This is a genomic window from Ferrimonas sp. YFM (genome assembly GCF_030296015.1).
Taxonomy (GTDB): Bacteria; Pseudomonadota; Gammaproteobacteria; order Enterobacterales; family Shewanellaceae; genus Ferrimonas.
Window position 1 is genome coordinate 2,053,170 of sequence record NZ_AP027368.1, and the last position, 461,373, is coordinate 2,514,542.

Genomic DNA, 461,373 nt, shown 5'->3' on the forward strand with positions numbered 1-461,373 from the left:
CAGGAGGCGGCGTTTAAGGCGTTCTCCATCGAAGATAAGGACAAACACCGGGAATTCAAGCTGGCGGCCTGGCTGCATGACTGCGGTAAGATCAGCACTCCGGAACATGTGGTGGATAAGGGCAGCAAGCTGGAATCCAGCTACAACCGCATCCATGAAATCCGCACGCGTTTCGAAGTACTGTGGCGCGATGAAGAGATTCACTACCTCAAGGCGGTGATGGCCGCCCCGGAAGATGAAGCTCAGCTCAGGGCAAAACGGGATCAGGCGCAACAACTGCTGGTGGAGCAGTTCGAATTTGTCGCCAGGTGCAACGTGGGCGGTGAGTTTATGGCCGATGAGAGCATCGAGCGCCTGCGCGGCATCGCCAAGCGCACCTGGCTGCGTCACTTTGATGATTGCCTGGGGCTGGGGCCGCTGGAAGAGCGGCGCCGCGGCGAGTCTCAGGTACAGTTGCCTGTCACCGAGAATCTGCTGTCGGACAAGCCGGAACATCGCATCGCTTGGGAGCGGAAACAGAGCTACGACCCCAGCCTGGGCATCAAGCTTGAGCCCACGGAGCTGCAAAACAACCAGGGCGAACTCTACAACCTGTGCATACGCAAAGGCACCCTGAATGACGAGGAGCGCTTCCGCATCAATGAGCACACGGTCAGCACCATCAAGATTCTCGAAAGCCTGCCCTTCCCACCGGAGCTGGCCAATGTCCCCAGGTATGCCTCGACCCACCATGAAACTTTAAAGGGCACTGGCTACCCCAGGCGACTGACCGGCGACCAGCTCTCCGTGGGAGAGCGTATTCTGGTGCTGGCGGACATTTTTGAAGCCCTGACCGCCGATGACAGGCCCTATAAGAAGGCCAAGTCCCTGAGCAGTGCCATCAATATCCTCCATAAGATGGTGAAAGACGATCACGTGGATGAGGAGGTGTTCCGCCTGTTCCTCACCACTGGTGTCTACATGGAGTACGCCGAGCGCTTCCTGAAACCCTCGCAGATGGATGAGGTGGATTTGAGCAAGTATCTTGCAGAGGAGACGGTCGCAGATACGGAGTTGGCTTAGTGTTGGACGGGCTGATGACTTTGCCGGGGCATTAGGGAATGAATCAGGCATTGCTTTACATCTATTGTCCTTTGCCAAACTCACCAAAGAGCTAACTAAGATTGAAATCAAGGTCGTGTTCGATCTGCATGCCTGATTCTCGTTTCTCCTGTTCCCAGAACAGTGGGGGGTAGCGCAAACAGAGATGCAGTGAAGCTGAGTGATTCAGCTTAGACATTGCGTTCGACAACAAAGAATAAAGTAATCGTTCTAAATAAACGGGGCCGGGAATGTTCTGAAAGAATATTTCCGGCCTTTTACTTTTCGGCTAATTCAGAGCATTGATCCCAGCTTTAGTTAAGGGTTCATCAACTCTTTTTCTTTTGCTTCGTTAGCTTGTGATCACAGCACAGTTATTAAGATTGAAATATACTGCGCTCAATTATCATCGTTCAGTCCTACAGGATATTTGGGGTGCGAAGAACTCGAGGTTTTACTCTAATTGAACTGACGGTTGTCATCGCCATTTTGGCGGTGATGGCAGTAACGGCGACTTCGAAGTTTGTAGACTTATCCTCTGAGGCGAGAATTGCCGGATTGGAGGGGATGAAAGCCACGCTGGAGAGCGGCACATCGCTTATTCACCTAAGAGCCCAAATAGACGGTCAGACCTCCGGGAGTGGGAGCGTGACCCAGGATGGCACCACCATCACTCTCCACAGTGGCTATCCCACAGGCTATTGGCAAAACAGCATGAGATACATTGCCGGGCTGGATACGGTCGACTGGTCGGCAACCAATGACACTGTGTGTACGGGCGACTGGTGTGGTAAGGGGAATCAGACCTATCTGTCCAGTGGAATCACCACCACTTCGCCGGTTGTCATCGGCAAGGTATTTCCGGAGGGTTACAGCTATAACGACGAGTGCGGTGTTTACTATATCAATTATCTAAATGGCGCCAGGCCAGTGGTAGGGCTGGAAACCGCTGACTGTGACTGATTGTATTGGCTTAGTGCTTAGATAATACTAAAGAGCCCCGTAGAACGGGGCTCAATCCGGTGAGTTACAGCTCGCTGAACAGGGAGAGTCAGCGCTCGAAGTCCGCCTCTTTTTGGCGTAATTCGCGCTCCATCTGCTTCAGTTTCTTTTTGGTATGACGTTCATACGCCAGTTCTTCCTTACAAGCGGCCAGCTCTTTGGCGTACATCTCTTTGCTGTACTCTTTTTCCGATACGGTCTTATTGAGCTGCTGCTCTTCAGGGTGGGTGCTGCCGGGCGCGGCGGCCAGAGCAACTGAGGGTAGGGCGGCGGAGAAAGTCAGTGCTGCGGTCAGCAAAAGCGATCCATATTTCATTGCTTGCTCCCTTTGGCTATGTATCTCATTAACTATGGTGCAGTTTCTCGATAACGCCAATCGACTCTGTGAATCCAGTTAATCGAAGAAGATACACTGCGGCTTTGATAGACTGGGTTGCAAATGATATTGATTTACAGGAGCGGCAATGGATGCGCTGACCCTTCTTACTCAACGACACTCCTCCCCCAGGCTCACCGAACCGGGTCCGGCCCCGCAGCAGCTGGAGACCATATTGGCGGCGGCGGTCAAGGCGCCGGATCATGCGGCGCTCACCCCCTGGAAATTTGTTATCGCTCAGGGAGAGGGGCTGCTGAAGCTCGGCGAGATCTTCTTCGAAGCAGCCAAGGCCAAGGGGGAGAGCGGCGAGGCACTGGCCCGAGCCAGGCTGCTGCCGACCCGGGCACCCATGGTCATTACGGTCATCGCCAAGGTGCAGGAGCACCCTAAGGTGCCGGCCATCGAACAGCACCTGAGCGCCGGATGTGCTGCAATGGCGATGCAGATGGCGGCTCAGGCACAAGGGCTCGGCGGCATCTGGCGCACCGGCAGTTATGCCTTTGACCCCATAGTGCGGGAGTCTCTGGGCGCTCGGGGTGAGGACCAGATTGTCGGTTTTCTTTATCTGGGTACGCCGCTCTCTAAGGCTCCCAACAAGAAATCGCCTAACCCTGACGACTACGTTGCTTTCCTGTAGCCTGGTTAAGGCAGCGAAGGGGGAGAAGATCCCCCTGTTTTTGGCTACTGCAAACTGTAAACTCGCGCGGATACGGGTTATCCTCCTGTTTTCAAAGAAGCCTTTTCTGTTTAGCCGATGCGCATTCTTCACACCTCTGATTGGCACCTTGGCCAGCACTTCTACAACAAGAGCCGAGCCCGGGAGCACGCCGAATTCTTTGCCTGGCTTCTGGCCCAGGTCGACACCCACAAGATTGACGCGGTGATCGTCGCCGGTGATGTGTTCGATACCGGAACCCCACCCAGTTACGCCAGGGCGCTGCTCAACAGTCTGGTGGTCTCTTTCCAGAAACTGGGCTGCCAGCTGGTGGTGTTGGCAGGGAACCATGATTCGGTGTCTACTCTCAACGAGAGTCGCCAGTTGATGGAATACCTCAATACCACGGTGATCGCCGGCGGGGACGAGGGCGAACAGTTGCTCGAGTTGACCAATGCTCAGGGTGAACTGCAGGCACTGCTGTGCGCCGTACCTTACCTTCGCCCCCGGGATCTGCTTCGCAGCCAGGCCGGTGAGAGTGCCGCAGACAAGCGTCAGAGCCTGCAACAGGCCATTGCCGATCATTACCGGGCGCTGTACGAGCGTGCTGCCATATTGCGCGCCGAAAGGGAACTGAACATCCCCATCATCGCCACCGGGCATTTGACCACTCTGGGCGCCACCACCTCGGAGTCGGTGCGCGACCTTTATGTGGGTACCCTGGATGCCTTCCCGTCGGATCACTTCCCACCAGCTGAATACATCGCCCTTGGCCATATCCATCGCCCACAGCGGGTGGGGGGCCAGGAGCACATTCGCTATTGCGGCTCTCCCATCCCCCTGAGTTTCGATGAGCTGGGCAGCGACAAGTCGGTACTGATGGTGGAGTTTGATGGCCAGCTGTTGACCAGCATTACCGCGCTGCCGGTTCCCAGATTCCAACCCATGGCGATGATCAAGGGCAATCTGTCTGAGATTGAGCAGCAGTTAAAGGGCTTTGCCGATGCCTCTGCTGAGCGTCCGGTCTGGCTGGACATCGAAGTGGAGAGTGAAGAGTACCTCAATGATCTGCAGCAGCGCATCGAAGCGTTGGCAGAGGCGCTGCCGGTGGAGGTGCTGCTTTTGCGCCGGGCCAGGAAACTGCGCGCCCAGGCTCTGGAGCAGCAGCAAAATGAAACCCTGGCAGAGCTCAGCGTGCAGGAGGTGTTTGCCCGGCGCCTGCAGGAGGAGGTTTTTGAAGGGGAGCAGGGCACCGAGCGACAGAGCCGGTTGCAGGGCATGTTTGACCTGGTGTTGGCTCAGCTTGAAGACCCGGAGCAGGATCAGGAGGAGGCACCTCGGACCGAAACCCAGCCTGATCATCCCGCTGATGAAGTCGAGTTGCCCAATCAGCCTGAGGAGGCGCAATCATGAAGATTTTGTCTCTCAGATTTAAGAACCTGAACTCCCTGAAGGGAGAGTGGAAGGTGGATTTCAGCGCCGAGCCCTTTGCCGGAAATGGCCTGTTTGCCATCACCGGCCCCACCGGAGCGGGCAAGACCACCCTGCTGGACGCCATCTGTCTGGCGCTCTATCACCAGACCCCGAGATTGTCGGTGTCCCCGACCCAGAATGAGCTGATGACCCGAGGCACAGGCGAAGCCCTGGCTGAGGTGGAGTTCGAAGTGAAGGGGCAGGGGTATCGTGCTTTCTGGAGCCAACGCCGAGCGCGGCTGGCTGCGGATGGCAAGCTGCAACCCCCGGTAGTGGAGCTGGTTCGCATCGACGATGGCGTCATCCTGGCTGAGAAGATCAAAGAGAAGCTGGAGCTGGTGGCGTCGCTGACAGGGCTGGACTTTGGTCGTTTCACCAAGTCCATGCTGCTCTCCCAGGGCCAGTTTGCCGCCTTTCTAAACGCCAGTGCCAACGAACGGGCCGAACTGCTGGAGGAGTTGACCGGTACCGAGATCTACGGCCGTATATCTCGTCAGGTGTTTGATAATCACAAGCAGGCCAAGAGCCACCTAGAGACCTTGACGGCTCGTGCCGAAGGTGTGGATCTGCTTTCCGATGAGCAAAGGGAGAGCCTTCAGGGGAAGCGTGGTGCCGACCGCATTCAGGAGCAGTCATTGCAGTCTCGCCTCAGCGACCTTAAGTCCCTGCAGGGCTGGTTGCAGAAAGAGGCGGAATTGGCCAAAGGGGTCGATGATGCCAAGCAGAAGCAGGCCCAGGTAGCCGAGGAGTCTGAGCGGCAGCAACAGAAGCTGGTGAGGCTGACTCGCAGTGAACCGGCGGAACGTTTGCGCCCGCGGCTGACAGAAGTGCAGGATGCCGAGAAGCAACTGGCGCGGTGTCGCAATCAGTTGGCTGAGCTGGCTGAGACTCAGTCGCAGTGCGCCGAGCGTCATCAGCAGGCACAGCTGCAATATGCCCAGGCCAGTGCCGACATTGAGAAAGCTCAGCAGGCCAAAACTGAAGGGGAGGCCCTGTTTACCCAGGTGATCCCCCTGGATACCCAGTTGGAACAGCTGGCGAAAGGGCTGACTTCAGCAGAAGAGGCGATGCGTAGCCGCGCCCAGACCTGGGATGAGGCCAAGGCGCAACTTGAGCAGCGCAAGGCGGCGCTGACCGACGCCCAGGCAAAGTTGGCAGAGGCGCAGGCCTATATTGAGAACAACGCCAGCCATGGTCAGCTTAGTCAGAAGCTTTCGGGCTGGCAGAGCCGTCTTGAGCAGCTGGCGGGTCTGGAACAGGGTATGGCTCGCCTGGCGCCGGAGTTGGCCCAAGGGCAGGAGAGGCTGAGCCAACTGTCTCAGACTCGCGAACCACTGGTTAAAGAGCTCAAACAGGCCGAAGCGGAGCTGGCGTCGGCCAGTCAGGCCTTATCCCAAGCCGAGTCTGCATTGAGCGCTCTGGCGCAACAACCGGCGGAGGCACTAAAGGCCAAGCTGGCCAGCCTGGATGCCGGCCAGGAGGGGCGCAGTAAGCTCAAATCCTTGAGTGAGCGTTACGCCGAACTTCAGCAACAGCTCGATGAGCGTCAGCGCCTGTCCGATAAGCTGTCACAAGAGCTTGAGCGCATCGGTAAGGAGCTGACCGACAAGCGTCAGCAGTATAAAACCGAACATCTTCAGCTCAGAGACGTGGAAAAGCTGCTGGAACAGGAGCGCAAGATTCACTCTCTGGAAGCGGAGCGCGCCAAATTGGTGGCCGGCGAGGCGTGTCCCTTGTGCGGCTCCACCGAGCATCCGGCGGTGACCACCTATCAGGGCATCGTTCTGAGTGAGACCGAACAGCGCCTGACGGCACTGAAGGATAAGGTGGAGTCCCTGAAAGAGCAGGGCACCCGCCTGGGCGAACAACAAAAGCTGGCCAAAGAGCAATTAGAGGTTAAAGCGGGCGAACTCAAGCAACTGGAAGAGAAATGCCGCGAACTCACCCGTTTGTGGGGTGAGCAATGCGTGGCGCTGAAGATCACCACGGCGCCTGACATCTCTGATGCTCAGAGGCTGGAGAACTATCTGGAGAGTTGCCGCAGTCGCCGGGCCGATCTGGAAGCCAAGGTTGGGCAACTGGAACAGGCCAGTGGCGCGCGTCAGCAGGCCAGTGAACAACTGGCCAAGGTTAAGGAGCACCATCATCAGCTGCAGCTTAAGAGTAGCAAGATGAGCGCCGAGGAGGAGGCGGTTCAGCAGGGGCTTGCGAATGCTCAGGCGCGCAACCAGGAGCTCAGTCAGAATCGTGATGCCCTGATTCAGGCGATAAGCCCAGAACTGGATGCCCTGTCTCTGACTCTTCCCGAATCGGGGGAGGTGGACAACTGGCTTGACGGGCTCAAAACACAGGCTCAGCAGTGGGAACAAGCCCAGCAGACCCTGGCTCAGCACAGTCAGGTAGAGGTTCAGCTCAAGGAGCAGCATCAGAGCGCCATTGAGCGAGAGCATCAGACCGGGCTTGAGCACCAGGGTGCTCACAGCGCCTGGACCGAACTCAAGGAGCAATGCGCCCAGCTTAGTTCACGACGTCAGGAGCTGTTTGGCACTCGTGTCGTCAACGATGAGCGTCAGAGGCTTGAGCAGGCATTGGCTCAAGCGACTCAGATGATGGAATCTGCCCGAACCCTTCAAGGGGAGGCGGAGAAAGAGAGCGCGGCACTTCAGGGGCAACTGGCCCAGCTTGAGGAGAGTAAACGGGAGCTGACCGAGCGCTGGACCCACTGCAGCAAGCAGCTTCAGAACGAGATGGCCCACTCGGTGTTTGCTAGTCAGACTCAGCTTGAAGAGGCACTGCTCAGTGATGAGGAGAAGCAGGAGCTCACTGAGCTCAAGGCTGAGCTGGAGCGTCAACAGGCAGGTGCACAGGCTCTGGTTGCTCAGGCGGTGGTCACTCTGGAGCATCATCGACACGACAGGCCGCAGGCATTGGCAGAAGACGCCACCCTGGAGAGCCTGACCGAGCAAGTGGACGCCACCAACGAGTCCATTCGCGAGCTCATCGCTGCCATGGCGGCCATCAAGAGCCAGCTCGACAGTGACAACGAGCGACGGGCTGGACTTCAGGGACTGCTGGAGGAGATCAACACGGCTCGTGTTCAGTATGATGACTGGGCCTATTTGAGTGGCCTTATCGGCTCCAGAGAGGGGGATAAATTCCGCAAGTTCGCCCAAGGCCTGACCCTGGATCATCTGGTGCATCTGGCGAATGGCCAGTTGGACAAACTCCATGGCCGCTATCAGCTGCAACGCAAGGCAGGTGATGAACTGGCACTGCAGATCCTCGATACCTGGCAGGGGGACGCTGTTCGCGATACCCGCACTCTCTCCGGTGGCGAAAGCTTCCTGGTCAGCTTGGCTCTGGCTCTGGCACTGTCGGATCTGGTCAGCCATAAGACCAACATTGATTCCCTGTTCCTGGATGAGGGCTTCGGTACCCTGGATGGGGAAACTTTGGATACCGCACTGGATGCCCTGGATACCCTCAACGCCAGTGGCAAGATGATTGGTGTCATCAGTCACGTAGAGGCGATGAAAGAGCGTATTCCGGTGCAGCTCAAGGTCAACAAGGTCAATGGCCTGGGCTACAGCCGACTGGCCTCTCGTTTCCGGGTGACTCGGGAAGACGCCACAGAGCTTCAGGACTAAGCTGAATTTAGAATGATAATTGAGAAGGTTAGGCGATATGGATGAGAACATTCTCAGTCAGGAATTGGCTCAGATGGAGATGGTGTACCAGCTGATCACCGAGTTTGTGGTGACCTACAGTTTCCAGATCCTTGGTGCCCTGGTGATCTTCTTTATCGGCATCTGGCTGGGCGGCAGGATCTCCAAAGCGCTGTTGGCGCTGATGACCCGTCACGAGATAGACATCACCCTGTCTACCTTTGTCGCCAATATCGTCAAGATTCTGGTGATCATACTGGTGGGGATCATTGCCCTGGGTAAGCTGGGGATCAGCGTTACTCCAATAGTGGCCACCATTGGTGCCGCCGGCCTGGGTGCTGGACTGGCCCTGCAAGGGATGCTCTCCAACTACGCTGCCGGGGTGACCATCATCGTCACCCGGCCCTTCGTGGTGGGCAACACCATTACCGTCCAGGGGGTGTTTGGTGTGGTGAAAGAGATCCAGCTTGGGATGACCATACTCACCAACGAAGAGGGGCAGGAGATCTCTGTGCCTAACAAGCACATTGTTGGCGAAGTACTGCATAACTCCTTCGAAACCTTGCTGGTGGAAACGGAAATTGGCATCGCCTACGGTGCGGATCCCGAGCAGGCAATCGGCGCCCTGCTGGAGGTACTGGCGGCTAGTCCTCACGTGGATCAGTCTCAGACACCCCAAGTGGGCATCGAAGGCTTTGGTGACAGCGCCATTACCATCGGCGTACGGTACTGGGTGCCCAGCGAACAGTTCTATCAGGCCAAATTCGAAACCAACCTGTCGTTGTTCAAGGCGCTTAAAGCCAATGACATTGAGATTCCCTTCCCTCAGCGCCATGTCACCTTGCTCAACAAGGACAAATAGCGCCGCTGGGGTAAGGGCAAGAGAATCGCAAGGGAGGTGTTACCTCCCTTTTCTTTTACCAGCTGAAAAACTTTTGCAATACGACTTTGATAGAAGTCTAAATGATTTGCATATGAATTCAGTTCAGTTAAGGTGGTCCCAGGGTTTATACATCGAAAGGGGTAGTGATGAGCAGAATACTGATCTTCTTGTTGACGCTTCCATGGTTGGCCATTGCCAATGACAACTCTGATTGTGCGCGGGTACTGGTTACCTCCGACTATGGAAAGTACTCCCTGTCTCTTAAGCCCGGTGAGCCGGAAATACTGACGCTGGGTGGCGGATACAGCCTGGCACTGTTGGCAGACCCTGTCGGGGACTCTGGACACGTAAGAATCACCGCCGACACCCATTACAACCGCAGCCGGTTTTCCACCAATGTGACGGTTGGCCCTGATAACCCCACCTCTGTGGTCGTGGCGGGATTGTCCGTCGAACTCAGCGTCGAACCCTTCTGATTCCATTCCCACATAAAAAATGAGGAATCTTCGCGACTTCTGTTCAGGTTTCCGTTACTCTGTGCCGCAAACATGATCAAGGGGCCATACTCTATGGGTATTGGCCTTGCGGAGTACACACAGGGAGTGTGAATGGACAAGTTGGAATTGAAGCTGCCGCCAGTTGCCGTGGCCTTTGTGATTGGCCTGCTGATGTGGTTGGTAGCCAAAATCCATATGGGAGAGCAGTTCTTACCACAGAGTATTCGGTTGGAACTGACAGCGTTGTTTTTGCTGCTTGGTGCCGTTGTCGGTTTAAGCGGCGTGTGCGCCTTTAAGCGCCATAAGACCACTGTCGATCCTACCCGTCCTGAAAATGCCTCCACCCTGGTGACCACAGGCATCTACCAGATCAGTCGTAATCCCATGTACCTGGGTCTGTTTCTCTGGCTGACCGCCTGGTCCTGTTACCTGTCCCACCTGATAGCGATGCTGCTGCTCATCCCTTTTGTGCTTTACATGAACCGATTCCAGATTCGCCCGGAAGAGCGGGTGATGGAGGGGCTGTTCGGACCCCAGTTTGAGATCTACCGCCGCAACGTAAGGCGCTGGCTTTAAACGGGCTTGGGTAGAGGCCACCATTGGAACACGACTTCTCAATTGTGACCATGCTCATGTAAAGCAACCGCAAGAGTGTGTAACTTAATGGTCAATTAAATCAGTCGGATATAACTGGATGATGAGCTTTTTGTTCAGCAAATGGCGGAGCTTGGGTGTTGGACTGGGCGAGCTTGAATAAATGTCTTAAATATCAGGTGGATATGTGTTTGCAGTTACTAACTTGAACTGCTGACATCTACAAGAGATCTCTGGAGTTGTGTTGTTGAAGCACGTCCAGTCATTAGACCACCTTTCAGGATTTAATACTTACCGAACAGTGTTTCTGCATCTCTGCAAAACTGACAGGAAACTCATTTAGTATTTGAGGAATGCTCGCGGTTGAACAGCATTAAGAAAATGATAAACCTTGACGAAGGTCATTCGCTTATGGTGTGCAGAGAGGCATAGTTTAAAATTTAAATATCGTAATATTCACACGTTAAGTCATAGTGAAAATTTTAGTGCCAAGGTGTTTACTAATAACAGTTTCACTAATCCGGACATATACTCTTGTCTAGTTATTCTGTCAAAGTTCATAATGACTGGTCTGGGAGACAGATTAAGACTACAAAAAATTGACGTTTTAAGGGAATCATAATGTTATTTCATGCTTCATTGTTGGCGTTTATTGTATCGGGAACCTATATACCTGATAACGGTACTCTCAGTATTCCAAAAGGTAGTGAAATTCTATCATTGAGCCATAAAGGTGAGGATGGTCTATGGCACCATTTGCAGCTTGAGGATGGAAAGGCACCTCAGCACCAACTGACTCCTGGAGCATACAGGTTTGCTGCATCAAATTCGGTTTCATACGGAACATTCAAGGGGGAGTTTAAGGTAGAGGCAGGAAAGGTCTACTATCTCCATCAGGGCTTATCAGGTGATCGCAAAAGGGTGTTTTCATGGGTTTCTGATTCCCGTCCTCGAAGTGAAAAGGTAAAAACAGAAAAGCTCCAATATGATTGTCAATCTTTGGGAAACTTGGTCTTTAATGAAGGCCAGTTGGATGCTTGCCGAGAATTAGCAAGGAACAAGGATGGCATCGGCTTGGATGGCCTTGGTAGAGCTTACAAGGAGGGATTGGGTGTCGAGGTTGATGAGAACAAAGCTGCCAGTTATTTTAAGCAGGCGTTCGATAGTGGAAGAATAGAAAGCTCTGTCAGTTATTACTACATTGACACATCAGTTGTTGATGCTCAAATGGCGATCAAGTCCGCTGCAGAAAGTGGCTACATTTGGGCTGAAGGCGCATACGCCAATGAGTTAGCTTTTGGTAAAAGCCGAAACCGCGATCTGGCTAAAGAGTACGCCATTAAGACTGCTCAGCAGGGGAATCTTGATGGACTGATGATTATGTCAAGAATTCATGCAGTATTTTCTGACCAAGGAGAGGATATTCTTGGGGCGGCTGCTTGGTATCGACTCAACCGATTTAATTCTGGAGGTGAAGATTATTTTGATAATCAGCTCAAGGTTCATATTGAAGGAGCGATTTACGAAGAGGATGAAGGAAAAATTACCCCTTTGGTGAAAAAACTTGAACAAGAGCATTTTTCACGTTCTTTGAAGTTGATAATAGCGACTAAGTCTCTGCTCTCTGTCACAGGGTCGGCTAAGACACTAGTAGGCTTTAACAATGATTATGAGTTGTTGCTCTCATCTGATGTGCCTGCATACGAAGTGACTTTTATTGACCCATATAAAGAACAAAACATCGACGTGACCTCAAACGGAGACCTTGTTTCTTATATAAAATTTCAGCCATATAGCGTGGGCGACAGTTTGATGTGCTTGTTTTATAACAAGGAGTCTGACGAAGTTGAGATAGTTCCTGCAAAAGAGCAACCCGTTTGCAAACCGGATGAGGCAGTCTCTGTTTGGAGTGAATTGAAGGAAGTGAGTTTTTGATCTTACTCTAAGGTTGCAATAGCTTCGATTTCATCTTTTCGTCATAGCTATAGCGCCGCGATTGCGGCGCTTTCTGTTTTACCTGCCCATCCCTCTTGGCATTTTTGATTGGCCGCGACTGACTGGTCGACTCAGACTGCCCTGAGCTTATCTTTATGACTTAGAAAACGCCGTTGCCATTCTGGATGTCGCCGCCGCTGACGAGAGAGTAGAACCTCATGAAGGTGTCCAGGGCTTGAATGGAGTCCCAATGCTCTACGATTCGCCCATCCTCAAGGCGCCAGGTGTCGATGATGTTCATGCCCTTTTCATCGTTGCCTCTGTCTTCCCTGTCCAGGGTGGCGTGGGAGTGGAAGATGACGTAGTTGCCATCAACGTAGATGTGCTTCACGTCGTAGGAGTAGTCCGGATAGTCCTCGACAAACTCTTTGAGGAAGCCCACCAGCCCGGTAACTTTGTCAGGCAGGTTGCGGTTGTGCTGGACGTACGCACTGTCGTTGTAGTGTTTCAGTACGTAGTCAAAGTTGTGGTCGTTCATCAGGTTCTGAACAAAGTCCGTAATCACTGTGGCATTGGACAGCTCCTGCTCAGTCCAATGGGGCTTTTGCAGGGTTTCCAGGTCAATCACTACCTTGTCGGCAGTTTGTGCGAATGAGATTGAGCTGGTCAGTATCAGCAGTGCAGATGCGATGGTTTTCCACATGGTGTCTTCCTCTCGGTGTTATATTCTGTATGCAAGTACCATTTGTGCCTCATAGTATTTAATAGTAACCTGCATAACAAGAAGGCACTTTTGCGTTCGCAAGGCACATTTAGGTAACTCACCGGTGGTGATAGGCGCGAGGAATAGGACGTGGCGGATACGAACAGAGGCGATGTAAAGGCCAAAGGCAAGGCTGAGAGGCGGGTATTTCACAACACCGAGGCGTGCCCCATCCGCAATGTGGTGGCGCAGATTGGTGACAAGTGGTCGCCACTGATTCTGTTTGCCTTGGTGGACGGCCCAGACAGATTTAACTCGCTGAAATCCCGGGTGGTAGGCATATCACAGAGAATGCTGACCCAAACTCTGCGTGATTTGGAGCGGGAGGGGTATGTTGAGAGAACCGTCTACCCTGAAGTGCCAGTCAGGGTGGAGTACGAGCTCACGGCCATGGGGCAGGGGTTGGTTAAGCCCCTGTATCAGTTGGTGCAGTGGGCAGAAACGAATCATGATGACATCCGGCGTGCGCGTAAGGCCTATGACGAGCGATAGGCTGCCACGTAATCATAGAAAAGCGCCGCTGTTGCGGCGCTTTTTGTGCTGTTGACCCCCGCTTGCTCTAGGCGCGATTAGGCTCGATAGCCTGGCTTGTCGGCCACCATGTGTACCGTGCTGATCACCCGCTCGTAGAAGGCGCCTTCGCAGTATCCCAGGTAGAACTGCCACATGCGGATAAAGTCTTCGCCATAACCCTGCTGGCGAACCTGAGGCAGGGCCTGATTGAAGCGTTGGGTCCAGTGGGCGAGGGTGCGTCCATAGTCGATGCCGATGTCGTGCAGCGCGGTGATCACCATGTCGGTGTCTCGGGCCACATGGTGAGCCAGGCGCTCCACCGAGGGCAGGCAACCGCCGGGGAAGATGTACTTTTGGATGAAATCCACACCGCGGCGATAGGCATCGTACCTTTGGTCTGCGATGGTGATCCCCTGGATCAGCATACGCCCGTCAGGCTTTAGGCGGTCGCGACAGGTCTGGAAGAAGGTGCGCATGTATTCATGGCCCACCGCCTCGATCATCTCGATGGAGACCAGTTTGTCGTAGCTGCCAGACAGATCCCGATAATCCAGTTTCAGCAGGGTGATCCGGTCAGACAACCCCTCATTGGTTATCCTTTGCGCGGCGTAGGCATGCTGCTCCTCCGAAATGGTGGTGGTGGTCACCCGAACCCCATAATGCTTGGCGGCGTGGATGGCCAGCGCCCCCCAGCCTGTACCGATCTCAAGCAGTGTTTCTCCCTGTTTCAGCTCCAGCCGCTGACAGATAAGGTCCAGCTTATGGTTCTGTGCTTCTTCCAAGGTGGCATCGGCCGCAGGGAAGATGGCGCTGGAGTAGACCAGCTGTTTGTCCAGAAACAGTTCGTAGAGGTCATTGCCAAGGTCGTAGTGGGCGACGATGTTCCGTTTGGAACCGCCTTTGCTGTTGCGGTTGCGTCGGTGTCGCCACAGGTCGGTAATGCGCCCCACCCAGGCCAGCTTCTTCTCCAGCTGTTGCAGTACCGTCAGGTTTTTCGACATCAACTGCACCAGGGGCACCAGGTTCGGCGTGCTCCAGTCCCCCTGGATGAAGGCCTCTCCGGCGCCGATGGAGCCCCCCATCAGGATGCGGCGGTAGGCTCTGGGGTGATGAATGCGAATTTCTGCCGAGAGTGCACCGGCCTCCCCAAACCTGTGTTGTTCCTCATCCTGAATGACCAGGGTACCGCCCTTGAGGTTGGGCAGCAGGGAAAACAGGGTTCGTTTAGCCAGGGTATCCAGCCAGGCCGGGGCAGGGCGTGTCAGAGTGTTATCCATGGTGCTTCTCCGTGTCTTGCCCCGGGTGGGGGATAAAGGGAATACGTTTGAGTACCAGTTTCAGTGCTTGCCAATAGATAGACAGCAGTATCTTTAACGTCATCAGCGGCATGGACAGCACCAGCCGTCGCGCAGTGGCGTCATTGATGGGCTTGTGAGCCATGGCCAGGGTGACGTCAAATGCCTTGTGGTCGCTGTGGTTCTCCATGTGCAGTTTTAAGTGATGGTCGGGGGTATCCAGCTTCCAGTGGTAGCGCATTTCCATGGGCATAAAGGGGGAGACATGGAACGCCTTGTCGGTCACCTTGGCACCATCGGCGGGCACCAGGTAGTAATGACGCTGGTTCCAGGGGGTGTTACTCACCTCGGCCAGAAGATAGGCCAGGCTGCGATCCGGGCGGAAACAGTAGTAGAAATTGGCCGGGCTGAAGTAGAGGCCCAGGCAGCGGCCCTGACCGACGAACAGCACCGGCCCCTGGTCACCGTCGCCGCCGAGGCTGCTGACCTTCTGCCACACGGTTTCCCGGTTGAAGCCCCTGCCTTCCAAGTAGTCACTGTCCCGAACACTCAGCAGGGCGCTGCGGTTGTGCCCCAGCCACCGGCCTCGGTTCAACTCATCAAGATGGTCCAGATCCAACGCCAGGCTGTACATTCTGTAGGAGAACCTGTGCTCCTTGGGGGTGAAGCGCCGATGGCGCACTGACCCCAGGTAGTAGCCGCAACCGCCAATCATAAGGTGGCTCCAAAACGGCTGCACACCTCCAGGGCACTGCGTACACCATCCTCGTGGAAGCCGTTATGCCAGTAGGCTCCGGCAAAATGGGTGTGGTTATGGCCGCAGATGCTGTCGCGCTGCTGGCAGGCCGCCAGGCTCTCCTTGTTGAACACCGGATGGGCGTAGTTGAAGGTGCGGATGACTTTTTTCGGGTCGATGTCGTCTCCCTGGTTCAGGGTGACGCAGAAGGTTGGGGCATCGTCGGGCAGGCCCTGCAGTATGTTCATGTTGTAGGTGACCCGGGCGGGCAGGGTAGGGTCTCTGTCCAACCGATAGTTCCAGGATGCCCAGGCGCGGCGATTGTCCGGCAACAGGCTGGTGTCGTTGTGCAGGATCACCTGGTTGTTCTTGTAGGGGATGGCACCCAGGACCTGTTTTTCCTGGTCGGTGGCATCGGCAAGCAGTGCCAGGGCCTGGTCGCTGTGGCAGGCCAGCACCACCTCATCGAAACTCTCCTTGGTGCCGTCAGCCAACTCCAGGTGTACCTTGTCGCCCAGCCGGCGAACGGCTTTGACTGGGGTGCTCAGGCGAATGCGATCCTCAATGCCACGGATCATGGGGGCGATGTATTCGCGGGAGCCCCCTGTGATCACGTACCACTGGGGACGATTGCTGATGTTGAGCAGGCCGTGATGATTGAAAAAGCGCACGAAGAACAGCAGGGGAAACGCCTGCATCCCCTGAATGCTGGATGACCAGATGGCGGTGCCCATGGGCAGGATGTAGTGGCGAGCGAAGTAATCACTGAAATGGTGTCTGCGCAGGAAGTCGCCCAGGGTATGGTCGGCGCCAATCAATCCCTTGTTCAGATGCTGTTTGCACAGCCTGTTAAATTTGAGCACCTCGTTGAGAAAGCTCAGGAACTGAATACTCAGTAGGTTCTTTCTCTGGGCAAACAGGGTATCCAGATTGTGGCCGTTATACTCCAGGCCGGATGCCGGGTTGTGGACGCTGAAGCTCATCTCGGTGGGATGACTGCGCACCCTGAGCTGGGCCATCAATCGCTTGAAGTTGGGGTAGGTGCGGTCATTAAACACGATGAAGCCTGTGTCTATGGCCCAGGTGCGTCCCGCCATCTCCACATCGATGGTGGCGGTGTGTCCTCCCAGGGTATCCCCCGCTTCAAACAGGGTTATGTCGTTGTTTCTGGACAGCAGGTGGGCACAGGTCAGCCCTGAGATCCCGCTGCCAATGATGGCAATGCGTTTGTTCATCGTTTCAGTCCCTTGAGTGCAATCTGCTGCCAGGCTTTGTCCGGCAGACCTCCCAGAAGTTTGAGCAGTCGGGTGAATCCCTTGGGAAAGTGAATCTCCTCGACCCCTCTGGCCAGCTCTTGTCGGATGATCCGACTGGCTTCGGACACCTCTACGCGCATGGGCATGGCAAAATCGTTTTTATCGGTGAGCGGTGTACGGACAAAGCCGGGGCGGATCAGGCTGACGCCAATGCCGTGAGGACGCAGATCTATCGCCAGAGTTTTGGCCAGGTATTCGATGGCGGCTTTAGAGGCGCCGTAGGCTTCGGCGCGGGGCAGGGGGAGCTCATTGGCAATGCTGCCCATCAGAGCCACTCGGCTGCCGGTGTCCATTCTCGGCAACAAGGCCTCGAGGCAATAGCCCACGCCGATGACGTTGGTTTGCATCACCCGCTCCAGAAGCTGTCCGTCGAACTGACGAGGCTGGTTGACGTACTCGCAGGTGCCAGCATTGAGAATCACCAGATCGAGATCGTCCAGGCTGCCGAGGGAAGCAAGTACCTGATCCCGGTCGCCTGCGTCAAAGCCCAGAGACTGCACGCCCAGTGCCGCCAGCTCTTCCAGGGCTTCCTGGTTGCGACCGCACCCTATGACGCTGTGGCCTTCGGCGATGTAATCCAGGGCCAGCTGTTTGCCTATGCCTGAGGTGGCGCCAGTGATAAGTATCTTCATGGCGCCGCCTTTTTCTTCACCGCTTTCACCAGGGTACCGAGCAGGGGCAGCTGTTCATACAGCATCTGCCCGGCGTCGAAGTAGTCTCTGTGGTAGTGGATCAAGCTGCCAAATTTCAGATGGCTGTGGCCATCGAGCCGCACGCAACGGCCGCCATTGAGTCTGGAATGCTCAATCTCCATGGTCCAATAGAGGGCGGCCTGATTTTCCGTGAGGATCTGATCGTGAACAGTGATCCTGCACTGCTTCAGGTTGCGATAGAGGCCCTCGAAGTAGAGGGTAAGATTATCCAGGCCCTCGACCCTGTGCAGAGGGTCGATGAAACAGGCCTGCGGGTGATACAGCTCCCCCAGCCGGTACAGCCGACGGTGATCCAGTTCCTCATATAGGGCCACAAATCGCTCGACCAGCTCGCCGGCGAGGTTCTCCTGGGCAGGGGTGGGGGATGAGCCAATCATCAGAATTCCTCTCTTTTCATTACCGCGAAGCGCTCCAGTGCCCTTCGCCTGCTGTCAGGCAGGTCGACTATGGGAGCCGGGTAGTTTTCAGGCCTGGCCGACTCCGAAGGCAGGTGGATCTCTTTGTCTGATAAGTCATTCAGTTCAGGAAGATAACTACGGATAAAGGCGCCATCCGGATCGAATTTTTTGCTCTGACTCACCGGGTTAAAGATGCGGAAGTAGGGCTGGGCATCGCACCCTGTACTGGCACTCCATTGCCATCCACCGTTATTGGCGGCGAGGTCGCCGTCGACCAGGTGCTGGCTGAACCAGCGCTCGCCATGGCGCCAGTCGATGAGAAGATTTTTGGTGAGAAAACTGGCGGTGACCATCCTTAGTCTGTTGTGCATCCATCCTGTCTGTATTAGCTGCCGCATGGCGGCATCCACCAGGGGAAATCCGGTTCGACCCTGGCACCAAGCCTCGAAGGCGGCTGAGTTCTGTTCCCACTGGACCTTGTCTGCCAATCGATTGAAATTCCGGCCTTTACTTAGTTTAGGCCAGCTCACCAACAGGTGCCGGTAAAAATCGCGCCAGGCCAATTCGTTGACCCAGGTGAAGGGGCCGCCCGGTTGCTCCTGTGTGGCGTGCGGTGCCCGGCTGAGCACCGCGTGCAAACAGCTGTTGGGGGAGATCATCCCAAGGGCCAGGTAGGGTGAGAGTGCGCTGGTGGCTTCTTTGTCAGGCCGGTCTCTGTCCAGGTGGTAAGCGTCCATACGCTGGCCGATAAACCGGTCGAGTACCCTTTGGGCGGTGCCTGGGCCCACGGGCCAGAGTGCGCTGCTCTCTTTGGCTGTTTCAAACTCGATCCGTGTCGGGGGCGCCACCGCCGGCCAGCCTGATGGCGGCGGCAGTGGCGTGCGATCCTGTCCTCGCAGCCTGGACATCCAGGCTCGGCGAAATGGGGTAAACACCCGGTATGAAGTGCCATCCTCTTTTAGCACCGACCCAGGTGGCAAAATACAGTGACCTTGATGCAGGTGCAGCGTCAGCCCGGCGTCGATGACCTGCTGGTCCCGCTGCTGCTCGTTAAACTCCGGCTCGGCGCTGGCGTGGATTTGAGTGACGCCGTGCTCCTGGCAAAACTGTTTCAGTGCCAGCGGAACCTGGTCAAATCGAGCCAGGGCCAGGTGGTGCAAGGTGATGCCAAGCTGCGCCAGTTGCGTTGCCAGGGTGTTCACCGCTCGCTCCATCAGATCGATCTGAATGGGCGCCATATTGTGCTCCCGCCACTGCTCCGGTGTGCTGATAAACAGCGCCACGGGGGCGGAATCACCCTCACAGGCAGCGGACAAGGCCGGATGATCCTCGATACGCAGGTCCTTGCGAAACCAGATAAGGTCAGTCATTGGTGAGCTCCATAAACAGCGGGTCGTCTTTGTGCAGCACGGCGAAGGGGCCAACGGCGACAAGAGGAACGCCCCGCTCCTGCAGCTGGGTCAGTATTTGGCGCTCACTGCTGTCGAGCTTTGCGGGCAGGCACAACAACAAGGTGTGGGGGGACAGCAGCTGGCATCCGCTCAGGCTGTCTGTAGGCAGCTGAGAGAACTTCACCCCTTGTTGGGTGAGGGAGACTGCCGTGAAGGCCGCCTCCAATGGGGAGGTTCTTAGCATCAGCAACAGTGAACTCTTGCCGGGCAGCCGGGACTGCCCTCTGCTGCAGTGGCCGTGCAGGAAACTGTGCAGCTGATGCTCAGCCCACTTCAGCATCAGTGCGCCATCGACCCGTTCCTGGACCCGATGCTGCAGAGATTCAAGCCAGGGGCGCAGTGCCCGGGCAAGGGTCAGTTCGAAGGTGTAGAGTGAGGTCAGCTGATCCAGTTCGTGCATCAGCTTGTCCAGGTTCAGGTCAAACACTGCCTGTGTCAGCTGTTCCTGATGAGCCAGCCAGGGATCATCAGGGGCGTCGGCACTGGGGTCTTCCAACAAAGACCGCACCCGGCTTATGGCCACCCCTTTATCCAGCCAGGAGAGGATCTGACGGATCCTGTCTATGTCGACATCGCTGTAGAGGCGGTGGCCCTTAGGCGTGCGCCCTGGCTTCAGCAGCCCGAACCGGCGCTGCCAGGCGCGCAGGGTGACCGGATTCACGCCGGTGATGGCGGCAACCTCACCTATGGGGTGGCGGGGTGTGGTATCAGTGCTCATAACGCAGTTGCATCTCTTCAGGGTGCGGGTTCAGGTAGACCTGGCCAGCGATGTACTCATTGGGATAGATGGTCAGGTAGTGACGCAGCAGGGTAATGGGTGCAAGCAGGGGCAGCAGTCCGGTACGGTACTTGTCGATGCTCTCTGCCAGGGCCTGACGTTCGGTGCTGCCCAGTTGCTTCTTGAAGTAGCCCTGGATGTGCTGCAGCACATTGGTGTGGTTCTTCCGGCTGGCATGACGTTTGAGTGCCTTCATCAGCTCAGATTCGTAATGGGCCTGAAACTCCGGGGTGACCTTTTCAATCTGGCCCAGAGCCTGGCCCAGGGTGCGGTAGATCTCCGGGTTGTGGGCCATCAGCAGGTATTTGTACCTGGCGTGGAATTTGTACAACACATCCAGAGTCAACCCCTCGGCACATTTGGAACGCCAGTCATGATAGGCAAACACCCGGGTGACGAAATTCTCTCTCAGGTTGGGATCGTTCAGTCGGCCATTCTCTTCAACGGGCAGGTTGGGGTGGTCCTTCATCACCCGGTCGGCGAACACGCCAACGCCGTCTCGCGAAGCGTTGTTCTTCTCCGGTAGGTAGACACTGACCCGTTCCATGCCACAGGTCGGGGATTTGGCACAGAACACATAGCCGCTTAGGCCAGCCAGGCCAGGGGAGGTCTCTTTGGCAAAGTTGGTGAGTTTGTCGGTGACGTCGAAGCTGTTGTCTGACGCCTTCACCCGGATGATCTCCTCCTGAACCAAACGAATGGTCGGCCGGGGCACGCCCATGCCGATGGCCACTTCCGGACAGATGGGCCGGAAGCTGACGTACTTGCCAAGATCGTCTACACAGAAGCGACTCTGCTTGTGGCCGCCATCGAAACGAACTTGCTGGCCGATGAGGCAGGCACTGATGCCCACCTGGATGGTGTCCTGATCAAACTTGTACATACATTGTCTCCTTGTACAACCCTGAATTCAGCATAGGACAGAGTTGTACAAATAAACAAGTCATGTACAAGAATTAAAAAGTGATCCAAAAAAAGCCCGCTGCGTAGCGGGCTTAGAAGATGTAATACCTTGTAGTCTGGTACCAAGCCCCGTCCATCGCCGGGGCGCTGCAAGACGGCCTCAGATGTTGTCGAAGGCAAACTCGGTCACGTGGTGGTAGGTCTCTCCCGGGTGGAGAATGCCTTTGGTGTGACCAGGCTGATTAGGCGCATCGGGCCAGAGGCCGGGCTCCAGGGCAATCCCCTGATGGTGTTTGTAGCACTTGCCGTCGTAGGCCGGCGTGCCCCCAAGATGGTTGCCTGTGTAGATCTGCATGCCGGGCTGGTCGCTGTTGATGGTCAGCTGGATGCCGGTGTCTTTGGCCTTGAGTACGCAGCGGGTCTTCACCGCGCCGTCGTCGTCGGGCCACAGGTAGCAATGATCGATGCCACCGACTTGGCGCAGGGCTTCCAGGGGCTGATCCATCATCTCGCCAATGGTTCGCTCCTCGGTCAGGCACAGGGGGTGTTTGCCGGTCTCTTCCAGCGTGACCGGAATGCCGTCCTTGTCGGTCATCACTATGTAGGGGGCATTGCTCTGCAACTGATAGCTGGTCAGATGGCTGCCCAGGTTGAAGTAGCTGTGCTGAGTCAGATTGACCGGGCAGGCCTTGTCGACCTCGGCGCTCATCTCCACCACCCAGCTTTGGCCTTTGAGCCGGTAGTACACATCCAGATGCAGGTTACCGGGGAACCCGGCTTCACCGTGAGCACTCCACAGGCTGAGTTTGAGGCCATCGTCCACAGGGGTCAGCTGGAACACCTTATGGTGGAATCCTGCCAGTCCGCCGTGGAGGTGGTGGGGATAGAGGTTGGCGTCCAGCTCCAGCTCATAGCCATCGACCAGGCAACGGGCATTGGCGATACGGTTGGCCCAGCGGCCGACCACTGAGCCCAGGCAGGCTTTCTGTGACAGGTAGTCGCCGGCGCTGTCACAGCCCAGGACCAGGTTTTGCCATTGACCGTCGGGGCGCTTGAGCTCCAGCTTTCTGACTATGCCTCCAAGGGCCAGCACTTCCAGCCTCAGATGGTCGTTTTCCATCTGAAACCTGGGGAGTTCGCCAACGCGGTAGTGTTCCCAGGAGGAGAGGGGGGTGATCTTAACGGACACTATGTGCTCCTGATACGGCATTGATGTTGAAGAAGGTAGCATAAACCCCGAATCGTTGGGCATATTCTTGTGTGACTTGCTCTACGATTGAAGTTTTTCTGGCCTTTGGAATCAATGCGATAACCTCTCCAGAACTGAGTAGCCTGGCTCCACCCTGCTCCTTAACCTGATTGTTGAGGCTGGCAACCATAAGATCGGCCCCCCGCGAGTCAATGCCAAACTCACGCTTCAGGGAGAGATGGGCGCTCTGCATCAGCGGCCCGATTTCGTGGAGGCGGCCCTCAACCAGGGCGTCGGCCAGGTTCAGGGCCCTTTGTTGTTCGCTGAGCAGGTGACGGGCGCAGCCAAACAGCTCATTGGTTAATGCGCCCCGAGCGCGGTTCAGTTGGTCCATGGTGAGATCGCGAAGGCTGGATAAGGAAAAGAAATTGGCTACCTGCCTCGCCTGTTGATGTTTCTTCTGTCGCAGGGCGGAGAATTGTTCAATGCGGGTATCCAGATCCACCCTGTACAGCGCCAGTTCCTTGGGCAGAGGTACACCCTGCCAACCAAATCGACTGTAATCCACCAGGGAGAGATGAGCCCTGGTGGCCGCCAGTGCGGCAATCTGGCCGCTTCCGTCTACTTCGCTCCAGCCTGGCGGGTAGGCTTGAGTGCACAGTTTGACCAGCCCTGAGGCCGACAACCCAAGATCAAGGTAGTTGTTGAGGCCATAAGCCAGGGCCATGACGGCGGCCTCCATTGCCTGAGCCGGACGGGCGGCGTCGGGCAGGGTACAGAGAAGGTGCAGCCCACCCAGGCGATATCCCCGCTGCTGCAGCGCAGCCACCAGGCTGTTCAGCAATCTCGTTACGTCGACAGGGTGGGTAGAGGGGAGCGGCGTACCACTGTGGTCACACACCTCGATGCGGACGTGATTGTCACCTCTGGAGCCCACGGCAATGCCGGTGTACCTGTCCTCGCCACAACAAAGCACCATACCCGGAGACAGCGCACAGATCTCGCCCATAAGATTCAATTGCAAAGGGGAGAGGAAGCACTGGGTTGGCTCAAGACCAAAGTGACGGAGAAATGCCTGCTGAAGAATGGAGCGTCCCTTCACTATTACATCCTTTATCCATGAAGAGGGGCTGGCCCGGCCTTGGGCACTGTCGGGAGATCGAGATCATGAACCTTGCCGTTGACAGGTCGCGATGTCGATTCAGTTGTTCCAAGGCATCAGGCCGCTGAGAGGTGGCCGTCCCCTGGGCACCTCTGTAGTCATGCTCAACCAGCATGTTAATACAATGTTATGTTCGCTTTGGCGGATATTTCAAGTAAGACATTCGTTTATCCACGGCCCCGATAAACACTATTGCTGCCGGTATTGATTCAGTTTGCGGATGAAGTGGGGCAGAGAGGAGGTTGCGTAGCAGGCGTTGTGCTCTTTGACGTCCGGTCGGTTGACCAGCACGGTGCGAATCCCCAGGCTTCTTGCGGTGTCCAGGTTTGCCGGTTGATCGTCGAACATCACCGCCTGATCGCCACTAAATCCATACTTATTGCAGATCCTTTCGTAGGCGAAGGGGTCCGGCTTCATCTTAAAGTCGGTCTCTTCTACAGAGAACATGCCGTCGAAGCAGTGATCCAATCCCATCTTGTTGAGCAGGCGCTCAGCATAGGGGCGGGCTGCATTGGTAAAAATGTAACATTTTTGTGGTAGAGCAAGCAGTTGCTCTGCCAGTTCGTCCTGACGGGTCAGCCTGCTGGTGTCCACATCGTGGGCGTAGACACTGAAATCATCGATATCCACTTCCGGATGGTGCTGCTGAAGTCCCCGCAGGGTACCGCCATACCTGTGGTAGTAGCCGAAGCAGAGTTCGGTGGCCTGCTCTGGGCTGAGGGCCAGTTTGTCGGCCACGTAATGCTTCATTCGGGCGCCCACCTGATCCAGGATGCCGGCATCTGGGTGGTAGAGGGTGTTGTCCAGATCGAACAGAAAAATTTCGCGTTCTAGAAGAGGATTCAATGTGATGTCACTCCGTACTGCGGGGCGCACAGGATAAGGCTTTGCCGCCGGACACTCAAGTATAGGGGGTGTCGCGCAGCCCCGCGGTCAAATGTCTCCCGGTGTTGGTTTGAGGTCAGGCTGCTCTTGTTTCCTGTAATTTTCCTACCTATACTGGCCCGGTCTTGTCGGAGTGCCTTAGGGCTGAGACCGCATTGCGGAATCCGTGGAACCTGAACAGGTTAGAACCTGCGTAGGAAAACAAGCAACAACCTGAAGGGCGTGATCCCCCTTACAAGTGATCCTGGATCGCCCCGCTCAGGTTGCCTTATTTTCAGGAACCCGTCCGACAAGCAATTTCCCCTTTATTCAACAGGAGATTGCTGATGTCGACCAGACGCCACAACAGAGAACAGGCCCAGGCCTACCTAGATGCCCTTAAGGGCCACCCCTTCCCAAATTCAGAAAAGCTCTATCTTTCCGGCAGCCGCGACGATCTGCGTGTGGGCATGCGCCAGATCCACCTGACGCCCTCGGTGATTGGTGGTGACCGTGACAACCCCGTCACCCGGGACAATGATTCCATCCCCGTGTATGACACCGCCGGCGCCTACAGCGACCCGGAGTCCGAGCTGGATGTGCGAAGGGGACTGACGCCACTGCGCCGCCAGTGGATCCTGGAGCGCGGTGACACCGAGGAGCTGGCCGGTGCCAGTTCCGATTACACCCAGCAGCGGCTGGCGGATGAGGGGTTTGATCATCTGAGGTTTGAGCACCTGCCCAAGCCCCGTCGTGCCCGCGACGGTAAAAATGTCTCCCAGCTGCACTATGCCCGTCAGGGAATCGTCACCCCTGAGATGGAGTATGTGGCCATCCGGGAGAACCTGGGCCGTGAACGAATTCGCAATGAGATCCTGACTCGTGCCCACCCGGGCCAGAGTTTCGGCGCCAACCTGCCTGAATCCATCACCCCGGAGTTTGTCCGCAGTGAAGTAGCCGCCGGCCGGGCCATCATCCCCGCCAACATCAATCACCCGGAAGCGGAGCCAATGATCATTGGCCGCAACTTCCTGGTGAAGGTCAATGCCAACATAGGCAACTCCTCGGTAAGCTCCTCCATCGAAGAGGAGGTGGAGAAGCTGGTGTGGAGCTGTCGCTGGGGCGCCGACACCGTGATGGACCTCTCTACCGGACGCCATATTCATGAAACCCGCGAGTGGATCATCCGCAACAGTCCGGTGCCCATTGGTACCGTGCCCATCTATCAGGCCCTGGAGAAGGTCAACGGCATCGCCGAGGATCTCACCTGGCCCATCTTCCGTGACACCCTGATTGAACAAGCTGAGCAGGGGGTGGATTACTTCACCATCCATGCCGGCGTGCTGCTGCGTTACGTGCCCATGACCGCCGAACGGGTGACCGGCATCGTCAGCCGGGGCGGCTCCATCATGGCCAAGTGGTGTCTGGCCCACCACAAGGAGAGTTTCCTCTACACCCATTTCGAGGAGATCTGCGCCATCTGCGCCCGTTATGACGTCGCCCTCTCCTTGGGGGACGGCATGCGGCCGGGATCCATCGCCGACGCCAACGATCGGGCCCAGTTTGCCGAGCTGGAGACTCTGGGCGAGCTGACCAAGGTGGCCTGGAAGCACGATGTACAAACCATCATCGAGGGCCCCGGCCATGTGCCCATGCACCTGGTGAAGGTGAATATGGAGAAGCAGCTGGAGGAGTGTTTCGAAGCGCCGTTCTACACCCTGGGTCCCCAGATCACCGACATCGCCCCTGGCTATGATCACTTCACCTCTGGCATCGGCGCGGCGATGATCGGCTGGTACGGCTGCGCCATGCTCTGCTACGTCACCCCCAAGGAGCATCTGGGCCTGCCGGACAAAGAGGATGTGAAACAGGGCCTGATTGCCTACAAGATTGCGGCCCACGCCGCCGACATCGCCAAGGGACACCCGGGTGCCCAAATTCGTGACAACGCCCTGTCTCTGGCAAGGTTTGAGTTCCGCTGGGAAGATCAGTTCAACCTCTCCCTGGACCCGGACACTGCCCGGGCCTATCACGATGCCTCACTGCCTCAGGAGTCGGCCAAGGTGGCCCACTTCTGCTCCATGTGCGGCCCCAAATTCTGTTCCATGAAGATCACCCAGGAGGTACGGGAGTACGCCGCTGCCCACCCTGAGTCCGTATCCGGAGACACTCAGGTGGTCCAGGTGCAGCAGAGCATCGAAGCGGGGATGGCCGCCCAGTCTAAAGCGTTTCGCGACCAGGGCGGCGAGCTCTACCATGCCGTAGAAGGGGAGAGCCCGTGATGACCAAGCCCATCGTCTGGACCATCGCCGGCTCAGACTCCGGCGGCGGCGCGGGCCTGCAGGCGGATCTTCACACCTTCGCCGATCTCGGCTGTCACGGCTGCTCCGTGGTGACCAGCGTCACCGCCCAGAGCTCGGTGGAGGTAACCGCCGTGGAGCGGGTGAGCGACTCGGTATTTCAAGCTCAGCTCGATACCCTGTGGCGGGATCTTCCCGCTGTGGCCATTAAGGTGGGTCTGCTGGCGGATGATGCGCAGATTGAACTGCTGGCCCGCTGGCTTAAGGCGCGTCAGATAAGGGTTCCGGTGATTCTGGACCCGGTGCTGGTGGCGTCCTCCGGAGCCCGTCTCTCAGGAAAAGAGGGGGCGGAGCCCAGGTTCGACCCTCTGTTGCCCCTGGTGGCACTGGTCACCCCAAATGGCGATGAGCTGGCGGCGCTGACCGGCCAGCCCATTCATCGGGCAACCGACGTGACCCAGGCGTCGAGAAACCTGCTGGCTCGCGGAGCCAAGGCGGTCCTGGCCAAAGGGGGTCACTTCGACCAGTTCGAGGGTCGCTGCGTCGATCTCTATCTGAGTGAGCAGCAGTACTTTTTGCTCGACGGCCCCAGAATTGAGACGGACAACACCCATGGCAGCGGTTGTACCCTGTCATCAGCGTTAGCCGCCTTCCTGGCCCGGGGCTATGAGATGCATGATGCCCTGGTGCTGACCCGGGCCTATCTGCACTCTGGCCTGGTACAGAGCCAACAACTGGGGCAGGGGCCGGGACCGCTGGCCAGAACCGGCTGGCCTAACAGCTTTGAGGCGTTTCCCAGTGTGCCTCTGCCTGGCAGTGCCATGGAGAAGGAATTCGGTTTCGAGGGGCCTTATGCAGAGCCCATCGTCCCCTTCGCACCCTGTGATACCCAGGAGCTGGGGCTCTACCCTGTGGTGGACTCCCTGGAGTGGCTGGAAAGGTTGCTGGCCCAGGGCGTCAGGACCCTGCAACTGAGGATCAAGGACCTGTCTCAGGATGAGGCAGACCCCCTGGTGGCCAAAGCGGCGGCCATGGGGCGTCGCTGCGGCGCCAGGCTGTTCATCAATGATTACTGGCAGCTGGCGGTGAAGCATGGCGCCTATGGGGTTCACCTTGGCCAGGAGGACATGGTGGAGGCGGACCTTGCTGCCATCACCGGCGCCGGCCTGCGCCTGGGGCTCTCCACCCATGGTTACTTTGAGATCCTGCGGGCAGCTGCCCTGCATCCCAGCTACATCGCCTTGGGGCACATCTTCCCCACCACCACCAAGGAGATGCCTTCTCAGCCTCAGGGGCTGGAGCGACTTCAGCGCTACCATCAACTGCTGGCCGGTCGTTGGCCCACGGTGGCCATCGGCGGCATCGATCATCAGCGTGCGCCTCAGGTGGCCGCCACCGGAGTTGGCAGCATCGCCGTGGTGCGCGCCGTGACTCAGGCACCGGACCTGACCCGCTCTCTGGAGCAGCTCTGGTCCGCATACGAGTCCGGCCAGCAGGCCAGGGAGGCCAGTTATGCTGTCTGACAACCAGTTTCTTCGCTATGGCCGGCAGATGCTGATGCCTGGCTGGGGGGAGGGCGGTCAGCGTCAATTGGCCCAAAAGAGCGTCGCGATCATCGGTCTAGGTGGATTAGGCGTACCCGCTCTGGCCAACCTGGCAGGCAGTGGCATTGGCCGCCTGCTGCTGGTGGATGGGGACAGCCTATCCCTGAGCAATCTGCATCGGCAGTGGATCTATCGCGCCTCTGACGTGGGCCAACCCAAGGTGCAATTGGCCCGGCGCTGGGCTTTGAGCCTGAACCCAGATATTCGGGTTGAAGCCTTCGCCCAGATGGCCGACGAGCTGGTGTTGGAGACTCTGCTGCCTGAGGTGGACCTGGTGCTCGATTGCACCGACAACCTGGCCAGCCGTCACCTGATCAACGCCGCCTGCGTTCGCCGCCGAAAAGCGCTGATCAGCGCTGCTGCCATTGGCTGGCAGGGCCAGCTTCAAGCGATTCTGCCCCAAGGCCCCTGTTTTGCCTGTTTCTGTCCGACTGATCAGGGGGCAACCCCTCAGGGCTGCAGTGAGGCCGGCGTTGCAGCGCCTGTGGTATCGGCTATCGGCAGTCTTCAGTCAGCCCTAGCGCTTAAGCACCTGCTTGGAGAGACACTCGAAACAGACCAGCTCTACCGCTTTGACGGACAGAGCTTTCATTGGAGCCAGTTCACCCTGGCACCCAACCCGGATTGTTCCCTGTGTGGAGGACATCATGAATCTGACCATTAATGGCGAGTCGCGCCAGGTGACCAGCACAACCCTGGCTCAGCTGATTACAGAGCTGGGGCAGAAGGGGGGCGCGCTGGCGCTGGCCCTCAACGGCACCATAGTGCCTAAGGGCCAATGGCCCCAAACCCCCCTGAACAACGGGGATAGCGTGGATCTGTTCAGTGTCATTGCAGGAGGGTAACCATGCTGACCATTGCCGATAAAACCTTTGACTCTCGTCTGTTCAGTGGAACAGGTAAGTTTGCCTCTAATGACCTGATGATTCAGGCCCTTGAAGCCAGCGGATCCCAGCTGGTGACCCTGGCCCTGAAACGGGTGGATCTTTCCGGCAACCAGGGGGACATCTATGCCCCCATTCGTCAATTGGGGGTGAACCTGCTGCCCAACACCTCCGGGGCCAAGAGCGCCGAGGAAGCGGTATACGCCGCTCATCTGGCTCGCGAGGCCCTGGGTACGCACTGGCTGAAACTGGAGATCCATCCCGATCCCCGCTATCTGCTGCCCGATCCCATTGAAACCCTCAAAGCGGCTGAACAGTTGTGTGCCGAGGGCTTCGTGGTGCTGCCTTACTGCCATGCGGATCCTGTGCTGTGCAAACGTCTGGAGGAGGCGGGCTGTGCGGCGGTCATGCCCCTGGGGGCGCCCATCGGCTCCAACCAGGGTCTCAAGACCCGGGAGTTTTTGCAGATCATCATCGAGCAGGCGTCGGTGCCCGTGGTGGTGGATGCGGGGATCGGTGCGCCGTCTCATGCCTGTGAGGCGATGGAGCTTGGCGCCGATGCGGTTCTGGTGAACACCGCCATCGCCGTGGCCGGCGATCCTGTGGCCATGGCCAGGGCGTTTCGCCAGGCGGTGGCCTGCGGCCGCAGTGCCTATGAAGCGGGACTGGGGCAGATCTCTACCCAGGCCAACGCGTCGAGCCCTTTAACCGGCTTCCTGGGGTAGGTGATGAGCTTCTATGACCTTTGGCGTCAGCAGGACTGGGATCACCTGGCGCTGACCATCAACGCCATGACCGACTCGCAAGTGCAGCGGGCCCTGGCGGCCCCCAAGCTGGACTGGCCGGGTTTTCTGGCACTGATTTCGCCGGCGGCGGCCCCCTACCTGGAGCAGATGGCCAGGCGGTCCCAGAGGCTGACCCGGCAGCGGTTTGGCAACACCATGGGGCTGTATGTGCCCCTGTATCTCTCCAACCTGTGTGCCAACGAGTGTGACTATTGTGGCTTCGCCATGAGCAACCGCATCAAGCGTCATACCCTGACCGAACAGGAGCTGGACAGGGAGCTGGACGCCATCAAGGCGCTGGGGTTTGACGCGATTTTGCTGGTCACCGGCGAGCATGAAAACAAGGTGGGCATGGACTACTTTCGTCAGGTGCTGCCCAGGATCAAAGCGCGGTTTTCCACGGTGATGATGGAGGTGCAGCCCCTGGAAGCAGGGCACTATGGCGAGCTGCGCGCCCTGGGTCTGGATGCGGTGATGGTCTATCAGGAAAGCTACCACCGGCCCACCTATGGCCAGCATCATCTGCGCGGTAACAAGCGGGACTTTCGCTACCGCCTGGAAACGCCGGATCGCTTAGGCGAGGCGGGCATCGACAAGATAGGCATTGGCGCCCTGTATGGGCTGGCAAACTGGCGGGTGGAAGCGGCCATGGTGGCGCTCCATCTGGACTATCTGCAGCGCCGTTACTGGCGCAGCCGCTACTCGGTCTCCTTTCCCAGGCTCAGGCCCTGCACCGGAGGGGTGGAGCCGGTCAGCCCCATGGGCGAGCGGGAGCTGCTGCAACTCATCTGTGCTCTTCGATTGTTTGGGCCGGAATTGGAGCTGTCCCTGTCGACCCGTGAGTCTGAACATTTCAGAGACAATGCGATGACTCTGGGGCCCACCAACATGAGCGCAGGTTCCAGCACCCGCCCCGGGGGGTACGCCGACCCCAGCGAGGATCTGGCCCAGTTCTCCATTGATGATGTCCGGTCACCAGATGTCGTGGCTCAGGCTGTGGAGAGGGCTGGATTGACGCCGGTGTGGAAGGACTGGGACAGGGCTTTGACCGGACATTGAAAAAAGGCGCCAATGGCGCCTTTCTTTATGCCGAGTTGATGGAGGTTAACCCTCAAACCCCTCGAGCACTATCTTGCCCTTGGCGGTGCCGGACTCCAGCAGGGTATGGGCCCGGTGCAGGTTGGCCACCGAGATGGTACCGAAGTGGGCATCGGCGGTGGTGATCACCGCGCCGGACTCCACCAAACCGGCCACGGTGTTGAGCAGTTGCTGCTGCTTGACCTTGTCCTGGGTGTTGAACAGGGAACGGGTGAACATAAACTCCCAGTGCAGAGAGATGCTCTTCTGCTTAAAGGGCATGATGTCCAGGCTGGGGGCATCGTCGATCAGCGCCAGTTGACCCTGAGGCTCGATCAATTTGGCGATCTCCGGCCAGTGATGCTCACTCTGGTTCAGGCTGATGACGTCGGTGATGCCGTCGATACCGGCGTCGGCCAGCCCCTCAGACAGCGGCTGACGGTGATCGATAACCGCATCCGCGCCCAGGCGCTTAACCCAGTCTGCAGTTTCAGGGCGTGACGCGGTTGCCACAATCTGGATGTCGGTCAGGTGGCTGGCCAGTTGCAACAGGATGGATCCCACACCGCCGGCGGCGCCAATCACCAGCAGTTTGCGCTGGCTGAGATCGGCCTTGGGATCCAGCTTCAGGCGGTCAAACAGCAGCTCCCAGGCGGTGATGGTGGTCAGCGGCAGGGCGGCGGCCTGGGCAAAGCTGAGGTTGGCAGGCTTGCGGCCAACGATCTTCTGATCCACCAACTGGTACTCGGCGTTGCTGCCCGCCCGGGTCAGATCACCGGCATACCACACCTGATCGCCCACCTTAAAGTCGGTCACCTTATCTCCGATGGCGACCACTTCCCCTGCGGCATCCCACCCGAGGATCTTATAGCCGTCATTGACACCCTCAGTGCCGCCGGCCCGCTGGCGAACCTTGGTGTCCACCGGGTTGACGGAGATGGCGTGAACTTTGACCAGCAGGTCTTCGCCTGTGGCGCTGGGCACCGGCAGTTCGATGCTCTCCAGCTGGGTGGTGCTGCTCAGTTGATGGGGCTGACGGTATCCAATGGCCTTCATAGTTGCTCCGGGTGACTTGGGGTTGCGTTGAGTGATGCTGCTACGATAATTTGTAGATGAAAGTTTAAAAACAGCCAGTCCCTTACATCACTTTAAAAAATTATTTGAATATGAAGTCGCTTCAGGATCTGCACCTTTTCATCCACACCGCTCGACTTGGCTCTCTGTCCGCCTGCGCCCGGCAGATGGATCTGACGCCGGCGGCGGTCAGTGCCGCCATCAAGCGGCTGGAAGCCGAACTGGGCTACCGGCTGTTCATCCGCTCCACCCGCAGTATCCGGCTGACGCCGGAGGGGGAGAGGTTCCTTGAAGGGGCCAGTGAAGGGATCAATCTGATTGAGCAGGCGGCCCGGCCCAAAGCCGAGGATGACAGCGGCTACAGCGGCACCCTGCAGCTGTCGGTGCCCTCCGCCCTTGGCAGAGAGCGGCTGTTGGCGGTGATCGACCGCTTCCTGGAAACACACCCCGGACTGGAGCTGAATCTGTCTTTGACCGACAGGCTGAGTGATGGCTTCAGCCAGCCGGTGGACTTGGCGCTGCGATATGGGGCGTCGGCAGCCAGTGGCCTCATCGCCTTGCCTCTGGTGCCGGACAACCGACGCATTCTGGTGGCCTCGCCGGAGTATCTGGAGCAGTTTGGGTCGCCTGACACGCCAGAAGCCCTGGTGGAACACCAGTGCCTCTGTTTTGTGTTGGGGGAGCGTCAGTACGATCTGTGGCGCTTCTGGGTGGAGGGTCGGCTGCACCAGGTCCGGGTTTCCGGACGCCGCCGTGGTGATGACGGGGCTCTGGTGCAGCAGTGGGCCAGAGAGGGGCGGGGGATCGCCTATAAATCCAGGCTGGATCTGGAGCCGGATCTGGCCTCTGGTGCCCTGGTGCAACTCGCGCCCTGCTGGTTGGGTGAGCCTGCGCCCCTAAACTTGCTGGTGACCGACAGGCAGAGTCTGAATCCTGCAGTACGTGCATTGTATCAGCAGCTCAAAGAGGCGCTTTCATAATCAACGGCTGCTGGCACCACTAGGTGCAATAAGCCTAGGAGCCCCTGTGTTGCTAATCAGCGTCGTCCGCCTGCTGATTAGCGGGTTCAGAGGGAACACAGGCGATGTCACCTCCCATGGGGCTGCTGGCGCGAATCAGCTCGGCGAAGCGTTTGCCCGCCGGACCCAGGTTATCTTCGTCCGGGATGATCAGGTTGATGGGGATCAGGTGCTTGTAGACGGTGGATTTCAGTTCTATCAGCTCCCCATTATCCAGGTACGGTCGGGCTTCATGTTCCGGTATCCAGCAAAAGCCCACGCCTCGCCTGAGTATGTCGATAGCGTCCCGGAACAGGCTCACGGTCCAGCGCTCCTTGGCTTTAAGCCAGCCGATGTCTTTGTCCGGATCCGCCGCCAGAGGCCCGGTATCGCGGATGACAATCTGCAGTTCCCGCTCCAGCCTGGCAGGCTCCACCACGCTCTCCTGGGTGAGTGGGTGATCAGGATGGCAGCACAGCACCATGCGGATCATCGCCAGGGGCACCCCCAGGTGACCCGGAGGCACATGCCCTGAGATGGCCAGGTCCACCCTGCGGTTGGTGATGGCGTCTGTGGAGCCGCTGATGATGTTGTCGATGACCGTGACCCGGGTTCCCCGACTCTCAGGGTAGAAACGGGAGAGGGCGTCAAACAGGTAGCTTGAGGGGTAGATCGCTTCTCGGGAGATCAGCAGTTCGTGCTCCCAGCCCTGCTCCATGTTGGCGGCCAGCTGCTCCAACTGCTCAATCTGCTGGGTGAGCTGCCTGGAACGCCTGAGCAGCACCTTGCCCTCATCGGTCAGCTCCGCCTTGCGGCCTTTCACCTCGAGCAGTTGCACACCCAATTGGGCCTGCAGCTTGGCGACCGCGTGGTTGAGTGAACTCTGGCTCTTGTTGAGCGCCTCCGCGGCGTGGGCGTAACCACCGTAGTCGACCACAGCCTGCAGAATACGCCACTGTTCCAGTGTGGAGTGGGGTCGGTACATCATTCGATTCCTTAGAATGGTTTAGCCGATATTATGCAGTTTTTTTTCCATTCTGTGCAATTAATATTGGGGTCAACGAGAACGAACTGATTCAAAAGGACACCGAAATGAAAACTCTGTTGATTGTTGATGCCAGCCCAAACAACCAAGGCTCCAACACCCGCAGCCTGACCGCCGCCTACGCCGAGAAGTGGCAGAGCGCCAACCCAGAGGGCCGGGTGATTGTCCGCGACGTGTCCGGTGACGCCGTTCGCCCGCTGAGCCAGGCAACCATCGGGGCATTCTACACACCACCAGAGCAGCGCAGCGATGAGCAAAAAGCGCTGGTGGCTCAGTCAGACCAACTGGTGGATGAGCTGTTCGAAGCAGATGAGGTGGTACTGGGTTCCCCGATGCACAACTTCTCCGTCAGCGGTGGCATGAAGGCCTGGATTGACCAGATCTGCCGGGTGGGGCGCACCTTCAATTACACAGAAGAGGGCCCTAAGGGTGCTCTGGGCGGACGTAAGGCGGTGATTGTGGCTTCCAGCGGTGGCGATTATAGCGAAGGTACTCCGATGGCCGCCCTGAATCATAACGACACCTACCTGCAGACCGTTCTGGGCTTCGTCGGCATCACCGATGTCCAGGTGGTCAGTGCCGCGGGCGTGGCCATGAACGATAAGTCCGTAGAGCAGGCCAAGGCAAAGCTGCTGGAACTGGCTTAATTTCCCGATTGGGTAAGGCGTGCCAGGGAAGGTGAGTACGCTTGATGATTGCTGTTAACGAACATCTCCTCCCATAACTGGGGACCCGAGATGCGATCAGACCGCCATAGATCCACGAGATCCATGGCGGTTTTTTTTGCCAGTAAATGGCCGTAGAGCATGGGGCCCTGTTCCACCAGCTTGGGGTAGGCGCTTAAGGGACGCCAACCCTTAGGAGCGTCGACGCCGTAGTAGCGGCGGAACAGTTGCTGCTGTTGCCTGGCAAGCTCTTGTGGTTGATGGTTCGACTGATGCCAGAACGCCAGGGACAACCGGGTGCGCAGCAGTTCACCTGGGCCAAAGCCCAGGGGCTCGGCTTCCGGAGCCTTGCCCAGTGCGCTGGTAAAGGCGGGAGTGGCCCCCAGGGCCAGACCGATGGCCCGGGGCAGGCTGACCAGATCCGGCTCCTGGCGCTGCCCCAGGTAATTCTCCAGCTGATGACCGGCCAGGTGATAGAAGGCGGTGGTGATGCTGCCAGCCAGCTCAGACAGGTGCTCACCGCGCCAGCGCACCTTGTTGCGATAATGAACCTGGCCGATGCCCGGGTAGTAGTTCACCAGGTTCCGCTGCAGACCCAGGTAGCCGCTGCGCTCCGCCGGGGCCAGGGAAAGGGTGCCCAGATAGCGACGGCCGTCCCAGAGTTGCCAATGATCACCTGGCAAGGGGGCCAGGCTAAGACCAAATAACTGTGCCAGCTGTTCAAGGGTGGCCAGGGCCAGTTGATGTGGGTCGACGTAGCTGTATCTTGGGGTATTGGGCCGTTTCCAGGGCAGTTTTGCCGACTCAGGGTTCAGCCCACTGAGAAAGCGGTCCACCTGCTGATAGCTGCCGAGGAAGGCGCCGTCCAGTTTCCATGCCATGACGTCGTCGTAACCGCGCTCTCTGGCCTGGTGGTGAGACAGGGCCAATATGGTGTCCAGGTGCCTGTCTGCCTGCTGGCCGCCGCGGTTTTGCCAGGCCAGCCAGACGGAGCGGGCGCAGCCGGAGTCTGCCGCCTGAAACAGATAGCGGCCTACTGAGCGTTTGGACAGGGTCAAAGTTCGCGCCTGTTCACCCTCAACATCTTGTCTCAGGCAGGCTTTCCGGTTGATCTGAATGGTGCGCCTGTTGTCCTGGGTCATCGTCAGGTAGGCGGCTTCGGCGGAGATCAGCGGCAATGGCCTTTCCACCTTACCGCTGTATCTGGCCAGGGCCCGGCTCACCTTGTGGTGGCAGTTGGCCAGGAGTTCATCGGGGTAGGGGATGGCCCTCAGCTGGTCCTGTAGCTGGACCAGTTGTGCCTTGTAGCGGCCGAGGGAGAGGGCGCTGGCACCCTGGGGCGGAGCCAGAAGCTGTTCGCACAGTTCGAGGGTCTGACCCTGAGCGGTGGTGCCGGCCAGGGTCAGGATCAGCAGGCCATCAGACCATCTGAGTGTCACGGCCAAACCACTCCTTGGAACGGGCGACCCGGGTCTCCACGTCCACCGGATGAGCGGGGAGGGCCTCCACCTGCCGCAGCCGTGGCAGAAGTCCCTCACCATTGGCTATCTGAATCGCCAGCCCTGGGCGGGCGTTGAGCTCCAGCAAAAGCGGCCCTCGCTCCGTGTCCAGCACCATGTCTGTGCCCAGGTAGCCCAGGCCAGACATCTCGTAGCAGCCCGCCGCCAGAGTCATCAGTCGATCCCAATGGGGCACCTGCATCTTGGACAGTTCCTTATTGGTGTCCGGATGGTGGGTGACCGGCTCATCGAACTGCACCGCACGCAGAGCCCGCCCGGTGGCAATGTCGATGCCCACCCCTACGGCGCCCTGGTGCAGGTTGGCTTTACCGTCCGAAGCGGCGGTGGAGAGGCGCAGCATTCCCATCACCGGGTACCCTTTGAAGACGATCAGGCGAATGTCCGGCACCCCTTCGAAGGAGTAGCCCTCAAACACAGGATCGAACTGGATCAGCGCTTCGATCACCGCCACATCGTTCTTGCCGCCCAGGCTGAACAGCCCGGCCAGGATGTTGGAGACGTGGCGCTCCATCTCCAGCAGGGTGACCTCGCTGCCAGAGGGCTTGAAGAAGCGGCCGTCGGCAACCTTGGTGATCACCAGGATGCCCTTGCCGCCGGAGCCCTGGGCCGGCTTGATGCAGAAACCGCCGAAGCCGCGGATTCGGTTGGTCAGGTCCGCCACCTCATGTTGCTGGCCTATCACAGAGATAAGATCGGGCACCGCAATCTCGCCCTTGAGGGCGATCTGCTTGGTTTTCAGCTTGTCGTCCACCAGCTTGTACAACGAACGGGGATTGTAGCGGCCGATGTAGGAGATGTTCCTCTGATTCATCCCCATGATCCCCTTGGATTTGAGTTTGGAGGGGTGACAGAACAACATCAGCTATCCCCCGCCAGAGGCCGGAAGCGGCGCAGTTCCAGCAGTCGGTAACCCGTGTACTGACCCAGCATCAGCACCAGGGCCAGTATCACCAGATGGACGCCGAGGAAGTTGAATACCCAGTGCTGAACCAGGGGGTTTACCATGCACAGGTAGGTGATCACCGCCACCAACAGGCTGCCACCACCTTGCACTGCCACCTCTTTCGGACCCTCCTCCTCCCAGAGGATGGACATCCGTTCGATGGTCCAGGCCAGGATGATCATCGGGAAGAAGGTGATGGTCAGTCCTTCGGTCAGGCCCAGGTTGTAGGCCAGCAGGGTGAAGGCGGTGATGATCCCCAGCACGGTGATCACCACCGCGCTGATTCTCGAGATCAGCAATAGATTCAAATTCGACAGATAGCCGCGGATGTACAGACCCACTGCCACAATCAGCAGGAAACCCACCAGGCCGGTCAGCAGTGTGGTCTGAATGAAGGCCAGGGCGATCAGCACCGGCATGAAGGTGCCCGAGGTTTTCAGTCCCACAATTACGCGCAGAAACACCACCACCAATACGCCGATGGGCACCAGCAGCAGGCCACGGATCAGGCTCTGCTCCTCCAGTGGCAGGGAGTAGAGTGAGAAGGAGGCCAGGCCCTTGGCGGTCATCATATCCACCGCGGTGGCCAGGGCAGGTCGGGTGTCCTTGATGATGGAGAAGGTTACCCTGGAGTCGGTGGCGCCGGTGATGTCCAGCACAGAGGCGCTGGCCCGCTGCCACAACAGCATGTTGTCGGGTCGACCACTTTGACCGGTCGCCGGGTCAAACAGGTGCCACTGGCCGTTGTCGTAGACCTCAACCACGGACACCAGGTTCTGACGGCGGCGGCCATCTTCCAGCATCAATGCATGGCTGACCCGGGCGGGAATGGCGGCGGCGCGCATCAGCTGTACCATGAGTTCGGCAGGCTGATAGTGGCCCAGCAGCAGCTCCACGTTCTGCCCCTGCTCCTTGTCGAAGATCATCGTTGCCACCTGCTGGGCGTAGGAGAGGTTGCCGGCGCTGCGATCCCAGGCCAGATCCACCAGGGTCTGGGCGGCGGTGTCCACCCCTTCAGCCCAGACGACGGGCTCCGGCGGTGCGGGTTCGTTGGGCTCCTCCAGGGGAGCGGCGTTTTTCTGCACCAGATTGGCGGTGAAGTAGAGCTCCTGCGAGCCTGCGGCTTCACGCTTGGTCCACACCGCCTTGCGGGCGCCGTCCTGTCTGGCCAGGGTCAGACCATAGCCTGGAGAGGCGGCACTTTCTGACAGGGTGGCAAAGCCTGGATCCTCAGGCAGGGTCAGGGCCGCTTCGATGGGCTGGCCCTGGGCCTGGAAGGTGACCCGGGCCTCTACGGTCCAGTTGACGGTCTGAGTGCCGGGAACCAGGGGAATACCGTCGACGGTGTGACGGTAGACGGCGGAGCCGATGCCAATACTCAGCAGTACTGCAATGACAAAGTAGAAGGCTTTCTTGGACGCCATGATCACTTGGTTCCTTTGGGTTCAGTGGGGGTTTGCACGTGCTTGCGGCTGACATCGACTACGGCGATGTCCTTGATGAACTTGCGCCCCAGCAACAGTGGATAATCCAGGTGGCTGCGATCATTGAGGTTGAGTTCGGTTTCCGCCACATAGTTGCCCAGTTTGAGGCGAGCCATGATCACCGGACGCTCCTGCATGCCGTCGGCGGCACCCTTCTTGATCTGGGCGATGCGCGCCACGCGGGCTTCCACGGTCTTGGGCTCAGGCTTGTCACCCTCGCGGTTGGAGACGTCGAAACGTACCCACTGTTTGCCGTCACGCTCGAACAGGGTGATGTTCTGGGCATCGATGGAGGAGGACTCGGCACCGGTGTCTACCCGGGTTTCGAAGGCCATGCCGGTCTCCTGGACGAAGACCCGCTCCACTTCTCCGAGAATCATCTTGTCGCCGATGGGGGAGGCCGGGTTGACCTTAGGGCACTCCACCTTGGCCGGCTGAGGCTTGGCATGCACGCCTTGAATTTGCCCCTGAAGCTCTTCGACCTGAGCGGAAAGCGCGGTGATGGCCTGAGTCTGATCCTCGTACCCCTGGCAATGCTGCTCCAGCACGGCGGTGAGTGCCTGGGTCTGATTGCTCAGCAGCTGCTCCACATCTGGCCCCGGCTCTTGGGGCTTGCCCTGAAGGTTGGCACAACCGGCCATCAGCGACAGAGTCGCAATGGCCACTGCAGATCGGATCATCTTCATCTCTTTTCCTTAGCCTTGGAAAGGTCGAACTTTGGGTTATTTGGTGGCAACCAGTATGGCGCGTCTTGGCGCAGGGTGCCCCTCCACTGTCAGGGTGGGGTCCGTTGGATCGAGGTAGTCCTCCAGTGACTGGTGGGTCATCCATTCGGTGCGCCGCTGTTCACCTAGCTCGGTGTCGCTTTCATCCACGATGCGTACGTCCCTAAAATCGCACTTTTCCAGCCACAATTTCAAGGCCTTGGAGGAGGGGATGAACCAGCAGTTGTTCATCTTGCCATAGCGGCCGGGAGGAACCAGGACAGTATTTTCGTCCCCCTCTACGACCAGGGTTTCCAAAATCAGTTCCCCGCCTTTATTCAACTGGTTACGCAGTTGAATCAGATGGTCGATGGGGGAGGTGCGGTGATAGAGCACCCCCATGGAAAACACGGTATCAAAAGCACGCAGCGGGGGAAGCTGCTGGATCCCCAGGGGCAACAGGTGAATGTTGTCCGGATCGCCGGCGATGCGTTTGACCGCGGAGAACTGCGCCAGGAACAGGTCTGAAGGGTCGATGCCCACCACCAGTTCGGCGTCTTCACCCAGCATGCGCCACATGTGATAGCCACTGCCACAGCCAACGTCCAGTACGGTGCGCCCTTTCAGCGGGCTGATGTGAGGCAGCAGCCGATCCCACTTCCAGTCACTGCGCCATTCGGTGTCGATGTGAATGCCGTGCAGAAAGTAGGGGCCTTTACGCCAGGGGTGGAGGAACTTGAGCAGGTTGCCTATCTTGGCCTTCTGGCCCTCATCCAGCTGGTCACCACTGCCGAATTTCACCTGGTTTTTGATGTCACTGACGTCCAGCTCGACGCTGGGCATCTTCGCCACCACCTTTTCCCACTTGGGAAAATCGCCGTGGGCGTGCAGCTTGCGCCACTGGCTCAGTTGGGTGGGGCAGGACTCCAGCCAGTGGCTGAGTTTGGAGTCGGCGATGCGCTGATAAAACTGTTTGAACTCGATCATTTGATGGCCATCAGGGAAGCAAAGTTAAGGTGTTGGAACCAGCTGCTGTACTCACTGAAACCGGCGTCACTGAAGCGCTGGTAGTGCTGCAGCTTGCTGTCCGGTTTCATGACGTTCTCCAGTGCGGTGCGCTTCTGACTGATCTCCAGTTCGCTGTAGCCGTTGGCCCGTTTGAAGTCCAGGTGCATCTCATCCAGCAACTGATGCACCCTGTCACCCTCGAATCGCAGCTTTTCCGACACCACCACCACACCGCCGGGTACCAGGCCCCGGTAGATCTTAGCCATCAGATCGGCCCTGTCCTGGGGGGGCAGGAACTGCAGGGTAAAGTTAAGCACCACCATTGAGGCATTCTCAATGTCGATGTCGCGAATGTCGGCGCACACCAGCTCCACCGGCGTGGGGCTGACAAAGGCGTTCAGGTGCTCTGCGGCGCGCTTGATCATCGCCTCTGAGTTGTCTACGGCCACCAGGGTGCAGCCGCGGTCGTCCAACTGGCGCCGCATGGAGAGGGTGGCGGCGCCCAGGGAGCAGCCCAGGTCATAGATGCGGGTGCCGGGCTGGGCAACACGGGCACAGAGGTTGCCGATGCCATCGACTATTTGGGCGTAGCCGGGGACCGAGCGGGAGATCATGTCAGGAAAGACCGACGCCACCTGCTCGTTAAAACTGAAATCCGGTATATTTTGCTGAGGTTTGGCAAAAATTTTATCGTGATGTGTCATAGTGACAGGGCTCATTGGGTATAACCCGCCGATTGTAGTGCCGAGGCCTTTCTGCGGCAAGTTCAGTGGCTTTGAGGTGACGGGCTTGTCCAGTTTCTGTTCAGGTGACGCAGAACTGACCAACCGGAGGGCAGCTTCTCGCTGTCAGCCTTCTTATGACGGCAACTTTTCTTTATAATCCCGGTTTTGCCGAATCAACCTTGTGACGGCCCGCCCCAGAGGCAAAGGCGCCGCACAACCAGCAACTTAGATAGGATCTGTCGATGCGCAGCCATTATAGTGGACTCGTTACTGAAGCCCTGGTGGGCCAAGAAGTTACCCTGGTCGGTTGGGTTAACCGCCGCCGTGACCTGGGTGGGGTGATTTTCCTCGACCTTCGCGACCGCGAAGGCATTGTCCAGGTGGTGTACGATCCGGATCTGCCTGAGGTGTTCGAAACCGCTTCCAGCCTGCGTGGTGAGTTCTGTGTTCAGGTGAAAGGCCTGGTGCGTGCCCGTCCCGAGAGCCAGGTGAATGCCAACATGACCACGGGTGCCATCGAGGTACTGGGCAAAGAGCTGACTATCCTGAACAAGGCCGCGCCTCTGCCAATCGACTTCAACACCGACGTCAGCGAAGAGCAGCGTCTGAAGTACCGTTACCTGGACCTGCGTCGTCCCGAGATGACCGAACGCATGCTGTTCCGCTCCAAGGTGACCTCCGAAGTGCGTCGCTTCATGGATGATGCCGGTTTCCTGGATATCGAAACCCCCATCCTGACCAAGGCCACCCCTGAGGGTGCCCGCGACTACCTGGTGCCCAGCCGTACCCACAAGGGTGAGTTCTTCGCACTGCCTCAGTCTCCGCAGATCTTCAAGCAGCTGCTGATGATGTCCGGCATGGACAAGTACTACCAGATCGTTAAGTGCTTCCGCGACGAGGATCTGCGTGCCGACCGTCAGCCTGAGTTCACTCAGATCGATATCGAAACCTCCTTCATGAGCGCCGAGCAGGTGATGGCGACCACAGAGTCGATGATCCGCACCCTGTTCAAGAAGATGATGGACGTGGACCTGCCTGAGTTCCCACACATGAGCTACGCCGAGGCGATGCAGCGTTACGGCTCCGACAAGCCTGACCTGCGTAACCCGCTGGAGCTGGTTGACGTGGCGGACCTGCTCAGCGAAGTGGAGTTCAAGGTATTCAACGGCCCGGCCAATGATCCCGAAGGCCGTGTGGCCACTCTGCGCATCCCTGGTGGCGCCTCCCTGTCCCGTAAGCAGATCGACGACTACACCAAGTTCGTTGGCATTTACGGCGCCAAGGGTCTGGCCTGGGTCAAGGTCAACGAAGCAGGCAAGGGCATCGAGGGCGTTCAATCCCCGGTAGCCAAGTTCCTCACCGACGAGATCATCAACGCCATCGTTGAGCGCAACGGTGCCGAAGCCGGCGACATCATCCTGTTTGGTGCCGACAGCTACTCCGTGGTCACCGACGCCATGGGCGCCCTGCGTCTGAAGGCCGGTGAAGATTTCGGCCTGACCAGCGATGACTGGAAACCGCTGTGGGTGGTGGACTTCCCCATGTTCGAGAAGGTGGATGGCCGCTTCCACGCGCTGCACCACCCCTTCACCGCGCCTCGTGACATGACCCCACAAGAGCTGGAAGCCAACCCCGCCACCGCACTGTCTGATGCTTATGACATGGTGCTGAACGGTGTCGAGCTCGGCGGTGGTTCCGTGCGTATCCACGATCAGGAGATGCAGGCGACTGCCTTCCGCATCCTGGGGATCAGCGATGAAGAGGCGGAGCAGAAGTTCGGCTTCCTGCTCGAAGCCCTGCGCTACGGTGCGCCACCACACGCCGGTCTGGCCTTCGGCCTGGACCGCCTGGTGATGCTGATGACCGGCGCGGCGTCCATCCGTGACGTGATGGCCTTCCCTAAGACCACCACCGCGGCCTGTCCGCTGACCAACGCCCCCAGCCCGGCCAACCCGGATGTGCTGGAGGAACTGGCCATCGACCTGGTGAAGCAGGAGAAAGGCGAAGACGACAACGCCTAATCGCCAAGATTGTCAAAGCTGCCTGCGGGCAGCTTTATTGTTTTAAGACCCGTTAGAGCGCGGGTCTGAAGGAGAAAGAGTTATGGCAGGTCACAGTAAGTGGTCCAACATCAAACACCGCAAGGCGGCTCAGGATGCCAAACGCGGCAAGATCTTCACCAAGCTGATTCGGGAGCTGACCGTTGCCTCCCGTGAAGGTGGATCCGATCCTGGTTCCAACCCTCGCCTGCGTGCTGCCATCGACAAGGCCCTGTCCAACAACATGACCCGCGATACCGTGGATCGCGCCGTGAAGCGTGGCTCCGGCGAGCTGGACGGTCAGGTGCTGGAAACCATCATCTACGAAGGTTACGGCCCAGGTGGTACGGCGGTGATGGTGGAAACCATGACCGACAACCGTAACCGCACCGTGTCCGGTGTGCGCAGCGCCTTTACCAAGGCGGGCGGTAACCTGGGCACCGACGGCTCTGTTTCCTACCTGTTTGAGAAGAAAGGGGTGATCTCCTACGCCGAGGGCACCGACGAAGAGCAGGTGATGGATGTGGCTCTGGAGTCCGGCGCCGACGACGTGGAGACCAATGAGGACGGCAGCATCGATGTCTACACCACCCCGGAAGAGTTCGGTGCGGTGAAAGACGCCCTGGATGCGGCGGGTCTGGAATCGGTCAACGCCGAAGTGACTCAGATCCCCTCCACCAAGGCGGAGCTGGATGCCGCCACCGCGCCCAAGTTCATGCGCCTGATTGATACCCTGGAGGATCACGACGACGTTCAGGAGGTGTACCACAACGCCGACATCGCCGACGAGATCATGGAGCAGTTGGGCTGATATGACCATTATCCTGGGCATCGACCCGGGCTCCCGCCTGACCGGTTACGGAGTGATCCGTAAAGTGGGTCGACAGCACACCTACCTGGGGAGCGGCTGCATCCGCACCCCGGACGGGGAGTTGCCGGCGCGACTCAAGGTGGTGTACGACGGCGTCAGCGAATTGATTCGTCAGTTTCAGCCGGATGAGTTCGCCATCGAGCGGGTGTTTATGGCCCGTAACGCCGATTCGGCCCTGAAACTGGGCCAGGCGCGGGGCGTAGCAGTGGTGGCCGCCGCCAATGCCGGCTTGCCGGTGTTTGAATACAGCCCCACAGAGATCAAGAAGGCGGTGGTGGGCACCGGCGGCGCCGACAAGAGTCAGGTGCAGCATATGGTCAAGAGCATCCTCAAGCTGCCGGCCACGCCACAGGCGGACGCGGCGGATGCGTTGGCCATTGCCCTTTGCCACAGCCATACCCGTGAGAGTATGGTAGCCATGGCAGGCAAGGTGACTGCGCGGGTGCGCGGTCGATTACGATGAGAACGAGAACGTGATTGGACGATTACAGGGAACCCTGATAGAGAAGCAGGCACCAGAGGTGCTGATCGACTGTGGTGGCGTGGGCTATGAAGTCCAGCTGCCCATGACCAGTTTTTACCAGCTGCCCGACGTAGGCCAGCCCTGCACCCTGGTGACCCACTTTGTGGTGAGAGAAGACGCCCAACTGCTGTATGGCTTTGCCTCTCGCTCGGAGCGGGCTCTGTTCCGCGAGCTGATAAAGACCAACGGCATCGGTCCCAAGATGGCCCTGGCGATCCTCTCCGGCATGTCCGCCGAGCAGTTCGTGGCCGCAGTGCAGCGGGAAGACATCACCGGCATCACCAAGGTCCCCGGCGTGGGTAAGAAGACCGCCGAGCGCCTGGTGGTGGAGATGCGTGATCGCATGAAAGGGTTTGCCGCCAGCCTGGCCACCCCCAATGCGGATGCCTTCGCCCTGGACAACCAGATTGAGAACACCTTCATCACCGCGCCGGATGCGGCGGAGGACGCCATCGCGGCTCTGGAAGCCCTGGGATACAAGGCGACCGTGGCCAAGAAGGCGGTGGAGAAGGTGCGCTCACCGGGCGCCAGCTCTGAGCAGCTGATCAAAGACGCCCTCAAGGCGATGATGTAGGAGTAACGGATGATTGAAGCGGATCGCCTGATAGCCCCTCAGGAGCAGTCCAGTGAGGAGTCGGTCATCGACCGGGCCATGCGCCCCAAGAAGCTGACCGACTACACCGGTCAGAAAGAGGCGTGCAGCCAGCTGGAGATCTTCATTGCGGCCGCCCGTAACCGGGGGGAGGCACTGGATCACACCCTGATCTTCGGCCCTCCCGGTCTGGGGAAGACCACCCTGGCCAACATCATCGCCAACGAGATGGATGCGGACATCAAATCCACCTCTGGGCCTGTGCTGGAGAAAGCCGGCGATCTGGCGGCGATGCTCACCAATCTGGAAGCCAACGATGTGCTGTTCATCGATGAGATCCATCGCCTGAGCCCTGCGGTGGAGGAGATCCTCTACTCTGCCATGGAGGACTACCAGCTGGACATCATGATTGGTGAAGGTCCGGCGGCCCGCTCCATCAAGCTGGATCTGCCTCCCTTTACCCTGATTGGCGCCACCACCCGGGCCGGGGCATTGACCTCGCCGCTGCGGGCCCGATTCGGCATTCCGCTGCGCCTGGAGTTCTACAACACCGCGGATCTCACCAGCATCGTCAGCCGCAGTGCCCAGGTGCTGAATCTGGAGATCGATGGTGAAGGGGCGGTCGAAGTGGCGCGCCGAAGCCGCGGTACCCCACGTATCGCCAACCGCCTGCTGCGCCGGGTGCGTGACTTTGCCGAGGTGAAGTTTGATGGTCGCATCGACAAGAGCGTGGCCGGAGAAGCCCTGGGGGTGCTGGATGTGGACAGTGAAGGCTTCGATTTCCTCGACCGCAAACTGCTGCTGACCATCATCGAGAAGTTCGGTGGTGGCCCCGTGGGCCTGGACAACCTGGCTGCCGCAATCGGCGAGGAGAAGGAGACCATCGAGGATGTGATTGAGCCCTTCCTGATTCAGCAGGGCTACATTCAGCGCACCCACCGGGGCCGGGTGGCCACGGACAAGACCTTCCTGCATTTTGGCCTGGCCAAAGAGGGCTGAACCGAAACAAAGTTGGAAATAAAACGGTCTGTTCTAGCAGACCGTTTTTTTAGGGATACAAAATGAAGTGGATCAAACAGGGCGCGCAGCTGGTCGTGGTGTTGCTGGCGGCCCTCTGGCTCGGTGGCTGGGTACGGGGCATGATGATGAGCCCGGCCCACGGCAGCGTGCCCGGTGCCCCCTTGCCGGTGCTGACTCAGGTGCACAGCGACTGGTTTTTAAGTGGTGACTTTGCCCCCCCGGTTGGCGCTGGCAACCGCCTGGTTTATCTGTTCGCCCCCTGGTGTACCATATGTAAGCTGACCTTTCCCCACCTAGAGCAGTGGCAGCAGCAGGGCAGGGCGGTCACTCCTGTGGCCCTGAGTTATCAGAGTACCCAGGAGGTGACCGACTTCCTAGAGAGCTTTAGCGGAACCCCTGAGCAGGTATTGATGGGCAATCGCGCCCTTGCCCAGCAGCTGGATGTGCTGGCCTTTCCCACCTATCTGATCGTCGACGAACAGGGACAGATCCTCTCCAGCCGGGTGGGGTACCTGCCCGAATGGATGCTGGGGCTCTATCTGGATTACTACGGCATCTGAGTTTCCTTCTCCCTGCTATACTAGGTTTGCAGTTACAAAACAGGATGTTGTGACGTTAATCGTCGAACCAGTGCTCTTAGGGAAAGGATCTGGTATGGCAAGAGTACAAGGAGACGCCCCCAGGCCCGAGTGGCTTAGGGCCTTGCTGTCCAAGGTAGGAGAGGAGGAGCACTCCCCCTTCTGGAAGACCCAGTACAATGGTGTTGTCAAAACCCGGGCCAGGGATCGGGCCATCAAGGTGCTGATGGCCGTGGGTCTGCTGACCTTTATTCCCCTTGGGCTGATGAACCTGAGCGGAGATGCGCCGGTTCTCGGGAGCCTGTTGCTGCTATATGGTGTTTTACTCACCATTGAGTGCAAAACGGTGCTGGTTCATGGCAAAGGGGTGTTCGGCTATCTGGTTATGGGGCTGCTTCTGGCCTGTGTTGCCATCAGCTCTGTGTGGGTGAAGGGGGCGCTGGCTTCCTATTGGATGTTTCCCGTTGTCACGGCTTTGGTGTTTTTTGCTCCGCCGAAGGTGTCTGCTGCCAGTAATCTGCTGATCATTGTTGGGGTGCTGTTCGCTTCTTTGCAAAGTATGGAGCCAAAGCTGGCGGTGAGGATGGTGGCGGCATTGTTCATTGTCGCTGGTGTCGCGCATTTTGTTATGACCGCCATACTCAGGTTGCACGCCCAATTGGTGCAGTTGTCCACCCACGACTCTTTGACCCAGGCACTGAATCGCAGTCAACTGGACGATCACCTGACGCACAGCCTTAGACGAGACACTGAGCGTCCCGCCTCCATTGCGCTTCTGGATATTGATAACTTCAAAAACATCAATGACACCTATGGTCACGACGTGGGTGACAAGGTGATCACCCAGGTGGTCGAGTGCATCAACACCCACACCAGGAAGCATGACCTGCTGTTCCGCGTCGGCGGAGATGAGTTCCTGATTCTGTTTAATGACACCCAGCCCACTGAGGCGGTGAGGGTGGCCGACAAGCTTCGGCTGGCCATTCAGTCTTTGACCTTGGGGCCGGGGCTGTCCGTCTCGGTCAGCATTGGCCTGAAGGGGGCCAAGGGGGCCCTCGAGCCGCGGCAGTGGATCAGGCAGGCCGACCGGGCCCTGTATCGAGCCAAGAAGGCTGGCAGAAACCAGGCGGTGTTGGCGGATTCTTAAAGGGGAGGGCGCCGGTTAGAACTCGTAGTGGAGCATCAGCGACGGGCCCTCGTAATTGAACTGCACATCGATGTCAGAGAAGCGTCTCTTCTCCTCCACGTCCAGTTCGTAGTTCTGCCAGGCCAGCCCGAGGGCCAGATTGGGCAACAGGTACCAGGCGGCCTGCAACCGCCAGTCCAGAAGCCGGCCATCCACGTCATCCAGGGACACTTTGAGGTATTGGGTGTGGAAGGAGATCAGCCAGTTCTCCGCCGGTTGCCAGCCGAAAATGAGGCCGATGTCCGGAAGAGGGGCGGTGATGTCCCCAATAGCCCGCTCAGTTACCTCCATCTCATTGCCCCCTTCACCCACCAGGGTCAGGTCGCCAGACAGCACTGCGTGGACATCCATGATGTGTACCCCCAGGGTGCTGAGCAGGGCGTAGTTGTCGCCCAGTATCAGGGTGCGGCCATACACCAGTTGATAGATGTCCACATCCAGTTCCGATCTTAAGTTGGCGCCTGCCTCAACCTGATAGCTATTCCCTTCCCAGTCGAATTCGAAGCTTTTCGTCAGAGAGCGGCTTTGGGCATTGCGGTGCAGCGTCAGGTAGTTTAACGACAGCATATTCTTTTCATCGAAGCGGTAGGTCAGCTCCACAAAGGGGCTGAACTTGGACTCATCCAGTGCCAGATCAGACTCGAAATCGATCCGTATGGGGTTGTCCCCTATGACGGTTCTGGCGCCGAAACTGGAGTCTACATCGGCCCAGAACCCGCCGACGCGCAGACTGAATCCGCTGTCGAAAGGGCGGGCAAAGACCGACGGGGTAAGCAAGAGCAGCAATGGAAGGTATCTCATTTTATTCCCAAAACTCAGTAGGTTGGTTTGAGCTTAGAACAGCGGCTAGGTTTCTGCGACCCTCAGACGGTGTGGCAGACCCGGTTGCGACCTCCGGCTTTGGCCTGGTAAAGGGCCCGGTCGGCTTTGCTGGTCAGAGAGCTGACGCTGTCGCTGTCGGTAAAGGAGGCCACGCCGAAACTGATGCTCAGTTTGCGGCCTGTTTCGAACTGGTGGGACTCCACCTCTTGTCGTATCCGTTCGGCCAGTTTGGTGGCTTGATTGAGCTCGGTTTGAGGGCAGATGATCAGGAACTCCTCGCCGCCCCAGCGCCCGGCGTAATCTGAGCTTCGCAGGCTGGACTGGATCAGCTCGGCGATGGTGATCAGCACCCGGTCGCCCACCTGGTGCCCAAATTGATCATTGACCTCTTTAAACAGGTCGACGTCACCCAACAAGATGCACAGCGGTGTTTGATAGCGGCGGGCCCGGTCAATTTCAGTCTGGAAGGTGGCGTCCAGCTTCAGCCGGTTGGCAATGCCGGTGAGCGGGTCGATGTTGGCCTGCATCTCCAGGGCTTTCTTCAGTCGCCAAAGCTCGGTGACGTCGGTGGAGATGCCAACCAGCTCATTGATCTGGCCATTGTCCTCTCTCAGCGGATGCTTGGTCTCCAGGTAAACCGTCGGCTTGCCAAACTCCCGTTCGACGATCACCTCCTCCTGATTAGCCTCCCCCCCAAGGACCTTCCTGTCTATCGCCTTGAGCTGTTGCTGGGTCTCTATGGGAAAGTAGTGGCTGTCGCTGAAGTCGGGAATCTGGCTTTCGTCGATCTGAAACAGGTCGAGGCAGGGTTTGTTGGCGTAGGTGTAATGCTGATTGCGGTCTTTGGTGTAGATGTGGGCGCCGGCGTGGTCGAGGATCTGAGCAAGCCGCTTGCTGTGCAGACGGGCTTTATCGATCCGCTGTTGATAACGGAGCAGCTGAATCGCCAAAAGGGCGATGGCCAGGGTAAGGAAAAGAACGAGGCCCGCCATCCAAGACTCCTGAGTGAAGACTTAGGATGATTGTCACTGAGTTATAAGGAAATGTCCAATGTGTTATCGGAATGAAAAAGGCGGCTGTTGCCGCCTTCTGTCAGAATACGCAGTGCTTAGCGTAATCGGTCGCCTCGTTGGCGGTCCAGTCGCCCTTGGGCTTCTCTTCCATCTTCTTACACCAGGCTTCACTGCCCACTTCAGGGGAGCAGGCGGTCATCAGAGAAAGCAGCGCCAGGGCGGCAAAGATTTTTTTCATGGTCAGTCCCAAACAGTTAACAATCGACAGGGCTACAGGTTAACCCGAAACGGCGGCACTCCGTTACCTTAAATGCCCGGGCTACAGGCAATTGAACAAAAAAGCGGCCCGAAGGCCGCTTTGCACACTACTTACAGGGAAACTCAGTTACTGCACTGATGTGGGAAGGGTTGATTGTCTACAAACTCTGCAGGGCAGCTGGCGTCACAGGGGCTGCACAGGTTTCGCTCAGGGCGCTGTACGTCGTGACAGAAGTAGCAACCAATGCCGGAGCCCTTGCTGACGTGACCGTGCATCTTCTCGTGGGTGCGAGGCAGATTCTTGGTGCCGTCGTGACACTGAGCACACACCTGCTCCTTGGGCCCTTTCAGCTTGAAGCCCATGGCGTCCAGTTTGGAATCGGTGGTCAGATCCAGATCGGTAGAGTGACACTGGGTACAATCCGCCACTTCGCTGGCTGGGTTCACCCCATGGTTGATCATCTGGAAGGTGTCAGTCTCGATCCACTCATAGGGCTCGTTGGTGGGGTACCCCATGTTGGACAGGCCATTCTCAATCGCCTTCACCGCGTCACCGGAACCCTTGAGGTACTCAAAGGTGTCCAGGGCGATCATGCGGCTGTCGGCACTGGTCATAGGCTGAAGGGCAGTCTTGTACTTGAACGGTGTCAGCTTACCGTCATTGACGTCACCCAGAGGACGGGAGGTGGGGTAGAGCCCGGTTTCGGGATCCACTTTGGCCAGATCGCCCAACAGGTAGTTGTCGCTCTTACGGTTCCAGAAGCGAACCTCAGGCACCTGGTTGGCCAGCTTGTCGGTGTGCGGGTGGCCTGGGCCCGATACGCCGTCGGCAGGCGTGCCGTCGTGGTGGAACTGCCAGTCACGATGCATCTCTGTAGGCATGTGGTTGGCCGCGCCCAGATCTTTGGCGTAGGTGGGGATGTGGCAAGACTGACAGGCTACGCGAGGAACGTGGCGATCGGGCTCGTCACGACGGCCGGAGCTGGCGTGACCGGTGCCTGAGTCCATGCCCACGTGGCAGGAGCTGTTGGCGCAGGTGATCTCGGCGCCACGAACAATGTCGTCGGTGGGACGCAGGTCGGAGCCTTTACCGATCACTCGGTGGCTTTCAAACTTGTGGCAATCCTGGCACTGGAGGTTGGCGCCGGTCACGTTCATGTGCACATCGAAGTGCGCATCGCCGTTGGCCATCAGGGCAGAGGAGAGGTCGCCACGCTTCACGCCATCACCGCCACCGGCATAAGCGTGACACTTCAGGCAGTTGGTGCGCTCTGGAGCGGCAATGTTCTGGACATAGCCGTCCAAGTCAGCTTGGGCTGTGCCGTCCGCAGGACCCAGGGAGCCGTCAGACTTGCGTACCCGGTTCAGGGCGTAGTCTTTGTTGTGGCACATCAGGCAGTCGACGTTGGCAACGGTGTCGCCTTCGCCGGGCTTGGTGCCGCGGCCGGCGTGGCAGGAGCCGCACACAGGCCAGTCGCCTTCAATGTTGATGCAGTAGCTGTTTACCGCGTTGGTCAGCTTACCCTGCAGGGTACCACCCTGGTTGGTCATATCCGGGGTTTCGCCAGTCCACTGATAGTGAGTGGAGCCGAACATCTCCTGGTATTGGCTACCGCCTTCACCGCCGTCGTGGCAGTTGATACAGGCGCTGGGGTAGTCAGTCCAGGCGAGGCCGTCATGGGGGCTGACGGCACAGCCGTTGACGGGCTCAACTTCGCACACGCCGCATGAGTTGAGTTGCCAGACACTGGCATCGTTATCGTTACAATCTTGGGCGGCTTTTACACCGTCTCCATCCAAGTCAATGGGCTTGGCCGCATAACTCGGTAGGGCGAGCGCAACAGCGAATAGGCCCGCCAAAGATATTAGCGTTTTAGAGTTCATCATATTCTCCAGTAATTTTTATTTTTCCCGAAGCGAATAACTTTCCATTTATTTGTTCAGTTTTTTGATTCTGTACGCACTGACTCCTATGTGCGTGTTTCGCCTCGTTGTTGTGTCTGTTGCTTATTAGTTTTTTCTGTGTGATTGGCTCCTTTTAATCAGTTTATCTGAACAACCTAATTTAGCTATATCTAACATAGCAGCAAATAAAGGGTGTTCAGTGACTCTGGTCACAAACGCAAATGTTGAAAGAATGTTTTCTGATATCTAAAAAACCTTTTGTCACAAGGGTTTTGGGGCATTTAAGTTGTTAATTTTGGGTTGGGCTGATGGTGGGGAGTGGCGATTGGTTCTGAACGAAGAACACGTTTATGTGAATAATTTAGGTGAATAATTCGCGGTAATACCTATTACTGACGACTATCTTGGTGGTCTAAATGACATTTTTTTTGAGGCGTCAAATTAATTGCGCGTTGTCAGAGGAATGTCACTTCGTAAGATCGCCACGTGACTTTTAAAGGTGAAAGTAATTACTTAAACAAGAAGTGAGGTTGGTATTTTAGGGGAGAAGGTGGCTGTTTTGAGGGTATATTAAATACACCAGTGGAAAAGCATCGCTGCCGCCAGGCAGTGGAAACGGCGACAGCGATGAAACTTTATTGGGAGATAAAACGAAGCAGCTCTGTACCTGCGTCATCCAATAGGCTCAGAGTATTGCCCCTAATCTCATAGCGCGTGGTCTGAGACAGGTGCGCCAGGTATTCCCGTTCCAGGTCCATTCCTTGCGGGCAGGCCATCATGGTGGCGGCCATGGGCCCGGCTGCGATCTTGCCGCTGTCGTCCAGATATCGGCCGTGGTAGCGGTTGCATCCGGAGAAGCCCGCAGCGATGCCTTCCTGATTGACCACCAGGTTGGCGGCCTTATCCTGCATTCCGAGCGGAGCGGGCTCTCCCTGTATATGGGACAGAATCCAATGGGTGTCTTTCAGGGGCAGGTCTGGTGCCTGCTCGTGGGCCACCATCTGCAGCATCATGTTATTACCATCACCGTCGAAGGCATTTTCAACCGAGGTATTGATGAACATCAGCCGGCCATGGGGGCCTTCGATGCGGGCACTGAGGGTGTAGCTGTGCCCCGGCTTGAGTCGATCAGGGTCATAGGTCAGCTCAAACGGATAGGGCGGCGCACCATTGATGGTGTAGGTCTGCTCGGCCAGCGTTTCGGCGGCCACGTCCTGTTTGGAGGTGTCCTGCAGGGCAACTTTGACTACAGCTCCTGGCGGCAGGGCGATTCGCTCGCGATAGCTGACGCTGCCGGATACATTCTCTGATTGAGGTTGGTTGGCGCAGCCTGTGACCAGAAGGGCACTGGCGACCAGGGCCAAACCGAAGTGATTCATGGATGCTTACCCCGATTAAATGCAATGACGACAATAATAGTCTCCGAATGGCTTAACCGGGGCTGTATGGTGGGCGGATGTGTGTCTTACTGGCTGCGCAGGAAAGTAACAATTTGCGTCAGCGCCGGTGTCACCCTGTCGGGTTGACCGGCCCTGAGCAGCGCGCGAATCCCCTGAATCTGCAACACCAGCCAGTGGGTCAACAGATCGGTGTCGGTATTGGCGCCGAGTTCCTGCTTTGTCTTGGCCCCCTCCAGGGCGTGCTTCAGCGCCGTAAACAGACCGTCGAATATCTGATCTGAAAGGGCCGCGACCTGTTCATCCAGTTGCCTGCGCTCCAGCAGGGCACTTTGCAAAAAACAGCCATAGCCGGGTTCCACCTCCTGACACATCTGGCTGAGCAGGGTTTCAATCTGATTCAGCCCGGCGTCGTCCTGCAGCAGAGGCTGCAACCTGGGCCTGGCGTATTTCTGCTGATAATGCTCAAGACAAAGGTGATAGAGCTGGTGCTTGTCACCAAAGCTGTTGTAGAGACTGAAGCGATTGATCCCCAGATGCTCCACCAGATTGGCCACAGAAGTGGCTTCGAAACCACGTTGCCAGAACAGCCCCATAGCCCGCTCCAGCACCTCCTCTCTGTCGAAGCAACACTGCCTTGCCATAGCCCCTCCAAAATTCTTGACCGTTCGTTCTGATACAGATAGATTCTAATCTAAACGATCGTTCCGGAAAAGGAGTGTCAATGAAGATCCATCAAACTGCCCCCACCCCAAACTGCCTGAGAGTGTCCCTGTATCTGGCAGAAGCCGGCCTGGAGGTCCCCCGCCAGGAGGTGAACATTCGCGACGGCGAAAACCTCTCCGACGAGTTTCGCCGCCTCAGTGCCAACGGTCATGTGCCGGTTCTGGAGCTGGATGACGGCGACACCATCTGCGAAAGTCTGGCCATCTGCCGATACTTCGAAGCATTGAATCCCACAGGCCTGTTCGGTACCTCGCCGCTGGAGCAGGCAAAGGTAGAGATGTGGACCCGTATCATCGAGCATCAGGGTCTCATTCCGGCCTTCCAGGCGTTTCGGAATCTCAGTGGTGTCTACGCGGACCGCGAGCGCTGCGTCGAAGCCTGGGGGGAGGAGTCCAGAAAGAGACTGGATGAATTTCTCCCCAAACTGGAAGCGCGCCTGGGTGAGAGCCCTTATCTGGCCGGTGACCGCTTCACCCTGGCCGACATCACCGCCTGGGCGCTCTTTGCCTTTATGGATAGGGTGAAGTTCTCCATGGCCCAGACCTTCCCAAACATTGAGCGCTGGCGCGCCGCAGTGGCCGCCCGTCCCGCATTCAGAGAGTAAGGAGTTTTCATGATTGACCTGTATACCGCCGCGACCCCCAATGGCCACAAGGTGTCCATTGCCCTGGAGGAGATGGGGCTGGAGTATCGTGTGCATCCGTTGGATCTGATGACTCTGGAGCAGAAGCAGCCTGAGTTTGTGGCCATCAACCCCAATGGGCGCATTCCTGCCATCGTGGATGGGGACAACGACGATTTTGCGGTGTTTGAGTCCGGCGCCATCCTGCTTTACCTGGCGGAGAAGACCGGCAAGTTTCTGCCCAAGGACCCCAAGGCGCGCTCCAGGGCCATTCAGTGGCTGATGTTCCAGATGGGGGGCGTGGGCCCCATGATGGGTCAGGCCAATGTGTTCTATCGATACTTCCCTGAGAAGATCCCCGCTGCCATTGAACGCTACCAGAAAGAGGGCCGGCGCCTGTTTGAGGTGATGGACAGCCAACTGGCCAAGACACGATATCTGACCGAAGAGTACTCCATTGCCGACATGGCCACCTGGCCCTGGGTGCGCATCCATGAATGGAGTGGTATCTCCATCGAAGGTCTGCCAAACCTCAAGCGCTGGCTGGATGAACTGGCGGAGCGCCCCGCTTGTCAGAAGGGCATTCTGGTGCCTCCTCCGTCGGAGATGAGTGATGAGGAGCGGGCGGAGGCGATCGCCAAGATGGTCACCAAGTAGATCGATTTATGGGGTTTCTACGTATTGGGTAGACTGGCTCAGGATCAGGAGGCCCCATGCACATTCACGCATACTGGCTCGGCGCCGCCGGGCTGATTCCCTTTATCGCCCTGCCAGTGATGATGGTGCTCGGTGCCATCTCTGCGGACACCGCCGTGATGGGATTTGCCCAGTACAGTGCCATCATTCTCTCTTTTTTGGGGGGCATTCACTGGTATCAGAGTGTCATCGCCCAGGCCCGGCCCTGGCAGACCTATCTGGCCATGGTGCCAAGCATTCTGGCTTGGGTAACCCTGGTGGGTCTGGGCCCGGTAAGTGCCTTACCCTGGCTGGCGGTGGGGTATTTGCTGATGCTGGTAAGCGACCGCTGGATTGAAGGCAAGCCCCAGGGATATGGCGGGTTGAGGCAGGGATTGACCGCCGTCGCCCTGATCATGCACCTGGCGTTCTGGCTGGCCTAATCAACCATTTGCTTCGGCATCGGTGCCCGGTCTGTGCTACCCTTCGCGCTCCCTGATTTGGGGTAGCGACATAGGAGATTGTCTGTGAAGGAGCACATTGCCCTGAGCCAGACCCGAGCCTGGGTAGAGCGGGTCATCATGAAGTACAACCTGTGCCCCTTTGCCCGTCGGGAGGTGGAGGCGGACAGCATACGTTACGCTGGGATCGACGCGGCGGAGTTGCCCAGGGCACTGGAAGCGCTGTTTCTTGAGTGCCAATACCTGGATGGGCACCCGGAGGTGGCCACCACCCTCTGTGTTCTGACCGGTGGCTTCAGCGAGTTTGACCACTACCTCGAATTGGTGGAACTGGCCACCTCTTTGCTGCAGATGCAGGGTTATGACGGCGTTTATCAGTTGGCGAGTTTTCATCCGGATTACTGCTTTGCCGGAGAGCCGGAAGACGACCCGGCAAACTTCACCAACCGTTCTCCCTGGCCGACGATCCATCTGATTCGGGAAGAGAGTATGGCCAGGGCATTGGCTGAGTATGAGGACCCTGAGGGGATTCCGGAGCGCAACGTGGCCTTTGCCCGTAAGCGCGGGTCGGAATTTTTCCTGTCTCTGCTGGCGGGAATCAAGAAGCAGTAAAGAGAAGGGCGCCAGCAGGCGCCCTTGTTGATCGCGCTAAAGTGCTACTGCCAGTCCCAGGCGCGGCGGGGTTTCTCATTGGCAACCGAGGTGGCGCTGAAGTGGCCATGGGCCTGGTTGGCCATCAGGGCCTGCATGCCGTTGCGGCTGATGCGGATCAGGTGTTCATGATCGCCCGCTTCGAGATAGATGTGATCCTCTTTACACAGGTCATCCTCGTAAACGGCCATCAGGTTGTAGGGCTTGCCCACGGGGGGCACGGCGCCCAACTCGCAGTCGCTGAACTGACCCTTTAGTTTGGATTCGGGGATCAGATGCAGCTCCCGCTTGAGCTGATCACTGAGCTTTTGAATCACCACCCGATTGGCTGCTGGCACCACCGCCAGGATTCGCCGCCCTTCGTTGTCCTCGAGAACTACGGACTTGGCGGTTTGTCTGGCCGGGACGCCGGCGTTGGTGGCGGACTGGATGGAAGACTGGCTGTGTGCGTGGGGAACCAACTGGTACTGCACCCCAAGGGAATCAAGATAGTCAATGACTTTGATGGCGGCACCCATAGGAACCTCCTTGGTATTGGGTCTCCCCTAAAGTGTATACCAGAGGTTGCCGATGGGTGGATAAAGCTGATTAGACTTTATCCCTCTTTCAGTTAAGCGGGTTGGGGGTGGCCTCTTCCGACGGGGCGACTTTGCAGACATAGACATCGAAGATGACGGTCTTTCCCGCCAGGGGGTGGTTGGCGTCCAGGGTCAGGGTGTCGCCATCGATCTCGGTCAGCGTCAGCTCCATGGGACCGTGATCGGTTTCGGCGTGAATTTGCATGCCTACTTTGAGCTGCTCGGCGCCCTTGATGATGGAGGCGTCCACCTGCTTGACCATCTCGGGGTCGTGGTCACCAAAGGCCAGATCCGGGGTCAGGGTGACGGTAAGGTGGTCGCCGGCCTTGTGGCCCAACAGCACCTCTTCCAGGCCCTCTGCCAGATCGCCCTTGCCATGGACATACACCAGGGGATCGTTGCGTGAGACCACGTCCACCTTCTCTCCGGTGACCAGTCTAAGTGTGTAAGCGATGGATACTACGCAGTTGTTTTCAATATTCACTTTCTGCTCCCGTGGAGGCTAGGGCTCCAGCATACTGCATCCCATCGGTTCGCGCATAGAAAAAGGGTACCCATGGGCACCCTTTATTGTTATCAGATCAGTGAAGCAGACTTTTGACCAGATACTGGATAATTGGATCTTCGTTTCCTTCCGGGTGCAACGCCACCAGTGAGGTTGGCGCCGTGATCCAGTTTCGTTGGCAAAGCTCCTCAAGCAGGTCAAGGTTATCCACTGACGCCTTGCCCGCAAGCAAGGGCTCCAGAGCGCGGTTGCCGGAGAGCGTCAGAATATTCAGGAACCCCGTTAGGTACTGATAATCTTTGGTCAGACCGCCTGAACGGTACACCCTGACCGCGACGTCAAAGGCGCTGTCAGTGCTCAATCTGGCTTCTTCAATCAGCCTTTGCATGGTCAGATCGAAGTTATCGTCGACCAGCATCGAATCGACGGCGAGTACCCTGCTGGCCAGCATCTTAAGCCTGTCCAGAGTCAGGGTACCTCCGCAGTACTCGGCCATGATCGCCAAGCCCTCCTGAGTGTGGTTGCTGCCTGGGAGGCCCAGGTTCAGCACCTGTAAGGGCTGCCGGCGTCCGTTCAGGGTGGTCGCGACGTGGATGCCCAGCTCATGTAGCTCCAGTGCCGATAACTCCTGATCGGTATAGCTGCGATTCTTGTTGATCAGAAGTCTTGGTTTGCCCCGGCCCGATACCACCATCGCTTTGGCTGCCATGCGGCCGCTCAGTTGTACTTGACACTTCAATCCCCAGCTGTCGGCGCATAACTGAAGGCGATGCACCGCCTGTTCGGCATTGATCGCCGACTGTGGTTGCTCCTCCTTCAGGGGGGCAGCCTGGAGGAGAAATCGAGCCTTTTGCACCGCTTCAACATCCGGTCTGCCGTAATAGCGCAGACTGGCGTAGCGAAACTCCTCCTTGCCCACGTTGGTCAGCATATCCACCCTGCGGGACAGGTTGTCCGCAATCCCCTGATACAGGGTGCGAATCGCTGGGTCCGATATCCTGTCGAAGGGAAGCTGGTAGAGCTTCTCTTTAAACAGGAAAGGGTCGACGGCCAGAGGCTTGTACTTAAACCTGGGGCTGAAGCGACGGCAACCACCGCGAAAACGGCGCCGTTCCTGTTCGATATTCAGCGGAGTCAGGTAGGGCAGGGTTTCCAGTCCCTTTCCTATGGAAGCCAACTGCCTGTCCAACTCCAGCACATCTTGATCAATGACCTGGCTCAGCATCTGGTGCTTGCTTGCCTTGGACCTTTTGTTGTGGCGCCTTGCGAAGTAGGCCGCAGTCTGGGCGAAGGCTTCTTTCATACCCAGGCTCAGGTCCTGAACCACGAGCGGAAACATGGTGCCACTCTCTTCGTCCATATAGACCTTTTTAACCTCAGTGGGCAGCACCAGTGTGCGATCAAACCGAGCATTGGTGTGTGCTATCAGATATCCACGTCCCTGGAACACGTCATCAAGCTTTGATTCCACTTTGACATCGGACAGCTTAATCCGGTTGAGCTCACGGTTGAAACGCTCGACGACAGTCCCCCATCGCTCCATATCGATCTGGGCAGTACCCACATTGAACAGCGGCACCTGACGCTCAATGCGTTTGTGGTTGTAGCTGTGAATGTCAAATACCAGCACATTAGGGAACAGTGCCTCCAGCTTGGTCAACAAGGCATCGTATAATTTGTAGAAGCACTGGTGTTTCAGGTGACTCCGTTCCCTCTGCCTGCCGCTTAACGGCCTTTGCCACACCTGCCGGCTCCAGGCCGAGCGGTAGTAGGTGCTCAGGGCCCTGGGGCGGTTCAGGTCATACTCGAACCTCGAGTCTCGGCCCACCAGCGTGATGGGCTGAGACGAGATGAACTGGTCAGTAGCCGGATCTTCCTCGTAGAATCTGTCTTTGTTGGACAGCAGACAGTTGTCCAGAAGATCCTGTCTCAATTGTCCTCCTGCGTGAATGGCTGCGGCCACCACGGGCATGTAGGCATCAATTTTGACTTCCAGGCATTCCTCCACCACTGCGGTGAAGGGCGTGGCGGCCTCGATTAAATCGATCGCTTCAGTCAGGGATAATGTTTGCATCGAGGATCGCCTGACGGTAATCGGATTTGCGTTGCAGCAGCAGTTCGCGGCTGTTGATGATGTTTTCCACCCAGTCGATCACCTGCCTCTGCAGCCGGGTGCGGTTGAGTTTGTTGATCCGGGTGATGCCACCGGGACTCAGGACATTGACTTCCAGGAGCTTGTCACCGATCACATCCAGGCCAACGAAGTAGAGGCCGTCACGAACCAGTTTGGGGCCCACAGTGGCGCACAGCTGTTTCTCCTGGCGTGTCAGGGTATGCTTGACCTCCTTGCCCCCGGCATGGATGTTTGAGCGTACATCCCCTTTGGCAGGAACCCTGCGCATGGCACCGATAGGTTCGCCATTAAGCATCAGGATCCGCTTATCGCCCTCTTCAGCGCCCTCAATGTAATCTTGCAGGATCACATAGTTACTCTTGTCGCCGCTTCCGATGTAGTAGTCCAACAGAGAGCTAACACTTTGTTGTGCGCTCTTCTCGATTACGATGACACCGTGTCCGCCATAGCCGTTCAGCGGCTTCAGGATCATCTTGCCTGCGTCGTTCTCTTCCAATACCTGCATCAGGTACTCCTTGTTCTTGGAGACATGGGTATTGGGAATGAACTGACTGGCAGGCCCGGACCAGCCAGCGGTGTACAGCTTGTTGTTGGCAATGCGCAGGCCCTCCAGATCATTAATGATCAGAGTGTCCTGCTTAATGGAGTCCAGGAAGTTCAGTGCAAGGGTGTCCAGAGGCGGATTGGCTCGCATGAAGATGCAGTCAAATCCCGCCATCGGCAGTTTTACCCGGCGCATCTCAGCGGTTGCGTAGAAACGCTCCGCTTTATCAGAGACCGCACGGCTTTTGATGATGACATCGCAAAAGCCATACACGGTAGAATCGCGCATGGTCAGGCTGTTGGGCGTGGTTATTGCTACGGTATGTCCCCGAATGGCGCACTCGTGGATGAGGCGCAGTGTGGAGTCAAAGGCAGGGTCGATACGCTGCCATGGGTACATGAGGAAACAGATGTTCATTAAGCCTGTCCAAAATTAATCGTCATCAATTGGGCTGTTCAGATCGACGCTGACGTTACTGTCGTGCAGCGTATAGATCTTTGGTTTGCCATTGGCCAACCTCTGGTATTTCAGCCATACACGTTCCAGAGGTGTTTCGGGATCTGCCTTGGCCTGACACACCTGCTGAAAATGGTGCTCTGTGTCAGATTGAGGCTCAAGAAGACCAGTTGCTAACCCCTGCATGGTGGTACCAAAACTGGTGAGCAGATGGCTCTCTCCAATGGTGAAGTCACCGGAGCGATTAAATCCTCTGGCATATCTGTTGTTGTCCACAAACAGCTTGCTACCGAATCGAAAATCGACATCAGACATAACAAATCCCGATAAAGATTAAATATTTCAATGTATTGATGGTGTCTGCTCAAGGCATGAGATCGCGCGAAAGATAGATCTGAAACCCGATAAAGAAAAACGATAAATTTCTATCGTCTCCACAAAAATTCGTTGTTAACATCGGCGCAGAAACCCGTTGGAGTCGCCATGGACGTCAAAGTCTTTAAAACCTTTCTGGAAGTGGCCAAAGAGCGTCACTTTGGCCGGGCCGCAAACAGCCTGAATATTACCCAGGCGGCTGTCAGTGCCCGAATAAAACAGCTGGAGGAGTTCTTCGATGCGACTCTGTTTGTGCGCCAGCGCAACAACATCCGCCTCACCTCCACCGGTGAGCGGTTGGTGCGTTATGCCGAGGTGATGGTCAATACCCTGCAGCAGGCCAAGGATGATCTGAAGCTGGCTAAGGGGGAGCAGGCCCAGTTGACGTTAGCGGGCACCCCCAACATCTGGGATGCCTATCTTCAGCACTGCCTGGGGTTGATCACAGAGTCGATGAGCGGTTACGCCTTCAGTGCCGATACCCTGAGTCAGGAGCAGGTGAACCGGGCGTTGCTGCAGCGCACCCTGGATATGGGGATCCTGTTTGAGCCGGTGAAGTCTGAGCTGCTGGAGTGCAAGGCGGTGGCCAGGCTGGAGTTGGTCCTGGTGAGTTCCCGTCAGGAGGCTGCGGAGCTGGCGCTCAGTGGGGAGTACATCTTTGTGGATTGGGGCGTGCAGTTTGCTCAGGCCCATGCTGAGGCGCATGCGGGTTCTGTGCCCCCGGCGATGCGGACCAGCAGTGCCCGCATCGCCCTGGACATACTATTGAAAAGGGGCGGCGCCGCCTATCTGCCACTCTCCATGGTGGAGCCTTTCCTGGAGAATGAGCAGCTGTTCAGGCTGAGTGAGGGCAGCCTGATTGAGCGGGAGATATACCTGGCCTACCGAAAGGACTCGCCATTGCTGGATGGCATCCTCAGAGTGCAGGCCAGGCTGTCTGCTACCTCGCCGGCAGGGGGCTATACCCTGCAGGCCGCCGCCGACAACCTTCAGTCGTGAGCCTCGTGGCAGCTCAGACAGCTCATGCCTTCGGTGTCCATGTGTTCAGACTCGGCCATATCCTCTGAGGTATGGCAGCTCTGACACTCGGCATCATTGCCGAAGGCGGGCGGAACAGCGATAAGCGCCGCCAGCAGCAGGGGTATCGACAGGACCACGGCCCAGGGGATAGGGCGGGGCATGTATCTGAGCTTACTCATGAGTACTCCTTGGCTTGGTGACGAAATCGGGACTGGCTTCAGCATAACCAGCGGAACCCTGATGGACTCTGAACGAGCCGACGGTGTATTTATCGGTTATATCTTCAGCAGAACTCGCTGTAACTCCTTTCTATTCCTACTTTTTCTTTACATTTTCCCCTGGAGGATCCGGCGGTGAACATCAGTTCATTAACGCACAAATTTTCAACGGTGCGGGCAGCTCAGGATCCTCTGCTGCCAAATGGATGTTTATTTGGGAAATACCGCTGTTTATGACAGAAAGCCGCCGCCTTGAGCCCTGTGGAGGCTTGTTGCTAGTGTAGGGAGGACAAAACATACCGGGCCTGGAAACGGCCCCGAACAATAATAAGGAAATCGTTTTGCAGGCAATCAACAACTTCCTCCTGACCTTGGATGGGTTCCTCGGTTCCGCAGCCTGGTTCCCCTGGGTGCTGTTGGGTGTGGGTTTGTTCTTCACCCTCTATCTTGGCTTCCCCCAGATCCGTTACTTCAACCGAGCCTGGAGTATCGTTCGGGGTAAGCACGACCACTCCAAAATGGCCGGTGATACCAGCCACTTCCAGGCACTGGCCACCGCACTGTCCGGGACCGTGGGTACGGGCAACATCGGTGGTGTGGGTCTGGCCATCTTCCTTGGCGGTCCGGCCGCCCTGTTCTGGATGTGGATGACCGCATTTCTGGGTATGACCACCAAGTTCGTGGAAGTGACCCTGTCCCACAAGTACCGGGAGAAGACCGACGACGGCACCATGGCCGGTGGTCCCATGTACTTTATGGACAAGGCGCTGAACATGAAGTGGCTGGCGGTGATCTTTGCCCTGGCCACCATCGTCAGCTCCTTCGGTACCGGCAACATGCCCCAGGTGAACAACATCGCCGTCTCCATGGAAGCCACCTTCGGCATCGCCCCCGTGGTTACAGGTGGTGTGCTCTCCATCCTGCTGGCGCTGGTGATCCTGGGCGGCATCAGCCGCATCGCCAAGGTGACCTCCACCCTGGTGCCCTTCATGTCCGTGGTGTACGTCATCGGCGCGCTGGCGGTGATCTTCTACAACCTGGACAACCTGGTACCTTCATTTGTGTCCGTGTTCAAAGACGCCTTCACCGGCTCTGCGGCCACCGGCGGCTTCCTGGGTGCCACCTTTGCCTACGCCTTTAACCGCGGTGTGAACCGGGGCCTGTTCTCCAACGAAGCGGGGCAGGGTAGTGCGCCCATCGCGCACGCTGCCGCCCGTGCCGACGAGCCGGTGTCCGAAGGCATGGTGTCCATCCTCGAGCCTTTCATCGATACCATCATCGTCTGTACCCTGACCGGCATGGTGATCCTCTCCTCCGGGGTGTGGACCGAGAAGCACCACAACAGCTTCCAGACCGCGGACATCGAGTATGTTCAGGGCCACTACAGCGACAGCGTCGACAGCGATAAGAGTGAGCTGTTCCATTATCTGACCGGGCAGGACTCCAAGGTCAGCGCCTACAACGGCGTCATTGTCATTCGTGACGGCGAGGCGGTGAATCAGGACTTTACCCTGATTGCGGCCCGCTCTGTGGCCGAGGATGTGCGTTACACGGTGAAAGGCTTCCCCTTCAGCGGTAACCTGGAGATCGCCAAGGGGAAACCCATGGATCTGGACGTGACCATCGAGGGTCGCTCGCTGATCCACTCGGCGGAGCTCACCACCAAGGCCTTTACCCGGGGTTACTTCGGCGAGTATGGCCAGTACGTGGTCTCCATCGGCCTGCTGCTGTTCGCCTTCTCTACAGCCATCGCCTGGTCCTACTACGGTGACCGTGCGGTGACCTACCTGTTTGGTAGCCGCTGGATCCTCACCTACAGGGTGTTCTACGTGGCCGGCTTTATGATTGCCGCGGTGGCCGACACCACCATCGTCTGGAACCTGGCGGCGGTCTCCATTGTGCTGATGACCCTGCCCAACCTGTTCGGCATCTTGCTGCTCTCCAGGGAGATGAAGCAGACGGTGGCCAGCTACTGGTCAACCTCACCCGATGTGAAGGGTAAAAGCCAGGAGCAGACCTCCTCCGAGTAAGCTGATTTGCTCTTAACCCAACCGCGCCGCCCCTGTGGGCGGCGTTTTTGCGTGCCCCGAACACCAAGTTTGCCCTTTACCTTGGCGGTGGCCTCTGTAATAGTGGGCGGCGCAAGACAGCCCGGACCTTCGCCGGTCGGGGCACAGACGACAAGGAGTGGAAATGGCGTTAATCGATTGCCCCGCCTGTGGCAAACGCATCTCGGACAAGGCGAAGACCTGCAGCCACTGTAAGGTGGTGCTGGATGGCGACAGCGATAAGATTGAATCTGCCCAGCGCATCGCGTCCATCAACAAGAAAACCCAATTGATGAACCACAGTTTCCTGGCCTTGCTGGCGTTTGTCGGCGGCTTTGCCCTTTGGTTCTGGGGCGGCGAGCAGGCGGAGAACTGGCGAAAGCCCGCGGGCATCGGCATGATGGCCGTCGGTTTTGTGGGCTACCTGGTGACCCGGGTGCGAATTGCGCTGAACAAAAGGGGATAGGCATGGAATGGCAAAAACTGGCAGCGAACATGGACGCAGAACTGGCGCAGAAGCTTCAGACTGCGGTTGAGATTGGCAAATGGCCCGATGGCACCCTGGTGACCGATGAGCAGAGAGAGTCCGCCATGCAGGCGCTGATTGTCTGGCAGTCCAATCACAACAACGAGAATCAGCACCTGACCGTGGGCAAAGATGGCGAGATCAATCATCTGTCCAAGGATGTGCTGAAACATCAGTTCGACGAGAATCAGATCACCCGTCTTAAGCCGGAGTAACTCATGAGAGCCTGGATTCTGGCCCTGGCGGCCCTGGCCCTGTCGGGCTGCGACAACAACGAAGTGGGGGATGTCTCCCTGGGATTGTTCACCACCAAGGACATCAAGGTCGAGGTGTTGCAGGACCCCATAGTGACCGGCGTGACCTGTCACATCTCCAACATCGAAGCGGACCTGGATTTTGCCGATCCCAGTGACATGGGGATCGCTTGTCGCCAGACCGGTGAGATCACCCCGGCGATGATCGCCGCCATCGACACCGGCAAGTCCGGTGAGGTGGTGTTCAAAAAGTCCAAGAGCGTATTGTTCAAAAGCCTGAAGATCAGACGAATCCTGGATCAGAAGACCCAGACTCTGCTCTACATCGCTTACAGCACCAAGGAGACCAAGGGCAGCTACAAGCATTCGCTCTCCACTGTGCCTCTGTGGGGCACTCAGGCGTTTACATCCAGGCCAAGCCAGGATTGATGTTACAAGGGGCCACAAGGGGCCCTTTTTAATGGATGCCCGACAGACTGAATCTGAACCCTGTTTGTGCCCTTCGGTGGGTAATAATGGGGAATATTATCCACTTGGCGACTTTTTATATTAGTTTGGGCTAAAACTGAGATCTCCGTACTTTCGATTGCAGAATTCAGAAATTAGAGTTTCACCAGTGCCCAGCAGAGCAGCCAGCAACTCATTGAAGTTGTGAAGGATAAGTAACAAAAGTTTGCGCTCTTAGGGACCGATGCCAGGGATATTGGGCATAGCAACAAGATTCGTTCTGTTTTCTTTGTCACCAACAATCGGACATCTCTATGAGCGCCAGGGCAACAACAAGACGGGATCTGGAAAGCGCACTGCACAGGCGTGAATTTGAGTTCTTCTATCAGCCTAAAGTCTCCATGGTCACCGGAGAGATCTGCGGCGCCGAAGCGCTGATTCGTTGGATTAAGGCGGACGGTACCGTCATTCTTCCCGGCGCCTTCATTCCCCAGGCCGAGTCCAATGGCTTCATCAATCGTTTGACCCTGTGCATGGTCAAGCGCCTCATCGCAGACATTGGTCAGATCAACAAGGAAAACCAACCGCTCCCCATCTCTTTCAATGTGTCTGCCCATGACTTCCAGAACCGGAAATTGGTCAAGGTATTGCTGGAGGGGATCGAGCGGGGAGAGATCATCCCGGATCAACTGGAGATTGAGCTGACCGAGACCGTGGTACTCAATGAGTGCCCGGTGGTGATCGAAAATCTGAACAAGCTCAAGAGCATGGGCATTCGCCTGGTGATGGACGACTACTGCCGCGGATTCTCCAACCTGGGCACCCTGGCGCGCTGGCCGTTCAGCACCATTAAGATAGACAAGTCGATCATCAGCCAGGTGGAAGCGTCGGAAAAGGAGTTGTCCATCGTCCAGTCCAGCATTCAGATGGCCCATAACATGGACCTGGAGATCGTTGCAGAAGGGGTGGAAACGGAGTCTTGCTATCGCCTCCTGCAAAACACCGGCTGCAGTGTGGCCCAGGGTTATTGGATCAGTCCGCCGCTGCCCCTGAACAACTTTCTTAAATTCTTGCAGGAGGGTCGGAGCTGGCCCTCTCAACTGCTGGGCATGTTGCACATGGCTCAGCTCGATCACATCCAGTGGCGTAAGGCGGTCATCGACAGCGTCTACAACCTGGACTTTATCAGCGACGCCAATGCGCTGGGCTGGCCCGAAGCCCATCACTCCCAGTGCCGCCTGGGTAAGTGGCTCTATGGGCCGGGTCGTTGCTTCTCAAACACCATCTGGTTCAGCAAGCTTCATCAGAGTCACAAAGAGTTGCATCAGATACTGGGCGAGCTGATGGTGGCCGTGGACGCCGGACAAACCGGCAAGCCGCTGGTTGAATTGATGAGGAAGCTCTCGCGCCAGTCGGATCTGGTGATGCAGATGCTGCATGAGCTTGAGCACTACCTGGTGGAGCAGAGGTTATTCAGAGGGGAGCAATGCAGTACCCGAGAGGATAAGGCCGTGGGGGAGTAGCGCAGCGGCCAGTCAGTGAACCGCGGCGACCCGGCGTGTACGCAGGCGGCTCAGGTTGTGAGCAGCCGTCGCTGCCCCTCTTTTCCTGGTGATTAATACTCCTTACAATCAATCGGTAATGCATTGATTATTAGGAAGCAAAATGAGCGCAGTCTGGTTTCAGAGCCTAAAGCGGGTGAAGAGCGATGCCACTTTCCTGGATCTGGTGGAGACCTTAGAGGCCGAGTTGGAGCAGGGGACCGGGGTGGATGCCACCGATCCTCAGGGACGCACTGCCCTGGAGCTGCTGATGGCCAAACCGGCTCCCAGCGCTCTGGCGGTCCGCTGGTTGCTGGACCGTGGCGCGGACCCGTCCTCCTGTGCCGATGTCAGGTGGCAGATCGGCGATCTTTACCCTGAGGCTACCGACAGCAGCGCGGAGCTGCTGAATAAGCAGTACCGTGCCGCCCCCTACCTGATGCTGCTGGCGGCCGACGAGGCGCGCCATGGGGTGGAGGAGGGGGTTGCCGACAGTGGCCACTATGCCGACAAGTTCGCCGCGGCCCTGGCGACGCGTCGCCGCATCGATGCCCTGAAAAGCGGCTGCCACGATCTCTGCTGCGGGTTCCGCGCCCACTCCCAGCCGCTGCTGCACCCCTGGCAGAGCCACTGGGGTGGTCTTCCGTGGCTGCCGCAGGCCTCACTGCCGGCGCCATTGGCGGCGGATCCCAGGTTGGTTCTGGCGGTGCAGATCAATTTCGATGAGCTTATCCAGGGCGAACTGCCTCATCCGCTGCCAAGCCATGGCTTGTTGCAGATTTACGTGACCCAACCCGACGAGGATTTAGGAGAGGAACCCGGCGGCGAGCCGGTGGCCCTGTTCTGGCCCGAGGTCCCGGCCGATGCGGCGGCGTGGCGAGTGTTGCCAGAGAGGCGGCTGACGGCGCTGAGTCTGAAGGTTACCGATCAGGGGCGTGCCCTGTCCTGGCGTCCCTACCGCAAACTGCCTGAGGCGGAAGAGCAGCTGGCCAAGGCGATGGAGCGGTTGCCGACTGAGCTACGGCCAAGGCAGAGGGATCTGGAGCAGGAGAGGGCGAGCTACGACTTTGGCCTGCTGCCACGGCTGTACGGTTACGAGCGGGAGATGTTGCCCGAGGGGCACCAGCCGCTGTTGCACATGATGCACACCGAGCACGGTGGTAGCCTGTTCAGCCTGCCGACCTCGGCCCTGGCGGGTAACGCGACCGATTGGCAGCAACTGACCCATACCTATTACTACGACTGACGCGTTGCCACCGACTCAGACTCGTAAGGGATCAAAAAAGCTGAGGCGGAGGCCGCGCACCCTGGGTGCCCACTTGAAGGTAACGGCAAAGTTCCAGGTCCAGTGGTTGCCTCAAACAGGTTGCAGTGTAAAGGTAGAGTCTGAATTTCCCACTGTCGTAAAGCACAATAATTTTGCCGCAAGGCTGCGAGTGTCAAACCACTCGAGAATCAGGTTCAGGTGGCATTGGCGTTCAAATCAGGCGCGACCTCAGCGGTTCTGAAAATGGAATGAACACTGACCTGAAAACCCCTTACCAGACAGGACGTCGATATGAGTCAATATTCTCCTTTGCTGGGTCCGCTCCTGGCCCTGATCCTCTGGTCTTTGGTGATGTGGCTGTGGATGTACGCCACCCGAATTCCCGCCATTCTTAAGTCCGGCATGTCACTGGACCCCAATGCGCTCCGGGGCGAGCAGATGGACCAACTGCCTGCGAAGGTGCGTTGGAAAGCCGACAACTTCAATCACCTGATGGAGCAGCCTACGCTGTTTTACCCGCTGCTCATCGTCCTGGTTCTGTTGGAGGAGCAGGGCAGTGCTGTCCAGGTTCTCGCCTGGAGCTACGTGCTGCTGAGGGTGGCCCACAGCCTGGTGCAGGCCCTGATCAACAAGATTGAACTCAGGTTTGCGGTCTATCTGCTGTCCAACATTCCCCTGTTTGCCCTGACGGCCATTGCCACCCTGTCGTTCATGCGTCAAATGCACTGATTTAATTAGATAAACTGAGAACACGCCCCTTTATCTCACTAGTGGATGCAGGTAGATTAGGGCGCAGAATTTTTTGTCTCCGCCTATTGGAGAAGGGATACGAGAGGACAGATGGAACCTAACTACGAGAACTACAGCCTGACAGAGCTGGTGGATGCCCTGGCCCAGGTGGATGAACGCGCGTTTCCAGAGCGCGCTGCCCGCCTCAAACAGCTGATTGCCGAGAAACATCAGCAGGAGGCTCAGGTAACGGCGGAGAGGGAGGCCATTTTCAGTAAGGAGGCCAGGAAGGCCCCCTTCGAGTTCACCGGCAGCGGCGGCGACTACTTCAAACTGTGGATCGTCAACCTGCTGCTGAGCATCGTCACTCTCGGCATCTACAGTGCCTGGGCCAAGGTGCGCAACAATCAGTATCTGCTGGGCCACACCAAACTGGAAGGCCACAGCTTCCGTTACCTGGCTAAGCCGATGCAGATTCTCAAAGGGCGGATAATTGCCGTCGCCGTGTTGATTGGCTTCACGGTGCTGTCTCAGCTGTCACCCCTTGCCGGCATGCTCTTCAGTTTAGGCCTGCTGGTCGCGACCCCCTGGCTGATTCTCCAGGGAATGCGCTTCTCCATGCGGATGACCGCCTATAAGAACGTGCGTTTCTCCTTCGAAGGCAGCTACTTCGGTCTGCTAGCGACCTTTGTGCTGCTGCCTATTGTCGGCGCCTTCACCCTGTATCTGGCGATGCCCTGGGTGTTTAAGAAGATGGATCAATACCTCTACAGCCACACCACCTATGGTGGCAAGCGCTTCGAAGTGAACACCTCGAGCGGCAGCTACTACAAAGCCTCCTTCGCCGGTCTGGGGTTGGGCTTCGTGCTGTTTATTGCCCTGTTTACCGTGCTGGGAGTGGGCGAGGGTATTGCAAGCTTCAACGCCGAAGGCGAGCCAGACTTCCAACTGATACCCATTCTGATGTTTTACGCCGGCGCCTTCCTGGTCAGCTTTATGGTGCGTGCCCTGTATCAGAGCATTGTGCTGAACCACCTGATTGGCGAGACTCAGATTGAGGGTGTGTTCTCCTTTAAGCCCGAGATCAAAACCGGCAGCTTCATGAGAATGATGACCATCAATGCAGTGATGCTGGCCTGCACCCTGGGGCTGGCCTATCCGGTTACCCAGGTGCGCAAACTCAAGTACATGACCAACGCCATCGGCGTCATGCTGCTGCCCGGTGCCGATGCCCTTACCAACACCGTTGGCGAAGGGGACTCCGCCTTCGGTGAAGAGGCGGCGGGTCTGTTCGATCTTGATCTGTCCATCACCTGATAGGCTTGGTCAATGAGTCTTCAGATAGAGGGGGTCTACCTGGCCCCCGGAAGCAGTCAAAGCCAGAAGGGGCGGGTCGAACTGGTTCAGGAAGAGCTGAGCCTCTACCTGGAGGGCAGCAATGCCCCACACAGGTGCTGCGACTTCGGTGATTGTGAGCAGGGGGAGGTGCTGGCCGGGCTGGCGGTGGAGTTGCGCTTTGGCGACGGTGGCCTGTTTACCCCGGACGACGTCCGTTTTCGCTGGCCACAAACCTCCGGCGGTCAGCGAGCCTTGCATTGGCTGGAGGGACACTGGAGCGCGGTGTTGGCCGGGGTACTGGTGGTGCCCCTGTTTTTGTGGGTGATGGTCACCAAGGCTCTTCCGGCCGCGGCCGATGCCTCGGTGTCGCTGTTGCCCGATGCGGTGCCGCGCCAGCTTGGCGAGCAGACGCTCTATCTGCTGGACAAGACCCTGATGGATCCCAGTGAGCTCAGTGAGACCCAACAAGAACGGGTACGAGGTCAGTGGCAACACTCGCTGCAGCACCTGTCGCTGGACAGCAACCACTATCAGCTGTTATTTCGCAGCAGCAAAATGGGCGCCAACGCCTTTGCCTTGCCCGACGGCACAGTGGTGCTCACCGATGAGATAGTCACTCTGATGGAGAATGAACCCAATGCCCTGACGGCGGTGCTGCTCCATGAGATAGGCCATGTCGAGCATCAACACGGCCTGAAACAATTGGCCCGGGCCACCGCCAACAGTGTGCTGTTTGCCATGCTGCTGGGGGACATCGAGGGGGCCGGTGAGGTGATCATCGGCGCCGGCAGCAGCCTTATCAACAGCGTGTTTTCCAGAGAGATGGAGTCCGAAGCGGACCACTTTGCTCACCAGCAGCTAAAGCGGCTGGGGTTGTCACCGATTCATTTTGCCACCGCCATGCGCCTGTTGGCCGAGTCCAGTCACCAGTCACTGGATGAGGAGAGCTCGGGGCACTGGACTCAGTACCTGAGCACTCACCCCGAGACTCGGGAACGCATTCATGCGGCAGAGGATGCCGTCAATCCTGAAGAGGGCGAGCAGTAAGAGTTCGCCCAACTCATCACAAACCAAGGAGAGGTATTGATATGGCACAGACTGTTTTTGTTGCCAGCGAATTTCGTGTTGAGAATAGAAGTCGCAGAGCGACGCCGGAGGATGCTGATGCCCTATGGAGCGGCAGACACATTCCCAAAAGCCAGGTCAGGCATGAGACCAAAGAGGAGCGCTCGGACTGCCGTATAGACGGTGACGCCCTGGCGCAGCGGGTCAACGAAGCCATCGAATCCCTGTTGGCCAAGGGGTTGACCATAGTCTCGGTCACGCCGGTGATCTCAGGCCGACACGATGTTCAGACAAGTCTGCTGCCTACCGACGTCGCCGGCTACGGATTCAGCTACACCGAAGGCATGTTGATAGTGGCGGTCTGAGCCTCATGCCAAACACACCAGAATTATTGGAGATATGATGTCCCGTGCCTTGTTCACCAGCCTGTTGGCTGTCGTCTTGCTGACAGCCTTGCCGGTCTGGGCCAACTCCCACCTGCAGGTGGCCTATGAGATGCTGGAAGCCATGGGAGCGGAGCGCCTCACCAATGAAAGCCTGGAGGTGGTTCTGGATCACCAGGTCCGAGCCAATTCTGAGATGGAGCCCTTCAGGCAGACGCTCAAGGTGTTCTACTTCAAGCACGCCGGCTGGGACAGCGTCAAAGAGGATTACGCTGCCCTGTATCAGGAAGCTTTTAGCGAAGAGGAACTTAGGCAACTGACCGAGTTCTACCGTACCCAGGTCGGCCAGAAGATGTTGCGATTGCAACCTCAACTGATGGAGGAGGCGATGATGATCGGCGAGCGGCGACTGGATGAGAACATCCAGGAGCTGCAGCAGATGGTTCGCGAAAGAGAAGAGTTTTTGAGCCGGTCCCATTGAGTAAGACACCCCAATCAGCCGCTTTTTACGTATAAACGCCAGACTGTCCAATTTGATGTGGATAATTACGCAGAGGCTGAAAAAAGATGTTTTACTTATAGTTAGCGTAATGGGGCAGTCACGCTGACCGAGTCACGCCTGAAGAGATAGAGGGAGGGTGCTATGGATAAACAGACCGCACGTCAGATGGTTCACAGTGCGATGTTGGCGCCCTCCAGCCACAACAGCCAGCCCTGGCGGTTTCGGCTTCAGGATCACAGTATCGAACTGCTGGCGGATAGCTCCCGTGCTCTGCCTGTCAATGATCCCAATGATCGTGAGCTTCACATCAGTTGCGGTTGTGCCCTGATGAACATGAGGCTGGCCGCCGCCAAGGCACAGCTCGGCATTGAGGTACAACTGCTGCCGGATGCGGACAATCCGGAGCTGCTGGCCAGAGTGGTGGAGTGCCCGCAAGCGGCCGAACAGCCGGCCCTGGCTCAATTGGCCGACCTTATCCCCAATCGCCATACGGTACGCAGCGAGTATGAAGCCGGGTTTGACGACGGCGATCTCATCAGTGAGCTGCGTCAGTGGACCAAGCTGGAGAGCGTACAGCTGGCGGCGGTCTCCAGCGAAGCCCAGCGCAGCCGCATCGCCGATCTGATTGCCCGCGGGGACAAAGCACTTTGGGCAGACCGTGCCTGGCGCCGGGAGTTGGCCCGATGGATGTTGCCTGCGAACCGGGGTGAGGGGCTGGCGGTGTCCGCCCTGTGGTCGCCATTTATCCGGGCGATGATTCGCTGGTTTAACCTGGGCACCATGATGGCGCGCAAAAACACCCGGCTGGCGGAGAAGGCCCCCCTGTTGCTGGTGCTGTCCAGTTGTGGTGACGGACCCAGGCAGTGGCTGGAAACCGGTCAGGCTTTGCAGAGGGTACTACTTGGGTGCTGTCAGCGGGGATATCAGGGCTCCTTCCTCAACCAGCCCATACAGGTGAGCCGTTTGAGGACCCGGCTGGCTAAGGTCACCGGACTGGCTCACCCTCAGGTGCTGCTCAGGGTCGGCCGACCCATAGAACAGGCGGTGGCATCTGCCAGGCGTCCACTCTCGGGTATGTTGGACCCGGTTTAACAAAAACAGCCCTCGATTGAGGGCTGTCCTTTACTCTATCAACACGTCCTATCGACTGAGTTCACCGCGCAGGCTTTGCTCCATGGCATCCAGCCGTTCATCGAAGGTCATGGGCTGACTCAGCAGGAAGTGCAGCTTGGCCAGAGCCGCTTCTGTCGTCATGTCAAAGCCGCTGATCACCCCCGCCTGAGACAGGGCATTGCCTGTGGCATAGCCGCTCATGTTCACCTTGCCCTGAAGACACTGGGTCAGATTGACGATGATTACCTCCCGCTTACGGGCATCTTTGAACAGATCCAGCAGTTCCGGACGCTGAGGGGCATTGCCCACGCCAAAGGAGAGCAGGATGAGCGCCTTGACCGGCTGCAGCAGGATGTTGCGAATCACCTCTGAGGAGATCCCCGGGTAGAGGGTGACCACCCCAATGGGCTGCGGGGTGATGGGATGCACCTTAAGGGGCCCTTCGGACTCAAGCAGGGTCACGCCCGGCCCAGACTGGATGTGGATGCCCGCTTCCAGCAAGGGCGGCAGGTTGGGGCTGGCAAAGGCATCGAAACCGTCGGCGTGCACCTTGGTGGTGCGGTTACCGCGGAACAGCTTGTTGTTGAAGAACAGACACACTTCGCCCACCGGGTGGCTGGCCGCCAGGAACAGGGCGTTCAGCAGGTTGTGCTGACCGTCGGAGCGCAGCTCGGCAAAGGGGATCTGGGAGCCGGTCACCACCACGGGCTTGGTCAGCCCCTCCAGCATGAAGGAGAGGGCGGAGGCGGTAAACGCCATGGTGTCGGTGCCGTGGAGGATGACGAAGCCGTCAAACTCGTCGTAGCGGGCCTGAATATCGTCGGCGATGTGCTGCCAGTCTTCCGGGGTCATGTTGGCGGAGTCCATCAGATCGGCGTATTCGTAGATCTCAAACTCCGGCATCTCCGCCCGCTGGAACTCGGGATTGGCCTTGACCCGCTCGGTGAGAAAGCCGGCGGTGGGGGCGTAGCCCTGATCGGTTTTCTGCATACCGATGGTGCCGCCGGTGTAGGCGATGTAGATCCGTTTTTTTGTCATTGTGCTCAAAGGGGTAGGCCAGGATGGCCGGATTATAGGATGTGGGGCGGTTGAGTGCAAAAAGGCCTCCCGAAGGAGGCCTTATCGTCTGCGTTTAGAAAGCAGTGGAGCGGGCTTACAGTTCGCTGCACTCCAGGCACAGCATGTAGGCGTTCTGTGGATCAGACAGCTTCAGCTGCTGTTCCAGCGGCCCCAGCAGAGTCTGTTTCACCATGCCCATCAGCTTGCTGCTTTCGGACTGAGGCAGTTCAACAGAGGCGTTTTTCAGGATTTCCTGAATGATCTGCTGCTCCGGGCTGAGCTCTTTCTCGATCAGCACGGTGTCGTAGTCGGTGATGCCGGCAATTTCGGCGGCACCGGCGACGGCGTCATCCAGGCTGCCCAGCTCGTCCACCAGACCCAGCTCTTTGGCGGCGGCGCCACTCCAGACACGACCTTGAGCCATTTCGTCCACCTTCTCGACCGGGATGTCACGGGCGGTGGCCACCAGGTTGATGAAGTCGGCGTAGCCCTTGTTGAGGTTCATCTGCATGATGCGCTTGAAGGAGTCGGGCAGGGGCTTGAATACATTCAGGCCGGCCATCTCAGTGGTGCCCACACCGTCCATGTTCACGCCCACGGTCTTGGCAGTCTCTTCAAAGGTTTGAATCATGCCGATGATGCCGATGGAACCGGTAATGGTGTTGGGCTGAGCGTAGATGCGGTCGGCGTTGGCGGAGATCCAGTAGCCGCCGGAGGCCGCCAAAGAGCTCATGGAGGAGACCACGGTTTTACCCGCGTCCTTCAGTGCCAGAATCTCCTGACGGATCTGCTCGGAGGCGTACACACTGCCGCCGGGGCTGTCGACGCGGATCACCACGGCTTTCACCTGGTCATCTTCGCGGGCCTGACGCAGCAGCTTGGACATGGAGTAGCCACCAATGGTGCCGGCAGGCTGGTCGCCGGGGACGATGGGGCCCTGGGCAACAATCACCGCCACTTGGTCGCGACCGGGCAGATTGATCTCAGGGGTCATCTGGGCAGCATAGTCCTGCCAAGAGACACCGTTGAATTTGCTCTTGTCATCGGCTTTGGCACCGAAGCGCTCAAACATCTGGTCGCGCATCTCCACCGAGGTCAGCACGCTGTCCACCAGGCCGTTGTCCAGGGCGTACTGGCTGAAGTCGCCATCCACCTGCTCCAGGCCGGCTTCCAGCTGGTCCAGGTTGCGGTCCAGCAGACCCTCGGTCAGGGTGCGGTTGCTGGTCACCGTTGTTTTGTACTGGCCCCAGATGTCGTCAAGCAGAGACTGATTGGCCTCCTTGGCAGGCTCGGACATCTCGTTGAGGTAGTAGCTTTCGGCGAAGGACTTGTACTTGCCGACACGGAACAGGTGGGTCTTCACCCCAACCTTATCCAGCAGATCTTTGTAGAACAGGCGATACATGCCCATGCCTTCAATGGCAACGGTACCGGACGCATTCAACTGAATCTCATCGGCGTAAGTGGCCAGCAGGTAGGGACCCTGGGTGTACCAGCCGGACTGGGCGATCACAGGCTTGCCGCTGTCGCGGAATCGGCTCAGCGCCTGGCCCACCAGCTCCAGCTTGGCGGTGCCGCCATAGACGCCACCCGGGCGCAGCACGATGCCTGAGATGCGGTCATCCAGGGCGGCGCTCTCGATCACCTCGATCAGATCTTCCAGAACGATCTCCTGTTCCTTGTCGCCGCTGCCGGCAATCATCTCGAAGGGATCCATCTCCCTGGGCTGCTCAACCAGCTTGCCTTCCAGGTTCAACACCAGGGCGGCGCCTTGGGGAACCTGAGGGATCTGGTCCTGACTGAGTCCCACCAGCAGGAGGGCGAGGAAGCCGAAGAACACCAGGTTCAGTATCAGCCGTCTGAAGACGTTAATTACTTTCCAAGTAAAGCCGACAAATCGAATCGGCCATGCGCGTTTCTCAGACATGCGTATCTCTATCCTTAAACTATTGACCTACTTATATTACAGATGCGCTGCATCCATGTCAGACTGCAATTGTAAGGCTTTTTAATTCGCCTCCCACAACGTGGTTGTGATCTTGATCACTCCGGGGTAATCTGAACACCAGTTTTAAATGGATGTTTAAGGTTTCTGTCATGAGTTACCCCCACATGCTTGCGCCCCTGGATCTGGGCTTTACCACACTGAAAAATCGAGTGCTTATGGGCTCCATGCATACCGGCCTGGAGGAGGAGAAGGGCGGTTTCGATAAGCTGGCCGCCTTCTATGCCGAGCGCGCCCGTGGGGGAGTGGGCCTGATCGTTACCGGGGGGATCTCACCCAACTTCCGCGGCCGTCTGGCGCCTCATGCCAGCCAGTTGAGCTTTCCCTGGCAGGTCTCCAAGCACCGTCGAATCACAGATGCGGTGCACGCGGAGGATGGCAAGATCTGCATGCAGCTTCTGCACGCAGGTCGCTACGGTTACCACCCGTTCAGCCTCTCTGCCAGCGCCATCAAGGCCCCTATTACACCCTTCAAGCCACGCCAGATGAGCCTGAGACAGATCCGCGGCACCGTAAAGGATTACGCAGCGTCGGCTAAATTGGCTCAGAAAGCCGGTTACGACGGCGTCGAAGTGATGGGTTCCGAAGGTTACCTGCTGAACCAGTTCCTGTGCAGCCGCACCAACAAGCGCAAGGATGAGTACGGCGGCGACATACAGGCCAGGGCCAAGTTCCCCCTTGAAGTGGTCCGCGCCATCCGCAAAGAGGTGGGGGAGAACTTCATCATCATCTTCCGCCTCTCCATGCTGGATCTGGTCGAGGGCGGTAACGACTGGGAAGAGGTGGTGCAATTGGCCAAGTGGCTGGAACAGGCGGGCGTGTCCATCATCAACACCGGCATCGGCTGGCACGAGGCGCGCATTCCCACCATTGCCACCAGTGTGCCCAGGGCGGCGTTCACCTTCATCACAGAACGCCTCAAGGGTGAAGTGTCTGTGCCCCTGGTGGCCACCAACCGCATCAACACCCCGGAAGTGGCGGAAACCATCCTCGCCAGCGGTCAGGCGGACATGGTGTCCATGGCCCGGCCCTTGCTGGCGGACGCCGAGTTCGTCAACAAGGCGGCCCGAGATGAAGGGGAAGACATCAACATCTGCATCGGCTGCAACCAGGGCTGCCTGGACCACACCTTCTCACTCAAGCGTGCCACCTGCCTGGTGAACCCCTTCGCCTGTTACGAAACCGAGCTCAAGCTCGAGCCTGCCAGCTCGGGCAAGAGCGTGGCGGTGATTGGCGGCGGCCCGGCCGGGATGGCCAGTGCCTGTTACGCTGCCGAGCGCGGCTTTAAGGTGACTCTGTTTGAACGGGACGCCGAACTGGGCGGGCAGTTCAAACTAGCCAGCAAGATCCCCGGCAAGGAGGAGTTCAAGGCGTCTCTGGATTACTTTAAGCAGCGCCTCAATCGTCTTGGGGTGGAGCTGTGTCTGGGTGAAGACGCGGATGCGGATAAGCTCAAGTCTTTCGATCATGTGCTGCTGGCCACCGGGGTAACCCCCAGGGTGCCCAAGCTTGAGGGCGTGGACAACGCCAAGGTCGTGACCTACCAGCAGGTGCTCAAGGGTGAAGCCGAGGTTGGTAAGCGGGTAGCTCTGATGGGCGCCGGCGGCATCGGATTCGACATGGGGGAGTTCCTCTCTGAAGCCCACGAGTCTGCCACCCTGCACCCTCAGGTGTGGCTGAAGCAGTGGGGCGTGGATCCGGATTATGTCTCCGGTGGCGGCCTGACCGACAGGGACAGCACCGCGTTTGAGTCGGCCCGGGAGATCACCCTGCTGCAGCGCAAAGCCAGCAAACCGGGCAAGGGCCTGGGCAAGACCACCGGCTGGATCCACCGCACCGTGCTCAAGGATCGCGGCGTCAAGATGCTGGCCGGGGTGGAGTACCTCAAGGTGTCCGACCAAGGGCTGCATATCCGCCATGAGGATCAGGAGAAGCTGATTGAGGTGGATACCGTGGTGCTCTGTACCGGTCAGGAGTCCAATCGTGGCCTGGTGCCTGAGCTGGAGTCCCGCCAGATCCCCTATGTGCTCATCGGCGGGGCCGATGTGGCGGCAGAGCTGGACGCCAAGCGGGCGATACGTCAGGCCGCCGAAGTGGTGGGCAGTCTGGCATAACCTGAGTTAGAAGTAGGCGCGCACCTGCAGGCGCCACTCGAGGTTGTCCACCCCTTGCTGATCGGTGATGGGGTGGGACAGGTCCATATGGATGACGTTGTTGCTGGAGTGTGAGGCGTACAGGCGCAGGCCCAAGCCCACACTCTGCAGCAACTCGTCATTGTCTTCCTGATAGGGCGTCTCTCCGTAGGTTTTGCCCAGATCCCAGAACGCCACGCCCCCCACTTCCAGAATTTGATACCAGGTGAGCCCCGGGTAGTAGCGCAGCTCATTGCTCATCAGCAGGCTGTGCTCGCCGTGCTGAAACTGCACCGGATAGCCGCGCATGTCGGTGTCGCCCCCCAGGGCCACGGGCTGGTCCAGATACTGGTTGTGGCTCGCCACCGCGTCCACCTTGTTGTACCAGCGCCAGCGTCCGTTGATGTCGACGAACAGTTCATTGCGGATATTCAGCAGGTAGCGGTAGCTGTCCTCGTCCACCGGTTCACTGTCGAGCACCATGCGGTAGAACCAGCGAGAGTGATCGGTCAGATGGTGCCCCTGGGTAAAGGCACCGGCGAGCACCAGCCCCTGATTTTCAAAGTCCCAGCCGGCGCGCAGCCAGGCGGCGGCACCGAAGTTAACGTCCTCCACCTTGTTGATCAGATAGAGGTTGAACACCTCGGAGTAGTGATCCTCGAGGTACTCCACCTGAAACCAGCCCTGTTGGTGCTTGCGATTCTCCGGCAGCAGGGTGGTTTCGGGGATGGCACTGAACTGGCGATCTTCATAGGTGAGGCCCACCCGGTATCTCAGCACTTTTTCCCCCTGCAGCCCGTTGGACCAGCCCCAGGAGGCGAGGAAGGCTTGCAGATCTACGCCGAACTCGTTGATGTCTTCGCCCCCCTGTTTCACCGTGTCTTCCCGGGTCTCGTTGTCCCAGTCCATGTAGGTGGCCCAGCGGGTATTGAGGGAGTAGAAGGGACGTTCGATGCGCAGCCGGGTGCGTTCACCGTCGTCGGAGTCCACCAGGGTGATGCGCCCGGTCAGGTGCTTGCCCTGAAACAGGCCGGTTTCCAGGTCGAACACATAGCCGGTTCGGTCGGTCTCGTTGAAATAGGCCAGTTCGGTGTGGGCACCGTAGCCCAGCAGGTTGCCCTCGATGATGCCGATGCCGAACTTGGATTCGCCCCCCTGACGGCTGAAGTCGAACTTGGGCAACAGGGTCCAGGTGTCCCAGGTCTCCACCTGCACCACCCGCTCTTCGCTGTCGGCGGTTTCATCCTTGACGCTCACCCGGGCGCTGCGGATGTAGGGCAGCTCTCTCAGGTGACGCTCCACCTCGTAGAGGCCATAGGGGTCGCCGCACAGATCAAAACCCTGAATCTGATCCTCAATGGTTACCGGTTTGGTGATGATGTGGAACTTGTTGGCCCACTCGTGCAGCCAGGTGAAGCCGGGCTCATCGGGGGAGAAGACGTTGTACTGAATGGTTTCGACCCGGGCCGGGTGGCACTGGTGCTCGCGCGCTGGCTCCGCCTTCTGATTTTCTGATGGCGCGGCAACGGCCCCCTGGCCAAGGAGGGCCAGAAACAACAGGTGGGTGGGCACAGGGCGCAGCGTCAAAGGCGTGTTCTCCTTGGAGAGTCATGGAATAACTATCGGCTTAAATCGCAGAAATTGCCAAATTTCAGTAGCTTTGTTGGACGCTTTAGCGCATCTTCACAGGCATGCCCCATCAGCCTTGGATGGCAGTGCCAATGCCTGCTGCAGCGCTGAATGGGCAGAATTTGCACTGACAGAGTCGCTGGATTTCGATACCCTTGAAGGGTTATAACGCCAATCGGATTTTTTGGGACCGGATTTGAAAACCCTCTTTTGTGTGAAAGGGCAAGATAGCCCCCTACGCTTTGCTGCCATTCTCGGCATGTCGCTGGCCGGCAGTGCCGCCGTCACCAGCCTGTTCCTCGGGGCGCCTGTGGTGGCCCGCTACCTGGCCCTGGTGCTGGCCCTGCTGCTCTATCCGGTGATTCGCGCCGCCACGGTGCGCCGGGCGCAGGAGAGTGGCGCCAAAGGCTGGCCGCTGGTGCTGCCTGTGGCCATGACTCTGGTGTTCATCGCGGCCATTCCCTATCTCACCAGTGGCGCGGCCATGTTGTTGCTGGTGTTGTGGGCCGGCGCCGTGGCACAGTTGGCGCTCAGGCCCGCCAGTCGTGCCCTGGACAGCGTTCAGGTCAATGGCTATCGCGGCCCCATGGTGCATTCGGTGACCACTTCGGTAAACCGTAATCGGGTTGAGCCTTCTCTGGCCGGCGATGCGGCCCCCGCCGCCCAGGAGCCGGCAGCGGCGGAGGAGAGCGAGGACCTGCCGGACAGCGTCAGCCTCTACCTGGCTCTGTGGCGTGACAGTGTGAACCTCTCATCCATGCCGGTGGCGGCCAAGGGCGCCCTGGTGCTGGTGTTTGTCTCCGCCCTGGTGGCACCGGTTGCCCCAGACCTGATCGATGGCCTGATGGCCCCAGAGCCTCAAGTGGTGGAAGCCGAGAAACCTGCTCAGGTGGCGCCGGAACGCCCCCGCGCCGAAGCGATTCTGAAGATGCCCGACAGCTACTGGCTGTGGATGACCAAGGGGGCCCTGACCATTCGCTGGCAGGGGGATGAAACCGCCGCCGGTCAGGTATGGGATTTCGCCAAGGCCGAAGGCGACGCCAGCTGCGCCGAGCTGGTGTTCAACGATGACAGTGCCTATCGCCCCTACAGCGTCGAGGTGGAGGCAGACAGCTACTTCATGGCCAACTTCTCGCCCCTGGACACCGAGATCATCATCAAGCAGCTGGCCCGTCGCGGTAGCTTCACCCTGTGTGGCTATGACTTTAGCCTCAAGGGGTCGACCAAGGCCCTGAAGAGCCAGAGCTACTTCGAGTGGTACCTGAACCAGTAACCCAGCGAAGATGCAGAAAAAGGCGCCGATTGGCGCCTTTTTTGTCGGCAAAATCGTCCGACCTTTGCCTTTGACTGAGATCACGGAAATCCTGCCCTGATAAAAATAGAGTATATACTCTAATTAATGCTGGGGGCACGGAAGATGACTGAGGTAGTTAAGGTAAACGAGATAGAGGTGCATCTGGAAGGGGAGGGCGATGAAACCATAGTGATGATTCACGGCTGGCCCGACACCCACAGGCTCTGGGATGGTCAGGTGGCGGCGCTCAAACATCAGTTTCGTTGCGCCCGCTTTACCCTGCCGGGCTACGACCCGGCCCACACCCGCAAGCTCTATACCCTGGAAGACCTGGTGGCCCAGATTGCCGCCATCGTCGACAAGGTAAGCCCGAACAAGCCGGTGACCCTGATGATCCACGACTGGGGCTGCATCTGGGGCTATCAGTACTACCTGCGCCATCAGCACCGGGTGCGGCGCATCGTATCGGTGGACATTGGGGATGCAGGCTCCAAGGACCATCAGTTGCCCACCAAAGCCAAGTTGTTCGCCTTTGGCTATCAGATCTTCCTGGCCATGGCCTGGCTCATTGGCGGCACCACAGGGGATGCCATGACCCGTAAGATGGCTCATTGGCTGAAGGCGCCCGGCGACCCAAAGTCGATTCATAGCGGCATGACTTATTCATACTGGTGGAAGTGGGGCCGCACCTTTCGCAACATCCCTCTGGGGAACCTTCCGCTCAAAATAGAGTGTCCGCTGCTGTTTCTCTATGGCGCCAACAAATCGGTGAGCTTCCACTCCGAGAGTTGGGAAAAGCAGATGGCCGCCAGACCGGAAAACCGCATCGAGGCGTTGCCCACGGGACACTGGGTGATGACCGAACAGCCTGAGCGCTTTAACAAGACAGTGGTGGAGTGGCTGTCTGAGGACAGGCCGGTGAGCGAAAAAAGCGCGGCCTGATTGAAAACAGCACAGGGGCACTTCAGTGCCCTTGAGTTCGATGTGAGCTCTGTCACAATAGTGGTCCAATCAGAACAGGCTGAAAAAGAGCTGAAAGACAGAGTATGGAAACAATAATCGGCAAGGATGGCATGGAGTTGCACCTGGAGGGTCATGGCGACCAGACCCTGGTGATGATCCATGGTTGGCCCGACAACTATCGGCTGTGGGACGCCCAGGTGTCTGCGTTTAAGACTCACTATCGCTGTGCACGATTTTCGCTGCCCGGCTTCGAACGTGGTCAGCAGAGTCAGCTGCTTAACATGGAGCAGATGATGCAGGCGCTGGATACCGCCATCAATCTGGCGTCGCCCAAAGCACCGGTGACCCTGCTGCTGCACGATTGGGGTTGCTTCTACGGCTATCAGTACGCCATGCGTCACCTGGAACGGGTCAGTCGCATCATTGCCGTAGATGTGGGCGACTCAGGCTCGAAAGACCACAAGCTGACCACAGGCGCCAAACTGATGGCGGCCAGCTATCAGCTTTATCTGGCCCTGTGCTGGAAACTGGGACGTTTTCTGGGCAACCCAATGACCCGGTTTATCGCCAAGGCGATGGGCGCGCCGGCGCCTCGGGGCGACATTCACAGCGGCATGAACTTTCCCTATTACTGGCTGTGGAAGGGGCTTCTGACCAAGCAAAGGCTGGGGATCAAGCCGGTGGTCATCGACCACCCCATGTTATTCATCTACGGCAGCAACAAACCCTTCAACTTCCACTCCCAGGCCTGGATAGACAAGCTTAACAGTACCGACAGCAGCGCCGCCCGCTCCCTGGAGACCGGCCACTGGGTGATGGTGGAGCAAGCCGAGGCTTTCAATCAGATGGTGCTAGAGTGGCTGGACGCAAAGAGGAGCGACAAGGTCGCTTAGTCCCAATGACGCCGTGAGGTCTCCGGCGGCGGCTGTTGCCACAGATCGCCGATGGCGTCGTCCTCTTCCTCCTGGACCCGTTCGTAGTCGTACACCTTACGCCTGGGCAAGGGGTCCCAGTTTCGGAACATGAAGGCGCTGACCAATCCGGCGGCGCCGCCGAACAGGTGATACTCGAAGGAGATCTGCGGATCTCTGGGGAAGATGCCCATCAGCATGCCGCCGTACATGAAGAAGGCGATCATCATCAGGGCGATGGAGCGCTTGTCCCGCCTGAGCAGGCTGATAAAGAACAGATAGAAGAACAGGCCATGGGTGATGCCACTGGCGCCGATGTGGAAACTGGCGCGGCCAAACAGCCAGACCCCGGCCCCGGAGGCCAGCCAGATGATGATCAGCACCGGCCAGCGGGAGCGGGGATAGCCGTACAGCAGGGCTGAGCCCAGAATCAGCAGGGCCAGGCTGTTGGCGGCCAGGTGTTCGGCGGAGCCATGAAGAAAGGGGGCGAACAGTATGCCCAGGGCGCCAAAGCTCTCTCTGGGGTAGATGCCGAAGTGAAACAGGTTCCAGCCGGTAAAGGCTTCAAACACCATCACCATCCACAAAAAGGCGACAAATAAGGCACTGAGTTTCAGGCTCTGCCAGATGGAATAGTCTTTACCCATGTCACCTCCCTTACGACGTCGGCCTACTTATGAGACCGGAAATCGATTGCGCCTATTTCAGACAAGCCTGTCACCTTAAGTGTAGACTTGGGGGTTATACTTAGTTAAATCAATGCTTTTATACGCAACTTCCATGAATTCGATCATTTCGGCTTCGCGCAGGCCCGCCCCATGAACCAGGTGGTGGACATTCCCTGGTGGCAACTGACGCTGTTTCTTAGCGTTTTGGCTGTGCCTCTCTACATCAATCACAAGTTTAAATTGGGCCTGGGCAAAGAGGGCGGGCTGGCCGTTGGCCGCATGCTGCTGCAACTGACCCTGGTGGGGGTCTACCTCAATTCCCTGTTTGCCCTGGACAGCCTGTGGCTCAACCTTGGCTGGATACTGCTGATGGTGGTGGTGGGCGCCCATTCTGTAACCGGCAAGAGCCAGATGCCGCTTAAGCGGGTGATGCTGCCGGTGGCCACCGGCTTGGCGCTGGTGGTGGTGCCGCTATTGGCATTAATGCTGATGGCGCTGATTCGCCCTGAGCCCATATTGGGCGCTCGATACATGATCCCACTGGCTGGCATGCTGCTGGGTAACAGCCTGGGGGCCAACGTCATCGCCCTGCAGCGACTGGGCGCGTCGTTTAAGGAGCGGGCAGGGGAGTATGAGGGTGCGCTGGCCTTGGGCGCCAGGCCCACCACAGCGGCGGCGGACTTTGTCAGAGAGTCTCTGGCGGCGGCCCAGGGGCCCATTTTGGCCACAACCGCCACCACAGGTTTAGTAACCCTGCCGGGGATGATGACCGGTCAGATCCTCGGCGGCGCCGACCCCATAGTGGCCATCAAGTATCAGATGGTGATCATGGTGGCGGTACTGGTGATGACCAGCGTTTCTGCCGCGGTCACCCTCAGCCTGGCGCTGCCGAGACTGGTGACCGCCACCGGTCGGGTTAACCTTTGTTCTTAGCGTCCATCATCGCCTTGAGGTTGGCGAAGGGGTTGCTGGTGGCCAGATCCTGCTTGAGATCTTCACCGGCTTCCACCGTGGTGCCGTATTGCGCTGCCTGAGTGTACTTTTCGTGCTCATTGTCGTGGCAGTAGAGACACAGCAGTTCCCAGTTGGAGCCGTCGTTGGGGTTGTTGGTGTGGTCGTGGTCGATGTGGTGAACCGTCAGTTCACGCAGGTTGGAGTATTGGAACTCGCGGGCGCAGCGGCCACAGACCCAGGGGAACAGCTTCAGCGCCTTGTCACGGTAGCCTTGCTCAAGCTGTGAATAGTTCTTTGGAATGATCGCCATCTTAACTCTCTCCGGGTATGGCTTGTCATGGTGCTAAGCCCGGATAGTAGCACCCAGCCCCCCCTCAAAGAAGAGATACCGCCGACAAAGCGCATCTTGTCGGCGACATTTTAATCCGCGTCAACACCGGCTCATCGCAGATGTTGGCTGCATTGATTCTGGCGCCAGAACACCATTAGGTGGCAGCAAAGGGCAATGTCCCTAGAGATTGCGCGAGAATCGCTATTGAGGGTGAAAGCGTCTGCCTCTAGCTTGGTGTATCGACCTTCAACATCACTAAAAGGACTTAGAGATGAAAACGATCACCACTGCACTGCTGTGCGCCATGAGCTTTGGCGCATTTGCCGCCGACCCGTTTACCAGCGTGTATCAACAGAGCACCAAGGACACCTCTGCATTTGATAAGAGCCTAGCCGGCTCTGACATCGCCCAGGGACGCTGGGCATTCTTTGAATTTGCTGAGACCGATTCCTTGTTCGGTAGCCTGTCTGCCGGGCAGGCCGGAGACAGCCAACAGCTAAAATTCAATGCCATCAACTATTACCTGTGGTTTGGCGGCAGACACAAACTGCCTTTCCAGCTCTACTACAGCGACGTGGTGTCCGATGACTCCAACAAGGACGCCAACACCGTTAAGCTGCTCGACCCCGAGTCAGGCTTGGCCATCAAGTTTCCCCTGCTTTGGACCTATCAGAGTGCGGGCGATGAGTTCTGCGCCTTCTTAAGTGACACCAACTCCATTGGTCACTGTTCATTGGGCGGTGACATCACCTTGAGCTTTAAAGACCTTAAAGAGGTGGATGGCAACTCGGAAACGGCCTTTGGTGCCACCGTGAGGCTAGGGGCCGCGGTGTTGTTCCCGGTATTGGCCGCAGACACCGGAGAGGCCAGCGGCTATCTGTCGACGTCAGTGAAACTGGTGTTTGCCCATACCGACGTCGACGATTCCACTCAGCTGTTCGCCCCGGTTCTGGACGAGAACGGCGACCCGGTGGCTTTCGATAACGACATCTTCTCCGCCGAAGCGGAGATCAAATGGGCCTTTACCAACAGATTGGCCATATCCGCACGCTGGCTGGCGCCTCTGGATGATCATGACTACATCGATGACATCTTCAAGCTGTCGTTAGAGACGCAGTTTTAGCAGGGAAATGGGCCTGCACTTAGGCAGGCCCTCATAATGCTTTACGTGCCAACGGTTTCTCTGTCGAGAACTGGGCTAGATTGACCAGCGCAAGGAAGTCTCTTTCTCGGAGAGCGCCCACAGTTTTGTCAGCACCTCTTTATCTAAGACGAAGGGTTCAAGCCGGCATTCGCCCACCGGGCCGCCAAAGTTCATTCGCCCGGTCGGGCCATAATATGCACGCTGTTTCAGGTTATCTTCGGTTGCACACATGACCTCTGGGTAGGCGCCTCTTTCAGCGGTCTGAGCCAGTCCCATTTTCACCATCAACGACCAGGTAAGCCGTGTAGCTAAGCTGGCGTTGTCGCGGATTAGCGAGGTGTTGGACGCGCCCGGGTGGCATACGTAAACCTCTACCTCCGAGTTTGCCTGCTGAATTTTGTCCTGCAGTTCATAGGCAAACATCATCTGCGCTAGTTTGCTGTGGCAGTAGGTCTTGTTGGGGTCGTAGTTCCTATCCCAGTTCATGTCGTCAAACTGGATGGTTTTCAGGCCCATCTTGTAGCCTTCGCTGGCGACAACCACGATGCGGCCCTTTGATTGTTCGAGTCTCTCAAACAGCAAGCCACATAGCAGGAAGTGGCCGTAGTGGTTTACTCCCAGGTGGCTTTCGAAACCATCTGCCGTGAAGGCCTGTTTGGCTAATTGAGCGATGGCGCCGTTGCATATGAGCGCATCGATGTGGGAAACCTGATGCAGCAGCTCTGCTGCCCCGTATCGAACGGAGTCGAGCTCTGCCAAATCCATGCGCACAAAGCTCACTTTGGCGTTGCTGCCAAACTCCTGCTTCAGTGCCGCAATGGCGACGGCGGACTTATCCGGGTTTCGGTTAAGCATCACCACCTTTGCGCCTTTGGACAGCAGCACACGTGCGGCTTCGAAGCCTGTGCCTGTATTGGCACCGGTAATGACATAGGTTTTGCCGGTCAGATTGCCGAGACGCTCGGGAGTCCAGCCTCCGGGGCCAAACTGTGTTTCTAGGTTCATATTCCAAATTCCTGATGTCGAATCATTGTTTCTCGAGCAGCCGGAAGCGATCTGCTTTTCACACTGTCGTTTAGCCCTGCGCAAATCGGTTGCCAGGGCGACCGTTGTTACCAGTGGATAAGACTATATGTCTCAGGAATGGGGCTCACTAGACGATATGGTCGCGAAAGAGTGCCTATTCGTATCATTGGGGTTGGGGCGGGCGTTTCATGGTGTTAGTTTGAAGGCATGAGCAGAGACTTAATCAAAAAGATCATCGAAGACAGTGTCAGTGAAGACGGCCTGGTGGACTTCGGTATAAAGGGGGTGCAACTCTTCCGGGTGACCGAGCCGATTCGCTGCGCGCCTGCGGTGTATGAGCCTTGCGTCATTGCCATAGTCAGTGGTGCCAAGAAAGCCATATTGGATGGCAATGCCTTTGAGTACGATAGCAACCACTATCTGTGTTGCACCATGTCCATGCCTGTGGAGGCAGGGAGCCACCAGGCGTCCCCTGACGAGCCTCTCCTGGGGGTGTACATCTCTCTGGATACGCGCGTATTAACCGAGTTGGCCATTGAGATGGAAAGTGCCACCGGGGCATTCCGACCACCCAAAGGGGACTCACAACCCAAGGGCCTGTCACTGGCAGGGTGGGATGATGCCTTTACCGACGCCTTGTTACGACTGCTGCAACTCGGGGACAGCCCCTTGGATATCGCGGTGCTTGGCAGGAGTCGGCTTCGGGAAATCTACTACGCGATACTGAAAGGGGAGGCTGGCGACTCAGCCAGACGTGCATTTGGTGTTGGCAATGCCATTGCGCGGGCCATTGAATACGTCTCTTCACGCTTAACCGAGTCCGTCACCACTGAGGAGATGGCGTCCCAGGTGGGGATGAGCCGCGCCGTGTTCCACCGCAAGTTTAAGTCAGCGACCACCATGTCGCCCATTCAGTACGTGAAGTCGATGCGCCTGAACAGCGCCGCAATGAAGATAGCCGGTGGCATGAACGTCAACCAGGCAGCGCTGGAAGTAGGGTACCTGAGCACCTCACAATTCAGCCGGGAGTTTAAAAGACTTTACGGGCAGTCTCCAAAGCAGTGGACTACATCTCAGAGATCATTGGGCGAGAAATGAGCCGTGTTTGCTGTGCCGTCAATAGCGGTGTTTGAAGTAATCGTTCATTGTGTTGCTGGTTCAACATACCCGGGTTCATCATTTCAATGGGCTCAACAAAGCACATCCCTAGGTTGATGGCCCTACAGAGCGATGCCTGTGTCTGGGTCCAGAAAACGGTCGTTTGTTAGACCCAGGCTTTTGGCGCTATGTTTTTTCTACTAATGCATACGCTTGGAAATCATGTTCATCAAATGTTGATTCTTGGGTTCATCAAATATGGATTAGCATTTATAAGTAGAAGCGTCGGGCTATTCTTAATTACCCTTTAAAAACCGATAATTACGTGTATGATGGCCGATTGAAGATAACTGGTATGGCGAGACGATATGACGGCGGAACAGACAAAGCCCTGTATAGCATGTGGACACATTATCAGCACGAAGGATTTGGTATGTACGCATGATGGTTGTGGAGCGGCACAGCTTCAACCACATTCGTGTCCGATGACAATTTGTTCTGCAATTGCTGGCGCTTTAACCAAGGAAAGATCAGCTTCCTTTAGTTGTCGAGTCGGTGATGAATGGCCTGTCAGCCAGTCAGATGCTTCAAGCAGATTCGTTGTTGAGGTCGAGCAAAAATTTAGTCGAAAGAATAAATTCCATAGCCACTTTGCTGATGATTGCGGTGAAGCAAACTCATTTCCTCGTATATTGAAAAGATATCTTCAGGGTGATCTTGACGTCCAACAACTTACCTCACAGTTAATGTTCAAACTGCGGTCTGCGGCTCTTGATACATCAGGCTCTAAGCCTACGGGTGGCAACGTAGTGGTAACGCACTACAAAAAGTCAAATGATATAGATGATGCTGGCAGATTACTTATTGTAATGGTTACCCAGACTGATGGCTTTAAGCTTGACCCTACAACCATTATCCCTCAAGAAATAGATCATATTGACCTGAAGGCTCTTAGACAGGCTGCAATGATTGATCTTACACAGTTTGATGCTGTATACCCAGAAAAGCCGGCGGATGAAACTTATTTGCACTTCATTCAAGGGCATTCTAGTGCTGAATTTTTTAAGGCTGCTCTAGGCTGTGATGTGGATGCAAACAATAAAACATCGATTAAAAATTTCTTTGAAGCTCTTCATGATTTTTGTAAGTCCGCTGACTTGGAAACAGACCTGACCGATCAACTTTTTGATTGCGTCGAACACGCTATGGTAAATTTGCCTAAAGATCGAGACTTTATCACAAAGGATGAGCTTGTAAGGGTTGTAGAGAGTGAACTTAGAGAAGGTGGTTATAGCGCAGAAGGAGCTTTTTCATCTTACCTTGAAGTTGGAGATTATAAGGTCAATGACTACATCGAACCGACAAATTTAGGTGTAAAGAAAGGGCAGGAGATCAACATTAAGGGAGTTAATGGAATCGGTGTTCAGATAAAGATGAATTTGATTGGAGGAAAGGACTCTGATAAGGCTTTCTGCTTTAACCCCGATACAAAAGAAGCAACCCTTACTTTTACTGTCGATGAAGCTGATGTTGAGCAATTAAATGAGTTGATTTAGGAATGATTCAACTAAACCACAAACTCGTCGAGCTATTAGAAAGTTCTAAATCAGTGAGTAGAACTGATTCAGGAAGGATTGAGTTTTCAATCGCTAAAGGTGATAGAGAGGTAGTTTCGGATTTATTGAGTCGAAGTGGCTACTCAGCTAATCTGCGCACCTACAGGGAGCATGGGGATACTATCACTGTCTCGATCAATGAGGCACAATGGGATTGGGCAGTTGGAAAGGTATTTTGGTCTATACAATCATTTATAAATGATGTCAGAAATATAAAATGTATACCTGATTGCTTTTACATAAATGACCGAAGAGAAAACTTAATATGTACCAATAGTTGCGATCCGAATGGAGAAGTGCTGTCAATTTCGTGCGCTTTAACTTTGTGGGATATCTTATCTAGTGTTTCTGAGCATAACTACCCAGAGTCAGGGGCGGCTGCGGGAAAAGATGGAATGGTCTTCTTTATCAAAAATAAAGAAGGAGATTCAAAGAAGTTTAAATTAGAGCCTGTATTTACTGCGTCTTCAATTAAAGAAATAGATGGTCAAGATGAAATTAAGTCAGCCTTAGATAAGCTTAAGCGAAAGGTTTTGGTTGGTGACGCTCAGGATGATGAAAGAAAAAAGGTTTTGTTATCCGCATTGCAAGATATTTTGCAAGAGACAATATGTGATAAGAACCTATTTATAAAGGTTCTCAATAAATCAAAAGCTTTACTTGAGAAATACGAAGACCACCATGATGTTTTTGTAAAGCGATTTTCTGTTAATAAAACGTTGAGTGAAATAAACTCCCAAAACCTTGATTATGTCGAAAAAATTAATGGAATTGTAGTTTCCGGTCAATTAAGAATATATGCAGTCCCTACATTTGCTATGGTCTTGGCGGCTTTGAGGTTCAAATTTGGTGTTGAGAACTTGTTACTTGTGTTGTTTGGATTGGCTTGCATAGTTTTTCTTGCGTGGGAGGGTTTACGTGTGCATGATCGCCATTTTGAATACATAGAAAGGCGAATAGAACATGATTTTAAACCGTATAATACTATTGCCGAAAAATCATCAGTTAGGGAGCAGGCAAAGTTAACTATAGGCGAGCTTAAAGGTTTAGTTGATTCGGCGAGAAAATCAATTAGTAAAGCTAGAAAGGTACTAATTGTCGTAACAGTAGCCATCGTAAGCTTTTTGATATATGGAACTGTTCTTGCTAAAAAAGCGCACCCTATAGCGTTCAACATCGAATCTATTATGACAACTTGTCGATGTGTTAGTTAATTTCAGGGTTAGGATATCTCTCATGGACTCGAGCAAGGCAGGTGAAGTTGATTGGGATAGTGCAGACACTACTAACGATACGTAATCTAACTATTACGGTGTGATATCAGTTATGCCAGGATTTACTACTTTGTGTGATGGAGTATAATCAATGACTGAGAGAACTGAAAAGGAATATGGAGCGGTTTTAGTCGACACATCAATCTTTGATGGTAATGGTTTACGATTAGAGAAAGGCCTAATAAGCAAATTATCTCAATTCAAAAATAGTCCAATAGAATATCTGTTTCCGGATGTAATAAAAAATGAAGTTGAAAAACATCTGAAAAACAAAATGAAGATTTCGATGGCTTCATTAGAAAAGGCACTCAATGATGCCGGAGATCACTTATTTTTGGAAGGTGGAGAGTTTACGGACGCTAGGCAGCTTCTTATTGAAAATAGGGAGGTCGAAGGACTTGCAGAACGCAGAATCCAAAGATTTATTGAATCTACAGGTGCCCTTGTTCTAAGTAGTGGAGATTACGTATCAGTCTCAGGGCTTTTAACTAGCTATTTCTCTAATCATCCTCCATTTGCAGAAACCGGCAAAAAGAAAAATGAATTTCCCGATGCAATCGTTCTAATGGCTGCTGAAGCTTGGGCTAAACAAAATGGAATTAGTGTATTAGCTATTGCTAAAGATGGAGATTGGAAAAACTATTGCCACTCAAGTGAATACATTGATTATGAGGAAGATTTGTCACAGGGCTTAGCCAGTTTCAACAGGGAAAATGCGCCATATGCGATGCTGTCAAAATTACAAAAGGCGTTAGCTGAAGATACCGCAGATAATTTCTTAGCAGCGATCGAGTCTGAATTAGAGTTTGTTTTTGATGGCTTTACCCCAGATCAAGAGGCTGATTCTTTTCTCTATTGGGAACCAGATGGCTGCCATGGATGGTTCAAGAGTTTTGAGTTGGTAAGTAATGAATTAAGAATAATTGATAAAAATGGTGATTGGATAGTTCTTGAGGCCCTCGCCAATATCACTGTAGAGGCAGAAGGTGATTTCTCGCTTTCAGTATATGACTCAATTGATCGAGACCATGTATATATGGGTGGAGTAACGGTTACGGCTGTTGAAGAGTTTGAGTCTGAAATCTTGATCACTGTCTCCGGTGACTTTGATGGCTCTATAGATGAGCTAGAGGTAGAGGAAGTGGAGGTTGTAAACCCGATCGGAATAGTTGATTTTGGTACGATTGAGCCTGATTATGGTGAGCATGACTAAAAGTCATAATAGGATGCTGCTCGTAAAGTCAAAGGGGGTAACAACTATCGACATCAATGCTAAGAGTGGCGTCATCTTTTTTATAGGGCATGATAAGCATTAGGATAATATGGCAAAAACTGACGAGACTTGGGGGCTGATTCGTTTGAAAATCTGTTTTCGATTAGTGTTTGGTCGGCAATAGGCACATTTGATTGGACGAGCTACGTGTGGTCAACAGGTGGCGTGGGTTTGCTTTATTGGCGTCAGTCTAGAATTTCTTGGCATTAGTTGACCCTCGTATTCGGCTGTGTCTATTAGCCTTTTGGCACTAGGCATGTTGCGTACTGTGCTTGTTAGGTTATGGAATTGATCACTGCAACTGTCTTCCTTGTTGGCTTTTTGGGTGTTAAATTCGTTTAGTCGGTATATAGCAATTGATGTCTCTCAATCGTTGATTGTACCGTTTTACTTACTAGTCCACTCAGTGCGATTTGCAGCTTTCCATACCTTCATGCACTTCTAGAACTTAAAAACGACAAGTGACAGCGTTGCCAGTGAATAGCCGATGCAGTGTATTGAAGTCGCAACACAAAGTTAAGAGTAATTTGTTTAACTTACTGAAAAGCATGGTAATATGTGTGAAGTTACGTTGTGTTTAGTCAAGGTCGCTTCATGGATTTACTACTCTCAGCCCTAGAAAACCCTCAGAGTGATTGGTGTATAAAACCGGACAAGTTAATACATAATATGCCAAACAGTCTGAAGGAGGAGATTAAAAGCCTTCTACAGGGAAATGAAATTACTCCAGACGATTTCTTAACGATCCAGGAACATCTTAAGTTAAGCTTTTATTCTGGTAATGCAGGTATTGTTGACGCTAAGCGAGTAATTGAATGCATCAGTTACATTGGCCTACATCGTAGTTCACTCACTAATTCTCCAAGTCGCTGGTTACAAGCAAGGCCTTTGTTACGTCAAGTGTCCGGTTGGGAACACCGTTTACAGTCTGAACAAGATATTCATATGAACGGTAGATGTCGAGCCTTAAGTAAGGCAAGGGAGTTCCTAGCTAAGAAGGGCTTCGAGTCACAGTTGGTACGCGGGCGAATCAACTGGTCAGATGAAGTGGCTCAGCGCCTAAACGCTGCTATTGACTGCAGACTCAATTCGTCAGTGGCTATTCATGTGTTGCAAAATCAGCTGGCTAATATCCGTTCAGATACCGATGGTCGGTACCGCTTCCGATCTGCGCCAAATATAGATTGGTATGATGAACCTCCCGTCCCTTGGGGGTATCTTTTTTCACTGACTCTTAAACACACCTCACCCCAAAAAGTCTCTGGTGCTGCCAAGCGCAAGGCTATTCGCCGGGTCGGAGAGGCTATAGAACTGGCCAGAAATTACTGCTGCACATTTAACCTGCTTCCAGAGAAGTACGCAATGTTGGGGTCAACTTCCCAACGGAATCTGGAGTCAATTCAAGAAGATATCCTAGCTGACCAGATCTATGGATTAGATCAATTCGACCCACATCATTTATATCAGCTTACATCAGATACTTTCACAAACCCAAAACTTAAGATTAGCTCAGAGAAGGTTGAAATTTATTTAGCCTTGATGCAATTTTGCTTTAGCCAAGTCTCGCCCAAAAATGGTTTGCTTTTTCAAGTAGAGGATGCCTATACATATTTCACTGGGCGTTTTTCCCGTCAAGCGATACAGCAAGCGCTATGTGAACTTTCGTTTTCTCCTAAAGAAATCAACTCTCAATTCATGAGTCCGTTTTGCAAACGGAATGCTCATGAAAAGCCCCTTATTAAGCATAAAGAAGGATACTTATTCGTTAATCAGCAGTTGAGTAGCTTTGGATTTTATCATCAACTTTATTTGGCGACCGAAAACAAGCCAGAAGTTGGCTTTGCATCTGAGCGGGTACTTACAAACGCTTGTCAGACTTCGGGTATGAAGATCATGGCCAGTAAAAGTTATAAACTCGAATCCTCAACACGACAGGCTTTCAAGATTAAGGAAAAAAAGGCTCGTTATGAATGTGATTTTATAGTGGAAACAAACGATAAAATCTACTTTATTGAGTTGAAAAGGAAAACACTATCAAGCCCATCCCGTCAAGGTGTTTTGGTTGATGGGCTTAGTGATTTAGCCGACTCGGTCTTCCATGCCTTAAAACAAACAGGGTTTCATGAAGCAGTCCTTCGTCATCAGAAGATTATCTCATTTTTGGATGGTACACAATTAGATCTAAATGGCCGTGATATTGAACGAATTGCGGTTAGCGTATTCGATTTTAATTCAATGCAAGATTCAATTAGCACATCAACAAGGTTGAGATACTTTTTAGGACGAGAATTCAATACGGAAGATCCTGATCAACAATACAAATTGTCAAAATTAAACTCTTTACTCCAGGATCTCAATGACCAGTATATGAAGCTGGGTTTACATGATACATATCAACACCCAAACTTAGGCATCGCCCTAAACAATTGCCGTTTTTTCAGTGTGATGCAACTTCTTAAATTGCTGCAAGATGTAACTGGTAATGAAGACTTTGGCAGACGAATAGATTTAACTCGTAACATTACGACTGGCTCAAAGGATTGGTATGCCGAATATGACTGGGCGGTAAGAAATTTCTTAAAGTTAAAGAGGTAAATAGCCCTTTGAAATCCCTTTTTCTGATATTCAAGTCCACTTATTGTAACTTTCAGTACTTATAAAGATTTTCGATTTACCGATGGTTACAGGGGAGTGCCCCAAGGGACTTGGATGTATTCAGGTGGCGGCATGTCGGCATTTGAGTTAATACGTATGCTCCTGCTTGGTAGTTTCTTTGTGATGCAGTTTCAGCTATCTCTAATGTACGATGTGATGTTTGATAGTCACCTTAACCCGATGATAGCTGCAGACAATCTACTGGTCCTAATTGTTGCCCAATGTCTGTCTTTAGCAGTGATCATTTGGCACGTGCTGCGGTCGCCAGGGTAAGTCGGCTGATGACGAGAGTAGGGAAGCGGAAACAACGTGTTGATTATCCCCATGTTTTCCTATTTTTTCGTTCAAAATCGCGAGTATCTGATTTAAGTCGTTGTATATAATGACTAAATATAGGATTTAAAAGCACCTTGCTCAGTAGGCTTTCCTATCAGCTTTTTGTTGTACAAATGGAGGGCTAGTTCTGCCCTCCGAGCCTTTACTTGCCTTTAGCCGGGGCGTTTCCCCTTCCTCCTCTGGACGGTCTTCCGGTTGAACTAGGCCAGTTACCTCCTGGCCTTGATGGGCTGACTGGACCACGACTAGATTTTCCCATGCTCGTGTCCTCTAGAATGCTAAGCAACAATGCCTAGCCTAGTTAGTGTAGTGCCCACATTGAAGCGATCTAGTCGTTTGCTCGCCTGTAGTGTAAGACTTTCTACAGTCACATCGTGGCGATCGATAACCGCAGGAATATGCAGGTTCTTTTCTAGCTCAAAGTATGAATAAGGTGACAGCCTTAATTACTCTGATGTCTCTGCACTCGATTGCTCAAGAGATTGCTCTGTGCAAGTGCCGTGTTAGAAGGAGAGGTGGGGACAGTTACGGGGACAGTGGTGGTCGCTTGTGTCTTCAAAATTGATTCGTTGAGTTCTGGCTCCTTGCATCGCTGGGCTTACTACGGATATACATGAAGGGGATATCACTGTGCCACGACTGTCTACCTAACATATTGATTGTATGTGAGTTAGGCTCGGACTGCCTTTGCGAAAGAGTGGCTCCTTAGCCAAATGAAAGGTTGGCACTGTTCTCTAAATTCGTGACGATTTCCTTGTCTAAATTCTGGGCCGTCGACAGTAAACTTTTTCAAAAACTCAAACTGATTTCAGCAAAAAGTGGCCTATAAGGTGATCCTAAATCGGTTTCCTGGCCAATACCCCCAAAGGGGTATGCCTGCAGTTTTCCCACCTCCCTATGATTTCTCCCGAGAGATAAGAAAAACCTCGGAGAGGATGATATGAAACACCTAAACAAACTCGCTGTAGCCGTTGCCATTGCCGTGATCAGCGGCTCTGCTTTGGCGAAGAACGCGCCAGAAGACGCCAACAACATCACCTGGAAAGACAAGTACCCTGAGCAGTACGCTTCCTGGGCCTCCACCATTGAGTCCACTGAGCAGGGCGACATTCTGGAGCACGATCCTATGATCGTGATTCTGTATGGCGGCTATGGTTTTGCCAAAGACTACAACAAGCCTCGCGGTCACCAGTTCGCGGTTGCTGATTTGACTCGCAGCCTGCGTACCGGCGGTCCAATGACCGATTCCGAAGGCCCAATGCCGGCCTCTTGCTGGGGTTGTAAGACTCCGGACCTGGGTCGCATGTACGACAAGATTGGCGAGGCCAACTTCTCCGACAAGAAGTGGGGCGCCACCGGTCATGAGATTGGCAACAACGTAGGCTGTGCCGACTGTCACGACGCCGAAACCGGCAAGCCCACTCCGGCCCGTCCTTTCGCCATGCGTGGTTTTGCTGCCGCCGGTCAGAAGTTTGAAGACCAGGAAGCGAACATTCAAGCTGCCATGACCTGTGCCCAGTGCCACGTGGAATACTACTTCGACGGTACCGACCACAAGAAAGTGAAGTTCCCCTGGAACGGCGGTCAGAACCCAGATGCCATGCTGGCCTACTACGACGCCCTGAACTTCAAAGACTGGACTCACAAGATCTCCAAGGCCCCCATGCTGAAAGCTCAGCACCCAGAGTGGGAAACCTGGCAGCCTACAGTACACGCCGAGATGGACGTGACCTGTATCGATTGTCACATGCCTAAGGTTGAAAGCGCGTCCGGCAAAGAGTTCACCAAGCACAACGTTGGCAACGCCATCGACAACTTCGACCAGACCTGCTCCAACTGCCACGACACCAAGGCCGAGCTGGTTGACACTATCGCCATGAACAAGAAAGCGATTCACAAGGCTCAGCTGGCTGCTGAAGATGTCATCGTGAAGGCGCACTTCGAAGCGGGTGAAGCCTGGAAAGCCGGTGCCACCGAAGCGGAAATGAAGGATGCGCTCAAGCTTATCCGTCACGCTCAGTGGTACTGGGATTACGCCATTGCCTCTCACGGCATCCACGCTCACAACCCAGAGCTTGCCCTGGAAGAGCTGGCCAAAGCCAAGAAGATTGGTAAAGACGCCCGCGCCAAGCTGAAGACCATCCTGTCCAAGCACGGCGTAGCCAAAGTGAGCTTCCCTGACTACTCCACCAAGGCCAAAGCCCAGGTTCTGGTTGGCCTGGACAAAGCCAAGCTGGACGCGCAGAAGAAGAAATTCCTGGAAGAGCGCGTACAGAAAGAGTGGCCCATCAAGGTTCAGTTTTAATCTTTCCCTCTGAAAGCACGTAACGCCCTTTAAGGGCAGTGAGCCAAAGGACGACCCCATCGGGTCGTCCTTTTTTGTTTAGGTTGCCAGCATGCCTCTGATGAGTTCGCCCAAGATCTTGATGGCGTTCATCCTGGCGGCGGTGAGCTCGAACGACACATTCAGGCGAAAACAGTGATTGTGAAAATCGCCCGCAGAGAACATTTCGCCGGGAGTAATGCAGATGTTTTCTTGCAGAGCCCGCCGGTAGAGCTCGGTGGCATCGAGGCCCCTAGGCAGCTCCAGCCATAAGAAGTAGCCGCCTTCAGTGCAGTTGATGCTGACCTCGGCGGGCAGGTGATTGCGCAGCGCCTGCCAAGTGGCGAATTTTCTCTGTTCCAGAGTTCTGCGCAGTTGGCGCAGGTGGCGCTCGTAGTTGCGGGTAGACAGGTAGGAGGCCAGGGTCATCTGGATGGGGGCACTGGTGGAGAGGGTGCTCATCATCTGCAGCTTCTGAATGGGTACCGCCATCTTTCCCGCCGCCACCCAGCCAATACGAAACCCCGCCACCAAGGACTTGGAAAACGACGAGCAGTGCAGCGCCTTGCCGTGACTGTCAAAGGCCTTGGCGGGCAGTGGCTTGTCACTGCCAAAATAGAGCTCGTTGTAGACATCGTCCTCAATCAGGTAGACATCGTACTTGGCCAGCAGCGCCATCAAGCGTTTCTTCTTCTCCACCGACAGGGTAAAGCCCATGGGATTCTGGTGGTTGGTCATCAGCCAGCACGCTTTCACCTGATGGGTCTGCAGGGCGTCTTCCAGGGACTCCAGATCGATGCCGTCGGAGGGGTGGGTTCTGATGGACAGTGCCCTTAGGTTTAGCCGTTGCAATGACTGAAGCGCGCCGTAGAAGGTGGGGGACTCGATCACCACCCAGTCACCCGGTTGGGTGACCGACTGCAGGCTCAGGTTCAGCGCCTCAAGGGCGCCTGTGGTGATCACAATCTCATCCGGGTGCACCGCCAGGCCCTGGGCGGCATAGCGCTTGGCGATGTGCTGCCTCAGTTCCAGGTTACCCGGGGGCAGGTTATCCATGGCGCTGGAGGTCGACAGGGTACGGGCGGTATTGATCAGCGACTTGTTGACGTGCTGGCGAGGGTAGAGGGTCGGGTCCGGGTACACCTTGCCAAAATCGATGATGTTGGGGCTGCGACTGGCTTGCAGCACCTCGAAAACAAAGTCGTTGATGTCCACCGACTCGGTCTTCTGTACCGGCTCATGGGAAGGCGCCGACTCGCTGCTTTCAATCTTGGGGGCAACCACATAGCCTGATCGCGCCCGGGACACGATCCACCCCTGACTCTCCAGCACCTGATAGGCGTGCACCACCGTCATCAGGCTCACCCCTGACAGCTCGGCCTGCTTCCTCAGGGAAGGGAGTTTCTCTCCGGTTTGCCAGATCTCATTTTGGATCTGAGTGCGGATCTGCTCTATGAGCTCCTCGTACTTTTTCACTGACGCCGGTCTCTCATCATCACTCTCAAGCGGGTAGTCGGAATCATACCAGTTCAGACGTCATCTGTTATGCATAAACGCGCCACTTTTGTATCTATTATGGTTTCTGTTATGCCCCTAGAATCCAAACTGTTTCCTCTCCAGGCCGGGTGTAGCTCTTGCATTGGGTGCACGTTCATCAGGTCTAGGAGACGGAAGGCTCGCACATCCGCCGGCGTTGGTACCCTGAGTGGCGATGTCTGGGTGTTGCGAGCGTATGACGAGTGAAAAAACCGATCTGATTTCATGCGTGATGAGTCAGGGGGACGACAAGGTGATGATGTCAAAGAAGGTCAAAGGCGGGTCTCAGTTTCCCTCTATCGAACTGCCTAAATTGGGCGGCGGTAGAATCAATCTAGGTGTACCGGAAAAGAGGACCAACTGGAAAATGGTGGTGGTGTATCGCGGTGGTCATTGCCCGATGTGCACCCGCTATTTGAAGAAGTTGGGCGAGGCTAAGCCAGATTTCGCCAAGCTGGGCGTGGACATTGTGGCGGCCTCTGCCGACAACGAGTCGCAGGCGCTGGAGCACTTCATGGAGCTTAAGGTGAACTACCCGGTGACCTACGGCTTAACCGTCGACATGATGCGTGAGCTGGGCCTGTACATCTCCCGGCCCCTCTCCACGGGGGAGACCAACCACTTCTATTCCGAGCCCGGTGTGTTCGTGATTAACGATCGCAACGAGGTTCAGATACTCGACATCTCCAATGGTCCCTTCGCCCGGCCTGAGATTGATGTGCTGCTAAGTGGCATCGATTTTATCCGCGATAAAAACTACCCGGTTCGGGGCACCTTCGACTGACATCAGGTCGGCTCACTGGGCACTTAATGTTGTGCCCGAGACTGACAGGCCGCAGCTAGAGCTGCGGCCCCCCTCAACCAGACATTCACACTAAAGTGCCTTAGCGCAATGACTCCAGCACCTGCACCATGGACGGCATTACTCTGTGGCCCAGGGCTCGCACTTCATCGTCGGGCTGCACCAGGTCGGGGATCTGGTAGGTGATCATATTGGCCGCCACCGCAGAACGCACACCGTTGTTGGAGTCTTCGAAGGCCAGACAGCTGGCCGGGTTCACCGCCAGGCGGTCAGCGGCCAGCAGGAAGATCTCCGGGTCGGGTTTGCCGTTCTTCACTTCACAGCCGGTGGCCAGCGCGTCGAAATACTTGTCCAGCCCGGCCAACTCCAGCTTGCGCCTGGCTACGTCGTTCACCGTTGAGGTGGCCACGGCGGTGGGGATGTCGTTGGATTTGAGCCAGCTCAGCAACTCCACCACGCCCTCCTTGATGGGGATGGGTTCATTTCTGACCACGCCGTGGTATCGCACCCGCCACTCTGCATCCAGTCTGTCCAGGTCATCGCCATAGGCTTTGCGAAAGATGCGCTCAATGCCTACGGAGTTGCGCCCAATGATGGACAGGTATACATCTTCAAAAAAGGGCAGGTTTTGGACGGCACAGGCTTCCTTAAAGATGCGCATACACAGGCGCTCGGTATCCAGAAGCAGACCATCCATATCAAATATGGCGGCTTGAAAAGTCATGGTGGGGTACAGCACAGATTGTTCGAAGGGCGGCACTATGCCACAGCTTATGGCATCGACCCCGCGCCGTTTTTGAAAAGCTTGCAGTGAGGCGGGCTTTATTTGGGTTGAAGCCTTTGTTTGCCAGTGTCGCCTTTTTTGACCTGGGCAAAGCTTTTTCGCAGGCGACTGGATTATGGTGAGTCCATCCGCCGCGCACTGTCCTATGCCAGCCTGCGTGGCTACCCTTACTCAGTACCTCTATTTCCAAGGATTGGAGCCAGACTATGTCCAGACAATACCCCATTCTCAATGCCATCGCCGATGCACCGGATCTGCGCGATCGCTACTACGAACCCAGCCTGCAACCCATCAAACCCGTGATGCCGCCACCTAAGGAGCTGACCATCCTGGCTCAAGGGGAGGAGGGCGCCTGCACCGGTTACGGCCTGGCGTCCACCATCAATCTGCTCTATCGCCAGCAGCAGAAAAGCGACAGGGTCAGCCCCGCCATGCTCTATCACCTGGCCCGGCGCTTCGACCGCTGGCCCGGCGAGGATTACCTGGGCTCAAGCTGCCGAGGGGCCATCAAGGGCTGGAAGAACTCCGGGGTCTGCCTTGAAGAGTTGGACATTAACATGACGGGCGCACAGGGCCCGGATTTTGACCGCTATGAGTTTGATGCACCTATGCTGGAAGATGCCCGCAAACGTACCCTGGGCGCTTATTACCGGCTGAGGCCGGTGATCAGTGATTTCCATGCGGCATTGAACGAGATTGGGGTGATCTTCGCCTCTGCTCGGGTCCACCCGGGCTGGCTCGCTCCGGTGCGGGACGAAGACGACGAGATGGTGATACCCGACACCAATCTCACGCAATCCGGCGGTCACGCCTTTGCCATCGTCGGGTATAACGCCAAGGGGTTCTGGATTCAGAACTCCTGGGGCGAGACGGGCTGGGGGCAGGGCGGCCTTGCCCTGTGGAAGTATGAGGATTGGGCCCAGAATCTGATGGATGCCTGGGTGGTGCAGCTTGCCTTGCCGACTCCTCAGCTGTTTGGCCTGCGCAACCAGACCGGCACCAGTTCTCGGGCGGATCGCCGTGCCACCCTGGGCAGTGTGGCCAGGCAGGAGATTGAAAATCACTTCATCCACTTCGACGATGGCAGCTACGACCAGGAGGGCCGCTACTGGAGCAACGCCAACCATGTTGAGCTTATCGGCCAGTCGCTGCGCCGCAGCCAGCAGCCGCATCTGCTGTTGTACGCCCACGGTGGCCTGAACAGCACCAAGGCCTCTGCCCGGCGGGTGGCGGCGATGCAGCACACCTGGATGGCTAACGGCATCTATCCCATCCACTTCATGTACGACACCGGTCTGATGGAGGAGATCAAGGATGTGGTGCTGGGCAAGCAGGAGCGCACAGACAAGGTGGCCTCAGGGTTCAGCGACTGGCTGGATAAGCGCATCGAACGGCTGACGCGGCGTCCGGGGCGGGCGCTGTGGCGGGAGATGAAAGCCGGTGCGTTCGCTCCCTTCATTGACGATGAGGCCGATGGCAGCGGCGCACTTGAGACGCTGCTGCATCACATCAACCAACTGCCGGTGCGCCCCAAGATTCATGTCATCGGCCACTCCACCGGGGCGATACTCCACAGCCATCTGCTGCCGCGGCTGTGTCAGCTGTCTGACGAGCTGGAGATCGCCAGCTGCAGCCTGATGGCGCCGGCGGCGACCCAGGCGTTGTTTAAGCAGAACCTGATGCCCCTGGTGAACCGGGACAAGGTTCGGGAGCTGACGGTGTACAACCTCAGCGAGCAACTGGAGCTGGATGACAACGTGGCCCTGGTGTATCGAAAGTCCTTGCTGTACTTGGTGTCCCGCGCCTTCGAACCTGTGCAGTGCGCCAAACTGCTCGGCATGACCCGTTATCAAAGCGAACTTGAGCTTGAGAGCGACAGGGTTGAGTTTGTCATCAGCCAGGGACAATCCGCGGGGCGCAGCGCCAGCACCAGCCACGGCGGCTTCGATAACGATCCCAACACCATGAACGACATACTGCAGAGGATTCTGGGCCAGGCCCCCGAGCCCCCCTTCACCAAAGAGAGCCTGGATTACTGAAGGGCTCTTGTGGCCGCCGGGCGGACCGGCGGCTGATACAACCTGAGTCTGCTAACGGGCTGTCAGAGCTTCTCCAGGGCGCCGGTTGAGGTCAGTTGAGCCACCGGAGTGGTAAAACCGCGACGAATGTTCAGCAGGTTAATGCCGGCGAACACCACCATCACCAGTGACAGGTGCCAGGCCTGACTGAGGCCCATCTGCACCAGCGTCAGGCTGACGATGGAGGAGACCACCATCTGACCGCCTCCGGACAGGGCGGCGGCGGTGCCGGCCTGGTGGCGGTAGGGCTGCATCACCATCGCCTGGGCACAGGGGAAGGAGATGCCGTTCCCCAGGATCATCAGAAACTGCCCCAGCATCAGGTACAGCGGCTCCACCGGGCAGAAGAACAGCCAGATGGCCGAGACCCCGTGCAGGGCCGGGCCCCACATCAGCATTCTGCGGGTGCCGATGACCGGACGCAGCCGGTTGCACAGGCTGGTGCCCGCCAGCATCCCTAATGCCGGGATCAGCGCCCACATGGCGTACTCATCCGAGTGCATGCCAATCTGGTTCTGCATGATGAAGGGCATGATGGATACCGTGGTGATCATCATGCTGAAGTTCAGCCAGCCGATGCTGGCAAAGCTCATGAAGTATCGGGAACCCAGCAGCTCACGGTATTGCTTCACCATGGTCCTGGCAGAGGGGACCGCCGAGCGCTGCTCTACCGTTTCGGTGAACCTCAGGGCGACAACTGCCCAGGCCAGGGACACGTAGCCGAGCAGGGAGATGAACACCATGCTCCAGCCGAAATGAACATTGATGAAGCCGCCCAGTACCGGCGCAATCAATGGGGTAATGGACGCCACCATGGCGATGTAGGACAGGGCCACAGGCAACTGGTCGGCATCGAAGCGGTCGGTGGTGGTGGCTCGGGCCAGCACCGCGCAACAGCCGGTGCCCAGGCCCTGAAGCAGGCGCCCCGCCAGCATGGCGCTGAAGGAGTGGCCGAAAAAGACGATGATCAGCAGGCCGAGTATGGCGATAAACAGCCCGGTGAGCAGCACCTTCTTGCGCCCCAGGGCGTCGGAGATGGGGCCGTAGAGGAACTGTGACGGGCCAAAGCCCAGCAGGTAGAAGCTGACCAGCAGTTGGGCCTGTTCCAGGGAGACGTCGAAGTCTTTGGCTATCCAGGGCAGGGAGGGGAACACCAGGCCCATGCTGAGTTGGCCCACGCTGATGATCAGGCAGGCAAGGAGAATGGTTCGGAACTTAAAGGGTTGTCTCAATATCGGTCTCCGGTTTATTGGGGAGATTTACCACGCCGTCTCAGGCCGCCGTCATCGTCTATGTCACTCAGTTTGGCTTTTACCCGCTTGACGGTCGACAGGCTGACATCGCACTGCTTTGCCACGCTCTGCAGGGTGTGGCCTTCCAGCAGCAGGGCCGCGATGGCCTGATGCTTCGCCTTGTCGGCGGGACGGCCGCGAAACTTCTGTTGCCACAGCTCGGGCTCCTCCTTGATGGCGGTGCGCGCCTGTTCGGCGGCAAACAGCCTGTGCTGGGTCTGCACCTGGTCATAGCCGGTCAACAACGCCAGCAGGGTCTGAGTTTGCTGGCTGCCGGGCTCGAAGCGCAGGGGCTGACAATGCAGCTCCAGGGTGACCCCTTTCTCCAGCAACCGGTTGACTGTGCTCAGTACCTGGCAGAAGTCACGGCCAAATACGGTCAGCCACCAGATGGCCAGGGTGTCGCCGCTGTTAAGCCTGTTAAACAGCTCACTGAACTGTGTCCGCTCAAAGGGGGGCACGAAGCCTTTGACTTCATCGGCCCGATGTTCGGCGCCAGGGTGGGCCGCGGTCAGGGCGTCCAGGTGTTCCTGATAGGCGCGGTTTTTGGGAGAGAAGCGGGTGTAGAGATAGACGGTCATGGTCTCTCAGGGTTGGCTCATAAAGTGTATTGGGTCATAAATATACGCCGGTTCATTAATCTTTTCAACACCAAATGAGCCATTGAGTTAACGCTGAAGTGTAACGGTTTGAATTATTGGGCAATCAGATTTTCGGGTTAGGAGTACTCGGTGCAGGGCAGGTCATTGGCCCGCAAGGTTCGGTGGGATAAGAGGCCCTATTATTCCAACAGGGAAACAGTCATTTGCTTATTGGCCGGATTATCAAATGCATTGGTGGCAATACACTGTGCTCCTTTCGAGGATTGAAGGGGTCAAAGAGATGCACTGGCTGTTTTTGTTTTTGGGGGTGGCCGCAGAGGCGCTGTCCCATGTGGCGCTGAAAGCCACCGATGGTTTCAGCAAACCGAGCGCCATTGCCCTGGTGGGGTTAGGTCACCTGTGCGCTTTTGTGGCGCTCTCGTTCGCTATGAAAGGGGTGCCAGTAGGGATTGTCCATGGCCTGTGGGCGGCGCTGGCGATCCTTGGGGTTAACCTGCTCTCCATGCTGGTGTATCAGGAGCACCTGGATTTGACCACCTGGATTGGGATGGGGTTGATCGTCGCCGGTGTCTTGGTGGTCAACCTGGGGCAGGGCCATGCTCACTAGGGGCAGGGCAGCGAGGGTCGTCCGGGCGGTGATCCCCCCGTGCCGCTATCAACCGGGTTGACGTTTAAGCCAAACGCCCACTATGTTGGCTTTTGGCAGCTGCCTAGGGTTTGAGGCGGCGACTTTCCTTGGAGCCGACATGGATTCGTTACTTTTTCTGATGTTGATGTTGCCCTTCGCCGAACCGAAGAGCTCTTTGATACTGGCCGCTGTGGGCATGGTGTCGGGCGCCCTGGTCGGGGCCTTCATCAAGACGCGAATCGCCTATCTGGTTGCCATGGGCGCCTCATGTGCGCTGTTCATGTTCAATCTGCTGGTTTTGACCGAACCGGATGTGCTCAATGGCATCGCGCTGCTATGGATTCCCTATCTCTGCCTGATGAGTGCCCTGGGCACCGCCTTGGCCCACCATAACTATGGATTCGGGAAAGCGAGGAAGGTGTAGCTTAAGGTGACGAAGCGCTTATCTGCGAGTGGGGGGCCAGATAGTCATTGCCCAGATAGTCGATAAAGGCGCGGGCCACGATGGAGGTGTTTCTGTGTTGTGGCCAGACGAAGTGCCAGTGGGTGACTATGGGCAGCTCGTTGACCGGCAGGATCTTTAGCCTGTCGTCGCTCCCCAGTTTGAGCGCATGCTCAGACAGTATGGACACCCCCAGCCCGGCTGCCACACACTCCCGGATCGCTTCATTGCTCTCTATCACCATCCTTATGTTGAGCTGGACACCCAGTTCCTTGAGGGTCTTCTCCAACGCCAGGCGTGTACCTGACCCAGGCTCCCGCAGGATAAAGGGCTCGTTGGCGATGTCCTTGAGTTTCAAGTTGGGATGAGCCATCAAGGGGTGATGGGCTTCGGCCACCAGATAGAGCGGGTTTTCTAAAAATTCCTGGCTGTGAATGGGTGGAGACTCGGGCAGGTGACTGACCACATAGATGTCGTCTAGCCCCCGGTTGAGACGCTCAAGAATCTGCTGGCGGTTCACCACGGTCAACTGCATATCCACGAAGGGGTGTTGCTGCAGAAAGGGCCCGACTATGTGGGGAATGAAATATTGGGCTGTGGTAACCACGGCAATTTTCAGTGTGCCGGATTTCAGCTCCCTCAGGTTGGCCAGCTCCATCTCCAGCAATTCAGCATTTCGCAGCATTTCACCGGCATAATTGGCGAGGATGGCCGCACTTTCGGTGAACACCATCTTCTTGTGATGTACCTGATACAGAGGGGTCCTCAGCTGTTCGCTGAGCTTCTTCAGCTGAATGGAGACCGTCGGCTGGGTCAGATGCAGGCGCTTGGCGGCCTCGGTGATGGAGTGGTGCTGGTACACCGCCAAAAACACCTGCAGTTGACGCAGGCTGACGCCGCGGATCATCAACTGTTGACTCAGTTCCAGTTTTGGCATTGATAAACGCCTATGTTCGGCATGTAAAACATTTAGTTTAGTTAATGTTTGAGCCGGTGCATAGTGACCTCCAGTTAGGCGCAACCTGGAGAGAACCATGGCACGAACCAATATTCTTATCCCCATCGCCCCTGGCCAGACCCCCAGCCCAGCGCTGGATGAACTGGTGTCCTTTGCCGACAAGACAGGCGAAACAGTCCGGCTGCTGTCGGTGGTTGAACAGTTCCAGATGCTGGGTGTGGGCAACATCTCACTGCTGGATCTGCTCAAGCGCTCCATTGAGGAGCAGCGCAAACAGCTGATCGATATCGCCAGTTCCCTGACCGCCAAGCACCCCAAGCTTCGGGTCCACATTGAGGTGCTCAGTGGCAAGCCCTTCATCGAAATCATCAAGTATGCGTCCAGCATCAACGCCAGTGTTATCGGTCTGGATGCCTCTCGCAGTCACAAAGCGTCGACCTGCCAGTACGGCAGTACCACCCGGCACCTGATGCGTAAATCGGATGTGCCTGTGTGGGTGGCTAGGCCCTGCCTGTGTCAGGGGGTCAGGCGCATTGCCGCGGCAGTGGATGTGGTCAGCAGCGATCTTGAGGTGGTGCATCTGAATGAGCGCATCATCTCCAAGGCCAAGGAGCTGGCGGAACACTATGACGCCGAACTTCGTATTTGCCACGCCTGGAAGCTGGATGCGGAGGGTTACCTGAGAAGCTGGGCCAGGTACAACGACACGGAGATCGCCAAGGTGGCTCAGGAGGAGGAGTACCAGAGACGGCTGAGGCTGGAGGCGCTGACCGAGCGACTGGGCCTGAGCCTCAACAAGGTAAGCCTGGCGCTGCCCGAGGGGGATGCCCAAAGCCAGATCCCCAGCCTGGTGGAGCGGGAGAAGGTGGAACTTCTGGTGATGGGCACCCTGTGCCGCAGCAATCTCTCCGGTTTCATCATGGGCAACACCGCCGAACGGATGCTGGACAACGTTCGTTGCTCGGTGCTCACCATCAAGCCTGAGGGGTTCCACTCTCCGGTGTTGGAGTAACAGGAGATGCAGATGCAGATCGATCCCCAGGACAGGATGCAGTTTGAACTGCAACGGATCATCCACTGGTCGGTACGAGCCCTGTCGATTCTGATGGTGTTTGTGATTGTCATGGGGGTGATCGACGTTGGCTGGACTCTGTATGAGAAGCTGATGGCGCCGCCATACTTCATCCTGACCATCTCAGACATGCTGGCCACCTTCGGTGCCTTTATGGCGGTGCTGATTGCCATAGAGATCTTCATCAACATCACCATCTACCTGAGGGAGAACGTGATACACGTGAAGATTGTCATGGCCACGGCGCTGATGGCCATCGCCCGTAAGGTAATCATCATCGATATGGAGCAGACCGACGTCATGTACGTGTTTGCCATCGGTGTGGTGGTGCTGGGCATGAGCGTCGCCTACTGGCTGATTCATCAACTGCCCCGCAAGCAGCATCTGGAGGAGTAGGGGGCGCCGAACTCTATACTTATCGGGTCAGCCGTTGGCAACAACAGAGGTGTTATGGCAACGACAGAGCCGACCCGACCCGGTGCACAGCATCAGCCATGGCGGCTCGGGGTATTGGCCGCCGTGATGCTGGTCCCCCTTGTGCTGTTGGTGGCACTGGCGCCGATTCAGCAGGACCGGGCTTATCACAACTTTGCCGATACCCGAGTGATGCTCGGGGTGCCCCATGGCCTCGACGTTCTGTCCAGCCTGGCGTTTTCCCTGGTTGGCGTCCTCGGCCTGGCTCACTGCATCCGAGCCCGGTTGGGGGCAAGCCATGCAGCCTGGTCCATCATGTTTGCGGCCTTGGTGCTGGTGGGTTTAGGGTCGGGCTATTACCACTGGCAGCCCACCAATGATTCTCTGGTGTGGGATCGTCTGCCCATGGCTGTGGGGTTTATGGGGCTGTTTACCACCCTGATGACGGAGCACCTGCATGGGCGTTTGAGCGCCCTTCTGGTCCCGGCAATATTGCTGGGGGTGGTGTCGGTTGGCTACTGGCACTGGTGGGGGGATCTCTGGCTCTATATCTGGATTCAGCTGCTGCCCCTGCTCATCATTCCTGTGCTGGTGGCACTGTTTCCCAGCGGCCACTCCCATCAGTGGCTGCTGCTGGCCGCACTCGGCTGTTACCTGGCAGCCAAGGTGACTGAACTCTATGACCTGGAGATCTTCCGGGTCACAGCAGGCGGGATCAGCGGCCACACGCTGAAGCACCTGCTGGCGGCCTTGGGCGGGTACTTCATTTTGCTGATGCTCAGGCTCAGGCGGTCCAGACAGGCATAAAAAAACGCCGCTGAACAGCGGCGTTGTCTTGTGCAGAGGGCGAGCGGCTTAGTTGCCGGTACGCAGCTTCTGCCAGTACTTGTCGTAGATGCGCACCGCTTCGCCTACATCAGATTGGAACTCACCGGCTTTAATGACCTCCTCTGGTGGGTAGACGATGGGGTTGTTGGCAAACTCTGGGTCCAGCATCCCTTTGGCGGTCTTGTTGGGGGTGGGGTAGCCCACCTCTTCACACACCTTGGCGGCCACGTCGGGGCGCAGCAGGAAGTTGATCAGCTTGTGGGCCGCGTCCACGTTCTCGGCGCCGGCAGGAATGGACAGGTTATCCATCCAGAAGATGGCGCCTTCCTTGGGGTAGATCATGGTGATGGCCGGGTCGTTCTTGTTGGCCTCGAACGCAGAGCCGTTCCAGATCATCCCCAGGGACACTTCACCGGCCATGTAGGGCAGGGAAGGGGTGTCGGAGTTGAACACCAGGGCGTTGGGCATCAGTTTCTTCAGGTACTGGTAGGCTTCCTCCAGCTCCTTGGGATCGGTGGAGTTGGCGGAGTAACCCAGGATGCGCAGGGCCATGTGGAACACTTCACGCTGGTCGTTCATCAGCATCAGCTGACCTTTCCACTTGGGATCCCACAGATCTTTCCAGCCGGTGATGGTGGCAGGATCGACGAAGTCGGTGTTGATGCCGATGCCGGTGGCGCCCCACACGTAGGGGATGGAGTACTGGTTGCCGGGATCGTATGCCTTGTCCAGCATCACCGGGTCCAGATGCTTGAAGTTGCTCAGCTTGGTCTGGTCGATGGGCTGCAGCAGGCCTTCATCGCGCATCTTGGCCACGAAGTAGGTGGAGGGCACCACGATGTCGTAGCCCTTGGCGCCGGTCAGCTTCAACTTGGCGTGCATCGCTTCGTTGGAGTCGTAGGTGGTGTAGATCACCTTGATGCCGGTTTCTTTCTCGAATTCGGTCAGCAGACCCTCTGGAATGTATTCGGACCAGTTGTAGAAGTAGACAACGTCGTTGGCCGCCTGGGAGGCGAAGCTGCACAGGGCGATAAGCGCAGCAGACGCGGATTTAGCCAGGGTGCGGATCATTGTTTTTGTTTCCTCAAATCAACGGTGTTGGTAAATATTACGCAAGCGAAGCTTACGCCGTTTTTCTTTTCAGTATCAACTGCGCCACCGCAACCAGCAGCAGCGACAGGATGAGCATCAGGGTGGCCAGGGCATTCACCTCGGGGGAGACGCCCACCTTCACCATGGAGTAGATCTTCAGCGGCAGAATTTCGTAGGCCGGGCCGGTCACGAAGGAGCTGATGATCACGTCATCCAGGGAGAGGGTGAAGCTTAGCAGCCAACCGGCGAAGATGGCCGGGGCCGCCAGGGGCAGAATGATCTTGCGGAAGATGCGCCACTCGCTGGCGCCCAGATCCCGGGCCGCCTCGAGGATGGCGTTGTCGAACCCCTTGAGCCGGGCAAACACGGTCACCACCACGAAGGGCAGGCAGAAGGTGATGTGGGCCATCAACAGGGACCAGAACCCCAGGGCAACGCCGAAGCTGACGAACAGCGCCAGCAGGGAGACCGCCATGACGATGTCCGGGGAGGTCATCACCACAAACAGCATGCCATTGAGGGCCATCTTGCCGCGAAAGCGGTAGCGGAACAGGGCTACCGCGGCCAGGGTGCCGATGGCGGTGGCCAAGGTGGCGGAGAACACGGCGATGGTCAGGGAGTGACGGGCCGCTTCCATCAGGCCGGCATTGTCGATCAGCGCCTGATACCACTTGCCGGTCAGCCCCATCCACTTGATGCCGTACTTGTGGGCATTAAAGGAGTTGGCCACCAGCACCGCGATGGGCGCATACAGGTAGGTGAACAGCAGGCCGAGGAAGCCCCATTTCAGAAACTTAGACATCGAGTTCCTCCTTGCGGCGCAGCATCTGACCCACCTTATGGTAGACAAACAGCATCACCGCCATCATCGCCAGCAGGGCCACACTCAAAGAGGCGCCGAAGGGCCAGTTCTGGGCCACCAGGATCTGGTCTTTAATCAGGTTGCCGATCAGCGGGTTCTTCGCCCCCTCCAGCAGATCCGAGATGTAGAACATCCCCATGGCGGGCAGGAACACCATCAGGCTGCCGGCAATCATCCCAGGCAGGGTCAGGGGCAGCACTATGGTGCGGAAGATGCGCAGCTTGCCGGCACCGAGATCCCGCGCCGCCTCAATGTAGCTGCCGGGCAGCTTCTCGATGCTGGAGAACAGCGGCAGAATCATAAAGGGCAGCAGGATGTAGACCATGCCAATGAGCACCGCCGTCTGGGTGTACATCAGACGCATCGGTGTGTCGATGATCCCCAGCTCCAGCAGACCCCAGTTGAGGACGCCGCGGGTGCCCAGGATGATCTTGATGGCGTAGGTGCGGATCAGTGAGTTGGTCCAGAAGGGCACAATCACCATAAACAGTAGAATGCCACGCACCCTGGGACTGAACTGGGCGATAAACCAGGCCGCCGGGTAGCCGATCAGCAGGCACAAAAGGGTGGTGATGCCCGCAAGATAGACGGAGTAGCCCACCACTTTGGCGTAGATGGGGTCAATCAGCTGGGCGTAGTTCTCCCAGGTGAACTGGAAGATCACCAGTTCGTGAATGTCGGACGTAAGGAAACTGGCGACCAGCACCATCAGGTTGGGGACCAATACGAAGCTCACCAGCCACAGGCTGATGAGTCCGATGGAGAACCACTTGAACTTGTTACTGGCCGTCATAGGGCAGGACCACCTCCCAGCTGGGTACCCAGGTCACGGCGACCCGCTGGCCCAGGCTATGGTCGACGTCGGGGTCGTCCTCATTGAAGAATTCGGACACCTGAATCTGCTGGCCATTCTCCAGGGCGATCACCGAATCCAGAGTCATGCCTTTATAGGTACGCTCGGTGACGGTGCCGGTGAGGTACTGGCTGTCGCCGCCGGCCGGGATCTCCTCCAGGCGCAGATCTTCCGGGCGCAGCAGCACGTTGATCATGCTGCCCACATCCAGGGGCTGTTCACTGTAGACAGGGTAGATCTTGCCGCTGATGTCGCAGCGGTAGTGGCGCTCATCCATGGGCTCCAGCACCTTGGCCGGAAACAGGTTGGACTCGCCGATGAACTCCGCCACGAAGCGGTTGGCCGGGGTCTCGTAGATCTCCTTCGGGGTGCCGGTTTGCACCACTTCTCCTTCACGCATCACCAGGATGCGGTCTGACATGGAGAGCGCCTCTTCCTGATCGTGGGTGACGAAGATAAAGGTGATCCCCAGCTTGCGCTGCAGCTGCTTGAGCTCGATCTGCATCTGCTTGCGCAGTTTGTAGTCCAGGGCACTGAGACTTTCGTCCAGCAGCAATACTTTGGGGCGATTGACCACGGCGCGGGCGATGGCGATGCGCTGCTGCTGACCGCCGGAGAGCTGATCCGGCTTGCGCGGTGCCATGGCATCGAGCTGCACCATCTTCAGGGCGTCGATGACCCGCTCTTTGATCTCCGCTTCCGCCACCTTGGCGGTGCGCAGGCCAAAGGCGACGTTGTCGAATACCGTCATATGGGGGAAGAGGGCGTAGCTCTGGAATACGGTATTGACGTTGCGCTGTTCCGGGCCCAGATGGGTAATCTCCTGACCACCGAGCAGAATGCGGCCAATGCTGCACTCTTCCAGGCCAGCGATCAGTCTCAGCACTGTGGTTTTGCCGCAGCCGGAGGGGCCCAGCAGAGTAACGAACTCGCCGTCAAAAATGTCCAGGGACAGGTTATCTATGATGGTTCTGTTGCCGTCGTAGGACTTGGTAACAGAGTCCAGGCGGACCAGGGTCTCTTGAGTGGAGTGACTCATGGGCGATTCCAGTTCAAGGCGCCAGTGCGGCTTGGGTTAAAAAAGCAAATTAAGGCGGCGAATTCTAGTGGTTCAAAGGCAAAACGCCAAGTAATGTTTTCACTGTAAAACCAAGGTATTTTACGTGTATTGTCACGATGTGCGTCAGATCACACTGTGCAATAAACCCCTCTGGAAACAGCCCGGTTGCCGGGGAGATCTGAGGATGGTTACTGAACCTTGGCTTACAGGGATTGCAACTTTGCTGTAACAGGGATTACGCCGGCGGGTATTCCCGGGTATAATGTTGGTTTAACCTGTTGTTTTTAGCGAGCTACGCCCGTTTTTAATGCAATCTTTGAATTTAGTTTCCGTCCTGCGTGAGACCTTTTCCCTGGTCCGGCAAGACATTCGCCCCCTTCTGTACGCCACCGTCGCCAGTGGCATCGCAATGGCCCTGGTGTTCTTCATGTTCCGCTGGATCATCGAAAACCTCATGGGCATGCCGGTGACCATCAGTGTGGAGGACGCGTCCGCCTCTGAAGGCTTTATGATGCTGCAACTGGTAATGGTGGTGATCACCGCGCCGGTTGAAGCTGGCTTGGCTTTTATCGGTCTGCAGCGCGCCCTGGGCCGCCCCTCCAGTGCGTCTGATCTGCTCCGGGTTTTGCCCCTGACTGCACCGCTGCTGCTGATCAGCTTGCTGACCGGCATGGTGAGCCAGCTGGGCTTTGCCCTGTTCTTTATGCTGGGACTGGGTCTGATGGTGCTGCTCAGCCAGTCAAACCTCTACTATGTAATGAATCGAAGCAACCCGATACGCGCCATCATCGACAGTGGCAGAGTGATGCTCAAACATCTGCTGCCTGCCTTCGGTGCCTACTCCCTGGCGGTGCTGGGACTGGTAACCGCCTTCTGGCCTTTGGCCATGGTGATGGGCGGTCAGGCGCAGGGTGAAGCCGTCGATGGGATGACTCAACTGCTGGCCGCCGTGGTGACTCTGGTGGCGCTGTGTTGGATGATCCCCTTCTTCTTCCAGCTCAAGGGTGTGCTCTACAAACACCTGTTTGTCCCCGATGGTGAGTCTGAGGTTAAATCCGATACCACCACCGACGGTGACGGCAAGGGCCACTTCGAGGCCTAAGGAGATTTCCTATGAGACCCTTAGCTGGTGTCATTATCGCATTGGGACTGGTTGCCCTCACCATGCTGTGGATTGAAACCCAGGTGGAGGAGGAGCGGCCTCAGGTTGCCAGTTTGCCCGTTCAGGCCAACAAGCCGGTGAGCGATCTGCCGGACTTTGCCGAGATCAGTGACGTGAAACAGAAGAAGCGTGCCTTCTTCAGTTATCTGCGTCCGACTGTGGAGCAGGTGAATCGTGAAATTAATGGTCAGCGACAATTTCTGCTGCAGCTGAAGCAGCGGCTGGATAAGGACCTGACCGTCAGCGGTGCCCAGGCGGCCAAGGCGGAGCGCATTGCCCAGCAGTATGGCTATGAGCTGCGCCAGATCTCTTCAGAGACCCTGGAGCCCCTGCTGGCCCGGGTCGATACGGTTCCCGTTGAGATGGTGCTGGTTCAGGCCGCCAACGAAACCGGCTGGGGCAGCTCCCGCTTTGCCCGCGAGGGACTGAACTTCTTTGGCCAGTGGTGTTTCCGCGCCGGTTGTGGCCTGGTGCCTCTGGGACGGGACGATGGCCGCAACCACGAGGTGGCCAAATTTGACTCCGTGGAGGAGTCGGTCAGCTCCTACCTGAATAACCTCAACACCAACCCGGCTTACCTGGAGCTGCGTCAAATCCGCTCTCAGCTGCGCGACGCTGAGATGGAGGTCACCGCGGCCAGTCTGATCCCCGGACTGATTCGCTACTCCGAGCGCAAAGAAGCCTATGTGGATGAGCTGTTGAGCATGCTGGAAACCAATAAAAGGTATATGTAATGAAACCGATTACAGGGATGTTGTTGGCCGCCACCCTGGCGCTGCCATTCTCTGCCGGGGCGCTGACCCTGGACTACAAGGGCTTTTTCGACCGGATGGATAAGCTGTACCAGCCGGAGATCAACAAGCTCAAGCTGGTGTTTTACTTCAACAACCGCGAGCAGGGCACCCCCTGCAAGGTGCTGGACGGTCGCATCCTTCGCCATGAGAAGGCGCTGCCTCTGCTGGTGGGCCCGGATCAGCAGCTGTTGCTGCCCTTTGACCGGGATCTTCGCGAGAAAGCCGCCCTGATCCAGCTGGAGCTGGAGAATGAGCAGCAGTGTGATTTCGCCATGCAGATTCAGGCGGAAGTGTTGGAGCAGACCCAATTCACTGCCGCTGAGCTGGCGGAGATCCGCGATCAGATGAACGCCCTGATGCGCGCCTACGCCGGCGTGGGCTTTGGCTGGCTGCAGCCTGAAGTCAAGGGGGTCACCCTGACGTTGGATGAGGGCACAGAGGCTTCGGTGAAAGGCAAGGGCACCCTGCCACAAATTGTGGACGGCAAACTGATGTTGACGCCGGAGCAGCTGGGGGAGGCCACATTGGTGCTCAGCCAGGCTCCCCACAGCGTCTCTCCGCTGATGTAAGTTCCTCTACTGTTCCAGCAGGCACTTGGCGATGATCTCGTTCATGATCTCCCGGGTGCCTCCTCCTATGGAGAGCAGTCTGCCGTCCCGGGCCAGCCTCTCCATCCCCGCTTCCCGCATGTAACCCAGTCCACCCAGTATCTGTACTCCCTGATGGGTGATGAAGTCACAGCTGTCAGTGGCCATGTTCTTGGCCATGGCACTCTCCATGGCGCAGTTGTCGCCGGATTCCAGCTTGCGGGCGGCTTTCTCGGTCAGACAGATGCTGGCTTCCAGCCGGGTGGCCATCTCCGCTAGCTTGTGGCGGATCACCGCTTTGTCGATAAGCGGCGAGCCGAAGGTGTTGCGGATGCTGGCGTAGGCCGCGGCTTTCTCCAGCGCCAGCTCCGAGGTGGTGTTGGCCATCACCGCCAGGTTTAGTCGTTCCCGGACGAAGTTGGCCATCAGCAGGGCAAACCCCTGGCCCTCTTCCCCCACCAGCCGGTTGGCGGGCACCTTGATGTGGTCTAAATAGATCTCGGCGGTGTCACTGGCGTGCCAGCCCATCTTCTGCAGCGGACTGCTGCGGGAGAGCCCAGGGGTATCGGCGTCCACCATCAGCAGGGATACCCCGCCGGCCCCTTCGCCCCCGGTGCGCACCGCCAGGGTGAAGAGATCTGCCTGGCAGCCACTGGTGATGAAGGTCTTGGCGCCGGTGACCACGTAGTGATCGCTGCACAGCTCTGCCCGGGTGGTGATGGCGGCGACGTCGCTGCCCCCGCCGGGTTCGGTGACCGCCAGGGCGGCGATGCGCTCTCCGCGCAGTACCGGTGGGATCAGTTCACCCTTGAGCTCCTCCGAGCCGCCCGACACCAGCGGGGGCAGGGCGATGCTGTGACTCATCAGGCCGGCCACCAGACCACCGGACCCGGTACGCATCAGCTCCCGGGTCAGGGCCAGGGGCTCCTCCACCGAGGCGGGCGTGCCGCCAAACTCTTCCGGATAGCCCAGGCCCAGCAGGCCGGCTTCGGCTGCCAGCTGATACAGCTCTCTGGGCAACTGTCCCTGTTGCTCCCACTTCTCCAGGTTGGGGCTGATGTGGCGATCGACGAAACGGAACACGCTTTGGGCTATCTGTTCTTTGCTCATGACTCATCCAGAAACAGGTCGGTGAAAAATTCGGTGGCGCCCTCCTGATAGGCGTAGTGGTCAAACTGGGTCTGGCCAAAACGCCGCAGCAGATCCTCGTCCACCAGCAGCTCACCGGTGAGCTCCTGGGGTGGCTGACTCAAAATGGTGTAGGCGGCGTCCGCCATGATCTGCGGGGTGCGGCTGACGGGAAACAGCTGCTCACCACCGGCCTCATACTTCACCGCGTCGGTTGCGATGGTGGTTCTGGGCCACAGGGAGTTCACGGCGATTGTGTCCGGGCGAAACTCTTCGGCCATGCCCAGGGTCAGCATCGACATGCCGTACTTGGTGGTGGTGTAGGGGCCGTAATCCTTGAACCACTTGGGATCCAGGTTGATCGGCGGAGAGAGGTTGAGGATATGACCGCCGCCGCTCTTGCGCATCAGGGGGACCAGGTACTGGGCGCAAAGCAGTACCGCGCGGTTGTTGACCTGGAACATCAGATCGTATTTGCGAGCCGGGGTGCGCTCCACATTGGTCAGGCGGATGGCGCCGGCGTTGTTGATCAGTCCATCGAGCCGACCAAACTCTGCCTCGACCCGTTCGGCCAACTGCTGCACCGAGGCTTCCTGGCGAACATCCAGTTGCACGGCAATGGCCTTCTGGTCCATGGCCAGAATCTCATCGCAGACGCTGTGGATGGTGCCGGGGAGCTTAGGATGGGGTTTGTCCGACTTGGCGGCCACCACGATGGTGGCGCCATGGGAGGCGAGTTTGAGGGCCATGGCCCGGCCAATGCCTCGGCTGGCGCCGGTGATCACATAGACTTTTCCTTGCAGGTTTAACATGGTTTCTCCCTAATCCTCGATGGTGATCAATAACTGGTTGGTTTTTACCTGGTCGCCGGTCTCTACCGTCAACTGAGTGACTCTGCCTGCGCGGCCTGCGGTTAGAGGCAGCTCCATCTTCATCGCCTCCAGGGTCAGCAGGGGCTGCTCCGCTTCGACCCGGTCTCCCTGTTTCACCAACACCGACTGGATGCAGCCATCCATCAGGGCGCGAACCTGACCGTCGTGGCTCTCGTTGGCGTTGTCCGGTGCCGCCAGGGTCTGGTCGTGGAACCGGTAGTTTTGCCCGCGCCACCCCAGGGTGACCCCATGAGTGTGGCGGCTGAACGCCAGGGTACGGCGATGCTCATCTATCTGGCAGATCAGGGTATGGGGGTGACCATGTTCAACCCTGACGGCGTAGTCTTCCTCGGACAGTTGGACCCTGGTGCCCTGGCCCTCCGGACGCAGAGATAAGCTGTTGCTCTCCTTACCATAGTCCAGTCTCAGAGAGAGGGGGCGACAAGCTGGGCTGTTGCCGCACAGCACCACAGATGCCAGGGCCCAAAGCCAGGGGGGCGGCGCCGGAATGGCGCAGGGGTGGGGGTGGCGATCCAGCCAGGTGGTGTCCGCTTCCCCAGACTGGATTACCGGCTCTGCCAGCAGTCGTGTCAGGTAGCCCTGATTGGTGGTGATGCCCATCAGCCGGGTTTGCTCCAGGGCACGCTTCAGCCGGCGAAGGGCGGTGGGCCGGTCCGGGCCCCAGGCGATGAGTTTGGCCAGCATGGGATCGTAATGGCGGCTGACGCTGATGCCCTCGGCCAAGGCGTGATCCACTCTGATACCGTCACCCTGAGGGGGCTGCCAGTGCTCTATGGTGCCGGTGGCCGGCAAAAAGCTTTGGCTGGGGTCTTCCGCGTAGAGGCGCGCTTCCACGGCGCAGCCTGACAGCGTTACCTGCTCCTGAGTGAGGGGCAGGGGGGCGCCCGCCGCCACGGCAATTTGCCAGGCCACCAGATCCTGGCCGGTGATCATCTCGGTGACCGGGTGTTCCACCTGAAGCCTGGTGTTCATCTCCAGGAAGTAGAAGGTACCGTCCTCAGCCAACAGGAACTCCACGGTCCCCGCGCCCTGGTAGCCACAATGGCGTGCCAGGGCGACGGCGGCCTGGCCCATGCGCTGGCGCAACGCCTGACTGAGACCGGGGGCTGGCGCCTCCTCTATCACCTTCTGATGGCGCCGCTGCAATGAGCAGTCCCGCTCTCCCAGGAAGATATGCTGGCCATGGCTGTCGCTGAACACCTGAACTTCGATGTGACGGGCGCCGGTGAGGGCAGCCTCCAGAATCAGCTGTTCGCTGCCAAATGCCTTGGCCGACTCCGAGCGGGCCAGCTCAATCAAGCCGGGCAGTTCTGCCTCAGTGCGGGCCAGCCTCATCCCTTTGCCCCCTCCACCTGCGGCGGCCTTGATCATCACCGGCAGGCCTATGGACAGGGCTTCGTCGGTCAGCCTGGTGACACTCTGATCTTGCCCCTGATAGCCGGGAATGCAGGGGACGCCGGCCTCCTTGGCCGCCGCCTTGGCCCTGGCCTTGTCGCCCATCAGGTCGATGACCTCAGCCGAGGGGCCGATAAAGGTGATCCCCTCCTGACGGCATCGGCGGGCAAACTCCCCTTGCTCCGACAGGAAGCCATAACCGGGGTGGATGGCATCGGCGCCAGTGCTGTGGGCTGCCCTGATGATGGCGTCCACATTGAGGTAGGAGTCGGCGGCGGGGTCCTCGCCCAGGCAGTAGGCTTCATCGGCCAGGTCCAACACCGGCGAGTCGGCATCGGCCTCGGAGTAGACCGCCACGGTGCGGTACCCCAGGCTCCTGGCGCTGGAGAGGATTCGCGCCGCAATCTCGCCCCGATTGGCCACCAGCAGTGTATGGAATCCCATGGCGTTACCTTTGCGCTCTGGGCAGGGTGCCCATGGCTTTGCAGATGATCCCCAGCATCACTTCGTCGGCGCCGCCGCCGATGGAGCACAGCCTCTGGTCACGATAGGCGCGGGAGACCGGGTTGTCCCACATAAAACCCATGCCGCCCCAGTACTGCAGGCAGGCGTCGGTGACTTCACGGCAGAGCCGTCCCCCCTTGAGCTTGGCCATGGAGGCCAGGGTGGTGACCTCTTCGCCGGCGACGTGGGCGGCAGTGGCCCGGTAGACCAGGGCCCGCAGGCACTCGACCTCGGTCTGCAGCTCGGCAAGGCGGAAGTGCACCGATTGATTATCCAGGATGCTCTGACCAAAGGCGGTTCTTTGACCGGCGTACTCTATGGTCTGATTGATGCAGTTCTCCAACATGCGGATGCACATGGCGCCGCCAAACAGGCGCTCCTCCTGAAACTGCATCATCTGCAGGGTGAAGCCGGCCCCTTCGTCGCCGATGCGATTGGACTTTGGCACCCGCACCTCATCGAAAAAGATCTGGGCGGTGTCCGAGCTTCGCATCCCCAGTTTATCTAGCTTGGGGGAGAGGGTGATCCCCGGCGTGTTCGTGGGAACGATGATCAGCGACTTGTTCTTGTGGGCCGGGCCGTCAGAGGTGTTGGCCAGCAGGCAGAGGAAGTCCGCCTGGGTGGCGTTGGTGATCCACATCTTGGTGCCGTTGATTACATAGTGGTCGCCGTCGCTGCGCGCCTTGGTCTTGATGGCGGAGACGTCGGAGCCGGCATGGGGTTCGCTGACCGCAATGGCGGCCACCATCTCGCCGGCGATGGCCGGCGCCAGGTAGCGTGCCCGCAGCTCATCCGAGCCAAACCTGGCCAGGGCCGGGGTGGCCATATCGGTCTGCACGCCAATGGACAGCGGCACGCCGCCGCAGAGCGCCGCACCTATCTCCTCGGCAAACACCACCTGATAGCTGTAATCCAGTCCCAGCCCCCCGAAGGCGGTGGGCTTGGTGATCCCCAGCAGCCCCAGTTCCCCCAACTTGCCCATCAGCTCCCGGGCCGGGTAGATTCCGTCTCGCTCCCACTGATCCACATGGGGGTTGATCTCCTGGGCCACAAACTGGCGGACCGTTTGTCTGAGTTGCTCGTGTTCCTGGGTAAACATCCTCTGTTCTCCTTAATGATTGGGCTCTGGGGTCAAAAGCGGCTGACGCCGAAACTGTTGCTGCCGCCCTCGCGCTCCTTGGCGGTGAGGCACAGGTGCAGCAACATCGCCAGGTGACGGCGTGTGTCTCTGGGTTCGATGATGGCGTCATCCCACAAGCGGGCGCTGCAGGCCAGCGGGGTGGAGGCGGCCTCCATCATGGCTTCGGTCTGTTGTTGCAGCGCATCGAGCTTGGCCTCGTCCACCGCCCCGGCTTTGGCCATGCGCGCCTGGGTGACGCTGCGCAGCACCTGGCCGGCCTGGGCGGGGCCCATGACGGCGGTGCGGCTGTTGGGCCAGGCCAGGATAAAGCGCGGATCCAAACCACGGCCGCACATGGCGTAGTTGCCGGCGCCATAGGAGCCGCCCACCATCAGGCTGAGTTTGGGCACGGTGGCGTTGGCCACCGCCTGAATCAGTTTGGACCCGTGCTTGATGATGCCGCTTTGTTCGGCGTCGGTGCCCACCATGAATCCTGTGGTGTTGTGGACAAACAGCAGGGGCAGTCCTGCCTGCTGGCACAGCTGAATGAACTGAGCCGCTTTGCAGGCGCCCTTGGCGGTGATAGGACCGTTGTTGCCGATGACGCCCAGCTTCTGTCCTTCGATGGCCATGTGACCGCACAGAGTCTGGGTGTCAAACTGGGCCTTGAACTCCAACAGCTCCGAGCCGTCGGCGAGGCGGGCCAACAGCTCCCTGACGTCATAGGGCCGTTTGGGATCATCGGGCACTATCGCCATCAGATCCTCAGCGGGGTAGCAGGGGGGCATGCCGGACGGGACAGTCCCCAGTTCGAAGCGCTGACACAGGGTGGGCAGCAGCGCCCGGGCCTGGCGAATGGCATCCCGGTCATCCAGGGCCAGGTATTCACCACTGCCGGCCTGGCCCAGATGCATCTCTGCGCCCCCCAGGGTTTCGTCGTCGGCCTGTTCGCCGGTGGCGGCTTTTAATAGGTGGGGACCCGCCAGATACATGGTGGCCTGCTGCTTCACCATGATCACATAGTCGGACAGCCCGGGCTGATAGGCACCCCCAGCGGTGGCCGAACCATGGACCAGGGTGATTTGCGGGATGCCAGCGGCGGAGAGCCGCGCCTGATTGGCAAAGGCGCGGCCGCCCTCGATGAAGGTGTCGGTGGCATAGTTGAGGTTGGCGCCGCCGCTTTGGGCCAGGGTTACCAGGGGCAGCCGGTTCTCCAGGGCGATCTGCTGCATTCTGAGCTTCTTCTTCAGCCCCATTGGCGAGACCGTGCCCCCTTTGACCGCGTAGTTGTCCGCCACCACCACACAGGGGATCCCCTGGATCCTTCCCAGGCCGGCGATGCAGCCGCCGCCGGCGCCGCGACCATCGCTGTCGTCGTCCATCAGATGACCGGCAAGGGCACCCAGTTCCAGGAAGGGGGCGTCCCTGTCCAGCAGCAGGGCCAGCCTGTCCCTGGGCAGGAGCATGCCCCTGGCCTGATATCGCTCACGAGCGGACTCCGCCGCGTCCTCCACCTTGGCCAATACCCGCTGCACCCGCTCCCATGCCAGGGTCATGGCCTGTCGATTGGCATCGGCCTGCTGGTCACACAAACGAAGGCGGCTGTTAATCTTCGCCATCGCGGCCTCCCTGAAGCACCTTGGGCGCCTGGGCTCTGTGGAAGCCGTCGAATCCCTGGTTATTGTGTGCCTGTTCCCGGCCTATGGGCCAGGTGGCGGACCCCAGAGAGGCGCCGCCGTCCACCTTGATGGTGGCCCCGTTGATGAAGGCCGCGCCCGGGGAGAGCAGGAAGGTGACCGCCGCCGAGACCTCAGCCTCGGTGGCCATCCGTTTGAGGGGGACCTGGGCCTGCAACTTGGGGATCAGGGAGCGCATCGGCTCCTCATAGGTGTCCATGCCGCTGGAAGCAACCCAGCCCGGGGCCACGGAGTTTACCCGTACTCCGCTGTGACCCCATTCCCAGGCGGCGGTTTTACTGAAGTTCTCCATGCCGGCCCGGGCTGCGCCGGAGTGGCCCATACCGGGCATGCCGTTGTGAAAGTCCGCGGTGATGTTGACCACAGAGCCGCCATTTTGCTTCATCCACTGCCGGTAGCACTCCCTGGCCATCAGGAAGCCCCCGACCAGGTTGGTGTAGACCACGGCGCTGAACCCCTTGAGGCTGATCTGCTCAAGGGGGGAGGGGAACTGACCGCCGGCGTTATTGACCAGAGCATCGATTTGGCCGTGTTGTTCAAGGAGGCTGGCTATGGCCTGGACCACGCCGGGTTCATCGCGAATATCCAGGGTGTACAGGCTGGCCTGGCCACCGTCATCTCGGATCTCGCCGCATACTTTCTCCAGCTTATGGGTGGAACGGCCAATGAGGACCACCTGAGCGCCCAGGGAGGCCAGTTCGTGGGCGATGCAGCGGCCAATGCCGCTGCCGCCGCCGGTGACCAGTATCACCTGTTCTTGGAACAGGCCTGGGCGGTAGATGCTCTGATAATGCATGGGGACTCCTTGTCCTTCGGCTGTCTGAGTTGCTGCATTTTTAACCTAGCCTAGCAAGCGCTTGGTTTGCAACTCCGCAGGGGCAGGGTTACTCTCTGAACCATAAAGTGTTGCCCCTCGGGACGGTGCAACAGCGAGATCTGCGGAGAAAAGATGAGCCAGAGCGTGGAACAAACACTGATTGAGCAGGGGGTGTTGGTGGACCCAAACAGTGCAAGGGGCCGGTTGTTGACCCAGGCGGCCAGGCTATTTCGGCAAAAAGGGTACCAAAGCACGACAGTCCGGGATCTGGCCAGTGCCGTGGGCATTCTCTCGGGCAGCCTGTTTCATCACTACAAAAACAAGGAGGCCATTCTCAAGGCGGTGATGGTGGAGGGGATCCATCACACCATGGCGAGGATGCGTTCAGAGCTGGCGGCGCAGAGCAGCACCGAGGGCCGGTTGCGGGCGCTCATCGCCTGCGAGCTGGATGCCCTCAACGGCGATTGGGGGGATGCCATGGCGGTGGTGATCAATGAGTGGCGCTTTCTGTCCGATGGGGGGCAGCAGGATATCCTGGCGCTCAGGGAGGAGTATGAGCAGATGTGGCTGGATCTCCTTTATCAGGCCAGGAAAGAGAGGCTGATCACAGCATCCCCCAAAGTTCTGCGTAAACTGCTCTACGGTGCCATCACCTGGACCGACAAATGGTTCGACAGCTCCGGTGAGCTCAGTTATCAGGAGCTGACCGACGCCATTTTGCAGCTGGCGATCAAACCTGCCTCAGATCCCTGAGGGGTAACGGAGAAATCATTTTGCTCCGCGGCCCCGAATTACCTTGATCTCCCCGTCATTATCTCTGAAACTAAACGGGTGTTTTAAATTTGTGTTTAATACCCAGTCAGGAAGAAGAGATGCAATATAACGCCCCCCTTACCGAGATGCAGTTTCTGCTCAAGGATGTGTTCAAGGCGTCTGAGGTGTGGCAATCCGTGCCCGCCTTGAGCGATGCCATCGATATGGATACCGCTGCCGCCATCCTGGAGGAGGGGGCAAAGATCACTCAAACCCTGATTGCGCCGCTCAACCGAGAGGGTGACGAAGAGGGCGTGCGCTTCGAGCAGGGCATGGTCTACACCCCAAAAGGCTATAAAGAGGCCTATCAGACCTACGCCGAGTCCGGCTGGGTGGGTCTGTCCGGTGAGCCAGAGTATGGCGGCATGGGCATGCCCAAGATGCTGGGTGTGCTGTTCGACGAGATGGTCTACTCCGCCTCGAACGCCTTCGCCCTCTATGGTTCTCTGACTGCTGGTGCCGCCCTGTGTATCGCGGCCCACGGAGATGAGACTCTGAAGCAGACCTACCTGCCCAAACTCTACTCCGGCGAGTGGAGCGGTGCCATGGACATGACCGAACCCCAGTCCGGTTCGGATCTCAGCCAGTTGCGCACCAAGGCGGTATCCCAGGAGGATGGCAGCTACCTGCTGACCGGCTCCAAGATCTTCATCACCGGCGGCGACCACGATCTGACCGAGAACGTGGTGCACCTGGTGCTGGCCAAACTGCCCGATGCCCCCGGGGGCAGCCGTGGCATCTCCCTGTTCCTGGTGCCTAAGTTCAAGGTGAATGAGGACGGCAGCGTGGGTGAGGCTAATGGGGTCACCTGTGGTGCGGTGGAGCACAAGATGGGCATCAAGGCCTCGGCCACCTGCGTGATCAATTTCGACAACGCCCAGGGCTATCTGGTGGGCCGGGTAAACCGTGGCCTGATCGCCATGTTCACCATGATGAACTATGAGCGCCTCTCCATCGGCATCCAGGGCCTGGGCTGTGGTGAAGCGGCCTATCAGCTGGCGGCCGATTACGCCCGTGAGCGTAAGCAGGGCAAGGGCAGTGGCCGCGGCCTGGGTGGCGAAGCCGATCCCATCGTGGTTCACGGTGACGTACGCCGTATGCTGCTGGACATCGCCTCGGTCACCGAAGCGGGGCGCGCCCTGTCTGTGTACACCGGCATGCAGCTGGATCTGGCCAAACATGGTGAGGGCGAGGTTCAGAAGCGGGCCTCCACCCAGGTGGCACTGCTGACCCCGCTGGCCAAAGCCTTTTTCAGCGACAAGGGGCTGGAGTGCACCATCGCCGCCCAGCAGGTGTTTGGCGGCCACGGCTACATCCGTGAATGGGGAGTAGAGCAGCTGGTACGCGATGCCCGCATCGCTCAAATCTACGAAGGCACCAACGGCATTCAGGCGCTGGATCTGCTCGGTCGCAAAGTGCTGGGTGACAAGGGCCAAGCCCTGTCGGAACTTAAGCGTCAGGCGGAGCAGGAGCTGGAAGGCCTGAGCGCCCAGTGGTTTGGTTATCGCACTCAGTTGCTGGGACTGTTCGATGCCCTGCTGGAGAAGGCCGCCGAACTGGTCAACAGCAGCACCCGCAATGATGCGGTCAACAGCGCCGCCACCGATTATCTGCACGCTGCAGGCTACGCCATCTATGGCTGGATGTGGCTGAAGATGGTCAAGGCGGCGGAAGAGGGTGAGATGGAGGAGTCCTTCGTTGCCCGCAAGGGGATGCTGGCTCGCTACTTCTTCGAGCGTCAGCTGCCTCGTGCCGACTATCACCTTAAGGTGATCCATCAGGATCCCGAGGTGATCATGTCCATGCCCAACGACTGGTTCTGATTCAGTTTCTTGTAAAAACGGCGCCCAGGTGGCGCCGTTTTTTGTTGGGGAGCCCGAAACGACGAGCCTATGATCCCAGCTGCAGGGGGCCGGAGACCGCCTGAGGCTGCCACAATGTGGCGTGACTGGCATCGAGCACTTCATCGATGTCACTGTCCCAGCTGGTGATGAGGCGGATGCGCAGATTGTGGCTGATGGGCAGGGCCTCAAGGGGAGGGTTGTGTTTCAGCCGGGCGTCCACCTTGGCGGCGATGGCGGTCAGTTGGTTACGCGGGACCTCCCCGTGGTGGTCGAAGCAGGCGGTCAGCACCACCAGTTGGTCTCCCAGGCGGCTGACAAAGTCCTCTTTGCGCACCACGTTGCGAAGCTGCTCGGCGCCCCAGCTTAATAACCTGGACAGGTGCTCCTCACCAATGGGGTCTTCGCCCAGGCTGACGAAATCCACAAACAGCAGGGCGGCCACCTCCTCTTTACGCTGCAGCCTGGCCAGCTCCTGCTCCAGGCGGCCAGCCAACTGCTGGGGTTGCTCCTCCTGGGCGAACAGCGCTTCGGGTGGTGGCGGCGCAACGTTAAGCAGAAACCCTTCGGCCAGACCGTGGATGGAGATCATCAGAGCTTCCCTCTGGCCGTTTGCCAGGGTGCAGATCTGCTGAAGGTGGACGGGCTGTTGGCGACTGATGGCCAGGTTGGCGCCGCTGACCTGGGGAAACAGCCGGTTGATGGGCTGATGGGTCATGGCATTGAGTGGGCTGCCCAACAGGTGACTGAGTCCGGGCGACGCCCACTCCAGGCGCTGATGCTCATCGACAAAGGCCAGGGCAAGGGAAGGGTGTTGGGTGATCTTCTGCAGCCTGGCCAGTTCCCGATGCTGCGCATTTTGCCGGATCTCTGCGGCCAGCCGCCGTGCGGAGGTGGCCATCAGCGTCTTGGGCAGGCTGTTCTCCTCCAGCAGGTTGTTGTGCAGGGCAATCAGGTGGTACTGACGATGATCCTGAGTGTCGCTCAACCTCTGGGCCAGGTAGCTCCTGACCGGCAGTTGCTGCAACAGCCCCCAGTGGGCAAATCGCCTCATGTTGTTGCTGAACACCATGAAGTCGGCGTGTTCACCAGAGGGGTAGAGCAGCCGGCAGGGGGCATCTTCCAATGGGTAGCTGAATCCGGCCTTGGGGCTGCCGGCTTCACTGATGGCAAGCAGGTGAACCTGACCCTCAACGGTTTCGGCCAATGCCACCCAGGGCCACCCCTGGAGCCGGTACAGGCTCAGACCTATATGATGAAGCAGCGCTTCGCCTTCGGCAGGCTGAGCCAACCGACGCCAGGCTTCAATCTCTTTCACCTTGTCGTGCAGCAGCTGATTGTCCATCTGCACCCCCGTCCCGATGATGCCTGGGTATAGTCCTGTTAAGGTTATTTAACCTCTTGATACCGCTAGCATAGTATAAAAACCCACCACCACATAGTGCTATCTCCTTGATCAGATTCCCCTCCTTTGCCAATAATGACATTGAGCTCATGAACAAAAAGGAGAGAGACCATGAGTCAGGAGATGAAGTTTGCTCTAATCAGCTCGGCGGCTATTTTGGGGGGAATTCTAGCCCTTGGATTGGTGGCCATTACCTACGCCTGAATCGGATGCCGGGTGACGTCTCACACACAAGTGGGTCCTGGCATAGCTCAAAATCCGTTTTTTCTGTTCAGTAAATCAACATTTAGGCTTCTGTTGAAACCTCGCCTCTTGCCCGTCAATCAAGGGTTTGCTTTACTACTTGGCTAAATCGGACCTGCGTTTATCCCGGTCGGCACCCGGTCATCAACCGAGTGCACGTCAATCAGGGAAACGCCTATGACCCATGCTATGGAGTACCGTCATTACCATGAAGATGGCGCCCTCACAGACCCCCGCCTGGCTTCTCGAGTTGCCTGGCACGGCGATCAGTGCTGACAATCTCGAGATCCTGCTGGATACCGCCAGTTTTAAGAGTCGACTGCTGGAGGGGATACGATCTGCCAAGACACGCATCTATCTGGCTGCCCTCTATCTTCAGAACGACGAAGCGGGCAGGGAGGTACTCAATGCGCTGTATGAGGCCAAACAAGCGAATCCTGAGCTGGATGTTCACGTGCTGGTGGACTTCCACCGTTCCCGCCGTGGCCTGATCGGCAAGGGGCCCCAGGTAGGCAATGACCAGTTCTATCGTGATACCGCGGCTCGTTACACTCACCAGATTGAGATTCACGGTGTGCCGGTGAAAAACCGTGAGTGGATGGGGGTGTTGCACCTTAAGGGGTTCGTCATTGACGACACCGTCTACTACAGCGGTGCCAGCATCAACAACGTCTACCTGCACCAGCAGGAGAAATACCGCTACGACCGATATCACCTGATCCACAGTCAGCCCCTGGCCGACAGCATGGTGAACTACATCAGAGACAACCTGATCGCCAGCAGTGCGGTGATCTCCCTGTTGTCGCCGCCCCTGCCGACCCTCAAGCAGATGAAGAGCTCGGTGCGTCAGCTGCGCCTGAGGTTGGTGCGTGCCCGTTACCAGGTGGATGGTCAGCCAGGCGACGGCGCCATGATTTTCCCTCTATCCGGCCTGGGCCGCACGGAAAATCTGCTGAACAAAACCATTGAGCGTCTGCTGGGCGAAGCCCGGGAGCGGGTGTTTATCTGTACGCCCTATTTCAACTTGCCAAGACCACTGATGGCGGCCATCTCCAAGCTGATGAAGCGTGGCATCAAGGTGGATCTGGTGGTTGGCGACAAGACGGCCAACGATTTCTATATCCCGCCGGGCCAGCCTTTTAGCCCAGTGGGTGCCTTGCCCTATCTGTATGAGCAGAATCTGCGCCGGTTTGCCAAGCGCCACCGCAGGGCCATCGATGCCGGATTGCTGAACCTGCGCCTGTGGCTGGATGAGGGTCACAGTTACCACCTGAAGGGGATGCAGATTGACGATGATTACTATCTGCTCACCGGTAATAACCTGAACCCCAGGGCCTGGGCCCTGGATCTGGAAAATGGCCTGCTGATCCAGGATCCCAAGGAGGAGCTTAGGGATGCCTTTACCCGTGAGCGGGAGGCGATCCTGACCCACACCACGCGGGTGAACAGCTATGATGCCCTCGAGAGCCTGGACAGTTACCCGGATCCGGTGAAAAAGTTGTTGAAACGGCTTCGACGGGTGCGGGCAGACCTGCTGCTCAAGCGCATTCTCTGATCTTCGGCCTCCGTTGGAGTCGGCTGCATAAATAGTCAGTGTTGCTCGATAGAGGCTGATCTCCTCCGACCAGAGATGGTTAGGATTTCAAAAAGTTATAGATAACCCATCAAATCCGTTTGATGGGTTGTTTTTTTGGCCCTTCGGGGGTGACGGCGGTGCCAAAAATGCGGGTAAGGTGATATAACTTAGGCCACCACTTACCCTCGAAGAAGCTGCATAATGTTTGAGAACATCCCCCAAGCCCCTGCCGACCCCATTCTTGGCCTGAACGAGGCCTTTAAAACCGATCCCCGTCCCAACAAGGTGAACCTTGGTGTCGGTGTGTATAAGGACGCCGAAGGTCAGACCCCTGTGCTGAAGTGCGTCAAGAAAGCGGAAGCCAGGCTGCTTGAGCAGCAGAAGACCAAGAGTTACCTCTCCATCGACGGGTTGCCAGAATATGCCGCCGCCGTTCAGGCACTGCTGTTTGGTGCCCAGAGCGCCATCATCAGTGGTCAGAGAGCGCGTACCGCCCAGGCTCCGGGAGGCACCGGCGCACTGAGGGTGGCGGCGGACTTTGCCAAGAACAACCTGGAAGCCCGCAAGGTGTGGATCAGCAACCCCAGCTGGGCCAACCACGCTCAGATCTTTGAAGCCGTGGGTTTCGAAGTGGCTTACTACCGCTACTATGATGCCGAGTCCAAGAGCCTGGACTTCGACGGCATGAAGGCGGATCTGCAGGGGATCGAGGCGGGGGATCTGGTGATCCTGCACGGCTGCTGTCACAACCCCAGTGGTATCGACCCAACTGAAGCCCAGTGGACCGAGCTGGCGGACGTGGCCAAGGCGCGCGGCTGGCTGCCCCTGTTCGATTTCGCCTACCAGGGTTTTGCCACCGACGTGGAAGAGGACGCGACCGGTCTGCGCCTGTTCGCCGAGCGTCTGCCAGAGCTGCTGGTGGCCAGCAGTTTCTCCAAGAACTTCGGCCTCTACAATGAGCGCACCGGCGCCTTTACCCTGGTGGCCAGCGACAGCGATGAAGCCAATCGTGCCTTTTCCCAGGTCAAGAAGGTGATCCGCGCCAACTACTCCAACCCACCGGCCCATGGTGCCATGGTGGTGGCCACCATCCTGGCGGATGAGGAGCTCAAAGCTCTGTGGTTGGAAGAGTTGGCCAGCATGCGTCAGCGCATCAAAGAGATGCGCACCGACTTCGTGGCTCGCCTCAAGCAAGCGGGTGTGGCCGGCGACTTCAGCTTCATCGAGCAGCAGAACGGCATGTTCAGCTTCTCCGGCCTGAATCCGGACCAGGTGGCGGCCCTAAAGGAAGAGTACGCCATCTACATCGTCCGTTCAGGCCGCATCAACGTTGCCGGCATGACAGAGGCCAACATCCAGTATCTGGTGGATGCCATCGCCGCCGTGCTCTAACGCCCTGTTAGAGACACCTGTTATCAGGGCCGACTGCTGACCATCTGGATCATCAGTCGGCCCGCTCGTTTTACCCCCCTGTTGTCGTAGCGGTTCCACAACGCCTTGAGCTGGAACACCAGCGCCCGACCAAACTCCCTCTGCTCCTGATACCACTCCGCGTACCCCAGGTTGATCCTGGCCAGGGCGCTGTGGATCGCGGCCGGGTGCTTATGAAAATCAGGCTGATGGCGGTTGAGGATCTCGGTCATGGCATTGAGCCTTTTCAGCCTGGCCATGGAGATGGATCCCGGCCGCATCAGGTAATCGCACTGGCAATCGGGCAGGGCGATGGTTGGGTAAGCTTTGGCAATCTTCAGCCACAGCTCCCAGTCGGACGCCGATGCCAGTCGTGTATCGAAGCCGCCCGCTTCCTCTATGGCCTGGCGCCGGGCCATCACAGTGGAGGTGCCGATGACGTTCTCTGCCAGGAGCTGCTGCGGGGCAACATAGTTGGGCAGGAGAGGCAGGTAACGCTGGAACTCCGGCCAGAAGCTGAAGCAGTCGATGATCTGCTCTCCCTCCGGGTTGATGTGCATGTAGTTGGTGAAGCACAGCGCCGCGTCGGGCCGGTTGACCAGCACCTGCCACTGGCTACGCAACTTGTCGGGGTGCCAGGTGTCGTCTGCGTCAAGAAAGGCGATCCAGTCGCACTGAGTCAGGGCGATGGCGGCATTGCGCGCCGCCGAGCAGCCCACCCCCTCCAGACGCAAACTGTTCAGCTTGGGGTGGATCATCTTCTGGGTTTGCAGCCATTCGGTGGTGCCGTCGTCTGAGCCGTCGTCTATGACCCAGATCTCCCGGGCTGGCAGAGACTGTTTCCAGACTGAGTTGAGGGCACGGGGCAGGTAGTCCAGGCAGTTGTGGCTGGGTATTACGACACAGATACTGGGTTCCATTTGGCAACTCCTGTGGTTGATAGTGTCAACGACTCTGCAGGATGAATGCCAGTGCACGTAACCTTATGAACTAAAACAGTAAAAATCCTGTTTTCCCGTCGGGTTGTCGCGAATCTGCCTTTGGCCGGCAAGGGTTTTGCAGAATGCAAAGATACCGGAGTCGTCCGGATAAACATCTTTTAAAACAATGATATAAAAATTGGCCCGCTTCTTGTTTGTGTCAGGCTACTGTCCACACACTTTCGGAGCGGACCATGAAGAGCATCGCCTACGTCATTCCCAGTTTTCCTGTGTTGTCCGAGACCTTCGTGGTCAACGAGATGACCGCCATGGCCGAGCTGGGGCACAAAATACTGCCCATCGCCCTGGAGACCCGCCCCGAGGTGGATAACGAGCTCCATCGCCACTGGGTGCGGCATATGGTGACTCCCTGGAACGTCAGCAAGCTGTCTCTGGCTAAGATGCTGATGCGGGCGCCATTCAACCCGGAGCTGTGGCGCTTTCTGGCCAGCCAGAGTGGCTTCAGTGCCCGCGGTTTGCTGCTGCTTGGCGTCAGGATCGCGGTTCAGGCCAAAGGGTGCGACCACATTCACGCTCACTTCGCCCAGCACAGCGCCGCCGCCGCCATTGTGGCCGCACGTTTGCTGGGCATTACCGTCTCCTTTGTTGGCCATGGTGCGGACGTTTATCGGGCGCCGGCGGATCTGGAGCTGAAACTGCGCCACAGCGATCTGTCCATCGCCGTGTGCCGTGAGATGAGAGAGATGTTCTCCCCCCACTGCAAGGGGATCACCGCCCTGGTGCCTTGCGGCATCGACACCAACAAGTTCAGCCGCCAGGCACCCTCTGAAGGGGACAAACGCCTGTTGTTTGTAGGGCGTTTGGTGGAGAAAAAGGGGCTGGATACCCTGCTGATGGCGATGGCGCTGTTGGGGGATCCTGAACTGGAGCTGGATATCGTTGGCGATGGCCCCTTGAAACAGCAGTGGCAAACCCTGGCCAAGGCCATGGGGCTCACCGGTGTTCGGTTTCTCGGCGCCCGGCCCCAGAGCTGGCTGGCCAGTGAAGGCAGCCACTATCTGGCCATGGTGGCCCCATACCGGGTGGCCAAAGATGGGGACCGCGATACCGGTCCGCTGATCTGTAAAGAGGCGATGGCCATGGGCCTGCCGGTCATCGCGTCCAGCCTGATGGGGCTGAAGGAACTGGTGTCATCCCGCACCGGCTTTCGTGTGCGCCCGGACGATCCTCAGTCCCTCAAGCGGGCGATCCGCGCGCTGTTGGCCATGCCGGAGGCAGAGAGACAAAAGCTGGGACTGAAGGGGCGTGAACGGGTACGCCGTCACTACGAGCTGAAGCTTCAGGCACGTCGGCTCTCCTCCCTGGTGGAGGCGCTGTGATGTTGGGACGCACCTTTGGCCACTATGCCATCGCCGGCATCAGCCAGAAGGCCGTCGGCCTGATCCTGATTCCGGTGACAGCGCATTTTCTCGGTGCCCAGGGCTATGGTCAGTTGGCCCTGCTGGTGGCGGTGGCCAATCTGGGCAGCATAGTGGCGGCGCTGGGCCTGCCTGAGTATATGCAGCGTTACGCCTATCGCCGCGCCAAGTGTCTTCAGGCTGCCGTCCTGGGTGTCCGCTGGGCCGCTGTCCTGCTGCTGTTCTCGCCGCTCCTGGCCTGGAGCCTGGCGTCGCTGTTGCCCGGCGATCTTCACTGGAGCTGGCTGCAGTGGCTGATGGTCAACCTATCCCTGGGCTCCCTGATGGGTCTGCGCCTGGTGCTGCTCAGAGTGGCCCATCGCTCTGGCCGTTATCTGGGGCTGGTTGCGCTCCATTCGGCCTGTCATCTGAGCTTTACCCTGGTGGCCTTGATGGCAGACCTGGGCGCGGGCGGCATGATGGCCGCCGGCGCCATCGCCACCATAGTGGCCCTGACTCTGGAGGCGGGGCGATTCTGGATGAAGCTGGTCCTGCGCCCTTTGACCCGGGTTAAGTCTGTTCTGGTGTACAGCCTGCCATTGACGCTGTCTCTGGCGGCGACCTTTTCGATGAATGGCTATGAGCGCCCCTGGCTGTCTCAGGCGCTGTCCCTGGAGCAACTGGGGGCTTACACCCTGGTGGCCCAGTTGTGCTTGTTGCCGGCCTATGTGATGGAGCCCTTTATGCTGTGGTGGGGCCCCAAGCGCCATGTCCTGGCCAGCCGCGCCCGTTTTGATGAGATTGCTCGTTGGGTGACCCTGGCCGCCATCGGTCTGGCGTTGGCGATCGCCCTGGCAGCCCTGACCCTGCCCGTTATGGTGACCGCTATGTTTGATGCGGCCTTCCATCCGGCGCTGACCTTCTTGCCGGGATTGCTGGCGGCGACACTGTTCCGGCAGCTGGCTGCGATGATGAACCTGGGGTTGTATCACCGGCAAACCGGTAACCTGCCGCTTGTGCTGAATCTGGTGCTGGTGTTGCCGGCCCTGATTCTGATCCCTCTGGTCATCCAGTCCTGGGGTGCCCAGGGCCTGGTTTGGCTACTGGTGGGGTTGATGGCAGTCAAGTTTGTCCTGTCCCTGGTGGTGAGCCAGTACCTGCTGCCGCTTCCCTACGACTATCCGGTGTTGCTGGCGGTGTTGCTGACACTGATGCTTGGGCTGTTTGTCTCACCCCTGTGGCTGATTGTTGCGACCCTGATGAGCCTGACCGCTCTGATCAGACACTCTCGCAAGCAGGCTGGCGGCGCAGTGCTGGAGGGGGCCAAATGAACCGATTGCCGTTGGCCATTGCCTGTGCATTGCCCCTCTCCCTGTTGGCGGCAGCAGAGCCGCTTGTGCTGGCTTTGGGCTGGGCTGCCGCCTTCGGCATGCTGCTGATGGCGCGCCTTCCCATTGTGTTGTGTCTGGCCTTCGTCCTGTTCTCCACCTTCCGACTTCACGAGCTGGATCCTCGCCTGCTGTCACTGAGATTGCCCCAGTTACTGGCCATGGCGTCCCTGGCGGTGCTGCTGTGGCAACTGGTGGTGGTGAAATCGGCCAGGACCACCCTGTACCGAGAAGGCTGGCTGCTCCTCGGTCTGTTCGGCGTCACCACGGTGGGCATGGTGTTGGCCACCAACTCCGGACTGGCCTTCGGTTATTGGAGTGGCAACTGGATCAAGGTGGTGATCATGTGTCTGGCCATCTCCTGGCTGCTGAAGGATCGCAGTCAGATGGCCTTGGCCGGTTGGCTGATCATCCTGTCCGGCGCCCTGGTGGCCGCGGTTGCCCTGTACAACAGCGCCAATGGCCTGCAGGTGGTTGAGGGGACCCGGGTCACCATAGGTCGCAGCTGGGGCTCCATGCTGGGGGATCCCAATGATCTGGCGTTGGTGTTGCTGCTGCCGGTGAGCTTTGCCCTCAATCGCGCCCTGACGCCGCTGCCGGGCAGGGCGGTGGCGATGGTTGTCCTGGTTGCCCTGATCCTGGCGCTGCTGGCGACCCAAAGCCGAGGCGGATTGCTGGGGCTGTGCGCCATCAGCGGCTGCAGTGTGCTGCTGCGCTATCGCTTGCCCAAATGGGTGTGGCTGCTGGCGCCCGTCGCCTTGTTGCTGCTGATGAGCCTGGCGGGGATCAACGAGCGCCAGAGCGGTGGTGCGGCCGAGAGCGGCATCGACGAGTCCGCCATGGGCCGGCTGTACGCCTGGCAGGCGGCGATCTCCATGGGGTTGTCTCACCCTCTGTTCGGGGTGGGGCTGGACAACTTCTACTCCAATTACTTTTTCCACTCGCCTCACTGGGATGGCCGCAATCATGCGGTGCACAGCAGCTGGTTTCAGGTATTGGCCGAAGCAGGCGTTCTCGGGCTGTTGCTGTTTGTCGGCTTTGTGGCGGGGTTGATACAGCGCGCCCGCCGTCTGCGCCGGTTACTGGCAGAGGGCGGGGATGCGGATGCGCTCAGTTGGGCATCCGCTCTCTACTCCGGCCTGATTGGTTTTGCGGTCAGTGCCACCTTCCTGACCCAGGCCTTCACCTGGCCTCTGTACGTCATGGCGTCCCTGGTCTGGGCCGGTTGGCGAATCTATTTGAGTGTTCCTGAACTGTCAAAAGGGGAAAACCATGTTTCTTACTCCTGCGCTTAAACAGAAACTGCGGCCCTGGTACCTCAGGGCCCGTGGCCTGCAGATGCCGCCGGTGGCGGTGATCTACCGCCCCCTGAGCTGGCTGCTGACCTCACTGAAGACGGTGTGTAGCGAAATGGGGCGCATCATGCTCTGGACCCCCATATTCCGAAGCCAGATTCAGGGTGGCGATGGCGTTTACCTCTACTCCGGAGTGCCACAGATACTGGGCCCGGTGCAGGTGAGCCTGGGTAAGGGGTGTCGTGTTAGCGGCATCTCCACCCTGTGCGGCCGGCCAGGGTCCACCCTCAACGTGGGAGACAATGTGGACATCGGTTGGCAGAACACCATCGCCTGCGGCACCCATGTGGTGTTGGGCGACAACGTCCGCCTGGCACCCAGGGTGCTGCTTGCTGGCTACCCCGGGCACCCTTTGGATCCCCAGGCCCGGGCTGCCGGTGAGCCGGAACGCCCGGAGCAGGCTCGGGCGATCATCCTGGAGCGGGACGTCTGGCTGGGTACCGGGTCCATGGTGATGGCCGGTGTGACCATAGGCGCAGGCACCGTGGTGGCGGCGGGTTCAGTGGTCACCCGAGACCTGCCTCCTGGGGTGTTGGCCGGGGGCAATCCTGCCCGAGTGATTCGTCGTTTGGAGGAGAGATCATGAAACCAAAGATGCTGATATTCGGTGAAGACTGGGGCCGTCATCCCTCCAGCAGCCAGCACCTGGCGCTGGCCATCCTGGATGAGGTGGAGATCACCTGGGTGAACTCCATCGGTCTGCGACAGCCGGGATGGCGCGACCTTGGCCGGTTGTTGAGCAAAGGGGTGGCCATCGGTGCCTCCAAAGGTCAGAAAGCGCCCTTTACCGTCGTTGCGCCAAAGCTGTGGCCCATGGCCAGCCAACCCTGGGTGCGGTCACTGAACCGCGCCATGCTCAGGTCCCAATTAGCTGAACACGGCCCCTTTGATTACGTTTGGTGCGCTCTGCCCAGCGCCGTGGAGTATCTGGATCTCTTTCCCCAGAGTCAGGTGATCTACTACTGTGGCGACGATTTCAACGCCCTGTCCGGGGTCGACCATCAAAAAGTTGCGCCCCTGGAGCTGCGCTTACTGGAGAAGGCGCACCTAGTGTGCTGCGCGTCTGAATCGCTGCGACAGAAACTGGGCCTGGAGACCAGCCATCTGTTGCCCCATGGCGTGGATCTGACTCAGTTCTCGCGGCCCCAGGAGCGACCGGCCGATCTGCCTCCGGGTCCGGTTCTTGGTTTTTACGGGGCGTTGGCGCCCTGGCTGGACTACGACCTGCTGGCCCAGCTGGCGGACCTGATGCCAGAGTGCAACCTGGTGCTCATCGGCCCCAACCTGGCGTGTCCGACGACCCTGCTGCAAAGAAGTAACGTCCACTGGCTGGGCCCCAGGCCCCACGCCAGTCTGGCGGCCTATGCCCAACACTTCGATGTCGCCCTGCTGCCGTTCAGGGATTGCCCCCAGATCCAGGCCTGTAACCCACTCAAGATGAGAGAGTACCTGGCCGCCGGGTGCAGCGTGGTATCCACCCGCTTCGAGGCCGCCCAGGACCAGGCCGGTGTCGATGTCACCGAAGACACAGAGCAGTTCTTGGCTCAGGTGTTGCTGCGGCTGTTAAGTCCGGCGTCCCGGGTAGAACAGCGCATGTCGGTGGTCGGTCAGGGGTGGCAAGAGCGTGGCAATGAGCTTTTGCGACTGTTGCAGTTTGCAAGCGCCTAGAGGTGCATCAAGGTAAATTATTGAAATAATTAGACAATAAATAATGGCACGAGGTGTGCACTTGATTGGTATCAAGCCCAGTGGGAGAGACCGATGAAGTGGATACCTTTAATGCTGTTGTTGCTCCTCGGCGGGTGTGCCTCCACCTCCTCAGACCAAGAGCAATCTCAGCAGTCCAATGCGCCCATGGTCACCTTGACCTGGCCCGAGGATGGTCGCGTGCTGCTGTGGCTGCAGGGACAACTGCCGTCGGATCTGTTTCGGAGCCAGAAGATGACCGTGGAACTCGGTCCTCTGCCTGAGGCGCCGGCCTGGTACTCCGCCTTCGTGGCCGAGCAAAGGCTGGCAGAGCTGGAGAATGCTCTGAGATCCATGGGCTACCAGGGCAGGGTGGAGGGCAGTTATCTGCCCTCGGCGACGCCGGATCAGGTCCGGTTGGGAGCCGCCTATGCCTATTGAACAGGCACTGGTGTTTGCCTATCGCCTGCTGTGCCAGTTGTGGCAAAAGCGCTATCTGGTGGTGATTCCCGCTGTGGTGACCGGTCTGGTGCTGGCTCTGCATGCGTTTTCGGGAAAGGCCAAGTATCAGAGCCAGACCTCACTGCTGCTCCAGGAGTCGGCGCTCTCCAACCCCTTCCTGAAAGATTTGTCGGTGTCGGTCCGCCTCAAGGAGCGCCTCGATGGCCTGCGGGCCCTGTTGCACAGCCGCTATGTCATGGCTGAAGTGGCCGGCGCCGCCGGACTGACGTCGGACGATATGGCGGAAGGGCAGAAGGAGGCGGTCTACCGCAGGCTGGCAGGCGCCACCCACCTGCACCTCAGTGGCGACTCTCTGGTCACCATCGGACTGTTGTGGGACACCCCGGAGCAGGCCCGGCATCTGCTGACCCTGATCAGTGCCAGCTTTCAACAGCGGCTGATGGACCCGGGTCAGCGGGCCGTAGACAACTCCGAACGCTTCCTCTCTGAGCAGCTTGCGCTTCAGGAGACCAGCCTGGCGGATGTGGAGGGGGAGCTGGCCCGCTTCAAGCAGGAGCACGCCAATCTGCTGCCCAACCTGTTGGGGGCCAATAACATGGCGCTGCTGGAGGCGGAAGCGCAAATCCGCAGCAAGCTGGTTGAACTGGAGGGGGCACGCGCCCAACTCGTTCAGCTCAAGGGCCAGTTGAAGATGGCCAACCCCATAGTCAGTGAGATCGAGAAACAGATTGTCTCAACCCGGGCACAACTGGCGCTGCTCAAAAGTCGCTACACAGACCGCCACTCCCAGGTGAAAGGGGTCAAGGCTAGGCTGGCCCAGTTGCAGCAAGAGAAACAGCGTCTGTTGCAGGAGACGGCTGCTGAGGAGGACCGCCATCTTGAGGAGCTGTGGCAACTGGCGACCACCTTTAAGCCGGAGGAGGGCGACAGTCAGGCGCCTCTGCTGGTGTCCCAGCTGCAGTCACTGCAGGAGTCCAGCAACCTGGTGGTGACCCTGGAGGGGGAGCTGAAGGTTCTGGAAGCCCACAAGGCCTCCATTCTGGAGCGTATGGGCCGCAGTGCCGAAGTGGAGCAGCAGTTGGCTGAGCTCGAGCGCCTGGCCGAGGGCAAACGATCTCTCTACAGCGAGCTGTTGGAGCGATACGAGAAAGCCCGTGTCACAGGCCAGCTGGGACGTTTTGAGGCTCCAGAGAAGGTCAGGGTCATCGACAGGCCAAATTTGCCTTCAGGCGCCATTGGGGCGCCCTGGTGGCTGATGGGTGTGCTGGGCCTCTTCGGCGGAGCCGGCCTGGGCGTCGCCCTGGCGGTGCTGGGGCTGTTGCTGGACAGAAAAATCTATCGTCAGGAGCAAATCGAACGCCTGAGCGGCGCACCGGTGCTCGCCGAATACACTATCGAGGGAGAAGGCTGATGAAACCCGTATTGGTACAACTGGTGCAAAGAATGTCCGTCGGTGGCCTGGAGACCATGGCCCTGACCCTGGGGGCCCGCCTGGAGGCGCAATTTGAGGTGCATTACCTCTCGCTTGAGGGAGAGACCGGCGCTCTGATAGACGCCTGGCCCAGGTTGGCCAATCTGGGTCACTTCAAGGCCCTGAACAAGGGCAGTGGCGTGGACGCTCGGCTGATACAGCGTCTTCGCCGCTACTTCAAACAGCACAAGGTCACTCATCTGCACAGCCACCATATTGGCCCCCTTATCTACGGTGGGGCGGCGGCATTTGGCCTGGGAGTGACCCATGTCCACACCCATCACGACGGCTGGAGTCTCACCCTGGGTCGTCAGAAACAGCTGACCCGTGCCGCGGAAACCCTGTTTCGACCCGCCATGGTGGCCGATGCCGATACGGTGGCCGACGCCTATCAGGGCCAGGGGTGCAGAATTGAAAAGGTGATTCCCAATGGGGTGGCTGCGTCGACCTTTTTGCCCGCGGACCAGCAAGCGGCCCGGCGCCGTTTTGGCCTGCCCGCCAGGGCACTGCTGCTGGGCACCGCCTGTCGCCTCGAACCGGTGAAAGGGGTTGACCGGTTGCTCTCCCTGCTGACGCACCTGCCGGAAGAGGTGCATCTGGTGATTGCCGGGGAGGGGGGAGAGAAGCCGCAACTGCAAGCCATGGCGCAACACCTGAAGGTTGCCCAGCGCTGCCATTTTCTTGGTCAGGTTGAGCGGATGGAGCAGTGGTACCCCGCCCTGGATCTTTTTTGTCTGGCCAGCCACAGCGAAGGGGCCCCCATGTCTTTGCTGGAGGCGCAGGCCTGCGAAGTCCCGGTGATGGTGCCGGATGTCGGTAACTGTCGCAATATGGTGTGTACCGAAATGGGCCATGTGCTCGACGTGGCGGAGGTGGAGTCCTGGGTCAGACCGGTTCGCCGCCTGATGGCTCTGAGCCGCCAGAGGCGAGGGGCACTGCGACGTTTCGTGCTCAGTAGCGGCAGCGATGACGCCATGGCCCAACAGTACCTGTCACTGATGGAGGAGAGATCATGATGGTGTTTATCGTCTGGAGTTTGATCACCACACTGCTGATCATCAACCTGATTGTGTACCCGAGGTGGATGGGGTGGCTGGGAACGCGTCAGCGAAACGCTCCGACCCCTTTGCAGCAACAGAGAGTGGATAAAATCACCCTGGTGATCCCCTGCTACAACGAAGGGCGGGAGCTGAATTTCAAGTTGAACAACCTGCTCAGGTTGACCCGACCCCTGTGCCCGGTGACGGTTGAAGTCCTGCTCGATGGCTGTCGGGATGACAGCGCCGACGTGGTCCGGCGCTGGCAATCCAGGTTTGAGGCCAGGGGTATGGCGCTGCAGGCGCGCGAATTTGGCGACAACCGGGGCAAAGTACACCGCCTGAATCAGGCGTTGGGTCGGCTCAAGGGCCGTGTGGGTGAATTGGTTCTGCTCAGTGACTGCAGTGCCCTGTTGGGGCGGGATACCCTGACCCTGGCGGAGCAGAGGTTCAGTGACCCCCATCTTGGGGCGCTGGCGGGCAGATACACCCACGGCACAGACAGTCGCCTTGCCCGTCACTGGGCCGGGCTCAGCCGCTGCCGCGCCGGCGAGGCCAGCCTAGGGGCCGTCATGGGCGGGCCGGGGGCGTTGTTGCTGCTGCGCAGTGAGTGCATCACCGAACTGGCCCCGGACTGCATCAACGATGATTTCGAGCTGGTGATGGCGGTGCTGAGGCAGGGTTATCGGACCGGCTATGAAGCCAAGATGCGGGCGGTGGATGTGGCGCCCCGCTCATCGGAGCGTTTGTTTGGCCAAAGGATGCGAATCGCGGCCGGCAATCTCCAGCAGCTGTCCTCGCTGGGCCGGACTCTGGCTATTCTGTCATGGCCTGCGCGGATTGCCGCTTTGCTGGGTAAGGGGCTTCGCGCCCTGGTTCCCATGCTGCTGCCCGCCTGGGCCGGGCTGACCCTGATGCTGCCGGCGCAGCACCCTGTGACCCAGCCCCTGGTGCTGCCTCTGATTGGAGCGGTGTGCGCCTTGGTGCTCTATGCCCTGGTCAGGCCCAAGAGCAAGGTGGGCATCATACTGACGGCGCTATGTGGGGCCTTGCTGGGGTGTTGGTGCCGCCTGACCGGCACCCGGGTGGGTTGGTCCAGGCTTGAAGGAGGGTTTCAGCCCCTGCTTGTTCGGGTGTTCAAGCGGGGTGTCGATCTTCTGGTGGGGGGATCCCTGTTGTTGCTGACTCTGCCTCTGTTTCCCCTGGTGGCGCTGATGATCAAACTGGACTCCCCGGGCCCGGTTTTCTATCGCCAACTCAGGATAGGGGCCCGATACGACGACAGGACCGAGCTTTGCTACGTCACCAAGTTTCGTTCCATGGTGCAGGATGCGGAGAAAGCCGGCGCCAGGTGGGCAACCAAGGGCGACAGCAGGGTGACCCGGGTAGGGCGGTTTGTCCGCGCCACCAGGCTGGATGAGTTACCCCAGTTGTTTCAGGTGATCAGCGGTGAGTTGTCTTTGGTTGGCCCCAGGCCTGAGCGTCCGCAGATTTGTGGCGAACTGGAAGCCCAATTGCCCTTCTACCTGGAACGCACCTTTGAGCTTCAGCCGGGGATCACTGGATTGGCTCAGGTGCATCAGGCGGGGGACACCAGTCTGGAGGATGTAAAGCAGAAGCTGTTGTATGACCATGCCTATGGTGCCGCGTTGTCGACGCCAGCCACCTATTTTGCCATGGAGTGGCAGGTTTTGAGGAAAACCATCATGGTGGTCCTGGGGGCAAAGGGCCACTAGCACCCGGCCGGTATCGGGCATCAACAGTCCCGGTACCGGCCAAAAATCCCAGGCTTAGGCGCGTCTGCGCTTCCTTCCATTTTGCAAATCGACCATTGCAAAACGCATTCTCTCTCTGACAAGTGCCATTAAGTTATTGTATTTATTGGGTTTGTTTTGTTGGCACTCTCTTTGCTCAAGGTTAAGGGTCGGAACTGTTCCGGCCCTTTACGAATATTGGGAGAGTGATCATGGCTATTCAACTGGATCAGACATTGGCACCCACCAAGGTGGCTGCACCCCAGCAGTTCGATATCGACCACATAGGCCCCATCAAGGAGAGTTTTGAAGACCTGCTGATGGACAGCGGCCAGTTGGTGGTGGTTGATCTGTCCCAGACCGATTTCATCGACTCCTCCGGCATCGGCGCCATCATCTATCTGTTCAAGCGCCTCAAGAGTCAACAACGTGTCCTTCAGCTTCAGGGCGTCCATGGCCAGCCCAAGCGCATCCTGACCATGCTCCGGGTCGACAGGGCCATCCCCTTTGTTGGCGGAGAGGTGGCGGCATGAGAGCATTGTTAGCCGTTGTCATGCTCAGTGGTTGTGCCCAGTGGCCCGAAGAGGGCCAGGGGGGCATGGCGGATGAGAAGACCCCCTGGGAAAGTTACTTGAATACACCGGCTTTCCAGCAAGAGCAGCAACAGTTGCGTCAGCGCACAGTGGAGGCGCAGATGGGGCTGGATCTGTTGCGATTGCGCGGCTCTATGGCTTGCCTGCCCGCCCGCCAGATGCAAGCCGAGCTGTTATTGGCCCGGGTCCGGGGGGAACTGGCGGAAGGGCTGTTTGCCGATGCGTCGGAAAACATGCTGATCCTAGAGGACCAGGTTCACCGCCTGGGTGTTCGCCTTAACTATGTCACCGCCAAGCTGGGGTGCAGCGCGACTTATCGCACGTCGGGCTCCGACACTGCTGGCGGCCAGGGTGATGCGGACAAGGTGATGGGTTTGCTCCATTCCGAGCAGTTTGCCGACGACCGCTCGGAACTGCTGCCGGAGTTTCGTCAGAGGTTGGCACGTCTGGCCACCGAGATGAAGGCCCATCCTCACTGGCACCTGAAGATTGCGGGTCATGCGGACCAGAGGGGCAGTGAGCAGTACAACCTGGCACTGGCCGGCCGGCGTGCTCAGTCTGTAGCCACCTATCTGCAAGAGCATGGCGTCAGCCCAACCCAGATCTCCGTTGAGGCCAAAGGCGAATCGCAGCCTGTGGGTGATAACAGCACCCGCACCGGTCGCCTGGCAAACCGGCGGGTCACCCTGCAACTGCTGCAAGGGGAATCGCAGTCCTCACAGGTGGCGCTGCGCCACTGGGATGATGAGTCGAGGAGAGAGTGATGAGATACCTCTGTCTGCTTGTGATGATGCTGGTGTTCTTTCCTGTTCAGGCCGAAGAGGAGCGGCGCCTGAAGCCCGGCGACAGCCTGATGGTCCTGCTGCCTGGTGAGCCTGACTTCGACCAGCCGTTTCAGCTGGACAACCAGGGAAAGATCCGGCTGCCGGAAGCGGGCAGGGTGGCGCTGCGCGGCAAAACCCTGGAGCAGGCAAAGGTGACCATCAAACTGGCCCTGTCCAGTGTCTACCTCAACCTGGACCAGTTTGATCTTGAGCTCGAAGCCCCTCAACTGCTGATTCGGGTGCTGGGTTATGTGGATGCACCGGGGGAGGTGCTGCTGCCCGCCGACGGCAATGTGCAGATGGCCATCGAAGCCGCCGGGGGCCTGCGTCCCGGTGCCCAGCTGGACCGCCTCCAGGTTCAGCGAGGTGACGAGATCATCCCCTTCGATTACAAGGCGTACCTGGACAGCGGTAACGACCGTCTGCTGCCCCCACTGAAAAGTGAGGATCGTCTGTTTGTGCCGGCCTCTCCGTTGACTGGAAACGTTGAAGTGAATTTTGATGCCCGGTCATTGATCGCCGGTGGGGATGGGGCGGGTAAGCGCGAGGCCATTACCCTGTTTGGCGAGGTGCGTAATCCCGGCACCTTCTCCATCAAGGGGGAGATGACCCTGGTGGATGCGCTGATGCGGGCGGAAGGGGTGACCCGCTATGGCGACGTCAGCCACATCCGGGTGATCACCGAAAACGTTCCCTACCTGTTCGATCTGAAAAGTTATCTGGACGAAGGGGAGTCCAAAACCCTGCCGCCGGTGGGGCCTGGTACCCTGGTGTATGTGCCCATTCAGGTGGACGTGGTGTCCAACACCCAGAGGACGGTGTATGTGATGGGTGAGGTTCAGCAGCCGGGCGCCTATGAGACCGGCGATCAGGTGACCTTCCTGGATCTGCTGGCCAATGCCGGGGGCCCGACCCGCTTCGCCGAAACCCGTAACATCCGCCTGCTGCGCCAGAACCAGAGTGTGGTGGAGGTGGATCTGCTCTCTTACACCGAAAGCCGTCAGAGTGCGCCTCTGCCCGCCATCGAGCCCGGTGACGTCATCTTCGTGCCAGAGAAAACCGACGTTAACGAAAAATCCTGGCTGAAGATCCCCTCGGATCGGGCGATCAAGATCGTCGGCGCCATGAACAAACCCGGCCGCTATGAGTGGGACGACGCCATGTCCTTCCTGGACCTGTTTGCCCATGCGGAGGGGCCCAAACAACACGCCAACCTGGCGGAGATTGAAATCCTCAAGGAGAGTGGCGACAAGTACGTGTTCGACCTGGACAAGTTCATCAAGCAGGGGGGCAGCTATGCCGCGCTGCCGGACCTGGAAGCGGGGGACACCGTCATCGTCAACGAACTGCCTTGGGATCCCACGGACAACAAGTCTTCCTGGATTCGACAAGGGCCGGAAAGTTCCATCTATGTGTTCGGTCAGGTGGAGTCCCCCGGTCGTTACGCCTTTACCTCGCAGCTGAGCTTCCTGGACATCCTGGCCGCGGCGGATGGCCCCACAGATGAGGCGGATCTGGGGCAGATACGCATCACCCACAGAGATGGCAGCCAGGCCAGGGTGACTCAGCTGAATCTCGCCCGCTATTTCGAAACCGGTGATGAGAGTGTGCTGCCCAAGGTGTTGCCTGGGGACACCATCTTCCTGCCCCAGAGAGACAGGCAGTGGCTGGAGAAACCCGCAGAGCAGGTGGTGCGCCTGATGGGGGCGGTGAACAAACCGGGCCGCTACAGTTTCGACGACACCATGAACCTGCTGGATCTGCTGGCTGAAGCCGGTGGCCCTAAGGAGAACGCCTACATCGAAAAGATCATCGTGGTTCAGCACAGCTGTTGTGAGCCTCAGGCCAGGGTGTTTGATCTCAAGGAGTTTGTCCTTCGGCCTAACTATGCGCAGATCCCTGTGCTGCGCCCCGGAGATACCGTGTACGTTCCGGATGAGGAGCAGTCCAACTGGCACGTCTTTATCAATGGCGTTCGTGATGCCCTGAGCATCGTTGCCCTGGTTGCCCTGGGAGGTGCCATATGACCCTGAGACAGGATCCCTTCAGCGGCCTGACCACCCTGGTTCAGAGCAAGGGGGTGGCCAGTCTGGCCATCGCCGATCTTGGCGGAGGCAGTGCTGCCTGGGTCAGTCAGGCCCTGGCCCAGAGGCTTCAATCCCTCGGCGATGCCACCCTGATGCTGGAGTTGGCGGAACAATCGCATGCAAGCTGGAGTCTGGACGACATCAGCGCTCATACGGCCATCAGCAATCAGGGTGGCCTGGCCTACCTGGGGGCGCCTGAGCAGCATAGGCCCCTTCAGTTGAACAGCCTGGTGCAGGCTTTGCTCAGGTGGCAACAGGAGTTTTGCACCGTAGTGGTCCATGCCGGATCGGCACTTGAGGAGAGGGGCATCTTGGCCATCTCTGGCTGTCAGGGTGTATTGCTGGTGGTGGATGGCGGGCGCGACGATGAAGAGAAGCTTGAACGCCTCAAGGTTCGCCTGAAGCATCAGGGGGTAATGCTGATGGGGGTGGTACACAATCGCAGCGCACTGCCGACTCTGGGCCGGGAACTGGCCGCATCCCTGACACGACGTCTTGGCTGGTTGTCCCGCCACAACTGGTTTGAACGCCTGCAGGGCTGGCTGCAGCAGAACCGTTTTCTCAATGGCCATTGGAGCTAAGCCACTGTCCAGGGTGGTTTATATAAATTAATCAACTTTTTTAGTCACTTCCTAGCAATTGCGCCCGCTAGTCACCTACAATTTTATCTGTAGAGGCATAGAGGGAGCTTTGCCATGGCGCAGTCGCAACATCGCGTACTACTGATTGAAGACACCGAGTCGCTAGCTCGGGTGTATCAAGCCTATCTGAAAGAGAGCAGTGTCTCGGTGGAACATGTGACCACCTTTGCCCAGGCCAAAGAGAGCCTGGTCAGGCAACTGCCCTCCTTGGTTCTTCTGGACCTTCACCTTCCGGATCAGGATGGCATCGAGCTGCTGAGGATGCTGCACAACAGCGGCTGCACCGTGCCGGTTATTGTGATCACCGCCAACAGCTCTGTGGAAACCGCCGTGGAGGCGATGCGCCTCGGCGCCTACGATTTCGTCACCAAACCGGTGGAGGCCAGGCGCCTTCAGGTCACGGTTCACAACGCCCTGAACTACTACGCGCTCAACCGCCTCGTTGATCAGCTCGAAAACCGTCAGGCCAGAGCCAGTTTCCATCAGTTTGTCGGGGCCAGCACTTCGATGCAGGCGGTCTACCAGATGATTGAGCGCAGTGCCCGTAGCCGGGCGACGGTCTTTGTCCTGGGAGAAAGTGGCACGGGTAAGGAGTTGTGCGCCGAGGCGCTGCATCAGGAGTCGGCCCGCAAGGAGAACCCCTTTATTCCGCTGAATTGTGCGGCCATCCCCAAGGAGCTGGTGGAGAGTGAACTCTTTGGCCATGTGAAGGGGGCCTTTACCGGTGCTCAGAAGGAGCGGCAGGGGGCGGTGATGGCCGCCAACGGTGGTACCCTTTTCCTGGATGAGATCTGCGAGATGGAGCTGGATCTGCAGGCCAAGCTGCTGCGCTTCCTGCAAACCTCAACCATTCAGCCCGTTGGCAGTGACGAGCGAATCAAAGTGGACGTTCGCATCGTCTGCGCCAGCAACCGCGATCCCTGGAAAGAGGTAGAGGAGGGGCGTTTCCGTGAAGATCTCTATTACCGCTTGCATGTCCTGCCCATCCATCTGCCTCCCCTGAGGCAGAGGGGAGACGACATCCTTCTGTTGGCAAAGCGCTTTTTACAGGCCTATGGCGCCGAGGAGGGCAAACGCTTCGTCGGATTCAGCCGCCAGGCCGAGTGGATCATGAGCAAGTTTGGCTGGCCAGGGAATGTTCGTCAGCTGCAGAACCTGATGCGTCAACTGGCGGTGATTCACCCCGGGGGCAAGGTGGCCAGTGAAGATCTTCCGCCGCCGCTGAACAAGGTGGCCTGTGACGAGGGCTCAGAAGGCGCCGCCCAGTTTCAGTGGGCCCGCCCGCCACAGCAGGCGGCCGTTAAGGAGAGGGCAGAGGCGACCGTGGCGGTGCCCGAGCCTCAGTCTTTGGCCGACATCGAAAGGCAGGCCATTGAGGAGGCCATCGAACGGTGCAATGGCAATATCACCCAGGCGGCCAACCTGTTGGAGGTGAGCCCCTCCACCATCTATCGCAAGATGCAGGTGTGGCAACAGGCTTAGGGTTAACCCTGCAGGTCTGCCCTGGCCTCCCTGTCAGGGTCGTCTGCATCTCGAGAACACTGACCGTAGAGTGACAGGCACAGGGCGAGGCTGTCGTCGCCACTCCAGTGGTGAATGATGCGCTCTTTGGCCTTGGCACTCAATTCGGCTAACCGATGAGCAGGATGGCTTGCCATCTGAATCACTGCCTGTGTCATGGCGTCCATGTTACCGGACTCGACCAGAGTACCTACCTGGTTATCCACCAATTGCGACAGGTCACCCACGTCGAAGGCGATAACAGGAACGCCACAGGCCATGGCCTCCAGCGCCACCATGGGCAGGCCTTCGTATCTGGATGTCAGGATGAGGGCGTCCAGTTCCGGCAGGCGGCGGGGCATATCAGCGACCTGACCATGATGCACTATGGCGCTGCCTTTGATGAGACTGACCATCTCGCCATCTCCGAAACTGTGCCAACGGTACTGAGGCAGTGCTCGGGAAAGCGCGACAAAACGGTCGAAGCCCTTGTCCGCGCACAGGCGACCGACGAAACCCAGGGTAAAGGGGCGCCCGAAACGGCTTTTGCAAACCGTTGGCCGGCTGACCCAGTTACGAATCAACCGGCAATCGCCGCCGACTCTGTGCTGAATGGCCCGGGACACGGCCAGATTCAGGCTCAGGGAGGAGCTTTGCAGGTCGGCCCAAAGGTACAGGGCCAGTTTACCCTTACCGGGGTCACCGTTATGAAAGGTGGTGACACAAGGGCGGCCGCTGCCCAGGGTGGCCATGCGGCACAATATGGATGCCTTGTAGCCGTGTGCGTGCAATACCCCTTGCTGATGGTGCCGTTTCAATTGGGACAGCTTATGGTGCCAGCGACCATTTAATTCAATAAAAGCAACTTTTTGCATCTTGAGTTGCAAAATGAAACTAGACTCTGGGTAAGATGAGATAAGGACCACTTCAACCTTACGACCCGACAGCTTCAACCTGTGGTAGAGCTGACAGACATGCGCCTCGATACCGCCGTAGTGACGGCCATCCAGGACCAGTTTGATGGTGGGAAGCATAGGCCATTGTCCTGCAGGAGAGGGATTGTGATTACAACTCTTGCATCGATAGTGCCAGATTGCGTATTTGGAGCAGAATTTGCCTATACAAGGAGAGATGATGGCAGTGATTCTCAATGAAAACTCCATAAGGAACCTGGCCAGTGACGCCGGCGAGGATCTGCTTGGGGAGCTGATTACGGTGTTCATTGATGAGATGGGCTACAGAAAGACTCAGGTGGAAGAGGCTTGTTTGCTTTACCAGTATCAGGAGCTGGCCCACAGTATCAAAGGCTCCGCCCTGACCTTCGGCGCAGAAGCCCTGGCTGAGCTGGCCTCGGTGATCGAACGCCGCGCTAAAGGGGGGGACGATCTGGTGAAGGAGCAACTGCCCGAACTGGTCGACTGCCTGGTTGAGACTCGTGACCGGTATCAGGGCTACCTGGACGGGTTGGAGTCAGCCTGAATGATCTCATGCAGTGCCTGGCCGAGAAGCACAGGGCTGTGATAAGGGGAGTCCAGTGGCGCCAGGGGGCGATACTGGGTGTGACTGTCCTGATCATCTGATTCTCCGTTGCACAGCAACAGATCCACCTTGATGCCCGTCAGAGTATGCAGAAGCTCTCTCTGCTGCTCCGGGGCACACTCACCGACGGCGCCGTGTTCGGGCGCCAGATTCGCGATCATCACCAGGGGAACCTGCCTCTGCAGCAATGCCTGGCGTATCTCCGGCACCAGCAGTGGCGGTGCCAGGCTGGTGATGATGCTGCCGGGGCCAATCACCACCATGTCGGCGCGCTTGAGTTGCTCCAGGGCTTCGTCACAGGCCGGTACCCTGGGATAGAGGCTGAGTTCATTTGGCAGCATGGCGGCGCCATCGATCTCCACTTCGCCCACTCTGATGCTGCCGTCCTGATAGCCGGCTTTCAGCTGGGTTGGCAGTTCAGCCATGGGGATAAGGGCGTGGGGTACTTCCAGAAGGCGGCACAGAAGTTCAACCGCATCGCTGGGGCGCACGCAAAGGCTGTCCAGGGCTTGCAACATAAGGTTGCCCAGGTTGTGACCGTTGAGCTCGGATTGTTCATCGAATCTGAAGTCCAGAAGCAGTCTGCCGAGATGATCCGCGCTCACCAGGCTGCTCAGGCAGTTCCTGATGTCTCCGAAGGCGATGCCGCCAAAGTTTTCCCTCAGGCGCCCGGTTGAGCCGCCGTTGTCTGTGGTGGCGATAATGGCGGACAGATTCATAGGGTAGGGGGAGAGGGCCTGTAAAACCCGGCTGAGACCGTGGCCTCCGCCCATGGCTACAACGTTCATAATGTTGACCGCAGACTAGTCATATATAGTTGAATAATGACGCATATCTGCATGACTTCAAATTAATTACCCTAAAATTTCTTAATTGCCTTGAACCTGGGGTCCGGTTCTGATGTAATGCGCTGCGTTCGACGACAGGTCGAATCTGGCGCGTTGGCAGAGTGGCTATGCAGCGGATTGCAAATCCGTGGACCTCGGTTCGACTCCGGGACGCGCCTCCATATTGAACGAGAAAGCGGTAACCTCAGGGTTGCCGCTTTTTTCGTATTGAGTGCGTTATGGCAACGTGGATTGCAAATCCGTGGACCGTCATTCTGTCAACCCCTCTCGACTCCGGGACGCGCCTCCATATTGAACGAGAAAGCGGTAACCTTCGGGTTGCCGCTTTTTTCGTATTGGCGGGTCGTGATGCAGAGGATTGCAAATCCGTGGACCGTAACTCTGCCAACCCCCCTCGACTCCGGGATGCGCCTCCACTTTCAAACAGAAAAAGCTACCCTCGGGTGGCTTTTTTTGTATCTGGGGCCACGCGTCAGTGAGGATTGCAAATCCGTGGACCGTAATTCTGCCCCCCCCTTCAACTCCGAACACTCCTCTGGTTTCACGCAGACACGCCCAAGTTTGGATTGAGGTGGGTAAACTTCCGCCGCGGACGCCTCCACTGGGACAAACCCTTTGAACAGAATCAACAACGGCCACTAAACAGTGGCCGTTTGGGATGAGGCTGTCGCGAGCGACTTGCACTTTTAGACTTTGGTCTATACTTATGGGCCGGCCTGAGACACGGCCCTCATCATTGTTCAAGCAAGGAGGCTCACGATGAACGCACTGCAGTTTTTCCGCCTGTACCTTTTCTCGTTCGCTTTGATGCTGTTGTTTATTCTTCTTATTCCTACCTTAAAGTAGCTCAGTCAACGATCCGACATCCGCACACGGCGTTAGAGGGTTGAAAGAAGACTGCGGCGTAGCCCTCGTCGTCGTGCCGCTCCAGCAACCTCAGGGTCAGGTTGTGGGCGCCAACATTGGCCAGATTACTCTTGGCGAAGGAGTTCAGGTACTGCATGTGGGGCACCGGCTCGGCGTCCGGCTGATAGTACTCGGTTTGCACCTCGTCGATGGCCATCTCGAAGATGTTGTCCTTCACCGAACCATCGATGATGCGGCCACTCATGGAGATCAGTGAGTTGGCATCACCATCTCGGTCAAAATAGCGGTAGCTGATGCTCGCCTGATCATCCTTAAGAACAAAGTCCGCAATCAGATAGTGTTTGGCGTCTTCGTTGGCGGTGCGGTCATAGAGCTCATTTCGGCAGTTCAGAGTCAAATCGGCACTCATTCCTGCGCCCAGTTTATTGGATACCAGCACCGCAACCAGCAGCAACAGCACGAACAGATTGATCAGTCTGAAATGGGATTTATTCACAAATCGATACCTGCTTTAGCCAACTGGGATTAATGAACTCTGGGGTGGCCCTGAAGTCGCTGATCTTCATGTTTCGAATATCATGGCTCTTGCCCGCGCCAAACATGGTGATGTTGAGCATCTGCTGATCGTGGGACAGCGCCAGCTTTACCTTCTTCCAGGGGGAGTAGACACAACTGGAAAAGTGGTTGGTAAGGAAGTCAGCGTACTTCTGCATCGCCTTGATGTTGGACTGAGAGCTGGTGACGATCTCTACCTCGATCATCTGGCCAAAATCGTTGTGAACCTCCTGAATGGAGGTGGACAGCGGTGGCGTCTGATAATGATGGCTCAGAGTCTGGTAGAGCAGGGGAATGGAGACCACCAGTACGGCGACCACGCTCAGAATCTGCATGCTACGGACAAATTTCGGAGTCAGGCGCTTGCCCTCTCCTTTAACCGGGGCACTCTCGCTCTGCCCCAGGGGCACGAACTGGTAGCCCTCTTTGGGAACGGTGTGGATGCAGCTGGCGGCGGGCTCACCCAGGGTATGCCTGATGGTGAAGATCGCTTTGACCACCGCCGATTCACTGATCAACGGGGCGTCGCTGTCGCCACAGCTGAGCTCATGCTTACTGAGGGTAATACCCGGATTTTCAATCAACTGGGTTAACACCAACAGCTCGCTGCGAGTCAGCAGCTTATTTTCGCCAGACTCCATATGCTGCAGGCAACCCTGCTCCGGAATGAATCTGTACTGTCCTAAATCCATAGGGGATATCTATATCTGTTTAAACAAATGCTTAAGTCATTGTAGGTACCAAGTTTAACAAGGACCGTGATCAGACTCCCTTTCTGTTCCGCTCACTGCTGACTTAGTTCCAAACTGTTAGCGAGCTCAACCTAGTCAACCATAACCAGCTGTGATCAATGTCACATCCATTACTCTTATTCTCCGGGAGGTAATCGCCAATTACCGCTAATAAGTAGTGTATTAATTTGTCATTTGTGGCAATGCCAGTGATTTGCTGTTCTTTAGCGGGTGCTAAAGTTTTGGGAGCCGAAATATTAGTTTGTTCTTAAGTGCCTAGATTACCGGGACCGGGCTCACATTATCAAGGGGCAGGGATTTCTAAAGTTGATACCGAGGCCACTGAAGAGGGCCACACAACTGAAACCTACCAAGAGGTAATGATGATGAGTATGGACCGTAGAAACGCACTGAAAAACATTATTGGTATCACCACCTGCGCCGCTGGTGCGACTCTGGTACCTTCCTTCGCCAACGCTGCTGAAGAAGCATGGAGCCTGACCCCAGCCGATCTGGGCACCCTGGCTTACGCGCCCATCGACCCTATGAAGGTTGCTAAGCTTGCCTACAACCAAGACGTACGTAATAAGGGTTGTATGTATCAGGTGTTCCACGCACTGATCACCGCACTGGCTGAATCTGAAAGCCCTGATGCTGCTAAGTTCGCCGCAATTCCTACCGCCATGTCTGTATATGGCTCCGGTGGTATCTTCGGCCAGGGCACTATCTGTGGTAACAACAATGCCGCTGGTATGTTCTTCAAGCTGATCAATATCAAGGGTGAGTCTGCTTCCGCCCATCTGGCCAGCGTTTCAGCATACTACGAGCAAACTGCTCTGCCTTTGAACAGCGCTGAGTTCCTTGCTGGTGTGAAAGATGACCGTGATACTGACCTTACTCCTGAAGTGTTTGCTACAAAAGTTGGTGAGCCTACTATCGCCAAGAGCCTGCTGTGTCACGCGTCTCTGACCCGTTGGGCTGACGCCAATGACATGGCCATTAAGGACAAGGGTATGCGTTGTCAGCTGCTGTCTGCTTCCATGGCCTATAAGATCGCCGAGATCTTGAACACTGCTTATGAAGCCGGTGATATGTCTGTATTCCCAGGCAAGACTCCAGCGACTACCGGCTGCTCTAGCTGCCACAACACCGCTTCTACCACTGTTCCTTCCGTGATGGCCGGCATGGAGTGCGATACCTGCCACGGTAACGACTAATTGAAGCGATAGGAGAATTATCATGAAACGTACACTCATCGCTTTAATGCTGGCAAATGTAGCCCTTGTGGGTTGTGGTAGTGACGACAACAACAATAATGTAGTCGAACCGCCGGTTGACCCCGAGCCACCAGTAGTAGAGACCGTAGCTATCGCTGATGCTGAAACCATGGCCGTTGCTGACCTTGCTTTCAATGCCGAGTCTGGTGTGGTGACTTTTGCTCTTGCAACCGACGATGGAAAAGCCATCACTGGCCTGCAGGATGAAGCTAACCTGACTGCTTTTAACTTGGCATACGTTGGTCTGCCTGAGCCTAAGAAGCGCAATCACATGACTGAAGGTGATGGTCCTGGCGCGATTAAGGTTACTCTGCCTGCCCACCAGCAGCAGCAGTTCCCTTGCACTGCAGATGATTGCCAAGTTGAGATTACTGAGAGCGAAGCAACTCCTGGTAGTTACACCGTAACTCCGGTTAACTTCAAGTGGGACAGTGTCCCGGTAACCGTGAAAGCAGCACTGACTTTCGCAACTGAAAAGGTGACGATCGCTCCTGAATGGACTGATATCACCCAATAATAATCATCATTGCTGAAAACCTTAGCCGGCCTTCGGGTCGGCTTTTTTGTGAGCAATTGATAACGCCGTAACTCCCACTTTCTGCTCTTTCCCCTTGAATCTGCCTCCGTCAGCGATAAAGATCCTTCACAGGATTATTACATTGGACCCGCAAATGAATCAGACAGGACAACGCATTCTGGTGGTGGAGGATGACCCGGTCACGCAGATGCGCCATGCCGGTTACTTTCAGCAGGCGGGTTACCTGGTGGATACCGCAGACAGTGCGGCGCAGATGCGGGAGCGCATGGCCGCCAACCAGTATGAGTTGCTGCTGCTTGATGTGAATCTGCCCGATGAAGACGGCATGATGCTGACCCGAATCCTACGCTCCGAGTCCAATGTTGGCATCATCCTGGTGACCGGCCGCTCTGATTCGGTGGATAAAATTGTTGGTCTCGAGATGGGCGCCGACGACTATGTCACCAAGCCGGTGGAGATGCGAGAGCTGCTGGTGAGGGTAAAGAACCTGTTGTGGCGCATGAGCCTGGTAAAACAGGATGCGCCCCAACTGGGTGACAACAGCGAATGCCAGTTCGCCGGCTGGCGCTTTTCAACCGCGAGCCGTCAGTTGTGGCGCGGTGAAGAGCAGGTCAAGCTGACCAAGGCGGAGTTTGAGTTGTTGCACGCCTTCGTGTCCCACCCCCAACAGGTGCTGCCCAGAGAACGCCTGCTCAACCTTATCTCCCACCGCGTCGACGCTCCTAACGATCGCACCGTAGATGTGCTGGTGCGAAGACTGCGAGCTAAGATGGAGCAGGGGGAGGGCTATCCAACTTTGTTTGTCACCGTCCACGGTGAAGGTTATCTGTTCGGCTCGGCGGTGACTTCGTAAATCGGCATGAAGCCGGGGCTGGAGAGGCTGTCGTCCACCAGATCAAGATGGTACCCCGGGGTCAGACTGATGATGCTGGGCCCCATCACCTTGGGCAGGATTTCTCCCTGTTGCCAGCGGTGCGCCGCATCGATGGACATCTTGCCCTGCAGCCGCATCTGATCGGAATTTGCCATCAGAATCTTACCCCTGAGCAGGGCCCGGTAGACCCCGTGGGTCAGGTAACTGCTTAATATCCTGGTTTTACCCTCGGCAAGGGGCTGACGAAGTTCATTTACAGCCACCTCCGTCGATACTGCGCCGCCGATGATAAGTTCCGGAACCGGATTGTCCGCCAGGTAGTCTTTGAGCAACTGCCGCTGAACGGCGGCACTGTTGCTTCCATAAAGCTCACCAACCACTTCAAGCCTGTCTGGCTCGACGGCGTCACTCACCCCTTTATTAATAAACTGATTGCCTCCGCGTCCCCGGGGACCATACATGATCAGGGTCTTTACCCGGCTGTTTGGTTTAAAGCGGCTATTGATAAATAAGCCCAGGTTTTTACCCATCTCATACCAGGACACGCCTACGGTGGCTATTACAGAGTCCGGCTCTACCTGGTTGATGACGGCCAGAGTGGGGGTCTTATTGAACTGACTCTTGATTCTTGGATCAATCTGATAGCTGACACTGCCCAGCAGAACCAGATCGGCGCCCCAGGCTTGGCATTTGTAGAACTGCTCAACCTGAGTATCCTGATTGGCGTACCCACCGGCTTCCATCACCTTCAGTGCCATCCCATATTCTTTGGCGCGCTCGGCCATGCCCTGGTTAACGCTTATCCAGTAACTGTCTTTCAGGTGTGGATAGAGGGCACATACCTTAAAGGGAGCTGCATATAGCGGTTTGGAGGCAAGAAACAGAGTGGCAAATAGTGCGGCACGGGATGGGGTTAACACAGGCAATTACCTGATTTGGGGTACACTATAGTTAGTGTATCAGAGATGCTGCTGTCACCTTGAAACTCAATCGATTTTTGCCTAGTCGCTCACTCACTGCCAAGTTGTTGCTGGCCTTTCTGGCGCTGGCTTCTTTGTCCGTGCTCTCCTCCCTCGTAGGCTGGCTTTCCCTGTCGGAGCTGAAAACCGGTCATGATGCCCTGGCCCAGCGTGCGGTTCCTCTGTTTAACCAGAGCCGGACCCTGGCGGAACTGGGGGGACGGATTGTGCTTACCGGCCAGTTCCTGACCCAGGTGGACGATCCCGCCGAACTGATTCGAACCGAGCAGCGCCTGAAAAGTGATATGGCTGCCCTGAATCGCCACATGGCTGAGTTTGGCCAGATTGGCCCAAACAGCCAGGTGAGTGCGCCGCTGCTGGCCACCAGCGAGCGGGTCGAGGCTCTGCTCTCGGAGCAGGTACAACTTGTGGGTGAAAGGCTGGCTCAGGAGCACAATTTTAACCAGGGGTTAGATCGCATCAATCAGGTTGCCCTGGATATGGCCAACCTGGTCGACTCTCAATTGGCCAACGCCGAGACCGCCATTGTGGCCCGCAGTATCGGCCTGTATGACACCGGGGAGGAGAGGGAGCGTCATGCTGACGATCTCATTGAGGTGGATTTGCTTCAACTCAGGCGCATGAGTGAACTCAAATACAACCTGGTGCGTCTTCGTCAGCAGTTGGTGTTGCTGCCTCAGGCTATGGAACAGCAGTCAGTAAACGCCCTGGGCCAGAAGTTTGAGAGCCTGAGTGGTTACCTGCCTCTGATGATTCAGGAGGTGAGGGACCCTGAGCGCCGAAAGGCCATGGAGTCGATGATGACCCGGTTGGCTGAAGGGAGAGAGCTTTATCAACTCAGAAGCCAGCAACTGACCTTTGCGCCCAGGCTGGTGTCGTTGAGCAGCCAGGTGGAGCAGGAGTTTGCCCGGTTGAACAGCCGTATGGATGACTTGTTGCTTCGGGCCAATAACGCCATCAGCGATGCGGGCAAGCAGGCTGATGAAGCGTTTCGCTGGTCTCAAATCACCCTGGTGGTTCTCGGTCTTCTGGCTCTGGGCATCGGCTTACTGCTGGTCTGGCAGGTGGTGCTCAAGGACGTGGTGGTCCGAATCAACTACTACACCAGTGCGTTGCTCTCCCTGTCCGAGGGCGAGGTGAATGTTGAGGTGACCCCCAAGGGAGAAGATGAATTGAGTCGCCTGGCTGGCGCAATTCGCACCTTCAAGGAAAACGTCATCGCCAGGCGCAAGGCGGAAGCCGAACTCAGGCACCAGCATAAGGTGCTTGAGCAGACAGTCTCCGAGCGAACCGTTGAGTTGTCTCTGGTAAACCGCAAGCTGGCGGAGCAACTTAAAGTCTCAGCCAAGGCCACTGAGGAAGCCGAGGACGCCAGCCGGGCCAAGAGCAGCTTCCTGGCCACCATCAGCCATGAGATTCGCACCCCGATGAACGGCATCCTCGGCATGGCCCAGTTGATGGAGTCGGATAATCTGACCTCGAAGCAGAAGGGGCAGTTGGCGGTGATTCAGCGCTCCGGTGAATCTCTGCTGGAGGTGATCAACGATGTGCTGGATTACTCCAAGATTGAAGCCGGAGAACTGGAGTTGGTCGCCGCACCCTGCGATCTGGCCGGTTTGGCCAGGGAGGTGGTGGATACTCTGGGCTCCGTAGCTTCAGGTAAGGGCCTGACGCTTGAGCTGAGCATCGAGAAGGGAGTGGCTGCCGCTTATCTGTGCGATCGCGCCAAGGTCCGCCAGATCATGATGAACCTGGCGTCTAATGGAGTGAAGTTTACCTCCCATGGGCGGGTCGATCTGGCCCTGGGCGTGAGGGGCAATCAGCTGTGCTTTAGTGTCTCGGATACCGGGCCAGGTATTGAGTCCGACCGCCAGGATGCGATTTTTGAACCTTTCCGCCAGGCCGATGCACACCATACCCCGGGGGGGACCGGCCTGGGGCTCTCTATCAGTCGCAGACTGGCTGAGGCCATGGGGGGCACACTGTCCGTTGATAGTCAGCCGGGGCAGGGGGCCACCTTTACCCTGATGGTGGATGTGCCGCCTTGTGATGCTCCGGAGGTGGGGGTGAATCAGATAGAGATGCCGCCGCCAGGCTACTTGCTGGTGGTGGAAGACAACCCCACCAACCAGCTGGTGATAGCGGGATTCCTGGAGAAGTTGGGGCAGCGCTATCTGTTGGCGTCTGACGGCAGAGAGGCCCTGGATGCTCTGGAGCAGGGGCCTTTCGATCTGGCCCTGGTGGACATCAACCTGCCCGATATCAGCGGTGAACTGCTTCGGCCCCAGTTGGTGGAAAATCACCGCCTCGAGTTTGAGCGGCCCCTGCCGTGTCTGGCGATGACCGCCCATGCCTTCACCGAGCAGGTCGAGGCATTTATCGCCAGTGGGTTCGATGGCTTTATCGCCAAACCCCTGAAGCTGGAGGAGCTGGCCCTGGTACTCTGTGGTCAATCCAAAGTCAGCCTGGCCAGGGAGGATCGGGGTAATCATGAGTTGCTGAACCGGCAACAGCTGGAACAGGATCTGTCTGTGCTCGGAGCCGAGACTCTGGCAACCATGTGTCACCGTTTTCAAGCGGACGCTGAGCAGTTGCTCGCCTGTGAAGATGAGCAGTGGAAAGGGGCGATACACCGCCTTAAGGGCGGAGCAGGAGCCGTGGGCATGAGTGCTCTGGCCCAGGCTTGCGCCGAGCTGGAGCTATCCGGTAACTGGGGGGAAACGGCTCGGGAGAAACTGACTTTGCTGAGTGAAGCCAGTGTTGTGGCATTCGATCTATGGCTGAAGCAAAAAGGCTGACCGGGAAACGCACGACCCGGTCAGCAACGACGCACTCTATTGGAAGAGCTGCAGGGAAAGGGGGGAGACATCCAGCTCCTGCTTCAAACCATCAAGCAGGCTAGAGACCAGCAGGGCAATACCCTGGTAATAAGGGGTTTGCGCACCGTCAACCATCAATTCACAGAATCGGCCGCTCCAGGGCAACAGGTGTTCGCGCAGCAGGTCTTCGGCGACCTTTACCGGTACGCCATTCTCCTGTTTGATCTCCTCAGCCAACAGACTGCCCAGGACGGAGAGCATCAAACCAATATGGTCGATGGGCTCTTTGCTTTGGGTCGAGACCTCAATGCCATGGTGTTGGCAAAATGCCGCAAATGCTTCAGTAGAGGGGCCGCACAGCAATCGTTTTTCATGGAGGTAGGGAGAGCCCCAGGGAATGGCGCTCAGTTCACCCGGGCCCAGAAAAAGCTGCGTATAGTCTATTTTAAGCTTTGGCAGCAGGACGTCGTCAGACTCTGTCAGTGCCTGCTCCAACAACGCCAACCCCCGGCTTCGACAGGAATGCTCTCCGGTTTCCGGCCAGCTCTTCGCAACATCATTCTCTCTGAACTGTCCCAAAAGGAACTCGCTGGGTTCAAAATAGAGCGCGTGGTAGAGGACGTTGGCCTGTGCCTGATAGCAGCTCAGTTGTTCCTGATTCAGCATCGCCTTATCTCACTTTGTTTGTAAGGAAAAAAGGGGGAGCCTGAGCTCCCCCTCCTTGGGGTGTAACGTCTTACACTTCCGCTGAATTTAGTACCTCACCCTCACTGCTGCCACTGGGGCGGGTGAGACGGTTAGGCGTGATCAGTAGGTTGGGTGCAGTAACGTCGGCGGACGGCATGGGCGCAAAGTTCGGAGCCAGTGCCCCAGGGTACTTGGCTTTGAGCTCGTCCATTGGGCCGAAGTCCAGGGCACGCATGGGGCAGGACTCCACACAGCTGGGCTGTTTTCCGGCCTTGATGCGGTCGGCACAGCCATCGCACTTGGTCATTACGCCCTTGGCGCTGTCCATCTGCGGGGCGTCGTAAGGGCATGCGCGGGCACAGCTTTCACAACCGATGCAGACGGTGGCGTCCACCATCACCAGACCATCTTCACGGCGCTTATGCATGGCACCGGTTGGGCAGGCTTTAGTACACACCGGCTCGGAGCAGTGGTTACAGCCCAGAGAGGTGTAGTAGGCGAACACATTCTGGCTGACGGTACCGTCAGCGGACTCACTCCAGGTACCACCGCCATATTCATATACCCGGCGCCAGTTCACGCCTACCGGCAGGTCAGAACGGTCTTTACAGGCGATTTGACAGGTTTTGCAACCGGTGCACTTGCTGGTGTCGACGTGAAAGCCGTATTGAACATTAGTACTCATTGTAAACTCCTATCAAGCCTTACGGATTTCAACCAGGTTGGTGTGCTGGGGGTTACCCTTGGTAATTGCGGTAGTACGGTGGGTGGTCAGTACGTTGACACAGCCGCCTTTATCCACGTTTCCGCCCTGGAACCAGGCACCCTGGCCCACAGCTGCCACGCCGACCATGATGCGGGGGGTCACCTTCACCTCTACCTCGATGGTGCCGCGGTCGTTGAATACGTGAACCTTATCGCCGGTTTGCAGCCCCCGCTTATTAGCGTCAATGGGGTTCATCCATACGGCGTCCTGTACCGCTTCGCGCAGCCAGGGTACGTTGTGATAGCTGGAGTGCGCTCGGCCCTTGGTGTGGTAACCGAACAACTGCAGCGGGTAGGTCTTCTTGGTTTCGCTATCCTCATAGCCTTCCCAGGTAGGGACATACTTGGGCAGGGCGGAGATAACGTCTCCCTCTTTGAGCTGCCAGGTCTTGGCTTTTTCGGCCAGACGAGAGGAGTAGATCTCAATCTTGCCGGACGGGGTGCCCAGAGGGTTGGCATCGGGATCCTTACGGAAATCTTCCAGGACAATGTAACTGCCGTTGGGCAGGTACTTACGGTGGATGCCCTGTGTCAGCATCACCTCTTTCTCAGGCAGGTCCGGAGTGGCGGCCTTGGCTTCGGCATAGAACTGGTTCAGCCAGTCTTCCCGTGATTTGCCTTCGGTGAATTCCGCTTCTACGCCCATGCGCTTGGCCAGATCAACACAGACTTCATAGATGGGGCGGGCTTCGAACATGGGGCCAACACTGGAGCTCATCTGTACCAGGGTAGCGGTGTCGCCGGCGGAGTAGCTCTGGTAGATCAGGTCTTCGGACTCCAGCCAGGAAACGTCGGGCAGCAGGATGTCGGCGAACTTGGCGCTCGGGGTCATCCAGTTGTCTACCACCAGGATGAATTCGCACTTGCTCTCATCGGCGATGATCTTGGTGGTCTTGTTGACGTCGGAGTGCTGGTTGATCAGGGCGTTACCGCCGTAGTTGATGATCGCCTTGATGCTGTTGCCCAGCTTGCCATCGCCGTTCTCGTCCAGATCCACACCTTGAACACCGTCGGCCAGTACGGTCATGTTCTCACCGTCTTCGATGGCCTGGGTGAAGGTGAAGAAGGAGATCGCCTTCTTCACAGGGTTGGAGCCGGTGGGCATGAAGGGCGCGGTCAGGTAGGAACCCTTACACAGACCACCACAGTTGGTGCCTGGCAGACCCAGTTGACCCAACAGGATGGGCAGCATGTAGCCGGCACGGGTGTTGTTTTCACCGGCCGCCTGACGGTTCAGAGAGGCAGCAATCTGGATGAAGGGCGCTTTGGCGTCGGCCAGTTCACGGGCCAGTTCCACGATGATGTGCTCTTCGATGCCGGTGATGGCAGAGGCCCAGGCTGGGGTCTTGGCATTGGCACCCGGAGTCAGGTCACCAATGGTGGTGTTGTCCAGGATGTAGGCTTTGTAGCTCTCTTCATAGCCTACGCCTGTGGGCATGGTTTTCTCATCATAGCCGACACAGTACTTGTCCAGGAACGCCTGGTCTACGCGGTTGTTGGTGATCCACTCGAAGGCCAGGGCCTCAAACAGGGCAGCATCAGTACCAGGACGGATGGCGATCCACTGATCTTCTTTACCCACGGCGGAATCGGTGTAGCGCGGGTCGATGATGATGGTCTTGAACTGCTTCTGACGCTTCTGCATCAGGAAGTCGTAGGCCTCACCGGAGCCGCTCATGCGGATCTCGGAGGGGTTGTAGCCCACCATCAGCACCAGATCGGAGTTCTGCATCTCAGAGACGCTGCTGCCTTGCCAGCCAGGACCGGCGGAGCCGTATGTCTGGCCCGCGGCTTCATAAATCTGAGACCAGCTGTAATCGCCATAGGCATTCAGGTAACCGCCTTTGAGGTTCATCAGGCGGTACAGGCATTGCTTACCTGAGAAGTGATAACGGGCACCGGAGTTGTAGGTGAAGTGGATGGACTCGTTGCCATAGTTGTCGATGGTGGCCTGCAGTTTTTCCGCGACCAGATCCAGGGCTTCATCCCAGCTGATGCGTTCGAACTGACCGCTGCCACGGGGGCCGACACGCTTCATGGGGTACTTGAGACGATCCGGAGCATAAACCCGTTTACGCAGGGAACGGCCACGCAGGCAGGCACGGACGTCGTGGTTACCGTACTCGTCTGTGGTGGTGAACTCAGACTCGATGCGGGTGATGATGCCGTCGCGGCTGTATACCTTCACCGGACAGTTGGAGCCACAGTTCACCAGGCAGGCGCTCCAGTTGAGCTTCTCTTCAACGGGCAGTACTGGCGGTGGTGTGGTTTTGGCGGACTCGGAGCTACAGCCGGTAACGGCGGCTGCGGCACTCATTGCGGCGCTCATTTTTAGAAAATTGCGGCGTTCCATAAGTTACCTCTTTTCTTTATCTGGGGGAGGGGAGCGGTCTCCCCTCCCTCCGGTTCGTTCACAAGGAGATGGAGTAGCTCAGCATCAGCTGATGGGCGTTGTAGTTGTGGTCCAGGTCACCCAGGGTGACCAGGCCATCTACCGCGTCCACGGCAACGCTGGCGTAATCTGTGTCGTAATAACGCTCGTAGCGGTAGTCCAGGCGCAGGTGGCTGCGCTCGCTCAGGCGGTACTTGGCAAACAGCCCTACAGAGTGGCTGTACTGGTAGTAGTCGTCGAACTGGCTGTTGGCTGCGCCACTGTTGCTGGAGCTGCTGTCGCTATTGGCAAACAGGTAATCGCCGCCGACGGTCAGCTTGTCCTGAAGCAGGCCGGCATATTCGAAGCCGCCGCCCAGGGAGACAAACTCGTCGTTGATCTCTGCGCTCCAGCCGTCGCCGTTCTGATCCGCATCGATCCACTGCTGGCCGGCAAAGCCGTACAGGGACAGCTGCTTATTGACCAGGTAGCTGATGGCCAGCTGGTAGCCGTAGTCGGTGGCACCGGTCAGGCCCAGCTCGGTGTCGGTGTAATCGTCATCGGCAAACTGCAGGTTCAGGTCCACGGACAGCGATGCCATGGGCTGATGGCGCAGCTTCACCTCGGCTTCGACGCGATCGCGATCCGCCAGGTGGTACTTGCGCAGCAAGGGGTTCTCTTCGCTGGAGCTGAGGTCGTTGGCCTGGTAGCGACTGCCGTCGCGTTGGCTGATGCCGCCTTTGAGTTCCACTTTCCACAGAGCCAGGTCGGTCAACTTCATTCCGGCCCACAGCTGGTGCTCGTCGGTGGTTTCTCGGGCACTGTGGCTGCGCTCTTTGCGGTCGAACTGATAGCCGGCATCCAGGCGGTAGCCCTTGGCCAGGCGGTACTGAACCTTGGCGCTGCCCCGGGTGTCCTCGCGATCCAAGAGCACGTTCTCTGACACCAGGCCGGTGGTGGCATTGAAGTCGTACTGGGGAAACTCGAAGCTGGAGCTTTGGTTATCCCGCTCGCTGTAGCGTCCGGCCAGTTGAACCCGCAGACGGGAGCTGGCCATCAGGGTATAGCGGGCGTCCATGTCCAGGGTGTCCACCTGACCATCCCAGCTTTGAATCGGGCTGGTCTGGGCATTGACCAGGGCGCTGTCCTGAATCATCCGGCCCAGGGACACGCGACCATCAAACACGCCGCCCTGTCCCCGAAGGTTGCCGGACAGGGTGACCTGATGGGCTTCGTTATCAGGCTCAGGCGCCAACAGGCTGCCGTAGGTGTTGTGATACACCTCCTGGGTGTCGTTGTCGTAGGTGCTGCCCAGGTAGGAGAGGGCGGCCAGCCAGTTATCGCCGGCCACACTGGTGGTGGCGGTCAGCTCGTCGGTGCGGCTGTCCACCGGCTTGGCCAGAGTCACCGGGCTGGGGGTGGCCACGGAGACCACCTTGTGCCCCTGCTTCTCCTCGGTGCGGTAACCCAGGTCGCCATCGACGTCGAAGCCGGCCAGTTGGGTGGTGGCACTGATGCCCATTGAGACGCGGTTACGCTCGGTGCCCAGTACCGGCGAGTAGGGCTGGCCGCTGACCAGCTGATCGCCGCTGAAATAGTAGGGGGTGGACGCCTTATCACTGCCCAGCTTGTTGAGCTGGCGGTAGTCGGCGTACAGCTTGACGCTGCCGTTGCCCGTGGAGAGCCCGGCATCACCGTTGTCCATACCCAGGTTATGGGCGGTGGCGGTGGTGCGCCAGCCATTGTCGCTGTTAGCGCTAACCCGGCCATTGAGGGCGCCGAAGGCACCATCCTCTTCCTGGCCCAGGGCGTTACCGGCGTGGACATCATCCAGTTCGGTGTAGCCCGCACCGATGGCGATGGTGCCACTGACGCTGGGTGGTGCGACGCAGCGCTTGCACTGCCACTTTTCGGCGCTGATCTTGTCGGTGTTGACCTTGGACAGGCTAAAGTCGGCGGCCAGTGCCGGCGTGGCGGCGGTCAGTATCGCCAGGGTGATGAGATTGAGTTTCATGAGTCTCTCCCCTTAGCGCTGAAGCGCTTTGCCTTGTGGATGGTTGGAGCCGTGCACCTGGGTGTGGCAGTTCAGGCAACTGCCGCCGGCGGTAAAGGCAGAGTCGCCTTCGGCGCCATAGGGACGGCTGGCGTGAACATTGCCGCTGTGGCACTGCTGACACAGAAGAGGGGCACGGGTCTTGAGCAGGCTGTCGTTCATGCTGCCGTGAGGGGTATGACAGTTGCTGCAGTCATCGATGACCGGCTCGTGTTCCCACAGCTTGGGGCCCCGCTTTTCGGCGTGACAGCTGTAGCAGGTGTCATTGAGGCTGATGCGATTGAGGTCGGCATCGGTCTGGCTGCCATGAGGGTTGTGACAGTCGCTGCACTGCATCTCATCCCACTTCATGGGGTGACTGGAGCGCTGATGCATCTGCATCTTCTGTTCGGTGTGGCACTGGGTACACACGCCGTTCTGAGCGGTCTGCTCCAGGATCGGGTCGGCGGCCACGTGCACCTGGTGACAGCTGGCGCAGGCCACCTCTTCCAGGTTGTGGGTGGAGCCATGCCAGCTTTGGCGCTCGGCGTCTTCATGACAGCTGAGACAGACGCTGTTCTGAGCCTCGGCGGTGGCCATGGCATCGGAGCCGAAATCGATCATCGGTTCCTTGCCCCCACGGTTGTGCTTGCCCTGGGGGCCGTGGCAGGCCTCACACTGGAGCCCGGCCATGGGGCTGTTCCCTGACATGGCGCCATGGACACCATCGAACAGGGCCATCACCTTGTCGTTTTTCTTGTGGCACATGAGGCAACTGTCTGCACCCTTGGTGGAGTAGTTGCCCTGATTGAACTTATCAATCAGTGTCTCCATCACCGCATCCTGGCCCTGGTCGCTCCAGGGAGCGGCGCTGGTACCGAAAGCGGCGGAGACCAACAGTGCGACTAGCAGAGGACGTTTCATCAGTATCACTCTCTTGTCTGCTTGGGGTTGCGGGTGGTCACCTGGGTGCCACCCATCGGTTTTTGATGGCTCCAGAATAGGGAGGCGGTGTGAATAAGTTGGGCAGGGATATGAAAAATGAAGAACGGAATGTGAAAAGATATGAACAGATGCCGGGATAGTGTGAGTTAAGCCAAAGTTTTGACGCCGTGGCTGTTTTTTCCGGGCCGGACAATGTTCAGAAGCGTGAACTACCTCAATAGGAGTATCTGAAGTTTTTCCCAGGAGATGGGACGGATTGTGCTTGAGTGAGAGGCGTTCTCAGTCAGGTGACGGTTGTCATAAATAATATTAAATCAGTGAGTTAAACCGTGGTTGTTCGCGGTAGCCTGCCGGTGGGGTATGATGTCGCTTTTCCAGAGGTACTGAGGTGACTAGGTGAGCATGACTGAGTTGGAGAAGATGCGCGCGGGAGAGGTGTATTCTATGTTTGATGACGAACTGGACCTGCTCAGGGCCAAGGCCGAACGCCTTATCTTCCAGTTCAATCATGAGCCGGACCGGCAAACCCGCCGCCGTCATCTCGAGGAGCTGGGCATTAAGATGCACCCCAGTGCTCATATCCAGCAGCCCTTCACCACCTGTTATGGCTGCCACATCACACTGGGGGCCAACAGCTTCATCAATTGGGATGCGGTGATCCTGGACCACGGCGGTGTCACCATAGGTGATCAGGTGCTCATTGGCCCCAAGGTTCAGATCTACACAGTAAACCACGCCCTGGATGCCGCCGCCCGTGCCGCAGGTGAAGAGCGGGCCCAACCTGTGGTGATCGGCGATCGCGCCTGGATCGGCGGCGGCGTGATCATCCTGCCCGGTGTCACCATTGGGGAGGAGGCCATAGTGGCCGCCGGTGCCGTGGTGACCCGGGACGTGGCCCCAGGCGATCGTGTCGGCGGCAACCCGGCAAAATCATTGGTAAGAAAATAGGAAATGTACAAGCCCGGCGGGGACGGTCGTGCTGAAATGGGCCGACCAATGACGAGCAAGGGGACAAAGTGAATCGGGTTTGTATCAGTCAGAGCAGTATCGAAGGGGTCGGCCTCATCGATGCCAGCTATGGCAATTTTGCCTTTCGTCGCCATTATCATCTGGAGTTCCACATCGGCCTTATCGTCGGCGGGGCTCAGCGCTACCATTGCCGAGGCGCCAGCCATCGAGCGGCGCCGGGCCAGTTGGTGATGATGCCACCGGACCAGCTTCATGATGGTCAGGCTCAGGATGAGGGGGGCTATCGTACCCGGGTCTTTACCCTGGGCACGTCCTGGCTGTCGCGCTCCCTGGGGGAGATGACCGGTGAGAGGGAACTGGCGTTCTCTGAGCATCAGGTGGATGACCCTGCGCTGTATCGGGGACTGGTGATGGCGCACCGGGTGCTGGGTGACAATCAAAACCCCAGTCTGGCGCGAGACTGCCTGCCTCTGGAGATGCTGGAACAATTGCTGAGCCGCCATGGCTCAATGAGGCTGCGCCGAACACCTAAGTTGGGCAGCCGGGATCTGGACGAGATACGTGATTATATGATGGACAACCTGGATCAGCCCATTCGGCTGGCGGACCTGGCCAAGCTGTGCGGCCTGACCGAAGCGGGACTGACACGGGCCTTCAAGTCGACTACCGGCTTGCCTCCTTACGCCTGGCTGTCGCGCTTCCGCCTGGAAAAGGCGATGGCCTGGCTTAAAGGGGGACGCAGTGTCACCGCAGTAGCTCAAGCTGTAGGCTTCTATGACCAGGCCCATTTTTCCAAGGTGTTCAAGCAACAATATGGCCTGACCCCTGGTCAGGTACGAGGCTGGGGAGGCGAGCCATGATCGCATCCGAGTCCAGTTTGCTGCTCACCCTGGCAACGGTGCACGCCATCGCCCTGGCCAGTCCGGGCCCGGATGTGGCTCTGGTGGTGCAAAGTGCCACCCGCTACGGACGACGCACCGGATTTCTGATTGCCCTGGGATTGTCCATGGGGATCCTGCTTCACTCCATCTTCAGCCTTACCGGGGTCAGCCTGCTGATTCAGCAGCACCCGTTGTGGTTTGTGATCATCAAGCTTGCCGGAGGCAGCTACCTGCTGTGGCTGGGCACGGGCGCCCTGGGGTATGTACTCAGGCACAGGGGAGAGGGGCGTAGCCTGGCCAAGGTCGAGGTCGAGCGGGGGCTGGATGCGCCTGTTAAGGCGTTTACCCGTGGTTTTATGACCAATCTGCTGAACCCCAAGGCGCTGGTGTTCTTTGTGTCGCTGTTCTCCACCCTGGTGCCGGCGGATCTTTCTCTTGAAGGCAAGTTGAGTGCGCTGGCGATACTCTGGTCCCTCTCCCTGTTCTGGTTTGCCCTGCTGGCGCAGTTGCTCACCTCCAAGGCACTGCAGGCCAGATTGCAACGGGCGGCGCTGACCCTGGATGGCATCTGCGGTGCGGTGTTTGTGCTGGTGGGCGGCGGCATCCTCTGGAGCACATTGACCTCCTTATAAAAAACGCTCCCTCGGGAGCGTTTTGTTTGTCAGAGCACCAGTTGGGGCGAGACTTCAAGCAAAGGGGCCATCCTGCTCTGGTCCGTCAGGGTAAGGGTGGCCAGCCTGTAAGGGGGCGTCAGCCCTTGTTTGGCCAGCAAATCCGGGACCAGGGGCAGCTGCCAGGCGTGCTGCCCCGGCTCCAGCCACCGCGCAGCCTGAAGCTGATACGCCGGCGCCCAGTTGCCTGAGCTGTCGGTGCCTTCCAGCCACAAAGTGATCTGATAACGGCCCTGGGCCGATGCCTGTACCTTCAGCTCGAGTGACTCCAGTGTGTGCCTCCCCCAGTGGGAGGTGATCTGGGGAGCCAAACTGAGGGTTCGGCTGACCCGTTTGACGGCGGTTTTGACCGTACGCTTGACCTCCTGCCCGTCCACCCTTCGCAGGGAGGTGACCACCAGCTCATCCGGCGCCACTCCCGGCAGGGGCAGCGTCTGTCCGGACACGGCCAGGGTGGGTTGACCCTCAGAGCCGGAAAAGGCGAGCTCGATGTTCTCTCCTGTGCTTAATCTGAGGCTGGCGGTGCGCTCAACGATCTCCGCGTCGTCGCTGCCGGACAGCGTCAGTTCGACGGGAAGACTGGTCTGCTCAGCCGCGACACGAGCCGGGCTTGCCAGGCTCAGTGTCCAGGGGGAGTGCTTCTCCTTGACGTGCACCAGGTACTTGGCATCTGCCATCAGGGACTGGTTGACCTTGAGACGATAGGCGCCGGGTTTAAGGGACGCGGACAGCACCAGGGCACTGGAGCCATCATCAATTCCCGCGGTGGCCAGGGCGTCGGCATCGGCCATGGACTCGACCAGGTTGGGTTGCGCCTGCTTGTCGCCAACAGGGCGCAGTTCAATGGAGGAGGGAACGACGCTTTCCCCTTTAATCGGAGTGCCTGTGTCCAGGTTCCAGCGAGGCGCAACCCGTATCAGGCTGCCGCCCTGGCTCAAAGGCAGGGCAACGCCGCGATTGAGCTCGGCGCCGCTGACCTCTGTCCAATACTCATCTGAGACCTGTTGTTGCACAGTTTGTGTGACAGGGCTGATGCCATCCCACAATTGTGCATAGCTGACGGCGTCCCGGCTCACCGGCAGTGGCTCGGCGGCGCTGTCGCTGAGGCTTTGTTCCGGCAGCTGCAGAGTCGCCGTGGTGCTAGAGTTGTCCTCAGAGCCACAGCCGCTGACGACTAAGGCAATGACGGGGACCAGTATCCAGTGCTTCATAGCAGCTCCTCCACTCGGTTGCGCAACAGGGTGTCCAGATTGAAGCAGGCTCTGCGACTTTGATGGTGACTCAAGGGTTCACTGCCTCGGGTCTTGTCGGTGTCGGTGAACCAGGGGGTGCCGGCCGCCGATTGCGAGCGGCACTCGAGAAAGCCATCGGAGCAATCGTCCAGCCAGTTCTGAGTGACCTCAAGGGCAACCTGATACTGATAGCCGCCGCAATAGCTGTCACTGTCCCAGACGGCGGAGTCCACATCGGAGCCGATGACCGGGTGAAAGGCCGTGGGCAGGGTGGGCCTGCCTGATGTGCCATAAAGCCAGTTCTGGTTGTAATGGCTCATCCAGCTCACTTGTTGCATCTTGACCGCATCGCTGTCGTAGCCGAGGATCCAGCCCAGTGTCGATTCAAATACGGTGCCGTTGTGGACCGCATCTGCCAGCGGAGTGCCGCCACTGGAGGGGGCCAGGGCGATCACCTGGTGGGTGGCATTGATGATGGACGGATAGCGTCCGTCCCAGGTCGGGTTGGAGAGGATCCAACGCACCACGTTGCCGCCGTTGGAGTGGGTCACCAGTATCAGCGAATCATTGCCCTGATTGATAAAACCGGTCAACTGGCTGGCCAGGCAACCCGCTGCCTGGTCATCCCACATGTACTGATCAAAGTCGCAGTTGACCACCAGGTAACGGCTCGGATCGGGCAGCCCCTGGCGGACTGAGTCGACGAACTCCCGGGTCCAGTAATCATCCAGTGCATTGGTCTGTTTTCCGGTTCCGTGAATAAACACCAGGCCGGGGTCGGCCATGGCCAATGGCGCCCAAAGCAACGCCAGCATCAAACTCCTCATTGTCACCTCCTTGTATTGTGTGGGAGGCCCCAACAGCTCGGACCTGTTTGCAACCTAGGGGGTGACGTCGCCCGGCGCAATCCCCCAAAAGGGACAATCACCCAGGCTAAGCCTCTGAATCATCGCCCAAATTTGGTTCGGGCTTGATATGACGCGAGGGCAAGGTCGTCAGGCCGCCACAGAATCAGCCTTGGCTTACAGCGAAAGCAGAAGGAGCAGCCTCCCTTTGGGGCGATTGTCTCCCCCGCTGTGCCAAGCCGTGGTCAGCTTGAACTAACCTCGTCGGGCGCCCTGGAGGTGGGGAGCCATACAGCTGGCAAAAATGTCTAGGCTCCGGTCATACAGGCTGGTGCCGACGGACATCAGCCCCAACACCGAGTGAAACAGGTTGTCGTGAGAAAAGCTGCCATGTCGGGCCAGGCGTTTCAGACACTGATTGTCTAACCCCTTGCTGGCCGCAAAGCTCTGGTTGCTCCAGAACAGCATGGGCACCTGGGTCTGCTCTTTTGGAGCCAATGAATAGGGAAAGCCGTGCAGATAAAGCCCATTTTCGCCCAAAGACTCACCATGGTCAGACAGGTAGAGCAGGGCGGTGTTGTGGCTGCTACCGAACTCGGAGAGGGCATCGATCACCTGACTCAGCACATAATCGGTGTAGTAGAGGGTATTGTCGTATACATTGACCAGCTCCTCTTCGGAGCAGTTTTCGATGCTCGCCTGTTCACAGGCCGGAGTGAAAGGCCCCATCTCTTTGGGGTAGCGTTTGAAATAGGTGGGACCGTGGCTGCCAATCAGGTGCAGTACGATGACGCCATCCTTTTTGGAGTGGCGAAGTTGCCGTTTTAGCGGAGAGAGCATTACCTGGTCGACGCAGACACTGCCGTCACACCACTTAGGATGTTCGGATGGGTCCATCATCAGCATTGGGATGCGGTCGGCCACGCCCTTGCTGCCGCCATCGTTTTCCAACCACAGGGTCTCCAGGCCAGCATAGTCGAGCAGATCCATCAGGTTGGATTGGTTGCGCGCCTGAGTGGCGTCGTAGTTGTCCCGGGTAAAAGGGGAGAACATGCAGGGAACCGATACCGAGGTAGCGGTTCCGCAGGAACTGACATCTTGGAAGGGGATCACCCCTCGCGCTCGGGTAAAGGGGTTGGTGTCTCGCTGATAACCATAGTGGGCCAGGTTCTGAGCCCGGGCGGTTTCGCCCACCACCAGCACCAGCAGATCGGGTTTCTCCTCGTCAGCTGGGGTTGTCCGGTGGGCATCCTGGCCGATCACCTTGAAAGGCTGGGGTGGGGCGAGGTAAGTGTGAGACAGGTACTTGGCGCCGCTGTAGAGAGCGTGAGTAGGGATGATCATGCTCTTGAGATAGTTGTTGTTGCGGCCTACGGAGGCATAGTCCTGGTAGTAGACAAGGGCAATGCTGACTACCGAGGCCAGACAGGCCAATACGACTGCCAGCGAAGCCAATGTCGACCTGATACGACCGGGCGCACTCTGAGGTGCTCGCCAGATCAACACCGAAGGCAGCAGTGCCGTAACCAGAAACCACAGCAGCGCCTGCGGGGTCAGGTAGGCCAGAGCCTCGCCGCTGTGGGTTTCCGCGATGTTCTCTATCATGCCGTAATCGAAGACGACGCCGTAGGTCAGTGATCCGTAGCTGGCCAGGGAGGAGAGGACCACCAGGGTGCAGAGAAGGGGCTTTTTCTGCGGGCCCCAGCACAGCAAGGTAAACAGCAGCGTCAGAACGGAGCAGACAAACAGTGGGATGGACAGCACAAAGCCGGGGTCTACCCGACCCAGCCCGGCGAAGATCTCAGCCAGCTTGCGGTAGAAGGGGTAGTTGAGAAACAGGCCGATGTAGAGGGCGACCAGCAGGGGCAGGTGCCAGGGACGAAAGCGGATGGGTTTGGTAGTGGCTGGGTTGGTCAAAGACTCTCTCCTTACAGGGGCATTGGCGGGGGAGAGCAATTATCCAAAAGGCGTGAGGGAAACGGCGTAAGCACATTGCAGCCTAGGCCGGGCTCAGGGTAAGGGCGGGGTAAGCTAAGGTAACCGGGTGATGGGGATCACCCGGCCACAAATAAAAACCGGGCGGCCGCAGATACTGGTTGGGCGAGGCAAGCGGCCGCCCGAAGAAATCAGAGGGAAAACTGTCGCGTCTGCTGCTCTAGCTGACCGGAGAGCTGAGACAGTTCACCGCTGGAGTCCGCAATGGTGCGGGTGGCCTCCTCGGTTTCGCGGATCCCGGTATCGATCACCTCAATGTTGCGGGCAATCTCCTCGATGGTGGAGGCCTGCTCTTCGGCTGCGGTGGCGATCTGGGTGACCATGTCGTTGATCCCCTTCACCTCGGCGGACACCTGCTCATTGATCTCTGTGGCCATCTGAGCGATCTCCTGCACCTCTGTAGCCTGGCCGACATTGGCATGCATCATCTCGGCGGCGGAGTTGGTGCTGGAGACAATGGACTCGATGATCCCTTCGATCTCTGTGGTCGACTCCTGGGTGGATTGAGCGAGCTTACGCACTTCATCGGCCACCACGGCGAAGCCGCGGCCGTGTTCACCGGCCCGGGCCGCTTCGATGGCCGCATTCAGGGCCAGCAGGTTAATCTGCTCAGATATCTGTTTGATCACCCCGAGGACGTTGACGATCTTGTCGCTGTTCTGTCTCAGCTGCACCATCTCCTCGGCGGTGGAGCGGGTGGTGTCCCCCAGAGAAACCAGGGACTGGTAAGTGTGCTGGATGTGACTGGTGCCCTCCTGGGACTTTTTCATCACTTCGTCACAGACGGAGGAGGCCTGGGCAGTGGTGGCCGCCACTTCGCTGATGGTCGCGGTCATCTGGGTGGTGGCGGTAACCGCCTGGGCGGATTGACTCTGTTGCTCCGCCGCAGACGCACTGGTCTGTTCGGTGACGGCAGCCAACTCCTCGGCGGTCGACGCCTGTTGTCCGGCAACCTGAGTCAGTTCCCCAATCACCAGCTTGAGTCGCTGAGTCATCTCCCCAAGGGCGCGTTGAAGCTGGCCCACCTCATCGAAGCGGGTTACCTCGACCTCACCGGTGAGGTCGCCCTGGGATACGGTCTCGGCGGTTTTGGCGGCGGCAATGATGGGGTTGGCCAAGGCCCGGCTGAACATCAGTCCGAACAGGGCAACCACACTGGACACCAGCGCTAGGGTGACAAGGATGATCCAGCCGGTGCGCTCAAGGCTGGCAAAGGCTTCGTCGGCGTTCATCTCGCTGATCACCGCCCAACGGATGTTGCCGATGTCCAGCGCACCATAGGCGCTGAGCACCTCATGGCCGTTGTATCCATCCACCAGCGCGATGCCACTCTCCCCCCGCAGGGCGGCCCTGACTGAAGGGTTATCGACACCGTTGTCCTCGACGGTTCCGGCGAAACTGGCCACCAGGGAGCGATTTTCCGGGTCCAGAAGGGAATCGGAGCGCATGCGGTAATCCGGCCCCACCAGGAAATTCTCCCCTGTGTCGCCCATGCCGCTGCGGATCGCCATGGTGTCGCGAATCTTATCCGATGAAAGCTGCAGGGCCAGCAAGTGTCCGTTGCTCATGGGCTCGGCAATAAAGGCGGCCGGGGCGTCGTTGCTTGGGGCGTAGGGAGCGAAGTCGGTGATGCCAAACTGGCCGGTGGAGGCCACTTGACGCAACAGCTTGCCCAGTCCGGAGCTGGCATAGGTTCCGGTAAACATGTTGGTTTGATAATCCGCCTCGTGGGTCACCGTGAAATAGACGTAACCGGTTTCATCCACCAGAAACAGGTCGTAGTAGCCATAGTCATTGATGTAGTCCGCAAAAAACTGGGCGTAACTCTGCGGGGGAAGGTGAGGCACCGCCTCGGCGAGGATTTTGATGTCCACCTCCCGTTCATGGAAGTAGGCGGTGAGCTCCTTGCGTTTCATCTCGTTGATGGCGGACAGCTGGTTATATACCTTCTGCTCCACGTCGGCCCTGGACTGAAATGTGGCGATCAGTGTGGTGATCAGAGCGGGAACCAGGCCAATGAGCAGAAAGGCCAGGGTCAGTTTGGTTTTCAGGCCCCACTGTCGGTAGAAGGGCGCGTTGGTGGCTTGAGCATCAGCCATGAATCATCTCCCCTTGGTGACTCAGCCTTAGGCCTTGTCCAAGCGGTTCGCTCCCTGAACTGTTATTAGGTCTCCCATTCCGTGAGATGACTCAATTCTTTGTTTTTTTTGTGTTCAGGCCCATGAATGAGCCTCAGGCAGCATAACCCGTATAGGTTGCAGTTTTGTTAACTTGGTTTTTAAGCGGAATTACTGCACCGTTTAACTTGATATTTGCCGCTTAATAACAATGATATACACCCTTATTTATTTAGCTTTTAAGCAAAAGCGTAACCCTGGCAGCGTTCAGGCTCGCGCAATCCGGCCTTTTGTGAAGGGCCAGTATTGCAATTTGGGGGTGTGGACAGGGTGCGGGATGCATCAAATAATTCACAACTTCCTGAGCTAACGCTGATTTTGGTTACATGGATGTAGGCATGTGCTCACTTAAGGATATTCTTAAGTAGAGACGTTATTGGGGATAGCCTTATGTTTATGACCGTCAAGCAGCACCGACTGGCCAAAGAGGCGGTGGAAGCGAAGCTGCAACAGGAGATTCGGCAGAATCAGCAGCAGTTAGTTGATCTGGAAGCGCGCAACCGGCAGCTGGAAGAGGAGGTCGCCAGGCTCTCCCATCAGAGCAATCTGAGCCGCGATCTGATGGCCACTTACCTGAGCAGTGGAGAGATGCTGCAGCAGATCCGAACCGCGCTGGCCGACAATACCGGCAAGCTCAAAGAGGAGGAGGAGGAGCTGTCCGCCATCGATGCCACTTTCAGTGCCACCCGGGAAGCCATAGGCCGCTTGGACCAGCGCAGTCAGCGAGTGTTACTGGAGTCACAACGCAATGTGGACGCCGTCTCCCAACTAGAGCGCTCCACCTCGGGCATCAATACCCTGGTGTCCACCATTCAGGAGATCGCCGATCAGACCAACTTGCTGGCGTTGAATGCCGCCATCGAAGCCGCCCGGGCCGGTGAGGCGGGAAGGGGGTTTGCCGTGGTCGCCGATGAGGTCAGAAACCTGGCGGCCAAGGCGTCGGACGCCAGCGGCAAGATTGAGGAGCTGTTGCGGGAGGTGCTGGGCCAGAGCCGGCAGCTCAAAGAGAGCGCGGCGGTAAGCCAGGAGTGCATCGAAGAGGTGTCAGCTTCATCGACCCAGATTGGCAGCGTGGTGGATGAGGTGATGAACCAGGCGGCCCATATGAAGCGGGTGATCGGTAATGTCTCTACCACCACCTTCCTGGATACGGTAAAGCTGGATCACGCCGTGTGGAAACATGGCGTCTATGAGCAGGTGGTGAACGACCAGCTGGAGCAAACCCCCTGCAGCCATAAGAACTGCCGATTTGGCCTCTGGTATGCGGATGTGGGTCAGTAAAGCCGGTACCGTAACCTGGCTGCCTTCGACCGGGTGGACCTGCCTCACCAGAGGGTGCACCAAAGCGGTATCGACGCGGTTGAAAAGGCCAGGGCAGGGGATCACCAGGCCTATGTGTCGGCCCTGGCGCAGATGGAGTCGGCCAGCGTTGAAGTGGTCAGCGCCCTGGAGCAGATGGCCGCAGAGCTAACCACCAAAGAAGCATAAAGAAAGAGGACCCAGGGGGTCCTCTTTTCATCTATTTGCGAGACTCTGGTGTCAAGCCTCGTAGAGCTTGGCCAGCTCCATGGCGTCCAGCTCTGGTGCGTCGCCGTCCACGGGCCAATCGCAGCCAACCAGCACATTGTCTTCATTGAGATCGTTGAGCCAGAACTCAAAGAAGTCCTCTAGGGGGATAAAGCTCGCCTGGTACTGGGACCAATCATCCACACAGTGGGCTTTGGCGCCCTCTTCGGTAGACCACAGGGGCAGTACGTCGCTCTCTTCGAACTGGGAAGAGTCGCAGATAACCCACTCATCACCCAGGCTCAGGCCCCAAAATCCGCGATTTTCAAAGGTGGCGGCGACAAAGGCCTTAACGGATTCAGGGGTGGTGTTCATCTTGATCATACTCTCTCCTTAGCCTTCGAAGGGCTCATTGAGCTGACGTTTCAGTACTGGGTTGCGGCGGGCTGCCTTGATGTTCTTCAACATCAGCTTGATGCCGCGGGCCAGCACGCTCTCCAGGTGAGACGCGCGCTGCTCTTCGGAAATGTCGGCGTCCTGGGTCAGGCGCAGAGTCTCTGCGGTGGCACCGAGCAGGTTGTAGGTGACGGAAGCGTGCAGGCGTTCGAAGTTACCCAGGATGCTCTGGGCGCTGGCGGGCAGACGCTCGAAGTCGTGACGAAGGGGTTGCTCAACCGCTTCGTAGATGGAGCGAAGGCCATCGTAGGCTTCGGTTTCCAGGTTGTAGAAATCGGCAATCTGCTGAAGTTCAGGCGCCAGATTTTGGGTATCGGTCATCATCTATTCCTGTATGGGGCAAGCCCCTGAAAAATTTGCCGCTGATGGTACCAGAAAGCGAAATCAAATAGCAGGGTTCAGGCGGAGCCCTGAATCCCCTGAGACAGAATGGCCGCCTCGGCGGACAGTCTGGTGTCGGCGTCGGGATCTCTGAGCCTTTCACTGATGGCACCAGTTTCACCGTCGTAGTGCCACTGACAGTCGAACAGAGTCTGGTAGCGATCGTTGCCGACGATCTCGCCAATCACCACAGCATAGAAGCGATTGCCACGCTCCCTCATGCCGCACATGGCCAGTTCCTGCTCACTGGGAAGGTTGGCCATGACAAAGTCAGACAGGATCACCAGATCCGCCAGTCTGAAGGCCTGCTTCTCCATCAAGTCTAATGCTGAATTCAGGGCGGGCACCACGTCGGTGCCGCCATAGAAAGATTGTCCCAGGAAGCCCAGCAGGGCAGGGAGGGCATCGCCACTGGAGAGGTTCAGGGTAGCCACTTCGGTGGAAAAGTTGATCAGATAGCAGGGTCGCTGGGCCGACTGGGCGGTCAGCGCCAGGTAGAGGCTGACCGCCTTGGCCACCTGTTCTGGCGCGCCTTCCATGGACAGGCTGGTGTCCACGCAAAGGATCATGGGGCCGTTGTTCTCTTCGAAGCGCACCGCATGATGCTCCCACACCTCACAGGTGACGTACTCCCGCTCCCACCCCCGACGGTCGAAACAGGCGAGCTGAGACTCAAGGTAGCGCAGGTTAAACAGGGTATCGGCCATCTCTTCTCCCACCAGAGAGAGCTCGGAGGGCAGGGTCAGAGGGATGTCGCGGCCGCTGCGGATGCCGCTGATGGACTCCGGGGCCGGGGCGTTGTCCATCAGTATTGGCAGCTTACGTTTGACCTTGATGGGCTCCAGCCGCTCGCCGAAGCTGGGCTGACGCATCTTGCCGATGCGGCGACACAGGTCCATCACTTGTGGGTTCTCCCCCAGGTAATCCGCCCAGCGTTTCAATTGCTCAATGTCGGTGTGGCCTTGTTGCACGGCGGAAAAATCCACCAGTCGGCCCGGATCCAGCCCAAGAGGCTCGAAGTGGCGGCTCAGTTCGCTGATCATCTTCAGCCAGGTCTTTAACTGCTCCAGCATATCCTGGCGAAATCCTGAGAGTCGCTGTATCTGCCAGCTGGCTTCCAGCCGCTCCAGTTGCTTGCGCCACTCCATCTGCATCAGCTTGCGGACCAGGGTGATGCCGTCTCGTCTGCCGGCGGCGGAGCTCAGCTGGTTCTGCCAGAAGCGGTGGTTGTCCGGCACGCCCTCCTGATGCAACAGGGCCTGGAACTGCTGCCACTCCTCGAGCATCGCCTGGCGGTTGTCCCCCTGGTGACTGAGGGAGTGAGTCGCCGCATCGAGGTTTGCCCTGTGAATCCGATAGGGGTTTTCCTCTTCGAGGATCCGCTGAGCTCCCAGCTCCAGTTTGTCCAGAGTTTGTTGCAGCCTGGCGTTGAGTGTCGGCGAGGCACTCAAAACGTCGCCGTAGCTTTGATACAGCGACTCGGTCAGCTCGGTTTGCAGGGTCACGCCTGCTCCAGGGCCAGAATCTGGCTGCATTTGAGCGCGTGCAGTTCCATATCCGCGATCTGGGCCAGCCGCCCCTCCATGGCGTTGTTCACTTGTGAAGCCGGGACGAAGGGGAGTCGCAGCAGCCCTGATAGTGCGTCAGCTCCTGCTCGGCGCTGGCGCGGGACTGCTCCAGGCGCTGCAGCGCCTGAGCGACCTTGGCGGTCACCCTGTCCACCTCGGCACGATTGATCTTGTCCCGCCGGTCCCCTCTGTGGTGACGGATGCCCGGTTTGAAGCTGTTGACCACCCAGGCGTTGGAGTCGAAATTGCCGTTGTCGTTGTAACGGATGGACAGGGTGCCGTGCTCGTCAAACTGGCACTGCACCAGCTCCATCTCCTTGCCCAGGGTATCCATGGGGTGGAAGGGGCGGCGGGTATTCATCTGTTCCTGGTGCACGTAGAAGTCCAGATAGACAGGCTCCTTTCGGGACAGGCCATGCTCATAGGTGGCCATTGCCTTAACGTAGAAGAAGCGATTGCGATCCTTCTGACGCCGCTCCTCTTCGCCGCCAAAGAAGTACTGCTGAGGATAAAACTCCACGGTGTCGTAGACAGGCTCCTGATGGAACAACAGGGTCTGCAGCTGCTCATGCCAGAGATCGATGTCCAGATAGAGTGACGCCAGGCCTTCTCCATCGGCGCAGGCCACCTCAAATACCGCTTGCTCCACCAGTTGATACACCTGCTCTCTGTGGTCTGGCTCTGACCACAGACAGTGGCGCAGCAGCAAGGCATCGCTGTGGTTGGTTTCGCTGCGGTCATTGAAGAAGGCGGAGGCTTTAAGCAGCAGAGCGGCGCGTTGCCAACGGCGGTCGGACACATAGAGGTGCAGAGAGTCTGAGCGCTCTTCTATTTGTCGCCTTAGGTGACGGATGACCGCCAAAGTGCCGGGACTCAAGGTGACCAGGGCGAGCTCCTTTTGCCAGCTTTGCCACTGGGACAGGGAGATGCGCCCTTTTACCTCCAGGGGGGCGCTCAGGGGAGGCTGCTGCAACAGGTGCTCAAAGTTATCCCAGCGGCGGGTGGGGCCCACATTCAGGCGGATAAGGAAGCGGTCGTAAAGGGCGTCCAGGCCCTGATCATCCTGAGGGATCTCATTGGACGCCGCCATCAGCGCCATCAGCGGCACAGGCAGAGAGTGTTCGCCATTTCGGAACAGGCGCTCGTTGATCAGGGTCAGCAGGGTATTCAGAATGGCGGGGCTGGATTTCCAAATCTCGTCGAGGAAGGCAAAGCGCGCAGTGGGGAGGTAGCCATCCACCTGGCGCAGATATCTGTCCTCTTTCAGCTCTTTAAGGGACACCGGGCCGAACACCTCGTCCGGGGTGCTGAACCGATTCATCAGACATTCAAAATAGTCCTCACCCTCGAAGGCCTGGGCGATTCGCCTGGCCATCAGGCTCTTGGCGGTGCCAGGGGGGCCGTAAAGGAAGCTGTTTTGTCCGGTCAGTGCGCCCAGCAGGGCCACGGCAAGGGTCTCTTCCCGCTCCTGCAGGCCAACCTGCAACTGATCGATAAGGGCTTGAATCTGGGATTGTCTGGCATTACCCATGGGGCTCTCCGCCTGGTCAACTCTTTTTACCATACTACCTTCCACGGGCTTCGCCACTGAGTGTGGGGGCCCCAAGTTGTGAAAAGGGTCACCCTTAGCCTGACCTGGATTCAATTTTCTCCGAAGATGATGATTCTTTTCTGGACGGCTATGGATTAAGCTTCAGAAAAAGGGAGAGTTTTATGGACTTTGACAAGCTGACCCTATTGGCCGGGGAGCGCAGTGCCACCCGAGGCCTGAACTATTTCAATGAGGGCCGGGTGGGCAGCCTGACCCTAAGCGGTGATCAGGTGGTGGCCCTGGTTGAGGGAAGAGAGCCGTACTCGGTGACCCTGACCATCAATGACACCACCCTCGAGGGAGAGTGCTCCTGCCCGGCGTCGGATCACAGCGAGTTCTGCAAGCATTGCGTCGCCGTCGCCCTGGCGTGGGAGCAGGAGAGGCGTGCCCCCAGTTGGCTGGTCAATCACCTTAAGCGACAGAGGAAAGACCAACTCATTGACCACCTGGTCCGGCAGATCATGGCAGACGAGGTTTTGGCCAACAAATGGCAGCGGCGCGTCGAGTCTGCAAAGCTAAAGAAATAATTACATTCCCTTTTCAGTTTTTATTTAGATCGGTTTTAAATTGTCGCTGAGAGGCGCCTTTAGTAGTGTATGAGCAGAATAATAAGAATGAAGGATGCTCAGTTGCCGAACTCCCACTTTTTTGGGTCGCGCTTCTCCCATGTGATCTCCACAGTCCTCAGTGCTTTGGTTGGTCTGTCCATGCTGAGTGTCTCTCTCTGGGCCGGCGCCGAAGAGGCGGAATCTCTGCAGGCGCAGAAGATGGAAGCGGTGGCCGAGCAGTTGCAACAGCGCATCAACGGCAAGCGCTATCTGCTGGACGCCGTTGGCCAACTGGTCAAATCCAATCCAGAGATTTCCCAACAGCAGTTTGAGCGAACCGCGGCGGACCTGATGGCCAATCACCAGGATGTGATCGCGGTGCAGCTGGCCCGCGCCTCAGTGATCTCCCATGTGTATCCCCTCTACGGCAATGAAGCGACGCTAGGGCACGATCTGCTGGAAGATCCGCAGCGGCGGGGCCCAATTCAACGTGCTCTCAATGCCAATCAGTCCACCCTGGCGGGGCCCTACCTGCTGAGACAGGGGGGCGTGGGGCTGGTTATCCGTTTACCCATCTTCCTGGATCAGGGGCAGACCCAGCTTTGGGGTCTGGCCATTGTGGTGCTGGACTGGAACCTGATTGCGGAGCAGGTGGGGCTGTCCGACGAAGAGGGGGCGATGCATTACGGCCTGCGCAGCCTGCAGAAGGACCCGGCCGCGGTCAGTCTTGGGGACAGCCTGCTGTTCAGTTCGCCTGAGGCGGTGATCAAGGTGCTGCAACTGCCCAACGCCCAGTGGCAACTGGCACTGAAAAAGGAGCAGGCTGGCGAGGTCACCGACGGTCTCACCATTCTCCTGTCGATGTTTGCCGGCTTTGGTCTGCTGTTCAGCTTGCTGGCCATGTTGTGGCGTCACAGACACAGCTGGCATGCGCCCGCCACCCTCTCCGGCGCCTTGATTGCGGTCAGTGTGGCGGCCGTGATTGGCTACCACCAGGTTGAAAATCGCAACAACCGTCTGCAGGCGGTCAGGGCGGCGGATCACGTACGCCAACTCATTTACGAACGGATACAGGACAATCAGAACTACCTGTTTCTGCTCAGCCAGGAGTATCGACGGGGGCAGCTTGACCTGCTGCAGTTCGCGCTCCGCGGCGGCCGTTTCGTTGAGGATCACCCTGAACTGCTGAACCTCAACTGGGTCAGCCGCGATCTGGTGATTCAGGAGGTCACCCCACGAAAAGACAATGCCCAGATCCTGGGGCTGACCATTAGCCTGGATGCGCCTCTGGAGGCCGCTCTCCAGGCCAGGGACAGTCGTAGCCCAGCCCATACCAGGCTGTTTAAGAATATTCAGGGGAAATACTCCTTCGAGACCTGGTACCCGGTCTACAAGGGCAATGAATTCCATGGGCTGATCGCCGCCGTGTACGATGTGGATCGGCTGATTGACGCCGTAGCTCCCGAAGCCCTGACCAGTCGTTACCTCATCGCCATCTCCTACGGTCAGGACAACCCGGTCAATGGCCAAGGGGTAGGGCGTGAACTGGTGGTGCCCGGCCACGGTACCCGGCTCTACCTTCAGCCCAGGGGGAACTCCCTGAGCCGGGAAAGCCTGTTGATGCTGCTCGCCAGCTTCATCCTCGGCGGGGTGCTCTTCTTTGGCATTCGGGTGCTGCAGCGAACCAATCTCAATTTGTCCAAGCGGTTTGATGAGGCAAAAAACGCCCGCGATGCCCTGTTCCGGGAGAAAGAGTATTCCCAGATCACCCTGAGCTCCATTGCCGACGGTGTCATCACCCTGGATCGCAAGGGGCGAATACAGAGTCTCAATGAACCTGCCAGGCGATTGCTGGAGGAGAGCGTCGGCACCGTCGAACAGAAGCCTCTGACCCAGCTGCTGCCCCTTGAGCAGTCGCAACGGGAGCATTCGCTGCAACGCCTGATCACCAAGGTGTTACTGGGTGAACCCGGTGGCCAAATCTATGGCTCCATTCGTCGCCGGGGTGAGAGGCTCTACCTTAACCTCAGTGCCAGCTGCATCCGGGTTAAGGATGAGGTAGAAGGGGCGGTGGTGGTGATTCACGATGTCACCGAACTCAACAGGCTGACGGAAGAGCTGGAGTACCGGGTGTGTCATGACGCCCTGACCGGGCTCATCAACCGCACCGAGTTTGAGAAGCAGTGCCTGGCGGCAACGGGCAATGGCCAGCACTTCCTGATCTACCTGGATCTGGATCAGTTCAAGCTGGTGAACGATACCTGTGGTCACCTGGCCGGCGACAAACTGCTGACTGAGTTGGCGGCGCTGCTGCAAACCGTGATTCACCCCGGGGATACCCTGGCGAGGCTGGGGGGCGATGAGTTTGGGGTGCTGCTGGCCCACTGTGATTCGGCCCAGGCCCAGGCCAGGGCCGAGCGTATCCGGATTACGGTCAAGGAGTTTCGCTTCGTACTTGAGGAGAAGATCTTCGAGCTGGGGTGCAGCATTGGCCTGGCCGAGCTGCACCCGGATCTGGGGGATTATAACGCCACCCTGGCCAAGGCTGACCTGGCCTGTTACATCGCCAAGGATCTGGGGCGTAACCGCATTCACCTGTTCACCAGTGACGATGCCCAGACCACCGCCAGGGAGGGGGAGCTCTCCTGGGCGGCTCAGCTCAATACTGCCCTGGAGCAGGGCCGCTTCCAGCTTTACCATCAGCCTATGGTCGCCATCGGCAGCGAGTCCAATGGTAAGACTAACTTCGAAGTGCTGTTGCGGATGGTGGGCCCAAAAGGGGAGAGTATTCCTCCCGGGGCCTTTATGCCGGCGGCTGAGCGTTTCCATATGGTGACGGCCCTGGACAGGTACGTGGTCGAGCACACCCTGCAGTTCCTCGAGAAGCGGCCCGAGGTGCAACAGGACCTTGGTATCTGCTCCATCAACCTCTCCGGTCAGTCCGTGGGCGACAGCGCCTTCGTGGAGTACCTGTGTCACCGCCTGGCCCACTCACCGATTCAGTCCAGCCACATCTGCTTCGAGATCACCGAGACCGCCGCCATCGCCAACCTGCATAAGGCCAGGGAGTTTATCGAACGCTTGCGATCGAAAGGGGTAAACTTCGCCCTGGACGACTTTGGTTCGGGCATGTCCTCCTTCGGTTACCTCAAGGCGCTGCCGGTGAACTTTTTGAAGATCGATGGCAACTTCGTGCGGGATATCGACCGGGATCCCCAGGACCGGGCGTTTGTGGAAGCGATTCAGAACATCAGTGCCGCCATGGGCATGGCCACGGTTGCCGAGTGCGTAGAGAACCCCCACACCATTGGCCTGCTGGCAGAGATAGGCGTCAATTATGGCCAGGGCTATGGGATTGCCATGCCTCGTCCTCTGTCGGAGCTCAAGCTCAGAAGCGGTGAGACGGTAGCGCCATGACGCGGGTGACCCCCGCCCCATAACTCCAGAAAATGAGATCGCCCTCTCAGAACGGGGGCGGTCTCAGCCTTTACACTTATGGGCCTTTCCGGAATCCGTCGATTCCTGCCAATTGGAACTCCCTGAGTGAAATATCGTCCACACCTCTTCTCCTTGAGATTGGGTCACGCCCTCCGTGCTTCCTGTCTGAATGCCGGCTATGGTCGTCCCCAACTGATGAAGGACATCGCCGCGGGCCTCACCGTCGGCATCATTGCGTTGCCCCTTTCCATGGCACTGGCCATCGCCAGTGGCGTCGCCCCCCAACACGGCCTGTATACGGCGATGATCGCCGGGGTACTGATCGCCCTGACCGGCGGCAGCCGCTTCAGTGTCTCCGGGCCAACGGCGGCGTTTGTGGTGCTGCTGCTGCCCATTGCCCAGCAATACGGCCTGGGAGGGCTGCTGATGGCCACGTTGCTGTCCGGCGTGGTGTTGGTGAGCATGGCGGTGCTCAGACTCGGCCGTCTGGTGCAATATGTGCCCCCGGCGGTGACCCTGGGGTTCACCTCCGGCATCGCCCTGGTGATCGCGGTGATGCAGTTTAAAGATCTGCTGGGCCTGAGTGCCCCAGGTGACCTGCATGGGGCCCTGTCTGAAGCCCTGTGGCTGACCGGTGCCCTGGGCCAGCTTCAGTGGCCGACGGCTCTGCTGGGGTTGGCTACCCTGGGGCTGCTGCTGCTCTGGCCGAGACTGGGCCTGCGTTTTCCACCCCATCTTCCGGTACTGGCTTTGGCGGCGGTAGCGGCCTGGTGGCTGCAGCAGCAGGGGGTGGCGGTCGATACCCTGGGCAGCCGCTTCCACTACCCATTGGCAGAGGGAGGGGTCGGTCATGGGGTGCCCCCCTATCTGCCGAGTTTCGTCTGGCCCTGGCAACAACCTGGCCCGGACGGCACGCCTCTGGGATTGAGCTGGGCTATGCTGGGGGATCTGTTGCCGTCGGCCTTTGCCATCGCCATGCTGGGCGCCATTGAGTCACTGCTGTGTGCCATGGTGGTGGATGGCATGAGTGGCACCCGCCACAGCGCCAACAGCGAGCTGCTGGGGCAGGGGTTGGGCAATCTGGTTGCCCCCTTGTTCGGCGGCATTCCTGCCACTGCCGCCATTGCCCGTTCGGCTGCCAACGTCAAAAGTGGCGCGGTCAGTCCCATTTCGGCGGTAGTGCACTCATTGGTGGTGCTGGCGTCTGTGGTGCTGTTGGCGGATCTGCTGGCCTGGATCCCCATGACCGCCATGGCAGCCCTGCTGCTGACCGTTGCCTGGAACATGAGCGAAGCGCCCAAGGCGGTACGACTGCTCAGGCGCGCGCCCCTGGGCGATCAGTTGGTTCTGCTGCTCTGCCTGGTGATGACCGTCGCCTTTGACATGGTGGTGGCCATCGCTGCAGGCATGGTGATGGCCAGCTTGCTGTTTATGGGGGAGCTGGCGAAGATGACCAGGCTGAAGGATTTGGGAAACCACGCCAGGATATTGCCTGAAGCAGTGCCCCAGGGCTGGCGGGTACTCAAGGTCAACGGCCCGCTGTTTTTTGCCGCCGCGGACCGAATCTTTGCCGAGATTGCGGTGGAAACCGCCGGTGCCCAGGGGGTGATTCTCTATATGAGCAGTGTGCCCGTGCTCGATGCTGGCGGCCTGTCTGCCTTAGAGCGCTGGCTGGAAGTCTGTGAGCAGCTGGGCACCAAGGTGGTGATCAGTGATCTGCAGTTTCAGCCGCTGAAAACCCTGAGTCGGGCTGGCGTCGATCCCATTCCCGGCAGGCTCATCTTTGTGGCCGACCTTACTGCGGCACTTGAGGTTGCGAACAGCGGACGGTGTCACTGACCACCAACAGCTGACTCGCTGGGTCGAAAGCCTGAATCGGCGTGGCGATCTGCAGCCGGCGCAGGTGGTAATCCATCAGGGCCTGACGGCATGTCAGGGTGAGCTGGTCACCATCCATACCGTAGTCGATGGCGATCACCTCTCTCTGGGCATCGCTGAACTGGGGGTTGGGCACCAGTGTCACCTTGACCCATTGATTCCACTGACTGTCCTGTTGTTGACTATGATCGCTGGGGTAGAGCAGTTTGGGCAGCCCCCTGATGCGGCTCAGCACCAGATCCAGATAGCGTTCATGCTGTTCACAATAGCCTCTCAAGTGCCAGCGATAGCCGTCATGCACCAGGGTGTGAGGGACGAATACCCGTTCGCTGATGGCGCCGGTGGCGATGGAGGCATACATCAGCTTTACCCTGGTGGCATTGCGGGCTGCAATCAGCAATTGGCGTACCACCGCCGGGTCAACCTGGCGCTGGGGCGGAACCACCAGTTCGGTATCGGCGCTGCGTATCGTCAGCAGTTCAAATCCGCTCTCCTCGAGCTGTTTCTGCTGCATCAGCAGCTGCAGATACTCGGAGAAGTCTCCCTGGCTGAATCTGGGCTTAAAGTAGGGGCTGGGTTTGTACCCTTTTAGCCTGGTGTCGTATTTCAGTGCGGTGGGGGCCAGGCTCAGGTAATGATTGATGTCCCGGCTGGCTTGCTGTCGGCCAATGCCGAAGGTCTGGCACAGATGGCGGGTAGTCAGTCTTCCTTCCCATAGGGCGACGATCTCGATGTGTCGAAATCTCAGCTGTTGATCCCACTTGATGTTGCTTCTGTCCATTCCAATCTGCCGGGCGAGAGTCGATGATGTGACTATAAAGGCGACAGATGGGCGAAATCAATATTGAGGCAGAGAAAAACCCAGTTTAGTCAGGTGATTGTGCACTAACTGGGCTCGCTCCAGGGCATTGGGGCTGTCCCCGTGCAGGCAGAGGCTGTCCACCTGAATGGGGTGGCTGATGCCATCCTGTCCAAGGATCACCCGGTCCCGGGCCAAGGCTGTTAACTGGGCCCTGACCGCCTCGTCGCCGCAGAGCAGGGCGCCTGGCTCGCTTCTGGGGACCAGGGCGCCAGCATGACGATAGAGTCGGTCTAGAAACCCTTCGCGGATCACTGCCAGCTCAGCCTCGGCAGCCACAGTGAGCATGGGTGAACCCGCCAGTCCCATCAGGGCTGCATGGGGCACCACGCATTTGATCGCCCGGCAGATGAGTTGGGCCAGGGGACGGTCGTTGACCGCCTGATTGTAGAGGGCGCCATGGGGTTTGACGTACGCCAGCCGGGCATCCCGGCTGCGACAGATGCCATCGAGTTGCGCCAGTTGCTCGCAAAGGCTCTCCAGCAACAGGGCCGGATCCATGGCCAGCGGTTGGCGCCCAAAGTTGTCGGGATCCGGATAGCCAGGGTGGGCCCCAATGCGTACGCCTCGTCCTAGGCAGGCATCAACCGTCTCCTCCATTAGGGCGCTGCTGCCCGCATGACCGCCGCAGGCGATGCTGGCTGAGCTGACCCAGTTCAGCAGTTGCCGGTCAAAGGGGAAGCCTTCCCCTATGTCGACGTTAAGATCCAGTTCCATAGAGGCCTCGTTGCAACTGATAACGGTAACCCTGATATTGCCGCTGAACCTGGTTAGCCTGCGTCAGGGTACAGGGCTCCAGGGTGAGCTCGCAGCCGGGTGGGGACTGGACCAGGTGATCGAGGTCTGGCTGTAACAGGTAGCCCAGCACCGGATAGCCCCCTGTGGTTTGACAGCCCCGGCCCAGCACTATGGGGTGGCCGTCGGGCGGCAGCTGTATGGCGCCGGGAAAGACAGGCTTGGTCACCGATTCCAGAGGCAGCTGATAGGGGTGATCGCCATGAAGTCGAATGCCCATACGACTGACTGAGCGCGACACCAAGAGCCTCATGGCCGGTGCCCACTCTTCGTGGGCCGGAAGGTAACGCAGTCGGGTGTTGTGGGGGCGCCTAGCTATCCCTTCAATCTCAGGAAGCGGCGACTGCTGATCACCCAGGGGCAGACGGTCCCCCTTTAACAGGGGCCTGGCTGGCAGTTTGCTGCGCTCCAGGTCAGGATCCGTGCTGCAACTGTCCATCAGCTGGGGCAGGGCGATGCCGCCGCGCACCGCCAGGTAGCCATAAACCCCCTCTCCCGACGGGGTCAGGTTGAGGTGATCGCCGGCCTCGAAGGGGTAACGCCACCCAGGGAACAACCGATACTCCTCCCCCTGACGTATCAGGTGGCCTCGGTGAGCCTGGCCGCAATAGGCGAAATACCCCTCGTCTTCAAAGCTCAGGGTCAGACTGCCTGGGCCCAGTTCCAATGCGGCGCGGGGTGTCGGATTACCACAGAGCCAGTTGGCGGACTCAAAGGCCAGCTGATCCATGGCACCCTGCCAGCTCACGCCAAGGTGCCGATGGCCAAAGCGGCCGCAGTCTTGCAGGGAGATGGGACCCGCCAGGGCGTCTATCACTATGCTCATGACTCCCCCACGGGCTGAAAGCTCACCAGATCACCGGGCTGAAGCAGGCTGGGTGACTTTGAGTAGGGATCAAACAGAGCGAGATCGCAGCGGCCGATCAGGTGCCAACCGCCGGGGGACTCGCTGGGATAGAGTGCGCTCTGACTGCCGGCTATGGCCAGGCTGCCTGCGGGCACCCGGACTCTGGGCGTGTCTCTCCTGGGCAGTCGCAGCGCTTCCGGCAGACCTTCGAGATAGGCAAAGCCCGGAAGGAATCCCAGCCAGGCGACGGTGTATCGGGCGCCGCTGTGCAGGGCAATCACCTGTTCAGGACTGAGACCACAGCTGGAGGCCACTTGCTGCAGGTCGGCGCCGTCATAGTGAACGGGCAGGGTATGCAATCTGGGGGCGGGCTGGCCTTCGGTGGATGCCTGCCATTGGGAGTGCAGTTGTGCCTGCAACTGCTTAAGGTTGGCGTCCAGGGTCAGCCACAGGCTGACGGTGTTGCCGGCGTAGAGGGCGTCGATGACCCCTGGCCAAGGTCGGACCGCGTCGGCGAACGCCGCCAATTGACTGCCGTTTACCGGGGAGGCTGGGGTGCACTCCACCAGTCGTTCACCGGCCTGATGCAGGTGTAGCTTGGGTAGGGACTCTGCTGCCATGGTCACTGCGCCTCATCAAACGCCATTGACCCTAAATTAGCAGGGGGTTTTATGAGTGTCCATGGGGCTGTTTGTTGGCCACCGCATTCAGAAGATGCTGAATCTCCTTGGCAAAAGAGCCGGGGTTGGCTCGGTTTACGCTAAGGTAGACCTGTTCACTGGCCCGGGTCATGGCCCGGTACAGCAGGCGCCTCTCCTCGGCAAAGGGAAAGCGCTCCTGAGCGGGCAACATGGCCTCCAGCGCCGGATGGGTGGCATGGTGACGGGGGAACTGGCCCTCGGCCAGGCCCAGTATTACCACGCAGTGGCATGTCAGGTGCTTGCAGTCGGCGAAGGTCGACAGCTGCAGGGGGGTATCCGGCACCAGCTCCTGTAAAGCGGCCAGCTCCTGTTCGCCGGGCAGCTGATGTTGTTCTGAGCCAATCAGGGCCAGGGACCAGCCGGGTTTTGCCCGCCTGGCCACACTCTGTACCACGGCAGTCAGGGGTAGTCTGTCATCCACAAGGGAGATGCTGGGATAGGGCTGCATGGTCAGGCTGGTGACCCGCTTGGTCAACTGGGCGGGGTTGCGGCTGATAAATGCGGTCCCCAGCAGATTGAGGTTGCTGTTGAGGGTAAAACTCATGTCCAGAAGCGTCCTGCTGTGGGGACCGAAATGGCCGCCAAACTCCAGCAACTGGTTCAGCTCGGCGCCCTGACGTCGCCCGCTGCCCTGCCAGTCGTCACCCAGGGCAAACAGGGACTCGGACTTGGAGGCCATTGCCTGCAGAAGCTGGCTGTGGGGCAGGGAGATCTGCTGCAGGTCATCCAGCATCAGGTGCTTCCAGGGGAGGCGGCTGTCCGGACGCTTCAGCAGTCGTACCGCGTCCACCAGCAACTGGTCGCGATCACTCTCGCCCTCGATGCGCAGAGCCCGATTGTACGCCTCCATCAGGGTGGTCAGCAGAGGCTGCCAGGGTACCAGGGCAGGATGTTGCAGGCTCCACAACCTGATGCGGTGACGCCGGTAGGCGGGCAACAGTTCACACAGCAGGTCCAGGAGACGGCTGAAGGCGCCGCGTTGCTGCCAGTACAACAGCCGTTTTTCCGGCTCCAGCCCGGCCAGTACCAGTTGGCGGTACCTTTGCACCTGTGCTTTGCCGCCACTTAGGGCCGCATCCTTCATCAGCAGGGTAAAGATAAGCTCCCGCCCCTCAGGACGTAACAGCAGCGCCGTCACCTGCTGTTTGAGCCAGCGCCTGAGTTGTCCTCCCTCCGGGGTGAGAGCCGTGAGTCTGGGGACAGTTTGCGTATTTTGATGGATGAGCCTCAGCGCCAGGGCCTGGAAATGGGTTACGGTGATCCGCTGTGCGCCTTTGCCCAGGTGGGTCAGCAGCAGTCTTTTCAGGCGACGGACATCAGCGCTGTCATGGGCCAGCACCAGAATCTCTTCCGCCTTGGCCTGACCACTGGCCACCAGATAGGCGATTCGCCCTGCGAGCACGGTGCTTTTGCCTGTGCCCGCGGCGCCGAGCACCAGATTCACATCGTCATGGGTGACGCAGGCCAGCCTCTGGGCATTGGTCAGGGGCGCCGCCGCCAGTCGGTCAAACAACCCCCGGTAGCGCTTGAGCTCCTGCTGCAATTGATGTTGCCGCAGCCTGGCCAGGGTCTGAGGCGAATCCTCAGACAAACTCCGGATCAGCTTGAGCCCCTTGCGCTGCTCCGGCGGCAACTCCATCGGCGCCAGGTTGCCCAAGCCTTCGCGAATTCCACGCCTGGACAGGGTGACCAGCCGCTGCCAGCGGCTGTGGGACAGGTATCGCTGTCGCAACTCTTGGGTGGCAACCAGGGCCAAGGAGGTGAGACGGCCTTGCTGCCAGCCGGTCCATTGGGCTTTCGCCTGCTCGGTCCAGGGCGTGGCGCTCTTTTTCGGAAGCCAATTGAGAGTGTGTGGAGGCTGTGAAGGCAGAGTCAGGCGGGTAAACCACCAGCCTGGTTCGATGTACGGAGGTGCGCCCAGGTCGGACCAGGGCAACAGGGAACTGCGGCCTCCCTCTTTAACCTCAACCCCTTGGGGCGTCAGGATAAGGCTCAAGGACTGGGTGGCCAGGAGCCGCCCTGTTTGGGAGCGTTGCAGCAGCGTCATCGAGGTACAGCAAAAATCTTCGAGAGGAGGGGATTACACCCTAAAAGCGCTAGTGGGTGCAATCCCCAAATGGACCTTTTACTCCTTTTTACGCCACAGGGTCATTTCGGAGAGGGTATGTTGATGTTTTCGGGCGGTTTCCCGGATCACAAAGGGCACCTGGTGAGAGTCAATCAGGGCAAAGCCGGACCCGAGTCGCTCCTTGAGCGCGTTCAAAGTGGTGTAACTTTCGCCATCCTTCTTAAAGCCGCCCAACCAGTTTTCTCTGGGGGTAAACTCCTCCAGCCAGGTATAGGGTGAGACCAGAACCAGCAAACCACCGGGGTTGAGCCTGTCTCCGATGAGATCCAGGAACCGGGAGGGTTCCGCGAGACGGTCCAGCAGGTTGGACGCCAACACCAGATCGTAGCCGCTGAACTGGGGTTTGAGGTTGCAGGCATCCCCCTGGACGAAGTTGAGGCTGAGCTTGTGTCCGGCCAGGTCGAGGTCCGCCAGAGTCACCGTCTTGTACTCCACCAGCTCTCCCTCCACAGGCACGGCAAAACGTTTCTCCCCTTGCTGGAGCAGCTCGTAGGCGTGCTGAATAAAGCGGGCAGAAAAGTCGATGCCATCGACGTGGTCAAAGTGACGGGCCAGTTCGAAGGAGGCCCGGCCAACGGAACAGCCGATGTCCAGGGCCCTGTGGGTGTTCTCCAGGTGGGGCCGCAAAAGGCTGACCAACTGCTTGGGAAAGTTTCTTACGCCGAAATACTCGGCGCCGTAGTGAAATTCCAGATACTGGCTGACCAGCGCGTCTGTTTCATAGGTGTTGGTGTATCTGGTGTCCGCCAGTTTCTGGTGGGACACCAGATAACGGAATCCGGCGTGCTGGTAGAAGTGGCGCCGGAACGCGTATCTGGAGTCTGCCAGGGCTTCATTGCCGGTGGAGATCCAGGAGCCGCCCTTCATCAGGTTGTGCTTGCCATCGAAGGTGGGGGTGGAGAAGTCATCGTACAGCGGGTGGACACTGAAGCCGGAGAAGCCGTTGATGGGGGTTTCCGTCCACTGCCAGACGTTGCCCACCACATCGTTGATTCCCTGATGCTCGAATTGATCCACTGGGCAGGAGGAGGCCCACTTGTCCAACATCAGGTTGCCGGGCACCTGCTCCCAGTGAGGGTTGTTGTCCTCGACCCGGCGGCGCAGCAGCTGCCACTCGGACTCTGTGGGCAACCTGACCGGGCTCTGGGTAGCGGCGGCTTTCCAGTTGCAGAAGGCCTTGGCCTCCAGCTGGTTCACCTCCACCGGCCAGTTCAGTGGCAGCGGGATCTCCTCGGTTAGATTGCGTTGGAACCAGTGATCCCCGTCACGGCGCCAGAAACCGGGATGTTTCGCCTTGGTGTAGGCCAGCCACGCCTGGCCCTCGTCGCTCCAGAATTCGGCTCGGCTGTAACCGCCCGCATCAACAAACTCCTTGTATTCCTGGTTGGACACCAGGTATTTGGATACCTGGAAGTGATCGACCTGGTGCTGATGGATGCCGAATTCGTTGTCCCAGCCGTAGGTGTTGCGGCTGTCATCCCGACCCAGGGTCACCAGGTCACCGTCGACCTCCACCAACCGGTTGGCGGGGGCAGGGCCGCTGTCAGGGCAGGGGGGCCAGTCCGGGTGGTTTCTGACCTCCTCCAGGGGTAACTGGCGGATGATCACCGAAGAGGTTTCCAAATGGATGCGTTCATGCTCTATGCCCATCAGAATCACCCAGGCGGGTTGGTCCTGAGTAACAGGCAGAGACAGGGGCATGGTATCGATCACCTGATTGACCCGGACAAATACCGCATCGCGGTATTCGCGCACCTGGTCCACCGACGGCCACTGGTAGTTGGCTTCGTCCAGATCATCCCAGGACATCTCATCCACCCCTACGGCAAACATCGATTCAAACTCGGGGTTGATGCGCGAATCAATGATGCCGGCCAACTTGAGCTTATTGATGAAGAAGGTGGCGGTATGGCCAAAGTAGAAGATCAGCGGATGGCGCAAGGGCTCGGCTTTCAGATAGTAGGCCTGGTCGTCAGCTATCACCTCAAACAGCTTCTCGTAGAGGCGCCAGGTGTTGGCAAAGTACTCTTTTAACTGCTGTCGTTTGAGTTTGCTGTCGGTGCCGGAAAGGGAAAGAGTCTGCGCATTCCTTTGAATCATTTGGCCATCCTTAGGGTTAACTGAACTAGTCACAGTGTAGACAACAGAGGATGACACCCCTGTGTCACCAGGGGATATACGCAAAAAGCCCGCCAAAGAGGCGGGCTTTTTTGAATGTGGTGCGTCTGAGTGGACTCGAACCACCGACTTCCACCATGTCAAGGTGACACTCTAACCAACTGAGTTACAGACGCAGGATTGGTACACCTGAGTGGACTCGAACCACCGACCCCCACCATGTCAAGGTGGTGCTCTAACCAACTGAGCTACAGGTGTATAAGTCAAATACTGACCAGGCAGTACCGAACGGGTCGTAATACTAAAGAGAGCAGGGTAGCATGGCAAGCAAAATTCCCGCTGAACGGGCTGACCGGCTATTCCCTGCCCAAAAAAGGAGGGGAGTGTCCGCCTCATAACCCAACTAAGCTGTATTTATGTTTCTGCGAGGAGAATCACCATGACCAAAGCACGGATCGCCGTGTTCAGCAGCAAATCCTACGATCGCCACTCCATGGATGCTGCGAATGAGAAGTATGGCTTTGAGTTGGATTACTACAAGACTCAGCTGACCGCCTCTACCGCCAAACTGGTAGAAGGGTACGACGCCATCTCCTGCTTCGTGAACGACATCGTGGATACCGCCGTACTGGAGCAGCTGGACAAATCGGGCATCAAGATGATTGCCCTGCGCTGCGCCGGATTCAACAACGTTGATCTGGAAGAAGCCAAGAGGCGTGGTTTCGTGGTGAGCCGGGTACCGGGATACTCGCCTGAGTCCGTGGCGGAACATGCGGTGGCCATGATGCTGTGTCTGAACCGCAAGCTGCACAAGGCTTACTCCCGTATTCGAGAGCACAACTTCAACCTGGAGGGGCTGCTGGGCTTCAACCTGGGCAGCAAGACCGTCGGTGTCATCGGTACCGGTAAGATTGGCCTGGCCACCATGAAAGCCCTGAGTGGCTTCGGCTGCAAACTGCTGTGCCACGACCCCTATGTGAACCCGGAAGCGGAGAAACTGGGCACCTATGTGGACCTGGATACCCTGTACGCTCAGAGCGACATCATCACTCTGCACTGCCCGCTGACCGAGGACAGCCACCACCTGATCAACCGCGATGCCTTCAACAAGATGAAAGAGGGCGTCATGCTGATCAACACCTCCCGTGGCGCCCTGGTGAACGCGTCCGACGCCATCGAGTCCCTGAAAAGCGGCCGCCTGGGTTACCTGGGCCTGGATGTATATGAACTGGAGGGAGACCTGTTCTTCCGGGATCTCTCCGGCCAGGTGATTCACGATGACGTATTCGGCCTGCTGCTCAGCTACCCCAATGTGCTGGTGACCGGCCACCAGGGATACTTTACCGACTTGGCCCTGAGTCAGATTGCCGACACCACCCTAGGCAACATCAAGGCTTACCAGAAGGGCGAAAAGACCGGTAACGAGATCTACTGATTCCCGTTGCCCCTAAAGAAGAAGGCGCCTTTCGGCGCCTTTTTTGATCATTGAGATCAGCGCTTGGCCTGAGCACTGTGGGCGCGGCGCATCTCCTCCGCTTTCTCCCGGATCTCCTGCAGATCACGGACCATTTCACTCCAGCCATACCACAGGGCATAGTCAGGGTTGGCGTGGAAGGCCCCCTGGAAGGCACGCATTCTGTGTTTCAGGTGCATCTCAAACAGGGTCTGCTCTATGCTGGTGGGCGCATCATGGAAGGTGAGCAGATCCGGGAAGGGGTAGGCGTAACTTTCCGGCTTCTTGAGTACGCCATCTTTGTAGAGCCCGGCAATTTCCCGTATCGCTTCGGCCATCAGGTGGTCCAGATCTCGGATGAGGTTATCCGCCTTCTCAAGCTCTGCCTTGGCAAAGTTCTCTGAGTGGCAGTCGCTGCACACCTTGATCATCTTATTGCGCTCGGCGTCAAACGAGGCCTTGTCCAGTCGGGCAACATCGGCCGCCTTGACCACATCCAGTCTCGGGGTTGGGTTACCCTCCATATCCAATACACCCAGGGCCTGAAGCAGGGTGATCTGGTCCGCTTTCCACTGTGGGTCTTCCGATAGCGGCAGTCTTACCGCCAGGAAGCCCCAGGCGGTTCTGACTTCGTGGTTGCCATCCACCATATGACAGGTCTGGCAGGTGGGCGCCTTGGTGGTTTTAGGCAGGGTCCCGTTCTGCGCCAACAGGTAACGAACACCGTGTTTTGAGGAGGACCACATCTCCCACTGAGGATGGTCAAAACCCATGTGGCAGGTCTGGCAGGCCTGAGGCTCTCTGGCCTCTTTCACAGAGAAACTGTGCCTGGTGTGGCAGGCGTCACAGGAGGCGTGACCAAATTTACTGCCGGCTTGTTTCAGCGCTTCAATCTCTTCGTCACTCTTGAGTCCCAGCTTGTGACAGCCGGTACAGCCCTTCATCCCTTCATTGAGCGCCATGGGCAGGGCATGGGTGGTGGGCATCGCCTGAACGGCAGCCCAGGAGAGGGCGTGTTTTCCTTTGGAGAACTCCTCAAGGCGCTCGCTGTGACAGGCGCCGCAGGTGTCTGCGGTGATGGTGGCCAGGTTGTCCACGTCATCGGCGCTCTTATGATCGCCCTCATGGCAGGTGTCGCAACCTATGTCATTGGCGTGATGTTTACTGGACTTCCAGTCCTCCACTATGGAGGGAGAGATCTCGGTATGGCAGGACTCGCAGGTCTCCTCTGACAGGGCCAGTGGCGCTGCGAGTAACAGTGGAACCAACAGCAGGGCACGCATAGCAGTCTCCTTGAGCCGGGCAAACTCCATTGAGCTTAGCCCAGACCACGGAAAAAGTAGGGTTATTTTGCCTGGCGATCAGCCGTTGGAGTAGCTGCTCATGCGAAAACTGGTTTCGCCTGTACTCAGGGTGTAGGTCAGGGTCGGCAGGTTGACGCCGGGTTCGTTCTTTTCACCCACGTAGATGTAATAGCACGCATCAGGACCGGTGCGATACCAGTACTTGATGGCTTTGCTGGTGTCTCCGTCAAAGCTGCCGTTGCTGGCGGGACGCGTAGTCAAATCACTGTCCAGCAGAGCACCCCATAATTCACCGCAGTTGTTGCCATTCAGGGTGCCGTTGAAACTGGTACCACTGGGTTAACCCTGATCATTACTGTCCACCGTACCGTCGCCAAAGGTGCTCAGGTTGGTGACCGCACCGGTTTCCCCGTGAGCCAGCCAGGCGCTGTGGTACAACTTGATGCCGGATCGAAACGCGCCAAAAGCCCCCTGATAAACACCGGTGTGGGCTTCAGAGGAGAGAGACAGGAAGCGGGGCAGAGCCATGACCGCGAGGACCCCGAGTACCACCATCACAACCACCAACTCAATCAGGGTGAACCCTTTGGAACGATCAGTAATCATCATCGAATTTCCGCTTTAGAATCATTGCTCTAACCATGTCGCGAGCGAGTATATCAGCAGTTGGGATTGACTCAAAATTGAAAGGGCCGCATTTGCGGCCCTTGGGTACTCAGGTCTTTACGACCTGTATGACAACGTCGAATCGCCTCAGTGAATCTCAACCCGGTCCTGCACCGGCGCCTTAGGCTCAACCTTGGGCAGGGTCAGCTTAAGGACGCCGTTGTCGAAGTGGGCATCGATCTGTTCGGCATTGAGGCTGTCGCCGACTTCAATGTTGCGGACAAACACCCCTTCGTGGCGCTCTTTGCGGATGAAGTGCTTCTCTTTGGTTTCGCTCGCTTCGCTTCGACGAGCCTCGATGCGCAGCACGCCATTGGCCAGGGTGATAGACAGATCCTCCTTTTTAACACCAGGAAGGTCGGCACTCAGCAGGTACTTGTCCTCCTCTTCGACGATGTCAATTCTGGGCAGTCCCATGGAAACAGCGGAATGCTCCTCATCCTGGGAGCGTCTGCGGTCCATCAGAGGCCAGAAATCGAACAATGAATCACGGGGAAACAGGTTCATAATGTCCTCCATTCACTCCTTGAGGCATCGGGCCCTTGAGCCGGCGACGCCCCTGCTATTCCTCAATAAAATTTTACTCCCTGCTGGGCGCTCCGGCGCACAGAATGTGGGCTTTGGGTGATCTGGATCAAGCTGACGGCACTAAGGCACCAGGGTTTTGGCCAGCGTCGAGATCGCCTGGCGCCGAATGGCCGTCACCGGTTGGGAGAAGCTCAGTCGCAGGCAGTGATCGAAGCTGTCCGTGGTGGAAAACAGCGAGCCTGGGGTAATCACGATCTTCTGCTCAAGCAGAGGCCGATAGGCGGTTTTGGTGTCAACCCCGGCAGGCAGTTCCAGCCAGAGCGACAGCCCCCCTTCAGGGACGGTGGCAGAGTAGCGACCAGGCCAGTTGTGATGCAGGCAATCGAGCAGTTGGTCCCGGTTGCCGATAAGTCTCTGCCTCATGGCCATCAGGTGGCGCTTGTAGTGGCCCTCCGCCAGGTAACTGGTCAGCCCCTCCTGGACCGCCTGGCTGCCGGAAAGCTGGTTGATCAGCTTGAGCTGGGTGATGCGACCGTGCAGCCGGCCGCCACAAATCCAGCCCAATCTCAGGTCTCTGGACAATGACTTGGAGAAAGACCCACACAGAATCACCCGACCCAGGGTATCGAAGCGCTTTAATGGCTCTGCCTGAAGATGAAATCCCAAGTCCCCGTAGATGTCATCTTCGATGAGGGTCAGTGGGTAGTTGTGGGTCAGCGCCACCAGGCGCTTTTGCTCCTTCACCGGCAGGGTGGCACCTGTGGGTGTGGCGTAACTGGGCGTCACCACACACACCTTGACCTGCCAGCGTTTGATGGCGGCTTCCAGGTCATCGGCACGCACACCAAACTCAGGGCTGGCCGGTAACTCCACCACCTTGAGGCCCAACTGCTGCAGCAGTTGCAGCACGCCGTAGAAGGCGGGGCTTTCCACTGCGACGGTGTCACCGGGCTGGCAGCAGGCCATCAGGGCGAGAAACAGACTGTTTTGGCAGCCCGAGGTCAGGGCGATCTGCTCCACCTGCAGGGGGCAGTTGCGGCTGCGGTAGCGGGCGGCCAACTGCTCTCTCAGGGCGGGCAGGCCTTGTGGGTCGCCGTAATAGGAGGCTTTGCGTACCGGTTGCTGGCGCAAGGCGCGGCTCAAGTGGCGATTGAGCAGCAACAGATGCTGATCCGGTGCTTCCACCGGTGCCCAGGGGCAGAGATCGAAGGCGGCGCTTCGCGCCATGATCTCCTGGAACAGCAGGGGCACATTGACCTCGCTGGGGGCGGCCTCTACCGGTTTGACTTGGGGCTTGGGCCTGGGTCGCTTCGACGTCACGAAGTAGCCAGAGCGCGCACGCGCCTCGATAAGACCCGCCGCTTCCAGGGTATGCAGGGCCTTTTGCACAGAGATTTTCGCCAAGCCATGTTGCTGACTCAGAGCCCGTATGGAGGGAAACCGCTCGCCAGCCTGCCACAGCCCTTGTTGTATCTGCTGGTTTAAGAATGACGCCAGTTGTTGATAGCGAAAATGAGGCATGGTCACCACTCAGAAAATCAATCTGTACCTATTTTAAAAAATATTTTTGTATCTACCAATGACAGTTGTGCAATTTAGACTGGGGCCGCGTTTCGCCATTGGAGAGAGACAGTGTCTTCAGCCAGCCAGGATCCCAACCTGATCTTTACCACAGCCACAACGGGAAAAATCTACATAAGAGAGCAGTTTGGCCGCTTTCAGCGTGTCAGGCGCCGCCTGAATCTGTTTCTGGTCGGCCTGTTTCTGCTGTTGCCCTTGGTGCCCTATCAGGGGCGTCAGGCGATCCTTGTCGACCTGGGCAGACAGCGCTTCGATCTCTTTGGTGTGTCGCTGTTTCCCCAGGACCTGCTCATTGTGGCCTTCCTGTTTATCCTGGCGGCCTTCCTGCTGTTCCTGGTGACCAAGCTCTACGGCCGGGTCTGGTGCGGCTACACCTGCCCTCAGACCGTATGGACCTTGATCTTCAACTGGATAGAGCGACGCATCGAAGGCAGCCATAATCACAGCCGAGCCCTGGATCGAAGTCAGTGGAGCCTGGCCAAGGTGGCCAGAAAGTCAGCCAAGCATTTGGCCTGGTTGCTGATCTCCCTGGTCACCGCCCTGGGCTTCATGGGTTACTTTGTCCCGGTCAATCAGCTGTATGTCGGCTTTTTCACCTGGGAGAACTCCGCACTGGTTCAAACCTGGGTGCTGTTCTTCACCTTCTGTACCTACCTCAATGCAGGCTGGCTTCGCGAGCGGGTCTGCCAGCATATCTGCCCCTATGCCCGGTTTCAGTCGGTGATGTTCGACGACACCACCACCCTGGTTGCCTACGACGCCACGCGGGGAGAGGGCAGGGGCCCGCGCAAGCGGGGGACCAGCCCACAAGGGATGGGCGACTGCGTCGATTGCAATCTCTGCGTTCAGGTGTGCCCGGTGGGCATAGATATCCGTCAGGGGCTTCAATACGAATGCATCAACTGCGGCCTGTGTGTGGACGCCTGCGATCAGACCATGGACAGGTTTGGTTACGCCCGGGGACTGATTCGTTATGCCTCGGACAAGGGCAAACAGATGGGGGTGACCGGCTACCTGGGCTATGGCCTGGCCACCCTGGTGACCCTGTTGGTGATGCTGGTCTGGAGCAACACCCGCACCAGTTTTGAAGTCAACGTGCTCAGAGACCGTCAGGCCCTGTATCGCATCAATGACGAAGGCTGGGTAGAGAACACTTACAGATTCAAGATGCTCAATAAGACTCAAGAGTCCCGCACCTACGCGGTGATCGTGCAGGGCTTCTACGGCTTGAACATTGATGGAGACGCCCATTTCACACTGGCGCCGGGAGAGCATCAGACCCAGGTACTGACCGTGGCCCTGACTCAGGAAGCGGATCAGTGGGAGACCCCAATACGTTTTGTGGTGGTGGATGTGGACACGGGTGAGCACCTGTTCCGCCCCTCGACCTTTTACGCTGAGCGAGGGTAGGGCCAGCCAGTTCCTATTCTTAGTAAGATTTTCAGCAGGCCACTCCTTGTGAGTGGCCTTTTTTTGTTTGCTGGACGCCAGACGCAAAAAAGCCCGCTCTCAATGAGCGGGCTTAGTGCGATGTGGTGCGTCCGAGTAGACTCGAACTACCGACCCCCACCATGTCAAGGTGGTGCTCTAACCAACTGAGCTACGGACGCATAATCTAAAATGTGGTGCGTCTGAGTGGACTCGAACCACCGACTTCCACCATGTCAAGGTGACACTCTAACCAACTGAGTTACAGACGCATATCGCTGTGCGATGCGCTAAATACTAGGGCCTGCTTGAGGCGATGACAAGGCCCTGTTGCAGTTAGTGCGTTTGTTTGGCTAAAGATTGCCCTCGGCGGGGCGGTTTTTGATCAGCTTGCTGCCTCTTGAGACTGTGCCAGCCGCGTCTGCACCCCTTTAAGGCGGATCTTCAGCATCAGCGCCGCCGCGGACAGGCCGGCGATAAAGCCAATCCAGAAGCCTGCCGCGCCCATGGCCGGTACCAGCCAGTCGGTCAGCCCCAGCACCAGTCCTGTGGTGAGACCGACGCCCCAGTAGGAGACCAGAGAGATCCACAGCAGCGCCGTAGTGTCCTTATAGCCCCTGAGCGTTGCCGCCGTGACCACCTGAACCGTATCGGACAGCTGGTAGATGGCACAGAGCAGCATCAACTGACCCGCCAGAGCGAGCACCTCTGAATCTGCGGTATAGAGGGCGGCGATCTGGTCGCGGAACAGCACCGTGGCCAGGGCAGTGATCACCGCGATGCCCAGTCCCATCAGCAGTCCAATGCGTGCCACCATGGCGGCAATATCGAACTCCTTGCGCCCCAGGTAGTAGCCCACCCGAATGGTCAGCGCCATCCCCAGAGCCAGGGGCAGCATAAAGATGAGGCCGGAGAAGTTGGCGGCCACCTGATGCCCGGCAACGGTCACCGGTCCCAGGGGGGCGATGGCCACGGCCACCACGGCAAACAGGGTCACCTCGAAAAACAGTGCTAAGGCGATGGGCAACCCGAGTTTTATCACCGCACCTTGCAAGGCGAGGTTGATTCGTCGCCATCCCTGGAACAAGCGGTATTCCTGGAAGCGTTTGGTGAACAGCAGATAGAGTGCCATGGCCAGGAACATGCCCCAGAACACCAGGGCAGTCGCCACGCCGCAGCCGGCACCACCCATGGCGGGCATGCCAAAGTGGCCATAGATAAAGATGTAGTTGGCCGGAATATTGATGGCCAGTCCCACAAAGCCGATGATCATCGAGGGCATGGTCCAGGAGAGTCCCTCGGTGAAATTCCTTAGCACCTGGAACAGCAAAAACGGCGGGGCACCCCACAAAACCGCGGCCAGATAGCCCCGGCTGAGTTCAAACAGCTGCGGATCCAGCTCCATCTGTGCCAAAATCCATTCCGCCTGAGCGAAAATGCCCATGGCCAACAGGCCACAGACCAGCGCCAGATAAGTGCCCTGGTGAATCAGAGGGCGTATCTTACGCTCTTGCCGGGCCCCGTGGTGATGAGAGACCATAGGGGTCAGAGCCATCAGGATGCCGGCAAAGAAGAGTATGGTCGGCAGCCAGATGCTGGTGCCGACGGCCACGGCCGCCATGTCGGTGGCGCTGACCCGGCCGGCCATTACCGTATCGATGAATCCCATCATGGTCTGGGCAACCTGGGCGGCGAGAACCGGCAGGGCCAGGCGAATTAGGCTTTTGGCCTGATAGAGGCGACTGTGCATATAGGGCGTAAGGTCCGATACTACGAAAAATTATTGGAGTTGTATGTTTACTGGAATTGTTCAAACCACGGCGAAGGTAGCGTCCATCAATGAAAGGGACAAGCTGCGAACTTTTGAGGTGGCGATTCCGCCCCAGTACCGGGAGAATCTGCAGATTGGCGCCAGCGTGGCCCATAACGGGGTGTGCCTGACCGTGACTGAACTGACCGATGATAGAGTCTTTTTCGACGTAATGGAAGAGACCCTGAAGGTCACCAATCTCGGGGATTTACAGGCCGGCGACAGGGTGAATCTGGAGCGTTCTCTGGTATTTGGTAAAGAGGTGGGGGGGCACGTGGTGTCCGGTCACGTTCACACCCAGGCGGAGATCGCCAAAATCGAACGCACCGAGACCAACTGCGTCATGAGCCTGACCGTGGATCCGCGCTGGATGAAGTACATCCTGCATAAGGGGTTTGTGGCCATCGACGGCTGCAGCCTGACCGTTGGCGCTACCCGAGAGGACGGTTTCGACATCCACCTGATTCCAGAAACCCTGAGCATCACCACGCTGGGTGAGCGTAAAGCCGGGGATCGCCTCAATATTGAGATCGACAGTCAGACCCAGGCCATCGTCGACACCGTTGAGCGTGTCCTGGCGCAAAAGGGGCTTACTGAATAGGGACTGTTGGTCTTTTGTGGAGAGAGTTTGGCCGTGAATAACGGCATCCAATCAAGAAGTTCGAGCGATGGCATAGTGGCTCTACGTCAAGATCGAACGACGCCGAGTGGTTGCCGTTAGGCCGGCCCCGAAGGGCATCCCTAAACACCTGGATAAAATGCGATTAGGAGCATCCTTTAGACGCACAATTAATCTTCAGGGAAACTTTTACGCAAAACTATCCACCAAGGGTCAACAGTCTCTAATAAAACTGCTCGTCATCGCTGTCAACATAGAGTTTTAACTGCTGCTTCTGCTCATCGATGGCCAGATGCAGGTGGATGGCGTTGCAGCAGGCCTGGCAATCCTCGTAATAGTCCTGCTCTCCGCCACTGGCATCCACGGCGACGGAGGTGTCGTTACCACAGTGGGGGCAACGAATGCTTTGATAGAAGGCATCGGTTCTCATGACGACGACTCCTCTGTTATTCGTCTAGTTCAAGTGTAAGTGACCCCTGGGGTTTTTACCTTGAATGCCGCTGAATCAAATAGCAGGTGACTGAACTCTATTTCATTTGTAATGGTGGCTGCGCCTTTCTATACTACTGCCTTCGCCGGTTGGACCGAGCGCCGTTCCAAGCCCTGTTTGCCCTGTAAGGCGAATACCTTGCCGAACGGTCATGGTCTGAAAACCGACCTCTTATCAATTCTATGCATGTGATCTTTTGTGTGGATCACCACTGTGGAGAGTCTAAATGCCAGTTATTACCCTGCCAGACGGTAGCAAACGCGAATTCGACAACCCCGTATCCGTAATGGACGTAGCCAGCGACATCGGTCCTGGCCTGGCCAAGGCGTGCATCGCCGGCCGCATTAACGGTGAGCGTGTCGATGCCTGCGAGATCATGGACCAGGACAGCGAGCTGTCCATCATCACCGCCAGGGATGAAGACGGTCTGGAGATCATTCGCCACTCTTGTGCCCACCTGCTGGGCCACGCCCTGAAGCAACTGTGGCCCGACGCCAAGATGGCCATCGGCCCCACCATCGACAACGGCTTCTACTATGACATCGACCTGGAGCACAAGCTGACCCAGGAGGACATCGATGCCCTGGAGAAGCGCATGCTTCAGTTGGCCAAGACCAACTACGATGTGGTGAAAAAGCGCGTCAGCTGGCAGGAAGCCCGGGATACTTTTGATGCCCGGGGCGAGACCTACAAAGTTGAGATCCTGGATGAGAACGTCAGCCGTGACGACCAGCCAGGCCTCTACCACCACGAAGAGTACGTGGACATGTGCCGTGGCCCTCATGTGCCCAACATGAAGTTCTGCCACCACTTCAAGCTGATGAATGTGGCCGGTGCCTACTGGCGTGGTGATTCCGACAACAAGATGCTGCAACGCATCTACGGTACTGCCTGGGGCGACAAAAAGCAGCTCAAGGCTCACCTGGTTCGCCTGGAAGAAGCCGCCAAGCGCGATCACCGTAAGATCGGTAAAGCCCTGGACCTGTTCCACTGGCAGGAAGAAGCACCAGGTATGGTGTTCTGGCACAACGACGGCTGGACCATCTATAAAGAGCTGGAAGGCTTTATGCGCACCCAGCTGGATAAGTTCGGCTACGAAGAGGTGCGTACTCCTCTGGTGATGGACAAGGTGATGTGGGAGCGTTCCGGTCACTGGGACAAGTACTCCGAGATGATCTTCGCCACCGAGTCTGAGAAGCGCACCTACGCGGTGAAGCCGATGAACTGCCCTGGCCACCTGCAGATCTTCAAGCAGGGCCTGAAATCCTACCGTGACCTGCCATATCGCATGGCGGAGTTCGGTCTGGTGCACCGTAATGAGCCTTCAGGCTCTCTGCACGGTCTGATGCGCGTGCGCTCCTTCACCCAGGATGACGCTCACGTCTTCTGTACCGATGAGCAGATTCTCGATGAGGTGACCGCCTGCATCCAGATGGTGTACGACACCTACAAGACCTTCGGCTTTAATGAGATCGACGTAAAACTGTCCACCCGTCCTGAGCAGCGCATCGGTTCCGATGATCTGTGGGATAAGGCGGAGCAGTCTCTGGCCGAGGCTCTGGAAGCCAATGGTCTAAGCTATGAACTGCAGCCGGGTGAGGGCGCCTTCTACGGTCCCAAGATTGAGTTCACCCTGCACGATTGTCTGGACCGCGCCTGGCAGTGCGGCACCATTCAGCTGGACTTCTCCATGCCTCAGCCTGAGCGCCTGGACGTCAGCTATGTGAGTGAAGACAACAGCCGTAAAGTCCCTGTGATGATTCACCGGGCCATTTTGGGCTCCCTTGAGCGCTTTATCGGCATACTGATTGAAGAATACGCGGGTAAACTGCCCACCTGGCTGGCGCCAGTGCAGGCGGTGGTGATGAATATCACCGATAAACAAGCCGATTACGTGGAAAAAACTGTCCAAGCGCTCAAAAACTCAGGAATTCGTGCAAAGGCGGACTTGAGAAACGAGAAGATTGGCTTTAAAATCCGCGAACATACTTTAAAGCGCACCCCGTATCTGCTTGTCGTTGGTGACAAAGAGGTCGAAAACGGCGAGGTGGCGGTGCGTACGCGCGATGGCGTTGATCTGGGTAGCATCAAAGTCGACAAGATGATTGAGCAGATCCAGACTGAAATCAACGACCGTAGTCTGCAATTGCTGGAGGAATAAGCTATAAAAGGCGGAAAAAAGCAAGGTCCGGCCAAGGACCAAACTCGCATCAACGGTGAAATTCGTGCTCGCGAAGTTCGACTGATTGATGCTGACGGTGAGCAAGCGGGTATCGTATCCGGCCGTGAAGCGGCAGAGCGAGCCCAGGAAGCAGGAATGGATCTGGTTGAGATCAGTCCAAACGCTGAGCCACCGGTTTGCCGGATCATGGACTACGGTAAGTTCCTTTACGAACAGGCTAAAAACCAGAAGGAACAGCGTAAAAAGACCAAGCGGATTCAGGTTAAGGAAGTTAAATTCCGTCCTGGAACCGATGAAGGCGACTATCAGGTAAAACTACGCAACCTGACTCGCTTCTTGGAAGACGGAGACAAAGCGAAAATTACGCTGCGTTTCCGAGGTCGCGAAATGGCCCACCAGGATCTGGGACTGAAGCTGCTGAATCGTATTAAAGACGATCTGGCGGAACTGGCCCAGGTGGAGGCTTTCCCTAAAGTGGAAGGTCGCCAGGCGGTGATGGTCCTCGCGCCTAAGAAGAAACAGTAAGGCTTCCAAGTAACAACTCAGCCCAGTCGCTGACTGGGCTGTTTTTGTTCGCCTTGCAGTTCTATTTTTTATTTACAATGCGGAGTTTAGAATGCCTAAGCTGAAAACCAATAAAGGTGCTGCTAAGCGTTTCAAGAAAACTGCCTCCGGCGGTTTCAAGCGCAAGCAGTCTCACCTGCGTCACATCCTGACCAAGAAGTCCACCAAGCGCAAGCGTCACCTGCGCTCCAAGCAAATGGTTGCTAAGTCTGACGTGGCTCAGATCCGCACCATGCTGCCGTACGCCTAATTGGGAGGGATTAAAACATGGCTCGTGTAAAACGCGGTGTGACCGCTCGTGCTCGTCACAAGAAAGTACTCAAGCAGGCTAAAGGCTACTACGGTGCCCGTAGCCGTGTCTATCGTGTAGCAGTTCAAGCTGTTACCAAGGCTGGTCAATACGCTTATCGTGACCGTCGCCAGAAAAAGCGTCAGTTCCGTCAGCTGTGGATCGCCCGTATCAACGCTGCTGCTCGTCAGAACGGCATGTCTTACAGCCGTTTCATCAACGGTCTGAAGAAAGCTTCTGTTGAGATCGATCGTAAGATCCTGGCCGATATCGCTGTATTCGACAAGGTAGTATTTACTGCCCTGGTAGAAAAAGCGAAAGAGGCTCTGGCCAAGTAAGTTTTCTTACCTGGACAGGAAAAGGGACCCTAGGGTCCCTTTTTTAATGCTGGTAATACCTAAATTACAGGCAATAAAAAAGCCGGCTAATGCCGGCTTTTTTATATTCTTTTATTAGCGGTGACCGCGGGGCAGGGTGCTGCCCTGAGCCAGCTTTTGAGCCCACAATTGCTTGGGGGTCATGCCGCCGTTGCCGCTGGCTTTGGCCGCCTTCTTTGGAGCGGCTTTTTTAGCAGGCGCGCTCTTTTTAGGCTCGGCTTTAGGGGCCGCTTCAACGGGCGCAGCGCCGCCAGTCAGCTCTGTAACCATATCGGCCAGATCACCCAGACGCAGAGACTTGCCGCCATCTACTTTGAACCAGCTGCCTTTCTGCTCGATCTCAGGGGTCTTGCCGTGTTTCGCCAGGTACGCATCATTAAGCTGCTGCAGTACCTCTTCCTTATTCAGTTTGGACATATTGTTTTAAAACCTTTGTCTTTTCGCCGACTCGGGCTGATATTTCAGCCTGTCTTTATACCGATTTCGGGGCAATTTGTCTAATAATTGCCACAAAAAAACGGTGGATTTGCGATTTGCCCCATTAAAACTCAGCTTTTGACCGTCCTGGCTATTTTTCGCCAAATAACCGGCCATGGAATTAACCCAGTGCGGTGTTTCGTCAAAACTAAAGAGCCAGGGTATTTATTGGAAAATGGGCAGGAGAACCAAGTACACTTAACTTATTCCTCGGCACATGAATTGATGAAAGATGAAAAGAGTTGAGTTAATCGAGATCCTGGATCAGCTGCTGACCCCCTGGAAGTTCAAGGACTACGCTCCCAATGGGCTTCAGGTAGAGGGGCGCAGTGAAGTGAGCCACATTGTGACTGCCGTGACCGCCGGTCAGGCCGCCATCGATGCGGCCATTGAACTGGGGGCGGACACCTTGTTGGTTCATCATGGCTACTTCTGGAAAGGGGAGAACCAGGTGATCACCGGCATGAAACGAAACCGAATCAAGGCGCTGTTGGACAACAACATCAACCTGGTTGGCTATCATCTTCCCCTGGACGCCCATCCGACTCTGGGTAACAACGCCAGATTGGCGCAGGCCCTGGGCCTGGAACTTGCCGGCCCCATGGAGTTGGGCAATGAACTCTCCATACCGGTCTGGGGCAAGTTCGAGCCGCCGGTATCAGAATCGGAGCTGTGCGACAGAATTGCCAAGGCGCTGGGCCGCACTCCTCTGTGCATCAGTGGCCATGACAGAAAAATAGCCACCCTTGGGATCTGCACCGGCGGAGCCCCGGATTATATCGACCTGGCGGCCAGTCTGAATCTCGACGGCTATCTGTCCGGTGAAGTGGCGGAGCGTACCTATTACAGTGCCAAGGAGCAGGGGGTCAGTTACTTTGCCGCTGGCCATCACGCCACAGAACGGGGTGGGGTTCAGGCCTTGGGCCAGTATCTGGCAGACAACCATGGACTGAAGGTGACCTTTATCGACTGTGATAATCCGGTCTGATTCATCAAAAAGGGCGCCGATGGGCGCCCTTTTCATATAACGGTTACCAGAGATCAGGGTTGGTGCACCTGAACCACGTCGATTCGACTGGCCTGATCCAGGTCGATGTGACCGCTGTTGTCCGCATCGAAGAAATCGAAGGCAGGCAGGTCCGCTTCAGCCACCTCACCACTGGGTGCCGCGTTGGGGTCGGCGTTGAGTTGGGTAAAGTCGAACAGTTCCCGGTCCACCAGTTGCGAGGGCGCTACGTTCTGCATCGCGGTAAAGATGGTCTCAATGCGGCCGGGGAACTGCTTATCCCACCCCTTGAGCATCTCTTTTACCTGTTTGCGCTTCAGGTTTTCCTGAGATCCGCACAGATTGCAGGGGATGATGGGGAAGGATTTGAGCTCGGCGTATTCACTGATGTCCTTTTCACGGGCATAGGCCAGAGGACGAATCACCACGTTGGCGCCGTCATCGGACAGCAGCTTGGGTGGCATGGACTTGAGCTTACCGCCGAAGAACATGTTGAGGAACAGAGTCTCAATCATGTCATCCCTGTGGTGACCCAGGGCGATCTTGGTGGCACCGATGCGCTGGGCAAAACCATACAGGGTGCCACGGCGAAGCCTGGAACAGAGAGAGCAGGTGGTCTTGCCTTCGGGAATCTTATCCTTGACGATGGAGTAGGTGTCCTTCTCCAGGATGTGGTAGGCCACGCCCAGGCTGTCCAGATAGGCGGGCAGCACATCTTCCGGGAAACCTGGCTGCTTCTGATCCAGGTTGACCGCCACCAGCTTGAAGTCCACCGGTGCGCGGTGCTGAAGATTCAGCAGGATGTCCAGCATGGTATAGCTGTCCTTACCACCGGAGAGACACACCATCACCACATCGCCATCTTCAATCATACGGTAATCTTCGATGGCACTGCCCACCTCACGACGAAGGCGCTTCTGCAGTTTGTTCAGACGGGTTTTCTGCTTCTGGGTAAGTTCCACTCCATACCTCAATATGCTGTCAATTTGGGGCTGGCATTATCCCCGTTAGGGGAGGGCGGGTAAAGGCTCTGCCATAAAAAAACGCGGCTTATGCCGCGTCTTTTCCTGGCTTGCTGTCGGTTTGTAGCCAGCCACCGGGAGTTTGACTGCTCCCTAGGCGATCCGCGTGACTCTCCGCCAGTTTAATCGGCCAGTGGACAAACAAAGCTCTTGGGTTTAAAGGCCACCAGGTCGCATTCCAGGCTGTCGATAACATGCTCCGCCGTGTTGCCTATGAGGGCGGCAGACAGGCCGCTGCGTCCCACAGTGCCCAGCATCACCAATTCGGCGTCCAGCTCACGGGCCAGCTCAGGAATCACGTCTTCGGGCAAGCCTTCCAGCACATGGCAACGGCCATGGTCGATGCCGTGGCGGTCAGCCAGTGCTTCGATGCGCTGGGTATGGTGCTGCTTGATGGACTGGTTGTAGGCGTGGGCATCGAAATCGGGCAACTCGATGGCGATGTTGACCGGGGTGCCTGGGTAGCCGTTGACCAGATGGACCCTGGCATCGATCACTGTGGCCAGCTTCACCGCATTGGAGACGATGCGATCGTTGAGTTCCTGATGCTCTTCATCGTCCGCGGCTACATTGACCGCCGCCAGGATGTTGCCGTCCGCCGGCCAGTCGTGCTCTTTGACCAGTAGCACAGGCACAGGTGCCTTGCGCAGCAGGTGCCAGTCGGTAGGAGTGAAGATCACCGACTTGAGTTTATCGTGGGCGTGGGTGCTCTTGATGATGTAGGCGATGTCATTATTGAGCACATGGTTGATGATGCTTTCGAAAGGACGATTGTGCCACACCACTTCGTAGTTGACGTCCAGTCCGTCGGCAATCAGGGGCTCGGCCAACTGTTCCAGCCATTTTCTTCGCTGAGTCACCACACCATTTCTCATGGCATCTCTCTCCTCCTGAGACAACATGGAGGTCATCTCATAGGAGAAATCGAAGATACTGAGGAAGAGGGTTAATCGGGCTCCGGCACAGCGGGCCAGATGTGCGGCCCTCTCCAACGCGGGTTGATCATCCCGGCTGGGGTCGATGACAACAAGAAATCGTTCGCTGCTCATAAAGCTCTCCTAACTTTGTGTCCCTCACCAATATCCTTGCATGGAAGGGCGGGTCATTCCTTTGTTTCAGATCAACGGAGCCCTGTGTGGCTCTCACCTGAATCTAGAGTATCACTTCTAACTGAATTTCAAAGGCTTAATCCGATAGAAAAAGGGGGCAATCGCCCCCTAACACTCAGGCAAGCGGAGAGTTGAAGGAACCGGGTTTCAGGGCAAGCAGGTCGCAGCCTATGTTGTAGATCACGTGCTCGGCGGTGCTGCCCAGCAGGGTGGCGGTGATCCCCTGTTCCCCTATGGTGCCCAGCACCACCAACTCGGCGTCGATATCCTGGGACACGGCAACAATGACCTCTTCCGGGTCTCCCTGGCGGGCATGGCACTGATCAGCGGGGATGCCGTACTTGCTGCCCAGCTCTTCCAGATGCTCCTGATGCTGCTTACTTACCGAGATGTTGAATCCCAGGTTGTTGAACTCAGGCTGTTCAATAAACAGATTATCCGGCAGCCCCGGGTAACCGTTGACCAGGTGCACCTTGGCGTCGATCAGCTCTGCCAGGCTGTTGCAGGTCTGGATGATGCGTTCATTGAGCTCCTGATGCACCCGGTCTTCCGCATCGATGTCGATGGCGGCCAGAATTTTGCCGTCTTTCGGCCAGTCGTGATCCTTGACCATCAACACCGGCACCGGTGCCTTACGGATCAGGTGCCAATCGGTGGGGGTAAAGAAGGTGGCGGTCAGCCGGCCGCTGCCCTCCTGGGTACTTTTAACGATGTAGGAGATGTCATTGTCCAAAACGTAGCGGATGATCGCTTCAAAGGGACGGTCGTGCCACTCCACCTTGGCTTCGACATTGATGCCCTGCTGTTGCAGCGGGGCCACCAACTCTTCGACCTGGCGGTGGTGCTTTTCGATGAGTCCCTCTCGAAGCGCTTCGCGCTCGGTTTTCGAGAGTAGGGCGGTTTTCTCGTAGGAGAGATTAAAAATCACGGAAAACAAAGTGATGGGGGCGCCAGTTGCGCGGGCCATGTGGAGAGCCCGATCCAGCGCGGGTTGTTCAACCCTGTCCGGGTCGACAACCACCAGGAGTCGTTTGCTGCTCATAACTGCCTCGTCAGATTTCGGACACTGCACTGTTTGTTCTAGAACAAAATGGGCCAGTTCGCGAATCTGTGAAACAGAAAGGGCACCTTTCGGTGCCCTGTTTTTATCGTGCGATGCGGGCGTTGCCCGCCAGGTCCGACAACCTCTCTAAATCGAGAATGGTGATGTACTTACCCTTTACTTCGATGAGGCCGGACTTCTGGAAGCGCCCAAGCAGACGACTGATGGTCTCAACGGTCAGCCCCAGGTAGTTACCAATGTCACCCCGGGTCATGGTCAGTCGAAACTCACGACTGGAGAAGCCGCGATTGCCGAAGCGTTTGGCCAGGTTGCTGATGAAGGCGGCGAGGCGCTCCTCGGCATTTTTCTTCGACAGCAACAGAATCATCTCCTGGTCGCCCATGATCTCGTTGCTCATCAAGCGCATGATCTGCTGGCGCAAGCGTGGCATGGCGCCGCTCAGCTGGTCCAGCGTCTCGTAGGGGATTTCGCACACCATGGCGGTTTCCAGCGCCTGGGCAAAACTTTGGTGCTGTTCGGAGTGGATACCATCGAAACCGATGACATCGCCGGCCAGGTGGAAGCCGGTGATCTGTTCGTCGCCGTTTTCGGTGATGGTGTAGGATTTGATGGTGCCCGATCGGATGGCAAACAGACTCTTAAGGGGCTCCCCCGACTGAATCAGGATCTCACCCTTCTGAATGGGTTTTTTTCGTTCGATAATGGCGTCTAGCTTGTCCAGCTCATTGGCATTGAGCGTGAACGGGATGCAGAGTTCCGACATGCTGCAATCGTGGCAGTGAATAGCACAGCCACCGAACGCCGTCCTTTTAGCGCGATTGTTATCCAAGGCTCTTTCCCGATTGGGTCAACTCACTACACATGGTAAACCAAAACAATCTCTCGACGCTAGAAAAATTGACCTAGCGCAATGACCAGGGTGTGCACACCGTAACCGATCAACAGTAGGGCGCTCACTAATTTGAACCCTTTGTTAACCAAAACTTTTTTAAAAGCGTCAGCGGCGGCGCCCACCAGGAACATACTGGGCAGAGTGCCCAGGCCGAAGAAGGTCATCGCCACAACCGTGTCGGTCATGCTGCCCAGGGAGAGGGCCCAGATCAACGTGGAGTACACCAGGCCGCAGGGAAGCCAACCCCAGAGCATGCCGGCGGCCAAGGCTTTAGTGGGAGAGGTCACAGGCAACTGCTTGCGCGCCATGGGAGCCAGACGGCTCCACAGGGGTTTGCCCAGACGTTCCACCACCACCAGGGCGGAGGAGAAATTCGCCAGATACAACCCCATGAGGATCAGCATGATTCCGGCAAGAAACCTCAGCCCGGCCAACCAGTGGTCCACCCCGAACAGAACGCCGATGCCACCGGCCAGTGAGGCCAGCAGGGCACCGGCTGCGGCGTAGCTGACCACCCGGCCAAGGTTGTAGGCGCCCAGCAGCCCCATGCGCTTACCCAGATTCATCTGGTCTCTGGCAGGCAGGCCATGACTGAGAGCGGCCATGATGCCACCGCACATGCCGACGCAGTGCGCCGAGCCGAGCAGCCCTATGGAGAGGGCGGCCCACAGACTGAGGTCATTCATTGCGATCTTTCTGCTCGTCGTCAAACAGGATGCTGGAGCCCTGTCGGTCCAGATCCTCAAACTGATCGGATTTCACCGCCCAGAAGAACACCATGACCGCGATGATGACAAACAGGATGGCGACGGGGATCAGGGTAAAGATAATGCTCATAGTTTTAATAATCTCACGCTGTTGCCGACCACAATGAGAGAGCTGGCCGACATGCCGATGGCGGCGATGTAGGGGGGCACCAGGCCACACACCGCCAGTGGCAGGATGGCCAGATTATACCCCAGAGCCCAAAGCAGGTTCTGACGAATCACCCGAACCGTCTTTCTGGCAATGGCGATCCCCTCGACCACCGGGCCGAGTTTGTCCCCCAGCAGCACCAGGTCGGCGCTGCTCTTGGCCAGTTCGGTACCGGCGCCCATGGCGATGGAGAGGTCGGCCCCGGCCAGTACCGGCGCGTCGTTGACACCATCGCCAAACATGGCCACCTTGCGGCCTTTGGTCTGAAGCGATTTGAGGTATTCGTGCTTTTGCGACGGGGTCACCCCGTGGTGGCAGTCGTCCATCTTCAGGGTTTCGGCCAGTGCCTTTGCCCATGGGCTGGGATCACCGCTGAGCATCTCGCAGCGCAGCCCCTGGGACTGAAGCTGGACCAGGGTTTGGGCGGCATCCTCGCGCAAGGTGTCCGTAAGCTGGAACCAAGCCAAAGGCCCCTGGTCATTGCCCAGCCACAGACGGTCGTCACTCTGCTCTAGTCCAACGAAGCGGCTGTGGCCCACCCGGTATCGAACGCCATTAACCTCACCCTGGATGCCGCCGCCCGGGATATGCTCCAGGCTGTCGACTTTCAGCGCCGGGTCATCGAAGGGCCGAAACGCCTGGGCCAGAGGGTGGCTGCTGGCGCGCTCCAGGGCGGCCACCAAGGCCAGGTGCTGCTCCACCGGCTGACCGTCCAGGCTCTGTTTTTCGGCCAGAGACCAGTTGCCCTGGGTCAGGGTGCCGGTCTTATCGAACAGCAGGGTGTCCACCTTGGGCAATGCCTCCAGAACCCGGGAACTGCGGGAAAGCAGGCCATGATTACGCAGGGCATTGCTGCCGCAGGTGAGGGCGGCCGGGGTGGCCAGAGACAGGGCGCAGGGGCAGGTGGCCACCAACACCGACAGGGTGACCCAGAACGCCTGACTCGGGTCGATAAAGTGCCAGATCAGGTAGGTGAGGGCGGACAGGGTCAGCACCCCGGGAACGAAGTAGCGGGCTACTTTGTCCGCCAGACGGGCGATCTCCGGTTTTTCCTGGGCCGCCTGCTCCTGCATGCGCACTATGGTGTGGATCAGCTGCTCGGTGCCTACCTGGCTGACCCGAATCTCGATGCTCTGGTCGAAATTGACGCTGCCGCCGTACAGCGGGTCGCCGGCGCGCTTGGTCACCGGCTCCTGTTCGCCGGTGAGCATGGACTCGTCGACGGCGGCCAGGTCGGAGATAAGCTCGGCATCGGCGGGGATCGCTTCGCCTGGGCGCACCAGGCAGCGGTCGCCCACCTTGAGGGTTTTGGCGGCCACCTGGTCCTGGCCCTGATCGGTGATCAGTTCTGCGGTCAGTGGCACCAGCCGATGCAGGTTGGAGGCGGACTCTGCCGCCTTGCGCCTGGCCCTCTGCTCCAGGAAGCGCCCCAGCAGCAGGAAGAAGGTGAACATGGACACCGACTCGAAGTAGACCTCTCCTGTGCCCTTGAAGGTGGCCACGCAGCTAGCGCTGAAGGCGCCAAGAATGGCGATGGAGACCGGCACATCCATATTAACCCGCATCGACATCAGGGCACGCAGGGCGCTGAAGTAGAAGGGCTGCGCCGAATAGAGGGCAACGGGGGTGGCAAACAGCAGCGACACCCAGCGGAAATAGTCGCGGTAGATGGGGTCGAGCTCGGTGAAGTAGCCCATATAGAGGGCAACGGCCAGCATCATCACCTGCATGGTGGCCATGCCGGCCAGGCCTAAGCGGAACAGAAACTGCCTGGCGCTGTGGGCGTAGGTCTGCTCTTTGGCGTCAGGCTGGAATGGGGTTGAGGGGTAACCTATGCTGGCCAGTTGATTAAGGATTTCGGAGAGCTTGATGCTCTGCGGATACCAACTGACGGTGGCGCGCATGGTGGTGGTGTTGACGTTGATGCGGTGAATGCCGTCGAGCTTGCGAAAGTGTCGCTCTATCAGCCAGGCACAGGCCGCACAACTGATCCCCTGCACAGACAGCACCACAGAATGGGTGTCCCCTTCGTGGGCGACAAACTCCTGCTGTACCTCCTCCAGATCATAGGCGTCGAGCTGGGCCATGATGGCGTCCAGGCTCTGTTTGCTGCCGGATTCGGTGCGATAGTTGTAGAAATCCCCCAGACCGGCGTCACAGATGGTTTGGGCCACCGCGGCACAGCCGGGGCAACACATCTGGCGGGATTGAGACTCGATGGTGACGGAGAAATCTGCGGACAACGGCACAGGCTGTCCGCAGTGGAAACAGGCGTTACTGCTCAATGTCGCCCCCTGTTACTGGAACCAGACGGAGTTACTCAGGGGAAGCTGCAGACGCTTCTGCAGGCGCCAGCTCTGGTCATGGGCATCGATCATCACCTGCCATTTTCCCTCAACCAGGTGGTCGGCGGGGAGCAGGTAACGGCCCAGGGCATCCTGGGTCACCATCTGAGTCAAGTCATGCTGGGGCAGGGTGGTGTGGTGGAACTCAATCTCCAGGGCTGCGCCTGAGGCGGGGCCGCCGTGCTGAACCAGAACCAGCTGTTCGCCATCCTGTTTCAGCTCGAACACCATGCCCAGGTTACGGGCCTGGGTGATGCGGGAGAGATCCTGATTGATCGCCTTGCCTTTCTTGTAGTAATCCTCGGCCACCAGGGCAACGGGATTGTCTGTGGCGATCTTGATGGTAATCAGAGCCGCGATGACAACGGATCCTGGAAGAAGGATCAGAAACCACGGCCAGAACTGCTTATACCAGGGGGTGCTATTCATCTATCGTACCTTCCAATGGACTGGGTCCATGATACTGGTTTCCCCGTCGGGAGACCATTCCCGGTGAATCGGGGAGTAAAAAAAAGCCCCGCCGAACGACGGGGCTTTCAGGCAGGACCTTACTGCTTGTTCAGGCTGTAGACGTACGCGGTGATCAGGTGGACCTTGTCCTCACCCAATACATCCTTCCATGCAGGCATTACGCCGGCACGACCGCCACGAATACTCTCCTCGATCACCTTACGGCTGCCGCCGTAAACCCAGGAGTTGTCGGTCAGGTTGGGGGCACCCATCAGCTTGTTGCCGGTGCCGTCCATGCCATGACAGGCGAAACAGCCCTTCATGAAGCCCGCTTGACCCTTGGCCGCCAGTTCCGCGTCATGCTTACGGCCGTTAAGGCCATAGATGTACTCGGCGATGGCGGGGATCTCCTCATCGGTGATGGGCAGACCGCCTTTCGGTGGCATCATGCCGCGACGACCGTTGAGCAGGGTGGCCTTGATGGTGGCAGGGTCGCCGCCATAGAGCCAGGCATCGTCGGTCAGGTTCGGGAAGCCTGGGCCGCCCTTGGCGTCGGAGCCGTGGCACTGAGCACAGTTCTGCAGGAACAGGCGCTGGCCAATCTTCAGGGCTTCCGCGTCCGCCACCAGTGCTTCGATGGGCTTCTCGGCAAAGCTCTTAAAGATAGGGCCGTAGTGGGCATCAGCCAGGACCACTTCCTGGTCATACTGAACCCAGCCGGACTCGCCGGAGCGAGCTTCGGCAGCAGCGGCCTTGGACTCTTCCATGTTCAGAACACTCTGGTTGGACGAGGTCCAGCCCAGAAAGCCCTTAAAGTTACCCAGGCCGGGGTAGGCGGCCAGGTAGCCCAGTCCAAACACGATGGTGAACACGAACATGTAGGACCACCACTTGGGCAGGGGGTTGTTCACCTCCTCGATGCCGTCGAAGGTGTGGCCCATGCCTTCACCCTCTTCGACGCCCATCTTGTCTTTCATGCACCAGATAAGCAGTGCAAGACAACCGAAGATCACCCCCAGGGTAATCACGGTAATAAAAATACTCCAAAAGCTGGTCATCTGAGATTACTCCTTAGATCCCTGGTGCTTCTGCTCGTCATCGAAGACGAGGTTGGCCGCTTCCTCGAAGGCGGGCTTTTGACGGGCGCTGTACGCCCAGCCCACGATGGCCAGAAAAATCAGCAATAAAACAAGGGTCACAATGCCTTGAAACGTTCCATAGTCCATCAAAGGCCTCCTTATTTCAGAGCGGTTCCCAGAGACTGCAGGTAGGCAATCAGCGCATCCATTTCGGTTTTACCCTTCATGGATTCCACATCCTTCTTCAGCTCTTCGTCGTTACCATAAGGTACGCCGAACTGGTCACGGAAGATCTGCAGTTTCTTCAGGGTGCTCTTGCCGTCCAGGGTGTTGTCCTCCAGCCAGGGGAATCCGGGCATGTTGGACTCGGGTACCACGATGCGAGGATCACGCAGGTGCACACGGTGCCAGTCGTCGGAGTAGCGTCCACCTACACGGGCCAGGTCCGGACCGGTACGCTTGGAGCCCCACAGGAAGGGGTGTTCCCAGACGTGTTCACCGGCAACAGAGTAATGACCATAACGCTCGGTTTCGGAGCGGAAAGGACGAATCATCTGGCTGTGACAGGAGTTACACCCCTCACGGATGTAGACGTCGCGACCTTCCATCTGCAGAGCAGTGTAAGGCTTGAGGCCGGTCACCGGAGTGGTGGTTTCGTTTTGGAACAGCAGGGGGGTGATCTGAACCAGACCACCGAAGCTGATGGCGATGATGGTGAAGATCGCCAGCAGACCTACGTTCTTTTCAATAATCTCATGCTTGAATTTCATTGCGCTTCTCCTTAAGCAGCCTGAGGCTGAAGTTCCGCCTCGGCGTTCAGGGAGCCTTTAGGCGCAGTGATGGTCCGGTACACGTTGTACGCCATCAGCAACATGCCGGTGACGAAGAACACACCACCCAGGAAGCGAACGAAGTAGAACGGATAGGACGCCTCAAGCGACTCTACGAAGGAGTAGGTCAGGGTGCCGTCGGCATTGACCGCACGCCACATCAGGCCCTGCATGACACCGGAGATCCACATGGACACGATGTACAGCACAGTGCCGATGGTGGCCAGCCAGAAGTGCACGTTCACCAGTTTGTTGGAGTACATGCGACCCTGTTCGAACAGGTTGGGGATCAGGTGGTACAGAGAACCGATGGAGACCATGGCTACCCAGCCCAGCGCGCCGGAGTGTACGTGACCCACAGTCCAGTCGGTGTAGTGGGACAGGGCGTTAACTGTCTTGATGGACATCATCGGACCTTCGAAGGTAGACATACCGTAGAAGGAGAGAGACACCACCAGGAAGCGCAGGATGGGATCGGTACGCAGCTTGTGCCAGGCGCCGGACAGAGTCATGATGCCGTTGATCATGCCACCCCAGGAGGGGGCGAACAGAATCAGGGACATCACCATACCCAGGGACTGAGTCCAGTCGGGCAGGGCAGTGTAGTGCAGGTGGTGAGGACCGGCCCAGATGTACAGGGCGATCAGGGCCCAGAAGTGCACGATGGACAGACGGTAGGAGTATACCGGACGGCCAGCCTGCTTAGGCACGAAGTAGTACATCATGCCCAGGAAGCCCGCGGTGAGCAGGAAGCCTACGGCGTTGTGACCGTACCACCACTGCACCATGGCATCCACGGCACCGGCGTAGATGGAGTAGGACTTCATGGTCCACAGACCGGAAGCGGTATCCACCACAGGCACAGCCAGGGAGTTAACGATGTGCAGTACAGCAACGGTGATGATGAAGGCGCCGAAGAACCAGTTGGCCACATAGATGTGGGCAACCTTACGCTTCATCAGGGTACCGAAGAACACCAGGGCGTAGCTGACCCAGACAACGGCGATGGCGATGTCGATGGGCCATTCCAGCTCCGCGTACTCCTTGGCGGTGCTGTAACCCAGCGGCAGAGTGATTGCTGCGGCCACAATGATCGCCTGCCATCCCCAGAAGGTGAAGGCGGCGAGTTTGGGCGCAAACAGACGGGTTTGACAAGTACGCTGGACCACATAGTAAGAGGTGGCGAACAGGGCACTGGTGCCAAAGGCGAAAATTACCGCGTTGGTGTGCAACGGGCGAAGGCGGCTGTAGGTCAGCCAGGGGATGTCAAAGTTAAGGGCGGGCCAGATCAGCTGAGCGGCGATAAACACCCCCACCAGCATTCCAACAATCCCCCAAATGACGGTCACTACAGCGAACTGACGCACAACCGTGTAGTTGTAGTCGTTGCTGGTATTGGTCAGGTTCATATTTTTAGCTTCCACTGCAATTGCATGTTAACTTCCACGACAGATGTCGCTAACCAAAAACCGATGCAAATTAACGCGAACGGTCGATGTTTCAGCGCCTCTAACGTGATATGCATCAAGGCACGACCATGATACTTGAGGTCGGTCAAAAAACCTAGCACAAACCCCTAGATCGAGTTTGATCGCGATCAAGTTTTGTTGGGGAAATGTTGCAGATAAAATCCTGCAAATTCAAGGTGGTATTGAATGAAGTTTAAAAGGATGACGGGCTTCACACTTTTTGCCCTTCTGTTAGCCGGTTGTACAGAAGAAGTCAGGGAAGCGGAACCTGGCTTATGCCAGTTTCAGCAGGGAGCCTGCGTCCAGCTGCAGGCCGGTGAGATGCTGTCGTTGTCCATGACCCCGGCCAACGCTCCCAGCGAGCAGCCATTGGCCCTGAAGCTGGAGAAGCCCGAGAGCTGGCAGGTCACCTCGGCCATGGTCGAGGGCCGGGATATGTTCATGGGGCGTCTGCCCGTCAACTTCGATGAACAGGGGCAGGGCACTCTGATGTACGGCAGCTGTGCGTCAGGTTATATGGTGTGGCGTCTGAATCTGGTGATGACCGACGACGCCGGTCTGGAGCACCATGTCAGTTTCGACTGGCTGGCCGACCATTAATGGTAAGAGGGCAACCACGCACAGGCTGCCCTTACAGTTTTACAGCCTCTTATAGAAGAGGGTCACCTGGGCACCGGCCTGGCGATCACCGCTCATGGGGTCCACTTTGTGGAGAATCTGAATATTGGGCTTGGTCATCTGAGCTTTGAGCAGCTCCGCCGGCTCTTTTACCTCCATCCCAGCCCCCTTAATAAATGAGATGCTGCCGTCCCCGTGGCGATACTCGAGAAACTCCCCCACCTGAACCCGGTAATACTCCGCCACCTGGTTGATCTCCAGATCGGTATCGAACACCGCTGAGGCAAGCGTCAGGGTCATGTTGCCCATCTGTCCGCCAAAGTCCTCGGGGAAGACATGATTGACCAGCCTGGCTTCCGGGGGAAGCGGCAGAGTGATCCCCTCGGTACCCCGGGTCTGGGCCAGATTGCCAAAGAAGCTGTCCATGGCGGCAAAGGCTTGCTGACGACTGCGTTTACTCAGGTCAATGCAGGCCTGCTGAGTCGCACGGGGCAGGCCGGCAGCGGACAGGCAGCTGCGGTAGGCCTCGAGGCGCTGCTCGGCCTGAGCCTGATTGAGGTCTGAGCCATCATCCACCTGGTCGTAGCACTGATCCAGCAGATCATAAAAGGCATCCTCGCTCATCAGAGTACACTCTTCGTCATACTCAAGCTGACCCAGGTCACTGTCCATATACACCTGATCAAAATATTGAGCATAAGAGGCATTAATAGAAAATATAAGCGGTAGAATCAGGTAAGTCCTTTTCACGTATTTATCCTTGACGTTGCGTCGAATTATTACCAATGCTATCTGTAATACACACTGGAATCCAAGAAGTTTCCATTAAATATTCTTTTGGTTTCAGAGAGACAGTTTCTTGTCTTAAAGGAACGATTCGAAATTGCCCTTCATGGAATTATGACAATGTTATTAATGCTAGGACGCAAAATTGGTTTTATTTTATTGGCCTTGGTGTGCTGTCAACCGGCCTTAGCCATCGTCATTGAGGACACGCCCTACGAGGAAGTGGAGGCCAATCAGCAGCGCGCATTTGCCCTGATGGCGCCCCTTGAGGCGCATTTTCAGGCCTACCCTCAACTGCCACAGCAGTTTGATGAGCAACCCTGGACCGTCATGGAGCTGATGTCTTTGTCTCGTGCCCACGATCCCGAGCGGCTGGCCCTGTTGGACAGCAAGATCCAGGGGTTTGAGGTGGGCAGCGCTTCCCGGGTGATCAACTGGCTTGAGCAGCGCATCAGTCTGGAGGCTGCATTCCTTCAGCAACTGGCTGCCTTACCTCAGGCCGGTCACCCCAAGTGCCAGGGCGCCATCGCCGCCTATGAGCGCAACCGACTTCAGCCCAGCATCGACGTCGCCCGGCATCTGAAACTGTACCGCCGGGACCATAAAATCTTCCGGTTTCTGGTTCAGTGGGTGTTCCAGATAGACTACGGCAACCGCATCCTCAGCCGGGGGGAGTTACCCCTTGTGGCATCGGTGTGCGCCGACCCAGATGGTTGGCTTCCCATCAACGGGTTACAGGTGCCTTTGGCGGAGAGTGCCTATACCGGCAAACCCATCGAGGAGTCACTTAGATTGTAATATGCGAATATTAGGCGTCAAACATGTTTTTGGCGCCTGTAATTTGACGCCGGATTTATACAGGGCAAACTTATTTTTCCTACATAAATAGAAATCCTGATCTAAAGCCTGTATTACACTTTTCGAAATTTGCCAATATCGCTTGCCACAATTTGTCACCACTACAATAGCCTTATCAGTTGTATATCCTGTGACTATTATCACTGTCGTTTACATTTATGAATGCCACCCTTTGTCTCCGCAGGCATGTTGAAGCCTGTACGCTCAGATAATCTCTAACAATAAATAAACTACACAGGAAAATTCACGTGAAATTTAAGACTAAGATAGTCTTTGCTTCATGCACTATCTTGATGCTGGCGTTATCGGCGCTCTCCTTTAATCAATATCTGACCGTCAGGCAGAGCATCGCCGCTCTGACCGGCACCAGTGTGGAGGAGATCACCAACAACCTGGCAGCCAGTATTGAACAGGAGATGGCCCTTAAGGGTCAGACTGCCCGCTATATGATGAGCCTGATCGAGGACGAGATCAGCGAGCAGAACATTCGCCGCATCTTTTCCAAGCCCGCCATCAAAGAGGGCTTTTTGTTGGCCGGGGTCGGATTTGAGTCCGATGGCAGCCTGCTGGACAATGATCCGGACTGGAAAACCCCGCCTGGCTATGACGCCCGGCAACGCCCCTGGTATCGTGAAACCAAACTCGCCAACCGGTTGACCTTTACCCAGCCCTATCAGGACACCATGACCGGCGAGACCCTGGTCTCCATCACCGTGCCCATGCAGCGCCAGAGCCGGTTTGCTGGCGTCATGTTCCTGGACATGAGCCTGGATAAACTCAGTAACAGCATCAATGCCATCAATCTGCTGGATGCGGGCTATCTGTTCCTGCTGAACCGGGATAAGTTGTTTATCACCCATCCTGACAGCCAGTATCATGGCAAACCTGCCGCAGAGCGCTTTGGTCAGGCTCTGCAATTGGACCAGGAGGTTCAGCAGGTCGAAATCCAAGGCAAGTCCCACGAATTGCGCTTTGTGCCTTTGCCCACTCTGGGCTGGACACTGGGGGTTGACCTGGACGCCGATAAGCTGCACCTGGCGGAAACCCGACTGAAGCGCGATGCGGTGTTTTACTCCTTGCTGGCCCTTGTGTTGGCAGTGGTGGCCTTGACCCTGCTGATGTCGATACTGATGAAGCCCCTGGTTGTGCTCAATATGGCCATGGAGGAGGTGGCCACCGGAGATGGCGATCTCACCCGGCGTCTGGAGACCAATACCGACGAAGAGTTTGCCTCCCTGGCCGGCCACTTCAACGGGTTCAGTGCCAAGCTGACTCAGTTGATCGCCCAGGTTAAGGCGTTGGCCGAAAACATCAGTGACAACGCCGCCACCACTTCTGCCGGAGCCAACCAGAGTCAGGTGGCCCTGGGCACTCAGTTGCGGGAGCTGGAGCAGTTGGCCACCGCCATGAACGAGATGGCCTCCACCGCCATGGAGGTGGCCAATCATGCGCAACAAGCCTCCTCTGCGGTGCAGGAGGCGGACCACTCGGTGTCTCAGGGCGCAGAAACGGTCAGTGCTACCACAGAAGCCATCGGGGAGTTATCGGGCAAAATAGAGCAGGCGGTGGAAGTTGTGGAGCAGGTGTCCCAGGCCAGCCGGGACATCGAGTCCATTTTGGCGGTCATCAACGAGATTGCCGATCAGACCAACCTGCTGGCGCTGAACGCCGCCATCGAAGCGGCCCGGGCCGGCGAGCAGGGCAGGGGCTTTGCGGTGGTGGCCGATGAGGTGCGCACCCTGGCCAGCCGCACTCAGCAGTCCACTTCTGAAATTCGCGGCATGATCGACCAGCTTCAGCAGGGCGCTTCGGCGGCGGTGACGGTGATGGAGCAGAGCCGGGAGGTGGCCGGCGCAACGGTCCAGACCGCCAACAGCTCCAACCTTGCCCTGGCCAGCATCCGTGAGGCGATTAAGCGAATCACCGACATGAACCTGCAGATCGCCTCGGCCGCCGAGGAGCAGAGCCTGGTTGCCGAGGACATCAACAAGAGCACGCTCAACATCAAAGAGTTGTCTCAGCAGATCTCCGAAGCGTCTGAGGGCGCCGCACGGGCGACCGAGCAGCAGCTGACTCAGGTCCGCCAGCAAGAAGAAATACTGAATCAATTCAAGATCTAACATAAGAAGGGGCGTTAACCCGCCCCTTATTCACACAAATTAATATGGCGATGGAAGAATATAAACCGGCCATTATTTTGGTCAAAGTTCATCTTAATTTTGTTTTGCTTTATTCAAATAAAAGCCCTTCTAAAAATGACTGTTATGTCAGTGCTTTCACTTTTTAAATCAGTGGATTAGTCCCCGCTGCACCTCAGCACTGGCGCCGGCCTGGTTAAGAGATGGTCGCCCATGCCGATAACTTAGATAGCCGTCGTTGATTCAACTTTAAAGAGTGTGTGAATATTCCGCTGTACGGGAAAATAAACCTCTAAGAATCAAAGGAAAGTTCATCTCGCTGTCTAACTTTCTTAATGTTCACACTGCCGTACAAAAGGGAACAACGCTGTTTAATCCGAATCCATCGAAGGTTCGGAAAAGAAAAAGGGTGCTAACTGTCATGAAATTCAAGACAAAGATCGTCTTCGCGTCCTGCATTATATTGCTGGTCGCCCTGTCTGCTCTCTCTGTAAATCAATATCTCACCACCAAACGCAGTATCGTCACCTTGACGGAAAGCAGTGTCACGGAAATTGCCAATGGCATTGCCCAGTCAGTTCAGAACAACATAGCCTTCAAGATGGATGTGGGCCGTTACATGATGAGCCTCATTGAAGAGGACCTCTCTGCGGACAACATCAATACCGTGTTCACCAAACCCGTGGTCAAGAACCAGTTTGTCCTGGCCGGAGTGGGGTTTGAGAGCGACGGTCACCTGATTGACAACGACGTTAACTGGCATCCTGCGGCGGATTACGACAGCCGTAAGCGCCCCTGGTACATCGATGCCAAGCGGCAGAACAAGGTGATACTGACCGCCCCCTATCCGGATTCCGTCACCGGGGAGATCCTGGTGTCTTTGGGGGTGCCCATGCAGCAGAGCGGCGTGTGGAAGGGCGCCATGTTCCTGGACGTCAGCCTCAAGGAGCTGGATCAGGCGGTCAACAGCGTCAACCTGTTTGATGCCGGTTACGCTTTCCTGCTGACCGAGGACCACAAGTTCATTACTCACCCGAACGTGGCGCTGCATGGCAAAGCCGCCAGCGAACTGTTCGGCAATGGCCTGAGTTTCGGCGGTGAGGCTCAGGAGGTCTCGGTTCAGGGTGTTGATCAGTACATTCGCTTCTTCCCCCTGCCTGAAACCGGTTGGCTGTTGGGGGTAGCGCTGGATTCAGAAAAGATGCACGCCACGGAAACGGCGCTGCGAAATGACGCGGTACTGTACTCCCTGCTGGCGTTGGCTCTGGCCATTGGCGCCCTGACCCTGCTGCTGAGCAAATTGATGGCGCCTCTGGGCACCTTGAACGACGCCATGGAAGATATCGCCTCTGGCGAGGGTGATTTGACCCGCACCATGGACACCAACACCGACGCTGAGTTTGCTTCCCTGGCCGGCAGTTTCAACGGGTTTTCCTCCAAGCTCAGGGAGATGATCTCCCAGGTGAAGCTCATTGCAGAGAGCATCTCAGATGGCACGCGCATGACCGCCGACGGCGCCCGCCAAAGTGGCGAAGCGATGAGCAAGCAGCTTGAAGAGCTCGAAGCCCTGGCCACCGCCATGAATGAGATGGCTTCCACCTCCATGGAAGTGGCCCGCAACGCCCAGGGTGCAGCCGCGGCAGTTCAGGAAGCGGACAACTCCGTCGAAGCCGGAGTGCAGACCGTGGCCAACACCGCCGACGCCATTGAGCATCTGTCTGCCCAGATTGATCAGGCTGTGGCCGTGGTGGAAGAGGTGTCTGAGTCTACTCGCAACATCGAGTCTATTCTGGCAGTGATCAACGACATCGCCGACCAGACCAACCTGCTGGCGCTGAACGCCGCCATTGAGGCGGCCCGGGCCGGTGAACAGGGCAGGGGCTTTGCGGTGGTGGCCGATGAGGTGCGTACTCTGGCCAGTCGTACCCAGCAGTCGACCTCCGAGATTCGGGCGATGATCGATCAATTGGCTGCTGGATCGCGCAATGCGGTAGCAGTCATGGGAGAGAGCAAGGCCGTCGCCGGGCAGACGGTGGAAACCTCCGCCAGCTCCAGTGCCGCTCTGACCCAGATCCGCGCCGCCATTAAGCAGATCACCGACATGAACATGCAGATCGCCTCTGCCGCCGAAGAGCAGAGCCTGGTGGCCGAGGACATCAACAAGAGCACCCTGAACATCAAGGAGTTGTCCCAGCAGGTGGCGGAAGCCGCAGGAGATGCCAGTCAGGCTATGGGTGAGCAGCTTCAGTTGGTGGATAAACAGGATGGGTTGTTAAATCAATTCAAGGTGTAACACCACCCAACAGAAAAGGGGCCGATTGGCCCCTTTTCTTTGTCTGGCGTTCACAGCAGCTGCAGTGCCCGCCGGGTCATCCCCCGAGAAAATCGTCCCAGCTTCCAGTGTCCCGGTCTCCATCCCTGCAAGAAGCGCTCAAAGTCTGCCCAGGCAAAAGGGAACAGTGCCTGTTGTTCCGCCAGCACCTTGTCAACCTCAGTGGTTGTCCAGCCTCGCTCTGTCAGGCGGTGACCGAGTGCTTGACAGTAATGCGCCAGCAGCTCGAACGCCCTGGCCTGCAAAGCGTCGTCCTCCAGGACGCTGCCCAGCAGGTAGGCGAGATCGCGGACGCCGGCCCCGGCGCCGACATACTGAAAGTCGACGGCCGCCACCCGGCCATCCCGGTGGCTTAGGAAGTTGGCGACCTTGGCATCACCATGCACCAGGGTTTGGTAGCGGGCGCTTTGTAGCCTGGCGTCGATCGCCTCGGCGGCCTGTTTGAGTCGCCCTGGCTCCATGGCCGTCCACTCGTCAGGCCGGGTCGCCAGGTGCCAGTAGCACCCCTGTTCCCATAACCCCTGAGGCGAGGTGCCCATGAACCGGGCATGAAAATCGGCCAGCCACAGAATCATCGCTTCAAGCGCGGGGTCACCCTGGTCCTGGCTTAAGGGGGAAAAACCGGCGATGGCCAGATCTTCCAGTACCATCAGGGTGCCTTGTTCCAGGGACATCTCCCCCAGGTAGGCCGGCACTCTGCAGGCGTCGCCGCAGTGACCGGCATAGTGACGGTACCAGTTAAGCTCTACCTCGTAGGAGCGCAGTTTGCGCTTATGACCCAGCCCGTCCTGACCGACCGGGGGCACCACCCACTTGGCAATGACGCAGCGGTCATCCTCAAGGTGGGCCCGGTACAGTCCTCCGTACTGGTTCCACAGTGGCTGAATCAGCTCGAGTTCGACGATGCGCTTGGCCCCTGTGAGCGCGAGCAGTGGCTGAACAGGAAGGCTCATGAAAACTCCAATAAAAAACCCGGCACCAGGCCGGGTTTAATTCGAACAGAACCCTTAGTCCTGGCTCTCTACGTTGTGGTAGACCTGCTGAACATCGTCGCAGTCTTCCAGCATCGCCAGGAACTTCTCCAGGCGTGCCACGTCTTCACCCTCGACCGTGGTGTAGGTCTGGGGGATGAAGGTGATCTCTTCAACGGAGAATTTGATGTCGCCGAAGGCCTCAACCAGTGCGGTCTTGGTCTTGAAAAACTCGGTGTGAGGGGCGAACACGGTGACGGTGCCATCTTCCACTTCGACGTCGGTGACATCAACGTCGGCCATCATCAGGGCTTCCAGCACCGCGTCTTCGTCGTCGCCTTCAAACGCCAGCACTGCCTGGTGGTCGAACATATGGGCAACGGCGCCAGGGGCACCAATCTTGGAATCGGTCTTCACGAAGCACTGGCGCACCTCGGTAAAGGTACGGTTGCCGTTGTCGGTCAGACAGTCAACGATCACCATGCAGTTACCCGGACCAAAACCTTCGTAGCGGGCTGGGGCGTAGTCTTCGCCGGCACCACCAGTGGCTTTGTCGATGGCCTTCTCGATGACGTGAGCAGGAACCTGGTCCTTCTTGGCCTTGTCGATCAATCGGCGCAGGGAGAGGTTAGCATCGGGATCGGGGCCGCCGTTCTTGGCGCTCACGTAGATCTCTTTTCCGTACTTGGAGTACACCTTGGTCTTTGCCGCTGCGGTCTTTGCCATGGACAGCTTGCGGACTTCGAAACTTCTTCCCATAAGGATCGGCTCTGTCTAGTCAGTCAAACAAATTTGGTGACCGCCGATGATACCAGCTTGAGCCCAAGCCTCAAACGCCATGGGGGCTTTTTGTGGCCTGACCGTGCCTGTCCTGCTCCGAGCGCCGAGATTTTCGCCGCCACGCCCCCTGAATCTCGCTCACGCCGCAGTGCCGGCCAAACAGCGACTGTAGCCATTTCGTTACACCTTAAATCAGCGCTAATACTTTAGTTTTATCAGGCTCATGTATTGCTGAAATTACGCTTGGAATGAAATGGTTACACTGTTATGGTTCGGCAACAGCCATTGGGGTTCACCCACAGAACAGAAGTAGTGCAGGAGCAGGAAATGAGTCGCTTTGAATTTGCCCCCATGCCCGATGAACAGGGCTTCTTTGGTCCCTTCGGCGGACAGATCATCCCACCGGACCTGAAACAGGTGATGGATGAGATTAATCTGGCCTACGAGGAGATCCGTCAGACCGACGCGTTTCAACAGGAGCTGATGCAGCTGTTCCAGGACTACGTGGGCCGTCCCAGCCCCATTTATCATGCCCAGCGCCTGAGCGATCAGCTCGGTGGCGCCCAAATCTACCTGAAGCGGGAAGATCTGAACCACACCGGTGCCCATAAGATTAACCACTGCCTTGGCGAAGCCCTGCTGGCCAAGTACATGGGCAAGAAGAAGGTGATCGCCGAAACCGGTGCCGGTCAGCACGGCGTTGCCCTGGCAACCGCTTGTGCCCTGGTGGGGATCCCCTGTGAGATCCACATGGGGCAGGTGGACATCGAGAAGGAACACCCCAACGTCACCAAGATGAAGATCCTCGGCTGCGATCTGGTTCCGGTGACTCAGGGCACCGCGACCCTTAAGGACGCCGTCGACAGCGCCTTTGTGGCTTACATGGAGAACCCCAGAGACTACATCTATGCCATTGGCTCTGTGGTTGGTCCCCATCCGTTTCCCAAGATGGTGCGCGACTTTCAAAGCATCATCGGCCGCGAAGCACGCCAACAGTTCCAGGAGCGTCATCAGCAGCTGCCCGATGTGATCTCCGCCTGTGTCGGTGGCGGCTCCAACGCCATCGGTCTGTTTACCGCCTTCCTCGGCGATGACGATGTGCGCATCGTTGGAGTGGAGCCTGCCGGCAAGGGGCTGGATACCCCGGATCACTCCGCCACCCTGACCCTGGGTACCCCGGGAGAGCTTCACGGCTTCAAGTGCTATGTGCTGCAGGACGAATCCGGTGAGCCTCTGCCGGTTCACTCCATTGCGTCTGGCCTGGACTACCCAGGTGTGGGGCCTCAGCACTGCTACCTGAAGGAGCTGGAGCGGGTAGAGTACGACACTGTGACCGACAAGGAGTGTCTGGAAGCCTTTATGACCCTCTCCCGGGTAGAGGGGATCATTCCTGCCCTGGAAAGTGCTCACGCCGTAGCCTGGGCCATGAGAGAAGCCACACGCCTGCCCAAGGATCAGAAGATTTTGGTGAATCTCTCCGGTCGAGGCGACAAAGACGCCGATTATGTGGCTGAGAAACTCGGCCTGTAACCAGCACCCAAAGAGCGGCCTTAACCCGGGCCGCTCTTGTCCTCATCCACTCCGGGGCGCGTCAGCTCCATCTGCAACTGCTCGGACAACAGGCCCATCAGGGTTTCATCCTGAGTCATCAGCTTTTTAACCAGCTGCACCTCCAGCCAGCCGATTTTACACAGGTTCCGCCCCCGGTAGCTGGCCTGAGCCTGGCCACTTTCCAGGACAGATAACGCCACCATCTCACCGGGCGTCAGTATCTTGAGCCTGGTGGACCCGGCCATTCGCCAGCGCGCCTCGACACTGCCCTCGACCACCACACCAATGCTACCCAGTTCCGTTCCCGCCTCGAGAATGAGGTCGCCGTCGCCGTAGCTGGTGATCACCAAGGCGTCGTGCAGCGCCTTGCGGCTGGACTCCCTGCAGCGCCTGGCCCAGGGAAACAGCTTAAGGGGGCGCTCTGCGTCCGGCTGTTCCATCATCGAGGTTCTTTGCAGCTTGTGCATGCGTCCCTCAACAGCCTCGAGCAATTTTTGCGCCTCGGGTTCGGCCAGAACCGCCATGCCCATCTGCCGGCGTATCACGGTGCGCTCCCGGTTTAGCAGCAGCCGACTGGCCGCTTGCGTTTCCAGGGCCTGAACCAGTTCAGGGTGACGGTCCCGAATCTGATGGATGTGCTGCTCTGCCAGAGACAGGTTCTGCTCCACCTCGACAGCCAGTCTCTGCGCCAGAGCCGTGTCCGGCGCCAGCTCCCGTATGTGGGATTTCAGATCCACCTGCGCTTCCATAAACCCTCTGGCCAGGTCGTAACCCAGAGCCAGGTGACGGTAGAGCTGGCTGTTGGCCCAGGGACGAAGCAGAGGGAATCTCCTTCCCCAACTGAGCCACAGCGGGGTCATCCACAAGGGCTGCAATGAGGTCCTGGGACCGATCTCTGCATCGCCATCCAGGGCGTGTTCGACCAGTTGAACCAATAACTGGGTCGAGCGTCGGCCCAGGGTACCCTTGTCAAACTGTGCCCAGTAACTCTGCCGCTCTGTCTCCAGCAGCCGCCTGCGACACGCCAGTCCCAGGGCAGATGGGGCAGCTAAGTGGCTTTCTTCATCCACAGTGCGTTCCTGCAGCAGGATGTTGCGTTTCACCTGGCGCCAGTTGGCCCGGCTCAGGAAGGGGTGGGTCATCAGGTTGGGCAGCAACTGATGCAGCTCATCGGTCACAATACCCTTAACCCTGTCCACCGTAGCTTGTTTGGCCGCAGGCAATTGGTTGAGCCCCAGCATGCCGAGCAGGTGCCCCATGGTGCTGCCGTTGATCACTATGGTCAGCACCACGGTGCCGGCACACAAAAACAGGATCTGATCCGCCACCTCTCTGGGCAGAAGTTGATCCACGGCAATGGTCAGGGCCAGAGCCAGGGACACGGCGCCGCGCAGTCCTCCCCAGAGCAGCACCAGGGCCTTCTCCCGGGTCAGCCCTATCCCTATTCGTCTCAGCAGGGGCAGGAATGCACCTATGGTGATGCCGCGAATGACCAGCAGCGCCGGATAGAGCAACAGCAGGGACCACCAGAGATCCGGCTGATCCAGAGGTACCCGGGCAGCGATGAGAATCCCCACCAGCAGGAAGATCACCGTGTTGGCCATATGGGCCATCACCTCCCAAAAGTGATGAAGAAAACCGGCCACTTCAGGAGAGATTCGGGTCCTGCCGGTACCGGCAAAGACCAGGGCCAGGGTCACCAGAGCCACCACCCCGGACAGGTGCAGACGCTCGGCTATGAAGAACACCAGATAGGCCGCTACCACGGACAGGGTGATCTCTATGATGGGGTCGTTAAACACCTTTCCCACCCAGGCGACGGTAATCACACCGGTGACGGCACCCACCAGCAGCCCCCCGGCCACCACCCAGATAAAATCCAGCACCACATTCAGGGGTGACACGCTGGCCGCGCCGCTGATCGCCATGGAGTAGAACAGGGAAAACAGCACAATGGCGGTGCCATCATTGAGCAGGGACTCCCCCTCAATGAGGGTTTCCAGGCGCTTGCGGGAGCTGACCTCTTTCAGCAGAGCCACCACCGCTACAGGATCGGTGGCACTGATGAGGGCACCGAACAACAGGCACAGCGCCCAGCTCCATTCCCAGGGAAACCACTGCCAGGCCAGCAACGCGGTGAGCAGGGTGGCCATAATCAGCCCAGGAATGGCCAGCAGGGCGATCTGCGGCGCCATGCGCCGGAACAGGTGAACCTCCAGGGAGAAGGCACTTTCAAAGATCAAGGTCGGCAGGAACAGATAGAGGATCACTTCAGGGGTGATGTCACTGACCAGGGCCAGACTCTGGGTAAGCATAGGCGCAGAATCAGTGATCAGTCCGGCGCGTTGCACCATCCCCAGCAGCAGGCCGATGATCAGCAGCACCACGGTGTAGGGGACAGGCAAGCCTTTGAGGCCGTGGCGAACCAATGCCCCAACCAACAGGGAAAGAATCAGGAATAGCAGGGCCAGTAAGGCCAACTCGAACGGCATCGACAGCGACCGACGACAAGCTTTCCCTAACTATAGGAGTTAAATCAAGGGAGGTGGCCCCCAAAAACCTAGGCGGCCACCTCAAGGGGTCTGGCTGATGATATGTCGTCTAAGGCGTCACAATGTTAAACCAGAATTCGAAGCTGTCCAGCATGGCAAAGAAGCTGTCGAACGCCTGCTTGTTGCCCTCAATCTTCACCTCGCCACTGCGTACCGCATCATCGAAGGAGAGCTGGCCCAACTGGATTTTGGTCAGGGTCTCCTTGGTCAGGGTGGCACTGGCGTTGGCGTTTTCTGAAGGGCGGCTGGAGTAGTTGAGGACCGAATTCTCCACGGTCAGGCCATACTGCTCATCAATGTCAGTGAAGCTCAGATTCAATGCCAGGGTTTTACCCTCAGCCTTCTCCGGCAGCAGGCGCACCCCAAGGTAGTCGAACAGCATGGTCACTGGCATGTTGGCGATGATGTCCGGTGAGGCGGTTTCCAGGGCCATGCCTTTGGGCAGGCCGTTTCGCAGTTCATAGGCGCCCTGAAGGTAGACAGAGCGCCAGGGACCGGACTCCGCCTGATAACCCAGCTGCTCGTAGCTGTCGGCCAGCAACAGTCGGGCGTCCCTGTTCTTAGGATCGGCAAACACCAGATGCTTCAGCACCTCGGCGGTCCAGCGATACTCACCCTTGTCAAAGTCCTTACGCACCTTGCGCATCAATTTGCGCTTGCCGCCCATGTAATCGACGTATTTCTTGGCGGCCTGCTCCGGAGGCAGGTTGTTCAGATCCGACGGGTTGCCTGTGTACCAGCCCATGTAACGCTGATACACGGCGCGGCTGTTGTGGCGCAGGGTGCCGTAGTAGCCCCGGGTGGCCCAGTTGTTTTCCAGAGAGGCGGGCAGGGCGATCATCTCGGAGATCTCCTCACCTGTGTAGCCCTTGTTCATCAGTCGCACCGATTGATCATGGATGAACTTGTAGATGTCCCGCTGCTTCTTCAGGTAATCGACGATCTTCTCCGTGCCCCACACCGGCCAGTGGTGGGATTGGAATTTTACCGTGGCCTGGTCTCCCCACATCTCGATGGTTTCATTGAGGTAGGCCGCCCAAATCAGGGGATCCCGCACCTTGGCGCCTCGTAACGTCAGCACATTGTGCATGGTGTTGGTGGAGTTCTCCGCCATCCACAGCGCCTTCATCTTTGGGAAATAGGTGTTCATCTCAGTGGGCGCTTCGGTGCCCGGGGTAAACTGGAACACCATCTTGACCCCATCCACCGTCATCTGTTGACCTGTTTCGGTGATGTAGTCTGTGGGGGCGATCAGGCTGCCCTGACCGGTTGAGGTGGTCTGGCCCAGGCCGCCGTTCACCCCGCCCTGAGCGTTTCTGGGCAGCATGGCGCCGTACATGAATACCGCGCGCCGGCCCATGGCGTTGCCGGCAATCACGTTTTCGGACACCGCATGCTCGGTAAATCCTTCTGAGGCGATGATCTTCACCTTGCCTGATTTCACATCCTTCTCATCGACAATGCCACGCACGCCGCCAAAATGATCCAGGTGGCTGTGGCTGTAGATAACGGCGGTCACCGGGCGGTCGCCGAACTGCTTGTCGACCAACGCCTTGGAGGCGGCAGCCGTCTCCGGGGAGATCAGAGGATCAAACACAATCCAGCCTTTTTTGCCCCGCACAAAGGTGATGTTGGACAGATCATAGCCCCGCACCTGGTAGATGCCGTCCATCACCTCATAGAGGCCATACTCCATGTTCAGTTGAGCGTTGCGCCACAAGCTGGGGTTCACCGTATCCGGTGATGCCTTATCCAGTCCGATGTAACCCTTGTACTGCTCCAGATCCCACACCACGTCGCCATTGGCATTCTTGATGGTTAGGGTGTCCGGCCGGGCCAGCAAACCGCGACTGGCGTTGTCGAAATCCTCTCTATCACTGAAAGGCAGGGTTTTCAGAACCTTGGCGTTCGCCTCCTGGGTATATTTGGTGGCGGGTTTTGCGGATACCTGATCCTCTGCCATGGCGGACAGCGGCGAGAGCAACAGCGTACTCAGCCCCATCATCACAAGGGTATGTCTCATACTTAGATCCTTTAAGTCGGCACAAGCCGTCGATTTTTGTTAGCGCTTGGGTAAGGCACAGACTAAAGCCATATGGTGCTTTTGGGTGATTGACAGTCTGCGACACTTCACCGGTAAATAGTCACCAGGGACTGTTAATGAAACGTTATCAGCAGCGGGTGGGACAGAGTATGCAGATTCCGCAAAGCGGCAGGAGACAGTTGATCACCTCGGAGTTTTCCGAGCTGGCCCGGTTTCAGGCCGGCAAGCGCAGACAGTATCAACAGCTCAAGCCCGGGCGACTTCAGGCCGGATACTTGGAAAGCAACGGTCGTGGGGTCCAGATCTTTCGCGAGACCCTCTCCATCAGCGCCAGAATTGAGGCGCAGCCCGGTGAACAGAGGCTGCCTTTTGCCGTCATTCTGCCTCACTCCGGTGAGTTTCGTTTCTGTGGTCAGACCCGTCAGGGCCCTCAACTGGTTCAGGCAGTGGGTGGCCAATGGGACATTAGCTTTCAAGAGAGGCTGGATTACCTGTGCATTGCCCTGGACAGGGAAGTGTTCCTGCAAAGCGCTGTGCCCAGACTGGGCGTCGAGGCGGAGGATCTTAGTCTGAACCTGGGGCTTCAGGCTTGCCGGCCCTCAGAGCTGGCCCAATTTGCCATTGAGCTGCGTCAGCTGTTGGACCAGCCTTCCGAGTCGCTTCAGCATCAGGGGGTGGAAGCACTGGTAAAGGTGTTGGCGGGGCGATGCCAACCGGCCAGTCTGGTTCGCTCCCCGGCACGCCGTATTGAGGGGGCCCGAAGGGTGATGGCCTATCTGGAAGAGTACGCCAGGGAGTTACCTGATATGGCGAGGCTGTGCCAGATAGCCGGCATGAGTGAGCGCAGCCTGGAGTATGGGTTTCGAGACAGTATCGGGGTTTCCCCCAACCACTACCTAAAGCTGGTCAGGCTCAACGGCGCCAGAGGGGAGCTGCTGACAGGGCAGGGAAGCGTAGCCGCCATCGCCATGAATTGGGGGTTTCTGGAGCTGGGACGTTTTGCCGGTGAGTACCGTCGTCACTTTGGCGAACTGCCCTCGCAAACACTCAGAGGCGCGACCTAGCTTATCAAGCGCCGTTTCGACGCCACGTAGGCGCCAAGCAGGGGCAACTGGGTGCAAAAGCAGATGGCCGTCATCAGTACCACCTCCTGAGCCAGTCCCAGAATCAGCGCCAGATAGGTGGCCAAAGCCAGGTTTCGACAGGGAAATTCCACCACCACCGCCACGCTCTCGTCCCGGTTCAAGCCGGCCGTCACAGCGGTCAGCTTGCCAAGCCCCATAGCGCCCAAGGTGAACAGGGTACAGCCCAGCCACATCTGAACACCCCAGTCCCGGGCCAACCCATGATGGTCGATGATCAGTTTGGCCACGACCACAATCAGACCAATGCCGATGGCAAACTCCAGATAGGGCCTGACTTTGCCGGCCCAGGCAGGGTATTGTCTCGCGGCGGCGACGCCCAACAGCAGGGGAGCCAACAGAAAAAACAGCAGTTGCCCTGTGGCGGTGAACGCCAGAGCCGAGTCGATGGGGGAGAGCACAAGGGAAGCCAGGATGGCCAGTGCCACGAACAACAGGCCCGACAGCGTCGTCAGGGTCACGGACAGCAGCACCGCGCCTTTGGCCAGGTGGGTGTAGAAGTTCGATACAGTGCCACCTGGGCACAAGGCGATAACCACCAGGGCAAGCAGCAAGGGCTCGGCCATTCCCATCAGGCCGCCAATGAGCAGCACCAACAGAGGCAGCAACAGTTGCGCGCCCACCAAAGCCGCCGTTTTCCCCGTCCGCATCTTGAGATCTTGCCGTTCAGTCACCAGGCCACTGCCCACCACCAACATCATGGCGAACACCAGAATCGAGATGGCGGTCTGCATAGTGACTCCGGCAATCTGAACAGAACTTCAACTTAGCGAATGTTGCCCTTATGGAACAGTCCCCTGTCTGCTTATGGACTGCCTCATCTGAGCCATCATCATAGACATCTCAAGCACAAAGAGTCGTCGAGGCTGTGATATAAAGGGTCATTGTTCAGAGAGATATCGGCCCAAATCATGTTTGATGCAATCTGGAGAGAGGGTGAACAGCAGCACCTTTACTCCATCATCAGCTTTGAGGCGCTCAGCGTTGAGGAGCGGGAGTCCAAGCGGCAAAAACTGTTTTGTCCTGAGTGTCATCAACCTGCGTTTTACCGCAAAGCCAGCAGTCATGGTCGTTCCGCCTGCTTTGGTTCCCGCTACCACACCCAGGAATGCACCCTGGAGCGGCGCACTGCACAGCGGGAAAAAGAGGAGAAGGACGCCAAGGAGGTGGATCGACTGCTGGACCAAGCGGTCACCCCGTTCAGCTTTGAGGAGTCCCCCAAAGGCAAGGCTGATAAACCGGCGAGCACCGGCAACACCAGGGCCTCGTCAACCACAGCCAAGGCAGGCAAGCCTAAGCCCTTAACCCTGACCAAGGCGTTGCACAGCCTGCTCAGAGACAGTGACCTGGGCAGCAGTGATGCCCTTATCGAGCTGGATAAGGGGTATCAGTTCAAGGCCAAAAACCTGTTTGTGCCCTTTTCCGAGGCGAAGGCTGCCGACAGCGCCAAAGAGGCCAGGCCCAAGATGTTCTGGGGGACGCTGTCTCATTCGGACAAAGAGATGCAGTGGCTGAACCCTGCAGGCTGCCAGGACGTGGGCATCCCCATTCGCCGTTACCGGGACCAGCTGCTGCAACGTTTTGGCATTGAGGAGCGCGAACAGTTGGAGGGGGCCGGCATCATCCTGTTCGGCAAATGCTACTGGAATCAAGCGAAGACCAGAAAGATCATCGAGCTGTGGAACAAGGATCGCATCCACCTCTCCCTGGTGGTGGATTAAAAAAGGCGCCACATGGCGCCTTTCTTAGGCCGTGCTCATCTTGGGCACAATGTCCACCCCAAGGCGTGAGCGGCTGGATGCCGGCGCAAAAACATTTGGCAAATGTCAGCACGCCCTAATGCGCAGTCTGCTCCTGGTAATCGAAGGTGGGCACCGACCAGTGAAAACGGATGGCCAGAAGTCGCAGGCTAAATCCCAGAGGCAGGCAGACGGCCAACTTCACCCACTCGGACAGGTCTGCCAGGGTCAGGCCCATATACAGGGCGGCGGTGGTCAGGGACACCAGTGCGTAGAGCTCTTTCTGAAACACCAGAGGTACCCTCTGGCAGAACAGATCCCGAAGAATTCCACCAAAGATACCGGTTATCAGGCCGGAGGCGATGGCGATCACCGGCGTGTGGCCGAGCGACAGGGCTTTCTGGACGCCGATGATGGAGAACACCGCCAGTCCCAAGGCATCCAGAGTCAGAAACAACCGGGTCAGGTAGCGCATTACCGGGGCACAGGCCACGGTCAACAGCGCGGTTATCGCAATGGCCACCAGATATTGGGGCTGGGCCACCCAGATCAGCGGATAACCCCCAAGCAGGACATCCCTAACCGTGCCGCCACCGATGGCGGTGACACAAGCCACCATCACCACACCGAACAGGTCCATGCGGTTGCGGCCCGCTGCCAGGGCACCGGTGATCGCTTCGGTGAGCACACCAACCAACCACAGCACCAGAATCAATTGCATTTCAGTCACCCGCGACACTCCCGGTGGTTAATGAATCAGGGTAGGGCGAAGGATTGTGACAAAGGACGAAAGCCCTTGGAAATGAAACAAAAGAGGGATCGGATTAGCGCGATTTATGCCATGTTGCCGGGCCGTTGCACTGGTTGCAACCTTAGGCACAACAGGTAATTCGACTAACTTAAGAGGATGACATTCAGGTAAACAGGAGACGCCGATGCTGACCACCTTGGGACAGGTGCTGTCCCTGGTTACCCTGGCACTGGCGGGGCTGGTCGTTGCCAAAGCGTTCAGATTGGAGTCGACTCTGGCGTGTCTGCTGGTGGGCTTCGTTGCCGGCCAGGGGCTGGGCGTCTTCTCTCTGGATACCGGTATAAGAGCGCATAACCTCAAGGATCTGGTGTTCTTTATCGTACTGCCGGTATTGATCTTCGAAGCGGCCTGGCACCTGAAACCTGAGCAACTGAGGCAATGGCTGGCTCCGGTGCTGACCTTGGCGACTCTGGGCATGGTCATCAACATGTTGATCATTGGTGCTTTGACCTATTGGGGGTTAGGCCATCCTCAGGGGTTTCCCTGGCTGGCTGCGCTGCTGACCGGGGCCATATTGGCCGCCACCGACCCGGTCGCAGTGATTAGTCAGTTGAAGAGTCAGCGAGCGCCGGAGGCCCTGACCACCCTGTTTGAGGGTGAGAGTCTGTTTAACGACGCCAGCGCCGTGGTGCTGTTCAGCCTGCTGCTGGGGTTTGCCTTGCGGGGTGGAGGCAGTGTTGCCGTCTCCGATCTTGTCACCTTCCTAAAGGTGTTTTTCGGAGGCCTGGCACTGGGCGCGCTGCTTGGTTGGCTGGCAGCCATAGTCTGCGGTTTCCTGGGCCGTCCCGACGTCACCATGTTGATCATGGTAACCCTGGCTTTTTCCAGTTTCTATCTGGCCGAACATGGGCTGCACCTGTCCGGTATTCTGGCGGTGATGGCCAGTGCCCTGGTGCTTAGGTGGCGGCTTAAGGAAACAACCAACGTCAGCCTTGAGTCCATTATGCTGGGTTGGAGCTGGTTGGGGCTGACCTTCATGTCGCTGCTGTTTGTCATCATGGGGCTGGTGATCACCCTGGAGATGTTCAGCGAGCGCTGGCTGGCGATGGCCATTGCCATCGTTGCCGCCCTGACCGGCCGCCTGGTGGCGGTCGCCGGCTGCGCCCTGTTGTTGAAACCAGTTCAGCCCCTGAGCCTGGCCTGGCAGGGACTGCTGGTGTGGGGCGGGCTCAGGGGGGCCATTGCCATCGCCCTGGTGCTGTCACTGCCGACCGAGTTGCCCTACTGGTGGACCATACAGTCCATGGTGTTCGGTGTGGTGTTGTTCAGTCTGTTGATCCAGGGCACCACCAATGGCCTGCTTCTGCGTAAACTCAAGCAGCCTTAGTGCGTTTTGACCACAGTCTGCTAGCTTGGAATAAGGGAAGAGTCTGGATGAGCACCCATGAATCAACCGCTTCCGCCTCCCATTGTCGGTCCGCAGCAGCAACTGGATGAGATCACCTTCAAAGCCCTGGTGTTGGGCATGCTGTTGTCTGTGTTACTGGCCGCGGCCAATGCCTACATCGGCCTGCTGGTGGGGATGACGGTCTCCGCCTCCATTCCTGCCGCAGCGGCTTCTTTGGGCATCCTGCGCCTGTTTCGCCGCTCCAACATCCTGGAAAACAACATGGTCCAAACCTCGGCGTCTGCCGGGGAGTCGTTGGTGGCAGGCATCATCTTCACCATCCCGGCGCTGGTGATGATGCAGGCCTGGCACGGTTACCTCTACTGGCCCATGGTGTCCATCGCCATCGTCGGCGGCATTCTGGGCGTTGCCTTTACCATCCCATTAAGGCGGGCGCTGATTGTCGAGGCCAGACTCAGTTACCCGGAGGGGCTGGCCACCGCCGAGGTGTTGAAGACCGGTGGGGTGGCTACCGACAAAGATAAGCCGACACAACAACCGGATCTGCCCACTTCAGGCATCAAGCTTCTGGCCCAGGCGGGCACCCTGGGCGCCATCTACAAGCTGTTGGAGTCTGGATTCGGTCTGTTTGCCGGCGGCATTGGCATGGTCCGTCACTGGCTTGGGGGCAGCTACCTGTTCAGTGGCGGCATCACCCTGAGTCCGGCGCTGATTGGCGTGGGCTACATCGTCGGCATCAACATCGCGGTATTGGTGTTTCTCGGCGGGGTTATCGGTACCCTCATCGGAGTCCCACTGAACTGGCTATTGAACAAGGAAGCGGTATTGCTCTCAGCCGGCCTGAGCCAGGCACTGACCGTCGAGCAGATAACTGACCAGCAGTGGCGCAGCATCGCCGCTGCTGCCTGGCAAAAGTGTCGCTATATTGGCGTCGGCGCCATGATGGTCGGCGGCCTCTGGTCTCTGGTCGCGCTGGCAAAACCCCTTACCCGCGGCATTCGCGCTTCACTCAAGGCCTATCGCCATAGTCGCACCACCATAGACCAGGCATTTCCCAGGACAGAAGCGGACACGCCGTTCTCCATAGTGCTGCTGGTGGTGGTCGCTGCCATCATTCCTCTTTACTCCATCTTCTACATCGCCATGACCGACTACGAACACAAGCTGATGGTGGCGGCACTGATGACAGTGCTGATGCTGGTGCTCGGCTTCCTGTTTGCCTCGGTAGCCGGTTACATGGCCGGGCTGGTGGGCAGTTCCAACAACCCCATCTCCGGGGTCACCATAGCTACGGTGATCACCTCTGCGCTGATTCTGGTGAATATCGTCGGCAAAGAGGGACCCGGCGCCATGCTTGGGCCCATTGCAGTGATCTATCTGGCGGCCCTTATCTGCTCGGCCGCCGCCATTGCCGGGGACAACATGCAGGATCTGAAGTGTGGTCATCTTGTGGGGGCCACCCCCTGGCGTCAGCAACTGTTCCAGGTCGTCGGGGTCGTGGCGGCGGCCCTGGTGATCCCTTTGATACTCAGCGTGCTGGATGCGGGCTACGGCATCGGTCGTCCCCTCGAGGGCGGCTCAGAGGATCGGGTTCTTGCCGCCCCCCAGGCCGGGCTGATGATGGCCTTGGCCCAGGGCATCTTCGGCCAGGGGATCGAGTGGAACTTCATCTATATGGGGTTCGCTCTGGCGGTGGTGCTCATCGCCCTGGATCTGTATCAGGAGAGGCGTGGCGCCAGATTCCGATTCCCGGTCCTGGCAGTCGCCGTGGGGATCTATTTGCCTCTGGGGCTGTCGGTCCCCATCTTCGTCGGTGGTCTGTTGGCAGCCGCGGTCGCCAAACAACAACAGGGCGAAAGTGGCCAGTATGACAACAACCGAGGGGTCTTGTTGGCTTCGGGGCTGATCACCGGCGAGGCGCTGATGGGGGTGGGCATTGCCCTCTATATCGCCTTTATTGGATCGCCACTACCCACCTGGCGCCTGGGGGGCGTGCTGGGATTTTCAGCCATCATCCTGATCTGTCTCTATCTGCTGAAGCAGACCAGTAAAACCCGCCCCGATCAGGCCTAAGCTGGAAGCCAGTACAGAATCACCATGCCGATGCAGACGACGGCCAGCAGGCCGGGGTAGTGAACCCGTCTTGATGCCAACAAACGATCGCCGAGAGTAGGAGGGTGGCAGTGGGTACAGCGGCCATAGTGAGAGGGGATTGGCCTCTGGCATTTTGAACATTGCCTCATAAACCGTCCTTGATTTTCAGGCACACTCCTGTGTGCAACACGTTTAAAAGTAGCACCTCAACACGTATCACAAAACGATATGGATCAAAGGATTAGATGATCAGTTTGGGCTAAGAGGCAAGGTAGGATATTTAAATGCCATGACTGTTTTGGGAGAATTACAGCTTAACGTTTATGCCTGTAGATGTACTCACTGCTACAGTCGCTGCTCTTTCCTGCATAATTCTGCCAGTCGCATACAATGACTAAGGTAAGATTCGCGAACAACAACTCGCTTTGACTAGAGTGTCCGCAATAGCCTCCGCGGACACCCTGATACTTAGTTTACGGATCTAAGACTTTTTACTGCACTTGCCTTGCTTTGCAAGTTTAAGCGGAGCTACTTCTTTCTTACCTGTTTCCTCATCAACCAGCTCAACGCCGGCACCGCCGACAAATACTCCCATCTTGATGTACTGGCGAACGAAGTAGTTTTTGCCGCTTTCAGTTTCAATCATCAAGTCATTGGGAGAGAACTCAGACTCGGTAGAGACCTTATGCTCCTTATTTCCGTCGATCTCCTTAAAGAAGAACATGTTTGGAGCTGTCTCACCCATACACTCTCCATCCACCCAGACATCTTTCTTCAGCGCGGCACCAAATGCACCGGAACGGAATACATAGAGGCCTGCTTTGCCTTCAGAAGGCGCCGAAAACTCTTTCGCCTTGTTTGACAGCTCTGAGTTTTCCATCGGGACGCTGGCACAACCAGCAAAAAGCAGAGAGCATGCAGCAAGAGCTATAATTCGTTTAGACATTGGGGCATTCCTTTTCTTATATTCACTTCAGTTACGACAACGGAAGAAAACACAATGACTGTTACATCCCCCGCTGCCAAAGACAGGGCGATTACGCCTAAACCGCCCAAATAACCTGTCCATCGGTAAACTGATATCACGACTTCAGTCGCCACCAGGTCTAGTGCCAACCGACTGAAAGGCATTGACAATTTACACTCGAGGATGACTTTTTGGAATGGTCAATGTCTCACAGCCCATGCAGCGATCAGCCCGAATAGATGTGTTTTTGAAGAGGGTAAAAATAATATGCAACCATTGTTTAAAGGCCGACTTTAGCTCATCGAATAAATTCTAAGCTAACGCATGGATGATTAGGGCAATAATTGGCCAGTTGAGTGGGTGTTTGCCTAGCCCGTTTATTCAAACATGTGCAGAGGTAATTATCGCAGGCCGGTGACACTTTCATAGGCAATCCAAAAGCGACTGAACAGGATTCCTCACAAGATTTTTTCCAATTGAGCATGCAAACCGGTAAAAGAGATAGTTACCTTGTCCAATTTGCCCTTACTCGGGCAACGGCCATACTGAAGCCATGTTCTTAAAACGGGGAAGGGCTGTATGTCCGAGCATCTGTTGGTTACTGCGGTTCTCGCCGGCACCATCCTGCTGTTTTTCTTCAGCCGTTGGCGTCATGATGTGATAGCCCTGATCGCCTTGATGACCTGCGTCCTGTTGGACCTGATCCCGGAAGCTCAGGCCTTTTCCGGATTCTCCCACCCCGCAGTCATCACGGTGGCCGCAGTGCTCATCATCAGTGCCGGCTTGCAGTCCAGCGGCGTTCTTAACCTTCTGGCGGACAGAATATTGCCCAAACAGGCCGGGCCTTTGCTGTCTCTGACCATACTCTGCCTTGTTGGCGCCTTCCTCTCTGCCTTTATGAATAACGTCGGAGCCATGGCTCTGCTGATGCCATTAGCCATCTCTGTGGCCAATCGGGCGGAGATGGCGCCGGGCCAACTGCTGATGCCTCTCTCCTTTTGCACCGTCCTGGGTGGCATGATTACCCTGATTGGCACGCCACCGAACTTGATTGTTTCAGGGTTTCGGGCCGATAACGGCCAGAGCCACTTTCAGCTGTTTGATTTTGCCCCTGTTGGCTTAGCCGTCGCCTTGGCCGGTGTTGCCTTCGTGGTTCTACTGGGGTGGCGCCTGGTGCCAAAGCGTAAGGCCAAACTGGGGAGCGATTTCGAAAGTGGCAGTTACCTCACTGAAGCCATTGTCAGTGAACAGAGCCCCTCCATAGGCCAGTCTCTGGCAGCGCTGGAAACGACGCTCGAACAGGAGGGGATCGAGGGTCAGGTGGTAGCACTGCATCGGGGCAACCTGAGGCTGAGCCCGGCACTGCCCTGGCGCAAGGTGGCCCAAGGTGACACCCTGTTGCTTGAGCTGGAGCCGAAAGATCTCAGCAGCGCCCTGGCACTGCTGAAGCTGGAGCTGCCGTCATCAGAGCGGGAGGAGTCAGAGATTCAACCCATGGCGGAGGAAGAAAGAGACATCGAAACCACCTTTCAAGAGTATGTGGTCATGCCCAACTCCGTTCTCCTTGGACGCTCTGCCAGGGATATTGGCCTCAGCAACCGCTTCGGCCTGACCCTGATGGCGATCTCCAGACAGGGTCAGCACACCATCCATCGCCTGAAGACAACGCCTTTCAGGGCAGGGGACCTGCTGCTGCTCCAGGGGGACAGAGACTCTCAGGCGACCTTTGCCAGTGGCTATGGCTGCCTGCCCCTGGCCCAGAGGAATCTGGCCCTGAACGACACCGGCAAAGCCATGCTGGCGCTGCTGATACTTGCCGGTGTCCTGCTGCTCAGCGGCGCGGGCATTCTGGCCTCGGCCAGTGCCTTTGTGCTTGGTGTGCTGGTGTTCTTGCTAACGGGCATCATTCCCCTCAGTCAGCTGTACAATGCCGTAGACTGGCCCGTCATCGTACTGCTTGGGGCGATGATGCCGGTGGCCGGCGCCATGTCGAGCACGGGAACCGCCCATTGGATCGCCCAATCCAGCCTCGGCTTGTTTGATCTCCAGCACCCCGAGGTGATTCTGGCGCTGGTGATCCTGCTAACCATGACCCTGTCGGATTTTATGAATAATGCCGCCACGGCGGCGCTGATGTGCCCGATAGCGGTGAGTCTGGCCACCCAGCTTGGCGTCAATGCGGACACCTTCCTGATGGCGGTCGCCGTCGGAGCCTCATGCTCGTTCCTCACGCCTATTGGCCATCAAAACAATACCTTGATACTGGGCCCCGGGGGCTTTCGCTTCGGCGACTACTGGCGACTTGGCTTGCCCATGGAGCTGCTGGTGCTGGCGGTATCCTTGCCGATGCTGCTCCTTATCTGGCCATTAAACGGTTGAGTTTCACCTGTCTGAGGCAGATTTTGGCCTGGCCGAAGGGGTTTGAAGTCTTGATTCACAGTTTGCCCGTCTGGCCCGTGTTAGCATTGGCATTTCGATTGGACCCCCAGCATGACCAGTGACCACTTCCAAGGGAGATATGAAGTCGAGCTGAAGTACCGCCTTCACTCGAAGTCAGACTTCTTGAACACCCTGAGCCAGATCCCCCATGAAGTCATGCATCAGGACAACGTTGAGACGGACTGGTATTTCGATCGTCCCGACGGGTCTCTGCACGCGGAAAACAAAAGCCTGTGCATTCGCACCGTCGAGCCATCCAATATTCAGCTGTGGATAGTCAAGGGGCCTGAGCCAGACAGGTGTGAAGCCACGAACATTGCCGACTTTTCCAATGCATTGAGCATGTTGGACACCATGGGTTTCGAAGTGGTACTGAAAGCGCAGAAGACCCGCAGCATCTATTTTGTCGAAGAGTTCCACATCACCGTGGATTCCCTGGAGGGCATCGGTGATTTTGCTGAGTTTGCCATCATGACCGATGACGAATCTAAGCTGCCAGTCTACCGCTCTCAGCTTGAAGCCTTGGCGCAACAGTTTGGCCTGACAGACGATGCGCTGCAGACCAAGTCCTACAAGCAGATGTTTGTGGAAAGCAGGGCGAGCTGATCAGCTCCCCATGTTGCGTTTTTGGCAACCAGGTGAATCCCCTTGGGCGGTTAACCTGGTTGCCCGGGCAGCCAGATCGCCGCCTTTAGCCCGCCGTCCTGGCGGTTTTGCAGCTGAATCTGTCCGCCGTGGGCTTCGGCAATCTCCCTACACAGGGCCAGCCCCAGGCCGGTTCCCTGATGTTTGGTGGAGTAAAACGGCAGCAACGCCTGATCCAGCACCGCCGGGTTCATGCCACTGCCTCTGTCCCTGACCACCATCTGTACACCAACGTCGTCGGCTATTACCGACAGGGTGATCTCATCCGACTCACTGCCGCTCTCCGAGGCGTTCTTCAGAAGATTCACCAGTACCCGTTCCACCTGGCTGGGGTCAAACCAACCGGGTTTTTCTGGCAATACCCCATCCAGCTTGAACCCATACTGGGCAGAGAGCCCATGGACAAACTCTGGCCAGGTGACAGATTCAGGACGAGGGGCCGGCAACTTGGCAAAGGTGGCGTAGCCTTGAATGAAGCGGTTCAGACTGCTGCAGCGCTCTTCGATGGTGTTGAACACCCGCTGTAACCTGGGATCGCTTTGTTCATCCAGCAGTGCGCGACCGCTGTGACTCATGGAGCTGATGGGGGCGAGGCTGTTGTTGAGTTCGTGACTGATCACCCGGATCACCTTCTTCCAGGCAGCCGCTTCCTGCCGGGCCAGTTCCCGGGTCAGGCAGCGGATGAGAATCAGCCGGTGGGGCCGGTTGTGCAACTGGAATCGTCCCTGCACCAGGTGATAGGTGTCACTGCTTCCCTCGGTCAGCTTCAGTTGATACAGACCGTCCTGTTGAGCAGTGAACATAGCGCTCACCGCCTCGGGCTGGTCCCGCAACAGGCTATCGAGAGACAGCCCCTCTAACTGACTCTGACCAAAAAAGCGCTCGGTATCCCTGTTCGCCAGAATCACCCGCCGCTCCTGATCCGTGAGCAGCACCATCACCGGTGAGTTTTGAATCACCTTATCGAGGATCAGCTCCCGTTGATGCAGGGTGTAGCGCTCCTGTCGCAATTTGACTGCCATCTGGTTGTAATGCACTGACAGCGCCTTGATTTCAGGCGAGCCTCGCACCGGCAGTGACGCACTGAAGTCAGAATCGGAAAAGTTGAGTACGCCAGCTTCCAGAGATGCCAGCCCTTGGCGCAGTGGCCGGGTCAGATAAAAGAACAGGGTCGCCAGGGGAACGAACAGCAGGCTGACCAGCACCAGCAGTTGCACCCAGTCTGGCATGGGGCCAAAGTTTGGCAAAAACCGTTGTAATGCTATGGCACCGGCCGCGGCCAGCAGTGACGCCAGCAGCGACATCAGCACCAGCAGTACTCTCAGGCTCAACGTTGCATCCCCAGTTTCTCCATGCGGCGGTAGAGCTGTTGGCGCGACACCCCCAGAGCCCTTGCGGCCCGGGCGATGACGCCGCCATGACGGGCCAGCGCCTGGGTAATGGCGCTGCTGTCCAGCTCGGTGGGAGAGGTGGCCACAACAGGAGGTGGGGCCTCCAGGGCTAAATCGGCCGCAGTAATCTGGCCACCTTGGCTCAGCAGGCTGGCCCGGGAGATGGCGTTTTCCAGTTCGCGAACGTTGCCCGGCCAGGGGTGGGCCAGCAGGGCGCGTCTGGCATCCTCCTGCAACTGGGCGTTATCGCCCAGGAAATGCTGGGCCAGCGGCAGGATCTCTTCGGGACGCTCCGCCAGGGGCGGCAGGGCAAGCTGCACCACATTCAGCCGATAGTAGAGATCCTCACGAAACTCTCCGGCGGCGATGGCCGCGGGCAGATCGGCGTTGGTGGCGCTGATCACTCGTACCCGAACTTTGCGGGTTTGATGACTGCCCAATCGCTCAAACTCGCCGGTTTGCAGGACCCTCAGCAGTTTTACCTGGCCGGACAGGGGCAGATTGCCCAACTCATCCAGAAACAGGGTGCCGCCATCGGCGGCTTCAAAGCGGCCAACACGGGTCTTGCTGGCACCGGTATAGGCGCCGGCCTCCGCCCCGAAGAGTTCCGCTTCCATCAATTCTGAGGGCAGGGCGCCCACATTCACCTTGATAAACGGTTTGTCTCTCAACGGGGAATTGGCGTGAAGGATGTCGGCGATTCGCTCTTTGCCGGCGCCGTTGGGGCCGGTGATCAACACCGGCAGATCTGACGGGGCCACCCGGGTGGCGGTTTCCAGCAGGGAGACCATGGCCGGGCTGTGCACCTGCATGCCGCATAAGTTGAAATTCGACAGCAGATTAAGTTGGTTGGCCTGCTGGTAGTGGCGTGCGAGCTCCTGCCTGCGCAGACGGGACAGCTCCAGCAAGTTAGTCACGGTCAGGCGCAGTTTCTGGTCATCCCAGGGTTTGCCCAGGTAATCTGCCGCGCCGGCTTTGACCAGCTCTACCGCCATGGCCAGATCCGTCCAGGCGGTAAGCAGAATGATCGGCAGTCCGGGCTGCTTTTCCTGGAGTTGGTGGAAGAGGGCGCGCCCCTCCTCCCCAGAGGTGGTGTCGGTGCTGAAGTTCATGTCCTGAATCACCAGGGCGATCTCCTCCTGCTCCAACACCTCCAACGCCTCGTCAGGAGAGCTGCAGCACAGCGGACTGTGACCATCGAGCTCCAGCAACAGGGAGAGCGCCTCTCCGATTGCCGGGTTATCGTCGATGATTAGAATCCTGTCCATGACCACACTTCTCCTTGATGGGTTACCCATAGGTTACGGATTTTTAACATAGTATCCAGTACTCTGTCCTAGACTGACCGGGTGGCCAGAGCCGGTGAGATCCTGGCGGCCCGCAGGGCCGGTGCTGCCGCGGCCAGCTGGCTCAGTACCACCAGGCCTACCATGGTGGTCCACAGGTAGAACAGTGGCAGCCGGGTCAGCTCATAGTGGTTCATCAGATATTGGCTGAGGGCCAAGGCCCCCAGGCTGCCAAGGAAGACGCCCGCCAGACAGATCATCAGGTTCTCCGTCAGAAAATGGCGGACGATGGCGGTACGGGTGGCGCCCAGGGCGCGGCGGGTACCAATCTGCTTACGCCGTTGACCCACACTGTAGCTGGCCAGCCCCACCACGCCCAATGCGGTAACCACCAGCAGCAGCATAATGACCACCCCCAACATTTTGGCCATGGCGTTGTCGTTGCGATAGGCCCGCTCCCGAATCTGGTCAAAGGTGCGCAGGCCACTGATCACCCGATCCGGGTCCACCTTCAACAAGGTCTGTTCAATCTGCTTAAGGACCGCGTCTCTCTGTCCCGCCTCGGCGCGCACCAGGTAACGGGCGAAGAAAGAGGCGTTCTCCATAGGGATAAGGGCACTGGCATAGGTGTGGCTGCGCTGAGCCCAGGGAGTCTGCAACCGGTCATACACCCCAATCACCTCGATGGGGGTATCGCGCAGATACACCTGCTTGCCTACGGCACTCTCGCCAGGAAAGTAAAGCTCGGCCGCATAACGGCTCAGCATCACCTGGGTCGGCAGGGCCCCCAGCTTGAAATCGGTCATGATGTCGTTGGCGGTGAAGGCCCGGCCCTCTACCAGGGTCAATCCCAGAGTGGTAAACAGATGCTCGTTGCCCTGGAAGTAACCGATATTCAGGTCGACTCCGTTCTCCTCCAGACTGGAGCTGATGGTGGTGGAGCTGCCACTGTTGGTCAGAGGGATCTGGTTACTGGCCGAGGCATCAATCACACCGGGAATGGCGCGAAGGGCCTGCTCATCCTGGCGGCGCTGGCTGATAAAGTCCTTGTCCATGTGCATCTCGGACACGGTAAAGCCGATAAGCTCGGATTCGGCGATCCCCGTATCCCTGGCCATCAGTTCCAAGCGCTCCTGAATGATGTGGCCGGCGTTGGCTACCACCGCCAGGGTCAGGGCCAGCTGCAAAATGATAAGCAGGGGGCCGCTTTTGCTGCGCAGTAGGGCAGAGAAGATGGGTTTTATCTCGAACATGATGATCTCCTACTGGCTCTTAAGGTAGGTGGCTGGGTTGGTGCGGCCGATTCGCCAGGCGGGAAACAGCCCGGCCAGCAGTGCCGCGATGGTGGACAGGGTGATCAGGGCCATCAGAATGGTGAAATCCATCCGCGCCAGCTGGTCATAACCTGGATAGAGCTGCCTGAGTCCGGCCAATCCCAGCAGGGAGAACAGGCTGCCCAGCAGACCTCCCAGCACACCTATCACCATCACTTCCATCATATGCTGTGCCAGGATCTGCCCCTGACTGGCGCCCAATGCCCGGCGAATGCCTGCATGATTGGCCCGGCGCAGGAACTTGGCCAGCAACAGGCCAACCATGTTTACCAGACACACCAGCAGGAACAAGAAGGAGAGCGCCAGCAAGATGCGGTTGTCTTCGCTGACCACCTCGTTGTACTCCAGCCACTGGCTGACGCTGCGAAGGCTGGCAATGGCGGACTCGGAGGGGAACCGGCCCAGGGTTTGCTGCTGCTCGACGTAGGCTGCCAGCTGCTGCAGGTAGGTCGCCTTATGCTCGGTGCCTTCGAGCTCGACCCAGTACTGAATCCAGTACTGCTCTGAGGTCAGCCTGTCTGCGTAGCTGTTGATCTCCTCCTGCTTCCAGCCATTGGTGTTCCCCCAGGCTTCCACTTCATGGACCGGCAACAGGCTGAAGGGGATGAACATCTCCTCATGCATGTGGAAGGCACCGTTGTTGACGTCGTAAAACAGCGGCTGAGGTCGGTAATCTTCAACAATGCCGACGACTGTGTAGCTCTTGCCGTTGGCGTCTATGGTCTTGCCGACGTTGTTGCCCCCCCCAAACAGCTTATCGTTGAGGCTCTGGCTGATGACGGTAACCGGAGAAGCCAGTTCGTCTTGCTCGACACTCCAGGCAGTGCCATGGAGAAAATTCACGTCAAACATGGGGAAGAAGTCGCGGGTGGCAGCCCGGCCATCGGCGATGAAGGGGTAGGCATCGGCCTTGGCCGGCTTGACGGTAAAACCGGTACGAATCATCGGCGACTGGCGCACCGGTCCGTCCTGCTGACTCAGGTTAACCGCATCCTGGTAGGTGATCTGATAGTAGAGGCCATCGTCTTTATCGGTGTCATGACCATCGCCATGACTCTTCAACTGCAGGGCATATAGGTTGTCATCCTTATGGGCCATGGGGTTGTGGCTCATGGTGTAGTGCACCGTCAGGCTGGTGCCTGCGGTGCCAATGCCGATGGCGATGGCCAGCACCATCAGGGCGCTGATCACCGGGCTCTGTTTCAGGCTGAGCCAGGCCAGCTTCAGGTAATATGCGAGCATGGTGTTCTCCTCAGGCCTGGGCCGCGGCTGCCTGCGGGGCCCGGCGACGATTGAGCATCGCCAGATCGCACACCTGACCATCGACAATGTGGATATTTCGTTGTGATTGGGCGGCCTGTTCGGCGTCGTGGGTCACCATGATGATGGTGGTACCGTTGCGGTTGATGTCGCGCAGCAGTTCCATTACCTGGCGCGCCATCATGGAGTCCAGGTTACCCGTGGGTTCATCGGCCAGCAGGATGCGAGGCTCACCGGCCAGGGCTCGGGCGATGGCCACCCGCTGCTGCTGTCCGCCGGACAGCTGAGAGGGCAGGTGTTTCATCCTGGCGGCCAGGCCGACCTGCTCCAGGGCTTGCTCGATGCGGCGCTTACGCTCGGCGGCGTTAAATCCGCGATAGCGCAACGGCACGTCCACGTTGTCGAACAGATTCAGGTCCGGCAGCAGGTTGTAGCCCTGGAAGATAAAACCGATCTTCTCGTTGCGCAGCTGCGAGCGCTCACGGTCGGTGAGCATGCTGATCTCCTCACCATCCAGGTAGTAACGGCCGCTGCTGGCGCTCTCCAGCAGGCCGGCGATGTTCAGGAAGGTGGTTTTGCCTGAGCCGGAAGGGCCAGTCACCGCCACAAACTCTCCCTCTTTCACCTCCAGGTGAAAGCCTCTCAGGGCGTGGGTTTCAATAAGATCGGTGCGAAACACCTTGCCAATGTTGTCCATGTGCAGCATGAGGCACTCCTTTACTTGATGATGATCTCGCTGCTTTGCAGCAGCCCTGAGAGATCGGAAATGATGATCTGGTCGCCAACGCTGAGTCCGTCGACCACTTCGACGTGGGTCAGGCTGGTGGCGCCCAATGAAAGGGGGGTTTTGTGGGCCAGTTGCCCGTCGACTCGATAGGCGATACGGCCATGACCGGATTGAACGAAGGCGCCGCGGCGCACCATCAGCACGTCTTCCAGAGACTCCAGCAGTATCCGCGCAGTCAGTCTCTGGTTTTGGCGCAGCCTCAGGTCAACGCCGTCAAAGCTGACGCGCACCTTTACCTGGTTGGCCACAATCTCCGGGGAGATCCCGGCGATCTCACCCTTGAGTGCCTGACCGCCCACGGACAGCGCCACCGGCATGGTCAGCCCCAGTTCGTCGGCGTAACTCTCCGGTACTTCGAGCTCCGCCTGGTAGTCGGTCAGACTCACCACGGACAGCAGCGCCTGGTTGTCTGCCACCTGCTCGCGCTCCTCGACCAGGGTATTGCCCACCAGGCCGGACAGGGGAGAGAGCAGGGAGAGGGCATCCACCTGACGGCTCAGTTCGGCGACCTTGAGGTTTTGACGCTTGAGCTCAACTTCGGCAGCCTGCTGCTCGAACTTCAGGGTGTCCCGTGCCAGGGCTATCTCCTGTTCGGCGTGATAAAAGGCGATCTTGGCGCTGGCAAACTCGTCCTGGGCTTTCTGATGGTCGATGTCGCTGATGAGGGAGGTTTCGGCGGCCTTGTCGGCCCGGCGCTTTTCCCGCTCGGCGGCCACCAGCTTGACCTTGGCTTGATCCAGGCGACGCTTCAGCTCCAGCTCCTTGCGGCGGGCGTCCAGTTGCCGGCGCTGCAGATCCAGAGCCAGGCTGGCTTCCACTGCCTGCTCCTGGGACAGCTCCGACTCCAGCTCAGGGCTGTCGACCACAGCCAGCAACTGGCCGGTTTCCACCAGCTGACCAGGTTGTACTTTTAAAGAGATGCGCCCGGCAGAGGGGCTGTAGATCACCGGTGCGTTGGCGGCGACGATGCGACCCCGGGCAGAAATTTCGCGGACCATGTCGCCCCGCTCAACCGTCGCCATCTGAAGCCGGCTGCCACGCACGCTCTGCTGACCCTGGCCATAGCTGGCCCAGAGATAGCCGCTGCTCACCAGCACCAGGCAAAGCCCTAAAGCCGGCGCCAGCCAGCGGCGCTTAGGCTTGCTCTGGCGGGAGACATCTTGTCCTGAGGTATCCTGAATCATCACAGTGTCCGTTTGTAACCGATGTATGAATGACTGTGATGTTTGCAGGAGCTGTGCCAACACACCAAGTTGGCACTATACCTATGAAATGTATAGTTTTTTGGGAATCTGCAGGGCAGGGCGGTGATGTCCGTTGTGTCCGAAGTGTCCGCGGCGGACACTTTTAGCTGTCCACCACCTACCGACGGGACACCGGCATCTTTGCAAAGACAGGTTTTCCAAAGAAACCAGCCCGGTGATATTCACCACCGGGCTGTCGCTTTCAGTTACTGAGTTTAAAGCCCATAGCTGTAGCTGGCGTTCAGCCCCAAAGGCAGGCCGAAGCTCCAATACAGCAACAGCCACAGCGTCCAGCAAACCAATAGAGCGATAGAGTAGGGCAGCATGGCCGCAATCAGGGTGCCGATGCCGGTACTCTTCACATATTTCTGGCAGTAGACCACCACCAGGGGGAAGTAGGGCATCAGCGGGGTAATGATGTTGGTGGAGGAATCCCCGATGCGATAGGCCGCCTGGGACAGGTCCGGTGAGATGTTCAGCTGCATCAACATGGGTACCAGCACCGGCCCGATGAGCGCCCATTTGGCGGACGCGCTGCCCATAAACAGGTTCACAAAGCCCACCAGGATCACCAGTCCGACAATGGTGACGGTTGCAGGCATGCCCAGGGCTTCCAGGAAGGCCGCACCTTTTACCGCAATCAGCACCCCGAGGTTGGACGCCGAAAACGCGGCAATGAACTGGGCACAGAAAAACGCCATGACGATGTAGGCGCCCATGCCTTCCATGGACTTGGTCATCGCCTTGATGACATCAGCAGAGCGGTGAAACTGGCCATTGAGGTAGCCAAACACCACACCGGGAATGACAAAGAAGATGAAGATGAGGGGGACGATGGACTTCATCAACGGAGCACTGAAGCTGGCCAGCGAGCCGTTGGCATCGCGCAAAGTGGAGTCTTCAGGAAAGGCGGCCAACGCCACCAGTGCCATGGCAATCAGCATGGACACGTTGGCCCAGCGAAAGGCACGGTTCTCCTGGGCGGTGATGCCGTCCATCTCAGGCGCTTCGATGTCGTCATTCAGTGGCGTCGACTTCAGCAGACGAGGTTCCATCACCTTATCGGTCAGGTACCAGATGATCAGGATAATGGGGATGGTCGAGGAAGCGGCAAAGAACCAGTTGTTCAGGGGATTCAGGCTGATGTTGGGATCTATGGTCTGCGCCGCAGCTTCGGTGAAGGATTGCAGCAAAGGATCGATGGCCGAGGGGATGAAGTTGGCGCAAAAGCCGCCGGAGACTCCGGCGAAGGCCGCCATGATCCCGGCGATGGGGTGGCGACCCATGGCGTAGAAGATCACCCCGGCCAGCGGGATGACCACCACGTAACCGGCATCGGTGGCGGTGTGAGAAACGATGCCGACTAAGGCCACAGCAGGAGTGATCAGCTTTGCCGGCGTCACCTTAAGCATCTTCTTAAGTGCGGTATTAATAAAGCCCGAGTGCTCCGCCACGCCCACACCCAGCATGGACACCAGCACAACGCCTAAAGGGGCGAATGCGGTGAAGGTGCCCACCAGGTTGGTGAGGAATGCGGTCAGGGCTTCGGCGGTAAGCAGGTTGGTGATCACCACGGCAGAGCCGCTGCGGGGATCGATTTCGGTAAAGCTTACGCTGGACAGTGCGGCAGAGACCGCCCACACCAGCACCATCAAAATTAGAAACAGCATCGCCGGGTCGGGCAGTTTGTTGCCGACGGTTTCGATGCCATCCAAGACTCGGGTTAACCCGCCACGACTAGGGCTTGAGCTCATCTGTTATTCATTCCTTTAACGACGGAGACCACACCGCGACTCCCTGGGTAGGTCTTTCTAACATCGTGAGTTTTCAGAGCATTATCAAGTTGATTGCCAAAGTTTCATGTAAAGGAAGATTCCAAAAGAGGGGGCGGACCAGATAGAGGCCATGATGGTTTGATCAGCGAAGACCTGGCTAACGAGGTGGTTCAGCCACTCTCAAATAGCATTTACCATAATATACATTGTGCGCATATTGGCATTTTGCTACTTAGAGGGTTGGGCTGGAACTCTGGTCATTGAATGATGTACCAGCCCGAACGGCCATCAAACCACTGTTTTGCAGTGTTTTCTTGGTGTTTAAAGAGTTCGGGTTGTTATTTCACAAACTCATAAGACGGATTTTGACTATGAAAAATAGTTCTAAAGACAGCGCAATGTTGTTCCGCTCATTTCTCTTGTCACGGTTTCATACGCACCGCGGCAAGATAAATTTTGACGCGGCTGGGCGCTTCTTTGGGGTTTCACCCTGGACGGTTCGCCGATGGCATTCCGGAAAAGCCCCGGCTATGGCGCTGCGTATGGCGCACATGGCCACACGGATGATCCCTGACTCTAAAGATTGGGACGGCTTCTACTTTGGGCGCGATGGCCGCTTGCATACTCCTGTGGCCCGCTTGTCATTCTCTGGCAATGAGCTGAACTTTCAGCACTATGAAAAGCAATTCGCCGCGAATGATCGCCGTGCCCGTGCGGCCCTAGAAAAGCAGCTCAGAGCCGTACGCTCTGAAGATGAACGGAAAAAGGCGATTCAAGAAATTGAGTTTGTGTTGGAGACGCTAAAAGGCTTGCAAAGGTCGCCACTACTTGCGACTGAGGGGGTTAACATTCAATAAGTAAAGAGCAGCCGCTTGGCTGCTCTGTCGTTTATGCCGATAAATAGTGTTATCGGCTTTACCGGGCCAAGGTGTCCATGGGTTTGCGCGCGGCTGTCTCGTGGCGTTCGACCCGGCTGGTGTGCAGATAACGACTGGTGGTGTCGATGCTGTCGTGACGTGCGTCCGCTTGCACGTGGGACAACGGCCGGCCGTGCAAATTGATGTCGTGACTGATGCCTGTGTGACGCAGACTGTGGCTGGACAGCGCCCGCATCTCGGCGGCGTCCTGGTTCATTCCGTATGTCTCCGCCAGGTCGGCGGCCCGGGCAATCACCGAATCGATGATCTCCCTCAGCTGACGAATCCCCAGATTGGCCTGACGAACGCCGGCGTCGCGACCACGGCCTGAGGCCTTGTGACGAATCAGCAGCGGCGTCTGCTCATCCGGTCCAGGCAGTTCGCTGAGCCCCAGGAAGCTGCGATAACGCTTCAAGGATGCCAGCAGCTGATCCGACACCGCCACGGTGCCGGACTTGCCCGATTTGCTCATGGGCACGAAAAAGCCCCAGACGCCGGTCTTCCTGTCCCGGCGAAACTGACCCATCACCGGCGTGTATCCCGGCCTGGCGGCCACCTCTGAGATTCGCAGATAGCAGCTGTACATCAGATGAATCAGAAAGCGCGTACGCTCGTGCACCTGTGGCTCGAATTCCGCCATTTGGTCACAACACTCCATCACATAGGACCACTGCAGTTCACTGAAGGCCTTGAGCTGTTCATCGTCTTCGCCGGCTCGCTGATGCTGCTGGCTCAGTTTGTAACGACCGGCCCTGAGCAAGATGGCCGCCGGATTCCTGTCCAGGAAATCCACGTCGATGAGATAACTGAAAAACGCCGACAGTAACGCCAGCTTGGTGCGTATCGCCGAATGCGACAGTTGATACGCCAAAGGCTCGCCATCTTTGAGCTTTCCCAAAAACGGCCGCCACTTGTCGTTGGGAATCCGCTCTCCCTGGGCTTCTCTGAACTGAGGCAGATTGCAAAATCCAATCTGCTCCATGGGCGGCTGACGGCAATACTCCAGGTAACGGGACAGCACCTGCCGGTCGACCTGAACGATGGAGCGCTGCTCTATCTGCCACAGCCAGTGCAGGAAGATGGTCAGTTCACTGCGATGACTCTTGAAATTGTTCTCTATGCTGCGCTGTTCCAGCAACCAGTCGTAACAGTGTTCATAGGTGAGTCCAGCGTCGTCGATGCCGGACTGAATGAGCCGTGCAAGGTACTGGTTTACACTGTGATTGGGGTGCTCGAACCGGCTCAGGGTATCGAACAGAGGCATGGCCTTGGGTGTCATATTTTCGGGGCTCACCAAATAACTGTATGCATATACAGTATCACGTTCCAAAGGTACTGCAAGGCCCTCAGTTTTGGTTAACAGTTATGGTATAGTCGCCCCTTTTCCCCCTAGGAGAACGGCCACTTGGTCAATCGGCAACATTATCGGCTCAGTGCAGTACAACTGGCCCTTCAGTTCGGCTCAGACGCCGGCTTTCATCCGCAGCCTGATGCGCCACTGTTGTTGGGCCAGGACCGGGTCGTCAGCAGTTGGCAGGCGCTGTGTCAACGCAGTGACCAGCATCTCTATCTGGCCACCCTACCCGGCCTGGATCCCCTGGCGCTGATCGACCAACTCAATCACGGTGACGAGTGGCCAACCAAACTGGTGGATCGCATCCTCAGCCGTGCCGCCCTCTACGGTGACCAAACCAAACCCGGCCTGCTCAATTTCGAGGGCTTGCTGTTGTTGCCGGTGGAGTTCCTGCTGGAACGTCCCGCCAACTGGTGGCCTCTGAGGCAGGCGCTGGCTCGAGGTTACTACCTGGATGAGCAGAACCAGAGACATCAGGTTCGTTGCCAACTGGTACTGATTGGCTCCAATGGCGATTACGATAACCTCTGTGGCTTCGACCAGGACTTCGGCGACCTGATTGGCCTCTATGGCGAATGCCAGCCAGAGTTGGACATCAGCGTTGAAGGCGCCCTGCCCCGTTGGCTCAGTGCCGTGGCCACCCTGTGCAGTGAACTGTGCGGTCGCCCCCTCTCCCTTGAGGCGGCGCAGCGACTGGCCAGTCATGCCAGCCGCCTGGTGGAGCACCAGGGTAAGCTGAGCCTGAGCTGGGCCGAGATGACCCGCCTGCTTAAGCGCCTGGACAATGCCGGCCATGCAGAGGTCACCGCCGAAGAGGTGGAACAGGCGCTGTTGGCCCAGACCCAGATGCACAACGCCATCGAGGAGAGCTCTCACGAGTCCATTCTTGAGGAGATGGTGCTGGTGCAGACCCAGGGCGAGATGGTCGGCCAGGTAAACGGCCTGACCGTGGTCGATTACTGCGGTCACAGCTATGGCGAACCGGCACGCATCACCACCACGGTGCATTATGGTGATGGTGAGGTGGCCGACGTGGAACGCAAATCCGATCTTGGCGGCAACATCCACGCCAAGGGGATGATGATCCTCTCCGCCTGTCTGTATCGACTCTTTGGCCGGGATGCGCCCCTGCACCTCAATGCCAACATCGTGTTTGAGCAGTCCTATCAAACCATCGACGGCGACAGCGCCTCCCTGGCGGAGTACTGTGCGCTTATCTCCGCCATCACCGACGCCCCGATTGCCCAGAACCTGGCCCTGACCGGCGCCGTGGATCAATTCGGCAATGTGCAGGCCATTGGCGGCATCAATCAGAAGGTGGAGGGGTTTTTCCGGGTTTGTGACAGCCGTGGCCTCACCGGAGATCAAGGTGTGATCCTGCCTACAGCTAACGCGCGTCAGCTGAATCTCTCTAAAGAAGTAATTCAAGCTGTGGAGGAAGGTCGCTTCCATCTCTATCAGGTCGACAAGGTGGAGCAAGCCCTGGAGCTGGTGTCGGATATCCCGCTGGCAGAGGCTGACGACCAGGGTCGTTACCCAGAAAACAGCTTGTATGGCAAGGTCCAACAAAGGCTGGAACAACTGGTCGGGTCAGAGGATGACCACCCAACTCTGTGGGACAGGTTAAAAAATCGGCTCGGAATCAGCTGATCGGAGTTGTTCAGAGAACAGGTGTTCGCTAATCTGTCGGCATCTTAATCAGAGGATGTCCAGCTATGCAAGCTACCGCCGAGCTGCCCGTAGAGCGGGTAGACCAATTTAGCAAAGAACAACTTGTCGCCAGTGGCCACGGCCAACTCTTTGGAAACGACTCTCCCCGTCTGCCCAAAGACAACATGCTGATGCTCGACCGCATTGTCCGCATCAGCGACACCGGCGGTAAGCACGGCAAAGGTGAGCTGATCGCTGAACTGGACATCAATCCAGACCTGTGGTTCTTCGACTGTCACTTCGAGTCCGACCCAGTGATGCCTGGTTGTCTGGGCCTGGATGCCATGTGGCAGCTGGTTGGCTTCTTCCTGGCCTGGCAAGGCGCCAAGGGTAAGGGTCGTGCTCTGGGTGTGGGTGAGGTGAAGTTCACCGGCCAGATCCTGCCGACTTCCAAGAAGGTGACTTACCACATTCACCTGAAGCGCACCATCAACCGTAAGCTGATCATGGGCATGGCCGATGCTGATCTGATGGTCGACGGTCGCCTGATCTACCAGGCCACCGACCTGAAAGTAGGCGTGTTCCAGGACACCAGCTCTTTCTAAGCGCACCGACGAACAGAAAAGGGAGCCATCAGGCTCCCTTTTTTATTGTCTTAGGCGTCAGCCCAGCAGCTCTTCGATGTCCTTACGAATCAACTCAGGCTTGTAGGTGGGCGCATAGCGTTTCACTACCCTGCCCTGGCGATCGATGAGGAACTTGGTGAAGTTCCACTTGATGCCGTCCCCAAGCAGTCCCCCCTTCTCCTTCTTCAGCCACTGATAGATGGGGTGTGCGCCGCGGCCGTTGACCTCCACCTTGGCGAACAACGGGAAGCTGATGTTGAAGGTGAGATCGCAGAACTGGCGGATCTCCTCATCGGAGCCCGACTCCTGCTTACCAAACTGGTTGCAGGGAAACGCCAGAACGGTAAAGCCGCGGTCACCATACTGCTGCTGCAGTTTTTCCAGTCCTTCGTATTGGGGAGTGAAGCCACAGTTGCTGGCAGTATTCACCACAAGCACCACGGTATCCCGATAGGTTTCCATGCTGATGCTTTCGTGACGGTTGGATTGGGCGGAAAAGTCGTAGAATTGCTGGTCGTTCATCATTCTCTCCCTGAGTGAACTCTGACCCAAGCATCCCACGGGAGTGGTAGAAATAACAAGAGCTAAAGAAAAAAGCCTCCAATTCTGGAGGCTTAAGATGGATTACTTGTTAAAGAGTCCCGTTACACGATTATCGATGGCATCTCGCCAGCCGCCTAACCACCGCATCTTTGCATCTAGGGACTGATAGGGGCACTGTTCCTTAGAGCGCCCTGACAAACCGGCCTGAAATCCTCTTGATTCTGCTCTTTCCAAACGATCCCGTTTCTGTCTCTTCATTTAACACTCATCCTTCTTTCTTGGGCTTTACAGGTTGAGGAAGCTTGCGCTTCAACCTCCACTATTGGCGATTTTGTCGCCTCGTTCAACCCCTAAAAAAGACAAAAGCATGACAGCCAGATTAAGCTATTGAGAACAAACGCACTATTTTATACAAAAAAAGGGGAGCCTCTGCTCCCCTTCTCAGTGTTTGTGGTTATTTACGTCGACGCCACCAGGCCAGGGGCAGCAGCGCAAACAGACCGGCCAGCGGCCAGGAGGCACCGGAGCGCTCGTTCGGCTCAGGGTCGATGGAGGTATCCAGCGGGATGGTGCAGCTGGATGCGCCGGAGTTGGCCTTGAGCACAATGGGGCGTGGCAGCTGATCGGTGATCGGTTTACCGAAGCCATCGGTTTCGATCACCACCTTGGTGACGGTTTCGCCGGTGTTGGGATCGGTCACCTCTTCGGTAACCACCTTGCCGTCTTCCACTTTTACTCGGGGCAGACGCACCAGGGCGGTACCGACGATGTCGCCGTTCTCATTGATGCTGTTGGCCTCCACCACGGTGAAGTCCACCTCGTAGGTAATGGACTGGGCAAAGGTGGTGTCGTCGGTCACGGTGTACTTGGACCAGCGGTTGCCCTCGGCATCGACGGTGGAGCCATCTTCGTCGGCCACATAGCCGCGGGACTCACAGGTCAGCAGGCTGTTGACGTTGACGAAGTTGTTGGTGTCACCGTTCTGATCCGCGGTGTAGTCGTAGATAAAGCCGTTACGGCGACGCAGTACCCCGTTCTGGATATCGATCTCGATGTTGCCCACCACCAGGCCGGCGTCGTTGATGTCGCGGGCCAGAGAGGAGAACTCGGTCTCGGAGTTGGGGTTGAAGTCGCGGGGCTCGGTGAAGGTCTCCTCACCGGAGTTGACGTCATACACCCAGAACTTGGTGCGGATGTAGCCGCCAATGTAGCGCTGCACCGAGCCTGTGGCGATGTTGTTGTTGTTGATGGCGACGGCGGTAGAGCCTCGCAGGCCGTCCTTCTTCAGATCGGTGGGGCTGATGACGGTGCCGTCGGCCTTCCAGATCTGCGCCCACTCGTAGCTCATCAGGTTGTTGTCCCTATTGCGCTGGTTGGACTCACCCACAGCTACACCGTCATTGTTGATGGCCAGACCCTGAGCGGTGTAGGTGGTCTTATCGTCATCGTTGGGAGTAAAGGGCAGCTCCAGGGTGCGCACCAAAGTGGCGCTGTTGCCGGCGCTGTCATACTGCCAAATCGCACCGCGACGCTGATAGGAGAGGCTGCCGTTGTTTTTGGCCGCCTGAACACAGACAGACAGAGGGGTATCAATTTCGCTGTCCGCTTCGCGATCCCAGCAGGTATCCAGGGCGCTCTCACCGCCGTTGCTGATGTCGGTGCTGGCATAGCCAACAATCAGGTCGGTGTCGTTGATGCCCGCAGCCGCGGAGAAGCCACCGATGTCCAGGGGAGTCGCATTGGACTTGTCGGACTCATAGGTGGTGTATGGAGGCGCAATCAGCAGTTCATTGCCGCCGTTTTGTACGATGGCGCGAGACTCGAAGCTGCGCACATAGAAGAAGGGATCGTCGTCGTCATCCCCTGGGCTGGGGTCGTCGATCTTCTCCTGAGGACCGGTTACCGCACCCACGCGGATGTCGGCGTTGCTCTTGATGCCAAAATACCAGGCGTCGGTGGTGGCGTCGGCATCCAGGTTAGGCGCCAGCTGACCGTCCAGCGGGGCGTGGTTGGCTTTCCAAGCGTCGCCCTCATCCAGATCGAAGGGGAAGTTGTTGCCCTGGAAAGGACGGGTGGTGTTGGGTGTCAGCGCATCCACTGTGCCATAGACCACGTCTTCCACTTCGCCGACGACGTTGTTGTTGTCGTCATCGGTGGCGGTGTTGTTGATGCCCTGGGCGATGCCCACAACCACACCCTGCTCGTTGATCTTTCCGGCATAGCCGTTTCGGGTCTCCGCAAGCTGGCTGTTGGCCAGGGAGAAAGTATCACTCAGGTTGGTGATCTCATAGGCGGGCCACTGTCGCTCTGCCGCCTGGGCACCCCAGGCAGTCACCAGCGCAACGGCCAGGGTGGTTTTCTTATAGTTAAACGTCTTAAGGCTCATTGTTTCCCCTTAGCCTGAACTTTTCATGGTTTCCAGCTCTTCCCATCGGCTGAAACACCACTCCAATTCCTGTTCATCCTCGGCCAGCTTGGCCAGAATCTTATTTGTGTCATTCGGGTCCTGGTCAAAAAAACCAGGATCAGCAATCTGTTGCTGCGCCGCTTCGATGGCCTCTTCGAGGGCCTCCATCTTAGCAGGAAGCGCATCAAGTTCACGTTGTAATTTGTAGGAGAGCTTCTTCGCTTTGGGAGCCTCGGCCTTTTTCTCCTTCTCCACCTTGTCGGCGGCAGGTTTCGGCTCGGCACTGTGCGACAGCTCGCTGAAGAATCGCGCGCCCAGGCGCTGGGCGTCACTGTATCCACCTACGTACTCGTGCCACTGCCCGTTGCCCCCAAACCACCAGGTGCTGGTCACCGTATTGTCGATGAACTCCCGATCGTGGGAAACCAGCAGCAGGGTGCCTGAGTACTCGGCCAGTTTGGCCTCGAGCAGTTCAAGGGTTTCGACATCAAGATCGTTGGTGGGTTCATCCATAACCAGCAAATTTGCGGGTTTGAGGAAGAGTTTGGCCAGAAGCAGTCGATTCTTCTCACCACCGGAGAGAGAGCGCACCGGGCTGCGCGCCCGGGCCGGGGCAAACAGGAAGTCCTGCAGGTACCCCAGCACATGACGGTCTTTGCCATTGATGGTGACCGTCTGCTTGCCGTCGGCAACGTTGTCCTGCACCGACTTGTCCAGATCCAGGTCGCTGCGATGCTGGTCGAAGTAGGCCACCTCCAGTTTGGTGCCCTGCTTCACCTCCCCCTGCTGAGGGGTGAGTTTACCGAGAAGCAGCTTAATCAGAGTGGACTTGCCACAGCCATTGGGCCCGATGAGGGCGATGCGATCGCCCCGGGTCACCAGACGATCCATGGGAGAAACGATGGTCTTCTCCTCCCAGGCGAAGCCCAGCCCCTTGATGTCGAACACCAGCTTTCCGGAGAGGGCGCCCTCCTCCATCTTCATGTTGGCGTTGCCCTGGCGGCCTATGCGCTCGGCCCGCTCCTGGCGCATCGCCTTCAGGGCACGGACCCGGCCTTCGTTACGGGTGCGCCTGGCCTTGATGCCTTGACGAATCCAGGTCTCTTCGAGCGCCAGTTTGCGATCAAACTCGGCGGCCTGCTCCTCTTCAACCCGAAGCAGCTCCTCCTTGGACACCAGATAGCGCTCATAGTCGCCGGGGAAGCTGTTCAGCTGACCCCGGTCCAGGTCCACAATCCGGGTCGCCACCCGGCGAATGAAGCCCCGGTCGTGAGAGACGAATACGATACTGCCGTCAAAGCCTTTGAGCAGCTCCTCCAGCCACTCGATGGCGTCGATGTCCAGGTGGTTGGTGGGCTCGTCCAGAAGCAATACATCGGGGCGGCGTACCAGGGCTCGCGCCAGGGCGGCGCGACGTTGCCAGCCACCGCTGAGGTCGGACATGGGCACGTCGCCATCGAGATTGAGGCGACTCAGGGTCTGTTCAATCTGCTGCTCGGCGCTCCAGGCACCCTTCTGCTCCATCTCCTCCTGGATACGGTGCAACTTGGCCAGGTTGGCCTCGTTGGGATCCTCGGCCACCTTCTGACTCATGGTCTGATAGCGCTCCAGCAGTTCCCCGACCTCGGCCAGACCCAGGGCCACGTAGTGATAGACGCTGCCCTGCTGGGTTCTTGGGGGATCCTGGGGCAGATAAGCGATCTTGACGCCACTGTCGCTGGTGATGGTGCCATCGTCCAGCTCCTGCAAGCCGGCCAGGACCTTAAGCAGACTGGACTTGCCGGCGCCGTTTCGGCCGACCAGACAGACGCGTTCGCGGTTTTCCAACACGAATTCGGCGTGGTCCAGCATGGGGATATGGCCAAAGGCGAGCTGGCCATCATTGATGCGTATCAGGCTCATGAATCTTCCAAAAATCGTTCGAGTTCGGCCAGCTCGAAGGGCCAGCCAAGTTCAGCGCCGTCACTGCGCTGAACCACGGGGATCCGGACGCCATAACGCTCTACCAGGTCCGGCGAGTCGACGATGTCCACCCAGACAAAGGGCTGACCCAGTTGGGCCAGCAGTTTGGCCGCCTGCTCACACAGGTGGCAGCCGTCGGTGTGGTAGAGAACCGGCTCAGACATGACTGACCAGCCAGGCGTTATGAATCTGCTTGTTGCGGGCAAAGTCTTCCGACAGGGTCTGGGCGCTGATGTTCTTGGCCGTCAGCCCCAGCTCCGCCATCCCTTCCAGATCCATCTTGAAGTTACGCTTGTTGTTGGAGAACAAGATGGTGCCACCGGGCCTGAGCAGGCGCTTGAGGTTGCGCATCAGCACCAGGTGGTCCCGCTGAACGTCGAAGCTGGCCTGCATCCGCTTGGAGTTGGAGAAGGTGGGCGGATCGATAAAGATGAAATCGTACTGCTGATTGCAGCGCTCCAGCCACTGCAGGCAGTCCGCCTGGATAAACTGGTGCTGACGCCCTCGCAGGCCATTCAGCTCAAAGTTCTCCTCAGCCCAGCCCAGGTAAGTGTTGGACATGTCCACCGTGGTGGTGGACTTGGCGCCGCCCAGGGCGGCGTGCACCGAGGCGCTGCCGGTGTAGGCAAACAGGTTGAGGAAAGATTTGCCCTTGCTGTTTTGTTGAATCATCTGCCTGGCCAGGCGGTGATCCAGGAACAGACCGGTATCCAGGTATTCGGTGAGGTTTACCTTGAACTTGGCGCCGTACTCGTTGGCCACCAGGTCCACGGAACGGGTGTTGCGCTTCTCGTACTGGCTCTTACCCTTCTGGCGTTGACGGGTCTTGAGGATGATCCGCGCCGGGTCCACCTCGAGCACCATGGGGATCTGTCCCATGATGTCCACCAATCGGGCCTTGGCTTTGGCTTCGTCGATGCTCTTCGGCGGCGCGTACTCCTGCACCACCACCCAGTCCTGGTAACGGTCTACCGCCACGTTGTAGTCGGGCAGATCCGCGTCGTAGAGACGGTAGCAGTCGATATCCTGTTTCTTCAGCCAGCGATTGCGCAGTTTGAGGTTCTTACGCAGGCGGTTGGCAAACTCTTCGCCGCCCAGTGGGGCCGGCGCCGACTTGGCCAGTTCCTCTTCGGAGCGCCCCTTGATGGCGTAGTTGCACAGCTTCACCTCCAGGTTGGAGTTGAACAGGCGGTACTCCTTGTCGGCGCGCATACGCAGGGCATTGAACAGCATCTCTTCGGAGCAAAGCAGGCTCAGTCGCCAGTCGCCCCAGTGACGCTTGAAGTTCTGGCCCAGTTCGCTGTAGAGGCCAATGAGTCCGGACAGGTTACCCAGACGCTCGCCATAGGGAGGGTTGGTCACCACAAAGCCCGGCTGCTCGCCGATGGGGCGCGCCTCCAGGGCATCGCCCTGGGCGAACTCGATGAGATGGCGCACACCGGCACGTTTGGCGTTGTGCTTGGCCAGGGTCAGTACCTGACCATCCAGGTCGCGGCCGGCCAGACGCGTGTCGCAGGCCTTGAGGCCGCGATTGGCACGAAGGGAGGCGTCGGCGTGCATCTGCTGCCACAGGGCCTCATCGTGACCCAGCCAGGCATAGAAGCCCCAGTGCTCACGAAGCAGACCCGGTGCCTTGTCGGCAGCCATCATCGCCGCTTCAATCAGCAGAGTGCCGGAACCACAGAAGGGATCCACCAGGGGAAGCGAGGTGTCTTTGGACCAGCCGGAACGGATCAGCATGGCCGCCGCCAGGTTCTCCCTCAGGGGCGCCTGGCCACGTTCGGTGCGGTAGCCGCGCTGATGCAGGGGCGCACCGGCGAAGTTCAGACCCAGGCTGAGCTTGTTGCCCTTGAGCACGGCATCGATGCGAATCTCAGGATCCTTTTTGGTGATCCCGGGGCGCTGGCCGCACTCCTCCATGAAGCAGTCCACCACGGCGTCCTTGACCTTGAGGGCACCGAACTGGCTGTTGCGGATCTCCCGGTTGGTGCCGTGGAAATCCACCATAAAGCCGCGCAGGCTGTTAAACAGTGAGGGCCAGTGGATATCCTTGACCTGGTAGTAGAGGTCGTCGGCGTCGTCGAACTCCAGCTCGGTGATCACCATCACCACCCGGCTGGCCAGACGGGACCAGAGGCAGATACGGTAAGCGGTGGTCAGATCCGCCTGGAAGTGAACCACGGCGAGGCCTTCACGGACCTCCTGGGCCCCCAATTCTTTCAGCTCATCCACCAAGAGGTACTCTAGCCCCTTGGGAACGGCGGCGTAAAAACGCTTCATGCTATTCCGGCAGTTGATATTAAAGGGAGTAGTATACCCTTAAGTGCCGATGAGAGCTGACCGAAATGGCCTCAAGCTGATGGAAATACCACCAATCACGCGGCAGTGAAGGCCTGGCTCACAGCTTTAGGGGCAGGCGCCAGGCGATCGTTCATCACCTTGATGGCGTCGAAGGGAGCCATACGCTTGTTGCTACCCAGCTCCAGAGTTTCGGAGATCAGCATCAGCAGGGAGCTGCGCTCCTCCGCCTGAACCACCACAAACAGGCCGTTGCCCTGCTCTGTATGGAGGCTGCACACCTTGGCGGGCTTGCTGTAGACAATGCTCTGGCTGTGGGTGAAGTACCAACTCTTGGGCATTCTTGGCAGTGCGAAAAAACTCAAGGCGGTGGCATTGAGCGCAATCTGCACCAGTTGAGGCTCGGCCAGGTTCAGCTGCTTGCCCAGCTCCTGCAGGCAGCGGGTATAGAACTCCGCGTGCTCGGCACAAAATGGCATGCCATGGAGGGCGTCGGGAATTAACTGACCGGCGTCGTAGGGAGTGAGGAATACCATTTCGTCTCCAAGGTCGAGAGCCAACCTGGAGTGTTGCGGTTCGAAGAACCAACGCCAATTTGATGTGGGCATAAGCAACATGAGAGGCATCCTTTCTTTATGGATGAATTTTATACTAATCCATCTATTCAGGAATGAGCAAGAAGTAAAACAAATTATTTTACGGATCTTATTATTAAAAAGAAAGATCAAAAATGGGGATCATATGGATCCCCGATCGTTTTTTGATCCAATAAATAAAAAAGGCCACGCTAGGTGGCCTGATCATTATTTGTTCGATCCTTATTTTCTCTTAAGGAAATCTTCGGTGATCGACTTAATCAATTCTGGGCCTTCATAGATAAAGCCCGTGTAGATCTGAACAATCTTGGCACCGGCGTCGATCTTCTCCATCGCATCCTGGCCACTGCCGATCCCCCCTACCCCGATAATGGGCATGGCGCCATCTAGGTATTCTGCAGTTTTTGCAATGACTTCAGTAGCGCGTTGAGTCAAGGGAGCCCCGGACAAACCGCCCGCTTCCACATGCTCCGGCAGGTGCTTGACCGCTTCCCTGTCGAGGGTCGTATTGGTGGCGATAACGCCATCAAATTTAAATTTAATCAGGGCATCGCAGATCTGCTTGAGTTCTTCGTCACTGAGGTCAGGCGCAATTTTTAATGCAATAGGTACATAGCGACTATATTGCTTCGACAAGGCTTCTTGTCTCTCTTTCAGTGAGCCAAGCAGGTCATCCAGCATGTCACCATATTGCAGCGAACGCAGACCAGGAGTGTTGGGTGATGAAATATTCACCGCAATGTAGTCGGCCACTTCATAGACTTTATCCATACAGAAGAGGTAATCGTTTTTACCCTCTTCGAGTGGGGTAGTCTTATTCTTTCCGATATTCACACCAATAATGGCATCGCCCCGGTTGCTGTTTTTTATGTTTTTAACCAGGTTGTCGACGCCAAGATTATTGAAGCCCATACGGTTGATGATCGCCTTGGCCGGACGCAGACGGAAAGCCCGGGGCTTGTCGTTGCCTGGCTGAGGACGAGGCGTCACCGTACCCACTTCGATGTGGCCAAAGCCCATGGCAACGAAGGCATCGATGCTCTCACCATCCTTGTCCATGCCAGCGGCCAGGCCAACAGGGTTGGGGAAGGTCAGGCCCATGCACTCCACCGGGGCTGCTGGCAGCTTCTGGCTGTAGAACATCGCCAGCGGGGTGCCGGCGGTGCATCGCAGGGAAGTGATTGCAAAGTTATGGGCGAATTCCGGATTGGTCTGGAACAAGAACTTTTGTGCAATCTTATAGAACAATGTGTTTTCTCCTACCGAAAAAAAGCCCCGGCTGATTGCCGAGGCTTTTGGTGTTATGGGTTAACCATGGGAATTGCAACGCATGATGAGCAGGTTCAGCTCCCGCAGGGCAACAGAGAATTTTGCAAATTCATGTGTCTTGGAGCTGTGGAACTCAGCCATCATATGTAACCATCTATCCAGGGTCTGTTCATTCTCTTCTACCCACTGGTTGATGATGGCATCGGCGCTGCATTCGCCCTGACAGTTCTTGAGAACCACCGAGGTGAGCATGCGCTGCTGCCAGTCCAGATCTTCGCGGAACGCTGCCCGCGCCAGAGCCTGCCAGTGGTTGGTCACCGGCTGCTGGCTGATCTGATTCAGGAACCAGTGCAGTTCGATACCGGCACCCAGCTTAAAGTAGGTTTCGGCCACCAGGGCCACCGGCTTGCCTTCAGACTTCGCGACTTCGGCGATGTCCAAAGCGGAGAACAGGGTACTTAAGTGGGACATGCGGCGCGCCAGTTCTGGCGTAATGCCCTGCTCCACCATGGCGCTTTCGTCTTCTGAGAGTTGCGCCACTTCGTCCTCCACCAGGAACCCGTCGAAGCCTGCATCCAGCTCCTCCACCACGCCGCGGTAGAATTCCGCTTCGGCTTCGATGCTGAGGCTGCGGTTACGATGACGCAGGAACCAACGGGTTACCCGCCTCAAGGTACGCCGAACCTGATTAAGCAGTTCGCTTTGCCTGTGGGCATCAACGTCATCAAGAGCGTTGATTTGTCGCTTAAGATCTTCGAGATCAAAGACCTGACAGGAGACAGTGTAACATATTGCCACCTCCTCAACTGCGGCGCCTGTCTCATCTTGCATACGCTGGATGAAATTGAGCCCCATCTCGTTGATGATGTCATTGGCCAGGCTGGTGGCGATGATTTCGCCGCGCAAGGGGTGAGTGGCCATCTGCTCGGAGAAACGCTGCTGCAGTTCTACCGGGAAGTATTCCACCAGGCGACGGGCCAGGAACTCGTTGTCGGTGATCTCGGCGGAAACCAGCTGCTCCTTGAGCACCATCTTGGCGTAGGCCACCAGTACGGACAGCTCGGGGCGGGTCAGGCCGACGCCGGAGAGCTGGCGCTCATTGAGCTCATCCTCGTTGGGCAGGAACTCCAGGGCGCGGTCCAGCTTGCCCGCTTTCTCCAGGTGCTGCATGAAGCGGATCTGCTCTTTGAGCTGGTCCGAGTTGAGCACCTCGGTGACGGAGATGGACTGAGCCTGATCGCGGCAGTCCTGCAGGACAATCTCGGCCACCTCATCGGTCATCTTCTCCAGCAGCTGGTTACGCTGCTTGATGGTGAGGTCGCCCTGAGCCACCAGCTGATTGAGCAGGATCTTGATGTTCACTTCATTATCGGAACAATCCACACCGCCCACGTTGTCGATGAAGTCGGTGTTGATGCGGCCGCCGCGCTTGGCGTACTCGATGCGGCCCAGCTGGGTCAGACCCAGGTTACCGCCCTCGCCCACCACCTTGGCGCGCAGTTCACTGCCGTTGACCCGCAGTACGTCGTTGGCACGGTCGCCCACGTCGGCGTCGGTCTCGCTCACCGCCTTAACATAGGTGCCGATACCGCCGTTCCACAGCAGGTCCACCTCCATCATCAGCAGCTGGCGAATCAGCTCATTGGGGGCCATCTGATTCTTGTTGGTGCCGATCATCGCCTTGATCTGCGGGGTCAGCTTGATGGACTTGGCGCTGCGGTTGAAGACACCGCCCCCTTCGGAGATCAGCTCGCTGTTGTAATCCTCCCAGGTGGAACGGGGAAGCTTGAACAGGCGCTCACGCTCGGCGTAGGAGGTGGCGGAATCCGGATTGGGGTCGATGAAGATGTGCATGTGGTTGAAGGCAGCCTGCAGGCGGATGTGCCTGGAGAGCAGCATGCCGTTACCGAAGACGTCGCCGCCCATGTCGCCCACACCCAGCACGGTGAAGTCTGTGGTCTGGCAGTTGACGCCCAGCTCACGGAAGTGACGTTTCACCGACTCCCAGGCACCGCGGGCGGTAATGCCCATCTTCTTGTGGTCATAGCCATACTGACCGCCTGAGGCGAAGGCGTCGCCCAGCCAGAAGTCGTAGCTTTCGGAGATGGCGTTGGCAATGTCGGAGAAAGTGGCGGTGCCCTTATCCGCCGCCACCACCAGGTAGGGGTCATCCTCGTCGTGGCGCACCACGCGATCTGGCGGGGTCAGCTGGCCGGCAACGATGTTGTCGGTGATGTCCAGCAAGGCGCTGATGAAGATCTTGTAGCAGGCCTGGCCTTCCGCCAGCATGCCGTCACGGTCTGTGGGCAGGTTTTTGCACACAAAGCCGCCCTTGGCACCGGAGGGCACGATCACCGTGTTCTTCACCTGCTGAGCTTTAACCAGACCCAGCACCTCGGTACGGAAGTCTTCGCGGCGATCGGACCAGCGCAGTCCGCCTCGGGCCACCTTGGCACCGCGCAGGTGAACACCTTCGACACGAGGTGAGTAAACAAAGATCTCAAACTTGGGCAGCGGCAGCGGCATCTCCGGGATCTCCGCCGGGGAGAACTTGTAGGAGACGTAGCTCTTGGGATGGCCCTTGTCGTCGTGCTGATAGAAGTTGGTCCGCAGGGTCGCCTGAATCAGGGAGATGTAGCGGCGAATAATGCGGTCGTCATCCAGGTTGGACACGTCGTCCAGGTAGGTGTTGGCCTGCTCAATCTGCTTCTCCAGATCCCGCTTGGCCTTGGAGCCCGGGTTGAACTTGCGATCGAACATCTTCACCAGCAAAGAGGCGATGTGCGGATACTCGGCCAGCGTCTCCTCGACGTAGGTCTGGGAGAAGGTGCCGTCAATCTGGCGCATGTACTTGGCGTAGGAGCGCAGCACGCTGGCTTCACGACCGGTCATGCCGGCGGAGAGGATCAACCGGTTAAAGCCATCGTCTTCCAGATCCCTGGCCCACACCTTGGCGAAGGCTTCCTGGAAGCGGGCCTGGGCCGCATTGATGTCCACCTCGGTCTTGCCGGACAGGGTCATGTTGAAGTCGAGCACCCAGTACACCTGACCGTCGGCGGTATTGATGCAGTAAGGTCGCTCACCAATCACCCGTAGACCAAAGTTCTCCAGCATGGGCAGCACGTCGGACAGGTGAATGGGCTCGTCCTTGTGGAACAGCTTCAGGCGAACCTGGTTGGCGTCCAGCACCGCTTCCTGGGGCTGATAGAACAGCATCCCCAGCTGATCGGAATCGTTGAGCTTCTCCAGCTTGGCCACGTCCACTACTGCGGCGGAGGGCAACACGTCCTCTTTGTAGCTGCGGGGGAAACCGGGGAGATAGTTGTTGGCGATCGCCTTACCCTTGGCCTGGCCAAAGGTTTTGCGCAGGGCGCTGTCTACCTTGTCTTCCCAGGAGCGGGTCAGCTCCACCAGGTTGTTCTCCAGCGCAGGGACATCAATATCCATATCGTTATCTTCAACTTTTACCAGGTAGTGGGTTCGAGCCAGAATGGACTCGGAGAAGAAGGTGGTGAACTCCACCTCCTCTTCGGCACTGAAGTACTCCGCCAGCAGTTTCTGGGTGTTGACCCGCAACTGGGTGTTGTACCTGTCCTTGGAGACGTAGACCATGGCGGAGATAAAGCGGCCGAACAGATCCTTGCGCAGGAACAGGCGAACCTTATCCCTGTCCTGCATCTGCAGCACACCCAGGCCAATCTCCAGCAGCTCCTGCTCGTTGGCCTGAATCAGCTCATCGCGGGGATAGGTTTCCAGCACATTGAGCAGGGCCTTGTAGTCGTGGGAGCGCGGCGCCAGGCGGGAGCGCTCCATCACCCGGTTGAGCTTGGCGGAGAGCAGAGGGATCTCGCGGGGACTGCGGTTGTAGACGGAGCTCGCGTACAGGCCGATGAAGCGATCTTCACCGACGACCCTGCCCTCTTTGTCGAAGCGCTTCACACCGATGTAATCGATGTAAGCGGGACGATGCACCCGGCTCTTGGAGTTGGTCTTGGTCAGCACCAGGGGCGCTGGGCCCAGGGCTTCCCGGCGGGCCGACTCAGGCAGAGTGGAGAGCAACAGGTGACGGGCGGTGTCGTCTTTGGAACGCATCATCCCCAGGCCGGTCTCCATCTGCGGCGTCAGTTCGACGTCTCCAGAGACGGGCACCAGGTCATAGCGTCGGAAACCGAGCAGGGTGAAATGGTGATTGAGCAGGAACTTGAGGAATTCGGTGGCTTCACCGTGCTTCCCCTCCTTGTCATTCTCCTCCATCTCCCGGACAGTGGCGCCCAGTTGAGCGCGCATGGCATCCCAGTCGTTCACTGAGGCGGCCACGTCGGTGACCACGGAGTTGAGCTCCTGATGAACGGTGCTGACCTCCTCCTCGGTGGAGAGGCTGTCCACCTCGATGAGGAAGACGGCGATGCGTTCGTCGTTGGCCTTGGCTTCTGCCAGGGAACGCAGCTCAACCACCCGCCCCTTCTTGTCCCGCTGAATGGCCAGGGGCACATGAATCATCAGGTGGGAGGTCACCCCAAGGCGATTGAACGCCATGGCGACCGAGTCCACCAGAAACGGCATGTCTGGCTGGATCATCTCGATCACCGTGTGATTGGACTGCCAACCATGGGTGCTCTGAAGCGGGTTAAATACCCGGCTGAAGGTCTTGCCGCCGGAAACCTGATTCAAACTGTTCCACAGGCTGAGAATGGCACCATAGAGATCGCTGTCGCTGCGGGCGTAGAGATCGTCCCGGGACAGGGTTCCATAGAGTGCGTGGGCAAAGCGTTCGAGCAGGATGGCATCCTGCTTGGGGAGGTTGTTGTGGATGAGACCCACAACATTTTCGAGTAGGACGGAAGGGATAGTGTCGTTATTAGCCATGTTGCTGATTCCCTCTGCTGCTATGGCACCAGATTTTTGTAGTTTTTTAGCTCCGTGTCGGCGCCCCTTCGGCACCGCGGATGCAGCGAAGTGTATCACCATTTTTCGGGATCTGTGAGCGGAATCCACTTTCGAAATTGGGCTTTATAAGTGGTTAATGAGGAAGTTCTGAAAAAAGCGTCAATAATGTACGCTTTCTATGCAAAAAAGGCCGCATATGCGGCCTTTTTATTCAGGAGTGCTATTTAAGCAATCAGGCTTTTCGATTAAACCACAACAACTTAACCATTGCCGGAAGGAGAATAATCGCGGCTAACATGTTCACTAGGAACATAAACGTCAACATTATCCCCATGTCCATCTGGAACTTAAGCGCCGAGAACACCCAGGTGCTTACTCCCACCGCCAGGGTGATGCCGGTGAAAACCACCGCATTGCCCCGGTCGCACAGCGCCTTGAGATAGGCTTCCTGGACCGAATGGCCATCACGAAGCATGATGGACATGCTCGACAGGATGTAGATGCCATAGTCCACACCGATGCCCACACCCAGGGCGATCACCGGCAAGGTGCTCACCGTCAAGCCAATCTCGAGCATGCTCATCAGCGCCTGGGCCAGGGTGGACACCAGGTACAGGGGAACAATCACCGAAATGGTGGCCCGGATGGAGCGGAAGCTTATCAGACAGAGCAGGAATACCGCGCTGTAGACATAGAGCATCATGGGGCCCTGGGCCTCTTCCACCGCTTCGTTGGTGGACGCCATCACCCCAACCGGACCCGAGGCCAGACGGAACTTCAGCTCATCGGTGTCGTACTCACCCTGCAGCTTCTTCACCTCGGCCACCACGGTGTCGATGGTCACCGCCTTGTGGTCCTTGAGGAACAGGTACACGGGCATCACCGAACAGTCGTTGTTGAGCAGACCGGTGGAGGTGGGCACCCGACCTACAGACTGCACCAGAGTAGCGGTGGTGCGTGGCAGCACCCGCCATCTGGGATTACCCTCGTTGAAGCCGCCGTTGACCACCTTGGCCACCGAGGCCAGGCTGGCGGCGGACTCTACCCCGGGTACGTTTTCCATCTGCCACTGGAAGCGGTCGATGCGCTCCAGCACATGATGATAGGTGCAGGCCTCGGGGAAGGCTTCCACAATCACCGTCAGCACGTCTGTGGTGATGGTGAAGTTGTCGGTGATGAAGGCGGTGTCCAGGTTGTAGCGGCTGTCCGACTTCAGTGCCGGCGCACCGGCATGCAGGTCGCCAATCTTCATCTCCTGGGATTTCTCATACCCCACCAGATAGGCGACGGCGGCAACCACTACAATCACCAGGGCCCAGGGCTTGGAGGCAAACACGGATATCGCTTTCCAGACCGGCGACACCTTGGCGTGTTCCGCCCTGACCCGCTCCAGGTAATTCTCGCTGAAACTGACGTAGGAGAGCAGGATTGGCAGCAGCACCAGGTTGGTCAGGATGATCACCGCCACACCCAGGGACGCGGTGATGGCCAGCTCGCGGATGATGCCGATGTCGATGGAGAGTAAAGTCAGAAAGCCGATGGTGTCCGACAGCAGCGCCACGCCACCGGGCACCAGCAGGCTGCGGAACGCCAGCTGGGCCGCGCCCTTGGCGCTCTGCCCTTCGGCCACCTTATGGCCCACGGCGTTGATCATCTGCACCCCATGGCTCACGCCGATGGCGAACACCAGAAAGGGCACCAGAATGGACATGGGATCCAGGCCGAATCCCAGCACGGTCAGACCGCCAAGCTGCCACACCACGGCCACCATGGAACACAACAGGGGCAAGATGGTCAGCTTGGGGCTATGGCAGAAGTAGTACACCATCAATGCGGTGATCACCAGCGCCACGGCGAAGAAGCCCACGACCCCGGCCGCCCCTTCGGCCACATCGCCCGCCATCTTGGCAAAGCCGATGATGTGCACCTTGATGGTGTCATCCTGGTACTTCACCCTAAGCTCCTGCTCCAGGGTCTCGGCCAGGGCCAGTACATCCAGGGGCTTGGTCATGTCACTGCGACCTTCGGCCTGAGCCTTGGCCCGCTCCTCCTCATTGAGGGAGACCCGGTCCATCAGCTGGGCACTGACCATGGCGGCACTGAAGTCATCGGCCACCAGCCGTCCCACCGCGCCGGCCTTCTCGATGTTGGCGCGGACGATGGCCAGCCCCTCCTCGGTGGGACGGAAATCGGCGGGGATTACCGGCCCGCCCTGGAAGCCGTCTTCCACCACTTCGGTGAAACGGGTCGAGGGGGAATAGAGGGATTTGACCTGGCTGCGATTGACCCCTTCGATGAAGAACAGCTGGTCGTGAATTTCTCGCAGCACTTCAAAGAACTTGGGGTTGAAGATGTTGCCGCTGGAGTCCTCCACCGCCACCATGATGCTGTTGGCGCCGCCAAACTGTTCACGGTGCTTGAGGTAGGTCTCCATATAGGGGTGATTCAGGGGGATGTTTTTGGTAAACGCCGCGTCCATCTTCAGCTGGCCGGCACTGTAGCCCAGGGCGACAGTTGCCAGCGCAAACATGATCAGAACGGTCTTTCTGCTGCGGAACAGCACCTGCTCAATCCAGTTCACCATCCTTGTGGTCATAACAGCTCCTTACTCCTCAATGGTGAATGGTTGAACGCCGTGACTGCCGGCCAACCAAAGGTTGCCATCGCCGTTTTCGGCGAGATCAACCAGGTCCTGCCCCTTGGCCACCCGGACCAGGGTAAAGTCAGATTCTCCAGGCTTGCGATAGGCAAGGTCACCACCGTTGGCCACCATCACCAGGGTGCCATCGGACAGACGGCGGATGCTGTTGAAGGTGCCCTGGGTACCCAGCTCCACAGGTGCCCAGTTCTCTCCCTGATCCCGGCTTTCAAAGGCATTGCCGCGCAGACCCACGACCACCCAGCGTCCATCGTCGTCCATGGCCATGTCGGACAGGGAGCCAAAGTAGATCTCAGGGAGTCGTTGCCAGGTACGGCCATAGTCGTTGGAGCGTGCCATCAGCCCCATCTCACCCACGGCAAAGAGATCGCCCCCGGGCAGAGCCAGGATGCGATTGATGTGGGGCAGCATGGCCGCCCGCTCAGCCAGGTAGTCCTCCTCGCTGTCGGCGCGGATCTCCTCTAGATAGAGGCGGTCGTCTTCGATCAACAGGCTGTCCAGATACTCGAACTGCCAGGACCTGCCACCATCCTTGGTACGGAACAGCTGACCGTAGGCACCTACGGCCACCCCCTCGCTCTCATTCCGGAAATGAATATCCAGCAGGGGCACTTCCAGGTCCGGGCGCCACTGTTGCAGGCTCCAGCTCCTGCCACCATCGGCGGTGTGCAGAATCGCGGCATCATGGCCGACCGCCCAGCCCTGCTGATCGTTCAGCATAAACACTCGGGTCAACAGAGTGCTTACCGGCACTTCAGCCTGCTGCCATACCTCATTACCGCTTGTCTTGATCAGAACCTGCCCCCGGCTTCCCACAGCCACCAGAGCGTCGCCCGCGGGGGAGAGGCTCATCATTGGACTGGTTTGGGCTTTGGGGACTTGGATCGCCGCCAGGGGAGTGGGAGCCGGTGGCTCCGCCATGGCGTGACCACCCATCAGGGCAAGCGGAATCAACATCATTAACCGCATAGTGGTATCCATACCGGGGGCAGTCTCCTGCCCCCTTATTTTAGTTTTAAGATTTAGCGTCGGCCGCTGCGACGCAGAGCGTTAGTGGTGAACTCCTTCTGAACGCTGAACTCCTCTTCGAAGCTGGCCACGCCATCTTCATTGTCCAGGCCCATGGCCAGGTAGCGACGAGAGCTCAGATCGTAGAACACTTCGAGGGTGGTCCACAGAGTGGGCAGGTCGTAGTAGTTCACCGCATGGGCCATACCAACACGATAGAGCTGGTCACGCTTGTCGTAGAGATCCACCAGGCTCACCTGCCAGCTGTCCTCGTCCAGGTAGAAGGTACGGGTCTTGTATAGGTGGCTGATGCCATCTTTGAGGGTCGCTTCCACTTCCCACACCCGGTGCTTCTCCCAACGGACCAAATCCATGTTGATGTGGCCAGGCTTGAGGATGTCCTTATACTTCACATCCGCCCCGTGCAACTTGTAGTTGTTGTAGGGGATGAGGATCTCCTTCTTGCCCTTGAGCTCCCAGTTGTAGCGGGAGGGAGAGCCGTTGTACATGTCGAAGTCATCGGTGGTCCGCATGCCATCGGACGCGGTGCCCGGAGTGTCGAACGCCACATTGGGGGCACGACGGACCCGGCGCTGACCTGTGTTGTAGGTCCAGGCCTTACGGGGCTCCTTCTCCTGATCCATGGTTTCATGAACCAGTAGAGCGGTACCCGCCAGACGAGCCGGTGAGGTCACCACCTGCTTGAAGTAGAACAGCAGGTTGTCTTTCTGAAGCTGATCCGCGTTGGCATCAGGCCGCGAGTAGAGGAACTTAATCTTCTCATCGGTCTTCACCAGGGTGTAACTGCCACTGGCGGTGGGCGCCGCCTGGCCACGGAGGATCTGGGCATCGGCGCCGCGATAACGCAGGATGTGGTTCCAAATAGCTTCCAGTCCGTTTTGTGGCATGGGGAACGGCACACCGATGGCGGCGTTCTTCAGGCCATTGCCCCCGGCCACCAGCTCGGCGGTGGTGGCGTTGGTGATGGAGGCGTCATAGATAAACTGCGGATAGGACGCGCTGCGATGCGTCGGGTAGACGGTCATCTTGAAGGTGTCCGGATACATCTCGAACATCTTCTTCACCCCTGGGGTCAGCAGCTCACCGTACTCACCCATATTCTGGGCGGTAATGGTGTACAGTGCCTGGTCTCCGGCATAAGGGTCGGTGTGGAAGTCACCTGGTTTATAACCGGCGGGCGCCTCGGTGATGCCGCCGGTCCAGGCAGGAATGGAGCCATCTGCGTTGCCGGCTTTCTCGGCACCAACAGGCGTCAGGGTGTCACCCAGGGCCTTGGCCTGCTCCGGGGTCACCTTGGCCATGGCGCCAAAGCTGCAGCTCAGGGCCAGCATGGCCGCGAAAAGTGGTTTTACTTGCATTACTCCTCTCCCCTCTTAGATTGAGAACTTCAGGTTAAAGGAGACAAAATCTTTGTCGTCCATAGAGTTGGTGGAACCCTTTCCATCCCAGAAAGCGTTGTAGGCCAGGTCAGCAGACCAACGGCTCTGATAGTCGAAGGCGAAGGTCACGGAAGCGGACTTACGATCTTCGACAAACAGGAACAGAGGATCCGGGGTGGTACCGCTCACGTCGTGGGAGAACACCACTCGGGGCGACATGTTCCAGCCAAAGGCCACGTTGGAGTAATCCCACTTGGCCACCAGGCGATAACCCCAGGCGTTGTCTGTGGGGAACGCGTCCTCTTCCGGACCGTTGTGCAGGATATCCAGCACCGCCAGGTTATCTTCTCGTCCCGCTGAGCCGGCTCGTTCGGTACCTGGGCCATTCAGACGCAGCACCGCCTCATCGGGCATGTCGTGCAGCCAGACCCCACCCACTTCGGCCAGCATCAGGAAGTTGTCTGCACCCATGGTCGGACCGAAGATGTGAGTCAGGGTCATCTGCGCCTGAGTGCTGTCGGTCAGCACATAACCTGGCGCATACTCACCTGGGCCTACCTTGGTGCCATCGGGCTTAACGTACTGGGACAGGTTCTCGAAGATGGCGAAGGCTTCGGGATCGGCGTTGTACAACTGCTCCGGCATGGCGGCAAACAGCAGCTCAACGTCGTCAATCTGCAGAGGCTCATCCTGACGGTAGGCAATCTCACCGGCGACCGAGGTGTCGCCCACCGTGGTGTTGAAGGAGACGCCGTACAGTTTGATGTCTTCCGGATACTCAAGGGTCGCCTTGGAGAAGGAGTTGAGCTGCAGAAGATCATTACGAGACACCTCGCCATTCAGACCAGCCAGAGTGGCCAGATCCGCGGCAACGGCGTCGGCGCCGAAGTTGGCAGTCTGACCGCTGATCAGCGGACGACGGCTGTGGTAATTCATGTAGTAGAAGCCAAATTCGGTGTCGTTCAGCTCAGGGGCAAAGTAGCCCAGCTTGATACCGTACTGACCCTGGTCGTCAGGCTCCTGCTCATAGTTGATCAGGGTGACCTTGGTTGGGTAGGCAATGGCTGCGGAGCCCAAACCGGCCAGGGCCGCAGGGCCGCCGGCTTCGAGGGTCTGCGCCGCCACCGAACTTAGCTGAGCGTACTGCTGAAGCACCCAGTCCAGGGTGTTGTCCGGGTTGGAGGTAAAGCCCAGCTGGGCGTTGTTCACATAGCCACCCGCTCCGGCAAAGTCGTTGCTGGAGAAGTAGGTGCCGGTCACCGGCAGACGGGTCTGTTCCCAGCGGTACTGGTAGAAGGCTTCCACGTTCAGGTTTTCGGTCAGGCCCAGGGAGGCCCACACCATGCCAACGGGAATGAAGGCTTCTTTGAGTTCGGCCCCGGGTGCCTGCAGGCGGGCCAGATCGACCGGGTTGATGGAGTTGATGCCGTGGGCAATCAGGGTGCTCTCACCCCAGCTGACCACCTGCTCACCGATTCGGATGGAGAGAGGCATGTCGCCCAGGTCCCAATCGGCAAAGAAGTAAGCGTCGAGCAGACGGATGTCAGAACAGGCGTACTCGGCCGCCTTGGAGTCTTCACACACGTCATACTTTGCGCCGGAAACCGGATTGCGGTAATCGAAGTCCGAGTCTTCCAGTCGCTTATCGTAGAAGTACATGCCACGGATGAACACACCCATGTTGTCGTACACCAGTTCCAGTTCGTGCAGGCCTTTGAACACCTCGGTGAAGGTGTCGCCCTGATCATAGAGCAGGTTGCCCAGATCCTGGTTGGCAGAGTAGGAACCTGGCAGGGCAAACAGCTGATCGCCGCCGTAGACCTCGTTGAAGCCACCACCGGCGAAATCAAATCCGTAACCCGTCCAGTCCAGACCGGGCTGACTGGATTTGGCTACCTTGCCATAGTCACGGTCCTCGACTCGCCAGGCCGCACCTACTGTCCAGGTGGAGTCAAAGCTCCCCTCTATCTCTCCCCAATTAAAGGTAACTGCTGAGGCCGGAGCGGCTAACACCGTACAGATGCTGGCTGCCAGCGCGGAGCGGCGAAAAACCTTAGCGCCTTGTCTCATTGTCGCGGTTCTCCCTTCCCTGAATTTATAGTTTTGTTGTATGCCGTCACTGTAACGGCACATTAACCCCATTGTTACAACAACGGCGGTGAGGGAGCAACCTTTTTAGGAGAGAGAATCCGCTGAATTTTTAGGAGCTTAAGTAAAGATTTCGCCGAAACCTGTGGGTCAAATTTGATTCAAGTCACACATTGACATTTCGCAATTGCGTAAACCATTGAATTCATCAGGCTTTATCTGGAAAAGCGCGGCAAGTTAGAATTGCAACAACCGTTTGAAGTTATTGCTCTATTAAAGAGATGTTACGTCAATCGTTGCAAATTCAGGAACTGGCTGTCGTTGTCGAGGGTCAGTTGAAAGCGGCCATGGATGCCGCGGGCGGAGAGAAAGGGACGCAGATATCTGGGGTGCAGGTGGATCACCCTGCCCCGCAAACAGCGCACCACCACCACCTGGGCCTGACCCTGGTAGTAGCGTTGCATCTGTTGCCAGCCGATGGCCAGATCGAAGATGTAATCCATAACAGCGCGGGCGGCCGTTGCCGGCCGCCCTCCTCGACTCAGCTCAGGCTTTTGCTGACCTTTTCATACAGGTCCTTGGAGAGATCCTCCAGTGCCATCAGCTGCTCCAGGCACTCACGCATCTGCTGCTGACGCGCCGGAATATGCTGCTTGAAGCCGATCAACGGGGTGATGATGCGAGCGGCACACTGAGGGTTGATGCCGTTGAGGCGGGTCAGCTGCTCGGTGAGGAAGCGGTAGCCCGCTCCGGACGCATCGTGGAACGCCTGAGGGTTGCCATCGGCGAAGGCCCCTACCAGGGCACGAACCCGGTTGGGGTTGCTGATGTCGAAGGCAGAATGATCCATCGCCTGGACGATCTCCTCCAGCAGAGGCTCGACCTCCATAGGGGTGGTGGCCAGCTGGCTGAAGTACTTGTCCATCACCAGAGGATCCTGACGCCACTTGGCCTCGAAGGCGCTCATCATCTGCTGACGCTGGGGCAACAGCCCCTGATTGGCCGCTCGCAGCGCCCCAAGGGTGTCGGTCATATTACCGGCCTGCTCATACTGGGCCAGCACCAACTCGGATTCCCCGCCCAGTGCCATAAACTCCAGCAGCAGGTTCTTCAGGGCACGGTGAGGCGCATCGTCTGCGATTACGCATCTCTGATAAGCCTGCCTCATCTGGCTCGCCAGGGCACTGGCCAGGGTCTGTTGCAATTGGCGGCGAGCCTGGTACAGGGCCACCACGTCACAGCCACTGCGCATCTCCATCAGGGTGGAGACCGAAGGCAGAGCCAGCATTTGCGAAACCAGGGCGGCATCCAGACTGTCGTCGGCCAGGATCTGCCCAAACGCCTCAGTCAGGGCGCCGTTGTCCTGGGCTTCACCGTCCAGGGTTGCCAGCACCGCATTGCCCAGAATCCCCTGAGCCGCATCCCAACGGGCTACCGCGTTGTTGGCGTAGCTCATCAGGTGAATTCGCTCCGCTTCACTCTGGGAGAAATTCAGTTTCACCGGTGCGGAGAACTCCTGCAGCAGGGACGCCACCGGCTTGGCGCTCACCCCGTCAAAGGTCAGGGTCGCGCTCTCTTCGGTCAGGCTGTACAGCCCGTCGAAGGGCTGCCCGTCCAGCGTCATCTCCAGGGCTTGGCCAGTGGCGCTCAGCAGCTCGAGTTTCACCGGCAGATGCAGCGGCAGCTTCTGCGCCTGATCCGCCGTGGCCGGCGTATGTTGACTCAGGTGCAGTGTGTACTGGGCCTTGTCGGCGTCAAACGCCTCCTCAACGGTCAGGACCGGGGTACCGGACTGGCTGTACCAGCGACGGAACAGGGTCAGATCCACGCCGCTGGCGTCCTCCATCGCCTGAACAAAGTCGTCACAGGTGACCGCCTGGCCGTCGTGCCGCTCTACATAGAGGGCCATCCCCTCCTGGAACCCCTGCTCACCCAGCAGGGTGTGCAGCATGCGGATGATCTCGGCGCCCTTGTCGTACACGGTCACCGTGTAGAAGTTATTCATCTCGATCACCTTGTCCGGGCGGATCGGGTGGGCCATGGGGCCGGCGTCTTCGGCGAACTGAATGCCGCGAATCACCTTGACCGCTTCGATGCGGTGCACCGCGCGGCTGCCAAGATCCGAGGAGAACTCCTGATCCCGGAATACGGTGAGGCCCTCTTTCAGGCTCAGCTGGAACCAGTCACGGCAGGTGATGCGGTTGCCGGTCCAGTTGTGGAAATACTCATGGCCGATGATCGACTCGATGCGGTCAAACTCGGCGTCGGTGGCACTGTCGCTGTCTGCCAGCACACACTTGGAGTTGAATACGTTCAGCCCCTTGTTCTCCATGGCTCCCATGTTGAAGAAGTCCACGGCCACCACCATGTAGATGTCGAGATCGTACTCGAGGTTAAACCGCTCCTCGTCCCACTTCATCGCCCGCTTCAGGCTGGCGATGGCGTGATGGCCTCGCTCCCGCTGGCCCTTGTCCACAAACAACTGCAGAGCCACGTCCCGGCCACTGGCGGTGGTGAAGCTGTCCTCAAGCAGATCGAAATCGCCGGCCACCAGGGCAAACAGATAGCTGGGCTTCGGATAGGGGTCGACCCAGGTGGCAAAGTGGCGACCACCGTCCAGATCGCCACTGTCCACCTTGTTGCCGTTGGCCAAAAGGTAGGGATAGGCGGCCTTGTCCGCTTCGATGCGGGTGGTGTATTTGGCCAACACATCTGGCCTGTCCAGGAAGTAGGTGATGCGACGGAACCCTTCCGCCTCACACTGGGTACAGAAAGTGCCTTCGGACTTGTACAGGCCTTCCAGTGCGGTGTTTTTGGCCGGGTCGATGCGGGTAACCAGGGTCAAAACCCCGCTGTCTTTGTCCATGGGCAGCACCAGGTTGCCCTCCCCCAGGCGGTACTCATCTGCTGCCAGGGAGACGCCGTCGATGGACACGGACACCAGCTCCAGCTCCTCACCCACCAGCGCCAATTCAGTGGCACCAGGCTGAGTGCGGCGGATGGCGCTTTGAGCGGTCACCAAAGTGGCATGGTCTTCCAGCTGCACCGTCAGGTGAAGGGTGTCTATCTGATAGGGACTGGCGTGATAATCTAGGCGGTGGCGGGCTGTCGGCTGCGACATGGTTGTCCTCCTGGGAACTGGCCGGGCGGATGTCGCCACCGAATCCATGTCGGTGTTCGCCCGGATAAAGAGTAATGGGCCATTATAACAACAAAACGCGCCGCTCCAGACGGATGCGACGCGTTTGCTGCAGATTTGCTCAGTGGTTCGCCAGAGGCGTTACAGGTTGAGCACCCCAATCAGGTTGAGGAACACCAGGATGATGGCCACAGGGGCGATGTACCTCAGGCAGGTCTGCCACAGCAGGTAGAGCCCAGGCTCGGTGTCCAGCATCTTGCGGCTGATCTGCTCTTTTACCGCCCAGGCGCTGAAGACCGAGATGATCAATCCACCCAGAGGCAGCATGATGTTGGCAGTGATGTAATCCAGCAGATCGAAGTAGCTCATCTTGATGTCGCCCCACAGGGAGACGACGCTCCACTCGGCGCCGGTGAGGGAGAACACCGTCAGCAAGCTCACCAACCAGATGGCGAAGCCCGCTACCGCCGCCGCCTGCCAGCGCAACAGACCGCGATGCTCTACCAGCCAGGCCACACTGGACTCAATCAAGGCAATGGAGGAGGTAAAGGCCGCCACCACCACCATCAGGAAGAAGCTGCCGCCAAACAACCACCCCAGGGGCATCTGACCAAAGGCGATGGGCAGGCTCTGGAAAATCAAACCCGGACCGGCCCCGGCGGGCAAGCCGTTGGCGAACACTATGGGGAAGATCGCCAGTCCGGCCATCAATGCCACCAGAGTATCCATCAGGGCGATGTAGACCGAGGTCTTCACCAGCGAGGTGCCCTCGGGAAGATAGGCGCCGTACATGATCATGATCCCCGACGCCAGAGACAGGGTAAAGAAGCTGTGGCCCAGGGCGATCAACACCCCGTTCCAACTCAGTTTGGAAAAGTCCGGCTCGAACATGAAGCGCACCGCCTGGCCAAACTCACCGGTGTTGGCGGCGTAGAGCACCATGATGGTCAGCAGCACGAAGAGGATGGGCATCATATAGTTGACCGCTTTTTCCAGGCCCTTCTGCACCCCCTTGCCCACGACGATGATGGTACCCAGAACGATCACCCCACTCCAGCCAAGCAGTGGGTAGGGGCTGGCATTGAGGTTGGAGAACAGCTGACCTATCTCATCGGCACTGCGGCCGGTAAAACTGCCGGTGAAGCCGTACCAGGTGTAGGCCACCGCCCAGCCGGCGATCACCACATAGAAGGAGAGAATCAGAAAACCGGCGATCACCCCACCCCACCCGGTAACCCGCCAGGCGCTGGAGCGGCCGGAGTCCCGAGCCAGCTTGATCACCGACTTGGAAGGGGCCAGACGACCATACTTACCGATCATCACCTCGGCCATCATCACCGGAACACCGATAAGGGCGATGCACACCAGATAGACCAGAACGAAGGCACCGCCGCCGTTCTCGCCCATGATGTAGGGAAACTTCCAGATATTACCCAAGCCTACCGCGGCGCCGGTGGCGGCCAGAATGTAGGTAAATCGGTTGGACCACCTTCCGTGATACTCAGACATCTTGTGACTCCCTTACTCCACCGGTACCTCGCTGCATGGGCATGCATCCGGCTTATTTTGTTAATATATTGTTTATTTATTATAGCTTTACCATAGCTGGTGCCCTCTGACTAGGAGGGAACAGGGGGCATTTTCAGGGGATAACCCCATTCTGGGGCGAGGTGCCAGTGCCATCCTCTAAGGCGGGCAGCAACCATGGCACGGAGAACGGAATGAGAGCGGGATCACAAACGATCCCTACAGACGAAAAAAAGGCCGCTAAGCGGCCTTTTTTCAATCAACAGAGCATCACTTCTGTTTGGCGAGTCGGGTCCAGTCGACCATATCCAGGGTGATGTTGGCGGACTCCGCCAGCAGGTAATCGTTGTCCTGCTCATCACTGTCTGTTTCAGGCTCGTCGTCCAGAGACTTGATCGGCTCTTCACCATTGCGGGCACGACGCTCATTGATGCGCGCCAGGGACTGGTCGTCCTCTTCCTGCTCCTTGGCTTTGCGCTCGGCAAGCACCAGAGACACGTAGCCTTTGTCCTTCTCCACCCGGTAGGTGGCGATGTCCTCGGCCAGGTAACCGAACTCGGGGTTGGACTCGGTGCGCTTCACGAAGTTGTCGTTGAGGCTGGACACCATGGTCTGGGGCACCAGATTCAGGGACTGATAGCTGGCCTTGGGCACGGTGTCCCACGGCAACGCATTGTCCTCCTGGGACTCACCGTACTCACCAGGTTCGAAGAAGCTGGGGAACTCGATGTCCGGGGTTACCCCCTTGATCTGAGTGCTGCCACCATTGATGCGATAGAAGCGGGCAATGGTGTACTGCACGTGGCCCATGGGCTTTTCAAACAGATCGTATGACTTGCCCAGGCTGCGGTGCTGCTGAACCGTACCTTTACCGAAGGTGGGCTCACCAATCACCATGGCGCGGCCATAATCCTGCATCGCCGCGGCGAAGATCTCGGAGGCTGACGCACTGTAACGGTTCACCAGCACGGTCAGCGGACCGTCGTAACTGATGCGACCGTCACTGTCACGGTTGATGTTGATGCGACCGCGCTGATCGCGAATCTGCACCACCGGGCCCTGAGAGATAAACAGACCGGTCAGCAGAGTCGCTTCAGACAGAGAACCACCGCCGTTGTTACGCAGGTCGATAAGAATCGCTTCGACGTTGTCCTGTTCCAGCTTCTCCAGCTCCTTGGACACATCCTGGCTGATGTTCACGTAGAAACTGGGGATCTCGATAACACCGATGCGGCGTCCCTGGTTCGGACCCTCATCGGGGACGTACACTTCGGACTTCACCGCGCGATCTTCAAGTTTCACCTTGTCGCGGACGATCACCACAGACTTGGGCTTGGCGTTGTTACCGCCCTTCTTCGGCAGGATCTCCAGGGTCACCTTGGTGCCCTTGGGTCCCTTGATCAGGTCAACCACGTCGTCCAGACGCCAGCCGATCACGTCCACCGGCTTCTCACCCTCCTGGCCCACACTGATGATGCGGTCCTCGGGTTTGACGCCACCGCTCTTGTCCGCCGGGCCACCGGGCACCAGGGAACGGATGGTGGTGTAGTCATCCTCCACCTGCAGCACGGCACCGATGCCTTCCAGAGAGAGGTTCATCTCGGTCTGGAAGCGATCCGCATTGCGGGGAGAAAGATAACTGGTGTGAGGCTCAATGGTGTAGGCAAAGGCGCCCATCACGTTCTGGAACACATCTTCGCTGTGGGTCTGACTCAGGCGCTTGAGGGCGTTGTTGTAACGCTTGCCGAGCATCTCTTTGATCTCGGGCCACTCTTTGCCGGTCATCTTCAGGTTCAGGGCGTCATTCTTGACACGCTGACGCCAGAGTTCATCCAGCTGAGCTTCGTTGGAGGCCCAGGGAGACTCTTCACGGTCGAAGTAGTACTTATCGCCCTCTTTGGTGAAATCAAAGGGGGTTTCCAGAAGCTTCAGGGCGTAGCTGAATCTCTGGTAACGCTTATCCAGCGCCTGCTGATAGATGGCGTAGGCGTCCTTCATCTCACCCTTGGCAATCAGGCTGCCAAAGGTGTTGCGGTACTTGCGGAAGCCATCCACGTCGGCCTGGGTAAAGATGCTCTTGTTGTAATCGAGCTGCTCCAGGTAACGATCAAAGATCTCACCGGAGAACGCCTGGTCCATGGCGAACTTACGGTAATGGGAACGAGTAAACAGATTGGTGATCCGTTTGCTGGCGACCTTATGTTGCGCCTCCTGGCTAAGGACGGGGATCTCCTCCTCAGAGATGACCGGTGAGAGGGCCAGGGCCTGGACACTGAACAGCGCGCCAGCGAACAAGGTGGCCAATGTTGTCATCTTGAGACTCGTTTTCACCATAAGTGCTTTACTCCTTAAAGCCGGCTCGGATTAGATGCGGATGTGGGACGCTTTAACCTTGATGGTCATCCCGGAATCCAGGCGAACCTGAACGTCATCTTTGTTGATGTCTACCACCACACCGTTCGCCGGAGCTCGGCCCAGCTGAACTTTAACTTTCTGGTCCACGCTAAGGGCATCGGCCTCAACACTCTTGAGTTCGGGACGAGGTTTAGCGGGACGTTTGGCTCCTTCAGGCTTGCTGCGAGGGGCGCCGGAAGGTTTACCCTTCAGCTTAGACCGTTTATTTGCCGCCGGGGTTCCTTTGTCACCCTGAGGCTTTTGTGCGGCCTTGCGCTCCTTGGCGCGCTCCTGGCTCTCTTTCAGGGCCTGCTGAGCGTGCTCGACGTGCTGAGCGTCGATCTCGCCACAGGGGGTACCGTCCAGATCGACACGCTGAACGCCCTCTTTGATGGAGCGCAGGTAACGCCAGCTGTTGGTGTAACGACGCATCGCCTGGCGCAGCTGAGTCTTGCTCACGCGCTCGTCGTCAGCCAGGTTCTCCGCCAGCTCCTGAAACAGGCCGATCTTCAGCGGCTTGGCATCGCCTTCCTGGCTGAAGCAGTTAGGGAACTTTTCACACAGAAAGGCGATTACTGCCTTGATGTCGGAAAGCTTGGTTTGGTTCTCAGTAGTCATCAAATTCATCCTGACCCGAACTGTTGTTGAAATGCTCGTAGAGGGAATCGACAAACCCCTCGATCATTTCATCGTCCAACTCCGTAAGTTCGGGATTGTGTTGCCAATAGGGCCAGATGGTTTCCAGCATCGCTTCCAGGGAAGCGGGATCCATGTCGTCATCGGCCGCGTCATAAACTGCATGATAGAGGCGATTGAGGTTATCTGCCGCCAGTTCCTCTTCGCCTTCCCAATCACCCACCCCTTCGGGGTCGGCGAGGTAGCTGTGAATGGTCACCAGCTCCTTCACTTCAGGCCCACCTTATCCAGGTGTTGTTCCAGAGCAGAAACCAGGGTTTCAAAACCCACGCGCTCCTCCTCTTTAAACCGGCCATGTACCGGGCTGTCAATGTCCAGCACCCCAATCACCTTCCCCTGATGGTGCACAGGCACCACAATCTCAGAATTACTGGCAGCATCGCAAGCGATGTGCCCTGGGAAGGCGTGTACGTCCTCCACCAACTGAGTTGAGTCTTCGGCGACGGCAGTGCCGCACACGCCGCGTCCCACCGGGATGCGAACGCAGGCGACCTGACCCTGGAATGGCCCCAACACCAACGTATCCTGATCCTCCAATAAATAAAATCCGGCCCAGTTGAGGTCGGATACGGAGTTGAATATCAGTGCGGAGATATTAGCCAGGTTGGCGATGAGATTGGGTTCACCCTCGATCAGCGCTTCGGCCTGTTTAGCCAAAGTGGCATAGGGATTCTGATTGGAACTGGACATCTTTTCGGCGGTTCATTCACATAAGGTTGTCATTAACCCAGTTTCTGCCAAGTCAGTCAAGCCCGCAACACTGGTTCGACCAAATTTACCGTGGTATTTGGGTAAAAAGTGACGAAATTAGCATTGAGTTCGCTATCATAGGGAGGTTAATCACAGCTAAGTGGCGGTAAACTTTGTCAAATTGCTCCATTTTGTGCCCGCACTGCGACCAGATAGTCCGTCGCCGTGCCCTGCCCAAAGGAATGAGGCTGTTCTGTCCACGCTGCCACAGCCGGCTGGTGGACTCCCCCTACTGCGATCTGGACGCCCTGACCGCCCTGGTGATCACCGCCCTGCTGCTGTTTATTCCCGCCAACCTGTTGCCTATTCTGGAAGTGACCCTGCTTGGCAGCGTACGCCAGGCCACCATCGCCTTCGGCGCCGTCATCACCTTCGAGCAGGGGTTCTGGCTGGTGGGCATCGCCATCTTCATCGCCGGGGTGCTGGCACCATTGCTGCTGCTGACCTCCATCCTGCTGCAGCTGGTGCTGCTTAAACTGGGCAAAGGCAAGACCGCCCTAAGGCAATTGATCAAATGGCACCCCATGCTGGACGAGGTGGCGATGCTGGAGGTGTACCTCATCAGCTTCTTCGTGGCCGCATTCAAGCTCGGCGACTTTGCCGACCTGCATTACGGCTGGGGAACCTTTTGCTTTATGCTGCTGTTTATAATGGTGTTCTACGTGCAGTATGAATATAACCGAGACCTGATGTGGCAGAAGTATGAAGAGCAATTCCTTCTCTGAGCGCGGCATCGACCGCAACTGGACACTGTGCCGGGGCTGCCACAACATAGTGGTGGTGACCGATTACTGCCCCCGCTGCCACACCCGGGTCGATCCACGACGACCACACAGCCTGCAATACGCCTGGGCGTTGCTGCTGACCGCGGTGATCATGATCTTTCCGGCCAACTTCTACCCCATCACTCAGGTGACCAATCAGGGCGTGACCGGCTACGACACCATCTTCAGTGGCATCATCTCCCTGGTGGAATCGGAGATGGTGGGGATCGCCATCATCGTCTTTATTGCCAGTATCCTGGTGCCGGTGATGAAGATCGTCGGCCTGAGCATCATCCTGCTGGCGGTCACCCTGAAGCTTCGGCTGTCACGGCGCTGGCTGATGATCTTCTACCACGTTATCGAATTTATCGGCCGCTGGTCGATGCTGGATCTCTTTGTGATTGGCATCGTCGCCAGCCTGATCAACATGGGGCAACTGCTGGATGCCAAGCCGGCGCCCGCCGCCACCTTCTTCGCCATGGTGATCCTGTTCACCCAACTGGCCGCCAAATCCATCGACACACGCTTACTCTGGGACCTCGAATATCACGATGAACAATAACCAGTCAGCCCGGGTGCGACGCAAGCGTCTGCTCTCCCCCATCTGGATTCTGCCCATACTGGCGACGGTACTGGGCGCCTGGCTGCTTTTCACCTACGTCAAGCAGCAGGGTACCGAGATCACCATACGTTTCCCCGACGCCAACGGCATCGAGGCCCGCAAGACCCTGGTGAAATACCAGGGCCTGGTGGTGGGGATGGTGCAAGAGGTGTCCCTTAACTCGGATCGTCTGTCGGTGAACGTCACCGTCAAGATGGACCACACGGTGGACGACCTGCTCAGGGTTCAGACCCGATTCTGGCTGGTGAGCCCCAAGGCGTCACTGACCGGAGTCGAGGGACTGGACGCTCTTTTCTCCGGCAACTACATCGCCATGAAACCCGGCGAGGGAGAGCGACTGGTCCGCTTCGAAGCGGACATCATGGCCCCCACCTCGGAGGAGGACTCCACCCTGATCCAGCTGATTGCCGACAAGGGCGGATCCCTGGACGCCGGATCCGGGGTCTATTTCCAGCAGATCAAGGTGGGCAGCATCCTTCAGTCCAGACTGGACCCCCAGAGCAAAAAGGTGCAGGTCACCGCCCAGATCGACGCCAACTACGCTCCCCTGGTCAAGGAAAGCTCCCATTTCTGGAACGTCTCCGGCCTGTCCGCCAACGCCTCATTGGGGGGCGTCAAGCTGGAGCTGGAAAGCATCGCCAGCCTGCTCACCGGCGGGGTGGCGTTCGACTCTCCCGAGGCCAGCCCTCAGGCCAAGAGCGGCAGCAGCTTCCGACTCTATGAAAACAGAGAAGCCGCCACCCAGGATCATTTCGTCGACTTCGACGCCGCCAGCGCCGAAGGGCTTAAGGTGGGCAGCAAGATTCGTTTGCTGGGTGTCGATGTCGGCGAGCTCACCGACATCCGGGTTAACGGCAACCGGGTCTCCCTGACCGGTGCCATTCGCGACAGCTACCGTCACATCCTGGTGTCCGGCACCCGCTTCTGGCAGGTCAAAGGACAACTCTCCCTGCGCGGCGTGCGCAATCTGGGCAATCTGGTGCTGGGGGATTTCATCAACGTCTCCGTGGGCAGCGGCGCCCCTCAGGACGCGTTTCTACTGGAGGCCAGCAAGCCCGATGAGGCCCGCCAGGGTCAGGCGGTCACCCTGCACCGACGGGACGCGGCGGGGCTGAGCGAAGGCTCTCCGGTGCACTACAACCAGCTGCAGGTAGGTGAAGTACTGAGTCTGGGACTGGACCAGCAGGACAGAATCAGCGTCAGGATCTGGCTGAACGCCCCCTACGACGCCCTGCTGGGCGGCGACAGCCAGTTCTGGCTGACTCAGGGGGTGAGGGTTCAGGCGGACCTGTCCACCCTGACCCTGGAAGCCGATCCCTTGCCGCAGCTGATCTCAGGCGGCATCGCCTTCTCCAAGGGTACCCCCGACTCACAGGCCCGAAAAGAGGGCTATCCACTGCTGGACCGTCCCGGCTCAGACGAGGCCCCCGAGCCCCTGTGGCTGAGACTTACCGCCGATGAGGCCGATGGCCTGGCCCCGGGCGCCCCGGTTTACTACCGACAACTGGAGGTGGGCCAGGTGGAGAAGGTGCGTCTGGCCGACGAGGGGTTCCAGATCAGCCTGACTCTGGATGGCGACTACGCCAGGTTGTTCTCCAACGCCAGTCGCTTCTGGCGCTACTCCGGGCTGCGCATTCACGGTTCTTTGACCAACTTCGAGGTGGACACCGCCGCGGCCATGGCGCTGCTGCGCGGCGGCATCGCCTTCGATAACCTCGAAGGGTTGGAGCAGCCGCAGCGGGATCGCTGGCTCTACGCCAACCGCGATGACGCCCTGACCCCGGCCCTGCGCATTCAGATCACCCTGGATGCCGATGCCGACCTTCAGCCCGGGGCACCGGTGAAGTATCACCAGCAGAGCCTGGGCAAAGTGGAGCGGGTCAGCCTCAATGGCGAGCTGTCGACCCTGACCGCCACCCTGGCACTGGATCCCAAGTGGGCGGACCGTTTTGCCGTCGAAGGCACACGCTATTACCTGGCGGAAGCGGAGCTCGGCTTTGGCGGAACCAAGAATCTGTCCAACCTGGTGCTGGGCAATCACCTGGCCGCCCTGCCCGGCCCGGCCGGCGCTCAAGCTCAAACCCGATTTACTGCCCTGGCAAGTGAGCCTGCCCCGGACGCACGCGCCCAGGCACTGCGACTGGTACTGACCCAGCCACAATTAGGCTCAGTGCGCATTGGCAGCCCGGTGCTCTACCGGCAGATCCCGGTCGGTAAGGTGGTCAAACAGGGCCTTGCCGGTGACGCCACCCAGGTGGAGATCACCATCGAACTGGAACCCGAGTACCGCCATCTGGTGAATCGCTCCAGCCGCTTCTGGAACGCCAGTGGCCTGACGGTGAAACTGGGCCTGTTCAGCGGCGCCGAGATCCACACCGAATCTCTGGACACCCTGCTGATGGGCGGCATCGCCTTCGCTACACAGCAGAGCACCAATGATGAGAACCGGGCCTCGACCCTGGACCGCTTCCCCCTCCATGAGAGCTCGAGAGAGAGCTGGCTCGAGTGGAAACCGGTGTTCTAAACAAGAGAAAAGGCCCGCTGAAGCGGGCCTTTGTGTATCTGCTCCTGCCCCTTATCCGTAAAACAGATAAGCCACGGCGATGGCGGTGAGTATGCCCGCCAGATCGGCGGTGAGGCCACAGACCACCGCATGGCGACCATTGCGTATCCCCACAGAGCCGAAGTAGACCGCCAGAACATAGAAGGTGGTTTCGGTGGAGCCCTGGAACATGGCCGCCAACCGACCGGCGAAGGAGTCGGCCCCATGATGATTCATGGTCTCCACCATCATCGCCCTGGCACCTGAGCCGCTGAGCGGCTTCATCATCGCCGTGGGCAAGGCATCAACGAAACGGGCATCCACTCCCAGGGCGCCACACAGGGCGCGGATGGCATCGAGCAGCGCCTCCAGGGCACCGGAGCCTCTCAGCCAGCCGATGGCCAGCAGCATCGCCAGCAGGTAGGGCAACAGGGTGACTACCAGCTTTACCCCCTCCCCTGCACCACTGACGAAGGCATCATAAGCGTTAACCCCCCGGTACCAGGCCAGTCCCAGAAACGACATCACCACGGCAAACAGCACCAGGGCACTGGATTGGGTGGAGAACTGTTGCAGCCCGTCGGCAGACAGGGTCATCAGATAGGCCACCAGTGCCAGTAAGCCGGCAATCAAGCCGCCGCCCCACAGCAGCACCACCCTGTCCAGCAGGTTGATGCGCTGCACCAGTGACACCGCCAACAGGCCGGCCAGGGTGGAGGCGCAGGTGGCCAACAGAATAGGAATGAACACATCCGTCGGGTGGGCCGCCCCCTGCTGGGCACGGTACATGAACACGGTCACCGGCAACAGGGTGACCGACGAGGTGTTCAGCACCAGAAACAGGATTTGGGCGTTGGTGGCCACCGAAGGGTTGGGATTGAGGCTCTGCAGGTCCTTCATCGCCTTGAGGCCCATGGGGGTAGCGGCGTTATCCAGCCCCAAGGCGTTGGCCGCCAGATTCAGGGTCACCGAACCCAGGGCGGGGTGACCCGCGGGCACCTCCGGCATCAGCCTGGAAAACAGCGGCGTCAGCAACCGTGATAACGCCTGGATGAGGCCCGTTTGCTCACCGATGCGCATCAGCCCCAGCCACAGCGCCAGCACACCCAGCAGCCCGATGAGGATCTCCACCGAGAGTGTGGCCATATCAAACAGGCTGGCGATCATCTGTGGCAACACCTGATCATTGCCCAGCATCAACCATTGCCACAGGCCGCCGGCCCCCCCAAGAAAAAACAGCGCCAGCCACAACCGATTTAGCACCCGAGCATCACCTTTTTCATTTTTGTCTGTGCTATATTTGCCGCCATTTTCCAACAGCCGGAAGCCGTTATGGCGAACATCAAGCAGGAATTCCTCAACTCTATCAGTGAGATTTTGCCAAGTCACCTGAGCCTTGAGGAGTTTGTTCATTACAACAGCCAGCCACTGCGTCCCTCCATTCGCATCAATACCCTGAGGACCGACTGTGACAGCTTCATCGAGCGCATGACCCCCAAGGGTTGGCATTTCGAAGCGATCCCCTGGTGCCCACAGGGCTACTGGCTGACCCGGGACGACGACAGCGTGCAGCTGGGCAACACCCTGGAGCACCTGGCCGGGCTGTTCTACATTCAGGAAGCTTCGTCGATGATGCCCCCCTTTGTGATGGCGTCGCTCACCGAGGCCCCGAATACCCTGCTGGACATGGCCGCGGCCCCAGGGTCGAAGACCACCCAGCTGGCAGCCTGGATGGGCAACCATGGGCTGCTGATGGCCAACGAATACTCCTCCTCCCGACTGAAGGGGCTGCATGCCAACCTGTGTCGTATGGGGGTGGCCAACACCGTGCTGACCCACTTCGATGCCCAGGTGTTTGGCCACACCCTGCCGGAGACCTTTGACGCCATCTTGCTGGACGCCCCCTGCTCCGGCGAGGGCACCCTGCGCAAGGACCCGGACGCCCTGAGCAACTGGAGCCTGGAATCGGTGGAAAGCATCGCCCAGACCCAGCGGGGTCTGATTGAGTCCGGGTTTCACGCCCTGAAACCCGGCGGCCTGATGGTTTACTCCACCTGCACCCTGAATCGTCAGGAGAACCAGGAGGTTTGCCTTCACCTTAAATCCCAGTTCGGTGACGCCGTGGAGTTTATCGATCTCTCCTCACTGTTCACCGACGCCGACAAGGCGGTCACCCCTGAAGGGTTTCTGCACATCTGGCCACAGATCTACGACAGCGAAGGCTTCTTCGTTGCCGCCCTGCGCAAGACCGCGTCCGTCGACAGCGAGCACCGTCCGCCAAGGCTGGGCCGCTTCCCCTTTACCCCGGCCTCCCGCAAGCAGCAGGACGCGTTGCGAGACCACCTGATGGCCACCTTTGGCCTGACTCTGCCCGGCGGTGAGCTGATGGCCAGAGACAAGGAGTTGTGGCTGTTCCCACAAGGCTGTGACCGCTTCATTCCGGCGATTCGCATGCAGCGCTTGGGGGTCAAGCTGGGTGAAGAGGCCAAACACGGTTTCAAAGTCAGCCACGAAACTCTGGTGCTGCTGGGCGCAGACGCCGACAAGGCGGTAGATCTCGATGATGACGAAGCGGTGACCTACCTGATGGGCAGGGATCTTCCCCGGGACAACAGTGCCAAGGCCAAGGGCGAAGTGCTGCTGCGCTGGCAGGGTGTGCCCCTGGGCATGGCCAAATGGGTGGGCAACAAGCTGAAAAACTCACTGCCCAGGGAGCTGGTCAGGGACAATGTCGCCAAGGTTTAGCCCCGCTCTGGCGTACCCTGTTGCTTTAAAGGTCGGATCAGCGACAAAACATCGTTCAGCCCTTGGCGAATGATGAATTTTTGGTCTACCTTTATTGGAGCTTTCGCAAGGGCGCGGAAACACTGCGCCCACCAGTTCCCCTAAGCCTGTGACAACTTGGAGTGGTTATGGGCTTTTTTTTGTGTTTTTTTCAAACCAATTATCCCTATCCCCATCTTTAAGACGCCCGACCATCGACGCTTGCCCCTAGCCGCAGAGTCCCTATCCCCTTGCTAAATTTTAGCTGCGCAGTAAAAACGCATAGATGACGCATACCGTCATGTGCGGGTGAGCATCTCGGCTCATTTCACCTGTTCGAATTTATCTACCTGTTTAATACAAAGTACCGCCGTTGTTCTGTCGTACTCCGGGCCCTAGATTAAAAAGAGTTGCTGACACAGGGCAGTCCAAGAAGAACCCGATGTCAGCTTTAATCCTAATGTCAGGAGCTATTTATGAATCAGACCAAACTCCATGAGTTTGCTCGTGCCTTCTTTGCTGCGGTGGACGACCAGCATGCCGATGGACTTCGTCCTTACCTCAGCGACAACGTCAGACTTCAAATGGCAAACTTTCCCGCCAGCCACGGCGTGGAGTCCCTTGTTGATGCATTCAAGGCCACCGAAGAGCGGTTCTCCTCCATCACCCATGACGTGCAGGGGATCTGTATTGGAAACTGGTCTGAGGGAGATGTGGTCAGTGTGGAGGCCATTGCCCACTATGTTGTCAGAGAGGGGGGAAACCGGGTAAGCCTGCCGGTCACCAGTACCCTTCGTCTCAATGGCGAAGGCAAGGTTGCCGATTACCGCATCTTTATCGATCCCGCTCCGGCGTTCGCCTGAACCACACAACAGAGGAGTAACCATGACCAGCATTGCGGAAATAAACAAAGAGCGGGTTCGGGCGTTTTTCAAAACACTTGAAGCGGAAGACCCCAAAGCAGTTTCCGAGATGTTTGCCGAAGATGGCATTCACCTCAACCCTTACCACTGTGGCGTGTTTCCTGAAGGTGCCAAGGGCCCACAGGGCGTTTATGACTATTGGGCGCCAACCTTCGGCCTGTTTGATGGGATGTCCTTCCCCATCCATGAGATCTACGCCATGGAGGGTGGAGAGGGCGTATTCGTGCGCTACAGCGGCCGAATAAAATTGAAAGATGACGCCGGTTGGTACGAAAACGACTACTACTCAACCTTCAAATTTAACGGCCAAGGCAAGATCACCGAGTATGTGGAGATTTTCAACCCTGTCACCGCCGCCCGGGGTTTTGGGCTGCTGGGCAAACTCGTGACTTCCCCTCGCCAGTAACCTCGCAACAGGCTTGGAGGGAGAATTGCTCCCAGCCTGGGGCTGCCTTTGGGGCTTAATGCCAGCGACGCCTATGGGCGTTAATCCCAGTCGCTGAATACAACAAAGCCCAGTGGCGCATGGCAACTGGGCTTTGGTTTATCCGACGCGCTTATCGTTGAAACAGCTTGCGATAGTTCTCTGCCGTTTGACGGCACAGCTCCTCGTAGGAGCAGTGCTTCAGGTCGGCCACATACTGGGCCACCTCTTTCACGTAAGCGGGCTGGTTCTGTTTGCCCCGGTAGGGAACCGGCGCCAGATAGGGGGAGTCGGTCTCCACCAGCAGTCTGTCCATGGGCAGCTTACGCACCACATCCCTGAGCATATCCGCATTGCGGAAAGTGACGATGCCGGAGATGGAGATTAGCAGTCCCATGTCCAGGGCCGCCCTGGCCATCTCCCAGTTTTCGGTGAAGCAGTGCAGCACCCCAGTCACCCCCTGCCCTTCGCGCAGGACACCAAGGGTGTCCTCCCTGGCATCCCGGGTGTGGACGATCACCGGCTTGCTCAGTTCCCGGGCCACTTCGATGTGCTCGGCAAAGGCACGCTGCTGGTCGGCGATGTTGTCTTTGCTGTAGTAGTAATCCAGGCCGGTTTCACCTATGGCCACCACCCGGGCGTCCTGAGCGTGCTGCCTGAGCCAGGCCTGATCAAACCCCTCTTTGATGTCCAGGGGGTGAACGCCACAGGAGAACACCACCTCCTCGAAGGGCTCGGCGGCCTTTCGCATGGGCTCATAGCCTTTCTGGGATACGGACACACAAAGCATCTCCTTGACGCCCGCTTCTCTGGCTCGCTCCACTACGGGTCTGAGCAATTCAGAACTGGCGTCTTCCGCCAGGCGATCAAGGTGACAATGGGAATCGATAAGCACAACTTCACTCCGGAAAATTTCGAAGCGGCAGAGCTTAAGTGGTTAGAGGGTCCAGGTCAATTGGCCACTGGCCAACTGATCGGCCAACAGCTGCTCGATGCGCTCCCGGTGTGGTTCGTCGCCTTCGGCAAAGGCGACGCCTACGCCCCGAGGACGTTGACTGTCCGCCTGGGGATTGGACCACACCACCTGACCCACCACCCTCTTGGTCTCACTCTCTCCGGGCAAGGTGTAGAGCAGCTCCACCCTCTGCCCCAACTCGGTAAGTTGTTCACAGGGAATGAAGAGGCCACCGGACTTGAGGAAGGCCATATAGGCCAGATGCAGCTCATTGAGAGAGTGAAAGCTGTGGGTCAGTCTGGTGGTCATTGAATCTCCATCTGGCAAGGGTGAAAGCCGGGTTCCCTCAAACTAGTGGCGCACCAACAATTGCTGAAACACCGCCACTGCGTTCAGCCCGGGCTGGGTTTCAAACCTTTGGTGCAGCTCTGCCACCTCTCGCGCCAGCACCTGGTAACGCGCCAGCGAGGCCACATAGGCGTGAGGATCGGCTACAAGATCAATATAGAGCAACTTCAATGCCTGCGCCGCCTGGGCATCATCCAGGCCAAAAAGCACAGGGTCGAGGACGCCGGTGTCCAGGCTTCTTTGCCAGGCCTGGCGCCAGGATTCTATGGTCTCAAGTTGCCCAGCCTCCAGGGCCTCGGCCAGCTTAAGCGGCCCGCCGAACAAACGCAGCAGGCCATCCAGCTGCTGAGGCGCCACCCGCCCCTCCCCTAACCATTGCAGCGATTGCTGTCGGGAGGGCGAGGCCACCAGCAGGCGCTGACAGCGACTGACGATGGTGGCCGGCAGACGATTCGGGGCATCACTGACCAGCAGCAGATGCACCCCGGGCGCCGGCTCCTCCAGAGTCTTGAGCAGGGCATTGGCGGCGGCGGTGTTCATGGCGTCGGCCTGGTGAATCACCACCACCCGACGACCACCCTGGTGAGCGGTGGCTTCAAGGGCGTGGATCAGCTCGCGGATCTGTTCCACCTTGATCACCCTGGGATCGGGCTGGATCACCAGGCGGTCCGGGTGATTGTCGGCGGCCAGCAGCTGACAGCCGCGACACAGGCCACAACCTGTGCCTTGCTCGCACAAAAGCGAGTCCGCCAAAGCGTTGGCCAGTTCGGTTTTGCCTATGCCTGGGGCGCCGCAAATCAGCCAGCCATGACTGAATCGTCCGCTGGCCAGGCTCTGCTGCCAAAGCTGCCAGCTTCGTTCGAGCCAGGGCATGGCGCTTAAGGCCACAGGCAGGGTCACAGCAGCGCCTCCGCCAGGGCGTCCTCGATGTCCTGTTGTACCTTTTCCATGGACTGGGAGGCATCGATGGTTCGAATGCTGGCATCGGCGGCGGCGTGGCTCAGATAGCTTTGACGGGCGCGCTCGAAGAAGTCCAGGCTCTCCAGCTCGATTCGGTCCAGTTCGCCCCGGCCCCGGGCCCGCTCCAGTCCCACCTTGGGATCGATGTCCAGATACAGGGTCAGGTGCGGCTTAAAGCCGCCCAGGGTGATCTCAGAAAGGCCTTCCACCTCCTTGGTCAGGCCACGACCGGCCCCCTGATAGGCCAGGGAGGAGAGGTTATGACGATCGCCGATAACCCAGCAGCCACGCGCCAGCGCAGGCTTAATCACCGTCTCCACCAGCTGTGCACGGCAGGCGTAGACCATCAGCAGTTCGGTCATGTTGGCCATGGGCTCCTCGCGCGGGCGCTTCCAGATCTCGCGGATCTCTTCCGCCAGTGGCGTGCCGCCAGGTTCTCGGGTGTTGACCCTCTCCTGTCCGGCGAAGTGGCGCTCAAACCAAGCGTTGACCCGTTCAATGGCGGAGCTCTTTCCCGCCCCTTCCAGGCCTTCGATGACGATGAATTTTCCAGTCTGACTCATGATCTCTTTCTGATGTATTTATTAACGGCCCTGTTGTGTTCCTTCAGGGTCCGGGAAAAATGGTGGCTGCCGTCGCCCTTGGAGACAAAGTAGTAATATTTGCTCTGAGCCGGCTGGCAGGCGGCTTGCAACGCTTCACGTCCCACCAGGGAGATGGGGGTCGGCGGCAAACCTCGAATGCGATAGGTGTTATAGGGGGTTCTCTCCAGCAGGTCCGCTTTGGTGATGTTGCCATCGAAGCGCTCCCCCATGCCGTAGATCACCGTGGGGTCTGTCTGCAGACGCATACCCCGATTCAGGCGGTTGATGAACACCGAGCCGATCAGCGGACGCTCCTCTGCCAGGGCGGTCTCCTTCTCGATGATGGAGGCCAGGATCACCATCTGGTAATCAGTCTCCAGGGGCAGCCCCTCCTGACACTGGCTCCAGGCCTGCTCTATCTCGCGCCGCATCCGGCTGGCGGAACGACGCACCAGGGCTTCGGCGGAATCCCCGGCATGAAACTGATAGGTGTCCGGGAACAGCATCCCCTCGGGATTGGCACCATCGAACTCGATGGCGGCCAGCAATCCCTCCATCCCCTGGGCAGGCTGGGTCAGTTTGGGGTGACCGAACACCCGGGCCAGGGCCTGCTTCAGGGTTTCCCCCTCAACCAGGGTCAGACGGAACGCCATCTGCCTGCCGTCCATCAACAGCTGCAGCGCCTCCCGGACGCTCATCTGGGGTTCCAGCTCGTAGGTGCCCGCCTTGATGTTGGCCAGGCTGGGCTCCATGCGCACCGCCAACTTGATCCAGAAGGAGGTGGGGATCCACCCCGCTTCAGACCAGAGGTTGGCCACTCGCACAGTAGAGGCCCCCACCGGCAGTTGCCACTCGGTGGCCTCGGCCAGATTCAGGGGAGCCGCCATCTCTTTGTCCAGGCGATGAACCATGTAGGCCGCGGCAATCACCGCCGCCAGGGCCAGACTGGCCAGGGACAGCGCCAGGCCAATCATCCATTTTCTCATTGTGCCAACGCCTCCTGCAGGCTCCTGATGTCGGCAGAGACGACTAATGCACGTCCCGCCAGTTCAGTGATGGGCACCAGTCCCATCAACGAATTGCTGATAAAGGCCGCCTCCGCCTGTGCCAAATCTGACCGGGTCAGATCCCGCAGCTCAATCTGCCAACCCAGTTCGGGAGCCAGCCGCAGTATCTGCTGGCGCATGACGCCGGCCACGCCGCCCCGGTGCAGAGACGGCGTCACCAGCACCCTGCCCTGACACAAAAACAGGTTGGCCGCACTGGTCTCCAGAACTCTGCCCTGAGGGTCCAAGGCCAGAAGCTCATCACAGGAGCTGGCGTCCACCTCGGCTCGATGCAGCACCTGCTCGGTGCGGCCCAGGGTTTTCAGCCCCGCCAGGGCGGGCTGGTTGCCCAGGATGAAGTCGGCGACGCCAACACGAATCCCCTGCTGCTGCCAGTGAAGATAGTGTACCGGATAGGGATGGAGGGAGAGGATCACCCGGGGAGGCTGATGCAGGGACGCCGCATAGCCTCTGCCCTGCTCACCCCGGGTAAACAGCAGTTTGGCCACCTTCAGCCCCTGCAGGCCTGAGGTCGCCTGGGCCAGGGTGGCCTCCACCTGGTGCCAATCGGGCTGAGCCATCATCAGCCTGCTGCACGCCTGACTCAAACGTTGACGGTGCAACGGCCACAGCTCTATGTCGCCTTCACGCACCAGCATGGTGGTGAAGTGGCCGTCCGCCAGGTTCAAGCCCCGGTCAGACAGACCCAGAGACTGGCTGGGGACACCGTCAATCCAGCTACTCATCAGCCATCCTGGGTGATGCGACTGGCCACCGCACCCTGCTGGTCGCGGTACTTGGCATTGCTGCGCTTGTTGTACGGCCGGGCACACTCCATCGCCAGCTTCTCGAAGTTCAGGGCACCGATGGTCATTCCCGGGCGCAGGGCCAGGGGCAGTTTGCCACTGTTGTAGAACTCCAGAACAATCTGACCGGACCAGCCGGGATCGATCCGATGGGCGGTTACGTGCACCATCAAGCCCAGGCGAGCCAGGGAGGAGCGGCCATCCAGCCAACCCACAATGTCCGCCGGCAGAGTCAGGGACTCGAAGGTGGCCCCCAGGGCAAGCTCACCAGGGTGCAGATAGAAGGCATCGCCATCGGCAATGGCAATCTCATCGCTCATGACGCTGTTGAGCGCCTTCTGTACCTCATCCCGGGGACCGGAGAGGTCGATGGAGGCGGCGGTGTGATCCTGGAAGACCCGGAAACGGTCTCCCAGAGTAACGTCAACGCTGACGCCGGAAATTCGGTCCTGGGAGGGCCGGGGATCAATGCTGATCTGGCCCTTGTCCAGGTGCTGTTCAATCTCGATATCGGTAAGACGCATGTTCTCTATCCCTAAAACCTTTGGGTACAAGTCGATTGTTTTATTATTGTTTTAGTCGCTGGCCAGCTGACGAATTTTGGCTTTCAGGAAGTCGATGGCGATGCGGTTCTTGCCCCCGCGCGGCACGATCAGGTCGGCGTGCTGCTTGGACGGCTCAATGAACTGCAAAAACATCGGACGCACCGTCTGCTTATACTGCTCCAGAACGGAATCCATGGTCCGGCCACGCTCCTCCACGTCACGACGCAGACGGCGCAGCAGACAGATGTCCAGCGGAGTATCCATAAAGATGGAGGCGTGCATCTGTTCGCGAAGCTTGGGATCGGTCAGCAGCAAGATACCTTCGATGATGATCACCCGCTTCGGCGTCACCTTGGTGGTCTGGGGCATGCGGGTGTGTTCCACGTAGCTGTAGACCGGCACCTCGCAGGATTCACCGGCACGCAGTTGCTCCAGGTGCTGACACAGCAGCTCATGGTCCAGGGCGCTGGGGTGATCGTAGTTGGTCTTAACCCGCTCCTCCATGGACAGGTGACCCTGGTCCTTGTAGTAGCAATCCTCGGTGATCATCGCGATCTGATCTGTGCCCATATCCTGGCGCAGATCGTCACAGATGGTTCGAGCGATCAAGCTCTTACCCGAGGCTGACGCACCGGCGATGCCGATGATGACGCATTGTTGTTGGTTAGCCATGACTTGTACTTCAAATTAACGTTAATAGAAACGGGTGACGGCAGGCGGACCTACTCGTCGCAAATCTCAATCTCCAGCCCGGTGGGCACGGACAGATTCACCAGGGCGGCGGCGCTCTTGCGGGCGATGCTCTTGTACTGAGCGGTCAGCTCCCCTTCTGGGTCTGCCACAACCGTCGGGTTGCCACTGTCGACCGCCTCGCGGATCGCCACGTTCAGCGGCAAGTCGCCCAGCAAAGGCACATTATAGCGCTCTGCGGTGGCCTGACCGCCGCCGGAGCCAAACGGGTGCTCCTTGCTGCCGCACTGGGAGCAGATGTGGTAGCTCATGTTCTCCACAATCCCCAGCACAGGGATGTTCACCTTGTTGAACATGGTGATCCCCTTACGGGCATCGGCGGTGGCGATGTCCTGTGGGGTGGTCACCACCACGGCGCCGGCCACCGGCACCTGCTGAGACAGGGTCAGTTGAATGTCACCCGTGCCTGGGGGCATGTCGATCACCAGGTAATCCAGTTCCGGCCAGTTGGTCTCGTTCAGCAGTTGCACCAAGGCGCCAGCGGCCATAGGGCCACGCCACACGGTGGCCTGATCTTCGGTCACCATAAAGCCGATGGACATGGCGGCCATGCCGTGGGCAATGGCCGGCTCCATGGTTTTACCGTCGGTGCTCACCGGCTGGAACTCTTTCACGCCCAGCATGATCGGCACGGAGGGCCCGTGAATGTCCGCATCCAGAACCCCCACCCGGGCCCCTTCGGCCGCCAGGGCCAGGGCCAGGTTGATGGCGGTGGTGGACTTACCCACGCCGCCTTTACCTGAGGAGACAGCGATGATGTTCTTCACGCCCTTCACCTGCTCTGCCTGACCGGCGGCGGTGATGGTGGGCACCTGCAGGCCAATTTCGCACTCCACCTCTTCGATGGCGTCCAGCTTGGCCAGGGCATTGGTCAGGCCCATTACGCGCTGGCGGTACTTGCTCTGACAGGGATAGGGGTAGACCAGCCCCAGCTTCAGGCAGCTGCCGTCGATGTCCAGGCTGCGAACGATGCCGGCCTCGACCAGGTTTTGCTGAAGATAGGGGTCTTGCTGTTGGGAAAGGATCTCAAGGACTTGCCCGGAAAGGGCTTCCGGTAGCTTATCTTGGATGGGATTTGGGCTCACGCTCAGGCTCCGTCATAGAGATATTTCGCCAAGTGTACCAGAACTCTGAACATTCGCATGCGCATAATGCGTTCAACGGCGCCCCGTATGGGTGAAAATGCGTCTCCTATCAGTTAAACTTGCCCGAATTCCGTAATCCATTGCACGCAAGAGATAAAATGGCATCTCCACAAAGAAAGATCCTGGTAACCAGCGCCCTACCCTACGCCAACGGTCCCATCCATCTTGGCCACATGCTGGAATACATCCAAACCGACATCTGGGTACGCTTCCAGAAGCTGCGCGGCCACAACTGCACCTATGTGTGCGCCGATGACGCCCACGGTACCCCCATCATGCTAAAGGCTCAGCAGCTGGGCATGACCCCGGAGGAGATGATCGCCCAGGTATCCGAGGAGCACCAGGCGGACTTTGCCGAGTTCCAGGTAGGCTTTGACAACTACCACTCCACTCACAGCGATGAGAACCGTGAACTGGCGACCCTGATCTACACCCGTCTGAATGACGCCGGCCACATTAAAACCAGCACCATCAGTCAGCTGTTCGATCCGGAAAAGCAGATGTTCCTGCCCGACCGCTTCGTTAAGGGCACCTGCCCCAAGTGCGACAGCGAAGATCAGAACGGCGACAACTGTGACAACTGCGGCGCCACCTACAGCCCCACGGATCTGAAAAACCCCAAGTCCGTGGTCTCCGGTGCCACTCCGGTGCTGAAAGACTCCGAGCACTACTTCTTCGACCTGCCCGCATTCAAAGATATGCTTGAAGCCTGGACCCGCAGCGGCTCCCTGCAGGAGGAGATGGCCAACAAGCTCAACGAATGGTTCGAGCAGGGCCTGCAGCAGTGGGACATCAGCCGCGACAAGCCCTACTTCGGCTTCGAGATCCCCGGCACCAACGGCGAGAAGTTCTTCTACGTCTGGCTGGACGCCCCCATCGGCTACATGGGCTCTTTCAAGAACCTGTGCGATAAGCGCGACGACCTGAACTTCGACGACTACTTCGCCGCCGACTCCGACGCCGAGCTGTACCACTTCATCGGCAAGGACATCATCTACTTCCACAGCCTGTTCTGGCCCGCCATGCTGGACGGTGCCGGTTTCCGCAAGCCCACCAACGTGTTTGCCCACGGCTACGTCACCGTTAACGGTGCCAAGATGTCCAAGTCCCGCGGCACCTTCATCAAGGCGCGCACCTACCTGGATCATCTCAATCCCGAGTACCTGCGCTACTACTACGCCGCCAAGCTCAACAACCGCATCGACGATCTGGACCTGAATCTGGAAGATTTCGCCCAGCGGGTGAACTCCGACGTGGTCGGCAAACTGGTGAACATCGCCTCGCGCACCGCCGGCTTCATCGCCAAGCGCTATGACGGCAAACTGGCGGACGCCATCGATGCCCCAGAGCTGCTGAAAGAGTTCCAGGAAGCCGACACCACCATCGCCCAGTACTATGAGGATCGCGAGTTTGGCCGAGCCATGCGCGAAATCATGGCCCTGGCGGACAAGGCCAATGGCTACATCGCCGACGCCGCCCCCTGGCAGTTGGTGAAACAGGACGGCATGGAGCAAAAAGCCCATGAGGTATGCTCCATGGGCATCCACCTGTTCCGCCTGCTGATGATCTACCTCAAGCCTGTGCTGCCCACCATGGCCGCCGCCGTTGAGGAGTTCCTGGCGTCCGAGCTGACCTGGGAGGGGATCCACACCACCCTGGCCGGTCACGGCATCAACAAGTTCAAGCCACTGATCCAGCGCATCGAGATGGACAAGGTGACCGCCATGGTCGACGCCTCCAAGGAGAACCTGGTGGAAGCCCAGGCCGAGCCCGAAGCCGCTGCCGCCGATGACGGCGCCAACGACGAGCTGGCCAAGGACCCCATCAGCGACACCTGCAGCTTCGACGACTTCATGAAGGTGGACCTGCGGGTGGCCCGCATCGCCAAAGCGGAGCACGTCGAAAAAGCCAAGAAACTGCTGAAGCTGACCCTGGATCTGGGCGGCGAAACCAAGCAGGTGTTCGCTGGCATCAAGTCCGCCTATGCACCGGAAGACCTCGAAGGCCGTCTGACCGTGATGGTGGCCAACCTGGCGCCACGGGAGATGAAGTTCGGTGTGTCTGAAGGCATGGTGCTGGCCGCCGGCCCCGGCAAGGATGAGCTCTACATCCTGTCTCCGGACTCCGGTGCCAAACCCGGTATGCGCATTAAGTAAACCCGGTCATCGCAAATGCGAAAAGCCAGCCCATTTGGGCTGGCTTTTTTGTTGTGGCGTCAAAAAGGCTCAGTTCACCCGTCGACCGTGCCCTTCCCAGTATGGCGCGCGCAGATCCCCCTTGCGCAGCTTGCCGGCGCCGGTCACCGGAAAAGGCTCACTGCGGACCTCCACGCTGCGCGGGCACTTGTAGCTGGCGATTTCCCCCTGACAGAAGGCGATCAGTTCCCCCTCCTCCAGTTGCTGATCCGGTTTAAGGCGAACCAGGGCGTGCACCTGTTCGCCCCACTGGTCGCTGGGGATACCGATCACCACCACCTCGGCCACCGCCGGGTGACGGGACAGGGCGCTCTCCACCTCGGCGGAATAGACGTTCTCGCCACCGGTGACGATCATGTCCTTGACCCTGTCCACCAGGAACAGAAACCCCTCCTCATCCAGATAGCCGGCGTCGCCGGTGTGAATCCAGCCGTCGCACATCACCGTCGCACTCTCTTCGGGCCGGTTCCAGTAGCCCTGCATGGCGTTGCCGCCGCGAACCCGAACCTCACCGACCTGGCCACAGGATACAGGCACACCGGTAGGATCCACCACCTCCAGTTCCACGCAGCTGACCGCCTGACCGGCAGAACGCAGCTTGCCGGCATAGGGCCCGTCGAGGACGTGGTACCGAGCTGGCAGTATGGTGGCCAGAGGTGCCAGCTCCGTCTGGCCATAGGCCTGAATGAAGCCCACCTTGGGGAGCTCGGCCAGAGCCTGACGCAGGGTGCCCTCCGGCATGGGGGATGCCCCATAGACTATGGTGTCCAGGCTCGACAGATCGGCGCCCTGAACCACCCCGGCACCCAGCAGCATGGTGATCATGGTGGGCACCAACAGGGTGTGGGTCACCCGGTGCTCGGCGATGGTGTTCACCAGCGCCTGACAGTCGAAGGCGGGAATGAACACCTGGGTGGCGCTGCAGATGGTGGTGGCGTAGGACATAGCGATGTCGGCCGCGTGAAACATGGGCGCCGCATGCAGATAACGTACCTCGGGACGGGCCAGATCCAACCCCAGAGACGCGGACACGCTGGAGATCCACAGGTTGTGGTGGCTGAGCATCACCCCCTTGGGAAACCCCGTGGTGCCGCCGGTGTAGTAGATCCCCGCCAGGGACTCCCCTCCCCGGCCAGCGTCTTCCATTATCGCCTGCTCATCGAGTCGGTCGGCGTAATCCACCATGGTATCGGGTGTGGGCTTGTCGCCGATGTGAATCACCCGCTCCACCCCGCTGTCGCCGGCGAGAATCGCTTCGGCGGCAGGCAGGAAGGCATCGTCCACCACCAGCACCTTGGCACCGGAGTCCTTCAGGGCAAACAGGTTCTCTTTCACTGTCCAGCGGATGTTCAGCGGCACCAGGACCGCGCCGGACCAGGGGGTCGCAAAGAACTGCTCGTAGTAACGATCGCTGTTCAGCGACAGCACCGCCACGCGGTCGCCCGCTTCGACGCCGCAGGCGCGGAGCAGAGACGCGGCCTTGGCTACCCGCTCTCTGAGCTGTGACCAGCTGTGATGACGGCTGCCGCAGATGGTGGCGGTCTTGTTTGGATAAAGCGCCGCGTTGCGTTTTATCATCTGGGTCAGTTGCATGGATCCCTCCAGGTAACGGATTTACAGGGCGCCAACCGCCTCCCCATCATAGGTTCAGATTAAAGATAGATGGCCCTGGCCTCCTCCGGGCTGGCCACACTACGACCCGCTTGCTCTGCCAGCGTCGCCAGGGCGGCGATCATCTCGCCATTGCCCCTGGCCTTACGGCCGTCAGGCAGATAGAAGCTGTCTTCCAACCCGGTGCGCAGGTGCCCGCCCAGCTCGGCGGTCTTGCGGTGCACCGGCCAGATCTCCTGACGCCCAATCACCGTGCTCTGCCACAGAGTGTCAGGCAGCATGTAACGCTGCAGAAGCGGCAGCAGGTCCGGGTCGGCGGGCATGCCGGAGGCCACCCCCATCACCAGGTTGTAGTTGGGTTTGGCTACCATGCCCACCTGCTGATACATGGCGACACTGCGCACTATGCCCAGGTCGAAACACTCAAACTCGGGACGAATGTGCCAGCGATTGCAGCGGTCGACCATCTCCTCCACTTTGTCGGCAGGGTTGTCGAACAGCATCGGCGGCCAGGCCCAGTTGCCCTCCGAGGTGACCTTGAGGTAGTTGAGGCTGCCGGCGTTGCAGGCGGCAATTTCCGGGCGACAGCGCTCCAGGCAGGCCAGAGGCCCGGACTGATCCCTTCCGACCACGCCAGTGGTGAAGTTGAGCAGCACCCCGGGGCAAGCGTCCCGTATTGCCTCGGCGATCTCCTGAGCCACCTGCGGTTCCCAACTGGGCAGGTGTCCCTTGCCCGGTTGCTGACGGCGAAAATGGATGTGCAGGATGCTGGCACCAGCGTCATAGGCTGACCTGGCTTCAGCCGCCATCTGTGCTGGGGTGACCGGTACCGGGTGGCGGCTGGGGTCGGTGAGCACCCCGGTCAGGGCGCAGGTGATCACGGCCTTGTGGGTCATAAAGCCTCCAGTTCAGTAATTGAACTAACCTACCAAGCAATTGCTTGGTAACACAAGAGTCGTGCTATCGATAACCTCAGATAGAGAAAAGGCGACCGCAATGGGTCGCCTTGGCTCGAAGGGAATCTAGGTTGGCCAGCACTAGAGTGTGGCGTTGATCTCTTTCAGGGCCTGGATGGGGGACTCGGCCTGGGTGATGGGCCGGCCAATCACCAGGTAATCGCTGCCTGCAGCCACCGCTTCGGCCGGGGTCATCACCCGCTTCTGATCGCCCTTGTCACTGCCTGCGGGGCGAATGCCCGGGGTCACCAGCTTAAACTCGCGGCCCAGTTCGGTCTTGAGCAGGGACGCTTCCCGGGCGGAGCACACCACCCCGTCCAGCCCACTGGCCTGAGCCAGCTTGGCCAGGGCCAGCACGTGCGCCTCGGCGCTGCGGGTCACCCCCAGTTCGGCCAGTTCGCTCTCCTCCATGGAGGTCAGCATGGTCACCGCAATAAGCAAAGGCGCCTTATCCCCATAGGATTTAAGCGCCTCGGCGGCAGCTTTCATCATGCGACTGCCGCCCCCGGCGTGCACATTCACCATCCACACCCCCAGCTCGGCGGCGGCGGTTACCGCCTTGGCCACGGTGTTGGGAATGTCGTGAAACTTAAGATCGAGGAAGACATCAAAGCCTTGGTCAATCAGGCTTTTGACAAACTCTGGGCCGAATGAGGTAAACAGCTCTTTGCCCACTTTGAGCCGGCATTGGGAGGCATCCAGTTCAGAGACAAAGCTCAGTGCCGTCTCTGCGTCATTGAAGTCCAGTGCGACCAGCACCTTGGGGTCATTTTGCATGGGTGTCTCCGGTTGTAGGGTGTTATCAGTAGTTCTTGGTTTTGGAAACAGCTGCGCTCTGTGGCGCGTTGTCTATTCTCCGTCGAGGCCGCGGATGCGCTTACCCTCGCCCCAACTCTTGCAGGAGGGGCAATGCCAGTACAGGCTGTGGGAGGGGAAGCCGCAGCGGCGGCACCGATAGATGGGTCTGAGCTTTATCTGGGCTTCCACCAGCTTGGAGAGCATCTCGATGCGCTCCTTGCCGGCGCCGAGATCCGCCTGCTCCATCTGCAGTTTCATCAGGTGATGGAAACCGCGCATGGTGGGCTGGCGCTTAAGCTGCTCCAGAAGCAGCATCTCAGCCTGATCCGGCCCCGAGGTTTCGGCGGTGATGTCCACCAGTTTCAGCAGGGTGCTGACGTTGCCGTCACGCTCCATCACCGAGTGCAGCAGGGTCACGAATTGATCGTCCATCCCCAGCTGATGGAAGATCGCTTCGGCGTCATCCAGGACTTCAGGCAGCATGTCCGGCGCCGCCGCCACCAACTGGTTCACCAGCTTTGCCGCCCCGGCATTGTCTTTGCCCTCAAGGGCGCGAATCTTCTCCACCATGGCGCGGACGCAGTGACTGTCGGTAGACAGCGCCTTATCCAGCAGCTTCATGCTCTCGGTGGGATCCTTGGCCTGATGGGCCAACTCACAGTAGTAGTGGGCCACCACCGGCTTGAGCTCCTTGCGGCTCACCCGGCCAAACTTTCGGGCCACCTTGATCGCCTTCCACCACTCCTTGGTAGCCTGGTAGATGGAGAGCAGTTGTCGCTCGGCATCCTGGCTGTGATCAGGCTCTTTCACCAGCTTGAGGAACAGGTCTTCGGCACGGTCGTACAGACCGGCCGCCAGGTAATCCTTACCCAGCTCCATCATCGCCGCGTCTCTCTGCTCAGTGGTCAGGTGAGGCCGGGCGATCAGGTTCTGATGGATGCGAATGGAGCGGTCAACCTCGCCCCGCTTACGGAACAGGTTACCCAGGGAGAGGTGGGTCTCGAAGGTCTCTTCGTCCACCTGAAGCAATTCGATAAAGAGATCGACCGCCTTGTCCGGCTGATCGGACAGCAGGTAGTTCAGGCCGTCGTAGTAATTCTTGGAGAGAGCACGGCTGCGCTTGCGCTCGGTCTGACCGGCGCTGCGCTGGCCCATGTACCAGCCGTAGGCGGCGGCGATGGGCAAAAGAAGGAAAAACAGCTCAAGCATTGGTGTCGTTGGACTCGAGCTCGGCTAACCGCTTCTCCAATTGCTGGTTTCGGGCAAGGATTCGTCTCAACTTGAACCTTTGACCCAGCATCAATGCCATGGTGATCAGCCAGCTGATCACAAAACCACTGAAGAAGGTCACCGCCAATACCATGGGCAGCGAGAACTCACCGCGGGCAATAAAGTAGTTCAGGGTGATCAACTCATCGTTGCGGGCACCAAAGGCCATGGCAACAATGAAGAAGACAGCAATCAGTGCCGTGATAAGCAGGGCTTTCACTGTAGCTCCTCATGAGCATCAGACAGGGAGTAAGATTATCTTATAAAAAGAAAATCATGGCTAGGGCGTGGTGTGGAGAATTTGCCGGGAGTGACCTCAGCCAATCAACGAACTGGACGGCAGACGAGGCAAATCGTCGCCCGGTAGAAACGATGCGAACACCCGACCTCACGCCGACGCCTCAGGCCAGATTGCCATCGGCCCAGGTTAACAGGCCCAGATACTAAAAAGCCTCCGCAATGCGGAGGCTTTATTCAATCAACCCTGAAGGCTTTGGTTGACGCGTTCGCGCAACTCTTTGCCCGGTTTGAAATGAGGTACGTATTTGCCAGTCAGCTCAACGGCATCCCCGGTCTTGGGGTTACGGCCAACCCGAGGAGCCCGATAGTGAAGCGAAAAGCTACCGAAGCCGCGGATCTCAATGCGATCCCCCTGCTCCAGCGTGGTTGCCATCTGCTCCAGCATCTCTTTTATTGCACCTTCCACTTCCTTACCGGACAGGTGCGACTGTTTACTGGCCAATCTCTCGATAAGTTCGGACTTGGTCATCCTCGCTCTCCTAAAAGCCAATACCAGTCGCCTTTATGGGGAACCGAAGTTCCCCAATCAACAGGCGATTATTGTTTAGCAGCTTTGAAGGCTTCAGCCATAGCGCTGGAGAAGGTAGCTTCTTCACGCTGGTTCAGGGTATCGATAGCTTCCTTCTCATCGGCCTCATCCTTAGCACGGATGGACAGGCTGATGGTGCGGTTCTTACGATCAACGCCCATGAACTTGGCTTCTACTTCTTCACCGGCGGACAGCACGGTGGAAGCATCTTCAATGCGATCACGAGAGATGTCAGCTACACGGATGTAACCTTCAACGCTCTCGCCCAGCTCTACAGTGGCGCCCTTGGCGTCAACTGCAGTGATGGTACCCTTAACAATAGCACCTTTTTTGTTGTCAGACAGGTACTTGTTAAAGGGATCTTCTTCAATCTGCTTAACACCCAGGCTGATGCGCTCACGCTCAGGGTCTACAGACAGAACAACAGCGGAGATCTCTTCGCCCTTCTTGTAGTCGCGAACGGCTTCTTCGCCAGCAACGTTCCAAGAGATGTCGGACAGGTGAACCAGACCGTCGATGCCGCCTTCCAGGCCGATGAAGATACCGAAGTCTGTGATGGACTTGATCTTACCGGAAACCTTGTCGCCCTTGTTGAAGTTGGATGCGAACTCATCCCATGGGTTAGCTTTACACTGCTTCAGACCCAGGGAGATACGACGACGCTCTTCGTCGATGTCCAGAACCATAACTTCAACGCTGTCGCCCAGGCTAACAACCTTGGATGGGTGGATGTTCTTGTTGGTCCAATCCATTTCGGATACGTGTACCAGACCTTCAACGCCTTCTTCGATCTCAACGAAGCAGCCGTAGTCAGTCAGGTTGGTCACGCGACCGGTCAGCTTGGTACCTTCTGGGTAACGGCCAGCGATGGCTACCCATGGATCTTCACCCAGCTGCTTCAGACCCAGAGATACGCGAGTACGCTCACGGTCGAACTTCAGTACCTTAACGTTGATCTCGTCGCCAACGTTCACGATCTCGGAAGGATGCTTAACGCGCTTCCAAGCCATGTCAGTGATGTGCAGCAGGCCGTCAACGCCGCCCAGGTCTACGAAGGCACCGTAGTCGGTCAGGTTCTTAACGATACCCTTAACTTCTTGACCTTCTTGCAGGTTCTCCAGCAGCTGCTCACGCTCAACGCTGTTCTCAGACTCGATAACCGCACGACGGGAAACAACAACGTTGTTGCGCTTCTGGTCCAGCTTGATCACCTTGAATTCCAGCTCTTTGCCTTCCAGGTGAGTGGTGTCACGTACAGGGCGTACGTCTACCAGAGAACCAGGCAGGAACGCACGGATGCCTTCCAGCTCGACGGTGAAACCGCCTTTAACCTTGCCGTTGATGATACCGATAACGGTCTCTTCATCTTCGTAGGCTTTTTCCAGACGCAGCCATGCTTCGTGACGCTTGGCTTTTTCGCGAGACAGTTGGGTCTCACCGAAGCCGTCTTCAACAGCGTCCAGAGCAACGTCTACGGAATCGCCTACGTTGATCTCCAGCTCGCCCTTAGCGTTCTTGAACTGCTCGGCAGGGATGGCAGACTCGGACTTCAGGCCGGCGTCAACCAGAACGATGCCGTTCTCGATAGCAACAACGGTACCTTTAACGATGGCACCGGGGCGGGTTTCCAGATCCTTGAGGGATTCTTCAAACAGTTGAGCAAAAGATTCAGTCATGTTTAATCAACAAATATATAGTGGTCATCCATGTGCCATCCTGGACATGGGGTAGTTGCCAAAAACCCACTTCACTCCTTGAAACGGGCAGTTTGCGGACCGTTACCGGCCCAGTTTTTCCACCACGAAGCGAAGTACCTTATCAACCACCTGGTCGATGGACAGCTCCGTAGTATCAATCAGTAATGCGTCTTCAGCGGGCTTCATAGGAGCCACCTTACGGTTGGCATCGCGCTCGTCGCGCTCCTGTATCTCCGCCAAAAGGCGGTCAATACTAGCATCTAAGCCCTTCTCCTTCAACTGCAAGTAACGTCGGCGCGCGCGCTCTTGTGCACTGGCAGTCATAAAGATTTTAGCCTCTGCGTCAGGGAACACCACTGTTCCCATGTCACGGCCGTCGGCAATCAGGCCAGGATCCACCCGGAATCCTCTCTGGCGACGCAGCAGAGCTTCGCGAACCCGAGGAAAAGCCGCCACTTTTGACGCCGCGTTGGCGCACTCCTGGGTGCGAATCTCCCGGCTCACCACTTCCCCTTCCAGCACCACTTTGATGCCGCCCTCTTCGTCGGGGCTGAAGGAGACATCCAGGTGGGCGGCGGTCAGGGCCAGGCCCTCTTCGTTGTCCAGCTCGATGTTGTGGTGCAGTGCCGCCAGTGCCAGAACGCGGTAGATGGCGCCTGAGTCCAGCAGGTGCCAGCCCAGTTTCTCGGCCAGCAGATGGCACACAGTGCCTTTCCCTACCCCACCGGGTCCGTCAATGGTAATCACAGGGGCCTGTTGAGGCATGCTTGTCTCCAAAAATTCTTTTTCTTCTCCGTCAGGGGACCATAACCCGGACGGTTCCGGCCGCGTCGGCGGCGGGAAAGCGGGCCCATTATACAGATTCCCGAGTTAAAGTAAGCCCTTAGGTGTAAATTGCTGACTCCTCTGGGTCATTTTGACCCAGAGAAGCCGCGAACCACCTAGTTTAGCAGCTGCTATTGGCTGATGGCGGCCAGGCGGTCGAAGAAGTCGGGGAAGGTCTTGGCGGTGCAGCCGGGATCCAGGATGGTCACCTCCTGGCCGCCCACGGCCAGCATGGCGAAACACATGGCGATGCGGTGATCGTTGTAGGTTTCTATCTCCGCATGGTTAAGCTTGTCCACCGGCTCGACCCGGATGTAATCCTCACCCTCTTCGACCACGGCACCCACTTTACGCAGTTCGGTGGCCATGGCAGACAGACGATCGGTCTCCTTCACCCGCCAGTTGTAGATGTTGCGGATGACGGTGGGCCCCTTGGCAAACAGGGCGGTGGTGGCGATGGTCATGGCCGCATCCGGGATGGCGTTCATGTCCATGTCCACCCCATTGAGAGCGCCCTTGCTGCAGCGGATGAAGTCCCTGCCCCACTCCACCTGGGCCCCCATCGCCTCCAGGACATCGGCGAAGTGCTTATCCCCCTGCAGGCTGTCGGTGCCGACGCCGCGCACCTCGACGCTGCCACCACCGATGGCCGCCGCCGCCAGGAAGTAGGAAGCGGAGCTGGCATCCCCCTCCACCAGGTAATCGCCGGGGCTGAGGTACTGCTGGCCGGCGGCAATCTCAAAGCTCTGGTAGTCGTGGTTGTTCACCTCGACGCCGAAGCGGGCCATCATCCCCAGGGTGATGTCGATATAAGGCTTGGACACCAGTTCCCCTTTGACGCGGATGGTCAACGATTCTTTGAGCAGAGGCGCCACCATCAGCAGCGCAGTGAGAAACTGCGAGGAGATGGAACCGTCGATCTCCACCTCACCACCGCCAAGCTCGGCGGCATTGATGGCCAGAGGCGGGTAACCGGGGTTTTCCAGGTACTGGATGTCGGCGCCCAGTGGCGCCAGGGCTTCCACCAGATGGCCAATGGGCCGCTCCTTCATTCTGGGCTCACCGGTCAACACAAACTTGCCGCTGCCGATGGCCAGGGCCGCCGCCAGGGGACGCATGGCGGTGCCGGCGTTGCCCAGATAGAGCTCCGCTTGCTGGCCCCGGGCCAGGCGATCGCCCAGGCCGTCCACTTCGATGGTGGCCGCCTCCTTGTTATAGCGGTAACCCACGCCCAGGCTGTCCAGGGCATTCAGCATATGGCGGATGTCGTCCGAGTCCAGCAGATTGGTCAGTCTGGTGGTGCCTTTGGCCAGGGTGGCCAGCAACAGAGCACGATTGGAGATGCTCTTGGAACCGGGCAGGGTGATAACCCCGTCAACCCGGGAAATTGGAGAAAGGTGTAACTGCTCCATGGACTACTCCCGCATAGAAATGAAAAGGGGCCTGTTGGCCCCTTGAAACTGCTTTAACTGAATCGAGGTTATTCGGCCATCACCTCATCCAGCGCCTGCATAAATCGGGAGTTTTCCCACTCCAGACCGATGCTCACGCGCAGGTGAGAAGGCATACCATAACCCGCAATGGGACGCACTATCACCCCTTTTTTCAGCAGCGCCTCATAGATGGCGCCCGCCTGGCCCACTTCGATGGTAATGAAGTTGGCCACACTGGGGATAAAGGGGATGTTGCGCTCGGTGAAATAGGCTTCGAGGCGCGCCATCTCGCACTTGTTGAGATCGATCCCCTGCTGAAGGTACTGCTCATCCTCCAGCACCGCCTCGGCGGCCGCCAGGGCCAGAGAGTTATTGTTAAAGGGCTCTCGCACCCGGTTGAGCAGATCCGTCATCGCCTCGGACGCCACCAGATACCCTACCCGCAGCCCCGCCAGGCCGTAGGCCTTGGAGAAGGTGCGACTGACACAGAGGTTGGGGTATGTGGCCAGCCACTCAATGCTGGGGGCGCGTTGGTCGGCCTCGAGATACTCAAAGTAGGCTTCATCCAGCACCACCAGCACCTCGGCCGGCACCTTGTTCATAAAGGCCTCAAGCTCGGCGCTTGAGAGGAAAGTCCCGGTGGGGTTATTGGGGTTGGCGATGCAGATAAGCTTGGTGCGCTCGGTGATGGCGGCCAGCATCGCCTCCAGGTCGTGGCCCCAGTTCTTGGCGGCAGTCTTCACCGCGGTGGCACCGCAGGACTGGGTCAGCAACTGGTAGACGATAAAGGCGTGGGCATCGAAGATCACCTCATCCTCGGCGCCGACGAAGGTGCGGAACAGGATCTCCAGCACCTCATTGGAGCCATTGCCCAGGGTGATCTGATTGCTGGCGCAGCCCAATCGCTCGGACAGCTTCTGCTTCAGGTAGTAGCCGTTGGCGTCCGGGTAGCGCGCCAGTTCCGGCATGGCACGCTCGATGGCGGCCTTGGCCAGTGGGCTCAAGCCCAGGGGGTTTTCGTTGGAGGCCAGCTTGACGATGTCGGTGATCCCAAGCTCTCGCTCCAGCTCCTCCGTCGGCTTGCCCGGCTGGTAGGGCATCAGCCCCTCTACGCCAGGGTTGGCCAGCTTGGTCAGTTCATTTGACACTTGTGCTTCCTTATCTTCTTTCTTATTTGTTGTTCAGCTCGAAGGCTTTCATAAAGGTCACCAGGGCCTGAACCCCCTCCAGTGGCATGGCGTTGTAGATGCTGGCCCGCATACCGCCGACACTGCGGTGCCCCTTCAACGCCATCAGGCCAGCCTGCTGAGACTGGGCCAGGAATTGAGCATCCAGATCCGGATTGACCAACTGGAAAGGTACATTCATCTCACTGCGATGGCTTGGGTCCACCCGGTTTTGGTAGAAGTCACTGCTGTCAATAAAATCGTACAGCAGCGCTGCCTTCTGCCGGTTCAGCTGGGCCATGGCGCCGACACCGCCCTGGGCCTTGAGCCACTTGAACACCTCACCGGCCAGATACCAGGCGTAGGTGGGCGGGGTGTTGTACATGGAGTCGTTCTTGTCCAGCAGGGCGTAATCCAGGATGGAGGGGGTGGTGGCCTGAGCCTGACCGATGAGATCCCGGCGAACGATCACCAGCGCCAGACCGGCGGGGCCGATGTTCTTCTGGGCGCCGGCGTAGATCAGCCCATAGCGGTTGATGTCGATTTCCCGGCCGAGGATGCAGGAGGAGTAGTCGGCAATCAGCGGCTTGTCGGTCTCCGGCTCTTCGAAGATGGCCACGCCGTCGACGGTCTCGTTGGGGCAGTAATGCAGGTAACTCCCCTGCCCCGCTTCGCTGACTTTGGCCATCTCCAGGCCATTACCGCTGCGCAGATCGATGCTGTTGACCCTGGCGTACTTGGCCGCCTCTTTGGCGGCACCGGCAGACCATTGACCGGAGATCAGGTAATCCACCTGATCCTCTGCCCCCACCAGATTCTGGGGAATGGCGGAGAAGTGAGCCCGGGCACCGCCGTGGGTAAAGAGCACCGCATAGTCGTCGCCGATGTTCATCAGCTCACGCAGGTTGGCTTCTGCTGCCTCGGCCACCGCCAGGTACTCCTTGGATCTGTGGCTGAGCTCCATCACCGATACGCCCAGGCCATTAAAGTCCACCAGCTCTTTCTGGGCTTTGGCCATCACTTCGGCCGGCAACATCGCCGGACCGGCGCAAAAGTTATATACGCTCATTCCTCGGATCCTATGTTTAGACAAAACACCCCATTTAACACCAGTTTCCCCGGCTAAGGAATAAAAAAACGGACGCCTGGGCGTCCGTTTTCGGTTATTGCGCGATAAGCAGTGATTACTCGTCGCCGGCCTCGTCGGCTGCGGGTGCATCGGTGGCCGGGGCATCGCCCTCTGGCGCTTCCGCCTGCTCGCCGTCAACCAGCTCGCCTTCCGGCAACTCAGGCTCCTCGATCTCATCGATGCGCTGCAGACCCACCACCTGTTCGCCCTCCATGGTGCGAATGATGGTGACACCCTGGGTGTTACGGCCCACTTCGGAGACTTCGTGAACCCGGGTACGCACCAGGGTGCCGCCGTCGGTGATCAGCATGATCTCGTCGTTATCCTGAACCTGTACCGCACCCACCACGGAGCCGTTACGCTCGCTCACCTTGATGGAGATAACCCCCTTGGTGGCCCGGCTCTTGGTCGGGTACTCGGACTCGGCGGTACGCTTACCGTAACCGTTCTGGGTCACGGTGAGGATGGCACCATCGTCGCGAGGCACGATCATGGAGACCACGCGGTCCACGTCATCCAGGGCGATGCCGCGCACACCTGTGGCGGTACGGCCCATGGAGCGCACGTTGGATTCGTCGAAGCGCACCACTTTACCGGCGTCGGAGAACAGCATCACTTCGTTGCTGCCATCGGTGATGTCCACGGCAATCAGCTCATCACCCTCGTTGAGGTTGATGGCGCGGATACCGGAAGACAGCGGACGGCTGTAGGCGTCCAGAGCGGTCTTCTTCACGGTGCCCTTGGCGGTGGCAAACACGATGTATTTACTTGGGTCGTACTCACGAACCGGCAGAATCGCCTGAATCACTTCGCCGTCATCCAGCGGCAGCAGGTTCACAATCGGCTTACCACGGGCGGTGCGGCTGGCCAGAGGCAGCTGGTACACCTTGAGCCAGTACACCTTACCGGCGTTGGAGAAGCACAGGATGGTGTCGTGGGTGTTGGCCACCAGCAGGCGCTCGATGAAGTCTTCATCCTTCATCTTGGCCGCCGCCTTACCCTTACCGCCACGACGCTGGGCTTCGTAATCGCTCAGAGGCTGATACTTACAGTAGCCGGCGTGGGACAGGGTCACCACCACGTCTTCTTCGGTGATCAGGTCTTCCAGAGAGATGTCCGCGGAGGCGGAGCTGATCTCGGTCTTACGCTCATCACCGTACTCGGCGCGAATCGCTTCCAGCTCCTCACGGATCACTTCCATCAGGCGCTCTGGGCTGGCCAGGATGTGCATCAGCTCGGCGATCACATCCAGCAATTCACGGTACTCGTCGAGGATCTTCTCGTGTTCCAGACCGGTCAGCTTCTGCAGACGCAGATCCAGAATGGCCTGGGCCTGAGTCTGGGTCAGGTAGTAGAGGCCGTCACGGATGCCGAACTCTGGGGTCAGCCAGTCTGGGCGGGCGGCGTCATCACCGGCCTTCTCCAGCATGGCGGCCACATTACCCAGCTCCCAACCGCGGGACAGCAGCGCTTCACGGGCTTCTGCCGGGGTCGGAGAGTGTCGAATCAGCTCAATCACAGGATCGATGTTGGCCAGGGAGATGGCCAGACCTTCCAGGATGTGAGCCCGCTCGCGCGCCTTGCGCAGTTCGTACACGGTACGACGGGTCACCACTTCGCGACGGTGGGTCACGAAGGCATCCAGGGTCTCTTTCAGGTTGAACAGCTTGGGCTGGTTGTTGCCCAGTGCCACCATGTTGATGCCGAACACCGTCTGCATCTGAGTCTGAGAGTAGAGGTTGTTCAGCACCACTTCCGGCACTTCACCACGCTTGAGTTCAATCACCACGCGCATGCCGTCCTTATCGGACTCATCGCGCAGGCCAGAGATCCCCTCCAGCTTCTTGTCCTTCACCAGCTCGGCGATCTTCTCGATCAAACGGGCCTTGTTCACCTGATAAGGCAGCTCGTGAACAATGATGGACTCTTTGCCGGTGCTGCTGGTTTCCACCTCGGAACGGGCGCGCACGTAGATCTTGCCGCGACCGGTCTTGTAGGCATCGATGATCCCCTTGCGGCCATTGATGATGCCGCCGGTGGGGAAGTCGGGACCTGGAATGATCTCAATCAGCTCATCGATGCTGATGTCGCCGTTGTCGATAAAGGCCAGGCAGCCGTCGATCACCTCGGTGAGGTTATGAGGCGGAATGTTGGTGGCCATGCCTACCGCAATACCACTGGAGCCGTTGACCAGCAGGTTTGGTACCTTGGTGGGCAACACCTCTGGAATCTGTTCCGTGCCATCGTAGTTGGGCACGTAGTCCACGGTTTCCTTGTCCAAGTCTGCCAGCAGCTCGTGGGAGATCTTGGCCATGCGCACTTCGGTGTATCGCATTGCCGCCGCGGAGTCGCCGTCGACGGAGCCGAAGTTACCCTGGCCGTCGACCAGGCAGTAACGCAGGGAGAAAGGCTGAGCCATACGCACAATGGTGTCGTAGACCGCACTGTCACCGTGGGGGTGGTATTTACCGATAACGTCACCCACCACACGGGCGGATTTCTTGTAGGGTTTGTTCCAGTCGTTACCCAGGCCGTTCATCGCGAACAGGGTGCGACGGTGAACAGGCTTAAGGCCGTCCCGGACGTCGGGCAATGCACGCCCGACAATCACGCTCATGGCATAGTCGAGATAGGAGCTTTTCAACTCCTCTTCGATATTAATCGGCGTAATTTCGTTAGCCAGATCAGTCATAGACAGATAATGTCCCCTAAATGCGGCAGAGAATCCCAATTTCCCCGCCGAGCCGGCCAGGCCGGCAAAAACGGTAATTCGGCATTGTAGCACAGACATTGGCGTTGGAAAGCCGCGTTTCTTGCCTAAGGAAACAACGGCTTACAACTGACCAAAAAACGTGCTGAGCCGTGGGTAAAATGTACCATTTTGTGTCTGTTTGAGGTGTTTTCCTCCCAAGCCTGTCTTTCTCCCCATCCGACGCCATCGTATACTGGCGTCATCGGAGCCTTCTGTCAGGGAGGCACGCAGTATCTAGAGAAAGGACACAGAATGCAGCAGTCAAACGTCGATCCCGTAGAAGTGGGCAAATTTGAGAAGCTGGCTTCCACCTGGTGGGATCCCATGGGGCACTCCAAGCCTCTTCATCAGCTCAATCCCCTTCGCGCCGCCTACATTGAGCGTCACGCCGATGGCCTGTTTGGCAAACAGGTGCTGGATGTGGGCTGCGGCGGCGGCCTGCTGACCGAGGCCATGGCCAAAGCCGGCGCCCGAGCCACCGGCCTGGACATGGGCGAGGAGCCCATCGAGGTGGCCAGGCTGCATGCCCTGGAGAGTGAGTTGGATATCGACTACCAGCTGTGCACCGCCGAGGCCCACGCCGAACACAAGGGGGCCCACTACGATGTGGTGACCTGCATGGAGATGCTTGAGCATGTGCCCGACCCGGAATCCGTGGTGCGCGCCTGTGCCCAGATGGTCAAGCCAGGTGGTCATCTGTACCTGTCCACCATCAACAAGACCCCTTTGGCCTACATGACCACCATTGTGGGCGCCGAGCAGATCGTCAAAGTGCTGCCCAAGGGCACCCACGACTACAGCAAGTTCCTGCGCCCCTCCCAGCTGATTCAGTGGTGTGAGCGCGCCGGACTGCGGGTGCAGCACGCCGACGGCGTCCTCTACAACCCGCTGACCGAGACCTTCCGCCTCTCAAGCCGCATGGACATCAACTACATGATTCACGCGGTTAAGCCTAATGAGTAACGCCGCCATCAAGGGGGTGCTGTTCGATCTCGACGGCACCCTGCTGGACACGGCCCTGGATCTCGGCCATGCCGCCAACGTGGCGCTGGCCAGGTTCGGCTACCCCGGCATCACCGAGGAGCAGGCCTACCTCTATTCCAGCCACGGCTCCAAGGGGCTGCTCAAGGCGGGCCTGGGGGACAGCTTTCATCGCACCGACATCACCCCGATGCGAGACACCCTGCTGGCCGCCTACGCAGAACGCATCAGCCACCACACCCGTCCCTATGACGGCATCCCCTCCATGCTCGGCTATCTGGAAGAGAATCTGTTGCCCTGGGGGATCATCACCAACAAGCCGGAAGGACTGGCGCGTCAGCTGCTGGAGCAACAGCCGGAACTCTCTGGCAGTGCGGTGTTGGTGGGGGGCGATACCCTGCCGGTGGCCAAGCCCGACCCTGCCCCGCTGCACCTGGGGGCCGAAACCCTGTCTCTGGCGCCGGAAACCATCCTCTATGTCGGCGATGCCGAACGGGACGTGGTGGCCGCCAACCGCGCCGGGATGATCAGTGTGGCCGCCTTGTGGGGCTACATCAGTGACGAGGACCAGGCCCACACCTGGCCCGCACACCACCGCTGCGATCGTCCGGACGATCTCTTTGATCTTATCCGCGATCTGACTCAAAAATAGTCATACGAACCGGGGCAAAAAAAATTTTTTGCCCCCTCGTTTTTGTGAAAAAAACACTTGCATTTTCCTCAGCCCAATGGTGGTAAGGCTTAGCAGAAGCACATCTTTTCCCCTCCTTAATTATTCACATGTTTACCCACAATTTGATCACATCCGGAGCTATTGCACAGATCCGAAAACCGCCTTATCTTGTAGATCAACCCATCGGCGCTACTACATGTAGTGCTCGATAATAAAAACACACACAATTAGGGGTGATTGCCGTTCAGACGGTGATCGGCAGTTCTCAGGTACTCAAACTAAGGATAAGGTCTCGACGTTCGCCTTTGCCGCAGTGGGCGACGTGAAGACGAAAATTGGACATGAATAAATCTCTCCTCATCACGAAACGAAGTGGTAAACAGGAACCCCTGGATCTGGATAAGATCCATAGGGTGATCTATTGGGCCGCTCAGGATCTGAACAATGTGTCGGTCTCCCAGGTGGAACTGGCCAGTCACATCCACTTCTTCGATGGCATGACCACCGAGGCGATCCACGAGACCATCATCAAGGCGGCCGCGGATCTCATCAGCGAGGAGACCCCGGATTACCAGTACCTGGCTGCCCGCCTGGCGGTCTTCCACCTGCGCAAGAAGGCCTATGGCCGCTTCGAGCCCCCTCACCTGTACGACCACGTCACCAAGATGGTGGAAGCGGGTAAGTACGACCAGCACATCCTCAGCGACTACAGCCGGGAAGAGCTGAACCAGCTCAACGATCACATCGACCACTGGCGCGACATGGACTTCTCCTACGCGGCGGTGAAACAGCTGGAAGGCAAGTACCTAGTGCAGAACCGGGTCACCGGTGAGGTGTTCGAAAGCGCCCAGTTCCTCTACATGCTGGTGGCCGCCTGTCTGTTCGCCAACTACCCCAGAGGCGAACGACTGGACTACGTGAAGCGCTTCTACGACGCCGCGTCCAAATTCAAGATCTCCCTGCCCACGCCCATCATGTCCGGCGTGCGCACCCCTACCCGCCAGTTCAGCTCCTGCGTGCTGATTGAGTGCGGTGACAGCCTGGATTCCATCAACGCCACCTCTGCGGCCATCGTCAACTACGTGAGCCAGCGGGCCGGCATCGGCATCAACGGCGGCGGGATCCGTGCCCTGGGCAGCCCCATCCGTGGCGGCGAAGCCTTCCACACCGGTTGCCTGCCCTTCTTCAAACACTTCCAGACTGCGGTGAAGTCCTGCTCCCAGGGCGGCGTGCGCGGCGGTGCCGCCACCCTGTTCTACCCCCTGTGGCACCTAGAAGCGGAAGAGCTGCTGGTACTGAAGAACAACCGCGGCACCGACGCCAACCGTATCCGTCACCTGGACTACGGCGTGCAAATTAACCGCACCCTGTACCAGCGCCTGATTGACGGCGGCGACATCAGCCTGTTCTCCCCGTCCGACGTACCCGGCCTGTACGATGCCTTCTTCGCCGATCAGGAGGAGTTTGAGCGCCTGTACACCCAGTACGAAGCGGACAGCAGCATTCGCCGCAAGACGGTGAAGGCGGTCAGCCTGTTTGGCCTGCTGATGCAGGAGCGCGCCTCCACCGGCCGCATCTACATCCAGCACGTGGATCACTGCAACACCCACAGCCCCTTCGACCCCAAGGTGGCCCCGGTGAAGCAGTCCAACCTGTGCCTGGAGATCGCCCTGCCCACCAAGCCGCTGAACAGCCTGGACGACCCCAACGGCGAGATTGCCCTGTGCACCCTGTCCGCCTTCAACCTGGGCGCCATCGACGACCTGAGCGAGCTGGAAGAGCTGGCGGATCTGGCAGTCCGCGCCCTGGACAACCTGCTGGACTATCAGGACTACCCGGTACCGGCCGCCGAGCTGGGCTCCATGAAGCGCCGCACCCTGGGCATTGGGGTGATCAACTTTGCCTACTACCTGGCGAAGAACGGCGCCCGCTACTCCGACGGCAGCGGCAACGGACTGACCCACAAGGCGTTCGAAGCGATTCAGTACTACCTGCTCAAGGCCTCCAACAACCTGGCCAAGGAGCAAGGGGCCTGCCCGGGCTTTGACGAGACCACCTACGCCCAGGGCCTGCTGCCCATCGACACCTACAAGAAGGCGGTGGATGAGTTTTGCGAAGAGCCGCTGCACCTGGACTGGGAAGCCCTGCGCGCCGACATCAAAGAGTTCGGCCTGCGCAACTCTACCCTGTCCGCGCTGATGCCTTCGGAGACCAGCTCGCAGATCTCCAACGCCACCAACGGCATCGAGCCGCCTCGTGGCCTGGTGAGCGTCAAGGGCTCCAAAGACGGCATCATGAAGCAGGTGGTGCCTGGCATCGAGACCTTGAAGAACCAGTACGAGCTGCTGTGGGACATTCCGGACAACACCGGTTACCTGCAACTGGTGGGGATCATGCAGAAGTTCGTCGACCAGGCGATCTCCGCCAACACCAACTATGATCCGGGCCGCTTCAATGAGAACAAGATGCCCATGAACGTGCTGCTCAAGGACTTGATGCTGGCCTACAAGTACGGCCTCAAGACCCTGTACTACCAGAACACCCGGGATGGCCAGTCGGACTCCAGCACTAAGACCGACGGAGCCGATGATTGCGCCGGCGGCGCCTGTAAGATTTAAGCGGCCGGCTCCGCCTGCGGGGCCGCTCTCTCAGCCAAGGATATGACCATGAGCCACAGATACAGCACCTTTTCCCGGGAAGCCAACAACGCTCTCAAGGAGCCCATGTTCCTGGGTAATCCGGTAAACGTTGCCCGTTACGACCAGCAGAAGCACCCCATCTTCGAAGAGCTGATTGAGAAGCAGCTCTCCTTCTTCTGGCGCCCGGAAGAGGTGGACGTGACCCAGGACCGCATCGACTTTGCCGAGCTGCCGGATCACGAAAAGCACATCTTCCTGTCGAACCTGAAGTACCAGACCCTGCTGGACTCCATCCAGGGCCGCAGTCCCAACGTGGCGCTGCTGCCCCTGGTGTCCCTGCCGGAGCTGGAGACCTGGATTGAGACCTGGTCCTTCTATGAGACCATTCACTCTCGCTCCTACACCCACATCATTCGCAACATCGTCAATGATCCCTCGGTGGTGTTCGACGACATCGTCACCAACAGCGAGATCCAGAAGCGTGCCGGCGACATCTCCGGTTACTACGATGAGCTCATCGACTACACCCAGCGCTACCAACAGTTTGGCGAAGGTGAGCACAGCGTGGGCGATGAGACCTTCACCATCAGCCGCCGCGAACTCAAGCGCAAGCTGTACCTGTGCCTGGTGTCCATCAACGTATTGGAAGCGATCCGTTTCTACGTCTCCTTCGCCTGCTCCTTCGCCTTTGCCGAGCGTGAGGTGATGGAGGGCAACGCCAAGATCATCCGCTTTATCGCCCGCGACGAGCAGCTGCACCTGGTGGGCACTCAGCACATGCTGAACCTGATGGCCACCAACCAGGATGACAACGAGATGGCGGAGATCGCCGTGGAGTGTTTCCAGGAATCTGTGGAGATCTTCCGCCGCGCCGCCGAGCAGGAGAAGGAGTGGGCCGCCTACCTGTTCAAAGATGGCTCCATGCTGGGCCTGAACAAGAAGATCATCGAGGATTACGTGGAGTTCATCACCAACCAGCGGATGAACGCCCTGGGCCTGCCCGAGCTGTTCCCCAAACGCTCCAATCCCCTGCCCTGGATGAGCAAGTGGCTGGAGAGCGACGCGGTACAGGTGGCCCCTCAGGAGGTCGAGGTGTCCTCCTACCTGACCAACCAGATCAAGAACGAAGTGGACCAGGACGACCTGTCCGGGTTTGAACTCTAGGGTTGGCGGATAGCAAAACCTTCAAGGTTCAGGTGGGCGAGCGGGCGCCGGTCAGCCATCAGGGCGACAACACGCCCCTGCTCACCACCCTTGAGGGTCACTACAGTGAGTGCCGCAGTGGCTACTGCGGCGCCTGCAAGACCCGGCTTCTTGAAGGCCGGGTTCGCTACCTCTCCACCCCGATGGCTTTGGTCAGGGGTGATGAGATTCTTCCTTGTTGCTGTGTTCCTGAGACGGATCTTCTTCTGGCACCTCAGTAACCTTCTGGGCTTCAGTCAGCTCCATGCCGCCATAGCGGTTCATGGGCTGGGCTGGCTGACGCCACTCATTAAACGCCAGCTGCTTCTCCCGCGCCAAGGTCTCACCTGACTCCCACAAACGCTGACTCTCCAGCCAGGCCACCTGGCCCAGCTCGGAGGCGCTGTGACCCAGCATCTCCATCGCCTGACCCGCCTCGGTCAGGGCCAGCTCCACTCTCTGCTGATTGTCTTCAGTGCAACCGGTCAACCCCGCCAACACCAAGAGAACCAGGCCAGTTTTTAATGTCTTACGCATCATATTTCGGCCTCCTCCGTTGCACTCTAGCCTAGTCCAAAATCGGCCAGCTCAACGGACAATCCGGGGCGCAAATCTTGAAGCGATTGATTTTTAGGCATCTCTTTCGTCGCAAGTGGATGCAAGCTCTGGCATGTGCCCCCGGCTCTGGTACACTTGCCGCACACAGCTATCACGCTAAAGAGAGTGTTCATGACCGAATCTACCAAGATCCCGCCAGAAGGCGCCTCCGTCGACCTGTTTACCGGCGAGTCCAACCGCATCCTGATTGCCATCCCAGCCCCCAGCCACCCAGAGGTGGAGCAGGTTTTGGGTCAGGGCAACCACGAGGTGAAGGCCGGAGTGATCTACCGCTCCCCTGCCCTGCTGCTCTCCTTCGATTTTGGTAATGGTCTGGTGATGGACTGCCCCTTCGAAGCCAAGAGCCTGGGCGACAAGTTTGTCGAGCCCGAGCTGACTGAAGGCCGCCTGCCGCTGATGCTGCAGGTGTTCGACGCCGAAACCGGCGTATTGTTGGGCGAGCGTCCGGTCGAGCTGCACCAAGAGAGCACCTCGACCCTGATGAGCGCCGTCGCCGAACAGCGCGAGAGCGACTGGCAGCACCAGGAGTTCATCAGCCAGCTGTCTGAGCTGTACAAGATTGAGATGGAGCAGTTCCTGCAACTGGTGGAACAGCGCCCTCTGCTGCTGAAGTAAGAGTAGGAGCGCCCATCTAGGCGCTCCAACAGGGCGAGTCAACCAAAGCAAAACAGGAGCCACTTGGGCTCCTGTTTTTGTAGATGGTCACTGCAAACACCTTTTTCCAGAAAGGGGGGTCTCCCTCTCTCAACGTAACCCTCAGGCGGCGTAAAACAGACAAGGCCACCTAGCCACAAACGCCCAGTTCATCCGCAACCGGCCCCTTAACCTGAAACGCGATTCGGCCTCCCTCCTCCATGCCGGCCTTCCACCCTGGAGCCTGTTCCGGGCCTTAACCCAGGCGGCTGGAAAATGTCCCAAGCTGTTCTAAGCTAAATCGGTGCGTACGAGCTGAACCGGGTTCCAACCCGCTTTCTATCGGCCATTTCCCCACACAGGTCTTAATAAGCAATGAATAAAATCATCGCATTGTTTTCGGCGTTCACCGCCGCCTCCTCCTTCGTATTAGCTGATGAAGGCCCTCTCAAACCTCAGATTGTCTTTAACAATGTCGACATCTTTAACGGCACAGAAAACAAGCTGTACAAAGACCATTATGTGCTCGTGGAAGGCAACCTGATTAAATCCATCTCCTCCAGTGCGATTAGCGTTAGGGACGATGCCCTGGTGATTGATGGGAAAGGCAAAACCCTGACGCCAGGATTCATAGAAAATCACGCCCACCTGATGTTGATGGGCCCAAATCTTCCGGCGATGGAAGCCGATAAAACCTGGGAAGACTTTGCCATTCACGGTTCACGCATGGCCGAAATGTATCTTATGCAGGGTTTCACCACAGTCCGGGATGCCGGCGGGGCGAACGGCGGCCTGCGCAGGGCCATAGATGGCGGTGACATCATTGGTCCGCGTTTTTATCCCTCTGGTGCTTTTCTGAGTACCCGGGGAGGCCATGCAGATTTTGCCAATTTTTCTGCCCCGGTTGGTGCCGAAACCAACTTTGGCCGCCTCAACCTTTCTCAAGAAGTGGACAGCGTGGCAGAAGTTAAAAAATACGGTCGAAACAACTTCCGTATGGGCGCGACTCAGCTGAAATACATGCAGTCTGGCGGGGTTGTGTCCGCATTCGACCCATGGCAGTTATTGGCTGGTTCCCCGGAAGAGATCGCGGCCGCGGTCGAGGTGGCCAACAGCTACGGCAGTTATGTAATGGCGCACTCTTACCGTAAAGAGGCCATTCTCAGTGCTCTGGAATCCGGAGTGATGTCGATTGAGCATGGTTTCGCCTTTGACTGTGACATTGCCAAAGTCATGAACAAAAAAGGCGCGTATATCACCACCAACCTGACCGCCTTCGACCCTGGCCTTCTGGATATTCCGGCGGTAAAAAATGTTCCCTCCAGCCTGGCGAAAGCGAAGTCTGCCACCGAAACTTTCCGCAACTACATCCCGAACATGAAGAAATGTCCGGTTAAACGCGGCTTCCAGACCGACTGCGTCGGTTCAGTCGATGCGTGCAACATCCAGATTGCTTATGAAAAACACCTGAATCACGAGTTTTTTGGCGCCTTCCAATCCATGGTGACTTTGACGTCAATTGGCGGTGAGATCTCTCAGCTTTCTGGCGACTTTACCAACCCCTACCCTGAGGGAAAGCTTGGGGTCATCGAGGTTGGGGCATACGCAGACATCCTGTTGTTAGACGGAAACCCCCTGGAGGACTTTTCCGTTGTGGGCACAGGAACCAAATGGTTCGATGCCGAACCCCGCCCCGCCAGTCCTGAAACCATCAGGCTGATCATGAAAGACGGTGTGATCTACAAGAACACCTTAAACCCCTGAACATCCTGATGCACCGCCCTTTTTTTAGGGCGGTGCGTGTTAAAGGTGCCGTTGACAGCGTCGAGCAATACTCCGAGGAGCAGCCGGATGACAAAACCCTACCTGCCATTGCTGGCCATCATGTTCACGGCAAACGCACAGGCCTCTGTTATCGACCTGGATTGGCAACAGCTTCGCCCTCAGGCCCAAATCGAATCGGTTTCCTTACCCACATTAACCGAAGAACAGAAGCGGCAACTGCAACGGCTGCTGACACTCAGAAGTTCCAATGTGCCTTTGGATCAAGCCACCGCCGCCTCCCTAGAAATGGATTTAGCGTCTGAGGGGTTAGATGCTGACCATCTTTTGGCACTCAGGAACAAATACATAGAGCAACAACAACTGGCAGCCTCTACCCTGACTCGCCAATATGACGGCCAACAAGTACGCATTCCTGGCTACTTAATCCCCCTGGAGTATTCCTCGGAAGCCATGGTCGTCACAGAGTTTCTGCTGGTGCCTTACGCTGGAGCCTGTATTCATATGCCACCACCTCCGGCAAACCAGATCGTGCTGGTGTCGTTCCCCGGCGGCTACAAGCTAAGAAATGCCAAGTACCCGGTCTGGGTAGAGGGAACACTGACATCTCAGCTTGCGACTGAAAGCGTCTATATCGTCGATGGAACCCGGGATTTAACCATGGGCTACCGAATGAGTGCATCATTGGTTGAGGACTACAACTGACGACCTTCACTGCGGCGGAGTAATGATGAGTTCAGCCTCAAACCCGGTGAATTACCCTACTCTTGAGCCATTGGGTATTTCTGTTTCCGGACAGGCTAAACATGGATTTAATTTGTCTTCATAGCCAATGCCGAAATACATGCCCCGAGATACTTCATCGGCCACTTTTCTTTTCGGCAGGTTCACAACAAACAACGCCTGCTTGCCCTTAGCCTCCTGAGACAGCGACTGGCAACGTCAAAATTTCATCAGCCAGCTTCCCGAGCAGTCGAGAATGGGACGGAGCAACTCCTGCAACTGGTGGAACAACGCCCTCTGCTGCTGAAGTAAGAGCAGGAGCGCCCATCTAGGCGCTCCAACACTGCGAGTCAGCCAAAGCAAAACAGGAGCCACTTGGGCTCCTGTTTTTGTTTTAAGATCTTAACTATTCACCATTAGGTCATCGAATCGCCATCTTTAATCTTATAGTTTTACTTTTTAGCTTTTAAGAAGATGTTTGATGCACTTGACCCTAGAATCTGTAAGCAAAGGGCCTCTTAAATGCAAAATATGAGCATTAACATGCGCACGGTAACTAGCATACTCCCCAACGACCTCATGGGGTATCTGGACTGCATCGATCACCTCATAATCTTCATCAAAAATAACAGCAATGAGTTGATCAAAATCCTTGTCAGCATACCTTCTAATGGCACCAAGTTGCCTAGAGTGGTTATCTGAAGTTATTCTACGACCTTTAATTTGAATCTTGGTGCCATCTGAATCGACACCATCATGCCCCGCAGATGAATTTTTGGCCAACTCGAGACCCAAATTTTTTGCGACTAGCCATTCCGCATAATCCCCGACGGGGTTGTTCTTTGTTCGGACTACTTTACGTCGCTTCAGTTCTTCAATCACAGTGGATTGAAGCTTAAGAAGTTTCTTGATGGGAAAATCCCTTAACTCCAAATAGTCCTTCATAATTTCCCTCCTATCCTTGAGAGATTGTCAGCGCTTAGCGATCTAAAGTAGCACTCTACAAAGCTACCGAAAAGGCCCTGTATTACTGCTTCTCGATACTGGTTTCCCAACCATCATAGCGTCCCCCCAGTTCCCTGGCTTTTCGATTAGATTTAATCGTATGGCTGGTGATATCGGCCAGAGTCATCGTCCCTACATGGCTGTATTGAGTTAACCACTCTGAGCCGTCCTCCTCTTTGCCACTGAAATGCACTACGTAATGTTCACTTTTGGCCCAGTCGGCAAACTCCCTTCCCACGACCTCATTGGGCAAGTAGGCCCAGTGCATCACTTCTCTCTTTCGTTCCTTTACATCACCATGCTCTGCCAACCTATCCAGGACATCCAAATCCTTGATGACCTGCCAATCATCAACTGTGGGGTAAAGCTCATTCCAGTAGTTTGTCTTTTCCTCATCCAACTCATACACATACTGAAGACGGTAACGGGTAAGAGTCGCCACCCTCCTAACGATGTCGGATGCCTGACTCTCGGGAAAACCAACGTAAAAATAGAAGTAGCGATGGCCGTCGACGGTAAGCCTGCCCACATAGACACCGCCCGCGGACGAGATCTCTTCATCCAATGCCTCATCCACATCCTGCAACTGCGGATACTCCTCATTGGGCGGAAGCCCATGCTCAGTTGGGTTGTGGAACGGCAACCTGACCTTCAAGACATGATGGCGCGAATCAGCCTCGGCAATCTCAGAATAGCCCAGGTTAAAGGTTATCCAGGCCTGATGTTCGCCCATGTCGCAGCAAAGATGTGCCACACGTCTATCATCGTCATTCCCCAACGCTTCTTTGACACAGCATTGAGATACTCACCTGATAAGCAAGAAGCATCATTCTCGTCACCGTTTTCAATGTCAGCATCATTGCCTTATTTACCGCTGTGCATTTTCAAGCTTTCGCTGATAAAGTTGACCTCTTTTTTGCAAAGTAGCCCAATCTTTTCCAACCTCTCTTTTTCCAGCGTTTTTTCAAATTCGAAAAAAGCCTGTTTCTTATCAAGATAACCCTTGAGCTTCTTGGCAAACTCCGGGTCTGTCTCAGAACAATAATTGTAGTTTTCACTGATGTCCTGGTAAGCGACTTTAGTTAAAATCTTGGATGACTCATTCATCTCCATGATTTTATCGTCGGCGCCCTGATAACACGCCTGTGCTTCCATCATCACCTTCTCGACGCCCTGCTTGGCCGCTTTTCCATATTTGTTGAGATAGTCAACCATTTTCCCTGTCGAATCAAAATATCTATGGTAAGGGTTGGCGTCGATATAATTCGTCTTATAATACGTCTCAACCTCAGTCAGATAGCCTATATATTGTTGCTCTATACGATCTATTCTGTCCATGGCATCGTTGGACTTTCTCTTACTGCAAACTTTTGACAACTCGATGGCCTTACTTGTAAATGCATACTCATCACTGCACAGTTTCTTAAGATTAGCAATCCTTTCATTAACCATGTGATCATGGAAATCTTGATAAGACTCTCGCCTGTCATAATGTTTTTTTAATTCTTTTTTAAACTGGCTGTCACCGCTGTCGGCACACTGCTCATAGGTGTGGCTCAAAATTTTTGACAGAATAGCCGAATCCCTCTTATATTCTTTCATGCGCGCGGTGTACATTTCAATTTCTTGAAAACACCCTTCCATGCTATGTATTGACGATGAGGCCATGAGTTCTACAACAAAACCGTTAACGACAATTGCCTTAGAAAAACCCTCAGGGGAATCATATATTTTATTAACCGGTGTTCTTTCGTAAAACAACTTGTCTGTATATTGAGACACTCCGACAAGATGAAATCGATATGCTTTATACATGGCATCATGCTCTTTCATCGCCTGCTTTGCGTACTCGATATCGCACGAAGCAAAAGAGGCGTTCGCAATGACCAGACCAAGAACTGCAGATAACACCTTTTTCAATTTCTTCTCCAAAGCAATGTGAGATTGATTAATAGCTTACATCATGCACCTGTTGTTGTTTGGGCCAAATCAACCTTTGACTTTACTGTCTTGAATCAGCTCAAACTCTTAAATCTGTTCTGCCTGCTTCACCACCTCTTTGCAGCCCGATACCACCATATCCAGATAACCCTCGCCAAACAGGTTGAGGTGATTGAGTTGGTGGTAGAGGTTGTACAGGGCTTGGCGGCGCTGCCAACCCTCCGCCTGCGGCAGGATGCTGTAATAACCTTGATAGAAAGAGGGCGAGAAACCGCCGAAGAGGCGGGTCATGGCGAGATCGGTTTCCCTGTCTCCGTGATAGCAGGCAGGATCGAAGATGACCGGACGGTCCCCATCAAAGCCAGCATTGCCCCGCCACAAGTCGCCGTGGAGCAACGACGGTCGTGGTTTGTGGTCCGCCAGCAAGGTGTCGCTGGCGTTTTTCAGGGGTTGTAGCCAGCGACAAAGGCTCGAAGCGCCCGCTTCGATGGCCCAGTCAAGCTGTGGCTCCAATCGACGTTGCCACCAGAAGCTCTGCCAGCTGTCGTGCCAGCCATTGAGCTGCAGCGTGGTGCCGATGTGGTTGTCACTGTGCCAACCGTAGCGGCTGTCTTTGGGTACGTGTTGATGCAGCCTGGCCAGAGCTTGCCCCAGGGCACGTTCGGCTCCCCGGCGGCCCAGTTCCATCCAGGGCAACACCAGATACTGCCATCCATCGGCGTCCCCCCAGCACAGAGGCTGAGGCGCGATGTCGCCCAGCGCCATCAACCCCTCGGCTTCCTCCTCGAACAGGGCACCGTGGCTGAGTCGATTGACCTTGATAAACCATCGAAGCTGGCCATCGCTGACGGAGTAGGCCTGGTTGATGTCCCCCCCGGAGACCGGTTGCGGCGCAGACAGGGATACCGGCCCATTTAAGGCATCGGCCATCCCCTGCTCTACCGCAGCCCAGGAGAGGTTCACGAGACGAGCCCTTCCAGGTAAGCATCGGCGGCTGCGGCGCCCATCTCATAGCCCTGGCCCAACAGGGCCGAGTCCTTGGTAAGACGGCCTACGGGAAACTCCGGTGGCGGCTGAATCAGCCGGATGGTGCAGCCCTCTGGTGGCGAAGATAAGAAATTAAGGGTGCGATTGTAATGATGATGTCGCTGCAGCATCGCCTCACCCAATTCCGGATGACGGCGAAAGGCCCAGCGCATCAACGCGGGGAAGCGCGGCGCTGACTTCAGGTACCCGGCTCCCTGGGAGAGCACCACGGTGATCTCGTTAAAGCCCGCCTGCCAGGCGGCCTCAACCGGAATGGAGTCGGACACGCCGCCGTCGGTGTAGGCTTCCCCTTCCAAAGAGACGAAGTCTCGATAGGCCAGAGGCAGAGAGCATGAGGCTTTCATGGCCATCGCCAGGTTGTGGCGGTCGGCTTTGAGTTGCAACGGTGCAGCGTCGCTGGCCCGGGTCAGGCCGATGTAGAGAGGAATGCCACGGGCTTCGAAGGCATCGAAGTCAAATGGCAGTTCGGTCAACGTGATGGGCCAGAGCCAGTCGAGATCCAGTAGGTGACCGCCGCGGGCAAATCGCCAGGGGTTGATGAACTCAGGCCTACAGGAATAGTCCTCTATCACTTTGCGGGTTCGACCTCGTTGGCCGGACAAGTATGAGGCCAGTGCGGTAGAGCCCGCTGAGACACCGAAGCAGCCATCAAACGCAAAATGCTCTCTTTCGATAAACCTGTCCAGCACCCCGGCCGCAAAGATGCCGCGCATGGCACCGCCCTCTACGACGAGGGCGTGCCCTTTGAAGCCCTGATTGACGATGCCGGACATCTCCCTGTCCTGGGTCATGACTACTCCTTGTCGACGGTGACGGTGAACACCGGCGTGGGACTCAACAGGCTCTGCACCACCTTGTGCAGTCTGGCCAGTTCCATCTTTACCGTGGTCTGATCCGCGCCGAAGAAGCTCATCTCCAGTTGCATCTCACCATCGATGTACTGGCTGGACATCACGTTGGAGTCGGAGATTGCCGAGTCCATATACTGTTCAAACAGGCGCTCCAGGCCGGACACATGCTGAGGCTCCAGTTTGAAGCTCACCCTCAGCCGGATCAGAGCAAACTCTGTGGTCTCATGCCCTTCAAATCCAGGTAATACCATCTATCGAATCCTGTGTTTCACTCAGTTGCACCAGTCTAACCCACACAATAGGGCCTGTTGACCCTTGTGTCTCACATTTGTGGCCGAGCCAACTCAGTCCTGCTCGCGGGCTTGGTAGGCGGTCAGGGTGTTGTTCAGCAGACCGGCAATGGTCATGGGACCGACGCCGCCCGGTACCGGGGTGATGGCACCAGCGATGGGCGCCACCTGATCAAAGTCGACATCGCCCACCAGGCGAGTGCCCTCGTCGGTACTGATGCGGTTGATGCCCACATCGATCACCACAGCGCCAGGCTTCACCCAGCTGGCATCCACCATCTGCGGACGACCCACGGCCACCACCAGAATGTCTGCCTGACGGGCCAGTTCAGCGCCGTTGCTGCTGCGGGAGTGAACGATGGTGACGCTGCAATTTTCGGCCAGGAACAGCTGAGCCGCTGGCTTGCCGACGATGTTGGAGCGACCCACCACCACCACATGCTTGCCGGTGAGATCCCCAAGCTCCTCTTTGGCGAGGATGACGCAACCGGCCGGGGTGCAGGGCACCAGGGCACGTTTGTCGCCGATGCCCAGCAGGCCCACGTTGACCGGGTGGAAACCGTCCACGTCCTTTGCCGGAGAAATCTGCTTGAGGATACGCCCCTCATCCAGATGCTTGGGCAGAGGAAGCTGCACCAGGATGCCATCGATCTGCTCGTCCTGATTCAGTGAGTCCAGCAAACCCAACAGGTCTGCCTCGGTGGTCTGCTCGCCCAGACGGTGCTCCACGCTGAGGATCCCCGCCTGTTCGCAGCGTCGAATCTTATTGCGCACATAGACGTCACTGGCGGGGTTGTCGCCCACCATCACCACCGCCAGTCCGGGGGACCGTTTGCCGGCGTCGGTCAGGGCACGGACCCTGTGGGCCACCTGGTTCACCTGATCGTCGGCGATGCGCCGTCCGTCGATTCGCTTGGGCTGATTCATGCTGCTCCTTGGGGGTGGTAATCGGGAAAAACGTCCCATCTTAGAGCAAGGTCTCGACTCTGCTCCAGAGGGGGGAGTACGACCGCTGGTTTTCTGGTCGTTTTGAGGGTTCGGTATTTCATTAAGAGAAACAAGGATTACGATTCTTTATGAGGGAATACCTGGAAAGATATTGATTTGGGTCAACTACTTAATTACCTTCAGGGGTAACTTAGGTGAAAAGTTAGCCTCCCATCTCAGGGGCGCAGGAGCGCCTCCCGGGCCACAAGGAAGGAGCGGCAGATGAGCTACTTTGTAACCGGAGCTACCGGCTTGCTGGGACGGCAACTGATCCGTCGATTGCTCAGCGGTGGCAACACCCTCTACTGCCTGGTCCGGGATCAGGCGGGGCAGACTCGTCTTGAGGTTTTAGCCAAGGAGCTCGATGCCAGCGATCGAATTCGTCCCATCGCCGGCAGCCTCAAAGATCCCGCCCTGGGGTTGTCCGAGGCGGATCGCGTCGAACTCAAAGGCCGCATCTCCCACTTTATCCACCTGGCCGCCTACAACGATTTTCGCCGCGACGGCAACGAAGTGGTCAAGGCCAATGTCCAGGCCACCGAGGCTGCCCTGGCCTGTGCCGAGGAGCTGGGTGCCGGCTGCTTCCATCATCTGAGCTCCATCGCCGCCGCCGGACTGTATCGGGGCTGCTTCGATGAGTCCATGTTCTCCGAGGCTGAGCAGCTGACTCACCCCTATTTCCTCTCCAAGCATCTGTGCGAAAAGGCGGTTCGCCAGCAGCAGGGGATCCCGTGGCGCATCTACCGCTCCGGCATCCTGGTGGGCGACAGTCAGACCGGTGAGGCCAACACCATTCAGGGCCCCTACTACTTCTTCAAGCTGCTGCAGAAGATGCGCAACGCCCTGCCCAGCTGGTTCCCCTTGGTGGGCTTTGAGGGAGGCCCCCTCAACATCGTCCCGGTGGATTACGTGGCTGATGCCATGGCCCACCTGATTCGCCAGCCAGAGTTGGAGATGCAGTGCTTCCATCTGACCGACCCCAGACCCTACAACGCCGGTCAGGTGCTCAACCTGCTGTCTCAGGCCGGTCACGGTCCCACCCTGTCTCTGGGGCTCAACCTTAAGCTTTCCAGCCTGTTGCCCCAACCCTGGTTGCAGCTGGCCAGCCAGTATCCGCCTTTGGTGAAACTGGCCAGGCGCATACTCAGTGACTATGGCATCCCCCAGGAGACGCTGAGCCTGCTCAACTACCCCACCCGTTTCGACTCCCAGGCCACCCAGACACTGCTGCGCAAAGCAGGCATCAGTTGTCCGGACCTGGCCAGTTATGTGGTGCCTCTGTGGGATTACTGGGAGCGAAACCTGGACCCGGACCTGTTCCTCGACGACAGCCTGCGTCACCGCCTGACCAACAAGGTGGTGCTGATCTCCGGTGCCAGCTCCGGTATCGGCCGGGCCACAGCCCTAAGGTTGGCGCCTTATGGTGCCAAGCTGTTGCTGGTGGCCAGGAGCAAAGAGCGCCTTGCAGAGACGGAAAAAGAGGTCCGCGAGCTTGGGGGCAAGGCTCTGACCTTCAGTTGCGATCTCACCGATGAACAGGCCAGCGAGGCGCTGATGAAGCGGATACTGGGGGCCCATGAACGGGTCGACCTGCTGATCAACTGCGCCGGGCGTTCCATTCGCCGCTCCGTCGCCGCCTCCACCGAGCGCATCCACGACTATGAACGCACCATGGCCATCAACTACTTCGGCGCCCTGAGGCTGATCCTGGGCTGTCTGCCCGCCATGGCCGAGGCGGAATCGGGCCAGGTGATCAACGTCTCCTCCATTGGCGTGCTCACCAATGCCCCCAGATTCAGCGCCTATGTGGCGTCCAACGCCGCCCTGGAATCCTTCTGCCGCTGCGCCGCAGCGGAGTACTCAGACCTTGGGGTGCGTTTCACCACCATCAACATGCCGCTGGTGGACACGCCGATGATTGCCCCCACCCAGCTTTACCAGGCGGTGCCCACCTAAAGTGCCGAACAGGCGGCGGATCTGATCGCCACCGCCGTGGTGCACAGGCCCAAACGTATCGCCACCCGACTGGGTGTCGTAGGCGCGGTCATGCACGCCCTCTCTCCGAGACTGGCGGAGATCGTCATGAACATGCTCTACCGGATGTTCCCTGAATCCGGAGAGGTGCAAGAAGAAAAACTGAATTACAGCCAACAGCAACAGATGATTGGCCTGGCAGCGATGCTCCGGGGCATTCACTTTTAGGAGAAACGATGAAATTGGAACTCACCCACACCTATGCCTGCTCCACCGATGAACTGCTGCGCTACTTCAGCGAGCCGGAGCTGATAGAAGAGAAGTATGAGGCCCTCGGGTGTCACAAGGTGCGAATTCCTCAACATCTGAATCAGGATGACGTGCTGACTCTGGCGACCAAAAGGGAAGTGGCGAGCAACGTGCCCGCGGTACTCAAACGGCTGCTGGGCTCGCAGAACATGGTGAAACAGGAGGAGCAGTGGCAACTGGGCCAGGGGCCTGTCTATCGCTGTGAGATGTCCGTTGAGCTGGTGGGTGTGCCCATCAAGATCACCGGCACCATGGTGTTCGAGCCCACCGACACCGGCTGCGTCAACCGGGTGGAGATGCAGATGAAGAGCGCCCTGCCCTTTATCGGCAACAAGCTGACTCGCTTCGTCCACGACGAGATTGAGCGCATGGCCAATGCCGAGTGGCACTACCTGCAAACCCAGCTGACCACTGAGCCCGCCTGATATGGGTACCCGTCAGCGCATTCTCGACACCAGTCTGGCGATGTTTAACCACCATGGGTCGGCCAACATCACCAGCCTGGACATTGCCGCCGAACTGGAGATCAGCCCAGGCAACCTCTATTACCACTTCAAAGGTAAAGAGGAGATCATCAACCAGCTCTCCAAAGAGTGCGAGCTGGCGGTGAGCACCCTGCTGGCCCGGGTGGATCTGGAGGAGATCAGCGAGCCGGAGTACTGGGTGTTTCTCCACTCGCTGCTGCGGGTGTGCCTGCACTACCGCTTCCTGTTCCTGGATCTGCAGACCGTCGCCCCCGACAGCGGCAACCGCCGGGCTCAGCGGCTGATGAAGCAACTGCACAGCTTCACCTCCCACAGCCTGGCGGCACTGGAGGATAAGGCGCTACTGCAACTTAAGGGGGAGAATCGGGAAGAGCTGGCGGACAACCTGTTCCTGCTGGGGCTCTCCTGGCTCTGCTTCGACTCAGGGGACAGCGACGAGAAGGCGGTGGAGCGTGGCGCTCACCGTCTCATCTCTCTGGTTAATCCTCACCTGACCCGGCAACTGAATTTTGCCGACACTGATCGATAAACTTTCCGCACCGCTCCATCGCCTCCTTGGCTTCGGGCAGTTGTTGGAACAGGGTAAACACATGGGGCAGGCCTGGCCAGATGGTCAGGTCTGCGACCCCACCCTGACGCCTCACTTTGGACTTTAACCTCACCGAATCGTCGAGCAAGATCTCCAGACTGCCCACATGCACCATGATCGGCGCCAGATCGCTGAGATCCGCCCCCAGGGGGGAAGCCAGAGGATCGCAAGGGGTGTGGCCATTGAGGTAGGAGTTTCGCAGCAGCATCAGGCTGCCCAGATCGAAGAAGGGATCCTCATTGCGCATCACGAAGGCGGACTGACTGTTCATGGTCAGGTCCAGGGCCGGGGAGAACAGCAGCGCCGCCAAAGGCTGGGGCAGCCCCTTGTCCTTACATTTGACCATGGTGGCCAGAGCCAGGTTGCCTCCGGCAGAATCACCACCGAGGATGATCTTCTCCGGCGGTACCCCCTGCTCCAGCAAGGTGCGGTAGGCGGTAAAGCAGTCGTTCAATGCCGCCGGAAAGGGAAACTCGGGCGCCAGACGATAACTGACCATGACTCCCCGAGAGCGGGTTTCCCGGCTGAGGTAGTGGAGCATGGCACTGTGCACCTGGGGAGAGCGGAAGCAGAAACCGCCGCCATGGAAATACAGCAAGATGTTGTCGCCGGCGGGCCGTCCCTTGACGATCCACTGGCAAGGCACCCCGGAAAGGCTGTCGTCAATCCACTCCAGGCCACCGGGAGTGCCGATGTAGGAGTTGAGCTTATCCAGCCCGGCGATCACCCCACGGACCGACAGAATGTCATTGCAGCGCTCCAGGCGACCACGAATCGCCCGGTAGAGGACCTTGTTTAAAGCCTTAGCACGCCAGCTGGACATCCAGTTTCCTTAGTTTGCGGGAGTGAGTCTTGATGATATGTGAGAAAACACAGAAGACTCAAGCTCTTCCAAACCCTCCTCGAGATAGCGATCGAAGGATTCGATTCCGGGCAGGGAGTGACGGCAGCACACCAGGCCAAAGTGCAGCACCCCGTCGTAGTGCATCAGGGTCATGTTGAGGGTCTGGCCCGGCATCAGCAGAGACAGAGGGTAACTGGCGGTCAATTTGGCCCCCAGCAGAGAAAGGGGATGATCCGCCGCTTCCACTTCGGAGATCAGCATATTGGCCGCGGGAGGCAACCACTGCTTGTCGTCGTAGCGTGCCGCCACCAGGGCCAGCGCGTTGACCACAGAGGAGTAGCGGTTGTAGGCCTTGGCGCTGGTGCGGCGGGTCTGCTCGCGGATACGCCGGTTGGTACGACCTATGGTTTTCAGTCGCTGCATCGGCGTCATCCCGGGTTTGCCCAGCTCCACCAGACCCACGGAGATCATATGCAGCCGGTCGCCCTCCTCCCCGTCTCTCAGCGGCACCATGGCCACCAGGGGGTCCCGGTCGCGCCAGTTGTGCACCTTGAGGTAGCGGTGCAAAGCCATATCACACAGGGTCAAGACCACATCATCGAACCGGGCTCCTGTGTAGGTGGCCAAGCGGCTCAAGCGGCTGGCGGGCAGCTTGGAGAGGATCACCTGCTTAGCCCGATCCGAACTGATGTCATTGAAGGGGGTGCGCGGTGCGGTAAAGGGCAGGCGTATGCCACTGGCGGTCAGCGACAGTCTGTCCCCGGCGGCCATCCCCAACAGCTTCAGGCTGTCCAGTCCTATCTTCGCCTGCTTCACCCAGAAGGAGGGTGACAGGGCTTCCAGCCACTGACTGAGCTCCGGCGGCTGCTCATCGATGCGGCTGCCCAGTTGCCAGAACGGCACCAGATAGCCCAGGTGCTCAGACAGCTCAAAGCTGTCCGCCACCAAACTGGCGGCGCGCAGGCCATCGGTGAGGGCGTGGTGGAACTTCATCACCAGGGCAATATCGCCGCTTTCCAGGCCATCAATCACCCACAGTTCCCACAGGGGGCGGCTGCGATCGAGGCGGTAGCTGTGAATGCGGGCCACCAGCTCCATCAACTGGTCAGCGTCGCCGGGCTTGGGCAGTTTGGCGAGACGGACATGGTAGGAGAGATCCACCTCATCCGCGGGCAGCCACTTGGGCACCCTGGAGGTGGAGCAATGAATCACTTGATCGAAAGGCGCCACCACCGGTCCGCAGCGTACCAGCTGCCGGTGGAGGCGCAGACCAAAGTCTTGGACGTCCTGCGGAGGGCGCAACATCATCAGCCCTGACACATGCAATGGTGTCGAGTCGCTTTCGAAAAGCAGGAACACCAGCTCAGACAGGGACAGAGTGGTCATGCGCCCTCCCTTTGGCCTACTTGGCCAGTTTCTCGATTGCCTCGGCCAGTTTGTCGACCTTGGCGTTCAGCTCATCAATCTGACGTGGATGGATGCCGCTGAGGCGATAGAACAGGTTATGTACCCGTGCTTCCACCTCTTCGTTGGCGCGATCCAGGTTGTCCTCGACCCGGGCTCGGGTGTTGGCTTCCACTTCACGACCACGCTCAACCAGCTTCTCGAACAAGTCACCGGATTTGCCTTCCAGCTCCTTGGCTTCTTCGATGCTGCGGCTGTAGACACCCAGGCCGGCGAGCCAGATGTTTCGAGCCAGTTGCTCGTTATCAACGCCTTCTACGGGTGGCATTCCCTTAATTTCGTTGCTCATCATGTGCTCCTTACACCGCGGCATTAGGCGGGTTTAGTGGTGGTTCGGCGAGTGGTCTTGGCTGCGGGCTTGGCGGCGGGTTTCGCTGCAGGCTTCGCGGCTGGTTTGGCTGCGGCCTTAGGCGGCGCCTTTGGGGTCGCGGTGGCTTTAGGAGCAACCTTAGCGGCGGCTTTCTCTTCGGCCATCTTGTCCACCAGAGCAGTCAGACGATCAATCTTGGTCTCCAGCTCTTCCAGCTGTTCCGCTTCAAGGCCGGTGACCTTCTGAACCTGGTTGTGCAGCTGGGCTTCGAAGGCATCCTTGGTCTGGCTGGATGCTTCGGATACGCGCTCTACGGTTGAGGACTCAAGCTCTTTACCCCGCTCAAGAAGCTCATCAAACAGGCCCAGGCCTCGCTCAGACAGTTGGCTGATCTCTTCGGCACCCTTAGAGTAGGCGCCCAGTCCTGCCAGCCAGATTTTCCGATACAGAGCCTCTTGGGTGTCGGCATCGGCATTCTTAGATCCAAATAGTCGCTTCAACATGTTGCCTCCATGACGGGAAAGTTTTCTTTTGTCATGGTCAGAGTACGGCGGATCTTTAGAAGGGGCATTCTAAACGGCTGGGAAAAATTGAGATTGGTCAATCTTGGGTCAGATAAGCAGGGTGTCCAGTTGTGACTCAATGCCCTGTCGAATGACCGGGGCGAAGGGGATCAGCATCAGGCCCAATTTCATCTCTATGGTCACCTGATGAGGTTCTGGGACCAGCACACCTTTGGCACCGCTGCGACGAAAGGTCAGCTGCTCACCCTGCCACTGCCAGGTGACCTGGTAGTCGTTGGCCAGGGTCTGAGCGACCTGCTCGCTGAGGTCACGAATGCCCTGGTGACCCAGAGTGTGATTACGTTGAATGTAGATGGCAGTCATCGGCCTATTCTCCCTGATGCAAATGAAGGGGTCTGATGCCCCTCTTTTCCTATACGTTTTAAGTTACCAGACCAGAGCAATTTTTCCACATTGTTCTCTTTGGACGATCACTCAATGGCTCACTAACCCGGCCAACCCACCCATCATTATCGAATTAATTATTCTTATGCATAAATGATAGGACTTAGCGAAGGCGTAGGCGGCCACACCTGCGAACCGACATGGCAGCACCTGCAAACAGGAGTGGCCAGTAAACCGCAAATATCACTCGGTACCCATGAACGTGCACAGACAGCCCAGGTCAGAATCAGGCCTATTCACCTCAGCTTGTCTTCTGGCTTCAGAGGCCAGATTCAGACAAGGTCCCTCTTTTTCAGACGAGCGAGTAGACTGAGGCGCCAGAGGCGGGTCAGAAGTGTAGCATCGACAAAAATTGACTTTTGACGAGATCGCGCCCTCAAACGCCTGGTCGAAACGCCACCAAAAAGGGACGGGTTACACTTTTGGTTACACAACGTAAAAGTCGGTAAAAATGGAAAAGGCGCGCAACCCGACTCAAGTCAGCCGGCGGACTTTTGTATGTGTAGCCTTTTGACCCACATCTTTGACAGCTCAAACAGCTCCCCAACCTGCCCCTCTGAGGGCCTCTCCTCCAGCAGCGGCCAGGGACGTTTGGGCACCTCTCTGCCCTGCTCTTTCAGCCACTGGCTGGCCAGCTCTCGAATGGAGGCGGTGGTGAAACGCCGGTCAAGACCACATTGCCCCTTGAGATCACTCATTAGTTTTACTGGGTAGCTTTCCGGCATCGGCTTGCTGGAGTCCGTGGGACAGCTGAATACCCAGGGGCCCTCTGATGCCTCTCGCTGGCGACGCTTGAGCCAGGCAGAAGTCTCTGAGGAGAGCATCAGGAAACGGACCCTGCCGTCGACCTGAACCCGTGCGAAACCCCGGTCCAGATCCAGCTGAGACCAGCTCAGTTGACACAGGGATTTGAAGCCGATGAGGTTGCTCAGTTGCAAAAGAAGGAGGGGCTTTAGGGCCTCGGCATCGTCCAGGGCCAGTACCGTTTTGTGGTAACGGCCCAGCTCTCGCCAACCGATTTTATGGCTCAACGAAGTATTGCGTGCCAGGCTGAAGGCTTCACAGGGACAGGCCGTGCCTGGGGTCATCCACCCCTGGGCAGACTCCAGTCCTCGCGCCACCCGGAAAAACAGCCGAAGCAGGCTGAGCCGGTGTTTGGCCCCAGGCTGCTGTGGGGCCACCAGGGCCTCCACTTCCGCCAGGGTCAGTGACTCACCGATGCGCTCTGCCCGTTCTCCGTCGAACAAGGCTTCCAGCTGACTCACTTCCGCCCGCCACCTTGGGCGCCGGCCCTGAGCCCAGTCGGCAAAGAGCTCAACCCCTTTGCTCAAAGGGGTGCCCTGGGGCGGCGGCGCTTCACCCTGCTGCACCAGCCTGTGCTGCTGCCAGGACTCAATGGCGGCCTGTCGGTCCATCTGCGGGTAGTAGCCCAGGGTAAGCTGGCGGGTGCTCTTGGCCCCCTTGGGCGTGTAACGGTAGACCCAGCGGCGCTTGTGACGGCCGACTTTGAAGATCAGGCCCGGGTAGTCCGCTTCATTGATGTCGCTTTCCGCATGCTGATAACCGGAGGCTTTACCCTGGCCCTCAATGTCGGCGATCGCCTGCTTGATCACCGCCTGAACCCGGCCTCGCACGCCTGTGGCCAGGCACTGATCCAGCAGGGCCAGCACCTGCTGTTTCGGGGTCATTTTGATGGCCGCACCGTCATTTTGGTGCGCCTTGTCACTCTTTTTCATTCTGTTACCAATGTTGTCTCACAGCATTGCGCCACAGTTGCTAAGCTGCTGCTGTCTTTAACCATAACGATTATATGGACTTACAATGTTTAAGCAGTCACTGATTGGCCTGGCCCTGTTTGCCGGCGCCGCCCTTTCACCGGCCCTGGTGGCCGAGGAAACTCAACAGAACTGGGATCTGACCCCACTCTACGCCGATTGGCAACAGTGGCAGGGCCAAAAAACCAGCCTGGAGAAGCAATTGGATCAACTCGCCGCCTATCAGGGCAAGTTGGGCCATTCCGCTGCGACCCTGGCCGATGCCATGGACCTCTATTACGGGCTGTCCAAGACTCTGTCCCAGTTGTACGTGTACGCCAACCTGAATGCGGACACCGATCTGCGCAACTCCGACAACGGTGCCAAGCGTCAGTCCATCGCCATGCTGGCCAACCGTTTCAACCAGGGCTCCTCCTTCATCAACCCTGAGCTGATCAGCCTGGGCGAAGAGAAGGTGTTGGCCATGGTGAAGTCTGAGCCTCGTCTGGCCGACTACCGCTTCCCGCTGGAGAACATTCTGCGCGGCAAGGCCCACACCTTGGCCCCTGCGGCAGAGAAGATCCTGGCTGCTGCCGGCACCGTCACCAGTGCCCCCTACTCCAGCTACGCCACCTTCACCAATGCCGAACTGCCCTGGCCAGAAGTGGAGCTGGACGGAGAACTGGTGACCCTGAACCAGGCCACCTACGCCCGTTTCCGCAGCCATCCTGATCGCGATGTACGTAAGAAAGCGTTCGACAACTTCTTTGGCACCCTGTCCAAGTACCGTCGCACCATCGCCTCTCTGCTGGACGCCAATGTAAAAGCCGACGTATTCAACGCCCGCAGCCGCAACCACGACTCCGCCCTGGAAGCCGCGCTGAGCGAAGACAACATCCCGGTAGAGGTGTACAGCGCCCTGGTGGACACCACCAACGCCAACCTCGACACCCTGCAGCGTTACCTTAAGTTACGCTCCCGTATGCTGAAATTGGATGATCAAGGCTATTTTGACATCTACCCCGCCGTGGTCAAAGCCACAGGTGATTATCCCATTGAGCGTGGCATCGAGATGATGCTGGCCTCCCTGGAGCCCATGGGCGACAGCTACGTCAACAAGATCCGTACCGGCCTGGACCAGCGCTGGATGGACACCTATCCCAAGCTGGGCAAGCGCTCCGGTGCCTACATGAGCGGCAGCGCCTACGACGTACACCCCTACGTGCTGATGAACTACAACGATGACTACACCTCGGTGTCTACCCTGACCCACGAGTGGGGCCACGCTACCCACTCTGTGTACGCTAACGCCAATCAGCCCTACGCCACCGCAGGCTACGCCACCTTTACTGCAGAGATCGCCTCCACCTTCCAGGAGCACCTGCTGACCGACTACGCACTGAAGAATGCCGCAGACGACAACGAGCGCCTCTACTACCTGGGCCAGACTCTGGAGAAGTTCCGTCAGACCTTCTTCCGTCAGACCATGTTTGCCGAGTTTGAACGTGCCATCCACGAAGAGGTAGAGAAAGGTCAGCCTCTGAGCGATACCCGCGCCTCTGAGATCTACCTGGATCTGCTGCGTCGCTACCACGGTCACGACAAGGGCGTGATGGCCATCGATGACGCCTACGGCATTGAGTGGGCCTATGTGCCGCACTTCTACTACAACTTCTACGTGTATCAGTACGCCACCTCCATCGCAGCCTCTGCGGCGTTTGCCGATGAGGTGCTCAGCGGCGACAAGGCGGCCTACGACCGCTACCTGAACCTGCTGAAGTCCGGTGGCAGTGACTACCCCTATGACCTGGTGAAAACCGCCGGGGTCGATCTGGCCAGTGCCCAGCCTTACGAAGCGATCTTCAATCGGATGAACCGTCTGATGGACGAGATGGAAACCATTCTCGATCGCAGCGAAAAGCTGTAACAAAACCGCCATTTGGTGCTGAGCAAAAAGGGAGCAAACGCTCCCTTTTTTTGTTATCAGAACCGCCATTTTGCGATCAGGAATTTAACAAGGATCTAACCACAGCTCTAAGGCAGGGCAACCAAGGGCCGAAGCGGGTTTTCCACAAGCTGTGAAACCATCCACAGGGACAAGTATGAAGAACACTGTTTCCATCACACCCTCACCCCCTCATTTTTGCACCGACAACCGCCGACTCTCTGTTCAGAGATCACATCGAAAGATCATATCGGATACATGTTGATTACTTTATAAAAACTTGATCAACACCAATGAATCACTTAACAGTAACTTCATTCGAATTTTGGGTAGTGATCTTCTTGATCGCGATCAATTTATCCGACGGAAAATTGGCGCTTAATATGCGTCGAAACCCCACATATGGGCCATATTTAAGACAAGGCAACAAGATGTAGTGCTTGTCAAGGCCTATTCCTACATTCTTAAGGATTTTTTCTCATGCCAGTTGTGATTAAGAGAGACGGTTGTCAGGTGCCCTTTGATAGCGCAAGGATTCGCGACGCTATCGCACGGGCTGCCATGGCAGCTGACGTCAAGGATGATGACTACGCTCAACGTGTCTCTAACACCATTGAGCAGGAACTGGCTGAGTCTGGCGACGTCAACATCGACGAGATCCAGCAGATGGTGGAAAACCATCTGATGGCGGGCCCCTATAAAGCGGTGGCCCGTGCCTACATCGAGTATCGCCATGATCGCGATATCGCCCGCGAATCCAATAGCCGCCTGAACCGTGAGATCCGTGGCCTGGTGGATCAGAGCAACGCTGCCCTGCTCCACGAGAACGCCAACAAGGACTCCAAGGTGATCCCCACTCAACGGGATCTGCTGGCTGGCATCGTCGCCAAGCACTACGCTACCCGCCACATCCTGCCTCGGGAAGTGGTCAAGGCCCATGAGTGCGGCGAAATCCACTACCACGATCTGGACTACGCCCCCTTCTTCCCGATGTTCAACTGCATGTTGATCGATCTGGAAGGGATGCTGACCGGCGGCTTCAAGATGGGCAACGCCGAGATCGACGTACCCAAGTCCATCTCCACCGCCACCGCGGTGACCGCCCAGATCATCGCCCAGGTAGCCAGCCACATCTATGGCGGCACCACCATCAACCGCATCGATGAAGTGCTGGAGCCCTACGTCACCAAGAGCTATGAGAAGCACCTGGAAGTGGGCAAAGAGTGGCAGGTGTCCGACGTGGAAGCCTACGCCATGGCGCGCACCGAGAAGGAGTGTTATGACGCCTTCCAGAGCCTGGAATACGAGGTCAACACCCTGCACACCGCCAATGGCCAGACCCCCTTTGTGACCTTCGGCTTTGGCCTGGGCACCAGCTGGCAGAGCCGCCTCATCCAGCAATCCATCCTCAAGGTGCGCATGGTCGGCCTGGGCAAGAACCACAAGACTCCGGTGTTCCCCAAGCTGGTGTTCGCCATCCGTGATGGCCTGAACCACAAAGAGGGCGACGCCAACTACGACATCAAGAAGCTGGCGCTGGAGTGCTCCACCAAGCGGATGTACCCGGACATCCTCAACTACGACCGCGTGGTCGAGGTGACCGGCTCCTTCAAGACCCCCATGGGCTGCCGCAGCTTCCTGTCCGCCTACGAGCAGGATGGTCAACTGGTGCACGAAGGGCGCAACAACCTGGGCGTGGTCAGCCTGAACCTGCCCCGCATCGCCATCGAAGCCAAGGGCAACGAGAACCTGTTCTTCGAACTGCTGGACAACCGCCTGGCCCTGGCCAAGAAGGCCCTGATGACCCGCATCGATCGCCTGGAAGGTGTGAAGGCCCGGGTGGCCCCCATCCTGTACATGGAGGGTGCCTGTGGCGTGCGTCTGAAGCCGGACGACGACATCAGCGAGATCTTCAAAAATGGCCGTGCGTCCATCTCCCTGGGCTACATCGGCCTGCACGAGACGGTCAACGCCCTGTACGGCGCCTCTGGCCACGTGTTTGACTCTGAGGAGATGCGTGCCAAGGCCCTAACCATCGTAGAGCGTCTGCGCGCCGCTACCGACGCCTGGAAGGCACAAACCGGTTATGGCTTCAGCCTCTACTCCACCCCCAGCGAAAACCTGTGCACCCGTTTCTGCAAAATTGACCAGCGCCAGTTCGGTGTGGTCGACGGGGTAACCGACAAGGGCTACTACACCAACAGCTTCCACCTGGATGTGGAGAAGAAGGTGAACCCTTACGACAAGATCGACTTCGAGAAGCCCTATCCGAAGATCGCCAACGGTGGCTTCATCTGCTACGGCGAGTACCCCAACATGCAGAAGAACGTCGAGGCGTTGGAAGATGTGTGGGATTACTCCTACCAGCATGTGCCCTACTACGGCACCAACACGCCCATCGATGAGTGCTATGAGTGCGGCTACACCGGTGAGTTCGATTGCACCTCCAAGGGCTTCACCTGTCCCAAGTGCGGCAACCATGACCCGTCCAAGGTGTCCGTCACCCGTCGCGTCTGCGGTTACCTGGGCAGCCCGGACGCCCGCCCCTTCAACGAAGGCAAGCAGGAAGAGGTTAAGCGCAGGGTTAAACACCTGTAGCATTTGAGTACACGACAAAGGGCAGGGCTGGTCCCTGCCCTTTTTGATGGAGGACGCATCAATGAACTATCACAACTATTATCCGGTGGATGTGGTCAATGGACTGGGCACTCGCTGTACCCTGTTTGTGTCCGGTTGCGTCCATCAGTGCAAGGGCTGCTACAACCAGAGCACCCAGCGACTGGACTCAGGTCACCCCTTTACCGACGAGTTGGTGGAGCAGATCATCCGCGATCTCAGCGACACCCGCATCAAGCGCCGTGGCCTGAGTCTCTCCGGAGGCGACCCCCTTCACCCGGCCAATGTGCCCGCCATTCTCGAGTTGGTCACCCAGGTTAAGGAGCGCTGCCCGGACAAGGACATCTGGTGCTGGACAGGCTACCGACTGGACGAGCTGGATGACGCCCAGCAGGCACTGCTGCCCTACCTGGATGTGCTGATCGATGGCCGCTTCGAACAGGAGCTGGCGGATCCCTCCCTGCTGTGGCGAGGCAGCAGCAACCAGGTGGTGCACCGTCTCTCTCCAAGGGCACAGGCGTGCATCCCTGCCGTGGAGTAACTGCCACACAGACCACAAAAGGGGCCCATTGGCCCCTTTTGTTATTGTCGCTGCAAGTCGCTACACCTTAGAGGAGTCTATCTCCACCGCCTGGCGAATCAGGTTGCCCTTGCTGATGTTGTAGCCACTGAGCTTGGACAGCCAGTCCTCCGGCCCCAGCAGGCGATTGATGATCTCGTCAGACTCCACACCCTCTCCATGCAGGGCACTGGCTTTGTCACACAAGGCGCGCAGGTTATCCAGCTTTTCCCTCAGGGCCAGGTGGCCCTGGGGCACTATGCCCCTGTGAGGGCAGAACAGCACATCAAACTCCAGCGCCAACACCTTATTGATGCTCTGCATCAGCTGCAGCAGATTTTCATCCGCCCTTAGGTAACGAATCGACTTGGACAGATAAAGATCACCGGAGAACAGGTAGCCCCGCTGTGGCCAGTGAAAACAGGTGAGGTCCTTGGCGTGTCCCGGGGTATGGATGGCGTGCAGATCCCCCCCTTGTGCCATGGGCACCGTCTCAGGCAGCGGCTGGGTCTCCACTGGCAGTGGACTGCCCCAGATCATCCTCTGTATGGGGGGAATGCGATAGCCGCGCGCCAGCTTGGCCCGCCCAAGCTCTGGGGCCAGGGGCGTCAGCTGATAGCGGCTGGCAATGCGGGCGGCGTTGCCCGCGTGATCCTCATGGTGGTGGGTCAGCAGCAAGCGCTTGGGAGGCTGGGCATCGAGGAGGCGACGAATGGTGGACCACTGATTCGGCGGCCCGGTATCAATCTGGGTGTCACCGATGCGGTAGAGGATGAAGGTGGTGTTGATCCCCTGATTGAAGCGCCCTACCCGCACCCCTTCAACCCCTTCATGAGCCATTCTTTCCCTGACTGGCATCGCGTCTCACAGCTCCCTGTCGCCCTATTGATCTTTCAAGCTAACAGAGGGGCTGAGGCCATACAAGGTTCAGGCTGCAGGGCGGCGCCTACGCTGCAACGCCAGGGCGCCCAGGGTGACGATGATGATGTTTACCAGCAGCTCTGGCGTACCGAACACCTGGCAGTCGTCACAACCACTCAGCAAGGACGCGCTCAGGCGGGCAACGCCATAATGGATAAAGGGAAACAGCAACAGCAAACCACCGCCAAAGGCCAATGTGATGGTGCGGCGTTCGATGCCGGTCCCAATCAACAGCAAGCCGGACGCCAGCCAGCAGGCGGGCAACCAGTAGTTGGCCAGCACAAACTGCCTGAGCTCATTGCTGGCGCTGTGAAGCTGATTGCCGTCGCCGTACACCTGGAAGGCCAGAGGAAATTCAAACACCATGGCCAGGATCGGAAACAGGAACAGCCCCAATGCAGCCCAGTAGCACCCGCGTTTTAACCAGTTCATCAATACCTTCCCTTAAACAACGGGCTCCAAAACTCCCCCTTTAGAGGGCGTCACACGAACCGGGTTCCTGAAATGTAAGAAAATTGAGTCGGTCGCCCACAAAGTGGGCGCCGCAGTTCAAGGACATTAGGTTAGTAAGAGGGGGCGTCTAAGGCTCGATGATGTTGAATTCTGACTCCGGTGGCTCAAACAGGCGGAAGAAGGCCACCATGTCCATGATGCTGCCATCCACCCGGAGGTTGTCACCTGTCACCAGATCCTGCATCGCCACCTGTCGTGATGCCAGCTGGATAAACAGCTTACGACTCAGCCCCAGGTAAGGCATGGAGTCGTCGGGGTCGCCGGTCAGTGGCCGGTAATGGAGGACTCCGTTGGCAATCTGCAGCAGATAGACTTCCTGGGCATCCAGGATCTCCAGCACCAGAGAGTAGCTGTCCTCACCGGCGGCTTCGTAATCGACCCTGGTGGCCAGCGCATCGAGGAAGTGGCGTATGTCCGTCTGCTGCAGCACCCCGGCCATCTTCTTCTCCATACTCAGCCCCTCAGGCACCCCTTCGCGCAGTTCCAGGGCGGCACTCAGATAGGAGTCGCGCCAGGTACCGGACTCAGCCTGATAGCCCATCTGCTCGTAGGTCCTGGCCAGCATCTCTCTGGCACTGTTGTCATCCGGGTCGAAGAACACCAGGTGGTTGAGCAGCTCTGCCGCCCAGCGGTACTCGCCCAGATCCATGGCGGCGATCGCCTTGTTGCGCATCACCTCTGCGCCACCGGCCAGCTCCACGTAACGCCGGGCTGCCGAGGCGCGCGGCAAGGGATCCAGATGGGCAGGATTGCCGTCATACCAGCCAAAGTAAAACTGATACACCGCGCGAATGTTCTGTTTCAACGTGCCGTAGTAGCCTCGGGCGGAGAACTCCTGACGCAGCCCCTGAGGCAGTTGCAGTTGCTCGGCTATTTCTCCCGGGGTATAGCCCTGGTTGGCCAGTCTCAGGGTTTGGTCGTGAATGAACTTGTACAGGTCGCGCTGGCTGCCCAGGAACTCCTGCACCCTCTCCTGGCCCCACACCGGCCAGTGGTGACTGCCGAAATAGATCTCCGCCTCGGGATAACGACTGGCGGCCTCATCGATGTAGCGGCTCCAACCCAGGGCATCACGCACCTTGGCGCCGCGCAGGGTATAGAGGTTGTGCATGGTTTGCGACACCATCTCGGCGCCGCAGAAGGCCCGCTGCTGGGGAAGGTAAAAGGTGAACTCCGACGGGGCTTCAGAGCCGGAGACCATCTGGAATTCAAACTCCACGCCATCCAGGGTGTGACGCTCTCCGGTTTGTGTCACCTCCAGGTTGGGTGGGATCAGGCCGACGGTGCCAAAGGCCACCGACTTGCCCAAGCCCAGATCCACGTGGCCCTGGGGAGACACAGGCAGATTGCGGCCATACTGATAGCCGGCGCGACGCACCATGGCGGTCCCCGCCAGAATGTTTTCACTGGTGGCTTCCTTCATGAAGCCCGCAGGCGCTACCACGGTCAGTTCGCCGTCTGCATACTCAGTGGCCGCTTCTGCGCCGCCGAAATGATCCACGTGGCTGTGGGTATAGACAAGGGTGGTGATGGGATCGGACTCAAGATAGTCAAAGGCAAAGGCCAGCGCGGCCTCTGCAGTCTCTTTGCTGGTCAGCGGGTCCACCAGGATCCAGCCCTGCTCTCCACGGATCAGCGTCATGTTGGCCAGGTCAAAGCCGCGGATCTGATAGATCCCCGGGCTCACTTCGAACAGGCCAGCCATGTTATTCAACTGAGCCTGACGCCAGAGGCTGGGATTGACCGTGTCCGGGGCATCGCCCGTAAGAAAAGCGTACTCTGGCAGCGACCAGATGACCCGGCCCTCTGCGTCTTTTACGGTGAGGGAATCAGGAGAGGCGATATGACCCCGAAAGGCATCCTCAAACGCCTGTTGGCTGGTCAGAGGCAGAGACTGAGCCACACGGCTGTTGTGTGCATGGGTAAACTCGCTGGCTTCGCCCTGCTCAGTAGGAGGTCTGTCCCCGCCACAACCTGCCAATACCCAGGCTGCTGCACTCAAAAACACCCATTCCTTGCTGTTCATGCGGCTCTCCCCTGAAATTGTTCTTATAACCTAACATCTTATTGATCTAATTCACCGTATTTCTACTCCCGGTACTCCCTTTGTCACCCTGGTAAAAAATTAGTTTCTTTGTCGTTGCCTTTTCAGGTGTTCTTTACATTGGCCCATGAAAAAGCCCGCCATTTGGCGGGCTGTTCGTCAGGGAGGCTCAGATCAGCGAATCATCTGCTTCAGGGCCTTGGCGATCTCGGTGTTATCCAGGTGGCCCCGGAACCGTTCTGAGCCTGGGCCCATGGCACCCAGGGGCACGTCAACGGCGGTGTGACCACTGGTGGTCCAGCCGGTATAGCTGTGGCCACTGAGGATACTTGCCAGCTTCCAGCGCAGCGCCTCCTCCTCTTTGGACACCTTGGCCAACTCGCCCAATTCCCCCTGGGTCAGCTCAAAGCCCAGGAATCTGGCCAGGATCTGCGGAAACTGCTCTTGCGGCTGGTTCAGCAATGCATCGGTGATGGTACGCAGCGACGCCCCGGTCTGTTTCACCTGTTCCGCCTCCCAGCGATACTCTCCGCCGGCGCCCAGGGTCAGGCCACCGGTAGAGTGGTCAGCCGTAAACACCACCAGGGTGTCGCCCCGCTCCTGTGCGAAAGCCTCCGCCACTTCGAGGGCACCGGCAAAGTCCGCCATCTCTTTCATGGCACAGGCGATGTCATTGTCGTGGCCACACCAGTCGATAAGGCTGCCCTCAACCATCAGGAAGAAAGGGGTGTCCGACTGACTGAGCAGGCGCAGCCCGGTGCTGACCATGGCACTCAGGCGCTTGGGTTGATCGCTGTCGACGGCATAGGGAAGCTGCTTTGGCGCAAACAACCCCAAGGCCGGCAAGCGCGTCAGACTGTCCAGTTGCGTCAGCTTATCCGCATACTGGTAGCCCCAGTTCACCATCTTGCTGCCCAGTTGGTCTTGCTCCATGGGGAAGTAGCGCTGGCCTCCTCCCAGGATCAGGTCCACCAGTGGCTGATCTTCTTTGAGACGGCGGCTGTAGAACTGTTCGGCAATCTCCTGGTAGTTGCGTCGTGAGTCCGCATGAGCGACAAAACTGGCCGGGGTGGCATGATTGACATGAGAGGTGGCGATCACCCCGGTGTGCCAGCCCATAGATTTGGCCTGTACCAGCATGCTGTCCAGAGGTTGCTTGTGTGCATCCACGCCTATGGCACCGTTATAACTCTTGGTACCTGTGGCCAAGGCGGTGGCGCCGGCGGCAGAGTCGGTCACAACGGTTTCATCGTGGGGGAAGGTACTGGCGCTGCCAATCAGCAGCCGATCGAAGACGGTGTCCGTTACCTGACTCACCTGGCTGTCTGCCTGGTAATAGCGGTAAGCGGTGGTGTAGGCGGGTCCCATGCCGTCGCCAATGAAGAAGATGACGTTCTTGGGTACTTCGGCAGCCTGGGCTGAGCCAGCCATCAAAGCAACACCAAATGCCATATTTTTCAACATAATAGCTATATCCTCTGGTACTTAGACCAGGGATCATGCCCGGTTTCCAGGGCAAATGCCAGCGGCGGAACCAGGGCTGGGCGGCGTCTATGTCAAAAGGATCAGGGCTTCCAGACCAGGGTCACCCCCCGATCCGCTTCTGCGCCTTCGTAGCGCGCCTTCAAAGACCAACCGGCCTTAAAGCCGGAGACAATGCTCAGACCGGCGCAGCCCTTGCCGCCCTGCTGACAGATCTGAATCAATACACCGTCGGGGCGAAGCCGGGACAGCAGGGAGTCGATGCCAGGCAAGGCCAGGATTGCCAGGGGAGCCAGGTCGCGGAACAGCAAGGCGTGCAGCGGCCCCTGGGCAGATTGTTCCCTGTCCAGCACCTCATAACCAAGTTGAATCAGGCCGGTTTCCAGTTCCTCGTCCGGATCCCACATGGCCACCCTTCCGCCTTCAGGCACCCAGTGTCGCCATCCCTGTTGTAATGAGCGCCATACGCGGGTGCGTTTCAGGTTCGATTCCTGTGCCTGCTTCTGCTGAGCGCCTTGGTGCATAACGCCTCCATTAATCGTTGTGCTGAACCCAGTCTACTGTCCCTAACAGGGCGTTTATTGACCTGACACCATAGAAACAGCGATTTAAGTCACAATTTCACATTGATTTAGCCTTGAGCGCCTTCTAAGGGTCAAACCTAGTTCAATTCGTTGCAGTTCGATTACAACCCAATGGAAAATCAACGATTTTTTGATCTAATCGACTGGTCAGTCCTCATTAAAGACGCTAGCTTAAACCTTAACCAACCCAAAGGAGACCCCACATGGATGAACTGAATCAGGCATTTGAGCAAAGCCAGCAAGAGGTTAAGCAACTGCCCAGCCGCCCAAGCAATGACCACCTGCTGTCGCTCTACGGCCTGTTCAAGCAGGCAACCCAGGGAGACGTCACCGGCAGCGCCCCCTCGGTGTTCAAAATGGCCGAACACGCCAAGTACCAAGCCTGGAAAGCCCTGGCCGGTACCAATTCTGACGAATGCAAACAACGCTACATCGACCTGGTACAAACCCTGATCCGTCAACAGGGGTGATCCTGACGGCCCTGACTTTCGTATGCCATAATTAGCATTTTCAGAGAGTTAAGGGCCATGCTCAACAAAGACAAGCTCACCGGAACGCCGGACAACCTCTCCCCCGAGGAGGTTCGGCGCTTTGACGCCCTCGCCGAAGAGTGGCGCAAGCCTGACGGAGCCTTTCATACCGTGCTCGAGTTTAACCGGGTGCGGTTGCACCACATACTCAACGAGATTCAACGCCATTTCGGCGACAAACCCCTGTCCATTCTCGACGTCGGCTGTGGCGCTGGCATCCTGACCGAACCCCTGGCCCGAGCCGGACATCAGGTATTGGGCATCGACGCCAGTGCCGTGAATGTTCGGGTTGCTCGGCAAAACGGATGGAACCTGGCCGCCAAACTCAGCTACCGTCACTGCCTGAGCCAGACCTTGGTGGAGGAAGGCGCCCGCTTTGACCTGGTGCTCAATACCGAGGTGGTCGAGCACGTCCCCGACCCTGCACGCCTGCTGCAGGAGTGTGGTGAACTGGTGAAGCCTGGAGGCATGATGGTGGTGGCGACACTGAACCGCACCTGGAAAAGTTACCTTGTAGGCATCATAGGGGCTGAGTATGTCCTCCGGGCCCTACCCAAGGGCACCCACAGCTGGCAAGCCTTCGTCACCCCGGATGAGGTCACCCAGGCGCTCTCTCCCCTGGGGTTTTGCTGCCACTCTCCCAAAGGGATGAGTTACAACCCGCTGACGCGCCGTTGGCGACTGAGTGACAGCGACAAGGTGAATTACCTGATGTCTGCGATTAAAGGCCCACCAATTCAGCAAGATGCTTGAGTATTGTGCGTCTAATGACATAGTCTGGACCTAATTGGACGCCAATGGAGATGCTCATGCGAGCCTTAGTCCTCTGCCTGTCACTGCTGACCCTGCCCGCCCTGGCCGAAGAGGTTCGTTACAGTGGCGAATATGAGCTGTGTGCCCGGGAAGCCAGCAGCGAAACTGAACTGAACAGCTGCCTGGAGCTTGAGCTGGACAGGAAGACCGAACGGCTTCTCTACGCCTTGGAGCAAGCTCTGGAGCGCCTCACCCCTGAACGTCAGAAAGAGCTTGAAGCACTGCACCGCCAATGGATCGATTACCGCGACGCCAAATGCGAGTTCCTCTCCCACAAGGCCAGCGGTACCGGCGGCATCACTGATGCCCTGCAATGTAAGGTCAAAGAGACCCTGGAACGCGCCCTCGAACTGGAAGATGTCTACTGAGGGACAGCAGCACAGACGACAAGTACAACGGTCACCAAAGGTGGCCGTTTCTTTTTGCTTTGGCGGAAGGCCTGGAGTCGAGAGGGTTGGCAGAATTACGGTCCACGGATTGGCAATCCACTTCGCCATTAAACGCCCGAAACGAAAAAAGCGGCAACCCAAAGGTTACCGCTTTCTCGTCAAAATGGAGGCGCGTCCCGGAGTCGAGGGGGGTTGGCAGAATTACAGTCCACGGATTGGCAATCCGCTGCTCCCGCCTACTCTAGCTCCAAACGAAAAACGGCCACCCGAAGGTGGCCGTTTCGAAAAATGGAGGCGCGTCCCGGAGTCGAGCGGGGTTGGCAGAATTACGGTCCACGGATTTGCAATCCGCTGCTCACGCCTACTCTGGCTCCAAACGAAAAACGGCCACCCGAAGGTAGCCGTTTTTCTTATATGGAGGCGCGTCCCGGAGTCGAACCGAGGTCCACGGATTTGCAATCCGCTGCATAGCCACTCTGCCAACGCGCCATATTTTTGATTCCCGGTCAGGGAAAATTTGGAGCGGCACACGAGGTTCGAACTCGTGACCTCAACCTTGGCAAGGTTGCGCTCTACCAGCTGAGCTAGTGCCGCTTAAATCTTTGCATCTGTTTAGTGTCTTTGGAGTAGAAAAGAAGGTTGCGCTACTTTCTATCCCACACTGAGCCAGTGCCGCTTAAATCTTCGCATCTATTTAGTGTCAGGTTAATCACAGCAAGGTTGCGCTGCTCTTTACCCTGCACTGAGCCAGTGCCGCTTCGCATTAATCTCTGTCTCCAGAGGACGAGAGTCATTGTAGCGGCAAAGGTTTTCTCTGCAACCCCCAAAAGGATCGTTTGCCTATTTGCCGCGCGATTCCAGGCTAAGAGTGCATCACCCGGAATTTGGCCGATCATTTGCTCGCCAAGGCGCTCAATAGCTCGGCAACCTGCTGCAACTGCTTCTTGGTATTACACAGATGGGGGGAGAGCCTCAGACCTAGCTCACGACGATCATAGTGCACCTTGAGCTCGGCAAGCCCCTTCTCCACCTCAGCCAGGCGTGATCCGGGGTCGATGATCACCGTGCCGCCGCGGCGATGGGGCTCCACAGGGGATCGCACCCACTGAGGGCAGGCGGCGATCAAGGTGTCGCCCAGCATCAGGTTATGGGAACGAATCCGCTCGATGCCCACCTCTGCCGCCTGCTCCAGGGCATAGGCCGCCAGCAGATAGGGCATAACCGACGGCGTGCCGCCCCAGAAACGCGCCGCGTCGCTGTGATACTCGAAGTGGTGGGGGTCAAATTCAAAGGGGTTGGCGTGGGAGAACCAACCCACGTCCTTGGGGGTCAGTTGTGGCGTCAATGTGGGGCACAGCCAGAGGAAACCGGCGCCAGGGCCGCCCCCTAACCATTTCACACAGGAGCCGATCACCGCATCCGCCTGCCACTGGTCTATCTGCATCGGCAGTATCCCCATGGACTGGGCGATGTCGACCACGCTGAGAATGCCCCTGTGGCTGGCAAACTGGCAAATGGACTGCACCGGCGCCTGCTGACCCGTATTGGACTGCACCTGGGTAACGAACACCAGGCCCACATCCTCTCGAGTCAGCTGGCTTTGCCACATGGCCAGGTCGGTGACATCACTGCCCTTGGGAATTAGCCTCAGTTGCCAGCCCCAGGCCTCGGCCTGCTGAGCGACAAACACCATGGAGGGAAAGTCCTCCTCGCACATCAGCAGCACAGATCGTTTGGGATCCGGCTCGATCGCACCCAGCAGCTTGGTCAGGGCGCTGGACAGATTGACCTGGGGGCAGAACTGCTGTGGTTGCCCGCCAATCAGATTGGCCAAACCGGCTTGAAATCGCCCAATGCCTTCCAGCCATTGGCCCCAGGGTTCGCCCTGCTCACTCCAGGGCTGGAAAAAACGCTCGGTTATCGCCTGCTGGGCACCCAGCCAGGGTCGACCCACAGAGTGACTCTGCAGATAGATCCCCTCTACCGCCTCAACGGGAAACTGGCTCACTTCTGCCCTCCTCTGCTGACACTGGCTTTCAACTGGGCCACCTCGCGGTGACGACTGGGGATGTCCTCCCGGTTCGCCGCCATGCGCAGATCCCTGAGCTTGGCCAGGGAGCGCAGCAGCACCTCCAGTGGCGGTCCACTGGCGGTAACCTGGGCCAGATGTTGCTTAGCCATGGTTTCCGAGGGCTTGGCGATAAAGCGGGACACCAGTTGGTCATGATGCTGATGAGCGGTGTGGCCGTGGGCATCGAGTACCTCGATGAGCTTGGCCGCCACCTGCTGATACCAGTCGCTCTGCTGCTGTGCCGGTGGCACCTCCAACAGCTGATCCAGGAAGCTGCGGCGACGCATCACATCCCGCAGCAGGGTCTGGTCCTCTGGCATCATGTAGAGGAACTTGTCCACCAGCAACTGAGAATAGAAAGGATTGTTGGCCTGGCACAGGCCCAGCAGCATGTCGATGACGTTGATGCCGGCAAAGTCACCAGCGTTGGCACCTCGATACTCATGCTGCCCCACCCGAAATGGCTTGTAGTAAGGCCGCACGCTGTGGAAGAAGCGCTCCCCGTCCAGGCGATCAAACAGCACCTGATTCCACTTGGCCACATCCACCAGCGCCGCCCTGGCGTCCTCCAGCAGATAGGGCGCAATGGGGTGAGTGATTCCCATAGGCAGAATACGCACCAGGGCATCGGCGGCCCGCTTGTAGGCCAGCACCGCCAGGGTATTGAAATCGATGAACAGGGCTTCATCTTCCAAAGAGGTGAAGCGCTTGGGCTGGCCCTCTTTCGCCATGCAGTGAGTGGTGAGGTGGCTGGTGGCGAACCTGGGGGTGACGCCCAATGAGGCGCCGATGTGCAAAGCCAGCGCCGACGCCTCTTTGAGCGGCGAGTTGGTTTCTCTGGAGGGCTCAGTCAGATCATGGCGGCGACAGGCTGCCATATACATCCCCACGTTACCGAGGAGATCAAAATTGGCGTCAAACCCCTGGTCGGTATTGCCCTCGGCCAGAAGTCGGCTGATGTGCTCACGGCCGCGGCGCTCCATCGCCTGTTTCAGCTCATCCCCCACTCCCTGGACATTGGCCCTGTCCTGTTGGGCAAAGTAGAGCTGCTCAAGCTCGGTATTCAGCTGAATAAACTCGCTGCGAATCCAGCGGTCGAACGACTCGGTGTGGGTCATGGCGCTTCCTTCCTTTTCTGCCCGCTCACGGCAGGCTCCTTTTTATTGGTTAACCCTGCCCCCTTAGCAACATAATTTCAACAACCGAGGCGTTTCGATTGGCGTACACAATGCGTTCCAGTGTAAAGCCACGAAAAAGGGCTCCCGAAGGAGCCCTTTGATATGACTTGCCGATCAGTAACGCCAATTGGTGGCAAACGCCGTGCTGTCGGCCAGTATGGCGTCGGTCATCTTGATGTACTTGGCCTTAAGCCGCCCCAGCGGCTGAGCCTGCTGCTTCAGACTGGCCACCCCCGGAGTAGCATCGGCAATGGCATTGGCCTGATAGAAGCCCTGGGAGATCAGCGCCAACATATACAGAGCAACTGATGCCTGTTCTCCCTGAGCCAGAGCGGTCAACCTGCCCACCAGCCAGTCCGCCTGCTGCTTGGACAGGCTCTTGATGGGCCTGGATTGCATCAGGGCCACCAGCTTCAGCAACTCCTGCTGCTGGCGCAGACCCGCAGGCATCACCAATGCCTCAAGCAGCGCCTTGGCCTTCTGCCAGTGCTTATCCCGCAGCAGCTTTTCCACTTCCGTGAGTTGCTGATCAAACAGCTGGGTATCGGCACTGACGCCGGTTGTCAGGGCCGCGTCGATAAGCTTGGCGATGGCGTTGTGATCCTCCATGGCCAACATCGGCTCAAGATTCAGCCACTGGAAGTTCTTCAGCAGATAATCAAACCCCTCGGCACCGCCGCAGTCCAGACTGGCATCCACCTTAAGGGGCACCACCGGGATATTCTTCTCCCGAGCCATTTTGATCTCGGTCTTCACCTCGGCGGATCCAGCGTGGGTGGTGTCACCGATGGAGTGGCGGGTGGCCAGCAGAAGCAACACCTCCGCCTCCTTCATGGCGGCGCTGATTTCCGTGGCGAAGCAGCGGCTGGCGCCAATCTGTTCGGGGGCAAACCAGATCGAATGACCTAAGGCATCCAGCCCCTGCACTATGGCAGAGGCCAGAGGAAAGTCCCGGCTGGAGTAGCTCAGGAAAAGTCGCATCAGATCTTCACCTCAGTACGGTTGTGCTGCTTGTGGTCATGCAGCTGCTTACGGATGTTGCGCACCGTCTCCTCCGCCTTGGTGGAGGATGCGGTGGTGTCCTGAACCACGTCCTGGTTGTGGAGGTCGGTCATGTGAGCGTCGATCATCGCCAGCTCCTCTTCCCGCTCCTCCTCATCCATATCGGTGTCTTCCAGAATCTCACGGCGATCCTGCTCCAACTGCTCGATGCGTACTTCGATGGAGGTGCTCTCGTTATCCTTGGCGTCGTTGGCCATGGAGCTGACGCTGTCCTCGTTAAGGATGGTCAGGCGGATGCGCTCGCCGCTGGCCACGGACAGGGTGATCTCGGTGGCAGAGATGGAGCCGTTGTTGGCGTTGTAGCCGTTGCTGCGGTCCACATCGCGCTTGGCTACGTTGGTGACATCCTTGTAATAGAAGGCGTTGGCTTCTTTACCTATGCACTTGCCGGCGATGAAGTCGTAGTAGGTGGTGAACACATCCACCTTATCTTCGGTGAGGAAGATGTACTGAACGTACTGCACCGCAAACAGGATCTGCTTGTCAGCACCGGTCCAGAAGCTCAGCTCATTGCTCAGGTTCAGCTTGGATTTCACCTGACGACGCTTGTCGTCATCCTGAATCAGCGCCCAGTCTGCCAGAACGATCGCTTCATGATCGGTGTAGATGATCTCCTTCTTCTCCAGACCACACTCATCCATGGCCATCTGCTTGAGCTTATTGTCAATTTGATGGTTGATCGCTTCTGCTACCTTGCGACCGGCAAAGAGTTCGTTATCAGAGAAAATGGGGATCTGGCTCAGCAGTTTACGACGATAAGCTTTGATGCGCTTGATCATGGAGTGATAGGCCGGGGCAATCACCGCCTGCACCGCCAGGTTCTCCTCCAGCTGCAGCTGACGACGACGGTGCTTGCGGTTGCGGCCAAACAGAATCAGGCCCAGCAGCAGCATCACACCAGCTGCGGCGCCGAAGAGCACTGCCACCACCAGATAGAAATCGCGTTTACCCGCCAGCCTGGCGGCGTCCAGTTGCTCGGTGACCACCTGACGGGCCAGATCCATCACCAGAGTGTTGCCGATAAAGGCCAGGTAACCGACGCCGGCCAGCGCCAGGGTCAGAATCAGGAAAAACCAGCTCCAACGCGCAGCACCCTTGCGCTTGCGCTCGGCCAGATCGCGCTCTTCGGCGGTGGCCTGCTGCTTGTCATCCAGCTTGCGAAGCTGACGACGAGCCGAAGCAATGGTGCCCTTCATGGCGGTTTTAACCGGCTCAAACAGGGGGCGATTGAAGAAGTCCCAGAACATCTTGCGATCGCCACTCAGCTTAAGGTCCTGCGACTCAATCTCCTCTCGGGCATTAAAGCGGGAGTGCGGCAGGTGCAGCGGGTTTCTCAAGTGAGGGTAATCGATGATCTCAGGGTGATCCGCCATATGTTGGCTACTGTCACGCTGGCCCTTTTTCAGGGTATTGAACGCCGCCACCAGATCATCATCCGCTTCGTGGCTGCTTAGCAACTCACCCTCGGTAGACCAGAGGCTGATGCTGGAATCACGACGGAGCAGCAGGCGGTTGCCTTCCAGTTCGGCCAAGTCTTCCTCGAAACTGAAGTCGAACCTGAACTGATGGAGGAACTTGCCGGTGGTGGACCAGATGCTGGGCGGGTTCTTCTCGGTCTTGATCAGCCAACTGCCATCATCCAGGGTGAACACCTCATTGATGGCGGACTTCAGTCCCTGCATCACCGCCACCTTCTCGCCGGTAAAGGACCAGATGGTGACATCCTTGGGCTCAGTGATGGCCAGCTTTTCAGAATTGGAGAACAGCTTGATGCAGCTGAGCTCGGCCACTTCCGCTTCCATGACCGACAACTCGCGACCGGCAAACAGATCCCAGACCCGTACCGTGTTGTCCTTGGCCACACTGAGCAGCTTGCCCTTGTCCAGCTCAATCAGACCGATGATGCGATCGTCATGGCCGGTGAGCAGATGCTGCTGGCGACCATTGAAGGAGGATACGCAGATGTTGTGGTCCAGACCGACGCTGACAAAGGTCCGGTCCATCTTGCGCAGGGGCATCAGGGCAATTACGTCCCCCGAGTGGCGCTGATAGGGCTTACGGGTATCCTCATCGTCACAGATCAGGGTGTAGTCAGGCCCCTGGCCCCACTCTACCCGGTACTTTCTGTCCAGTTTGGTATCCTTCAGCAAGCCCTGTTCCAGCTCGTTGTCGGTCAGGGTTTCGCAACGGCTTTGCTTACTCATCAATCTTCATCCATCTCAAGGTTGTTGTTTCTGTTTTAAGTCGTTTTCTGCTTCGGCGTTGTGCCAGGTGACGTGCTCAAACATCGCCTCCCGGGCCAACTCCGTCAGCATCGCCTCTTTGGCGGGATTCATCTCACCACTGAGCAGGCCATCGGCCCGCTGATACAGTTGGTCCATGCTGCGGTAGCCTTCGGCGGTGGTCTCATAACCGGCCAGTTCGCTCCACAGAGCGATGGCACCGGCGGCCATCAGGGCGTATTGCAGCCCCAGCATCAGGTAATCTTTGCTGTCGGCAAACACCGGGTTGCCCAGCACGTACTGCAGCACCACCACCATAAACAGCGCCAGGGCAAAGACGATGGAGCCGTTAAACAGCCCTTTGGCCCACTTCTGGCAAACTTCGGCGGCGTAGAGGGGGCGCTTATAGAAGCGCTCGCTCCATTTGAGCTTGCCCAATCCTTCCTGGCTCAGCCTGGCGCTGAGGAAGTTGCGCTGATCCTGGATCCAAGCAGCACGGGTAGCCTCAGCAACGAAGTCGGCAGGGGCCCGCCACCAATCCAACTCGGCTATGGCGACGGCGTGATTGAGCAGTGGCAGGTGCTGCCTGAATCGCCTGGGAATAAGCGGCGCCGCCTTGGGCGGCACGCCGGACAGATTTAGGAAACCACGTATACGCATCCCCTCTGCAATGCCCCGGGCCAGTTGGTACTTCCACTTCAGTTCATTGCGAGCAGCCTGCTTGACCAGAAGCGCGCAGTAGAGCAAGCCGCCGAGCATCCCGGCAAATATCCAGGCGCCCATGTCCCCATCGAGGAAGTTGGAAACGATCTCGTAGAGGGTGAGCACCAGTAGCGCCGAGATGAAGAAGCGCTGCACAGTTCGGCGGTATCGCGATTGCCGCTCCAAGGCGATGCCATCGGCACGCAGGAACATCGGCTGAGTTTGCTCCAGGCCAGCGGCTGGATAGGGATTGTTCAGCTCAGGCACGGGCAGCGCGTTGTATTGGTTTAAATCGACCAGCAGCCGCGACAACTCCGCGGAGAGAAACTCGCTGCAGGAGCCCTCCCCCATGCCGTTGTCCTGCTGGCTGACCCAAAGGTGACCAAAGTTCGGAAAACTGCCCTTGAGCCCCTCCGCCTTCAAGGTGCAGAACTCAGGTGCAACCGTAGGCTCGCCACCGACACGACCCAGTGGCAACTGGTGCACCACACCGCCCATCTGACCATCAAACTGGGACACCGGCTCCAGCGCGGGGTTGGCCTCACCCAGGGGCCACTGGGGCGGGAGCCCCAGTTTGTAGGCCACCGCATCGGCTGTGCCCCCAGAGCCTCTGGCTGGCTGACCGTCCCACAGCGCCAGCAGTACATTGGCGTACTTGGCGATAAACAGACTTTGATTTAAGTAGAGGGTATTGCGCTCATCACCGTAGTGGCTGTCGGAGTATGCAAAGGTCTGCTGCTCGTCGGACAGGTGACTGGGCACCACCAACACCTCTTCCCCCTGTTGTTGGAGTGTCTCCACCAGCGCGTCGAGGCGCGCCAGAGCATCAGGGGCATAATCCAGATTGCCAAAGTCACTGCGGTAATGCTCCAGCGGCATGGGAAGGCACGCCTTGACCCTAATGCGGTCGGTGCCAGACTCCTGCTTCATTTGAAGGGCCACTTCCGCTACCCAGGTGTCCGCACCGGCAGCCAGCCCCGTCAGTACCCACAGAGGGGACACCTCGTCTAGTTGCTCCAGCCAATAGCTGAGCGCTGCCCGGATATGCACCTTGGTTTCCTGTTCGCGTTCTGGAGCGAGATCTCGGTGTCCAGACACACCAATAATGAAGGGGAGCGAAGAGAGGTGGGGATCAGCGGGTATCAAGAGTCGTCTCCGGTGCCGAGGGCACCCTGATTGGAATTTTTCTAATGTGCTTCATAAAAGCACATACAAACAACTGATTCAAATCAATTTATTTTAAAGAGCATGACAAAGGCCCAACTTTTCGAATTATGGTCGGACCAGCGGTGAAGAAAGCGGCAGAGATGGTCGCAGCTGGCTGCCTAACGCCAGCATTGTATTTGTTGAGAAATTGTAAGAGCATATCCGGGTACCCTCGGGAAAGAGCGGTAAAATCAGGAGTTAAGATGGATCTGGCTCATACGCAAACACTGCGATTACGAGTCTTTCAGGGACTTTGCCTGGCACTGGCGCTGGCAACCTTCGGCGTTGCCCTGGCCAACCTGTTTATCAGTGCCAACTACATGCTCGCCGGCCTGGAGCTGGTGTTTTCCGCAGGCTCGCTGGCCCTGTTTCAGTACAGCCGTACCCACCAAGATATTGGGCTGTGGCGCTTTGCCTATGTAAATGCCGCCGTCTCTTTGGCGGTGATCGCCGTGTTCGCCAAGCCGGTCTCCGAAGCGATCTTCGCCTGGTTCCTGTTTTTCCCCCTGGTGCACTATGTGATTCTCGGCAGACACCAAGGGGCGATTGCCACCGGGCTGACCCTGGCGGCGGCAGTTGTCACCCTGATACTTCACCCCATCAACACCCTGCCCCTCTCCCTGCTGCTGATCAACCTGGTGCTGGCCTATCTGTGCATCTGGGTGCTCGCCCACGTCTATGAAGCCAACCGCGAAAAAAGCGCACAACTGCTGTCGGATATGGCGCTGCACGACGCCCTGACCGGCTGCTACAACCGCCACGCCTTAAGCCAATCCTACCGAGAGTATAGGGGCGCACTGGAAGGCTCTGGAGAGCCCTTTGCCCTGCTGGTGGCCGACCTTGACCACTTCAAACAGATCAACGATCGCTTCGGCCACGACACCGGCGATGAGATGCTGCGCCAAAGTGGCGCCCTGATGCGACGGGTATTCTCCGACAACGGCGAGGTGTTTCGCATCGGCGGTGAGGAGTTCTGCATCCTGCTTACCTGCAACACCGAAGAGCAGGCGTTGAATCAGGCCGAACGTTTGAGGCAGGGCTTTGACCACCATGCCTTTGTTCATCAGGGCCGGGTCATTAGCCTGTCGGTCAGCATTGGTGTTGCCCTGGTGACCCAGGCCGATGATCTGCAGCAGCTGCTGAACCGGGCGGATAAACACCTGTATCAGGCCAAGAACCTCGGCCGAAATCGAGTCATGCTGGCCAGCTGATCCCTTGCCAATCCCCCAATACTGTCCTAGTTCTCTAAGGGTTCACCCTGCATCAAGGAGAGCCGTGGATGACCAAGCCCATCGTTGCCGACATCAAACCGAAAAAAGTCAGCCTGGAGAAGGGAAAAGAGTACTACTACTGCGCCTGTGGCCGCTCAAACAACCAGCCATTTTGCGATGGCTCCCACCGCGGCACCGGCCTGACCCCCATCCCCTTCACCGCCGAGCTGGATCAGGACGCCTTCCTGTGCCAGTGCAAACAGTCGGGCAACAAACCCTTCTGCGACGGCAGCCACGCCAAACTCGATGCCACCAAGGTCGGCCGTCCCCTCCATCTGAACCAGCCGCAAGGTCCCGAAGCCAAGGCAACACCGGAAGAACCTCATGTAGAGGCGATCCATAAGCTCGCCAGAGAAGGCCTCTCCGGCAGCCACGGCGAGATGGTGGCCATGGGCGTACCCCGAACCCAATTGCCCCAGTGGGATGACCTGCAGATCCTCACCGCTCAGTTGGCCAAACGTCCCCTGGGCGAAGAGGCCCGAATCACCACAGAAACCATTATTGGGCCCAGGGCAGAAAAACCCTTGCAACTGGCGATTCCGCTGCTGGTCAGCGACATGAGCTTCGGCTCCCTGTCTCAGGAAGCCAAAGTGGCCCTGGCCAAGGGTGCGGAACTGGTGGGCACCGCCATCTGTTCCGGTGAGGGGGGGATGCTGCCAGAAGAGCAAGCGGCCAACAGCCGTTACCTCTATGAGATGGCCTCGGCCCAGTTTGGCTACACCGAAGAGAAGGTGAAGCTGGCCCAGGCATTTCACTTCAAAGGCGGTCAGGCCGCCAAAACCGGCATAGGCGGACACCTGCCGGCGGTGAAGGTCACCGACAAGATTGCCCAGGTACGGGGACTGAACCCAGGCCAGGATGCCATCTCCCCGGCCAGCTTCGAGAACCTTCACTCCGCCAGTCAGTTTGCTGACTTTGCCGAGCGCATTCGCAACATCACCGGCGGCATTCCCGTGGGGTTCAAGCTCTCCGCCAACCACATTGAGGCAGACATTGAGTTTGCCCTGGCCGCCGGCGCCGATTACGTGATTCTCGATGGTCGAGGCGGCGGTACCGGTGCCGCTCCTGCCCTGTTCCGTGACCATATCTCGGTGCCTACCCTGGCCGCCCTGCCCCGGGCCAGGCGCTATCTGGACCAGTGTGGCGCCAGTGACGTATCGCTGATTATCACTGGGGGACTGCGCACCGCACCGGACTTCATCAAGGCATTGGCCTTGGGAGCCGACGCAGTCGCCCTGGCCAACTCTGCCATACAGGCAGTGGGATGCATCGGCGCCCGCATGTGCAACACCAACCTCTGCCCAGCTGGCATTGCCACCCAGGATCCCAAACTGCGGGAACGTCTGGATGTAGACGACGGCGCCCAGCGCTTGGCCAGGTTCCTGACCGCCTCCACACAACTGATGCAGATGATGGCGCGGGCCTGCGGCCACCACAGCCTGGCGGAGTTTGAACCGGGCGACCTGTGCAGTTGGAAAAAGGAGATTGCCGAGCTCACCGGCGTGCGATACGCCGGCATTGGCGCCAGTCGAAAGAACTGAGTCACACTCATAAAAAAAGCGCCAACAATGTTGGCGCTTTTTTACGTCCCTCTGTCCCGTCCTGAAATAGGTTTACACATTGGAGACCTATTATGGGCAAGCCAACAATAGCAAGGCGTAAGCGCACTCAACGTGATTACCCGCTGTCCTTTAAACTGTCCGTAGTCGAGCAGGTAGAAAAAGGGGAAATGACATACATCCAGGCACAAAAGCGCTACGGTATACAAGGAACGACCACCGTGCTCGTCTGGCTGAGAAAGCACGGCCAAAAGGACTGGTCACATACAAGGATGCCTGCCATGCCCGTTGCCAAGGAAACCCCTGCCCAAACCATCAAACGCCTGGAAAGAGAGCTTGAGGATGAGCGTCTGAGAACGCTGTATCTCAACATGATGGTCGATGACATTGATGCCCACTACGGCACTCAGCTGCGAAAAAAGCTTTTAGCCGAGTGGCCAGAACACTTCAAGCCAAGCAAAAAGCCGCGCTGAGCCGGTTGTGTCGACTTGAAGGGGTAACTCGGCAAGCACTCTACCAGCGAGAGAAGCGCTACAAGACCAAGCAGCAGCGACTGAAGCCTCTGCTGCCCATGGTGATGGAGCTCAGGCGCTACATGCCCCGCCTGGGCACCAGAAAGCTCTACTTCCTGCTCAAACCCAAGTTGAAAGAAAGCGGCATCAAGCTTGGCCGTGATGGCTTGTTCCACTATCTGCGTCATCATCAGTTGTTGGTGAAGCCCAAACGCAGCTACATCAAGACCACCTGGAGTAAACACTGGATGAAGAAGCATCCGAACCTGTTCTCCGACATGGTGGTAACCAGGCCAGAGCAGGCCTTCGTCAGTGACATCACCTACGTCGAAAGCAGCGAAGGCATCCATTACCTGTCATTGGCTACCGATGCGAATTCCCGCAAGATAATGGGCCATGAGCTCAGTCGAGAGATGAAAGCCTGCGATACAGTGAAAGCGCTGAAGCGAGCGGTGGGAAATCGAGTCACTCAGAAACCTCTGATTCACCACTCGGACCGAGGCAGTCAGTACTGCTCGGCGATATACCAACAGGCGTTGGCCAAATCAAACATCACGCCATCGATGACCGATGGCTATGACTGCTACCAGAACGCACTGGCTGAGCGGGTCAACGGTATCTTAAAACAGGAGTTCCTGATTACTCGGTGCCAGACCTTCAATGAGCTTGAGAGAGTGATAGAGGAGTCCATCTGGACCTACAATCATCGAAGGCCGCATCTGAGCCTTGGAATGAAAACACCGGAAGAGGTGCATAGAAAAGCCAGTTGTCACTGACAACTGGCTTAGTCAAAAACCGTCAACGTATTTTAGGACGGGTCACTCGGCAGTTTAGGCGTTTGACAGAGACTCAGTCAGAGCTAAAATAACCTTATACAACAGAATATTACGTCGGTGTGTGGCGCAGCCTGGTAGCGCACTTCCTTCGGGAGGAAGGGGTCGGAGGTTCGAATCCTCTCACACCGACCATTTTACAAGCTGACTTGTTCATTAAGGCTCTTCATCATTCAATGCTCGAATAATTAAACTTCCAAGCTGTCGAGTGTTATACCTATTTCCATTACTATTTAACGTCGAAATAGAAAGAGTGTTTGCAATCTTACGCAGATATGGTTTACATGGTGAAACGTTTTTTCCCCTGTAAGCTACTTCAATCGATCCATTTTCAAGTTCAGAAACATGGTATCCGTTCCATCTTACTTCTTTCACTTTAGGGATTTGTCTTACAGATTTTCTTGGCTTTATTAATTTACTAATTGAGATTCTGCCGCTTCCCTCATCATTTGCACAACGCATTAATTCCCTAGCTTTGTCAACGCTACCATCGAACAATGTTTCAATCTGCATTTCCTCAAGATTAATACGTAAAATTATAATTCTATCGACCCGGTCCAATGTACTTACGTTGAAGGATATGTGACCATTTCTACTCTGTCTACCAGTAGTCTTTACCGACACGCGCTCACCCTCGCCACTAACTACATCATAACCAGACTGATTCACTTCTGTAGCCATCTGCCCATTAGTGATCAGTGCTGTGTACAATTCTCCTATCCGCCCAGTTAGGTGCCGAAGTTCTGTAATAGGCACTCCCCAGTTCAATTCTCGCTCCAACCATGTCATTGACTCACCAAGTGATTGAACTATCTGAATCTGTGTAAGTGCCATCGTTCTTCCTTATGTGAAATTGACAAGACCAACAATTACGAAGATCACAACTTTCTAAATGCAGTAGCTATTTTCATGCTAATTTTAGCTGCTAGTTTCTGAGACTCTTTCATTTGATTCTCGATTTGTCGACAGTTATCCCAATGCTTAGTCCAGACTTCAACACCTACAATTGATTCAAAATCTAACTTTGTAGGTGTTTTCCAGCTTTCGTATCTCTTCAAAGCTAACACTCTTTTTCTTATATCAATAACCTTTCTGCTTTTGGGAGATAAAGGAGCATCACTGAATATCCATTCATCCCATCTTTTGTTTCCTTTTGATTGGTTACACTTACCGCAAGATGGCACTAGGTTATGTATTTCAGATATGTAACCTGTTGGCTTTTTATTAATTACCAAAGGTCGTAAGTGATCCCATTCTGTGTAGCTTTCTCCGCAGTATGAGCAACAAATAGACTTATCACTCATCCCCAATATAGCTAACGCCTCTATGATTTCACTTTCAGATGGCTTTATTGTTGGAATTATACCATTAACAAATGAGTTTGTTATACTGGAAGTTCGCCCGGTGATGCTAACAGCATTCGGCATCTTGAATAATTTCTTGTAAGACATTCCCCCTCCTAATCTAGTTTTTCAATAGATAATCTATAGACTAGTTAATTACGAGCCATCTCCAATCGACCCTCAACATCAAATATAATCCCTCCTCTATGTTTCTAAGGGCTCTAATTCAACCTATCCAGCTCTGATTCAATACTACTTATTAATATGTCTGTTATTTCCGCATCAGATTTTCCGTCTATTTTCACTTCAATACTAGTTACCATTCCATCTACTTTCTTTAAGTCTTCAACTTGAAACTTAGGGCAGCACGAGACTATAGAGGATCTTTCACCCGCCTTATAACCTAAAGGTTCAGCGTAAATTTTTAATACACCCTCAAGTAAAGTAGCACGAACCGACTCCTTTTTATTCGCTCTGCACAATGCAACATAGTCTTCAATTGTCTTTTTAGTTTCCTGTAATTGCATAATCCATCCTTGGTTCAATATGATTAAATAGACTATAGTCTTATCTAATATAAATCACAGCCTAACATAAGCAATTATGCCACAACCTCCTTGCTACACGGCCTGATGCTGATTAAACAATTTAAGTTATTAAATCAATGGCTTAGTTTAGATATAAGATGCAACAACCGAAGATAAGATTAAAATACCTAGACCCTAGACGCATTATCATAGTCACTTTTTCGATTACTTCATTCCCAACCGTTTAGCCAGCCGATGCAAATTGCCAGTATCCAGTCCCAGGGTACGGGCACAGGCCGCCCAATTGCCACCATTGGCGTCCAGTGCCTGACGGATCAACCCTTGCTGAAACTGCTCGGTGGCCCGGCGAAAGCCCAGGCCAATGTCGACATCTGAAGTAATGGTACCTAACAGAGGCTTGTCCATTGTCGTCACACTAGGTGCACGATCCAGGTGCCTGGCGTGGATCACCACATCCTCAGAGGATGACTCGGCTCTGGCCAGCACCGTGGCCCGATGCAGACAGTGCTCCAGCTCCCGCACGTTACCCGGCCAGGAGGAGCCCATCAGAAGCTGGCGTGCCCCGTCATCCAGCCTGAGCGTTTTAAGACCCAGCTTGGTGCGCCAACGCTCCAAGAAGAAGCCAGCTAACAACAGCAGGTCATCACCACGCTGTTGCAGCGGCGGCACCTGCAATGGGAAGACGCTCAACCTGTGGTACAAGTCGGCGCGAAAACGCTTGTCCAACACCTCCTGGCGCAGATCCCGGTTGGTGGCGGCGATGATGCGTACGTCCACCTTGATGGGCTTATCACTGCCGACGCGCTGCAAATCGCCGTATTGCAGCACCCGCAGCAGCTTGGCCTGTAGGCCCAGCGACAACTCCCCGACTTCGTCCAGGAACAGGGTGCCACCATCCGCCAGCTCGAACTTACCCTGTCTGTTGCTGATGGCACCGGTGAAAGCGCCTTTTACATGGCCGAAGAGTTCACTCTCGGCCACTGACTCGGGCAATGCGGCACAGTTCAGGTAGATAAGGGGCTTCTCGGCGCGCAGGGACCCGGCATGAATCGCCTCAGCTACCAGCTCTTTACCTGTTCCGGTCTGGCCTAACACCAATGCCGTCAGATCCGTGTTGGCCACCACCTCTATCTCTCGCCTTAAGGCCTGCATCACCGGGGACTGACCAATGATCTCCACAGGCTCGTCGCCCCGCCCTTCACTCCGTGCAGGTACAGCGCTGAGCTGGCCGCTGAGCTGTTCCAGCTCCTCCATCAGCAAGGCATTGTTGAGACTGGCCGCGGCCAATGCCGACACGGTACGCAGGTCGGCGTCACTGAACTGTTCAAACTGTTGAGGGTTGAAATCGTCAATGGTGAGCGCGCCGATGAGGCGCTGATTGGCCACCAGGGGAAGCCCCACGCACGCATGCACTTTCAGTTCATCGTCATGGCTGGGGATCAGGCCATCGTAGGGGTCGGGCAGATCGCTGTCGGCGGGAAAGCGCACCACATCCCCTGCCCTGGCGATCGCCTCCAGTCTGGGATGTTCAGCCACCTGAAAGCGGCGCCCCAGCACTTCGGTGGCCAATCCGTTGATTGCCAGCGGTGTGAACTGGTCGCCACGAAACACCAGCAATGCCGATGCATCACAGTCCAACAAGGTACGCACTGTAGTCAGCAAGCGATCGAATCGATCCTGAGCCGATACGCCTGAGGTAAGGTCCAGCGCCAAGCTGGCAAAATCTTTTAACGCCAATCCCATCGATTGCTCCAGGCACGCCATTGTCAAAAAGACATTGCAATGTCATGTTGACATTATAGTAGAAATGTCATTATGACAACACCATTGTTAGCTGACTCAATAAATTCAATCACTTAAAACTTGGCACGATTGCTGTAATACCTCACTCAGTTTGAATAAATGATTTTTTCGATTTTGAGGTACGGCTTCATGGCAATCCACGTAAAAAACAACATCCATTGGGTAGGTCAACGGGACTGGGAGGTACAAGACTTTCACGGCACCGAATACAAGATGACTAAGGGCACCAGCTACAACAGTTATCTGATTCGAGAAGAGAAAACCGTACTGATAGACACCGTCGACCACCGCTTCAGCCAGGAGTTTATTCAGAACCTGGCGATGGAAGTGGACCTGAGCCAGATTGACGCCATAGTGATCAACCACGCCGAAGAGGATCACGCCGGAGCCCTGGCGGCCCTGCTGGAGAAGATCCCCGGTACCCCCATCTACTGCACCGAGAACGCCATCGACTCCATCACCGGCCACCATCACCGCCCCGACTGGAATTTCCAGCCAGTAAAAACCGGAGACAGCCTGGACCTGGGCAATGGCAAACAGCTGGTGTTCGTCGAAGCGCCCATGCTGCACTGGCCCGACAGCATGATGACCTACATGACCGGAGACGCCGTGCTGTTCTCCAACGACGCCTTCGGTCAGCACTACTGCGACGAACGCCTGTTCAACGATGAAGTGGATCAGGCCGAACTGTACGAGCAATGCCTGCGCTACTACTCCAACATCCTCACCCCCTTCAGTGCCCTGGTCATTGCCAAGATCAAAGAGGTGCTGAGCCTGAACCTGCCGGTGGATATGATCGCCACATCCCACGGCATCGTCTGGCGCGACAACCCGGTGCAGATCATCGAAAAGTACCTGGAGTGGGCCGACGATTATCAGGAAGATCGCATCACCATTTTCTACGACACCATGTCCGGCAATACCCGAATGATGGCGGACGCCATTGCCCAGGGGATTCACGACGTCGACCCCGGTGTGGCGGTGAAGGTGTTTAACGTCTCTCGTCAGGACAAGAACGAGATCCTGGCCAACCTGTTCCGCTCCAAGGGCGTGTTGATCGGCTCATCCACCATGAACAACGTGATGATGCCCAAAATTGCCGGCATGCTGGAGGAGATTACCGGCCTGCGATTCAAGAACAAGAAGGCCGGCGCCTTCGGCAGCTTCGGCTGGAATGGCGGCGCGGTTGACCGTATTCATGCCCGCCTGACCGACGCCGGCTTCGAGACGCTGCCCGGCCTGAAGACCAAATGGAAACCTGACGGCCAGGCTATGCAAGTCTGCCGGGAGCATGGACGCCAGGTTGCCCGCCAATGGGCCCTGCACCCGCTTAATGAGGCTCAGCAGCCCATCCAGGCAACACCCTCTGCCCTGCCCCAGGGCCAAAGCACTGAGGCGGTGCCTAGCCCTAGGGCGGCCGATGAGCCGATGCTCTGCACCGTGTGCCAGTGGGTCTACGATCCGGCCCTGGGCGAACCCAATCAGGGCGTCGAGCCTGGAACCGCCTGGTGTCAGGTGCCCGATAGCTTCCTCTGTCCGGAATGCGGTCTGGGCAAGCAGGTGTTTGAGCCCACCGCCCACCAGGAGAACGCCGCATGAGTGCCCCTATCGTCATCGTTGGCAGCGGCTTTGCTGCCTATCAACTGGTAAAGGCGCTGCGTAAGCTTGATGCCGGCCACCCCATTACCGTGGTGACCGCCGACGACGGCCATGAGTACAGCAAGCCGGACCTCAGTCATGTGGCCAGCCGTAATCAGAGGGCCGACGATCTGGTGAAACTCACCGGGGCAGAGTTTGCCGAGCAGCACAACGTCACCCTGATGACGCGACAGACGGTGGAACGCATTGACCCGGTCCAGCAGAGGCTGGAGCTGGCTGACCAACAGCTCAGTTATGGCCAACTGGTGCTGGCCACAGGGGCGCGAGCCATGGTGCCAACCATCGATGGGCTGGCCCCCAACGACATCATGACCCTCAACAGTCTTGGCGAATATCGTCAGCACCAGCAGGCATTGTTGGATGCACAGTCTGTGCTCGTCGTCGGCGCTGGCCTCATAGGCACCGAGCTGGCTATGGATCTCGCCAATGGCGGTAAAAAAGTGGTGCTGACCGACATGGCGCCGCAGCTACTGCCCAGGTTGCTGCCGGAGTTTATCGCCAGCCGGCTGCACTCTTGCCTGAGCAAACAGGCCGTCACTCTGGAACTGGCCACCCTGGTGGAAATTGCAGAGCCACAACCCCAGGGATATCACATTACCCTGGCCAATGGCCATCAGCACCACGTCGATGCCGTTGTCGCCGCCATTGGCCTCAGGCCCAACGTCCAGCTGGCACGCCAGGCCGGTTTGCGGGTGAACCAGGGTATCGTCGTAGACCAACAGATGCGAACCAGCGCAGGCAACATCTTTGCCCTGGGTGATTGCGCCGAGCTCGACGGTCAGGTTCAGCCCTACCTGCAACCTGCCCTGCTGGGCGCCAGTGCGTTGGCCAAAACTCTGCTCGGGACGCCCACCGATGTGGTTCGGGCCAATACTCTGGTTAAGGTGAAAACCCCTCAGTTGCCCATTCAACTGGCCGGGGACACCAGTCGGAGCGATGCTCAGTGGGAGGTCAAGGTGGATGCAGAAGGGATGACCGCCAGTGCCTTTGATACTCAGCAGAGGCTGATAGGCATAGTGACCACAGAGCAACACATGAAGAACGCCTTTCCCCTGTTAAGACAACTGCCCATTGGCTGAGGGGCAAGTGGAAAACGCCCGGCATAGGAAGCCCAGTGGACCACACTGACATCTTGTCTAACGAAGCGATATCGCCAGAACACCAGCTGTGCCTTGGTGCACAGATTGATTGAATCAGAGAGGAACAGAACATGAGCCATCAACGTATTCCGGCCCATTGGACCATTCAACGTTCAACGCCGTTTTTTACTAAGGAGACGGTGCCCGCCGCCCTGTTGTCTCACCACAACACCGCCGAAGGGGTATTCGGCCAACTGTGCGTCATGGAGGGCGTCGTCACCTATTTCGGCTTCCCGGATAAGGACGCCACCGAGCACGAGATCAAAGTGGTGATCCCGGCCGGTCAGTTTGCCACCAGCCCACCCCAGTACTGGCACCGCATCGAATTGTCCGACGACGCCCAGTTCAACATCAACTTCTGGTCAGAGAAGGAGAAAGGTGACCAGCCCTTGTTCAACGTACGCTGATTACTGCCCATCTCAATATGAGGTGACCCGCTAAACCTAGCCAGGCCTCGACCATTGTCGAGGCCTGGTCTGGTTAAAGCGCTTAGACGGTAAAGAACTCCAGCTCTCTCTTTTGCTTCTCGGACAGCTCGGCCAGTGCCCTTACCGAGGTGCTGACCTGATAAGCGTATGCAACATTCTGATTCACCAGATCAAAGGCCAGGGCGGTATTTTTCGAGATGTCCTCGGTCACACAAAACTGTTCCTGAGATGAGGTTGCCAGCAGTGAATTGATGTCTGCTATGGACTTCACCGAATTGGTGATCTCTTCAAAGGAGGATTTCACCTCTTCCGTCGCTTGTACCGACTCGGCAATCAGGCTGACGTTGCGGCTCATGTTTTCCGTTGCCGCTTGGGACTGTGTCTGCAGCTTGTCGATAAGCTCTTTGATGCTCACCGTCGACTGCTGAGTCTTGGACGCCAGGTTTCTGACCTCATCGGCGACCACAGCAAATCCTCGACCATGTTCCCCGGCCCGGGCTGCCTCAATGGCGGCATTGAGCGCCAGGAGGTTGGTTTGCTCTGAGATGCCCTCAATCACATCGGTGACGCTGCCAATTTCCTGGGCATACTCGGTCAGTTCCCGCACCGTCAGCTCTGACTCGCCGATGGCGCGATTGATGCTATCCACCAAAACAATGTTGTTTTCCAGTGTGTGCTTGCCGGACTCGGAGCTCTCCTGCGCCTTCAACGTCGCTTCCTGAGCCACAGCCGCATTGGCGCTCATCTCCTGAGAGGTGGCTGACAACTCGTTGATCGCCGTAGACACCTGCTCTACCTGACTGAGCTCCTCCTTGGCATTGCTGCCGGATTTATCCATCGCCTCCGTCAGCTCCACGCAGGAGTTAGCCACATCGCCGGCCAGTTTATGGGAGTTGTGAATGAGCGCCTTCAGCTTCTCTGACAGATCGATAACCGATGCGTGGATGCCGCTCTCAGAGCCATCTTTATTGAATTGCTGCACCAGATTCCCCTGAGACAGAGCCTTCACAATGGCTTCAATCTCTTTGGGCGCCCCGCCCACCGGCTTGAGAATCAATCTGTCTACTAGGACCTGAACCACACACAGGGACAGAATCAGGCTGAGAACGCCGATGACCACAGACTTCAAAAGCTGCGCTTGCGCGCCTTGTTCTATCACTTCATCGCGGAAGACGGTCACGAACTGCCACTGAACCATGGGTAGGTCTCCCCACAGCGCGGTTGCGGGTACATCGACTCCATCCACAACGGCCACATAACTTAACTCACGATGATCGGCATTGAAGTTACGGTAACCGGGTCTCTCCTGGTAAACGTTTTTGCCGACCTGCTCCGGGTAAGGAGACACCAGCAAGGTGCCCTCTGCGGTATAGACAAACATATCATCACGGCTGGAATACCCTTCCAGCACGGAGTCCAGATAGACATTGGACAGAATCGCCGCACTGTCGCTGACTCTGTGCGCCATACCCAGCACCTGCTTCTGGGTTACCGCAGACTCAAAAGGCGAGGAGATGTAAAAGTCATCCCCATGAATGAAGATGGCCCTGTAGTACTCTCTATTTAGCTGCTTCACGTTGAAAGAAAGCAGTTTGCCCGACGAGTTGTATATGCTGCCATCTTTGGTAAACAGATATATGCCATCGGTAATGGAGGATTGCGCTTTCTCCAACGCTCTCAGTTGAGCGTTCGCCTCATCGGACAGATGTCGAGAGAATATATCGCCTGCGTCCACCGTTAACGCACCTAACTCTCTTTTGTAAGCAGAAAACTTCTCGCCGAGCTTATCGGAAATTGACACATTTCTTTCTGTTAACAGCCTCTTGTTGAGACTGAGGCTTTCTTTTTGGAATGCATTATAACCTACGAAGGTCATCACAGTGACAACCAACAAGATCAGAGCAGTCAGAGGAGCAAGGATCTGAATCTTAAATTTCTTCATTGAATTCATGGCTATCTTTTAAATTCTGAAATTGTTAAACATCAAACTTTGTCGGCCAGGCTTGCCAGCCTCGCTTAAAGCCGCATTGAAAGAGCGTTCCGTGCAGTTCAAACACCAAGGAGGACCAAGCCTGAACACCTACCCCAGTTGGGTTTGAGGTGTCGTCTCGTACGGAGAGAAGGCAAGTCTACGTTGAGATACTGCGGCGCAGATTTTATCAAACGAATGCAATTGGAATCGCTTCCATATCATTTGGTTCGTCACATCATTGGTGCCGGTAACACAGTTGACATAATGCATGCTTATAAAAAGATTAACGCCAAGCCAACCGGAATAAAAAAGCGGCCCCTCTTTATATGAGCCCCATAAAAAATTCCGCCCAATGGGCGGAATCTTGCCTGAAAACCAGGCCAATCGTCGGAGGGTGATATGAAACGCTAAAGGCTCATGTGCATTCGCAAAATGACAACCAAACTGAGCCTTATTAAAAGAGTACTTTAGTAATCGATTCCAAAACCTGAGCTTCCTCCCCGGTTTATAAAATGGACTTAACACAATGCCATTTTGACTTCAGGGGAGATCACACATTACCGTTTAAAAAAGTACTTCAATTTAGGCTCGGGCACCTGAATTCATACCCAGGTGCCCGATACGCGGCCTTAGTTACAGGGCGTAACGAATGGAGAACTGACCGTACATGGAGTCAACATCTTCATGGTCGATGGCGTAGTTACCTACCTCCAGTCCCATGGCCAGCTCCTTGGTGAAGTTCTTAAACAGGTTCACGCCCCACTGGCTGGTTTCATTACCGGAGACGTCGCCTTCGATGTGACCGTAGATCAGTGTAGTGCGCACGGTGTCATTCCAGAAGTGGCGATAGGCGATGTTGTACGCGGTGGTGTCTTCCACCTCTTCACCCACCAGATCCTTCACCGCAGCAGTACCCACATAACGGCCCAGATCGCCTTTGTGTACCTGGAAACGCAGATCGTCTTTACCGAAGGTGTTGATGCGACCGGCAATGGAGAAGCCCATGGCGTTCTCCGTTTCACCGCCGTTGGTGTTCAGCTGACGAGCCAGGCCTGCCACAGAAACATTACCCCAGTCCCCTTTGAAGGTGTACTTGGCAATGAAGTCCGGCAGCTTGTCGTTGGCGGTGTCGCCACCGAAGCTCTCGGGGTTTTCGATGGACAGCTGCAGGCCACCGTTGGTGTAACGGATCTGGCCCTGACGGATGAAGGAGATACCCATCATGGTGCTTCCGAAATCCGCGGTCTCACCAATGGCGCTGGTGTTCATGAAGGTAGACCAGGTCTGACCGGCAGTGATGTTTTTGTACTTCACGAATGCATGACGCATGCGGGGGTTCAGGGAGTTGGAGATCACCTGGTTACCGCCACCGCCGAAGAAATCCATCTCGATGAAGCCAACCAGATCGCCATGGATGTACTTGGTGTTAAAACGGGTTTCGTTGGCAAAGATGCGGATTTGAGAGGCACTCTCCTCAAGAGGCGTACCACCACCAGTCCACTGGTCCTTGTAGGCCACATCGCCATCCACGTAACGGACATCGGCCTTGATGTAACCGCCGAAGATCAGCTTGTCGTTGTCGTTCAGTTCAATTTCATATCCCGCCATGGCAGGAAGGCTGACGGCAGCCAGAGAACCAAGAACCATCGCGTTTTTCAGAGTGCTTTTCGCAGACATAATAGTTATCCGTGTCATTCATCATCTTTTCCCAGCTTCAGATTTCGGGCACAGGGGCGCCGCTACAGATCACTGAGGCGATCTGCACAGAGTTATTCGAAAGCTGAGATTGGGGTGAAAAGGCAGGGAGATGCACTCCCTGCCAATCAAAAGTTACTGCTTGTGCTTGGTAAACTTGAAGGTGTGGCAGTCATTACACAGTGGCTGCTTGGCTTCGTGCTCACCGTGACAAACGGTACAAGGTACCTCTTTGCCGTAGTGCAGGTTGTTGTGAGGGTTCTGCCACAGCTCGTCACCCTTGCGAGCGGTCTTCTTCGCCAGCTTGTCCGCTTTGTGACACTTCAGGCAGGCGTCGTCCGCAGGGCGGTGAGAAGGCGCGTTGGTGCCGTGACAAACCTTACAGTTGTCCTTTTTGTAGAACTTCTGGTGGTAGCTGCGACCGTCCATCATGCCTTGGTCGGTCAAAGAAGCGTCCGCCTTGATCTCAGCAGCAACGTTAGTGCTTGCCAGTACTGCAGCAACAGCAGCCAGGGTCATTAACTTTTTCATCATCTAATCCTCATTAATTCCGTTACTGACTCAGGCGCCCATGATGCTGCGAGCAGCGGTCATGCCCATTACCATACAATCTGGAATGGAGCAGCTACCCAGACGGCTCACGCCGTGCATACCACCGGCCACTTCGCCCGCGGCGTACAGGCCTTCGATGCGCTTACCGGTAAAGGAATCCTTAACCTCGGCCTTGGTGTTGATCTGAACACCGCCCTGGCAGTAGTGAACCTTGGGCCACAGACGAACCACGGTGAAGGGGGCTTTCAGGTATTTGCCTTTGGCTTTACCCATGTTCTTACCGAACTGCTCATCGTTACCGGTCTTCACGTAGCCGTTGTACTCTTCGATCTGCTCTTGCAGAGGCTTCAGAGGCACGTCGAAGTGCTTGGCCAGCTCTTCCAGAGAGTCGAACTTCCAGCCCACACCGTACTTCAGTACTTTCTTGCAGTTGGGGTGCTGCTTGGCGTGCTCGTAGCTGGTGATCATGATGGGAGGCAGAGGCTTGCCCTGGGCATCACGACAGGCCAGTTCGGCGTCGGCACGGGTCTTACGGTCAGCGATTTCGTTCATGAAACGCTTACCGGTCATGCGGTTAACCGCAATGGAGTGAGGAAGTTGAAGATGGAGTAGTTGGACACATAGCCGAAACCACCTTCATCTGGGGACGCCCAAGGACCGGACTGGATGTGCGCCATGTGCACAGGGATAGCACCCAGACGGAACATCTCGAACATACCTTCACCGGTCGCACCCTTGGCGTTGGTACAGCCTACTTCGGCGGTCAGGGTAGGATCCTGAGCCATACGCAGGTCAACGTTCTGAGCGAAACCACCGGTGGCCATGATCACGCCGCGGGTAGCGCGTACGTTGATCTCTTCTTCCAGCTCTGGGTTTTCGTCTTCGAAGTAGTAGCCTTTGTTCAGACGCACACCGACAACCTTGCCAGCGTCATCCAGGATGAAGCCGTTGAACTTGGTGCGAGGGACCATGTTCACGCCCATCTTGCGGCACTCACGCAGCAGAGGCTGGGTGATACCGGCGCCACAGCTAACGGTGGTCTGGTAGGTACGAGGTACGGAGTGACCACCCAACTGTTGCAGGTAGGGGTGGAATTCGGCACCGGCGTCGATGGTCATCTGCAGAGCTTCCATGGCGTGAGAGGCCACGTGACGCAGCAGAGCTTCGTCGGCAATACCACGACCGGCTTTCAGCTGATCGTTCACCATGCGCTCGACAGAGTCTTTCACACCCTTCTCTTTCTGCATGGGAGTCTGAGGCGCAGCGAACAGACCACCGTTAATGGCGGAGTTACCACCGAAAACAGGCATCTTTTCGAAGATGGTGACAGACTTACAGCCTTTGCGGGCCGCTTCGATGCCAGCGGCCAGGCCGGCGAAGCCGGAGCCGATAATGGCGATTTCGACAGTCTCGTCCCACTTCACGCCTTTGGCGCTGACGGAGGTAGCCATGGCAGGTGCGGCCATTACTGCACCGGCTGCACCCAACCCTTTAATGAAGTTACGGCGTCCTAGCATATTAACTTTACTCATTTGGTTCTCACCCTTGTTTTAGTTAATCGGGTGTTAGCGTAGTGTTGGAACCGGTTCCAAGTTGCGAGGATGTCGACCGTTATCAGTTACAGAGGAGTTACATGGTCAAACTTTAGAGTTAAGTCACCATTTGAAATAGTTTACTTATTTTAATCATGTATGCAGTGCATAAAGGACACTGACAATATTCCATTATTGACTGGCATCTAATTAATTTCTTCGAATGGCATTGTTTAATTTCACTGCTGGATAATGACAACTACAGCCATCAATGACTATAAAAGGCCCAAGATTGATATCTAAATTCGATATTTGAGCCAGAATAGTAATGGTTCCCATTTGAAGCCCTAAGCCCCTCTATGCCGCAGTAATGACCTCGCCCACATCACATTTCATCACTTTGGTCGAATAGCTACGTATTCGCACAGGGTTTGCAAAGAGTGTGGTTTTTAGACTCTGCCCTTATAAAAACAACCTAAACCAAGGAGCAGTGATGATTTTCAAACCCAAGTTCGTGTGGCCCCTTCTGGCCACAGCGGTTGCGCTAAGTGGTTGTGGCAGTGACGACAACACATCAAAGAAGCCACTACCACCAGTACCGCCAGATCAGGAGCACAATCTACGCCCCTATGACAACGTCTTTGGTGCTCTGCCAAACCACACTATGGCTGGCAAGACCGTGTACTTTTACTGGAATGAACGGGAAAACAACGACGGCGCCTTGGACGTTGTCCCTCCTGCCTCCAAGCCCATTGTCATTCGAGGCGACGATATAATTCACTGGCTCGACCAAAACCATGGGGGCGAATCTGTCCGCAACGGTTTTATCCAAACCTTTAAGCCGGGCAATTTTTCCTCCTTCGATATCTTTCTTTATGCAGTCAATAATCGCCAGGATGAAGTTTGTCAGCGATGGGGGCGCGAGCCGGGCTGCGATCTCAATGTGAAATATCAGTGGGACGAGCAGCGAGGCACCTTCGAATTCAGCATAAACGGCGAGACCAATTGGAAATTTGCCCAAGACTACTCTGGCGGGATTGAGCAGGAGCAGGGAAACTGGGGACTGGAGATTACCGAACATCAGCGCCCGGACCAGGTGATTGCCAAAGACGGAATTCAGGTAGGCATTGCCCCTTATGATCAACAGAAAGTGGACTTTTTCAAAGAGGTTCAACGAGCGGAAATAGCCCGCCTGAATGCCAACGGCGGCAAGGTGATCGTCGATCTGGTCAACATCCACGGTCTGCATAAGGAGTCCGTCGACGTGGCCGCCTTGGGTATGGTGAAGCAGTACATCACCGGTTACGTAGATGACATGGGTAATCCAGGCACCATGCCCGGCAAACCCGGCTCCAAGTGGCTCAACCCGATATTCTCTCCCAACGTTGAAGATGCCGAGATTGACGAAAACGGCCAGCCTAAGTCTCACTGGGGCTATGAAACCGAAAACGGCTTCATTGGATGCGGCATTACCGGCATGTCCTGCGTATTCAGTGAAGAAGCGGTCACCTTAACCAATCTTGAGGTCACTGCCCACAACATTCGCCCGGATTACTACTATGACGGAGTGATCACCATGGCGGATGTGGCCCTGTCACTCAATGACCATGTAGACGCCAACGGCAATAAGAACCACTCTGCCAGCCTGGTGATATGGCCCACTCTGGATACAGGCGCTAAAGTCGAGAGCTATGCCATCGATACCATTGACGGCCTGGGCACCAGCGGCTTCTACGGCTGGAACTATGGCTGGCATCATCTGATGGCTCTGGGAAATCCAGAGATGGACATCGGCGGTGGGAACTCGCCCCATATGGTTGGTGACATGGCCATTCTCACCAGTCCAGACTCCATCAGCTTCTACTACACCAATATGTATGAACAGTACTACGAAGTTCAGCAGAACGTTGCTGGGGATGCCGCCGATCCCTACCGACTGACTCGCAGTAATGTGCTTACCCCCAAGTTCCCTCTACCCGAGACCCACTTTGGCCGAGGCGTGGCAGACTGCGGCATGTGCCACAGTGCAGCGGATATGAATTTCGATTCCGGCAACGCCGCTCACAAGGGTGAGATTGAACCAGCGAAATGTGCTGAGTGTCACGGCAGCAATGGGGCACCCAAAGGCCATAATAAAGTGGCGGGATGCTACCGCTGCCATCAGAGCATGACAGGCCATGGTGATGCCGTCGTTGCCAACAAAACGGTACACCCGTTTGAGCAAACCGGCAGTGGCCTCAGTAAAGTCATGCCTGATCCCTATGCATGCGTCAGCTGCCACACCAATGATAACCCCCATGTAGTGGGTGGACTGTAATCACCGATTAAGAGGGCGGCTTTGCCGCCCTGTTCTAAGGAGCACCATGAGTACCGAATGGGCTAAAACTTTTCGAGAAAAGAGGCTACCAACCGATTTGACCGAGCAGTTGCAACTTGAGCTTCGTCCTTTCGGAGTCAGCCATTTTTATTACACCTGCTTCTTCAGTGGTGAGATGATTGCAGGAATCGCTTCCCGTAAACGCAGTAACGACTTTAGCTTCGAATCCATCTCATCTCGGACCATGGAAAGAATGCATTATATTGCCTCGCCAGATCCTGGATTCTTGAGATATCTCGCTCGCTATTTTCACTCTTATGGCGACAGCGATGACTGGATGAAGCGTCCCTACCAAAACGAGGTGGTCGTGGTGAAACAAGGCCGCAATCGTCGAATAGAATCTGCCACCTCAGAGCTGAAGATAAACTCCACCGCATTCTACGACACTCGCAAAAACGTCCAGCAGGTTGCTGGCTCCTATTCTCTTCACTCATCTATGCAAACCGATGCCTTTGAGAACGAGCTGAATAGCCAGGAAGGGAGAATTCAGACCATTTTGGAACGATACCACTTGGCCTTTATGGAAGCCTATCCACTGGAACTGAACCCCTGGATGAATCTTGGCATCATCAGCGGCGCCGCCCAAAAAACGCTGCAATTACTGGCCGAAGGGCTCCCCCTCGAAGAAGTCGCCACCAGCCTGTTTATCAGCAAGCGAGGGGTGGACTATCACCTGGAGCAGCTTAAGGTGATCATGGAGGCAGAAAACCGCAGTCATCTTATTGCCAAGGCTTGCGCCTACGGGCTTATCGACTTTACGCCAATCAGGTTCAGACCCGGTCCAACTGGCCAGGATCCAGCCTAGTCTAGATTAAACCGGTCAATGGATAACATCGCCTCGACGAAGGCTTAGACTAATCCTGTTAGAGTGAGCTTTCGCCTTGCTTGCCAACACGCAACATCAGGGTCGACACCTGGCCGGCTCCGCCTGTTTGAAGCAGGTATAAGCGGTCAAACTCCCGCTTTTCATCGATAGGCTGACCCGCTTCGCCACCGAGCAGGGACACCAGTTGTGGTGTGGTATTGCTGTGTCCCACCACCAGCACCTGGCCGCCGCGCTGCTTCAGCTGTTTGGCAAACTCCTTGAGCTTCCTGGGGGAGTAGAGCGACACTGACAATCCCTGTGTATCAGCGGTCGGCTCTGCGGTGTCTCGGGTACGGCGGTAATCGGTGGAGTAAATCGCATCCAGTTGCACACTGCTGAGCAACCTGGACAGGGACTGGGCCCTGCCCTGCCCCTCTGGAGTTAACGCCGGGTCCTTGCCTGACTCCTTTTCGCTGTGACGCACCAGAAACACCGTCAACGGAGTGTCCTTGGCGGCCGCCTCATGGGCAACGGCACTGCCGCTATAACCAAAGGGCACCGCAATGAGTACCAGCAGCAGCCAAACTCGAAATCCTTTCAACATCCTTTAATCCCAGTCATGAAACCAGGCAACAGAGTCTCATTGCCGGGGCCCGGATGGCAACCGGAGAGAGGCTGCTGGAATTCGCCAATGCGATTTCGCCTCTCTTCCTATCGCTCTTTGATTAGGCCCGATGTGATCATTGGGACTCAGCTTTGGTCTCTACTGGCTGCTGCGACTGTGGTTCCGATTCCAGTGGAATGGGCGCAATCCCCTCAGGCAGTCCGCTTTCCGATATATCCACGATCTGCGACCGGTTCATGGTGATCTTGTAACGAGCAAAACAGGGCGGTTCTTTGTTATCACGCACCATCACAATCAAATTGATCTGATAGCGGCGCTCCACCGATTCGCTACTTACCTTGCCGTCAGACTCTTTGTAGATTTTGGCTTTGCCCCGCTCCAGGTAGCGCGCGAAGGGAACCAGACTGAAGTTTATCTGCTCCTGAATCGTCGAATAACCGGCCAGAAACTCCTTCTGTGAAATCCTTGAGCTGATCGCATAGTGCAGGATCTCCGCATCCACTCTGTTCTGACTGTGACGGCGGCGTAATATGTCATTCACCACATCTGGCAGATCCTTATTGTTGATAAAGTCTGCCCATATCAACTGCCGCCCTATCACCGCCTGGCTGGTGGTATCTCGCAGGACTCGGCTCCATTTGGGCCTGCCCTTCTGAATTCTGCGCCAAAGGGCTCTGCGAAGATCATCTTTGAAGATTTCGCGGAACGCGTAGATCACCGCCAGGGTCAAAATTAAAGCCAGGGACAACCCGCTCAGGACACCCTGGGCCTTGATGATCAATGCAGACACAATCAGCATAATCAGACCGGTCGCCACGCCGGTGGTGAGCTTTTTCAGCCCCACGCCCAGAACCTTCAACTCCTCTTTGAGTACCACGCCCTGTTGAATCAAGCGTCTGAGCAGAAGCATCTTATTGGAGATGCGGTTAGGGTCGGTCTTGGTTTGCTCCGAGTTGTACAACTTCGCATCTCGGTAAGCACTCTCGGCACGACAAAGGGCAACCACCTGTTCGATCACCCCACTGTATTCGCTGCTTCGCGGCGCGTGAGACACCAGTTTCAGCAGCCGCTGCTCACAAAACCAAGAGAGGTAATTATCTGCATTCTCAAAGTAGTGCTTCCATTTAGGCTCACTTGGCTCGTTTCGGCGGAACTTCTTCAGCAGCTGGCTGACGATGTCACTCAATTCCGCCAGGGCGGGATAAAACTGTTCGACCTCTTTAATCTGAGCCAACTCTTTACTGTCGGTTTCAATCGCAATGGAGAACTGGTAAGCAAATAGATTCAGATACAGGCGGAACTCTTCGACTGTGCGCTTTTTCAAGCTGGCAAAACGCCCCTGCACCAAAGGCAGATGCAATCCAGTCGAATAATAGGAGCGGCGACCAATCACCGCACTGTGACAATACTCCCCGGCATCCAGGTTTTGAGGATTTACGCCCATATCCTTGGGCAACATAAAGTACAGGTCTATTCGGCGGTGCTTACCGTTGTTCATCTGATGAACAACTTTGAGGGATTGTGATTCCTCTTGTTTAACTACTATTTTTGACACTTAACCTCGAATTTTTAAATTAATCATCGGTCTATACCCCTTCAGTGTAGCACGTAAAGCACCTTAACCTCTGTTCCAGCTTACGCAGGCGGCAACCTCTCCCAGGTGTGACTGTCGCACCAATGAACGACACAACGGCTGCCAGGCCAACCTGAATATGGCCAACACAACAGGTACCTCAGACATCCCCCCTTTTGCATCGGCCCTGAGGTAGTCACTTTCCAGGTGAACAACTTATCCGCCCTGTTCAAATTGATTCTCCGCCGCCACCAAATCCGGCCAAAGTCATCGTAGATTACTGTTTTTATTATGCTTTGAGTGCAGTCACTCTTGGCAAGAGCGCCCTGATGAACAAGTAATCGCGTATGAGAGCAAGGCCACTCCTATAGGGTGGCCTTTTTTACGAAGTCGTGCCAAGGCTACACTGGGTCGAGCTCAAGCAGGTAACCCCGCTCTGCGCCGCTCTCTAGTGGCAGATCCCTTACCTTTTTCCACCCCAGGCTTAGGTACAGCGCCGTTGCAGCCTCCATCTTATCCCAAGTTTCCAGGTAGATGGCACCACACCCTCGGCCGCCAGCACGACGAATCACTTCAGCAATCAGTTGCCGCCCCACGCCCAATCCGCGATGGCGACCACACACATAGAAACCGGTGAGCTTGGCTATACCCGGCTGATACTCCTTGAGTATTGCCGAACCGATAACCTGGCCCTCCACGCAGGCCACCAGCTGTTCCATCGCCCCCTGATACTCCTGGCCGAAATGACCCAGCTCATAATCCAGATGATCAAAATCCGGCACCAGGCCAAAGCTCTCCATAATGGGACCCGCTATGGCTTGAACCACCTTGGCATCGGCCAACACACCATCACGTATGGTAATTACACTGCTCGTCACGCTAGGCCTTATTAATTTACTTGAGGGGCCACTCGGGATACACCGAATGAAAGAGGGCTGGCGATGCTAGCAAGCTGGCCAGCCAGTGGCAAGCCGTTGAATAACAGGCCATTGAAACAGACACCCAAGAATCAATGCTCAGTTCTGATTCTCACTGGTCGCGTCTCGAATACCGTTGGCCTGCTCGAGCAATCTTATGTACTGCTCAAGCGGCGGCATGTTCATCATTTTTCGGCGCGCATCGATATTGGTTTCATCCTCTTTCGCATTGTCTGAACTCTCCTTGTTCAATGAATTCAACCATCATCCACATAAATCATTGTTCATCACGCACGCGCCAGCATGTCACCGATTAAAACCTGGTTTCAACTTCACCTTTGAGTATTAAGTGAACCCGGGGATCAATTTGAAATGAATCTCATGCTTTACCTGTGGCGCCTGATTCTGTGTACTTAAGCACGTGGATAGATTATCCGCCCACTGAAATCATCACTTCGAAATCTAAACGCCGGGTAAACCTGCCACCCGGCGGAGTAAGCAGTCCCAACAAAAAAGCCAGCATCATGCTGGCTTTTCCGGGTTAATGCCTCATCGAATCAGGCTGACGTAAGTCTGAAGCACAATGAGGTTGGTCAGGTCGATAAAGAAGGCACCCACCACAGGCACCACCATAAAGGCCTGGGGCGAGGGACCATGGTGGGACACCAGGGACCCCATGTTCATTACCGCCGTCGGGGTAGCGCCCATGCCAAAGCCGCAATGGCCACCGGAGATGATGGCCGCATCGTAGTTGCCGCCCATCACCCTGAAGGTGACGAAATAGGCAAACAGCGCCAATATCGCCGTCTGGGCACAGAGAATCACCAACATGGGCAATGCCAGGTCCAGCAACTCCCACAGCTTGAGGCTCATCAGCGCCATCGCCAGAAACAGCGACAGGGAGATGGTACCCAGGGCATCGACGGTTTCATTGTTGATCTTATAGACGCCGGTGGCTTCACACAGGTTGGTGATCACCACCCCAACGAACAGCGCATAGACAAAGTCCGGTATGCGCAGCCAATCGATGCCAAAGCCATCCACATAGGCTTTGATGTGGGCCGCACTGGCCACACACAACAACAGAATGAACAGCACCTCGATGCTGTTCTTGGAGGTGATCCTGTCCTGCTCATGGTCGCTGTAGGTCACCAGATCCGGGTGTTCCAGATGGTGGTTCTCACCGTCGCCGAAGGAGGATTTAAGCGCATGTTTGCGTATGAGCCTCTGCGCCACCGGCCCGCCGATGATGCCGCCCATCACCAGACCAAAGGTGGCGGACGCCATGGACAGCTCCAGCGTCTGCAGGCCAAACTCACTGGCAAAGGTCTGGGCCCAAGCCGCACCGGTTCCATGACCGCCGGACAGGGTAATGGAACCCACCACCAGTCCAAGCAGAGGGTCCAGCCCAAGCATCGAACTCAGGCCTACACCTACGCCGTTCTGAATCAGGATGAACACCGTCGCCAAGCCCAGAAACAGGAACACCCGAGAGCCGCCCTGAGCCAGCAACTTGAAGCTGGCCGCCAGGCCAACGGTGGCGAAGAACATCTTCATCAGAGTGCTCTTGATGGCCAGGCTGAACTGAAAATCCACGCCAAAGCGGTGAGCCAAGGCGATGGCAGAGGCCACAATCAGCCCTCCGACTATGGGCTCCGGAATATTGTATCGCCTTAGCAGTGCCACCCGGCCATTAATGAAATAGCCGAGGAACAACACCACAATGGCGATCATCAGAGATTCCAGTTCGTTGATTACAATCACTGAGTTCATGGGTTTATCTTTTTAAGTCATTTTGAACAACCAACTGGGATCACCACCTTGAGGTCAGCATGACCCGGTGCCAGGGGTGTCACCAATTCGGGGTAAAGGGAAGGAGATCCCTAAGACGCGGTCAGCAGTTGTGCCTAGCCACAACCGCGGAAATGAAGCTGGAGGATAGTTTCAATCATGAGGCCAATTTTACCTCCTGAGTGGCCTCTGCACCATCTTGCCAAACGGTGCAAAATCCCCTAGGAGAGCTGGTGTCAGCTTGTTGTTTATGTTGCCTTTATTGCCTCCAGGTTATTGCAAATGGGCACTCATTAAATCCTGCAATCAACCGCCGTCACCACCTTGTTAACGCCCCTGTTTTATCACTGGCCGAGAACGGGGAAAGAGCGAAACTCTTTGATGATGAAATATGGCTTGAAGATCAGCGTCGTTCGGCCGCGATCATCAAAGCATCAGCCCAACCAAAGCGTCCAAGGTAATTCAAAAGTTATCGCCAGGTTGCCACGGCACAATCTTCGCGGAGAGTTCTGATCTGGCCAGCATAATTGGCGCAGCGGAAATTTGACTGACCACTCTTTGGCCACTTTTTCTTATTTTCCTACCTGAAACCGGTGTAAGTCTTTCAAAGTGAGGGGAGTTGAACCGGAAACTGCGGCCCATTGTTGGCGCTAGTCCGCATTTTTGAACTCTGCCTTTCCGTGATGACGCGTCCAGGTGTCCAACTGGGCCGGCGACCAGTTTGTCCGGGGCGCCGATCCTGTGAGCATGGCCCACCAATAGCCGTCCCCGGGGTGTTCGTGCCAGTAATCCAGCACAGCCCCCTTTAACTGACTTTCCTGGGCAAACTTCCAGTCGGTCCGGTAGCCATTAAGCAGCATCGCCGACGCGATGGCGGCAAATCGCGGTTCCTGATTAAGGGTAAGGAGAAGAAATTGATACACCGCCCCCTTCTGGTGTTGCAGGGACCCCAAATCCATCAGAAACAGATTGAGCAGCTGAGCAGGATCGCTGGCCTGGCTATAGAGATCGTTCTCCACCACCCGGTTCGCCACCTCGGCCCACTCCTTTGAGAGACACCCCTGTCTGGCGCACCACTGTTTGGGCACCTGATGGTCCTGTAGATAGACGACAAGTGCAGACAAGCTGGCCACGACCACAAAGATCGTCAGGCCAGCCTGCATACATCGCCAGAACCCTAAGGGCATTCTCGTTATCCTCCAGATAGTTAGCCGAAGCCTCTCTAGGTAGATAACGACCGAAATGTGCTGTTCACTTAAACCAATGAGTGATTTGATGAAATGGCAGTAGCTGATGCCTCAATAGTGGATTACGGCCAGCCGTTGGCTGGTCCTCCCCCATGGCCAACACATGACCAACATAACTGCTGATTCACCCTCTTGTTTTCCGAACCTCTATGTGCAACCAGAAGCTGCCAAAATGTTGGCATTTCCACTGAAGAAAATCGATGTGCGGATGACAGAACAGCACTCGTAAATATTACTCACGCTTTAGCCCTGGCAATAAAAGTCTGTTCACAATAACTCCCTCGCGAATCAATCGCTCTCTGGCCTCATTCTATTCACTGTGAGTCGACACTTCTTGTTATAAGCGCACCGCAAAAACACCTATAAATCAAAGCATTGTCACATTTCAGGCAAACAAGAAGCACGACCAAAATGGCTTTAGATACCATGGCTTGATTCAATCAATAACAAGGAAGTCGTTCATGTTGGAAGTCAGTTCGCTCTTAGTATCGGCGGTACTCAACCTCAGTCCCATGGAGCCACCCATTGATGTCGATGTCGTATTCATCGTGGAACCACAGGCTGTTGAAGAGCTCAACCAAGAGTATATTCGCAATAGAATTAATGAATGGGTGTTTTGGGCCAATCAGGTTGAAGGTGTCCCCTACCCAAAAGTGAAATTTCAAACCAAAGCAGTGTTGCAATCCAACTATGGCAATTTAGCTGATGTGGTTTACACCGCCCCAATTGCCGATATGAATGCAGCAGCCGCAGCCATACAAAATGGGATCTCTGAAGGAGCCGACACAGAGGCCTGGCAGGCGATGCAGAGGTTCGGAGCAGACCTTGTAACCTACGTTGTCCTCGAGCCAGACACTCAAGGCAACACCTCCGGTTCGTCAGGCTACTCGGCCTCCATTCTTTCGCTGACAGACAGTACGCCCGACAGTTGGGCTCATGAAGCGTTTCGACTGGCGGGGCTGGATACATTAGCAGAGGAGGCGTGCACTCAAAAAGACAATGTGATGTGTCCCACCCAGGCGTTAAGAACCGCTTTCCCGCTCAAAGTGAATGAGCAGCAAATTGACTACCTTCACCAGGTGCTCTTTGACCACACCCTGCCGCAAAAACAATGGTTTCATATCACGCCTACCATGGCTGAACTGGCGCAGGCTCAGTTAGAGGTAGTACAGGAAACGCTTAACGAAGAGATGCAGGGAACAGTAGACTTTAGAGTCTGGCTGGCAGATGGCCAGGGACAGGAAGCTACCCTGGATACGCAAGTTTCCGTCGAGATCTACGTAGATTCCGACAGTGCAGAGCCTGGTATCCACTTCGATGACGATTTTACCCAACGTGTAGATTTTCTTCCCGGTGTGTCCAGCAGGAGTGTCAGCCTGAATATCGACCTGTCCGGTACCCAATGGCTCGAACTGGCTGTTGGGGTGCGCTACGGGGAAAAGCTAGGTACAAACCAAGCCCAAAGCTACAACTACGACCATAATGTGGTTTTTCTTCCGGTCCCAGAAGAAAAGTCCACCAGCGGAGGCAGCTTTGATCTCCTGGGTCTGTTCTTCACACTTGCAGCTCTGTGGTGGCGGCGCCTGCTTGTATCCAAGAGGCGCGCTTGATGCCGTACGTCTTTGAGCAATCGCCCTGACAGTAGATGAACGGGGCCTGTTTTCATCCAACAGGCTTCGGTCATGCGCCGTAAACCAGGGTAACCACATCCAACACCATGGCCAAGGTGCCGAAAACAGGGGGCAGCAGTATGCCGGTGACCGCATGGTCAAACAGGCTGATGCAGCCCTTCCACAGCCTGAGAAGCAAGCAGAAGTTTATAGCCCAGCCTGCCACTCCCAGCAGCAGCAACACCATCTCCACTTTCAGCAGGACAAAGCAGAGTTCACTGATGGGATCCAGCGCCCAGTGGTGCAGTGACGCGATAAACGCCCCCAGCATCGAACAGATGACCGGAAAGTAAATAAGGGGAAGCAACAGCTTCGCTTTTAACGCTCCAGGGCTCATGAGTCATCTTCAGTGGGCACGAATTCGGCGACGATAACAAAAAAGCCTAACCTCTAGAAGAAGTTAGGCTTCAATCTGTTATCCAGGGCGCTGAATTTCAACCGCACTCGCCCGGCCCGGTATGAGGCAGAAACAAAAAAGCTCAACCTCTTGAAGAGATTGAGCTTTTATGTGCTAACCACAAGGGTTAGAAGATGGTGCCCCGGGCCGGACTTGAACCGGCACGCTGTTACCAGCGAGGGATTTTAAATCCCTTGTGTCTACCAATTTCACCACCAGGGCTAAAGTGGAGGCGCGTCCCGGAGTCGAACCGAGGTCCACGGATTTGCAATCCGCTGCATAGCCACTCTGCCAACGCGCCAGATGTCCCGTCTTTCGGAACGCTGTGTATTCTACTTAAACCCCTTTGGCGGTCAATAACCTTTTGTAGGTTATGGGGTTAAGTGCTGTGTATTTATGCAATGCCCAGGCTAATTGCTTTATCCGTGGGCAACCAGGTCCTTCCAGGCCGCTTTCAGATACACCAGCATAGACCATAGGGTCAGTGCGGTGGCCACATAGAGCATCACCATGGACAGGTTAATCACCCACTCATTGTAATGGGTGATCAGGCCGGTAATGGCCAGCATCTGGGCGGCAGTCTTGAATTTACCAATCCAGGACACCGCAACGGAGGAGCGCTTGCCCAGCTCCGCCATCCATTCTCTCAGGGCGGAGATAACTATCTCACGGCCAATCATGATGATGGCAGCGATGGTCATCCAGATGGAACCTTCATAGCTTTGCACCAGAACCACCAGGGCGCTGGCTACCATCACCTTGTCCACCACAGGATCGAGGAAGGCACCAAAGGGGGTGGTCTGATTCAGTTTTCTGGCCAGGTATCCGTCAAGTGCGTCGGTAAAGGAGGCCAACACAAAGATGCCCGCAGCGGTCATATAGGCGTACTGCCAGGGGATATAATAGAAAACCAGAAAAAACGGGATCAGGATGAGCCGTAACAGTGTGAGTATATTTGGAATATTTAAGGTCAAAACAAACGCCCTAGCCGGCCCACTTCAGCCGTCAATCATGCCGAAAACCGATCAGTCGCGCAACGCATCATGAATCTTTTGTGCCAGTTCTGTGCTGATTCCTGGCACTTTGCCTATTTCCTCAACACTGGCGCGCTTAAGTTCCTGCATTCCACCCATATATTTGAGCAGAGACTGACGCCTTTTGGCCCCGATACCCGGTATTTGCTCCAGAGTAGATTGTGAACGCGCCTTGCCTCGAGCCGCCCGATGGCCGCTGATGGCAAAACGGTGTGCCTCGTCCCGGATGTGCTGAATCAGGTGCAGCGCCGGCGAGTCCGCGGGCAGATCGATCACCTCACGGGTAAAACCGACGAACAGGGTCTCCAGGCCAGGCTTCCTGCCCTCCCCCTTGGCGACGCCGATCACCAGAGGTGGCTCGATGCCCCGGGCGGTCAGAGTCTCCTCCAAAATGGTTTCCGCCTGGGTCAACTGACCGCGGCCGCCATCGATGAAGAGGATGGTGGGCAGATTGGCCGGGGCGGTCACCTTCTCGAACCGGCGTTTCACCGCCTGGGCCATGGCCGCATAATCGTCCCCAGGAGTGATGCCGTCAATTTTATAACGGCGATACTCTTTCTTTGCGGGGCCCTCGGAATCAAACACCACACAGCTGGCGATGGTACGCTCACCCATGGTGTGACTGATGTCGAAACACTCCATCCTCTCAATGGGGTCGGACAGCTCCAGGGTTTCGTTGAGCAACCGGTAGCGATCGGCAATGGTGGATTTGTGGGCCACCCGGCTGGCCAGGGCGGTAGCCGCATTGGTGGCCGCCAGGCGCTGGAACTGGGCCCGGTCGCTGCGCACCGAATGTTTCAGGGCCACTTTATGGCCACAGCGCTGAACGATCGCCTCCTGCAGCACCTCCTTATCCTCCAGTTCCAAGGGCAGGATGATCTCGGCGGGGATCTGACGCTCCTCCCCTCCCCCCAAGTAGAACTGCATCAGGAAGGAGGCGGTCAGCTCGTCGGTGCCGGTGTCCGCCGGCAGTTTGGGGAAATAACTGCGACTGCCGAGAATCTTGCCCTCGCGAATGAACAGCATGTGACAACAGGCCATCCCCTTGTCGACGGAGACCCCGAGAATGTCCATTTCGCCCAGACTGCCATGGACCCCCTGCTGCTCCTGGACGGTGCGCATCGCCTGAATCTGATCCCGGTACAGTGCCGCTTTCTCAAACTTGAGTTCGGCGCTGGCCTGCTCCATCCAGCCCACCAGTTGGTCAATCACCTGCAGATTCTTGCCCTGGAGGAACAGGGTAGCCATCTTCACCTGCTCGGCGTAATCCTCATCGCTGATCTTGTTTACGCAGGGGGCACTGCAACGCTTGAGCTGATACTGCAGGCAGGGGCGCGATCTGGCCTTGTAATAGCTGTCTTCACACTGACGAATGGGGAACAGCTTCTGCATCAGGTGCAGGCTGTCGCGAACGGCACCGCCATTGGGAAATGGACCGAAGTAGCGTCCCTTGGCACGTCGGGGGCCACGGTGAAACCCCAGCTTGGGATGCCGGTGTTCCGACAAAAAGATGTAGGGGTAGGACTTATCGTCCCGCAGCAGCACGTTGTACCTGGGCATGTACAACTTGATGTAGTCATGCTCCAGGATCAGCGCTTCGGTTTCCGTATGGGTCACGGTCACTTCGATATGACGGATCTGTGCCACCAACGCCTGGGTCTTGGCATCGGGCAGTTGGGCGCGGAAGTAGGAGCTGAGGCGTTTCTTGAGGCTTTTGGCCTTACCGACGTAGATGACGGTCCCACCCGGTGCGTCGTACATGCGATACACACCGGGCTGTGAGGTGACCGTCTTCAGGAAGGCCCTGGAATCAAATTGTGTTTCGGACATTGAGCTGGTTGTCAGAGTTTCTCTGCGTCCAGCATACCATAGCGAATGGCCAGGCGGGTCAGCTCCACATCACCACCGATGTTGAGCTTCTGGAACAGCCGGTAACGATAGCTGTTCACCGTCTTGGGACTCAGGTTCAGACTCTCAGAGATGTCACTGACCTTCTGACCCGAGGTGATCATCATCATGATCTGCAGCTCCCGCTCCGACAGGTCGTCGAAGGGGTTGTCCTCGGTCTTAAACTTGTTCAGCGCCATCTGCTGGGCGATCTCCGGCGACAGGTAGCGCTGACCACAGGCCACCTGGCGAATCGCCTGCACCATCTCTACCGGCGGGGCGTTCTTGGTCAGGTAGCCGGCGGCTCCGGCCTGCATCACCTTGGTGGGGAACGGCTCTTCGGTGTGGATGGTCAGGACAATGATTTTGGCATCGGGATTGAACCGCAAAATCTTGCGGGTCGCCTCCAGACCACCAATACCGGGCATGTTCATGTCCATAAGAATGACGTCGGCATGGTTTTTACGGCACCAATTAACGGCTACCTCACCATCTTCGGCCTCACCGACAACCTTGATGCCACGCTCATCATCCAAGATGCGGCGAATTCCCGTGCGGACCAGGGCATGGTCATCAACTAGATAGATATGGATCAAACTCCATCCCCTTCAGACAAACGATATTCGCTGTTTGAAACAGCCTTTCGATAATACTGTATTGTGGATCGTAATCAAGCAAATCATATGGACGTTTGCACGGAATCTGTACGCTTAAGTTTCCGGGTAAGGCACTGATTTAATGTAAATAAATTATACAATCAGAATTGTCCGAAAAACTGCCTGATAAGCCAGAGGCTCTCAGTTGCTTGTACCAACCACATTTTTTCTGCCAGCTTACCAAGGAAAGCCTGGGTTGAAATCCATTTTTAACCTAACCGCAACACGTGGTGGCAATGGCGCACATCGGCTATGGCAAAACTCTCACCCCACTGCTCGAAGCTTGTTCAACTGGTTGTATTTGCGCAAATAAGTGTCAACACAGCCTTTGCATCACTCCTGGGGTGGGAGACGGATCCCGAATTCTCCGTTTCTGTGGTCGCATCCCTTGGGGTTTATCTTTAAACTTGGCTGCAAACGAACATTAAGGAACGCACCATGCCGCAGATGCTGCACACCATGCTCCGGGTCGGAGACCTGGACCGCTCCATCAAATTCTACACCGACGTACTGGGCATGACCCTGCTGCGCCAATCGGTCAATGAAGAGTATAAGTACACCCTGGCCTTCGTTGGATTCGGCGAAGAGAAGGACGGTCACGCTGTGGTTGAGCTGACCTACAACTGGGGCGTCGAAGAGTATGAAATGGGCAACGCTTTCGGCCACCTGGCCCTGGGCTTCGATGACATCTACGCCGCCTGCGACAAGATCAAGGCCGCCGGCGGAGAGGTAACCCGTGAGCCCGGCCCGGTGCTCGGCGGCAACACCCACATCGCCTTTGTCCGCGATCCTGACGGCTACATGATTGAGCTTATTCAGATGGCCCAAGCCTCTGCCGGCCTGGATAACTGATCCCGTTCTGGCCTGGGTCTCCCAGGCCTTGCTTTATGAATCAAGATTCCCGCCTGCAACAGCTCCACGCACTGCAACCCAAGGCATTCAAGCTGGACAGCCGAGCCATTGAGCCCGGTGACGCCTTCGTGTGCCGGCAGGGGCTGAGCCTCGACAGCCATGAGTTTGCCCAGACTGCGGTGGACGCCGGAGCCATTCTGGTCATCGCCAACACCCCGCTGCAATTGAGCGTCCCCTGCATCGTCACCGCAGGCTTTGCCGACACCCTGGCGCTGCTCAACCGCTACCTGGAGTACCCTGGCGATCATCTGGCGCAGATCGGGGTCACCGGGACCAATGGCAAGACCACCGTGGCCTTTGGTCTCTACCAGTTGCTCGATGGCATTACCCCCAGTTGCTACACAGGCACCCTAGGCAGCCTCTACCAACAACTGCTGACCCCCACCATCAACACCACCCCGGATGCGTTAACCCTGCTGGATCGCTTTAGCACCCTGAGGCGGCTGGGCTTAACCCACCATGTGATGGAAGTGTCCAGCCATGCGCTGGCACAGGATCGGGTAGACCATGTGGCCTTTGACTGCGCCATTTTCACCAACATCACCGAGGATCACCTGGATTTTCACGGCAGTCGCGACAACTACATTCAGTCCAAGCTGAGGCTTCTGGATAAGTTGAAACCGGAAGGCCGCGCGGTGGTGAACCTGGACGATCCCTGCGCCACCATGGTGCTGGACCGCTGTCGCCACCGTGGACCGGCACTGACCCACAGCCGCGCCAATCCAGATGCGGACCTGTACGCCAAGGTGATTCGCTGCGACTTACGCGGCAGTGAGTTCTGGCTGCACCATCAGGGAAACAGATATCGCTGCTCCCTGCCCCTCCCCTTTGAGTTCAACATCGACAACGCCCTGGCGATGCTGGCTGCGGCACTGGTACTGGGTCACCCCCTGGCGCCCCTGCTGGAGAAGCTAAATTGCCTATCGCCGGTTCCCGGGCGCTCTCAAAGCTTGACTCTAAGTGAGAATCGCCAGGTGGTGGTGGACTACGCCCACAACAAAGCCAGCCTGGCAACGCTGATTGCTCAGGCCAGGCGAAGCTGCTCTGGGCAGATTCACACCCTGCTAGGCGTCACCGGCGACCGCCTGGCGGATGCCAAAGAGATAGGCGAAGCCGCACTGGCCCTATCCGATCACTGCTACTTCACTGCGGACAATCCGCTGGGGGTCGACCTCACCCAGTTGCTTGATACCATGGACCCCAGACAGCAAGCCTGTCGAATTAAAGACAGAGCCCAGGCGATACACAGGGCCCTGGATAGGATGGCGCCGGGTGATCTGCTGCTGCTGTGCGGAAAGGGGGAAGAGCGCCATCAATACCTGAGCGCCGATAAGCTCAGCGCCACTCCCTACCTCGGCGATGCCGAGGTGGTCAGGCAATGGCAGGCGGTGGTTGCTCAGTAACCCCGGGAGGAGCGCCTGAGTACCTCTTCGCCATCGATGTGAATGACCACGGTCGGCCAGAAGAGTTGGTAGTTCACCTCCACCTCAATGGGAGCCTCACCCACCTTGCCTACCAGCCTCTGCGTAGAGGGCAATCCGAACAGAGCACCGTTTCTGTCCTGCAGCTCTTTGTCCACGTACAGCCGACTCCCTGCGGCCCAGGTCGAGCTCACCCTGATGGTGCTGCCTTGCCACTCCAGTGACCATTGATGGGCCATCTTATCTCTCCAAAAACTGTTCTGGCCTCAGTCTACCCGGATATTCAACTTAACCAAGCCGGTGGGCGACCGGTTGCTCAGAGTTTCTCCAGGGAAAATTCTTTCTCTGCGCCGCCAATATCAGATGACAACAACCACCACTGTGTGGACAATAGCCCCTGAAATCCCCTAACCAGTCCGTCACTGCGGTGACACTTGAGGTCTGTATGGCAACACTTGCCGATAAGAAAGATTATTCGCTCTATTCCAATGCCTTTGGCTTTCTTCGCCGCCCCCTGGACTTTCGTCCTGCCGAATCCGATGCCGACTGGGTGATCACCGGTGTGCCCTTCGATCTGGCGACCACCGGCCGTCCTGGCAGCCGCAATGGTCCCGACGCCGTGCGCCGCGCGTCCGTTAATCTGGCCTGGGAAGATCGCCGTTTCCCCTGGCGTTTTGCCCTGGAGGAGAAGCTCAAGGTCGTGGATTGTGGCGATCTGGTGTTCGACTGCGGCGATGCCGAGCAACTGGTTCAGGGCCTGGAAGCCCACGCAACCAAACTGCTTCAGGCGGGAAAACAGATGCTGACTTTTGGCGGAGATCACTTCGTCACCCTGCCTCTGCTTCGCGCCCACGCCAAACACTACGGCAAGCTGGCGTTGGTGCATTTCGATGCCCATACGGACACCTACAGCATGGGCAGTCGCTATGACCACGGCACCATGTTCTATCATGCCCCCAAAGAGGGACTGGTGGATACCGCTCACAGCATTCAGATTGGCATCCGCACAGAATACGGTTACGACGACCACCCCTTCCAGGTGGTCCATGCCGATGAAGCCAACGACCTGCCAGCCAAGGAGATGGCCGAGGCGATTCGCAGCCGGGTGGGCGATCTCCCTGTCTATCTGACCTTCGATATCGACTGTCTGGACCCTGCCTTTGCTCCGGGTACCGGCACGCCGGTATGCGGCGGTCTCAGCACAGACAAGGTGCTTAAGGTGTTCCGGGAACTGGCCGGGCTCAACATCGTTGGCATGGACCTGGTTGAGGTGGCCCCCGCCTACGACCAGAGCGAAATCACCGCCCTTGCCGGCGCCACCCTGGCCACCGAGATGCTGCACCTGGTGGCCTGCAACAAGTAACGGCCACACTTCGGCTCGCCGACCTGGAATTCGGCAACCAGCCTACCTCATCATTTGAGCGGGTTGGTTGCCTAGTCACCGCCCGCTGACCGAACTCTCACCACTTGCACCTTTAGTCCAAACCCAGGCTGAACGGCTTAACTCCCTAATCTGTCTTCATTACTCTCACTAAGGTATGCTGAATAGGTTTTTCCTCAGGAGCCTGACCGCATGTCCCAGACGAGACCATCCATCTTCTATCTCGACTTGTTACGCTGCCTGGCTGCCATCGCCGTCGTCCTGATCCATGTTCTGGGGCCCTGGCGCCACCTCTGGGGCCTGGCTCCCATGGAAGAGTGGATGGCTGCGTCGGGCTACAATTCGCTATCCCGCTGGGCCGTGCCGGTCTTTATGATGATCACCGGCGCCCTGTTGTTGTCCGACAATCGCCCCTTTGTTTGTAAGGACTATATGAAACGGCGATTACTGAAGGTTGTCGTGCCTTTCGTCGCCTGGACTTTAATATATTCAATAGCTTCCGGTTGGACTGACGGAGGATTCTCACAAGAACTCATCACAGAAACTCTGGTGGGATCTCCACAGGAGCCCGCTTGGTATCACCTGTGGTTCTTTTATGACTTTATACCACTCTACTTTGTCATCCCCTTATTAGCCCCACTGCTGGCGAATATGGATAAAGAGCGGGTTAAATTGATCATCGCGGCCTGGATGCTATTGACCTTGATGCACTGGCTGCACGTTGATACCCCATTGAGACAGAATTTGATTCTCTATAGTGGATATCTGATCCTCGGCTGGTATCTATTCAACAGAGATAATAGTCAGCAGGTTAAATGGTGGGTACTTGCTGGCTCCCTGGCTCTGCTTGTCAATCTGACTGGAACCTGGTGGTTTGCCGAACTGAAACGTGGCTACAGTGCCTTCTTTATGGGATATAAATCTCTTAATACTGTGGTCATCGCCGCAATGCTGTTTGTATTGGCCCAACGTTATGCTGAACGAATTCAGGGTCCACTACGTAAGATGATCAGCTTGGTTGCCCGTTACAGCCTGGGAATCTACCTGGTTCACCCACTGCTGCTGATCCCGGTAAGAAACCTTAGCAATGGTGTCTACGGCTGGTTTGGCACTAACTGGGTAGGGCTGCCGGTCATCTCCCTGCTGACACTGGTCGCCGCCCTGCTACTGACCATGGCGCTCTCCAAAATTCCCGTCATCAATCGCCTTGTCCCCTAAGATAAAAAAGCCCGGCGCCAAAATGGCTCCGGGCTTTGAATCAAGTATCCAGATAGAATTATTAGTTATCTATTAGTTCTATTTTGCGAGTAATGGATATCTGATTTGTGAATCTAAATCTTCACAGGCTTTTAGACATACTTGCCTTGCTCAATTTCCCCTTCTCTTACATCGAATGCTCGACAAATAGAGGCTTCCTGAGCACTGGTGGTTGCTTCCCTTTCCAACTTTTCAGTCATTAATTCAAGTGTATCTAACGTTCTGGCCTTGCGAAGTTTAAAGAGATAATCCATCTCTTCTTCATTCAATTGCTCTAATTTAATTCTCATTGATTCTGCTTCTATGGCGACGGAACCCTTTAGCAAAGGGGTGACAGCTCCGATGGGAAACATTCAGAACTAAGTATACCACCTTTTCAACAACTAAGTGTATTTTAATATGAACCACGCTCAGTCAAAGACTCGTTTCAGGAGCCGTTTTGTGACAGTTTCACTTCGGCTTGAATCGTCAGACACTTAGAGGAATCTAGACTCACGACCACTTTCAGTAACAGTTAGTTTACCTATTCAGTTCACAAAAGAAGCAGTTGAAAGGCAATTCACCGAATCCCCGGCCCAATCGGTGATCCTCTTCAAGTTATCCCTGGGCCTCCTTTGGCTATGATGGAAGCGTCGAGATAGCACCAACCCGCCGGAGAGTAAATGAGCAACACACTTATCGCCTATTCCACCGATAAGGGGCAGACACTGAAGATCTGCAATAAGATCAAAACCCAGCTTGAGGGCTGTGGTGAGGTGGTATCCCTGCATAACCTGGCGGAAGGAGACGTGGATCTGGCCAGGTTCGACAAGATCCTCATCGGAGCCAGCATCAAGCACGGTAAACATGCCCACAGGGTGTTCAAGTTTATCAAAGAGAAACAACCTCAACTTGAGCAAAAGCCCTCCGGCTTCTTCTCTGTCTCCCTGGTGGCCCGAAAGCCAGGTAAAGACTCTGCTGAAACCAACCCCTATATGCAGGCGTTTCTCAAGCGCATCAGCTGGACCCCGGATTTTATGGAGGTGTTTGGTGGCATGGTGGATTATCAAAGGTACAACTTCTTCGATCGCCACATCATTCGCTTCATCATGCGGATCACCAAGGGCCCAACCAACCTGGATGCCTGCATCGAGTACACCGACTGGGACAAGGTTGACCGATTCTCCCAGCGCGTCGCCAATTACTGATTCCAAGGAGGACACAGCGTGGGTCTACTCTCTCAGTTGATGGAGAAACTCCATGTCCTGCTGGCACTGTTGGCGATCTGGCTGCTCTCGACCTCCGGCCAGGTGCACCTGGCCAGCCGCATCCATGATAAAGCCGGATGGTGGGACTACAACCACATCGCACTTGGCGTCGTTACCGCACTGATGAGTGTGCTGTTTCTGGTTAAGTGCTGCCGTCATGGCCAATGGCGTCTCTATTTTGGCTGGTGTCTGGGTCAGTTCGGCCCCATCGCCAAAGACATTCGCAAACTGACACAGCGACAGTTGCCCGCCGCGGGTTCTCCCGGCCTGTTGACCTTTATTGAAGGCATTGGCCTGTTGTTGATGCTCGCCATCGGCCTGACTGGCCTGGCCTGGCTGGCAACCCAGGGCAGCGGCCTGGCGATGACCTGGCGTAGCTGGCACATCCTGTTCAGTGAATACCTGATCTGGTACCTGATCCTTCACGCCATTGCCTCCTTCAGTCACTTCCTAGAACTGATGAGATAGCGCATCAAACAACGAAATGCCGGGGCTTGCCCCGGCTTTTTGCTCCTACCTCCACAAAACCACACCAAACCCAGCTCAAAGAATCGCCTGAGCGAATGATTTTTGCGCAATTCGCAGTCGATAGTGTGTGCAACCAAATCTGATAAACTGAAAAATAGTCAAATTATTCAGCACTATAAACAAAGACAGCAGATTTATTACGCAGCAAACTCCAAACTTTATTCAGTCTGCCCGCAACCTTCCCCGCCAAAACCCGTTTTACTAAAGAAAGTTGCGCTTAAATTGCCATTTTCCCGTTTTAAAAACTCTGTGTTCTGATATTATGCCCATCCCAATATCAACAGCAGACCACAGTGACCATGACTCAAGAATTCGAACTGATCGCCATCGAAGGCAACATCGGCGTAGGCAAATCCACCCTGCTGCCGAAGCTGGCCCATCAGTTAACCAACCAAGATGACAAGCCTTGGAAGCTGATCATTGAGGAAGTGGACACCGATCCTGAGTTCCAGCGTCTGCTGAAAGCCTTTACCAATGATCCCAGCCAGCGAATCAACTTCCAGCGCTACATCACCAACAAGCGTGCGGAAACCTGTCAGGATCTGGACCCAGGCTACAACTACATCATCGAACGCTCTCTGTTCTCTGATCTGGTGTTCTGCCAGGCCAACCTGGCCGAAGCTTGCCGTCCCGATGGTAAGGATCTGGACTACTACTACGACATCCAGGACAAGCTGCGTGATTACCCCCAGGTGAGCGCCGTGGTCTACCTGAAGTCTGATCCTTCCGTTGCCTATGACCGCATGCTGGAGCGTGGCCGCGACGCCGAACTGGGCACGCCACGCAGCTACATTCAGCTGATCTCCGACTGTCACAACACCTTCCTGCCGCACATCTGCGAGAAGTACAACACTCAGCTGTTGACCGTGGACTGGACCCATTTCGGCTGTCCGGAAGGCCTGGCGGAAGAAGTGCTGCAGGTATGCAGCAAAGATGACTGATGTTTAGAGTGATTTTTCTAAAAGACTGCAGTTAACTGAAGGGGAAAGCCACGCCGAACCTTCCGTTGATTGATGCCGCCCCTCTGGGGCGGTTTTTTTATCTCTGTCGGCTGATGGTGACCGACAACTGCCTGCCCTGCCCCGGCGACAGCATAACGCCCTCCTCCCCCAACAGGGCGGTTTCCACACACAGCATGGAACCGGCCTGCTCCGGGAGCATATCGCCCGGCAGTTGTTTGCCCGGATTCCACACCACCACAGAGTCCATACCGGACTGATCCAGCAGCAGACTGTGGCCCGGCGTAGACAGCACCACCTGGCGTTCGGCCTTGGGGTAGATTCTGTCCAGCGGCGGACTCACCTGCAGTGCACCAGGATGGATGACACTCTGGCCGCTGAGCTTGTCACGATAACGCCCACCCAGTCCGTGTACCTGGCACCGCTCCGCCTGCCCCACCTCAAAGTAGCTGTGAAGCGCCGCAGAGAAGGGCCAGGGCTTACTGTCACAGTTATGGCAGGTCAGGGTGAGGGTGAGTTGATGGCCGACATGAACATCCAGCTGCAGCTCATAGGCATAGGGCCAGTAATCCGGTTTGATGTCATCATCAGACAGACACAGGGAAACGACGGTGCCCTGTACCTGTTCACTGATCTCATCGAGCTGCCAAAGTTGGGTGCGAGCGAAGCCGTGAGCAGGCAAGCTGGCGTCCGAGCCATTGTTGCCAAACCAGGGCCAGCAGATGGGTACCCCTCCCCGAATGGGGCGGGTCTGATCCAGGAGGGCTCGGTCACTGAGCCAAAGCCAGTCTTTGCGGCCCACGGGGATAAAGCTGAGAACCTGACCGCCGAATAGGCTTATCACCGCCTCGGCGAAACGGTTTTGCACAACCAGTACCGGAAGTCCGCCTTTCAATGTGCCTCGAATGACGCTTTCGGTGAGAACCTGTTGGGAAACTAAGTGCAAACCACTGTTCATATTGCGCTCTTTAAGCTCCTCTGACCTTAGAGGATAGCTCTGATGCCAAGGCTTTGCCGCAAATGGCGTTGCGGTTGCTGGAATAACCAGCAACTCTGACATCACAAAGGGCGGTTGGATGAAGATGATTTCACTGAAATTGACTGTGTTAATGTCAATATTTTGATGTATGCCAAGGACTTAAGTATTAGCTGAGCCTAAACTCCCTTGCTCCTGCCACTCCATAATCATGTCACAAGGAGAGTCGTCGTGTCCTGGGTGTGCCCACAGTGTCATGTACTGATAGATGACGATACCTTTTCCCAGTGTTGGAACTGCTGCGCCAAACGCCATCCAGAGGCCGATGAGGCGGCGGTTGTGCCTCAGTGCGAGCGTTGCGACGCTGCCATGGTGCCCTACGGGGATGCCAGCATCGACCCCTTAAGCCTGGTCAATGGTCAGCCTCACTCCATCGCCCCTTTTAAGCTGTTTGCCTGCCCCAAGTGCGGACGGGTCGAGCGCTACCTGACCAGTTCGGCGTTGCAGCGTCTCAAGCGCCCTGAGGAGGCTCTATAGGGCGCCCCTGATGCTATTGTGTACCGGCTCAGCCCCTGCGCTCCAGAACCGAGTGCAGATTGAGTGTTAACCTGCGTACCACCTCCACCTGCTCAGCCAACCTGACCCGCTGGCCAGCCACTTGGCCCGCCACCTCCGCGGTTTCCTTTGCGGTGCTGCTGACACTGACGCCCGCGGTGGACAGCTCCTCCACTGAGTGTGCTTGCTGGGCAATCAGCCCGGTGAGCTTGCCAACCTCTTCCCGGCTGCTTGCCACCTGTGACAATATGCCGGAGATAGTGTGGTTGGTAGCACCGATCACCGACTGTCCCTGCTCCACCTCACGGCGGCTCAACTCCAGGATGCCGCGTATCTCCTTGGCCGCCTGATTGCTTTGAGACGAGAGCTCTCGCACCTGTTCGGCCACCACGGCAAACCCCCGGCCATGGCTGCCGGCACGGGCCGCCTCAATGGCGGCATTGAGGGCCAACAGGTTGGTTTGATCCGCCACCTGGGTGATCAACGCCGCAACCCCGGTGATCTGGTCGTTGGCATCCAGGATGCGGGAGATCGCCTGACCCGACGCATCCAGGCTACCGGCACTTCGCTGCGCCTCAATATTGATGCTGTCACTGTGCTGCATAAGCTCAGAGACGAACTGATCGCTTCGCTGAGTGTCCTGGGTCAGACGCTGAAGCTCGGCAGCGATCTGCTCCGCGGCGGCGGACTGATCGGCACAGTTGTGATGCAACTGATCCACCTGCTGCTGCAACAGGCCGGACTCCTGCTCCAAAGTCCCGTTAACCAGGGTGAGCTGCTGAACGTTGTCGTTGACCCTGGCCAGTACCTCCGCCAGAGACTGCTCACCCTGTCGGGCTCTCTCCAGGGCGGACTCGCTCTGCTGCTGGGCCTGAGTCGCCTGGCGCAGTGCCCGGGCCCGCTGAGCGGAGGTAAAGGCCAGGGCGATGCCGATGACCAGCAGGGGCACCACGATGCCGGTGATCGCCTCGACCCGCAGCGCGGACACCGACAGAGTCAACTGGGGAAAGCCACCGCCCGACAAACCATACACAACCATGGCCAGGGCAATGCCACTGGCACACAGGGACCACAGGGTCGCCATCAGCAGGCCGGCGCAGATGAAGTAGGCCACCATGAGCACGGGCACCCACAACCCCTGGCTGGAGGCCAGCATGCCACCGGACTGGTAGATGAGGTTGAGACAATGGAAGCTCATCCCCAAAAACCCCAGGTTGAGGGCTGCGCGGTAGGACGCGGAAAACTTGAGCACCACGGCCCCGGACAGTTCAAGGAGGATAAGCAAAATGGAGGTCACAACCAGCGGCTGTACACCCTGGCCCTGCCATTTGATCAGGCTGTAGATACCGGTGAGCAGCGATAGAAACAGGAAGAACAGCGCCGTATCGATTTTGCGGCGAATTTCTTCGTCTGTCGGCAAATGGGCAGGCATAAACAGGCTTCGCCACCAATTGAGTGGATTCATCACTGCACTCCGTCTCATCCTCAGAAGTTGGGATGACAGGATAATACAGCCGCCCCAATCAAATTAGAGCAAATACTCTATTCGCGATAAGCATCACATCAAACCGCCAGAGCTGAACACAAAAAAGGGGAGCCTTTTGGCTCCCCTGCTGTGTTGGCGTTACTACAGCTTGTAGCTGAAGGTTGCCATCACCAGGTGGGCATTGTAGTCCTGGCTCAGATCCCCCAGAGTCGTCAGACCCCAGACACCCTGGCCGGGATAGTTGACCACAGGAATGTCGGCGTAGTCGCTGTCTTCATAACGCTCATACTGGTAACGCAGGCCGATGGCAGAGCGGTCGCTGAGGGCGTATTCCGCGCGCAGTTGCACACTGTGGCTGGTGGACTCGTACTCCCCCAGATACTCAGGCTTGCTGGTGTGAGCATCGCTGATGGACAGCGCATACTGATAGGAGGCGGACAGCTTCACGCCCCACTCCTTCAAGCCCAGGTAATCGGCAGACACACCGGCAAAACCAAACTCGTCACTGCTCAGGGCGGACCAGGTGGCGTAATCGCCGTTGTCACTGCCCAGTTGCTCGTTGTCGATCCACTGGTAGCCGCCAAACAGAGACAGATACCAGGCATCGCCAGGCTCCCAGCCCAGACTCAGGTCATAGCCGTAGTCTTCGGACTCGGTCAGACCGATCTCACTGTCATCGTAATCGTCCAGGGCATAGTGCATGCGCAGGTCGATGCTCAGCTGAGGCAGCGGCGTGTGGCCAATCTCTGCCACCACCTGAGTGCGGTTTCTGTCCGCCAGGTGGTACTTGCGCATCAGGTCATTCTCCTCGGAGGAGGTGACGCTGTCTGCCTCGAAGCGGCTGCCGTCCCGCTGACCATAGCTGGCCTTCAGGCGCAGATCCCACAACTCCAGGGAGCTCAGGCGGTAGCTGACCCACACTTCGGTCTCGTCGGTCTCTTCACGCTCACTGGCGCTGCGCTCGATGTTCTCATACTCGATGCCGGCGGACAGCTTCTGGCCCATGGCCAGGCGGTAATCCGCTGACAACCGGTAGTTGGCCTTGGTGGTGTCCATCGCCTGGGTCTGCTCCACCTGACCGCTGAGCTCACCAAAGCGGATCTGCTCAAACTCGTACAGGGTAGAGTCATTATCGCGGTCACGGTAACGGGCGGCGGCACGCAGGGTCAGGTTGGAGGAGAGGCGGCTGGTCAGCCCCAGCTCAGCATCCAGGGTGTCTACCTTGAGATCCGCCGCTTCCACGCCGGAAGGAACACCGGTCAGGGTCACCAGATCCGCATCCTGCTTCTGCTCACCGGTGGCCACACGGGCGCTGATGCGGGTGCTGCCCACCTGGTAACGCCCCTTGAGGAACACCTGCTGGGCCTGGTTGTCCGGGGCTCCGGCCAGGGCTGACTCAGGCGCCTGAACGGCAAAGCCCAGAATGTCGTTGTCATACCAGCTGCCCTGATAACCGGCTTCCAGCAACCAGCGATCGCCGGTGGCATGGACCGCCGCCATCATGTTGCGAGTAACACTATCCACGGGCTTGGCAATGTTAGTGGTATTGCCCAGCAGACTGACGCTGCTGGCCTGCTTACCGGTGAGCTCTTCGTTATCAAAGGCTACTCGAGCACCCCAACGGCCTCCCATGTAGCGCGCGGCGAAGCCCAGCTTCTCCCGTTCCAGCTTGAGCTGCTCGGTCTTGTCCAGATTGGAGGGATCGGTCTGTGCGGTGGTGGTGTCCACATTGGACTTGGTGTCCAGCTCCGCTTCCACCTGCCAGCTGCCCGGCATGCGGTGGCTCAAACGCAGGTCGCCTCGCTCGCTGCCCAGCTCCTTGGCCTGGATTTCGCTGCGGGTACCGGAATCACCGATGTGGAGAATGTCCGCATCGACGCCGGCGGCAAAGCCATCTTCATACCCCAAGGCATTGGAAGCATGATCGTCGTCGGTGATGGCGCTGCCCGCCGCCAGAGTGAACTCACCCTGGGTCCCGACATTGGTCTTACACTTCTTACAGGCCCACTTGCTGGTGTTGGCCTTTTCCAGGTTGGCGGCGTTTACGCCAAAGTCGAACGCCTGCACCTGGGTGCTGGCCGCCATCATCGCCAGGGCGATGGCACTGATACTTGTCTTCATGGTCTCACCCCTTAGAACTGGAACGCCTTGCCGGACGGATGGTTGGAACCGTGGATCTGGCTGTGGCAGTTCAGGCAGCCTTGCCCTGCGGTTTGAATACTGCCGTTACCGCCAGGGATGGTGCTTGGGTGGCCATCTTCGCTGTGGCACTGCTTGCACAGCATGGGAACCCGGGTCTTCAGCATCCCCTCATTCACACTGCCGTGGGCGTTGTGGCACAGGCTGCAATCTTCCATCACCGGCTCGTGCTCCCACAGGAAGGGGCCGCGCTTATCGGCGTGGCACTGATAGCAGGTGTCGTTAACAGTGGCCTGGTTCATGGCAGACTCGCTTAGGGAGCCATGAGGGTTGTGGCAGTCGGAGCAGGCCATCTCATCCCACTTGATGGGGTGAGCGGAGCGCTTGTGGCTGTCAGCCTTGGCCTTGGTGTGGCAGCTCTGGCAGGTCTGGTTCTGCCCCTCGGTGGTCAGCACCTGGTCCTTGGCCACGTGCAGCTGGTGGCAATCTACGCAGGCCACGTCATCGGAGGCGTGGGCACCCAGGTGCCAGTCACTGCGACCGGAGTCATCGTGACAGGCCAGGCAGACACTGTTTTGCATCTCGGCGGTCAGCGGGGAGTCGTCACCAAAGGTGATCATCGGCTCGTTCTTGCCACGGTGTTTGCCCTGAGGGCCGTGGCAGGACTCACACTGGAGACCGGCCATGGGGCCTTTCACCACATTGGGGTTGCCATGAATGCCGTCGAAGATGGCGGCCACCCCCTCGGTTTTGCGGTGGCACATCATGCAGCCATCGGCGCCCTTCTTGGAGTATTTTCCCTGCTCAAATTTCTGCTGCAGCTTGGTAAGCAGCTCAGCATCCCCGGCCATGGCCTGGGAGGAAAATCCCAGACCCAATGCCATCATGGTTACCGCCCCGATGGACAGCGCTTTTCTCATCATCATCATGTTTGCCAACTGTTTGAATGTTATTGGTCCGACACCCCGAAAAGGTGCCGCAAACAGGCTGACGGTAAACCGATGAGGCGTGAAATACTCTGGGGCTTTTCACAGTGATCCGGGTTTTGCCGACCAGTTAACACAAAAAAACCGGCCCTAAGGCCGGTTAAACACTGAAAAAGTTAAGGTTCAATATGATGATTCACTCGAGCCCATACTATCCCCATGCAGTTGGTCGATTCTATGTGGGTTTTCCCAGTGTTGAGTTAGTTTCCATGAATCGCTTCAGCCAACAGACGGGCGGCCTTGACGATGGAGGGTCCGGCCTGCTTGGTCACCGCCGAATCGATGAATCTCACCTGTTGCTGCTGCACCGCCGAGATCCGCTCTGCCCCCTGGCGCCCCTGCACTTCCGCCAGCGTGGTGGTGCCGCTGCCAGCCTCAGGCCCGTCGAACACCGGCCCGGTGGCACCCGGCCAGGTGGGCAGCAGTATCACTTGCGGGTCGGACTGCACCACTTCGGGCCAGGTGACCGCCGGCGCCATGCCCGCACGCTCCGCAAACACGGGCTCACCGCCCACCAGACGAATCAATTCGCTGATGTAGGAGTCCGCCCCCGGCACACATTTATACAGGTAGTTGATCTCGTAATAGACCTTCAGCGGCTCATGGCCAGCGTACTCACTGGCTACCTTGTCCAGACCAGCGCGGATGGAGTCCACCAAAGCCGCCGCCTGAGGCTGATGGCCAATGACCTCCCCCAGGGCGCGGACCTTGGCGTACACCTCCGCCAGGCTGCTCTCCTCCATATGGATCACCTTGATGCCGCGCTTCTCCAGCTCCGCCTTCAGCCCCAGTTGCAAACCAGAAGCGGTCAAGGCCAGATCCGGTTTCAGGGCGGCGACCACATCGGGATCGATGTCGGTAAAACCGCCCACCACCGCCAGTTCGCCTTTGGCCACCTTGTCGGGAATGCTCTGAGGGAAACGGGCATAACGGGTCACCCCCACCAGCTCCTGTTCCGCGCCGACGGCCGATACCGTATGGCTCCAGTTAGGCGCCAGAGACACGATTCGCGCCGCCCAGGCGCCGGGCAGAAACAGCAAAAGCGCCAGACACAGAGTCAGGCGCACCTGGATAGAATTAAGCATGGGGTTTTCTCCGCCCGTTGCCGTCGAATTGTCCGCCAGCATAGCGCCAGTACCGACTCAGGCCAGAGTCCGATAGCCAAAACCTGAGCCACTGCACGATTGCGACACCCAAAGAAAAACTCTGTTAAAACTCACAGTGAATCGCCCAGTAAGAAGCCGGGACAATGGCAACACTGTTCCCGGCAATTCGAAGGTCCACCTTGAACGCTCTGCTCCAAGCCCAACAACTGCACTACCTCTACGACGACCACAGGGCGGTGGACGGAGTCGATCTCAATATTTGCGAGGGCAGTTGCTTCGGCCTGCTGGGGCCCAATGGCGCCGGGAAATCCACCACTCTGTCCATGCTTGAGGGCGTCCTGACGCCCTCCCGTGGCCAGGTGCTGTTTCGTGGCTTTCCACTGGATAACAGATACAAGCAATCCATCGGCATCCAGTTTCAGTCCACCGCCCTGCCCGATTACCTGAGCGTGCGCGATTGTCTGAAACTGTTCGCCAGTTTCTACCCCAGAAAAGCCAGGATCGCGGATCTCATCGAGCTGTGTCAGTTGCAGGAGGTGGCGGACAAACTCCACTTTCACCTCTCCGGAGGTCAGCGTCAGCGACTGCTGCTGGCCATGAGCCTGGTGAATGACCCGGAGTTGCTGTTTCTGGATGAGCCCACCACCGGGCTGGATCCCCAGGCCAGGCTGAAGTTCTGGCAGCTGGTGCGCACACTCAAAGAGCAGGGAAAAACCCTGGTGCTGACCACCCACTATATGGACGAGGCCCAGCAACTCTGCGACCGCATCGCCATCATGGAGCGGGGGCGCATTGTGGCCGAAGAGGCCCCTGCGGTACTGCTTGAGGATCATTTCCGCCCCCACCTGATCACCCTTCTGGACTCGGGTCAGGCGGCGGTTCCCCAGGATGACCGCTACCCCCTGTGGCGCCAGGGAGACCAATTGGTGCTGGAGTGCGACGACACTCAGGATGCTCTGAACTGGCTCAGCCACCACAACTTGCCCCTGCAGGGGCTGACCGTCAGGGCGCCCAATCTGGACGACCTCTATCTGAAACTGACCGGGAGCCAACTGCAGCCATGAATGCCCTGCTCGCCCTGATCCACGCCCGCAACCTGGAGTTCTCCCGAGACCGTTCCGCCCTGGGCTGGTCCCTGGTGTTTCCCCTGGTGCTGATCATCGCCCTGGCCCTGGTGTTTGATGATGACCAGCGCCCCCTGTATCAGATTGGCCTGGTGGGCAACACCGCCATTCCATCGGCCCTGCAAAGCCTGGAACACATCGAGTACATCCACTACGCCAGCCTGGAGGAAGCCAAACACAAGGTGGCCCGCCATCTGGTGGATCTGGCCATCGACAGCCAACACTACTGGGTCAACCCGGACTCCAACCGCGGCTACATCGCCGAACAGCTGGTGGTGGCCCGCCTGCCCCAACTGAGCCCTGAAAGCATCCAGGGCGAAGCGGTCAGCCACGTGGAGTGGCTGCTGCCGGGGATCATCGGCATGAACATGATGTTCTCCGCCCTCTATGGCGTCGGCTACGTGGTGGTGCGCTATCGCCGCACCGGCGTGCTCAAGCGGATGCAGGTTACCCCCCTTCGTCCCTGGCAATTTCTCGCCTCCCAGATGCTCAGCCGGCTGGGGGCCATCGTCGCCACCTCAGTGGTGGTCTTTACCCTGGTGGCGCTGATCTTCTCCATCGACGTGGTGGGCAATCCGCTGCTGCTGCTGATCAACACCACCCTGGGGGGCGCGGCGATGATCAGCCTGGGCCTGCTGGTGGCCAGCCGCACCCGCTCCGAAGAGCTGTCCAACGGCATCCTCAACCTGCTCTCCTGGCCGATGATGCTGCTGTCCGGGATCTGGTTCAGCCTGGAGGGCAGCTCCCCCTGGGTTCGCACCCTGGCGGATCTGCTGCCTCTGACCCACATGAACGACGCCAACCGGGCGGTGATCATCGATGGGGCCGGATTCTTTGCCATTGCCCACCACCTGTGGCCCCTGGCGGCCATCACCCTGGTGAGCCTGGCCCTGGCCAGCTGGCGATTCCGCTGGCAATAAGTCGCCAAGCCGGGGCGTTAACCCAGGTTTAACCCCACCCCACCTATAGTCGGAGCCCTAATTCGCAGTAGGGCTTTCGACAATGAAGTTTTCACCTCTTTGGCTCTCCCTGGCCCTGGTCGGGTTAAGCGGCTGCCAGGCGCTTAACCCCACAGACTATGCCGCGCCCATGGATGAGGCCGTGACCGTCCAGGGTGACTGGCAGACCCAGACCCAGGGGAGCACCGCCACCCGCCTCACCGAGCTGGTGCCCATCGCCGAACTGACACCCCTAATCCGCACCAGCCTGGAGCACAACCCTGACCTGGCTCAGACCCAGCTGACCCTGGAGATCCTCTACGCCACCCGCCAGCAGTCCCTGGGGGCCAGGCTGCCCAGTGTCGACCTCAGTTTCAGCGGCGAAGATAAGGAGAGTGCCTCCAGCAGCTACAGCGCCGGCATCACCGTCGGCTGGGAGCTGGATATCTGGGGCAAACTGGCCGATAAGGACCGCGCCGCCCGCCTGGATGTGGCCGCCGGCAGCGCCGATCTCCAGGGAGCCCGCGATCTGCTGGCCGCCAATGTGATGCGCAGCTACCTGCGCCTGGCTCAGCAGCAGCAACTGCTCAATGTGGAGCAGAGCCGGCTTAAGGTGCTGGAGCAGAATGAGGCGCTGATCCTCAGCCGCTATCGCCGCGGCCTGGACAACCTGTATGAACTGGATAACGCCCGCAGCAACAGCGCCGCCAGCCGCTCCAATGTCACCACCTATGAAGAGCAGCTCAAAGAGGAGCAGCGGACCCTCAGGAAACTGCTGGGGGATCGCAACGCCGAGTTGCCTGCGCCCTCTCACTTCCCGGATGTCACTCTGCCCCTGGCGTCGCTGCCGGAGCAGGACCTCAGTCGCCGGCCGGATCTGCGCAGCGCCTACCTCTCCACTCAGGCCGCCAGCGAACGGGCGGCAGTGGCCTATAAGGAGATGCTGCCCTCTCTGAGCCTTAGCGCCACCTTGAGCGACCAGGACCCCAGCTTTCAGGATGCTCTGTTCGCCAGCCCGGTCTGGTCTCTGCTGGGTCAGTTAACCGCCCCGCTGTACCGAGGCGGGCAGCTCAAAGCCGCCGCCGAGATCGCCGAGCTTCAGGCGGAGCAAAGCTACTGGACCTACCGCTCCACCCTGCTCGATGCCGTGCTGGAGGTGGATGCCGCCCTCAGCAAGGAGCAGCAGCTGACCCAGAGTCAGGGCCACCTTCAGGACGCCGTGGACAATGCACGGCGCAGCAGCGCCAGCTATGAGAAGCGCTACCGTCAGGGGCTGGTCACCATACAGGAGTTGCTGACGGTCCAGCAGCAGCAATACGACCGTGAATCCCAACTGATCACCGCCACATACAACCGACTGGCCAACCGAGTCGATCTCGGTCTGGCCCTGGGACTGGGAGTCCAATGATGAAACACCCAAAACTCACCATGGTCGCCACCCTCGTCAGTGGCGCCGCGATCTTCGCCGCCTTCGCCTTCAACAGCCAGCCCGTGGAGAAGCCGGCCATGGCGCCGGTGGAAGCCCAAATCATCCTGCCTGAAGTCGCAGTAACCCTGGCCCAGCCTGAATCGGCTCAGGCCAGCGTCATCGGCTATGGCGAAGCCAAAGCCCATCATGAACTGAGCCTCTCCGCCCAGGTCACAGGCCAGGTGATTCACCTGGAAGACGCCCTCTCCAGCGGCCAGCGAGTCAAGGCCGGTCAGCTGCTGGCCAGGGTGGACAGCAGTGATTACCGTCAGGCGCTGGCCCAGGCCGAAAAGGCCCTGGCCGACGCCAAGCTGGCCCTGCTCGAAGAACAGCGTCAGGTGCAGCAAGCCAAAGAGGAGTGGCAGGGATCAGGCCTCGATGGTGAACCCGACTCGCCCCTGGTGCTGCGTACCCCTCAGCTGGAGGTGGCCGAGGCCAGCCTCAAGCAGGCCCAGGCCCAGGTCGACGTGGCCCGCCGGGATCTGGCCCGGACCCAGGTACGTGCCCCCTTCGACGCCATTGTGATCAGCCGCAATGTGGAGCCGGGCAGCCGGGTTCAGAGCGGCGATACCCTGGCCACTCTCTACAGCACCGACAGAGTGGAGATCCGTGTTCCGCTTTCCCAGGCCCAGTGGCAACAGCTGCCCACACAGATGACCGAGCAGTGGCCGGTGCAACTGACCAGCAGCGACGGCAATGGCCACTGGCAGGGCCGGGTGCTGCGCAGCGAGCTTCACTACAGCAGTGATGACAGGCAACGCGCCCTGGTGATCGCCCTGGATGCCCCCCTGGACAGAGCCCAGCCCCTGCTTCCCGGTACCTTTGTCACCGCCGCCATCCCAGGTCGCAAGCTGGACAAGCTGTGGCAGGTGCCCAGCACCGCCCTGACCAGCAGCGGCCAGATCTGGCTGGTGGACGACCAGGGTACCCTCAGCCCAGCCAATGCCCAGGTGCTGTTCCATCAGGGCGACGACAGCTTCCTGGCCATCCCCCAGGGACAAAACCAGGCCAAGGTGGTGTCTCGCCCCCTGAGCAACTACCTGGCCGGCATGAAAGTCAGCCCGGTTGAGGAGGCGCGCCTGTGAATCCACACAACAAAGGGATCATCCCTTGGTTTGCCACCAACCCGGTCGCGGCCAACCTGCTGCTCATCGGCATCATCGCCCTGGGCCTGCTCTCTTTGACCCAGATCCGCAAAGAGGCCTTTCCCCCCATGGAGCCCAACCGGGTCACCATCAGCGTCAACTACGACAGCGGTGAAGCCAAACAGGCCGAAGAGGGGATCGCCATCAAGGTGGAGGAAGCCCTGGAAACCCTGGAGGGGATCAAGCGCATCACCTCCACCTCCACCGCCACTGGCAGTACCGTGGTGGTCGAGAAGGTCTCCACCTATGACTTGGATACCCTGCTCAGGGACATCAAGATCAAGGTGGACGCCATCTACAACCTGCCTGCCGAGGCAGAAAAACCAGTGATCGACAAGCAAAGGCGGGAAGAGCACGCCCTGTGGGTGCAGCTCTATGGCGATGTGGACCGCAAGGTGCTCCAACCGTTGACCGAACAGCTCAGAAGGGAACTGCTGGCTCGGGGTGCCATCACCAACGTCAAGCTCAGCGGCAAGGCCGAGCCGATGCTGGCCATCAACATCGACGAAGCCAAGCTCAAGGCCTATGGCCTCTCCCTCACCGACGTGGCGGAGAAGGTTAACGCCGAGTCCACCACCGCGTTTGGCTCCAGCCTGAGAAATCCTCAGAAGCTGGTGCGCCTCAAAGGGGTGGACCAGGCCTACTTCAAGGAGGAGTTCGCCGCCCTGCCCCTGGTGACCGGCAATGACGGTACCCTGGTCACCCTGGGACAGGTGGCCACCATTGAGGAGACCTACGAGGAAGATCCCCTGGTGCTGTCGCGCTTCAACGGGGTCAACTCTCTGGGCATCCAACTGGTGATGGACGAGCGCAGCGACATCAACCGGATTGTCGAACAGGCCAACCAGGTGGTGGCCGAGTGGCAGGACAATGGCCGCCTGCCCGCCGGTGTGTCCCTGATGACCTGGTACGATCAAAGCACCATCATCACCGATCGCCTGGATCTGCTCATCGACAACGCCATGACCGGCATCTTCTTCGTATTCATCGTCCTGGCCCTGTTCCTCAACCTGCGAGTGGCGATCTGGGTGGCCGCCGGCCTGCCCTTCGTGTTCTTTGGCACCGTCTACTTCCTCTCCGACGCCTGGATGGGGATGACCATCAACGAGATGACCACCTTCGGTTTCATCATGGCCCTGGGGATCGTGGTGGATGACGCCGTAGTGGTGGGCGAAAGCATCTACACCGAGCGACGCATGCACGGCGATACCCTGGCCAACACCATCGGCGGCACCATGAAGGTGGCGATCCCCACCCTGTTCGGGGTGCTGACTACGGTCGCCGCCTTCCTGGCCCTAGCCAATGTGGAGGGCAACCTGGGGCAGATCTACGCCCAGTTCGCCACCGTGGTCACCATCTGCCTGCTGCTGTCCGTGGTGGAATCCAAGCTGATCCTGCCCTGCCACCTGGCCCACCTGGATACCCATAAGCGCCAGCCTTCCGGCATCAAGGGGATCTGGCCCCGCATTCAACAAGGCGCCGACGCCGGCCTGCAGTGGTTCTCCGACAGAGTGTATGCGCCGACCATCCGCTGGGCCCTGGAGCTGAGATACGCCGTAGTACTGGGCTTCATCGCCCTGCTGGTACTGGTGATGGGGCTGCCTCTGTCCGGCCGGGTGCCGGTCACCTTCTTCCCGGACATTCCCGGCTCTGTGGTCACCGCCAACATGAACATGGAGCCGGACGCCGGCTACGGTGTTCTGGCCAACAACCTGCTCAAACTGGAACAAACCGCCCGGGAAGCGGACCGCCAGCTGCGCGGTGAGGCCGACAGCGCCATCGAATCCCTGCAACTGGTGGCGGAAGCGGACGACAGCGGCTCCCTCAATGTGGAACTGGCTGATGATGCGCCCTACCGCTCTCCCCAGTTCCGACAGCTGTGGCAACAGCTCAGCGGTATGCCGGAAGGGGTGCGCAAGCTGAAGTTTCTCGACAGTTTCGAGATGATGGACGCCTTCAAGCTGGAGCTGCGCTCACCCGACGAGTCCAGCCTGCGCCTGGCCGGCGGGGAAGTGCGCCGGGTGCTGAAGGCCACAGAGGGCGTCAGCGGCATCGACGACAACCTTTATGAAAGCCAGCCCCAGCTGCGTTTTCGGGTGAATGCCCAGGGCCTGGCAATGGGCCTGACCTCCTCTGAGCTCTCCCGTCAGCTGCTGCAGACCTTCGGCGGTGAGATTGTTCAGCGCTTCCAGCTCTCCCGCGACGAGGTCAAGGTACGCATTCGCTACCCCCAGGATCAACGTCAGAGCCTGGACGATTTGCAGAACGCCTTCGTCCGTACCCCCGGCGGTCAGCGGGTGCCCCTGAGCACAGTGGCGCAGATCACTTCAGAGATGCAGGTGACCGAGAAGACCCGCATCGACGGCCTGAGCGCCGCCTACATCACCGCCGCCATGGACAAGGAGATCATCAGCCCCGACGCCCTGGTAGCCCAGATGAATGCGGATCTCATCCCCAAACTGCAGGCCCAGTACCCACAGCTCAAGGTGCACTTTGCCGGTGAGGCGGAGGAGCGAGCGGAAAGCACCAGCTCCATGAGCCAGATGTTCCTGCTGGCCCTGCTGGCGATCTACGCCCTGCTGGCGATTCCGCTGAAGTCCTATGTGCAGCCGCTGCTAATCATGACCGCCATCCCCTTTGGCATCACTGGCGCCATTCTGGGCCACATGTTCAATGATCTGGCCATCAGTATCCTGTCACTCAATGGCATTTTGGCCCTCTCCGGGGTAGTGGTAAACGACAGCCTGCTGCTGGTCTCCCGCTACAACGAACTGAGGCGTCAGGGCGTGGAACTTAAGCAGGCGATCCAGCAGGCCTGTACCGGCCGATTGCGGGCGGTGCTGCTAACCTCGGTGACCACCTTCGCCGGCCTGGCGCCCTTGCTTGGCGAGACCTCCATGCAGGCCCAGTTCCTCATCCCGGCGGCGGCTTCACTGGGCTATGGTATTCTGTTCGCGACCGTTATTACCCTCGTTCTGATCCCGGCACTGCTGCTGATTCAGGAGGAGATCAAACAGGCCCTGCTCAAGGGGCGCCAACGCCTGACCGGCGGGGAGTTACCACGTGCTGCAGCTGCTGCTGATTGAAGACAACCTGGATCTGGCGACCTCCATCCTGGATTACCTGGAGCTGGAGGGGATCAGCTGTGACCATGCGGCCAATGGTCAACTGGGGTTGGAGCTGTGCCGCAAGCACAGCTTCGACACCATCATCCTGGATCTCAACCTGCCCAAGATGGACGGGCTGACTCTGTGCCAACACCTGCGCCATGACGGGGACGACACCCCGGTGCTGATGCTCACCGCCAGAGACAGCCTGCAGGATAAGATCACCGGCTTTGAAGCGGGCACCGATGACTACCTGGTGAAGCCCTTCGCCATCGAAGAGCTCTTGGTCAGGGTGCACGCCCTGGCCAAACGCCGCAGCGGCCAGGCTCGTCGTCTCTCCCTGGGCCCCATTAACTTGGATCTGGACGCCAAGGAGGGGTGGATGGGTGACCAACCCATGAAGCTCTCCCCCACCGGCTTCAAGCTGTTGGAGGTGCTGATTCGTCAGGCGCCCAACCCGGTCAGCCGGGCCGAACTGACCCGGGGCGTCTGGGGCGAGGATCCACCAGACAGCAACAGCCTCAAGGTGCACATCCACAAGCTGCGCCGCGCCATGGAGCCCAATGACGCCATGCTGATCACCGTCCCCGGCTTCGGCTTCAGCCTAAGAGTAATACCAACTTCATCAAATACTTGATTACTACTGCTGGTCTAAATTGCCCCACTCTGCGTTGCGGGGCTTACTGTTAGGCCCACTAGCAACTGCGCCCCGCGTCTTGATTGGAACAATTTATCCGGCGCATTAGGCAAACCACATACTTAATAAAGTTGGTATAGCCATGAAAATTAGAGAGAGTATTCACCGCCGGGTAGTGGCCACTGTGGTGGTATTGGCGACCCTGATGGGACTGAGCCTGACCTGGCTCAGTGGCCGGGCGTTTTTCGAAGGCATGGACAAAGTCATGTTAGGCACCATGATAGAAGCAGCAATGGTGACAGAGGTGTCCGACGGTCACCCCTCCTCCATCATGAGCTTTCGAGTGGCCAGCCGCTGGCAGGATCTGCCTCAGGAGATTCAGCAGAACCTGGATAGGCCCACAGAGCCACTGACACTGCTGATCAACGTCAGCGGCTTCCCCCCCTTCACCGAGCCCGAGTATGGTTACTTTGCCACTCTGGTGCCCCGGGAGGATGGTACGGTCCGCTACGTCTCCCGCGAGTTCCGTAAGGGCGAAGAGCCTCATATCAAGCTCAAGGGGATGGACCCGCTGATCTTCACGATAGCCACCGCTCTGGTGATCCTGACCCTGTTCATGCTGCTGCTCAAGGTCAGTCTGTTCCGGGTCTCCCGGCCCGTAGAGCGTCTGGGGCAGTGGGCCAGCAATCTGGATCACAACTCCATTAAGGAGCCGCCGCCGGACTTTCACTACATGGAGCTTAACCGCCTCGCCGGAATGATCCGCTCCAGCCTCTCCACCATAGAGCAGAACGTCGAGCGCAAGCGGGAGTTTCTGCAAAACGCCAGTCATGAGCTGCGCACCCCCATCTCGGTGCTGCGCACCTCCACCTCTCTGCTTAGGAAGTTAAGCCCCGACGCCAGCAGCAAACAGCAGGCGGTATTGGAACGCATCGAGCGGGCCAGCATCACCATGAGCGACCTGACTCATACCCTGCTGTGGTTGGAACGGGAAACCGACGACACCCTGCCCTGCATCGACCTGTCGCTGGAGGAGTTGACTCATCAGCTGAGCGATGAGCTGAACTACCTGCTGCAGGGCAGAGAGGTGTCCCTGGAGCTGGATACCCAGGCTGGCACCCTGCAACTGCCGGGCACTGTGTGCCGCATTGTACTGACCAACCTGATCCGCAATGCGTTTCAGCACACCGCCAGCGGCCTGATTCAGATCCGCCAACGAAACGCGGAGATCACCATCATCAATCCGGACAGCGACGAATACAGCGAAGAGCTGGGATTTGGCCTGGGACTGAAGCTGGTGGAGAAACTGGTGGAGCAGTACCACTGGACCTTTGAACGCTACGAGAAAGACGGCACGCACATCACCCGGGTCATCTTCGTTAGCGGTGAAGACCTGACACAGCCCGTATAGCAGAGTTTGACCAGACGTGTTGCTAACCGAATCAGAGCCAGAACGTTAGCGCCGCGATCCCCAACAGAAAACAACGACACAGGGACAGTGTCGTGCCAGCCCGCCTCAGCCCAGATGACTGAAGGTCTCCCTTATCAGCTCCACCATCTCCCGGGTCTTCTCCGGCATGAAGGTTCGAGAGGAATAAATAAGGCTCAGGCCAACGTCTATCGCTCCGCGCGCTTCAAACAGCAGCTCCAGGGGGCAATCCTCCCCTGCTCCCTGAACGAACACCTTGGGCAGCAGCCCTATGCCCATGCCCTGACAGGTCAGTTGTTGGACCAGGTGCAGGTCATCGGTACGGAAGCGGAAACTAAGATCATGTTGCAAAGAAGCGGCGATATGACGGCTGGCCAGCAATGAGTGGTTCTGCAAGTCGCCTTCATCCTCGGGGCGTCCATAACGCGCCAGATACGCTGGGGCGGCGGCCCAACAGCAGGGAAAAGGCAGCAGACTTTGCCGAACGTAATCCAGGTTGATCACCTCGGCCTCTGAAGGCAGCAACTGGATGTCGATGCGCTCTCGCTGCAGATCCACACTGCGCTGCTGATAGAACACCTCCAGATTTACCTTGGGAAAGCGCTGCATATAGAGCTGAATCATATTGATGAACCGCTCGGAGGAACCCACAGCAGCAGGCACCGCCAGCCTCAGCGACCCGGCCATCTGCATCTTGCGCTCTTTCAGACGCAGCATCGCCTGGTTGGCTGTATCCAGGGGGGACAGGATCTGCTCATAGAGCATGCGCCCATTCTCAGTCAGCTCTATGTGACGGGTCGTGCGGATCAGCAGCTGACAGCCCAGGGTACGCTCCAACTCCTGAATTCGCCGGCTCACCCGAGACCTCGGCATGCCCGCCGCCTTTGCCGCCGCGCTGATCCCCTGGTGGCGCACCGTCATCAGAAACAGGTTTAGATCGTCCAACTGGCTCATTATTGTCTCACCGATAGGTCATATGAGTGCAATTATGCCATCTATTTAAAGCTTATGGATCTCAATATACTGCCGCCCAAATGGCTAAATGAGATTCAACCATGCCCCCGTTAGACCTGGTTTTTAAACGCTGGACTCGCGTCCTGTTCATCCTGTTTTTTGTCGCCCTTGGTTACGTGGTCATTGCCGATCGCTTTGTGCCCATGACCACCGAGAGCCGGGTGCAGGGACAGGTGGTGCAAATCGCCACAGAGGTGTCGGGCAATGTCTCTGAGATCATGGTCACCAACAACCAGGAGGTCGAGGCAGGCCAACTGCTCTTCACCCTGGACGATCGCCGATTTCAACTGGCCGTGGCACAAGCCGAGCTGTCCCTTCAACAGGCCCGTGAACAGTTCCAGGCGCTGTTGGCACAGATTGAAGCGGCCCAGGCACAATTGGCACGTGCCCAGGCGTCATTCGAACTAGCGCGTAAGGAGCTGTCGCGCGCCCAGAAAATAGCCCGCGAACAGCTTATCTCCGAGTCCATTCTCGATCAGAATCACACCCGGTTCCTTGCCGCAGAAGCGGACAGAAACGCCGCTCGCCAGCAGCTCAATCGCCTCAAGGCCCAACTGAGCAATGATTCCACTTCCGCAGTAGAACTGGCAGAGGTGGCCCTGGAAACCGCCAAACTTAACCTGAGCTACACCCGGGTGCATGCACCGGAATCTGGCGTTGTTTCCAATCTGCAACTGGCGGTGGGCACCTATGCCAACGCCCGGCAGCCTTTGCTCTCATTTGTCCCCACAGGCTCTCTGTGGATCGCCGCCGACTACCGCGAGAAGGCGCTGTCTCTGGTGGACGGCCAGTCCAGGGCCCTGGTGACCTACGACGCCTTGCCCGGCGAAGTATTTGAACTGACCCTGACCAGCCGGGACATGGGAGTGGCCCAGGCACAGCAGACCGCCAACGGTACCCTGGCCAGCATTCAGATAAACAACCGCTGGGTACGGGACGCCCAGAGAGTGCGGGTGAACCTGGAACACAGAGGCGCACTGCCCCCGCAACTCTTTATTGGGTCCAGGGCATCGGTTGTGCTCTACCCCGGCGAAGGCGCCATTTGGCAGGCGCTGGCCCGGCTTCAGGTTAAATTGATCAGCTGCCTGCACTACATCTACTGATGGACGGACAGATGCTAAAACGGTTGTGGGCGGGGTGCGCCCTGGCATTCGTCATGGCGACCCTGGGTGACTGGCGCTTCGGAGCAATGTTCGCCCCCATCTTCGTACTGGTGATTCTGTCGCGCATTCATCACTGGCACACACCGGCCATGGTTCAGCTGCTTTTCTCGGTATCGTTCAGCGGTGCCCTGGCCAACCTGCTCCTGGGTTTTCTGCAAGGCCACCCGGTGCTGCTGCTCTGCGCCATGGCGTTGTGGATGGCAATCAGCTGCTGGCTGCTCATTCATCCCATGACCTTCATGTTTGGCTTCGTCAACATCATCCTTGGATCCATGCTGATGAACCTGGGCAGTTTTCCGCAGTTTGATATCCTGGATTACTCTTTGGATCTGGGCTTTTCCGCATTGGTTGCTGTCATCATCAGTGCACTGATGTGGCGCTGTTTTCCCTCAGAGGCAGTGCCCGCCCAGGCCCAGCCCCCTCAGGAGTCGCAGCAACAGATCCTCATCAATCTGGTGTCGACCTGGCTGATGGTGATGCTGCTCTACCTGATGTTTCAACTCATGGAGCTGTCAGACTCCATCTCGGCACAGGTCGCCGCCCTGCTGATGCTGTCTCAGCTTAATCTGATGACCAGCTTCATCGCGGCCAGGGCCCGCCTTATCGGAACCTTGCTGGGCGCCGGTGCCGCTCTGCTATTACAACTTCTCCTGTTCACCTGGGTGGATCACGCCCTGCTCTACCTTCTCGCCTTTGCGCTGTTGCTGGGGCCCTTTGTCAAACTGGTGTGCCAGGGAGGCGAACGCAGTGCCATAGGCTTTGCCGGCGTGTCTTCGCTGGTGGTTCTGATGTCGGGCGTGATACCTGGCCAGCGGGATCTGGTCTATGCCAGCCTGTACCGGCTCGGCTCCACGGTCATGCTGATCTGCCTGGCAACTCTGCTGCTGTTGCTGACCCACACCCTGACCAAGCAGTTACTTATGCATAGTTATTCAGGGCAGCGCTAACCCGCAACAGGTGAGTGCCTGGCTAACGCGCCCAACCTAGCCAACCTCACCAGGATGTACAAAACTTATTCACAAACGGTTAATAACAACGCACTTAATCGCATTTTAATTCATTTTGATCGCATAGTTATTGACTGCGCGTTTGCCCCTGCCCTATAGTCGGCCTCTATCAATTATCGAGCCATTGAAAACAGAGACCAGATTATGAAGAAACTCATTGCTGTACTGAGCCTCTCCCTGCTGACCCTGACCGGTTGTGGAAAGAAAGAGAATGTCCTGGTGGTCGGCACCAACGCCGCCTTCCCTCCCTTTGAATACATGGGTGGCCCCAACGGCGACGAAGTCAAAGGGTTCGATATCGACATCGCCCGTCAGATTGCCGAAGACGCCGGCAAGACCCTCAAGGTGGAGAACATGAAGTTCGACTCCCTGATTGTGGCCCTGAACGCCGGCAAGATTGACATGATTGCCGCTGGCATGACCATCACCCCGGAGCGCCAGAAAGCGGTGAGCTTCTCACAGCCCTACTACGAAGCCACCCAGGTGGTGCTGACCCAACAAGGCGAGGCACCTGCCAGCCCGGAAGAGCTTAAGGGCAAAACCATCGCCGTACAGCTGGGTTCCACCGGCGACATCATGGCCAAGGAGTACAGCCAGAACGTGGTGGCATTCAACACCGGCTTCGAAGCGATCATGGAGCTGAAAAACGGCAAGGTGGATCTGGTGCTGTTCGACAGCGAGCCTGCCGCCAACCACATGAAGAAGAACCCGGACCTGCAACTGACCAAGCTGGCCTTCGACCCTGAGTACTATGGCCTGGCCATCTCCAAGGAGAACGCCGAACTGCTGAAGCAGACCAACGCCACCCTGGACAAGATGAAGTCCAATGGCCAGTACGACGCCCTAATCTCCCAGTACATGAAGTAACCCTATGCAGGCGATCATCGACTCTCTCTTTACCCCCATCGGTCAGGATGGGATGGTGGGCATCCTGCTGATCTGGAGCGGCCTCAAGGTCACCCTGGCGGTGACCCTGCTGGCCACCCTGCTGGGCTCGGTGCTGGGGATCTGCACCACCCTGATGAAGATGTCCAGCCACTGGTACCTGCGCTGGCCGGCCAACCTCTATGTGTCGGTGATCCGCGGCACCCCTGTGGTGGTCCAGCTGGTGATCCTCTACTTCATCGTGTTGGCCTCCCTGGACGTGGACAAGATCACCGCCGCGGTGATCGCCTTCGGCATCAACAGCGGCGCCTACATCTCGGAGATCATCCGCGCCGGCATCCAGGCGGTGGACAAGGGCCAGATGGAAGCGGCCCGCTCACTGGGTCTGTCCCAGGGTCAGGCGATGAAGGAGGTGATTCTGCCCCAGGCGGTGAAAAACATCCTGCCGGCTCTGGGCAACGAATTCATCGTGCTGCTCAAGGAGACCGCGGTGATTGGCTTTATCGGCGGCGTCGACCTGATGCGCGCCGGGGAGATCATCCGCAGCCGCACCTTCGAAGACGTGGTGCCCCTGTTCACCTGCGCCATCATCTACCTGATGTTGACCTACAGCTTCACCCTGATGCTGTCCCAATTTGAGAAGAGGCTGAAACAGAGTGATTAAAGTCAGCAACCTGCATAAACAGTTTGGCGATGTCGAGGTGCTCAAGGGGATTGACCAGAGTGTCGCCCCGGGCGAGGTGGTCAGTGTCATTGGCCCCAGCGGCAGCGGCAAGAGCACCTTCCTGCGCTGTCTCAACCTGCTGGAAACCCCCACTCAGGGGGAGATCCTCATCGAGGGAGAGTCGATCACCGCCCCGGGTGCCTGCGTGGATCAGCTGCGCCGCAAAGTCGGCATGGTGTTTCAGAACTTCAATCTGTTTCCCCACAAGACGGTGATGGAGAACATCACCCTGGCGCCAGTAAAGCTGGGACTGATGAGCACCGAGCAGGCGAAAGCCAAGGCTCTCTCCCTGTTGGAGCAGGTGGGCCTGGCCGCCAAGGCCGAGGTGTACCCCTCCAGCCTATCAGGAGGTCAGAAGCAGCGGGTGGCCATCGCCCGGGCCCTGGCGATGGAACCGGATCTCATGCTGTTCGATGAGCCCACCTCCGCCCTGGACCCGGAGATGGTCGGCGACGTGCTGGACGTGATGAAGTCCCTGGCGGACGACGGCATGACCATGGTGATCGTCACCCATGAGATGGGCTTCGCCCGGGAGGTCTCAGACCGGGTTCTGTTTATCGACGGCGGCGAGGTGGTGGAAAGCGGACCGCCCCAACAGATCTTCGATGCCCCGCAGCAACAGAGGACCCAGTCTTTCCTCTCCAAAGTGCTCAGATAGACAAAAGCCCCCAAGTTTGGGGGCTTTTTGATGTCGAGGATGCATCAATCAAACAGGAGTTTGTGGCGGTTATCGCCAAACAGCGGTCATTGAAGCCTTCAATTACTCTGAATTCTTAAACCTTACCGACGAAGCACCGCAATCCATCGTCCCAGGTTTAGCAAGCTGGTCAGCGAGGCAGCGACATAGGTCAGTGCCGCCGCCTTGAGAATTTTCTCCGCATGCTTCAGGTCACCGTCGTGCAGGTACTCGCCTTTCTCCAGGAGCGGCAGCGCCTTGCCATAACTGGCATCGAACTCAACTGGAAGGGTTATCAGATGCACCAAGGTACTCAGTGCCATGGAAACGACGCCAATCACTATCGTTAATGCTCCCGCTTGCGGAACGCGGGTTAGTAGAAGGATAAGCGGAGCCGCCACTAGCATAATGCCAGCAAGACGCTCGCCTACCACTGCTGTCTTAACGAGTTTCTGCCGCGCAAGGAACAACGACTCGCCCCGTGAATCCTGAATGGCATGCCCCACCTCATGGGCGGCAACGGTCACTGCCGTCAAGGAGTATCCTGAGTAGTTTTTCGGCGTCAGACGTACAGCCTTAGCGGTCGGATCATAATGATCACCGTCAGAGGTCTCCTCTACCTGGACGTCACCCAGGCCGTAGCTGTCCAGCAGGTGGCGCGCAAGTTCGCCACCGGTTCCCTGTTTACGGTAACGATCTGCCGGCTGTGCGTACTTTTCCATCACATGTTTGACCCACATACCCGGCAAGAAGACGCATAATGTGATGATGAGTAAGATGATGATCCAGACCATGTAAATCGCTATGCAATGAGTATTTGTGCGGCTACTGATCATTATACGCATAGAAATGAGCAGCAGATGCTTGCCGACGACTGTCTGCTTCAGAAGTTGGCGCAAAGCGGAAACGACTTTTAACAGAGCCTCACTGGACACCCACCTTTGCATCCGTGGGGCATCCATCTCGAGAAGCTCCCAGCACTGTCCAACTGCTTGCTGTCAGTCTCAGCTTTGCTGGGGACGTTACGAGCAACGAGAACCAAAGCTCTTTGGTTGGATGTCCAGTCAACTTCACCGCAAAATGGTGGAATGCGGACCGCCCCAGCAGATCTTCGATGCAACGCAGTAACAAAGGACCCTGTCCTTCCTCTCCAAAGTGCTCAGATAGACAAGAGCCCCCAAGTTTGGGGGCTTTTTGACGGATTAAGGCTCCATCCAACTTCTCAATGGAAGCAACACCAATTGAGTATCAACTCCTACCCAAGTTATAGAGCTCGCCTCACATCCATTGCAGTCGCAAGGCTGGGAAACAGTAACTTCAACCAGTGTTCTATTACCGGCTGAGGTGCAAAAGCGCTGAGGTCGGGTTGTGGGTTCGCGGCAGTAATTTTGTAATCAGGCTGGCAGGCTGAGGCCACCATCATTTCCAAGGCAACGACCTGAACACCAAGAGCCTGCGATGCCATGAGAGCGGCACGTTTCAGTACAGGATGAAGACGTTGAGTGACATCTTCACCGCTGTGTTCTGATGCCGGCACGATGACGTTCTGCTTGTAGTGCTCGCCTTGATCGATAAAGCGACCTCCAGTCTTGGAAGCAAACACATCATTGCCAATAACTAACACAACAAGTTTTTGTCCAAAAATGCTCTCCCGGGCCACCCATTTCAATGTACTGTTTTGCACAAAATGCCACGCCCCTTCAAGCTCAGCCTCGGTCTTCAAACCCAGTAAAGCCTGCTCATTGTCATTGCGTTCAACAGGCAATAAATCTATCGACACGAAAGGCTTTGCAAACTCTTCCAGCACCTTCTTCGAAGAGATCGAGCATTGTGCAGGCACAGCTACATCTATCCCCCTCAACAATGAGTTGCTGAGATGAAGATCATCGCATACTTGCAGGGCAACCGCGCTGGTTAACTCAGGCAGTGTCCCGTTACAACGTACCGTCTGTCCCGCCAGCTGAAGTGAAAACAGCTCTCTAGCAGGATCGTGTATCTGTACCGAAATCCCCAGACGACGCGCTTGTTCAACCAACGTCAGGGTTTGAGTACTCAATGAATCCGGCTGGCACTCAGCTTCGCTGGTGTACAAAGGTTCATTGACTGCATTTCGATTCTTAACTGAGTAAACCGGAACGCGCGCAAACCCCATTTTTTCAGCCAGTGAGCAGTCATCCTGCTCGTCATGAACTATCGACCAGTCAAGGAAATTGCGCCCTTTCGCCCGGAACCGTTTTGCTAACTCAGAAACTAACACGCTGGACACTTCTGGTAGTGGAGAGTCTTCAACAACGGCAAGCGACCACGCACTAGAACCATTGTCGGGATCATCAAACGCTAGCTTATGATCAATACCAAAAACACATCCAAGCAATTGGCCGGATTGTTCATCTTCCGCTACGAGCACTGATAATGAAGGCTCGGCAAACATCTTGTGAGTAAAGTCATCACCGAGATCCACCCTTCCTAAATCAAGCAGCAATTTATTGATGTTGTATTCGTCCCAACCCCCCATCATTGGACGGACCCGTAATCTAGGAGAGCAGACAACCTCTGGTTCAGCGCCAGACAAATCAAGCCGATAGGTCAACGAGGGGTCAATAAACAACTTATGCGGAGCTTTCGATACCAGCACCTGAGGTTCCCGGCAATAAAACACCACATCAGAACGCAACTGATCCTCATCATTTAGATCGTCTATCAACGCCTGGTGATCAGCGTAAGTATGGCCAAACAGAACTCGTCCCCAACCACAATGAACCAGCGACCTGCGTTTCATTGTTTTCTCTGCCAGCTCAGGAGAATCCCCCCAATGCTTGAGAGAGGCCATTGACTGGAAATCCACCGCGAGATTATCCCGGTTACTCACACATTCCTCCTTCTTGATTGCCGAACTCCATAGACAGATAGTGCACCCTCCATGGACGCACTGGTATTGTCTACACACCCAATAAAGGTTACAGCTCAAATTAAAAAAAATCAAAGATTCGACAAGAACGATCAATAAGCCACTGATTAAACGTGGAGTTGTTCGACTTTGCATCATGCAGAAGATGTCGATATGATTTGTACACTATCTTTACCCAGTCAGATCCCCTTATGAAAGCAAGCCTCACAACAATCCTCATGTGCGTTGTCACTCTTCTTTTCAGCCACAACCTGTTTGCTGCTGCAGCGCCCCTCACAGAGGAGCAGGAAGTACGTGATTCCGTCAGTCAATTGGATAAGCCCCTCTACAACCCGTTTGTGGAGCGGTACCTTCTCGACGAGGTCAAATCTCTGAGAACCGAGTTACAAGCACAAAGGACAGAGTTCATCGGCGAGTTAAACAAGAAGCAGATGGCCCTTGCCAATCACTCGGTCACCTACGCGACGGATACTGTGACCTACTTCTTTTATCTGGTGGCAGGCGCCTCCTCCCTATTGGTCCTGGTTGGCTGGACCTCCATCAGAGACATCAAAGACAAAGCCTTGACGATGACCGACCAGGAAGTAACCAAATTGATCAATCGTTACGAAAAACGCCTCAAAAGCGTTGAGGAGCAGATGAATGCCAAAGAGAAGCTGATTTCTGAGAATAAGAGTGAACTGGAACGGACGAACGAAGTGCACTCACTATGGCTGAGGGCCAGTCAGGAAGTCAGTGAAGAGCAAAAAATCACCATTTATGATCAAATCCTGCAATTACGCCCAGACGATGTTGAAGCACTCACTTATAAGGCTGATTCCGCCCTTGAACTGAGTGAGCCCAAATGGGCAATCAACCTATGCCGACAAGCCTTGCAGATCGACCCGGAGAATGGCCACGCCTTCTACCAACTGGCCTGCGCTGCGTCTGCTCTGGGTGAATTGGAGGAAGCCTCCTTACACCTGCAGCGCGCCATCGACATCTCACCGGACTACCTGGGGTATGCGGACACGGACCCACAGCTTCGTCCGCTCGTTGAAAGCGGTCGCATTGCAGGGCTGACGGTAAGATCTCCCGAATAACAACCCGCTTCCACCACTCAGTGGTCATCACCAGAGATCAGTTTCTCCCTTTGATAGACCACTACGGCAGCAATCCTGATGGTCCCCAAGACCAGCAGAAATACTGAGAAGGCGTAGAGCATCTCCGCCTTGATCTCATGTTTAAACAGGGCAATGAGTATCTCGCGCACAATGAATACGATGGCAGCGTCAAGGATGAACGTCAGGCGTAATCGATGAGACTTAAAGTACTCTACCAATGACTTTGACAGCTCTATCATCACATACAAAGTCAGTACGTCGGTGATGATGTGGATGTAATTCCCCGTTACCCCTTCAGCCCTTATCAGGTCCCAGGTGGTGAAAAACAGCTTCATCGCTCCGATGGCAACCCCAATGGAGATGAACAGCAAGATCAGGCCAAATACAGCATCGATCGCCCTGTCGTAATACACCTTAATTTTGTCACTGAGCATGACGCCTCCCCGGGAAAGAGCGACCTTGAGTTCATGAAAGAGCAAGACTCCAGGGCCAGGCGGCTAAGCCTCCGGCCGAGGTTAGCTAAATGTAGGCACAGGTAAGGGATATTTCACAGAAAACTCCGGACGTTTGGCAGACGCTTTGCGCGAAGACAGCTCTATACTGAAATGGCAAAGTCAGCGATTCAGAGAATGAGAAAGCCTGACCATAAGTTAATGAGGAGGCAAGAATGTACCGAGCGACTCTGCTGCTGTCTGCTCTGGAGGGCGACCTGTCTCTGGTAAGATCAAAACTGCGAACTCTCCTTCGCGCGGTCAACTCCCCTTGCCGCCTGATGATCCACGGTGAATCCCCGCCCCTGCAACGCTTCTATCTGTTTGACGATAGGGAACTGGCGGCCGCCGCGGAAATCTACAAGCAACAGGTCGTAGACTGGGCCCAGGCTCTTATCGCCCCGCTTGTATCAGGAAAAGTCACCCTGGAACTGGACTACATCTGGAGCAAGCATCTGGAAAGAGAACAAAAGCAATGGGAATCGGAGTCTGATCTGTTGGTGGTCTACTGTGCAGACAAGCGGGTTCCACCCAGATTTCGGAGAGTCATAGAGCAGAGCCAGTGTCCGGTGTTAGTGCTAAGTGACAAGTCATGGCCGCCCCAGTTGTCCTTGCTGGCCGCCATCGATCCCTTCCACAAGAGTGACCGTCAGGCCAATATGGACGTTGAAATAGTCAATCAGGCGCTGAGGCTAAACCGAGCCCTCAATGGCGAGGTCAGCCTGGTGCACAGCTGTTATGTACCCGCCTACATGGTCAGATACCGCGCTATGATTCAGTCCACCCATCAACAGGTGATCCAGGAGTTCATTTCAAGTAATGGCTGGCGAAAACTCAATTGGCGATTGCTTCAGGGAGAGCCATCGCAGTCCTTAATCAGTTATTGCCAGAAGCACCGCATCGACATTCTGGTAATGGGACTGGTCGCCCGTGGACTGTTTCAAAGGCAGATAACCGGCAGCACCAGCGAGCAAGTTATGGAAACCCTGCACAGTGATCTGCTGTTGATACCCAAGGAGAGAACTTAGAGCCAACGGCTGCGCTTGAACAAAAACCACTGCAACCCGACCAGAACAACAAGCAACCCACAAAATATCCAGAATGAGAGAGGATAGTCAGCCCCGGGTATGCCGCCAATATTGACCCCCAACAACCCGGTCAGGAACCCTAAGGGAAGAAAAATGGCCGCAACCAGAGACAACACATACATTCTGTTGTTCATCCGTTCACCCAGCCGGTTGTTGAGCTCCTCCTGGGCCACCACCGCTCGCTCGCGCACAGAGTCCAGGCCTTCGATAAACCGACTTAGATGATCGCCTACCTCTCGGATCGCCAAACGTTCCTCCTGAGTCAACCAGGCAGCTTTGAGGGCCTGCAACTGTTGAAGGGCTTCCTTTTGCGGTGATAAGTATCGCCTTAAAGAGATAACCGTGCGTCGCAATGACGCAATCTGGCTGCGAAGGCTCTGACTGTCGGAGGTGAGCATCTGCTCCTCGATCTCATCGATCTGGTCTTCGGTTTCATCAATGGTCCCCTGCATCCGGGCCATCAATCGCTCAGTGAGCACAACCAGAAACTCACCAACATTACGTGGCCCCTCGTCCAACTCCCAAAGATCAGCAATGTCCTTAACCGACAACAAAGGACGTTTTCGAGTGCTGAGAATGCGCTGACCGTCGGTCCACAAACGAATCCCCACCATATCTTCGGGATCTGAACCCGGGCTGAGGTTCACCCCCCTCAGATTCAACAGCAACCCCTCCGGCAACACCGTCGCTCTGGGTCGACTGCCTTCGGACAACAACGCATCGATGGCAACGCGTTCCAATCCACTGTGTTGCTCTATCCAGGCTTTCGCGCCTTCATCGGTGTAGTCAAAATGCAACCACAGAGGATCGTTGCCAGAGCTCCAATCAACGCTCTCACATTGCTCCACAGGCTCTGCGCCACCCTGGCCATCGAAGCGGCGACCAATGATCAATCCCTGGCTGTTATTCATAAGTGTCTCATCCTCGAAATACTCCACTAATCTTAGATAGATGCCGGTAAGAAAGATATCAAAACCCGGCTTGAGGCATTCATTGAACTGAGTTCCATTACAGCTCAAATGGCGTACAAAAAGCACACAGAAAAATAGTTGAAACCTGACAACAGATTTTGATTGTGGAAATCCGATTTTGGGCGCATGATGCCGCCCAAAATTGACCCTTTTTTAACCACGCCTGCGGCAATGGAGAGCACCTTGACCGAACTACCAAACGAAATTGACCACTCCAGGGAAGAGGTCAGTCAACTGGTTGAAAAGCTGAGCCAGGCAACGGATGGTCAGCAGGAATCCCTGTTCGAGCAGGCCATTGAGCGAGTAGAAGCGGGTGAAATCGCGCTGCTGCTGGAATCCCTGCCCATAAGCGAACGCCTGGAAAGATGGCAGCAGGTGGCCCAGGATGAGCAACTGGATGTATTGGTGGCCATGCGCGCAGAAGCCCGTGGCGCCATTCTACGCACCCTGCCCGAATCCACTTTGATTGCCCTGCTCGATCGCGTTGACGCGGAGTCGTTGATTGAGCTGGCGGACGATCTGCCCGAGTCCATCGTAGACGCCGCCGTAGGCAGGATGACTGCAAGGCAGAGGAACTGGTTCGAACAAGCCAATCAGTTTGATGATGACGAAGTGGGCCGCTATCTCAACCATGAGATGGTGCTGATTCCGGTTAACGCCCGAGCTGCGGACGCCCTTCGCGTGCTGTTACGCAGCCGCTATCCCTTCAGTGATCAAGCCTACCTGGTCGATGCACAGGGGGTATATCAGGGAGCAATCTCATTACAACAGTTAGCCAGCCTGACAGGATCACAGCGGCTGCTGGATGCACCTTTGCTGGACCTGGCGCCACTGCAGGCCACAACCAGCCTGGTAGATGCAACTGAAGCGGTTGAACACTCGGATCTCTCCGCCCTGCCAGTCATCGATCAGGACGGGCGTTTGCTCGGGCGCATCAGCCTGCAACTGGCCCTGGAACTGACCAGAGAAGAGTATGAGTCACGCCTGATGGCCACTGTGGGCCTGGATGAGGAAACCGACCTGTTCTCGCCAATATGGCAAAGCAGCAAACGCCGGGCACTGTGGCTGGGAATCAACCTGCTCACCGCCCTGCTCGCTTCCTGGGTAATTGGCCAGTTTGAAGCCACACTGGTTCAAGTGGTGTCTCTGGCCGTATTGATGCCCATAGTTGCTTCCATGGGCGGTATTGCTGGCAGTCAGACACTGACTTTGGTGGTAAGAGGCCTGGCCATGGGCCAACTGGCGCAGGGCAACTTGCGAGCCTTGCTGTCGAAAGAGATGGGTGTAGGCCTTCTTAACGGCATTACCTGGTCGGTGATTATTGGCGCGGTCGCAGGACTTTGGTTTCACGACCTGGCCACAGGATTGGTGATGGCCGCGGCCATCATCATCAACATTGTGGTGGCCGCTTTGGCCGGCGTCATCATCCCGGTGGTTCTGGATCGCCAGGAGATTGATCCTGCCCTGTCCGGCTCTGTGGTTCTGACCACAGTCACCGACGTCGTGGGCTTCCTGACATTCCTGGGGCTGGGCACACTCGTCCTGCTCCCTTAACCCTGGCGCCAGAGGGCGCCAAACATCAGCCCGAGGAGGCTGTATGGACAGTGAAAAGAGATCGGCCAAAAGGTGTGCCGGTTGGCGGGAATGGGCCGCTCTACCCGATTTGGGCATAGGGAAGATAAAGGCCAAGATGGATACCGGGGCCCGAACCTCCTGTCTGCATGCGTTTCATACCCGGGTATTCGACAAAGAGGGCCAGCCCTGGCTGGAGTTTCACGTGCACCCTATTCAAAGAGATGTAGACACCGTAGTGATCTGTCAGGCCCCGATTGTCGACCAACGTGACGTGACCGATTCCGGCGGTCATGTGGAAAACAGGCCGGTGATTCTGACCCTACTGACCCTTGGCAGCGAGAGCTGGCCCATTGAGATGACCGTCACCAACAGAGACACCATGAAGTTTCGCATGCTCATCGGTCGCACCGCCATGAGCGGCCGACTGCTGATTGACTCCGACTCATCCTATTTGCTTGGAGAGCAACCCAAATGAAGATCGGCATACTGTCACGCAATAGCAAACTTTATTCCACGCGCAGGCTCATTGAAGCGTGTGAGCAGCGAGGCCATCAGGCAGTCGTGATCGACGCCCTTCGCTGTTACATGAACATCAACTCAGACCAGCCCAGTATTCACTCCAAAGGGGAAAGCCTGGACGGTTTCGATGCGATCATTCCCAGAATCGGCGCGTCAGTCACCTTCTATGGCTGCGCCGTGTTGAGACAGTTCGAAATGATGGGCGTTTACCCGGTAAACGAGTCGGTGGCCATCACCCGCTCCAGGGATAAGCTGCGCTCCATGCAGCTGCTGTCCCGCCGCAAGGTGGGCATGCCAATCACAGGATTTGCCAGCAAACCCGACGACATCAAGGACCTCCTGGATATGGTCGGCGGCGCTCCGGTGGTGATCAAGTTGCTCGAGGGAACACAGGGTATTGGGGTGGTACTCGCGGAAACACGCAAGGCGGCAGAAAGCGTCATCGAAGCCTTTCTGGGACTTCGGGCCAACATCATGGTGCAGGAGTTCATCAAAGAGGCTGATGGCGCCGATATACGCTGCTTCGTCATTGGTGACCGGGTGATCGCAGCCATGAAGCGCCAGGGAGCCGAAGGCGAGTTTCGATCCAACTTACACCGAGGCGGCAGTGCCTCACTGATCCGCATCACCCCGGAAGAGCGACGCACCGCCGTTGAGGCAGCCAAGGTCATGGGATTGCGTGTGGCCGGCGTGGACCTACTGCGCTCCAATCGCGGCCCCTTAGTGATGGAAGTTAACTCCTCTCCGGGCCTGGAAGGGATCGAAGCCGCAACCGGAAAGGACGTGGCCGGAATGATCATTGAGTACATAGAAAAGAACGCCCAACCTCAGAGGACGCGCACACGTGGCAAGGGCTAAAGCTAATCGTAGCTTCGAACTGGGAGGGGTCGACGTTGCTCCGGGTACACAGCAAACCATACAGTTGGACGTTGCCCAGTTGTACACCCACACGCCGCTGACCATTCCCGTGGAGGTGTTGAACGGTCGTCTCGAAGGGCCAGTTCTGCTGATCAGTGCAGCAATTCACGGGGATGAACTCAATGGTGTCGAGGTGGTCAGGCAGATTCTTTCTCTGATAGAGCCAGCCAAGCTCAAAGGCACACTTGTGGCGGTGCCCGTAGTGAACGTCTTTGGCTTTATCCAGAAGAGCCGTTACCTGCCTGATCGACGCGATCTCAATCGAAGCTTCCCAGGAAGCCAGAAAGGCTCCATCGCGGCCAGGCTCGCTCATCAGTTCTTCAGCCAGGTGGTGACCCGGTGCAGTCATATCATCGATCTTCATACGGCCGCCGTTTACAGAACTAACTTGCCTCAGCTCAGGGCCAACCTGGATGACCCGGAGAGCAGCGCAATGGCGCAAGCTTTCGGTGCCCCCGTGGTGATCAATGCCTCCACTCGAGATGGCTCTCTAAGAGCAGAAGCTCAGGCCAAGGGGATTCCCGTGCTCACCTTCGAAGGAGGTGAAGCGCTCAGGTTTGATAGCGGTGCCATAAACATGGCAATTAAAGGGTGTATCAGGGTCATGCGCAGCCTGGGCATGCTGCCCTCTCGTCGGCGAAGCCTCTCTGACACCATGGCAGTAGCACGATCAACCTCCTGGGTCAGAGCCGAGCAAGATGGCATCATCCGCTCTCAGGTTGCACTGGGCTCTAAAGTAAAAAAAGGAGACGTGTTGGCGAAAATTGCCGCCCCACTGGGGCACGGAGAGTTCACTTTGCTTGCACCCAAAGAGGGTATTGTTATTGGCCAACATACCCTGCCGCTCGTCAACGAGGGAGACGCGCTGTTTCATCTTGCCTATTTCGAACAACAGCAAGCGGACGAAGCGATGGCTCAGATCGACTCCCTATTCGATGAGGACCCAAACCCTGGAATCATCTACGACGTCGATGAGCCAGGATTAACCTGACACAAATACAAAGGATAAACTGAATGCAGTGGATATTAGCTGGCCTACTCATCCTGGGCTATATAACGGCTGGGAGATTGGTAGCAAGGGGAATCGAAAGCTACGGACAAAAACGATCTGTACAGCCATTTAGGGTGCGCTACTTGGTGAGGACGCTCAATATTCTTCTTTCACTGGCGTTACTCCTGGCCCTGTTTGTGGTGCTTGGGGTTGAGTATGAACAATTGGCGGTTCTGGCCTCCTCCATCTTTGCAGTGGTTGGCGTAGCCCTTTTTGCCCAATGGTCCATATTAAGCAACATTACGGCCAGTTTCGTTATCTTTTTTGCCTTCCCCTATCGTGTTGGTGACTACGTTAAGGTTGTAGACAAAGACGATGACATATCCGGAGAGATCGAAGAGATCGCCCTATTTCACGTGATCATTAGACAGGGAGACAGAATGATCACCTACCCAAATTCGTTGATCTTGCAAAAATCAGTGATAAAGATGCCAGCGCCAAGCAAAGCTGACTAACCCTGAAACATCCAAAGATATGGCTAAGGCACGGTCTTTAGTGATGTCTATACAAGCCGACTAAGGTGATCCTTGGGCACTATACCTTGCCAACTGCAAAGACGGGAACGCCAGTTATCGCCACCTTGCGGTCACCCACTCAGGCGAATCAACATCGCTTGAGTGGATTTAAGCTATGGTAGGTCAGTCGACGGACCTGTGTTTCACCCACTTGATTGGGGAAGACTCTTATACGTTAGGTAAACTACTCTTTGTCGAAGCTATCGACTACTATTGCCCCCATAGATGCAGGCATTGATATAATGATCACTCGCTTTAGTGCTACTAGCGGGTCTGACAACAAAGGTAGTTTATTGATACAAAACAGTACCAGCATTACTACCAAAGCTGTTATGAGGTAAGCAACCACTATTCGAAGAATGAAAACCAGTTTACGCTTGGAGACATTACGTTGAAACACACTTTCGTAGGTATACAACGTGAGAAACACTACAGACAAACTGAACAAAATTGAGAGATTGAGGAGTGGCAAGCTCTCACCCAAGCGCCAAGCTTCCTCAGAGAAAGAAATCGGAACAGCAAGAGCAAATGCTCCAACAAATATCTGGCTTGCATCTTCGAAGTTAAAGCTATATTTCACCTCAGCCTCCTGCCACTTACCTAGCTGCCGTCTTATGCGGCACATTGCTGCTTTTCACTCGGCACACCTTCACCGCATGTCTAAAAGTCAGTGAAAGCATTTTACCAATGTATCTGTAGATTAGCTAAGGCTCAACGCCCTAAGATGCATACTCACCATCATGAAAGGCGGATCAGCACGGCAAAAAGGGCGGCTACATCGTACACAGTAAGACCGATACCAGGATCGAACAGTGCACCTGCATATGATCATGTGTCTTTCCAAAAAGAGCGCTGCGATGACCTACATATCTTTCCTAGATGCTTAATTGTAGTGGTCAACTAAATCCGGACACCTGTTTAGCCCGATTCTCGGCTTCCGCAGGCGGCACCCCATCATTGTGTTGGTGAGGGCGCTGCCAGTTGTAGTAGTCCATCAAGTATGCGGCGACGTCTCGCTTGGCTTCGCGAGCGGTCATGTAACCAGTTGATGGGATCCATTCTGTCTTCAAGCTCCGGAACAGTCTCTCCATGGGAGCATTGTCCCAGCAATTGCCACGGCGGCTCATGCTCTGAGTCATTCGATAGCGCCAGAGACGTTGTCTGAACTTTCGGCTGGCATATTGGCTTCCCTGGTCAGAGTGGAACATCACACCATCTGGGCAACCGCGTTGCTGGTATGCCATCTCCAGTGCCTTTACGGCCAAATCGGCATCAGGTCTTTCCGACATGGCCCAGCCCACAGTTCGGCGTGTGTGAAGGTCGATGATTGCAGCCAAATAATGCCAACGACCAGCGGCCCAGATATAAGTAATATCGCCGCACCAAACTTGATTGGGTTCGGCAACATCGAACTCCCGATCAAGCCGATTAGGGATGTCCGGTCGCTCCACTTGAGCCGTTTTATAGGAATGAGAGCCAGGCTGCTTGGACGTCAGCCCTGCCTCCTTCATCAAGCTACGTACTTTGAAGCGACCAATCTTGTGCCCCAATTCCTGCATCATCGACATCAGTGCACGACTACCAGCTGAGCTGCGGCTTTCCTTGAACAAGCGGCGTAGCTCGCTACGAAACTTGATACGCTCAGAGTCAACGCAGCGTTTTCGGGCCTTGTAGTCATAGAAACAGGATGTGGAGATATCGAAGGCGGAACAGACCAGTTCTGTGGATTCCTGCTCTCTCAACTGGTCTATCAGAGCGTACGTTCGAATTCGTCCGCCATTAAGAGAGCTGTGGCCTTTTTTAGCACCGCCTTTTCTCGCTCAAGTCGGTTAATGCGGGCCTCAAGCTCCTGAATTTTCTGCTGCTCCGGGGTAAGAGCCTTGTTGTTAGGAGTCTGGCCTCCTCTCTCAGCTTGGAGCTGGCGAACCCAGTTGCGGATCACCGTCTCTCCAACATCGAGTGATCGACTGGCCTCAGGGACGGAGTAGCCCTGGTCGAGTACCAGGCATGCGGCTTCCAGTTTGAACTCCGCAGTGAATGAGCGACGCTTTCTTGTCATTGAACACCTCTTGTTACGGTGGCGACTTTACCACCTAAAGCGGTGTCCGGGATCATTAAACCACTACAAATATATGCATGGAGTTACTATAGAGCTTGGCTAAATTTACGCAGGCACGAATTAGGCCAAGCTTTATTGTCTCACCCGTTGATGTATTTGTTATTAAGTAGTCGACTCATTATGTGTTGCTTCCTCTTTTAGAGGGTCAACTACCGTGAGCGAAACCCGATACTTCCCATATGACTCATTTAAACTAGAACTGATAACCAAAATCGCGACAGGTATAGCTGCCAGATAAGACATAATAGAGCCAATTTGATTTGCTAAAGGGTCATTGCCTCCCGTCGCTATCAAACCGATCATTGCACCGAGCATGCCACCAATAAGTGAAAACGGGATGGCAAATAAAATGGTTTTCCATGTAATGTTCCACCAAATACGCGAGGCTATTTTGAACGAGGGGCTAATTTCGTTATCCATTGCTTGGTTTCCTTTGAGTTTCATAACACCAGTCCGCCGCCGGGAACAAGGTGTAACATGCTGATTAATATAATGATATTAAGGTACACTCTCTAGTGGGTGTTTTGTGCGCGGCTAGTCACACTATGCAATGAAAAATTAGCCACGAATGACTCATTTTGGCGCCCAGACGGTCATTGGGCACCAATACAGAAAGGAGATTTTGAGGGGCGATTGAGGATTCAGTCAGGCGTCAGCCAGGGCGTAGACATACACCTCGACGGTTTGGCCATCGTCGAGGGTGGCTTGGGTCAGGGTGCGCTGATAACCCTCCCCTTCGAACTCATCCAGTGACGGCCAGTGGGCTTCCAGGTTGTCTGAGCAAAAGACAAAGCCTTCGACCTTGTCTCCGCTGTCATTCAGAGTGATGCCGGGGTAACCCATGGCGGCGCCCCAGCCTTCCTGGCGCAGGGTGCCGCGAATGGATCCGGTCTGCCAACTGCCGCCGACCGCTTTTAAGATGTGTTCATTGGGGCGCCCTGGTCCCAGGGTGCCGTAGACAAAGAGTTTCTGCTCAGCCATAGACTCGCTCAAGAAAGGCCAACAGGTGGCGGTTAACAAATTCAGGGTTTTCCAGGGTGGAGATGTGGCCCGCCTTGGGGATCTCCACCATCTCGGCGCCGGTGATCTCATCCAGCATCAGGTAGCTCTCCAGCACGGTGCGGGCTCTGTCCTCCTGACCCACCATGATCAGCACCGGCAGCGCCAACTTGGCCAGGTCGTCCACCTGATCCCGGCGACCAAAAATGATGCGACCCAGACGAACGGTATCGTCGATGCGGGACTCCGGCAGGTTGGCCAGGCTGTCTCGGAAGCCTTGCGCCAGCTGTGGGTGGCGCTCTGCCACGTCGGTGGCGAAGAACAGCGGCACAATCTGGTCCAGCAGCGGTGCTGGCACCTGACGGGCTTCTTCGATGGCCGCCAGCATGGCGAAGTACTTCTTATGGGTCACCTCTGGCTCCAGGCCGACAAAGGTGTCCATCAGTACCAGGCTCTGAATGCGGCTGGGCGCCAGTTGCGCCAGCTCGGTGGCCCACATGCCGCCTACAGACAGCCCGACGATGGAGAAGCGCTCCACTTCCAGGGCATCCATCAACACCAGCATGTCTTCGGCCAGGCCCTTAAGGTTTCGGGTTTCGCCGGGCAGCGCGCCAGAGGCGCCATGGCCCCAGAGATCAGGCACGATGCAGCGGTAGTGCTGGCTCAGGGCCTCTATCTGAGGGGCCCACATGGCGGAGTCCCACAGGTAGCTGTGGCCGAACAGCAGCACCGGGCCCTGGCCCTTGTCCAGATAGCTCAATTCACTGCCGCGAATAGTGATGGATGTCATGGCGGATGTCCTATTGCCTGGGATTCAAAGGAGATGGTTTGGGGGAACACTCTACTGCATCAGTGGGACCGATTTCATCAGACCACCTCACCCATTTTACTCGACTGCTGGGATTTTCGACGGCCTTCCCCCTGAACACTCGGTTTCTGATTGCCGCCCATAAGAGGTATTTACATTTCTCGTTTAGTTTCAGTAGTTTTTAGGTATTATTGTCGCCTCTTCAAAGTGTTAGACATTCCTACCCCACTCCGAAGCACGTTGAAAGGAGTTCCATGAGCCACAACAAACAGGTGACGGCCAACATCAAGCAGATTAAAGCCGATGTGGAAGCCGCCACCACGCAAGACCAGTTGATCCAGGTGATCACCTCAGTAAAGAACCACCCAGGCCCTCTGAATTACGACGACCGGCTGCCCTCAGGGATGATGTGGGCACTGACCGCCCTAAGTGTCTACGGCATGCTGCTGAACTACATCTATGGCGGCTCTCACAGCTCTCTGGCGCGCATCATGTTTGCGGTGGTGGACAACTCGGCCTATTGGGTGCCTGCCCTGGTGGCCTTTGCGGTTGCGCGGCGACTGGAAAACAAAGGCCAGCATTTGCCTCTGCCCCAGTTTCTGGCCCGCCCCTTTCTTCGCATCGGCCTCATTACCGGCGTTGTCACCCTGGTGGCTGCCTACCTGCCGCCGTGGCATCAGGCCTACTGGTTTGTGTTTGCCAAGCTGATGCAGCTGCTCAGCCTCAACGGCCAGGTTTATGTGCCTTTTAACCTGGCGGCAGGCGCCGGTGTGGTTGCCCTGATTCTTTGGTTCTGGCTGCGCAAGCGCAAATACTGGCGCAACCCGGTGTCCGATCGCATCCACCTGCTGGACATCCTGTTCAACAACAACCTGAAGCCAGTCAAGGTGGACCCCGAAGGCAAAGCCAAGGAGCTCAAGGCGCGGTTCCGCGAGTTTGATCGGGGCAATCACCGCCGCACCATCGACGCATTCTATGAGGGGGAGTATCAGGGAGAGGTGCACACCTTCCGCTTTCAGCTGTATCACTTCCACTACGTCAACCGCCGCCAGGAGACCTACACCGACTCCAATGGCAAGACCCGGACCCGCACCACCTACGATCACTACCATCGCCACGGGCTGTTGTTCGATTTCCCGTTCGCCAAATCTGTGGTGCTCGATGGTGACCGCGATGTCAGCTATCGGGGGGAGAAGTACACCACCGCATCCAATGCCTTCAACCGGCTCTTCAGGGTGCGCACCCGGGATCAGATGCAGGCGGCGCGCCTGCTGACACCGGCCACGGTAGAGATGCTGACCCAGTTTGCCGAGTCGTTCCGCAGCCCTGTGGTGGAGATCGACGCCAAGGGCCAGACCTGTCTGGCCATCAACGACCAGGACCTGCTCAAGCTCAAACGGCGCAGCGGCCTGGACACCCCGGACGCCTTCATCAAGGAGATCTCCGGTCATGCCAAGCTGGATAAGCTGGATGCCCTGCTGAACACGGTGCACCACCTGATGCGCCTGAGCGACAACAACTTCAAGTAGCGCATCCCAAACAGAGCTTGGTGCAGTAGCAAAAGTAGGTCGGCAGTACCGCCGCCTTTTAATGCATTGACCTAGTACAACCGCTCCCAGAACCATTTAAGGAGTTTCATGAGACACAACAAACAGGTAGCCGCCAACATCGACGCCATCAAGGCCGATGTGGAAGCCGCCACCAGTCAAGCCGACCTGATTCGGGTGATCCGCTCGGTACAGAACCACCCGGGCCCACTGGACTACGATGATCGCATCGCTGCCACCATCAAATGGTTGCTGCTGTTCGCCGGCACCATGGGTCTTTACCTCACCGCCTCTTCCGGCGGTTTTCATGGCGATATTGGCTTTTTTCTCGATCTGGCGATGAACTTCTCCAGTGCCTGGGTTCCCGCCATCGGCGTCGTGCTGTTGGCCAAAAGGCTGGAGAAAAAGGGCAAGGTACTGCCGCTGCCCGATTCGATAAACCGCCAATGGCTGCGCCTTGGCCTCATCGGCGTCGCCGCCACCGCTTTGTTTGCCGTACTGCCCTTCTGGGCCTACGCCTACTGGACGGTGATCTACACTCTCATTGGCCTTATCAGGCTGGTGGGTGTCCTGATTCTGTTGGACGACTACCCCATCGGACAGGAGATCACCCTGGGCATGCTGATCATCGGCGCCGGCCTGTGGATGTGGCAGGGCAAGCGATTGCATTGGCGCGAACCGGTGTCTGACCGCATCCAACTGCTGGACAGCCTGTTCAACAACAACCTGAAGCCGGTGAAAGTCAGTAAATCCGGCAAGGCTCAGGAGTTTGGGAATAAGTTCAGGGAATTTGACCGCGGTAACCACAGACGGGAGATTGAGGCACTGTATCAAGGAAGCTACAAAGGCAAGGTGCATCAGTTCGGTTTCCAGCTCTACCACTTCCACTTCGTGGATAAGCGCACCGAGACCTACAGGGACTCCGAAGGCAACACCAAGACCCGCACCACCTATCACCACTACGACCGTCACGGGTTACTGGTGCGCTTCCCCTTCGCCAAGTCAATCAGCCTGGACGGAGACCGCCGAATCAAGTTTGATGGGATGCCCTACTCCGCCGCTTCCAACGAGTTTAACCGTCACTTCAAGGTTCGGGCTCAAGAGGAGATGCAAGCCGCCCGGCTGCTGAGTCCGGCGGTCGTCGAGCAGCTGTGCAACATAGGTGAGAGCTATCGCAGCCCGGTGATTGAGATCAACGCCGATGGCGAGATGTGCATCGCCTTTGACAACGACGACCTGCTGACACTGAAACGCCAGTACGGCCTGGAGAAGCCCGAGGCCTTTGCCAAGGAAATAGCCGGTCACGCCAAGCTGGAGAAGCTGGATACGCTGCTTAAGACCGTCCACGACCTGATGCGTTTAAACGACAACAACTTTGCTTAAAGCGCCCTGCACTGAGCGCAGAGCCGACCATTACGAGAGACACCTTATGAATGAAGCAACTCTGATCATCATCGCCATCCCCCTGCTGCTGGTTGTGGCGGTTATCCTCATCTACAACAGCATCGTGGGGCGCTACAACGCCGTGGATCGCGCCTGGGCCTCGGTGCTAACCCAGGAGCGCCAGAAGAACAAGATCATCCCTCACGTCGAGAAGATGGTGGAGCAGTACAAGCTGCATGAAGCCTCCGTACTGACCGAGGTGACCAAGCTGAGAAACGCCATCAGCGAGCTGGGTCAGGGCGGTGTGGACGCGGCCAAACTGGCACTGACGGAGAAACACACCGCCGGTCTTCTGCAGGGCCTGAAGGTAGCGGTTGAAGCCTACCCGGATCTCAAAGCCTCCGACACCTACCTTAAGGTGATGGCGGAGATCTCCGAGCAACAGGAGCAGGTGGGCGCCGCCATCCGCATCTTCAACCGCAATGTGGAAGAGTTCAACAACGGCATCCAAATGTTCCCCGGCTCTCTGGTCAACGCCATGCTCAACCGTAAGCAGCCCATCAACAGCTTCACCGACGCAGAAGCTCAGGCTGGCTTCGACTACAAACCCAACCTGTAAGATGTCCCAGGATCAAAAAAGCCCGCATTTGCGGGCTTTTTTACGCTTCGACCTCAGTGCTCGAGATAACCAATTCTGAGCACGAAGTCGATGAAGTCGAGAAACATCGGGTGGATCACCGGCGTATTGGGATCCACAAAGGCGATGGCCGGCTCGCAAGGGTTGCGACTGAAGTCCAGGCACAGCAGGAAGCCATTGTCCCAGGCCAGGGGGATCATCTTGCGCAGCAGCGTCTCATTCTCCTGAACAAAGTCAGCAGGCAGACAACCGGACAAGGTAGCAAAGGGGTTGAGATCCGGCTGCTGGAAACAGGAAAGGTCGAAGAAACAGCGGCGGTCAGGGCAGCGCAGTTCGATGCCGATGGGTTTAAACGCCTTGCCCAGCGCACTGGGGTAAACGTATTTGGTGCTGGCTTCATAGCCGCCACACTGCTCAAGAAAATCCAGAATCAGCTGGGGAAAACGGATCCCCATGGTTGCTTCCAGATAACCCACCACCTCTCGGTCCAACGGCTCGCGCATGGGCGCAAAGGCGATCTGACTGAGCATTGACCCCCGAGGCACCAGGTCCTCACCCTTGTGGAGAATGGAGAGTTTGCGGTCGTCGGTAAACAGCTTCATAGGCACTTTCACTGAACAAACATCGGAATAACAGCAGACTAACACAGCGTTTTTGCCTGGCCAGAATGGCACATTATGATTTCTTTCTATGGGCTTCTTGCCTAAATGGAATACATCAGTCCCCTTCTGGCTGATCTCTCCTCCGACCAGGGAAATGACCCTTGCTTATGCGGCTAACCACACATTTCCTGTTCGGATAATCCATGGATTCACTAAGGTTTTGGCGATACTATACCAGATATACTTTAGTAACCACTTTACCGGGGCAGGCATCGATGAAAAGCAGAATCACCACAGACGACGCGGGCAGAAAGCGGGTAGACAACGCCTGCCTGGAGCCTTGCGCCATTGAGAAGGGAATGCGGCTGATAGGCGGCAAGTGGACTGGATCTCTGCTGTATCACCTGAAAGACGGCCCGGTTCGCTTTAACGACCTGTCCAGGATGCTGGGCGGCGCCAGCAAAAAGATGATCGATCAGCGCCTGAAGGAGCTGGAGTCACGCAACATGGTGGTCAGAAAGGTCCTGAGCGACCGCCCCATTGCGGTGACCTACGAGCTGACCGAATTTGGCCACTCCGCCCTCCATGTGTTGGAGGTGATGCGGGAGTGGTCTGAGTCCGCCGACCTCTGAGCTGCTTTAACAGATGCTGACACTTTCTCCATTGATGGCTCAAATGACTAAGGTAACTTGGCTTTAAATCTCTCAAGGAGAAACAGATGATCAAGATGCTATTCCTATCCGCGCTGCTGGTCTCGACCGCAGCCCAAGCCGACATCGAGCCTGAGGCTCTGAGCGAGATTAAAGCGGTGCAATTTCCCTCCGAACGGGTAATCACCTCCGGCCTGCCCCAGCCGGACCAGTTTCCGGCACTGAAGCAGGCCGGTGTGGATCTGGTGATCAACCTGATCCCCGCCGGAAACCCAACAGGCCTGGAGAATGAAGGGGAACTGGTGAAAAAGGCAGGCATGGAGTACGCCCACATCGGTGTGGACTGGAAACAGCCGACCACCGAGGATGTGCTGCAATTCCTGGCAGTGATGGAGGCCAACAAGGATAAAGATGTGCTGATCCACTGCGCCGCCAACTACCGGGCCTCAGCCTTTTATTATCTCTATCTGCTGAATGCTGGCGCCGAGGACAGTGAGGCTCTGCAAAGCAGCGCAATGGCGCCCTGGGGCGATCTCAGCGAGAGCTTTAAGGAGTACCCTCAGTGGCAACAACTGATTGAAGAGACAAAAAAGGGCCTCTAGGGCCCTTTCATATTCTGTGGCCTTCCTCAGACGTCACTCCTGAGCAAACCAAAGCACTTAAGGTCGAAGTAGCGCTCTTTCCAGAACCCCGCCTGGCGCCGCAGCCCCTCTTCCTGAAACCCAAGCTTTTTTAGTACAGACTCTGACTTCAGATTCCCAGGCACCGTATCTGCCTGAATTCGGTTGAGTTCACCACAGGCCAGCTTACCCGAGAAAGCGGCCGCAATCGCAGCACCAAGCGCTTCATTCATATAACCCTGCCCCCAGAAATCCGGATGGAGATCATAGCCAATTACTGCGCTTTTGCTGCGAAGACACCAAGAATTAAACCCGCAGGTACCGATCAGCGCACCATGTTGCTTGAGGCGTATCGCCCAGCGTATTCCATCGCCATTTTCAATACGCCGATGAAACAACTCAATCAATTTTGTGGCCTGAGACAACTCGGTTAACGGCGAAAGATCGTAGTACTCCACAACAGAGTCATGAGCGAACAACGCAAACAGATTGTCGACGTCATCATTTGATTTAATCTCGGTCAACTCCAACCGAGTTGTGCTTAGTCGGGGAAATAGCACGGCCACTCCTTAGGCAAGGCTGATTAATTCGGCATCAGGGCTCTGCATGCACAGATACGAACAACCTATCTGAAGGCCCACTCTAACCGTTATTTCTGTCTTTTAGAGATGGGATGATCGTCGTTTAGCTGCAGCAGGTCCCACCGGTTTCCATAGAGATCTTCAAACACCGCCACCATGCCGTACTCCTGCTCTTTGGGAGGACGAACAAAGTTGATGCCTAGAGACACCATGCGGTTGTAGTCACGCCAGAAATCATCGGTATTGAGGAACAGGAACACGCGCCCGCCCGCCTGGTTGCCGATAAAGGGCTCCTGCTCGGATTTTGAGGCCCGGGCCAGCAACAGGGTCACCCCTTTCGAGCCAGGCGGTGCCACCACCACCCAGCGCTTATCCTGCTTAGGCTGATAGCTGTCTTCGATGAGCTCGAAATTCAGCTTGCCGACGTAGAAATCCAAGGCTTCGTCGTAGTCACGCACCACCAGGGCAATGTGAACAATGGACTGCTTCATTCGCTCATCTGCTCCTAAGATCTTTCATTTTCACCAGCATCTTACATCATCGCCCGTCACCACAACCATGGATGAGCAACAAAGGCGACCCGATAGCAAGGAGTGTTAGTCGGCTCAGCAAAATAGGGTAAAACTTAACTCGAGCACAACTGGAGAAGCTCTCCTACTTCTCTTGGTAGAACTTGTCCTCTACCCTTTACTTGGCTCAAAATGGTCCTTTACAGGGCTAAAATAGATCAAAGCCACGATAAAGCCACCTAACATAAAGGCATGGTCATTAAACAAAGTCGCTGTTTCACTGTACAACCAAAGCCCATTAATATAGTAGGAAGGTAAGATAATAATGTAACTGGCCACGTAGAGAATACGGCCCCAGTTTCTGAACATCAGCAGCCCAACAAAAGCAACCAAGTAGAGCAATGATGATGCAGACACCACTATGTTCTCTAACATCTCACCTGTTTCACCACCTGTTGCTGCCACCTCCAATATTTGGAAGTTCACCTCTTCCACTAGAGTGTTGGGGAAAAACAACTCAAATACTAATGAGATAATGGCAATCAGTAGCTCCAATATCACTAACGTCCGAAAAGCAGCCTTGCTCATAAAAATCCTTTCAGTAATTCCAATTGATCTGCAAACTCTGTTTACTTGTCGCTGTCTATCGATTCAGGAACCAAGTAAAAATGGTGGCGTCGATTAAACTTAAGCATCAGCAGTAACAAGACAATAAGCGGGATGATGAACAGTCTGGGTACGGCAAAAGTCACCCCCACAAATACCGGCAACAGTTTTTCACCCAGCCTGAGTGTTCTGTCAAATGATTTAGACAGGGTCTCGGAGCCCGGTACCAGCTTAAACCTGGCGTGACAGAACATCCCTTTAAAGATGTTCACCTCTAATATGGGAGAGGTCATGCTCAAGCGCCTGACACTCAAGTTGTACCAGTTGCCCTCGAAAAACAGGCAAGTCCGATGGGTGGTTGACCGCTTCAGTTTATAGGAGTCCACCAGAACGCCGTTGTGAAACACCGAGGCCTTGCCGGAGATGGAGATGCTGAGGTCTATCTTATGGCCATCGACGGCAAACAGCAGCTCCTGCTGCTGAAGAGCAATGCGAGGGCGGTTTTTATACCTAATGTCACAAGGGGAATTTTGCAGCAGCTCCTCGGGAAGCGCTTCCGCATCGTGAGTCGATACAAAGAAGTTTGCCTTGATGCTTTTTTCACTGAAAAACTCAGACAAGGAGCAGGTCAGTTGGCTGCAGAATTGCTCAGCGTCCCTCAGCAGAATATTGTCCTCTGACATGATGATGACGATGGGCGACTCTTCGGCCGACAGCAGCTTTACGGTGGACCAACCCGCTATAGTGCGACCCTGTTGCGAGGTCTCTTTCAGTGCCGGAAGTCGCTTCTCCTGCTCAATCCACTCCATGACCAAACCGCCCATCTCATCGATGTCTAACACAGATGATGAAGGGACGGGAATGCCTATGGTGAAGCTGGTACAGGTGCAATCACTCTCTTTGGTTTCATCGAAGGCATTACCCAAAAAGCCCGCCTTGAAGTTATAGGGGCAAGAGAAGAACTGATCGGTGATTGGCACGACCAGATCCATGACTTCCAGTAGTCCGGTGCCGTGCTTCAATGCGTAATTCAGCCCTAACTTCAGTCCATCGTCGTCCTGGAAGTAATCGGGTATTTTCGAGAACACACCAATTACCTGCTCAATGTTCTCTTTCGGGATGTATACCCCAGAACGATAGTTTGCATCTCCAGACTGTCCGCAGTGCCGCAGTTGAGGGAAGTAGTCCTCAAACTCTTCGACTAACGAAGAGAGCGCTTTTGGGCTTTCTTCTCCGGAGTACGCAATTTTCATGATAGAGCGCCCTCTATCATAGAAATAGGGGTGCCTATGGCCCAAAATGCTGCCGATGGCAAACCCGTAATGAGCGTCAAACGGCAGACTTTCATCAGCTGCCAGCAGGTCTTTGTAGACAGACTCCTTTAAGAAGGCCCTGCCCTCTTTGGTTTTAGCCAAAGAGCCGATCCTGTCATCCACTAAGTTGGGGTCTGATAGAACATCACTGATGAAGTGTTCAACGTCTTCTAAGTCAACTGGAATATAGGCTGTGTCGAGGCCCAAAGCTTAACTACCTTTCATTGGTTTTTGGTATTTCCAGACAGACAGGCGTTGCGACGATAAGCAAATGGTCCCTGACTCAGGCATAACTGAACCCGGTCAGCATCCTCACCGCATAGAAGCAACACTCTGATTTTTAAGGCTGATAACGTTACACCCTCTTCCGGATGTTTGAAAGGGGCCGAGTCACAGAACCCTGCCCCTTCCCTCGCCCATCAGACATAGCGAACCAGAAAGCTGTCCGGGTCTTCGGTCATCTGCCGGTACATCACATAGAGAATGGGCGCCAGAACCAGGCTGAACACCACCAGGCCCACAATCATGAAGAGGTGCATGGTCGGGCGAATCACCGCGGTGTCGTGGTCGCTGGGTTTGTAGTGCACCTCTATCACCTTGCCGCGGGGAAACTCAGCCGCCAAGGCTTCGGCTTCCTCCAGGGAGTAACCGGGAATGGCGCCGGTGATGTCGGTCTTGTTTCTCTTGTGGTGAAACTTGTCGTCGACGACGTAGACATACTCGATGCCCACTTCGTAGTGCGAATCGGCGCTGCTGCTCGGGTCGTACCGTTCCACGATCCAGCTCTCAATCACCATCCCTTCGGTGGTCGGCCAGTCAAAGGAGGCGTGAAACTGATGCACCACATAGGCCGCCAACCCCACTGCGAAGGAGAAGGTGATGAACATGAACCAGATGAAGTAGGAGACCTGCGACAGCCTGAGACGCCTCATGGCTGAGCCTCCTGCACTGTCATAAGCTGCCGGTAACTTCTGACCAAACGCACCGCAGGCCAGATGGTTCCCGCCAGCGCTAACACGGCGGCCAACAACAGATAACCGATGAGGTATCCAAAGTTTTGTGCACCAGCACCGGAGAACAGACCTCCGTGATTGTACTTCCCGGCCATCATCAAGGCACCAAGCGCCAGCAACTGACAGCCCAGATGGATGCCGATAGCCTGCATCAGCGCCCTGTACGCAGTCTTTAGCCGCAGGGAGACAGCCCGCTTCCAGCAAAGCAGACAAAAGAGCAGCAATACGGGCCACAGCCAGGCCGCGGGCAACCACAACCAACTGGCCAGATAGATGCCAACCGGGGCCAGATAAACACAGCGCAGTTGCCTCAGCGGTGAGTCACTCATGATGTTCATGGTCATCAGCCCCGCTAACCTCTTACTAGAAGCCCTTGTAGTCACGCCATCTGTAGCCGGGCAGTTGAGACTCTTCAAAGCGGTAACGCTGACCGTCGTACTTCAGGGTATAACTGTGGCTTCGAGTCTTATCCTGTTGACGATGGATCGGCTCAAAGTAAACCTTACCCTTGGTTTTTACCCTGATGTCGGCAAAGCCATAGTGTTTGGCGCTGAGCATCTGCAACTGGGATTTTCCGACCTCTTTCTCCCAACGCTGGTCGTCACCGCAGTCCTTGCCCTCATGCACCCTGGAGAACGCCATGGGCAGATTCTCCACCACCCGGGTCAGGATATTGTTGTGGTACACAAAGAGGTTGAAGAACTGGCCTCGGTAATCACGGGCGCACTCCGGCTTACGACCGGTGTTGAGCCGAACACCAAAAGCACGCACATCCTGATTCAGGGCGTAGTTGGCGGTATCCAGCCAGATGCTGTCCGGCCGTACCTTGGTGACACTGTCCTCCTGGATCTCCTGCTGAAACTTGGCCAGCACCTCATTGGTGCTGCTGTCCATCATCACAGTGTGCCACTGGTAGGTGCGCTCCCCGACCCGGCCACCATCAGTCCAGACATAGTAGGAAGCCAGGGTCAGTTCAGGCCGGTTGGGCAGAGCCTTACACACCGGCCAGGAGAGGGGGCCGAAAAACCGCTTATCCTCCTCCAGAGAGTTCAGTTGATCCGGTGTGCAGCTTTGGGCCGCCATGGCCATGGGCGCGGCCAACGTCAGTCCGGCAGCCAGGGTTAACAGGGTTTTGCTCATCCCTTGTCCTTTGATTGTGCTCATTGTTGCCACCACTCCTTGGAGGGAAGCTCTTCCCAGATCACCGGATAGCGGTGGCCATTAAACTTGAGGGTGGTTTCAAACTGGCGGGTTTCCGGTTTAAACGACTCCTCCCACTGGCCGGTGTCGTTTTCGTCCACCTCTTGCTGAGCCAGTTCGTCGTAGGTCTCATACAAGGCGGTGGTGGTCAGTTTGAGATCGCGATAGCCGTTGGTTTTGCTCTCCAGCAAGGTCAGGCGGCCCTCACCCCGGGCGGTCCTGCTGTAGTCGTAGCGACTGCAGGGGCTGCCGTCCACCACCAGGTCCTGCTTCAACGGCAGGTGCTTGAGCACCGGCTTGAGCTTGTTGCCCTCACGCACGAACAGGGTGACAAACTGGTCGCGGCCTACATCACGGCAGTAGGCATCGCGGCCCAGATCGATGCGAACGGCGAAGGCGTTGGTGGTGTCATTGAGGGGGTAATCGGCCTTGTCCACGTAGAACACCTCGCCCTCCAGCTCCTCCTCCAACTGGATGTTGTTGTCTTCCCAAAGGTTCAAGGTGACCGAGGCCACCACCTCCGGCTTGTCGGCCTTGGCCAACACCACCCGCCACAGCTGATTCTCTCTGCCGATGCCGGAGTCCAGTCCCCAGGTACGGTAGGTGATCACCCTCAGGGAGTCGTCGGCAGGATAGGCACCGCAGTTGCCGAACATGCCGCCGCCAAACTTATTGGTGTCCTCTTCCCACACCCACCAATCGTTGTCGGTGCATTCGGCAAAGGCACTGGTGCTGAGCATCAGCGCCGACAGGATTAACGCTCGTTTCATTCAAACTCTCTCTTTCCTTTTACGGCTCGATAGACGCTGGCCCGGTAGCCACGACCAGGCACGCCCCTGCGCAAGGGGACGCTGTAGTTGGACTCGGGGCGTGGGGCGTAATCGAGCAACTGCGGGGTGGCGTAGTAGAACACCCCCATGTACTGCTCACCCAGGTCATCCTGGGCCAGCAGGTCGTATTGTTGGTTATAGGGGTGCACCGGCAGCGGGCCGACCTGTTCGCCAAGCTTGTCGGCAAGACCCAGATTGGCGCGGGCCGCGCCGCCATTCTCCACCCAGTTGGGGCGCAGCTCACCGCTATTCTCCCGCTTCAAAGGCATCAGGTAATAGTCCACCATCATGGACGGGTGAGCTACCCTGGCCAGCAGGTCCTGGCGCTCCAGCAGCCGCAGACGCTCGGCCTCACCCTCTTTCTGCAGGTGTGGGGCGTTGATGCCCATCACCAGGGTTTCGCACTTGGACTCGTGCCACAGACTCAGCTCCTGGCACACCTTGCGCCAAGCCGGGGTGCGAATCATCACCAGGGCGGCGCCATGGCCGTCGGCCTCGAAATGGCTTCCCAGAATCTGAAACTGGGTCTGCTTGCGGCTCTCGAGAAAACGGGCATCGAAGCTGGCACTGCGCTCCCCTTCGCAGTAAAGCAGTGGATAGGGGGTCTTATTGCCCATCCTGGCTGCGTCATACATCCGCTTGCGCTCGGCCTGGTCGTACTGGCACAGGTTGAGCTGGCCCAGCAGGGTTTGAATTTGCTGCTGATCGCCACCTGGCATCAGGGCGCTGCACCCTGAAAGGGCCAGGGCCGCCAAGGCGATGAGTGGGTCTCTTATTTTCATCACATCTTTGCTCGGTATCGCCGCTTAATCTTCCAGAATTTCACAATCGGGGAACGCATCGCGGAATTTTTGTGGTGCCCGAATCGACTCATAGCCATGCTCCGGGTCATAGCCCCAGCGATACAGGGGCTCAGACGCTCGGCGCAGATCCAATCTCTTTAAGTTCTTTAGCTTGAACAGCACCTTGGGAAACTCGGCAAAGTGATTGAATGACAGGTCCAGCTCCTCCAACTCAATCAAGCCGGCCAGCTTGGCAGGCAGTTTGTCCAGATGGTTAAAGTGAAGGTTGAGCTTCTTCACCTGCTGGTATCGCTCGAAGTTTGCAGGCAATGCTTCCAGGTAGCAGTTGTGCAGATCCAACTCGGTAATCAGGGTCTGCTGCGGCAATGCTTCGGGCAATCTGGTCTTAGGCCGGCCCAGGTCAAAACTGTCCTGCATGTAGATGTCCGGCGAGCCGTGACAATTGGTCAAGTACTCCTCGTCGGCTCCCTCAAGGATCCGGGCAAAGCCACAGCCCTTGTGCCAGTTGAGGCACTCACCCTCCACCAGTCCAGAGGTGATGGCCTGGCGACGATCGCACTCCTCTTTTTGGGTCAGCAGCCAGATCAGCCCCTCTCCGAAGCGATCGAAGTAGGCCTTGGAAAAATCGATGCACAGCGCCCTGCCCCAACGCTTGGTCAGCCCTTTGAGTTTCTTGAGCATGGGGCCTTCACCTCTGGGGTGGCCCTCAAAGGTCAGGCCTCGCAGTTCCTCTTCGAAGAAGATGCGGTCGGTCACCGCCAACTGAAACAGCTCATCGCCCCTGCCCGCCAACAGCTGCTGAATCGATTTTCGCAGCGCCTTGTCACTGGTGGTCTTGAGGATCAGAAACAGCGGCATCCACATCGCTTCGGTCACGCCGCCCTGTGCCAACATCTCCACCGCCACTCGATGAGAGCCTTCATCCGGGGAGTGCAGCATGCTCATCACCGTATCGATCATGCCGCTGTCCACGGCCTGCTCCTGCTGCAAAAACTGAGGGGCCGCCTGCTCAAACCATTGGCTTAACGCGGTATCGTCAATCAGCCGATGGGCATCCGGGTCCAACCTATCGGTCTGCTTGGGGTTGGCACCCAGCAGCACGTGAGTGACCTTGTCATCCAGTTTCTTACTGAGAGTAAAGCCCAGTTCCTGCGCCTTGGCCTTTAGCTCGGTGGCCTTGATGCCACTCTTGCCACAGACAAAGAGCACGGTGTCGCTGCCCAGAGGACGGTCGGCCACCGCCTTTTCGGCACTCTTGCGGAGCCAGGCATGGGCGTGCTTCTTAAACGGTGAGTATTTGGCTTCCAGGAAGGTCAGATGGAAACGCCCCTCTGCCTCGGGCAGGTCCCTGGGTTTTGGCGCATGATAGACCAGCTGCCAATAGGCTTCTCGCTGTGCCTGAGTCAGCGGCGCGTTCAGCAAAATGCTGCGCTGCTTATTCAGCGCCTCACTGCGAGCCACCTGGTCGTAGATGCCAAAGTCCACCTCCATATCTGCAGGCAGTTGCATCAGGAAATCGGTACGATCGCCCCGTTGCACCGTCAACCTCAGGCGCAACTCTTTCAGCGCTGGAGCGGTCAGCAGGTCCTCCAAACGAGGCAAAGTGGTGCAAGGGCCGTGGTGGCTAAACTGCTCTATCTGCACTTCGGTCAGCGCCGTCATGGCACTCAAGTCTCCCAACTTCTCTACCGGACCGTTGCTGAGCCTTAACCGGCTGATGCCCTGATGCTGACGAAGGCTTGCCGGAAGTTCGGCATCGGTTATCCCCTCCAGCTGCAGTCGGCTCAGGTTGGTCAGCTCCGTCAACAACCGCGCCTCGCCCAGCTCTCCGGCATCACGCAGTTCCAGCCCGGTCAGTTCAGGAGAGTGCCTCAATCCCCCGAGTTCGGCCAAGGGGAGTCCGGTGGCAAACAGGTGGGTCAACCTGGGCAGGTGGAGATCGCCAATGACCCCTTGCCCTTGGGCAAACAGGTAGAGGCTGCTCAGGGTGTTGATGGGGGCCAACAGCTTCGCCAGGTTGTAGCTGGCTTTCTGGGGCAGGAACATCAGTCGTTCGACGCTGCCCAGTTGGGCAAAGAGATCGTCGGCAACGGTCACGCCCTCTCGGCCGATGTTTACGTGCAGCTCCTTGACGGAGTTGGCCCGAATCAGACCACCGCCCGCCACCTCCAGATTGTCCGCCTCGATGCGCAGCTCGTCGAGATCCGACTTTCCTGCATCGATAAAGTGATCAAGTGTCACGCTGCCCCGGGGGGAGATGGCCACCTTTTTCATGGAATCGGGCAGCAACAACTGCTCCACCACCAAGTTGCTGGGCTCGCTGCCGTAATGGAGGGGGTAGAGATGCAGTTCGGTGAGCCCTTTGGCACTGGCCAGGTTGAGCGCCAGGCGCTCCACCTGATCCACACGCAAGTGCAGAGACTTGAGGCCACTTCCCTCTGCCAATTCGAGGACCACCGGGCCTTGCTCCACGTCCAGTTGCAGCTCCTGCAAAGCAGGGCAGTAAGCCAGATGGGCAAACTGACTGGGGTCATTCATCTTGGCGCCGCGAAGCACCTTGAGGTTGGCGGCCATCTCTGGCTCAAGCCCCGCCAGCTCCAGAGGGTTATCTTCACAGAACAGGCGCTGCAGTTTGGGAAAGCTGCGAAACAGTTCGGCATCGATGGGCCGCAGCGGCTCCAGATAGCTGCCAAAGGCGATCTCCTCCAGTTCGGGAAACGCCCGGGCCAGTTCTTCCCAGCCCGGCTGACTATCGGACACCCGATAGCGCAAACTGGTGATCTCGGTGTTGACCTTGTCCAGGATGTCCAGGTCGTAGTCGTGCAGGGTGAGTTTACTCATCAAAAATTGGGTCCTGTTTGGCCTATTGGTCCTGAAGGATTTCGCACTCTGGGCAAAGGTCCAGGAACGCCTGGGGCACCTGCAAACGGCGATAGCCGTTGCCGTAGTCACCATCCAGGTCTGGACGGGTGGCTCGGCGTATGTCCAGCCGCTTAAGCCAGGGCATCTTCAGCAGCACCTTGGGAAATTCGCGAAAGTGATTAAAGGAGAGGTCCAGCTCCTGAAGCTGACCGAATTTGGCCAGAGAGGCCGGCAGTGCATCCAGGGCGTTGTGGGCCAGGCTCAGGTCGGTGATCTCGCTAAAGTGTTCGATTCCCTTGGGCAGAGCGGTCAGCATGCAGTTGCCCAGGTCCAGGCGACGAATGGTGTGGCGAGTCGCCAGCTCTTCGGGGATATCAATTTTCACCGCCCCCAACAGGCCATCGTTGTTGTGATAGAACACAGGGTGCCAGTGCAGGTTGATGGGTGAGTCCTTGTCCCAGAACTCGTGAACCTGGTCCAGGCCCATGCCCCGTCGCCAGTTCAGGCACTCTCCCTCCACCAGGGACTCCAGAATCGCCAGTCGCTGATCGGCCGGCTGCTTCTGCAGCATCACGTAGATAAGGCCCTCTGAGTAACGCCGGAAGAAAAGACGGGCAAACTCCATGCACAGGGACTCGCCCCACTTCTTACGCTGGCGCTTGAGCTTATCCACCATCACCCCCTGCCCCTTAAGGTTGCCGTAGTCATCACGGCCGCGGCAGTTCTGGAACAGGATGCGGTCATTGACCGCCAGCTGGAAGGCTTCATCCCCCATGCCGGCGAGCAGGTGTTTAATCTGTTTTCTAAAGGCATTGTCCGTGGTGGTTTTCAGGATGAAGAACAGTGGCAGACGCATCGCTTCGGTGACGCCCCCCTGCTCCAGCATCTGCACCGCCACCTTGTGGCTGGCCTCGTCCGGCGATGCCAGCATCTCCAGCACGCTGCCTTCCATAGGCTCCCCACCCTCTTGTTGCAGGAACTTGGGCGCCTGGGCTTCGAAGCACTTCTGCAGCACCGCGTCATCGATAACGGCATAGCGCTCGGTATCGATGAGGTGCACCTCCTTGGGGGCGGTTCCCAGCAGGATGTGGCTGACACTGTCATCCAGTTTTTTGCTGAGAGTGAAACCCACTTCTTCGGCCTTAGCCTTGAGTTCTGACGCCTTAAAGCCGCTGCGCCCAGCCACAAACAGGGTGCTGCCCCCTCCGAAGGGTCGGCTAAGCTGATTCTCCTGGGCCAGTTGACTGAGCCAGGCCTTATGCTGAGCCTTGAAGCGGTTGTGTTTGGCAGCCATCATCACCAGATGGAAACTGGCCGGCATGGCGGGCAGTTCGGCAGCTTTGTACACAGGCGCCAGTGCCTTCAAGAAGGTCAGCGTCTGCGCGTCACTCAAGTGAGACTGTTTGAAAATCTCCCAAGCTTTGGCCAGTTTCTCATCGCTGATGTCCAGATCCAGATCCGCTGGCAACTTGACCCAGGCAGGATCGAACTGCTTCAGTTCAATGTCCAGGCGCAGTGATTTCAGCGCCGGCACAGTCAGCAGGTCTTCCTGTGCAGGCAGCGCCTGCTGATCGTGTTTCCAGGGCTGAATCCACACCTCTGAGAGCGCGCTCATCCGGCTCATTTCACCCAGACGGGGCAGCGTCACTGACAACAGGTTCAGCCTCTCGATGCGGCCATTGTTGCGCACCTCTGATGGCAGCTCGTCCATCTCCCCACCTTGCAGAGTCAGGGAGGTAAGCTCGGGCAGCTGGGGGAAGCTCTCCACCCGCCCCTTGACCCTCAGGTTAGTCTGCTGCAGCTTGGGACTGTGGTTCAGCCACTGCAATTGATCCCCCTGCAGCCCAAACATCCAGGCCTCACGCAGTGAGGGCAGCTTCAAATTATTGGCCTGCTCCAGGACACCGGAGTAATTCACATAGTGTAAGCGTTCCATGGCTATCCCCTCGGGGAACAGCAGACCGGGAATCGGCGTATCTTCACACCTGATCTCAGCCCTATTGGCCCGGGTCAGCCTGGAAAACAGCTCTGGTGGCAAAGGGGCGGTTTCACCGGTGAGGGTCAGGTTAAGTTCCTCCACCTCGGTCAGGTCTCCGAGAAGATCCCCTGGCAATTCGGCCTGGCCCAGACTCAGGAACAGCTTGCTGAGCTTGTGGTTCTGCCCCAGGATGGCACCGGGCAGACGGCCGACGCACTGGGCATTGAGGGTGAAGCTGTCCAGACTGTCGGGCAACGTGAGCGCCGACACCGACAGTGCCTCGGGTCCATCGTCGTAATAGTCCAGTTGCCCCAGAGCCACTGAGGTGAGGGCACTGCCCTTGAGCTGGCAGTTCAGGGTTCTCACCTGAGACTCCAATCCGATGTTCAGCACCTTCAGCGACGAACCGGCATCGATCTCTATCCGGCAGTCGGACTGATACAGCCGCACCGTCAATTCGGCCAGCTTGGGCAAACTGGTAAGCAGCGCCAGATCGTCGCACCGGCACTGACTCAGGGACAGAGTCTCAATGTTGGCCAGGGAATCTTCGGTAACGCCACTTAACACAACCGACAGCCTGTCCCTGCTTCGGGTGGGGGTTTCCAGCCCAGAGAGCTTGGGGAAACTCTGGAAAAATTCGGCATTGATCTCTTTGCGACCGGCCACCCGGCCGAGATCCTCAAAGGTCAGTTTGCGCAGGTTGGGAAACGCCCGGGCAAGCTCAGCCCAGCTCTCCATGGGTTCATCGCTGTCATACACCAGGTGTTCAACATCAGGGTGCACCGAAGCCAACAGGGTTTCGTGGTTATAGTCTTCCAGTTCCATGCGCTGCATGGAGCCTCCTTACTGCAGTGTTCTGAACATCTGTGCCCACGCAGGCACAACGACTGGGAGGAGCCACCGCCTGGAGCCTCCTCGCATGAAAAAAATGGTTATCGTCGACTTCGGCCGTAATGCTGCTCGCCAGAGCCTGGGGAACTAGCTTTGAAGTGGGTAGTGCGAGGTGTCATCTCGGGATCTGGGCCCCTGAGCCTACCGGGCGTCACGTTAAAATCACCAAACATCGGATTCAACGAAATGCTCCTAAATATTGCGCTAACGAATCGGAAGTGGATTGACCACCTGGGCATTGTATGGATAATTCACCTTAAATCATATAGTTAATCCGGATTAACCCATAAACAACGCCACACTGTCACGAATCCTGGTCAAGCTGATGCTCAAAGAACCGTTTTACGGTCATTACCTGAGCAGCTTTCACAAGGCCTCCCATGAGCAAGGCGACACAGACTCACCTCCGCTTGAGATAAAACTCAAAGATAACAGTAACATTCAGTTTGTATGCCAGTTACAAAGCTGGAATGCACTGAATGAGGACCAGCAACTGGGTGCCCTGAAACATGAAGCGCTGCACCTGGTATTGGGGCACCCCTTCGGTCGTCACAGTTACGCGGACTCCGCCCGATTCGATTTGGCCGCGGATCTAGTGGTCAACCAGTACATTGAACCCCATCAGTTAACAGACAACGCCCCGACTCTGGAGAGGGTCAACGCCTGGCTTTCGCGGCAAGGACAGCCTGGCCTCGAACCCCATCGTGAGCTGGCCTACTACTATGGGCAACTCCCTGCCAGCGCCCAGATGCCGGGCGCCAATGTTGACGGCGCCGGAGCGGGACACCAGAACTGGAACGCCCTGGGTCAGTTGCAACAAGCCAGCCGTGCCCTGCTGGAGCAGCAACTGGACAGCAAGCTCGAACAGAGCGCTCAGCGCACCGAGCAGGTCAACGCCCGGGCCCGGGGCCTGCTGCCAGCTAATGTGCTCGAAGCACTGGAGCAGGCGATCGCCCGGCGCCGACCCACGGTAAACTGGCGCCGACTGCTGAGGCTGTTCGCCTCCAGCGCCCGGCGCACCTCAGTCAAGAACACCCTGAGGCGCCCCTCAAAACGCTACGGCACCACCCCGGGCACGCGCATTCAGCC

The 461,373-nt window shown here is 57.5% G+C and carries 414 protein-coding genes, 10 tRNA genes, 1 pseudogene and 1 riboswitch (2 of these 426 running past the window's edge); of the genes and pseudogenes, 187 read left to right on the top strand and 238 right to left on the bottom strand.

The window, feature by feature from the left end:
* Window positions 1–1,062, top strand: the end of a protein-coding gene (locus QUE41_RS09565; RefSeq protein WP_286342646.1) for an HD domain-containing phosphohydrolase. It extends 2,124 nt beyond the left edge of the window; the window shows 1,062 of its 3,186 coding nt (coding positions 2,125–3,186); its start codon lies beyond the left edge, outside the window; it ends in the stop codon at window positions 1,060–1,062.
* 453 nt (window positions 1,063–1,515) lie between these two features.
* Complete coding sequence (locus tag QUE41_RS09570; RefSeq protein ID WP_286342647.1) at window positions 1,516–2,043, top strand: type II secretion system protein; 528 nt, start codon at window positions 1,516–1,518, stop codon at window positions 2,041–2,043.
* A gap of 88 nt (window positions 2,044–2,131) precedes the next feature.
* Here the strand turns inward: QUE41_RS09570 and QUE41_RS09575 are convergent, their stop codons facing one another.
* On the bottom strand, window positions 2,132–2,398 hold the full coding sequence (locus QUE41_RS09575) for a hypothetical protein (RefSeq protein ID WP_286342648.1): 267 nt from the start codon (window positions 2,396–2,398) through the stop codon (window positions 2,132–2,134).
* Window positions 2,399–2,546: 148 nt separating this feature from the next.
* On the opposite strand from QUE41_RS09575, the gene QUE41_RS09580 reads away from it, so the two are divergent.
* The 7 genes from QUE41_RS09580 (at window position 2,547) to QUE41_RS09610 (ending at window position 12,160) form a co-directional block, all read left to right on the top strand.
* Window positions 2,547–3,095 (top strand): NAD(P)H nitroreductase, encoded by a 549-nt coding sequence (locus QUE41_RS09580; RefSeq protein WP_286342649.1) that lies wholly within the window; start codon window positions 2,547–2,549, stop codon window positions 3,093–3,095.
* A gap of 117 nt (window positions 3,096–3,212) precedes the next feature.
* The gene (sbcD, locus tag QUE41_RS09585; RefSeq protein ID WP_286342650.1) at window positions 3,213–4,526 is read left to right on the top strand and encodes an exonuclease subunit SbcD; all 1,314 of its coding nucleotides are present in this window, start codon (window positions 3,213–3,215) and stop codon (window positions 4,524–4,526) included.
* Entirely contained in the window at window positions 4,523–8,233 is a 3,711-nt protein-coding gene (locus QUE41_RS09590) for an SbcC/MukB-like Walker B domain-containing protein (RefSeq protein ID WP_286342651.1), read from the top strand. The genes sbcD and QUE41_RS09590 overlap by 4 nt, the downstream gene beginning before the upstream one ends.
* 37 nt (window positions 8,234–8,270) lie before the next feature.
* A complete protein-coding gene (locus tag QUE41_RS09595; protein ID WP_286342652.1) occupies window positions 8,271–9,113 on the top strand; it encodes a mechanosensitive ion channel family protein in 843 nt (280 codons plus the stop codon).
* A gap of 167 nt (window positions 9,114–9,280) precedes the next feature.
* Window positions 9,281–9,610 carry a hypothetical protein gene (locus tag QUE41_RS09600; RefSeq protein WP_286342653.1) on the top strand — a complete coding sequence of 110 codons (330 nt, stop codon included), beginning with the start codon at window positions 9,281–9,283 and terminating at the stop codon, window positions 9,608–9,610.
* A gap of 132 nt (window positions 9,611–9,742) precedes the next feature.
* Window positions 9,743–10,207: a methyltransferase family protein gene (locus tag QUE41_RS09605; protein WP_286342654.1), complete on the top strand. Its 465-nt coding sequence runs from the start codon at window positions 9,743–9,745 to the stop codon at window positions 10,205–10,207.
* Window positions 10,208–10,846: 639 nt separating this feature from the next.
* A complete protein-coding gene (locus QUE41_RS09610; RefSeq protein WP_286342655.1) occupies window positions 10,847–12,160 on the top strand; it encodes a tetratricopeptide repeat protein in 1,314 nt (437 codons plus the stop codon).
* 160 nt (window positions 12,161–12,320) lie between these two features.
* On the opposite strand, the gene QUE41_RS09615 is transcribed toward QUE41_RS09610, so the two are convergent.
* On the bottom strand, window positions 12,321–12,863 hold the full coding sequence (locus QUE41_RS09615) for a nuclear transport factor 2 family protein (RefSeq protein WP_286342656.1): 543 nt from the start codon (window positions 12,861–12,863) through the stop codon (window positions 12,321–12,323).
* A 150-nt stretch (window positions 12,864–13,013) separates the two neighbouring features.
* Here QUE41_RS09615 and QUE41_RS09620 point away from each other — a divergent pair, with 150 nt between their 5' ends.
* Window positions 13,014–13,415 (top strand): winged helix-turn-helix transcriptional regulator, encoded by a 402-nt coding sequence (locus tag QUE41_RS09620; RefSeq protein ID WP_286342657.1) that lies wholly within the window; start codon window positions 13,014–13,016, stop codon window positions 13,413–13,415.
* A 77-nt stretch (window positions 13,416–13,492) separates the two neighbouring features.
* Here QUE41_RS09620 and QUE41_RS09625 read toward each other — a convergent pair whose 3' ends face one another.
* The 11 genes from QUE41_RS09625 to QUE41_RS09675 all read right to left on the bottom strand — a co-directional run bounded on the left by QUE41_RS09625 (window position 13,493) and on the right by QUE41_RS09675 (window position 24,223).
* Entirely contained in the window at window positions 13,493–14,713 is a 1,221-nt protein-coding gene (locus QUE41_RS09625) for an SAM-dependent methyltransferase (protein WP_286342658.1), read from the bottom strand.
* Complete coding sequence (locus tag QUE41_RS09630) at window positions 14,706–15,446, bottom strand: DUF1365 domain-containing protein (RefSeq protein ID WP_286342659.1); 741 nt, start codon at window positions 15,444–15,446, stop codon at window positions 14,706–14,708. The genes QUE41_RS09625 and QUE41_RS09630 overlap by 8 nt, the downstream gene beginning before the upstream one ends.
* Window positions 15,443–16,702 (bottom strand): NAD(P)/FAD-dependent oxidoreductase, encoded by a 1,260-nt coding sequence (locus tag QUE41_RS09635; protein ID WP_286342660.1) that lies wholly within the window; start codon window positions 16,700–16,702, stop codon window positions 15,443–15,445. The genes QUE41_RS09630 and QUE41_RS09635 overlap by 4 nt, the downstream gene beginning before the upstream one ends.
* The gene (locus tag QUE41_RS09640) at window positions 16,699–17,415 is read right to left on the bottom strand and encodes an SDR family NAD(P)-dependent oxidoreductase (protein WP_286342661.1); all 717 of its coding nucleotides are present in this window, start codon (window positions 17,413–17,415) and stop codon (window positions 16,699–16,701) included. Before QUE41_RS09640 ends, QUE41_RS09635 begins: the two co-directional genes overlap by 4 nt.
* A complete protein-coding gene (locus tag QUE41_RS09645; protein ID WP_286342662.1) occupies window positions 17,412–17,873 on the bottom strand; it encodes a nuclear transport factor 2 family protein in 462 nt (153 codons plus the stop codon). Before QUE41_RS09645 ends, QUE41_RS09640 begins: the two co-directional genes overlap by 4 nt.
* A complete protein-coding gene (gene phrB / locus QUE41_RS09650) occupies window positions 17,873–19,264 on the bottom strand; it encodes a deoxyribodipyrimidine photo-lyase (protein WP_286342663.1) in 1,392 nt (463 codons plus the stop codon). Before phrB ends, QUE41_RS09645 begins: the two co-directional genes overlap by 1 nt.
* Entirely contained in the window at window positions 19,257–20,063 is an 807-nt protein-coding gene (locus QUE41_RS09655; protein WP_286342664.1) for a MerR family transcriptional regulator, read from the bottom strand. The genes phrB and QUE41_RS09655 overlap by 8 nt, the downstream gene beginning before the upstream one ends.
* Window positions 20,053–21,006, bottom strand: a complete 954-nt coding sequence (locus QUE41_RS09660) for a YbgA family protein (protein WP_286342665.1) — start codon at window positions 21,004–21,006, stop codon at window positions 20,053–20,055. The genes QUE41_RS09655 and QUE41_RS09660 overlap by 11 nt, the downstream gene beginning before the upstream one ends.
* 180 nt (window positions 21,007–21,186) lie before the next feature.
* A complete protein-coding gene (locus QUE41_RS09665) occupies window positions 21,187–22,215 on the bottom strand; it encodes an aldose epimerase family protein (RefSeq protein WP_286342666.1) in 1,029 nt (342 codons plus the stop codon).
* Window positions 22,205–23,317: a hypothetical protein gene (locus QUE41_RS09670; RefSeq protein ID WP_286342667.1), complete on the bottom strand. Its 1,113-nt coding sequence runs from the start codon at window positions 23,315–23,317 to the stop codon at window positions 22,205–22,207. Before QUE41_RS09670 ends, QUE41_RS09665 begins: the two co-directional genes overlap by 11 nt.
* 249 nt (window positions 23,318–23,566) lie before the next feature.
* Window positions 23,567–24,223 (bottom strand): pyrimidine 5'-nucleotidase, encoded by a 657-nt coding sequence (locus tag QUE41_RS09675; RefSeq protein ID WP_286342668.1) that lies wholly within the window; start codon window positions 24,221–24,223, stop codon window positions 23,567–23,569.
* 158 nt (window positions 24,224–24,381) lie between these two features.
* Window positions 24,382–24,480: riboswitch (TPP riboswitch) on the top strand.
* Window positions 24,481–24,588: 108 nt separating this feature from the next.
* Here QUE41_RS09675 and thiC point away from each other — a divergent pair.
* Genes thiC through thiH form a run of 6 tightly spaced genes read left to right on the top strand, consistent with a single transcriptional unit; the run spans window position 24,589 to window position 30,873 of the window.
* Entirely contained in the window at window positions 24,589–26,523 is a 1,935-nt protein-coding gene (thiC, locus tag QUE41_RS09680) for a phosphomethylpyrimidine synthase ThiC (RefSeq protein WP_286342669.1), read from the top strand.
* Window positions 26,523–28,064, top strand: a complete 1,542-nt coding sequence (gene thiE, locus QUE41_RS09685; RefSeq protein WP_286342670.1) for a thiamine phosphate synthase — start codon at window positions 26,523–26,525, stop codon at window positions 28,062–28,064. Before thiC ends, thiE begins: the two co-directional genes overlap by 1 nt.
* A complete protein-coding gene (locus tag QUE41_RS09690; protein ID WP_286342671.1) occupies window positions 28,054–28,809 on the top strand; it encodes a HesA/MoeB/ThiF family protein in 756 nt (251 codons plus the stop codon). The genes thiE and QUE41_RS09690 overlap by 11 nt, the downstream gene beginning before the upstream one ends.
* The gene (gene thiS / locus QUE41_RS09695) at window positions 28,793–28,990 is read left to right on the top strand and encodes a sulfur carrier protein ThiS (protein ID WP_286342672.1); all 198 of its coding nucleotides are present in this window, start codon (window positions 28,793–28,795) and stop codon (window positions 28,988–28,990) included. The genes QUE41_RS09690 and thiS overlap by 17 nt, the downstream gene beginning before the upstream one ends.
* 2 nt (window positions 28,991–28,992) lie before the next feature.
* Window positions 28,993–29,754: a thiazole synthase gene (locus tag QUE41_RS09700; RefSeq protein ID WP_286342673.1), complete on the top strand. Its 762-nt coding sequence runs from the start codon at window positions 28,993–28,995 to the stop codon at window positions 29,752–29,754.
* 3 nt (window positions 29,755–29,757) lie between these two features.
* Window positions 29,758–30,873 carry a 2-iminoacetate synthase ThiH gene (gene thiH / locus QUE41_RS09705; protein ID WP_286342674.1) on the top strand — a complete coding sequence of 372 codons (1,116 nt, stop codon included), beginning with the start codon at window positions 29,758–29,760 and terminating at the stop codon, window positions 30,871–30,873.
* A 45-nt stretch (window positions 30,874–30,918) separates the two neighbouring features.
* Here the strand turns inward: thiH and QUE41_RS09710 are convergent, their stop codons facing one another.
* Window positions 30,919–31,947: a zinc-binding alcohol dehydrogenase family protein gene (locus tag QUE41_RS09710; protein ID WP_286342675.1), complete on the bottom strand. Its 1,029-nt coding sequence runs from the start codon at window positions 31,945–31,947 to the stop codon at window positions 30,919–30,921.
* A 110-nt stretch (window positions 31,948–32,057) separates the two neighbouring features.
* On the opposite strand from QUE41_RS09710, the gene QUE41_RS09715 reads away from it, so the two are divergent.
* Complete coding sequence (locus QUE41_RS09715; protein ID WP_286342676.1) at window positions 32,058–32,945, top strand: LysR family transcriptional regulator; 888 nt, start codon at window positions 32,058–32,060, stop codon at window positions 32,943–32,945.
* Between the two features lie 52 nt (window positions 32,946–32,997).
* Here the strand turns inward: QUE41_RS09715 and QUE41_RS09720 are convergent, their stop codons facing one another.
* Window positions 32,998–33,948 (bottom strand): LysR family transcriptional regulator, encoded by a 951-nt coding sequence (locus tag QUE41_RS09720; protein ID WP_286342677.1) that lies wholly within the window; start codon window positions 33,946–33,948, stop codon window positions 32,998–33,000.
* A gap of 107 nt (window positions 33,949–34,055) precedes the next feature.
* Here QUE41_RS09720 and QUE41_RS09725 point away from each other — a divergent pair, with 107 nt between their 5' ends.
* Complete coding sequence (locus QUE41_RS09725; RefSeq protein WP_286342678.1) at window positions 34,056–34,655, top strand: FMN-dependent NADH-azoreductase; 600 nt, start codon at window positions 34,056–34,058, stop codon at window positions 34,653–34,655.
* Here the strand turns inward: QUE41_RS09725 and QUE41_RS09730 are convergent.
* Genes QUE41_RS09730 through cmoA form a run of 6 tightly spaced genes read right to left on the bottom strand, consistent with a single transcriptional unit; the run spans window position 34,652 to window position 41,036 of the window.
* On the bottom strand, window positions 34,652–36,112 hold the full coding sequence (locus tag QUE41_RS09730; protein ID WP_286342679.1) for a hypothetical protein: 1,461 nt from the start codon (window positions 36,110–36,112) through the stop codon (window positions 34,652–34,654). The genes QUE41_RS09725 and QUE41_RS09730 overlap by 4 nt on opposite strands.
* Complete coding sequence (locus QUE41_RS09735; RefSeq protein ID WP_286342680.1) at window positions 36,093–37,052, bottom strand: alpha-L-glutamate ligase-like protein; 960 nt, start codon at window positions 37,050–37,052, stop codon at window positions 36,093–36,095. Before QUE41_RS09735 ends, QUE41_RS09730 begins: the two co-directional genes overlap by 20 nt.
* Window positions 37,052–38,560, bottom strand: a complete 1,509-nt coding sequence (locus QUE41_RS09740; protein ID WP_286342681.1) for a UUP1 family membrane protein — start codon at window positions 38,558–38,560, stop codon at window positions 37,052–37,054. The genes QUE41_RS09735 and QUE41_RS09740 overlap by 1 nt, the downstream gene beginning before the upstream one ends.
* A 2-nt stretch (window positions 38,561–38,562) precedes the next feature.
* Window positions 38,563–39,306 (bottom strand): ATP-dependent zinc protease family protein, encoded by a 744-nt coding sequence (locus tag QUE41_RS09745; protein WP_286342682.1) that lies wholly within the window; start codon window positions 39,304–39,306, stop codon window positions 38,563–38,565.
* A gap of 36 nt (window positions 39,307–39,342) precedes the next feature.
* On the bottom strand, window positions 39,343–40,311 hold the full coding sequence (cmoB, locus tag QUE41_RS09750) for a tRNA 5-methoxyuridine(34)/uridine 5-oxyacetic acid(34) synthase CmoB (RefSeq protein WP_286342683.1): 969 nt from the start codon (window positions 40,309–40,311) through the stop codon (window positions 39,343–39,345).
* Window positions 40,308–41,036, bottom strand: coding sequence for a carboxy-S-adenosyl-L-methionine synthase CmoA (cmoA, locus tag QUE41_RS09755; RefSeq protein ID WP_286342684.1), 729 nt, complete (start codon window positions 41,034–41,036; stop codon window positions 40,308–40,310). The genes cmoB and cmoA overlap by 4 nt, the downstream gene beginning before the upstream one ends.
* A 263-nt stretch (window positions 41,037–41,299) precedes the next feature.
* Here cmoA and aspS point away from each other — a divergent pair, with 263 nt between their 5' ends.
* The 7 genes from aspS to QUE41_RS09790 all read left to right on the top strand — a co-directional run bounded on the left by aspS (window position 41,300) and on the right by QUE41_RS09790 (window position 47,827).
* Window positions 41,300–43,078, top strand: coding sequence for an aspartate--tRNA ligase (gene aspS, locus QUE41_RS09760; protein ID WP_286342685.1), 1,779 nt, complete (start codon window positions 41,300–41,302; stop codon window positions 43,076–43,078).
* A gap of 82 nt (window positions 43,079–43,160) precedes the next feature.
* Window positions 43,161–43,907 carry a YebC/PmpR family DNA-binding transcriptional regulator gene (locus QUE41_RS09765; RefSeq protein WP_286342686.1) on the top strand — a complete coding sequence of 249 codons (747 nt, stop codon included), beginning with the start codon at window positions 43,161–43,163 and terminating at the stop codon, window positions 43,905–43,907.
* A 1-nt stretch (window position 43,908) separates the two neighbouring features.
* The gene (ruvC, locus tag QUE41_RS09770) at window positions 43,909–44,430 is read left to right on the top strand and encodes a crossover junction endodeoxyribonuclease RuvC (protein ID WP_028110117.1); all 522 of its coding nucleotides are present in this window, start codon (window positions 43,909–43,911) and stop codon (window positions 44,428–44,430) included.
* 10 nt (window positions 44,431–44,440) lie between these two features.
* Window positions 44,441–45,064, top strand: a complete 624-nt coding sequence (gene ruvA, locus QUE41_RS09775; RefSeq protein ID WP_286342687.1) for a Holliday junction branch migration protein RuvA — start codon at window positions 44,441–44,443, stop codon at window positions 45,062–45,064.
* Window positions 45,065–45,073: 9 nt separating this feature from the next.
* Complete coding sequence (gene ruvB / locus QUE41_RS09780; RefSeq protein WP_286342688.1) at window positions 45,074–46,081, top strand: Holliday junction branch migration DNA helicase RuvB; 1,008 nt, start codon at window positions 45,074–45,076, stop codon at window positions 46,079–46,081.
* Between the two features lie 62 nt (window positions 46,082–46,143).
* Entirely contained in the window at window positions 46,144–46,662 is a 519-nt protein-coding gene (locus tag QUE41_RS09785; protein WP_286342689.1) for a TlpA family protein disulfide reductase, read from the top strand.
* A gap of 94 nt (window positions 46,663–46,756) precedes the next feature.
* Complete coding sequence (locus QUE41_RS09790; RefSeq protein ID WP_286342690.1) at window positions 46,757–47,827, top strand: GGDEF domain-containing protein; 1,071 nt, start codon at window positions 46,757–46,759, stop codon at window positions 47,825–47,827.
* 15 nt (window positions 47,828–47,842) lie between these two features.
* Here QUE41_RS09790 and QUE41_RS09795 read toward each other — a convergent pair whose 3' ends face one another.
* The 6 genes from QUE41_RS09795 to QUE41_RS09820 all read right to left on the bottom strand — a co-directional run bounded on the left by QUE41_RS09795 (window position 47,843) and on the right by QUE41_RS09820 (window position 53,905).
* Window positions 47,843–48,667 carry a hypothetical protein gene (locus tag QUE41_RS09795; RefSeq protein WP_286342691.1) on the bottom strand — a complete coding sequence of 275 codons (825 nt, stop codon included), beginning with the start codon at window positions 48,665–48,667 and terminating at the stop codon, window positions 47,843–47,845.
* 62 nt (window positions 48,668–48,729) lie between these two features.
* Complete coding sequence (locus QUE41_RS09800; RefSeq protein ID WP_286342692.1) at window positions 48,730–49,680, bottom strand: GGDEF domain-containing protein; 951 nt, start codon at window positions 49,678–49,680, stop codon at window positions 48,730–48,732.
* A 100-nt stretch (window positions 49,681–49,780) separates the two neighbouring features.
* Complete coding sequence (locus QUE41_RS09805) at window positions 49,781–49,939, bottom strand: DUF3012 domain-containing protein (protein WP_286342693.1); 159 nt, start codon at window positions 49,937–49,939, stop codon at window positions 49,781–49,783.
* Between the two features lie 143 nt (window positions 49,940–50,082).
* A complete protein-coding gene (locus QUE41_RS09810) occupies window positions 50,083–51,843 on the bottom strand; it encodes a hypothetical protein (RefSeq protein WP_286342694.1) in 1,761 nt (586 codons plus the stop codon).
* Between the two features lie 656 nt (window positions 51,844–52,499).
* Window positions 52,500–53,243, bottom strand: a complete 744-nt coding sequence (locus QUE41_RS09815; RefSeq protein ID WP_286342695.1) for a YbaY family lipoprotein — start codon at window positions 53,241–53,243, stop codon at window positions 52,500–52,502.
* A gap of 86 nt (window positions 53,244–53,329) precedes the next feature.
* Window positions 53,330–53,905, bottom strand: a complete 576-nt coding sequence (locus tag QUE41_RS09820; protein ID WP_286342696.1) for a TetR/AcrR family transcriptional regulator — start codon at window positions 53,903–53,905, stop codon at window positions 53,330–53,332.
* 80 nt (window positions 53,906–53,985) lie between these two features.
* Here QUE41_RS09820 and QUE41_RS09825 point away from each other — a divergent pair, with 80 nt between their 5' ends.
* The 4 genes from QUE41_RS09825 (at window position 53,986) to QUE41_RS09840 (ending at window position 56,357) form a co-directional block, all read left to right on the top strand.
* Window positions 53,986–54,591, top strand: coding sequence for a glutathione S-transferase family protein (locus tag QUE41_RS09825; RefSeq protein WP_286342697.1), 606 nt, complete (start codon window positions 53,986–53,988; stop codon window positions 54,589–54,591).
* 9 nt (window positions 54,592–54,600) lie between these two features.
* The gene (locus tag QUE41_RS09830) at window positions 54,601–55,266 is read left to right on the top strand and encodes a glutathione S-transferase family protein (protein ID WP_286342698.1); all 666 of its coding nucleotides are present in this window, start codon (window positions 54,601–54,603) and stop codon (window positions 55,264–55,266) included.
* A gap of 56 nt (window positions 55,267–55,322) precedes the next feature.
* On the top strand, window positions 55,323–55,727 hold the full coding sequence (locus QUE41_RS09835; protein WP_286342699.1) for a DUF3429 domain-containing protein: 405 nt from the start codon (window positions 55,323–55,325) through the stop codon (window positions 55,725–55,727).
* Window positions 55,728–55,811: 84 nt separating this feature from the next.
* Window positions 55,812–56,357 carry a DUF1415 domain-containing protein gene (locus QUE41_RS09840; protein WP_286342700.1) on the top strand — a complete coding sequence of 182 codons (546 nt, stop codon included), beginning with the start codon at window positions 55,812–55,814 and terminating at the stop codon, window positions 56,355–56,357.
* 44 nt (window positions 56,358–56,401) lie between these two features.
* Here the strand turns inward: QUE41_RS09840 and QUE41_RS09845 are convergent, their stop codons facing one another.
* The 5 genes from QUE41_RS09845 to QUE41_RS09865 all read right to left on the bottom strand — a co-directional run bounded on the left by QUE41_RS09845 (window position 56,402) and on the right by QUE41_RS09865 (window position 60,928).
* Window positions 56,402–56,914 (bottom strand): aminoacyl-tRNA deacylase, encoded by a 513-nt coding sequence (locus QUE41_RS09845; RefSeq protein WP_286342701.1) that lies wholly within the window; start codon window positions 56,912–56,914, stop codon window positions 56,402–56,404.
* 88 nt (window positions 56,915–57,002) lie between these two features.
* Window positions 57,003–57,458 carry an FKBP-type peptidyl-prolyl cis-trans isomerase gene (locus QUE41_RS09850; RefSeq protein ID WP_286342702.1) on the bottom strand — a complete coding sequence of 152 codons (456 nt, stop codon included), beginning with the start codon at window positions 57,456–57,458 and terminating at the stop codon, window positions 57,003–57,005.
* Window positions 57,459–57,555: 97 nt separating this feature from the next.
* Window positions 57,556–59,553, bottom strand: a complete 1,998-nt coding sequence (locus QUE41_RS09855; protein WP_286342703.1) for a tyrosine/phenylalanine carboxypeptidase domain-containing protein — start codon at window positions 59,551–59,553, stop codon at window positions 57,556–57,558.
* Window positions 59,531–60,574: a glutathione synthase gene (gene gshB / locus QUE41_RS09860; RefSeq protein ID WP_286342704.1), complete on the bottom strand. Its 1,044-nt coding sequence runs from the start codon at window positions 60,572–60,574 to the stop codon at window positions 59,531–59,533. Before gshB ends, QUE41_RS09855 begins: the two co-directional genes overlap by 23 nt.
* Window positions 60,575–60,589: 15 nt before the next feature.
* Entirely contained in the window at window positions 60,590–60,928 is a 339-nt protein-coding gene (locus QUE41_RS09865) for a MaoP family protein (protein ID WP_286342705.1), read from the bottom strand.
* A 168-nt stretch (window positions 60,929–61,096) separates the two neighbouring features.
* On the opposite strand from QUE41_RS09865, the gene QUE41_RS09870 reads away from it, so the two are divergent.
* The gene (locus QUE41_RS09870) at window positions 61,097–61,987 is read left to right on the top strand and encodes a LysR family transcriptional regulator (protein WP_286342706.1); all 891 of its coding nucleotides are present in this window, start codon (window positions 61,097–61,099) and stop codon (window positions 61,985–61,987) included.
* Here QUE41_RS09870 and QUE41_RS09875 read toward each other — a convergent pair.
* A complete protein-coding gene (locus QUE41_RS09875) occupies window positions 61,978–62,187 on the bottom strand; it encodes a hypothetical protein (RefSeq protein ID WP_286342707.1) in 210 nt (69 codons plus the stop codon). The genes QUE41_RS09870 and QUE41_RS09875 overlap by 10 nt on opposite strands.
* A gap of 380 nt (window positions 62,188–62,567) precedes the next feature.
* On the opposite strand from QUE41_RS09875, the gene QUE41_RS09880 reads away from it, so the two are divergent.
* From QUE41_RS09880 to QUE41_RS09935, 12 genes are all read left to right on the top strand, one after another.
* The gene (locus QUE41_RS09880) at window positions 62,568–64,256 is read left to right on the top strand and encodes an alanine/glycine:cation symporter family protein (protein ID WP_286342708.1); all 1,689 of its coding nucleotides are present in this window, start codon (window positions 62,568–62,570) and stop codon (window positions 64,254–64,256) included.
* A gap of 163 nt (window positions 64,257–64,419) precedes the next feature.
* Entirely contained in the window at window positions 64,420–64,740 is a 321-nt protein-coding gene (locus tag QUE41_RS09885) for a zinc ribbon domain-containing protein (RefSeq protein ID WP_286342709.1), read from the top strand.
* A gap of 2 nt (window positions 64,741–64,742) precedes the next feature.
* Complete coding sequence (locus QUE41_RS09890; RefSeq protein ID WP_286342710.1) at window positions 64,743–65,015, top strand: YeaC family protein; 273 nt, start codon at window positions 64,743–64,745, stop codon at window positions 65,013–65,015.
* A gap of 3 nt (window positions 65,016–65,018) precedes the next feature.
* Window positions 65,019–65,483, top strand: coding sequence for a CreA family protein (locus QUE41_RS09895; RefSeq protein ID WP_286342711.1), 465 nt, complete (start codon window positions 65,019–65,021; stop codon window positions 65,481–65,483).
* A gap of 332 nt (window positions 65,484–65,815) precedes the next feature.
* The gene (locus tag QUE41_RS09900; RefSeq protein ID WP_286342712.1) at window positions 65,816–67,024 is read left to right on the top strand and encodes an EAL domain-containing protein; all 1,209 of its coding nucleotides are present in this window, start codon (window positions 65,816–65,818) and stop codon (window positions 67,022–67,024) included.
* A gap of 142 nt (window positions 67,025–67,166) precedes the next feature.
* Window positions 67,167–68,288, top strand: coding sequence for a DUF1963 domain-containing protein (locus QUE41_RS09905; protein WP_286342713.1), 1,122 nt, complete (start codon window positions 67,167–67,169; stop codon window positions 68,286–68,288).
* 312 nt (window positions 68,289–68,600) lie between these two features.
* Window positions 68,601–69,038, top strand: a complete 438-nt coding sequence (locus QUE41_RS09910; protein WP_286342714.1) for an MAPEG family protein — start codon at window positions 68,601–68,603, stop codon at window positions 69,036–69,038.
* 111 nt (window positions 69,039–69,149) lie between these two features.
* On the top strand, window positions 69,150–70,355 hold the full coding sequence (locus tag QUE41_RS09915; protein ID WP_286342715.1) for a YjgN family protein: 1,206 nt from the start codon (window positions 69,150–69,152) through the stop codon (window positions 70,353–70,355).
* A 12-nt stretch (window positions 70,356–70,367) separates the two neighbouring features.
* A complete protein-coding gene (locus tag QUE41_RS09920) occupies window positions 70,368–71,423 on the top strand; it encodes a M48 family metallopeptidase (protein WP_286342716.1) in 1,056 nt (351 codons plus the stop codon).
* Between the two features lie 41 nt (window positions 71,424–71,464).
* Window positions 71,465–71,806, top strand: coding sequence for a hypothetical protein (locus QUE41_RS09925; protein WP_286342717.1), 342 nt, complete (start codon window positions 71,465–71,467; stop codon window positions 71,804–71,806).
* 37 nt (window positions 71,807–71,843) lie between these two features.
* The gene (locus QUE41_RS09930; protein WP_286342718.1) at window positions 71,844–72,305 is read left to right on the top strand and encodes a DUF2059 domain-containing protein; all 462 of its coding nucleotides are present in this window, start codon (window positions 71,844–71,846) and stop codon (window positions 72,303–72,305) included.
* 162 nt (window positions 72,306–72,467) lie between these two features.
* Entirely contained in the window at window positions 72,468–73,418 is a 951-nt protein-coding gene (locus QUE41_RS09935) for an Acg family FMN-binding oxidoreductase (protein ID WP_286342719.1), read from the top strand.
* Window positions 73,419–73,466: 48 nt separating this feature from the next.
* On the opposite strand, the gene ansA is transcribed toward QUE41_RS09935, so the two are convergent.
* Both ansA and sppA read right to left on the bottom strand, forming a co-directional pair.
* Window positions 73,467–74,477: an asparaginase gene (gene ansA, locus QUE41_RS09940; protein WP_286342720.1), complete on the bottom strand. Its 1,011-nt coding sequence runs from the start codon at window positions 74,475–74,477 to the stop codon at window positions 73,467–73,469.
* Between the two features lie 115 nt (window positions 74,478–74,592).
* Window positions 74,593–76,425 (bottom strand): signal peptide peptidase SppA, encoded by a 1,833-nt coding sequence (sppA, locus tag QUE41_RS09945; RefSeq protein ID WP_286342721.1) that lies wholly within the window; start codon window positions 76,423–76,425, stop codon window positions 74,593–74,595.
* Between the two features lie 170 nt (window positions 76,426–76,595).
* Here sppA and QUE41_RS09950 point away from each other — a divergent pair, with 170 nt between their 5' ends.
* Window positions 76,596–78,617, top strand: a complete 2,022-nt coding sequence (locus QUE41_RS09950) for an NADPH-dependent 2,4-dienoyl-CoA reductase (RefSeq protein ID WP_286342722.1) — start codon at window positions 76,596–76,598, stop codon at window positions 78,615–78,617.
* A gap of 6 nt (window positions 78,618–78,623) precedes the next feature.
* On the opposite strand, the gene QUE41_RS09955 is transcribed toward QUE41_RS09950, so the two are convergent.
* Complete coding sequence (locus QUE41_RS09955; RefSeq protein ID WP_286342723.1) at window positions 78,624–80,222, bottom strand: ShlB/FhaC/HecB family hemolysin secretion/activation protein; 1,599 nt, start codon at window positions 80,220–80,222, stop codon at window positions 78,624–78,626.
* Between the two features lie 256 nt (window positions 80,223–80,478).
* Between QUE41_RS09955 and QUE41_RS09960 the strand changes: the two genes are divergently transcribed.
* The 3 genes from QUE41_RS09960 (at window position 80,479) to QUE41_RS09970 (ending at window position 83,414) form a co-directional block, all read left to right on the top strand.
* Window positions 80,479–81,537, top strand: a complete 1,059-nt coding sequence (locus QUE41_RS09960) for a hypothetical protein (protein WP_286342724.1) — start codon at window positions 80,479–80,481, stop codon at window positions 81,535–81,537.
* Between the two features lie 144 nt (window positions 81,538–81,681).
* Window positions 81,682–82,500, top strand: a complete 819-nt coding sequence (locus QUE41_RS09965) for an alpha/beta fold hydrolase (RefSeq protein ID WP_286342725.1) — start codon at window positions 81,682–81,684, stop codon at window positions 82,498–82,500.
* A gap of 104 nt (window positions 82,501–82,604) precedes the next feature.
* Window positions 82,605–83,414: an alpha/beta fold hydrolase gene (locus QUE41_RS09970; RefSeq protein ID WP_286342726.1), complete on the top strand. Its 810-nt coding sequence runs from the start codon at window positions 82,605–82,607 to the stop codon at window positions 83,412–83,414.
* Here QUE41_RS09970 and QUE41_RS09975 read toward each other — a convergent pair.
* A complete protein-coding gene (locus QUE41_RS09975) occupies window positions 83,411–84,079 on the bottom strand; it encodes a rhomboid family intramembrane serine protease (protein ID WP_286342727.1) in 669 nt (222 codons plus the stop codon). The two genes, QUE41_RS09970 and QUE41_RS09975, sit on opposite strands and share 4 nt — an antisense overlap.
* A 171-nt stretch (window positions 84,080–84,250) precedes the next feature.
* Here QUE41_RS09975 and QUE41_RS09980 point away from each other — a divergent pair, with 171 nt between their 5' ends.
* The gene (locus QUE41_RS09980; protein ID WP_286342728.1) at window positions 84,251–85,033 is read left to right on the top strand and encodes an ABC transporter permease; all 783 of its coding nucleotides are present in this window, start codon (window positions 84,251–84,253) and stop codon (window positions 85,031–85,033) included.
* Here QUE41_RS09980 and QUE41_RS09985 read toward each other — a convergent pair.
* Window positions 85,017–85,364, bottom strand: coding sequence for a YajD family HNH nuclease (locus QUE41_RS09985; protein ID WP_028110151.1), 348 nt, complete (start codon window positions 85,362–85,364; stop codon window positions 85,017–85,019). The two genes, QUE41_RS09980 and QUE41_RS09985, sit on opposite strands and share 17 nt — an antisense overlap.
* A 292-nt stretch (window positions 85,365–85,656) precedes the next feature.
* Here QUE41_RS09985 and QUE41_RS09990 point away from each other — a divergent pair, with 292 nt between their 5' ends.
* Window positions 85,657–86,508: a hypothetical protein gene (locus QUE41_RS09990; RefSeq protein ID WP_286342729.1), complete on the top strand. Its 852-nt coding sequence runs from the start codon at window positions 85,657–85,659 to the stop codon at window positions 86,506–86,508.
* A gap of 75 nt (window positions 86,509–86,583) precedes the next feature.
* Here the strand turns inward: QUE41_RS09990 and QUE41_RS09995 are convergent, their stop codons facing one another.
* Window positions 86,584–87,534 carry an SDR family oxidoreductase gene (locus QUE41_RS09995; RefSeq protein WP_286342730.1) on the bottom strand — a complete coding sequence of 317 codons (951 nt, stop codon included), beginning with the start codon at window positions 87,532–87,534 and terminating at the stop codon, window positions 86,584–86,586.
* Between the two features lie 228 nt (window positions 87,535–87,762).
* Between QUE41_RS09995 and QUE41_RS10000 the strand changes: the two genes are divergently transcribed.
* From QUE41_RS10000 to QUE41_RS10025, 6 genes are all read left to right on the top strand, one after another.
* Window positions 87,763–88,653 (top strand): AraC family transcriptional regulator, encoded by an 891-nt coding sequence (locus tag QUE41_RS10000; RefSeq protein ID WP_286342731.1) that lies wholly within the window; start codon window positions 87,763–87,765, stop codon window positions 88,651–88,653.
* 368 nt (window positions 88,654–89,021) lie between these two features.
* Entirely contained in the window at window positions 89,022–90,209 is a 1,188-nt protein-coding gene (locus tag QUE41_RS10005; protein ID WP_286342732.1) for a nucleoid-associated protein, read from the top strand.
* A gap of 2 nt (window positions 90,210–90,211) precedes the next feature.
* Window positions 90,212–91,483: a hypothetical protein gene (locus QUE41_RS10010; protein WP_286342733.1), complete on the top strand. Its 1,272-nt coding sequence runs from the start codon at window positions 90,212–90,214 to the stop codon at window positions 91,481–91,483.
* 151 nt (window positions 91,484–91,634) lie between these two features.
* On the top strand, window positions 91,635–92,756 hold the full coding sequence (locus QUE41_RS10015) for a PIN domain-containing protein (protein ID WP_286342734.1): 1,122 nt from the start codon (window positions 91,635–91,637) through the stop codon (window positions 92,754–92,756).
* 654 nt (window positions 92,757–93,410) lie between these two features.
* Window positions 93,411–95,411 carry a hypothetical protein gene (locus tag QUE41_RS10020; RefSeq protein WP_286342735.1) on the top strand — a complete coding sequence of 667 codons (2,001 nt, stop codon included), beginning with the start codon at window positions 93,411–93,413 and terminating at the stop codon, window positions 95,409–95,411.
* A 1,336-nt stretch (window positions 95,412–96,747) separates the two neighbouring features.
* Window positions 96,748–98,112: an ammonia-forming cytochrome c nitrite reductase subunit c552 gene (locus tag QUE41_RS10025; protein ID WP_286342736.1), complete on the top strand. Its 1,365-nt coding sequence runs from the start codon at window positions 96,748–96,750 to the stop codon at window positions 98,110–98,112.
* Window positions 98,113–98,190: 78 nt separating this feature from the next.
* Here QUE41_RS10025 and QUE41_RS10030 read toward each other — a convergent pair whose 3' ends face one another.
* Window positions 98,191–99,606: an aminotransferase-like domain-containing protein gene (locus QUE41_RS10030; protein ID WP_286342737.1), complete on the bottom strand. Its 1,416-nt coding sequence runs from the start codon at window positions 99,604–99,606 to the stop codon at window positions 98,191–98,193.
* Between the two features lie 256 nt (window positions 99,607–99,862).
* Here QUE41_RS10030 and QUE41_RS10035 point away from each other — a divergent pair, with 256 nt between their 5' ends.
* A complete protein-coding gene (locus QUE41_RS10035; RefSeq protein WP_286342738.1) occupies window positions 99,863–100,450 on the top strand; it encodes a redoxin domain-containing protein in 588 nt (195 codons plus the stop codon).
* Window positions 100,451–100,550: 100 nt separating this feature from the next.
* Here the strand turns inward: QUE41_RS10035 and QUE41_RS10040 are convergent, their stop codons facing one another.
* Window positions 100,551–101,192, bottom strand: a complete 642-nt coding sequence (locus QUE41_RS10040) for an HAD family hydrolase (protein ID WP_286342739.1) — start codon at window positions 101,190–101,192, stop codon at window positions 100,551–100,553.
* Window positions 101,193–101,458: 266 nt separating this feature from the next.
* Between QUE41_RS10040 and QUE41_RS10045 the strand changes: the two genes are divergently transcribed.
* The gene (locus QUE41_RS10045) at window positions 101,459–103,291 is read left to right on the top strand and encodes a C1 family peptidase (protein ID WP_286342740.1); all 1,833 of its coding nucleotides are present in this window, start codon (window positions 101,459–101,461) and stop codon (window positions 103,289–103,291) included.
* Between the two features lie 62 nt (window positions 103,292–103,353).
* On the opposite strand, the gene QUE41_RS10050 is transcribed toward QUE41_RS10045, so the two are convergent.
* Both QUE41_RS10050 and QUE41_RS10055 read right to left on the bottom strand, forming a co-directional pair.
* Window positions 103,354–104,562, bottom strand: coding sequence for a multidrug effflux MFS transporter (locus QUE41_RS10050; RefSeq protein WP_286342741.1), 1,209 nt, complete (start codon window positions 104,560–104,562; stop codon window positions 103,354–103,356).
* Window positions 104,563–104,576: 14 nt separating this feature from the next.
* Window positions 104,577–105,203 (bottom strand): recombinase family protein, encoded by a 627-nt coding sequence (locus QUE41_RS10055; RefSeq protein ID WP_286342742.1) that lies wholly within the window; start codon window positions 105,201–105,203, stop codon window positions 104,577–104,579.
* A 301-nt stretch (window positions 105,204–105,504) separates the two neighbouring features.
* Here QUE41_RS10055 and QUE41_RS10060 point away from each other — a divergent pair, with 301 nt between their 5' ends.
* Both QUE41_RS10060 and QUE41_RS10065 read left to right on the top strand, forming a co-directional pair.
* Complete coding sequence (locus tag QUE41_RS10060) at window positions 105,505–105,831, top strand: DMT family transporter (protein WP_286342743.1); 327 nt, start codon at window positions 105,505–105,507, stop codon at window positions 105,829–105,831.
* 139 nt (window positions 105,832–105,970) lie between these two features.
* On the top strand, window positions 105,971–106,276 hold the full coding sequence (locus tag QUE41_RS10065) for a hypothetical protein (RefSeq protein ID WP_286342744.1): 306 nt from the start codon (window positions 105,971–105,973) through the stop codon (window positions 106,274–106,276).
* 1 nt (window position 106,277) lies between these two features.
* Here QUE41_RS10065 and QUE41_RS10070 read toward each other — a convergent pair whose 3' ends face one another.
* Entirely contained in the window at window positions 106,278–107,231 is a 954-nt protein-coding gene (locus tag QUE41_RS10070) for a LysR family transcriptional regulator (RefSeq protein ID WP_286342745.1), read from the bottom strand.
* A 97-nt stretch (window positions 107,232–107,328) separates the two neighbouring features.
* Between QUE41_RS10070 and QUE41_RS10075 the strand changes: the two genes are divergently transcribed.
* Genes QUE41_RS10075 through QUE41_RS10085 form a run of 3 tightly spaced genes read left to right on the top strand, consistent with a single transcriptional unit; the run spans window position 107,329 to window position 109,545 of the window.
* Window positions 107,329–108,264 (top strand): universal stress protein, encoded by a 936-nt coding sequence (locus QUE41_RS10075; RefSeq protein WP_286342746.1) that lies wholly within the window; start codon window positions 107,329–107,331, stop codon window positions 108,262–108,264.
* 12 nt (window positions 108,265–108,276) lie between these two features.
* Complete coding sequence (locus QUE41_RS10080; RefSeq protein WP_028108576.1) at window positions 108,277–108,720, top strand: phosphate-starvation-inducible PsiE family protein; 444 nt, start codon at window positions 108,277–108,279, stop codon at window positions 108,718–108,720.
* Window positions 108,721–108,774: 54 nt separating this feature from the next.
* The gene (locus tag QUE41_RS10085) at window positions 108,775–109,545 is read left to right on the top strand and encodes a hypothetical protein (protein ID WP_286342747.1); all 771 of its coding nucleotides are present in this window, start codon (window positions 108,775–108,777) and stop codon (window positions 109,543–109,545) included.
* A gap of 48 nt (window positions 109,546–109,593) precedes the next feature.
* On the opposite strand, the gene QUE41_RS10090 is transcribed toward QUE41_RS10085, so the two are convergent.
* The 4 genes from QUE41_RS10090 to potA are packed head-to-tail and all read right to left on the bottom strand — an operon-like array spanning window position 109,594 to window position 113,412.
* The gene (locus QUE41_RS10090) at window positions 109,594–110,637 is read right to left on the bottom strand and encodes an extracellular solute-binding protein (protein WP_286342748.1); all 1,044 of its coding nucleotides are present in this window, start codon (window positions 110,635–110,637) and stop codon (window positions 109,594–109,596) included.
* Window positions 110,638–110,689: 52 nt separating this feature from the next.
* Complete coding sequence (potC, locus tag QUE41_RS10095; protein WP_286342749.1) at window positions 110,690–111,460, bottom strand: spermidine/putrescine ABC transporter permease PotC; 771 nt, start codon at window positions 111,458–111,460, stop codon at window positions 110,690–110,692.
* The gene (potB, locus tag QUE41_RS10100; protein WP_286342750.1) at window positions 111,453–112,313 is read right to left on the bottom strand and encodes a spermidine/putrescine ABC transporter permease PotB; all 861 of its coding nucleotides are present in this window, start codon (window positions 112,311–112,313) and stop codon (window positions 111,453–111,455) included. The genes potC and potB overlap by 8 nt, the downstream gene beginning before the upstream one ends.
* Window positions 112,300–113,412 carry a spermidine/putrescine ABC transporter ATP-binding protein PotA gene (gene potA / locus QUE41_RS10105; protein ID WP_286342751.1) on the bottom strand — a complete coding sequence of 371 codons (1,113 nt, stop codon included), beginning with the start codon at window positions 113,410–113,412 and terminating at the stop codon, window positions 112,300–112,302. Before potA ends, potB begins: the two co-directional genes overlap by 14 nt.
* Before the next feature lie 337 nt (window positions 113,413–113,749).
* Between potA and QUE41_RS10110 the strand changes: the two genes are divergently transcribed.
* The 3 genes from QUE41_RS10110 to QUE41_RS10120 are packed head-to-tail and all read left to right on the top strand — an operon-like array spanning window position 113,750 to window position 115,958.
* Window positions 113,750–114,535 (top strand): hypothetical protein, encoded by a 786-nt coding sequence (locus QUE41_RS10110; protein ID WP_286342752.1) that lies wholly within the window; start codon window positions 113,750–113,752, stop codon window positions 114,533–114,535.
* Between the two features lie 11 nt (window positions 114,536–114,546).
* Window positions 114,547–115,329, top strand: a complete 783-nt coding sequence (locus QUE41_RS10115) for a glucosaminidase domain-containing protein (protein WP_286342753.1) — start codon at window positions 114,547–114,549, stop codon at window positions 115,327–115,329.
* Window positions 115,329–115,958 carry a DUF2987 domain-containing protein gene (locus QUE41_RS10120; RefSeq protein ID WP_286342754.1) on the top strand — a complete coding sequence of 210 codons (630 nt, stop codon included), beginning with the start codon at window positions 115,329–115,331 and terminating at the stop codon, window positions 115,956–115,958. Before QUE41_RS10115 ends, QUE41_RS10120 begins: the two co-directional genes overlap by 1 nt.
* Window positions 115,959–115,964: 6 nt before the next feature.
* Here QUE41_RS10120 and QUE41_RS10125 read toward each other — a convergent pair whose 3' ends face one another.
* The 6 genes from QUE41_RS10125 to QUE41_RS10150 are packed head-to-tail and all read right to left on the bottom strand — an operon-like array spanning window position 115,965 to window position 123,509.
* Window positions 115,965–117,086 (bottom strand): acyl-CoA dehydrogenase family protein, encoded by a 1,122-nt coding sequence (locus QUE41_RS10125; RefSeq protein ID WP_286342755.1) that lies wholly within the window; start codon window positions 117,084–117,086, stop codon window positions 115,965–115,967.
* Window positions 117,083–117,916 carry an SDR family oxidoreductase gene (locus tag QUE41_RS10130; protein WP_286342756.1) on the bottom strand — a complete coding sequence of 278 codons (834 nt, stop codon included), beginning with the start codon at window positions 117,914–117,916 and terminating at the stop codon, window positions 117,083–117,085. The genes QUE41_RS10125 and QUE41_RS10130 overlap by 4 nt, the downstream gene beginning before the upstream one ends.
* Window positions 117,917–117,925: 9 nt before the next feature.
* The gene (locus QUE41_RS10135) at window positions 117,926–119,836 is read right to left on the bottom strand and encodes an acetyl/propionyl/methylcrotonyl-CoA carboxylase subunit alpha (RefSeq protein WP_286342757.1); all 1,911 of its coding nucleotides are present in this window, start codon (window positions 119,834–119,836) and stop codon (window positions 117,926–117,928) included.
* 4 nt (window positions 119,837–119,840) lie between these two features.
* Entirely contained in the window at window positions 119,841–120,995 is a 1,155-nt protein-coding gene (locus tag QUE41_RS10140; protein WP_286342758.1) for an acyl-CoA dehydrogenase family protein, read from the bottom strand.
* Between the two features lie 32 nt (window positions 120,996–121,027).
* Window positions 121,028–122,635: an acyl-CoA carboxylase subunit beta gene (locus tag QUE41_RS10145; RefSeq protein ID WP_286342759.1), complete on the bottom strand. Its 1,608-nt coding sequence runs from the start codon at window positions 122,633–122,635 to the stop codon at window positions 121,028–121,030.
* On the bottom strand, window positions 122,622–123,509 hold the full coding sequence (locus QUE41_RS10150; RefSeq protein ID WP_286342760.1) for an SDR family oxidoreductase: 888 nt from the start codon (window positions 123,507–123,509) through the stop codon (window positions 122,622–122,624). The genes QUE41_RS10145 and QUE41_RS10150 overlap by 14 nt, the downstream gene beginning before the upstream one ends.
* Window positions 123,510–123,662: 153 nt before the next feature.
* Between QUE41_RS10150 and QUE41_RS10155 the strand changes: the two genes are divergently transcribed.
* Together QUE41_RS10155 and QUE41_RS10160 are read left to right on the top strand one after the other, a co-directional pair.
* Window positions 123,663–124,283: a TetR/AcrR family transcriptional regulator gene (locus tag QUE41_RS10155; RefSeq protein WP_286342761.1), complete on the top strand. Its 621-nt coding sequence runs from the start codon at window positions 123,663–123,665 to the stop codon at window positions 124,281–124,283.
* Between the two features lie 119 nt (window positions 124,284–124,402).
* The gene (locus tag QUE41_RS10160; protein WP_286342762.1) at window positions 124,403–126,166 is read left to right on the top strand and encodes an acyl-CoA dehydrogenase family protein; all 1,764 of its coding nucleotides are present in this window, start codon (window positions 124,403–124,405) and stop codon (window positions 126,164–126,166) included.
* Between the two features lie 67 nt (window positions 126,167–126,233).
* Here the strand turns inward: QUE41_RS10160 and QUE41_RS10165 are convergent, their stop codons facing one another.
* Window positions 126,234–127,529: a nucleotidyl cyclase domain-containing protein gene (locus QUE41_RS10165; protein ID WP_286342763.1), complete on the bottom strand. Its 1,296-nt coding sequence runs from the start codon at window positions 127,527–127,529 to the stop codon at window positions 126,234–126,236.
* Between the two features lie 171 nt (window positions 127,530–127,700).
* Here QUE41_RS10165 and cydH point away from each other — a divergent pair, with 171 nt between their 5' ends.
* The 3 genes from cydH (at window position 127,701) to QUE41_RS10180 (ending at window position 130,800) form a co-directional block, all read left to right on the top strand.
* Entirely contained in the window at window positions 127,701–127,793 is a 93-nt protein-coding gene (gene cydH, locus QUE41_RS10170; RefSeq protein WP_286342764.1) for a cytochrome bd-I oxidase subunit CydH, read from the top strand.
* A 253-nt stretch (window positions 127,794–128,046) separates the two neighbouring features.
* Window positions 128,047–129,387: a CDP-diacylglycerol--serine O-phosphatidyltransferase gene (pssA, locus tag QUE41_RS10175; protein ID WP_502876022.1), complete on the top strand. Its 1,341-nt coding sequence runs from the start codon at window positions 128,047–128,049 to the stop codon at window positions 129,385–129,387.
* Between the two features lie 219 nt (window positions 129,388–129,606).
* The gene (locus QUE41_RS10180) at window positions 129,607–130,800 is read left to right on the top strand and encodes an amino acid aminotransferase (RefSeq protein ID WP_353506875.1); all 1,194 of its coding nucleotides are present in this window, start codon (window positions 129,607–129,609) and stop codon (window positions 130,798–130,800) included.
* Window positions 130,801–130,823: 23 nt separating this feature from the next.
* On the opposite strand, the gene QUE41_RS10185 is transcribed toward QUE41_RS10180, so the two are convergent.
* A complete protein-coding gene (locus QUE41_RS10185) occupies window positions 130,824–131,738 on the bottom strand; it encodes a glycosyltransferase family 2 protein (protein WP_286342767.1) in 915 nt (304 codons plus the stop codon).
* Between the two features lie 254 nt (window positions 131,739–131,992).
* Between QUE41_RS10185 and QUE41_RS10190 the strand changes: the two genes are divergently transcribed.
* The 14 genes from QUE41_RS10190 to QUE41_RS10255 all read left to right on the top strand — a co-directional run bounded on the left by QUE41_RS10190 (window position 131,993) and on the right by QUE41_RS10255 (window position 147,936).
* Window positions 131,993–133,138: a glycosyltransferase gene (locus QUE41_RS10190; RefSeq protein ID WP_286342768.1), complete on the top strand. Its 1,146-nt coding sequence runs from the start codon at window positions 131,993–131,995 to the stop codon at window positions 133,136–133,138.
* Complete coding sequence (locus QUE41_RS10195; RefSeq protein WP_286342769.1) at window positions 133,138–134,487, top strand: lipopolysaccharide biosynthesis protein; 1,350 nt, start codon at window positions 133,138–133,140, stop codon at window positions 134,485–134,487. Before QUE41_RS10190 ends, QUE41_RS10195 begins: the two co-directional genes overlap by 1 nt.
* Window positions 134,484–135,839, top strand: a complete 1,356-nt coding sequence (locus tag QUE41_RS10200) for an O-antigen ligase family protein (RefSeq protein WP_286342770.1) — start codon at window positions 134,484–134,486, stop codon at window positions 135,837–135,839. The genes QUE41_RS10195 and QUE41_RS10200 overlap by 4 nt, the downstream gene beginning before the upstream one ends.
* Window positions 135,817–136,485 (top strand): acyltransferase, encoded by a 669-nt coding sequence (locus tag QUE41_RS10205; protein ID WP_286342771.1) that lies wholly within the window; start codon window positions 135,817–135,819, stop codon window positions 136,483–136,485. The genes QUE41_RS10200 and QUE41_RS10205 overlap by 23 nt, the downstream gene beginning before the upstream one ends.
* Window positions 136,482–137,567: a glycosyltransferase gene (locus tag QUE41_RS10210; protein WP_286342772.1), complete on the top strand. Its 1,086-nt coding sequence runs from the start codon at window positions 136,482–136,484 to the stop codon at window positions 137,565–137,567. Before QUE41_RS10205 ends, QUE41_RS10210 begins: the two co-directional genes overlap by 4 nt.
* 93 nt (window positions 137,568–137,660) lie before the next feature.
* Complete coding sequence (locus QUE41_RS10215; RefSeq protein ID WP_286342773.1) at window positions 137,661–138,026, top strand: hypothetical protein; 366 nt, start codon at window positions 137,661–137,663, stop codon at window positions 138,024–138,026.
* The gene (locus QUE41_RS10220; RefSeq protein ID WP_286342774.1) at window positions 138,016–139,458 is read left to right on the top strand and encodes a hypothetical protein; all 1,443 of its coding nucleotides are present in this window, start codon (window positions 138,016–138,018) and stop codon (window positions 139,456–139,458) included. Before QUE41_RS10215 ends, QUE41_RS10220 begins: the two co-directional genes overlap by 11 nt.
* Complete coding sequence (locus tag QUE41_RS10225; protein ID WP_286342775.1) at window positions 139,458–140,534, top strand: glycosyltransferase; 1,077 nt, start codon at window positions 139,458–139,460, stop codon at window positions 140,532–140,534. The genes QUE41_RS10220 and QUE41_RS10225 overlap by 1 nt, the downstream gene beginning before the upstream one ends.
* The gene (locus QUE41_RS10230; protein WP_286342776.1) at window positions 140,531–142,291 is read left to right on the top strand and encodes a sugar transferase; all 1,761 of its coding nucleotides are present in this window, start codon (window positions 140,531–140,533) and stop codon (window positions 142,289–142,291) included. The genes QUE41_RS10225 and QUE41_RS10230 overlap by 4 nt, the downstream gene beginning before the upstream one ends.
* 230 nt (window positions 142,292–142,521) lie before the next feature.
* Window positions 142,522–142,842 carry an STAS domain-containing protein gene (locus tag QUE41_RS10235; protein WP_286342777.1) on the top strand — a complete coding sequence of 107 codons (321 nt, stop codon included), beginning with the start codon at window positions 142,522–142,524 and terminating at the stop codon, window positions 142,840–142,842.
* Window positions 142,839–143,666, top strand: coding sequence for an OmpA family protein (locus QUE41_RS10240; protein ID WP_286342778.1), 828 nt, complete (start codon window positions 142,839–142,841; stop codon window positions 143,664–143,666). Before QUE41_RS10235 ends, QUE41_RS10240 begins: the two co-directional genes overlap by 4 nt.
* Entirely contained in the window at window positions 143,666–145,753 is a 2,088-nt protein-coding gene (locus tag QUE41_RS10245; protein WP_286342779.1) for an SLBB domain-containing protein, read from the top strand. Before QUE41_RS10240 ends, QUE41_RS10245 begins: the two co-directional genes overlap by 1 nt.
* Window positions 145,750–146,394 (top strand): hypothetical protein, encoded by a 645-nt coding sequence (locus tag QUE41_RS10250; protein WP_286342780.1) that lies wholly within the window; start codon window positions 145,750–145,752, stop codon window positions 146,392–146,394. Before QUE41_RS10245 ends, QUE41_RS10250 begins: the two co-directional genes overlap by 4 nt.
* Before the next feature lie 114 nt (window positions 146,395–146,508).
* Window positions 146,509–147,936: a sigma-54-dependent transcriptional regulator gene (locus QUE41_RS10255; RefSeq protein WP_286342781.1), complete on the top strand. Its 1,428-nt coding sequence runs from the start codon at window positions 146,509–146,511 to the stop codon at window positions 147,934–147,936.
* A gap of 2 nt (window positions 147,937–147,938) precedes the next feature.
* Here QUE41_RS10255 and QUE41_RS10260 read toward each other — a convergent pair whose 3' ends face one another.
* Entirely contained in the window at window positions 147,939–148,988 is a 1,050-nt protein-coding gene (locus QUE41_RS10260; RefSeq protein WP_286342782.1) for a glycosyltransferase family 4 protein, read from the bottom strand.
* 100 nt (window positions 148,989–149,088) lie between these two features.
* Here QUE41_RS10260 and QUE41_RS10265 point away from each other — a divergent pair, with 100 nt between their 5' ends.
* Window positions 149,089–149,433, top strand: a complete 345-nt coding sequence (locus QUE41_RS10265; protein ID WP_286342783.1) for an Hpt domain-containing protein — start codon at window positions 149,089–149,091, stop codon at window positions 149,431–149,433.
* Here QUE41_RS10265 and QUE41_RS10270 read toward each other — a convergent pair.
* Complete coding sequence (locus tag QUE41_RS10270; protein WP_286342784.1) at window positions 149,406–150,281, bottom strand: gluconeogenesis factor YvcK family protein; 876 nt, start codon at window positions 150,279–150,281, stop codon at window positions 149,406–149,408. The two genes, QUE41_RS10265 and QUE41_RS10270, sit on opposite strands and share 28 nt — an antisense overlap.
* A 147-nt stretch (window positions 150,282–150,428) precedes the next feature.
* Here QUE41_RS10270 and QUE41_RS10275 point away from each other — a divergent pair.
* Window positions 150,429–150,502 (top strand) — tRNA-Cys (locus QUE41_RS10275).
* A gap of 686 nt (window positions 150,503–151,188) precedes the next feature.
* Here QUE41_RS10275 and QUE41_RS10280 read toward each other — a convergent pair.
* Both QUE41_RS10280 and QUE41_RS10285 read right to left on the bottom strand, forming a co-directional pair.
* The gene (locus tag QUE41_RS10280; protein ID WP_286342785.1) at window positions 151,189–151,704 is read right to left on the bottom strand and encodes a hypothetical protein; all 516 of its coding nucleotides are present in this window, start codon (window positions 151,702–151,704) and stop codon (window positions 151,189–151,191) included.
* Window positions 151,697–152,455, bottom strand: a complete 759-nt coding sequence (locus tag QUE41_RS10285) for a winged helix-turn-helix domain-containing protein (protein WP_286342786.1) — start codon at window positions 152,453–152,455, stop codon at window positions 151,697–151,699. The genes QUE41_RS10280 and QUE41_RS10285 overlap by 8 nt, the downstream gene beginning before the upstream one ends.
* Before the next feature lie 422 nt (window positions 152,456–152,877).
* Here QUE41_RS10285 and QUE41_RS10290 point away from each other — a divergent pair, with 422 nt between their 5' ends.
* The 3 genes from QUE41_RS10290 (at window position 152,878) to torR (ending at window position 155,162) form a co-directional block, all read left to right on the top strand.
* Window positions 152,878–153,711 carry a cytochrome c3 family protein gene (locus QUE41_RS10290; RefSeq protein ID WP_286342787.1) on the top strand — a complete coding sequence of 278 codons (834 nt, stop codon included), beginning with the start codon at window positions 152,878–152,880 and terminating at the stop codon, window positions 153,709–153,711.
* A 22-nt stretch (window positions 153,712–153,733) separates the two neighbouring features.
* Complete coding sequence (locus tag QUE41_RS10295) at window positions 153,734–154,288, top strand: hypothetical protein (RefSeq protein ID WP_286342788.1); 555 nt, start codon at window positions 153,734–153,736, stop codon at window positions 154,286–154,288.
* A 154-nt stretch (window positions 154,289–154,442) separates the two neighbouring features.
* Window positions 154,443–155,162 carry a two-component system response regulator TorR gene (gene torR / locus QUE41_RS10300; RefSeq protein WP_286342789.1) on the top strand — a complete coding sequence of 240 codons (720 nt, stop codon included), beginning with the start codon at window positions 154,443–154,445 and terminating at the stop codon, window positions 155,160–155,162.
* On the opposite strand, the gene torT is transcribed toward torR, so the two are convergent.
* Window positions 155,132–156,103, bottom strand: coding sequence for a TMAO reductase system periplasmic protein TorT (torT, locus tag QUE41_RS10305; protein ID WP_286342790.1), 972 nt, complete (start codon window positions 156,101–156,103; stop codon window positions 155,132–155,134). The two genes, torR and torT, sit on opposite strands and share 31 nt — an antisense overlap.
* 77 nt (window positions 156,104–156,180) lie before the next feature.
* Here torT and torS point away from each other — a divergent pair, with 77 nt between their 5' ends.
* On the top strand, window positions 156,181–158,961 hold the full coding sequence (torS, locus tag QUE41_RS10310) for a TMAO reductase system sensor histidine kinase/response regulator TorS (protein ID WP_286342791.1): 2,781 nt from the start codon (window positions 156,181–156,183) through the stop codon (window positions 158,959–158,961).
* A gap of 36 nt (window positions 158,962–158,997) precedes the next feature.
* On the opposite strand, the gene QUE41_RS10315 is transcribed toward torS, so the two are convergent.
* From QUE41_RS10315 to QUE41_RS10335, 5 genes are all read right to left on the bottom strand, one after another.
* A complete protein-coding gene (locus QUE41_RS10315; RefSeq protein WP_286342792.1) occupies window positions 158,998–159,648 on the bottom strand; it encodes a TorD/DmsD family molecular chaperone in 651 nt (216 codons plus the stop codon).
* Window positions 159,649–159,718: 70 nt separating this feature from the next.
* Entirely contained in the window at window positions 159,719–160,354 is a 636-nt protein-coding gene (locus tag QUE41_RS10320) for a DMSO/selenate family reductase complex B subunit (protein ID WP_286342793.1), read from the bottom strand.
* 12 nt (window positions 160,355–160,366) lie between these two features.
* Window positions 160,367–162,787, bottom strand: a complete 2,421-nt coding sequence (locus tag QUE41_RS10325; protein ID WP_286342794.1) for a DMSO/selenate family reductase complex A subunit — start codon at window positions 162,785–162,787, stop codon at window positions 160,367–160,369.
* Between the two features lie 58 nt (window positions 162,788–162,845).
* Window positions 162,846–164,819, bottom strand: coding sequence for an MtrB/PioB family decaheme-associated outer membrane protein (locus QUE41_RS10330; RefSeq protein WP_286342795.1), 1,974 nt, complete (start codon window positions 164,817–164,819; stop codon window positions 162,846–162,848).
* A gap of 12 nt (window positions 164,820–164,831) precedes the next feature.
* Window positions 164,832–165,761 (bottom strand): DmsE family decaheme c-type cytochrome, encoded by a 930-nt coding sequence (locus tag QUE41_RS10335; protein ID WP_286342796.1) that lies wholly within the window; start codon window positions 165,759–165,761, stop codon window positions 164,832–164,834.
* 441 nt (window positions 165,762–166,202) lie between these two features.
* Between QUE41_RS10335 and QUE41_RS10340 the strand changes: the two genes are divergently transcribed.
* From QUE41_RS10340 to QUE41_RS10350, 3 genes are all read left to right on the top strand, one after another.
* Window positions 166,203–166,730 carry a sugar O-acetyltransferase gene (locus tag QUE41_RS10340; RefSeq protein ID WP_286342934.1) on the top strand — a complete coding sequence of 176 codons (528 nt, stop codon included), beginning with the start codon at window positions 166,203–166,205 and terminating at the stop codon, window positions 166,728–166,730.
* A gap of 68 nt (window positions 166,731–166,798) precedes the next feature.
* Window positions 166,799–167,611: a helix-turn-helix domain-containing protein gene (locus QUE41_RS10345; protein WP_286342797.1), complete on the top strand. Its 813-nt coding sequence runs from the start codon at window positions 166,799–166,801 to the stop codon at window positions 167,609–167,611.
* Window positions 167,608–168,264, top strand: coding sequence for a LysE family translocator (locus tag QUE41_RS10350; RefSeq protein ID WP_286342798.1), 657 nt, complete (start codon window positions 167,608–167,610; stop codon window positions 168,262–168,264). Before QUE41_RS10345 ends, QUE41_RS10350 begins: the two co-directional genes overlap by 4 nt.
* Before the next feature lie 29 nt (window positions 168,265–168,293).
* Here the strand turns inward: QUE41_RS10350 and QUE41_RS10355 are convergent, their stop codons facing one another.
* From QUE41_RS10355 to QUE41_RS10370, 4 genes are all read right to left on the bottom strand, one after another.
* Window positions 168,294–169,514: a DUF4785 domain-containing protein gene (locus QUE41_RS10355; RefSeq protein ID WP_286342799.1), complete on the bottom strand. Its 1,221-nt coding sequence runs from the start codon at window positions 169,512–169,514 to the stop codon at window positions 168,294–168,296.
* Window positions 169,511–170,362 carry a lipase family protein gene (locus QUE41_RS10360; RefSeq protein WP_286342800.1) on the bottom strand — a complete coding sequence of 284 codons (852 nt, stop codon included), beginning with the start codon at window positions 170,360–170,362 and terminating at the stop codon, window positions 169,511–169,513. The genes QUE41_RS10355 and QUE41_RS10360 overlap by 4 nt, the downstream gene beginning before the upstream one ends.
* A gap of 273 nt (window positions 170,363–170,635) precedes the next feature.
* Complete coding sequence (locus QUE41_RS10365) at window positions 170,636–172,297, bottom strand: phosphoethanolamine transferase (protein ID WP_286342801.1); 1,662 nt, start codon at window positions 172,295–172,297, stop codon at window positions 170,636–170,638.
* Between the two features lie 209 nt (window positions 172,298–172,506).
* Window positions 172,507–174,474, bottom strand: a complete 1,968-nt coding sequence (locus QUE41_RS10370; protein ID WP_286342802.1) for a methyl-accepting chemotaxis protein — start codon at window positions 174,472–174,474, stop codon at window positions 172,507–172,509.
* 468 nt (window positions 174,475–174,942) lie between these two features.
* On the opposite strand from QUE41_RS10370, the gene QUE41_RS10375 reads away from it, so the two are divergent.
* Together QUE41_RS10375 and QUE41_RS10380 are read left to right on the top strand one after the other, a co-directional pair.
* Window positions 174,943–175,833 carry a methyl-accepting chemotaxis protein gene (locus QUE41_RS10375; RefSeq protein ID WP_286342803.1) on the top strand — a complete coding sequence of 297 codons (891 nt, stop codon included), beginning with the start codon at window positions 174,943–174,945 and terminating at the stop codon, window positions 175,831–175,833.
* Window positions 175,834–175,866: 33 nt separating this feature from the next.
* Window positions 175,867–176,040, top strand: a complete 174-nt coding sequence (locus QUE41_RS10380; RefSeq protein WP_286342804.1) for a hypothetical protein — start codon at window positions 175,867–175,869, stop codon at window positions 176,038–176,040.
* Between the two features lie 51 nt (window positions 176,041–176,091).
* Here QUE41_RS10380 and QUE41_RS10385 read toward each other — a convergent pair whose 3' ends face one another.
* The 4 genes from QUE41_RS10385 to QUE41_RS10400 form a co-directional block, all read right to left on the bottom strand.
* Window positions 176,092–176,442, bottom strand: coding sequence for a DUF2750 domain-containing protein (locus tag QUE41_RS10385; RefSeq protein ID WP_286342805.1), 351 nt, complete (start codon window positions 176,440–176,442; stop codon window positions 176,092–176,094).
* Between the two features lie 9 nt (window positions 176,443–176,451).
* On the bottom strand, window positions 176,452–176,835 hold the full coding sequence (locus QUE41_RS10390) for a DUF3069 domain-containing protein (protein ID WP_286342806.1): 384 nt from the start codon (window positions 176,833–176,835) through the stop codon (window positions 176,452–176,454).
* 77 nt (window positions 176,836–176,912) lie between these two features.
* Window positions 176,913–178,400 (bottom strand): VWA domain-containing protein, encoded by a 1,488-nt coding sequence (locus tag QUE41_RS10395; protein ID WP_286342807.1) that lies wholly within the window; start codon window positions 178,398–178,400, stop codon window positions 176,913–176,915.
* An 88-nt stretch (window positions 178,401–178,488) separates the two neighbouring features.
* Entirely contained in the window at window positions 178,489–180,027 is a 1,539-nt protein-coding gene (locus QUE41_RS10400; RefSeq protein WP_286342808.1) for an AAA family ATPase, read from the bottom strand.
* Between the two features lie 149 nt (window positions 180,028–180,176).
* On the opposite strand from QUE41_RS10400, the gene QUE41_RS10405 reads away from it, so the two are divergent.
* The 3 genes from QUE41_RS10405 to dauA all read left to right on the top strand — a co-directional run bounded on the left by QUE41_RS10405 (window position 180,177) and on the right by dauA (window position 185,879).
* Window positions 180,177–180,581 (top strand): SWIM zinc finger family protein, encoded by a 405-nt coding sequence (locus tag QUE41_RS10405; RefSeq protein ID WP_286342809.1) that lies wholly within the window; start codon window positions 180,177–180,179, stop codon window positions 180,579–180,581.
* A 69-nt stretch (window positions 180,582–180,650) separates the two neighbouring features.
* Window positions 180,651–184,019 (top strand): EAL domain-containing protein, encoded by a 3,369-nt coding sequence (locus tag QUE41_RS10410; RefSeq protein WP_286342810.1) that lies wholly within the window; start codon window positions 180,651–180,653, stop codon window positions 184,017–184,019.
* Between the two features lie 126 nt (window positions 184,020–184,145).
* Window positions 184,146–185,879, top strand: a complete 1,734-nt coding sequence (gene dauA / locus QUE41_RS10415; protein ID WP_286342811.1) for a C4-dicarboxylic acid transporter DauA — start codon at window positions 184,146–184,148, stop codon at window positions 185,877–185,879.
* Here dauA and QUE41_RS10420 read toward each other — a convergent pair.
* From QUE41_RS10420 to QUE41_RS10455, 8 genes are all read right to left on the bottom strand, one after another.
* Window positions 185,836–186,699 (bottom strand): BrxR family helix-turn-helix transcriptional regulator, encoded by an 864-nt coding sequence (locus QUE41_RS10420; RefSeq protein ID WP_286342812.1) that lies wholly within the window; start codon window positions 186,697–186,699, stop codon window positions 185,836–185,838. The genes dauA and QUE41_RS10420 overlap by 44 nt on opposite strands.
* Before the next feature lie 57 nt (window positions 186,700–186,756).
* A complete protein-coding gene (locus QUE41_RS10425) occupies window positions 186,757–187,494 on the bottom strand; it encodes a 5-oxoprolinase subunit PxpA (RefSeq protein ID WP_286342813.1) in 738 nt (245 codons plus the stop codon).
* Window positions 187,478–188,398, bottom strand: a complete 921-nt coding sequence (locus tag QUE41_RS10430) for a 5-oxoprolinase subunit C family protein (RefSeq protein ID WP_286342814.1) — start codon at window positions 188,396–188,398, stop codon at window positions 187,478–187,480. The genes QUE41_RS10425 and QUE41_RS10430 overlap by 17 nt, the downstream gene beginning before the upstream one ends.
* Window positions 188,395–189,039, bottom strand: coding sequence for a 5-oxoprolinase subunit PxpB (pxpB, locus tag QUE41_RS10435; RefSeq protein WP_286342815.1), 645 nt, complete (start codon window positions 189,037–189,039; stop codon window positions 188,395–188,397). The genes QUE41_RS10430 and pxpB overlap by 4 nt, the downstream gene beginning before the upstream one ends.
* Window positions 189,040–189,088: 49 nt before the next feature.
* The gene (locus QUE41_RS10440) at window positions 189,089–191,167 is read right to left on the bottom strand and encodes a UvrD-helicase domain-containing protein (RefSeq protein ID WP_286342816.1); all 2,079 of its coding nucleotides are present in this window, start codon (window positions 191,165–191,167) and stop codon (window positions 189,089–189,091) included.
* 78 nt (window positions 191,168–191,245) lie between these two features.
* On the bottom strand, window positions 191,246–193,348 hold the full coding sequence (gene ovoA / locus QUE41_RS10445; RefSeq protein ID WP_286342817.1) for a 5-histidylcysteine sulfoxide synthase: 2,103 nt from the start codon (window positions 193,346–193,348) through the stop codon (window positions 191,246–191,248).
* A gap of 117 nt (window positions 193,349–193,465) precedes the next feature.
* Window positions 193,466–193,542: transfer RNA gene (locus tag QUE41_RS10450), tRNA-Val, on the bottom strand.
* Window positions 193,543–193,547: 5 nt separating this feature from the next.
* A tRNA-Val gene (locus QUE41_RS10455) sits at window positions 193,548–193,624 on the bottom strand.
* A 181-nt stretch (window positions 193,625–193,805) separates the two neighbouring features.
* Between QUE41_RS10455 and QUE41_RS10460 the strand changes: the two genes are divergently transcribed.
* Entirely contained in the window at window positions 193,806–194,801 is a 996-nt protein-coding gene (locus tag QUE41_RS10460; protein WP_286342818.1) for a 2-hydroxyacid dehydrogenase, read from the top strand.
* Between the two features lie 56 nt (window positions 194,802–194,857).
* On the opposite strand, the gene QUE41_RS10465 is transcribed toward QUE41_RS10460, so the two are convergent.
* The 5 genes from QUE41_RS10465 to QUE41_RS10485 all read right to left on the bottom strand — a co-directional run bounded on the left by QUE41_RS10465 (window position 194,858) and on the right by QUE41_RS10485 (window position 198,838).
* Window positions 194,858–196,102, bottom strand: a complete 1,245-nt coding sequence (locus QUE41_RS10465; protein ID WP_286342819.1) for a multiheme c-type cytochrome — start codon at window positions 196,100–196,102, stop codon at window positions 194,858–194,860.
* Window positions 196,103–196,180: 78 nt separating this feature from the next.
* Window positions 196,181–196,384: a hypothetical protein gene (locus tag QUE41_RS10470; protein WP_286342820.1), complete on the bottom strand. Its 204-nt coding sequence runs from the start codon at window positions 196,382–196,384 to the stop codon at window positions 196,181–196,183.
* A gap of 78 nt (window positions 196,385–196,462) precedes the next feature.
* Window positions 196,463–196,732 (bottom strand): prepilin-type N-terminal cleavage/methylation domain-containing protein, encoded by a 270-nt coding sequence (locus QUE41_RS10475; RefSeq protein WP_286342821.1) that lies wholly within the window; start codon window positions 196,730–196,732, stop codon window positions 196,463–196,465.
* A 144-nt stretch (window positions 196,733–196,876) separates the two neighbouring features.
* Window positions 196,877–197,296 (bottom strand): Hsp20/alpha crystallin family protein, encoded by a 420-nt coding sequence (locus QUE41_RS10480; protein ID WP_286342822.1) that lies wholly within the window; start codon window positions 197,294–197,296, stop codon window positions 196,877–196,879.
* Window positions 197,297–197,437: 141 nt separating this feature from the next.
* Window positions 197,438–198,838: an aminotransferase-like domain-containing protein gene (locus tag QUE41_RS10485; protein ID WP_286342823.1), complete on the bottom strand. Its 1,401-nt coding sequence runs from the start codon at window positions 198,836–198,838 to the stop codon at window positions 197,438–197,440.
* Between the two features lie 111 nt (window positions 198,839–198,949).
* Between QUE41_RS10485 and ccoG the strand changes: the two genes are divergently transcribed.
* Window positions 198,950–200,308, top strand: coding sequence for a cytochrome c oxidase accessory protein CcoG (gene ccoG, locus QUE41_RS10490; protein ID WP_286342824.1), 1,359 nt, complete (start codon window positions 198,950–198,952; stop codon window positions 200,306–200,308).
* Between the two features lie 123 nt (window positions 200,309–200,431).
* On the opposite strand, the gene QUE41_RS10495 is transcribed toward ccoG, so the two are convergent.
* The 3 genes from QUE41_RS10495 to QUE41_RS10505 form a co-directional block, all read right to left on the bottom strand.
* A tRNA-Val gene (locus QUE41_RS10495) sits at window positions 200,432–200,508 on the bottom strand.
* Between the two features lie 13 nt (window positions 200,509–200,521).
* Window positions 200,522–200,598, bottom strand: a tRNA-Val gene (locus QUE41_RS10500).
* A gap of 113 nt (window positions 200,599–200,711) precedes the next feature.
* The gene (locus QUE41_RS10505) at window positions 200,712–202,076 is read right to left on the bottom strand and encodes an MATE family efflux transporter (RefSeq protein WP_286342825.1); all 1,365 of its coding nucleotides are present in this window, start codon (window positions 202,074–202,076) and stop codon (window positions 200,712–200,714) included.
* Window positions 202,077–202,119: 43 nt separating this feature from the next.
* Between QUE41_RS10505 and QUE41_RS10510 the strand changes: the two genes are divergently transcribed.
* Window positions 202,120–202,737, top strand: coding sequence for a riboflavin synthase subunit alpha (locus QUE41_RS10510; RefSeq protein WP_286342826.1), 618 nt, complete (start codon window positions 202,120–202,122; stop codon window positions 202,735–202,737).
* Window positions 202,738–202,978: 241 nt separating this feature from the next.
* Here QUE41_RS10510 and QUE41_RS10515 read toward each other — a convergent pair whose 3' ends face one another.
* Entirely contained in the window at window positions 202,979–203,185 is a 207-nt protein-coding gene (locus QUE41_RS10515) for a CPXCG motif-containing cysteine-rich protein (protein ID WP_286342827.1), read from the bottom strand.
* Between the two features lie 286 nt (window positions 203,186–203,471).
* On the opposite strand from QUE41_RS10515, the gene thrS reads away from it, so the two are divergent.
* The 4 genes from thrS (at window position 203,472) to rplT (ending at window position 206,618) form a co-directional block, all read left to right on the top strand.
* Window positions 203,472–205,406: a threonine--tRNA ligase gene (gene thrS / locus QUE41_RS10520; protein ID WP_286342828.1), complete on the top strand. Its 1,935-nt coding sequence runs from the start codon at window positions 203,472–203,474 to the stop codon at window positions 205,404–205,406.
* Between the two features lie 3 nt (window positions 205,407–205,409).
* Window positions 205,410–205,952, top strand: a complete 543-nt coding sequence (gene infC, locus QUE41_RS10525) for a translation initiation factor IF-3 (protein WP_084643823.1) — start codon at window positions 205,410–205,412, stop codon at window positions 205,950–205,952.
* 91 nt (window positions 205,953–206,043) lie between these two features.
* On the top strand, window positions 206,044–206,241 hold the full coding sequence (rpmI, locus tag QUE41_RS10530; protein WP_028108505.1) for a 50S ribosomal protein L35: 198 nt from the start codon (window positions 206,044–206,046) through the stop codon (window positions 206,239–206,241).
* Window positions 206,242–206,258: 17 nt separating this feature from the next.
* Complete coding sequence (gene rplT, locus QUE41_RS10535; protein WP_028108504.1) at window positions 206,259–206,618, top strand: 50S ribosomal protein L20; 360 nt, start codon at window positions 206,259–206,261, stop codon at window positions 206,616–206,618.
* Between the two features lie 114 nt (window positions 206,619–206,732).
* On the opposite strand, the gene QUE41_RS10540 is transcribed toward rplT, so the two are convergent.
* Complete coding sequence (locus QUE41_RS10540; RefSeq protein WP_286342829.1) at window positions 206,733–207,074, bottom strand: hypothetical protein; 342 nt, start codon at window positions 207,072–207,074, stop codon at window positions 206,733–206,735.
* A 292-nt stretch (window positions 207,075–207,366) separates the two neighbouring features.
* Here QUE41_RS10540 and QUE41_RS10545 point away from each other — a divergent pair, with 292 nt between their 5' ends.
* Window positions 207,367–208,122: a Nif3-like dinuclear metal center hexameric protein gene (locus QUE41_RS10545; protein ID WP_286342830.1), complete on the top strand. Its 756-nt coding sequence runs from the start codon at window positions 207,367–207,369 to the stop codon at window positions 208,120–208,122.
* Window positions 208,123–208,175: 53 nt separating this feature from the next.
* On the opposite strand, the gene ttcA is transcribed toward QUE41_RS10545, so the two are convergent.
* The 12 genes from ttcA to ccoN all read right to left on the bottom strand — a co-directional run bounded on the left by ttcA (window position 208,176) and on the right by ccoN (window position 219,254).
* Window positions 208,176–209,102, bottom strand: coding sequence for a tRNA 2-thiocytidine(32) synthetase TtcA (gene ttcA, locus QUE41_RS10550; RefSeq protein ID WP_502876006.1), 927 nt, complete (start codon window positions 209,100–209,102; stop codon window positions 208,176–208,178).
* Between the two features lie 182 nt (window positions 209,103–209,284).
* The gene (uspE, locus tag QUE41_RS10555; RefSeq protein WP_286342831.1) at window positions 209,285–210,211 is read right to left on the bottom strand and encodes a universal stress protein UspE; all 927 of its coding nucleotides are present in this window, start codon (window positions 210,209–210,211) and stop codon (window positions 209,285–209,287) included.
* A 175-nt stretch (window positions 210,212–210,386) separates the two neighbouring features.
* Complete coding sequence (gene uspE / locus QUE41_RS10560; protein ID WP_286342832.1) at window positions 210,387–211,313, bottom strand: universal stress protein UspE; 927 nt, start codon at window positions 211,311–211,313, stop codon at window positions 210,387–210,389.
* 103 nt (window positions 211,314–211,416) lie between these two features.
* Window positions 211,417–212,163 carry an electron transport transcriptional regulator EtrA gene (gene etrA, locus QUE41_RS10565; RefSeq protein WP_028108498.1) on the bottom strand — a complete coding sequence of 249 codons (747 nt, stop codon included), beginning with the start codon at window positions 212,161–212,163 and terminating at the stop codon, window positions 211,417–211,419.
* A 59-nt stretch (window positions 212,164–212,222) separates the two neighbouring features.
* Window positions 212,223–212,912, bottom strand: coding sequence for a sulfite exporter TauE/SafE family protein (locus tag QUE41_RS10570; protein WP_286342833.1), 690 nt, complete (start codon window positions 212,910–212,912; stop codon window positions 212,223–212,225).
* Window positions 212,905–213,063 (bottom strand): cbb3-type cytochrome oxidase assembly protein CcoS, encoded by a 159-nt coding sequence (gene ccoS, locus QUE41_RS10575; protein ID WP_286342834.1) that lies wholly within the window; start codon window positions 213,061–213,063, stop codon window positions 212,905–212,907. Before ccoS ends, QUE41_RS10570 begins: the two co-directional genes overlap by 8 nt.
* Window positions 213,060–215,426 (bottom strand): heavy metal translocating P-type ATPase, encoded by a 2,367-nt coding sequence (locus QUE41_RS10580; RefSeq protein WP_286342835.1) that lies wholly within the window; start codon window positions 215,424–215,426, stop codon window positions 213,060–213,062. Before QUE41_RS10580 ends, ccoS begins: the two co-directional genes overlap by 4 nt.
* A gap of 12 nt (window positions 215,427–215,438) precedes the next feature.
* Window positions 215,439–215,915: a FixH family protein gene (locus QUE41_RS10585; protein WP_286342836.1), complete on the bottom strand. Its 477-nt coding sequence runs from the start codon at window positions 215,913–215,915 to the stop codon at window positions 215,439–215,441.
* A 119-nt stretch (window positions 215,916–216,034) separates the two neighbouring features.
* Window positions 216,035–216,994, bottom strand: a complete 960-nt coding sequence (ccoP, locus tag QUE41_RS10590; protein WP_286342837.1) for a cytochrome-c oxidase, cbb3-type subunit III — start codon at window positions 216,992–216,994, stop codon at window positions 216,035–216,037.
* Window positions 216,995–217,000: 6 nt separating this feature from the next.
* Window positions 217,001–217,162, bottom strand: coding sequence for a cbb3-type cytochrome oxidase subunit 3 (locus tag QUE41_RS10595; protein ID WP_286342838.1), 162 nt, complete (start codon window positions 217,160–217,162; stop codon window positions 217,001–217,003).
* Window positions 217,163–217,173: 11 nt separating this feature from the next.
* Complete coding sequence (gene ccoO / locus QUE41_RS10600; RefSeq protein ID WP_286342839.1) at window positions 217,174–217,785, bottom strand: cytochrome-c oxidase, cbb3-type subunit II; 612 nt, start codon at window positions 217,783–217,785, stop codon at window positions 217,174–217,176.
* Between the two features lie 11 nt (window positions 217,786–217,796).
* A complete protein-coding gene (gene ccoN / locus QUE41_RS10605; protein ID WP_028108491.1) occupies window positions 217,797–219,254 on the bottom strand; it encodes a cytochrome-c oxidase, cbb3-type subunit I in 1,458 nt (485 codons plus the stop codon).
* Between the two features lie 246 nt (window positions 219,255–219,500).
* Between ccoN and QUE41_RS10610 the strand changes: the two genes are divergently transcribed.
* Window positions 219,501–219,914, top strand: a complete 414-nt coding sequence (locus QUE41_RS10610; protein ID WP_286342840.1) for a hypothetical protein — start codon at window positions 219,501–219,503, stop codon at window positions 219,912–219,914.
* 39 nt (window positions 219,915–219,953) lie between these two features.
* Here QUE41_RS10610 and QUE41_RS10615 read toward each other — a convergent pair whose 3' ends face one another.
* Window positions 219,954–220,604 carry a hypothetical protein gene (locus QUE41_RS10615; protein WP_286342841.1) on the bottom strand — a complete coding sequence of 217 codons (651 nt, stop codon included), beginning with the start codon at window positions 220,602–220,604 and terminating at the stop codon, window positions 219,954–219,956.
* A gap of 234 nt (window positions 220,605–220,838) precedes the next feature.
* Here QUE41_RS10615 and QUE41_RS10620 point away from each other — a divergent pair, with 234 nt between their 5' ends.
* The 3 genes from QUE41_RS10620 to QUE41_RS10630 all read left to right on the top strand — a co-directional run bounded on the left by QUE41_RS10620 (window position 220,839) and on the right by QUE41_RS10630 (window position 226,007).
* Window positions 220,839–221,516, top strand: a complete 678-nt coding sequence (locus QUE41_RS10620) for a hypothetical protein (protein ID WP_286342842.1) — start codon at window positions 220,839–220,841, stop codon at window positions 221,514–221,516.
* A gap of 353 nt (window positions 221,517–221,869) precedes the next feature.
* Complete coding sequence (locus QUE41_RS10625) at window positions 221,870–223,696, top strand: methyl-accepting chemotaxis protein (protein WP_286342843.1); 1,827 nt, start codon at window positions 221,870–221,872, stop codon at window positions 223,694–223,696.
* 439 nt (window positions 223,697–224,135) lie between these two features.
* Window positions 224,136–226,007, top strand: coding sequence for a methyl-accepting chemotaxis protein (locus QUE41_RS10630; protein ID WP_286342844.1), 1,872 nt, complete (start codon window positions 224,136–224,138; stop codon window positions 226,005–226,007).
* Window positions 226,008–226,057: 50 nt separating this feature from the next.
* On the opposite strand, the gene QUE41_RS10635 is transcribed toward QUE41_RS10630, so the two are convergent.
* Together QUE41_RS10635 and QUE41_RS10640 are read right to left on the bottom strand one after the other, a co-directional pair.
* Complete coding sequence (locus QUE41_RS10635) at window positions 226,058–226,999, bottom strand: phosphotransferase family protein (protein ID WP_286342845.1); 942 nt, start codon at window positions 226,997–226,999, stop codon at window positions 226,058–226,060.
* 54 nt (window positions 227,000–227,053) lie between these two features.
* Window positions 227,054–227,776, bottom strand: coding sequence for a YebC/PmpR family DNA-binding transcriptional regulator (locus tag QUE41_RS10640; RefSeq protein ID WP_286342846.1), 723 nt, complete (start codon window positions 227,774–227,776; stop codon window positions 227,054–227,056).
* Between the two features lie 348 nt (window positions 227,777–228,124).
* Between QUE41_RS10640 and trpB the strand changes: the two genes are divergently transcribed.
* Window positions 228,125–229,327 (top strand): tryptophan synthase subunit beta, encoded by a 1,203-nt coding sequence (trpB, locus tag QUE41_RS10645; RefSeq protein WP_286342847.1) that lies wholly within the window; start codon window positions 228,125–228,127, stop codon window positions 229,325–229,327.
* 20 nt (window positions 229,328–229,347) lie between these two features.
* On the opposite strand, the gene QUE41_RS10650 is transcribed toward trpB, so the two are convergent.
* Together QUE41_RS10650 and QUE41_RS10655 are read right to left on the bottom strand one after the other, a co-directional pair.
* On the bottom strand, window positions 229,348–231,840 hold the full coding sequence (locus QUE41_RS10650; protein ID WP_286342848.1) for a cation:proton antiporter domain-containing protein: 2,493 nt from the start codon (window positions 231,838–231,840) through the stop codon (window positions 229,348–229,350).
* Window positions 231,841–231,949: 109 nt separating this feature from the next.
* On the bottom strand, window positions 231,950–233,923 hold the full coding sequence (locus tag QUE41_RS10655; RefSeq protein ID WP_286342849.1) for an alkyl/aryl-sulfatase: 1,974 nt from the start codon (window positions 233,921–233,923) through the stop codon (window positions 231,950–231,952).
* Between the two features lie 137 nt (window positions 233,924–234,060).
* Here QUE41_RS10655 and QUE41_RS10660 point away from each other — a divergent pair, with 137 nt between their 5' ends.
* Window positions 234,061–235,008 (top strand): helix-turn-helix domain-containing protein, encoded by a 948-nt coding sequence (locus QUE41_RS10660; protein WP_286342850.1) that lies wholly within the window; start codon window positions 234,061–234,063, stop codon window positions 235,006–235,008.
* Here the strand turns inward: QUE41_RS10660 and QUE41_RS10665 are convergent.
* Window positions 235,005–235,820 (bottom strand): hypothetical protein, encoded by an 816-nt coding sequence (locus QUE41_RS10665; RefSeq protein ID WP_286342851.1) that lies wholly within the window; start codon window positions 235,818–235,820, stop codon window positions 235,005–235,007. The genes QUE41_RS10660 and QUE41_RS10665 overlap by 4 nt on opposite strands.
* 177 nt (window positions 235,821–235,997) lie before the next feature.
* Between QUE41_RS10665 and QUE41_RS10670 the strand changes: the two genes are divergently transcribed.
* The gene (locus tag QUE41_RS10670; RefSeq protein WP_286342852.1) at window positions 235,998–236,807 is read left to right on the top strand and encodes a hypothetical protein; all 810 of its coding nucleotides are present in this window, start codon (window positions 235,998–236,000) and stop codon (window positions 236,805–236,807) included.
* A gap of 115 nt (window positions 236,808–236,922) precedes the next feature.
* On the opposite strand, the gene QUE41_RS10675 is transcribed toward QUE41_RS10670, so the two are convergent.
* Window positions 236,923–237,555, bottom strand: coding sequence for a trimeric intracellular cation channel family protein (locus QUE41_RS10675; RefSeq protein WP_286342853.1), 633 nt, complete (start codon window positions 237,553–237,555; stop codon window positions 236,923–236,925).
* 205 nt (window positions 237,556–237,760) lie between these two features.
* Here QUE41_RS10675 and QUE41_RS10680 point away from each other — a divergent pair, with 205 nt between their 5' ends.
* Both QUE41_RS10680 and QUE41_RS10685 read left to right on the top strand, forming a co-directional pair.
* Window positions 237,761–238,963 carry a cation:proton antiporter gene (locus tag QUE41_RS10680; RefSeq protein WP_286342854.1) on the top strand — a complete coding sequence of 401 codons (1,203 nt, stop codon included), beginning with the start codon at window positions 237,761–237,763 and terminating at the stop codon, window positions 238,961–238,963.
* Between the two features lie 57 nt (window positions 238,964–239,020).
* Window positions 239,021–241,057 (top strand): OPT family oligopeptide transporter, encoded by a 2,037-nt coding sequence (locus QUE41_RS10685; protein ID WP_286342855.1) that lies wholly within the window; start codon window positions 239,021–239,023, stop codon window positions 241,055–241,057.
* 502 nt (window positions 241,058–241,559) lie between these two features.
* Here the strand turns inward: QUE41_RS10685 and QUE41_RS10690 are convergent.
* Window positions 241,560–242,024, bottom strand: a complete 465-nt coding sequence (locus QUE41_RS10690; protein ID WP_286342856.1) for a DUF2846 domain-containing protein — start codon at window positions 242,022–242,024, stop codon at window positions 241,560–241,562.
* A 600-nt stretch (window positions 242,025–242,624) separates the two neighbouring features.
* On the opposite strand from QUE41_RS10690, the gene QUE41_RS10695 reads away from it, so the two are divergent.
* Both QUE41_RS10695 and cyaB read left to right on the top strand, forming a co-directional pair.
* The gene (locus QUE41_RS10695; RefSeq protein ID WP_286342857.1) at window positions 242,625–244,424 is read left to right on the top strand and encodes an SLC13 family permease; all 1,800 of its coding nucleotides are present in this window, start codon (window positions 242,625–242,627) and stop codon (window positions 244,422–244,424) included.
* Between the two features lie 111 nt (window positions 244,425–244,535).
* Entirely contained in the window at window positions 244,536–245,090 is a 555-nt protein-coding gene (gene cyaB, locus QUE41_RS10700) for a class IV adenylate cyclase (RefSeq protein WP_286342858.1), read from the top strand.
* Between the two features lie 50 nt (window positions 245,091–245,140).
* Here cyaB and QUE41_RS10705 read toward each other — a convergent pair whose 3' ends face one another.
* From QUE41_RS10705 to QUE41_RS10735, 7 genes are all read right to left on the bottom strand, one after another.
* Window positions 245,141–246,460, bottom strand: coding sequence for a sensor histidine kinase (locus tag QUE41_RS10705; protein ID WP_286342859.1), 1,320 nt, complete (start codon window positions 246,458–246,460; stop codon window positions 245,141–245,143).
* Window positions 246,457–247,788 (bottom strand): sigma-54-dependent transcriptional regulator, encoded by a 1,332-nt coding sequence (locus QUE41_RS10710; protein WP_286342860.1) that lies wholly within the window; start codon window positions 247,786–247,788, stop codon window positions 246,457–246,459. Before QUE41_RS10710 ends, QUE41_RS10705 begins: the two co-directional genes overlap by 4 nt.
* 68 nt (window positions 247,789–247,856) lie before the next feature.
* Window positions 247,857–249,059: an ABC transporter permease gene (locus QUE41_RS10715; protein WP_286342861.1), complete on the bottom strand. Its 1,203-nt coding sequence runs from the start codon at window positions 249,057–249,059 to the stop codon at window positions 247,857–247,859.
* A gap of 9 nt (window positions 249,060–249,068) precedes the next feature.
* Window positions 249,069–250,382: an ABC transporter permease gene (locus QUE41_RS10720; protein WP_286342862.1), complete on the bottom strand. Its 1,314-nt coding sequence runs from the start codon at window positions 250,380–250,382 to the stop codon at window positions 249,069–249,071.
* 10 nt (window positions 250,383–250,392) lie between these two features.
* Entirely contained in the window at window positions 250,393–251,106 is a 714-nt protein-coding gene (locus QUE41_RS10725; protein WP_286342863.1) for an ABC transporter ATP-binding protein, read from the bottom strand.
* An 11-nt stretch (window positions 251,107–251,117) separates the two neighbouring features.
* Window positions 251,118–252,371: an efflux RND transporter periplasmic adaptor subunit gene (locus QUE41_RS10730; RefSeq protein WP_286342864.1), complete on the bottom strand. Its 1,254-nt coding sequence runs from the start codon at window positions 252,369–252,371 to the stop codon at window positions 251,118–251,120.
* A gap of 275 nt (window positions 252,372–252,646) precedes the next feature.
* Complete coding sequence (locus tag QUE41_RS10735; protein WP_286342865.1) at window positions 252,647–254,185, bottom strand: AbgT family transporter; 1,539 nt, start codon at window positions 254,183–254,185, stop codon at window positions 252,647–252,649.
* Between the two features lie 392 nt (window positions 254,186–254,577).
* Between QUE41_RS10735 and QUE41_RS10740 the strand changes: the two genes are divergently transcribed.
* Window positions 254,578–255,063 carry a hypothetical protein gene (locus tag QUE41_RS10740; protein ID WP_286342866.1) on the top strand — a complete coding sequence of 162 codons (486 nt, stop codon included), beginning with the start codon at window positions 254,578–254,580 and terminating at the stop codon, window positions 255,061–255,063.
* 58 nt (window positions 255,064–255,121) lie between these two features.
* Here the strand turns inward: QUE41_RS10740 and QUE41_RS10745 are convergent, their stop codons facing one another.
* The gene (locus QUE41_RS10745; RefSeq protein ID WP_286342867.1) at window positions 255,122–256,402 is read right to left on the bottom strand and encodes a tyrosine-type recombinase/integrase; all 1,281 of its coding nucleotides are present in this window, start codon (window positions 256,400–256,402) and stop codon (window positions 255,122–255,124) included.
* A gap of 126 nt (window positions 256,403–256,528) precedes the next feature.
* Here QUE41_RS10745 and QUE41_RS10750 point away from each other — a divergent pair, with 126 nt between their 5' ends.
* Together QUE41_RS10750 and fabA are read left to right on the top strand one after the other, a co-directional pair.
* Window positions 256,529–258,127, top strand: coding sequence for a S16 family serine protease (locus QUE41_RS10750; protein ID WP_286342868.1), 1,599 nt, complete (start codon window positions 256,529–256,531; stop codon window positions 258,125–258,127).
* 65 nt (window positions 258,128–258,192) lie between these two features.
* Window positions 258,193–258,732 carry a bifunctional 3-hydroxydecanoyl-ACP dehydratase/trans-2-decenoyl-ACP isomerase gene (fabA, locus tag QUE41_RS10755; protein WP_286342869.1) on the top strand — a complete coding sequence of 180 codons (540 nt, stop codon included), beginning with the start codon at window positions 258,193–258,195 and terminating at the stop codon, window positions 258,730–258,732.
* 57 nt (window positions 258,733–258,789) lie between these two features.
* On the opposite strand, the gene QUE41_RS10760 is transcribed toward fabA, so the two are convergent.
* The 20 genes from QUE41_RS10760 to msrC form a co-directional block, all read right to left on the bottom strand.
* Window positions 258,790–259,275 carry a glutathione peroxidase gene (locus QUE41_RS10760; protein ID WP_286342870.1) on the bottom strand — a complete coding sequence of 162 codons (486 nt, stop codon included), beginning with the start codon at window positions 259,273–259,275 and terminating at the stop codon, window positions 258,790–258,792.
* 102 nt (window positions 259,276–259,377) lie between these two features.
* Window positions 259,378–259,554, bottom strand: a complete 177-nt coding sequence (gene rmf, locus QUE41_RS10765) for a ribosome modulation factor (protein WP_084643812.1) — start codon at window positions 259,552–259,554, stop codon at window positions 259,378–259,380.
* Window positions 259,555–259,750: 196 nt separating this feature from the next.
* Window positions 259,751–261,682 carry a DUF3466 family protein gene (locus tag QUE41_RS10770; protein ID WP_286342871.1) on the bottom strand — a complete coding sequence of 644 codons (1,932 nt, stop codon included), beginning with the start codon at window positions 261,680–261,682 and terminating at the stop codon, window positions 259,751–259,753.
* Window positions 261,683–261,691: 9 nt separating this feature from the next.
* A complete protein-coding gene (gene uup, locus QUE41_RS10775) occupies window positions 261,692–263,605 on the bottom strand; it encodes an ATP-binding cassette ATPase Uup (protein ID WP_286342872.1) in 1,914 nt (637 codons plus the stop codon).
* On the bottom strand, window positions 263,602–263,829 hold the full coding sequence (locus QUE41_RS10780; RefSeq protein ID WP_286342873.1) for a glutaredoxin family protein: 228 nt from the start codon (window positions 263,827–263,829) through the stop codon (window positions 263,602–263,604). Before QUE41_RS10780 ends, uup begins: the two co-directional genes overlap by 4 nt.
* On the bottom strand, window positions 263,822–265,945 hold the full coding sequence (gene rlmKL / locus QUE41_RS10785; RefSeq protein WP_286342874.1) for a bifunctional 23S rRNA (guanine(2069)-N(7))-methyltransferase RlmK/23S rRNA (guanine(2445)-N(2))-methyltransferase RlmL: 2,124 nt from the start codon (window positions 265,943–265,945) through the stop codon (window positions 263,822–263,824). Before rlmKL ends, QUE41_RS10780 begins: the two co-directional genes overlap by 8 nt.
* A gap of 95 nt (window positions 265,946–266,040) precedes the next feature.
* Window positions 266,041–266,589, bottom strand: coding sequence for a cell division protein ZapC (locus QUE41_RS10790; protein WP_353506871.1), 549 nt, complete (start codon window positions 266,587–266,589; stop codon window positions 266,041–266,043).
* Between the two features lie 192 nt (window positions 266,590–266,781).
* A complete protein-coding gene (gene pyrD, locus QUE41_RS10795) occupies window positions 266,782–267,807 on the bottom strand; it encodes a quinone-dependent dihydroorotate dehydrogenase (RefSeq protein WP_286342875.1) in 1,026 nt (341 codons plus the stop codon).
* A 60-nt stretch (window positions 267,808–267,867) separates the two neighbouring features.
* Entirely contained in the window at window positions 267,868–272,694 is a 4,827-nt protein-coding gene (locus QUE41_RS10800; RefSeq protein ID WP_286342876.1) for an NAD-glutamate dehydrogenase, read from the bottom strand.
* 253 nt (window positions 272,695–272,947) lie between these two features.
* Complete coding sequence (locus QUE41_RS10805; protein WP_286342877.1) at window positions 272,948–275,311, bottom strand: efflux RND transporter permease subunit; 2,364 nt, start codon at window positions 275,309–275,311, stop codon at window positions 272,948–272,950.
* A gap of 9 nt (window positions 275,312–275,320) precedes the next feature.
* Complete coding sequence (locus QUE41_RS10810) at window positions 275,321–276,355, bottom strand: WD40/YVTN/BNR-like repeat-containing protein (RefSeq protein ID WP_286342878.1); 1,035 nt, start codon at window positions 276,353–276,355, stop codon at window positions 275,321–275,323.
* 41 nt (window positions 276,356–276,396) lie between these two features.
* On the bottom strand, window positions 276,397–277,761 hold the full coding sequence (locus tag QUE41_RS10815; protein WP_286342879.1) for a DUF1329 domain-containing protein: 1,365 nt from the start codon (window positions 277,759–277,761) through the stop codon (window positions 276,397–276,399).
* A 15-nt stretch (window positions 277,762–277,776) separates the two neighbouring features.
* Complete coding sequence (locus QUE41_RS10820) at window positions 277,777–279,852, bottom strand: DUF1302 domain-containing protein (RefSeq protein WP_286342880.1); 2,076 nt, start codon at window positions 279,850–279,852, stop codon at window positions 277,777–277,779.
* Between the two features lie 302 nt (window positions 279,853–280,154).
* Window positions 280,155–280,373, bottom strand: a complete 219-nt coding sequence (locus QUE41_RS10825; RefSeq protein ID WP_286339061.1) for a DUF2835 family protein — start codon at window positions 280,371–280,373, stop codon at window positions 280,155–280,157.
* Window positions 280,374–280,411: 38 nt separating this feature from the next.
* Window positions 280,412–282,991 carry an aminopeptidase N gene (pepN, locus tag QUE41_RS10830; protein WP_286339062.1) on the bottom strand — a complete coding sequence of 860 codons (2,580 nt, stop codon included), beginning with the start codon at window positions 282,989–282,991 and terminating at the stop codon, window positions 280,412–280,414.
* Window positions 282,992–283,150: 159 nt separating this feature from the next.
* Complete coding sequence (locus QUE41_RS10835; protein WP_286339063.1) at window positions 283,151–284,518, bottom strand: sodium-dependent transporter; 1,368 nt, start codon at window positions 284,516–284,518, stop codon at window positions 283,151–283,153.
* Between the two features lie 288 nt (window positions 284,519–284,806).
* Window positions 284,807–286,849: a carboxy terminal-processing peptidase gene (gene prc, locus QUE41_RS10840; RefSeq protein ID WP_286339064.1), complete on the bottom strand. Its 2,043-nt coding sequence runs from the start codon at window positions 286,847–286,849 to the stop codon at window positions 284,807–284,809.
* A 51-nt stretch (window positions 286,850–286,900) separates the two neighbouring features.
* Complete coding sequence (gene proQ / locus QUE41_RS10845; RefSeq protein ID WP_286339065.1) at window positions 286,901–287,548, bottom strand: RNA chaperone ProQ; 648 nt, start codon at window positions 287,546–287,548, stop codon at window positions 286,901–286,903.
* Window positions 287,538–287,837 carry a hypothetical protein gene (locus QUE41_RS10850; protein ID WP_051215879.1) on the bottom strand — a complete coding sequence of 100 codons (300 nt, stop codon included), beginning with the start codon at window positions 287,835–287,837 and terminating at the stop codon, window positions 287,538–287,540. Before QUE41_RS10850 ends, proQ begins: the two co-directional genes overlap by 11 nt.
* Window positions 287,834–288,316: a free L-methionine (R)-S-oxide reductase MsrC gene (gene msrC / locus QUE41_RS10855; protein WP_286339066.1), complete on the bottom strand. Its 483-nt coding sequence runs from the start codon at window positions 288,314–288,316 to the stop codon at window positions 287,834–287,836. Before msrC ends, QUE41_RS10850 begins: the two co-directional genes overlap by 4 nt.
* Window positions 288,317–288,558: 242 nt before the next feature.
* Here msrC and QUE41_RS10860 point away from each other — a divergent pair, with 242 nt between their 5' ends.
* From QUE41_RS10860 to QUE41_RS10870, 3 genes are read left to right on the top strand one after another with little or no spacing between them, the layout of a single operon-like run.
* Complete coding sequence (locus QUE41_RS10860; RefSeq protein WP_286339067.1) at window positions 288,559–289,101, top strand: paraquat-inducible protein A; 543 nt, start codon at window positions 288,559–288,561, stop codon at window positions 289,099–289,101.
* Complete coding sequence (locus QUE41_RS10865; protein ID WP_286339068.1) at window positions 289,079–289,702, top strand: paraquat-inducible protein A; 624 nt, start codon at window positions 289,079–289,081, stop codon at window positions 289,700–289,702. The genes QUE41_RS10860 and QUE41_RS10865 overlap by 23 nt, the downstream gene beginning before the upstream one ends.
* The gene (locus tag QUE41_RS10870) at window positions 289,692–292,286 is read left to right on the top strand and encodes an MlaD family protein (protein ID WP_286339069.1); all 2,595 of its coding nucleotides are present in this window, start codon (window positions 289,692–289,694) and stop codon (window positions 292,284–292,286) included. Before QUE41_RS10865 ends, QUE41_RS10870 begins: the two co-directional genes overlap by 11 nt.
* 51 nt (window positions 292,287–292,337) lie before the next feature.
* Here the strand turns inward: QUE41_RS10870 and QUE41_RS10875 are convergent, their stop codons facing one another.
* On the bottom strand, window positions 292,338–293,567 hold the full coding sequence (locus QUE41_RS10875) for a spore maturation protein (RefSeq protein ID WP_286339070.1): 1,230 nt from the start codon (window positions 293,565–293,567) through the stop codon (window positions 292,338–292,340).
* A gap of 69 nt (window positions 293,568–293,636) precedes the next feature.
* Between QUE41_RS10875 and rsmF the strand changes: the two genes are divergently transcribed.
* From rsmF to QUE41_RS10890, 3 genes are all read left to right on the top strand, one after another.
* Window positions 293,637–295,049, top strand: a complete 1,413-nt coding sequence (gene rsmF / locus QUE41_RS10880; RefSeq protein WP_286339071.1) for a 16S rRNA (cytosine(1407)-C(5))-methyltransferase RsmF — start codon at window positions 293,637–293,639, stop codon at window positions 295,047–295,049.
* Between the two features lie 494 nt (window positions 295,050–295,543).
* Window positions 295,544–295,930, top strand: a complete 387-nt coding sequence (locus QUE41_RS10885; protein ID WP_286339072.1) for a nuclear transport factor 2 family protein — start codon at window positions 295,544–295,546, stop codon at window positions 295,928–295,930.
* Between the two features lie 22 nt (window positions 295,931–295,952).
* Entirely contained in the window at window positions 295,953–296,396 is a 444-nt protein-coding gene (locus QUE41_RS10890; protein WP_286339073.1) for a nuclear transport factor 2 family protein, read from the top strand.
* Between the two features lie 151 nt (window positions 296,397–296,547).
* Here the strand turns inward: QUE41_RS10890 and QUE41_RS10895 are convergent, their stop codons facing one another.
* The 9 genes from QUE41_RS10895 to apbC are packed head-to-tail and all read right to left on the bottom strand — an operon-like array spanning window position 296,548 to window position 303,493.
* Complete coding sequence (locus tag QUE41_RS10895) at window positions 296,548–297,309, bottom strand: TatD family hydrolase (protein WP_286339074.1); 762 nt, start codon at window positions 297,307–297,309, stop codon at window positions 296,548–296,550.
* Between the two features lie 42 nt (window positions 297,310–297,351).
* On the bottom strand, window positions 297,352–297,678 hold the full coding sequence (locus QUE41_RS10900; protein ID WP_286339075.1) for a PilZ domain-containing protein: 327 nt from the start codon (window positions 297,676–297,678) through the stop codon (window positions 297,352–297,354).
* Between the two features lie 42 nt (window positions 297,679–297,720).
* The gene (gene holB / locus QUE41_RS10905) at window positions 297,721–298,617 is read right to left on the bottom strand and encodes a DNA polymerase III subunit delta' (RefSeq protein ID WP_286339076.1); all 897 of its coding nucleotides are present in this window, start codon (window positions 298,615–298,617) and stop codon (window positions 297,721–297,723) included.
* Complete coding sequence (gene tmk, locus QUE41_RS10910; RefSeq protein WP_286339077.1) at window positions 298,614–299,240, bottom strand: dTMP kinase; 627 nt, start codon at window positions 299,238–299,240, stop codon at window positions 298,614–298,616. The genes holB and tmk overlap by 4 nt, the downstream gene beginning before the upstream one ends.
* A complete protein-coding gene (gene mltG, locus QUE41_RS10915) occupies window positions 299,237–300,247 on the bottom strand; it encodes an endolytic transglycosylase MltG (RefSeq protein ID WP_286339078.1) in 1,011 nt (336 codons plus the stop codon). The genes tmk and mltG overlap by 4 nt, the downstream gene beginning before the upstream one ends.
* Window positions 300,244–301,053 (bottom strand): aminodeoxychorismate lyase, encoded by an 810-nt coding sequence (gene pabC / locus QUE41_RS10920; RefSeq protein WP_286339079.1) that lies wholly within the window; start codon window positions 301,051–301,053, stop codon window positions 300,244–300,246. The genes mltG and pabC overlap by 4 nt, the downstream gene beginning before the upstream one ends.
* Window positions 301,053–301,637, bottom strand: coding sequence for a dCTP deaminase (gene dcd, locus QUE41_RS10925; protein WP_286339080.1), 585 nt, complete (start codon window positions 301,635–301,637; stop codon window positions 301,053–301,055). The genes pabC and dcd overlap by 1 nt, the downstream gene beginning before the upstream one ends.
* A 51-nt stretch (window positions 301,638–301,688) precedes the next feature.
* Window positions 301,689–302,330: a uridine kinase gene (udk, locus tag QUE41_RS10930; RefSeq protein ID WP_286339081.1), complete on the bottom strand. Its 642-nt coding sequence runs from the start codon at window positions 302,328–302,330 to the stop codon at window positions 301,689–301,691.
* A gap of 50 nt (window positions 302,331–302,380) precedes the next feature.
* Window positions 302,381–303,493, bottom strand: coding sequence for an iron-sulfur cluster carrier protein ApbC (gene apbC, locus QUE41_RS10935; RefSeq protein ID WP_286339082.1), 1,113 nt, complete (start codon window positions 303,491–303,493; stop codon window positions 302,381–302,383).
* Window positions 303,494–303,651: 158 nt separating this feature from the next.
* Between apbC and metG the strand changes: the two genes are divergently transcribed.
* Complete coding sequence (gene metG / locus QUE41_RS10940; protein WP_286339083.1) at window positions 303,652–305,709, top strand: methionine--tRNA ligase; 2,058 nt, start codon at window positions 303,652–303,654, stop codon at window positions 305,707–305,709.
* A gap of 69 nt (window positions 305,710–305,778) precedes the next feature.
* Here the strand turns inward: metG and QUE41_RS10945 are convergent, their stop codons facing one another.
* From QUE41_RS10945 to gyrA, 12 genes are all read right to left on the bottom strand, one after another.
* Window positions 305,779–307,341, bottom strand: a complete 1,563-nt coding sequence (locus tag QUE41_RS10945; RefSeq protein ID WP_286339084.1) for a long-chain-fatty-acid--CoA ligase — start codon at window positions 307,339–307,341, stop codon at window positions 305,779–305,781.
* Between the two features lie 59 nt (window positions 307,342–307,400).
* Window positions 307,401–308,255, bottom strand: a complete 855-nt coding sequence (locus QUE41_RS10950; protein WP_286339085.1) for a beta-keto acid cleavage family enzyme — start codon at window positions 308,253–308,255, stop codon at window positions 307,401–307,403.
* A gap of 141 nt (window positions 308,256–308,396) precedes the next feature.
* Window positions 308,397–309,092, bottom strand: a complete 696-nt coding sequence (gene pyrF / locus QUE41_RS10955; RefSeq protein ID WP_286339086.1) for an orotidine-5'-phosphate decarboxylase — start codon at window positions 309,090–309,092, stop codon at window positions 308,397–308,399.
* A gap of 72 nt (window positions 309,093–309,164) precedes the next feature.
* Window positions 309,165–310,322: a lipopolysaccharide assembly protein LapB gene (lapB, locus tag QUE41_RS10960; RefSeq protein ID WP_286339087.1), complete on the bottom strand. Its 1,158-nt coding sequence runs from the start codon at window positions 310,320–310,322 to the stop codon at window positions 309,165–309,167.
* A complete protein-coding gene (locus QUE41_RS10965) occupies window positions 310,315–310,602 on the bottom strand; it encodes a LapA family protein (RefSeq protein ID WP_286339088.1) in 288 nt (95 codons plus the stop codon). Before QUE41_RS10965 ends, lapB begins: the two co-directional genes overlap by 8 nt.
* Window positions 310,603–310,860: 258 nt before the next feature.
* The gene (gene ihfB / locus QUE41_RS10970; protein ID WP_028108420.1) at window positions 310,861–311,151 is read right to left on the bottom strand and encodes an integration host factor subunit beta; all 291 of its coding nucleotides are present in this window, start codon (window positions 311,149–311,151) and stop codon (window positions 310,861–310,863) included.
* A gap of 68 nt (window positions 311,152–311,219) precedes the next feature.
* Window positions 311,220–312,887, bottom strand: coding sequence for a 30S ribosomal protein S1 (gene rpsA, locus QUE41_RS10975; RefSeq protein WP_028108419.1), 1,668 nt, complete (start codon window positions 312,885–312,887; stop codon window positions 311,220–311,222).
* 102 nt (window positions 312,888–312,989) lie between these two features.
* Complete coding sequence (cmk, locus tag QUE41_RS10980) at window positions 312,990–313,673, bottom strand: (d)CMP kinase (RefSeq protein ID WP_286339089.1); 684 nt, start codon at window positions 313,671–313,673, stop codon at window positions 312,990–312,992.
* A gap of 191 nt (window positions 313,674–313,864) precedes the next feature.
* The gene (gene aroA, locus QUE41_RS10985) at window positions 313,865–315,145 is read right to left on the bottom strand and encodes a 3-phosphoshikimate 1-carboxyvinyltransferase (protein WP_286339090.1); all 1,281 of its coding nucleotides are present in this window, start codon (window positions 315,143–315,145) and stop codon (window positions 313,865–313,867) included.
* A gap of 68 nt (window positions 315,146–315,213) precedes the next feature.
* On the bottom strand, window positions 315,214–316,314 hold the full coding sequence (gene hisC, locus QUE41_RS10990) for a histidinol-phosphate transaminase (protein ID WP_286339091.1): 1,101 nt from the start codon (window positions 316,312–316,314) through the stop codon (window positions 315,214–315,216).
* A 22-nt stretch (window positions 316,315–316,336) separates the two neighbouring features.
* On the bottom strand, window positions 316,337–317,401 hold the full coding sequence (gene serC / locus QUE41_RS10995) for a 3-phosphoserine/phosphohydroxythreonine transaminase (protein ID WP_286339092.1): 1,065 nt from the start codon (window positions 317,399–317,401) through the stop codon (window positions 316,337–316,339).
* Window positions 317,402–317,516: 115 nt separating this feature from the next.
* Complete coding sequence (gyrA, locus tag QUE41_RS11000) at window positions 317,517–320,153, bottom strand: DNA gyrase subunit A (RefSeq protein WP_286339093.1); 2,637 nt, start codon at window positions 320,151–320,153, stop codon at window positions 317,517–317,519.
* A 312-nt stretch (window positions 320,154–320,465) separates the two neighbouring features.
* On the opposite strand from gyrA, the gene ubiG (QUE41_RS11005) reads away from it, so the two are divergent.
* The 5 genes from ubiG (QUE41_RS11005) to yfaE all read left to right on the top strand — a co-directional run bounded on the left by ubiG (QUE41_RS11005) (window position 320,466) and on the right by yfaE (window position 325,930).
* The gene (ubiG, locus tag QUE41_RS11005) at window positions 320,466–321,176 is read left to right on the top strand and encodes a bifunctional 2-polyprenyl-6-hydroxyphenol methylase/3-demethylubiquinol 3-O-methyltransferase UbiG (protein WP_286339094.1); all 711 of its coding nucleotides are present in this window, start codon (window positions 320,466–320,468) and stop codon (window positions 321,174–321,176) included.
* On the top strand, window positions 321,169–321,846 hold the full coding sequence (locus QUE41_RS11010; protein WP_286339095.1) for an HAD family hydrolase: 678 nt from the start codon (window positions 321,169–321,171) through the stop codon (window positions 321,844–321,846). Before ubiG (QUE41_RS11005) ends, QUE41_RS11010 begins: the two co-directional genes overlap by 8 nt.
* 362 nt (window positions 321,847–322,208) lie before the next feature.
* On the top strand, window positions 322,209–324,485 hold the full coding sequence (gene nrdA, locus QUE41_RS11015; protein ID WP_286339096.1) for a class 1a ribonucleoside-diphosphate reductase subunit alpha: 2,277 nt from the start codon (window positions 322,209–322,211) through the stop codon (window positions 324,483–324,485).
* A 48-nt stretch (window positions 324,486–324,533) separates the two neighbouring features.
* Window positions 324,534–325,670: a class Ia ribonucleoside-diphosphate reductase subunit beta gene (gene nrdB, locus QUE41_RS11020; RefSeq protein ID WP_286339097.1), complete on the top strand. Its 1,137-nt coding sequence runs from the start codon at window positions 324,534–324,536 to the stop codon at window positions 325,668–325,670.
* Window positions 325,671–325,672: 2 nt separating this feature from the next.
* Window positions 325,673–325,930 carry a class I ribonucleotide reductase maintenance protein YfaE gene (yfaE, locus tag QUE41_RS11025; RefSeq protein WP_286339098.1) on the top strand — a complete coding sequence of 86 codons (258 nt, stop codon included), beginning with the start codon at window positions 325,673–325,675 and terminating at the stop codon, window positions 325,928–325,930.
* On the opposite strand, the gene QUE41_RS11030 is transcribed toward yfaE, so the two are convergent.
* Window positions 325,863–326,228: a hypothetical protein gene (locus QUE41_RS11030; protein ID WP_286339099.1), complete on the bottom strand. Its 366-nt coding sequence runs from the start codon at window positions 326,226–326,228 to the stop codon at window positions 325,863–325,865. The genes yfaE and QUE41_RS11030 overlap by 68 nt on opposite strands.
* Window positions 326,229–326,417: 189 nt before the next feature.
* On the opposite strand from QUE41_RS11030, the gene QUE41_RS11035 reads away from it, so the two are divergent.
* The 3 genes from QUE41_RS11035 (at window position 326,418) to QUE41_RS11045 (ending at window position 329,426) form a co-directional block, all read left to right on the top strand.
* A complete protein-coding gene (locus QUE41_RS11035; protein ID WP_286339100.1) occupies window positions 326,418–326,921 on the top strand; it encodes a hypothetical protein in 504 nt (167 codons plus the stop codon).
* Between the two features lie 393 nt (window positions 326,922–327,314).
* Entirely contained in the window at window positions 327,315–328,703 is a 1,389-nt protein-coding gene (locus QUE41_RS11040; RefSeq protein WP_286339101.1) for a metal-dependent hydrolase family protein, read from the top strand.
* Window positions 328,704–328,790: 87 nt separating this feature from the next.
* Window positions 328,791–329,426: a DUF3299 domain-containing protein gene (locus QUE41_RS11045; protein ID WP_286339102.1), complete on the top strand. Its 636-nt coding sequence runs from the start codon at window positions 328,791–328,793 to the stop codon at window positions 329,424–329,426.
* A gap of 477 nt (window positions 329,427–329,903) precedes the next feature.
* Here the strand turns inward: QUE41_RS11045 and QUE41_RS11050 are convergent, their stop codons facing one another.
* The 7 genes from QUE41_RS11050 to folD form a co-directional block, all read right to left on the bottom strand.
* A complete protein-coding gene (locus QUE41_RS11050; protein WP_286339103.1) occupies window positions 329,904–330,389 on the bottom strand; it encodes a DUF6998 domain-containing protein in 486 nt (161 codons plus the stop codon).
* An 82-nt stretch (window positions 330,390–330,471) separates the two neighbouring features.
* The gene (locus tag QUE41_RS11055) at window positions 330,472–331,203 is read right to left on the bottom strand and encodes a DUF695 domain-containing protein (protein WP_286339104.1); all 732 of its coding nucleotides are present in this window, start codon (window positions 331,201–331,203) and stop codon (window positions 330,472–330,474) included.
* Window positions 331,204–331,313: 110 nt separating this feature from the next.
* Window positions 331,314–332,369: a hypothetical protein gene (locus QUE41_RS11060; RefSeq protein ID WP_286339105.1), complete on the bottom strand. Its 1,056-nt coding sequence runs from the start codon at window positions 332,367–332,369 to the stop codon at window positions 331,314–331,316.
* A 108-nt stretch (window positions 332,370–332,477) separates the two neighbouring features.
* Window positions 332,478–333,353, bottom strand: a complete 876-nt coding sequence (locus QUE41_RS11065; protein ID WP_286339106.1) for a fructosamine kinase family protein — start codon at window positions 333,351–333,353, stop codon at window positions 332,478–332,480.
* Complete coding sequence (locus QUE41_RS11070; protein ID WP_286339107.1) at window positions 333,350–334,228, bottom strand: patatin-like phospholipase family protein; 879 nt, start codon at window positions 334,226–334,228, stop codon at window positions 333,350–333,352. Before QUE41_RS11070 ends, QUE41_RS11065 begins: the two co-directional genes overlap by 4 nt.
* Window positions 334,229–334,230: 2 nt before the next feature.
* Window positions 334,231–334,539, bottom strand: coding sequence for a hypothetical protein (locus tag QUE41_RS11075; RefSeq protein WP_286339108.1), 309 nt, complete (start codon window positions 334,537–334,539; stop codon window positions 334,231–334,233).
* Window positions 334,540–334,632: 93 nt separating this feature from the next.
* Window positions 334,633–335,505: a bifunctional methylenetetrahydrofolate dehydrogenase/methenyltetrahydrofolate cyclohydrolase FolD gene (gene folD, locus QUE41_RS11080; RefSeq protein WP_286339109.1), complete on the bottom strand. Its 873-nt coding sequence runs from the start codon at window positions 335,503–335,505 to the stop codon at window positions 334,633–334,635.
* Between the two features lie 282 nt (window positions 335,506–335,787).
* On the opposite strand from folD, the gene QUE41_RS11085 reads away from it, so the two are divergent.
* The 4 genes from QUE41_RS11085 to QUE41_RS11100 all read left to right on the top strand — a co-directional run bounded on the left by QUE41_RS11085 (window position 335,788) and on the right by QUE41_RS11100 (window position 338,862).
* Window positions 335,788–337,521: an SDR family oxidoreductase gene (locus QUE41_RS11085; protein WP_286339110.1), complete on the top strand. Its 1,734-nt coding sequence runs from the start codon at window positions 335,788–335,790 to the stop codon at window positions 337,519–337,521.
* A gap of 90 nt (window positions 337,522–337,611) precedes the next feature.
* Window positions 337,612–337,767, top strand: a complete 156-nt coding sequence (locus tag QUE41_RS11090) for a hypothetical protein (protein WP_286339111.1) — start codon at window positions 337,612–337,614, stop codon at window positions 337,765–337,767.
* Window positions 337,768–337,775: 8 nt separating this feature from the next.
* Window positions 337,776–338,273, top strand: coding sequence for a DUF2505 domain-containing protein (locus QUE41_RS11095; RefSeq protein ID WP_286339112.1), 498 nt, complete (start codon window positions 337,776–337,778; stop codon window positions 338,271–338,273).
* A 1-nt stretch (window position 338,274) separates the two neighbouring features.
* Window positions 338,275–338,862 (top strand): TetR/AcrR family transcriptional regulator, encoded by a 588-nt coding sequence (locus tag QUE41_RS11100; protein WP_286339113.1) that lies wholly within the window; start codon window positions 338,275–338,277, stop codon window positions 338,860–338,862.
* Here QUE41_RS11100 and QUE41_RS11105 read toward each other — a convergent pair.
* The 6 genes from QUE41_RS11105 to QUE41_RS11130 form a co-directional block, all read right to left on the bottom strand.
* Window positions 338,813–339,745 (bottom strand): alpha/beta hydrolase, encoded by a 933-nt coding sequence (locus QUE41_RS11105; protein WP_286339114.1) that lies wholly within the window; start codon window positions 339,743–339,745, stop codon window positions 338,813–338,815. The genes QUE41_RS11100 and QUE41_RS11105 overlap by 50 nt on opposite strands.
* A gap of 9 nt (window positions 339,746–339,754) precedes the next feature.
* Entirely contained in the window at window positions 339,755–341,152 is a 1,398-nt protein-coding gene (locus QUE41_RS11110; RefSeq protein ID WP_286339115.1) for a wax ester/triacylglycerol synthase domain-containing protein, read from the bottom strand.
* A gap of 16 nt (window positions 341,153–341,168) precedes the next feature.
* Window positions 341,169–341,519, bottom strand: coding sequence for a phasin family protein (locus QUE41_RS11115; protein WP_286339116.1), 351 nt, complete (start codon window positions 341,517–341,519; stop codon window positions 341,169–341,171).
* Between the two features lie 23 nt (window positions 341,520–341,542).
* Window positions 341,543–342,043, bottom strand: coding sequence for a phasin family protein (locus tag QUE41_RS11120; RefSeq protein WP_286339117.1), 501 nt, complete (start codon window positions 342,041–342,043; stop codon window positions 341,543–341,545).
* Window positions 342,044–342,151: 108 nt separating this feature from the next.
* Window positions 342,152–342,427: a polyhydroxyalkanoic acid system family protein gene (locus QUE41_RS11125; protein ID WP_286339118.1), complete on the bottom strand. Its 276-nt coding sequence runs from the start codon at window positions 342,425–342,427 to the stop codon at window positions 342,152–342,154.
* Window positions 342,428–342,987: 560 nt separating this feature from the next.
* The gene (locus tag QUE41_RS11130; RefSeq protein WP_286339119.1) at window positions 342,988–344,244 is read right to left on the bottom strand and encodes a hypothetical protein; all 1,257 of its coding nucleotides are present in this window, start codon (window positions 344,242–344,244) and stop codon (window positions 342,988–342,990) included.
* An 85-nt stretch (window positions 344,245–344,329) separates the two neighbouring features.
* Between QUE41_RS11130 and pepF the strand changes: the two genes are divergently transcribed.
* The 3 genes from pepF to nrdG all read left to right on the top strand — a co-directional run bounded on the left by pepF (window position 344,330) and on the right by nrdG (window position 349,364).
* Window positions 344,330–346,189 carry an oligoendopeptidase F gene (gene pepF, locus QUE41_RS11135; RefSeq protein WP_286339120.1) on the top strand — a complete coding sequence of 620 codons (1,860 nt, stop codon included), beginning with the start codon at window positions 344,330–344,332 and terminating at the stop codon, window positions 346,187–346,189.
* A gap of 498 nt (window positions 346,190–346,687) precedes the next feature.
* Window positions 346,688–348,805, top strand: a complete 2,118-nt coding sequence (nrdD, locus tag QUE41_RS11140) for an anaerobic ribonucleoside-triphosphate reductase (RefSeq protein WP_286339121.1) — start codon at window positions 346,688–346,690, stop codon at window positions 348,803–348,805.
* A gap of 61 nt (window positions 348,806–348,866) precedes the next feature.
* Window positions 348,867–349,364, top strand: a complete 498-nt coding sequence (gene nrdG / locus QUE41_RS11145) for an anaerobic ribonucleoside-triphosphate reductase-activating protein (protein ID WP_286339122.1) — start codon at window positions 348,867–348,869, stop codon at window positions 349,362–349,364.
* Window positions 349,365–349,424: 60 nt separating this feature from the next.
* Here the strand turns inward: nrdG and QUE41_RS11150 are convergent, their stop codons facing one another.
* The 5 genes from QUE41_RS11150 to QUE41_RS11170 all read right to left on the bottom strand — a co-directional run bounded on the left by QUE41_RS11150 (window position 349,425) and on the right by QUE41_RS11170 (window position 354,866).
* Window positions 349,425–350,222, bottom strand: coding sequence for an MBL fold metallo-hydrolase (locus QUE41_RS11150; protein WP_286339123.1), 798 nt, complete (start codon window positions 350,220–350,222; stop codon window positions 349,425–349,427).
* An 87-nt stretch (window positions 350,223–350,309) separates the two neighbouring features.
* The gene (locus QUE41_RS11155) at window positions 350,310–350,735 is read right to left on the bottom strand and encodes a hypothetical protein (protein ID WP_286339124.1); all 426 of its coding nucleotides are present in this window, start codon (window positions 350,733–350,735) and stop codon (window positions 350,310–350,312) included.
* Window positions 350,736–350,883: 148 nt separating this feature from the next.
* A complete protein-coding gene (locus QUE41_RS11160) occupies window positions 350,884–352,842 on the bottom strand; it encodes an alkyl/aryl-sulfatase (RefSeq protein WP_286339125.1) in 1,959 nt (652 codons plus the stop codon).
* A gap of 192 nt (window positions 352,843–353,034) precedes the next feature.
* On the bottom strand, window positions 353,035–354,324 hold the full coding sequence (locus QUE41_RS11165) for an alkaline phosphatase (protein WP_286339126.1): 1,290 nt from the start codon (window positions 354,322–354,324) through the stop codon (window positions 353,035–353,037).
* A 101-nt stretch (window positions 354,325–354,425) separates the two neighbouring features.
* Entirely contained in the window at window positions 354,426–354,866 is a 441-nt protein-coding gene (locus QUE41_RS11170; RefSeq protein WP_286339127.1) for a hypothetical protein, read from the bottom strand.
* A 263-nt stretch (window positions 354,867–355,129) separates the two neighbouring features.
* On the opposite strand from QUE41_RS11170, the gene QUE41_RS11175 reads away from it, so the two are divergent.
* From QUE41_RS11175 to QUE41_RS11185, 3 genes are read left to right on the top strand one after another with little or no spacing between them, the layout of a single operon-like run.
* Window positions 355,130–355,396, top strand: a complete 267-nt coding sequence (locus QUE41_RS11175) for an acyl-CoA-binding protein (protein WP_286339128.1) — start codon at window positions 355,130–355,132, stop codon at window positions 355,394–355,396.
* 57 nt (window positions 355,397–355,453) lie between these two features.
* Complete coding sequence (gene ubiG, locus QUE41_RS11180) at window positions 355,454–356,209, top strand: bifunctional 2-polyprenyl-6-hydroxyphenol methylase/3-demethylubiquinol 3-O-methyltransferase UbiG (RefSeq protein WP_286339129.1); 756 nt, start codon at window positions 355,454–355,456, stop codon at window positions 356,207–356,209.
* Window positions 356,210–356,265: 56 nt separating this feature from the next.
* On the top strand, window positions 356,266–356,637 hold the full coding sequence (locus QUE41_RS11185; RefSeq protein WP_286339130.1) for a lysozyme inhibitor LprI family protein: 372 nt from the start codon (window positions 356,266–356,268) through the stop codon (window positions 356,635–356,637).
* A 436-nt stretch (window positions 356,638–357,073) separates the two neighbouring features.
* On the opposite strand, the gene QUE41_RS11190 is transcribed toward QUE41_RS11185, so the two are convergent.
* The 7 genes from QUE41_RS11190 to QUE41_RS11220 all read right to left on the bottom strand — a co-directional run bounded on the left by QUE41_RS11190 (window position 357,074) and on the right by QUE41_RS11220 (window position 364,943).
* Window positions 357,074–357,147: transfer RNA gene (locus tag QUE41_RS11190), tRNA-Cys, on the bottom strand.
* A gap of 29 nt (window positions 357,148–357,176) precedes the next feature.
* Window positions 357,177–357,252, bottom strand: a tRNA-Gly gene (locus QUE41_RS11195).
* Between the two features lie 298 nt (window positions 357,253–357,550).
* Window positions 357,551–358,666, bottom strand: coding sequence for an aminotransferase class V-fold PLP-dependent enzyme (locus QUE41_RS11200; RefSeq protein ID WP_286339131.1), 1,116 nt, complete (start codon window positions 358,664–358,666; stop codon window positions 357,551–357,553).
* Complete coding sequence (locus QUE41_RS11205) at window positions 358,663–359,847, bottom strand: PrnB family protein (RefSeq protein WP_286339132.1); 1,185 nt, start codon at window positions 359,845–359,847, stop codon at window positions 358,663–358,665. Before QUE41_RS11205 ends, QUE41_RS11200 begins: the two co-directional genes overlap by 4 nt.
* 174 nt (window positions 359,848–360,021) lie before the next feature.
* Entirely contained in the window at window positions 360,022–360,888 is an 867-nt protein-coding gene (locus tag QUE41_RS11210) for a toll/interleukin-1 receptor domain-containing protein (protein WP_286339133.1), read from the bottom strand.
* On the bottom strand, window positions 360,888–363,173 hold the full coding sequence (locus QUE41_RS11215) for a WD40 repeat domain-containing protein (protein WP_286339134.1): 2,286 nt from the start codon (window positions 363,171–363,173) through the stop codon (window positions 360,888–360,890). The genes QUE41_RS11210 and QUE41_RS11215 overlap by 1 nt, the downstream gene beginning before the upstream one ends.
* A 15-nt stretch (window positions 363,174–363,188) precedes the next feature.
* Entirely contained in the window at window positions 363,189–364,943 is a 1,755-nt protein-coding gene (locus QUE41_RS11220; protein ID WP_286339135.1) for a hypothetical protein, read from the bottom strand.
* A 359-nt stretch (window positions 364,944–365,302) separates the two neighbouring features.
* On the opposite strand from QUE41_RS11220, the gene QUE41_RS11225 reads away from it, so the two are divergent.
* The 4 genes from QUE41_RS11225 (at window position 365,303) to QUE41_RS11240 (ending at window position 369,409) form a co-directional block, all read left to right on the top strand.
* On the top strand, window positions 365,303–366,310 hold the full coding sequence (locus tag QUE41_RS11225) for a GGDEF domain-containing protein (RefSeq protein WP_286339136.1): 1,008 nt from the start codon (window positions 365,303–365,305) through the stop codon (window positions 366,308–366,310).
* 68 nt (window positions 366,311–366,378) lie between these two features.
* The gene (locus QUE41_RS11230) at window positions 366,379–367,911 is read left to right on the top strand and encodes a glutamate synthase-related protein (RefSeq protein ID WP_286339137.1); all 1,533 of its coding nucleotides are present in this window, start codon (window positions 366,379–366,381) and stop codon (window positions 367,909–367,911) included.
* A gap of 92 nt (window positions 367,912–368,003) precedes the next feature.
* A protein-coding gene (locus QUE41_RS11235) for an IS3 family transposase (RefSeq protein WP_286339138.1) occupies window positions 368,004–369,217 on the top strand; the annotation gives its coding sequence in 2 pieces (ribosomal slippage) (window positions 368,004–368,364 and window positions 368,364–369,217; 1,215 coding nt in all).
* A 115-nt stretch (window positions 369,218–369,332) separates the two neighbouring features.
* Window positions 369,333–369,409, top strand: a tRNA-Pro gene (locus QUE41_RS11240).
* A gap of 21 nt (window positions 369,410–369,430) precedes the next feature.
* Here QUE41_RS11240 and QUE41_RS11245 read toward each other — a convergent pair.
* From QUE41_RS11245 to norR, 4 genes are all read right to left on the bottom strand, one after another.
* Window positions 369,431–370,108, bottom strand: coding sequence for a DUF6998 domain-containing protein (locus QUE41_RS11245; RefSeq protein ID WP_286339139.1), 678 nt, complete (start codon window positions 370,106–370,108; stop codon window positions 369,431–369,433).
* Between the two features lie 44 nt (window positions 370,109–370,152).
* On the bottom strand, window positions 370,153–370,725 hold the full coding sequence (locus QUE41_RS11250; protein WP_286339140.1) for an HNH endonuclease signature motif containing protein: 573 nt from the start codon (window positions 370,723–370,725) through the stop codon (window positions 370,153–370,155).
* Between the two features lie 113 nt (window positions 370,726–370,838).
* Entirely contained in the window at window positions 370,839–371,144 is a 306-nt protein-coding gene (locus QUE41_RS11255) for a hypothetical protein (RefSeq protein WP_286339141.1), read from the bottom strand.
* 225 nt (window positions 371,145–371,369) lie between these two features.
* Window positions 371,370–372,908, bottom strand: coding sequence for a nitric oxide reductase transcriptional regulator NorR (gene norR / locus QUE41_RS11260; protein ID WP_286339142.1), 1,539 nt, complete (start codon window positions 372,906–372,908; stop codon window positions 371,370–371,372).
* 189 nt (window positions 372,909–373,097) lie between these two features.
* On the opposite strand from norR, the gene norV reads away from it, so the two are divergent.
* The 3 genes from norV to QUE41_RS11275 all read left to right on the top strand — a co-directional run bounded on the left by norV (window position 373,098) and on the right by QUE41_RS11275 (window position 376,173).
* Window positions 373,098–374,567 (top strand): anaerobic nitric oxide reductase flavorubredoxin, encoded by a 1,470-nt coding sequence (gene norV / locus QUE41_RS11265; protein WP_286339143.1) that lies wholly within the window; start codon window positions 373,098–373,100, stop codon window positions 374,565–374,567.
* Window positions 374,564–375,706: an NADH:flavorubredoxin reductase NorW gene (gene norW / locus QUE41_RS11270; protein ID WP_286339144.1), complete on the top strand. Its 1,143-nt coding sequence runs from the start codon at window positions 374,564–374,566 to the stop codon at window positions 375,704–375,706. The genes norV and norW overlap by 4 nt, the downstream gene beginning before the upstream one ends.
* A 131-nt stretch (window positions 375,707–375,837) precedes the next feature.
* Window positions 375,838–376,173, top strand: a complete 336-nt coding sequence (locus QUE41_RS11275) for a TehB family protein (protein WP_286339145.1) — start codon at window positions 375,838–375,840, stop codon at window positions 376,171–376,173.
* Window positions 376,174–376,255: 82 nt separating this feature from the next.
* Here the strand turns inward: QUE41_RS11275 and QUE41_RS11280 are convergent, their stop codons facing one another.
* The 5 genes and pseudogenes from QUE41_RS11280 to QUE41_RS11300 form a co-directional block, all read right to left on the bottom strand.
* Complete coding sequence (locus tag QUE41_RS11280; protein WP_286339146.1) at window positions 376,256–378,136, bottom strand: methyl-accepting chemotaxis protein; 1,881 nt, start codon at window positions 378,134–378,136, stop codon at window positions 376,256–376,258.
* 663 nt (window positions 378,137–378,799) lie between these two features.
* Window positions 378,800–379,843 carry a DcaP family trimeric outer membrane transporter gene (locus QUE41_RS11285; RefSeq protein WP_286339147.1) on the bottom strand — a complete coding sequence of 348 codons (1,044 nt, stop codon included), beginning with the start codon at window positions 379,841–379,843 and terminating at the stop codon, window positions 378,800–378,802.
* A 153-nt stretch (window positions 379,844–379,996) separates the two neighbouring features.
* A complete protein-coding gene (locus QUE41_RS11290; RefSeq protein ID WP_286339148.1) occupies window positions 379,997–380,395 on the bottom strand; it encodes a cytochrome c3 family protein in 399 nt (132 codons plus the stop codon).
* Between the two features lie 27 nt (window positions 380,396–380,422).
* Window positions 380,423–381,945 (bottom strand): annotated as a pseudogene (ardA, locus tag QUE41_RS11295) (acrylate reductase flavoprotein subunit ArdA).
* Between the two features lie 619 nt (window positions 381,946–382,564).
* Window positions 382,565–383,194, bottom strand: coding sequence for a hypothetical protein (locus tag QUE41_RS11300; RefSeq protein ID WP_286339149.1), 630 nt, complete (start codon window positions 383,192–383,194; stop codon window positions 382,565–382,567).
* Between QUE41_RS11300 and QUE41_RS11305 the strand changes: the two genes are divergently transcribed.
* Window positions 383,159–384,262 carry a cytochrome c3 family protein gene (locus QUE41_RS11305; protein ID WP_286339150.1) on the top strand — a complete coding sequence of 368 codons (1,104 nt, stop codon included), beginning with the start codon at window positions 383,159–383,161 and terminating at the stop codon, window positions 384,260–384,262. The two genes, QUE41_RS11300 and QUE41_RS11305, sit on opposite strands and share 36 nt — an antisense overlap.
* A gap of 46 nt (window positions 384,263–384,308) precedes the next feature.
* A complete protein-coding gene (locus QUE41_RS11310; RefSeq protein WP_286339151.1) occupies window positions 384,309–385,127 on the top strand; it encodes a LuxR C-terminal-related transcriptional regulator in 819 nt (272 codons plus the stop codon).
* Window positions 385,128–385,185: 58 nt separating this feature from the next.
* On the opposite strand, the gene QUE41_RS11315 is transcribed toward QUE41_RS11310, so the two are convergent.
* From QUE41_RS11315 to QUE41_RS11340, 6 genes are all read right to left on the bottom strand, one after another.
* Window positions 385,186–385,731: a SixA phosphatase family protein gene (locus QUE41_RS11315; protein ID WP_286339152.1), complete on the bottom strand. Its 546-nt coding sequence runs from the start codon at window positions 385,729–385,731 to the stop codon at window positions 385,186–385,188.
* Window positions 385,732–385,867: 136 nt separating this feature from the next.
* Complete coding sequence (locus QUE41_RS11320; RefSeq protein WP_286339153.1) at window positions 385,868–387,307, bottom strand: hypothetical protein; 1,440 nt, start codon at window positions 387,305–387,307, stop codon at window positions 385,868–385,870.
* Window positions 387,308–387,726: 419 nt separating this feature from the next.
* Complete coding sequence (locus QUE41_RS11325; protein ID WP_286339154.1) at window positions 387,727–388,203, bottom strand: GNAT family N-acetyltransferase; 477 nt, start codon at window positions 388,201–388,203, stop codon at window positions 387,727–387,729.
* Between the two features lie 138 nt (window positions 388,204–388,341).
* A complete protein-coding gene (locus QUE41_RS21575; RefSeq protein WP_353506876.1) occupies window positions 388,342–388,431 on the bottom strand; it encodes a hypothetical protein in 90 nt (29 codons plus the stop codon).
* 360 nt (window positions 388,432–388,791) lie between these two features.
* Window positions 388,792–390,015 carry a sodium/glutamate symporter gene (gene gltS, locus QUE41_RS11335; RefSeq protein ID WP_286339156.1) on the bottom strand — a complete coding sequence of 408 codons (1,224 nt, stop codon included), beginning with the start codon at window positions 390,013–390,015 and terminating at the stop codon, window positions 388,792–388,794.
* A 668-nt stretch (window positions 390,016–390,683) separates the two neighbouring features.
* Window positions 390,684–391,121: a hypothetical protein gene (locus QUE41_RS11340; protein ID WP_286339157.1), complete on the bottom strand. Its 438-nt coding sequence runs from the start codon at window positions 391,119–391,121 to the stop codon at window positions 390,684–390,686.
* A 620-nt stretch (window positions 391,122–391,741) separates the two neighbouring features.
* On the opposite strand from QUE41_RS11340, the gene QUE41_RS11345 reads away from it, so the two are divergent.
* Entirely contained in the window at window positions 391,742–392,890 is a 1,149-nt protein-coding gene (locus QUE41_RS11345) for a hypothetical protein (RefSeq protein WP_286339158.1), read from the top strand.
* A gap of 70 nt (window positions 392,891–392,960) precedes the next feature.
* Here QUE41_RS11345 and QUE41_RS11350 read toward each other — a convergent pair whose 3' ends face one another.
* The 6 genes from QUE41_RS11350 to uvrY all read right to left on the bottom strand — a co-directional run bounded on the left by QUE41_RS11350 (window position 392,961) and on the right by uvrY (window position 396,864).
* Complete coding sequence (locus QUE41_RS11350) at window positions 392,961–393,257, bottom strand: hypothetical protein (RefSeq protein ID WP_286339159.1); 297 nt, start codon at window positions 393,255–393,257, stop codon at window positions 392,961–392,963.
* Window positions 393,258–393,482: 225 nt separating this feature from the next.
* Window positions 393,483–393,569: transfer RNA gene (locus tag QUE41_RS11355), tRNA-Leu, on the bottom strand.
* Window positions 393,570–393,574: 5 nt separating this feature from the next.
* Window positions 393,575–393,648: transfer RNA gene (locus tag QUE41_RS11360), tRNA-Cys, on the bottom strand.
* Between the two features lie 118 nt (window positions 393,649–393,766).
* Window positions 393,767–394,321 carry a CDP-diacylglycerol--glycerol-3-phosphate 3-phosphatidyltransferase gene (gene pgsA / locus QUE41_RS11365; protein WP_084644089.1) on the bottom strand — a complete coding sequence of 185 codons (555 nt, stop codon included), beginning with the start codon at window positions 394,319–394,321 and terminating at the stop codon, window positions 393,767–393,769.
* A gap of 51 nt (window positions 394,322–394,372) precedes the next feature.
* Window positions 394,373–396,211: an excinuclease ABC subunit UvrC gene (gene uvrC, locus QUE41_RS11370; RefSeq protein ID WP_286339160.1), complete on the bottom strand. Its 1,839-nt coding sequence runs from the start codon at window positions 396,209–396,211 to the stop codon at window positions 394,373–394,375.
* An 11-nt stretch (window positions 396,212–396,222) separates the two neighbouring features.
* The gene (gene uvrY / locus QUE41_RS11375) at window positions 396,223–396,864 is read right to left on the bottom strand and encodes a UvrY/SirA/GacA family response regulator transcription factor (protein WP_286339161.1); all 642 of its coding nucleotides are present in this window, start codon (window positions 396,862–396,864) and stop codon (window positions 396,223–396,225) included.
* Window positions 396,865–397,362: 498 nt separating this feature from the next.
* On the opposite strand from uvrY, the gene gloA reads away from it, so the two are divergent.
* Both gloA and QUE41_RS11385 read left to right on the top strand, forming a co-directional pair.
* Window positions 397,363–397,776: a lactoylglutathione lyase gene (gloA, locus tag QUE41_RS11380; RefSeq protein ID WP_286339162.1), complete on the top strand. Its 414-nt coding sequence runs from the start codon at window positions 397,363–397,365 to the stop codon at window positions 397,774–397,776.
* 35 nt (window positions 397,777–397,811) lie between these two features.
* On the top strand, window positions 397,812–399,239 hold the full coding sequence (locus tag QUE41_RS11385) for a Mur ligase family protein (RefSeq protein WP_286339163.1): 1,428 nt from the start codon (window positions 397,812–397,814) through the stop codon (window positions 399,237–399,239).
* Here the strand turns inward: QUE41_RS11385 and QUE41_RS11390 are convergent.
* Complete coding sequence (locus tag QUE41_RS11390) at window positions 399,233–399,496, bottom strand: hypothetical protein (RefSeq protein ID WP_286339164.1); 264 nt, start codon at window positions 399,494–399,496, stop codon at window positions 399,233–399,235. The genes QUE41_RS11385 and QUE41_RS11390 overlap by 7 nt on opposite strands.
* 206 nt (window positions 399,497–399,702) lie before the next feature.
* Here QUE41_RS11390 and speB point away from each other — a divergent pair, with 206 nt between their 5' ends.
* Window positions 399,703–400,620, top strand: a complete 918-nt coding sequence (gene speB / locus QUE41_RS11395) for an agmatinase (protein WP_286339165.1) — start codon at window positions 399,703–399,705, stop codon at window positions 400,618–400,620.
* A gap of 210 nt (window positions 400,621–400,830) precedes the next feature.
* Complete coding sequence (locus tag QUE41_RS11400) at window positions 400,831–401,856, top strand: acyltransferase (protein WP_286339166.1); 1,026 nt, start codon at window positions 400,831–400,833, stop codon at window positions 401,854–401,856.
* A gap of 131 nt (window positions 401,857–401,987) precedes the next feature.
* Here QUE41_RS11400 and QUE41_RS11405 read toward each other — a convergent pair whose 3' ends face one another.
* Window positions 401,988–402,185, bottom strand: coding sequence for a hypothetical protein (locus tag QUE41_RS11405; RefSeq protein WP_286339167.1), 198 nt, complete (start codon window positions 402,183–402,185; stop codon window positions 401,988–401,990).
* Between the two features lie 372 nt (window positions 402,186–402,557).
* Between QUE41_RS11405 and hemG the strand changes: the two genes are divergently transcribed.
* From hemG to QUE41_RS11420, 3 genes are all read left to right on the top strand, one after another.
* Window positions 402,558–403,082 (top strand): menaquinone-dependent protoporphyrinogen IX dehydrogenase, encoded by a 525-nt coding sequence (gene hemG / locus QUE41_RS11410; RefSeq protein WP_286339168.1) that lies wholly within the window; start codon window positions 402,558–402,560, stop codon window positions 403,080–403,082.
* Between the two features lie 18 nt (window positions 403,083–403,100).
* Window positions 403,101–403,610: a cytochrome b/b6 domain-containing protein gene (locus QUE41_RS11415; protein WP_286339169.1), complete on the top strand. Its 510-nt coding sequence runs from the start codon at window positions 403,101–403,103 to the stop codon at window positions 403,608–403,610.
* Between the two features lie 359 nt (window positions 403,611–403,969).
* Window positions 403,970–404,611 carry a deoxynucleoside kinase gene (locus QUE41_RS11420; RefSeq protein ID WP_286342937.1) on the top strand — a complete coding sequence of 214 codons (642 nt, stop codon included), beginning with the start codon at window positions 403,970–403,972 and terminating at the stop codon, window positions 404,609–404,611.
* A gap of 97 nt (window positions 404,612–404,708) precedes the next feature.
* On the opposite strand, the gene QUE41_RS11425 is transcribed toward QUE41_RS11420, so the two are convergent.
* Window positions 404,709–405,497: a D-hexose-6-phosphate mutarotase gene (locus tag QUE41_RS11425; protein WP_286339170.1), complete on the bottom strand. Its 789-nt coding sequence runs from the start codon at window positions 405,495–405,497 to the stop codon at window positions 404,709–404,711.
* A 339-nt stretch (window positions 405,498–405,836) separates the two neighbouring features.
* On the opposite strand from QUE41_RS11425, the gene QUE41_RS11430 reads away from it, so the two are divergent.
* Window positions 405,837–406,142, top strand: a complete 306-nt coding sequence (locus tag QUE41_RS11430; protein ID WP_286339171.1) for a hypothetical protein — start codon at window positions 405,837–405,839, stop codon at window positions 406,140–406,142.
* A 28-nt stretch (window positions 406,143–406,170) separates the two neighbouring features.
* Here the strand turns inward: QUE41_RS11430 and QUE41_RS11435 are convergent, their stop codons facing one another.
* The 4 genes from QUE41_RS11435 to QUE41_RS11450 form a co-directional block, all read right to left on the bottom strand.
* Window positions 406,171–407,625 carry a methyl-accepting chemotaxis protein gene (locus QUE41_RS11435; protein WP_286339172.1) on the bottom strand — a complete coding sequence of 485 codons (1,455 nt, stop codon included), beginning with the start codon at window positions 407,623–407,625 and terminating at the stop codon, window positions 406,171–406,173.
* 162 nt (window positions 407,626–407,787) lie between these two features.
* The gene (locus QUE41_RS11440; RefSeq protein ID WP_286339173.1) at window positions 407,788–409,767 is read right to left on the bottom strand and encodes an MtrB/PioB family decaheme-associated outer membrane protein; all 1,980 of its coding nucleotides are present in this window, start codon (window positions 409,765–409,767) and stop codon (window positions 407,788–407,790) included.
* Window positions 409,768–409,778: 11 nt separating this feature from the next.
* A complete protein-coding gene (locus QUE41_RS11445) occupies window positions 409,779–410,708 on the bottom strand; it encodes a DmsE family decaheme c-type cytochrome (protein WP_502876023.1) in 930 nt (309 codons plus the stop codon).
* A gap of 263 nt (window positions 410,709–410,971) precedes the next feature.
* Window positions 410,972–411,856 (bottom strand): ABC transporter substrate-binding protein, encoded by an 885-nt coding sequence (locus QUE41_RS11450; RefSeq protein ID WP_286339174.1) that lies wholly within the window; start codon window positions 411,854–411,856, stop codon window positions 410,972–410,974.
* A 200-nt stretch (window positions 411,857–412,056) separates the two neighbouring features.
* On the opposite strand from QUE41_RS11450, the gene QUE41_RS11455 reads away from it, so the two are divergent.
* The 7 genes from QUE41_RS11455 to QUE41_RS11485 all read left to right on the top strand — a co-directional run bounded on the left by QUE41_RS11455 (window position 412,057) and on the right by QUE41_RS11485 (window position 421,707).
* Entirely contained in the window at window positions 412,057–412,941 is an 885-nt protein-coding gene (locus QUE41_RS11455; RefSeq protein ID WP_286339175.1) for an ABC transporter ATP-binding protein, read from the top strand.
* On the top strand, window positions 412,938–413,921 hold the full coding sequence (locus QUE41_RS11460; protein ID WP_286339176.1) for an ABC transporter permease: 984 nt from the start codon (window positions 412,938–412,940) through the stop codon (window positions 413,919–413,921). Before QUE41_RS11455 ends, QUE41_RS11460 begins: the two co-directional genes overlap by 4 nt.
* Before the next feature lie 82 nt (window positions 413,922–414,003).
* On the top strand, window positions 414,004–415,347 hold the full coding sequence (locus QUE41_RS11465) for a TolC family protein (protein WP_286339177.1): 1,344 nt from the start codon (window positions 414,004–414,006) through the stop codon (window positions 415,345–415,347).
* Complete coding sequence (locus QUE41_RS11470) at window positions 415,347–416,492, top strand: efflux RND transporter periplasmic adaptor subunit (RefSeq protein WP_286339178.1); 1,146 nt, start codon at window positions 415,347–415,349, stop codon at window positions 416,490–416,492. Before QUE41_RS11465 ends, QUE41_RS11470 begins: the two co-directional genes overlap by 1 nt.
* Window positions 416,489–419,638 (top strand): efflux RND transporter permease subunit, encoded by a 3,150-nt coding sequence (locus tag QUE41_RS11475; protein WP_286339179.1) that lies wholly within the window; start codon window positions 416,489–416,491, stop codon window positions 419,636–419,638. The genes QUE41_RS11470 and QUE41_RS11475 overlap by 4 nt, the downstream gene beginning before the upstream one ends.
* Window positions 419,616–420,296: a response regulator transcription factor gene (locus QUE41_RS11480; RefSeq protein ID WP_286339180.1), complete on the top strand. Its 681-nt coding sequence runs from the start codon at window positions 419,616–419,618 to the stop codon at window positions 420,294–420,296. The genes QUE41_RS11475 and QUE41_RS11480 overlap by 23 nt, the downstream gene beginning before the upstream one ends.
* 142 nt (window positions 420,297–420,438) lie before the next feature.
* Window positions 420,439–421,707: a sensor histidine kinase gene (locus QUE41_RS11485; RefSeq protein WP_286339181.1), complete on the top strand. Its 1,269-nt coding sequence runs from the start codon at window positions 420,439–420,441 to the stop codon at window positions 421,705–421,707.
* 105 nt (window positions 421,708–421,812) lie between these two features.
* On the opposite strand, the gene QUE41_RS11490 is transcribed toward QUE41_RS11485, so the two are convergent.
* Window positions 421,813–422,679 (bottom strand): LysR family transcriptional regulator, encoded by an 867-nt coding sequence (locus tag QUE41_RS11490; protein WP_286339182.1) that lies wholly within the window; start codon window positions 422,677–422,679, stop codon window positions 421,813–421,815.
* 101 nt (window positions 422,680–422,780) lie between these two features.
* On the opposite strand from QUE41_RS11490, the gene QUE41_RS11495 reads away from it, so the two are divergent.
* The 5 genes from QUE41_RS11495 to QUE41_RS11515 all read left to right on the top strand — a co-directional run bounded on the left by QUE41_RS11495 (window position 422,781) and on the right by QUE41_RS11515 (window position 427,176).
* Window positions 422,781–423,842, top strand: coding sequence for an HlyD family secretion protein (locus QUE41_RS11495; protein ID WP_286339183.1), 1,062 nt, complete (start codon window positions 422,781–422,783; stop codon window positions 423,840–423,842).
* Between the two features lie 11 nt (window positions 423,843–423,853).
* On the top strand, window positions 423,854–424,849 hold the full coding sequence (locus QUE41_RS11500; RefSeq protein ID WP_286339184.1) for a DUF2955 domain-containing protein: 996 nt from the start codon (window positions 423,854–423,856) through the stop codon (window positions 424,847–424,849).
* Window positions 424,850–425,053: 204 nt separating this feature from the next.
* Window positions 425,054–425,776 (top strand): basic amino acid ABC transporter substrate-binding protein, encoded by a 723-nt coding sequence (locus QUE41_RS11505; protein ID WP_286339185.1) that lies wholly within the window; start codon window positions 425,054–425,056, stop codon window positions 425,774–425,776.
* A gap of 4 nt (window positions 425,777–425,780) precedes the next feature.
* A complete protein-coding gene (locus tag QUE41_RS11510; RefSeq protein ID WP_286339186.1) occupies window positions 425,781–426,458 on the top strand; it encodes an amino acid ABC transporter permease in 678 nt (225 codons plus the stop codon).
* Window positions 426,451–427,176 carry an amino acid ABC transporter ATP-binding protein gene (locus tag QUE41_RS11515; protein ID WP_286339187.1) on the top strand — a complete coding sequence of 242 codons (726 nt, stop codon included), beginning with the start codon at window positions 426,451–426,453 and terminating at the stop codon, window positions 427,174–427,176. Before QUE41_RS11510 ends, QUE41_RS11515 begins: the two co-directional genes overlap by 8 nt.
* Window positions 427,177–427,298: 122 nt before the next feature.
* Here QUE41_RS11515 and QUE41_RS11520 read toward each other — a convergent pair whose 3' ends face one another.
* Both QUE41_RS11520 and QUE41_RS11525 read right to left on the bottom strand, forming a co-directional pair.
* Window positions 427,299–428,156, bottom strand: coding sequence for a zinc metallopeptidase (locus QUE41_RS11520; RefSeq protein WP_286339188.1), 858 nt, complete (start codon window positions 428,154–428,156; stop codon window positions 427,299–427,301).
* A gap of 302 nt (window positions 428,157–428,458) precedes the next feature.
* Window positions 428,459–430,063: a hypothetical protein gene (locus tag QUE41_RS11525; protein ID WP_286339189.1), complete on the bottom strand. Its 1,605-nt coding sequence runs from the start codon at window positions 430,061–430,063 to the stop codon at window positions 428,459–428,461.
* 230 nt (window positions 430,064–430,293) lie between these two features.
* Here QUE41_RS11525 and QUE41_RS11530 point away from each other — a divergent pair, with 230 nt between their 5' ends.
* Window positions 430,294–431,184, top strand: a complete 891-nt coding sequence (locus tag QUE41_RS11530; RefSeq protein ID WP_286339190.1) for a TPR end-of-group domain-containing protein — start codon at window positions 430,294–430,296, stop codon at window positions 431,182–431,184.
* Between the two features lie 17 nt (window positions 431,185–431,201).
* Here QUE41_RS11530 and QUE41_RS11535 read toward each other — a convergent pair whose 3' ends face one another.
* Window positions 431,202–431,639 (bottom strand): phosphate-starvation-inducible PsiE family protein, encoded by a 438-nt coding sequence (locus tag QUE41_RS11535; RefSeq protein ID WP_286339191.1) that lies wholly within the window; start codon window positions 431,637–431,639, stop codon window positions 431,202–431,204.
* Between the two features lie 233 nt (window positions 431,640–431,872).
* On the opposite strand from QUE41_RS11535, the gene QUE41_RS11540 reads away from it, so the two are divergent.
* Window positions 431,873–432,724 carry a universal stress protein gene (locus QUE41_RS11540; protein ID WP_286339192.1) on the top strand — a complete coding sequence of 284 codons (852 nt, stop codon included), beginning with the start codon at window positions 431,873–431,875 and terminating at the stop codon, window positions 432,722–432,724.
* Here the strand turns inward: QUE41_RS11540 and QUE41_RS11545 are convergent.
* Window positions 432,721–433,821 carry a zinc transporter ZntB gene (locus tag QUE41_RS11545; protein WP_286339193.1) on the bottom strand — a complete coding sequence of 367 codons (1,101 nt, stop codon included), beginning with the start codon at window positions 433,819–433,821 and terminating at the stop codon, window positions 432,721–432,723. The genes QUE41_RS11540 and QUE41_RS11545 overlap by 4 nt on opposite strands.
* 117 nt (window positions 433,822–433,938) lie before the next feature.
* On the opposite strand from QUE41_RS11545, the gene QUE41_RS11550 reads away from it, so the two are divergent.
* Genes QUE41_RS11550 through QUE41_RS11570 form a run of 5 tightly spaced genes read left to right on the top strand, consistent with a single transcriptional unit; the run spans window position 433,939 to window position 438,273 of the window.
* On the top strand, window positions 433,939–435,309 hold the full coding sequence (locus tag QUE41_RS11550; RefSeq protein WP_286339194.1) for a magnesium transporter: 1,371 nt from the start codon (window positions 433,939–433,941) through the stop codon (window positions 435,307–435,309).
* Between the two features lie 43 nt (window positions 435,310–435,352).
* Window positions 435,353–435,805, top strand: coding sequence for an ATP-dependent zinc protease family protein (locus QUE41_RS11555; protein ID WP_286339195.1), 453 nt, complete (start codon window positions 435,353–435,355; stop codon window positions 435,803–435,805).
* Window positions 435,802–436,707, top strand: coding sequence for a 30S ribosomal protein S6--L-glutamate ligase (gene rimK, locus QUE41_RS11560; RefSeq protein ID WP_286339196.1), 906 nt, complete (start codon window positions 435,802–435,804; stop codon window positions 436,705–436,707). The genes QUE41_RS11555 and rimK overlap by 4 nt, the downstream gene beginning before the upstream one ends.
* A complete protein-coding gene (locus tag QUE41_RS11565) occupies window positions 436,694–437,758 on the top strand; it encodes a succinylglutamate desuccinylase/aspartoacylase family protein (RefSeq protein ID WP_353506845.1) in 1,065 nt (354 codons plus the stop codon). Before rimK ends, QUE41_RS11565 begins: the two co-directional genes overlap by 14 nt.
* A gap of 23 nt (window positions 437,759–437,781) precedes the next feature.
* Window positions 437,782–438,273 (top strand): mechanosensitive ion channel domain-containing protein, encoded by a 492-nt coding sequence (locus QUE41_RS11570; RefSeq protein ID WP_286339198.1) that lies wholly within the window; start codon window positions 437,782–437,784, stop codon window positions 438,271–438,273.
* A gap of 244 nt (window positions 438,274–438,517) precedes the next feature.
* Here the strand turns inward: QUE41_RS11570 and QUE41_RS11575 are convergent, their stop codons facing one another.
* The 5 genes from QUE41_RS11575 to QUE41_RS11595 all read right to left on the bottom strand — a co-directional run bounded on the left by QUE41_RS11575 (window position 438,518) and on the right by QUE41_RS11595 (window position 442,241).
* On the bottom strand, window positions 438,518–438,913 hold the full coding sequence (locus QUE41_RS11575) for a DUF2391 family protein (RefSeq protein WP_286339199.1): 396 nt from the start codon (window positions 438,911–438,913) through the stop codon (window positions 438,518–438,520).
* 316 nt (window positions 438,914–439,229) lie between these two features.
* Window positions 439,230–440,392, bottom strand: a protein-coding gene (locus QUE41_RS11580; RefSeq protein ID WP_286339200.1) for an IS3 family transposase whose coding sequence is annotated in 2 segments (ribosomal slippage) — window positions 439,230–440,137 and window positions 440,137–440,392 — 1,164 coding nt in all. Because the reading frame shifts where the segments join, the coding sequence is not laid out codon by codon here.
* A gap of 162 nt (window positions 440,393–440,554) precedes the next feature.
* Window positions 440,555–440,896 (bottom strand): hypothetical protein, encoded by a 342-nt coding sequence (locus tag QUE41_RS11585; RefSeq protein WP_286339201.1) that lies wholly within the window; start codon window positions 440,894–440,896, stop codon window positions 440,555–440,557.
* A 201-nt stretch (window positions 440,897–441,097) separates the two neighbouring features.
* Entirely contained in the window at window positions 441,098–441,433 is a 336-nt protein-coding gene (locus tag QUE41_RS11590; protein ID WP_286339202.1) for a gamma-glutamylcyclotransferase family protein, read from the bottom strand.
* Window positions 441,426–442,241: an alpha/beta fold hydrolase gene (locus QUE41_RS11595; protein ID WP_286339203.1), complete on the bottom strand. Its 816-nt coding sequence runs from the start codon at window positions 442,239–442,241 to the stop codon at window positions 441,426–441,428. Before QUE41_RS11595 ends, QUE41_RS11590 begins: the two co-directional genes overlap by 8 nt.
* 272 nt (window positions 442,242–442,513) lie before the next feature.
* Between QUE41_RS11595 and QUE41_RS11600 the strand changes: the two genes are divergently transcribed.
* The 3 genes from QUE41_RS11600 to QUE41_RS11610 all read left to right on the top strand — a co-directional run bounded on the left by QUE41_RS11600 (window position 442,514) and on the right by QUE41_RS11610 (window position 445,808).
* Window positions 442,514–443,788 carry a DUF3137 domain-containing protein gene (locus QUE41_RS11600; RefSeq protein ID WP_286339204.1) on the top strand — a complete coding sequence of 425 codons (1,275 nt, stop codon included), beginning with the start codon at window positions 442,514–442,516 and terminating at the stop codon, window positions 443,786–443,788.
* A gap of 108 nt (window positions 443,789–443,896) precedes the next feature.
* Window positions 443,897–445,189 carry a DUF3137 domain-containing protein gene (locus QUE41_RS11605; RefSeq protein WP_286339205.1) on the top strand — a complete coding sequence of 431 codons (1,293 nt, stop codon included), beginning with the start codon at window positions 443,897–443,899 and terminating at the stop codon, window positions 445,187–445,189.
* A gap of 46 nt (window positions 445,190–445,235) precedes the next feature.
* Window positions 445,236–445,808 (top strand): LemA family protein, encoded by a 573-nt coding sequence (locus QUE41_RS11610; protein WP_286339206.1) that lies wholly within the window; start codon window positions 445,236–445,238, stop codon window positions 445,806–445,808.
* 53 nt (window positions 445,809–445,861) lie between these two features.
* Here the strand turns inward: QUE41_RS11610 and QUE41_RS11615 are convergent, their stop codons facing one another.
* Window positions 445,862–446,428, bottom strand: coding sequence for an SMI1/KNR4 family protein (locus QUE41_RS11615; protein ID WP_286339207.1), 567 nt, complete (start codon window positions 446,426–446,428; stop codon window positions 445,862–445,864).
* Window positions 446,429–446,703: 275 nt separating this feature from the next.
* On the opposite strand from QUE41_RS11615, the gene QUE41_RS11620 reads away from it, so the two are divergent.
* Entirely contained in the window at window positions 446,704–447,060 is a 357-nt protein-coding gene (locus QUE41_RS11620) for a winged helix-turn-helix transcriptional regulator (RefSeq protein WP_286339208.1), read from the top strand.
* A gap of 86 nt (window positions 447,061–447,146) precedes the next feature.
* Window positions 447,147–447,680 carry a protein tyrosine phosphatase family protein gene (locus tag QUE41_RS11625; protein ID WP_286339209.1) on the top strand — a complete coding sequence of 178 codons (534 nt, stop codon included), beginning with the start codon at window positions 447,147–447,149 and terminating at the stop codon, window positions 447,678–447,680.
* 26 nt (window positions 447,681–447,706) lie between these two features.
* On the opposite strand, the gene QUE41_RS11630 is transcribed toward QUE41_RS11625, so the two are convergent.
* The 11 genes from QUE41_RS11630 to QUE41_RS11680 all read right to left on the bottom strand — a co-directional run bounded on the left by QUE41_RS11630 (window position 447,707) and on the right by QUE41_RS11680 (window position 460,227).
* Window positions 447,707–448,222 (bottom strand): GNAT family N-acetyltransferase, encoded by a 516-nt coding sequence (locus tag QUE41_RS11630; RefSeq protein ID WP_502875881.1) that lies wholly within the window; start codon window positions 448,220–448,222, stop codon window positions 447,707–447,709.
* Window positions 448,223–448,347: 125 nt separating this feature from the next.
* Entirely contained in the window at window positions 448,348–448,770 is a 423-nt protein-coding gene (locus QUE41_RS11635; protein ID WP_286339211.1) for a VOC family protein, read from the bottom strand.
* Between the two features lie 189 nt (window positions 448,771–448,959).
* Window positions 448,960–449,376 carry a hypothetical protein gene (locus tag QUE41_RS11640; RefSeq protein WP_286339212.1) on the bottom strand — a complete coding sequence of 139 codons (417 nt, stop codon included), beginning with the start codon at window positions 449,374–449,376 and terminating at the stop codon, window positions 448,960–448,962.
* Between the two features lie 41 nt (window positions 449,377–449,417).
* Window positions 449,418–450,914 (bottom strand): hypothetical protein, encoded by a 1,497-nt coding sequence (locus tag QUE41_RS11645; protein WP_286339213.1) that lies wholly within the window; start codon window positions 450,912–450,914, stop codon window positions 449,418–449,420.
* A 212-nt stretch (window positions 450,915–451,126) separates the two neighbouring features.
* Entirely contained in the window at window positions 451,127–451,639 is a 513-nt protein-coding gene (locus QUE41_RS11650) for a DUF3592 domain-containing protein (RefSeq protein WP_286339214.1), read from the bottom strand.
* Window positions 451,636–452,064 (bottom strand): hypothetical protein, encoded by a 429-nt coding sequence (locus QUE41_RS11655; protein ID WP_286339215.1) that lies wholly within the window; start codon window positions 452,062–452,064, stop codon window positions 451,636–451,638. Before QUE41_RS11655 ends, QUE41_RS11650 begins: the two co-directional genes overlap by 4 nt.
* Before the next feature lie 19 nt (window positions 452,065–452,083).
* Window positions 452,084–452,884 carry a PA3715 family protein gene (locus QUE41_RS11660; protein ID WP_286339216.1) on the bottom strand — a complete coding sequence of 267 codons (801 nt, stop codon included), beginning with the start codon at window positions 452,882–452,884 and terminating at the stop codon, window positions 452,084–452,086.
* Window positions 452,881–453,690 carry a hypothetical protein gene (locus QUE41_RS11665; protein WP_286339217.1) on the bottom strand — a complete coding sequence of 270 codons (810 nt, stop codon included), beginning with the start codon at window positions 453,688–453,690 and terminating at the stop codon, window positions 452,881–452,883. The genes QUE41_RS11660 and QUE41_RS11665 overlap by 4 nt, the downstream gene beginning before the upstream one ends.
* Window positions 453,687–454,532, bottom strand: a complete 846-nt coding sequence (locus QUE41_RS11670) for a hypothetical protein (protein WP_286339218.1) — start codon at window positions 454,530–454,532, stop codon at window positions 453,687–453,689. The genes QUE41_RS11665 and QUE41_RS11670 overlap by 4 nt, the downstream gene beginning before the upstream one ends.
* Before the next feature lie 24 nt (window positions 454,533–454,556).
* The gene (locus QUE41_RS11675) at window positions 454,557–457,394 is read right to left on the bottom strand and encodes a BRCT domain-containing protein (RefSeq protein ID WP_286339219.1); all 2,838 of its coding nucleotides are present in this window, start codon (window positions 457,392–457,394) and stop codon (window positions 454,557–454,559) included.
* Between the two features lie 22 nt (window positions 457,395–457,416).
* Window positions 457,417–460,227: a leucine-rich repeat domain-containing protein gene (locus QUE41_RS11680; protein WP_286339220.1), complete on the bottom strand. Its 2,811-nt coding sequence runs from the start codon at window positions 460,225–460,227 to the stop codon at window positions 457,417–457,419.
* Between the two features lie 382 nt (window positions 460,228–460,609).
* On the opposite strand from QUE41_RS11680, the gene QUE41_RS11685 reads away from it, so the two are divergent.
* Window positions 460,610–461,373 carry the 5' portion of a vWA domain-containing protein gene (locus QUE41_RS11685; protein ID WP_286339221.1) on the top strand. 400 nt of this gene lie beyond the right edge of the window, so only the first 764 of its 1,164 coding nucleotides appear in the window; its start codon is at window positions 460,610–460,612; the stop codon falls past the right edge of the window.

Coding starts and splice junctions, on each gene's coding strand:
- QUE41_RS09575 (WP_286342648.1), bottom strand. CDS start 2,398: ATGAAATATGGATCGCTTTTGCTGACCGCAGCACTGACTTTCTCCGCC.
- QUE41_RS09580 (WP_286342649.1), top strand. CDS start 2,547: ATGGATGCGCTGACCCTTCTTACTCAACGACACTCCTCCCCCAGGCTC.
- sbcD (WP_286342650.1), top strand. CDS start 3,213: ATGCGCATTCTTCACACCTCTGATTGGCACCTTGGCCAGCACTTCTAC.
- QUE41_RS09590 (WP_286342651.1), top strand. CDS start 4,523: ATGAAGATTTTGTCTCTCAGATTTAAGAACCTGAACTCCCTGAAGGGA.
- QUE41_RS09595 (WP_286342652.1), top strand. CDS start 8,271: ATGGATGAGAACATTCTCAGTCAGGAATTGGCTCAGATGGAGATGGTG.
- QUE41_RS09600 (WP_286342653.1), top strand. CDS start 9,281: ATGAGCAGAATACTGATCTTCTTGTTGACGCTTCCATGGTTGGCCATT.
- QUE41_RS09605 (WP_286342654.1), top strand. CDS start 9,743: ATGGACAAGTTGGAATTGAAGCTGCCGCCAGTTGCCGTGGCCTTTGTG.
- QUE41_RS09610 (WP_286342655.1), top strand. CDS start 10,847: ATGTTATTTCATGCTTCATTGTTGGCGTTTATTGTATCGGGAACCTAT.
- QUE41_RS09615 (WP_286342656.1), bottom strand. CDS start 12,863: ATGTGGAAAACCATCGCATCTGCACTGCTGATACTGACCAGCTCAATC.
- QUE41_RS09625 (WP_286342658.1), bottom strand. CDS start 14,713: ATGGATAACACTCTGACACGCCCTGCCCCGGCCTGGCTGGATACCCTG.
- QUE41_RS09630 (WP_286342659.1), bottom strand. CDS start 15,446: ATGATTGGCGGTTGCGGCTACTACCTGGGGTCAGTGCGCCATCGGCGC.
- QUE41_RS09635 (WP_286342660.1), bottom strand. CDS start 16,702: ATGAACAAACGCATTGCCATCATTGGCAGCGGGATCTCAGGGCTGACC.
- QUE41_RS09640 (WP_286342661.1), bottom strand. CDS start 17,415: ATGAAGATACTTATCACTGGCGCCACCTCAGGCATAGGCAAACAGCTG.
- QUE41_RS09645 (WP_286342662.1), bottom strand. CDS start 17,873: ATGATTGGCTCATCCCCCACCCCTGCCCAGGAGAACCTCGCCGGCGAG.
- phrB (WP_286342663.1), bottom strand. CDS start 19,264: ATGACTGACCTTATCTGGTTTCGCAAGGACCTGCGTATCGAGGATCAT.
- QUE41_RS09655 (WP_286342664.1), bottom strand. CDS start 20,063: ATGAGCACTGATACCACACCCCGCCACCCCATAGGTGAGGTTGCCGCC.
- QUE41_RS09660 (WP_286342665.1), bottom strand. CDS start 21,006: ATGTACAAGTTTGATCAGGACACCATCCAGGTGGGCATCAGTGCCTGC.
- thiC (WP_286342669.1), top strand. CDS start 24,589: ATGTCGACCAGACGCCACAACAGAGAACAGGCCCAGGCCTACCTAGAT.
- thiE (WP_286342670.1), top strand. CDS start 26,523: ATGACCAAGCCCATCGTCTGGACCATCGCCGGCTCAGACTCCGGCGGC.
- QUE41_RS09690 (WP_286342671.1), top strand. CDS start 28,054: ATGCTGTCTGACAACCAGTTTCTTCGCTATGGCCGGCAGATGCTGATG.
- thiS (WP_286342672.1), top strand. CDS start 28,793: ATGAATCTGACCATTAATGGCGAGTCGCGCCAGGTGACCAGCACAACC.
- QUE41_RS09700 (WP_286342673.1), top strand. CDS start 28,993: ATGCTGACCATTGCCGATAAAACCTTTGACTCTCGTCTGTTCAGTGGA.
- thiH (WP_286342674.1), top strand. CDS start 29,758: ATGAGCTTCTATGACCTTTGGCGTCAGCAGGACTGGGATCACCTGGCG.
- QUE41_RS09710 (WP_286342675.1), bottom strand. CDS start 31,947: ATGAAGGCCATTGGATACCGTCAGCCCCATCAACTGAGCAGCACCACC.
- QUE41_RS09715 (WP_286342676.1), top strand. CDS start 32,058: ATGAAGTCGCTTCAGGATCTGCACCTTTTCATCCACACCGCTCGACTT.
- QUE41_RS09720 (WP_286342677.1), bottom strand. CDS start 33,948: ATGTACCGACCCCACTCCACACTGGAACAGTGGCGTATTCTGCAGGCT.
- QUE41_RS09725 (WP_286342678.1), top strand. CDS start 34,056: ATGAAAACTCTGTTGATTGTTGATGCCAGCCCAAACAACCAAGGCTCC.
- QUE41_RS09735 (WP_286342680.1), bottom strand. CDS start 37,052: ATGTTGTTCTGTCACCCCTCCAAACTCAAATCCAAGGGGATCATGGGG.
- QUE41_RS09740 (WP_286342681.1), bottom strand. CDS start 38,560: ATGGCGTCCAAGAAAGCCTTCTACTTTGTCATTGCAGTACTGCTGAGT.
- QUE41_RS09745 (WP_286342682.1), bottom strand. CDS start 39,306: ATGAAGATGATCCGATCTGCAGTGGCCATTGCGACTCTGTCGCTGATG.
- cmoB (WP_286342683.1), bottom strand. CDS start 40,311: ATGATCGAGTTCAAACAGTTTTATCAGCGCATCGCCGACTCCAAACTC.
- cmoA (WP_286342684.1), bottom strand. CDS start 41,036: ATGACACATCACGATAAAATTTTTGCCAAACCTCAGCAAAATATACCG.
- aspS (WP_286342685.1), top strand. CDS start 41,300: ATGCGCAGCCATTATAGTGGACTCGTTACTGAAGCCCTGGTGGGCCAA.
- QUE41_RS09765 (WP_286342686.1), top strand. CDS start 43,161: ATGGCAGGTCACAGTAAGTGGTCCAACATCAAACACCGCAAGGCGGCT.
- ruvC (WP_028110117.1), top strand. CDS start 43,909: ATGACCATTATCCTGGGCATCGACCCGGGCTCCCGCCTGACCGGTTAC.
- ruvB (WP_286342688.1), top strand. CDS start 45,074: ATGATTGAAGCGGATCGCCTGATAGCCCCTCAGGAGCAGTCCAGTGAG.
- QUE41_RS09785 (WP_286342689.1), top strand. CDS start 46,144: ATGAAGTGGATCAAACAGGGCGCGCAGCTGGTCGTGGTGTTGCTGGCG.
- QUE41_RS09790 (WP_286342690.1), top strand. CDS start 46,757: ATGGCAAGAGTACAAGGAGACGCCCCCAGGCCCGAGTGGCTTAGGGCC.
- QUE41_RS09795 (WP_286342691.1), bottom strand. CDS start 48,667: ATGAGATACCTTCCATTGCTGCTCTTGCTTACCCCGTCGGTCTTTGCC.
- QUE41_RS09800 (WP_286342692.1), bottom strand. CDS start 49,680: ATGGCGGGCCTCGTTCTTTTCCTTACCCTGGCCATCGCCCTTTTGGCG.
- QUE41_RS09805 (WP_286342693.1), bottom strand. CDS start 49,939: ATGAAAAAAATCTTTGCCGCCCTGGCGCTGCTTTCTCTGATGACCGCC.
- QUE41_RS09810 (WP_286342694.1), bottom strand. CDS start 51,843: ATGAACTCTAAAACGCTAATATCTTTGGCGGGCCTATTCGCTGTTGCG.
- QUE41_RS09815 (WP_286342695.1), bottom strand. CDS start 53,243: ATGAATCACTTCGGTTTGGCCCTGGTCGCCAGTGCCCTTCTGGTCACA.
- QUE41_RS09820 (WP_286342696.1), bottom strand. CDS start 53,905: ATGGCAAGGCAGTGTTGCTTCGACAGAGAGGAGGTGCTGGAGCGGGCT.
- QUE41_RS09825 (WP_286342697.1), top strand. CDS start 53,986: ATGAAGATCCATCAAACTGCCCCCACCCCAAACTGCCTGAGAGTGTCC.
- QUE41_RS09830 (WP_286342698.1), top strand. CDS start 54,601: ATGATTGACCTGTATACCGCCGCGACCCCCAATGGCCACAAGGTGTCC.
- QUE41_RS09835 (WP_286342699.1), top strand. CDS start 55,323: ATGCACATTCACGCATACTGGCTCGGCGCCGCCGGGCTGATTCCCTTT.
- QUE41_RS09845 (WP_286342701.1), bottom strand. CDS start 56,914: ATGGGTGCCGCCATCAAAGTCATTGACTATCTTGATTCCCTTGGGGTG.
- QUE41_RS09855 (WP_286342703.1), bottom strand. CDS start 59,553: ATGCAAACATTATCCCTGACTGAAGCGATCGATTTAATCGAGGCCGCC.
- gshB (WP_286342704.1), bottom strand. CDS start 60,574: ATGAACATCTGTTTCCTCATGTACCCATGGCAGCGTATCGACCCTGCC.
- QUE41_RS09865 (WP_286342705.1), bottom strand. CDS start 60,928: ATGTCTGATGTCGATTTTCGATTCGGTAGCAAGCTGTTTGTGGACAAC.
- QUE41_RS09870 (WP_286342706.1), top strand. CDS start 61,097: ATGGACGTCAAAGTCTTTAAAACCTTTCTGGAAGTGGCCAAAGAGCGT.
- QUE41_RS09875 (WP_286342707.1), bottom strand. CDS start 62,187: ATGAGTAAGCTCAGATACATGCCCCGCCCTATCCCCTGGGCCGTGGTC.
- QUE41_RS09885 (WP_286342709.1), top strand. CDS start 64,420: ATGGCGTTAATCGATTGCCCCGCCTGTGGCAAACGCATCTCGGACAAG.
- QUE41_RS09890 (WP_286342710.1), top strand. CDS start 64,743: ATGGAATGGCAAAAACTGGCAGCGAACATGGACGCAGAACTGGCGCAG.
- QUE41_RS09895 (WP_286342711.1), top strand. CDS start 65,019: ATGAGAGCCTGGATTCTGGCCCTGGCGGCCCTGGCCCTGTCGGGCTGC.
- QUE41_RS09900 (WP_286342712.1), top strand. CDS start 65,816: ATGAGCGCCAGGGCAACAACAAGACGGGATCTGGAAAGCGCACTGCAC.
- QUE41_RS09905 (WP_286342713.1), top strand. CDS start 67,167: ATGAGCGCAGTCTGGTTTCAGAGCCTAAAGCGGGTGAAGAGCGATGCC.
- QUE41_RS09910 (WP_286342714.1), top strand. CDS start 68,601: ATGAGTCAATATTCTCCTTTGCTGGGTCCGCTCCTGGCCCTGATCCTC.
- QUE41_RS09915 (WP_286342715.1), top strand. CDS start 69,150: ATGGAACCTAACTACGAGAACTACAGCCTGACAGAGCTGGTGGATGCC.
- QUE41_RS09920 (WP_286342716.1), top strand. CDS start 70,368: ATGAGTCTTCAGATAGAGGGGGTCTACCTGGCCCCCGGAAGCAGTCAA.
- QUE41_RS09925 (WP_286342717.1), top strand. CDS start 71,465: ATGGCACAGACTGTTTTTGTTGCCAGCGAATTTCGTGTTGAGAATAGA.
- QUE41_RS09930 (WP_286342718.1), top strand. CDS start 71,844: ATGTCCCGTGCCTTGTTCACCAGCCTGTTGGCTGTCGTCTTGCTGACA.
- QUE41_RS09935 (WP_286342719.1), top strand. CDS start 72,468: ATGGATAAACAGACCGCACGTCAGATGGTTCACAGTGCGATGTTGGCG.
- ansA (WP_286342720.1), bottom strand. CDS start 74,477: ATGACAAAAAAACGGATCTACATCGCCTACACCGGCGGCACCATCGGT.
- sppA (WP_286342721.1), bottom strand. CDS start 76,425: ATGTCTGAGAAACGCGCATGGCCGATTCGATTTGTCGGCTTTACTTGG.
- QUE41_RS09950 (WP_286342722.1), top strand. CDS start 76,596: ATGAGTTACCCCCACATGCTTGCGCCCCTGGATCTGGGCTTTACCACA.
- QUE41_RS09965 (WP_286342725.1), top strand. CDS start 81,682: ATGACTGAGGTAGTTAAGGTAAACGAGATAGAGGTGCATCTGGAAGGG.
- QUE41_RS09970 (WP_286342726.1), top strand. CDS start 82,605: ATGGAAACAATAATCGGCAAGGATGGCATGGAGTTGCACCTGGAGGGT.
- QUE41_RS09975 (WP_286342727.1), bottom strand. CDS start 84,079: ATGGGTAAAGACTATTCCATCTGGCAGAGCCTGAAACTCAGTGCCTTA.
- QUE41_RS09980 (WP_286342728.1), top strand. CDS start 84,251: ATGAACCAGGTGGTGGACATTCCCTGGTGGCAACTGACGCTGTTTCTT.
- QUE41_RS09985 (WP_028110151.1), bottom strand. CDS start 85,364: ATGGCGATCATTCCAAAGAACTATTCACAGCTTGAGCAAGGCTACCGT.
- QUE41_RS09990 (WP_286342729.1), top strand. CDS start 85,657: ATGAAAACGATCACCACTGCACTGCTGTGCGCCATGAGCTTTGGCGCA.
- QUE41_RS09995 (WP_286342730.1), bottom strand. CDS start 87,534: ATGAACCTAGAAACACAGTTTGGCCCCGGAGGCTGGACTCCCGAGCGT.
- QUE41_RS10000 (WP_286342731.1), top strand. CDS start 87,763: ATGAGCAGAGACTTAATCAAAAAGATCATCGAAGACAGTGTCAGTGAA.
- QUE41_RS10005 (WP_286342732.1), top strand. CDS start 89,022: ATGACGGCGGAACAGACAAAGCCCTGTATAGCATGTGGACACATTATC.
- QUE41_RS10010 (WP_286342733.1), top strand. CDS start 90,212: ATGATTCAACTAAACCACAAACTCGTCGAGCTATTAGAAAGTTCTAAA.
- QUE41_RS10015 (WP_286342734.1), top strand. CDS start 91,635: ATGACTGAGAGAACTGAAAAGGAATATGGAGCGGTTTTAGTCGACACA.
- QUE41_RS10020 (WP_286342735.1), top strand. CDS start 93,411: ATGGATTTACTACTCTCAGCCCTAGAAAACCCTCAGAGTGATTGGTGT.
- QUE41_RS10025 (WP_286342736.1), top strand. CDS start 96,748: ATGAAACACCTAAACAAACTCGCTGTAGCCGTTGCCATTGCCGTGATC.
- QUE41_RS10035 (WP_286342738.1), top strand. CDS start 99,863: ATGACGAGTGAAAAAACCGATCTGATTTCATGCGTGATGAGTCAGGGG.
- QUE41_RS10040 (WP_286342739.1), bottom strand. CDS start 101,192: ATGACTTTTCAAGCCGCCATATTTGATATGGATGGTCTGCTTCTGGAT.
- QUE41_RS10045 (WP_286342740.1), top strand. CDS start 101,459: ATGTCCAGACAATACCCCATTCTCAATGCCATCGCCGATGCACCGGAT.
- QUE41_RS10055 (WP_286342742.1), bottom strand. CDS start 105,203: ATGACCGTCTATCTCTACACCCGCTTCTCTCCCAAAAACCGCGCCTAT.
- QUE41_RS10060 (WP_286342743.1), top strand. CDS start 105,505: ATGCACTGGCTGTTTTTGTTTTTGGGGGTGGCCGCAGAGGCGCTGTCC.
- QUE41_RS10065 (WP_286342744.1), top strand. CDS start 105,971: ATGGATTCGTTACTTTTTCTGATGTTGATGTTGCCCTTCGCCGAACCG.
- QUE41_RS10070 (WP_286342745.1), bottom strand. CDS start 107,231: ATGCCAAAACTGGAACTGAGTCAACAGTTGATGATCCGCGGCGTCAGC.
- QUE41_RS10075 (WP_286342746.1), top strand. CDS start 107,329: ATGGCACGAACCAATATTCTTATCCCCATCGCCCCTGGCCAGACCCCC.
- QUE41_RS10080 (WP_028108576.1), top strand. CDS start 108,277: ATGCAGATCGATCCCCAGGACAGGATGCAGTTTGAACTGCAACGGATC.
- QUE41_RS10085 (WP_286342747.1), top strand. CDS start 108,775: ATGGCAACGACAGAGCCGACCCGACCCGGTGCACAGCATCAGCCATGG.
- QUE41_RS10090 (WP_286342748.1), bottom strand. CDS start 110,637: ATGATCCGCACCCTGGCTAAATCCGCGTCTGCTGCGCTTATCGCCCTG.
- potC (WP_286342749.1), bottom strand. CDS start 111,460: ATGTCTAAGTTTCTGAAATGGGGCTTCCTCGGCCTGCTGTTCACCTAC.
- potB (WP_286342750.1), bottom strand. CDS start 112,313: ATGACGGCCAGTAACAAGTTCAAGTGGTTCTCCATCGGACTCATCAGC.
- potA (WP_286342751.1), bottom strand. CDS start 113,412: ATGAGTCACTCCACTCAAGAGACCCTGGTCCGCCTGGACTCTGTTACC.
- QUE41_RS10115 (WP_286342753.1), top strand. CDS start 114,547: ATGAGACCCTTAGCTGGTGTCATTATCGCATTGGGACTGGTTGCCCTC.
- QUE41_RS10120 (WP_286342754.1), top strand. CDS start 115,329: ATGAAACCGATTACAGGGATGTTGTTGGCCGCCACCCTGGCGCTGCCA.
- QUE41_RS10125 (WP_286342755.1), bottom strand. CDS start 117,086: ATGAGCAAAGAACAGATAGCCCAAAGCGTGTTCCGTTTCGTCGATCGC.
- QUE41_RS10130 (WP_286342756.1), bottom strand. CDS start 117,916: ATGTTAAACCTGCAAGGAAAAGTCTATGTGATCACCGGCGCCAGCCGA.
- QUE41_RS10135 (WP_286342757.1), bottom strand. CDS start 119,836: ATGGGATTCCATACACTGCTGGTGGCCAATCGGGGCGAGATTGCGGCG.
- QUE41_RS10140 (WP_286342758.1), bottom strand. CDS start 120,995: ATGTTTACCCAGGAACACGAGCAACTCAGACAAACGGTCCGCCAGTTT.
- QUE41_RS10145 (WP_286342759.1), bottom strand. CDS start 122,635: ATGGCGAAGATTAACAGCCGCCTTCGTTTGTGTGACCAGCAGGCCGAT.
- QUE41_RS10150 (WP_286342760.1), bottom strand. CDS start 123,509: ATGCATTATCAGAGCATCTACCGCCCAGGCCTGTTCCAAGAACAGGTG.
- QUE41_RS10155 (WP_286342761.1), top strand. CDS start 123,663: ATGAGCCAGAGCGTGGAACAAACACTGATTGAGCAGGGGGTGTTGGTG.
- QUE41_RS10160 (WP_286342762.1), top strand. CDS start 124,403: ATGCAATATAACGCCCCCCTTACCGAGATGCAGTTTCTGCTCAAGGAT.
- QUE41_RS10165 (WP_286342763.1), bottom strand. CDS start 127,529: ATGGACAATCAGCTGCTGCACGACAAGGTGAAAGAGATTGAAGCCTGG.
- cydH (WP_286342764.1), top strand. CDS start 127,701: ATGAGTCAGGAGATGAAGTTTGCTCTAATCAGCTCGGCGGCTATTTTG.
- pssA (WP_502876022.1), top strand. CDS start 128,047: ATGGCGCCCTCACAGACCCCCGCCTGGCTTCTCGAGTTGCCTGGCACG.
- QUE41_RS10185 (WP_286342767.1), bottom strand. CDS start 131,738: ATGGAACCCAGTATCTGTGTCGTAATACCCAGCCACAACTGCCTGGAC.
- QUE41_RS10190 (WP_286342768.1), top strand. CDS start 131,993: ATGAAGAGCATCGCCTACGTCATTCCCAGTTTTCCTGTGTTGTCCGAG.
- QUE41_RS10195 (WP_286342769.1), top strand. CDS start 133,138: ATGTTGGGACGCACCTTTGGCCACTATGCCATCGCCGGCATCAGCCAG.
- QUE41_RS10200 (WP_286342770.1), top strand. CDS start 134,484: ATGAACCGATTGCCGTTGGCCATTGCCTGTGCATTGCCCCTCTCCCTG.
- QUE41_RS10205 (WP_286342771.1), top strand. CDS start 135,817: ATGTTTCTTACTCCTGCGCTTAAACAGAAACTGCGGCCCTGGTACCTC.
- QUE41_RS10210 (WP_286342772.1), top strand. CDS start 136,482: ATGAAACCAAAGATGCTGATATTCGGTGAAGACTGGGGCCGTCATCCC.
- QUE41_RS10215 (WP_286342773.1), top strand. CDS start 137,661: ATGAAGTGGATACCTTTAATGCTGTTGTTGCTCCTCGGCGGGTGTGCC.
- QUE41_RS10220 (WP_286342774.1), top strand. CDS start 138,016: ATGCCTATTGAACAGGCACTGGTGTTTGCCTATCGCCTGCTGTGCCAG.
- QUE41_RS10225 (WP_286342775.1), top strand. CDS start 139,458: ATGAAACCCGTATTGGTACAACTGGTGCAAAGAATGTCCGTCGGTGGC.
- QUE41_RS10230 (WP_286342776.1), top strand. CDS start 140,531: ATGATGGTGTTTATCGTCTGGAGTTTGATCACCACACTGCTGATCATC.
- QUE41_RS10235 (WP_286342777.1), top strand. CDS start 142,522: ATGGCTATTCAACTGGATCAGACATTGGCACCCACCAAGGTGGCTGCA.
- QUE41_RS10240 (WP_286342778.1), top strand. CDS start 142,839: ATGAGAGCATTGTTAGCCGTTGTCATGCTCAGTGGTTGTGCCCAGTGG.
- QUE41_RS10245 (WP_286342779.1), top strand. CDS start 143,666: ATGAGATACCTCTGTCTGCTTGTGATGATGCTGGTGTTCTTTCCTGTT.
- QUE41_RS10250 (WP_286342780.1), top strand. CDS start 145,750: ATGACCCTGAGACAGGATCCCTTCAGCGGCCTGACCACCCTGGTTCAG.
- QUE41_RS10255 (WP_286342781.1), top strand. CDS start 146,509: ATGGCGCAGTCGCAACATCGCGTACTACTGATTGAAGACACCGAGTCG.
- QUE41_RS10260 (WP_286342782.1), bottom strand. CDS start 148,988: ATGCTTCCCACCATCAAACTGGTCCTGGATGGCCGTCACTACGGCGGT.
- QUE41_RS10265 (WP_286342783.1), top strand. CDS start 149,089: ATGGCAGTGATTCTCAATGAAAACTCCATAAGGAACCTGGCCAGTGAC.
- QUE41_RS10270 (WP_286342784.1), bottom strand. CDS start 150,281: ATGAACGTTGTAGCCATGGGCGGAGGCCACGGTCTCAGCCGGGTTTTA.
- QUE41_RS10285 (WP_286342786.1), bottom strand. CDS start 152,455: ATGGATTTAGGACAGTACAGATTCATTCCGGAGCAGGGTTGCCTGCAG.
- QUE41_RS10290 (WP_286342787.1), top strand. CDS start 152,878: ATGATGAGTATGGACCGTAGAAACGCACTGAAAAACATTATTGGTATC.
- QUE41_RS10295 (WP_286342788.1), top strand. CDS start 153,734: ATGAAACGTACACTCATCGCTTTAATGCTGGCAAATGTAGCCCTTGTG.
- torR (WP_286342789.1), top strand. CDS start 154,443: ATGAATCAGACAGGACAACGCATTCTGGTGGTGGAGGATGACCCGGTC.
- QUE41_RS10315 (WP_286342792.1), bottom strand. CDS start 159,648: ATGCTGAATCAGGAACAACTGAGCTGCTATCAGGCACAGGCCAACGTC.
- QUE41_RS10320 (WP_286342793.1), bottom strand. CDS start 160,354: ATGAGTACTAATGTTCAATACGGCTTTCACGTCGACACCAGCAAGTGC.
- QUE41_RS10325 (WP_286342794.1), bottom strand. CDS start 162,787: ATGGAACGCCGCAATTTTCTAAAAATGAGCGCCGCAATGAGTGCCGCA.
- QUE41_RS10330 (WP_286342795.1), bottom strand. CDS start 164,819: ATGAAACTCAATCTCATCACCCTGGCGATACTGACCGCCGCCACGCCG.
- QUE41_RS10335 (WP_286342796.1), bottom strand. CDS start 165,761: ATGAAACGTCCTCTGCTAGTCGCACTGTTGGTCTCCGCCGCTTTCGGT.
- QUE41_RS10340 (WP_286342934.1), top strand. CDS start 166,203: ATGCGCGCGGGAGAGGTGTATTCTATGTTTGATGACGAACTGGACCTG.
- QUE41_RS10350 (WP_286342798.1), top strand. CDS start 167,608: ATGATCGCATCCGAGTCCAGTTTGCTGCTCACCCTGGCAACGGTGCAC.
- QUE41_RS10355 (WP_286342799.1), bottom strand. CDS start 169,514: ATGAAGCACTGGATACTGGTCCCCGTCATTGCCTTAGTCGTCAGCGGC.
- QUE41_RS10360 (WP_286342800.1), bottom strand. CDS start 170,362: ATGAGGAGTTTGATGCTGGCGTTGCTTTGGGCGCCATTGGCCATGGCC.
- QUE41_RS10370 (WP_286342802.1), bottom strand. CDS start 174,474: ATGGCTGATGCTCAAGCCACCAACGCGCCCTTCTACCGACAGTGGGGC.
- QUE41_RS10375 (WP_286342803.1), top strand. CDS start 174,943: ATGTTTATGACCGTCAAGCAGCACCGACTGGCCAAAGAGGCGGTGGAA.
- QUE41_RS10385 (WP_286342805.1), bottom strand. CDS start 176,442: ATGATCAAGATGAACACCACCCCTGAATCCGTTAAGGCCTTTGTCGCC.
- QUE41_RS10390 (WP_286342806.1), bottom strand. CDS start 176,835: ATGACCGATACCCAAAATCTGGCGCCTGAACTTCAGCAGATTGCCGAT.
- QUE41_RS10400 (WP_286342808.1), bottom strand. CDS start 180,027: ATGGTAAAAAGAGTTGACCAGGCGGAGAGCCCCATGGGTAATGCCAGA.
- QUE41_RS10405 (WP_286342809.1), top strand. CDS start 180,177: ATGGACTTTGACAAGCTGACCCTATTGGCCGGGGAGCGCAGTGCCACC.
- QUE41_RS10410 (WP_286342810.1), top strand. CDS start 180,651: ATGAGCAGAATAATAAGAATGAAGGATGCTCAGTTGCCGAACTCCCAC.
- QUE41_RS10420 (WP_286342812.1), bottom strand. CDS start 186,699: ATGGACAGAAGCAACATCAAGTGGGATCAACAGCTGAGATTTCGACAC.
- QUE41_RS10425 (WP_286342813.1), bottom strand. CDS start 187,494: ATGGAACTGGATCTTAACGTCGACATAGGGGAAGGCTTCCCCTTTGAC.
- QUE41_RS10430 (WP_286342814.1), bottom strand. CDS start 188,398: ATGAGCATAGTGATAGACGCCCTGGCGGGTCCCATCTCCCTGCAAGAC.
- pxpB (WP_286342815.1), bottom strand. CDS start 189,039: ATGGCAGCAGAGTCCCTACCCAAGCTACACCTGCATCAGGCCGGTGAA.
- QUE41_RS10440 (WP_286342816.1), bottom strand. CDS start 191,167: ATGACGCTGCTGCAACGCTCCCAAACAGGGCGGCTCCTGGCCACCCAG.
- ovoA (WP_286342817.1), bottom strand. CDS start 193,348: ATGATTCAAAGGAATGCGCAGACTCTTTCCCTTTCCGGCACCGACAGC.
- QUE41_RS10460 (WP_286342818.1), top strand. CDS start 193,806: ATGACCAAAGCACGGATCGCCGTGTTCAGCAGCAAATCCTACGATCGC.
- QUE41_RS10465 (WP_286342819.1), bottom strand. CDS start 196,102: ATGCGTGCCCTGCTGTTGGTTCCACTGTTACTCGCAGCGCCACTGGCC.
- QUE41_RS10475 (WP_286342821.1), bottom strand. CDS start 196,732: ATGATGATTACTGATCGTTCCAAAGGGTTCACCCTGATTGAGTTGGTG.
- QUE41_RS10480 (WP_286342822.1), bottom strand. CDS start 197,296: ATGAACCTGTTTCCCCGTGATTCATTGTTCGATTTCTGGCCTCTGATG.
- QUE41_RS10485 (WP_286342823.1), bottom strand. CDS start 198,838: ATGCCTCATTTTCGCTATCAACAACTGGCGTCATTCTTAAACCAGCAG.
- QUE41_RS10505 (WP_286342825.1), bottom strand. CDS start 202,076: ATGCACAGTCGCCTCTATCAGGCCAAAAGCCTAATTCGCCTGGCCCTG.
- QUE41_RS10510 (WP_286342826.1), top strand. CDS start 202,120: ATGTTTACTGGAATTGTTCAAACCACGGCGAAGGTAGCGTCCATCAAT.
- QUE41_RS10515 (WP_286342827.1), bottom strand. CDS start 203,185: ATGAGAACCGATGCCTTCTATCAAAGCATTCGTTGCCCCCACTGTGGT.
- thrS (WP_286342828.1), top strand. CDS start 203,472: ATGCCAGTTATTACCCTGCCAGACGGTAGCAAACGCGAATTCGACAAC.
- rpmI (WP_028108505.1), top strand. CDS start 206,044: ATGCCTAAGCTGAAAACCAATAAAGGTGCTGCTAAGCGTTTCAAGAAA.
- rplT (WP_028108504.1), top strand. CDS start 206,259: ATGGCTCGTGTAAAACGCGGTGTGACCGCTCGTGCTCGTCACAAGAAA.
- QUE41_RS10540 (WP_286342829.1), bottom strand. CDS start 207,074: ATGTCCAAACTGAATAAGGAAGAGGTACTGCAGCAGCTTAATGATGCG.
- QUE41_RS10545 (WP_286342830.1), top strand. CDS start 207,367: ATGAAAAGAGTTGAGTTAATCGAGATCCTGGATCAGCTGCTGACCCCC.
- uspE (WP_286342831.1), bottom strand. CDS start 210,211: ATGAGCAGCGAACGATTTCTTGTTGTCATCGACCCCAGCCGGGATGAT.
- uspE (WP_286342832.1), bottom strand. CDS start 211,313: ATGAGCAGCAAACGACTCCTGGTGGTTGTCGACCCGGACAGGGTTGAA.
- QUE41_RS10570 (WP_286342833.1), bottom strand. CDS start 212,912: ATGAATGACCTCAGTCTGTGGGCCGCCCTCTCCATAGGGCTGCTCGGC.
- ccoS (WP_286342834.1), bottom strand. CDS start 213,063: ATGAGCATTATCTTTACCCTGATCCCCGTCGCCATCCTGTTTGTCATC.
- QUE41_RS10585 (WP_286342836.1), bottom strand. CDS start 215,915: ATGAATAGCACCCCCTGGTATAAGCAGTTCTGGCCGTGGTTTCTGATC.
- ccoP (WP_286342837.1), bottom strand. CDS start 216,994: ATGACCAGCTTTTGGAGTATTTTTATTACCGTGATTACCCTGGGGGTG.
- QUE41_RS10595 (WP_286342838.1), bottom strand. CDS start 217,162: ATGGACTATGGAACGTTTCAAGGCATTGTGACCCTTGTTTTATTGCTG.
- ccoO (WP_286342839.1), bottom strand. CDS start 217,785: ATGAAATTCAAGCATGAGATTATTGAAAAGAACGTAGGTCTGCTGGCG.
- ccoN (WP_028108491.1), bottom strand. CDS start 219,254: ATGAACCTGACCAATACCAGCAACGACTACAACTACACGGTTGTGCGT.
- QUE41_RS10610 (WP_286342840.1), top strand. CDS start 219,501: ATGAAGTTTAAAAGGATGACGGGCTTCACACTTTTTGCCCTTCTGTTA.
- QUE41_RS10615 (WP_286342841.1), bottom strand. CDS start 220,604: ATGGACAGTGACCTGGGTCAGCTTGAGTATGACGAAGAGTGTACTCTG.
- QUE41_RS10620 (WP_286342842.1), top strand. CDS start 220,839: ATGTTATTAATGCTAGGACGCAAAATTGGTTTTATTTTATTGGCCTTG.
- QUE41_RS10625 (WP_286342843.1), top strand. CDS start 221,870: ATGCTGGCGTTATCGGCGCTCTCCTTTAATCAATATCTGACCGTCAGG.
- QUE41_RS10630 (WP_286342844.1), top strand. CDS start 224,136: ATGAAATTCAAGACAAAGATCGTCTTCGCGTCCTGCATTATATTGCTG.
- QUE41_RS10635 (WP_286342845.1), bottom strand. CDS start 226,999: ATGAGCCTTCCTGTTCAGCCACTGCTCGCGCTCACAGGGGCCAAGCGC.
- QUE41_RS10640 (WP_286342846.1), bottom strand. CDS start 227,776: ATGGGAAGAAGTTTCGAAGTCCGCAAGCTGTCCATGGCAAAGACCGCA.
- trpB (WP_286342847.1), top strand. CDS start 228,125: ATGAGTCGCTTTGAATTTGCCCCCATGCCCGATGAACAGGGCTTCTTT.
- QUE41_RS10650 (WP_286342848.1), bottom strand. CDS start 231,840: ATGCCGTTCGAGTTGGCCTTACTGGCCCTGCTATTCCTGATTCTTTCC.
- QUE41_RS10655 (WP_286342849.1), bottom strand. CDS start 233,923: ATGAGACATACCCTTGTGATGATGGGGCTGAGTACGCTGTTGCTCTCG.
- QUE41_RS10660 (WP_286342850.1), top strand. CDS start 234,061: ATGAAACGTTATCAGCAGCGGGTGGGACAGAGTATGCAGATTCCGCAA.
- QUE41_RS10665 (WP_286342851.1), bottom strand. CDS start 235,820: ATGCAGACCGCCATCTCGATTCTGGTGTTCGCCATGATGTTGGTGGTG.
- QUE41_RS10670 (WP_286342852.1), top strand. CDS start 235,998: ATGTTTGATGCAATCTGGAGAGAGGGTGAACAGCAGCACCTTTACTCC.
- QUE41_RS10680 (WP_286342854.1), top strand. CDS start 237,761: ATGCTGACCACCTTGGGACAGGTGCTGTCCCTGGTTACCCTGGCACTG.
- QUE41_RS10685 (WP_286342855.1), top strand. CDS start 239,021: ATGAATCAACCGCTTCCGCCTCCCATTGTCGGTCCGCAGCAGCAACTG.
- QUE41_RS10690 (WP_286342856.1), bottom strand. CDS start 242,024: ATGTCTAAACGAATTATAGCTCTTGCTGCATGCTCTCTGCTTTTTGCT.
- QUE41_RS10695 (WP_286342857.1), top strand. CDS start 242,625: ATGTCCGAGCATCTGTTGGTTACTGCGGTTCTCGCCGGCACCATCCTG.
- cyaB (WP_286342858.1), top strand. CDS start 244,536: ATGACCAGTGACCACTTCCAAGGGAGATATGAAGTCGAGCTGAAGTAC.
- QUE41_RS10710 (WP_286342860.1), bottom strand. CDS start 247,788: ATGGACAGGATTCTAATCATCGACGATAACCCGGCAATCGGAGAGGCG.
- QUE41_RS10715 (WP_286342861.1), bottom strand. CDS start 249,059: ATGTTCGAGATAAAACCCATCTTCTCTGCCCTACTGCGCAGCAAAAGC.
- QUE41_RS10720 (WP_286342862.1), bottom strand. CDS start 250,382: ATGCTCGCATATTACCTGAAGCTGGCCTGGCTCAGCCTGAAACAGAGC.
- QUE41_RS10725 (WP_286342863.1), bottom strand. CDS start 251,106: ATGCTGCACATGGACAACATTGGCAAGGTGTTTCGCACCGATCTTATT.
- QUE41_RS10730 (WP_286342864.1), bottom strand. CDS start 252,371: ATGATTCAGGATACCTCAGGACAAGATGTCTCCCGCCAGAGCAAGCCT.
- QUE41_RS10735 (WP_286342865.1), bottom strand. CDS start 254,185: ATGAGCTCAAGCCCTAGTCGTGGCGGGTTAACCCGAGTCTTGGATGGC.
- QUE41_RS10740 (WP_286342866.1), top strand. CDS start 254,578: ATGAAAAATAGTTCTAAAGACAGCGCAATGTTGTTCCGCTCATTTCTC.
- QUE41_RS10745 (WP_286342867.1), bottom strand. CDS start 256,402: ATGACACCCAAGGCCATGCCTCTGTTCGATACCCTGAGCCGGTTCGAG.
- fabA (WP_286342869.1), top strand. CDS start 258,193: ATGCAAGCTACCGCCGAGCTGCCCGTAGAGCGGGTAGACCAATTTAGC.
- QUE41_RS10760 (WP_286342870.1), bottom strand. CDS start 259,275: ATGAACGACCAGCAATTCTACGACTTTTCCGCCCAATCCAACCGTCAC.
- rmf (WP_084643812.1), bottom strand. CDS start 259,554: ATGAAGAGACAGAAACGGGATCGTTTGGAAAGAGCAGAATCAAGAGGA.
- QUE41_RS10770 (WP_286342871.1), bottom strand. CDS start 261,682: ATGAGCCTTAAGACGTTTAACTATAAGAAAACCACCCTGGCCGTTGCG.
- uup (WP_286342872.1), bottom strand. CDS start 263,605: ATGAGCCTGATACGCATCAATGATGGCCAGCTCGCCTTTGGCCATATC.
- QUE41_RS10780 (WP_286342873.1), bottom strand. CDS start 263,829: ATGTCTGAGCCGGTTCTCTACCACACCGACGGCTGCCACCTGTGTGAG.
- rlmKL (WP_286342874.1), bottom strand. CDS start 265,945: ATGAAGCGTTTTTACGCCGCCGTTCCCAAGGGGCTAGAGTACCTCTTG.
- QUE41_RS10790 (WP_353506871.1), bottom strand. CDS start 266,589: ATGCCTCTCATGTTGCTTATGCCCACATCAAATTGGCGTTGGTTCTTC.
- QUE41_RS10800 (WP_286342876.1), bottom strand. CDS start 272,694: ATGGCTAATAACGACACTATCCCTTCCGTCCTACTCGAAAATGTTGTG.
- QUE41_RS10805 (WP_286342877.1), bottom strand. CDS start 275,311: ATGACCACAAGGATGGTGAACTGGATTGAGCAGGTGCTGTTCCGCAGC.
- QUE41_RS10810 (WP_286342878.1), bottom strand. CDS start 276,355: ATGGATACCACTATGCGGTTAATGATGTTGATTCCGCTTGCCCTGATG.
- QUE41_RS10815 (WP_286342879.1), bottom strand. CDS start 277,761: ATGCAAGTAAAACCACTTTTCGCGGCCATGCTGGCCCTGAGCTGCAGC.
- QUE41_RS10820 (WP_286342880.1), bottom strand. CDS start 279,852: ATGAGACAAGGCGCTAAGGTTTTTCGCCGCTCCGCGCTGGCAGCCAGC.
- QUE41_RS10825 (WP_286339061.1), bottom strand. CDS start 280,373: ATGGATTACATCTTCGATCTGGCCATCGGCTGGCAACAGATGCAACGC.
- pepN (WP_286339062.1), bottom strand. CDS start 282,991: ATGTCGCAGCCGACAGCCCGCCACCGCCTAGATTATCACGCCAGTCCC.
- QUE41_RS10835 (WP_286339063.1), bottom strand. CDS start 284,518: ATGTCTGAGTATCACGGAAGGTGGTCCAACCGATTTACCTACATTCTG.
- prc (WP_286339064.1), bottom strand. CDS start 286,849: ATGACAACATTGGCCACCTTGTTCGCTGGCGCGCTGTTCAGTGTCCAG.
- proQ (WP_286339065.1), bottom strand. CDS start 287,548: ATGACTACTGAGAACCAAACCAAGCTTTCCGACATCAAGGCAGTAATC.
- msrC (WP_286339066.1), bottom strand. CDS start 288,316: ATGTCCAGTTCCAATCAGAATCCCTATGCCACTTTGGCTAAACAGGCC.
- QUE41_RS10860 (WP_286339067.1), top strand. CDS start 288,559: ATGAGGCTGTTCTGTCCACGCTGCCACAGCCGGCTGGTGGACTCCCCC.
- QUE41_RS10865 (WP_286339068.1), top strand. CDS start 289,079: ATGAAGAGCAATTCCTTCTCTGAGCGCGGCATCGACCGCAACTGGACA.
- QUE41_RS10870 (WP_286339069.1), top strand. CDS start 289,692: ATGAACAATAACCAGTCAGCCCGGGTGCGACGCAAGCGTCTGCTCTCC.
- rsmF (WP_286339071.1), top strand. CDS start 293,637: ATGGCGAACATCAAGCAGGAATTCCTCAACTCTATCAGTGAGATTTTG.
- QUE41_RS10885 (WP_286339072.1), top strand. CDS start 295,544: ATGAATCAGACCAAACTCCATGAGTTTGCTCGTGCCTTCTTTGCTGCG.
- QUE41_RS10890 (WP_286339073.1), top strand. CDS start 295,953: ATGACCAGCATTGCGGAAATAAACAAAGAGCGGGTTCGGGCGTTTTTC.
- QUE41_RS10900 (WP_286339075.1), bottom strand. CDS start 297,678: ATGACCACCAGACTGACCCACAGCTTTCACTCTCTCAATGAGCTGCAT.
- tmk (WP_286339077.1), bottom strand. CDS start 299,240: ATGAGTCAGACTGGAAAATTCATCGTCATCGAAGGCCTGGAAGGGGCG.
- mltG (WP_286339078.1), bottom strand. CDS start 300,247: ATGAGAAAATGGATGATTGGCCTGGCGCTGTCCCTGGCCAGTCTGGCC.
- pabC (WP_286339079.1), bottom strand. CDS start 301,053: ATGAGTAGCTGGATTGACGGTGTCCCCAGCCAGTCTCTGGGTCTGTCT.
- dcd (WP_286339080.1), bottom strand. CDS start 301,637: ATGCGTCTTACCGATATCGAGATTGAACAGCACCTGGACAAGGGCCAG.
- udk (WP_286339081.1), bottom strand. CDS start 302,330: ATGGCTAACCAACAACAATGCGTCATCATCGGCATCGCCGGTGCGTCA.
- metG (WP_286339083.1), top strand. CDS start 303,652: ATGGCATCTCCACAAAGAAAGATCCTGGTAACCAGCGCCCTACCCTAC.
- QUE41_RS10945 (WP_286339084.1), bottom strand. CDS start 307,341: ATGCAACTGACCCAGATGATAAAACGCAACGCGGCGCTTTATCCAAAC.
- QUE41_RS10950 (WP_286339085.1), bottom strand. CDS start 308,255: ATGACCCACAAGGCCGTGATCACCTGCGCCCTGACCGGGGTGCTCACC.
- pyrF (WP_286339086.1), bottom strand. CDS start 309,092: ATGCAAAATGACCCCAAGGTGCTGGTCGCACTGGACTTCAATGACGCA.
- lapB (WP_286339087.1), bottom strand. CDS start 310,322: ATGCTTGAGCTGTTTTTCCTTCTTTTGCCCATCGCCGCCGCCTACGGC.
- ihfB (WP_028108420.1), bottom strand. CDS start 311,151: ATGACCAAGTCCGAACTTATCGAGAGATTGGCCAGTAAACAGTCGCAC.
- rpsA (WP_028108419.1), bottom strand. CDS start 312,887: ATGACTGAATCTTTTGCTCAACTGTTTGAAGAATCCCTCAAGGATCTG.
- cmk (WP_286339089.1), bottom strand. CDS start 313,673: ATGCCTCAACAGGCCCCTGTGATTACCATTGACGGACCCGGTGGGGTA.
- aroA (WP_286339090.1), bottom strand. CDS start 315,145: ATGGAGCAGTTACACCTTTCTCCAATTTCCCGGGTTGACGGGGTTATC.
- serC (WP_286339092.1), bottom strand. CDS start 317,401: ATGAGCGTATATAACTTTTGCGCCGGTCCGGCGATGTTGCCGGCCGAA.
- gyrA (WP_286339093.1), bottom strand. CDS start 320,153: ATGACTGATCTGGCTAACGAAATTACGCCGATTAATATCGAAGAGGAG.
- ubiG (WP_286339094.1), top strand. CDS start 320,466: ATGCAGCAGTCAAACGTCGATCCCGTAGAAGTGGGCAAATTTGAGAAG.
- QUE41_RS11010 (WP_286339095.1), top strand. CDS start 321,169: ATGAGTAACGCCGCCATCAAGGGGGTGCTGTTCGATCTCGACGGCACC.
- nrdA (WP_286339096.1), top strand. CDS start 322,209: ATGAATAAATCTCTCCTCATCACGAAACGAAGTGGTAAACAGGAACCC.
- nrdB (WP_286339097.1), top strand. CDS start 324,534: ATGAGCCACAGATACAGCACCTTTTCCCGGGAAGCCAACAACGCTCTC.
- QUE41_RS11030 (WP_286339099.1), bottom strand. CDS start 326,228: ATGATGCGTAAGACATTAAAAACTGGCCTGGTTCTCTTGGTGTTGGCG.
- QUE41_RS11035 (WP_286339100.1), top strand. CDS start 326,418: ATGACCGAATCTACCAAGATCCCGCCAGAAGGCGCCTCCGTCGACCTG.
- QUE41_RS11040 (WP_286339101.1), top strand. CDS start 327,315: ATGAATAAAATCATCGCATTGTTTTCGGCGTTCACCGCCGCCTCCTCC.
- QUE41_RS11045 (WP_286339102.1), top strand. CDS start 328,791: ATGACAAAACCCTACCTGCCATTGCTGGCCATCATGTTCACGGCAAAC.
- QUE41_RS11050 (WP_286339103.1), bottom strand. CDS start 330,389: ATGAAGGACTATTTGGAGTTAAGGGATTTTCCCATCAAGAAACTTCTT.
- QUE41_RS11070 (WP_286339107.1), bottom strand. CDS start 334,228: ATGACCCAGGACAGGGAGATGTCCGGCATCGTCAATCAGGGCTTCAAA.
- QUE41_RS11075 (WP_286339108.1), bottom strand. CDS start 334,539: ATGGTATTACCTGGATTTGAAGGGCATGAGACCACAGAGTTTGCTCTG.
- folD (WP_286339109.1), bottom strand. CDS start 335,505: ATGAATCAGCCCAAGCGAATCGACGGACGGCGCATCGCCGACGATCAG.
- QUE41_RS11085 (WP_286339110.1), top strand. CDS start 335,788: ATGAGCTACTTTGTAACCGGAGCTACCGGCTTGCTGGGACGGCAACTG.
- QUE41_RS11090 (WP_286339111.1), top strand. CDS start 337,612: ATGCACGCCCTCTCTCCGAGACTGGCGGAGATCGTCATGAACATGCTC.
- QUE41_RS11095 (WP_286339112.1), top strand. CDS start 337,776: ATGAAATTGGAACTCACCCACACCTATGCCTGCTCCACCGATGAACTG.
- QUE41_RS11100 (WP_286339113.1), top strand. CDS start 338,275: ATGGGTACCCGTCAGCGCATTCTCGACACCAGTCTGGCGATGTTTAAC.
- QUE41_RS11105 (WP_286339114.1), bottom strand. CDS start 339,745: ATGTCCAGCTGGCGTGCTAAGGCTTTAAACAAGGTCCTCTACCGGGCG.
- QUE41_RS11110 (WP_286339115.1), bottom strand. CDS start 341,152: ATGACCACTCTGTCCCTGTCTGAGCTGGTGTTCCTGCTTTTCGAAAGC.
- QUE41_RS11115 (WP_286339116.1), bottom strand. CDS start 341,519: ATGAGCAACGAAATTAAGGGAATGCCACCCGTAGAAGGCGTTGATAAC.
- QUE41_RS11120 (WP_286339117.1), bottom strand. CDS start 342,043: ATGTTGAAGCGACTATTTGGATCTAAGAATGCCGATGCCGACACCCAA.
- QUE41_RS11125 (WP_286339118.1), bottom strand. CDS start 342,427: ATGACTGCCATCTACATTCAACGTAATCACACTCTGGGTCACCAGGGC.
- QUE41_RS11130 (WP_286339119.1), bottom strand. CDS start 344,244: ATGAAAAAGAGTGACAAGGCGCACCAAAATGACGGTGCGGCCATCAAA.
- pepF (WP_286339120.1), top strand. CDS start 344,330: ATGTTTAAGCAGTCACTGATTGGCCTGGCCCTGTTTGCCGGCGCCGCC.
- nrdD (WP_286339121.1), top strand. CDS start 346,688: ATGCCAGTTGTGATTAAGAGAGACGGTTGTCAGGTGCCCTTTGATAGC.
- nrdG (WP_286339122.1), top strand. CDS start 348,867: ATGAACTATCACAACTATTATCCGGTGGATGTGGTCAATGGACTGGGC.
- QUE41_RS11150 (WP_286339123.1), bottom strand. CDS start 350,222: ATGGCTCATGAAGGGGTTGAAGGGGTGCGGGTAGGGCGCTTCAATCAG.
- QUE41_RS11155 (WP_286339124.1), bottom strand. CDS start 350,735: ATGAACTGGTTAAAACGCGGGTGCTACTGGGCTGCATTGGGGCTGTTC.
- QUE41_RS11160 (WP_286339125.1), bottom strand. CDS start 352,842: ATGAACAGCAAGGAATGGGTGTTTTTGAGTGCAGCAGCCTGGGTATTG.
- QUE41_RS11165 (WP_286339126.1), bottom strand. CDS start 354,324: ATGTTGAAAAATATGGCATTTGGTGTTGCTTTGATGGCTGGCTCAGCC.
- QUE41_RS11170 (WP_286339127.1), bottom strand. CDS start 354,866: ATGCACCAAGGCGCTCAGCAGAAGCAGGCACAGGAATCGAACCTGAAA.
- QUE41_RS11175 (WP_286339128.1), top strand. CDS start 355,130: ATGGATGAACTGAATCAGGCATTTGAGCAAAGCCAGCAAGAGGTTAAG.
- ubiG (WP_286339129.1), top strand. CDS start 355,454: ATGCTCAACAAAGACAAGCTCACCGGAACGCCGGACAACCTCTCCCCC.
- QUE41_RS11185 (WP_286339130.1), top strand. CDS start 356,266: ATGCGAGCCTTAGTCCTCTGCCTGTCACTGCTGACCCTGCCCGCCCTG.
- QUE41_RS11205 (WP_286339132.1), bottom strand. CDS start 359,847: ATGACCCACACCGAGTCGTTCGACCGCTGGATTCGCAGCGAGTTTATT.
- QUE41_RS11210 (WP_286339133.1), bottom strand. CDS start 360,888: ATGCGACTTTTCCTGAGCTACTCCAGCCGGGACTTTCCTCTGGCCTCT.
- QUE41_RS11215 (WP_286339134.1), bottom strand. CDS start 363,173: ATGAGTAAGCAAAGCCGTTGCGAAACCCTGACCGACAACGAGCTGGAA.
- QUE41_RS11225 (WP_286339136.1), top strand. CDS start 365,303: ATGGATCTGGCTCATACGCAAACACTGCGATTACGAGTCTTTCAGGGA.
- QUE41_RS11230 (WP_286339137.1), top strand. CDS start 366,379: ATGACCAAGCCCATCGTTGCCGACATCAAACCGAAAAAAGTCAGCCTG.
- QUE41_RS11245 (WP_286339139.1), bottom strand. CDS start 370,108: ATGGCACTTACACAGATTCAGATAGTTCAATCACTTGGTGAGTCAATG.
- QUE41_RS11250 (WP_286339140.1), bottom strand. CDS start 370,725: ATGTCTTACAAGAAATTATTCAAGATGCCGAATGCTGTTAGCATCACC.
- QUE41_RS11255 (WP_286339141.1), bottom strand. CDS start 371,144: ATGCAATTACAGGAAACTAAAAAGACAATTGAAGACTATGTTGCATTG.
- norR (WP_286339142.1), bottom strand. CDS start 372,908: ATGGGATTGGCGTTAAAAGATTTTGCCAGCTTGGCGCTGGACCTTACC.
- norV (WP_286339143.1), top strand. CDS start 373,098: ATGGCAATCCACGTAAAAAACAACATCCATTGGGTAGGTCAACGGGAC.
- norW (WP_286339144.1), top strand. CDS start 374,564: ATGAGTGCCCCTATCGTCATCGTTGGCAGCGGCTTTGCTGCCTATCAA.
- QUE41_RS11275 (WP_286339145.1), top strand. CDS start 375,838: ATGAGCCATCAACGTATTCCGGCCCATTGGACCATTCAACGTTCAACG.
- QUE41_RS11280 (WP_286339146.1), bottom strand. CDS start 378,136: ATGAAGAAATTTAAGATTCAGATCCTTGCTCCTCTGACTGCTCTGATC.
- QUE41_RS11285 (WP_286339147.1), bottom strand. CDS start 379,843: ATGTCTGCGAAAAGCACTCTGAAAAACGCGATGGTTCTTGGTTCTCTG.
- QUE41_RS11290 (WP_286339148.1), bottom strand. CDS start 380,395: ATGATGAAAAAGTTAATGACCCTGGCTGCTGTTGCTGCAGTACTGGCA.
- QUE41_RS11300 (WP_286339149.1), bottom strand. CDS start 383,194: ATGCAGACCGTGGATGTTGACCAGATCGACGATCACCTTGCCGCCGTT.
- QUE41_RS11310 (WP_286339151.1), top strand. CDS start 384,309: ATGAGTACCGAATGGGCTAAAACTTTTCGAGAAAAGAGGCTACCAACC.
- QUE41_RS11315 (WP_286339152.1), bottom strand. CDS start 385,731: ATGTTGAAAGGATTTCGAGTTTGGCTGCTGCTGGTACTCATTGCGGTG.
- QUE41_RS21575 (WP_353506876.1), bottom strand. CDS start 388,431: ATGATGAACATGCCGCCGCTTGAGCAGTACATAAGATTGCTCGAGCAG.
- gltS (WP_286339156.1), bottom strand. CDS start 390,015: ATGAACTCAGTGATTGTAATCAACGAACTGGAATCTCTGATGATCGCC.
- QUE41_RS11345 (WP_286339158.1), top strand. CDS start 391,742: ATGTTGGAAGTCAGTTCGCTCTTAGTATCGGCGGTACTCAACCTCAGT.
- uvrC (WP_286339160.1), bottom strand. CDS start 396,211: ATGTCCGAAACACAATTTGATTCCAGGGCCTTCCTGAAGACGGTCACC.
- gloA (WP_286339162.1), top strand. CDS start 397,363: ATGCCGCAGATGCTGCACACCATGCTCCGGGTCGGAGACCTGGACCGC.
- QUE41_RS11385 (WP_286339163.1), top strand. CDS start 397,812: ATGAATCAAGATTCCCGCCTGCAACAGCTCCACGCACTGCAACCCAAG.
- QUE41_RS11390 (WP_286339164.1), bottom strand. CDS start 399,496: ATGGCCCATCAATGGTCACTGGAGTGGCAAGGCAGCACCATCAGGGTG.
- speB (WP_286339165.1), top strand. CDS start 399,703: ATGGCAACACTTGCCGATAAGAAAGATTATTCGCTCTATTCCAATGCC.
- QUE41_RS11400 (WP_286339166.1), top strand. CDS start 400,831: ATGTCCCAGACGAGACCATCCATCTTCTATCTCGACTTGTTACGCTGC.
- QUE41_RS11405 (WP_286339167.1), bottom strand. CDS start 402,185: ATGAGAATTAAATTAGAGCAATTGAATGAAGAAGAGATGGATTATCTC.
- hemG (WP_286339168.1), top strand. CDS start 402,558: ATGAGCAACACACTTATCGCCTATTCCACCGATAAGGGGCAGACACTG.
- QUE41_RS11420 (WP_286342937.1), top strand. CDS start 403,970: ATGACTCAAGAATTCGAACTGATCGCCATCGAAGGCAACATCGGCGTA.
- QUE41_RS11435 (WP_286339172.1), bottom strand. CDS start 407,625: ATGAATCCACTCAATTGGTGGCGAAGCCTGTTTATGCCTGCCCATTTG.
- QUE41_RS11440 (WP_286339173.1), bottom strand. CDS start 409,767: ATGAAGACAAGTATCAGTGCCATCGCCCTGGCGATGATGGCGGCCAGC.
- QUE41_RS11445 (WP_502876023.1), bottom strand. CDS start 410,708: ATGATGAGAAAAGCGCTGTCCATCGGGGCGGTAACCATGATGGCATTG.
- QUE41_RS11450 (WP_286339174.1), bottom strand. CDS start 411,856: ATGCTTAATTCTATCCAGGTGCGCCTGACTCTGTGTCTGGCGCTTTTG.
- QUE41_RS11460 (WP_286339176.1), top strand. CDS start 412,938: ATGAATGCCCTGCTCGCCCTGATCCACGCCCGCAACCTGGAGTTCTCC.
- QUE41_RS11465 (WP_286339177.1), top strand. CDS start 414,004: ATGAAGTTTTCACCTCTTTGGCTCTCCCTGGCCCTGGTCGGGTTAAGC.
- QUE41_RS11470 (WP_286339178.1), top strand. CDS start 415,347: ATGAAACACCCAAAACTCACCATGGTCGCCACCCTCGTCAGTGGCGCC.
- QUE41_RS11485 (WP_286339181.1), top strand. CDS start 420,439: ATGAAAATTAGAGAGAGTATTCACCGCCGGGTAGTGGCCACTGTGGTG.
- QUE41_RS11490 (WP_286339182.1), bottom strand. CDS start 422,679: ATGAGCCAGTTGGACGATCTAAACCTGTTTCTGATGACGGTGCGCCAC.
- QUE41_RS11495 (WP_286339183.1), top strand. CDS start 422,781: ATGCCCCCGTTAGACCTGGTTTTTAAACGCTGGACTCGCGTCCTGTTC.
- QUE41_RS11500 (WP_286339184.1), top strand. CDS start 423,854: ATGCTAAAACGGTTGTGGGCGGGGTGCGCCCTGGCATTCGTCATGGCG.
- QUE41_RS11505 (WP_286339185.1), top strand. CDS start 425,054: ATGAAGAAACTCATTGCTGTACTGAGCCTCTCCCTGCTGACCCTGACC.
- QUE41_RS11510 (WP_286339186.1), top strand. CDS start 425,781: ATGCAGGCGATCATCGACTCTCTCTTTACCCCCATCGGTCAGGATGGG.
- QUE41_RS11520 (WP_286339188.1), bottom strand. CDS start 428,156: ATGGATGCCCCACGGATGCAAAGGTGGGTGTCCAGTGAGGCTCTGTTA.
- QUE41_RS11530 (WP_286339190.1), top strand. CDS start 430,294: ATGAAAGCAAGCCTCACAACAATCCTCATGTGCGTTGTCACTCTTCTT.
- QUE41_RS11535 (WP_286339191.1), bottom strand. CDS start 431,639: ATGCTCAGTGACAAAATTAAGGTGTATTACGACAGGGCGATCGATGCT.
- QUE41_RS11540 (WP_286339192.1), top strand. CDS start 431,873: ATGTACCGAGCGACTCTGCTGCTGTCTGCTCTGGAGGGCGACCTGTCT.
- QUE41_RS11555 (WP_286339195.1), top strand. CDS start 435,353: ATGGACAGTGAAAAGAGATCGGCCAAAAGGTGTGCCGGTTGGCGGGAA.
- rimK (WP_286339196.1), top strand. CDS start 435,802: ATGAAGATCGGCATACTGTCACGCAATAGCAAACTTTATTCCACGCGC.
- QUE41_RS11570 (WP_286339198.1), top strand. CDS start 437,782: ATGCAGTGGATATTAGCTGGCCTACTCATCCTGGGCTATATAACGGCT.
- QUE41_RS11585 (WP_286339201.1), bottom strand. CDS start 440,896: ATGAAACTCAAAGGAAACCAAGCAATGGATAACGAAATTAGCCCCTCG.
- QUE41_RS11590 (WP_286339202.1), bottom strand. CDS start 441,433: ATGGCTGAGCAGAAACTCTTTGTCTACGGCACCCTGGGACCAGGGCGC.
- QUE41_RS11595 (WP_286339203.1), bottom strand. CDS start 442,241: ATGACATCCATCACTATTCGCGGCAGTGAATTGAGCTATCTGGACAAG.
- QUE41_RS11600 (WP_286339204.1), top strand. CDS start 442,514: ATGAGCCACAACAAACAGGTGACGGCCAACATCAAGCAGATTAAAGCC.
- QUE41_RS11605 (WP_286339205.1), top strand. CDS start 443,897: ATGAGACACAACAAACAGGTAGCCGCCAACATCGACGCCATCAAGGCC.
- QUE41_RS11610 (WP_286339206.1), top strand. CDS start 445,236: ATGAATGAAGCAACTCTGATCATCATCGCCATCCCCCTGCTGCTGGTT.
- QUE41_RS11615 (WP_286339207.1), bottom strand. CDS start 446,428: ATGAAGCTGTTTACCGACGACCGCAAACTCTCCATTCTCCACAAGGGT.
- QUE41_RS11620 (WP_286339208.1), top strand. CDS start 446,704: ATGAAAAGCAGAATCACCACAGACGACGCGGGCAGAAAGCGGGTAGAC.
- QUE41_RS11625 (WP_286339209.1), top strand. CDS start 447,147: ATGATCAAGATGCTATTCCTATCCGCGCTGCTGGTCTCGACCGCAGCC.
- QUE41_RS11635 (WP_286339211.1), bottom strand. CDS start 448,770: ATGAAGCAGTCCATTGTTCACATTGCCCTGGTGGTGCGTGACTACGAC.
- QUE41_RS11640 (WP_286339212.1), bottom strand. CDS start 449,376: ATGAGCAAGGCTGCTTTTCGGACGTTAGTGATATTGGAGCTACTGATT.
- QUE41_RS11650 (WP_286339214.1), bottom strand. CDS start 451,639: ATGAGGCGTCTCAGGCTGTCGCAGGTCTCCTACTTCATCTGGTTCATG.
- QUE41_RS11655 (WP_286339215.1), bottom strand. CDS start 452,064: ATGACCATGAACATCATGAGTGACTCACCGCTGAGGCAACTGCGCTGT.
- QUE41_RS11660 (WP_286339216.1), bottom strand. CDS start 452,884: ATGAGCACAATCAAAGGACAAGGGATGAGCAAAACCCTGTTAACCCTG.
- QUE41_RS11665 (WP_286339217.1), bottom strand. CDS start 453,690: ATGAAACGAGCGTTAATCCTGTCGGCGCTGATGCTCAGCACCAGTGCC.
- QUE41_RS11670 (WP_286339218.1), bottom strand. CDS start 454,532: ATGAAAATAAGAGACCCACTCATCGCCTTGGCGGCCCTGGCCCTTTCA.
- QUE41_RS11675 (WP_286339219.1), bottom strand. CDS start 457,394: ATGAGTAAACTCACCCTGCACGACTACGACCTGGACATCCTGGACAAG.
- QUE41_RS11680 (WP_286339220.1), bottom strand. CDS start 460,227: ATGCAGCGCATGGAACTGGAAGACTATAACCACGAAACCCTGTTGGCT.